General features: G+C 72.5%; 364 protein-coding genes, 2 tRNA genes, 4 pseudogenes and 4 riboswitches (1 of these 374 only partly in view). Of the genes and pseudogenes, 129 read left to right on the forward strand and 241 right to left on the reverse strand.

Annotated elements, in window-relative coordinates:
- Positions 1-1,497, forward strand: the end of a protein-coding gene (locus ACTWPP_RS16970; RefSeq protein ID WP_443105227.1) for a TIR domain-containing protein. Its footprint begins 4,377 nt before the window's first position; only the last 1,497 of its 5,874 coding nucleotides appear in the window; its start codon lies beyond the left edge, outside the window; it ends in the stop codon at positions 1,495-1,497.
- 6 nt (positions 1,498-1,503) lie between these two features.
- Here the strand turns inward: ACTWPP_RS16970 and ACTWPP_RS16975 are convergent, their stop codons facing one another.
- The 7 genes from ACTWPP_RS16975 to polA all read right to left on the reverse strand — a co-directional run bounded on the left by ACTWPP_RS16975 (position 1,504) and on the right by polA (position 11,613).
- Positions 1,504-1,797, reverse strand: coding sequence for an SSI family serine proteinase inhibitor (locus tag ACTWPP_RS16975; RefSeq protein ID WP_443105228.1), 294 nt, complete (start codon positions 1,795-1,797; stop codon positions 1,504-1,506).
- Between the two features lie 406 nt (positions 1,798-2,203).
- On the reverse strand, positions 2,204-2,809 hold the full coding sequence (gene coaE, locus ACTWPP_RS16980) for a dephospho-CoA kinase (protein WP_443105229.1): 606 nt from the start codon (positions 2,807-2,809) through the stop codon (positions 2,204-2,206).
- 47 nt (positions 2,810-2,856) lie between these two features.
- The gene (locus tag ACTWPP_RS16985) at positions 2,857-3,348 is read right to left on the reverse strand and encodes a GNAT family N-acetyltransferase (protein WP_443105230.1); all 492 of its coding nucleotides are present in this window, start codon (positions 3,346-3,348) and stop codon (positions 2,857-2,859) included.
- A gap of 36 nt (positions 3,349-3,384) precedes the next feature.
- The gene (locus ACTWPP_RS16990; RefSeq protein WP_443105231.1) at positions 3,385-5,361 is read right to left on the reverse strand and encodes an endonuclease/exonuclease/phosphatase family protein; all 1,977 of its coding nucleotides are present in this window, start codon (positions 5,359-5,361) and stop codon (positions 3,385-3,387) included.
- A 184-nt stretch (positions 5,362-5,545) separates the two neighbouring features.
- Positions 5,546-7,054: a 30S ribosomal protein S1 gene (gene rpsA, locus ACTWPP_RS16995; RefSeq protein ID WP_443105232.1), complete on the reverse strand. Its 1,509-nt coding sequence runs from the start codon at positions 7,052-7,054 to the stop codon at positions 5,546-5,548.
- A gap of 251 nt (positions 7,055-7,305) precedes the next feature.
- Positions 7,306-8,376: a polysaccharide deacetylase family protein gene (locus tag ACTWPP_RS17000; RefSeq protein ID WP_443105233.1), complete on the reverse strand. Its 1,071-nt coding sequence runs from the start codon at positions 8,374-8,376 to the stop codon at positions 7,306-7,308.
- 546 nt (positions 8,377-8,922) lie between these two features.
- On the reverse strand, positions 8,923-11,613 hold the full coding sequence (gene polA / locus ACTWPP_RS17005; RefSeq protein ID WP_443105234.1) for a DNA polymerase I: 2,691 nt from the start codon (positions 11,611-11,613) through the stop codon (positions 8,923-8,925).
- A 126-nt stretch (positions 11,614-11,739) separates the two neighbouring features.
- Between polA and ACTWPP_RS17010 the strand changes: the two genes are divergently transcribed.
- Together ACTWPP_RS17010 and ACTWPP_RS17015 are read left to right on the forward strand one after the other, a co-directional pair.
- Positions 11,740-12,093 carry a PaaI family thioesterase gene (locus ACTWPP_RS17010; protein WP_443105573.1) on the forward strand — a complete coding sequence of 118 codons (354 nt, stop codon included), beginning with the start codon at positions 11,740-11,742 and terminating at the stop codon, positions 12,091-12,093.
- A 268-nt stretch (positions 12,094-12,361) separates the two neighbouring features.
- On the forward strand, positions 12,362-12,967 hold the full coding sequence (locus ACTWPP_RS17015; RefSeq protein WP_443105235.1) for a DUF4352 domain-containing protein: 606 nt from the start codon (positions 12,362-12,364) through the stop codon (positions 12,965-12,967).
- Positions 12,968-13,066: 99 nt separating this feature from the next.
- Here the strand turns inward: ACTWPP_RS17015 and ACTWPP_RS17020 are convergent, their stop codons facing one another.
- From ACTWPP_RS17020 to ACTWPP_RS17045, 6 genes are all read right to left on the reverse strand, one after another.
- Positions 13,067-13,888 carry an ABC transporter ATP-binding protein gene (locus ACTWPP_RS17020; RefSeq protein WP_443105236.1) on the reverse strand — a complete coding sequence of 274 codons (822 nt, stop codon included), beginning with the start codon at positions 13,886-13,888 and terminating at the stop codon, positions 13,067-13,069.
- Positions 13,878-14,618 carry an ABC transporter ATP-binding protein gene (locus ACTWPP_RS17025; RefSeq protein ID WP_443105574.1) on the reverse strand — a complete coding sequence of 247 codons (741 nt, stop codon included), beginning with the start codon at positions 14,616-14,618 and terminating at the stop codon, positions 13,878-13,880. The genes ACTWPP_RS17020 and ACTWPP_RS17025 overlap by 11 nt, the downstream gene beginning before the upstream one ends.
- Positions 14,619-14,665: 47 nt before the next feature.
- Entirely contained in the window at positions 14,666-15,832 is a 1,167-nt protein-coding gene (locus ACTWPP_RS17030) for a branched-chain amino acid ABC transporter permease (RefSeq protein WP_443105237.1), read from the reverse strand.
- Entirely contained in the window at positions 15,829-16,794 is a 966-nt protein-coding gene (locus ACTWPP_RS17035) for a branched-chain amino acid ABC transporter permease (RefSeq protein WP_443105238.1), read from the reverse strand. Before ACTWPP_RS17035 ends, ACTWPP_RS17030 begins: the two co-directional genes overlap by 4 nt.
- A gap of 85 nt (positions 16,795-16,879) precedes the next feature.
- Positions 16,880-18,055 carry a branched-chain amino acid ABC transporter substrate-binding protein gene (locus ACTWPP_RS17040; protein ID WP_443105239.1) on the reverse strand — a complete coding sequence of 392 codons (1,176 nt, stop codon included), beginning with the start codon at positions 18,053-18,055 and terminating at the stop codon, positions 16,880-16,882.
- A 286-nt stretch (positions 18,056-18,341) separates the two neighbouring features.
- A complete protein-coding gene (locus tag ACTWPP_RS17045) occupies positions 18,342-18,956 on the reverse strand; it encodes an ANTAR domain-containing response regulator (RefSeq protein ID WP_443105240.1) in 615 nt (204 codons plus the stop codon).
- A gap of 99 nt (positions 18,957-19,055) precedes the next feature.
- Between ACTWPP_RS17045 and ACTWPP_RS17050 the strand changes: the two genes are divergently transcribed.
- Positions 19,056-19,128: transfer RNA gene (locus tag ACTWPP_RS17050), tRNA-Leu, on the forward strand.
- 111 nt (positions 19,129-19,239) lie between these two features.
- On the opposite strand, the gene ACTWPP_RS17055 is transcribed toward ACTWPP_RS17050, so the two are convergent.
- The 3 genes from ACTWPP_RS17055 to ACTWPP_RS17065 form a co-directional block, all read right to left on the reverse strand.
- Positions 19,240-20,628: an alanine/glycine:cation symporter family protein gene (locus ACTWPP_RS17055; RefSeq protein ID WP_443105241.1), complete on the reverse strand. Its 1,389-nt coding sequence runs from the start codon at positions 20,626-20,628 to the stop codon at positions 19,240-19,242.
- A gap of 318 nt (positions 20,629-20,946) precedes the next feature.
- Positions 20,947-22,377 carry a pyruvate kinase gene (gene pyk, locus ACTWPP_RS17060; RefSeq protein ID WP_443105242.1) on the reverse strand — a complete coding sequence of 477 codons (1,431 nt, stop codon included), beginning with the start codon at positions 22,375-22,377 and terminating at the stop codon, positions 20,947-20,949.
- A 107-nt stretch (positions 22,378-22,484) separates the two neighbouring features.
- On the reverse strand, positions 22,485-23,042 hold the full coding sequence (locus tag ACTWPP_RS17065; protein WP_443105243.1) for a type 1 glutamine amidotransferase domain-containing protein: 558 nt from the start codon (positions 23,040-23,042) through the stop codon (positions 22,485-22,487).
- A gap of 67 nt (positions 23,043-23,109) precedes the next feature.
- On the opposite strand from ACTWPP_RS17065, the gene ACTWPP_RS17070 reads away from it, so the two are divergent.
- On the forward strand, positions 23,110-23,793 hold the full coding sequence (locus ACTWPP_RS17070; protein ID WP_443105244.1) for a helix-turn-helix domain-containing protein: 684 nt from the start codon (positions 23,110-23,112) through the stop codon (positions 23,791-23,793).
- A gap of 1 nt (position 23,794) precedes the next feature.
- On the opposite strand, the gene ACTWPP_RS17075 is transcribed toward ACTWPP_RS17070, so the two are convergent.
- Positions 23,795-24,673: a hypothetical protein gene (locus ACTWPP_RS17075; protein ID WP_443105245.1), complete on the reverse strand. Its 879-nt coding sequence runs from the start codon at positions 24,671-24,673 to the stop codon at positions 23,795-23,797.
- A gap of 329 nt (positions 24,674-25,002) precedes the next feature.
- Between ACTWPP_RS17075 and ACTWPP_RS17080 the strand changes: the two genes are divergently transcribed.
- Positions 25,003-26,448 carry a pyridoxal phosphate-dependent decarboxylase family protein gene (locus ACTWPP_RS17080; RefSeq protein WP_443105246.1) on the forward strand — a complete coding sequence of 482 codons (1,446 nt, stop codon included), beginning with the start codon at positions 25,003-25,005 and terminating at the stop codon, positions 26,446-26,448.
- Here ACTWPP_RS17080 and ACTWPP_RS17085 read toward each other — a convergent pair.
- The 20 genes from ACTWPP_RS17085 to ACTWPP_RS17180 all read right to left on the reverse strand — a co-directional run bounded on the left by ACTWPP_RS17085 (position 26,441) and on the right by ACTWPP_RS17180 (position 46,978).
- Positions 26,441-26,893 (reverse strand): VOC family protein, encoded by a 453-nt coding sequence (locus ACTWPP_RS17085; RefSeq protein WP_443105247.1) that lies wholly within the window; start codon positions 26,891-26,893, stop codon positions 26,441-26,443. The genes ACTWPP_RS17080 and ACTWPP_RS17085 overlap by 8 nt on opposite strands.
- A 110-nt stretch (positions 26,894-27,003) precedes the next feature.
- Positions 27,004-27,423, reverse strand: coding sequence for a helix-turn-helix transcriptional regulator (locus ACTWPP_RS17090; RefSeq protein WP_443105248.1), 420 nt, complete (start codon positions 27,421-27,423; stop codon positions 27,004-27,006).
- Positions 27,424-27,537: 114 nt separating this feature from the next.
- Positions 27,538-29,001: a glutamate synthase subunit beta gene (locus ACTWPP_RS17095; RefSeq protein WP_443105249.1), complete on the reverse strand. Its 1,464-nt coding sequence runs from the start codon at positions 28,999-29,001 to the stop codon at positions 27,538-27,540.
- A 16-nt stretch (positions 29,002-29,017) separates the two neighbouring features.
- A complete protein-coding gene (gene gltB / locus ACTWPP_RS17100; RefSeq protein WP_443105250.1) occupies positions 29,018-33,619 on the reverse strand; it encodes a glutamate synthase large subunit in 4,602 nt (1,533 codons plus the stop codon).
- A 281-nt stretch (positions 33,620-33,900) separates the two neighbouring features.
- Positions 33,901-35,025: a hypothetical protein gene (locus ACTWPP_RS17105; protein ID WP_443105251.1), complete on the reverse strand. Its 1,125-nt coding sequence runs from the start codon at positions 35,023-35,025 to the stop codon at positions 33,901-33,903.
- Positions 35,026-35,077: 52 nt separating this feature from the next.
- Positions 35,078-35,869 (reverse strand): hypothetical protein, encoded by a 792-nt coding sequence (locus ACTWPP_RS17110; RefSeq protein WP_443105252.1) that lies wholly within the window; start codon positions 35,867-35,869, stop codon positions 35,078-35,080.
- 105 nt (positions 35,870-35,974) lie between these two features.
- Entirely contained in the window at positions 35,975-36,694 is a 720-nt protein-coding gene (locus ACTWPP_RS17115; RefSeq protein WP_443105253.1) for a VIT1/CCC1 transporter family protein, read from the reverse strand.
- Positions 36,695-36,724: 30 nt separating this feature from the next.
- A complete protein-coding gene (gene lgt / locus ACTWPP_RS17120; protein ID WP_443105254.1) occupies positions 36,725-37,987 on the reverse strand; it encodes a prolipoprotein diacylglyceryl transferase in 1,263 nt (420 codons plus the stop codon).
- A gap of 43 nt (positions 37,988-38,030) precedes the next feature.
- Positions 38,031-38,873, reverse strand: a complete 843-nt coding sequence (locus tag ACTWPP_RS17125; protein ID WP_443105255.1) for a DsbA family protein — start codon at positions 38,871-38,873, stop codon at positions 38,031-38,033.
- A 136-nt stretch (positions 38,874-39,009) separates the two neighbouring features.
- Positions 39,010-39,786 carry a DsbA family protein gene (locus tag ACTWPP_RS17130; RefSeq protein ID WP_443105256.1) on the reverse strand — a complete coding sequence of 259 codons (777 nt, stop codon included), beginning with the start codon at positions 39,784-39,786 and terminating at the stop codon, positions 39,010-39,012.
- A 56-nt stretch (positions 39,787-39,842) separates the two neighbouring features.
- Positions 39,843-40,334, reverse strand: coding sequence for a vitamin K epoxide reductase family protein (locus ACTWPP_RS17135; RefSeq protein ID WP_443105257.1), 492 nt, complete (start codon positions 40,332-40,334; stop codon positions 39,843-39,845).
- A 153-nt stretch (positions 40,335-40,487) separates the two neighbouring features.
- The gene (gene trpA, locus ACTWPP_RS17140) at positions 40,488-41,300 is read right to left on the reverse strand and encodes a tryptophan synthase subunit alpha (RefSeq protein WP_443105258.1); all 813 of its coding nucleotides are present in this window, start codon (positions 41,298-41,300) and stop codon (positions 40,488-40,490) included.
- Positions 41,297-42,520 carry a tryptophan synthase subunit beta gene (gene trpB, locus ACTWPP_RS17145; RefSeq protein ID WP_443105259.1) on the reverse strand — a complete coding sequence of 408 codons (1,224 nt, stop codon included), beginning with the start codon at positions 42,518-42,520 and terminating at the stop codon, positions 41,297-41,299. The genes trpA and trpB overlap by 4 nt, the downstream gene beginning before the upstream one ends.
- 138 nt (positions 42,521-42,658) lie before the next feature.
- Positions 42,659-43,465, reverse strand: coding sequence for an indole-3-glycerol phosphate synthase TrpC (gene trpC / locus ACTWPP_RS17150; protein ID WP_443105260.1), 807 nt, complete (start codon positions 43,463-43,465; stop codon positions 42,659-42,661).
- Positions 43,466-43,567: 102 nt separating this feature from the next.
- Complete coding sequence (locus tag ACTWPP_RS17155) at positions 43,568-44,017, reverse strand: DUF2752 domain-containing protein (RefSeq protein WP_443105261.1); 450 nt, start codon at positions 44,015-44,017, stop codon at positions 43,568-43,570.
- Between the two features lie 41 nt (positions 44,018-44,058).
- Positions 44,059-44,724 (reverse strand): response regulator transcription factor, encoded by a 666-nt coding sequence (locus ACTWPP_RS17160; protein WP_443105262.1) that lies wholly within the window; start codon positions 44,722-44,724, stop codon positions 44,059-44,061.
- Complete coding sequence (locus ACTWPP_RS17165; RefSeq protein WP_443105263.1) at positions 44,721-45,326, reverse strand: Trp biosynthesis-associated membrane protein; 606 nt, start codon at positions 45,324-45,326, stop codon at positions 44,721-44,723. The genes ACTWPP_RS17160 and ACTWPP_RS17165 overlap by 4 nt, the downstream gene beginning before the upstream one ends.
- Complete coding sequence (gene hisI / locus ACTWPP_RS17170) at positions 45,323-45,706, reverse strand: phosphoribosyl-AMP cyclohydrolase (RefSeq protein ID WP_443105264.1); 384 nt, start codon at positions 45,704-45,706, stop codon at positions 45,323-45,325. Before hisI ends, ACTWPP_RS17165 begins: the two co-directional genes overlap by 4 nt.
- 135 nt (positions 45,707-45,841) lie before the next feature.
- Positions 45,842-46,048 (reverse strand): cold-shock protein, encoded by a 207-nt coding sequence (locus ACTWPP_RS17175; protein WP_018657218.1) that lies wholly within the window; start codon positions 46,046-46,048, stop codon positions 45,842-45,844.
- A gap of 252 nt (positions 46,049-46,300) precedes the next feature.
- The gene (locus tag ACTWPP_RS17180; protein WP_443105265.1) at positions 46,301-46,978 is read right to left on the reverse strand and encodes a TIGR03085 family metal-binding protein; all 678 of its coding nucleotides are present in this window, start codon (positions 46,976-46,978) and stop codon (positions 46,301-46,303) included.
- Between the two features lie 185 nt (positions 46,979-47,163).
- On the opposite strand from ACTWPP_RS17180, the gene ACTWPP_RS17185 reads away from it, so the two are divergent.
- From ACTWPP_RS17185 to ACTWPP_RS17200, 4 genes are all read left to right on the forward strand, one after another.
- Positions 47,164-48,999, forward strand: coding sequence for an ABC transporter ATP-binding protein (locus tag ACTWPP_RS17185; protein ID WP_443105575.1), 1,836 nt, complete (start codon positions 47,164-47,166; stop codon positions 48,997-48,999).
- Positions 48,996-50,810, forward strand: coding sequence for an ABC transporter ATP-binding protein (locus ACTWPP_RS17190; protein WP_443105266.1), 1,815 nt, complete (start codon positions 48,996-48,998; stop codon positions 50,808-50,810). Before ACTWPP_RS17185 ends, ACTWPP_RS17190 begins: the two co-directional genes overlap by 4 nt.
- 72 nt (positions 50,811-50,882) lie before the next feature.
- Positions 50,883-52,139, forward strand: a complete 1,257-nt coding sequence (locus ACTWPP_RS17195; RefSeq protein ID WP_443105267.1) for a hypothetical protein — start codon at positions 50,883-50,885, stop codon at positions 52,137-52,139.
- A gap of 79 nt (positions 52,140-52,218) precedes the next feature.
- Positions 52,219-52,677 carry a hypothetical protein gene (locus ACTWPP_RS17200; RefSeq protein ID WP_443105268.1) on the forward strand — a complete coding sequence of 153 codons (459 nt, stop codon included), beginning with the start codon at positions 52,219-52,221 and terminating at the stop codon, positions 52,675-52,677.
- Between the two features lie 10 nt (positions 52,678-52,687).
- Here ACTWPP_RS17200 and ACTWPP_RS17205 read toward each other — a convergent pair whose 3' ends face one another.
- Entirely contained in the window at positions 52,688-53,314 is a 627-nt protein-coding gene (locus tag ACTWPP_RS17205; RefSeq protein WP_443105269.1) for a phosphorylase family protein, read from the reverse strand.
- A 124-nt stretch (positions 53,315-53,438) separates the two neighbouring features.
- Between ACTWPP_RS17205 and ACTWPP_RS17210 the strand changes: the two genes are divergently transcribed.
- On the forward strand, positions 53,439-53,783 hold the full coding sequence (locus ACTWPP_RS17210; protein WP_443105270.1) for a hypothetical protein: 345 nt from the start codon (positions 53,439-53,441) through the stop codon (positions 53,781-53,783).
- Between the two features lie 19 nt (positions 53,784-53,802).
- Positions 53,803-54,978: a winged helix DNA-binding domain-containing protein gene (locus tag ACTWPP_RS17215; protein WP_443105271.1), complete on the forward strand. Its 1,176-nt coding sequence runs from the start codon at positions 53,803-53,805 to the stop codon at positions 54,976-54,978.
- Positions 54,979-55,003: 25 nt separating this feature from the next.
- Here ACTWPP_RS17215 and ACTWPP_RS17220 read toward each other — a convergent pair whose 3' ends face one another.
- Positions 55,004-55,621, reverse strand: coding sequence for a hypothetical protein (locus tag ACTWPP_RS17220; RefSeq protein ID WP_443105272.1), 618 nt, complete (start codon positions 55,619-55,621; stop codon positions 55,004-55,006).
- A 246-nt stretch (positions 55,622-55,867) separates the two neighbouring features.
- On the opposite strand from ACTWPP_RS17220, the gene ACTWPP_RS17225 reads away from it, so the two are divergent.
- Positions 55,868-57,520 (forward strand): CocE/NonD family hydrolase, encoded by a 1,653-nt coding sequence (locus ACTWPP_RS17225; RefSeq protein ID WP_443105273.1) that lies wholly within the window; start codon positions 55,868-55,870, stop codon positions 57,518-57,520.
- A gap of 11 nt (positions 57,521-57,531) precedes the next feature.
- Here ACTWPP_RS17225 and ACTWPP_RS17230 read toward each other — a convergent pair whose 3' ends face one another.
- From ACTWPP_RS17230 to ACTWPP_RS17270, 9 genes are all read right to left on the reverse strand, one after another.
- Positions 57,532-57,945, reverse strand: a complete 414-nt coding sequence (locus tag ACTWPP_RS17230) for an ATP-grasp domain-containing protein (RefSeq protein WP_443105274.1) — start codon at positions 57,943-57,945, stop codon at positions 57,532-57,534.
- 67 nt (positions 57,946-58,012) lie between these two features.
- Positions 58,013-58,774 carry an imidazole glycerol phosphate synthase subunit HisF gene (gene hisF / locus ACTWPP_RS17235; protein ID WP_443105275.1) on the reverse strand — a complete coding sequence of 254 codons (762 nt, stop codon included), beginning with the start codon at positions 58,772-58,774 and terminating at the stop codon, positions 58,013-58,015.
- Positions 58,771-59,490 (reverse strand): bifunctional 1-(5-phosphoribosyl)-5-((5-phosphoribosylamino)methylideneamino)imidazole-4-carboxamide isomerase/phosphoribosylanthranilate isomerase PriA, encoded by a 720-nt coding sequence (gene priA / locus ACTWPP_RS17240; RefSeq protein ID WP_443105276.1) that lies wholly within the window; start codon positions 59,488-59,490, stop codon positions 58,771-58,773. The genes hisF and priA overlap by 4 nt, the downstream gene beginning before the upstream one ends.
- A gap of 35 nt (positions 59,491-59,525) precedes the next feature.
- Positions 59,526-60,161: an imidazole glycerol phosphate synthase subunit HisH gene (hisH, locus tag ACTWPP_RS17245; RefSeq protein WP_443105277.1), complete on the reverse strand. Its 636-nt coding sequence runs from the start codon at positions 60,159-60,161 to the stop codon at positions 59,526-59,528.
- Positions 60,162-60,176: 15 nt separating this feature from the next.
- Entirely contained in the window at positions 60,177-60,347 is a 171-nt protein-coding gene (locus tag ACTWPP_RS17250) for a hypothetical protein (RefSeq protein ID WP_443105278.1), read from the reverse strand.
- Positions 60,348-60,349: 2 nt separating this feature from the next.
- Positions 60,350-60,943 (reverse strand): imidazoleglycerol-phosphate dehydratase HisB, encoded by a 594-nt coding sequence (gene hisB, locus ACTWPP_RS17255; protein ID WP_443105279.1) that lies wholly within the window; start codon positions 60,941-60,943, stop codon positions 60,350-60,352.
- Positions 60,940-62,028 (reverse strand): histidinol-phosphate transaminase, encoded by a 1,089-nt coding sequence (locus tag ACTWPP_RS17260; protein WP_443105280.1) that lies wholly within the window; start codon positions 62,026-62,028, stop codon positions 60,940-60,942. The genes hisB and ACTWPP_RS17260 overlap by 4 nt, the downstream gene beginning before the upstream one ends.
- Positions 62,025-63,332, reverse strand: coding sequence for a histidinol dehydrogenase (gene hisD, locus ACTWPP_RS17265; RefSeq protein WP_443105281.1), 1,308 nt, complete (start codon positions 63,330-63,332; stop codon positions 62,025-62,027). The genes ACTWPP_RS17260 and hisD overlap by 4 nt, the downstream gene beginning before the upstream one ends.
- A 76-nt stretch (positions 63,333-63,408) precedes the next feature.
- Complete coding sequence (locus ACTWPP_RS17270) at positions 63,409-64,215, reverse strand: PhzF family phenazine biosynthesis protein (RefSeq protein WP_443105282.1); 807 nt, start codon at positions 64,213-64,215, stop codon at positions 63,409-63,411.
- Positions 64,216-64,434: 219 nt separating this feature from the next.
- On the opposite strand from ACTWPP_RS17270, the gene ACTWPP_RS17275 reads away from it, so the two are divergent.
- Positions 64,435-65,097, forward strand: coding sequence for an LON peptidase substrate-binding domain-containing protein (locus ACTWPP_RS17275; RefSeq protein WP_443105283.1), 663 nt, complete (start codon positions 64,435-64,437; stop codon positions 65,095-65,097).
- Between the two features lie 24 nt (positions 65,098-65,121).
- The gene (ybaK, locus tag ACTWPP_RS17280; RefSeq protein WP_443105284.1) at positions 65,122-65,643 is read left to right on the forward strand and encodes a Cys-tRNA(Pro) deacylase; all 522 of its coding nucleotides are present in this window, start codon (positions 65,122-65,124) and stop codon (positions 65,641-65,643) included.
- Here the strand turns inward: ybaK and ACTWPP_RS17285 are convergent.
- Positions 65,527-66,120: a hypothetical protein gene (locus ACTWPP_RS17285; RefSeq protein ID WP_443105285.1), complete on the reverse strand. Its 594-nt coding sequence runs from the start codon at positions 66,118-66,120 to the stop codon at positions 65,527-65,529. The genes ybaK and ACTWPP_RS17285 overlap by 117 nt on opposite strands.
- Positions 66,121-66,241: 121 nt before the next feature.
- On the opposite strand from ACTWPP_RS17285, the gene ACTWPP_RS17290 reads away from it, so the two are divergent.
- Together ACTWPP_RS17290 and ACTWPP_RS17295 are read left to right on the forward strand one after the other, a co-directional pair.
- Complete coding sequence (locus ACTWPP_RS17290) at positions 66,242-66,937, forward strand: DUF6882 domain-containing protein (protein ID WP_443105286.1); 696 nt, start codon at positions 66,242-66,244, stop codon at positions 66,935-66,937.
- 206 nt (positions 66,938-67,143) lie between these two features.
- Positions 67,144-68,034, forward strand: coding sequence for an LLM class flavin-dependent oxidoreductase (locus ACTWPP_RS17295; RefSeq protein WP_443105287.1), 891 nt, complete (start codon positions 67,144-67,146; stop codon positions 68,032-68,034).
- Between the two features lie 7 nt (positions 68,035-68,041).
- Here the strand turns inward: ACTWPP_RS17295 and dnaE are convergent, their stop codons facing one another.
- Together dnaE and ACTWPP_RS17305 are read right to left on the reverse strand one after the other, a co-directional pair.
- The gene (gene dnaE, locus ACTWPP_RS17300) at positions 68,042-71,572 is read right to left on the reverse strand and encodes a DNA polymerase III subunit alpha (RefSeq protein WP_443105288.1); all 3,531 of its coding nucleotides are present in this window, start codon (positions 71,570-71,572) and stop codon (positions 68,042-68,044) included.
- Between the two features lie 125 nt (positions 71,573-71,697).
- Complete coding sequence (locus ACTWPP_RS17305) at positions 71,698-72,552, reverse strand: AraC family transcriptional regulator (RefSeq protein WP_443105289.1); 855 nt, start codon at positions 72,550-72,552, stop codon at positions 71,698-71,700.
- A 273-nt stretch (positions 72,553-72,825) separates the two neighbouring features.
- Between ACTWPP_RS17305 and ACTWPP_RS17310 the strand changes: the two genes are divergently transcribed.
- The 3 genes from ACTWPP_RS17310 to ACTWPP_RS17320 are packed head-to-tail and all read left to right on the forward strand — an operon-like array spanning position 72,826 to position 74,293.
- Positions 72,826-73,209, forward strand: coding sequence for a chorismate mutase (locus ACTWPP_RS17310; protein WP_443105290.1), 384 nt, complete (start codon positions 72,826-72,828; stop codon positions 73,207-73,209).
- 56 nt (positions 73,210-73,265) lie between these two features.
- A complete protein-coding gene (locus tag ACTWPP_RS17315; protein ID WP_443105291.1) occupies positions 73,266-73,985 on the forward strand; it encodes an AzlC family ABC transporter permease in 720 nt (239 codons plus the stop codon).
- Positions 73,982-74,293, forward strand: coding sequence for an AzlD domain-containing protein (locus tag ACTWPP_RS17320; RefSeq protein WP_443105292.1), 312 nt, complete (start codon positions 73,982-73,984; stop codon positions 74,291-74,293). The genes ACTWPP_RS17315 and ACTWPP_RS17320 overlap by 4 nt, the downstream gene beginning before the upstream one ends.
- Before the next feature lie 4 nt (positions 74,294-74,297).
- Here the strand turns inward: ACTWPP_RS17320 and ACTWPP_RS17325 are convergent, their stop codons facing one another.
- The 3 genes from ACTWPP_RS17325 to ACTWPP_RS17335 all read right to left on the reverse strand — a co-directional run bounded on the left by ACTWPP_RS17325 (position 74,298) and on the right by ACTWPP_RS17335 (position 76,353).
- Entirely contained in the window at positions 74,298-75,230 is a 933-nt protein-coding gene (locus tag ACTWPP_RS17325) for an RluA family pseudouridine synthase (protein WP_443105293.1), read from the reverse strand.
- Positions 75,230-75,871, reverse strand: coding sequence for a signal peptidase II (lspA, locus tag ACTWPP_RS17330; protein WP_443105294.1), 642 nt, complete (start codon positions 75,869-75,871; stop codon positions 75,230-75,232). The genes ACTWPP_RS17325 and lspA overlap by 1 nt, the downstream gene beginning before the upstream one ends.
- Before the next feature lie 68 nt (positions 75,872-75,939).
- A complete protein-coding gene (locus ACTWPP_RS17335; RefSeq protein ID WP_443105576.1) occupies positions 75,940-76,353 on the reverse strand; it encodes a TraR/DksA family transcriptional regulator in 414 nt (137 codons plus the stop codon).
- A 755-nt stretch (positions 76,354-77,108) separates the two neighbouring features.
- Between ACTWPP_RS17335 and ileS the strand changes: the two genes are divergently transcribed.
- Positions 77,109-80,315 carry an isoleucine--tRNA ligase gene (ileS, locus tag ACTWPP_RS17340; RefSeq protein ID WP_443105295.1) on the forward strand — a complete coding sequence of 1,069 codons (3,207 nt, stop codon included), beginning with the start codon at positions 77,109-77,111 and terminating at the stop codon, positions 80,313-80,315.
- A 271-nt stretch (positions 80,316-80,586) separates the two neighbouring features.
- On the forward strand, positions 80,587-81,246 hold the full coding sequence (locus ACTWPP_RS17345; protein WP_443105296.1) for a DUF1707 SHOCT-like domain-containing protein: 660 nt from the start codon (positions 80,587-80,589) through the stop codon (positions 81,244-81,246).
- A gap of 22 nt (positions 81,247-81,268) precedes the next feature.
- Here the strand turns inward: ACTWPP_RS17345 and ACTWPP_RS17350 are convergent, their stop codons facing one another.
- The 19 genes from ACTWPP_RS17350 to mraZ all read right to left on the reverse strand — a co-directional run bounded on the left by ACTWPP_RS17350 (position 81,269) and on the right by mraZ (position 102,966).
- Positions 81,269-82,531 carry a hypothetical protein gene (locus ACTWPP_RS17350; RefSeq protein ID WP_443105297.1) on the reverse strand — a complete coding sequence of 421 codons (1,263 nt, stop codon included), beginning with the start codon at positions 82,529-82,531 and terminating at the stop codon, positions 81,269-81,271.
- A gap of 136 nt (positions 82,532-82,667) precedes the next feature.
- On the reverse strand, positions 82,668-83,600 hold the full coding sequence (locus tag ACTWPP_RS17355; protein ID WP_443105298.1) for a DivIVA domain-containing protein: 933 nt from the start codon (positions 83,598-83,600) through the stop codon (positions 82,668-82,670).
- A 56-nt stretch (positions 83,601-83,656) separates the two neighbouring features.
- The gene (locus tag ACTWPP_RS17360; RefSeq protein ID WP_358467137.1) at positions 83,657-83,953 is read right to left on the reverse strand and encodes a YggT family protein; all 297 of its coding nucleotides are present in this window, start codon (positions 83,951-83,953) and stop codon (positions 83,657-83,659) included.
- A gap of 21 nt (positions 83,954-83,974) precedes the next feature.
- Complete coding sequence (locus tag ACTWPP_RS17365) at positions 83,975-84,511, reverse strand: cell division protein SepF (RefSeq protein ID WP_392909167.1); 537 nt, start codon at positions 84,509-84,511, stop codon at positions 83,975-83,977.
- A 105-nt stretch (positions 84,512-84,616) separates the two neighbouring features.
- The gene (locus ACTWPP_RS17370) at positions 84,617-85,333 is read right to left on the reverse strand and encodes a YggS family pyridoxal phosphate-dependent enzyme (protein ID WP_443105299.1); all 717 of its coding nucleotides are present in this window, start codon (positions 85,331-85,333) and stop codon (positions 84,617-84,619) included.
- Positions 85,330-86,058 carry a peptidoglycan editing factor PgeF gene (gene pgeF, locus ACTWPP_RS17375; protein WP_443105300.1) on the reverse strand — a complete coding sequence of 243 codons (729 nt, stop codon included), beginning with the start codon at positions 86,056-86,058 and terminating at the stop codon, positions 85,330-85,332. Before pgeF ends, ACTWPP_RS17370 begins: the two co-directional genes overlap by 4 nt.
- Positions 86,055-87,548 (reverse strand): cell division protein FtsZ, encoded by a 1,494-nt coding sequence (gene ftsZ, locus ACTWPP_RS17380; protein ID WP_443105301.1) that lies wholly within the window; start codon positions 87,546-87,548, stop codon positions 86,055-86,057. Before ftsZ ends, pgeF begins: the two co-directional genes overlap by 4 nt.
- Before the next feature lie 494 nt (positions 87,549-88,042).
- Entirely contained in the window at positions 88,043-88,786 is a 744-nt protein-coding gene (locus tag ACTWPP_RS17385) for a cell division protein FtsQ/DivIB (protein WP_443105302.1), read from the reverse strand.
- 80 nt (positions 88,787-88,866) lie between these two features.
- Entirely contained in the window at positions 88,867-90,273 is a 1,407-nt protein-coding gene (murC, locus tag ACTWPP_RS17390; protein WP_443105303.1) for a UDP-N-acetylmuramate--L-alanine ligase, read from the reverse strand.
- Positions 90,270-91,364 carry an undecaprenyldiphospho-muramoylpentapeptide beta-N-acetylglucosaminyltransferase gene (murG, locus tag ACTWPP_RS17395; protein ID WP_443105304.1) on the reverse strand — a complete coding sequence of 365 codons (1,095 nt, stop codon included), beginning with the start codon at positions 91,362-91,364 and terminating at the stop codon, positions 90,270-90,272. Before murG ends, murC begins: the two co-directional genes overlap by 4 nt.
- A gap of 105 nt (positions 91,365-91,469) precedes the next feature.
- A complete protein-coding gene (gene ftsW, locus ACTWPP_RS17400) occupies positions 91,470-92,726 on the reverse strand; it encodes a putative lipid II flippase FtsW (RefSeq protein ID WP_443105305.1) in 1,257 nt (418 codons plus the stop codon).
- Between the two features lie 2 nt (positions 92,727-92,728).
- Entirely contained in the window at positions 92,729-94,183 is a 1,455-nt protein-coding gene (gene murD, locus ACTWPP_RS17405) for a UDP-N-acetylmuramoyl-L-alanine--D-glutamate ligase (protein WP_443105306.1), read from the reverse strand.
- On the reverse strand, positions 94,168-95,226 hold the full coding sequence (mraY, locus tag ACTWPP_RS17410; RefSeq protein ID WP_443105307.1) for a phospho-N-acetylmuramoyl-pentapeptide-transferase: 1,059 nt from the start codon (positions 95,224-95,226) through the stop codon (positions 94,168-94,170). The genes murD and mraY overlap by 16 nt, the downstream gene beginning before the upstream one ends.
- A complete protein-coding gene (locus tag ACTWPP_RS17415) occupies positions 95,223-96,608 on the reverse strand; it encodes a UDP-N-acetylmuramoyl-tripeptide--D-alanyl-D-alanine ligase (RefSeq protein WP_443105308.1) in 1,386 nt (461 codons plus the stop codon). Before ACTWPP_RS17415 ends, mraY begins: the two co-directional genes overlap by 4 nt.
- Positions 96,605-98,140: a UDP-N-acetylmuramoyl-L-alanyl-D-glutamate--2,6-diaminopimelate ligase gene (locus tag ACTWPP_RS17420; protein ID WP_443105309.1), complete on the reverse strand. Its 1,536-nt coding sequence runs from the start codon at positions 98,138-98,140 to the stop codon at positions 96,605-96,607. Before ACTWPP_RS17420 ends, ACTWPP_RS17415 begins: the two co-directional genes overlap by 4 nt.
- An 81-nt stretch (positions 98,141-98,221) precedes the next feature.
- Positions 98,222-100,471, reverse strand: coding sequence for a penicillin-binding transpeptidase domain-containing protein (locus ACTWPP_RS17425; RefSeq protein ID WP_443105310.1), 2,250 nt, complete (start codon positions 100,469-100,471; stop codon positions 98,222-98,224).
- Between the two features lie 34 nt (positions 100,472-100,505).
- Positions 100,506-101,237 (reverse strand): hypothetical protein, encoded by a 732-nt coding sequence (locus ACTWPP_RS17430; RefSeq protein WP_443105311.1) that lies wholly within the window; start codon positions 101,235-101,237, stop codon positions 100,506-100,508.
- The gene (rsmH, locus tag ACTWPP_RS17435) at positions 101,234-102,214 is read right to left on the reverse strand and encodes a 16S rRNA (cytosine(1402)-N(4))-methyltransferase RsmH (protein WP_443105312.1); all 981 of its coding nucleotides are present in this window, start codon (positions 102,212-102,214) and stop codon (positions 101,234-101,236) included. Before rsmH ends, ACTWPP_RS17430 begins: the two co-directional genes overlap by 4 nt.
- Positions 102,215-102,534: 320 nt before the next feature.
- Positions 102,535-102,966 carry a division/cell wall cluster transcriptional repressor MraZ gene (gene mraZ / locus ACTWPP_RS17440; RefSeq protein ID WP_148353194.1) on the reverse strand — a complete coding sequence of 144 codons (432 nt, stop codon included), beginning with the start codon at positions 102,964-102,966 and terminating at the stop codon, positions 102,535-102,537.
- Positions 102,967-103,460: 494 nt separating this feature from the next.
- Here mraZ and ACTWPP_RS17445 point away from each other — a divergent pair, with 494 nt between their 5' ends.
- From ACTWPP_RS17445 to ACTWPP_RS17455, 3 genes are read left to right on the forward strand one after another with little or no spacing between them, the layout of a single operon-like run.
- Positions 103,461-104,444, forward strand: coding sequence for an AAA family ATPase (locus ACTWPP_RS17445; protein ID WP_443105577.1), 984 nt, complete (start codon positions 103,461-103,463; stop codon positions 104,442-104,444).
- Positions 104,445-104,447: 3 nt separating this feature from the next.
- On the forward strand, positions 104,448-105,737 hold the full coding sequence (locus ACTWPP_RS17450; RefSeq protein ID WP_443105313.1) for a DUF58 domain-containing protein: 1,290 nt from the start codon (positions 104,448-104,450) through the stop codon (positions 105,735-105,737).
- Positions 105,734-108,229, forward strand: a complete 2,496-nt coding sequence (locus ACTWPP_RS17455; protein WP_443105314.1) for a transglutaminase TgpA family protein — start codon at positions 105,734-105,736, stop codon at positions 108,227-108,229. Before ACTWPP_RS17450 ends, ACTWPP_RS17455 begins: the two co-directional genes overlap by 4 nt.
- A 156-nt stretch (positions 108,230-108,385) precedes the next feature.
- Here ACTWPP_RS17455 and ACTWPP_RS17460 read toward each other — a convergent pair whose 3' ends face one another.
- The 6 genes from ACTWPP_RS17460 to ACTWPP_RS17485 all read right to left on the reverse strand — a co-directional run bounded on the left by ACTWPP_RS17460 (position 108,386) and on the right by ACTWPP_RS17485 (position 113,150).
- Positions 108,386-108,790 carry a DUF3040 domain-containing protein gene (locus ACTWPP_RS17460; protein WP_443105578.1) on the reverse strand — a complete coding sequence of 135 codons (405 nt, stop codon included), beginning with the start codon at positions 108,788-108,790 and terminating at the stop codon, positions 108,386-108,388.
- Positions 108,791-108,937: 147 nt separating this feature from the next.
- Positions 108,938-110,203 carry a DNA polymerase IV gene (locus ACTWPP_RS17465; RefSeq protein ID WP_443105315.1) on the reverse strand — a complete coding sequence of 422 codons (1,266 nt, stop codon included), beginning with the start codon at positions 110,201-110,203 and terminating at the stop codon, positions 108,938-108,940.
- 2 nt (positions 110,204-110,205) lie between these two features.
- Positions 110,206-110,991: a methyltransferase domain-containing protein gene (locus tag ACTWPP_RS17470; RefSeq protein ID WP_443105316.1), complete on the reverse strand. Its 786-nt coding sequence runs from the start codon at positions 110,989-110,991 to the stop codon at positions 110,206-110,208.
- A 72-nt stretch (positions 110,992-111,063) separates the two neighbouring features.
- Positions 111,064-111,480, reverse strand: coding sequence for a transcription antitermination factor NusB (nusB, locus tag ACTWPP_RS17475; RefSeq protein WP_443105317.1), 417 nt, complete (start codon positions 111,478-111,480; stop codon positions 111,064-111,066).
- A 4-nt stretch (positions 111,481-111,484) separates the two neighbouring features.
- On the reverse strand, positions 111,485-112,042 hold the full coding sequence (efp, locus tag ACTWPP_RS17480) for an elongation factor P (protein ID WP_443105318.1): 558 nt from the start codon (positions 112,040-112,042) through the stop codon (positions 111,485-111,487).
- A gap of 31 nt (positions 112,043-112,073) precedes the next feature.
- Positions 112,074-113,150 (reverse strand): M24 family metallopeptidase, encoded by a 1,077-nt coding sequence (locus tag ACTWPP_RS17485; RefSeq protein WP_443105319.1) that lies wholly within the window; start codon positions 113,148-113,150, stop codon positions 112,074-112,076.
- Between the two features lie 195 nt (positions 113,151-113,345).
- Between ACTWPP_RS17485 and ACTWPP_RS17490 the strand changes: the two genes are divergently transcribed.
- Positions 113,346-114,824 (forward strand): flavin monoamine oxidase family protein, encoded by a 1,479-nt coding sequence (locus tag ACTWPP_RS17490; RefSeq protein ID WP_443105320.1) that lies wholly within the window; start codon positions 113,346-113,348, stop codon positions 114,822-114,824.
- Between the two features lie 75 nt (positions 114,825-114,899).
- Here ACTWPP_RS17490 and ACTWPP_RS17495 read toward each other — a convergent pair whose 3' ends face one another.
- The 3 genes from ACTWPP_RS17495 to ACTWPP_RS17505 form a co-directional block, all read right to left on the reverse strand.
- Positions 114,900-115,946 (reverse strand): LLM class F420-dependent oxidoreductase, encoded by a 1,047-nt coding sequence (locus tag ACTWPP_RS17495; RefSeq protein ID WP_443105321.1) that lies wholly within the window; start codon positions 115,944-115,946, stop codon positions 114,900-114,902.
- Between the two features lie 75 nt (positions 115,947-116,021).
- Complete coding sequence (locus ACTWPP_RS17500) at positions 116,022-116,687, reverse strand: enoyl-CoA hydratase/isomerase family protein (RefSeq protein WP_443105322.1); 666 nt, start codon at positions 116,685-116,687, stop codon at positions 116,022-116,024.
- Between the two features lie 32 nt (positions 116,688-116,719).
- Entirely contained in the window at positions 116,720-117,199 is a 480-nt protein-coding gene (locus ACTWPP_RS17505; RefSeq protein WP_443105323.1) for a PaaI family thioesterase, read from the reverse strand.
- 70 nt (positions 117,200-117,269) lie between these two features.
- On the opposite strand from ACTWPP_RS17505, the gene ACTWPP_RS17510 reads away from it, so the two are divergent.
- On the forward strand, positions 117,270-117,848 hold the full coding sequence (locus ACTWPP_RS17510; RefSeq protein ID WP_443105324.1) for a TetR/AcrR family transcriptional regulator: 579 nt from the start codon (positions 117,270-117,272) through the stop codon (positions 117,846-117,848).
- Between the two features lie 40 nt (positions 117,849-117,888).
- On the opposite strand, the gene aroQ is transcribed toward ACTWPP_RS17510, so the two are convergent.
- The 4 genes from aroQ to aroC are packed head-to-tail and all read right to left on the reverse strand — an operon-like array spanning position 117,889 to position 121,139.
- The gene (aroQ, locus tag ACTWPP_RS17515) at positions 117,889-118,332 is read right to left on the reverse strand and encodes a type II 3-dehydroquinate dehydratase (RefSeq protein ID WP_443105325.1); all 444 of its coding nucleotides are present in this window, start codon (positions 118,330-118,332) and stop codon (positions 117,889-117,891) included.
- The gene (gene aroB, locus ACTWPP_RS17520; protein ID WP_443105326.1) at positions 118,329-119,402 is read right to left on the reverse strand and encodes a 3-dehydroquinate synthase; all 1,074 of its coding nucleotides are present in this window, start codon (positions 119,400-119,402) and stop codon (positions 118,329-118,331) included. The genes aroQ and aroB overlap by 4 nt, the downstream gene beginning before the upstream one ends.
- A complete protein-coding gene (locus ACTWPP_RS17525; RefSeq protein WP_443105579.1) occupies positions 119,399-119,950 on the reverse strand; it encodes a shikimate kinase in 552 nt (183 codons plus the stop codon). Before ACTWPP_RS17525 ends, aroB begins: the two co-directional genes overlap by 4 nt.
- Before the next feature lie 10 nt (positions 119,951-119,960).
- Positions 119,961-121,139, reverse strand: coding sequence for a chorismate synthase (gene aroC / locus ACTWPP_RS17530; RefSeq protein ID WP_443105327.1), 1,179 nt, complete (start codon positions 121,137-121,139; stop codon positions 119,961-119,963).
- Between the two features lie 77 nt (positions 121,140-121,216).
- On the opposite strand from aroC, the gene ACTWPP_RS17535 reads away from it, so the two are divergent.
- The gene (locus tag ACTWPP_RS17535) at positions 121,217-122,224 is read left to right on the forward strand and encodes a DUF2332 domain-containing protein (RefSeq protein WP_443105328.1); all 1,008 of its coding nucleotides are present in this window, start codon (positions 121,217-121,219) and stop codon (positions 122,222-122,224) included.
- Here ACTWPP_RS17535 and ACTWPP_RS17540 read toward each other — a convergent pair.
- From ACTWPP_RS17540 to ACTWPP_RS17590, 11 genes are all read right to left on the reverse strand, one after another.
- A complete protein-coding gene (locus ACTWPP_RS17540; RefSeq protein WP_443105580.1) occupies positions 122,221-125,196 on the reverse strand; it encodes a glycine--tRNA ligase in 2,976 nt (991 codons plus the stop codon). The genes ACTWPP_RS17535 and ACTWPP_RS17540 overlap by 4 nt on opposite strands.
- Before the next feature lie 109 nt (positions 125,197-125,305).
- Positions 125,306-126,001: an SseB family protein gene (locus ACTWPP_RS17545; RefSeq protein ID WP_443105329.1), complete on the reverse strand. Its 696-nt coding sequence runs from the start codon at positions 125,999-126,001 to the stop codon at positions 125,306-125,308.
- Between the two features lie 69 nt (positions 126,002-126,070).
- Complete coding sequence (locus tag ACTWPP_RS17550; protein ID WP_443105330.1) at positions 126,071-127,177, reverse strand: ring-opening amidohydrolase; 1,107 nt, start codon at positions 127,175-127,177, stop codon at positions 126,071-126,073.
- Positions 127,178-127,211: 34 nt separating this feature from the next.
- Positions 127,212-128,237 (reverse strand): carbamate kinase, encoded by a 1,026-nt coding sequence (locus ACTWPP_RS17555; protein ID WP_443105331.1) that lies wholly within the window; start codon positions 128,235-128,237, stop codon positions 127,212-127,214.
- A 77-nt stretch (positions 128,238-128,314) separates the two neighbouring features.
- Entirely contained in the window at positions 128,315-129,403 is a 1,089-nt protein-coding gene (locus ACTWPP_RS17560) for a CU044_5270 family protein (RefSeq protein ID WP_443105332.1), read from the reverse strand.
- Positions 129,400-129,948, reverse strand: a complete 549-nt coding sequence (locus ACTWPP_RS17565; protein ID WP_443105333.1) for an RNA polymerase sigma factor — start codon at positions 129,946-129,948, stop codon at positions 129,400-129,402. Before ACTWPP_RS17565 ends, ACTWPP_RS17560 begins: the two co-directional genes overlap by 4 nt.
- A gap of 78 nt (positions 129,949-130,026) precedes the next feature.
- Entirely contained in the window at positions 130,027-131,190 is a 1,164-nt protein-coding gene (locus ACTWPP_RS17570; RefSeq protein WP_443105334.1) for a pyridoxal phosphate-dependent aminotransferase, read from the reverse strand.
- A gap of 19 nt (positions 131,191-131,209) precedes the next feature.
- Positions 131,210-131,815 (reverse strand): response regulator, encoded by a 606-nt coding sequence (locus ACTWPP_RS17575; protein WP_443105335.1) that lies wholly within the window; start codon positions 131,813-131,815, stop codon positions 131,210-131,212.
- Positions 131,812-133,095: a sensor histidine kinase gene (locus ACTWPP_RS17580; RefSeq protein WP_443105336.1), complete on the reverse strand. Its 1,284-nt coding sequence runs from the start codon at positions 133,093-133,095 to the stop codon at positions 131,812-131,814. The genes ACTWPP_RS17575 and ACTWPP_RS17580 overlap by 4 nt, the downstream gene beginning before the upstream one ends.
- Before the next feature lie 199 nt (positions 133,096-133,294).
- Complete coding sequence (locus ACTWPP_RS17585) at positions 133,295-134,695, reverse strand: acyl-CoA synthetase (protein WP_443105337.1); 1,401 nt, start codon at positions 134,693-134,695, stop codon at positions 133,295-133,297.
- A complete protein-coding gene (locus ACTWPP_RS17590) occupies positions 134,695-135,852 on the reverse strand; it encodes a CaiB/BaiF CoA transferase family protein (protein ID WP_443105338.1) in 1,158 nt (385 codons plus the stop codon). Before ACTWPP_RS17590 ends, ACTWPP_RS17585 begins: the two co-directional genes overlap by 1 nt.
- 35 nt (positions 135,853-135,887) lie before the next feature.
- Here ACTWPP_RS17590 and ACTWPP_RS17595 point away from each other — a divergent pair, with 35 nt between their 5' ends.
- From ACTWPP_RS17595 to ACTWPP_RS17615, 5 genes and pseudogenes are all read left to right on the forward strand, one after another.
- Positions 135,888-136,532 (forward strand): uridine kinase family protein, encoded by a 645-nt coding sequence (locus tag ACTWPP_RS17595; RefSeq protein WP_443105339.1) that lies wholly within the window; start codon positions 135,888-135,890, stop codon positions 136,530-136,532.
- A 146-nt stretch (positions 136,533-136,678) separates the two neighbouring features.
- Positions 136,679-137,536, forward strand: a complete 858-nt coding sequence (locus ACTWPP_RS17600) for an alpha/beta fold hydrolase (protein WP_443105581.1) — start codon at positions 136,679-136,681, stop codon at positions 137,534-137,536.
- Positions 137,537-137,579: 43 nt separating this feature from the next.
- A pseudogene (locus tag ACTWPP_RS17605) lies at positions 137,580-137,906 on the forward strand (DUF6597 domain-containing transcriptional factor); the annotation flags it as partial.
- Positions 137,907-138,252: 346 nt separating this feature from the next.
- Positions 138,253-138,855: a dihydrofolate reductase family protein gene (locus tag ACTWPP_RS17610; protein ID WP_443105340.1), complete on the forward strand. Its 603-nt coding sequence runs from the start codon at positions 138,253-138,255 to the stop codon at positions 138,853-138,855.
- Positions 138,856-138,998: 143 nt separating this feature from the next.
- Positions 138,999-139,436 carry a hypothetical protein gene (locus ACTWPP_RS17615; protein WP_443105341.1) on the forward strand — a complete coding sequence of 146 codons (438 nt, stop codon included), beginning with the start codon at positions 138,999-139,001 and terminating at the stop codon, positions 139,434-139,436.
- A gap of 82 nt (positions 139,437-139,518) precedes the next feature.
- Here the strand turns inward: ACTWPP_RS17615 and ACTWPP_RS17620 are convergent, their stop codons facing one another.
- On the reverse strand, positions 139,519-139,734 hold the full coding sequence (locus ACTWPP_RS17620; RefSeq protein ID WP_443105342.1) for a hypothetical protein: 216 nt from the start codon (positions 139,732-139,734) through the stop codon (positions 139,519-139,521).
- Positions 139,735-139,894: 160 nt separating this feature from the next.
- Between ACTWPP_RS17620 and ACTWPP_RS17625 the strand changes: the two genes are divergently transcribed.
- Together ACTWPP_RS17625 and ACTWPP_RS17630 are read left to right on the forward strand one after the other, a co-directional pair.
- Positions 139,895-141,043, forward strand: coding sequence for a sensor histidine kinase (locus tag ACTWPP_RS17625; protein WP_443105343.1), 1,149 nt, complete (start codon positions 139,895-139,897; stop codon positions 141,041-141,043).
- Entirely contained in the window at positions 141,040-141,705 is a 666-nt protein-coding gene (locus tag ACTWPP_RS17630) for a response regulator transcription factor (RefSeq protein ID WP_443105344.1), read from the forward strand. Before ACTWPP_RS17625 ends, ACTWPP_RS17630 begins: the two co-directional genes overlap by 4 nt.
- Here the strand turns inward: ACTWPP_RS17630 and ACTWPP_RS17635 are convergent.
- Both ACTWPP_RS17635 and ACTWPP_RS17640 read right to left on the reverse strand, forming a co-directional pair.
- Entirely contained in the window at positions 141,702-141,881 is a 180-nt protein-coding gene (locus ACTWPP_RS17635; RefSeq protein WP_443105345.1) for a DUF397 domain-containing protein, read from the reverse strand. The two genes, ACTWPP_RS17630 and ACTWPP_RS17635, sit on opposite strands and share 4 nt — an antisense overlap.
- A complete protein-coding gene (locus tag ACTWPP_RS17640; protein ID WP_443105346.1) occupies positions 141,878-142,693 on the reverse strand; it encodes a helix-turn-helix domain-containing protein in 816 nt (271 codons plus the stop codon). Before ACTWPP_RS17640 ends, ACTWPP_RS17635 begins: the two co-directional genes overlap by 4 nt.
- A 140-nt stretch (positions 142,694-142,833) precedes the next feature.
- On the opposite strand from ACTWPP_RS17640, the gene ACTWPP_RS17645 reads away from it, so the two are divergent.
- Genes ACTWPP_RS17645 through ACTWPP_RS17655 form a run of 3 tightly spaced genes read left to right on the forward strand, consistent with a single transcriptional unit; the run spans position 142,834 to position 144,383 of the window.
- Positions 142,834-143,223, forward strand: coding sequence for an ATP-binding protein (locus tag ACTWPP_RS17645; RefSeq protein ID WP_443105347.1), 390 nt, complete (start codon positions 142,834-142,836; stop codon positions 143,221-143,223).
- 60 nt (positions 143,224-143,283) lie between these two features.
- Positions 143,284-144,021 (forward strand): tetratricopeptide repeat protein, encoded by a 738-nt coding sequence (locus ACTWPP_RS17650; protein ID WP_443105348.1) that lies wholly within the window; start codon positions 143,284-143,286, stop codon positions 144,019-144,021.
- 8 nt (positions 144,022-144,029) lie between these two features.
- Complete coding sequence (locus ACTWPP_RS17655; protein ID WP_443105349.1) at positions 144,030-144,383, forward strand: hypothetical protein; 354 nt, start codon at positions 144,030-144,032, stop codon at positions 144,381-144,383.
- Here ACTWPP_RS17655 and ACTWPP_RS17660 read toward each other — a convergent pair.
- Together ACTWPP_RS17660 and ACTWPP_RS17665 are read right to left on the reverse strand one after the other, a co-directional pair.
- On the reverse strand, positions 144,332-146,143 hold the full coding sequence (locus ACTWPP_RS17660; RefSeq protein WP_443105350.1) for a hydantoinase B/oxoprolinase family protein: 1,812 nt from the start codon (positions 146,141-146,143) through the stop codon (positions 144,332-144,334). The genes ACTWPP_RS17655 and ACTWPP_RS17660 overlap by 52 nt on opposite strands.
- Complete coding sequence (locus tag ACTWPP_RS17665; RefSeq protein ID WP_443105351.1) at positions 146,140-148,209, reverse strand: hydantoinase/oxoprolinase family protein; 2,070 nt, start codon at positions 148,207-148,209, stop codon at positions 146,140-146,142. Before ACTWPP_RS17665 ends, ACTWPP_RS17660 begins: the two co-directional genes overlap by 4 nt.
- A gap of 144 nt (positions 148,210-148,353) precedes the next feature.
- On the opposite strand from ACTWPP_RS17665, the gene ACTWPP_RS17670 reads away from it, so the two are divergent.
- Positions 148,354-148,728, forward strand: coding sequence for an FKBP-type peptidyl-prolyl cis-trans isomerase (locus ACTWPP_RS17670; protein WP_443105352.1), 375 nt, complete (start codon positions 148,354-148,356; stop codon positions 148,726-148,728).
- Positions 148,729-148,846: 118 nt separating this feature from the next.
- Here ACTWPP_RS17670 and ACTWPP_RS17675 read toward each other — a convergent pair whose 3' ends face one another.
- The gene (locus ACTWPP_RS17675) at positions 148,847-149,518 is read right to left on the reverse strand and encodes an SRPBCC family protein (protein ID WP_443105353.1); all 672 of its coding nucleotides are present in this window, start codon (positions 149,516-149,518) and stop codon (positions 148,847-148,849) included.
- Between the two features lie 214 nt (positions 149,519-149,732).
- On the opposite strand from ACTWPP_RS17675, the gene ACTWPP_RS17680 reads away from it, so the two are divergent.
- The gene (locus tag ACTWPP_RS17680; protein ID WP_443105354.1) at positions 149,733-150,575 is read left to right on the forward strand and encodes a polysaccharide deacetylase family protein; all 843 of its coding nucleotides are present in this window, start codon (positions 149,733-149,735) and stop codon (positions 150,573-150,575) included.
- 179 nt (positions 150,576-150,754) lie between these two features.
- On the opposite strand, the gene cutA (ACTWPP_RS17685) is transcribed toward ACTWPP_RS17680, so the two are convergent.
- The 5 genes from cutA (ACTWPP_RS17685) to ACTWPP_RS17705 all read right to left on the reverse strand — a co-directional run bounded on the left by cutA (ACTWPP_RS17685) (position 150,755) and on the right by ACTWPP_RS17705 (position 157,979).
- Complete coding sequence (gene cutA, locus ACTWPP_RS17685; RefSeq protein WP_443105355.1) at positions 150,755-153,169, reverse strand: aerobic carbon-monoxide dehydrogenase large subunit; 2,415 nt, start codon at positions 153,167-153,169, stop codon at positions 150,755-150,757.
- The gene (locus ACTWPP_RS17690; protein ID WP_443105356.1) at positions 153,147-153,686 is read right to left on the reverse strand and encodes a (2Fe-2S)-binding protein; all 540 of its coding nucleotides are present in this window, start codon (positions 153,684-153,686) and stop codon (positions 153,147-153,149) included. The genes cutA (ACTWPP_RS17685) and ACTWPP_RS17690 overlap by 23 nt, the downstream gene beginning before the upstream one ends.
- Complete coding sequence (locus ACTWPP_RS17695) at positions 153,686-154,549, reverse strand: FAD binding domain-containing protein (protein ID WP_443105357.1); 864 nt, start codon at positions 154,547-154,549, stop codon at positions 153,686-153,688. Before ACTWPP_RS17695 ends, ACTWPP_RS17690 begins: the two co-directional genes overlap by 1 nt.
- Before the next feature lie 12 nt (positions 154,550-154,561).
- Entirely contained in the window at positions 154,562-156,025 is a 1,464-nt protein-coding gene (locus ACTWPP_RS17700; RefSeq protein WP_443105358.1) for a uracil-xanthine permease family protein, read from the reverse strand.
- 172 nt (positions 156,026-156,197) lie between these two features.
- Entirely contained in the window at positions 156,198-157,979 is a 1,782-nt protein-coding gene (locus ACTWPP_RS17705) for a PucR family transcriptional regulator (RefSeq protein WP_443105359.1), read from the reverse strand.
- Between the two features lie 227 nt (positions 157,980-158,206).
- Here ACTWPP_RS17705 and ACTWPP_RS17710 point away from each other — a divergent pair, with 227 nt between their 5' ends.
- The 5 genes from ACTWPP_RS17710 to ACTWPP_RS17730 are packed head-to-tail and all read left to right on the forward strand — an operon-like array spanning position 158,207 to position 164,209.
- Positions 158,207-159,163, forward strand: a complete 957-nt coding sequence (locus ACTWPP_RS17710; protein ID WP_443105360.1) for a DUF2877 domain-containing protein — start codon at positions 158,207-158,209, stop codon at positions 159,161-159,163.
- Positions 159,160-160,599, forward strand: coding sequence for an FdrA family protein (locus ACTWPP_RS17715; protein ID WP_443105361.1), 1,440 nt, complete (start codon positions 159,160-159,162; stop codon positions 160,597-160,599). The genes ACTWPP_RS17710 and ACTWPP_RS17715 overlap by 4 nt, the downstream gene beginning before the upstream one ends.
- Entirely contained in the window at positions 160,596-162,008 is a 1,413-nt protein-coding gene (locus ACTWPP_RS17720; RefSeq protein WP_443105362.1) for a DUF1116 domain-containing protein, read from the forward strand. The genes ACTWPP_RS17715 and ACTWPP_RS17720 overlap by 4 nt, the downstream gene beginning before the upstream one ends.
- A 29-nt stretch (positions 162,009-162,037) precedes the next feature.
- Positions 162,038-162,946: an aldose 1-epimerase family protein gene (locus ACTWPP_RS17725; protein ID WP_443105363.1), complete on the forward strand. Its 909-nt coding sequence runs from the start codon at positions 162,038-162,040 to the stop codon at positions 162,944-162,946.
- A gap of 48 nt (positions 162,947-162,994) precedes the next feature.
- Complete coding sequence (locus tag ACTWPP_RS17730; protein ID WP_443105364.1) at positions 162,995-164,209, forward strand: DUF6986 family protein; 1,215 nt, start codon at positions 162,995-162,997, stop codon at positions 164,207-164,209.
- Between the two features lie 41 nt (positions 164,210-164,250).
- Here the strand turns inward: ACTWPP_RS17730 and ACTWPP_RS17735 are convergent, their stop codons facing one another.
- The 10 genes from ACTWPP_RS17735 to ACTWPP_RS17780 form a co-directional block, all read right to left on the reverse strand.
- Positions 164,251-164,883: a nucleotidyltransferase family protein gene (locus ACTWPP_RS17735; protein WP_443105365.1), complete on the reverse strand. Its 633-nt coding sequence runs from the start codon at positions 164,881-164,883 to the stop codon at positions 164,251-164,253.
- Between the two features lie 18 nt (positions 164,884-164,901).
- Complete coding sequence (locus tag ACTWPP_RS17740; protein WP_443105366.1) at positions 164,902-166,026, reverse strand: XdhC family protein; 1,125 nt, start codon at positions 166,024-166,026, stop codon at positions 164,902-164,904.
- Positions 166,019-167,170, reverse strand: coding sequence for a vWA domain-containing protein (locus tag ACTWPP_RS17745; RefSeq protein ID WP_443105367.1), 1,152 nt, complete (start codon positions 167,168-167,170; stop codon positions 166,019-166,021). The genes ACTWPP_RS17740 and ACTWPP_RS17745 overlap by 8 nt, the downstream gene beginning before the upstream one ends.
- 7 nt (positions 167,171-167,177) lie before the next feature.
- Complete coding sequence (locus ACTWPP_RS17750) at positions 167,178-168,080, reverse strand: AAA family ATPase (protein ID WP_443105368.1); 903 nt, start codon at positions 168,078-168,080, stop codon at positions 167,178-167,180.
- 322 nt (positions 168,081-168,402) lie between these two features.
- Positions 168,403-168,990: a Uma2 family endonuclease gene (locus ACTWPP_RS17755; RefSeq protein WP_443105369.1), complete on the reverse strand. Its 588-nt coding sequence runs from the start codon at positions 168,988-168,990 to the stop codon at positions 168,403-168,405.
- Between the two features lie 102 nt (positions 168,991-169,092).
- Complete coding sequence (locus ACTWPP_RS17760; RefSeq protein WP_443105370.1) at positions 169,093-169,539, reverse strand: PH domain-containing protein; 447 nt, start codon at positions 169,537-169,539, stop codon at positions 169,093-169,095.
- Positions 169,532-170,407 (reverse strand): ATP phosphoribosyltransferase, encoded by an 876-nt coding sequence (gene hisG, locus ACTWPP_RS17765; RefSeq protein WP_443105371.1) that lies wholly within the window; start codon positions 170,405-170,407, stop codon positions 169,532-169,534. The genes ACTWPP_RS17760 and hisG overlap by 8 nt, the downstream gene beginning before the upstream one ends.
- A gap of 91 nt (positions 170,408-170,498) precedes the next feature.
- Positions 170,499-171,005 (reverse strand): 6,7-dimethyl-8-ribityllumazine synthase, encoded by a 507-nt coding sequence (gene ribH, locus ACTWPP_RS17770; RefSeq protein WP_443105372.1) that lies wholly within the window; start codon positions 171,003-171,005, stop codon positions 170,499-170,501.
- Positions 171,002-172,228, reverse strand: coding sequence for a bifunctional 3,4-dihydroxy-2-butanone-4-phosphate synthase/GTP cyclohydrolase II (locus tag ACTWPP_RS17775; RefSeq protein ID WP_443105373.1), 1,227 nt, complete (start codon positions 172,226-172,228; stop codon positions 171,002-171,004). The genes ribH and ACTWPP_RS17775 overlap by 4 nt, the downstream gene beginning before the upstream one ends.
- 107 nt (positions 172,229-172,335) lie before the next feature.
- Positions 172,336-172,926, reverse strand: a complete 591-nt coding sequence (locus ACTWPP_RS17780; RefSeq protein WP_443105374.1) for a riboflavin synthase — start codon at positions 172,924-172,926, stop codon at positions 172,336-172,338.
- 73 nt (positions 172,927-172,999) lie between these two features.
- Positions 173,000-173,130, reverse strand: a riboswitch (FMN riboswitch).
- Positions 173,131-173,302: 172 nt separating this feature from the next.
- On the opposite strand from ACTWPP_RS17780, the gene ACTWPP_RS17785 reads away from it, so the two are divergent.
- Both ACTWPP_RS17785 and ACTWPP_RS17790 read left to right on the forward strand, forming a co-directional pair.
- The gene (locus tag ACTWPP_RS17785) at positions 173,303-173,713 is read left to right on the forward strand and encodes a DoxX family protein (RefSeq protein ID WP_443105375.1); all 411 of its coding nucleotides are present in this window, start codon (positions 173,303-173,305) and stop codon (positions 173,711-173,713) included.
- Between the two features lie 170 nt (positions 173,714-173,883).
- Positions 173,884-175,374: a P-loop ATPase, Sll1717 family gene (locus ACTWPP_RS17790; protein ID WP_443105376.1), complete on the forward strand. Its 1,491-nt coding sequence runs from the start codon at positions 173,884-173,886 to the stop codon at positions 175,372-175,374.
- Positions 175,375-175,388: 14 nt separating this feature from the next.
- Here ACTWPP_RS17790 and ACTWPP_RS17795 read toward each other — a convergent pair whose 3' ends face one another.
- From ACTWPP_RS17795 to ACTWPP_RS17830, 8 genes are all read right to left on the reverse strand, one after another.
- On the reverse strand, positions 175,389-176,024 hold the full coding sequence (locus tag ACTWPP_RS17795) for an HAD-IA family hydrolase (protein WP_443105377.1): 636 nt from the start codon (positions 176,022-176,024) through the stop codon (positions 175,389-175,391).
- Positions 176,021-176,698, reverse strand: a complete 678-nt coding sequence (rpe, locus tag ACTWPP_RS17800; RefSeq protein ID WP_443105378.1) for a ribulose-phosphate 3-epimerase — start codon at positions 176,696-176,698, stop codon at positions 176,021-176,023. The genes ACTWPP_RS17795 and rpe overlap by 4 nt, the downstream gene beginning before the upstream one ends.
- Before the next feature lie 12 nt (positions 176,699-176,710).
- A complete protein-coding gene (locus ACTWPP_RS17805) occupies positions 176,711-177,649 on the reverse strand; it encodes a phosphatase PAP2 family protein (protein ID WP_443105379.1) in 939 nt (312 codons plus the stop codon).
- Positions 177,650-177,664: 15 nt separating this feature from the next.
- Positions 177,665-179,071, reverse strand: a complete 1,407-nt coding sequence (locus tag ACTWPP_RS17810; RefSeq protein ID WP_443105380.1) for an RsmB/NOP family class I SAM-dependent RNA methyltransferase — start codon at positions 179,069-179,071, stop codon at positions 177,665-177,667.
- The gene (gene fmt, locus ACTWPP_RS17815; protein WP_443105381.1) at positions 179,071-179,997 is read right to left on the reverse strand and encodes a methionyl-tRNA formyltransferase; all 927 of its coding nucleotides are present in this window, start codon (positions 179,995-179,997) and stop codon (positions 179,071-179,073) included. Before fmt ends, ACTWPP_RS17810 begins: the two co-directional genes overlap by 1 nt.
- Entirely contained in the window at positions 179,998-180,543 is a 546-nt protein-coding gene (gene def, locus ACTWPP_RS17820; protein ID WP_443105382.1) for a peptide deformylase, read from the reverse strand.
- Positions 180,544-180,637: 94 nt separating this feature from the next.
- Entirely contained in the window at positions 180,638-182,446 is a 1,809-nt protein-coding gene (locus ACTWPP_RS17825) for a hypothetical protein (RefSeq protein ID WP_443105383.1), read from the reverse strand.
- 16 nt (positions 182,447-182,462) lie between these two features.
- A complete protein-coding gene (locus tag ACTWPP_RS17830; protein ID WP_443105384.1) occupies positions 182,463-184,658 on the reverse strand; it encodes a primosomal protein N' in 2,196 nt (731 codons plus the stop codon).
- Between the two features lie 257 nt (positions 184,659-184,915).
- Between ACTWPP_RS17830 and ACTWPP_RS17835 the strand changes: the two genes are divergently transcribed.
- Positions 184,916-186,466 carry an MFS transporter gene (locus tag ACTWPP_RS17835; protein WP_443105385.1) on the forward strand — a complete coding sequence of 517 codons (1,551 nt, stop codon included), beginning with the start codon at positions 184,916-184,918 and terminating at the stop codon, positions 186,464-186,466.
- Between the two features lie 99 nt (positions 186,467-186,565).
- Here ACTWPP_RS17835 and metK read toward each other — a convergent pair whose 3' ends face one another.
- From metK to pyrR, 13 genes are all read right to left on the reverse strand, one after another.
- Positions 186,566-187,759 (reverse strand): methionine adenosyltransferase, encoded by a 1,194-nt coding sequence (metK, locus tag ACTWPP_RS17840; RefSeq protein ID WP_443105386.1) that lies wholly within the window; start codon positions 187,757-187,759, stop codon positions 186,566-186,568.
- A 167-nt stretch (positions 187,760-187,926) separates the two neighbouring features.
- Positions 187,927-189,147: a bifunctional phosphopantothenoylcysteine decarboxylase/phosphopantothenate--cysteine ligase CoaBC gene (gene coaBC / locus ACTWPP_RS17845; protein WP_443105387.1), complete on the reverse strand. Its 1,221-nt coding sequence runs from the start codon at positions 189,145-189,147 to the stop codon at positions 187,927-187,929.
- Between the two features lie 248 nt (positions 189,148-189,395).
- Entirely contained in the window at positions 189,396-189,650 is a 255-nt protein-coding gene (rpoZ, locus tag ACTWPP_RS17850) for a DNA-directed RNA polymerase subunit omega (protein ID WP_021597645.1), read from the reverse strand.
- A gap of 43 nt (positions 189,651-189,693) precedes the next feature.
- Positions 189,694-190,287: a guanylate kinase gene (gene gmk / locus ACTWPP_RS17855; RefSeq protein WP_443105388.1), complete on the reverse strand. Its 594-nt coding sequence runs from the start codon at positions 190,285-190,287 to the stop codon at positions 189,694-189,696.
- 160 nt (positions 190,288-190,447) lie between these two features.
- Positions 190,448-190,774 (reverse strand): integration host factor, actinobacterial type, encoded by a 327-nt coding sequence (mihF, locus tag ACTWPP_RS17860; protein ID WP_026405770.1) that lies wholly within the window; start codon positions 190,772-190,774, stop codon positions 190,448-190,450.
- A 784-nt stretch (positions 190,775-191,558) separates the two neighbouring features.
- Positions 191,559-192,257, reverse strand: a complete 699-nt coding sequence (pyrF, locus tag ACTWPP_RS17865; protein ID WP_443105389.1) for an orotidine-5'-phosphate decarboxylase — start codon at positions 192,255-192,257, stop codon at positions 191,559-191,561.
- Positions 192,254-193,246, reverse strand: coding sequence for a dihydroorotate dehydrogenase (locus ACTWPP_RS17870; protein WP_443105390.1), 993 nt, complete (start codon positions 193,244-193,246; stop codon positions 192,254-192,256). Before ACTWPP_RS17870 ends, pyrF begins: the two co-directional genes overlap by 4 nt.
- The gene (locus ACTWPP_RS17875) at positions 193,243-194,130 is read right to left on the reverse strand and encodes an iron-sulfur cluster-binding protein (protein WP_443105391.1); all 888 of its coding nucleotides are present in this window, start codon (positions 194,128-194,130) and stop codon (positions 193,243-193,245) included. The genes ACTWPP_RS17870 and ACTWPP_RS17875 overlap by 4 nt, the downstream gene beginning before the upstream one ends.
- A gap of 80 nt (positions 194,131-194,210) precedes the next feature.
- Positions 194,211-197,579: a carbamoyl-phosphate synthase large subunit gene (gene carB / locus ACTWPP_RS17880; RefSeq protein WP_443105392.1), complete on the reverse strand. Its 3,369-nt coding sequence runs from the start codon at positions 197,577-197,579 to the stop codon at positions 194,211-194,213.
- Positions 197,579-198,766 (reverse strand): glutamine-hydrolyzing carbamoyl-phosphate synthase small subunit, encoded by a 1,188-nt coding sequence (gene carA, locus ACTWPP_RS17885; protein ID WP_443105393.1) that lies wholly within the window; start codon positions 198,764-198,766, stop codon positions 197,579-197,581. The genes carB and carA overlap by 1 nt, the downstream gene beginning before the upstream one ends.
- Positions 198,763-200,025, reverse strand: coding sequence for a dihydroorotase (locus tag ACTWPP_RS17890; protein ID WP_443105394.1), 1,263 nt, complete (start codon positions 200,023-200,025; stop codon positions 198,763-198,765). The genes carA and ACTWPP_RS17890 overlap by 4 nt, the downstream gene beginning before the upstream one ends.
- Positions 200,026-200,042: 17 nt before the next feature.
- The gene (locus ACTWPP_RS17895; protein WP_443105395.1) at positions 200,043-200,984 is read right to left on the reverse strand and encodes an aspartate carbamoyltransferase catalytic subunit; all 942 of its coding nucleotides are present in this window, start codon (positions 200,982-200,984) and stop codon (positions 200,043-200,045) included.
- Positions 200,981-201,541 (reverse strand): bifunctional pyr operon transcriptional regulator/uracil phosphoribosyltransferase PyrR, encoded by a 561-nt coding sequence (pyrR, locus tag ACTWPP_RS17900; protein ID WP_443105582.1) that lies wholly within the window; start codon positions 201,539-201,541, stop codon positions 200,981-200,983. The genes ACTWPP_RS17895 and pyrR overlap by 4 nt, the downstream gene beginning before the upstream one ends.
- 445 nt (positions 201,542-201,986) lie before the next feature.
- On the opposite strand from pyrR, the gene bldD reads away from it, so the two are divergent.
- Positions 201,987-202,481 carry a transcriptional regulator BldD gene (gene bldD / locus ACTWPP_RS17905; RefSeq protein WP_021597992.1) on the forward strand — a complete coding sequence of 165 codons (495 nt, stop codon included), beginning with the start codon at positions 201,987-201,989 and terminating at the stop codon, positions 202,479-202,481.
- Positions 202,482-202,572: 91 nt separating this feature from the next.
- On the opposite strand, the gene ACTWPP_RS17910 is transcribed toward bldD, so the two are convergent.
- From ACTWPP_RS17910 to ACTWPP_RS17925, 4 genes are all read right to left on the reverse strand, one after another.
- Positions 202,573-203,997 (reverse strand): MFS transporter, encoded by a 1,425-nt coding sequence (locus tag ACTWPP_RS17910; RefSeq protein ID WP_443105396.1) that lies wholly within the window; start codon positions 203,995-203,997, stop codon positions 202,573-202,575.
- Between the two features lie 819 nt (positions 203,998-204,816).
- The gene (locus ACTWPP_RS17915; protein ID WP_443105397.1) at positions 204,817-206,004 is read right to left on the reverse strand and encodes a CoA transferase; all 1,188 of its coding nucleotides are present in this window, start codon (positions 206,002-206,004) and stop codon (positions 204,817-204,819) included.
- A 59-nt stretch (positions 206,005-206,063) separates the two neighbouring features.
- Entirely contained in the window at positions 206,064-207,149 is a 1,086-nt protein-coding gene (locus ACTWPP_RS17920) for a Zn-dependent alcohol dehydrogenase (RefSeq protein WP_443105398.1), read from the reverse strand.
- A 21-nt stretch (positions 207,150-207,170) separates the two neighbouring features.
- Complete coding sequence (locus ACTWPP_RS17925; protein ID WP_443105399.1) at positions 207,171-208,589, reverse strand: aldehyde dehydrogenase family protein; 1,419 nt, start codon at positions 208,587-208,589, stop codon at positions 207,171-207,173.
- 148 nt (positions 208,590-208,737) lie between these two features.
- Here ACTWPP_RS17925 and ACTWPP_RS17930 point away from each other — a divergent pair, with 148 nt between their 5' ends.
- On the forward strand, positions 208,738-209,469 hold the full coding sequence (locus tag ACTWPP_RS17930; protein ID WP_443105400.1) for a GntR family transcriptional regulator: 732 nt from the start codon (positions 208,738-208,740) through the stop codon (positions 209,467-209,469).
- Between the two features lie 423 nt (positions 209,470-209,892).
- Here ACTWPP_RS17930 and ACTWPP_RS17935 read toward each other — a convergent pair whose 3' ends face one another.
- Entirely contained in the window at positions 209,893-210,390 is a 498-nt protein-coding gene (locus ACTWPP_RS17935; protein WP_443105401.1) for an SAV_6107 family HEPN domain-containing protein, read from the reverse strand.
- 272 nt (positions 210,391-210,662) lie between these two features.
- Positions 210,663-211,433 (reverse strand): L,D-transpeptidase family protein, encoded by a 771-nt coding sequence (locus tag ACTWPP_RS17940; RefSeq protein ID WP_443105402.1) that lies wholly within the window; start codon positions 211,431-211,433, stop codon positions 210,663-210,665.
- A gap of 23 nt (positions 211,434-211,456) precedes the next feature.
- Between ACTWPP_RS17940 and ACTWPP_RS17945 the strand changes: the two genes are divergently transcribed.
- The 5 genes from ACTWPP_RS17945 to ACTWPP_RS17965 are packed head-to-tail and all read left to right on the forward strand — an operon-like array spanning position 211,457 to position 214,196.
- Positions 211,457-211,921, forward strand: a complete 465-nt coding sequence (locus tag ACTWPP_RS17945) for a YbaK/EbsC family protein (RefSeq protein WP_443105403.1) — start codon at positions 211,457-211,459, stop codon at positions 211,919-211,921.
- Positions 211,922-211,928: 7 nt separating this feature from the next.
- Positions 211,929-212,288 carry an arsenate reductase family protein gene (locus tag ACTWPP_RS17950; RefSeq protein ID WP_443105404.1) on the forward strand — a complete coding sequence of 120 codons (360 nt, stop codon included), beginning with the start codon at positions 211,929-211,931 and terminating at the stop codon, positions 212,286-212,288.
- 57 nt (positions 212,289-212,345) lie between these two features.
- A complete protein-coding gene (locus ACTWPP_RS17955) occupies positions 212,346-213,251 on the forward strand; it encodes a hypothetical protein (protein ID WP_443105405.1) in 906 nt (301 codons plus the stop codon).
- On the forward strand, positions 213,251-213,583 hold the full coding sequence (locus tag ACTWPP_RS17960; protein ID WP_443105406.1) for a hypothetical protein: 333 nt from the start codon (positions 213,251-213,253) through the stop codon (positions 213,581-213,583). Before ACTWPP_RS17955 ends, ACTWPP_RS17960 begins: the two co-directional genes overlap by 1 nt.
- A 10-nt stretch (positions 213,584-213,593) precedes the next feature.
- Entirely contained in the window at positions 213,594-214,196 is a 603-nt protein-coding gene (locus ACTWPP_RS17965) for a GNAT family N-acetyltransferase (RefSeq protein WP_443105407.1), read from the forward strand.
- On the opposite strand, the gene metF is transcribed toward ACTWPP_RS17965, so the two are convergent.
- Positions 214,133-215,068 (reverse strand): methylenetetrahydrofolate reductase [NAD(P)H], encoded by a 936-nt coding sequence (metF, locus tag ACTWPP_RS17970; RefSeq protein ID WP_443105408.1) that lies wholly within the window; start codon positions 215,066-215,068, stop codon positions 214,133-214,135. The two genes, ACTWPP_RS17965 and metF, sit on opposite strands and share 64 nt — an antisense overlap.
- Before the next feature lie 149 nt (positions 215,069-215,217).
- Here metF and ACTWPP_RS17975 point away from each other — a divergent pair, with 149 nt between their 5' ends.
- From ACTWPP_RS17975 to ACTWPP_RS17990, 4 genes are all read left to right on the forward strand, one after another.
- Positions 215,218-216,270 carry a polyprenyl synthetase family protein gene (locus tag ACTWPP_RS17975; RefSeq protein WP_443105409.1) on the forward strand — a complete coding sequence of 351 codons (1,053 nt, stop codon included), beginning with the start codon at positions 215,218-215,220 and terminating at the stop codon, positions 216,268-216,270.
- A gap of 78 nt (positions 216,271-216,348) precedes the next feature.
- Positions 216,349-216,945: a carboxymuconolactone decarboxylase family protein gene (locus ACTWPP_RS17980; RefSeq protein ID WP_443105410.1), complete on the forward strand. Its 597-nt coding sequence runs from the start codon at positions 216,349-216,351 to the stop codon at positions 216,943-216,945.
- A complete protein-coding gene (locus ACTWPP_RS17985; protein WP_443105411.1) occupies positions 216,945-219,086 on the forward strand; it encodes a beta-glucosidase family protein in 2,142 nt (713 codons plus the stop codon). The genes ACTWPP_RS17980 and ACTWPP_RS17985 overlap by 1 nt, the downstream gene beginning before the upstream one ends.
- A 92-nt stretch (positions 219,087-219,178) precedes the next feature.
- Entirely contained in the window at positions 219,179-220,282 is a 1,104-nt protein-coding gene (locus tag ACTWPP_RS17990; RefSeq protein WP_443105412.1) for a serine/threonine-protein kinase, read from the forward strand.
- 24 nt (positions 220,283-220,306) lie between these two features.
- Here the strand turns inward: ACTWPP_RS17990 and ACTWPP_RS17995 are convergent, their stop codons facing one another.
- From ACTWPP_RS17995 to ACTWPP_RS18010, 4 genes are all read right to left on the reverse strand, one after another.
- Positions 220,307-220,468 (reverse strand): hypothetical protein, encoded by a 162-nt coding sequence (locus ACTWPP_RS17995; RefSeq protein WP_443105413.1) that lies wholly within the window; start codon positions 220,466-220,468, stop codon positions 220,307-220,309.
- Positions 220,469-220,537: 69 nt separating this feature from the next.
- Positions 220,538-221,206 (reverse strand): thiamine phosphate synthase, encoded by a 669-nt coding sequence (thiE, locus tag ACTWPP_RS18000; protein WP_443105414.1) that lies wholly within the window; start codon positions 221,204-221,206, stop codon positions 220,538-220,540.
- Between the two features lie 155 nt (positions 221,207-221,361).
- Complete coding sequence (locus ACTWPP_RS18005; protein ID WP_443105415.1) at positions 221,362-221,736, reverse strand: Rv2175c family DNA-binding protein; 375 nt, start codon at positions 221,734-221,736, stop codon at positions 221,362-221,364.
- An 81-nt stretch (positions 221,737-221,817) separates the two neighbouring features.
- On the reverse strand, positions 221,818-223,032 hold the full coding sequence (locus ACTWPP_RS18010; protein ID WP_443105416.1) for an NAD(P)/FAD-dependent oxidoreductase: 1,215 nt from the start codon (positions 223,030-223,032) through the stop codon (positions 221,818-221,820).
- 92 nt (positions 223,033-223,124) lie between these two features.
- Positions 223,125-223,238: riboswitch (TPP riboswitch) on the forward strand.
- Here ACTWPP_RS18010 and thiO point away from each other — a divergent pair.
- The 6 genes from thiO (at position 223,228) to ACTWPP_RS18040 (ending at position 229,278) form a co-directional block, all read left to right on the forward strand.
- Positions 223,228-224,355, forward strand: coding sequence for a glycine oxidase ThiO (gene thiO, locus ACTWPP_RS18015; RefSeq protein ID WP_443105417.1), 1,128 nt, complete (start codon positions 223,228-223,230; stop codon positions 224,353-224,355). Its footprint overlaps the riboswitch before it by 11 nt.
- Complete coding sequence (gene thiS, locus ACTWPP_RS18020) at positions 224,352-224,552, forward strand: sulfur carrier protein ThiS (RefSeq protein WP_443105418.1); 201 nt, start codon at positions 224,352-224,354, stop codon at positions 224,550-224,552. Before thiO ends, thiS begins: the two co-directional genes overlap by 4 nt.
- Position 224,553: 1 nt before the next feature.
- Entirely contained in the window at positions 224,554-225,339 is a 786-nt protein-coding gene (locus ACTWPP_RS18025; protein ID WP_443105419.1) for a thiazole synthase, read from the forward strand.
- Between the two features lie 145 nt (positions 225,340-225,484).
- Entirely contained in the window at positions 225,485-226,441 is a 957-nt protein-coding gene (locus ACTWPP_RS18030) for a DMT family transporter (RefSeq protein WP_443105420.1), read from the forward strand.
- A gap of 36 nt (positions 226,442-226,477) precedes the next feature.
- Entirely contained in the window at positions 226,478-228,406 is a 1,929-nt protein-coding gene (gene pknB, locus ACTWPP_RS18035; protein ID WP_443105421.1) for a Stk1 family PASTA domain-containing Ser/Thr kinase, read from the forward strand.
- A gap of 20 nt (positions 228,407-228,426) precedes the next feature.
- Complete coding sequence (locus ACTWPP_RS18040; RefSeq protein ID WP_443105422.1) at positions 228,427-229,278, forward strand: deoxyribonuclease IV; 852 nt, start codon at positions 228,427-228,429, stop codon at positions 229,276-229,278.
- A 751-nt stretch (positions 229,279-230,029) separates the two neighbouring features.
- Here the strand turns inward: ACTWPP_RS18040 and ACTWPP_RS18045 are convergent.
- From ACTWPP_RS18045 to ACTWPP_RS18065, 5 genes are all read right to left on the reverse strand, one after another.
- Positions 230,030-231,760 (reverse strand): sodium:solute symporter family transporter, encoded by a 1,731-nt coding sequence (locus ACTWPP_RS18045; RefSeq protein ID WP_443105423.1) that lies wholly within the window; start codon positions 231,758-231,760, stop codon positions 230,030-230,032.
- The gene (locus tag ACTWPP_RS18050; protein ID WP_443105424.1) at positions 231,757-232,113 is read right to left on the reverse strand and encodes a hypothetical protein; all 357 of its coding nucleotides are present in this window, start codon (positions 232,111-232,113) and stop codon (positions 231,757-231,759) included. The genes ACTWPP_RS18045 and ACTWPP_RS18050 overlap by 4 nt, the downstream gene beginning before the upstream one ends.
- A complete protein-coding gene (locus ACTWPP_RS18055; RefSeq protein ID WP_443105425.1) occupies positions 232,103-232,900 on the reverse strand; it encodes a LytR/AlgR family response regulator transcription factor in 798 nt (265 codons plus the stop codon). The genes ACTWPP_RS18050 and ACTWPP_RS18055 overlap by 11 nt, the downstream gene beginning before the upstream one ends.
- Positions 232,901-232,976: 76 nt before the next feature.
- Positions 232,977-234,323, reverse strand: a complete 1,347-nt coding sequence (locus ACTWPP_RS18060; protein WP_443105426.1) for a sensor histidine kinase — start codon at positions 234,321-234,323, stop codon at positions 232,977-232,979.
- Between the two features lie 114 nt (positions 234,324-234,437).
- Positions 234,438-235,061, reverse strand: a complete 624-nt coding sequence (locus tag ACTWPP_RS18065; RefSeq protein ID WP_443105427.1) for a sulfite oxidase-like oxidoreductase — start codon at positions 235,059-235,061, stop codon at positions 234,438-234,440.
- Positions 235,062-235,327: 266 nt separating this feature from the next.
- Here ACTWPP_RS18065 and aroF point away from each other — a divergent pair, with 266 nt between their 5' ends.
- The 3 genes from aroF (at position 235,328) to ACTWPP_RS18080 (ending at position 238,502) form a co-directional block, all read left to right on the forward strand.
- Positions 235,328-236,374, forward strand: a complete 1,047-nt coding sequence (aroF, locus tag ACTWPP_RS18070; protein ID WP_443105428.1) for a 3-deoxy-7-phosphoheptulonate synthase — start codon at positions 235,328-235,330, stop codon at positions 236,372-236,374.
- Between the two features lie 189 nt (positions 236,375-236,563).
- The gene (locus tag ACTWPP_RS18075; RefSeq protein ID WP_443105429.1) at positions 236,564-237,559 is read left to right on the forward strand and encodes an EamA family transporter; all 996 of its coding nucleotides are present in this window, start codon (positions 236,564-236,566) and stop codon (positions 237,557-237,559) included.
- Positions 237,560-237,599: 40 nt separating this feature from the next.
- Positions 237,600-238,502: a DUF5954 family protein gene (locus ACTWPP_RS18080; protein WP_443105430.1), complete on the forward strand. Its 903-nt coding sequence runs from the start codon at positions 237,600-237,602 to the stop codon at positions 238,500-238,502.
- A gap of 51 nt (positions 238,503-238,553) precedes the next feature.
- Here ACTWPP_RS18080 and thiI read toward each other — a convergent pair whose 3' ends face one another.
- The 5 genes from thiI to ACTWPP_RS18105 all read right to left on the reverse strand — a co-directional run bounded on the left by thiI (position 238,554) and on the right by ACTWPP_RS18105 (position 243,745).
- Complete coding sequence (gene thiI, locus ACTWPP_RS18085; RefSeq protein WP_443105431.1) at positions 238,554-239,786, reverse strand: tRNA uracil 4-sulfurtransferase ThiI; 1,233 nt, start codon at positions 239,784-239,786, stop codon at positions 238,554-238,556.
- A gap of 101 nt (positions 239,787-239,887) precedes the next feature.
- Complete coding sequence (locus ACTWPP_RS18090) at positions 239,888-240,913, reverse strand: 6-phosphofructokinase (protein ID WP_443105432.1); 1,026 nt, start codon at positions 240,911-240,913, stop codon at positions 239,888-239,890.
- Between the two features lie 144 nt (positions 240,914-241,057).
- The gene (locus ACTWPP_RS18095) at positions 241,058-241,696 is read right to left on the reverse strand and encodes a response regulator (RefSeq protein ID WP_443105583.1); all 639 of its coding nucleotides are present in this window, start codon (positions 241,694-241,696) and stop codon (positions 241,058-241,060) included.
- 33 nt (positions 241,697-241,729) lie between these two features.
- Positions 241,730-242,944: a MacS family sensor histidine kinase gene (gene macS, locus ACTWPP_RS18100; RefSeq protein ID WP_443105433.1), complete on the reverse strand. Its 1,215-nt coding sequence runs from the start codon at positions 242,942-242,944 to the stop codon at positions 241,730-241,732.
- 66 nt (positions 242,945-243,010) lie between these two features.
- Positions 243,011-243,745: a lysophospholipid acyltransferase family protein gene (locus tag ACTWPP_RS18105; protein ID WP_443105434.1), complete on the reverse strand. Its 735-nt coding sequence runs from the start codon at positions 243,743-243,745 to the stop codon at positions 243,011-243,013.
- Between the two features lie 379 nt (positions 243,746-244,124).
- Between ACTWPP_RS18105 and ACTWPP_RS18110 the strand changes: the two genes are divergently transcribed.
- Positions 244,125-244,964 carry a hypothetical protein gene (locus tag ACTWPP_RS18110; RefSeq protein ID WP_443105435.1) on the forward strand — a complete coding sequence of 280 codons (840 nt, stop codon included), beginning with the start codon at positions 244,125-244,127 and terminating at the stop codon, positions 244,962-244,964.
- Here the strand turns inward: ACTWPP_RS18110 and ACTWPP_RS18115 are convergent.
- The 6 genes from ACTWPP_RS18115 to ACTWPP_RS18140 all read right to left on the reverse strand — a co-directional run bounded on the left by ACTWPP_RS18115 (position 244,961) and on the right by ACTWPP_RS18140 (position 249,242).
- On the reverse strand, positions 244,961-245,665 hold the full coding sequence (locus ACTWPP_RS18115; protein WP_443105436.1) for an endonuclease/exonuclease/phosphatase family protein: 705 nt from the start codon (positions 245,663-245,665) through the stop codon (positions 244,961-244,963). The two genes, ACTWPP_RS18110 and ACTWPP_RS18115, sit on opposite strands and share 4 nt — an antisense overlap.
- A gap of 19 nt (positions 245,666-245,684) precedes the next feature.
- Positions 245,685-246,653 (reverse strand): ROK family glucokinase, encoded by a 969-nt coding sequence (locus tag ACTWPP_RS18120; protein ID WP_443105437.1) that lies wholly within the window; start codon positions 246,651-246,653, stop codon positions 245,685-245,687.
- A 46-nt stretch (positions 246,654-246,699) separates the two neighbouring features.
- Positions 246,700-247,146 (reverse strand): hypothetical protein, encoded by a 447-nt coding sequence (locus ACTWPP_RS18125; protein ID WP_443105438.1) that lies wholly within the window; start codon positions 247,144-247,146, stop codon positions 246,700-246,702.
- Between the two features lie 53 nt (positions 247,147-247,199).
- Positions 247,200-247,634, reverse strand: a complete 435-nt coding sequence (locus ACTWPP_RS18130; RefSeq protein ID WP_443105439.1) for an SRPBCC family protein — start codon at positions 247,632-247,634, stop codon at positions 247,200-247,202.
- A 64-nt stretch (positions 247,635-247,698) separates the two neighbouring features.
- Positions 247,699-248,466: a metallophosphoesterase family protein gene (locus ACTWPP_RS18135; protein WP_443105440.1), complete on the reverse strand. Its 768-nt coding sequence runs from the start codon at positions 248,464-248,466 to the stop codon at positions 247,699-247,701.
- A gap of 83 nt (positions 248,467-248,549) precedes the next feature.
- The gene (locus ACTWPP_RS18140; RefSeq protein ID WP_443105441.1) at positions 248,550-249,242 is read right to left on the reverse strand and encodes a copper homeostasis protein CutC; all 693 of its coding nucleotides are present in this window, start codon (positions 249,240-249,242) and stop codon (positions 248,550-248,552) included.
- Between the two features lie 230 nt (positions 249,243-249,472).
- Here ACTWPP_RS18140 and ACTWPP_RS18145 point away from each other — a divergent pair, with 230 nt between their 5' ends.
- Positions 249,473-251,263 carry an AMP-dependent synthetase/ligase gene (locus ACTWPP_RS18145; RefSeq protein ID WP_443105442.1) on the forward strand — a complete coding sequence of 597 codons (1,791 nt, stop codon included), beginning with the start codon at positions 249,473-249,475 and terminating at the stop codon, positions 251,261-251,263.
- 24 nt (positions 251,264-251,287) lie between these two features.
- Here ACTWPP_RS18145 and ACTWPP_RS18150 read toward each other — a convergent pair whose 3' ends face one another.
- From ACTWPP_RS18150 to ctaE, 13 genes are all read right to left on the reverse strand, one after another.
- Entirely contained in the window at positions 251,288-251,947 is a 660-nt protein-coding gene (locus ACTWPP_RS18150; protein WP_443105443.1) for an NAD(P)-binding oxidoreductase, read from the reverse strand.
- Positions 251,948-252,098: 151 nt separating this feature from the next.
- Positions 252,099-253,751 (reverse strand): DUF1996 domain-containing protein, encoded by a 1,653-nt coding sequence (locus tag ACTWPP_RS18155; protein ID WP_443105444.1) that lies wholly within the window; start codon positions 253,749-253,751, stop codon positions 252,099-252,101.
- Between the two features lie 35 nt (positions 253,752-253,786).
- Entirely contained in the window at positions 253,787-254,392 is a 606-nt protein-coding gene (locus ACTWPP_RS18160; protein ID WP_443105445.1) for a DUF4142 domain-containing protein, read from the reverse strand.
- A gap of 171 nt (positions 254,393-254,563) precedes the next feature.
- Complete coding sequence (locus ACTWPP_RS18165; protein ID WP_443105446.1) at positions 254,564-256,075, reverse strand: ferredoxin; 1,512 nt, start codon at positions 256,073-256,075, stop codon at positions 254,564-254,566.
- The gene (locus tag ACTWPP_RS18170) at positions 256,072-256,911 is read right to left on the reverse strand and encodes a hypothetical protein (protein ID WP_443105447.1); all 840 of its coding nucleotides are present in this window, start codon (positions 256,909-256,911) and stop codon (positions 256,072-256,074) included. Before ACTWPP_RS18170 ends, ACTWPP_RS18165 begins: the two co-directional genes overlap by 4 nt.
- Before the next feature lie 7 nt (positions 256,912-256,918).
- The gene (locus ACTWPP_RS18175) at positions 256,919-259,024 is read right to left on the reverse strand and encodes a hypothetical protein (RefSeq protein WP_443105448.1); all 2,106 of its coding nucleotides are present in this window, start codon (positions 259,022-259,024) and stop codon (positions 256,919-256,921) included.
- 350 nt (positions 259,025-259,374) lie between these two features.
- The gene (locus tag ACTWPP_RS18180) at positions 259,375-259,728 is read right to left on the reverse strand and encodes a penicillin-binding transpeptidase domain-containing protein (protein ID WP_443105449.1); all 354 of its coding nucleotides are present in this window, start codon (positions 259,726-259,728) and stop codon (positions 259,375-259,377) included.
- A 1,077-nt stretch (positions 259,729-260,805) separates the two neighbouring features.
- Positions 260,806-261,597 carry a hypothetical protein gene (locus tag ACTWPP_RS18185; RefSeq protein WP_443105450.1) on the reverse strand — a complete coding sequence of 264 codons (792 nt, stop codon included), beginning with the start codon at positions 261,595-261,597 and terminating at the stop codon, positions 260,806-260,808.
- A 17-nt stretch (positions 261,598-261,614) separates the two neighbouring features.
- Positions 261,615-262,742, reverse strand: coding sequence for a glycosyltransferase family 4 protein (locus ACTWPP_RS18190; RefSeq protein WP_443105451.1), 1,128 nt, complete (start codon positions 262,740-262,742; stop codon positions 261,615-261,617).
- An 88-nt stretch (positions 262,743-262,830) separates the two neighbouring features.
- Positions 262,831-264,453 carry a cytochrome bc1 complex cytochrome b subunit gene (qcrB, locus tag ACTWPP_RS18195; RefSeq protein ID WP_443105452.1) on the reverse strand — a complete coding sequence of 541 codons (1,623 nt, stop codon included), beginning with the start codon at positions 264,451-264,453 and terminating at the stop codon, positions 262,831-262,833.
- Positions 264,450-265,565 (reverse strand): cytochrome bc1 complex Rieske iron-sulfur subunit, encoded by a 1,116-nt coding sequence (gene qcrA / locus ACTWPP_RS18200; RefSeq protein WP_443105453.1) that lies wholly within the window; start codon positions 265,563-265,565, stop codon positions 264,450-264,452. The genes qcrB and qcrA overlap by 4 nt, the downstream gene beginning before the upstream one ends.
- Positions 265,562-266,470 carry a cytochrome bc1 complex diheme cytochrome c subunit gene (gene qcrC / locus ACTWPP_RS18205; protein ID WP_443105454.1) on the reverse strand — a complete coding sequence of 303 codons (909 nt, stop codon included), beginning with the start codon at positions 266,468-266,470 and terminating at the stop codon, positions 265,562-265,564. Before qcrC ends, qcrA begins: the two co-directional genes overlap by 4 nt.
- A 52-nt stretch (positions 266,471-266,522) precedes the next feature.
- Complete coding sequence (gene ctaE / locus ACTWPP_RS18210) at positions 266,523-267,209, reverse strand: aa3-type cytochrome oxidase subunit III (RefSeq protein ID WP_443105455.1); 687 nt, start codon at positions 267,207-267,209, stop codon at positions 266,523-266,525.
- Positions 267,210-267,272: 63 nt separating this feature from the next.
- Here ctaE and ACTWPP_RS18215 point away from each other — a divergent pair, with 63 nt between their 5' ends.
- Both ACTWPP_RS18215 and trpD read left to right on the forward strand, forming a co-directional pair.
- Positions 267,273-267,695 (forward strand): hypothetical protein, encoded by a 423-nt coding sequence (locus ACTWPP_RS18215; RefSeq protein ID WP_443105456.1) that lies wholly within the window; start codon positions 267,273-267,275, stop codon positions 267,693-267,695.
- Positions 267,696-267,741: 46 nt separating this feature from the next.
- Positions 267,742-268,827, forward strand: coding sequence for an anthranilate phosphoribosyltransferase (gene trpD / locus ACTWPP_RS18220; protein ID WP_443105457.1), 1,086 nt, complete (start codon positions 267,742-267,744; stop codon positions 268,825-268,827).
- Positions 268,828-268,844: 17 nt separating this feature from the next.
- Here the strand turns inward: trpD and ACTWPP_RS18225 are convergent, their stop codons facing one another.
- From ACTWPP_RS18225 to ACTWPP_RS18235, 3 genes are read right to left on the reverse strand one after another with little or no spacing between them, the layout of a single operon-like run.
- Positions 268,845-269,132: an Lrp/AsnC family transcriptional regulator gene (locus ACTWPP_RS18225; protein ID WP_443105458.1), complete on the reverse strand. Its 288-nt coding sequence runs from the start codon at positions 269,130-269,132 to the stop codon at positions 268,845-268,847.
- A 46-nt stretch (positions 269,133-269,178) separates the two neighbouring features.
- A complete protein-coding gene (locus ACTWPP_RS18230) occupies positions 269,179-269,928 on the reverse strand; it encodes a rhomboid family intramembrane serine protease (protein ID WP_443105459.1) in 750 nt (249 codons plus the stop codon).
- Positions 269,929-269,966: 38 nt separating this feature from the next.
- Entirely contained in the window at positions 269,967-271,772 is a 1,806-nt protein-coding gene (locus tag ACTWPP_RS18235) for a DEDD exonuclease domain-containing protein (RefSeq protein ID WP_443105460.1), read from the reverse strand.
- A 326-nt stretch (positions 271,773-272,098) separates the two neighbouring features.
- On the opposite strand from ACTWPP_RS18235, the gene ACTWPP_RS18240 reads away from it, so the two are divergent.
- The 5 genes from ACTWPP_RS18240 to ACTWPP_RS18260 all read left to right on the forward strand — a co-directional run bounded on the left by ACTWPP_RS18240 (position 272,099) and on the right by ACTWPP_RS18260 (position 279,294).
- Positions 272,099-273,376 (forward strand): NYN domain-containing protein, encoded by a 1,278-nt coding sequence (locus ACTWPP_RS18240; protein ID WP_443105461.1) that lies wholly within the window; start codon positions 272,099-272,101, stop codon positions 273,374-273,376.
- A gap of 345 nt (positions 273,377-273,721) precedes the next feature.
- A complete protein-coding gene (locus ACTWPP_RS18245) occupies positions 273,722-274,630 on the forward strand; it encodes an NlpC/P60 family protein (RefSeq protein WP_443105462.1) in 909 nt (302 codons plus the stop codon).
- A 499-nt stretch (positions 274,631-275,129) separates the two neighbouring features.
- A riboswitch (cyclic di-AMP (ydaO/yuaA leader) is annotated at positions 275,130-275,329 on the forward strand.
- Between the two features lie 146 nt (positions 275,330-275,475).
- Positions 275,476-275,621: riboswitch (cyclic di-AMP (ydaO/yuaA leader) on the forward strand.
- An 8-nt stretch (positions 275,622-275,629) separates the two neighbouring features.
- Positions 275,630-276,478: a CHAP domain-containing protein gene (locus ACTWPP_RS18250; RefSeq protein WP_443105463.1), complete on the forward strand. Its 849-nt coding sequence runs from the start codon at positions 275,630-275,632 to the stop codon at positions 276,476-276,478.
- A 39-nt stretch (positions 276,479-276,517) separates the two neighbouring features.
- On the forward strand, positions 276,518-277,810 hold the full coding sequence (locus tag ACTWPP_RS18255) for a hypothetical protein (protein ID WP_443105464.1): 1,293 nt from the start codon (positions 276,518-276,520) through the stop codon (positions 277,808-277,810).
- Positions 277,807-279,294 carry a M48 family metallopeptidase gene (locus ACTWPP_RS18260; protein WP_443105465.1) on the forward strand — a complete coding sequence of 496 codons (1,488 nt, stop codon included), beginning with the start codon at positions 277,807-277,809 and terminating at the stop codon, positions 279,292-279,294. The genes ACTWPP_RS18255 and ACTWPP_RS18260 overlap by 4 nt, the downstream gene beginning before the upstream one ends.
- A 13-nt stretch (positions 279,295-279,307) precedes the next feature.
- Here the strand turns inward: ACTWPP_RS18260 and ACTWPP_RS18265 are convergent, their stop codons facing one another.
- The 4 genes from ACTWPP_RS18265 to ctaC all read right to left on the reverse strand — a co-directional run bounded on the left by ACTWPP_RS18265 (position 279,308) and on the right by ctaC (position 283,634).
- Positions 279,308-280,588, reverse strand: coding sequence for an Ig-like domain-containing protein (locus ACTWPP_RS18265; protein WP_443105466.1), 1,281 nt, complete (start codon positions 280,586-280,588; stop codon positions 279,308-279,310).
- A 140-nt stretch (positions 280,589-280,728) separates the two neighbouring features.
- Entirely contained in the window at positions 280,729-281,139 is a 411-nt protein-coding gene (locus tag ACTWPP_RS18270; RefSeq protein WP_443105467.1) for a cytochrome c oxidase subunit 4, read from the reverse strand.
- Positions 281,140-281,142: 3 nt separating this feature from the next.
- Positions 281,143-282,810 carry an aa3-type cytochrome oxidase subunit I gene (gene ctaD / locus ACTWPP_RS18275; protein ID WP_443105468.1) on the reverse strand — a complete coding sequence of 556 codons (1,668 nt, stop codon included), beginning with the start codon at positions 282,808-282,810 and terminating at the stop codon, positions 281,143-281,145.
- Positions 282,807-283,634 (reverse strand): aa3-type cytochrome oxidase subunit II, encoded by an 828-nt coding sequence (gene ctaC / locus ACTWPP_RS18280; RefSeq protein ID WP_443105469.1) that lies wholly within the window; start codon positions 283,632-283,634, stop codon positions 282,807-282,809. Before ctaC ends, ctaD begins: the two co-directional genes overlap by 4 nt.
- A 125-nt stretch (positions 283,635-283,759) precedes the next feature.
- Here ctaC and ACTWPP_RS18285 point away from each other — a divergent pair, with 125 nt between their 5' ends.
- Positions 283,760-284,938, forward strand: coding sequence for a cysteine desulfurase family protein (locus tag ACTWPP_RS18285; RefSeq protein ID WP_443105470.1), 1,179 nt, complete (start codon positions 283,760-283,762; stop codon positions 284,936-284,938).
- Positions 284,935-285,255, forward strand: a complete 321-nt coding sequence (locus tag ACTWPP_RS18290) for a sulfurtransferase TusA family protein (protein WP_443105471.1) — start codon at positions 284,935-284,937, stop codon at positions 285,253-285,255. The genes ACTWPP_RS18285 and ACTWPP_RS18290 overlap by 4 nt, the downstream gene beginning before the upstream one ends.
- Before the next feature lie 108 nt (positions 285,256-285,363).
- Here ACTWPP_RS18290 and ACTWPP_RS18295 read toward each other — a convergent pair whose 3' ends face one another.
- Together ACTWPP_RS18295 and ACTWPP_RS18300 are read right to left on the reverse strand one after the other, a co-directional pair.
- Positions 285,364-286,350 carry a carbohydrate kinase family protein gene (locus tag ACTWPP_RS18295; RefSeq protein WP_443105472.1) on the reverse strand — a complete coding sequence of 329 codons (987 nt, stop codon included), beginning with the start codon at positions 286,348-286,350 and terminating at the stop codon, positions 285,364-285,366.
- Between the two features lie 161 nt (positions 286,351-286,511).
- Complete coding sequence (locus ACTWPP_RS18300; protein WP_443105473.1) at positions 286,512-286,874, reverse strand: HesB/IscA family protein; 363 nt, start codon at positions 286,872-286,874, stop codon at positions 286,512-286,514.
- Between the two features lie 239 nt (positions 286,875-287,113).
- On the opposite strand from ACTWPP_RS18300, the gene nadA reads away from it, so the two are divergent.
- Positions 287,114-288,268 carry a quinolinate synthase NadA gene (gene nadA, locus ACTWPP_RS18305; protein ID WP_443105474.1) on the forward strand — a complete coding sequence of 385 codons (1,155 nt, stop codon included), beginning with the start codon at positions 287,114-287,116 and terminating at the stop codon, positions 288,266-288,268.
- Between the two features lie 20 nt (positions 288,269-288,288).
- Here the strand turns inward: nadA and pspAB (ACTWPP_RS18310) are convergent, their stop codons facing one another.
- The 6 genes from pspAB (ACTWPP_RS18310) to ACTWPP_RS18335 all read right to left on the reverse strand — a co-directional run bounded on the left by pspAB (ACTWPP_RS18310) (position 288,289) and on the right by ACTWPP_RS18335 (position 292,607).
- Positions 288,289-288,888 carry a PspA-associated protein PspAB gene (pspAB, locus tag ACTWPP_RS18310; RefSeq protein ID WP_443105475.1) on the reverse strand — a complete coding sequence of 200 codons (600 nt, stop codon included), beginning with the start codon at positions 288,886-288,888 and terminating at the stop codon, positions 288,289-288,291.
- A 1-nt stretch (position 288,889) separates the two neighbouring features.
- Entirely contained in the window at positions 288,890-289,804 is a 915-nt protein-coding gene (locus ACTWPP_RS18315) for a M48 family metalloprotease (RefSeq protein ID WP_443105476.1), read from the reverse strand.
- An 85-nt stretch (positions 289,805-289,889) separates the two neighbouring features.
- Positions 289,890-290,495 carry a PspA-associated protein PspAB gene (gene pspAB / locus ACTWPP_RS18320; RefSeq protein ID WP_443105477.1) on the reverse strand — a complete coding sequence of 202 codons (606 nt, stop codon included), beginning with the start codon at positions 290,493-290,495 and terminating at the stop codon, positions 289,890-289,892.
- Between the two features lie 3 nt (positions 290,496-290,498).
- Positions 290,499-291,416: a zinc metalloprotease HtpX gene (gene htpX / locus ACTWPP_RS18325; protein WP_443105478.1), complete on the reverse strand. Its 918-nt coding sequence runs from the start codon at positions 291,414-291,416 to the stop codon at positions 290,499-290,501.
- A gap of 112 nt (positions 291,417-291,528) precedes the next feature.
- Complete coding sequence (gene pspAA / locus ACTWPP_RS18330) at positions 291,529-291,807, reverse strand: PspA-associated protein PspAA (protein ID WP_443105479.1); 279 nt, start codon at positions 291,805-291,807, stop codon at positions 291,529-291,531.
- Positions 291,804-292,607, reverse strand: coding sequence for a PspA/IM30 family protein (locus ACTWPP_RS18335; RefSeq protein ID WP_443105480.1), 804 nt, complete (start codon positions 292,605-292,607; stop codon positions 291,804-291,806). Before ACTWPP_RS18335 ends, pspAA begins: the two co-directional genes overlap by 4 nt.
- Positions 292,608-292,740: 133 nt before the next feature.
- Between ACTWPP_RS18335 and ACTWPP_RS18340 the strand changes: the two genes are divergently transcribed.
- Complete coding sequence (locus ACTWPP_RS18340) at positions 292,741-293,316, forward strand: DUF3043 domain-containing protein (protein ID WP_443105481.1); 576 nt, start codon at positions 292,741-292,743, stop codon at positions 293,314-293,316.
- A gap of 102 nt (positions 293,317-293,418) precedes the next feature.
- Positions 293,419-294,420 (forward strand): aldo/keto reductase family protein, encoded by a 1,002-nt coding sequence (locus ACTWPP_RS18345; RefSeq protein ID WP_443105482.1) that lies wholly within the window; start codon positions 293,419-293,421, stop codon positions 294,418-294,420.
- A 69-nt stretch (positions 294,421-294,489) separates the two neighbouring features.
- Here ACTWPP_RS18345 and ACTWPP_RS18350 read toward each other — a convergent pair whose 3' ends face one another.
- The gene (locus ACTWPP_RS18350; protein WP_443105483.1) at positions 294,490-294,669 is read right to left on the reverse strand and encodes a hypothetical protein; all 180 of its coding nucleotides are present in this window, start codon (positions 294,667-294,669) and stop codon (positions 294,490-294,492) included.
- A gap of 195 nt (positions 294,670-294,864) precedes the next feature.
- Positions 294,865-295,734 (reverse strand): DsbA family protein, encoded by an 870-nt coding sequence (locus tag ACTWPP_RS18355; RefSeq protein WP_443105484.1) that lies wholly within the window; start codon positions 295,732-295,734, stop codon positions 294,865-294,867.
- A gap of 65 nt (positions 295,735-295,799) precedes the next feature.
- Here ACTWPP_RS18355 and ACTWPP_RS18360 point away from each other — a divergent pair, with 65 nt between their 5' ends.
- The 8 genes from ACTWPP_RS18360 (at position 295,800) to lipB (ending at position 304,695) form a co-directional block, all read left to right on the forward strand.
- Positions 295,800-296,741 (forward strand): bifunctional adenosylcobinamide kinase/adenosylcobinamide-phosphate guanylyltransferase, encoded by a 942-nt coding sequence (locus tag ACTWPP_RS18360; protein ID WP_443105485.1) that lies wholly within the window; start codon positions 295,800-295,802, stop codon positions 296,739-296,741.
- Positions 296,738-297,505, forward strand: coding sequence for an adenosylcobinamide-GDP ribazoletransferase (locus tag ACTWPP_RS18365; RefSeq protein WP_443105486.1), 768 nt, complete (start codon positions 296,738-296,740; stop codon positions 297,503-297,505). The genes ACTWPP_RS18360 and ACTWPP_RS18365 overlap by 4 nt, the downstream gene beginning before the upstream one ends.
- A 16-nt stretch (positions 297,506-297,521) precedes the next feature.
- Entirely contained in the window at positions 297,522-299,078 is a 1,557-nt protein-coding gene (locus ACTWPP_RS18370; protein ID WP_443105487.1) for a leucyl aminopeptidase, read from the forward strand.
- Positions 299,079-299,214: 136 nt separating this feature from the next.
- The gene (lpdA, locus tag ACTWPP_RS18375) at positions 299,215-300,609 is read left to right on the forward strand and encodes a dihydrolipoyl dehydrogenase (RefSeq protein ID WP_443105488.1); all 1,395 of its coding nucleotides are present in this window, start codon (positions 299,215-299,217) and stop codon (positions 300,607-300,609) included.
- Positions 300,610-300,644: 35 nt separating this feature from the next.
- Positions 300,645-302,117: a 2-oxoglutarate dehydrogenase, E2 component, dihydrolipoamide succinyltransferase gene (sucB, locus tag ACTWPP_RS18380; protein ID WP_443105489.1), complete on the forward strand. Its 1,473-nt coding sequence runs from the start codon at positions 300,645-300,647 to the stop codon at positions 302,115-302,117.
- A 157-nt stretch (positions 302,118-302,274) separates the two neighbouring features.
- Complete coding sequence (locus ACTWPP_RS18385; RefSeq protein ID WP_443105490.1) at positions 302,275-303,162, forward strand: TIGR01777 family oxidoreductase; 888 nt, start codon at positions 302,275-302,277, stop codon at positions 303,160-303,162.
- Between the two features lie 84 nt (positions 303,163-303,246).
- Positions 303,247-303,984 (forward strand): Type 1 glutamine amidotransferase-like domain-containing protein, encoded by a 738-nt coding sequence (locus ACTWPP_RS18390; protein WP_443105491.1) that lies wholly within the window; start codon positions 303,247-303,249, stop codon positions 303,982-303,984.
- An 18-nt stretch (positions 303,985-304,002) separates the two neighbouring features.
- The gene (gene lipB, locus ACTWPP_RS18395; protein ID WP_443105492.1) at positions 304,003-304,695 is read left to right on the forward strand and encodes a lipoyl(octanoyl) transferase LipB; all 693 of its coding nucleotides are present in this window, start codon (positions 304,003-304,005) and stop codon (positions 304,693-304,695) included.
- A 45-nt stretch (positions 304,696-304,740) separates the two neighbouring features.
- Here the strand turns inward: lipB and ACTWPP_RS18400 are convergent, their stop codons facing one another.
- Positions 304,741-305,250, reverse strand: a complete 510-nt coding sequence (locus tag ACTWPP_RS18400) for a DUF1877 family protein (protein ID WP_443105493.1) — start codon at positions 305,248-305,250, stop codon at positions 304,741-304,743.
- A 241-nt stretch (positions 305,251-305,491) separates the two neighbouring features.
- Between ACTWPP_RS18400 and lipA the strand changes: the two genes are divergently transcribed.
- Together lipA and ACTWPP_RS18410 are read left to right on the forward strand one after the other, a co-directional pair.
- Positions 305,492-306,421 carry a lipoyl synthase gene (lipA, locus tag ACTWPP_RS18405; RefSeq protein ID WP_443105494.1) on the forward strand — a complete coding sequence of 310 codons (930 nt, stop codon included), beginning with the start codon at positions 305,492-305,494 and terminating at the stop codon, positions 306,419-306,421.
- A 36-nt stretch (positions 306,422-306,457) separates the two neighbouring features.
- Positions 306,458-307,153 carry a DUF4191 domain-containing protein gene (locus ACTWPP_RS18410; RefSeq protein ID WP_443105495.1) on the forward strand — a complete coding sequence of 232 codons (696 nt, stop codon included), beginning with the start codon at positions 306,458-306,460 and terminating at the stop codon, positions 307,151-307,153.
- 38 nt (positions 307,154-307,191) lie between these two features.
- Here ACTWPP_RS18410 and ACTWPP_RS18415 read toward each other — a convergent pair whose 3' ends face one another.
- Complete coding sequence (locus ACTWPP_RS18415; protein ID WP_443105496.1) at positions 307,192-307,674, reverse strand: RDD family protein; 483 nt, start codon at positions 307,672-307,674, stop codon at positions 307,192-307,194.
- Positions 307,675-307,824: 150 nt separating this feature from the next.
- Between ACTWPP_RS18415 and glnA the strand changes: the two genes are divergently transcribed.
- Positions 307,825-309,249 (forward strand): type I glutamate--ammonia ligase, encoded by a 1,425-nt coding sequence (glnA, locus tag ACTWPP_RS18420; protein ID WP_443105497.1) that lies wholly within the window; start codon positions 307,825-307,827, stop codon positions 309,247-309,249.
- A gap of 237 nt (positions 309,250-309,486) precedes the next feature.
- On the opposite strand, the gene ACTWPP_RS18425 is transcribed toward glnA, so the two are convergent.
- Positions 309,487-310,029 carry a DinB family protein gene (locus ACTWPP_RS18425; RefSeq protein ID WP_443105498.1) on the reverse strand — a complete coding sequence of 181 codons (543 nt, stop codon included), beginning with the start codon at positions 310,027-310,029 and terminating at the stop codon, positions 309,487-309,489.
- 393 nt (positions 310,030-310,422) lie between these two features.
- Positions 310,423-310,953: a pyridoxamine 5'-phosphate oxidase family protein gene (locus ACTWPP_RS18430; protein ID WP_443105499.1), complete on the reverse strand. Its 531-nt coding sequence runs from the start codon at positions 310,951-310,953 to the stop codon at positions 310,423-310,425.
- A 105-nt stretch (positions 310,954-311,058) separates the two neighbouring features.
- Between ACTWPP_RS18430 and ACTWPP_RS18435 the strand changes: the two genes are divergently transcribed.
- On the forward strand, positions 311,059-311,520 hold the full coding sequence (locus tag ACTWPP_RS18435) for a winged helix-turn-helix transcriptional regulator (RefSeq protein WP_443105500.1): 462 nt from the start codon (positions 311,059-311,061) through the stop codon (positions 311,518-311,520).
- Between the two features lie 71 nt (positions 311,521-311,591).
- On the opposite strand, the gene ACTWPP_RS18440 is transcribed toward ACTWPP_RS18435, so the two are convergent.
- A complete protein-coding gene (locus ACTWPP_RS18440) occupies positions 311,592-312,479 on the reverse strand; it encodes a helix-turn-helix domain-containing protein (RefSeq protein WP_443105501.1) in 888 nt (295 codons plus the stop codon).
- A 9-nt stretch (positions 312,480-312,488) separates the two neighbouring features.
- Positions 312,489-313,319: an alpha/beta fold hydrolase gene (locus ACTWPP_RS18445; RefSeq protein ID WP_443105502.1), complete on the reverse strand. Its 831-nt coding sequence runs from the start codon at positions 313,317-313,319 to the stop codon at positions 312,489-312,491.
- A 267-nt stretch (positions 313,320-313,586) separates the two neighbouring features.
- Between ACTWPP_RS18445 and ACTWPP_RS18450 the strand changes: the two genes are divergently transcribed.
- Positions 313,587-315,725, forward strand: coding sequence for a DEAD/DEAH box helicase (locus tag ACTWPP_RS18450; RefSeq protein ID WP_443105503.1), 2,139 nt, complete (start codon positions 313,587-313,589; stop codon positions 315,723-315,725).
- A 70-nt stretch (positions 315,726-315,795) separates the two neighbouring features.
- Positions 315,796-316,206, forward strand: coding sequence for an OsmC family protein (locus ACTWPP_RS18455; protein WP_443105504.1), 411 nt, complete (start codon positions 315,796-315,798; stop codon positions 316,204-316,206).
- Here the strand turns inward: ACTWPP_RS18455 and ACTWPP_RS18460 are convergent.
- Together ACTWPP_RS18460 and ACTWPP_RS18465 are read right to left on the reverse strand one after the other, a co-directional pair.
- Entirely contained in the window at positions 316,200-317,936 is a 1,737-nt protein-coding gene (locus ACTWPP_RS18460) for a glycoside hydrolase family 3 protein (RefSeq protein ID WP_443105505.1), read from the reverse strand. The two genes, ACTWPP_RS18455 and ACTWPP_RS18460, sit on opposite strands and share 7 nt — an antisense overlap.
- 32 nt (positions 317,937-317,968) lie before the next feature.
- On the reverse strand, positions 317,969-319,588 hold the full coding sequence (locus ACTWPP_RS18465) for an alpha/beta hydrolase (RefSeq protein ID WP_443105506.1): 1,620 nt from the start codon (positions 319,586-319,588) through the stop codon (positions 317,969-317,971).
- Positions 319,589-319,822: 234 nt separating this feature from the next.
- Here ACTWPP_RS18465 and ACTWPP_RS18470 point away from each other — a divergent pair, with 234 nt between their 5' ends.
- The gene (locus tag ACTWPP_RS18470; protein ID WP_443105507.1) at positions 319,823-320,734 is read left to right on the forward strand and encodes a phosphatase PAP2 family protein; all 912 of its coding nucleotides are present in this window, start codon (positions 319,823-319,825) and stop codon (positions 320,732-320,734) included.
- 34 nt (positions 320,735-320,768) lie between these two features.
- Here ACTWPP_RS18470 and ACTWPP_RS18475 read toward each other — a convergent pair whose 3' ends face one another.
- Positions 320,769-323,858, reverse strand: a complete 3,090-nt coding sequence (locus ACTWPP_RS18475) for a bifunctional [glutamine synthetase] adenylyltransferase/[glutamine synthetase]-adenylyl-L-tyrosine phosphorylase (protein ID WP_443105508.1) — start codon at positions 323,856-323,858, stop codon at positions 320,769-320,771.
- Positions 323,859-323,933: 75 nt separating this feature from the next.
- Positions 323,934-325,295, reverse strand: a complete 1,362-nt coding sequence (locus ACTWPP_RS18480) for a glutamine synthetase family protein (protein WP_358450230.1) — start codon at positions 325,293-325,295, stop codon at positions 323,934-323,936.
- A 298-nt stretch (positions 325,296-325,593) separates the two neighbouring features.
- Between ACTWPP_RS18480 and ACTWPP_RS18485 the strand changes: the two genes are divergently transcribed.
- From ACTWPP_RS18485 to ACTWPP_RS18495, 3 genes are all read left to right on the forward strand, one after another.
- Entirely contained in the window at positions 325,594-326,589 is a 996-nt protein-coding gene (locus tag ACTWPP_RS18485; protein WP_443105509.1) for a terpene synthase family protein, read from the forward strand.
- A 197-nt stretch (positions 326,590-326,786) separates the two neighbouring features.
- Positions 326,787-328,571 carry an NAD+ synthase gene (locus ACTWPP_RS18490; protein ID WP_443105510.1) on the forward strand — a complete coding sequence of 595 codons (1,785 nt, stop codon included), beginning with the start codon at positions 326,787-326,789 and terminating at the stop codon, positions 328,569-328,571.
- A 122-nt stretch (positions 328,572-328,693) separates the two neighbouring features.
- Complete coding sequence (locus tag ACTWPP_RS18495; RefSeq protein ID WP_443105511.1) at positions 328,694-328,918, forward strand: DUF6177 family protein; 225 nt, start codon at positions 328,694-328,696, stop codon at positions 328,916-328,918.
- A gap of 3 nt (positions 328,919-328,921) precedes the next feature.
- On the opposite strand, the gene ACTWPP_RS18500 is transcribed toward ACTWPP_RS18495, so the two are convergent.
- The 3 genes from ACTWPP_RS18500 to ACTWPP_RS18510 all read right to left on the reverse strand — a co-directional run bounded on the left by ACTWPP_RS18500 (position 328,922) and on the right by ACTWPP_RS18510 (position 333,351).
- Positions 328,922-331,036 (reverse strand): SpoIIE family protein phosphatase, encoded by a 2,115-nt coding sequence (locus ACTWPP_RS18500; RefSeq protein ID WP_443105512.1) that lies wholly within the window; start codon positions 331,034-331,036, stop codon positions 328,922-328,924.
- Positions 331,037-331,171: 135 nt separating this feature from the next.
- Positions 331,172-331,759 (reverse strand): TetR/AcrR family transcriptional regulator, encoded by a 588-nt coding sequence (locus tag ACTWPP_RS18505; protein WP_443105584.1) that lies wholly within the window; start codon positions 331,757-331,759, stop codon positions 331,172-331,174.
- Positions 331,760-331,764: 5 nt separating this feature from the next.
- Positions 331,765-333,351 carry an MFS transporter gene (locus tag ACTWPP_RS18510; RefSeq protein ID WP_443105513.1) on the reverse strand — a complete coding sequence of 529 codons (1,587 nt, stop codon included), beginning with the start codon at positions 333,349-333,351 and terminating at the stop codon, positions 331,765-331,767.
- A 164-nt stretch (positions 333,352-333,515) separates the two neighbouring features.
- Here ACTWPP_RS18510 and panB point away from each other — a divergent pair, with 164 nt between their 5' ends.
- Positions 333,516-334,367 carry a 3-methyl-2-oxobutanoate hydroxymethyltransferase gene (gene panB, locus ACTWPP_RS18515; protein WP_443105514.1) on the forward strand — a complete coding sequence of 284 codons (852 nt, stop codon included), beginning with the start codon at positions 333,516-333,518 and terminating at the stop codon, positions 334,365-334,367.
- 123 nt (positions 334,368-334,490) lie between these two features.
- Here the strand turns inward: panB and ACTWPP_RS18520 are convergent, their stop codons facing one another.
- Positions 334,491-335,573: a potassium channel family protein gene (locus ACTWPP_RS18520; RefSeq protein WP_443105515.1), complete on the reverse strand. Its 1,083-nt coding sequence runs from the start codon at positions 335,571-335,573 to the stop codon at positions 334,491-334,493.
- A 26-nt stretch (positions 335,574-335,599) separates the two neighbouring features.
- On the reverse strand, positions 335,600-336,304 hold the full coding sequence (gene npdG, locus ACTWPP_RS18525; protein WP_443105516.1) for an NADPH-dependent F420 reductase: 705 nt from the start codon (positions 336,302-336,304) through the stop codon (positions 335,600-335,602).
- A 92-nt stretch (positions 336,305-336,396) separates the two neighbouring features.
- Here npdG and ACTWPP_RS18530 point away from each other — a divergent pair, with 92 nt between their 5' ends.
- Complete coding sequence (locus ACTWPP_RS18530) at positions 336,397-336,993, forward strand: hypothetical protein (protein WP_443105585.1); 597 nt, start codon at positions 336,397-336,399, stop codon at positions 336,991-336,993.
- Between the two features lie 68 nt (positions 336,994-337,061).
- Here the strand turns inward: ACTWPP_RS18530 and ACTWPP_RS18535 are convergent, their stop codons facing one another.
- On the reverse strand, positions 337,062-337,241 hold the full coding sequence (locus ACTWPP_RS18535; protein ID WP_443105517.1) for a hypothetical protein: 180 nt from the start codon (positions 337,239-337,241) through the stop codon (positions 337,062-337,064).
- Positions 337,242-337,312: 71 nt separating this feature from the next.
- On the opposite strand from ACTWPP_RS18535, the gene map reads away from it, so the two are divergent.
- From map to ACTWPP_RS18555, 4 genes are all read left to right on the forward strand, one after another.
- Positions 337,313-338,164: a type I methionyl aminopeptidase gene (gene map / locus ACTWPP_RS18540; protein ID WP_443105518.1), complete on the forward strand. Its 852-nt coding sequence runs from the start codon at positions 337,313-337,315 to the stop codon at positions 338,162-338,164.
- 59 nt (positions 338,165-338,223) lie between these two features.
- A complete protein-coding gene (locus ACTWPP_RS18545; protein ID WP_443105519.1) occupies positions 338,224-338,913 on the forward strand; it encodes a ComEA family DNA-binding protein in 690 nt (229 codons plus the stop codon).
- Between the two features lie 19 nt (positions 338,914-338,932).
- Positions 338,933-339,943 (forward strand): DNA polymerase ligase N-terminal domain-containing protein, encoded by a 1,011-nt coding sequence (locus ACTWPP_RS18550; RefSeq protein ID WP_443105520.1) that lies wholly within the window; start codon positions 338,933-338,935, stop codon positions 339,941-339,943.
- 317 nt (positions 339,944-340,260) lie between these two features.
- On the forward strand, positions 340,261-340,977 hold the full coding sequence (locus ACTWPP_RS18555) for a metal-dependent hydrolase (protein WP_443105521.1): 717 nt from the start codon (positions 340,261-340,263) through the stop codon (positions 340,975-340,977).
- A gap of 9 nt (positions 340,978-340,986) precedes the next feature.
- Here ACTWPP_RS18555 and ACTWPP_RS18560 read toward each other — a convergent pair whose 3' ends face one another.
- The 8 genes and pseudogenes from ACTWPP_RS18560 to ACTWPP_RS18595 form a co-directional block, all read right to left on the reverse strand.
- Complete coding sequence (locus ACTWPP_RS18560; RefSeq protein ID WP_443105522.1) at positions 340,987-342,084, reverse strand: baeRF3 domain-containing protein; 1,098 nt, start codon at positions 342,082-342,084, stop codon at positions 340,987-340,989.
- A 77-nt stretch (positions 342,085-342,161) separates the two neighbouring features.
- Positions 342,162-342,818 (reverse strand): response regulator, encoded by a 657-nt coding sequence (locus tag ACTWPP_RS18565; protein WP_443105523.1) that lies wholly within the window; start codon positions 342,816-342,818, stop codon positions 342,162-342,164.
- Entirely contained in the window at positions 342,815-344,041 is a 1,227-nt protein-coding gene (locus tag ACTWPP_RS18570; RefSeq protein WP_443105586.1) for a sensor histidine kinase, read from the reverse strand. The genes ACTWPP_RS18565 and ACTWPP_RS18570 overlap by 4 nt, the downstream gene beginning before the upstream one ends.
- Before the next feature lie 61 nt (positions 344,042-344,102).
- On the reverse strand, positions 344,103-346,166 hold the full coding sequence (locus ACTWPP_RS18575) for a cytochrome c oxidase assembly protein (protein WP_443105524.1): 2,064 nt from the start codon (positions 346,164-346,166) through the stop codon (positions 344,103-344,105).
- A complete protein-coding gene (locus tag ACTWPP_RS18580) occupies positions 346,159-346,749 on the reverse strand; it encodes a copper resistance CopC family protein (protein ID WP_443105525.1) in 591 nt (196 codons plus the stop codon). The genes ACTWPP_RS18575 and ACTWPP_RS18580 overlap by 8 nt, the downstream gene beginning before the upstream one ends.
- Positions 346,750-346,853: 104 nt before the next feature.
- Positions 346,854-347,954: a DUF5685 family protein gene (locus ACTWPP_RS18585; RefSeq protein ID WP_443105526.1), complete on the reverse strand. Its 1,101-nt coding sequence runs from the start codon at positions 347,952-347,954 to the stop codon at positions 346,854-346,856.
- 66 nt (positions 347,955-348,020) lie between these two features.
- Complete coding sequence (locus ACTWPP_RS18590; RefSeq protein ID WP_443105527.1) at positions 348,021-349,319, reverse strand: helix-turn-helix domain-containing protein; 1,299 nt, start codon at positions 349,317-349,319, stop codon at positions 348,021-348,023.
- A 47-nt stretch (positions 349,320-349,366) separates the two neighbouring features.
- Positions 349,367-349,678 (reverse strand): annotated as a pseudogene (locus tag ACTWPP_RS18595) (PucR family transcriptional regulator); the annotation flags it as partial.
- Between the two features lie 199 nt (positions 349,679-349,877).
- Here ACTWPP_RS18595 and ACTWPP_RS18600 point away from each other — a divergent pair.
- The 5 genes from ACTWPP_RS18600 to ACTWPP_RS18620 all read left to right on the forward strand — a co-directional run bounded on the left by ACTWPP_RS18600 (position 349,878) and on the right by ACTWPP_RS18620 (position 355,218).
- Positions 349,878-351,323, forward strand: a complete 1,446-nt coding sequence (locus tag ACTWPP_RS18600; protein WP_443105528.1) for an NCS2 family permease — start codon at positions 349,878-349,880, stop codon at positions 351,321-351,323.
- Positions 351,324-351,458: 135 nt separating this feature from the next.
- Positions 351,459-352,625 carry a glycerate kinase gene (locus ACTWPP_RS18605; RefSeq protein WP_443105529.1) on the forward strand — a complete coding sequence of 389 codons (1,167 nt, stop codon included), beginning with the start codon at positions 351,459-351,461 and terminating at the stop codon, positions 352,623-352,625.
- A gap of 117 nt (positions 352,626-352,742) precedes the next feature.
- Positions 352,743-353,552, forward strand: a complete 810-nt coding sequence (locus tag ACTWPP_RS18610) for an SAM-dependent methyltransferase (RefSeq protein WP_443105530.1) — start codon at positions 352,743-352,745, stop codon at positions 353,550-353,552.
- A 165-nt stretch (positions 353,553-353,717) separates the two neighbouring features.
- Positions 353,718-354,833, forward strand: a complete 1,116-nt coding sequence (ald, locus tag ACTWPP_RS18615; protein ID WP_443105531.1) for an alanine dehydrogenase — start codon at positions 353,718-353,720, stop codon at positions 354,831-354,833.
- Positions 354,834-354,918: 85 nt separating this feature from the next.
- Entirely contained in the window at positions 354,919-355,218 is a 300-nt protein-coding gene (locus ACTWPP_RS18620) for a metal-sensitive transcriptional regulator (RefSeq protein WP_443105532.1), read from the forward strand.
- A gap of 4 nt (positions 355,219-355,222) precedes the next feature.
- Here the strand turns inward: ACTWPP_RS18620 and ACTWPP_RS18625 are convergent, their stop codons facing one another.
- Entirely contained in the window at positions 355,223-355,798 is a 576-nt protein-coding gene (locus tag ACTWPP_RS18625) for a MarR family winged helix-turn-helix transcriptional regulator (RefSeq protein ID WP_443105533.1), read from the reverse strand.
- A 116-nt stretch (positions 355,799-355,914) separates the two neighbouring features.
- Between ACTWPP_RS18625 and ACTWPP_RS18630 the strand changes: the two genes are divergently transcribed.
- On the forward strand, positions 355,915-357,447 hold the full coding sequence (locus tag ACTWPP_RS18630; RefSeq protein WP_443105534.1) for a DHA2 family efflux MFS transporter permease subunit: 1,533 nt from the start codon (positions 355,915-355,917) through the stop codon (positions 357,445-357,447).
- A gap of 19 nt (positions 357,448-357,466) precedes the next feature.
- Here ACTWPP_RS18630 and ACTWPP_RS18635 read toward each other — a convergent pair whose 3' ends face one another.
- From ACTWPP_RS18635 to ggt, 3 genes are all read right to left on the reverse strand, one after another.
- Complete coding sequence (locus ACTWPP_RS18635; protein ID WP_443105535.1) at positions 357,467-358,336, reverse strand: oxygenase MpaB family protein; 870 nt, start codon at positions 358,334-358,336, stop codon at positions 357,467-357,469.
- 135 nt (positions 358,337-358,471) lie between these two features.
- Entirely contained in the window at positions 358,472-358,834 is a 363-nt protein-coding gene (gene cutA / locus ACTWPP_RS18640; protein ID WP_443105536.1) for a divalent-cation tolerance protein CutA, read from the reverse strand.
- Positions 358,835-358,864: 30 nt separating this feature from the next.
- Positions 358,865-360,751, reverse strand: a complete 1,887-nt coding sequence (gene ggt, locus ACTWPP_RS18645; protein ID WP_443105537.1) for a gamma-glutamyltransferase — start codon at positions 360,749-360,751, stop codon at positions 358,865-358,867.
- 361 nt (positions 360,752-361,112) lie between these two features.
- Here ggt and ACTWPP_RS18650 point away from each other — a divergent pair, with 361 nt between their 5' ends.
- The 7 genes from ACTWPP_RS18650 to ACTWPP_RS18680 all read left to right on the forward strand — a co-directional run bounded on the left by ACTWPP_RS18650 (position 361,113) and on the right by ACTWPP_RS18680 (position 370,261).
- Complete coding sequence (locus ACTWPP_RS18650; protein ID WP_443105538.1) at positions 361,113-363,110, forward strand: amino acid permease; 1,998 nt, start codon at positions 361,113-361,115, stop codon at positions 363,108-363,110.
- A 212-nt stretch (positions 363,111-363,322) separates the two neighbouring features.
- Positions 363,323-364,156, forward strand: a complete 834-nt coding sequence (locus tag ACTWPP_RS18655; RefSeq protein WP_443105539.1) for an NUDIX hydrolase — start codon at positions 363,323-363,325, stop codon at positions 364,154-364,156.
- A complete protein-coding gene (locus tag ACTWPP_RS18660; RefSeq protein WP_443105540.1) occupies positions 364,153-365,238 on the forward strand; it encodes a molecular chaperone DnaJ in 1,086 nt (361 codons plus the stop codon). The genes ACTWPP_RS18655 and ACTWPP_RS18660 overlap by 4 nt, the downstream gene beginning before the upstream one ends.
- Positions 365,239-365,276: 38 nt before the next feature.
- Positions 365,277-366,248, forward strand: a complete 972-nt coding sequence (locus tag ACTWPP_RS18665; RefSeq protein ID WP_443105541.1) for a hypothetical protein — start codon at positions 365,277-365,279, stop codon at positions 366,246-366,248.
- Between the two features lie 4 nt (positions 366,249-366,252).
- Entirely contained in the window at positions 366,253-367,521 is a 1,269-nt protein-coding gene (locus ACTWPP_RS18670; protein ID WP_443105542.1) for an adenylosuccinate synthetase, read from the forward strand.
- A 44-nt stretch (positions 367,522-367,565) separates the two neighbouring features.
- A complete protein-coding gene (locus ACTWPP_RS18675; RefSeq protein ID WP_443105543.1) occupies positions 367,566-369,533 on the forward strand; it encodes a hypothetical protein in 1,968 nt (655 codons plus the stop codon).
- Between the two features lie 23 nt (positions 369,534-369,556).
- Positions 369,557-370,261 (forward strand): 3-keto-5-aminohexanoate cleavage protein, encoded by a 705-nt coding sequence (locus tag ACTWPP_RS18680; protein WP_443105544.1) that lies wholly within the window; start codon positions 369,557-369,559, stop codon positions 370,259-370,261.
- Positions 370,262-370,286: 25 nt separating this feature from the next.
- Here the strand turns inward: ACTWPP_RS18680 and ACTWPP_RS18685 are convergent, their stop codons facing one another.
- Genes ACTWPP_RS18685 through ACTWPP_RS18695 form a run of 3 tightly spaced genes read right to left on the reverse strand, consistent with a single transcriptional unit; the run spans position 370,287 to position 373,228 of the window.
- Positions 370,287-370,901 carry an Rv1733c family protein gene (locus ACTWPP_RS18685; protein ID WP_443105545.1) on the reverse strand — a complete coding sequence of 205 codons (615 nt, stop codon included), beginning with the start codon at positions 370,899-370,901 and terminating at the stop codon, positions 370,287-370,289.
- Positions 370,902-370,943: 42 nt separating this feature from the next.
- Positions 370,944-372,545, reverse strand: coding sequence for an MFS transporter (locus tag ACTWPP_RS18690; RefSeq protein WP_443105546.1), 1,602 nt, complete (start codon positions 372,543-372,545; stop codon positions 370,944-370,946).
- Complete coding sequence (locus tag ACTWPP_RS18695) at positions 372,542-373,228, reverse strand: LppX_LprAFG lipoprotein (protein WP_443105547.1); 687 nt, start codon at positions 373,226-373,228, stop codon at positions 372,542-372,544. Before ACTWPP_RS18695 ends, ACTWPP_RS18690 begins: the two co-directional genes overlap by 4 nt.
- A gap of 178 nt (positions 373,229-373,406) precedes the next feature.
- On the opposite strand from ACTWPP_RS18695, the gene ACTWPP_RS18700 reads away from it, so the two are divergent.
- Positions 373,407-373,480 (forward strand) — tRNA-Ile (locus ACTWPP_RS18700).
- A gap of 275 nt (positions 373,481-373,755) precedes the next feature.
- Here the strand turns inward: ACTWPP_RS18700 and ACTWPP_RS18705 are convergent.
- A complete protein-coding gene (locus ACTWPP_RS18705; RefSeq protein WP_443105548.1) occupies positions 373,756-374,529 on the reverse strand; it encodes an enoyl-CoA hydratase-related protein in 774 nt (257 codons plus the stop codon).
- A gap of 64 nt (positions 374,530-374,593) precedes the next feature.
- On the opposite strand from ACTWPP_RS18705, the gene ACTWPP_RS18710 reads away from it, so the two are divergent.
- The 7 genes from ACTWPP_RS18710 (at position 374,594) to ACTWPP_RS18740 (ending at position 380,519) form a co-directional block, all read left to right on the forward strand.
- Complete coding sequence (locus ACTWPP_RS18710) at positions 374,594-374,986, forward strand: DUF7715 family protein (RefSeq protein ID WP_443105549.1); 393 nt, start codon at positions 374,594-374,596, stop codon at positions 374,984-374,986.
- Between the two features lie 16 nt (positions 374,987-375,002).
- The gene (locus ACTWPP_RS18715; protein WP_443105550.1) at positions 375,003-375,305 is read left to right on the forward strand and encodes an MTH1187 family thiamine-binding protein; all 303 of its coding nucleotides are present in this window, start codon (positions 375,003-375,005) and stop codon (positions 375,303-375,305) included.
- A 320-nt stretch (positions 375,306-375,625) separates the two neighbouring features.
- Positions 375,626-376,438, forward strand: coding sequence for an ABC transporter ATP-binding protein (locus ACTWPP_RS18720; RefSeq protein ID WP_443105551.1), 813 nt, complete (start codon positions 375,626-375,628; stop codon positions 376,436-376,438).
- Complete coding sequence (locus ACTWPP_RS18725) at positions 376,435-377,250, forward strand: ABC transporter ATP-binding protein (RefSeq protein WP_443105552.1); 816 nt, start codon at positions 376,435-376,437, stop codon at positions 377,248-377,250. Before ACTWPP_RS18720 ends, ACTWPP_RS18725 begins: the two co-directional genes overlap by 4 nt.
- A complete protein-coding gene (locus tag ACTWPP_RS18730) occupies positions 377,247-378,137 on the forward strand; it encodes a branched-chain amino acid ABC transporter permease (RefSeq protein WP_443105553.1) in 891 nt (296 codons plus the stop codon). The genes ACTWPP_RS18725 and ACTWPP_RS18730 overlap by 4 nt, the downstream gene beginning before the upstream one ends.
- Positions 378,130-379,254, forward strand: a complete 1,125-nt coding sequence (locus tag ACTWPP_RS18735; protein WP_443105554.1) for a branched-chain amino acid ABC transporter permease — start codon at positions 378,130-378,132, stop codon at positions 379,252-379,254. Before ACTWPP_RS18730 ends, ACTWPP_RS18735 begins: the two co-directional genes overlap by 8 nt.
- Positions 379,251-380,519: an ABC transporter substrate-binding protein gene (locus ACTWPP_RS18740; RefSeq protein ID WP_443105555.1), complete on the forward strand. Its 1,269-nt coding sequence runs from the start codon at positions 379,251-379,253 to the stop codon at positions 380,517-380,519. Before ACTWPP_RS18735 ends, ACTWPP_RS18740 begins: the two co-directional genes overlap by 4 nt.
- 70 nt (positions 380,520-380,589) lie before the next feature.
- On the opposite strand, the gene ACTWPP_RS18745 is transcribed toward ACTWPP_RS18740, so the two are convergent.
- Genes ACTWPP_RS18745 through ACTWPP_RS18755 form a run of 3 tightly spaced genes read right to left on the reverse strand, consistent with a single transcriptional unit; the run spans position 380,590 to position 383,557 of the window.
- Positions 380,590-381,408 carry an ABC transporter ATP-binding protein gene (locus tag ACTWPP_RS18745; protein WP_443105556.1) on the reverse strand — a complete coding sequence of 273 codons (819 nt, stop codon included), beginning with the start codon at positions 381,406-381,408 and terminating at the stop codon, positions 380,590-380,592.
- Entirely contained in the window at positions 381,408-382,472 is a 1,065-nt protein-coding gene (locus ACTWPP_RS18750; RefSeq protein ID WP_443105557.1) for a FecCD family ABC transporter permease, read from the reverse strand. Before ACTWPP_RS18750 ends, ACTWPP_RS18745 begins: the two co-directional genes overlap by 1 nt.
- The gene (locus tag ACTWPP_RS18755) at positions 382,469-383,557 is read right to left on the reverse strand and encodes a FecCD family ABC transporter permease (RefSeq protein ID WP_443105558.1); all 1,089 of its coding nucleotides are present in this window, start codon (positions 383,555-383,557) and stop codon (positions 382,469-382,471) included. Before ACTWPP_RS18755 ends, ACTWPP_RS18750 begins: the two co-directional genes overlap by 4 nt.
- Before the next feature lie 89 nt (positions 383,558-383,646).
- Here ACTWPP_RS18755 and ACTWPP_RS18760 point away from each other — a divergent pair, with 89 nt between their 5' ends.
- Complete coding sequence (locus ACTWPP_RS18760; protein WP_443105559.1) at positions 383,647-384,684, forward strand: ABC transporter substrate-binding protein; 1,038 nt, start codon at positions 383,647-383,649, stop codon at positions 384,682-384,684.
- An 11-nt stretch (positions 384,685-384,695) separates the two neighbouring features.
- Positions 384,696-385,523, forward strand: a complete 828-nt coding sequence (locus tag ACTWPP_RS18765) for a siderophore-interacting protein (protein ID WP_443105560.1) — start codon at positions 384,696-384,698, stop codon at positions 385,521-385,523.
- A gap of 45 nt (positions 385,524-385,568) precedes the next feature.
- Here ACTWPP_RS18765 and ACTWPP_RS18770 read toward each other — a convergent pair whose 3' ends face one another.
- The 10 genes and pseudogenes from ACTWPP_RS18770 to ACTWPP_RS18815 form a co-directional block, all read right to left on the reverse strand.
- Positions 385,569-385,778, reverse strand: a complete 210-nt coding sequence (locus tag ACTWPP_RS18770) for a DUF397 domain-containing protein (protein ID WP_443105561.1) — start codon at positions 385,776-385,778, stop codon at positions 385,569-385,571.
- Positions 385,775-386,601: pseudogene (locus ACTWPP_RS18775) on the reverse strand (helix-turn-helix domain-containing protein). Before ACTWPP_RS18775 ends, ACTWPP_RS18770 begins: the two are co-directional and overlap by 4 nt.
- Positions 386,602-386,770: 169 nt before the next feature.
- Positions 386,771-387,100: a monovalent cation/H(+) antiporter subunit G gene (mnhG, locus tag ACTWPP_RS18780; RefSeq protein WP_443105562.1), complete on the reverse strand. Its 330-nt coding sequence runs from the start codon at positions 387,098-387,100 to the stop codon at positions 386,771-386,773.
- Positions 387,097-387,363: a monovalent cation/H+ antiporter complex subunit F gene (locus ACTWPP_RS18785; RefSeq protein WP_443105563.1), complete on the reverse strand. Its 267-nt coding sequence runs from the start codon at positions 387,361-387,363 to the stop codon at positions 387,097-387,099. Before ACTWPP_RS18785 ends, mnhG begins: the two co-directional genes overlap by 4 nt.
- On the reverse strand, positions 387,360-387,896 hold the full coding sequence (locus ACTWPP_RS18790; RefSeq protein ID WP_443105564.1) for a Na+/H+ antiporter subunit E: 537 nt from the start codon (positions 387,894-387,896) through the stop codon (positions 387,360-387,362). The genes ACTWPP_RS18785 and ACTWPP_RS18790 overlap by 4 nt, the downstream gene beginning before the upstream one ends.
- The gene (locus ACTWPP_RS18795) at positions 387,893-389,413 is read right to left on the reverse strand and encodes a Na+/H+ antiporter subunit D (RefSeq protein WP_443105565.1); all 1,521 of its coding nucleotides are present in this window, start codon (positions 389,411-389,413) and stop codon (positions 387,893-387,895) included. Before ACTWPP_RS18795 ends, ACTWPP_RS18790 begins: the two co-directional genes overlap by 4 nt.
- Positions 389,410-389,892 carry a Na(+)/H(+) antiporter subunit C gene (locus ACTWPP_RS18800; protein WP_443105566.1) on the reverse strand — a complete coding sequence of 161 codons (483 nt, stop codon included), beginning with the start codon at positions 389,890-389,892 and terminating at the stop codon, positions 389,410-389,412. The genes ACTWPP_RS18795 and ACTWPP_RS18800 overlap by 4 nt, the downstream gene beginning before the upstream one ends.
- The gene (gene mbhE / locus ACTWPP_RS18805; protein WP_443105567.1) at positions 389,889-392,777 is read right to left on the reverse strand and encodes a hydrogen gas-evolving membrane-bound hydrogenase subunit E; all 2,889 of its coding nucleotides are present in this window, start codon (positions 392,775-392,777) and stop codon (positions 389,889-389,891) included. The genes ACTWPP_RS18800 and mbhE overlap by 4 nt, the downstream gene beginning before the upstream one ends.
- 187 nt (positions 392,778-392,964) lie before the next feature.
- Positions 392,965-393,102, reverse strand: coding sequence for a hypothetical protein (locus ACTWPP_RS18810; protein ID WP_443105568.1), 138 nt, complete (start codon positions 393,100-393,102; stop codon positions 392,965-392,967).
- A 4-nt stretch (positions 393,103-393,106) separates the two neighbouring features.
- Positions 393,107-393,487 (reverse strand): annotated as a pseudogene (locus tag ACTWPP_RS18815) (BTAD domain-containing putative transcriptional regulator); the annotation flags it as partial.
- Positions 393,488-393,589 lie beyond the last annotated feature (102 nt).

Raw genomic sequence — 393,589 nt, forward strand, 5'->3', positions numbered from 1 at the left:
GGCGTCGTCCGGCTCTGGGACATCCGCACCGGCGAGATCCGGCAGGAACTCCTGGGCCACACCGGCCGCGTCTACGCCATCGCGTTCCACCCGGACGGGAACCTCCTCGTCACCGGCGACACCGACGCGTCCGTCCGGCTTTGGGAGGACGGCCGCCACCGCGCCACCCTGTCCGGCCACGAGGGCGGCATCTACCAGGCGGCGTTCAGCCCCGACGGCGGCCGCCTCGCCACCGCCGACAGCGCCGGGTCCGTCCGCCTGTGGGACCCGAGGACGGGCCGGCAGCGCCTCGAACTGGCCGGGCACCGCGGCGCCGTGTGGCCGTTCGCGTTCCGCCCCGACGGCGCCCAGCTCGCCACCAGCAGCAACGACGGGACGGCCCGGCTGTGGGACGCCGAGACCGGGCAGTGCCGCGTCGTGCTGCGCGGCCACGGCCGCCGCGTCACCGGCGTCACCTTCAGCCCGGACGGCGGCGTGCTCGCCGGCAGCGGCAACGACGGCCTCGTCCGGCTCTGGGACCCCCGCACCGGCCGGATGATCCGCGAACTGCGCGGCGTCGCCGACAACCTCACCTCCGCCGCGTTCAACACCCGCGACTCGCAGCTCGCCACCGCCACCAACGACGGCGGCGTCCACCTGTGGCAGGCCGGGACCGGCACCTTCGAACGCGAGCTGAACGTGGAGACCGACCACGTCTGGGCGCACGCGTTCGCGCCCGCCGGCGACGTCCTGGCCACCGCCAACGACGACGACACGGTCCGCCTCTGGTACTGGACGACCGGCCGCGAGATCGTCAACCTCGCCGACCACCGGGGCCGCGTCCGCTCCATCGACTTCCAGCCCGCCTCCGCCGGCGGCGGCGCCCTGGTCGCCACCGGCTGCGACGACGGTCGCGTCCGCCTGTGGCGCCCCCGCACCGGTGAGCTCACCGCCACGCTGGACGGCCACACCGACCGCGTCTACCGGGTGACGTTCTCACCGTCCGGGGAGACCCTCGCCAGCGCGAGCAACGACGGCACCGTCCGCCTCTGGGACCCGTCCACCGGCGAAGCACTGCACACTCTGACCGGTCACACCGGCCGCCTGTGGACGGCCGCGTTCCACCCGTCGGGCACGCTTCTCGCCAGCGCAGGCGACGACATGGTCGTCCACCTCTGGGACCCCTCCACGGGACGGCTCCGGCACACCCTCACCGGCCACACCCGCCGCGTCTGGTCGGCCGCGTTCAGCCCGGACGGCTCCCTGCTCGCCACCGCGGGCGACGACGGCGCCATCATGCTCTGGGACGTCACGGGCGACGCCGCCCCCACGCACCGCGCGACCCTTCTCGGCCTCTCCGAAGGCTGGGCCGCGCTGGCCCCCGACGGCCGCTACAAGTGGGAGGGCGACGCCACCGCCGAGTTCTGGTACGCCGTCGGCATGTGCCGCTTCGAGCCCGGCGAACTGGACGCCTACCTTCCCGGCGTCCACCGCCTCCCCCTCGACGCCCCGTTCTGACTCCGTTCAGAAGTCCAGGACGTGGCCGTGCGCGATGCGGGCGCAGCCGTCGTTGGTGATGGTCTCGGAGTACGGCCTGATCGGCATGCCGCGCCAGTAGCCGGTCGCGGTCGCGTCGACGGGGTCCCAGACCTGGAGGCAGGCCCAGCCCTGCCGCCACGGAACCCGCGAGACGTCCCCGTTCGCCTTGGCGAGTTCGGCACACGCGATCTCCGGGGTGGGATGGGTGCCGCCGGCCGGCTCGCAGGTGAGCGTGGAGTAATCGACCTCAATTACATCATCAATTCCGAGGTCCTCCACGTCCGAAACCGGCCACCCCGATAGGAAGCTCGGCGGTGGCGGACGACAACGGCCGAGCCTCATACGGTAGCACGTTTGTCCTGTTCAGAGCCTTGAAGGACTCTCGCCCACATGGACGCGTCCAACGTCACAACGGCAGGGGAGTTCAGCGGAGAGGGAGACGGATAGTTCATACAGAACTGTCGCGGAGAAGTTCCGTATTTCACTTACCAGCTTCTCCGCACTAACAGATGCGCGCCATATTGGGCAACAGCCTTTCCATTCTTTCACTGGGAGCCGATCGGTCACCGGCCGGGCGGCCGGCGGCCACCTCCAGACGGCGGCGCGGCAGGCTGGAACACCCTCCTGCGGGCGCTGGGCGGCCTCCAGGCGGCCCAGCCAGGCGGCGACCGTCACGGCATCCCCGTCACGACGGCTGGGCGGCGCGGCGGATGAGGGACTCCCACAGGGCGTCGACCTGGGTCTTCAGGTCGTCGAGGGTGCCGGAGTTGTCGATGACGTGGGTGGCGACGGCGCGGCGGTCCGCGCGGGACGCCTGGTTCGCCATGCGGGCGCGGGCGTCCTCCTCGGTCATGCCGCGCCGGGCGACGAGCCGGTCGAGCTGGACGTCCTCCGGGGCGTCCACGACGACGACCTCGTCGTACATGGGGGCCAGGCCGTTCTCCGCCAGGAGCGGGACGTCGTACACCACGACCGCGCCGCCGGGGGCGGCGTCCATCAGCTCCTGCATCCGCTCCCCCACCAGCGGGTGGACGATCGCGTTCAGCGCGGCGAGCCGTCCGGCGTCGGCGAACACGATCCGGCCGACCTTCTCGCGGTCGAGGGCACCGGACGCGAGCAGCACGTCCTCACCGAACTCCGCCACGACGGCGGCGAGGCCCGGCGTGCCCGGCTCCACCACCTCCCGGGCGATCTTGTCGGCGTCGATGACCACGGCGCCGCGTTCGGCGAGCCGCGCCGACACCTCGCTCTTGCCCGACCCGATCCCGCCGGTGAGTCCCACTTTCAGCACGGGCCTCACCCTAATGGTTGCGGCGATCTCGGGGGCGGCCCGGACGGCTACGCGGTTCCGGCGGGCACGAGGGGCTTGCGCATGTGCACGAGGGTGAGGTGCGCGGCGACGCGCTCCCGGTGCGTCTCGGCGTAGCCGAGGCGCCTGTACAGGCGCAGGTTCGTCTCGCTGAGGTGCCCGGTGAACAGCACGCACGCGTCGGCGCGTCCGGCCACCTCGTCCTCCAGCGCCGCGAGGAGCCGCCGGCCGATGCCGCGGCCCTGCAGATCGGGGACGACGACGAGCCGCCCCACCAGGCACGTGTGGTCGCTGAACTGGGCGCGGACCGCCCCGACGAGACGGCCGCCCAGCACCGCCTTCAGCACCACCGCGTCGCCCGACAGCACCTTCTGGAGCTGCTCGGCCGACTCGACCAGCGGGGGGATGAACGGGTCGCCGTACAGCTGCGCCTCCGCGACGTAGGCGGCGCGCTGGACGGTCAGCATCTCCCCGGCGTCCTGCGGGCCCGCCCGCTCGACCGCGACCGTCGGTTCGCTCATGGGACGACCCTAGCGGCGCGGGGGCGCCGGGTCTGCTCAGCGCCCGATCCGGACGGTCACCGCGACCGGATAGTGGTCGGAGGCGTCCGAGACCGGCACGTTGTACTCGGTGACGAGGATGCCGTCCGACCCGAAGATCCAGTCGGTGCGGGCCCCGTCCGACCTGGTGGGGGACGAGTCGTTCCCGATCGCGGTGCTGCGCAGGTCGGTGCCGTCGGTCATGGCCGCCAGTTCGGGGCTGCCGGGCCCGGCGTTGAAGTCGCCGCCGATCAGGGTGCGGGGCGCGCCGCCCCAGGCCCGCAGCAGCGCCGCGATCGAGCGGACGCGTTCGTCGGCCTGGTCGTCGCCGCCCTCCATGTGCGTCGACCACACGTCCATCGTGGCGTCGCCGACACCGAGCCGCGCCCACACGTAGCCGCGGATCTGCGACCAGTCGCCCCGCGGCCACCGGCCCGTCCCCGAACTGCGCACCGGCAGCGACGTCAGGATCGCGTTGCCGAACTGGCCGTCGGCGGCCGGGCCCCAGATCAGCTTCATGCCGAGGCGCCGCGACAGCCACACGCCGACGTCGGCGGTGCCCGAGAGCAGCGACCCGCGGCTGGCCTCCTGCAGCAGGACGACCTGCGCGCGCTGTCCCTCGATGACGCGGGCGATGCCCTCCGGGTCGAGGCGGCCGGCCTGGTTGACCGCGTCGTGGATGTTGTAGCTGAGCACCCGCACATGCCCCGGCACGGGCGCAGCCTGCGCCTTCCCGTCCGGCGCGGCCACCGAGAACACCAGGGTGCCGGCGAGCAGGCCGAGCGCGGCGGCGCCTGCGGTGAGGGCGCGCAGCGGCGCGCGGGCCGGCAGCGGGCCGCCCCGGGCCGAGGCGATGGCGGCGAGCGCACCGAGCGCGATCCCGGCGAGGCCGGGCAGCAGATTGTTCGGGAACGGCAACGGGGAGACGGCGCTCACCTGGTACGGGACGAGGATCGCGGCGATCAGCAGGCCGCCGAGCGCGGCGCCGGCGTCCACCCGCCAGACCGGCCCGCCGGACCCGGCGCGCCGCAGCGGCGCCCGGCACGCCACCGCCAGCAGCCACGCCGACAGCACCTGCCCGAGGATCACGATGGGCACGACCTCGATGCCGGAGATCGCGTACGTCCCGGCGACGGCGCCGGCGCCGACCCCGAGGACGGTGCCGCCGAGCACGCACACACCGCCCGGCACGGCACGGACGGCGAGGCCGGAGGCGAGGAACGCCAGCGCGAGGCCCTGCCCGACGACGATCGTGACGTGCGCGGCCGTCAGGGACTGCCAGCCGGACGACGCCACGAACGCGGGACTGGACAGCACGAGGATCTGCAGCGCCAGGAACGGCCCGAACGCGGCCGCGCCGAGCGCGTCCCGCCAGGAAAGCCCGGGCGCCGCGACCGGACCGGACGCCAGTTCCCGGTAGAGCGCGGCGGCACCGACGCCGACGAACGCCAGGCACGCCAGCCACGGCCCGACGCCGTCACGCCACACCGGGTCCCAGGTGGCGAAGCACATCCGCACCGCGGCGTCGATCGACAGGCCGGCGACGGTGGCGGTGGCGAACCCGACGCCGGACAGGCCGCGGGCGCCCTCGTACAGCGCAGCGACGGCGATCATGCCGATGGCGGTGCCGGCGAACGCCAGCCAGGTGCGCGGCTCGACGGCCTGCGCGAGCAGCCGGACGGCGAACAGGCCGCCGACCGCGGCGAGCAGCAGTCCGCGCGGGCCGGCGGCGCGGCGGATCAGCGGCGCGGCGAATCCGGCGATGTACACGACCAGCACTCCGGCGGCGGCGGCCGCGGTGCCGGTCTGGTCGGCGAAATGGTCGAGCTGGGGCAGCGAGAACCGCAGCGTCTGCGCGAGAACCGCGACCGTGACCGCGATCAGCGCGAGCCTGGCGGGGCCCTGCGGGACGATGGAGGACCCGGAAGCGGCGGGGCCACCGGTCCTGGTGCCGACGTCTGTGCCGACGTCTGCGCCGGCGTCTGTGCTGGCCAATTGAACGAGTGCTCCCGGGGACGAGCGGACCTTCGCGGGTGTCGGCGGGCGGTACAACGCCGAGCACGGCCGGAGGCGATCTCGGAAGATCGTTCTCCGGCCGTGTCCAGGACGTCACCGGCCGTCGCGCGGGACCGTCGGAACGGGCCCGCGCGGACGGCGCACGCCGGGGGTCAGCGGGCTGTCACTGACCGCCGGAGAGCTTCTCGCGCAGCGCCGCGAGCGCCTCGTCGGTGGCCAGTGCGCCACCGGTCGTCTCGCTCTCGCCGCCGCCGGAGTAGGAGGTCTCGCCTCCGCCTCCACCGCCGCCGCCGCTACCGGTACCACCGGCCGCGGGCTCGGCACCGGCCTCCGCCTCTGCCTTGCGGGCCTCCTCGATCTGCCTGCGGTGGGCGTCGAAGCGGGACCGGGCCTCGGCGTACTGCCGCTCCCAGGTCTCGCGCTGCTCGTCGTAGCCCTCCAGCCACTCGCCGGTGTCGGCGTCGAAGCCCTCGGGGTACTTGTAGTTGCCCTGCTCGTCGTACTCGGCGGGCATGCCGTACAGCGTCGGGTCGAAGTCCTCTTCCTCGATGCCGGCGGCACCCTCGTTGGCCTGCTTGAGCGACAGGCTGATCCGGCGCCGGTCGAGGTCGATGTCGATGATCTTCACGAAGATCTCGTCGCCGACCTGGACGACCTGCTCGGGGATCTCCACGTGCCGCTCGGCCAGCTCGGAGATGTGCACCAGGCCCTCGATGCCCTCCTCGACGCGGACGAACGCGCCGAACGGCACCAGCTTGGTGACGCGTCCCGGCACGACCTGCCCGATCTGGTGGGTGCGGGCGAACTGCTGCCACGGGTCTTCCTGCGTCGCCTTGAGCGACAGCGAGACCCGCTCGCGCTCCATGTCGACGTCCAGGACCTCGACCGTGACCTCCTGGCCGACTTCGACGACCTCGGAGGGGTGGTCGATGTGCTTCCAGGACAGCTCGGAGACGTGCACCAGTCCGTCGACGCCGCCGAGGTCGACGAACGCGCCGAAGTTGACGATCGAGGACACGACGCCCTTGCGGACCTGGCCCTTCTGCAGCGTGTTGAGGAAGGTCTGGCGGACCTCGCTCTGCGTCTGCTCCAGCCAGGCGCGGCGGGACAGCACCACGTTGTTGCGGTTCTTGTCCAGCTCGATGATCTTGGCTTCGAGCTCGCGGCCGACGTAGGGCTGCAGGTCGCGGACCCGGCGCATCTCCACCAGGGACGCGGGCAGGAAGCCGCGCAGGCCGATGTCGAGGATCAGGCCGCCCTTGACGACCTCGATGACCGTACCCGTGACGATGCCGTCCTCGTCCTTGATCTTCTCGATCGTGCCCCAGGCGCGCTCGTACTGGGCGCGCTTCTTGGACAGGATCAGCCGGCCCTCCTTGTCCTCCTTCTGGAGGACGAGGGCCTCGACGTGGTCTCCGGTGGAGACGACCTCGTTCGGGTCGACGTCGTGCTTGATGGACAGCTCACGCGAGGGAATGACGCCCTCGGTCTTGTAGCCGATGTCGAGGAGGACCTCGTCACGATCGACCTTGACGACAGTGCCTTCGACAATGTCGCCGTCGTTGAAGTACTTGATGGTCTCATCGATCGCGGCGAGGAAGGCTTCCTCGGACCCGATGTCGTTGACCGCTACCTGCGGGGTGGTCGAGGTGGCCTCGGTGCTGCTCGTCATGTGTCGGCTGGCTCCGGTACGGACAGTGAAGTCGTATTGGTTACTGCGCGGAGGGCCGTTTTCCGCCCTGCCGAGGACCGGAAAGGGAACGCGGACCGTGCCGCGTCAGTGAACCGAACCGTTGTCGCCGACCTGACCGAGCGCGAGCCTGCTCCGTCCGAAGCGCGCGCAGGCCCACAGCGCAGCGATCAGGATATGGGACCAATCTCCCGAGGTCAATCCAGCCCCCGGCGGGTCCTGCGGCACACCGGTCAATATGTCCGCGCACGACCCCTGTACTCCTTGGCCAGCCGGTACTCGGCGGCCTTGGGAAACGTCACGGTGTTCGGGTCTCCGTCAGATGTGTACCGCTCATGCGGGTTCTTGTCCAGGTGCTCGAGCCACGCGGTGGAGCAGTACTTCTTGCAGTCGTTCTCCTTGATCTTGCCCTCGGATCGGATCCGGCTGATCTCCCACCGGTCGAACTCCTCGTCGAACGGCGACGCCGACGGCCGCCAGCCGGCGACGAAGTTGCCCTGGAAGGCGTAACGCCCGTCCACCTTCTTGGCCCAGGCCGGCTCCTCGGGCAGGGCCCCGTACGGGTACGCCAGCGTGGTCGTGTGCCTCCCGGTCAGCCGGACGACCCGGTCCTCGATCTCCCCGATCTCCTCCCGGACCTCCTTCTCGGACAAGCCGGAGAGGTTGGGGTGGTTCATCGTGTGGTTGCCGATGTCGAACCCGTGCCGCTGGAGCCACTTCAGCCCGGTCGCCGCCTGCGCGTCCTCCATCCCGAACAGTTCCCTGGTCATGTAGAACGTCGCGACCGGCCGGAAACCGGGATTCTCCCCGGCGACCCGCTGGATGATCGCGACGGCGGTGCCGGCCCGCGGCCGGCCCTGCGCGTCCAGCGCGAAATGATCCGGGGTGCCGTCGTCGAACGTCAGCACCACGGGGTGCCTCCCGGCCGGGACGTTGAACCGGCCGCTGACGAACTCCGCCGCCGTGATCGGGCAATAGCCTTCCTTGGCGAGGCGTGTCAGCTCGTCGTACAGCTCCTTGGCAGACCGGTCCAGCGGTCTGTCCGGCTTCTCCACGATCCGGTGGTACATCAGCACCGGCACCTGGCCGAGCTCGTTGGCCTTGACCGCCGCCGCTCCGGGCGCCGCGGCCGGGATCGGCGCGCTCGCCGACACGGACGGCGACCCGCTCCCCGGCGCCGGCGTGGCCCCCGCCTTGGCCGCTCGCGCGGTGGGCGTCTTGGACGCGGCACCGGCCCGCTCGGCCGCTTCGTCCTTGCCGTCGCGCTCCCGCCGGTCCCCCGGGAGCGTCAGTCCCAGGATCACGGCGCAGACGATCACGACTCCAGCGATCTTGTGAAGCAGAGGCACGCTACCCCCCGCCGGTCGACCCCAACAGGAACCGGGGACAGCGTACGGGCCCCCGGACATCTACGGACACCCACTCCCGTACCCGCATGATCCCCACGCACCACCCCCCGCCCGCCCCACATCCGGCCAAGTCCGAAAACCCGCGGTAAAAGGCGTCCATCCACGACGTCCCCCGGCCCAGAACGCCGGAGGGGCGCCCAGGGGCGGCACAGACGCACGCAGAGCCGCACAGAGGCCCTGGGACGCACACGGGGATCGCGTGGCGGAGAACGCCGGTCACAGGGCCGCAGGCGTATTCAAAGAGAACGACGACCTCAGCCGTCGCCGCAACCACGCGACAACCTCCACAATCGCGATCGCGTCCGAAGGCAGGTTCGAGCGAAGCGAGAACCTGATCGCGCAGCGAGCCGCAAGGCGAGCCGGAGCGATGCAGCGATCGCACCGCAGTTCCCGCCGAAGGAGGGCCGCCAAGGCCCGACGCCAAGGGAACTGCAAAAAAAACTAGTGTGCGGCTTCCTGCCAGGTGTTGCCGGTGCCCATGGAGACGCTGAGGGGGGCGCGGAGGTCGTAGGCGCCGGCCATTTCGGTGCTGACGAGGGACGTGAGGTCGTCGAGTTCGCCGGGGGCGACCTCGAAGACGAGTTCGTCGTGGACCTGTAGCAGCATCCGGGACGTCAGGCCCGCGGCGCGGAGGGCGCGGTCGACGTGCAGGCTCGCGACCTTGATGATGTCGGCGGCCGATCCCTGGATGGGGGCGTTGAGCGCCATCCGCTCGGCCATTTCGCGGCGCTGCCGGTTGTCGGAGTTGAGGTCGGGCAGGTAGCGGCGGCGGCCGAGGATCGTCTCGGTGTAGCCGTCCTGCCGGGCCTTGGCGACGATGTCGCGCAGGTAGTCGCGGACGCCGCCGAACTGCTCGAAGTACTCCTCCATGAGGCCGCGCGCCTCGTCCGGGGAGATCCTCAGCTGCTGCGAGAGGCCGTACGCCGACAGGCCGTAGGCGAGGCCGTAGTTCATGGCCTTGATGCGGGCGCGCAGTTCCGAGTCGATCTGCTCGGGCGGCAGCCCGAACACGCGGGACGCGGTGATGGTGTGGAAGTCGGCGCCGGTCCCGAAGGCCTCCAGCAGCGCCTCGTCCTCCGACAGGTGCGCCATGATGCGCAGCTCGATCTGCGAGTAGTCGGCGGTCAGGAGCGACTCGTAGGGGTCGCCGACGACGAACGCCTCGCGGATCTGGCGGCCCTCGGCGGTGCGGATCGGGATGTTCTGCAAGTTCGGGTCGGTGGACGACAGCCGGCCCGTCGCGGCGATCATCTGGTTGAACGTGGTGTGGATGCGGCCGGCGTCGTCGGCCATCGGGATGAGGGAGTCGACGATGCTCTTGAGCTTGGCGACCTCCCGCCAGCGGAGGATGTGGTCCAGGACGGGGTGCGGGTCCTTCTCCGCGAGGTTCGTCAGGGCCTCGGAGTCGGTGGTGTATCCGGTCTTGGTGCGTTTGGTCTTCGGCAGGTTCAGCTCGTCGAACAGGACCTGCTGCACCTGCTTGGGCGAGCCGAGGTTGAACTCGCGGCCGACGGCCGTGTGCGCCAGCTGCTCCTGCTCCTTGACCTGGCCGCCGAGGGACGCGGACATGCCCGCGAGGTGGTCGCCGTCGACCGCGATGCCGGCGCGCTCCATGTCGGCGAGGACGCCGACGAGGGGCAGCTCCACCTCGTGCAGCAGCCGGGTCGCGCCGCGCTTGTCGAGATCCTTGTCGAGGACGTCGGCCAGCTCGGTGACGGCGCGCGCACGGACCGCGAGGGCCTGCGCCGCCTCCTCTTCGCCGGAGCCGTCGAGGGTGAGCTGCCCCGTGTCCTCGGTCTCGCTGCGCAGCTCGCGGTGCAGGTAGCGCAGGGCGAGGTCGGCCAGGTCGAACGTCCGCTGCCCCGGCAGCGCCAGGTAGGCGGCGAGCGCGGTGTCGCTGGTGAGGCCCTCCAGCGTCATGCCGCGCGCCGCGAACGCCAGCATCGGCCCCTTGGCCTCGTGGATCGCCTTGGGACGCGCGGCGTCGGCGAGGTAGGCGGCCAGGGCGCGCTCGTCGTCCTCGATCAGCTCGGCCGGGTCCAGGTGGACGGCGGGCCCCTTCTTGGACGCCAGGGCCAGCGCGGTGATCTCACCCGTCCCGCGGCCCCAGGAGCCGGTGACGGCGATGCCGAGCCGGTCGCCGGAGTTGGCCTCCAGCCAGGCGCCGAGCGCGCCGGGCTCCAGCGCGTCCACCTCGACGTCGAAGCCCTCGTCGGCCTCGGGCCCGGCCGCCGACAGCGTCGCGTACAGCCGCTCGCGCAGCACCCGGAACTGCAGCGAGTCGAACAGGGTGTGGATCTCCTCGCGGTCCCACTGGCCCATCGTCAGCTGCGGCGGCGTCAGCTCCAGCCCGACCTCGGTGTCGAGCTTGTTGATCTGGTGGTTGCGCAGGACCCCGGCGAGGTGCTCGCGGAGGCTGTCGCCGGCCTTGCCCTTGATCTCGTCCACCCGGTCGACGAGCGCGTCGAGGTCGCCGTACTTGGTCAGCCACTTGGCGGCGGTCTTCGGGCCGACGCCGGGCACGCCGGGCAGGTTGTCGCTGCTCTCGCCCACCAGCGCGGCCAGCTCGCGGTACCGCTCGGGCGGGACGCCGTACTTGGCCTCGACGGCGCCCGGGTCCATCCGCGACAGCTCGGACACGCCGCGGACGGGGTACAGGATCGTGACGTCGTCGTTGACGAGCTGGAACGCGTCCCGGTCGCCGGTGACGATCAGCGTCTCCAGGCCGGCCTGCGTGGCCTGCACCGACAGCGTGGCGATGATGTCGTCCGCCTCGAACCCGGCGACCGACAGCCGCGGGATGCGCAGCGCGTCCAGCACCTCGAAGATCAGGCTGACCTGGCTGCGGAACTCGTCCGGCGTCTTCTGCCGGCCCGCCTTGTACTCCACGTACTGCTCGTGCCGGAACGTCGGCTCGGAACGGTCGAACGCCACCGCGATATGGGTGGGCTGCTCGTCCCGCAGGACGTTGATGAGCATCGAGGTGAAGCCGTACACGGCGTTGGTCGGCTGCCCGTCGGTCGTGGAGAAGTTCTCCACGGGCAACGCGAAGAACGCCCGGTAGGCCAGAGAATGCCCGTCGAGCAGGAGAAGCCGGTCACGCTTGTCAGGGGTCGCTGCTGTCGTCGCCACACCAGGACTCTAGTCTGCGCGTACGACAGTTTTGTGGAGGCGTAAGTGACTGACAACCCCGGGACGCAGCCCGCCGCGGGTACCGCCGCCTTCGGACCGGACGTGTACGGCGACCTGGGCAAGGCGATGGGCATCGAGTGCCTGGAGGCCTCGCCGGAACGCGTCGTGGGACGCATGCCGGTGAAGGGCAACACGCAGCCGTACGGGCTCCTGCACGGCGGCGCGTCCTGCGTGCTGGCCGAGTCGATCGGGTCGACCGGCGCGGCGCTGCACGCCGGCCCCGGCCGCATCGCCGTCGGCATCGAGATCAACGCCACCCACCACCGGTCCGCGACCGACGGGTACGTCACCGGTGTGGCGACCCGCACGCACGGCGGCCGCACCCTCGCCACCTACGACATCGTGGTCACCGACGACGAGGGCCGGCGGGTCTGCACCGCGCGGCTCACCTGCATGCTGCGGGACGCCCCCGGCACCTGATGCGCGCTTTCTTTGCGATGCGCGCCCCCGGGTCTGTAGCGTGGATCAAAGCGGCCCGGGATCACCGAGTAGACAACGTACGCGCCCGGGGAAGGTTCGTACGGCCCCAAAGGTGATCCCGGGTCAACGCATGTCCGGGCACGGTTCCCCGTTCCGCCCGGCTCCCCCGCTTCGCCGACACCGGCGTATGACCGTCACCGGTTGCGGTTGCGTTGCGAAACCCTCCGGCCGGTTCACCCCGCCCCACGACCGGCCGTACGTTCCGACCATGCGCCCCGGTTCCATGCGCCCCCGCTACCCGCGCCCCCACCGCACGCGCACCTGGGGGCCGCGTCCACGCACCGCCCTCGCGGGCGCCGCGCTCACGCTCACCGCGGCCATCACACTGGCGGGCTGTTCCGGCACCGGAGACGCCGGTGGCCGCCCCACCTACGAGATCCCGGCCGAGAAGGCGCGGGAGGGCGAAACCGTCACCGAAGGCAAGGCCGGCCGCAGCGCCGACATGCGGTTCACCGTCCTCGGCTTCCGCGAGGGAATGACCGACGTCATGGGCACCCACGCCGTGATGGGCGCCGAAGGCGCCTTCACCCGGATCCGCGTCCTCGCCGTCAACACCGGCCGCGACACCCAAATATTCGACACCTGGAAACAACGGCTCGTCACCACCGACGGCGGGACCCACTCCCCCGACATCAACGCCACCATGATCAAGCGGCAGCCGGAGCGGTTCTCCGTCGGATCGTCCATGCGCGTCGAGTTCGACCTCTGGTTCGACGTGCCGCACGGCGCGAAGGTCAAGGCCGTCCGCCTCTACGGCTCCCCGCCGGTCGGCGCCGTCAGCGACCCCGCGCCCGCCGAGATCCCGCTTCCCTGACCGCCCGGACCCGCGACCGCGACGCCACGCGACGGGACGCGCCCGCCCGGACCCGGATGAACCGGACCGGACGGGCGCGCATCGCGGAAACGGCCGCCGTTACGGCGACGAGTCCTCCTCCGGGCCGTCCGCCGGCGGGGAGGGCTTCGCGGCGCCCGCCGCGTCCGGAGGCTCCGCGTCCGCGGACACGGACTCCGCCCCGGCCAGGTCTTCGCCGCTCGCGCCGCCGAGATACGCCGCGCGCACCTGCGGATCGTCCAGCAGCTCACCTGCCGGCGCCGCCTTCACCACCCGGCCCGTCTCCAGCACGTACGCGCGGTTCGCGATCTGAAGCGCCTGCTGGGCGTTCTGCTCCACCAGCAGCACCGTCGTACCTCGCCGGTTGATCTCCTGGACGATCTCGAAGATCTGCTGGACCAGCATGGGCGCCAGCCCCATCGACGGCTCGTCCAGCAGGAGCACCTTCGGCTTGGCCATCAGCGCCCGCCCGATCGCGAGCATCTGCTGCTCGCCCCCGGACATCGTGCCGCCCGCCTGCGACTTGCGCTCGGCGAGCCGCGGGAACAGCTCGTACGCCTCCGTCAGCTCCTTGGACACGTTCTCCTTGCGGGAGTACGCGCCCATCAGGAGGTTCTCCTCCACCGTCATGCCGGGGAAGATCCCGCGCCCCTCCGGGGCCTGCCCGATCCCGGCCGTCACCCGCTTGTGCCCGGGCATCCTGCTGATGTCGCGGCCGTCGAAACGGATCGCGCCCGACGACGGCGAGAGCAGACCCGAGATGGTCTTCAGCGTCGTCGACTTGCCCGCGCCGTTCGCGCCGATCAGCGACACGATCTCGCCGTCGTCGACGGACACCGAGATGCCCTTCAGCGCCGCGATCTTTCCGTAGTGGACGTGAATGTCATCGATCTCAAGAAGCATCGGCCGGAGCCCCCAGATACGCCTCGATCACCCGCGGATCGTTCTGCACGTCGGCCGGGAGGCCGTCGGCGATCTTCTGTCCGAAGTCCACCACCGCGATCCGGTCGCTGATCCCCATCACCAGGCTCATGTCGTGCTCGATGAGCAGCACCGTGACCCCGGTGTCGCGGATCCTGCGGATCAGATCCTGCAGCGCCACCTTCTCCGCCGGGTTCATGCCCGCGGCGGGCTCGTCCAGCAGCAGCAGCTTCGGCCCGGTCGCCAGCGCCCGCGCGATCTCCAGCCTCCGCTGGTCGCCGTACGGCAGGTTCTTCGCCGCCTCCTCGGCCCGGTGCGGGATCCCCACCAGTTCCAGCAGCTCGCGGGCCCGCTCCCGGCCCCGGCGCTCCTCGCGCCGGTGCCACGGCAGCCCCAGGCCCGCCCCGACGACCCCGGTCCGGTGATGGGCGTCCGTGCCCACCAGGACGTTCTCAAGGGACGTCATGTTGTGGAACAGCCGCACGTTCTGGAACGTGCGGGCGATGCCCAGTTTCGTGACCGCGAAGCGCTTCTGGCCGTTGATCCGCTTCCCGTCGAAGACGATGTCGCCATCGGTGGGCTTGTAGACGCCGGTGGTCACGTTGAACACCGTCGTCTTCCCCGCGCCGTTCGGGCCGATCAGCGCGAAGATCTGGCCCTCGCGGACCGTGAGATCGACCTTGTTGAGCGCCACGACGCCGCCGAAGCGCATCACGACCTCGCGCAGCTCCAGAACCGGCTCGCGCTCCTCCGCACCGCTCACTTGCTCACCTCCGCGGCGTCATGCCCGTCGGGCCCGCCGACCTCGGCTCCCAGGCTGCCCATACCGCCGGTGCCCTCCGCGAGCTCTGCCTTCCGCTGCCGCGACGGCCACAGACCCTCCGGACGGAAGATCATCATCAGGACCAGCGCCGCACCGAAGATCAGCATGCGGTACTCCTCCAGGAACCGGAACCGCTCCGGCAGCCATGCCACCACGAACGCGCCCAGGATCGCACCCGGGATGTGCCCCGAGCCGCCCAGCACCACCGCGGCCAGCACCAGCGCCGACACGATGAACTCGAAGTTCGCCGGCAGGATCGAGGTCTGCTTCGCAGCGAACACCACGCCGCCGCTGCCGCCGATCGCCGCGCCGATCATGAACGCGGCCAGCTTGAACCGGAACGTCGGCACGCCCATCAGCTCGGCGGCGTCCTCGTCCTCACGGATCGACGCCCACGCCCGGCCGACCCGGGATCTGTCCAGCCGCTTGACGAAGATGATCGCGATGATGATGAACGCGAGCAGCATGTAGTAGTACGGCCGCGAGTCCAGCAGCCCGTACTTCAGCGGCTGCACGCCCAGGATCTCGAACTCCGAGAGCGACGGCGGGTGCGGAATGCCCTGCACGCCGCGCGGGCCGTTCACGAACGAGCTGTTGTTCGCCGTCCGTTTCACGATCTCGCCGAAGCCGAGCGTCACGATCGCCAGATAGTCACCGCGCAGCCGCAGGGTCGGCGCCCCCAGGATCAGCCCGGACAGCGCCGAGAACGCGATCGCCAGGGCGAGCGCCTCCCAGAAGCTCCAGTGATACCGGACGGCGAAGATCGCGATCGTGTAGCCGCCCACCGCGTAGAACGCCACGTACCCGAGGTCGAGGAGGCCGGCCATGCCGACCACGACGTTCAGGCCGATCGCCAGCAGCACGTAGATGGCGATCTGGTCACTGAGCATCGACGGCCAGCTGCTGCCGCCCGGCGCCATGAAGCTGCCGATCGCCTCACTCGGCAGGAAGACCGCGCCCAGGATGAGCAGGCCGTACACCGCCCAGCGCTGCAGGCCGGACGCACCCGCCCACCAGCGCCGCATCGGATCGAAGGACAGGGCCGGACCGAACCGGCCGCCATTGCCGTTGCCGTTGCCGTTGCCGTTCTTCGAAAGGTTCATGCGCGCGCCTGCTGGAGGGACTCACCGAGAATGCCGGTGGGACGGAACATCAGGACCAGGATCAGCACCGTGAACGCGACGACGTCCCGCCACTCCGATCCGAACAGGCTGGAACCGTACATCTCCAGCAGCCCCAGCACGAAACCGCCGGCCAGGGCGCCCCGGATGTTGCCGATCCCGCCGAGCACCGCCGCCGTGAACGCCTTGATGCCGAGCAGGAAACCCACGAAGTAGTTCGTGGCCTCGAACCGCAGGAAGTACAGCGCCGCGGCGACGCCCGCCATGACACCGCCCACCACGAACGTCACCGAGACGACCCGGTCGATGTTGACGCCCATCAGCACCGCGGTCTGCGGGTCCTGCGCCGTGGAACGGATACCGCGGCCCAGCTTCGTCCGGTTCACGAACTGGTCGAGCGCGACCATCATCAGCACCGCGCCGAAGAAGATGATCAATTTCTCGTTGCTGATCTGGATCGGCCCGGCGTCCACCACGTTCGTGAGCTCTTTGAAGTGCTCATCGACGGGCAGCCTCCCGCCCGCGTCGGACGTGCCGAACACCGGCGGGATGATCAGCGTCGCGAACAGCTGCTGAATGAAGATCGACGCACCGATGGCCGAGATCAGCGCGGCCAGCCTGGAGGCTCCCTTCTTCCGCAGCGGACGGTACGCCACCCGTTCCAGGACCATCGCGCCGCCGCCGCCGACGACACCGGCCACAAGGACCGTCAGCGCCACCACCCCGACCAGCGCGAAGCCGCCGACGTCGGAGACGCCCATGGACCGCACGGTCCACAGCGCCGCGAACGTGCCGACCATGAAGATGTCGGCATGCGCGAAATTGATCAGTCTCAGGACGCCGTAGACCATCGTGTAGCCCAGCGCCAGGAGCGCGTAGATCGCGCCCAGCGCCAGGCCGTCGATGGTCGACGGCCAGAATTGATTGATGAAGTCGTCGAGCACCTTGGGTCGCCTTAGTCAGAAGGAGCGGGAGCGCTGTAGCGCTCCCGCTCCCGCGCCATGAGGGGTCGATAGGCGTTGGTGACGCCTACGAGGCCTTCGCTTCGCTTGCCGGGCCCAACAAGACGATCTTGTTGCCCTGCACCTCGTAGATGAAGATGTCCTCGGCCGCGAGCTCACCGTTCTCGGCGAACTTGATCGGCTTGCCCACACCCTGGACGTCGATCGTCTTGAGGTAGTTGTTGATGTCGTCGGTCGTCGTGTTGCCCGCCTTCACGGCCTCCACGAACGACGTGGCCGCGTCGAAGCCCTCGGTCGAGTAGATCGCGACCTCGGCCCCGAACTTCGCCTGGTAGTCGTCGGCGAACTTCTTCGCCTTCTCGTTCGTCTTGCCCTCCGGGTCGATCAGGCAGCCGCAGCTGACGAGCGCGCCCTGCGCGTTCTCCTGCCCCGTGCCCTCGATCAGGCCGGAGGCGAGCGAACCGTCGCCCGACATCATCTTGCCCTCGTAGCCGCCTTCGCGCAGCTGCTTGAACAGCCGCCCGGCGACAGCGTAGTAGCCGCCGAAGTAGACCGCGTCCGGCTTGAACTGAACGATCTTGTTGACGGTCGAGGAGTAGTCCGTCGCCTTGTCGTCCACCGCGTCGCTCTGGACCTCGACGCCCTTCGGCTCGACGGCCTTGGCGATCGCGTCGGTCAGGCCCTTGCCGTACTCCTGGTTGTCGGAGACGGTGTAGAGCTTCTTCGCCTTCAGCCCGTCGGTCAGGAACGTCGCGACGCCGGCGCTCTGCACCGAGTCGTCCGCCACCACGCGGTGCCAGTACTTCCAGCCCTTCTCGCCCAGCGTGATGTTCGTCGCCGACGGCGACACGCTCGGGATCTTGGCCTCCTCCAGGATCGGGCCGACACTCTGCGACTCGCCCGAGAACGCCGGACCGACCATGCCGACGATCTTGTCGTTCTTGACCGCGCCCAGCGCCAGCGACGTCGCCTGCTCCGGCTTGCCCTGGCTGTCGTAGGTCTTGAAGTTGATCTTAACTTCGGGGTTCGTGGCGTTGTACTGCTCGAACGCCAACTGCGCGCCCTGCTTGGGCGGAATCACCAGGCCCGAGTTCTCACCGGTCAGGTCACCCATGAACCCGATCGTGATCTCGTTGGCGTCACCGCCGGAGCCGCCATCGTCACCACCACACGCCACGGCGCTGAGCGCGAGCACCGCGCTCACCGCCACCGCGCCGGTGATCCTCATCTTGTTGCGCCGCAAGGTGCCCAACCTTTCCATCCGGATCCGGGAGGGGATCGGGTACGAGACATGCCCCGGCGCCGACACCTCGGATGGAGAAATCGGTCACTCGGGGACCAGCTATGTCGTACACCGTTGACCCACCTCAGAACAGGCCCCCCGGATAGAAGGGTTACTCGTTCGTTACGGCTCCGTGCTCATCCGATACCCGGCATTGCCAGGGACGATTACTCACAGTGACGACCTCGGACCAGTCCGGAACTCTCGCATTGGATCTTGACAACGCGGGAGATGACAGCGATACGGGTCAACCCGCGGCGGGCTCGTCCTTCCCCGGCGGCCCGTCGCCCGCGGCACCGGCCACGACCGCCTCCGCGACGGCGCGCATCGTCAGCCGGCGGTCCATCGAGGTCTTCTGGATCCACCGGAACGCCTCCGGCTCGGACCACCCGTTGGCCTCCTGCAGCAGCCCCTTGGCCCGATCCACGACCTTGCGGGTCTCCAGCCGGTCCTGCAGGCCCGCGACCTCCGCCTCCAGCGCCCGCAGCTCGGTGTACCGGCTCACCGCCATCTCGATCGCGGGCGCGAGGTCGGTCTTGGAGAACGGCTTGACGAGGTAGGCCATCGCCCCCGCGTCCGTGGCCCGCTGGACGAGCTCGCGCTGGGAGAACGCGGTGAGGATCACCACCGGCGCGATCCGGTCCGCCGAGATGCGCTCGGCCGCGGAGATCCCGTCCAGCACCGGCATCTTGACGTCGAGGATCACCAGATCGGGTGTCAGCTCACCCGCCAGCCGGACGGCCGTCTCCCCGTCGCCGGCCTCCCCGACGACCTCGTAGCCGTCCTCCTGAAGCATCTCCTTCAGGTCCAGCCTGATCAGGGCCTCGTCTTCCGCGATCACAACTCGCCGCGCGCTCTCCACGCCCCGAGCCTACCGAAACCCGCTACCCTGGACCGAGGCCGCCCCTCCTCGAGGCAGCGGCGACCGCCAAGTCCAGATGTCTGATTTATCTGGACATAGGCCCCGATATCCCAATGGCAGAGGAAATGGTCTCAAACACCATCTAGTGTGGGTTCGAATCCCACTCGGGGCACTTGAGATGGACGCGCCGCCCGGCCGAACAGGCCGATGAGCTGGATGAGGTCGCGAAGCCCGAATACGGAGGGCGCCGGGCCGCCTCGTGGCGGCCCGGCGCCCTTTCCGGCTACTTCTCTGCGGGTTCGGTGGACTTGTGTTCCTTGGGGTGTTCCCGGAAGTAGTCCCGGGTCTCGCGGTAGACGAGCGGGGACAGGATGAGCAGGCCGATCAGGTTGGGCAGCGCCATCAGGCCGTTCATCACGTCGGAGAAGGTCCAGACCGTGGTGAGGGTGGTCGTGGCGCCGACGTACACGATCAGGATGAAGAGCACGCGGTAGGGCAGTACCGCCCTGCGGCCGAACAGGAACTCCACGCAGCGGTCCCCGTAGTAGGACCAGCCCAGCAGGGTGGAGAACGCGAAGAAGATCACGCCGAGGGTGACGATGAGGCTGCCCCAGTTTCCGGGCAGGCCCGCGTCGAAGGCGCGCGCGGTGAAGCTGGCGGCCTCGTCCTCGCCGGCGTCGTCCCATACTCCGGTGATGACGATGGTCAGTGCGGTGAAGCTGACCACGACGATGGTGTCGATGAAGGTCTGCGTCATCGAGACCAGCGCCTGCCGGACCGGGTGGGTGGTCTTGGCCGCGGCGGCGGCGATGCCGCCGGTGCCGAGGCCGGACTCATTGGAGAAGATGCCGCGCGCGACGCCGTACTGGATCGCGGCGGCGACGCCGGCGCCCACGAAGCCGCCGGTGGCGGCGGTGCCGGAGAACGCGTCGGTGAAGATGGTGCCGAGCGCGCCGGGGATCTCCTCGAGGTTGAAGGCCAGCACGCCCGCCGCGCCGAGGACGTAGAGCACGATCATGAGGGGCACGAAGGCGCTGGTGACGCGGCCGATGCTCTTGATCCCGCCGAGGATGACGGCGCCGGCGAGGACGGTGATGATCGCGCCGGTGATCAGGGGGTCGAGGCCCCATTCCTCTTCTACGTTGGCGGCGACGGTGTTGGCCTGGGTCATGTTGCCGATGCCGAACGCGGCGATGGCGCCGGCGATGGCGAAGAATCCGCCGAGGATCAGGCCGACGGGACCCTTGATGCCGCTCCGGAGGTAGTGCATCGGTCCGCCGCCCTGCTCGCCGGCGGCGTCGGTGCGGCGGAAGCGTACGCCGAGGAACGCCTCGCTGTACTTGGTCGCCATGCCGACCATGCCGGTGATCCACATCCAGAAGACGGCGCCGGGGCCGCCCAGGGCGATGGCGGTGGCGACACCGGCGATGTTGCCGACGCCGACGGTGGCGGCGAGGGCGGTCGAGAGCGCCTGGTAGTGGGAGATGTCGCCTTCGGCGTCCACGTCGGAGCGGCGGACGAACGCGAGCCAGAACGCGAGTCGGAAGTGGCGTACCTGGAGTCCGCGCAGGAGGATGGTCAGGTAGAGGCCGGTGAGCAGGAGCAGCGGAATCAGGAGCCAGGGGCCCCAGATGAAGCTGCTCGCATCGCTGAAGAGTTCGTTGACGTCCATCACACCACCGATCAGGGGAACGGCACGATCGTTCCGGAACGTAGGGGAGTGGACGCCGGTTGAGAAGAGGCCGTGACCACCCGTTACGAGATCGTCTTTCCACATTTCTCGGGTCTTGACCCCGGTATGCGCGTTTCCGGAGCGAGGTGGAAACGAGATCGGGCGGTGACCCGGCCGGGCGGCCGTTCCGGCGGTGCGACGACAAAGGGCCGGGCACCGCGCGGGGTGCGGTTCGCGCGGTGCCCGGCAGGGCGGTTGGCCGGTGGTGTGGTCGCCGGTGGTGAGGTCGGCCCGTGGTGTGGTCGCCTGCGGCGGCCGTCAGTGCTGGACGGTGATGGCGTCGCCGATGCTGTGGACGCGCAGGGCGTTGGTCGAGCCGGGGGTTCCGGGGGGCGAGCCGGCGACGACGACGACCTTGTCGCCCTTCTGGACGCGGCCGAGTTCGAGAAGGGCCTGTTCGACCTGGCCGAACATGGCGTCGGTGTGGTCGACCTGGGGGACGATGAAGGTCTCGACGCCCCAGACGTGGGCGAGGCGGCCGCGGACGGCGGGGACGGACGTGAAGGCGAGCAGGGGGATCGGGGAGCGGTAGCGGGACAGGCGGCGGGCCGTTTCGCCGGACATGGTGAAGGCGGCGAGGGCCTCGGCGCCGACGATGGCGCCGACTTCGGCGGCGGCGCGGGCGATGGCGCCGCCGACGGTCTCGGGTATGCGTTCGAGGGTGTGGGTGGCCTGGAGGGCGGCCTGTTCGGCGGTCTGCACGATGCGGCTCATCGTGAGGACGGATTCGATGGGGTACTGGCCGACGCTGGTCTCGCCGGAGAGCATGACGGCGTCGGCGCCTTCGAAGACGGCGTTGGCGACGTCGGAGGTCTCGGCGCGGGTGGGGCGGGGCGCGGAGATCATGGATTCGAGCATCTGGGTGGCGACGATGACCGGGCGGGCCTTCTCGCGGCAGAGCTCGATGGCGCGTTTCTGGACGATGGGGACCTGTTCGAGCGGGAGTTCGACGCCGAGGTCGCCGCGGGCGACCATGATCCCGTCGAAGGCGGCGACGATCTCCGGGAGGCGCTCGACGGCCTGGGGCTTCTCGATCTTGCCGATGAGGGGGACGCGGACGCCCTCCTCTTCCATGATCTGGTAGCAGATGTCGGCGTCGGCGGGGGTGCGGACGAAGGACAGGGCGACGAGGTCGACGCCGAGGCGGAGGGCCCAGCGGAGGTCGCGTTCGTCCTTGTCGGTGAGCGCCGGGACGCTGACGGGGACGCCGGGGAGGTTGAGTCCCTTGTTGTCGGAGACCATGCCGCCGACGGTGACGGTGGTGCGGACGCGGGTGCCCTCGACGTCGGTGACCTTGAGGGCGACGCGGCCGTCGTCGATGAGGACGCTGTCGCCGGGGCTGACGTCGCCGGGGAGGCCCTGGTAGGTGGTGGAGACCTCGCGGCGGGTGCCGGGGACGTCGTCGGTGGTGATGGTGAACTCGTCGCCGAGGGTGAGGCGTACGGGGCCGTCGGGGAAGCGCCCGATGCGGATCTTGGGGCCCTGGAGGTCCGCGAGGATGCCGACGCCGCGTCCGGTGGCGTCGGCGGCCGCCCTGATCCGGTGGTAGACCTCCTCGTGGACGGCGTGCTCGCCGTGGCTCATGTTGAGGCGGGCGACGTCGATCCCGGCTTCGACGAGGGCGTTGATCTGCTCGGTGCCGGAGCAGGCGGGGCCGATGGTGCTGACGATCTTCGCTCGACGGTTCACGTGCACAACCGTACTTAGTTACTCGCCGGTACGGATATTCGTGCAGCATATGGTCGCCGCGGGTTCATCGATTGGTCTAGCTCAGAGGTCTAGACCACATGTGGCCGTCAACGCTTGAACGCCTCGACGGCGGCCTGGCAGAACGCCTTGAGGTCGCCGGGTCCGCGGCTGCTGACGAGCACGTTCGGCCCGCCCTCACAGACCTTGACCTCCTCGTCCACCCAGGTGGCGCCCGCATTGCGCAGATCGGTCCGGATGCTCGGGAACGAGGTCATGGTACGGCCGCGGACGACGTCGGCCTCGACGAGCGTCCACGGGCCGTGGCAGATGACCGCGACGGGCTTGCCCGCGTCGAAGAAGGACCTGGCGAACGCGACGGCCTTGGGCCGGGTGCGCAGAAGATCGGGGTTGGCGACGCCGCCGGGCAGCAGGAGGCCGTCGAACTCGGTGTGGTCGGACACGTCGACGGTGGTGTCGACCGGGAAGGTGTCGCCCTTGTCCAGGTGGTTGAACGCCTGGAGGCGCCCGGACTCGGTGGAGACGAGGCGGGGCGTGCCACCGGCCTGCTCGACGGCCTTCCAGGGCTCGGTGAGCTCGATCTGCTCGGTGCCTTCGGTGGCGCAGAGGAAGGCGATGGTCTTGTCGTGAAGGTCGTTGTCCGGCATGGCCGTCCTCCCGATTCGATGGGTTTCCCGTCGCCCTGCCCGCGAGCGCGGGTGGTATGCAGGAGGTGTGAGTCCCACCGGCTATCGCGAGTTCCCCGCGATGGGGCTGGCGTGCTCGTGGACGGCGGCGCTGCCGCGGGACGCCGAGCCGTTCACGCAGCGCGTCGTCCCCGACGGGTGCGTGGACCTGATCTGGTCGGCGTCGGGGATCCTGGTGGCGGGGCCGGACACCGGCCCGGTCCCGGCGGTGATGCGGCCGGGTGACGCGGTGGTGGCGGTGCGGTTCGGGCCGGGGACGGCGCCGCCGGTGCTGGGCGTCCCGGCGGACGCGGTCCGGGACGGGCGGCTGCCGCTGCGGGAGCTGTGGGGCGGGGAGGCCGACCGGCTGGCGGAGGCGGTGGCGCGGGCCGGCGACCGGCGGGGGACGCTGGTCGCGGCGGTGCGGGAGCGGATGCGGCCGGCGGACCCGGTCGTCGCGGCGGTGCTGGCGGGCCTGGACGGCGGTTCGGTGCGCGACCTGGCGGACGGGCTGGGCCTCAGCGAGCGCCAGCTCCGGCGGCGTTCGCTGGCGGCGTTCGGGTACGGGCCGAAGACGCTGCAGCGGGTGCTGCGGTTCCAGCGGGCGCTGCGGCTGGCGCGGGCGGGTGAGCCGCTGGCGGGGGCGGCGTTCGCGGCGGGCTACGCCGACCAGGCGCATTTCGCGCACGAGGTGCGCGACCTGGCGGGCGAGCCCGTCCGGAACCTGCTGTGACCTACGGTTTCAGCCTTCCGTAGGCGTGCAGCGTCCTGAGCCGGGCGACGGTGATGACGCCGCGCCATTCGGGGCGGGTGATCGGAGTCCAGCTGGGGAAGCCCACGTCCCAGCCGCCGTCGTCGTCCTGAGCGTCGATGAGGGCGTCGAGGTGGGCGTCGATGACGTCGCCGGTGAACAGGCGGCGTCCGTGGCCCTCCGGGGTGGGCGCGAAGTCGAGGGGGAAGTGGTGTTCTCCCCCGGCGTCCGGGTCGAGGGCCACCTGGGCGGCGAGGGCGTCGCGGACGCGGGTGAAGGCGGCTTCCGCGCGGTCGCGGTCGGGAACGTGGTCGAGGAAGGTGAGGATGGACAGGGCGTCGTACGGGCCGGGTTCGGTGTCCTCGTGCTCCAGATGGCGCCAGCAGAAGTCCGTGGCGGGGCCGAGCCAGGGGTGGTCCGCCCCGGCGCGGTGGAGCAGCCCCGCGAGGGATCCGGTGGGGTTGATGTTGCCCGGAGGGTCGTCGGGCGTCTGCCACCAGGGTCCGTGCGGGGTGTCGCGCACCGTCGGCAGGACGAACGGCACTCCCCCGCCGGGGGCGGTGATGGAGGTCAGGTAGTCGCCTGTGCGCGCGACGGCGGGGTCGTCGTCCGCCCCTGCCTCATGGAGGATCTCCAGGGCGTGCTGGGCGGGGACGGGCTGGCTTCCTTCGCCGCGCAGGTCGGGTTCGAGGGCGTGGCCGTATCCCCCGTCGGGGTTCTCGTAGGCGCGCAGGGCCGCGAGGACGGGTGCCGCCGGCCCGCCGCGGAAGTGCAGGGCGAACCGGTGGCGGTCGATGAGACGGCCGTTGAGGCGCATGAACTCGGCGGCGCGTGCGAGGCCGGTGTGGTGGAAGACTTTCATAGGGCGACCATAGGTCGGCCGCTTCCGGCCGGTCTTGTAGGAAACGGACGCGGCGGCGCGGGCGGGACGCGGTGGGCCCGGCCACCCCAGCGGTGGGTGGCCGGGCCCCTGATGTCCCGCGTGCGGGGTGCGGGAGCCCACGGCCCACGGCGGCGTGACAGGTCTGCGGCTGTGCGCCCGCCGCACGGTGAACCCTGGCGGGACGGTAGCCGACCTGCCCCAAGACCACAAGTGGGGCGGACGGGCCGGGGTCATGTGACGAACGGCTGGTCGAACGGGCCTCCGGGGGGCGTTTCCGGACGGGGGCCGGTTGTGGTCTGCTGTGCGACATGAGTGATCCGCTTGACGAACGTGACATGGCCGGTGAGCCGCTCGCCGTGGTGGCGCGGGCGGCGGGGCCGTATCTGGACGGCCTCCGGGACCGTCCCGTCCATGACCGGTCGCAGGACGTCCTGCTGGACGAGCTGGACGGCCCGCTGCCCGGCCGGGGGGACGGGGCGGTCGCCGCCGTGGAGCGGCTGGTGCGCGTGGGGACGGGCGCGGCGACGCATTCGTCCGGGCCGCGGTTCTTCCATTTCGTGGTCGGCGGGTCGACGCCGGCGGCGATGGCGGGCGACTGGACGGCGTCGCTGCTGGACCAGGTGGCGGGCCTGTGGCCGGCGTCGCCGCTGGCGGCGCGGGCGGAGACGGTCGTGCTGCGGTGGCTGAAGGAGCTGTTCGGGCTGCCCGCCGCCTTCGGTGGCGTGCTGACGCCGAGCGCGACGCTCGCGCATGTGACGGGCCTGGCGTGCGCGCGGTACTGGTGGGCCGACCAGTACGGCGTGGACGTGACGTCACGGGGGCTGGCGGGGCTCCCCGTGATGCCGGTGTTCAGCAGCGGCCTGGTGCACGTCAGCACCCGCAAGGCGCTGCAGATCCTCGGCTGCGGACGGGACACGCTGCGGACGTTCGCGCGCGACGACGCGGGGCGGATCGATCTCGCGGCGCTGGAGGCGGCGCTGGAGCGGGAGGACGGCAGGGCCGTGATCGTGGCGAACCTCGGTGAGGTCAACACCGGGGACTCCGACCCGATCTCCGACCTGGCGGACCTGGCGGAGCGCTACGGGGCCTGGCTGCACGTGGACGGGGCGTTCGGCATGTTCGCCGCGCTGTCGCCGAGGACGGCGCACCTCGCGCGGGGCGTCGAGCGGGCCGACTCGGTGACGGTGGACGCGCACAAGTGGCTGAACGTGCCGTACGAGAGCGGTTTCTCGTTCGTCCGCGACCCGGCGATGCTGAGCCGCACGTTCGGGGCGTGGGGCGCGGCGTATCTGCCGGACGCGGACGACGAGCGGATCAACTACAACACGCTGGGGCCGGAGTCGTCGCGGCGGGCGCGGGCGCTGCCGATCTGGGCGACGCTGCGTGCCTACGGGCGCGACGGCCACCGGGAGATGGTCGAGCGTCACCTCGACGTCGCCGCGCACTTGGGAGAACTCGTCGAGGCGGCGCCGGACCTGGAACTGCTCGCGCCGGTGCGGCTGTGCATCGTGTGCTTCCGGTACCGCCCGGAAGGCGTCCCGGAGGAGCGCCTGGACGAGCTGAACGCGCGCCTGGGCGAGGCGCTGCTCGCCGACGGCCGCGTGTACGCGGGGACCAGCACGTACCGGGGCATGACGGTGTTCCGGCCGGCGCCGCTCAACTGGAGGACGACGAAGGCCGACGTGGAACGCCTGGTGGACGTCCTGCGCGAACTCGGCGCCGCCCAGTCCGGCGGCACGGCCGGTCTCAGCTGAGACACTCGTTCCAGGGCTGGGTCTCGTCGAGCTGCTCGAAGGGCTGGGTGAGGCTGTACCAGCAACCGGAGTCGTCGCGGAAGACGGCCTCGACGCCGTAGGGGCGCTTCTCGGGCGCCTGCACGAACTCGACGCCCCTGGCGGACAGCGCCTCGTAGTCGCCCTGGCAGTCGTCGGTGTTGAACGCGCCGGCGCCGAGGACGCCCTTGGCGATGAGCGCCTTCATCTGCTCGGCGGAGTCGGGGTCCATGGTGGGCGGGCCCGGCACCATGAGGGCGAGGCTGAGGTCGGGCTGGTCCTTGGTGCCGAGGGTGATCCAGCGCATGCCGCCGTCGCCGAGGGTCATGTCGTCGCGGACCTCCAGGCCGAGCTTCTCGGTGAAGAACGCCTTGGCGGATTCCTGGTCGAGCACCCAGATGGTGGCCAGGCCCAGCTTGGTGATCATGTCGTTCCCCTTCCGATCAGGTGTTCCGTCCACGGTAGGAGGCGGGTGCCGGGGCGGCCTTCTCCATAATTGCGCAGTGCCCCGGGCGGCTTGCCCGGCGCCCGGACGGCTCAGTCCTTGCGGAACCCGCCAGCCCAGAGCAGCACGAAGCAGCCGGGGATCGCGGACGAGCCGGCGGTGCGGGCCCGCCTGCGGAACTCGGTGGGCGTCATCCCCACCTGCTGTTTGAAGCGGGTGCAGAACGTGCCGAGGCTGGTGAAGCCGACGAGCATGCAGATCTCGGTGACGGTCAGGTTGGCCGTGCGGAGCAGGTCCTGGGCGCGTTCGACGCGGCGGCGGGCGAGGTAGGCGCCGGGCGTCTCGCCGTAGACCTCGTTGAACAGCCGGACGAAGTGGTAGCGCGAATACCCTGCGCGGGCGGCGACGGCGGCCACGTCGAGGGGGTCGGCCCACTCCCGATCCATGGTGTCCCGGGCCAGCCTCATGCGGCGCAGCAGACCCGTGTCCAGGGTGGACGGCGCGGATCCCATGCTCCGATGCTGACACATCGAAGGCCCCGAAGGCAGTGCGCCCTCAGGGCCTTCGTTTCACGGCGACCTCGGCCACGCACGCGAGCGCAGTGGACCGGGCCTGCAATGACGCGGTCAGGCCATCGGGCGCGCCGTGGGCGGGATCGGGTACGGCAGGTCGGTGCGGCCGGTGAGGTACGCGTCGACGCCGTGCGCGGCGGCGCGGCCCTCGGCGATCGCCCAGACGATCAGGGACTGGCCGCGGCCCATGTCCCCCGCGGCGTACACGCCGTCCACCGACGTCCGGTAGTCGCCGTCGCGGACCACGTTGCCGCGCTGGTCGAGATCGACGCCCAGCTGCTCGAGCAGGCCCTCGCGCTGCGGGCCGAGGAAGCCCATCGCGAGCGTGACCAGATCCGCCGGGATCTCCCGCGCGGTGCCCTCGACCGGCTGGAACCCGGTCTCCGGCCCGCCGACCTCCACGATCTTCAGCGCGCGGACGTTGCCGTCGGCGTCGCCCGCGAACTCGGTGGTGGACACGGCGTAGACGCGGTCGCCGCCGAGGTCCGCGAGCTCCTCGTGGGCGCTCTCCACCTTGAACAGCATCGGGTACGTCGGCCACGGCTGGGCGTCCGGGCGGGACTCCGGCGGGCGCGGCATGATCTCCAGCTGGGTGACCGACGCGGCACCCTGCCGGATCGCGGTGCCGATGCAGTCGGCGCCGGTGTCACCGCCGCCGATGACCACGACGTGCTTGCCCCTAGCGGAGATCGGCGACTCCTCGTAGTCGCCCTCCTGCGTCTTGTTCGACGGGGGCAGGTACTCCATCGCCTGGTAGACGCCCTTGAGCTCCCGTCCCGGGACGGGCAGGTCCCGCCAGGCGGTGGCGCCTCCCGCGAGGACGACGGCGTCGTGGCCGGCGCGCAGGTCGCCGGCGGTGACGTCGACGCCGACGTTCACCGAGGTCTTGAAGTCGGTGCCCTCGGCGCGCATCTGGGCGAGGCGCCGGTCGAGGTGCCGCTTCTCCATCTTGAACTCGGGGATGCCGTAGCGCAGCAGCCCGCCGATCCGGTCCGCGCGCTCGTACACGGTGACGTCGTGCCCGGCGCGGGTGAGCTGCTGGGCGGCGGCGAGGCCCGCGGGCCCCGAGCCGACCACCGCGACCGTCTTGCCGGTCGTGACGGCGGGCGGCTGCGGGCGCACCCACCCCTCCGCGAACGCCCGGTCGATGATCTCGACCTCGACCCGCTTGATGGTGACCGGGTCCTGGTTGATGCCGAGGACGCAGGCGCTCTCGCACGGCGCCGGGCACAGCCTCCCGGTGAACTCCGGGAAGTTGTTGGTGGCGTGCAGCCGCTCGACGGCCTCCCGCCAGTCCTTGCGGTGGACGAGGTCGTTCCACTCGGGGATGAGGTTGCCGAGCGGGCAGCCCTGGTGGCAGAACGGGATGCCGCAGTCCATGCAGCGGCTCGCCTGCTTCTCCAGCCGGTCCTTGCCGAAGTCCTCGTAGACCTCTGACCAGCTCTTGATCCGCACGTCGACCGGGCGGCGCTTCGGGAGCTCCCGCCGGACGGTCAGAAAACCCTTCGGGTCGGCCATGATGGAAGTCCCCCTCTCAGCTCTGCGCCGCGGCCATGACGGCCTCGTCGACGTCGCGTCCCTCGGCCTCGGCCTTGGCCATCGCGTCCAGGACGCGCCGGTAGTCACGCGGCATGATCTTGGTGAAGCGGCCCGCGGCGGCGTCCCAGTCGTCCAGCAGCCGGCCCGCGAACCGCGAACCGGTCTCGGCCAGGTGCCGCTCGACCAGCGCCCGGACGAAGTCCAGGTCGTCGGGGTCGAGGGGGTCCAGATCGACCATCTCGCCGTTGACCCGCTCGGGCACCAGGTCCAGGACGTAGGCGATGCCGCCGGACATGCCGGCCGCGAGGTTGCGTCCCGTCCGGCCGAGGATCACCGCGCGGCCGCCGGTCATGTACTCGCAGGCGTGGTCGCCGACGCCCTCGACGACGGCGGTCGCGCCGGAGTTGCGGACGCAGAACCGCTCGCCGACGATGCCGCGGGCGAACAGCTCACCGGACGTCGCTCCGTACAGGATGACGTTGCCGCCGATGATCTGCTCCTCGGCCGCGAACCCGGCGTCGGCCGGCGGGCGCAGCGTCAGCCGACCGCCGGACAGGCCCTTGCCGACGTAGTCGTTGGCGTCGCCGACCAGCCGCAGCGTGATCCCGCGCGGCACGAACGCGCCGAACGAGTTGCCCGCCGAGCCGGTGAACGTGACGTCGATCGTGTCGTCGGGCAGGCCCGCCCCGCCGTGCTTCGCCGTCACCTCGTGGCCGAGCATGGTGCCGACCGTCCGGTTGACGTTGCGGATCGGCAGGTCGAGCGTGACCCTGTCGCCGAACGCGATGGCGCCCTCGGCGAGCTGGATCAGCGTGTTGTCCAGGGCCTTCCCCAGCCCGTGGTCCTGCTCGGTGACACGGTGCAGCGCCGCGCCCTCGGCCCGCTCCGGCGTGTGCAGGACCGGTGTGAGGTCCAGCCCGGACGCCTTCCAGTGCTCGACGGCCTCGCGCGTGTCGAGCATCTCGACGTGCCCGATCGCCTCGTCCAGCGAGCGGAACCCGAGGGCCGCGAGGTACTCGCGGACCTCCTCGGCGACGAACTCGAAGAAGTTCACGACGAACTCGGCCTTGCCGGTGAACCGCTCCCGCAGGACGGGGTTCTGGGTGGCGACGCCGACCGGGCAGGTGTCCAGGTGGCAGACCCGCATCATGATGCAGCCCGACACCACCAGCGGCGCGGTCGCGAAACCGTACTCCTCGGCGCCGAGGAGCGCGGCGATGAGCACGTCCCGCCCGGTCTTCATCTGCCCGTCGGTCTGCACGACGATGCGGTCGCGCAGCCCGTTCAGCAGCAGCGTCTGCTGCGTCTCGGCGAGGCCCAGCTCCCACGGCGTGCCGGCGTGCTTGAGCGAGGTCAGCGGCGAGGCGCCGGTGCCGCCGTCGTGCCCGGAGATCAGCACCACGTCGGCGTGCGCCTTGGACACCCCGGCCGCGACCGTGCCGACGCCCATCTCGGCGACGAGCTTGACGTGCACGCGCGCCGCCGGGTTGGCGTTCTTCAGGTCGTGGATGAGCTGCGCCAGGTCCTCGATCGAGTAGATGTCGTGGTGCGGCGGCGGCGAGATGAGGCCGACGCCGGGGGTGGAGTGCCGGGTCTTGGCGATCCACGGGTAGACCTTGTGGCCGGGCAGCTGGCCGCCCTCGCCGGGCTTGGCGCCCTGCGCCATCTTGATCTGGATGTCGTCGGCGTTGGCGAGGTACTCGGAGGTGACGCCGAACCGGCCGGACGCGACCTGCTTGATGGCGCTGCGGCGCAGGTCCCCGTTCTCGTCCGGGGTGAACCGCGCCGGGTCCTCGCCGCCCTCGCCCGTGTTGGACTTGCCGCCGAGCCGGTTCATCGCGATCGCGAGGGTCTCGTGGGCCTCGGCGGAGATGGACCCGTACGACATCGCGCCGGTGGAGAACCGCTTCACGATCTCCGACACGGGCTCGACCTCGTCGATCGGCACCGGCTCGCGCTCGCCGTCCTTCAGCTTGAACAGCCCGCGCAGGGTCATCAGCTGCTCGGCCTGCGAGTCGACCTTCGCGGTGTACTCCTTGAAGACCTCGTAGCGGCGGGTGCGGGTGGCGTGCTGCAGCTTGAACACCGTGTCCGGGTTGAACAGGTGCGGCTCGCCCTCGCGGCGCCACTGGTACTCGCCGCCGACGTCCAGGGTGCGGTGCGCCGGCTCGTTGCCGCCCGGCGGGTAGGCGCGGGCGTGCCGCTCGGCGACCTCGCGGGACAGCACGTCGAAGCCGACGCCGCCGAGCCGGGACGTGGTGCCGGTGAAGCAGCGGGACACGACGTCCTCGCCGAGCCCGATCGCCTCGAAGATCTGCGCGCCGGTGTAGGACGCGACCGTGGACACGCCCATCTTCGACATGACCTTCAGGACGCCCTTGCCGTACGCCTTCACGAGGTTGCGGGCGGCGGTCTCCGGTGCGACGCCCTCGATGGCGCCGCCGCGGACGAGGTCCTCGACGGTCTCGATCGCCAGGTACGGGTTGATCGCGGACGCGCCGTACCCGATGAGCAGCGCCATGTGGTGGCACTCGCGGGCCTCGCCGGTCTCGATGACGAGGCCGACCCGCGTGCGGGTCTTCTCCCGGATCAGATGGTGGTGGACGGAGCCGGTCAGCAGCAGCGACGGGATCGCGGCGCGGGACGAATCGGCGCCGCGGTCCGACAGCACGATGATGCGGGAGCCGGCGTCGATGGCGCGGCTCACCTCGGAGTTGATCTCCTCCAGCCGGGCCTCCAGGGCCTCTCCCCCGCCGGCGACGTCGTACAGGCCCTGCACGACGTGCGCCTGCAGATGCGGCAGCGACCCCTCGTCGTCGATGTGGATGATCTTGGAGAGCTCGTCGTTGTCCAGGATCGGGGTCGGCAGCACCAGACGGCGGCACGAGCCCGGGCCGGGCTCCAGCAGGTTGCCCTCCGGGCCGAGCGTGGACTGCAGCGAGGTCACGAGCTCCTCGCGGATCGCGTCCAGCGGCGGGTTCGTGACCTGCGCGAACTGCTGCTTGAAGTAGTCGAACAGCAGCCGGGGCCGCTCCGACAGCACCGCGATCGGGGTGTCGGTGCCCATCGACCCGATCGGCTCGGCGCCCGTCCTGGCCATCGGCGACAGGATGATCCGCTGCTCTTCGAGCGTGTAGCCGAACGTCTGCTGCCGCTTGACGAGGGTCTCGTGCGTCGGGATCTCCCGCTCGCGCCGCGGCAGCTCCTCGAACCGGACCAGGCCCTCGTGCAGCCACTGGCCGTACGGCTGCTCGGCGGCCAGCTCGGCCTTGACCTCGTCGTCCTCGACGATCCGCCCGGCGGCGGTGTCGACCAGGAAGATCTTGCCGGGCTGCAGCCGGCCCTTCCGGACGACCTTGGCGGCCGGGATGTCGAGGACACCGGCCTCGCTGGCCAGCACGACCAGGCCGTCGTCGGTCACCCAGTACCGGCCGGGACGCAGCCCGTTGCGGTCCAGGACGGCGCCGACGACGGTGCCGTCGGTGAAGCTGACGCTGGCGGGGCCGTCCCACGCCTCCATCAGGGTGGAGTGGAACTCGTAGAACGCGCGGCGGTCGGCGTCCATCTCGGCGTGGTTCTCCCACGCCTCCGGGATCATCATCAGCACCGCGTGCGGCAGCGACCGGCCGCCGAGATGCAGCAGCTCCAGGCACTCGTCGAACGAGGCGGTGTCGCTGGCCTCGATGTCGATCACCGGGTAGATCCGCGACAGGTCCCCGGGGATCAGGTCGGACTTCAGCAGCGCCTCGCGGGCCCGCATCCAGTTCCGGTTGCCCTTCACCGTGTTGATCTCGCCGTTGTGGGCGATGAACCGGTACGGGTGGGCCAGCTCCCAGGCGGGGAAGGTGTTGGTCGAGAACCGCGAGTGCACCAGGGCGATCGCGCTGGTGAAGCGGCGGTCCGACAGGTCGGGGAAGAACGGCTCCAGCTGCGGGGTCGTCAGCATCCCCTTGTAGACGATCGTCCGGCTGGACAGGCTCGGGAAGTAGACCCGCACGTCCTGCTCGGCGCGTTCACGCATGCAGAACACGACGCGGTCCAGTTCCAGGCCGGTCTTGCCGTCGTGCGGGCCGCCGGGGGTGGGAGCGACGAACAGCTGCGAGAAGTGCGGCATGACACGGCGCGAGGCCGGGCCGGTGAAGCCGGGGTCGTGCGGCAGCTCCCGCCATCCGAGGGCCGACAGGCCCTCCTCGGCGCAGAGCTTCTCGACGTGGGCGACCACGGCGGCGCGTTCGTCGCCGTCCACCGGGAGGAACGCGATGCCGGCCGCGTAGGCGCCGGCGTCGGGGAGCGCGAAGTCGCAGGTGTCGCGGAAGAACGCGTCCGGGATCTGGACGAGGATGCCGACGCCGTCGCCGTCGTCCGGCTCCGCGCCCACGGCACCGCGGTGATCGAGGTTCTTCAGGACCGTCAGGGCCTTCTGCACGATGTCGTGGTTCTTGCGGCCGTGCAGGTCCGCCACGATGCCGACGCCGCAGGCGTCGTGTTCGTGCGCCGGATCGTACAGCCCCTGCGCACGGGGGCGGTCGCCGGTGCCGGCCGCGGATGGGCCGGCAACAGGTGTGCGGGCAGCAGGTGTCAGGGCAGCAGAAGCCATCAACCCTCCCGTCGTCGTCGTGTCACTGCTGATGTCAGTGCAGTCCGGGACGACGTTGGCCCTTGCTGCGGTGAGATGACATTACATCACTGCCGGGATCATGCCCGGCTGCACCAGATCGCGAAACTTCTGGTTCGGACGGCCCGTGCAGCGCCATCTCACAGTGGTTTAGACCAGATTACCGGCTCCTCCCAGGATGGAAAGCACCCCGGCCACGGTGACGATCATCACCGGGCACGCGAGGTTCACCGTGATGTTCCGGTGACTTGCCCGAATCGCGGTCAGCTGGACGCGCGGGCGGCGCGGCCGAGCACCGCCGGGTTCTTGCCGCCCTCGATCAGCAGCGACAGCAGCGCCTCGTCCTCTGGGCCGCCCTTGCCGTCCAGCCGCTCCGCCCACGTGACCACGGCGAAGTGGCCCATGGCCAGGCCGCGCGCCATGCCGAAGCCGCGTCCGAAGTCGTCCAGCGGCTCGGGGGCCTCCAGCGGCCTGACGAAACCCGCGCCGATCGTCTCCTCCAGCTTCGCGACGAACCGGTCGGCGTCCGCGGACCCGGCCAGGTTGAAGACCGCGACGGCCAGCGCGTAGCCGTTCTCGGTGTCGGAGTAGATCCCGCGGGCGGCCTGCGTGCAGCCGCCCTTGCCCAGCGCCTCGCCCACGGTCCCGCCCCACACGGCGGCGGCGCAGTCACCGTCCAGCCGCTTGGCTCGCAGTTTGACCTGCACGTCGCCGTCCGGGACCGACAGCTTCGCCGCCGACGACGTGAACGCCTCCTCGATCGTCAGCGGCTTCGGGTCCGCGCTCCGGGACGCGATGCCCGAGTACGCCGACGACGAGGACGAGCTGGAGTAGGAGTCCGGCGAGATACCCGTCTCCGCGGGCGTCCCGATCGTCACGTTGGCCGCGTCGCCCGCGTCCGGAGCGTTACCCCCGCGCAGCACGGCCACGGCGCCCACGCCGAGGAGCACGAGCACGCCCAGGACCGCGGCCGCGCCGAAGTACAGCCTCGCTCCGGGCCCGCCCTCGCGCGGCGCGGGACGCGGCTGCCGCGCCGCCCCGGCGGGACGTCCCCTGCCCGGCTTCCCGCCGCGCCTTTCCGGCTTCCCGCCGCGTCGTTCCGGCTTCCTGCCGGGGCCGTGCGGGTCGCCCTGAATCGGCGGCGGGACGGCGGCGGGCGCGTCGTGATACGCGGAGGCGTCGGGGTGGGCGGACTCGCCGTCCTCGAACGGCGTGCGGGGCGGCGGAACGGGCCGCTGCGGGCGGGGCGCGCGGCGCGACGGGTCCGGCCGGCGGGGGCCTCCCGCGCGGCCCGGCGCCGTCCTGCGCGGGGCGGGCTGCCGGCGGCCCTGGCGGCTCACCGGTGCGCGCCGGGGGCCGCCGCCGCGTCGGGGTTCATCGGAGTCCACGACCGCGCAGACTACTGCCCGGCGCCCGGTGACACGCCCGCGTGCGGGCCGATCACTGGCCGGGCCTTCCGGTCGAGGCCAGGTCAAGCCGCCCGTACAGGAAGTCGGCGGCGCTCTCGATGACCAGGCTCACATCGATCATTTCGTTGAGCGAGGCGGGCTGCTCCCCGCCGGCCCGCTCCACCCACGTGATCACGGCGTAGTGGCCGTAGGTCTTGGCGTAGGCGGCGCTGAACCCGGAACCGAACGCGGGCACGCCCGGCGCCTTCAGCGGCGTCACCCAGCCGGCGCCGGTCTCGCGCTGCAGGTCGCGCAGAACCTGCTTGACGCCGTCCGAGGTCTCCATGTTGATCACGATGAACTGGCCGACGTGCTTCTTGTCGCCGCTCACGTACGCGGAACGGGCGATCTGGCTGCAGCCGAACTTGGCGAGGTCGGCCTGCAGGCGGGCGCCCCACGTCGCGGACTTGCAGTCGGAGGTCAGCGCCGACTCGGCCAGGGTGAAGGAGTAGGCGCCCGACTTCAGGTCCTTGGCCGAGGCCGCCTCGCCCTCGGTGATCGCGCGGCTGTCGGCCGACCTGTTCGCGATCTCGTCGAAGCCCTCGCCGTTGTAGTCGGGCGCGTAGGCGGTCGGCAGCACCGGTCCCTCGGCGGGCCCCTTCTCCCCGCCGGTGAACACGAGCACGGCGACGCCCGCGACGATCACCGCGACCAGCGCGCCGACCGCGCCGAGCAGCAGCTTCGGACGGGGGAGCCTGCGGCCGGGCTTCTCCTCCGGCCAGAAGTCCCGCCCGTCGCCGTCGCGCGCGGCCTCGGGGGAACCTGTGTCACGAGCCTCGATCACGCCCCGGAGCTTAGCGGTACGGGCGGCCCGCGCGTGGCCGAAAGGGCGTTTTATCCAGTTCCTTGGAGGTGCCCGCCGCGCCCGGGGCCGGAGACCGCGCCGGGGCTAGACGCCGTTGGTCCCGATCAGCGCGCCGACCCCGTAGGTGATCACCGCGGCGGCCGCGCCGAACAGCAGCTGCCGCGCCCCGCCGAACCACCAGGGCCGGGCCGTGATCCGCGACACCAGCGCACCCGCGCCGAACAGCCCGAGCGCCGCGATGATCGCCGCCGGCCACAGCGAGGAGGCGCCCAGCAGGTACGGGAGGACCGGCAGGATCGCCCCCACCCCGAACGACAGGAACGACGAGCCCGCCGCCAGCGCCGGCGACGGCAGGTCGCCGGGGGTCACGCCCAGCTCCTCGCGGGTGTGCACCTCCAGCGCCTCGTCGGGGTTCCTGGACAGCTGCCGCGCCACCTCCGCGGCCGTCTCCGCGTCCACGCCGCGCGACCGGAACACCTCGGCGAGCTCCCGCTCCTCAGCCACGGGGTGCCGGGCCAGCTCCACCCGTTCCACCTCGATCTCCGCCTCCGCCAGCTCCGACTGGGAGGCGACCGAGATGTACTCCCCCGCGGCCATCGAGAACGCGCCCGCCGCCAGGCCGGCCAGGCCCGCCAGCAGGACGACCCTCTGGCTCGCCTGGCCGCCCGCCACGCCCGCGATCAGCGCGAAGTTGGAGACCAGCCCGTCCATCGCGCCGAACACCGCCGGCCGCAGCCAGCCACCGGTGACGTCACGGTGCTGGTGGTGACGTTCCGGTGGCGCACCGGGCTTGCCGCTGGTCATCTCGCCCGCACCAGAGCCCTTCGCCGACCGCTACTTCCCGTCCTTGACGGGCTCCCCCTCCTCTACCCGCTCGGACCCGCCGGCACCGTCTCCGGCGCCGTCCTCAGCCTCGCCCTCGGGGTCCTCGCCCTCGGACGCGGCCTCCGCCTCGCCGTCGTCGGCTTCGGCCCTCTCGGCTTTCTCGGTTTCGGCCTTCTCGGCCTTCTCGGCCTTCTCGGCCTTCTCGGCTTCGGCGTCCTCGGCTTGGGCCTTCTCGGTGTCAGCGTCGTCGGTTTCGGCCTTCTCGGCGTCCTCGACCTTTTCGGCCTCTGGCTTCTCGGCCTCTGGCTTCTCGGCTTCCGAGTCTTCGGCTTCGGCCTTCTCGGTCTCGGTCCCGGGTTCGGGTTCGTCCTCCGGCTCCGGCTTCGCCTCGGCGGAGACCGGGTCGTCGGACGGCCCCTCCGCGACGGGACGGCCGACGTTCTCGGGGCCGGTGCGGTGGCGCATCCGGTACAGGTAGGCAACCGCACCGAGGAAGAGGAGGATCGACGTCCAGTCGTTCAGCCGCAGGCCGAGGATGTGGTGCGCCTCGTCGATGCGCAGCGCCTCGATCCAGGCCCGTCCCAACGTGTAGGCGGCGACGTAGAGCGCGAACGCCCGGCCGTGGGTGAGCTTGAAGCGCCGGTCGGCCCAGATGACCAGGACCGCGACGCCGATGCACCACAGCGACTCGTACAGGAACGTCGGGTGGTAGGTGGCGATGTCGGCATACTTGGGGTCGAGGCCGGGCCCGCCGTCCAGCATGGGCCGGTGGTCCTCGTCGATCTCGATGGCCCAGAACGCGTCGAGTGGACGGCCGTACAGCTCCTGGTTCCAGTAGTTGCCCCAGCGGCCGATGGCCTGCGCCAGGGCGATCCCCGGGGCGACCGCGTCGGCGAGCGCCAGGAGGGAGATCCCGCGCCGCCGGCATGCGATGAGCGCGCCGACCGCGCCGAACGCGATGGCGCCCCAGATGCCGAGGCCGCCCTTCCAGATCTCCAGTGCCCGGGCCGGATCGCCGTCCTCGCCGAAATAGCGCTGGTAGTCGGTGATGACGTGGTAGATCCGCCCGCCGACGAGCCCGAACGGCACCGCCCACACGGCCACATCGATGATCACGCCGGGGGCGCCGCCCTTGGCGGCCCAGCGCCGCTCGCCGAGCCATACCGCGACGACGATGCCAAGGATGATCATGATGGCGTAGGCGCGGATGGGTACGGGCCCGATGTGCCAGATGCCCTGCGAGGGACTCGGGATGTAGGCGAGCGGCTGCATGACGGTTGACGTTACCCCCTCCGGGGCGCCGCGCGCGCCGACTCTACGACCGTACCCGGCCGTGGACTCCGGCCGAGCCGTCCGCCCGGCCGTCCGACCGTGTGCCACCGGGGGACGGGGGCGTCCCTCCGCCGGCCTGCGCGACGGCCCTCCTCAGCTCGTCCGGAGAGCCGAGCGCGTCGCCGTCGACCTTCTCGCCGTTCAGCGCGAGGTACGGGGTGGAGTCGACCCCGGCCCTCCCGGCCGCGGCGCTCGCCTTCTCGACGAGGTCGATCTTCTGGTTCCCGTTGACGCAGGCGGCGAACGCGGGATCGGTGACGCCCAGGTCGGCCGCCCACTTGATCAGGTTCTCCGGGGTGAAGCCGGTGTCGCCCTCGGGGGGCTGCCCGGCGAAGAGCCTGTCGTGGTAGGGGACCCATTCGTCCACGGGGATGCAGGCGGCGGCGTTCGCGGCCCGCCGCGAGTTGGACATCAGCGGTTCCTGCTGGAAGAGCTGGAACGGCCGGTACACGACCCTGGCCTCCCCCTCGGCGGCGAGCTGCTTGAGCGTCCCGCCCAGCCGCTTCTCCAGCGCCTTGCACGCCGGGCACTGGAAGTCCTCGTAGATCTCCAGGACCGGCCCGGCGACGCCCGGCTGCGCCATCGCGACGGCCCCGTACTCCACCCGCGCCGTCGGTGCCAGCGGGCCCGAGTAGTCGTCTCCCAGAGGCCCGTCCCCGCCGTTCCGCGACACCGCCACGACGGTCACCGCGACCACGACCGCCGCCACGGCGACGGCGCCGAGGACGACCACCAGCCACCGCCGCCGGCGCTCCCGCGCCTGGTCCCGGGCCCGTTCGTCCGCGAGCCGCCGGCGCGCCGACGGCCCCCTGTCCTGCTCGCTCATCGATCCCCCGATCGCCACTGTGCGTGTTCACACGAACTACGAGCGTAGCGGGCGGGGGGCGCCGGGGCCGGGTGAAGCGCCGCGCCGCGCCGTCCCGGCCGGGACGGCGCGGCGCGTCACGTGGCGGAGGCCGCGCTCACTTGCCGGAGGCGGCCGCCGCGTCGATGGTCGCCCGGAGGGCCGCCGGGTTCATGAACTGGGTCGAGTCGAGCTGCTTGCCGTCCAGGAAGACCGACGGGGTGCCCTGGACGCCGCGCTCCTGCAGGGCGTACTTGGTCATCGCGTCGACCGTGGACTTCTTCTGCTCGTCCCGCACGCACTTCTCGAAGTTCGCGTCGGTGACGCCGATGTCCTTGCCCCACTTCACGAGGTCGTCGGGCGCGAAGCCCTCCGAGCCCTCGGCGGGCTGGAACCGGAAGAGCGCGTCATGGTAGGAGATCCACTTGTCGGCCGGGACGCACAGCGCCGCCTCGGCCGCGCGCAGCGAGTTGATCCTGATGGGGTCCTTCTGCTGGCCGAACAGGTGGAACGGCCGGTAGACGACCTTGACCTTCCCCTGCTCCGCCAGCTCCAGGACGGTCTTGCCGCTGGCCTCCTCGAACTGCTTGCAGACCGGGCACTGGAAGTCCTCGAAGATCTCCAGCACCGGCTTGGTCACCCCGGGCTGCGCCATCACGATCGAACCGTCGTCCTGGCGGCTGAGCGGGGCGAGCGCGCCCTGGTGGACCTCGGCGCGGCCCTGCTTGCTCTGGTAGTCGACGATCAGGACGGTGCCGACCACGATCACCGCCACCGCGACCACCGATCCGAGGACGATGGCGAGCAGCCGCCGCTGCTTCTGCCGCGCCGCCTGCCGCTTGCGATCGGCGGCCAGGCGCTCTCTCGCGGACCGCTCCCGTGCGGCCTTGCTCATGTGTGCTCCTATGCGTGGGGGCCGCGCCGCCACCGTGGGGCGCGGTCACGGTGAGGTTAGTCGACCTGACCGATTCGTCGGAATTCGTCGGCCAGGACGAGGACGAACAGCAGGACGGTGATCGCGTGCACTCCGGTGCACCACAGGCAGATCTTGTGCAGGATCGCCAGCTCCACGGTCACGAGGTACACGACGAACAGCACGCCGACCGCGGTGCTCGCCACCCTGCCCCACCGCAGCGGCGGCCACACCGACCGCAGCGCCCACGGCGTGATCAGCGCGCCGAACCCGACGAAGAACGCCAGGCCCAGCAGTGGCATGGGAATCCCGGCCAGCGCGGCGTACTCGCTCGTCGTGACCGCGTGACAGTCCACGGTCTTGGACGCCGAGCACACCAGCGCGCCCTCGTCGTAGTGCGTGACCGTCAGATAACCGGAGATCCCGAGCCCGGCGATCGTCAGAACCCAGGCCGGGACCAGGAACCACGCGGGCGGGGGCGGCGGCGTCGCCGTCCCGGCCCCGCCCTTCGCCGTCATCTCTTGCGTCATCGTGATCCTTCCGGGGACCGCCTCAACCGGCGAACACACCTTACGGGAGAGCGGGGGCACCATGAGCATGAACGCGGCGGCCCCCGGCGGACGTTCCCGGGACGCCGCGGAACGTCCGCGGAAACGGGCGATCCCCCGCTCCCGCGGACACGGTCAGCGGCCGGAACGGACGCCCGCCGCCAGCTCCTCGGTGAGCGCCCGCACGCCGGCGAGCCCGGACGCGAGATCGGGGGCGTCCAGCATGCGGCGCATGAACGCCGAACCGACGATCACACCGTCGGCGAACCCGGCGACCTCCGCGGCCTGGGCGCCGTTGCCGACGCCGAGCCCGAGGCCGACGGGCAGGGCCGCCCCGCCCTTCTCGATGATCGCCCGCGTCCGCTCCACCAGGCGGGGCGCGCCGGTGTCGACGGCGGACCGGGCGCCGGTGACGCCCATCAGCGACGCCGCGTAGACGAACCCCCGGCACACCCCGGTGATCTTCTCGATGCGCTCGTCGGTGGAGCTGAGCGCGACGAGGAAGACGCGGTCGAGGCCGTGGGCGTCCGCCGCCTCGAGCCAGGCGCCGCCCTCCTCCGGCGTCAGGTCCGGCGTGATCAGCCCGGCGCCGCCGGCCGAGGCCAGGTCGCGGGCGAACGCGCCGACACCGTGATGGTCGACGGGATTCCAGTACGTCATGACGAGCGTCGGGACGCCGGTCGCGGCGACGGCCTCGACCGTCCGGAACACGTCGGCGACGCGGATGCCGCCGACGAGCGCCTGGTGCACCGCGTCCTGGATGGTGGGGCCGTCCATCATCGGGTCGGAGTAGGGCAGCCCGATCTCGATGACGTCGCAGCCCGCGTCGACCATCGTCCTCGCGGTCTCGATCGCCCCCTCGTAGGTGGGGAACCCGGCGGGCAGGTAGCCGACCAGCGCGGCCCGTCCTTCGGCCCTGGCCTTGTCGTAGGCGGTCTGGACGGTCACTTTCCCTCTCCCTCGGGCATCAGGCCGAAGAAGGCGGCGGCCGTGTGCATGTCCTTGTCGCCGCGTCCGGACAGGCACACGACGATCGTGGCGTCCGGGCCGAGTTCCCCGCCGACCCTGAGCGCGCCGGCGAGCGCGTGCGCGGACTCGATCGCCGGGATGATGCCCTCGGTGCGGCACAGCAGCGAGAACGCCTCCATCGCCTCCGCGTCGGTGATCTCGCGGTATTCGGCGCGGCCGGAGTCGCGCAGCCACGCATGCTCGGGGCCGACGCCGGGATAGTCGAGGCCCGCGGAGATCGAGTGGGTCTCCATGGTCTGCCCGTCGTCGTCCTGCAGCAGGTAGGTCCGCATCCCGTGGATGACGCCGAGGGACCCGCCGACCAGCGTCGCGGCGTGCCGGCCGGTGGACACGCCGTCGCCGCCCGCCTCGAACCCGTACAGCCGCACCGACTCGTCCGGGACGAAGGCGTGGAAGGTGCCGATCGCGTTGGAGCCGCCGCCGACGCAGGCGACGACCGCGTCCGGGAGGGCGCCGGTCAGCTCCAGGCACTGCCGCCTAGCCTCCACGCCGATGACCCGCTGGAAGTCGCGGACCATCATCGGGAACGGATGCGGGCCCATCGTGGAGCCGATGCAGTAGTGGGTGTCGTCGACGGTGGCGACCCAGTCGCGGAACGCCTCGTTGCAGGCGTCCTTGAGGGTGCGGCTGCCGGTCCTCACCGGGACGACCTCGGCGCCGAGCATCCGCATCCGGGCGACGTTCAGGGCCTGCCGCTCGGTGTCGACCTCGCCCATGTAGACGGTGCAGGTCAGGCCGAGCAGCGCCGCGGCCGTGGCGGTCGCGACGCCGTGCTGGCCCGCGCCGGTCTCGGCGATCACGCGGGTCTTGCCCATCCGCCTGGTGAGCAGCGCCTGCCCCAGCACATTGTTGATCTTGTGGGAGCCGGTGTGGTTGAGGTCCTCGCGCTTGAACAGCACACGGGCGCCCGCGTGCCGGGAGAACCGCTTGGCCTCCGTCAGCAGGCTCGGGCGGCCCGCGTAGTTCGCGAGCAGGTCGTCCAGCTCGGCGGTGAATGCGGGATCCTGCTTGGCGGCCTCGAACTCGCGGGTCAGCTCGTCCAGCGCCGCCATCAGCGCCTCGGGGGCGAACCGCCCGCCGAAGGATCCGAAATGGCCCGTCGCGTCGGGCACGGCACCGCTCGCGGTGTCGATGGTCATGAGAAAACGCGTCCTGTCGTACGAGAAGGGGCTTGTCCGGTCACTGACTCACCAAGCCCCGCCATCGCTCCCGGAGCGGCTCCACCTGCATGCCCGTACCCTATCGACTCGCGTGGGGGAACGGCCCCCCACACCCCGTCAGCCGCTCTGCCGCAGCGCCGGATGGGCGCCGGCGGCGACGAGGTCGGCGACCGCCGCCCGCGGATCCCTGCCGATCACCAGGCTCTCCCCCACCAGCACCGCGTCGGCGCCGCTGGAGGCGTAGGCCAGCAGGTCGTGCGGCCCCCGCACCCCCGACTCGGCGACCTTCACGACGTCCTTGGGGATGAGCGGCGCGACCCGCGCGAACACCCCGCGGTCGACGTGCAGCGTCCGCAGATCGCGGGCGTTCACGCCGATGACCTTGGCGCCGGCGTCCACCGCGCGGACGGCCTCCTCCTCGGTGTGCACCTCCACGAGCGGGACGAGCCCCATCGACTCGGCCCGCTCGACCAGCGACACCAGCGCGTCCTGCTCCAGCGCGGCGACGATCAGCAGCGCCATGTCGGCGCCGTTCGCCCGCGCCTCCCACAGCTGGTAGGAGGTGACGATGAAGTCCTTGCGCAGGACGCAGGCACCGACGTTCGCGCGGACCTCCGCGAGGTCCTCCAGGCTGCCGCCGAACCGGCGCCGCTCCGTCAGCACGCTGATCACCTTGGCGCCGCCCGCCTCGTAGTCGCGGGCCAGCGCCGCGGGGTCGGCGATGGCGGCGAGCGCGCCCTTGGACGGGCTGCTGCGCTTGACCTCGGCGATCACCGAGACCCCGGGCCCGCGCAGCGCCCCGAGCGCGTCCCGCGCGGCGGGGGCGGCGGCCGCCTTGTCCTTCAGGACGTCGAGCGGAACCTCACGCTGTCTTCCGGCGAGATCGGCCCGGACGCCTTCGATGATCTCGTCCAAAACGCTCAAGGTCGCAGGCCCCCTATTTCAGGTCGTTCCGTGCACCGATCGTAGCCGCCGCCGTCGCCCGTCGGGGTGCGGCCCCCCATGCCCCCGGCCGCACGGCACGGGTCACGGGGCCAGCGCCTCGGCGAAGGGGAGGTTGCGGACGACCCAGTAGACGGCGAGAAGGCCGACGAACGAGTACGCCACCACCGGCTTGAACAACACGGTCCGCATCGGCCTTCCGCGCGCGGCCAGGACCGTCCACCGCACGTACAGGTAGCCGAACACCGGCAGCAGGACGAACAGCAGCGGATTGAGCCCGAAGGCGGTGCCCACGTCCCCATGCGTGAGAGCGTGGACGAGCCGCATCATCCCGCACCCGGGGCAGTAGAACCCGGTCATGACCAGGAACGGGCAGCTCGGATAGTGACCCGCCTCACCGGGATCCCTGAACGCCACGACCAGCGCCCCCGCGACGACCCCGCCGAGCACCAGCCCCTGCGGCACGAAACGTCGCCCGCCGGGCACTGCGGGCGAACGCGGCTCCTCACGCGAATGGACGGGCACCCGAGTCACAACCCCACCCTAGCCGGGACCTCGGGGGGCGCCCCGACGGATCACGCGTCCAGGACGTAGCCGACGCCGCGGACGGTTCGTATGGGGTTGCGTTCGCCCAGTTTGGCGCGGAGCTGGGCCACATGGACGTCCACGGTGCGGCTTCCGGCGCCGGCGCCCGGCCCCCAGGCGGCGTCGAGGAGCTGTTCGCGGGTGTAGACGCGGCCGGGGTTGCCCATCAGGAATTCCAGGAGGTCGAACTCGGTGCCGGTGAGGGTGACGCGGCGGTCGCCGATGACGGCGACGCGGCCGCGGGGGTCGAGGGCGAGCGGGCCCGCGCGCAGGGGGCCCGCCGTTTCGGCGGGGACGCCGCGGCGGAGCGCCTCGGCGACGGCGGCGACGAGGACGCGGGGGCCGAAGGGACGGTCGACGCGGTGTTCGCCGAGGGCGCGGCCGATGGCGGGGTCCAGGTGCCCGGTGACGGCGATGACGGGGGCGGGGCGGGCGGCCTCGGTCACGCGGCGGTACAGGTCGGCGGGGAGGGCCGAGGCGGACAGGTCGAGGACGACCACGTCCGGGCGGCTGCGCCGGGCGGCGGCGGGGGCGCGGGCGGGTTCGGGCTCGATCTCGACGTCGAAGCCTTCGCGGGCGAGGTAGCGGCGTTGCAGTTCGGCGACGGCCGGGTCGTGTTCGACGACGAGGACGAGCCCGCCACCGTCGGTGGTCACGGCCGGCCGTTCTTCCGGGCGGTGGGGTCCTCGCCGCGGTCGAGGGATTTCCACAGGGCGGACGGGTCGTCGTCCTCGGCCGCCGCGCTGCGCGGGAGCGCGTGCTCGGGCGGGGCCGCGCGTTCGTAGCGGGCGGACATGCCCGGCCATCGTCCGCCGCGGACCGCGGTGAGGAGGCCGGCGACGGCGAGGACGACGCCGCCGGTGACGGAGACGATCCACCACAGGTTCACGTCGAGGGCGGGGTCGCCGCCGAGGGCCAGCAGGGCGCTCTTGTCGCCGGCGGCGGACAGGACGTTCGAGCGCTGGACGGCGGCGGCCGAGGCGTAGGCGATGCCGGCGCCGAACAGGGCGATGAGGACGCCGACGCCCGCGCGGACACGGCCGCGGGTGGCGAACAGGGCCGCGAGGCCCGCCAGGCCGGCCAGGCCGAGGGCGCCGGCGGCGCCGCCGAGGTCGCCGCCGGTGAGGTTCCGGGTGAGCGGGGTGATGGCGTCCTCGGCCCTGACGGTGGCCCAGGTGCGCCCGGCGGCCAGCAGGGCGAGGCCCGAACCGGCGGCGCACAGCAGCGCCGTCAGGCCGCGTTCACGCCCGGGGGTCATGAGGCGGCGTCTGGTCGTTCCCCGACCACGGCCGGAAGGACGTCGGCGTCCCAGCAGGTGCGGTCGCCGGTGTGGCAGGCGGCGCCGACCTGGTCGACCTTCACCAGGATCGCGTCGGCGTCGCAGTCCAGCGCGACGGACTTGACCCACTGCTGGTGGCCGGAGCTCTCGCCCTTCACCCAGTATTCCCGGCGGCTGCGCGACCAGTAGGTGCAGCGGCCGGTCGTGAGGGTGCGGTGCAGGGCCTCGTCGTCCATCCAGCCGAGCATGAGCACCTCGCCGGTGTCGTACTGCTGGGCGATGGCGGGCACGAGACCGTTCGGGTCGCGCTTCAGCCGGTCAGCGATCTTGGGGTCCAGGTCGGACGGTCGAACTGACATGGGCTCGATCCTATGGCAGGGCCACCGCGCCGCGGAGGCGGGTAACGCCCGCGCCGGATCGATGCGGAAACGCAAAACGACTAGACCCGCCTCCCCCTGGCCGGAGGGGCGGGCCCAGTCGTACGACTACGGGTGCTACAGGGGGACGACCTGGTCAGCCTGCGGACCCCGGTTACCCTGCGTCACCTCGAACTGGACGCGCTGGTTCTCGTCCAGCGTGCGGTATCCGGAGGACTGGATAGCCGAGTAGTGCACGAAGACGTCCGGCCCGCCGCCGTCGACGGCGATGAATCCGAAGCCCTTCTCGGCGTTGAACCACTTCACGGTGCCCTGCTGGGGCATGTCTTTCTCCTTGCGGCAAAACCTGGGCCCACACCTCGCGGGCCCGTGCGGTCGCGGCGGCACGCTCTCGCCTCCCGGTACGGTCCCGGAAAAGCCAAAACGCCCGCTGCCATCAGTCCGCGGGCGTCTGGACAAACGATCGAGAACCACGACTGCAACCGACGGCCCCACCGTATCACCGGTTCCGCGTAAAGCGGAGGAGCGACAAGGGACGCGATTCTCCTCTTGGCGAACCCTGCCGTTACCTGCCCGTTAAAGACTCCAACCGGTCTCGGTCAGGGTCTTGACAGCGTCCGTCGCCCCGGTGAGGCGCACCCTCGCGACGTCCCGGCGGCCCAGCGTCCACAGGACCAGTTCGCCCACCGGGCCGTGCACGCGCACGGCTCCGCGGGCGCCGCGGCCGCGGCCGGACACGCGCACGCTCCGGCCGTCCGGCTGGACGAGCGTTACCTCGACATGAACCTTTCTTAGGACAAAGCGGGCAATTTTTATCCTCCGCCAGAGCACTTCCTCAAGTTCCGGCGAGATGTCCCGCGGCTCCCAGTCCGGAGCCGCACGCAGGATGTCCTCATGGTGAACAAAGAACTCAACACCGTTGGCGATTTTGTCAACACCGGGAAGGGCGTACGGCGAGAACTTCGACGGTCCCTGCCGAAACCGTTCCACCAGCCGGTCGAACGGGACGGCGCGGGCCGTCCGGCGCCGTACGCGCTCGGTGTAGAAGGACAGCGGTGACAGCAGTATCCCCGGGGCCGCGTCGGGGCGGCCCTCGCGGACGACCAGATGGGCGGCCAGGTCGCGGGCGTCCCAGCCGGCGCAGTTCGTGGCCGCGTCCGGTCCCGCCTCCGCCAGGGCGTCCGCCAGCAGCAGGCGTTCGCGGCGGACGGGATCGGGGCCGGACGGGACCGGGCCGTCCTCGGGCGTGCTCATCGCCTGATCGTAGGCCGCGGCCGGCGGCCCGGGAATAAGCGCGGGGGCCGGATCGTAGGTGATATTCAGGCCCGCGAACCCCCACGGCCCCGCTCGCGGGGGGCGTTCCCGGGCGCCGCCGTGATTGAGGAGTCGCCGTGCCACCTGCGTCCAGACGCGTCAACCCGCATGTCCTCCGGGACGGGATGGGCGTCCTGTGGGTCGCGGTGAAGGCCGAGCCGCGGGTGTTCACGGTGTCGGTGCTCGCCAGCGTGCTGTACGCGGCGATGACCGTCGCGAGCGCGCAGGTCCTCGGCTGGGCGGCCGAAGAGGTCGTGCTGCCGGCGTTCGAGTCCGGGCACACGACGGCGGGAGCGCTGGCCACGGCCGCCACCGCGATCGTGGGCGTGGCGCTGCTGAAGGCGATCGGCGTGGCGGGACGGCGTTTCTACGCGGGCCTGATGCAGTACCGGCTGCAGGCCCAGTACCGGCGCTCGGTGACCCGGCAGTACCTGCGGCTGCCGCTGGCGTGGCACCACCGGCACCCGACCGGGCAGCTTCTGTCGAACGCCAACGCCGACGTGGAGGCGGTGTGGGCGCCGATCGCGCCGCTGCCGATGGCGGTCGGCGTGGTGTTCATGCTGCTGATCGCGGCGGTGTCGATCGTGTTCACCGACCTCGTCGTCGCCGGGGTCGGGTTCCTGGTGTTCCCCGCCATCGCGCTGATCAACGTCGTCTACCAGCGCCGGCTGTCCCCGGTCGCGACCCGCGCGCAGCAGCTGCGCGCGGAGGTCAGCGAAGTGGCGCACGAGAGCTTCGAGGGCGGCCTGGTCGTCAAGACCCTCGGCCGGGAGACGGCGGAGACCGAGCGGTTCACCGAGCGGGCGGAGGCGCTGCGGGACGCGAACGTGGCGGTCGGCCGGATCCGCGGCCTGTTCGACCCGGTGCTGGAGGCGCTGCCCAACCTGGGCGTCCTCGCCGTCCTGCTGATCGGGTCGATGCGGCTGGAGGCGGGGGCGATGTCGCCGGGCGACCTGGTGAACGTCGCGTACCTGTTCACGCTGCTGTCGTGGCCGATCCGGGCACTGGGCTGGGTGCTGGGCGAGGTGCCGCGCAGCGTCGTCGGCTGGGAGCGGGTCCGCGGCGTCCTGGACGCGAGCGGGTCCCTCCCGTTCGGGGACGGCTCCCTGGACGGCGGGGGCCGGGCCACCGCGCTGGAGGTCCGCGAGGTCCGCTTCGCCTACCAGTCCGGCGACGCCGAGGCTGCGGACGGCGGGGCCGGCGCCGCGGAGCGGCACGTCCTGCACGACGTGTCGTTCGCCGCGTCGCCCGGCCGGACGATCGCGATGGTCGGCCCGACGGGCTCGGGCAAGTCGACGCTCACCTCGCTGCTCGTCCGGCTGGTCGACCCGGCGGACGGATCGGTGCTCCTGGACGGCATGGACCTGCGGGACGTCGAGCGCGGCGGGATCGCCGCGACGGCGGCGCTCGTCCCCCAGCAGACCTTCCTGTTCGACGACACGGTGCGGGGCAACGTGACGCTCGGCCTGGACGTCCCCGACGAGCGGGTCTGGGAGGCGCTCCGCCTCGCCCAGGCGGAGGGTTTCGTCGCGGCGCTCGCCGGCGGGCTCGACACGAAGGTGGGCGAGCGCGGGACGACGCTGTCGGGCGGGCAGCGGCAGCGGCTCGCGCTGGCGCGCGCCCTGGTGCGGCGCCCCCGGCTGCTCGTCCTGGACGACGCCACGTCCAGCGTCGACTCGCAGGTGGAGGCCCGCATCCTGCAGAACCTCCGGGACGCGCAGTCCGGCGACGGGGACGGCAACGGGGACGGCGGCGCGACCGTCCTGGTCGTCGCCTACCGCAAGGCCACCATCGCGCTGGCCGACGAAGTCGTCTACCTGGAGCACGGCCGCGTCACCGGACGCGGCGCGCACGCGGAACTGCTGGAGAGCTCCGAGGGCTACCGCAACCTCGTCAACGCCTACGAGAGGGCCGAGGCGGAGCAGGAAGCGGTCGAAGGCGGCGAAGGGGCCCTGGCATGACCATCATGAGCGGCACGAGCCCGGACGGCACCGGGCTGAGCGAGACCTCGACGACCGAGGGCGCCATCAGCACGCTCAAGCGGGGAATCCTGCTGAGCCCCGAGTTCCTGGCCGGGCTGGCCGGGACGCTGGCGCTGGCGCTGGTGTCGACGGCCGGGCGCGTGGTGGTTCCCATCGCCGTCCAGCAGACGATCGACAAGGGCCTCCGCGGCGCCGGCGGCGGCCCCGACATCGGCTTCATCCGGTCGGCGGTGCTGCTGTGCGCGGTGGCCGTGCTGGTGACGGCCGTGTGCGCGTACCTGATGAACGTCCGGCTGTACAAGACGTCCGAGGGCGGTCTGGCGGGGCTGCGGACCAAGGCTTTCCGGCACGTGCACGACCTGTCGATGCTCACCCAGAGCGGTGAGAAGCGGGGCTCGATGGTGTCGCGGGTGACGAGCGACGTCGACCAGATCAGCCAGTTCATGCAGTCGGGCGGGCTGATGTTCATCGTGTCGATCGGGCAGCTGGTCGTGGCGAGCGTGCTGATGGCCGTCTACTCGTGGCAGCTGGCCCTGCTGGTGTGGGCGTCGTTCCTGCCGCTGGCGTGGGCGCTGCGGCATTTCCAGCGGATCCTTTCCGCGGCCTACATCCGGGTGCGGGAGCGGATGGGCGACATGCTGGCCGCGGTCAGCGAGTCGGTGGTCGGCGCCGCGGTGATCCGCGCGTACGCGTCGGAGGAGCGCACCGGGCGGCGCGTGGACCAGACCGTGGAGGCCCACCGCCACGCCCAGACCCGCGCCCAGGCCATGGTCGCGCTCACCTTCCCGGTCAGCGAGCTGGTCGCCGCCGCCGCCACGGCCGGCGTCGTCATCGCCGGGACGCTGCTCGGCATCGGCGGCCGGCTGTCGGCCGGTGAGCTCATCGCGTTCCTGTTCCTGGTCACGCTGTTCGTCAGCCCGATGCAGACGGCCACCGAGGTGTTCAACCAGGCGCAGAACGCGATCGCCGGGTGGCGGCGGGTGCTCGGCGTGCTGGACACCGTCCCGGACGTCGCCGACCCGGGCGACGGCGGCGTGACGCTGCCGCGCGGCCCGATCGAGGTGCGGTTCGAGTCCGTGGGGTTCGCCTACCCGGGCGGGCCGCCCGTGCTGCACGACGTGAGCGTCGACATCGCGCCGCGCAGCCGCGTCGCGATCGTCGGGCAGACGGGTTCGGGCAAGACGACGTTCGCCAAGCTCCTCACCCGGCTCATGGACCCCGCGTCCGGGCGGGTCCTCGTGGACGGCGTGCCGCTCGACCGCGTCCGGTTCTCGTCGCTGCGCGAGCGGATCGTCATGGTGCCGCAGGACGGCTTCCTCTTCGACGCCTCGCTGGCGGACAACATCCGCTACGGGCGCCCGGACGCCTCCGACGACGACCTCGTCCTGGCCCTGACCGAGCTCGGCCTCGCCGACTGGCTCGACGGGCTGCCGGGCGGCCTGGCCACGCCCGTCGGGCAGCGCGGCGAGTCGATGTCGGCGGGTGAGCGGCAGCTCGTCGCGCTGGCCCGCGCCTACGTCGCCGACCCGGACCTCCTCGTCCTGGACGAGGCGACCTCCGCCGTGGACCCCGCCACGGAGGTGCGGATCCAGCGGGCGCTCGACGGGGTGACCCGCGGCCGCACCGCGATCTCCATCGCGCACCGGCTGTCCACGGCGGAGACGGCCGACGAGATCATCGTCTTCGACGCGGGCCGGATCGTCCAGCGCGGCCCCCACGCCGACCTGGTCGCCCGCCCGGGCGTCTACGCCGACCTCCATCACTCGTGGATCGCCCAGCGAGCCCTGTGATCATCGCGGTCGCCTGCGCAAACACCGCTAAAGGACTTGCCCGATATCTGATCTGATGCGCATTCTGCTGGGGTGAGCAACGGAGTCGTGTTGGAATCGGCGGGCACGCTGCACGGTCAGCTGCAGCGGGGGCTCGGGAGGGCCGCGCGGCGCGCGGCGGACAAGCGCGGCGCGGGCGAGTACGTCTACGACTGCGTCCGGCGGGACCCGCGGTGGGACCGCCAATGCGAGTCACGGCGGCTGTACTACGCCCGGTTGATGGTCGATCTGGAGATGCCGGCGGGGCCGGTCGCGGCGCACCTGTTCGACCCGTCCGACCAGGTCGACGGCGACGAGTGGCGGGTGGATCTGGCGCTCGGCGTGCTGGCCGACCTGGTGCGGCTGAGCCGGCGGGAGGCGGCGAGACCGCTGCGGCGGTACGCCGAGGAGGGCGCGCAGTGGTTCGACGCGGTGGAAGAGCTGATCGACCTTGCGGATCCGTCACTGACCATCGGTTTGGACGAGCTGGTCGCCGCCCGGTGCGACGACTCCGATCTGGCGCTGCTGATCCCGGCCCACCACAACCCCGTGATCGAGACGTGGGCGGCGCGGCAGCCGCGCATAGCCGAGGCCCGGGCGCGCCAGCGGGAGGCGGGCCGGGCGGCGCGCAGGGCCATGGTCACGGCGTCCGGGCGGGATCTGCAGAGCGAGGACGAGCTGCTGGACCTGGCCAGGCGCCGGGGCGAGGGCGCCATCGGGGCGATCTTCGAGCTGGGCCGGCGGCGGACCCTCGCGCTGCTCGACCTCGCGGAGGAACTGCTGCCGCAGCGGCCGAGCCGGTACGGCGGCGCGGTGTGCCGGGCGCTGCGGGAGTACGGGCCTGAGACGCTGCCGCGGGCGCGGGCGTGGGCGGCCGAGCGCGGCGGCTGCGCGGACATGGGGCTGAGCATCCTCGCCCGCTACGGCACCCGCCAGGACGTCCCGCTGCTCATGGACGAGCTGCGCACGGCCCTCGACCAGCGGGAGTGGCGGGCCGCCGCGAGCCCGATCGAGGGGCTGGGGCGGCTACGCGCCGGTGAGGCCGTTCCCCTGCTGAAGTCCGCTTGGACCGAATCCACCTACGCTTTCCTGAGACCCCGGATATTGACCGCGTTGACCCGGACGGCCCCGCACACGGCCGAGTCCTACACCATCGAGGGGCTGTGGGACTGCGAGGAGGGGGTGCGGCGCGAGGCCGCGCGGTTCGCTCCGCTCACCCGTGACACACGGATCCGGCTGCAGCGGCTGCATCACGACACCGGCGAGGAACCCGACGTCCGTACCGCCGCGGCCGCCCGCCTGATGACCTGAGACCACGTCCGGTGAACCTCTCCGGGGCGGGGTGCGTATTCACCTCCCGAATCGCGCATCTCACCCCGGAGGATCAGCGATGAGTTCCCGACACCACCTCGGCCCGAAAAAGCAGGCCCTGCTGTGCGCCGCCGCCCTGACACTGCCCCTCGCGGCGGGGTGCGGCGGCGCGGGCGCCTCGGACGGCGCCAAGACCGCCGAGCCGGCCAGCCTGAAGGAGCTCGCCGAGCAGACGGACTGCTCCCCGACCGGCAAGCGCAAAGTGAAGGACATGGAGCAGGGGAACTGCAAGAACGACCTCGGGCGTTACGTCCTGCTCAGCTTCACCACCGACAAGAACATGGACGCCTGGCTGAAGGAGGCCAAGCCGTGGGGCGGGGTGTACCTGGTCGGCGCCCGCTGGGTGGTGGTGAGCCAGGAGAAGACCCTGCAGACGATCCGCAAGGACCTCGGCGGCAAGATCGTGCACGGGGACACCCACAGCTGGGGCAACGGCTCGGGCGGGCACGGCTCGGGCGGGCACGGCTCGGGCGGCTGAGGCGGCCCGGTCAGGAGGTGTGCGTGTCGTCCGCACCGCGCACCAGCAGGACGCCCCAGCGTTCGAGGGCGGGCCCGGTGCGCGCCAGGACGCGCCGCGCGGCCAGGCCACGGCCGATCAGGCCCGGGTGCCACAGCGGATGCCCGGGGCCGTCGACGACGACCCGGACGGCGGCGACCGGCCGGGAGCCGGCCCGCGCGGCGACCACGGCCGACTCCATGTCCGCCACCCGTGCGCCCTGTGCCGCCCAGATCGCCCGTTCCCTGCCGCGGACGACGCGGCGGGTGGTCACCAGCGGCCCGACCTGCACGCTGAGGCCGTCCCGGATGAGCTCCTCGGCGAGCAGGCGCGGCGCGCTGCACGGCACCGGGTCCGTTCCCGGGCCGGTGCCGCGGATCTCGTCGGCGACCAGGACGTCCCCCGGCCGCAGCCGCTCGTCGAGCGCGCCCCCGAAGCCCATCGTGACGAGGGCGGCGCAGGAGTCCGGCAGCCGGTCGGCGTACCGGGCGCGGTAGCCGACGACCACGACCGGCGTGCGGGTGAGGCCGCGGCGGACCGCGCGGGCCTCCACGCGCAGCGCCGCGCACACCACCGGCCCCACCACGGGCCGTGACTCCACGGCATCGTCACTGGTCACGGTTCCAGCGAAACACGATGTCACCCGGAGATCCAGTTGCGTCACCGTGGGGTACCACATCCGTCCCGCGCGAATCCGCCCTCCGGGGGGCGAAGCGGGCGGACGGTCCCCTTAGACTCCCCGCATGAGACCCTTTCCCCTCCGGCGGAAGCTGGCCGTCCTCCCGTTCGCCCTGCTGCCGCTCGGTGCCGCCGCCGGGTGCGGCAGTGAGAACGCCACCACCGAATGCAGCGTGAACGCGTGCACGGTGACCTTCGACCGCGGCGTCGAGGCGAGTGCCTCCATCCTCGGTGTGAAGGCCGAGCTGGTGAAGGTGGAGGGCCAGATGGTGACCCTCAAGATCGCGGGCCAGACCGTGACCGTGCCGGCGGGCGAGGGCGAGCAGGCCGAGGGCTTCGACGTCTCGGTCCAGTCGGTCACCCAGGACAACGTCGTCGTCAAGATCTCCAACGGCGGCGGGGGCGGCTGATCCCCGCTAGTATTCGTTCATGCGTTCGATGAACGTGGCCGAGCGCCGCGCCCGGCTCGGTCTCCGCCACCGGCTGTCCCCCCAGGCCAGGACCGACGACGTCCGTGAGGTCGCGCGGTCCATGGTGGTGCTGCACGCCACGGACCCGGCCACCGTGTTCCTGTCGGTCGCGGCGCGCAGCGTCGGCACCGCCCCGGAGGCGGTGGAGCGGGCCCTGTACGACGAGCGGACGCTGCTGCGGATGCTCGCGATGCGCCGGACGATGTTCGTCGCGCCCGTCGAGCTCGTCCCGGTCCTGCAGGCCTCCACGGCGAACGCCCTGGCCGCCAAGCAGCGCGCCGCCTACGCGCGGATCATCGAGCGCGGCAGCGACATCCCCGACGTCCCCGCCTGGTTCGCGGAGGTCGAGGAGGCCGCGCACCGGGCGCTGCTGGCGCGCGGGGAGGCGACGGGCGCGCAGCTCAGCGCGGACGAGCCCCGGCTGCGGACGCAGGTCGACCCGGCCCCCGGCAAGCCGTACTCCAAGCCCACGAACATCACCACGTGGATCCTGGTCACTCTCGGCTGTGAGGGCCTCATCGTCCGGGGGCGCCCGAACGGGACGTGGATCAGCAGCCAGTACAAGTGGTCGCCCGTCGAGGCCTGGCTGCCCGGCGGCATCGAGGACGTCCCGGCCGGGGCCGCCCGCGCCGACCTCGTCCGCCGATGGCTGCGGGCGTTCGGCCCCGCCCCGGTCTCCGACCTGAAGTGGTGGACGGGCTGGAACGCCGGCGACGTCGGCAAGGCCCTCGCGCTCCTCGACGTCACCGAGGTCGATCTCGGCGGCGGCACCGGCGTGGTGCTGTCCGACGACCTGGAGCCGGTGCCCGCCCCGGAGCCGTGGGCGGCGCTGCTGCCCGCCCTCGACCCGACGCCGATGGGCTGGCGCGAACGCGGCTGGTTCCTCGGCGACCACGGCCCTCCGCTGTTCGACACGAACGGCAACATCGGCCCGTCGGTCTGGTGGGACGGCCGGGTCGTCGGCGGGTGGGCCCAGCGCAAGGACGGCGAGATCGCCGTCCGCCTGCTGGAGGACGTCGGCGCCGACGCCGAGGCCGCGATCGACCATGAGGCCGGGCGCCTGTCGGCCTGGTACGGCGACATCCGCGCGACGCCCCGCTTCCGCACGCCGCTGCAGCGCGAACTCACGTCCTGACCCGGGCGCGGGGCTCCGCCTCCGGTCAGTGGCCGTAGGGGCCGGGGAGGGCGGCTCTGCGCTTGGCGCCGCCGCGGCGGACGAGGGTGACGACGAAGGCGACGGCCGCGAGGGTTCCGAGCCCCATCGCGCCGAGGACGGCGAGCCCCAGGTAGCCGTGGACGGTGTCGTCCGGTGTCACCAGGATCGGGCCCACGGTGCCGCGGCACCGGAGCATGGCCGTCCCCGACGCGGGCGCCTCGAACGTGGCGGTGTAGCGGTAGGACGGGTGCTCGCCGGCGCTCCAGGAGTTCTTCCTGGTCAGCCCGATGGGGCCGGTCCGCTCCCCCACCTCGACCGAGCACGCGAAGGGCGAGGACTCGCCGATCCGCACGTAGATGAAGTAGCCGTACCCCTCCGAGAGCTCGACGCGGACCCCGGCCACGGGGTCTCCGGTCGCCGACCGGCCGTCCGCGACCTGGGAGTCGTCCCACAGGAACGCGAACACGGTGAAGAACCCGGCGATCGCCACGAGGATCAGGACGACGGGCAGGGCGTACCAGCCGGCACCCGGTTTGATCTGCTGCGCCCGGGGCCAGGACGGCACCGCCTGGCCGCGCCCCGTGGGCGGCGGTTCAAGCGGAGGGTTCGACCCGGGCCACATCAGTGTTCCCCCTGCAGAGCCGGTTGTGCAGAAACGCAACGATCTCAGACAAGTTTGCACCCCGCCAGAGATGCCATTTGTAAGGGGCTGCTGATCGTCGCGTTTCGGACGGGTCTCCAACGGGGGCACCGGCACGTCCGACCGGCGGTCGCCGGCGGCCGTGGCGATCGCAGGCAGCCGGAACAGATACCTTACTAGGTAGTAGCAACCGATGGCGCGCACGGAGACAGCCGTCTGGGAGACAGCATGGCCCTGTGGGACCGACTGCCCGCACCACCGATCCGCCTCCGCCGCCCCCGCGGACTCGCCCCCTACACCGTCGAGCGCGACCTGCCGGTCACCATGCCGGACGGCGTGACGCTCCTCGCCGACCGGTACGTCCCCAGCGGCGTGCACCGCCCGCCCACCATCCTGGTGCGGACGCCCTACGGGCGGCGCGGCCCTGCGGCGCTGGCCAACGGACTGCTGCTCGTCCCCTTCGGATTCCAGCTTGTCGTGCAGAGCGCGCGCGGCACATTCGGTTCCGGCGGCGAGTTCGACCCGCTCGGCACCGAACGCGAAGACGGGCTCGCCACCGTGGAGTGGCTGAAGACACAGCCGTGGTTCAACGGCGCGTTCGCCACCTACGGCGCCAGCTACCTCGGCTACTCCGCATGGGCGGTCGCGGCCGAGGCGGGACCGGAGCTGAAGGCGATGTCCCTGCAGATCACCGCGTCCTCGTTCCGGGACGCCGCCTACGTCGGCGGGTCGTTCGCGCTGGAGTCCACCCTCACCTGGACCGACCTCACACACCGGCAGAAGCAGCCGTTCGGGCTGCTGACCGCGCCGCTGCTGTCGCGCCGCCGCGCCGTCCGCGCCGCCCGCTCCGGCCGTCCCCTCGCGGAGCTGGACGTGCTGACCGGCGGGGAGCATATGCGGTTCTACCAGGACCTCCTCACCAACCACACGGCCGCGGACGGCTACTGGGAGAACCGCGACTTCAGCGGGACGGTCGGCGGCGTCGAGGCGCCCGTCAGCCTCCTCGGCGGCTGGTACGACGTTTTCCTGCCGTGGCAGCTCAAGGACTATCTCGCGCTGCGCGCCGCCGGGCACGCCCCGTACCTGACCATCGGCCCCTGGTGGCACACCGACGCCCGGCACGGCCTGCCGTCGCTGCGCGAGTCCCTCGCCTGGTTCCGCGCCCACCTGCTCGGCGACACGTCCGGGCTGCGCGCCGACCCCGTCCGCGTCTACGTGACGGGCGCGCGGGAGTGGCGGCACTACCGCGACTGGCCGCCGCCGGGGACGCGCCAGACGCGCTGGCACCTGCACGCCGGCCACGGTCTCGGCGAGGACGGCCCGCAGGACGCCCCCGCCAGCACCTACCGGTTCGACCCGGCCCGCCCGACGCCCGCGCTCGGCGGCCCCACCCTGCTCGGCAGCTCCCGCCCGGTCGACAACCGGCCGCTGGAGCGGCGCCCCGACGTCCTGGTGTTCACCTCCCCCGCCCTGACCGGCGACCTCGACGTCATCGGCCCGGTCGGCGCGGACCTGTTCGTCCGCTCCGACCGCGAGCACACCGACTTCATCGTCCGGCTCTGCGACGTCGCCCCGGACGGCACGTCCCGCAACGTCTGCGAGGGCGGCCTGCGGTTGCCCGCCGCCGCGGACAAGCCCGTCGGGACCGCCGGCGTCCGCCGCATCGCCGTCGACCTGTGGCCGACCGGGCACCGGTTCGCACGCGGCCACAAGGTCCGCGTCCACGTCACCAGCGGCGCCCACCCCAAGGTCGCCGCCAACCCCGGCACCGGGGAGCCGCTCGCCACCGCGAGCCGGATGGTGGCGGCGCACCAGGAGCTCTTCCACGACCCGGACCACCCGTCCGCGATCATCCTGCCTGTTCATTGCAGTGCCCGTTGAAGGGAGGGCGTTCAACGCCCGACCGCCGAGGGCACTGCAATGAGCACAACGCGGGCCGCGTCCTCCTCGCCCGGCCCCCAGCGGGCCGTGTCGCGGGAGCCGATCGAGACGGCCGGCTTGATCACGTACTCGGGCCAGCCGGACGGGACGTCGTCCGGGTCCCACAGGGTCGGGACGACCGGCAGGCCCGCGTCGGACAGGTCGCGGAGGTAGCGCTTGTCGGTGTTCCAGCGGACGACGCCGGCGGGGTTCAGGACGTGCGGCAGGCTCTCCGCCCACGCCACGAACGCGTCGCGCCTTCCGGTGTAGTCCCAGGTGGAGCGGATGACGACCAGGTCGTGGCGGGACCAGTCGACGTCGCCGTCCCAGATGACAGGCTCGGCGCCGATGCCGAGGGAGCCGAGTGCGGCGATCAGGGCCGGCACGTCGTCGTTCCCGTCGGGCAGCAGGGAGCAGGTCGCGAACGCGATGGTCGTGCGGAGGGCTTCCTGTTCAGCGCACGGGCTGCCCGGCGGCGTCCAGCGCGGCCTTGACCTCGGAGATCTTCAGCTGGCCGAAGTGGAAGACGCTGGCGGCCAGAACGGCGTCCGCTCCCGCGTCCACGGCGGGGACGAAATGCTCGACGGCTCCGGCGCCGCCGCTGGCGATCACCGGCACGGTCACCGCCTCCCGGACGAGGCGCAGCATCTCCAGGTCGAAGCCGGCCTTGGTGCCGTCGGCGTCCATGGAGTTCAGCAGGATCTCGCCGACGCCGAGGGCCTGGCCGCGGCGGGCCCACTCGACCGCGTCGATGCCGGTCCCCTTGCGGCCGCCGTGCGTGGTCACCTCGAACCCCGACTCGGTGCCGCCGGCCCGGCGCGCGTCCACCGACAGCACGACGCACTGCGACCCGAACCGGTGCGCGGCCTCCCGCAGGAACTCGGGGCGCGCGATCGCGGCCGTGTTGATCGACACCTTGTCGGCGCCCGCGCGCAGCAGCCGGTCGACGTCCTCGACGGTCCGGACGCCGCCGCCGACCGTGAGCGGGATGAACACCTGCTCGGCGGTGCGGCGGACGACGTCGTAGGTCGTGGAGCGGTCGGCGCTGGACGCGGTGATGTCGAGGAACGTCAGCTCGTCGGCGCCCTCGGCGTCGTAGCGGCGGGCCAGCTCGACGGGGTCGCCGGCGTCCCGCAGGTTCTGGAAGTTGACGCCCTTGACCACGCGCCCGGCGTCGACGTCGAGGCACGGGATCACCCGCACGGCCACGGTCACTTGACGGCCTCCAGGGCCTCTTCGAGCGTGAACGCCCGCGCGTAGAGCGCCTTGCCGACGATCGCGCCCTCCACACCGTCCGGGACGAGACCCGCCAGCGTCCGCAGGTCGTCGAGGGAGGAGACGCCGCCGGACGCGATGACGGGCCTGTCGGTCCGGGAGCACACCTCGCGGAGCAGCCCGGTGTTGGGGCCGCGCAGCGTGCCGTCCTTGGTGACGTCGGTGACCACGTAGCGGGGGCAGCCGTCGTCCTCCAGCCGGGCGAGGACGTCCCACAGGTCGCCGCCCTCCCGCGTCCAGCCGCGCGCGGCGAGCGTCGTGCCGCGCACGTCCAGCCCCACCGCGATCTTGTCGCCGTGCGAGGCGATGATCTTCCGGCACCATCCGGGGTCCTCCAGCGCGGCGGTGCCGATGTTGACGCGGGCGCAGCCGGTGGCCAGGGCCGCCTCCAGCGACGCGTCGTCGCGGATGCCGCCGGACAGCTCCACCTTCACGTCCAGCTTCCCGGTCACCTCGGCGAGCAGCTCCCGGTTGGACCCGCGGCCGAACGCGGCGTCCAGGTCGACCAGATGGATCCACTCCGCCCCCGCGCGCTGCCACGCCAGCGCCGCCTCGAGCGGGGCGCCGTAGGAGGTCTCGGTGCCGGCCTCGCCCTGGACCAGGCGGACCGCCTGGCCGTCGGCGACGTCGACGGCGGGAAGGAGCGTCAAAGTCATGCTGAAACCTTATCGACGGGTCGTGGAAGACGAGCTCAGGACAGGGTGGTGAGCCAGTTGCGGAGCAGTTCGGCTCCCGCGTCGCCCGACTTCTCCGGGTGGAACTGGGTGGCGCACAGCGGGCCGTTCTCGACGGCGGCGACGAAACGGTCGCCGTGCTCGGCCCAGGTGACCAGGGGCGCCTCGATGAGGCCGGTCGGGTCGGGCTCCAGGTCCCAGCGGCGGGCCGCGTAGGAGTGGACGAAGTAGAACCGGGCGTCCTCCAGGTCGCGGAAGAGGACCGAGCCGCCGGGGACGTCCACGGTGTTCCAGCCCATGTGCGGGACGACCGGGGCGTCGAGCCGGTCGACCGTGCCGGGCCACTCGTCGCAGCCCTCGGTGGTGACGCCGTGCTCGATGCCCTTGGTGAACAGGATCTGCATGCCGACGCAGATGCCGAGGACGGGACGCCCGCCGGCGAGGCGGCGTCCGATGATCTGGTCGCCGCGCACCGAGCGCAGGCCCGCCATGCACGCCGCGAACGCGCCGACGCCGGGCACGACCAGGCCGTCGGCGGCGAGCGCGGCGTCCCAGTCGGCGGTGACCGTCACGGCGGCGCCGGCGCGGGCGACGGCGCGTTCGGCCGAGCGCAGGTTCCCCGACCCGTAGTCGAGGATGACGATGTCCTTCACAGTCGCATCAGTCCTTCACAGCCACGACACGCCCCCGGCGATGGCCAGCCCGGCGAGGACCAGCAGGATCACCGCGCCGATCTTGATGCCCTGCTTGACGAAGCTGTAGACGCCCGCCAGCAGGAACACCGCGACCGCGAAGAGCGCGATGTTGCCGTAGGTGAAGTGCAGGTCGCCGATGTCCACGGCTACAGCGCCCCCTTGGTCGACGGGACGCCGTGCACCTTCGGGTCGAACGCCACGGCGTCGCGCAGCGCGCGGGCGAGGGCCTTGAACTGGGCCTCGACGATGTGGTGGGCGTTGCGCCCGTACGGGACGTGGACGTGCAGCGCCACCCGCGCGTTCGACACGAACGACTCGAAGATGTGCCGGGTCATCGTGGTGTCGTACTCGGGGCCGATCATCGGGGCCATGCCGTCCGGCTCGACGTGCACGAGGTAGGGGCGGCCGGACACGTCCACGGTGACCTGCGCGAGCGCCTCGTCCAGGGGGATCGACGCGTCGGCGAAGCGGCGGATGCCGGCCTTGTCGCCGAGCGCCTCCCGGAACGCCTGGCCCAGCGCGATGGAGGTGTCCTCGATCGTGTGGTGGCTGTCGATGTGCAGGTCGCCGGTGGTCTTGACGGTCAGGTCGAACGACCCGTGCTTGCCGAGCTGGGCCAGCATGTGGTCGAAGAACCCCACGCCGGTCGCGACGTCGACCTGCCCGGTCCCGTCGAGGTCGATCTCCACGAGGACCTGGGTCTCTCTGGTCCCGCGCTCGACTCGTCCCTTGCGCGTCACAGACTCTCCTTCAGTGCGGTGCGGAAGGCGGCCATCTCGTCCGGGGTGCCGACGGTCACCCGCAGCCACTCGGGCGGCCCGACCTCCCGGATCAGCACGCCCCGTTCGAGGAGGTTCTCCCAGACGCGGCGGCGTTCCGGGAACGTCCCGAACAGGACGAAGTTGGCGTCGGAGTCGGCCACCCGGAACCCCTCGGCCCGCAGCCACGCGACGAGGTCGTCGCGTTCGCGGCGCAGCGCGCCGACGCCGCCGAGCAGTTCCTCGCCGTGCGCGAGGGCGGTGCGGGCCACGGCCTGGGTGACGGCCGACAGATGGTAGGGCAGCCGGACGAGCAGCAGCGCTTCGAGGACGGCCGGGTCGGCGGCCAGGTAGCCGAGCCGGGTCCCGGCCATCGCGAACGCCTTGGACATCGTCCGGGTGACGATCAGCCGGGGGTTGCCGTCCAGCAGCGTCAGCGCGGACGGCGTCTCCCGGCGGCGGAACTCGCCGTAGGCCTCGTCGACGACGACCATGCCGGGCGCGGCCCGCACGACGGCCTCGATCGCCTCCAGCGGCAGCGCCGTCCCGGTCGGGTTGTTCGGCGAGGTGAGGAACACGATGCCGGGCCGGTGCTCCTCGACGGCCTCGATCGCGCGGGCGGGATCGATCCCGAAGTCCTCGTCGCGGAAGGCGCTGATCCAGCGCGTCCCCGACACCCCGGTGATGATCGGGTGCATCGAGTAGGACGGCTCGAAGCCGAGCGCGCTGCGGCCCGTCCCGCCGAACGCCAGCAGGATCTGCTGGAGGATCTCGTTGGAGCCGTTCGCGGCCCACACCCGTTCCGCGGTGAGGCCGATGCCGGGCGTGTCGGCGTTCAGGAACGCGGCGAGGTCCTCGCGGAGCGCGACGGCGTCACGGTCGGGGTAGCGGTTCAGCGTCCCGGCGACGTCCATGACGGCCTCGCCGACGGCCTTCACCAGCCGCTCGGACGGCGGATACGGGTTCTCGTTGGTGTTCAGCGCGTACGGGACGTCGAGCTGGGGCGCTCCGTAGGGTTCGCGGCCCCGCAGGTCGTCTCGCAGCGGCAGGTCGTCGAGCGAGGTCACGAGGGGATCTCCCAGTCGAAGCGGGCCTTGAGCGCGGCGCCGTGGGCGGGCAGGTCCTCCGCCTCTGCGAGCGCGACCACGCGGGCGGTGGCGCCGGCGAGCGCGTCGCGGTCGTACTCGACGACGTGGACGCCGCGCAGGAACGACTGGACCGACAGCCCGGACGAGTGGCAGGCGCACCCACCGGTCGGCAGCACGTGGTTGGACCCGGCGAGGTAGTCGCCGAGCGACACCGGGGCGTGCCGCCCCACGAAGATCGCACCGGCGTTGCGGACGCGGGCGGCGACGGCGGAGGCGTCGGCGGTCTGGATCTCCAGGTGCTCGGCGGCGTAGGCGTCCACGACCCTGAGGCCGTCCTCGACGTCGTCGACCAGGACGATGCCGGACTGCCGCCCGGCGAGGGCCTCGGTGATCCGCTCGACGTGCCTGGTGCGGGCGACCTGCGCCTTCAGCTCGGTCTCGACGTCGTCGGCCAGCCGCGCCGAGTCGGTGACCAGCACGGCGGCGGCGAGCGTGTCGTGCTCGGCCTGGCTGATCAGGTCGGCGGCGACGTCCACGGGGTTCGCGGTGGTGTCGGCGAGGATCGCGATCTCGGTCGGGCCGGCTTCGGCGTCGATGCCGATCACGCCCTTGAGAAGCCGTTTGGCGGCCGCGACGTAGACGTTGCCGGGCCCGGTGACGAGGTCGGCGCGGGGGCACTCGCCGGTGCCGTAGGCGAACATCGCGATCGCCTGCGCACCGCCCGCGGCGTACACCTCGTCGACGCCGAGGAGCGCGCACGCGGCCAGGATCGCCGGGTGCGGCAGCCCGCCGAAGCCGCGCTGCGCGGGCGAGGTCACGGCGAGGGAGCCGACCCCGGCCTCCTGCGCGGGCACGACGTTCATGACCACGCTGGACGGGTACACGGCGCGCCCGCCCGGGACGTACAGCCCGACGCGTCCGACCGGGATCCAGCGTTCGGTGACGGTGCCGCCGGGCACGACCCGCGTGGTGACGTCGGTGCGGCGCTGGGCGCGGTGGACGACGCGGGCGCGGCGGATGCTCTCCTCCAGCGCGTCGCGGACGGCGGGGTCGAGTTCGGCGAGGGCCCGGTGGACGGCCTCGACCGGGACCCGGGCGCTCTCCAGGTCGACCCCGTCGAAGTTCTTCGTGTGCTCCCGGACCGCCTCCGAACCCCGATGGCGGACGTCCTCACAGATGGGCCGCACCTTGTCCAGGGCGGCCTCGACGTCGAGTTCGGCGCGGGGCAGCACGGAGCGCAGATCGCCGGGTAGCGAGCCGCGCAGGTCGATACGGGAAATCACCCGTCCAGTCTACGGAGTGCGTTCCACCCCTCGCGCACCGTCTCACGTGCCGAGACCGCCGTGCCGGCCGCGCCGGTCACGCCCGCAGCTCGCCGTCCAGGACGGTGACGGCCGCCCCGGACAGGACGACCCGGTCACCGCGCACGGCGACGCCCACGTACCCCCCTCGCGATGACGCCTGGAAGCCGGTCATGGCGGCGCGGCCGAGGCGTTCCGCCCAGTAGGGGGCGAGGGCGCAGTGCGCCGAGCCGGTGACGGGGTCCTCGCCGTCGTCGGGCAGGACGCGCGGGGCGAAGAACCGGGACACGAAGTCGTGATCGTCCCCCTGGGCGGCCGCCGCCGTGACGATCACTCCGCGGGCGTCGATCCGGGCCACCGCCGGGATGTCGGGGGTGAGGCCGCGGACGGCGGCCTCGTCGGCGACCTCGGCGAGCAGGTCGTTCTGCGCGTTGCGTCCGACGGCGCCCACCTGGACGCCGAGCGCCTCGGCGAGCCCTTCTGGGGCGTCGACCGGCTCGGGCGGGCAGGCCGGGAAGTCCATCGACAGGGTCCCGTCCCCGGTCACGGTGAGGACACCGCTCTCGAGCGTCCGGAAGCGGATCGGCTTGCCGGACGGGACGGTTCCGGTGAAGTAGAGGGCGTGCGCGGCGCCCAGGGTGGCGTGCCCGCACAGCGCGACCTCCACCATCGGCGTGAACCAGCGCAGCTCGAAGTCCGCCTCGGCGTCTTCGACGGGACGGACGAACGCGGTCTCGGAGTGCTTCATCTCGGTGGCGACCCGCTGCATCCATCCGGGATCGGCGGCGTCGCGGAGCAGGCACACCCCGGCCGGGTTGCCGGCGAACGGGCGGGCGGTGAAGGCGTCGACGACGAGCATCCTCATGACGCCGACGCTACCGGCCGGCCCGCGTGGGGCGGCAGGGCCGATCGGAGAGAATGGCCCGGGCCGCGGGCCGTCCGGGCGCGCCGCCCGCGGCGGCCGCGGCGCGATGACACCCGCTTCACAATGTGAAAAACCAACCCTTACCAAGATCATCAAGTAGGACGTACGCTGGCGTCGAGGGCGTTCCCCGGCGGCGCCCAGGAGCGTGGGAGAAAGAGTGTGACCGAGAGGCTCGCCCTGTTCCCCCTGGGCACCGTGCTGTTCCCGGGGCTGGTGCTCCCCCTGCACCTGTTCGAGGACCGCTACCGGCGGCTGGTCGGCGACCTCCTGGAGCGGCCCGAACCGCGCGGCTTCGGCGTCGTCGGCATCCAGCTCGGCCACGAGGTCGGCGACGGCGCGGCGCACCGGCTCGCCGAGGTCGGCTGCGTCGCCGAGCTGCGGGAGGCGACACGGCATCCGGACGGGCGGTACGACATCGTGACGGTCGGCGCCCGGCGGTTCCGGCTGAAGGAGCTGGACCGGTCCCGGCCCTACCTGCAGGGCGAGGTGGAGTACCTCCCGGAGGAGCCCGGCGCGGACACGGGGCCCATCGCGCGGCGCGTCCGCCGGCTGTACCGGCTGTACCGGCACCGGCTGGGCGCCGCCGGCGACGGGCCGTTCGACGAGGCCGAGCCGCCGGACGACCCGGTGGCCATGTCCTACGTGATCGCCGCGTCGCTCGTCCTGGACGGCCACGACAAGCAGCGGCTGCTGGAGTGCGAGGACGCCACGCTGCGCCTTGAGGCCGAACGCGACCTGCTGGCCAGGGAGAACCGCATCCTGGACGTGCTTCCGATGATCCCCGCCGGGCAGTTCCTCGACGGCTCGTTCCACCCCAACTGAGGCGATCACGGCAGACTGCCGTCCATGAGCACAGCGAAGGCCGGGGGCGGCAAGGGGAACGGCGCCAAGGGCGGCATGGGGACGCCGGCGACCGTCGCCGCCACCAAGGCGGGGATCGAGTTCACGCTGCACGCCTACGAACCCGACCCGGACGCCGGGTCCTACGGGGAGGCCGCCGCCGACGCCCTCGGCATCCCGCACGGGCAGATCTTCAAGACACTGCTCGCGGACGTCGACGGGCGGCTGACCGTGGGCGTCGTCCCCGTGTCGGCGACCCTGGACCTGAAGGCCCTCGCCGCGGCGGCCGGCGGCAAGAAGGCGCGGATGGCCGACCCGCGCGACGCCGAGCGCGCCACCGGCTACGTCGTCGGCGGGATCAGCCCGCTCGGGCAGCGCCGGACGCTGCCGACCGTGATCGACGAGTCGGTGTCAGCGCTCCCGGCCGTCTACGTCTCGGCCGGCCGGCGCGGACTGCAGATCGAACTCGCGCCCGCCGACCTCGTCCGCCTCACCGGAGCCTCGCTCGCCGCGATCGCCCGCGGGTAGCCGCCGGACGACCACCTCCAGCAGCCCGTACAAGGAGACCGCGGGCAGCGCCCAGAACACCAGGAAGCCCTTGGCCCGCAGGTCGGCGACCCCCGTCACGGTGGTGCCGTCGCGCGCGGTGCGGACCGCGTCCCGGAACTCCGCCAGCCCGATCAGGTGGCCGGTCTGCCAGGCGAGGACGGCCGCGGCGGAGCCGCCCACGGCCAGCCCCAGCAGCAGCGGGATGTCGTTGCGGCGGCCGCCCGCCAGATAGGCGGCGGTGCCGCACAGCAGACCGGCGACGAGGGCGATGACGGCGAACCGCGCGTCGACGCCGATCGGCCCCTGGCCTTCCGGATCGGCGAGCAGCGGCTCACCCTGGACGATCACATATGTCACCTCGGGGACCGTCCAGGCCCACAACAGCCCCGCCGGCGGACCGAGAAGCGTCACGACGACCGCTGCCACCGCCCCCGTCGTCCAGGGCCTCGTCGTCAAGAGCCTCCCGGTGGGTCCCCGCACCTCGTACGCTCCTAGATGTGAGTCCTCTGACAGCGAAAGCCTAGCCTGCCCGATTCCGGCCCCCGATCGCCTCGACTACTGGGATAATGTGCCCGACATGTCCGGATTCAGTCCCGCGTTCGAACGCCTCGGCGCCGCGCTGGCGGCCGTCGTCCTGCAGCAGCAGGAGACGCTCGCCGAGTTCCTGCCGCGCGAGGACTGGAGCGCCGACCTGACCGCCCGCACCTACGCCAGCGGCGGGGTCACCGTCCGGGTCTCGCTCCTCGGCAGCTATGCCGCCCGCGAGCGCACCTGGCTGTGGGGATGGGCGAACCCGCAGTTCGGCGACGCGCACCCCGCCGTCGTCCCGACACTGGTCATCCGGAGAATCGGCGAACGGCTCGGCATCCCCGAGTTCACCACCCCCGAGGTCGACCTGTCCTGGTACGAGGGACCCGCCGGGCACGGCGGCGAGCTGATCGCGATGGCCGCCGGCGGCGTCCTCGGCGGCGCCGGCTACATCGGCGCCGGCTACGACGGCGGCTCGGCCTACCTGCACGTCGACGACCCGCAGGCACCGCCCGCGCAGTGGGACCCCGTCCCGATCCCCCGGCTGCTGGCCAACGCGGCGAGCCTGTTCCCGCACGAGCCGCGGCTGACGCTCGCCGGGTTCCTGTCCCACCACCGCGTCCCGTTCCGGCAGACCGACGTGCTGACCGAGGCGCTGCTCCCCGGCGGCGGCACGGCCCGCGCCCAGTTCGACGGCCTAGGCCGCCTCGTCAAATGGCACACGGACCTTGTCGCGGTGCATTAGCCGCCCGGCGCTGGAGCCCCCGGCGGCCAAGGCGCCGCGTGCGATCGCTTCATCGGTTTCCCGCTTCGCTCGAAACCGCCTCCGGACGCGATCGCGACGGCCGAGGCCGGCACGTGACCGGGCACGACCGTCCTCGCCGCCTCCGCCGCCCGACCCCCGTAACGTTACTGATTCGGCCCGGCGGCGGCCTCGGTAGCGTCGGCCCCATGACCTACCGATTCGGCATCCAGCTCAACCCGTCCGCCGCCGGCCTCGGCGACGTCCGCGCCCTCGCCCGGCTCGCCGACCGCGACGGTCTCGACCTGCTCGGCGTGCAGGACCACCCGTACGCCGCCGACCACGCCGACACGTTCGCGCTCATCGCGGCCGTCCTCGCCGAGACCGAGCGGCTCCGCGTGTTCCCGGACGTGGCGAGCCTGCCGCTGCGGGGACCCGCCGTCGTCGCCAAGCAGGCCGCCACGCTCGACCTGCTCAGCGGCGGGCGATTCGAGCTGGCACTCGGCGCCGGCGCGTTCTGGCCCGCGATCACCGCGATGGGCGGCCCGCACCGCACGGCCGGGCAGGCGCTCCGGGCGCTGGAAGAGGCCATCGAGATCATCCGGGCCATGTGGCGTCCCGGCGAGACCGTCAAGGTCACCGGAGAGCACTACACGGTGAAGGGCGTCCACGCGGGCCCCGCCCCGGCGCACCCGGTCGGCATCTGGATCGGAAGCGTCGGCCCCCAGTCCCTCGCGCTCACCGGACGCGTCGGCGACGGGTGGGCCGCGCCGATCCCGCACTACCTCCCGTACGAGAAGTGGCGCGAATCCCAGGACGTCATCACCCGAGCCGCCGAGGACGCCGGCCGCGACCCGTCCGCGATCACCCGCATCGCCCAGCTCGTCGGCGACATCACGACCGCCCCCGGCACAATCCGGCTCCAGGGCGAGGAGCCCGTCCGCACCGACGCCGAAGGGTGGGCCCGCGTCCTCGCCGGCCTCGCCGCCGACACCGGGTTCGACACGTTCGTCTACTGGCCCGAGACCGCCGACGAGACCCAGCTTCTCCGCTGGACCCGGGAGGTGATCCCCGCCGCCCGCGCCCTCCTGGACGCCTGACCGCGGATCACCCCAGGCACGACGGGCCGAGAAGCTGCTTCAGGTCGCCCATCAGCGCCGGGGACGGCGCCACCCGCAGCCTGTCGTCCAGCCGGACGACCGTGGTCCGCGGCCCGTTCTGCAGGTGCAGGTGCACCTCCGCGGTGCCGGGATGGGTGACCAGCACCTCCTTCAGCCGCGACACCGTCGGCGGCGTGCAGCGGCCGAGCGGCATCGTGACCGAGAACGGGCCCGTCGCGTCGGTCACCGACAGGTCCGGCTGGGTCACCTCCATCGCGATGATCTTCGCGACGTCCTCGCGGCGGTCCAGCCTGCCCTTGACGATGAGGATCGCGTCCTCGGCCAGCAGGGTGGAGCACAGCTGGTAGGACGACGGGAAGCACAGCACCTCGATGGAGCCGCCGAGGTCCTCCAGCTGGAACATCGCCCACGAGTTGCCCTGCTTGGTGACCTTGCGCTGGAGGCCGGAGAGCAGACCCGCCACGACCACGACCTGGCCGTCCGGCCGCTCCCCCTCGTTCAGGACGGCGATCGTGCAGTCGGCCTCGCGCTCCAGGATGTGCTCCACGCCGAGGAGCGGGTGGTCGGACACGTACAGGCCGAGCATCTCCCGCTCGAACGCCAGGAGGGTCGTCTTGTCCCACTCCTCGCCGTCGGGGATCGTGACGGCGAACGCGTCGTCGGTGCCGTCGTCCTCCAGCGCCCCGAACAGGGAGTCCTGGCCGACGGCCTCCTTGCGCTTGATGTCGATGACGGAGTCGATGGCCTGCTCGTGCACCATCAGCAGCGCCTTGCGCTGGTGGCCCAGTTCGTCGAACGCGCCGGCCTTGATGAGCGACTCCACGACCCGCTTGTTGCAGACGATCGGCGGTACCTTGCCGAGGAAGTCGTTGAAGTCGGTGTAGGCGCCCTTCTCCTTGCGGGCCGCGACGATCCCGTCCACCACGTTGTGGCCGACGTTCCGGACGGCCGACAGCCCGAAGCGGATCTCGGTGTCGCCGAGCGGGGTGAAGTCGGCCTCGGAGGTGTTGACGTCCGGCGGCAGGACCTTCAGGCCCATGCGGCGGCACTCGCTCAGGTAGAGGGCGCTCTTGTCCTTGTCGTCGCCGACGGACGTGAGCAGGCCCGCCATGTACTCGGCCGGATAGTTCGCCTTGAGGTAGGCCGTCCAGTAGGAGACGAGGCCGTACGCGGCGGAGTGCGCCTTGTTGAACGCGTAGTCGGAGAACGGGACGAGGATGTCCCACAGCGTCTTGACGGCCTCCTTGGAGAAGCCGTTGTCGACCATGCCCTGCTCGAAGCCGACGAACTGGGCGTCCAGCTCCGCCTTCTTCTTCTTGCCCATGACGCGGCGGAGAAGGTCCGCTTTGCCGAGCGTGTAGCCCGCCACCTTCTGCGCGATCGCCATGACCTGCTCCTGATAGACGATCAGGCCGTAGGTGGTGTCGAGGATCTCCCTGAGCGGCTCCTCCAGCTCCGGATGGATCGGCGTGATCTCCTGCTGGCCGTTCTTGCGCAGCGCGTAGTTGGTGTGGGAGTTCGCGCCCATCGGGCCGGGCCGGTACAGGGCGCCGACGGCGGAGATGTCCTCGAAGTTGTCCGGCTTCATCAGCCGCAGCAGCGAGCGCATCGGGCCGCCGTCGAACTGGAACACGCCGAGGGTGTCGCCGCGGGCGAGCAGGTCGTAGGTCGGCTGGTCGTCCAGCGGGAGGTCGAGCAGGTCGACGGCGATGCCCTTGTTCTTCTTGATCCCCTTGAGCGCGTCATCGATGATCGTCAGATTCCGCAGGCCCAGGAAGTCCATCTTCAGCAGGCCGAGCGTCTCGCAGGTCGGATAGTCGAACTGCGTGATGATGGCGCCGTCGGCGTCCCGGCGCATGATCGGGATGTGGTCGGTGATCGTCTCACCGGACATGATGACCCCGGCCGCGTGCACGCCGGTCTGGCGGATCAGCCCCTCCAGGCCCTGCGCCAGATCCATGATCTGCTTGACGTCGGTCTCCTCCTCGTACAGCTTGCGCAGCTCGCCCGCCTCGCCGTAGCGGGGGTGCTTGTCGTCGAAGATGCCCGACAGCGGGATGTCCTTGCCCATCACGGCGGGCGGGAACGCCTTGGAGATCCGGTCGCCGAGCGCGTACGGGAAGCCGAGGACGCGGCCCGCGTCCTTGATGGCGGCCTTCGCCTTGATGGTGCCGAACGTGGCGATGAACGAGACCTTGTCGGCGCCCCACTTCTCCGTCGTGTACTTGATGACCTCGGCCCGGCGGTCTTCAGGGAAGTCGATGTCGATGTCGGGCATGGACGCGCGCTCGGGGTTCAGGAACCGCTCGAAGATCAGCCCGTGCGGGATCGGGTCGAGGTCGGTGATGCCCATCGCGTACGCGATCAGCGAGCCGGCGGCGCTGCCGCGCCCCGGTCCGACCAGGATGCCGTTCTCCTTGGCCCAGTTGATGAAGTCGGCGACGACCAGGAAGTAGGACGGATAGCCCTTGCCGAGGATGACGCCCATCTCGTACTCGGCCTGCTCCTTGTACCCGTCCGGCAGGCCGCCCGGGAAGCGGCGCTCCAGCCCCTTCCAGACCTCCGTGCGGAACCAGCTCTCCTCCGTCTCGCCCTCCGGGACGGGGAAGCGGGGGCTGAGGTCCTGGTACTCGAACATGCCCGCCGGATCGACCCGCTCGGCGATCATGAGGGTGTTCCGGCAGCCCTCCGCCCAGATGTCGGACGAGTCGATGGCGCGCATCTCGTCGGCCGTCTTGATGTAGTAGCCGCTGCCGTTGAAGCGGAACCGGTCCGGATCGGCGAGCTGCTTGCCGACCTGGACGCACAGCAGCGCGTCGTGCGCCGTGGCCTCGGACTCGTGCGTGTAGTGCGAGTCGTTCGTGACCACGGGCGGGATGTTCAGCTTCTTGCCGATGTCGATCAGGCCCTGCCGGACCTGCTTCTCGATGTCGAGGCCATGGTCCATCAGCTCCAGGAAGTAGTTGTCCTTGCCGAGGATGTCCTGGAACGTCGCCGCCGCCTTGAGCGCCTCGTCGAACTGGCCGAGCCGCAGCCGGGTCTGGACCTTGCCGGACGGGCAGCCCGTGGTCGCCATCAGGCCGTCCGCGTGCTCGGCGAGCAGCTCCTCGTCCATGCGGGCGTACTTGAAGACGAAGCCCTCGGTGTAGGCGCGGCTGGACAGCTTGAACAGGTTGTGCAGGCCCGACTTGTTCCGCGCCCACAGGGTCATGTGGTTGATCAGGCCGCCGCCGGAGACGTCATCGCGTTTCTGGCTCGGCTCCCCCCACTGGACCTTCTTCTTGTGGAACCGGGACTCGGGCGCCATGTACGCCTCGATCCCGATGATCGGCGTGACCCCGGCCGCCGTCGCCTGCTTGTGGAAGTCGTAGGCGCCGTGCATGTTGCCGTGGTCGGTCATGGCGATCGCCGGCATCCGCTGCCGGCCCACCTCTTCGAACATCTGCTTCAGGCGAGCGGCTCCGTCGAGCATGGAGTACTCCGTATGAACATGCAGGTGAACGAAAGAGTCCGGCATGCCTGCTGCGCCTCCTGCTCGTCGCATGCGACCGCGCACGTGCCTGGCCGGCACGTGTCGCGTCATCGGTCCGGGGGAAGATCGTCGACCCGGCGGGGGCGCCGGGGAGACGCGGTGCAGAGAGCCTAACCCGCTTCGCGCGGGCCCCGCGCCCCGACGCGCCCAATCCCGCGGGCACTACGGTAGGCGCCCGGGGGGACACCGAAAGTGCGCTTGAAATGGCGCGTCAGATGGGCCTGGTCGGCGAACCCCGTGCCCGCCGCGACGTCGGCCGGACGCAGCCCCTCGTCCAGCAGGGCGCGCGCCTTCCGCACCCGCACCTGGTTGAGGTAGGCGTGCGGCGGCAGGCCGACGGTGTCGCGGAAGGCGCGCAGCAGCGCGAACGGGCGGGCCCCGACGGCCTCGGCCAGCCGCTCCAGCGACGGCGGGCCGACGAGGTTCGCGTGCAGGATGTCGCGGGCCTCGCGGACGGCGGCCGGCATGGCGGCGGACGCGCCGTCCGGCCGGACGCGCGCGTGCCGGGTCAGCAGGCCGGCCAGGGCCGCCCTCAGCAGCGTGGACGCCGCCAGCGCGTCCCCCTTCTCCCCCGCCCGGTGGACGGCGCGCAGCAGATCGGCGGCGGCCGGGTCGCCCAGAACGGGTCCGGCGAACGCGGGCGTGCCGGGCCGCGCGCCCAGATCGGCGGCCACCTCGGCCACGACGTCGACCGGCGGGTACATCACGCGGTACGCCCAGCCCTCCGGCGTACCGGCGTGCCCGCTGTGGACGACGCCGGGGTTGACGATGACGATCGAGCCGGCCCCGGCGCGCTCGACGCCGTCGTTCGCGTGCTCGAACTCCTCCACGCCCGCGTCGATCACGCCGAACACGTAGCCGTCGTGCGTGTGCCGGCCGAACCGGTGCGTCACGAAACGGGCACGCAGCAGGTCGACCTCGGGCAATGCCGGATGCCGGTAGTGGTGTGCGACCTCTGCCCCCATACCGGACATGGTATTCGTCTCAGCTCGCGAGACGATCCGTCCGGGGTTTGACGTGCGGGCGCCGCCCCCGCATACCATCGAGCCCATGGAACGTCGTCATCCCAGGTTTACGCAGCCGGCTCCGGGTGAGCCGGTCGCCGTCACCTGAGCGACGACCCCGGAGCCGGCCGAGGCGGAGCCCATCCCGGGCTCTGCCTTTTCTGTTGATCGGAAGCGGCCCCGGGCACGGACTCCCCTCTGCGCGGACGGGCCGCCGCACGAGAGGGAACCCGAATGCACGACCAGGTCATCGACCCCGCCGAGCACGACGCGCCCTGCCCGGCCTGCGGCCCGTCCGGCGGGCCGCGCGTCCCGGAACTGCGCGTCCCGCTGCCGTCCGCGGCGGCCATCACCACGCTCGGCGAGGCCAGGGCCGCGATCGACGGCCTCGACGCCGCCCTCGCCACCCTGCTGGAACACCGCGCCGCGGTCGCCGCGGCCGTCCAGCGGCTCAAGCCGGTCGGCGGCTTCGCCGGACGCGACCCCGGCCGTGAGCGGCGGATCGTCGAGGCGATGGCGGCGCGTGCCCCCTCCCTCGGCCCGGACCGCCTCACCCGCATCATGAACGCGGTCATCGAGGCCGGGCTCGACGCCGCCGAGCCCGGGCGGCCGTCGTGACGCGTGCGCAAGAACGTTCAAGAACGCGCGGCGGGCGGGGCTCTAGCGTCGGCCGCATGAGCGTTACCGAGACCGGGACCACCTCCGGGGAGGACACCCCGGCGGACGACGCCGCCCGGAAGGCCGCCGTACGGGACGGGCTCGGCGTGGGGATCGCCGTCGGCATGTCCGGGCTCGCGTTCGGGGCGGCGGCGGTCACGGCCGGACTCACCGTCGCGCAGGCGTGCGTGCTGAGCCTGCTGGCCTTCACCGGCGCGTCCCAGTTCGCGCTGGCCGGGGTGATCGGCGGTGGCGGCGGGCTGATCGCCGGGTCGCTCGGCGCGGTGCTGCTCGGCGGCCGCAACTCCCTGTACGGGATGCGGCTCGCGCACACGCTGGGCGTCCGGGGCTGGCGCCGGCTGGTCACCGCGCACGTCGTCATCGACGAGACCACCGCCGTCGCGACCGCACAGCCGGGCCGGGCCGCGGCCCGCGCCGGGTTCTACACCACGGCGATCAGCCTCTACCTGGCCTGGAACACCACCACGCTGCTGGGCGCGGCCGGTGCGGCACGGCTGGGCGACCCCGACGTCATCGGCCTGGACGTGCTCGGACCCGCGGCCTTCCTCGCGCTGCTGTGGCCGAGGCTCTCCGCGGGACGGCGGGAGGTGCGGGTCGCGCTGGCCGCCGCGGCGATCGCGCTCGCCGCGACGCCGCTGCTGCCGCCCGGCGTGCCGGTCATGCTGGCCGCCGTCGCCGCGCTGCCCGCCCTGATCGGGCGGAGGGAGACCACGTGAACGTGTGGATCGCGGTGATCGCCACCGGGCTCGGCTGCTACGCGCTCAAGCTCGGCGGGCTCGTCACCCCGCAGCGGGTCCTGGAGGACCCCCGGGTGCTCCGGTTCACCGAACTCGTCCCCGTGGCGCTGCTGACCGCCCTGATCGCCGTGCAGGCGCTCGCCGACGGCAGGACCCTGGAGTTCGACGCCGCCCGCATGGCGGGCCTGGGCGCGGCCGTCGCCGCGCTCCTGCTGAAACTTCCGTTCCTGGTGGTCCTCATCGTGGCCGCCGGTACCGCCGCCGGGCTGCGGCTGCTCGGGCTCTGACCGCTCAGGACTCCGCTTCGACGATCTCCAGGGCGCGGGCCAGATCGTCCGGGTACGGGCTCTCGAACTCCACCCGCTCACCCGTCGTGGGGTGCTCGAAGCCCAGCCGGGCGGCGTGCAGCCACTGCCGCTTCAGGCCGAGGCGCGCCGCCAGGGTCGGGTCGGCGCCGTACGCCAGGTCGCCCACGCACGGATGCCGGATCGCGGCCATGTGCACCCGGATCTGGTGGGTGCGGCCCGTCTCCAGGTCGATGTCGAGCAGCGTGGCCGCCCGGAACGCCTCCACGGTGTCGTAGTGCGTCACCGACGGCTTGCCGCCCGCCACGACCGCGAACCGGCCGTCGCCGGACGGGTGCCGGTCGATGGGCGCGTCGACCGTCCCCCGGAACGGGTCCGGGTGGCCCTGCACGAGCGCCTGGTAGCGCTTGTCGACACGGCGTTCCTTGAACGCGCGCTTCAGACGCGAGTACCCGACCTCGCTCTTGGCCACGGCCATCGCGCCGGTGGTGTTGGCGTCCAGCCGGTGCACGATGCCCTGCCGCTCGGACGCACCGCTGGTCGCGATCGTGTGCCCGGCCCCCAGCAGCCCGCCGAGGACGGTCGGGCCCGTCCAGCCGGTGGTCGGGTGCGCCGCGACGCCGATCGGCTTGTCGACCACCACGATGTCGTCGTCCTCGTACAGGACGGCCATGCCGGGGACGGGCTCGGCGACCGGCGCGGGCGGCGTCGGCGGCGGCGGGAGCGTGACCTCCAGCCAGGCTCCGGCGTGCAGCCGCTCCGACTTGGTGGCCACCTCGGCGCCGTCCAGCAGGACGTCCCCGGCGGCGATCATGTCGGCGGCGCTGCCCCGCGACAGCCCGAACAGCCGCGCCAGCGCGGCGTCGACCCGCTCCCCCTCCAGCCCGTCCGGGACATGGAGGCTGCGCACCTCGCCCATCAGGCCTTCTCCTCCGGCGCCGTGGCCGGGGCGTCACCCGGCCCGGGCTTCTCGGGCTCGTGCTCGGGCTCGGGTCCGGGTTCGGGTCCGGGCTCGTGGTCCGCCTCGCCGTCCGGCTCGGGCTTGGCGGGCTCCGGCCCGGTGGCCTCGGGTTCCCCGGCGTCCTCCTCGCCCTTGCCGGGGAGCCGCGTCCCGTCGATCTGCAGCCCGCGCGCCGCCAGCAGGACGGCCAGGACGCCGCCGCAGACGATCGCCGAGTCGGCCAGGTTGAACACCGGGAAGTTCGGTACCTGGATCCAGTCGACGACATGGCCCTTCAGCGGCGCCGGGGCCCGCAGCAGCCGGTCGATGAGGTTGCCGACCGCGCCGCCGAGCAGCAGGCCGAGGCAGATCGCCCAGGGCAGGCTGCGCAGATTCCGGGCCGTGCGCAGGATCGCCACCACCACGCCGATGGCGATCAGGGTGAAGACGATCGTGTAGCCGGTGCCGATGGAGAACGCGGCGCCGCTGTTGCGGGTCTCGCGCAGGGTCAGCAGCCCGCCGAGAAGCCGGACCGGCTCGCGGTCCTGCAGCGTCGCCACCACGATGATCTTGGACACGATGTCGGCGGTGAGCGCGGTCAGCGCCACGGCGATCAGCACGCCGACGCGGCGCGGCCGAGGAGATCCCGTGGATTCCCCGGCCCCGCCCTCTGGGTTCGTTGAGTCGCTCAGCGACGTTCCTCGCGTTGTTTGCATGTCACACACAGGGTCGCACGCGGGAAGACCTGGAGCCGCGCCTTGCCGATCGGCCTGGCGCAGGACTCGCAGGTTCCGTACGTGCCGGCGTCCATCCTCTGGACGGCCCGCTCGATCTGGGCGAGCAGGTCCTGAGAATTGTAGGACAGTGCGAGCTCGTGCTCGCGCTCGTAGGTCTTGGCGCCCGCGTCGGCCTGGTCGTCGCCGGCGCCGTCGCTGCTGTCGCCCTCGGCGATCTGGCTCGCCGACGCTGCGATCTCGCTGCGCAGCGCCTCGATCTGCTCCTGCAGGCCGGCCCGCACCTCGGCGAGCTCACCGGACGTCCACAGGTGCTCCCCCTCGCGGACCGGCAGCTCCGCCGCCTTCGCCGGGACCCGGCCGTCCACCGCCGCGCCGCCGGTCCCGTCGGCCTTCCCCGCCTTCCCCGCCTTCGCGGGGGCGCGTCCCGACGCCGTCTTACCCGGTTTCGCGGCCGGGCTCTTGCCGGGCGACCTGGCCGGGGACCGCCTCCCGCCCCGGCTCTTCTTCTCAGCGGGCGGCTTCTCCTGGGACGGCTTCTCATCGGGCAGCGTCTCACCGGACTGGGTGCCCCTCTTCGCGCCGGCCATGTCGGCCCCCCTCGCGCTGATCGCCTCGACGGGCAGTGCGGGCAGCATAAGTCCCCTTTCTCGGGCGCGGCAAACAACCTGGGCTGGGTTACCGACCCCTTATGCCCCGTCGGCGAACGCCCGGAAACCCCAGGCCACCGCACGAGATCGCAAAGGAACGGCACCACCCCGCGGCGACCGGCCCGCACGGAAAACGGGAAGAGGACGCGCCCCGCGTGCGTTAGAGTCGTGGCGAGCAGTCTCATCGGCAGGCATGGATGGGGACACCTGCCGCCGCACGCAAGCCATGAGCGACCCGGGGACGGTGCGAGCCCGGGGGCGAGCCCGGCGGTCTGATCACCCCGGAGCCGCCGGAAGAACCGCCCCGGACATCCGTCCGCGGGCCCAGTAGACCCGGCAGCCGAGACTCGAACGAAGCGGACCGTGCCGCAGGCACGGTCAAGGAGGGTGGTACCGCGGGGCGCTCGGTCGATCCGGGCACGCGCCTCGTCCCTCCGGTCAACGTGGTCACGTCGATCCGGAGGTCCGCCATCGTGAGCCGAGGTTTTCGGCCGCTGCCAGCGCAGGTCGATCTGCCCGCCCTGGAGCGGGACATGCTGCGCCGCTGGCAGGAGAGCAAGGTCTTCGAGCGGTCGCTGGAGCGCACCGCGTCCGGTCCCCGCTGGGTGTTCTACGAGGGCCCGCCCACCGCCAACGGCATGCCGGGCGTCCACCACGTCGAAGCGCGCGTGTTCAAGGACGTCTTCCCGCGTTTCAAGACCATGAAGGGCTACCACGTCCCCCGCAAGGCCGGCTGGGACTGTCACGGGCTGCCCGTCGAGGTCGCCGTGGAGAAGGAACTCGGCCTCACCGGCAAGAAGGACATCGAGGAGTACGGCGTCGCGGAGTTCAACGACCGCTGCCGCGAATCGGTGCTGCGCCACGTGGACGCGTTCGAAGAGATGACCGAGCGCATGGGCTACTGGGTCAACACCGACCAGGCGTACCGCACGATGGACCCCGAATACGTCGAAGCGGTCTGGTGGTCCCTGAAGCAGGTGTTCGACAAGGACCTGCTGTTCCGCGACTTCCGCATCACGCCGTACTGCCCGCGCTGCGGGACGGGCCTGTCCGACCATGAGCTGGGCCAGCCCGGCGCGTACGAGGAGGTGTCCAGCCCGTCGGTGTACGTGCGGATGCCCGTCACGTCCGGCCCGCTCGCCGAGATGGACGCCGCGCTGCTCATCTGGACGACGACGCCGTGGACGCTGGTGTCCAACACCGCCGTGGCCGTCCACCCCGAGGTCACCTACGTCGCCGCCAGGCCCGCGGGCTCCGACGAGGTCCTCGTCGTCGCCGAACCCCTCCTCGACCAGGTTCTCGGCGAAGGCGCGGAACGGCTCGCCACGTACAGGGGCACCGATCTGGAGCGCACCGCCTACCGGCGGCCGTTCGACCTGGTCGACATCCCGGACTCGCACTACGTCGTCCTGGGCGACTACGTCACCGTCGAGGACGGCACCGGCCTCGTCCACCAGGCTCCCGCGTTCGGCGGCGACGACATGACCGTCTGCAAGCGCTACGGGATGCCGATCGTCAACCCCATCGGTCCCGACGGGCGCTTCCTGCGCGAGGTTCCCCTGGTCGGCAACAAGTTCTTCAAGGACGCCGACGAGCCCCTCACCGACGACCTGCGCGCGCGCGGGCTGCTGTTCCGCGGCGGGCACTTCGAGCACAGCTACCCGCACTGCTGGCGCTGCCACACGCCGCTGCTCTACTACGCGCTCCCCGCCTGGTACATCCGCACCACGCAGATCAAGGACCGGCTGCTGGAGGAGAACGAGAAGACCAACTGGTACCCCGAGACGGTCAAGCACGGCCGGTACGGGGAGTGGCTGCGCAACAACGTCGACTGGTCGCTGTCCCGCAGCCGCTACTGGGGCACGCCGCTCCCCCTGTGGGTCTGCGGCGAAGACGAGAACCACGTCACCTGCGTCGGGTCGCTCAAGGAACTGGGCGAACTCGCCGGAAGCGACATGTCCGCGCTGGACCCCCACCGCCCCTACGTCGACGACGTGACGTTCCCCTGTCCCGCCCGTGTCGGAGACGCGGAATCGGACAGGTGCGGGACGGAGGCGCGCCGCGTCCCCGACGTCATCGACGCCTGGTACGACTCCGGGTCGATGCCGTTCGCGCAGTGGGGCGCCCCCCACCGCAACAACGAGATCTTCGAGAACTCCTACCCCGCCCAATACATCTGCGAGGCTCAGGACCAGACCCGCGGCTGGTTCTACTCCCTCATGGCCGTCGGCACGCTCGTCTTCGACCGCTCGTCCTACGAGAACGTCGTGTGCCTCGGGCTGATCCTCGCCGAGGACGGCCGCAAGATGAGCAAGCACCTCGGCAACGTGCTGCGGCCCATCCCGCTGATGGACGAGCACGGCGCCGACGCGGTGCGCTGGTTCATGGCCGCCAACGGCCTGCCCTGGGCGTCCCGCCGCGTCGGCCACGGCGCCCTTGAGGAGATCGTCCGCAAGGTCCTCCTCACCTACTGGAACACCGCGTCCTTCTTCGTCCTGTACGCCAACGCGGCGCAGGCGCAGGGCCGCGCGTGGACGCCCGACCGCCTCGCCGAGGCGCCCGCCCCGGCCGACCGCCCCCTCCTGGACCGCTGGGCGCTCGCCGAACTGCACCGCACCGTCCGCGAGGTCGACGCGGCCCTGGAGGACTTCGACACCGCCCGCGCCGGCCGCCACCTGGCCCAGTTCGTCGACGACCTGTCCAACTGGTACGTGCGCCGCTCCCGCCGGCGCTTCTGGGAGGGCCCCGGGAGCCCCGACGGCTCGTCGGCCTTCGCGACCCTCTACGAGTGCCTGGAGACCCTCACCCGCCTGATGGCGCCGATGGTGCCCTTCATCACCGACCACGTGTGGGACGTCATCCGCCCCGCCGACGGCCCCGAGTCGGTGCACCTCGCCGACTGGCCGGCCGTCGACGAGGACCTCGTGGACGAGGAACTGACCGCGCAGATGGCCCTCGTCCGCCGGCTCGTCGAGCTCGGCCGCTCGGCCCGCGCCGCCAGCGGCGTCCGGACCCGCCGGCCCCTCGGCCGCGCCCTGGTCGGCGCCGCGGGCTGGTCCGCGCTGCCCGCCCAGCTCCGCGCGCAGATCTCCGAGGAGCTGAACGTCCTCGGCTTCGAGGAGCTCTCCTCGATCGGCGGTGACCTGGTCGAGTACGAGGTGAAACCCAACTTCCGCGAGCTGGGCAAGCGCTACGCCAAGGACACCCCGAAGGTCGCCAAGGCGATCACGTCCGCCGATCCGGCGGACCTGGTGCGCACCCTCCGCGACGGCGCCGCCGACGTCGAGGCCGAGGGCCTCGGGACGGTGCCGCTCTCCGCCGGCGACGTGATCGTCACCGAGCGTCCGCGCACCGGCTGGGCGGTGGAGAGCGCCGCCGGCGAGACCGTCGCCCTCGACCTCACCGTCACGCCCGAACTGCGCCGCGCCGGCCTCGCCCGCGAGGCCGTCCGCCTCGTCCAGGAGGCCCGCAAGGCCGCCGGCCTGGAGGTCACCGACCGCATCGAGCTGTGGTGGGAGGCCACCGGCACCGACCTGGCCGAGGCCCTGCGCGCCCACACCGGCGAGATCGCCGCCGAGGTCCTCGCGACCACGGTGACCGAGGGCCGCCCCGCCGACCTGCCCGCGACCCGCGACGAGGAACTGGGCCTGACCCACTACCTCCGCAAGGCCGCCGAGTAGCGACACCGGCCACGGCCACACGGGTCGGGCGGTCGGAGGTCGCGCTGCGACCGGAGACCGCCCGGCCCGCCGAGCCGGGCGACCGCGGCGACACGGCACCGGCCCGCGGCACGGTCACAGCACCCCGGGACCGCGGCGTGAGGATCCGGCCGGCTCGCGACGGGGGTTCCAGGGGGTCGTCCCCCTGGGCCGACGCTGCAATGATTGAGGGGTGAATCTTCCCGAGCAGCCTTCCGCTTCCGAACCTCCGGCGGAGCCGTCGCCCGCGCGGATGCGCGCGTCGGATGCCGACCGTGATCAGGTCGCCGACCGTCTGCGCGAGGCCCTGGCCGAGGGGCGCATCACGCCGGAAGAACACGCCGAGCGCATCGACGTGGTGTACAACGCCAAGACGTACGCCGAGCTGGAGCCGGTTCTCAGCGACCTGCCGGCGGCGCGGGCACCGCGGCCGCGGGTCGATCTGCGCAAGGACGAGCAGGTGCCCGCGCCGCCGGCGCCCCAGTCGCCGAACCTGGTGGCGATCTTCGGTGGGGCGGAGCGGAAGGGACGCTGGCTGGTCGAGCCGACCACCAACGTGTCCTGCGTGTTCGGCGGCGTGGACGTGGACTTCCGGCAGGCGGTCCTCAGCCGCGGCGAGGTGACCGTCAACGTCACCTGCGTGTTCGGCGGCGTGAACCTGGTCGTGCCGCCGGGGGTCCGGGTCGTCGGGTCCAATGTCGCGATCTTCGGCGGGAACGATCTGCCGGAGGACGACACGACGGACCCGGACGCGCCCGTCATCCGGCTGACCGGGCTGGTGCTGTTCGGCGGCGTGTCGGTCACGCGCCGGGAGGTGGGCGGTAAGGGCCGGACCCGGGACCGGCACCGGGAGATCCACCGGCTGCACCAGGAGCGGCGCGCGGAGACGCGCGAGCGGAGACGCGGCCGCTGAGCCGCCCAGGCCGAGGCCGGTCTCAGTCGCGGGCGTGCTCGCGGTCGGGCTGGCAGACGAGGCAGGGCGTGCAGCCGCGGGCCTTGGCCTCCGCGCGGGACAGCGACTCCAGGTCGTCGGCCTCGTCGCCGATGTCCTCGATGAGGGCGCAGTCGGTGCGGTGGTAGCGCTTGGTGCCGCTCAGGATGCGGACCTGCGGGCCGCCGCCGGGCTCGTCCTGCGGGGCCTCGGCGGCCGGCTCGGGTTCGGGCTCCTCGGCCGGCTGCGGCGCGGGGACGTCGTCGTCGGTGCCGCGGGGCTTCGGAGCCGCGGCGTCCGGGACGGCGGCGTCGGCGTCCGGCTCGGCGAGGGGTGCGGCGCCCAGGTCGACGGTGGTGTCCGGCGGCGCGGATTCGGCCTCAGCGGGCCGTTCGCCGGCGGAGTGACCCTCCGGCTCCGGTTCGGCGGTCTCGGCCTTCTCCGCGGGCTTCGCGGGCTCTTCGGAGGTGAAGAGGCTCGCCACCGGGATGTCGGTGAGGGTCGGGCCCGCGGGGCCGGACGCCGGGCGCTCCGGTTCGGCGGGCCGGTCCGTCCGCGGGATCTCGGCCGTCTTGTCGAACGAGGTGGGCGCGGAGGCCGGGGAGGGCGCGGGCTTGGCGAGACCCGCCAGGCCGCCCTCGGAGCGCTCCACGCCGGGCTTCGGGGGTGCGGGCACGTCCCCTGCCGCCTTGCCCGTGTCGGGTGGCACGGGTCCCGACGCCGCGGCGCGCGCCGCCAGTGCGGTGTCGGGCATGCAGGCGGTACAGGGGCTGAACCCCTCCTCCTTGGCCTCGGCGTAGGTGAGCTCCTCGGTCTCGCGCCCGGCGAGCTGCCGGCAGGTGTCGAGGTGGTAGCGCTTGCGGCCGCGGACGACGAACACCAGCGCGTCGTCGGGGACGTCGGCCGGCGGGGCGGGGATCTCCACCTCGTCGTCGGCCGGGTCCGCCACCGGGGCCTTGGCCGGCGGGACGCCCTGGGCGTTCGCGGCCGACGCGGCCGGGGCGGCCTTCTTGCGCTTGTCCTTCTTGGTCTTCTTGCTCCTGCGGGAGGGCGCCGGTGAAACCCCCGCGCCGAAGAGCTCCTTGCGGCGCAGGAACACCCCGATGGCAAGGCACAGCGCGGAAACGATGCTGACCGCGATCGAAATGTAGATCACGAACAGGGCGTCCAGGTTGAAGACCTCGGCGCTGTCTCCGTTGCCGGCGACGATTCCCGCTACCAGCAGGGCGATCGCCACCACCACGAGAACGCCGCTCAGGATGATCACAGGGTCTCTCTCCCTCGTTCAGGCCGCTCGGCTCCCGGGCGGCCGGCACCGGCCGGACTCCCCGCGCCGCCGGGATGGCTGCGGTGCCATCCTCGGCGCGGCGATCGGGAAGACACTATCGCCCGCGATGCCCGCCTCAGCGCCGCTCGTGCGGCGGGTTGTCACCGCCGGCGTGGAAAGCCCCGGTCGCGGAGTGCTGCACCTGCTGGGCGTGCTCGGCGGGCGGCGGGAACTGGCCCGGCGCCGGTCCGGAGCCGCCGGGGGCGCCGTTGCGGTTCTCGTTGTGCTGCAGGGTGTTCTGCGGGCCCGTCTGCGGACCGCCCTGGGGGGCGTTCTGCTGTGACTGGGCGGGGGCCGCGCCCGGGACGGCGGCGAACGCGCCGGTCTCGGTGCTGCCCGCCTCCAGGTCGCGCAGCTGGCCCTCCAGGTAGACCTTCAGCCGGCTGCGGTACTCGCGCTCGAACGCGCGCAGGTTGTCGACCTCGCGCTCGAGCTCCTCGCGCTGCTGCACGAGCGAGCCCATGACCTGGCGGTGCCGCTCCTGGGCGTCGCGGTCGAGGGCCTCGGCGCGCGAGCGGGCCTCGCTGACGATCTGGTCGGCCTGCCGGCGCGCCTTGCCGAGGATCTCCTCGGCCTCGCGGCGGGCGCGGCCGAGCGTCTCGTCGGCCTCGCGGCGGGCGTCCGCGATCGCCTGGTCGGCGGTCTGCTGCGCCAGCGCGAGCACACGCGCGGCGGTGTCCATGTTGTCCTCGCCGGTGGGCGCGGAGGACATGCCGAGACCGCCGAGGGCCGGCTCCGGCTCGGGCTGCGGCTGCGGCTCGGGGCGCGGAGGCTCCGGGATCTTCTGGACGTCCGGCTTGGGCTCCACGATGGGGGCGGCCATGGCGGGAACCTTGCCGCGCAGGCACTCGGCGAGCTTGGCCCGCAGCTCCTCGTTCTCCTGGATGAGGCGGTCGAGCTCGGCCTCGACCTCGTCGAGGAAGGCGTCCACCTCCTCCTCGTCGTACCCCGGCCTCAGCCTGGTGGTACTGAACTGCTTGTTCCGCACATCGGCGGGTGTCAGCGGCATGTTCTCGTCTCCTTGGCGCGCTTGGAGTCTGTCCCGAAGGACGGTATCCGATCGACCTAACCTCCGCCGAACGCGGAGCCGACGATGATGATCAGGATCCAGACCACAAGGATGAGGACGGTGAAGCTGAGATCCAGCGCAACGTTACCGAGTCGAATGGGCGGGATGAAGCGTCTGAGGAATTTCAGGGGCGGATCGGTGACCGTGTAGGTCGCCTCAGCGATCACCAGAACGACCCCGGTCGGCTTCCACTGCCGGGCGAACGACTGCAGGATCTCCAGGATCAGCCTCCCGATCAGGAACAGGAGGAAGAAGTAGAGGATCGCCTGCAGGACGGTTCCAACGATGTTCACGGGTTCTCTCGCATGTGGATCTCAGCTCTGGTTGAAGAAACCTCGTTCTGCCATCCGGGCCTTGTCCTCGGCCGTCACCTCCACGTTGGCGGGCGACAGGAGGAACACCTTGTTCGTAACACGCTCGATGCTCCCGTGCAGGCCGAACACGAGACCCGCCGCGAAGTCGACCAGACGCTTGGCGTCGCTGTCGACCATCTCGGTCAGATTCATGATCACCGGTGTGCCCTCCCGGAAGTGCTCGCCGATGGTCCTCGCCTCGTTGTAGGTCCTTGGATGCAGCGTAGTGATACGAGCGAGGTCGGTGGTACCGGACTCGTAGAGCGCTACGGAACGCCGCTCTATGGTCGACGTGGAGTGATGGTCGCGTTCGCGGTCCGCGGCCTCGTCGGCTCGGGTAAGCTGTCCGCCGGATTCGTCCTCGCGACGGCGGCCCTGCCCGGAGTCGGTCTCCTCATCGTAGATCTCGTACTCGTCGTAGTCGCCGTACTTGTCGTCGTAGCGATCGTCCTCCACAAGGCCGAGGTAGACCGCCATCTTGCGCATCGCGCTGGCCATATGCCCCTCCGTGTCCTGTGGCCGCGGCTCCGGGCGCGTCCGGCGCCGTCGTTGGACTGATCCGTCATGGCGGCCCGCGTTCCGGCAGGTACCACTGGGGGGACATTACCTGACGATTGCCCGTCGGCCGCCGAGCAACGCCGTACCGACGCGCAGGTGTGTCGCGCCGCACGCGATCGCCTGTTCCAGATCGCCGCTCATACCCGCAGAGACGATCCGGGCGCCCGGATGGTTCCGGCGGACCCGTTCGGCGATGCCGGCGAGCCGCGTGAAGGCGGGCACCGGGTCGGCGCCGAGCGGGGCGACGGCCATCACGCCGCCGAACTCCAGGCCGCCCGCCTCGGCGATCGCGTCGGCGAGCGCGGGAACGTCGGCGGGGGACGCGCCGCCGCGGCCCGGCCCCTCCGATGGTGCCGCCTCGTCCAGGGAGACCTGGACGAGGCAGCGCAGGGTGCGGCCGGCGCGGACGGCGGCCTCCGACAGGGCCGAGGCCAGCCGGGGCCTGTCCACCGAGTGCACGACGTCGGCGTACCCGGCGACGGCGCGGGCCTTGTTGGTCTGCAGCCGGCCGACGAAGTGCCAGGTGAGGAGGAGGTCGGCGCATTCGGCGGCCTTCGGGCGGGCCTCCTGGTCGCGGTTCTCGCCGACGTCGGTGAGGCCGAGTCCGGCCAGCAGCCGCACATCGGACGCGGGGAACGTCTTGGTCACCGCGATCAGCGTGATCTCGTCGTCGTCCCGGCCGGCGGCGGCGCAGGCGGCGGAGATGCGCGCGCGCACCCCGGCGATGCCCTCGGCGAGTTCGGCCCGGCGCTCCCCGGTCACGCGTCGCCCTTGAGCCAGACGTATCCGGCGAAGCGGCCGGTGCGGCCGTCGCGGCGGTAGGAGAAGAGCCCGGGGTCCTCGATGGTGCAGCGGGGGTCGACCCGGACGCCGGTCACGCCGCCGGCGGCGAGCTGCTCGACGATGCCGGCGCGGATGTCGAGGCCCGGGGTGCCCTTTGACGTGGTGGAGTACGCGGCGGGCACGACGGCGGTGACCTCGTCCCGCATCGCCTCGGGGACCTCGTAGCAGCGGCCGCACGCGGCGGGGCCGATAGCGGCCGCCATCCTGGCGGGGTCGGCGCCCCGTTCGCACATCGACTTCACCAGGGCGGGGACGACCCCGGCGGCGGTCCCCGGGCGGCCCGAGTGGGCGGCGCCGACGATCCCGGCGGCGGGGTCGGCCAGCAGCACGGGCGCGCAGTCGGCGACCAGCACGGCGAGGGCGAGGCCGGGGACGGTCGTGACGATCGCGTCGACCGGGCCGGAAAGGTCGGGGGATGTGACGAACGCGACGTCGGCGCCGTGCACCTGCCGCATGAAGACGGTGCGTGCGGGGTCGACGCCGAGCCGGGCGGCGGCGCGCCGCCGGTTGTCGAGGACGGCGGCGGAGTCGTCGCCGGCCGCGCCGCCGAGGTTGAGGGAGTCGTAGGGGGCGGTGCTCACGCCGCCGGCACGGCCGGTGAAGGCGGCGCCGACGCCGTCGCCCAGGGCGACGGTTGTGATCACTTCAGGAAGTCGGGGACGTCGAGGTCGTCGTCCTCGTCGAACACCACGGGACGGCGGCGCTGCCCGGACGAGGCGGGACCGCCGTCGTTCTCCCCGGCGTGCACGCGGGAGGGTGTCTGCTCGGACGCCGGGCGGGGCGCGGGGGCACGGGAGCCGCCGGGCTCTGCGCCGGACGCGCCGGCGTCCCGGTCGGCGGGCGGGTTCGGCTGCGGGGACGCGGTGCCGTCGGGCCGGGCGTGCTCGCCGGATCCGCCGCGTCCGGCGGAGCGGTCGTCCTGTCCCTGCGCGGACGTCTGGGCCCGGTCGTTGTCGGAGCGCTGCGGCGGGGCGGGCGCGGACTGCGGCGCCGCGGCCGCCTGCGCCACCGACTGCTGGGACCCCTGCTGCGGGGCGGACTGCTGCGCGCTCGCCGGCTCGGATCGTCCGACCCGGCTCGGGATCGGGTTGGCGGGCGCGGCGGGCGGCGCCGACGCGGGCGGCGGCGCGGGACGGGGCGGCGGGGGCAGCCTCTTGCTCTCGGGTTCCGGGGCCGGCTTAGCAGGGCGGCCCTCGTCAAAACCCGCCGCGATCACCGTGACCCGGACCTCGTCGCCGAGCGCGTCGTCGATGACCGCGCCGAAGATGATGTTGGCGTCGGGCGCGGCGGCGTTGGACACCAGCTGCGCCGCCTCGTTGATCTCGAACAGGCCGAGGTCGGAGCCGCCGGAGATGGACAGCAGCACGCCGTGGGCACCGTCGATGCTGGCCTCCAGCAGCGGGCTGGAGATCGCCATCTCGGCCGCGGCGACGCTGCGGTCGTCGCCGCGCGCCGAGCCGATGCCCATCAGCGCCGAGCCGGCGCCGGACATGACGGACTTGACGTCGGCGAAGTCGAGGTTGATCAGGCCGGGCGTGGTGATCAGGTCGGTGATGCCCTGGACACCGGAGAGCAGCACCTGGTCGGCGGCCTTGAACGCGTCCAGCACGCTGACCTGCCGGTCGGAGATCGACAGCAGCCGGTCGTTGGGGATGACGATGAGGGTGTCGACCTCGTCGCGCAGCGTCTCGATGCCGGCCTCGGCCTGCATGGCGCGGCGCTTTCCCTCGAAGCTGAAGGGGCGCGTGACGACTCCTATGGTCAACGCGCCGAGCGAGCGGGCGATGTTGGCCACGACGGGCGCGCCGCCGGTGCCGGTACCGCCGCCCTCTCCGGCGGTGACGAACACCATGTCGGCGCCTTTGAGGACCTCCTCGATCTCCTCACGGTGGTCTTCGGCGGCCTTGCGGCCGACATCGGGGTTGGCTCCGGCGCCGAGGCCCCGGGTGAGCTCGCGGCCCACGTCCAGTTTCACGTCGGCGTCACTCATCAGCAGCGCCTGGGCGTCCGTGTTGATCGCGATGAACTCGACGCCCTTGAGTCCCTCTTCGATCATCCGGTTGACGGCGTTGACGCCGCCGCCGCCGATGCCGACGACCTTGATGACCGCGAGGTAATTCTGCGGTGCTGCCACGACGAGGGGCCTTTCCGCTCTATCCGACCGCCCTGCCCGGTCTGCCGACCGTGCCGCCGCGGTGTTCCTGACCTGTGTGCACTTGCGGGCCGAGCCCGGCGGATCCGGCTGTGAGAACCGGCCCCCTGAACCCTCACCCTCAACTTGAGGCTTACAGTTATGTCAACCTGAGGACTGATACGGACAGTAGGGCGGCCTTACCGCCAGGGTCAACTAACCTCCCCCCAACTCCACCGGCGTGTCGCGATGGACCCGGGTTTGCCCTGGTCGGCGAAGGAGATCTGGCTGTTCCCAGGCTGTGCACGCCGTCGTCCACCCCACTGCGGGTATCGGTACCGCCGGTATCGGTTCGTCCGCACCGGCCCGCCCTTCCGGCCGGTCGTTCAAGCGTGCCCCATCGGACGGCCGGAATCGCCGCGACACACGCACCGGACCCGAACGGCCCCACAAACGCGTTCCCCGCGAAGCGCCCCGCCGGCCCGTGCGCCGGACGCTCACTTCGTCTTGAGCACCTCGGGGGAACTGACATCGGCGGTGCGGACGGCCCTCCCCGCCGCCGTGCGCCACAGCGCGTCCAGCAGCCGGATCTTCTCGTCCGCCCGTTCCGCGGCGCCCCACTCCACCGTCTGGCCGCCCGCCATGTGCAGCGTGACCGCCTCGGGCCCGGTCGCCGCCACCTCCCGCAAGTTCCCCCGCAGCCGATCCGGCAGGTCGGAGAGCACGGTGAGGGCCGCGAGGGTCGCCTTGTCGGACGGCCCCGGCGAGGCGACCGTCAGCGCCGGCAGCCCGGACGGCCTGGACTCCCCGTCGGCCACGACGACGCCGTGCCGGTCGATCCGGTGGTAGCGCCCGTCGCGTTCGAAGACCGCCACCGGCACGCGCTCGCGCACCACGATGCGGACGGTGCCCGGCCAGTGCCGCTCGATCTCGGCGGACTCGACCTCCCTGAGCCGCTCGACCCGTTCCCGGATCTCGCCGGTCGCCAGCCGCGCCATCGGCCTGCCGATATGGATCCCGGCGGAGGCGACGACCCGGTCGCGGGACGCCAGGTCGGCGCCGGTCACCTCGACGTGCCGCACCACCAGCAGCCGAGAGCCGAGCAGGACCCACGTCACCGCGCCCAGCGCCCCCAGCACCAGCAGCGTGACGAAGATGACCTTCCACCGGCCCGGACGGCCGCGCTCCTCCCCCCGCTCCTCGTCCGGCGTGGCCCGTCGGCCCGTCTGCGCCTCGGTCATGACCCAAGCTTGGCAGTGTTCTCCCCGTCCGCCCCCGACCGCGCGGGCGGCGGCGTGTCCTTCCCGGGCCGGCCCGCCGGCTACGAACCGGCCAGGCGCTCCATGATGAGCGGGCCGAGCTGGGTCACGTCCCCCGCGCCCAGGGTGATGACGACGTCGCCGGGCCGGGCGAGCGAGGCCGCGATGCCGGGGACCTCGTCCCGGACGGGCGCGTAGACGGCCTCGGTGCCGGCCGGGACGGCGTCGGCGACCAGCGCGCCCGTCACGCCGGGCTCCGGGTCCTCGCGGGCGCCGTACACGTCCAGGACGACGGCGACGTCGGCGAGGCCGAGCGCCGCGCCGAACTCCGCGGCGAAGAACCGGGTGCGGCTGTACAGGTGCGGCTGGAACACCGCGACGATCCGGCCGCTCTGCTTCTCCCCCAGATAGTCGCGGGTGGCGTCCAGGTCCGCGGTCAGCTCGGTCGGGTGGTGGGCGTAGCTGTCGAACACCTCGACGCCGCCCGCCTCCCCCTTGCGCTCCAGCCGCCGCATCGCGCCGCCGAACGCGGCGAGGCCCGCGCGGACTGGCACGTCGTCCAGGCCGAGGGACTGCGCGACCGCGACCACGGCGGCCGCGTTCAGCGCGTTGTGCCGCCCGGGGACGCCCAGCGTCACCTCACCGATCCCGTCGATCTCGAACCGGGAGCCGAGGCCGCGCGGGGTGAATCCGGTCACCCGCAGGTCGGCGCACTCCGCCTCGCCGTACGTCCGGACGGTCAGGCCCCGCGCCCGCGCCCGTTCGGCAAGCTCCATCGCGACGGGGTCGTCGGCGCCGGCGACGAGCGTCCCGCCCGGCTCGACGCGGTCGACGAACCTGGCGAAGTTCTCCTTCACCATCTCGAAGCCGCCGTAGTTGTCGAGGTGGTCGGCCTCGACGTTGGTGACGACCGCGACGTGCGGGGTGTACATGAGGAAGGACCCGTCGCTCTCGTCGGCCTCCGCCACGAACACGTCGCCGGTGCCCTCGTCGGCGCCGAGGCCGGTGGTGACCAGCTGCCCGCCGATGCAGTAGGACGGGTCGGCGCCCGCGTGCTGGAGCGCGACCGTGAGCATCGACGTCGTGGTGGTCTTGCCGTGGGTGCCGGCGACCGCGACCGCGCGGCGGTCCGCCATCAGCGAGGCGAGCGCGGCCGAGCGGTGCAGGACCCGCAGGCCGCGCTCGCGGGCGGCGACCAGCTCCGGGTTGGTGTCCCGGATCGCGGTGGAGACGACCACCGTGTCGGCGTCGCCCACGTACCCGGCGTCGTGCCCGACGAAGACCTTGGCGCCGAGGTCGCCGAGCTGGGTGAGCAGCTCGGAGTCGCGGGCGTCGCTGCCGGACACGGCGAGGCCGCGCCGCAGCATGATGCGGGCGATCCCGGACATCCCGGCGCCCCCGATGGCGATGAAGTGGACCCGGCCGAGGTCACCGGCGGGCACGACGTCGCGTGGATCGATCAGGCTCATCGGCCGGCGCCCGCAGAGCGGACCACGTCGTACACCATCTGGGCGAGCGCGACGTCGGCGTCCCGCCGGCCCATCCGCCCGGCGGCCTCCGACATGGTCGCGACCCGGCCCGGGTCGGCCAGCACCGGCAGCAGGTTCTGCGCGATCCAGTCGGGCGACAGGTCGGCGTTGTCGACCAGCAGGCCGCCGCCCGCCTCGACGATCGGCTCGGCGTTCAGCCGCTGCTCGCCGTTGCCGATCGGGAGCGGCACGTACGCCGCGGGCAGCGCGACCGCGGCCAGCTCGGCGCACGTCATGGCGCCGGCGCGGCACATGGCCATGTCTGCGGCGGCGTAAGCGAGGTCCATCCGGTCGCAGTACGGGATCGTGACGTACTGCGGGCCGCCGGACACCGGCTCGGGCTCCTCGGTGTTCTTCGGCCCGACGATGTGCAGGACCTGGATGCCCGCCTGCCGGAGGTGCGGCGCGGCGGCCACGGCGGCCTGGTTGAGGGACCGGGCGCCCTGCGACCCGCCGAAGATCAGCAGGGTGGGCAGGTCGGGCAGCAGCCCGAAGTACGAGCGGGCCTTGTCGCCCATGGCGAGCCGGTCGAGGGTCGCGATCTCGCGGCGGAGCGGGATGCCGACGAACGTGGGGTTCGGCAGCGGCGAGTCGGCGTGCGAGACCGCGACGTGGTCGGTGAAGCGGGCGCCGAGCTTGTTGGCGAGGCCGGGCTTGGGATTGGCCTCGTGGACGATGATCGGCACCTTGCGCTTGCGCGCGGCCAGGTAGCCGGGGGTGGCGACGTAGCCGCCGAACCCGACGAGGATGTCGGCCCCGGCCTGGTCGAGGACGGACGCCGCCGCGTTGATCGCGCCGCGCAGCCGGCCGGGGACCGACAGCAGCTGCGGGGTCAGCGTGCGCGGCAGCGGCACCGGCGGGATCAGGGCGAGTTCGTAGCCACGCTGCGGGACGAGGCGCGTCTCCAGGCCCCGTTCGGTGCCGAGGCAGACGATCCCGGTGTTCGGGTCGTTACGGCGGAGCGCGTCGGCGAGAGCCAGAGCGGGCTCGATGTGTCCGGCGGTGCCGCCGCCGGCCAGGACAACCCTCATGCTGGTTGACAACTCCTCAGCGTGTTCGACTTTGTCGGGTGCCGCGCGTCCGGCGCGTAGGCGCACACGCGGACGCGGCGTTTCCGGCATCCCGGAAGGGGGATTTCAACGCCGTGCCAGACCCAGCCAGCTTAGAGCCCTCACGACCGGTCCGGGGCCCCGTGCGGAGAGTGCTTGCCTCGCACCGGGCTCGCGTTTGGCGAACGCGAGCAGCATGCCGAGCACGAACAGGCTCGGAATGAGCGCCGATCCGCCGTAGGACACCAGCGGAAGCGGGATGCCGGTGATGGGTAGGACGCCGATGACGGCCCCGATGTTCACGATGCCCTGAACGACCAGCCACGCCGTCGCGCCCGCGGCGGCCAGCCGGGTGAACGGGTCGTTCACCCGCCGGGCGATCCGCAGGCCCGCGTAGGCGAGCAGCCCGAACAGGGACAGGACGACGAGGGTGCCGACGAGCCCGAACTCCTCCCCCACGATCGCGAAGATGAAGTCGGTCTCGGCTTCCGGCAGATAGTCCCATTTGGCGCGCCCCTCCCCGAGGCCCGTGCCGAACAGGCCGCCGGAGGCGACCGCGTACAGGCCCTGCGTGCCCTGGTAGTTGGTGGTGAGCTGGTTGCCGGACGGGTCCAGGAACCCGGTGAGGCGCTGCATCCGGTACGGCTCGACGACGATGAGGATCGACACCAGCAGGCACACGAGCCCGGCGATGCCGACGAACAGCCGCCCGGGGGCGCCGACGACCCACAGCAGCGCCAGGAAGATCGTGAGGAGCACCAGCGTGGTGCCGAGGTCGCTGCCCAGCATGACCAGCAGGACCACGATGCCCGCGCCCGGCATCAGCGGGACCAGCAGCGGCCGCCACTCGGTCAGCTGCCCGAGCCGCTCCTTGCGGGCCAGCAGGTCGGCGCCCCACAGCACCAGGGCGAGCTTGGCCAGCTCGGACGGCTGGATCTGCACCGGCCCGAGGTCGACCCAGCGGGTGGCGCCGCCCGCGCTGCGGCCCAGCCCGGGGACGAGCACCAGCGCCAGCACGACGACCGAGAGCAGCAGAAGCGGGTAGGCCAGCGCGCGGAACGTCTTCACCGGCAGGCGGGACGCCACCCACATGCCGGGCAGTCCGATCGCCATCCACAGGGCCTGTTTCTGGAACAGCGTGTAGGCCGAGCCCGTCGCCTGGAGCTGGCTGACGCTGGACGCCGACAGCACCATCGTCAGGCCGAGCGCGAGCAGCATCACCGTGCAGCCCAGCACCAGGTAGTAGGACGTGAGGGGGCGGTCGAGCAGCCCGATGGCGGCGACCACCTGCTCGCGCGGCCCCGGGCGCCCGCCGTCCTCCTCGCCGGCCGGTGCGGCGGTCACGTCTACCGGGGGTTCCGGGGGGCGTCGGCCGGGCCGGCGCCGCGGGCGGCGCCGGCGAGGCGTTCGACGGCCGCGATGAAGGCGTCACCGCGGGCCGGGTAGTTGGCGAACATGTCGAAGGACGCCCCGACGGGGGCGAGCAGCACGGTGTCGCCCGGCCGGGCGAGCCCGGAGGCTTCGTTGACGACGCGGTCCATGGCCCCAGTGTCGGTGTCGGGGACGTCCACGACGGGGACATCCGGGGCGTGTCGCGCGAGCGCCTCGGCGATCCGGTGCCGGTCGCGTCCCATCAGCACGGCGCCGCGCAGCCGCCCGGCGCACGAACGCACCAGGTCGTCGACGTCCAGGCCCTTGAGGAGGCCGCCCGCGATCCACACGACCGGCTCGTAGGCGGCCAGGGACGCGGCGGCCGCGTGCGGCTGGGTGGCCTTGGAGTCGTTGACGTAGGCGACGCCCGCCACGTCCGCGACGTGCTGGATGCGGTGCGGGTCGGGCACGAACGCGCGCAGGCCCTCGCGGACGGCCTCGGGCGGCGCCCCGAACGCGCGGGCGAGGGCGGCGGCGGCCAGCGCGTTGGCGACGTTGTGCGGCGCGAACGGGCGGACGTCGGCGAACGCGGCGAGTTCGGCGGCCTGCCGCGCGGGGTCGTCGGTGAACGCCCGGTCGACCAGCAGTTCCTCGACGACGCCGAGTTCGCCGGGACGCGGCGCCCCGAGCGTGAAGCCGACCCGCCGGTCCACGTCCGGGGCGCGTTCGGCCAGCGCGGCGGACGTCTCGTCGTCGGCGTTGTACACCGCGACGCAGCCCGGGCCGAAGATCTTGGCCTTGGCGGCGACGTAGGCGTCCATGGAACCGTGCCAGTCGAGATGGTCGGGCGCGACGTTCAGCACCGCGGCCGCCTTCGGGGCCGGCGAGCCGGACCAGTGCAGCTGGTAGCTCGACAGCTCCACCGCCAGCACGTCATAGGGCTCGGCGACGGCCTCGACGATCGGCGTCCCGACGTTCCCGACCGCGAGCGCCTTGTGGCCGGCGGCGGTGAGCATGCACGCCAGCATCCGGACGACGGTGGTTTTGCCGTCGGTGCCGGTGATGGCCAGCCACGGCGCCGCGCCCTCGGGTCGGACCCGCCACGCCAGCTCGACCTCGCCGATGATCTCGACGCCGGCCGCGGCGGCCGCGGCGAGCAGCGGCACGTCCGGACGCCAGCCGGGCGAGGTCACCACCAGGTCGGTGCCGTCCGGCAGGCCCTCGCCGTCGCCGAGCCGGACCGTGGCCCCGCGGGCCTCCAGCTCGGCGGCGTGCCCGCGCTGCTCCTCGCCGTCGCGGGCGTCCACGACGGTGACGCGGGCGCCGTGCCCGGCGAGGACGCGGGCGGCGGCGCGACCGGACACGCCGAGCCCGGCGACGCACACGGACAGGCCCGAGAAACGGCTGCTGCTCACTACTTCGGCATCCATTCCAGGTAGAACAGGCCGATGCCGATCGCGACGAACAGCGCCGACATCAGCCAGAAGCGCACGACGATCGTCGTCTCGGCCCAGCCGGACAGCTCGAAGTGGTGCTGCAGCGGGGCCATCTTGAACACGCGTTTCTTGGTCATCTTGAACCCGCCGACCTGGATCATCACCGACAGGGTGATCATCACGATCAGCCCGCACAGGATGGCGAGCAGGAACTGGGTGCGGGTGAGGATCGCCAGGCCGACCAGCACGCCGCCGAGGGCCAGCGAGCCGGTGTCGCCCATGAAGATCTTCGCGGGCGGGGCGTTCCACCACAGGAAGCCGAACACGCCGCCGAGCACGGCCGCGGCGACCACCGCGAGGTCGAGGGGGTCGCGGACGGTGTAGCAGTTGGGGGCGAGCGCGTAGTCGGTGCAGCTGTTGCGCAGCTGCCAGTTCCCGATGATCACGTAGGCGGCCAGCACCATGCCGGCCGGGCCCGCCGCCAGCCCGTCGAGGCCGTCGGTGAGGTTCACGCCGTTGGACATGGCCGCGATGAGCAGCAGCGCCCACACCACGAACAGGTACGGGCCGATCGAGGGGCCGAAGTCGCGCAGGAACGACAGGTAGGGGTCGGCGGGGGTGATGTCGTAGCCGTTGGGGAAGTTGAGCGACGCGACGGCGAACACGACGCCGACGAGGATGATGCCGATCATCTTGGCGCCGCTGCGCAGGCCGAGGCTGCGCTGCTTGAACACCTTGATGTAGTCGTCCACGAACCCGACGAGGCCGAGCCCGGTCATCAGGAACAGCACGAGCATGCCGGAGATGGTCGGCTCGGTCCCGGTGACGAGGTGCGCCACCGCGTAGCCGACGAGCGAGCCGACGATGAAGACCGTCCCGCCCATGGTGGGGGTGCCGCGCTTGTTGAGGTGGGCCTCGGGCCCCTCGTCGCGGATCATCTGGCCGTAGCCGAGCCGGTTGACGATCCGGATCCACACCGGCGTGCCGACCATGACGAGGATCAGCGCGACCCCGGCGGCGATGATGATGTTGGTCATCGGCCGTCCTCCGCGAGGATCGCCTCGGCGACCCGTTCCAGTCCGGCCACGCGAGAGCCCTTCACCAGCACGACGTCCCGCGGCGCGAGCCGCTCGCTGAGCGCGGCCACCGCCGCGCCGACGTCATCCACCTGCACGCACTCTCCCGTCCATGACCCCACCTGCCCGGCCCCGTCGGCCATCGCCGCCGCGTTCGCGCCGACGACCACGAGGCCCGCGATCCCGCTGCGCGCCGCATGCTCCCCGATCTTGGCATGTTCCGCCGCGGACGAGTCGCCGAGTTCGGCCATCTCCCCCAGCACCGCGTACGCGCGGCGTCCCCGCGCCATGTGGGCGACCACGTCGATCGCGGCGCGCGTCGAGTCGGGGTTGGCGTTGTAGGCGTCGTTCACCACGGTCACCCCGTCGGCCCGCTCGGTGACCTCCATCCGCCACCGGCTGACCGGCCCGGCCTCCGATAGGCCCGCGGCGATCTCGGCGGGCGCCAGCCCGGCCGCCCGGGCCGCCGCGGCCGCGGCCAGCGCGTTGGGGACGGCGTGCGAGCCGTGCAGGCGCAGCGCGACCGGCGCCGAGCCCTCCGGGGTGACGAGGGTGAACCGGGCCCGGCCCTGCCCGTCGAGGGTCTCGCCCGCGGCGCGGACGGCCGCGTCCGGGGACCGGCCGAAGGTGACGACCTCGCCTCGGGTGCGCGGCGCCATGGCGGCGACGAGCGGGTCGTCGGCGTTCAGGACGGCGGCGCCGCCCGGCCTCACGGCCTCCACGATCTCGCCCTTGGCGCGGGCGATGTTCTCGCGGCCGCCGAACTCCCCGACGTGCGCGGTGCCGACGTTCAGCACGACGCCGACGTCGGGCGGCGCGATCCCGGTGAGGTAGGCGATGTGGCCGATGCCGCGGGCGCCCATCTCCAGGACCAGGTGCCGGGTCGCGGCGTCGGCGCGCAGCACGGTGAGCGGCAGCCCGATCTCGTTGTTGAACGAGCCGGGCGGGAAGACGACGGGGCCCGCGCGGCCCGCGAGCTGCCCGATGAGGTCCTTGGTGGAGGTCTTGCCCGCCGAGCCGGTGACCGCGATGACGGTCACGTCCGGCAGCCGCTCCAGCACGCCCCTGGCCAGCCGTCCGAGCGCCTCCTGGACGTCGTCGGCGACCACGCACGGCCCGCCCTCCAGCGGCCGCTGCGCGAGGACCGCGGCGGCGCCGGCCGACAGGGCCGAGGACGCGAAGTCGTGCCCGTCCGCGCGCTCGCCCTTCAGCGCCGCGAACAGCGCCCCGGGGGCCGCCGCGCGGGAGTCGATGACGACGGGACCGCTCACCACGACGTCCGGAGGCCCGTGGAGGGTGCCTCCCGTGATCTCCGCGATCGTCGACAGCGGAAGTGGGATCACGCCTGCGTCCCGTCCCCTCTTATCCCTTTCGCATGGCGCCGGAGCGCCTCGCGCACGACCGCGCGGTCGTCGAACGGCTGTACCTCGCCCGCCACGCTCTGGCCCTGTTCGTGGCCCTTGCCCGCGATGACGAGGACGTCGCCGCGGCGGGCCCGGCCGACGGCCAGCGCGATCGCGGCGGCACGGTCGGGTTCCACCACGATGTGCGCCCGCCCGGGCTGCGGCACCTTGAGTCCGCCCTCGACCATAGCGGCGAGGATCGCCAGCGGATCCTCCGACCTCGGGTTGTCGTTGGTGAAGTAGGCGGTGTCGGCCAGCCGGGCGGCGGCCTCTCCCATCAGCGGGCGCTTGCCGCGGTCGCGGTCGCCGCCGCAGCCGAGCACCACCGTCAGGTCGCCCTCGGTGACGGGACGCAGCGCGTTGAGGACGGCCTCGACCGCGCCGGGCTTGTGGGAGTAGTCGACGAGCGCGACGAAGTCCTGGCCCTCGTCCACCCGCTCCAGCCGGCCGGGGACGCCGGGCAGCGACGCCACCCCGTGCACGGCGGCCTGCAGCGGGATACCGGCCTCGACCAGCGCGACGATCGCGGCGAGCGCGTTGGCGACGTTGAACGGCCCGGCGAGCCGGACCTCGCCGTCGGCCTCGATGCCGCCGGGCCCGACGACGCGGAACACGCTGCCGTCGGCGCCGACGCGCACGTCCTCGGCCCGCCAGTCGGCCGCCGGGTCGCCGGACGCCGAGAACGTCGTCGTCGGCACCGTGGCGATGTCCAGCAGCTCACGGCCGTGGTGGTCGTCGAGGTTGACGACGCCGACGCGGGAGTACTCGGGCGTGAACAGCCGGGCCTTGGCCAGGAAGTAGTCCTGCATGGTCGGGTGGTAGTCCAGGTGGTCCTGGGACAGGTTCGTGAACACCGCGACCTCGAACACCGCGCCGCCGACCCGGCCCTGGGCGAGGGCGTGGCTGGAGACCTCCATCGCGGCGGCGCCGACGTCCCGCTCGCGCATCATCGCCAGCAGCGCGTGCAGGTCGGTGGACTCCGGCGTGGTCAGCGCGCTCGGCACCCGGTCGCCGGCCACCCGGATCTCGACGCCGCCGACCAGGCCCGTCTCGATTCCGGCGGCGCGCAGCCCCGCGTCCAGGAGGAAGACGGTGGTGGTCTTGCCGCTGGTCCCGGTGACGCCGATGAGGGTGATGTCGCGTCCGGGCTCCCCGTACACCCAGGACGCGGCGTCGCCGAGCCGCGCGCGGACGTCGGACACCACCAGGACGGGCAGGCCCGTCGCCGCCGCCCGGTCGTACCCGTCGGGGTCGGTGAGGATCGCCGCGGCGCCCGCCTCGGCGGCCTGGGCGGAGAACTGGGCGCCGTGTGCGCGCGCGCCGGGGAACGCTGCGTAGATGTCGCCGCGCCGCACCGCACGCGAGTCGTGCGTGATGCCCGTCGCCGACACCGCGTCCCAGCCGGTCTGCTCGATTCCGAGAAGCGCCGCGAGTCCATTCAGCGGACGGGCCGGATTGGTGGTGGGACGCATGGCGTTTCTTTCGGTACGAGCGGAACGGGACTGCTGGGACACGGGTGGTGGACTCACAGGCGAGGAGGGTACTCGCTGCCGTCAGTCTCGGGCGTGGATCTGAATGATCGGCGGTCGGCTCCCCGTCGGCGGGATCTTCTCGGACTGAAGGGCGAAGCTCATCACGTCCTTGAAGACCGGTGCGGCCGCATCGCCACCATAGTGGCTGCCCCGCTCGGGGTCCTGCAGGACGACCTGGACGACCAGCTGCGGATCGTCGGCCGGGGCGAACCCCGCGAACGACGCGGTGTAGCCGCCGCCGTCGTAGCAGCCGCAGCGCGGGTTGACGATCTCGGCGGTCCCCGTCTTGCCGGCGACGCGGTATCCCTTGATCTGGGCCTTCGGGGCGGTGCCCTCCTCGGTGGTCACGCCTTCCAGCATGTCGCTGATCTGCCGGGCCGTCTTCTCGCTGATGACCCGCTCGCGCTCGGGCGCGGGCGACGGCGTGAACCTGTCGTCCTCGCCGGCGGTGCCCGCGACGAGGGTGGGCCGGACCCGCACGCCGCCGTTGGCGATGGTCGCGTAGACGCTGGCCATCTGCACCGCGTTCACCGACACCGTCTGCCCGAAGGCGATCGGGTACCGGTCGGTGCCCGACCACTCGGCGGGCGGCTTCAGCAGCCCGGGCGTCTCGCCCGGGAGCGGCAGGCCGGTCTTCTCCCCGAACCCGAAGTCGCGGAGCGTCTGGTAGAGCTGCTGCTGGGTGATGCTCTCGCTCGCCATGATGGTGCCGACGTTGCTGGACTTGGCGAGCACGCCGGCGAAGGTGAGCCGCTCCGGCGGGTGCGGGTGCGAGTCGCGGAAGACGACGTCGTACTTCTTCAGCTTGTCGGGGACGGTGTAGGGCGTCTGCGGGGTGACGCCGCCCTTCTCCATGACGGCCGCGGCGGTGACGACCTTGCCGGTGCTGCCCGGCTCGAACGCCTCCTGCACCAGGGGGCTGCCCCACAGGCTCTTGTCCGACTCGGCGTAGTTGTTCGGGTCGAACCCGGGCGCGGAGGCCATCGCGAGGAGCTCACCGGTGCGCGGATCCATGACGATGACGCTGCCGCTCTTCGCCTTGGACGCCTTGACCTGCTTCTCGATCGCCTCCTGCGCCTTGAACTGCAGGTCGCGCTCCAGCGTGAGCCGGACGCCGCGGCCGGGCACGGAGGGACGCTTCTGGTCCTTGCCCATGGGGATGTGCTGGCCCTCGGGACTGATCTCCACCCGCTGCCAGCCCGCGCGCCCGGCGAGCACGCCGTTCATCGAGCTCTCCAGGCCGGCGGCGCCCTTCCCCGTGTCGTTCACGAAACCTATGACGCTCGCGGCGAGCGAATCGTTGGGATACTCCCGGCGGTACTCCGGCAGGGTCCCGATGCCCAGCAGGTCCCACGAGGTGATCAGCCGTGCCTGGTCGGGCCGGACGCCGTGCGCCAGATACACGAACCGGGTGTCGGGCTTGCTGATCTTCTTCATCAGCGTCGCGGGGTTCAGCCCGAGCGTCGGGGCCAGCGCGTTGACGATCGCCTGCCGCTCGCCGGCCTCGATCAGCGACGGGTCGGCGTAGATGGCCCGCGCCTCCACCGTCATGGCGAGCGGGTGGCCCTGCGCGTCGGTGATGTCGCCGCGGATCGCGGGCAGCGTGATCTCCTGCAGGCGCTGCCGCATCGCCTGCTCGGTGTACTTGCCGGACTCGATCGTCTGGAGCTGGACGAGCCGCCCGGCGAACAGCGACAGCACGAACGCGACGACCAGCAGCGCGACGTTCAGCCGCTTGAGCGGGTCGCGCCGGTGGAAAGGGGTGCGGCTGCGCGGGCCCCGGTCCGGGGGCCGCCCCGAGCCGCCCGTGCCGCGCCTGGGTCCGGTTCCGGCGCCCTGGCCGCTCCGCGCCGCCCGGCCCGCGCCGCTCCTGCCGGACGCGCCTTTGGCGGGCGCCTTCTTCTGCGCGGGTTTCCGCTGCGCCGTCTTCGTCTGCGCCGTCTTCCGCGCCGGTCTCTTCACGGCGGGCTTCTTGGCGGACGCGCCGCCGGTCCCGGTCTCCTTGCGGGGGGTCTCCTTGCGCGCCGCGGGGACCATGCCGCCGCGCGCGGGACGGCGGGCGGCGCTGCCCTTCGTGCCCGGCCGTCCCGCGCCGTCGGACCTCCCGCCCTGCGGGCGCGGAGAGTTACCGGTATTGCGCCCGGACGCGCGCGCCGCGCCCGGGCCGCTCTTGTCGTCCCGCCCCGCCGAGCCGCGCGGGCCGCGCCCGTCCGGGCCGCGTTTCCGGCCGGGCGGAGGCCCGGCGGTCCCGCGTCCCGGCCGTTTCGTCACCGTGCCCCCCGCTCCCCGATGCGGCCGTTCCCGCTCACGGCGCTCCGCTTCCGCGTCCGCCGTCGAGGACGGAGGGCGGGACGCCGTCGCCGGGCACCACGGTGCCGGGGACGCCGACCACGCCCGCGGCGCCGGCCGACGCGGCCGCCGCGTGCGGGACCGGGCGGATCTTGCCGTCGCTGGCGCGCCCGGTGCCGGTGTGGAAGAACGCCGGGTCCTCGGCCTCCTTCATGCCGAGCGCCTTGGCCTTGTTCGACAGGCCCTGCGGGGAGCCTTCGCGGGCGATCTCCTCCTCGAACGCCTGGCGCTGCTGTTCGAGCTGCTTGTTGCTCTGCTGCAGCCGGGTCAGCGTGAACGCGTCCTTCGCCAGGACGGTGTTGAGCAGCAGCAGGCTCACCAGGGCGCCGCCGAGCAGCCCGACGATGAGCAGCACGAACGGAGCGCGCGGCGGCGCGTGCGCCGCCGTCCGCCGCGACGCGGCCGGACGGGACCGCCCGGCGGCCGCCTTCGCCCCGCCCTTGGCGGTCTTGGCCGGCTTCGCGGGCGCGGTCTTCGCCGCGGCGGCCTTGCTCGCCGCAGGCGCGGCGGGCCTCGTCTTGGCCGCCGTGCTCTTGGCGGACGCGGGCCTGCGCGCGGGCGTGCTCTTGGCGGGCGCGCTCTTGGCGGGCCTGCTCTTGGCGGGCGCCGGGGCGGCGGCGTCGGCCGGGCGTTCCCGGGTCCTCTTCTTCGGCGCCTTGGCGGGCGGGCGTCTGCTCGTCGTGGTCATGTCGCCTCCCGGACCCGCTCGGCGGCGCGCAGCCGCACCGATCCGGCCCGTGGGTTGGTCGTGGTCTCCTCGTCGGACGGCAGCTCCGCCCCGCGCGTCAGGAGCCGGAAGCGCGGCTCGTGCTCGGGCAGCGGGACGGGCAGGTCCGGCGGGGTGGTGTCGGCCGCCTGGGCGGCGAGGACCTGCTTGGTGATGCGGTCCTCAAGGGAGTGGTAGCTGAGGACGGCGATCCGGCCGCCGACCGGGATCGCGTCCAGGGCGGCGGGCAGCGACCGGCGCCAGATGTCCAGTTCGCCGTTCACCTCGATGCGCAGCGCCTGGAAGGTCCGCTTGGCCGGGTTGCCGCCGGTACGGCGCGTCGCGGCCGGGATGGCGGTGCGCACCAGGTCGGCGAGGCGCCGGGTGGAGTCGAGCGGGGCGCGCTCGCGCTCGCGGACGATCGCCGAGGCGATGCGCTGGGCGAAGCGCTCCTCGCCGTACTCGCGCAGGATCCTGGCGAGCTCGGCGGGCGGGTAGCCGTTGACGACCTCCGCCGCGGTGAGCCGCTGGGTGGTGTCCATCCGCATGTCGAGGGGGGCGTCGTGGGAGTAGGCGAAGCCGCGGCCGGTCTCGTCGAGTTGCGGGGAGGAGACGCCGAGATCGAACAGGACGGCGTCCACCGCGGGGACGCCGAGCCGGCGCAGGACCCCGGGGATCTCGTCGTAGACGGCGTGCTCCAGCGTCACCCGGTCGCCGAAGGGGGCGAGTCTGCGCGCGGAGCGCTCCAGCGCGGTGGTGTCGCGGTCCAGGCCGATGAGGCGGAGCCCGGGGACGGCCTTCAGCATCGCCTCGGCGTGGCCGCCCATGCCGAGCGTGGCGTCGAGGTAGACGGGCGGGCGGCCGGTGACGGACTGCGCCGCGGGGGTGAGGAGCGTCAGGACGCGACCGAGCATGACCGGTACGTGACCGGACTCGGGCGCGTGGTCTCCCACGTCCATGCTTCACCCCCTGTACTGAACATTTCTCGTCCGCGGCGGGCCGCCGAGCTCGGGGCCGTGGTGACACGCCGGACGAAAAAGGTTCACTGCCACCTCGCTCGCGGACTGTGTGGCATCGCCGGGCCGGATGACCGCTTCGCGCCCCCGGCGGCGGCCTCGCCCGGCCAGGTCCCCATCCGCTGCCCTAGAGGAAGATCACCGCGTGGTGCGCGGGGGGTCGCCGTCTGGCGCCGGGGAAGCTGCGCCAGATGGCTCGGAGAGCGGCTGGAGACCTGGCCGAACGTGGGCCGATGCCGGTCATCGGACCGACGAGTCGTTTCTCAGAGGATCCCTGGCAACACCTCCTCCGAGACGTCGGAGAACGTCTCCTCCTCCTGCTCCAGGTAGGTCTCCCAGGCCTGCGCGTCCCAGATCTCCAGACGCGTGTTGGCCCCGATGACCGTGCAGTCGCGGGTGAGCCCCGCGTACTTGCGCAGCGGAGGCGGGATCGTGACGCGGCCCTGTTTGTCGGGGACCTCGTCGGAGGCGCTGGCGAAGAAGACCCTGCTGTAGCTCCGCACGGCCTTCTCGGTGACCGGCGCGGCACGCAGAGCCTCGGTAATCCGCTGGAACTCCGCCATGGGGAAGACGTACAGGCAGCGCTCCTGGCCCTTCGTGATCACCAATCCCCCCGACAGCTCCTCGCGGTACTTCGCCGGCAGGAACAGCCGTCCCTTGTCGTCGAGGCGCGGTGAATGGGTGCCGAGGAACACCGGCCCCACCTCCCGCGCCGCATGAGGCGCTACTGCTCCCCACGGCGCCCCACTCTACTCCACTCTTCCCCACCGTCAACAATGAAAACACCGGCGCCGAACCGGGTTCATGAAAGAACTCGCAGGTCAGAGTGGGTGGCGCCGGGTGGGGCCCGCGGCGGCCCGGTCCGCGCGCCGCGGCGGCGAGGGGCGGCGCGGCCCGTCCCGGCGGGCATCGCCGGCGGGTCTGGAGGGGCGGGGTGGGGTGAAGTGGTGTGCTCCTCCGGACGCGGACCCCGATCCCCGTGGAGCACAATGGGCTCGCGTTCATCATGAACATCGCGGAGGGCGTTCCGACGACGTACTGTCGTTTGGGCGGGCGCATTGGGCGCCGCACCGGCTGCGGTAGGACCGGCCCCCGCACGGGGCGGGCCCGTCAGGGGCCTTCGAGCCAACCGCGCGACCGGACGGCTGAGGAGGGTTTGGTGGCAGTAGGCACGCACGGCGAGTCGTTCATGGAGACCGACCCCCCGGCATCCCACCCGGCCCCGGGGCTCGAGGGCCTCGCCCAGGTCGCGAACAAGATCCGGGACGCGGTGGAGTCGGTGATCGAGGGCAAGCCCTCGGTGGTGCGGCTCGCGCTGACGGTGCTGCTGGCGGAGGGGCACCTGCTGATCGAGGACGTGCCGGGGGTCGGCAAGACGATGCTCGCCAAGGCGCTCGCGCGCTCGGTGGACTGCTCGGTGCGGCGCGTGCAGTTCACACCCGATCTGCTGCCCAGCGACATCACCGGGGTCAGCGCCTACAACCAGGAGCTGCGCGAGTTCGAGTTCAAGCCGGGCCCGGTGTTCGCCAACATCGTGGTCGGCGACGAGATCAACCGCGCCTCCCCGAAGACGCAGTCCGCGCTGCTGGAGTGCATGGAGGAACGCCAGGTCACGGTGGACGGCACCACCTACGGGCTGGAGCCCCCGTTCATGGTGATCTCCACGCAGAATCCGGTGGAGATGGAGGGCACCTACCCGCTGCCCGAGGCGCAGCGCGACCGGTTCACCGCCCGCATCTCGATGGGCTACCCCGACCCCGCGGCGGAGCTGGAGATGCTGGAGACCCACGGTGAGACGTCCCCCCTCGACCGGCTGACCCCCGTCGCGCACGCCGCCGACGTCCGCGACCTCATCGAGGTGGTGCGCAAACAGCACGTGTCGTCCGCGGTGCGCCAGTACGCGATCGACCTCGTCACCGCGACCCGCAATCATCCCGAGCTGCGGCTCGGCGCCTCACCGCGGGCGACCCTGCAGCTGGTGCGGGCCGCGCGGGCGTACGCGGCGCTCGACGACCGCGACTACGTCGTCCCCGACGACGTCCAGGACCTCGCCGTCCCCGTCCTCGCGCACCGGCTGCTGCCCACCTCGGAGGCGCAGGTGGAACGCCGCCGCCCCGAGCAGGTCGTCGCCGACCTGGTGAAGCGCCTGCCGGTCCCCTCCCCCCGGAAGTGACCGTTGAGACGAGCGCTTGCCGGCCTCACCACGCGCGGCCGGTCCTTCGTGGCCGCCGGCGCGACCGCGATCCTCTGCGCGTTCGTCCTCGGCGAACGCGACCTGCTGCGCGCGGGCGTGCTCGTGCTGGTGCTGCCGCTTCTGTGCACCCTGGCGGTGTCGCGGACCCGCTACCGGCTGGCCTGCGCGCGGCGCCTGGACCCGCCGCGGCTGCCTGTCGGCCGCGAGGCCCGCGTCGACCTGCGGCTGGAGAACGTGTCGCGGCTGCCGAGCGGGCTGCTGATGGTGGAGGACCGGGTGCCGTACGCGCTCGGCGGGCGGGCCCGGTTCGTCCTGGACCGGATCGAGCCGCACGGAAAGCGTGAACTCGGCTACCGGATCCGCTCCGACGTGCGCGGGCGCTACCGGGTGGGTCCGCTGACCGTGCGGCTGGCCGACCCGTTCGGGATGGTGGAGCTCGTCCGCTCGTTCAGCCTGTCCGACAGGCTCACGGTGACGCCCGCGATCGTCCCGCTGCCGCACGAGCGGCTGGCCGGCGCGTGGAAGGGCGGCGGCGACAGCATCGCCAGCGCGGTCTCCGCGGCGGGCGAGGACGACGTGACCCCGCGCGAGTACCGGCACGGCGACGACCTGCGCCGCGTGCACTGGCGGTCCACCGCCCGGCACGGGGAGCTGATGGTGCGGCGTGAGGAGCAGCACTTCCAGAGCAGCGGGACGCTGTTCCTCGACACCCGCCGCACCTCCCACTGGGGCGACGGCATGGCCGGATCGTTCGAGCAGGCCGTGTCGGTGACCGCGTCGATCGGGGTGCACCTCGTCCGGACGGGGATGAACCTGCGCTATGTCACCGACGCCGGCGAGGCGCTGCCGGCCGCGTCGGCGGACGGGGGCTTCGAGGGACTGCTGCTGGACGCCCTGGCGATCGCCCGCAGGTCCAAAGGCGGTTCGCTTTCCCCGGGGCTGGCGGTACTGCGGGGCCGGGCGGGCAAGTCGCGCGACGGCGACGGGCTGATCATCGCGGTGTTCGGCGCCCTGTCCGGCGAGGAGGCGCGCTCGGTCGCGGCGGCGCGGCGCGGCGCCGGGACCTGCGTCGCGGTGCTGGTCGAGGCGCACGGTACCGCGGGGAGCCCGTCCCCGCAGGACGGCGGCGCGGAGCCGGTGTCCGCGCAGGCGGCCGGGCTGCTGCGCGCGGGCGGCTGGCGGGTGGTGATCATCCGGTCGGCCGCGGAGCTGGCCGGGGCATGGGCACAGGCCGGCCAGGCCGGCGAGGACTTCGTCAGGGACGGCTCATGAGAATCCGGGTGACGGTCATGGCGGGGCTGGCGACGCTCGCCGGCTCGATCGGCCTCTATCCGCTGTTCGAGGAGGCCGGCTGGTTCCAGGCCGGGCTCGGGGCGGTGCTCGCCGTCGCCGGCGGCGGGCTGCTGGCCCGGCGGCTGCGGCTGCCCGCCGTGTTCAACCTCCTGGCCGGGCTGCTCGCGCTGCTGCTCTACCTCAACCTCGTCTACGCCGCCGACCGGGCGTGGCTGGTGTTCATCCCGTCGCCGGAGTCGCTGCGCCACCTCGCCGACCTCAACGAGGCCGGCTGGCAGGCCGCCAACCGGTACGCGGCGCCCGTCCCGCTGCTGCCCGGGATCTCGATGATGGCCGCCGCCGGGATCGGGCTGGTCGCCGTCCTGGTCGACCTGCTCGCCGTGCGGCTGCGCCGGGCCGCCCCCGCCGGGCTGCCGCTGCTGGCCATGTACAGCGTGCCCGCCGCGGTCCGCGAGGACGGCGTCAACTGGCTGGCGTTCGGCGTCGGGGCGGCGGGCTTCCTCGCACTGCTGATGGCCGACGCCCGCGAGCGGGTCGGCGGCTGGGGACGGACGGTGACGACGCGCCGCCGCCAGCGGGACGTCCCGCTGGCGGGGACCGAGCCCCGCCCGGATGAGTCGGCCGCCCGGCTCGACGCGGCCGCGCTGGCGGCGAGCGGACGCCGGATCGCGGTCGGCGCGGTCGCCGTCGCGGTGCTCGTCCCGGCGGCCGTGCCGGGGCTGCAACCCCGCGGCTTCCTCGGCCTGGGCACCGGCGGGGGCAACGGCACCCAGACGGTGACCACGCCCGACCCGCTGGTCAGCCTGAAGCGGGAGCTGACCCGGCTGGACGACTCGGTCGTCCTCACGTACCGGACGAACGACCCGCAGGGGCCCGACTACCTGCGCCTGTACGCCCTCGACCGGTTCGACGGCGACAGGTGGACCTACAGCCCCCTGCAGAGCAGTTCCAAGGACCGGCTGACCGGGGACGACCTCCCGCCGCCGCCGGGACTGACCGTCGCCTCCGTCCGGGAGGTGCGGACCGAGGTGGAGGTACGGCCCGAGGTCAGGAACATGACGTTCCTGCCGGTGCCGTACGCACCGTCCAGCGTGTCGATCAAGGGCGACTGGCGGGTGCACGTCCCGTCGCTGATGGTCTACTCGCTGCGCGACTCCGCGAGCGGGCGCTCCTACACGGTCGAGAGCCTGCGCGCGGAGCCGACGTCGGCGCAGCTCGCCGCCGCCGGCAACTACCCGGCGGAGATCGTCTCGCGGTACACGGCGGTGCCGAAGAACATCCCGCAGCAGGTCAGGCAGCTCGCGCAGGACGTCACCGCCGGGTCGGCGACCGCGCTCAGGCAGGCCGTGCGGCTGCAGCGCTGGTTCACCCAGACCGGCGGGTTCACCTATGACCTGTCCGCGCCGGCGCCGCAGCACGGCAGCGACCTCGTCGACTTCCTCCTGCACGGCAAGCGCGGCTACTGCGAGCAGTTCGCCGCGTCGATGGCGCTGATGGCGCGGATCCTCGGCATCCCGTCGCGCGTCGCGATGGGCTACACGCCGGGCACCGAGACCAGGCCCGGCGAATGGGTCGTCCGGTCGCGCGACGCGCACGCCTGGCCGGAGCTGTACTTCCAGGGCACCGGCTGGGTGCGGTTCGAGCCGACCCCGTCGGGCACGGCCGGGCAGGGCACCGCCGACGCCCCCGGCTACAGCCTCCCGGCGGTCAGCACCGGCGGCGGCCCGGACGGGCGGAACGCGCCGGCGCCGTCGTCGTCGTCGCCCGCCGACGACGGCGCCACCGCGCCCAGCGCCGCCCCCAGCCACCGCAGCGACACGGGCCCCGAGGGCGCCGCCGCCGCTCAGGAGGCCGAGGACGACGGGTTCTCCGCCACGCCCTGGCTGGCGGGAGGACTGCTGGTCCTGCTGCTGATGGCGGTCCCGATGACGCTGCGGGTGGTCACCCGGCGCCGCCGCTGGGCGGCGCTGACGGCGCCGCCCCCGCCGGAGGCCGGCCCGTCTCCCGGCCGCTCCTCCGGGGCGCCGTCCGGCGCGGCCTCGCGGACGTGGGAGCCCGATCCCGCGGGGGCCGCCCACACCGCGTGGCGGGAGATGCGCGCCGACGCGCTCGACCACGGGCTCGAATGGCGTACCAGTGACTCTCCGCGCGCCACCGCGCGCCGCCTCGGGGAGCTGCTGGAACTGGACGCGGCGGGCACGCGGGCCCTCACCCGCATCGCCCGCGCCGAGGAACTGGCCCGCTACTCCCTGTCCCGCTCCCCCGAGCCCCCGGAGCGGCTGCGCGCGGACGTCCGCACCGTCCGGGACGCGTTCGCCGCGTCCGTGGGGCGCCGGACCCGGTGGCGCGCCCGCCTGCTGCCGCCGTCCACGATGACGCAGACGCGGGACACGCTCCGGTCGGCCGGTGACCGTGTGCTGGACGTGGCCGCCCGACTGAACGACCTGCCCGCCCGCCTGCGCCGCAAGTAGCCCAGCGCGCCGACCGAGCCGCCGGGTCCCGGGCATGCGCCGCCGGCTCCCGGGCGTGCGCCTCCGGCTCCCGGGCACGCGCCTCCGGGGCCCGGGCACACGTTCGTCCCGGCCCGCGCGGCCACTACCGCGTCGGACCGGGACGATCCGGAGAAGCTAGTCGCCCTCGGTGCGGCGGCGCCAGCGCTCCTCCATGCGTTCCATGAAGCCCGCCTTCTCGGGTTTGGCGGACTTGGCCTCCCGGCCGCCGCCGTCCGACGCGGACTCGCTTCCGATACCGGTCATCCGCTTCCAGCTCGTCAACGCCCAGACGCAGCACACCACCATGAGGAGGAAGCCGGTCACGCTGACCGCGATGGTCACGGTGCCCGCGTTGATCACAAGACCGGCCATCAGGGCACAGACGCCCACGACAAAGCCGAAGGCGGCCTTGACGATCCGGCGTTTGTAGTGGACCTGGGGGTTGGTCGAGCGAACCGCGTGAGCGAACTTCGGATCCTCGGCGTACAACGCCGATTCGATCTGTTCGAGCATGCGCTGCTCGTGCTCAGAGAGCGGCACGGCACCTCCCAACGACAGCCCCGCGGCGGGGTATCCGATGCAGGACGCGAACGTCAACGGTGATATGCCCAGAATACGAGCACTGTCGAGCGTACGAAAGCGAACGGCCCGTCGAGGGCCCGGCGCCGGTCACCTCACAGCCATCTTTCATTGTCTTCCGTCCCTGCCGTCACGTCCGTCACCATCGGCCGCAGGCCGGACCAGCGCGGCGGGGCGGACCGCACCGCGGCCGAACCGGTGCGCGACCTGGTCCATGGCTCGCTCGGCCTCACGCCAGCCGCGTTCCGGCTCGTCGAAGGCGAGCTGACGGGGGGCCTCGCCGGCGGGACCAAGGTTCTCCACCCTGACCCCGACCAGACGGAGACGTACCCGATCCAGAGCCGCCCCCTCATAGAGCTCGCAGGCTGTGACATAGATCACACGAGCCAGATCGGTCGGCTCGTCCAGCGTCCGCGCCCGCGTGATCGTCTTGAAGCTCGCCATCCGTAGTTTGACGCTCACCGTCCGGCCGGAGTTCCCGCTCTCGCGCAGCCTGGCGCCGACCTTCTCCGCCAGCCGCAGCAGCTCGCGGCGGATGACGTCCGGGTCGTCGATGTCGGTGTCGAAGGTCTCCTCGGCGCCGATGCTCTTGTCGGGCGTGTGCGGGACGACCTCGCGGGGGTCGCGGCCCCAGGCCAGCTCGTGCAGGTGGGTGCCCGTCGCGTTGCCCAGCTCGCGCCGCAGCGTCGCCGGCGGCACCTGGGCGAGCTGCCCCACGGTCCGCAGGCCGAGGCGGGTCAGGGCCTCCTCCGTCCGCTCCCCGACGCCCCACAGGGACGCGACGGGCAGCGGGTGCAGGAAGTCCACGACGCCGTCCGCGGGCACCACGAGCAGCCCGTCGGGCTTGCACAGGGTCGAGGCCAGCTTGGCGATGAACTTGGTGCTCGCGACGCCGACCGAGCAGGTGATGCCCTGCTGGTCGCGAACCTGCTCGCGGATCATCGCCGCGATCTCGGCGGGCCGGCCGAGCCGCCGCCCGGCGCCCGCCACGTCGAGGAACGCCTCGTCCAGCGACAGGCCCTCCACCAGCGGCGTGACGGAGCGGAAGAGCTCGAACACCGCGGCGGACACGCGGGAGTACTTGCCGTGGCTCACCGGCAGGATCACCGCCTGCGGGCACAGCCGCCGCGCCCGGGTCATCGGCATCGCCGAGTGCACACCGAACCGGCGGGCCTCGTAGGACGCCGCCGACACCACCCCGCGCGGCCCAGCGGCGCCCACGATGACGGGCCGTCCGCGCAGCTCCGGGCGTTCCAGCAGCTCGACGCTGACGAAGAACGCGTCCATGTCCACGTGCAGGATCGCGCATCCGGTGTCGTCGGCGGGCGGGCCGGGCTGCGGCCCCGGCCGGTGCAGCTGCTGCTTGCGGCTCACGGCTACCCGGCCGGCTTGTCGGCCACCAGGTGCAGCTGGGTGGCGAGGTCCCGCAGGACGGGATGGACGGCCGCGACCGACTCCAGCGCGATCAGCGCGTCGGCCGAGTCGGCGTCGCCGTCCACCATGCCGCTCGGCACCAGATCGGCGAAGATCCGGACGCCGTGCAGCTCGGCGACCCGCAGGTTCGCGCCGCGCACCAGCGACGACAGCGTCTCCCGGGTGAACCGGCGGGGCATGCGGTCGCCCTCGCCCCACCGCCCGGACGGGTCGGTCAGGACCTGGCGGGCGTCGTCGAAGTGGCCGGACACCGCCCGGTGCAGCGCGGCGGCGATCTGCCCGGCGACCAGCAGGCTGACCGAGCCGCCGGGACGGACGGTGCCGGTCAGCGCCGCCATCGCCGCGCCGGGGTCGTCCACGTACTCCAGGACGCTGTGGCACAGCACCAGGTCGGCGGCGTCCAGGCCGAGCAGGTCGGGCAGGTCGACGGCGTCGCCCTGCACCGCGCGGACGGTCACGCCGGACTCGGCGGCGCGGCGTTCCAATGCCGCCAGCGCGTCGGGGTTGGCGTCGATCACGGTGACCCGGTGCCCGAGGCCCGCGAGCGGCACCGCGAACCCGCCGGTGCCGCCGCCGACGTCGACGACCTCGCTTCCCCCGGTCTCCGGCGCGATGCGGTCGAGGACGGTGCGCAGGGCGTCCCACAGGACGGCGCTGCGCACGCGGCTTCCGCCTCGCACCCGCTTCTGCTGCCGACCGGTCACGGCCGCTCCCCTAACGTCACTCATCCCCGGTAAGCCTAGCCGCCCGCGGCCCCGCGCCGGGTGCCGGACGACGACGCCGTTCGGAAGGACCGGCCGTTACAGGGAGAGCGAGGGTTTCAGCTGCTGGAGGCGGGAGAGGAGGCCGTTGACGAAGCGCGGGGACTCGTCGGTGGACAGTTCGGTGACCAGCCCGACCGCCTCGGCCACCGCGACGCCGTCGGGGACGTCGTCGACCCACAGCAGTTCGAAGGCCCCCATCCGCAGAACGCTGCGGTCGACGACCGGCATCCGCTCCAGGGTCCACCCGGTCGCGTAGGTCGCGATGAGATCGTCGATGCGTTCCCGGTGCTCCTGGACGCCCTCGATCAGCCGGACGGCGTGCGGGTACTCGGCCAGCTCGTCCTGGTTGGGCCGGCCCCGGGCCGCGAGGACCGCGGTCGGCTCCTCCTCCCGCAGTTCCGCCGCGAACAGGATGTCCAGCGCGAGTTTGCGTGCCTTCGTGCGTGCGCTCATCGCCTCAGCCGCGGCCGAGGTAATCGCCGGAGCGGGTGTCGACCTTGACCTTCTCGCCGGTGGTGATGAACAGCGGCACCTGGATCTGCGCGCCGGTCTCCAGGGTGGCGGGCTTGCTGCCGCCGGTGGAACGGTCGCCCTGCAGCCCCGGCTCGGTCTCGGTGATCTGCAGCACGACCGCGGCGGGCAGTTCGATGTACAGCGGGTTCTCGTTGTTGAAGGCGATCACGGCGTTCTGCTCGGGGAGCAGGTAGTTCGCCGCGGTGCCGACGACGGTCTCGGGGATGTGGGGCTGGTCGTAGGTCTCGGTGTCCATGAAGACGAAGTCCTCGCCCTCGCGGTAGAGGTACTGCATCTCCCGCTTGTCGACGCTGGCCACCTCGACCTTGGTGCCGGCGTTGAAGGTCTTGTCGACGACCTTCCCGGACAGCACGTTCTTGATCTTGGTACGGACGAACGCGCCGCCCTTGCCGGGCTTGACGTGCTGGAATTCCAGGACGGTCCACAGCTGGCCGTCGAGGTTCAGCGTCATGCCGTTCTTCAGGTCGTTCGTCGTCGCCACTGCGTTGTTCTCCCGGTCGCGGGCCCGCGCGTCAGAGCACGAGCAGGTCCTTGGTCGTCGTGGTGAGGAGCTCCGGGCCGTCCGCGCGGACCACGAAGGTGTCCTCGATGCGGACCCCGCCCCGGCCCGCGAGGTAGATTCCCGGCTCCGCCGTGATCGGAACTCGGTCCATCAGCCTACCGGTCTTGTCGTACCCCATGAGCGGGGCCTCGTGGATCTCCAGGCCGACGCCGTGCCCGAGCCCGTGGGTGAACGCGTCGCCGTGCCCCGCGGCCTTGATGATGTCGCGGGCGGCGGCGTCGACGGCCTTGGTGTCGGCGCCGGGGGCGGCGGCGCCGATCGCGGCGAGCTGCGCGCGGTGGACGAGGTCGTACAGGTCGCGCTGCCATCCGGCGGGCTCGCCGATCGCGACGGTGCGGGTCATGTCGGCGTGGTAGCCGCCGTACCGGGCGCCGAAGTCCATGGTCACGAGGTCGCCGCGCTGGAGTTCGCGGCCGCCCGGATGGTGGTGCGGGACGGCGCCGTTCGGCCCGGACGCGATGATCGACTCGAACGCGGGGGCGTCGGCGCCGAGATCCACCATCGCCCGTTCGAGCGCGATGGCGACGGCCCGTTCGGTGACCCCGGGGCGGATCCCGGGGAGGACGGCGTCGAACGCGCCGCCGGTGATGGCGCACGCCTCGCGCAGCAGCGCGATCTCCTCCTCGTCCTTGACCCGGCGCAGGTCCTCGACCAGGTGACCGGGGGCGGTCAGCTCGATGTCGGCCTGGTCGCGGAGTCCGGTGTGCTGCTCGACGGTGAGGTCGTGGGCCTCGAAGCCGAGCCGGCCGTGGCCGTCCGCGGCGGCCCGCGTCACCAGCGCGGCCGCCACCTGCCGGTCGACGATGACGGGGAGCTCGGGGCAGACCTGCGCGGCCATGCCGGCGTAGCGGCCGTCGGTGGCGAGCACGGCCGGGCCGTCGGCCGGGACGAGCAGCGCGGCCCTGGAGCTGTCGAGGCCGGTCAGGTAGCGGACGTTGACGAGGCGGGTCACCAGGAGGGCGCCCGCGTCCCGCCCGGCGACGAGCGCGGCCAGCCGGCGGCGCCGCGCGATGTGCGTCTCCCCCATGGTCAGGACTCTAGGGCACGTCCGGGCGGGCGGGTCCGGGCGGGCGGGCCCGGCCGCGGGCCGCCGGAGCGATCACAGAACATCGCGATCACAAAACATGAAGAACCCTCGACTTTTTCCTCGGGACGGGCATAGCGTGACCGACCGTGTGATCTTCCGTCCCCCGCTCTTGGACTTCCCCCAGGAGGCATTCCCGTGACCCGAGTCAGCCGCCGCAGACTGCTCGGCACAGGCGCGCTCACCGCCGCCGGAGCCGTCGTCTCCGCGGCCGCGGCGCCGCCCGCCGCCGCCCGCACCGCACCCCTCACCGCCGACGTGGTGATCGTCGGCGCGGGCCTGTCCGGCCTGACCGCCGCCCGCGACCTCGTCGCGGCCGGGCGGTCGGTGATCGTCCTGGAGGCCCGGGACCGGCCCGGCGGGCGCGTCTACGGCCTGCCGCTCGGCGACGGCACCACCAGCGAGGGCGGCGCCGAGTTCATCGGCCCCACCCAGGACCGCATCGCCGCGCTCACCCGCGACATGGGCGTGGAGACCTTCAAGACCTACAACACCGGCAAGAACGTCTACTACCGCAACGGCAGGCGGTCCCTGTACGAGACCGACGGCATCCTCGGCGCGGTCCCCCCGGACTGGGGCGTCATCGACCTGGAGATCGCGCTGCTGAAGCTCGGCGGCATGATCAAGGACGTCCCGGTCGGCGAGCCGTGGAAGGCGGCGAAGGCCGACGAGTGGGACGCCCAGACGTTCCACACCTGGTCACGGGCCAACTCGATCAGCAGCGGCGCGCGGTTCCTGATGGACGCGTTCGTCTCCTCGACGCTGTCGATGCGCTCCCAGGAGGTGTCGCTGCTCTACCTGCTGCACTACGCGGCCGCCGCGGGCAACGAGAGCACCCCGGGGACGATCGACCGGCTGATCAACACCAAGGACGGCGCGCAGGAGTCCCGCTTCGTCGGCGGCTCCGAGCAGGTGCCCATCCGCCTGGCGGCGAGCCTGGGCGACATCGTCCGCTACAACGCGCCGGTGCGGTCCATCGTCACCGGCTCGGGCGGCGTCACCGTCAACGCGGACGGGATCTCGGTGTCGGCCGAGCGGGTCGTGGTCGCGATGTCCCCGGCGATCGCCGACAAGATCGACTACTCGCCGGCGCTGCCCGCGAGCCGGGCGCAGCTGATGCAGCGCTACCCGATGGGCTCGATCGCCAAGTTCGTCGGCGTCTACGACGCCCCGTTCTGGCGGGCGGACGGCCTGACCGGGCAGGCCGTCGCCGACAGCGGCGCCATCGACGCGACGTTCGACAACAGCCCGCCCGACGGGTCGCGCGGCATCCTGATGGGCTTCATGAACCAGGCCAACATCAGGAAGCTCGACGGCGCGCCGGCGGACGAGATCAGGGCCGCCGGGCTCGACTCGTTCAAGAAGCTGTTCGGCGACAAGGCCGGCGCACCGGAGATCACGGCGATCCAGCGCTGGGACAACGAGATGTGGAGCGGCGGCGGCCCGGCCGGCGTCGCGCCGCCCGGTGCGCTCACGGCCTTCGGCCCGGCGCTGCGGGCGCCGTGCGGGCCGATCCACTGGGCGGGCACCGAGACGTCCGACTACTGGACGGGCTACATGGACGGCGCCGTCCGCTCCGGCGAACGCGTCGCCAAGGAGGTCAACGCCGCCCTCTGATCCTCCGTCGGCGTGCGGCGTGCCGCCCTCATGACCGTGGTCCGGGGGCGGCACGCCGCAGGTCGACGAGCCGGGTCACAGCTCGGCGGTCATCTGCTTGACCTTCTCGATGAGGGCGAGGCGGCCCTTGTGGTCGCCCGCGATCGGGGAGACGTTCAGCGTGGTGACGCCGGACTCCTTCATCGCGGCGAGCCGCTCGCGGACGTGGCCCTCGGAGCCGATGAGCGACATCTTCTCCAGCAGCTCGTGCGGGACCTTCGCGGCGGCCTCGTCCTTCTTGCCGTCCAGGTACAGGTCCTGGATCTCCTCGGCCTCCTTCTCGAAGCCGTACCGGCGGGCGAGGTCGTTGTAGAAGTTCTTGCCCTTGGCTCCCATGCCGCCGATGTAGAGCGCGGCCATCGGGCGCCCGAACTCCAGGTAGCCCTGCACGTCGTCGCCGATGGCGAGCGGGGACTGCCCGACGACGTCCAGCTCGCCGAGGGCCGGGTCGCGCTTGGCCTTCCCGGCGGCCAGGGACGCCCCCCACACGTCCCCGGCCTTCTCCGGCATGTAGAAGATCGGCTCCCAGCCGTTGGCGATCTCGGCGGTCAGCTCGACGTTCTTCGGGCCGATCGCGGCGACCATGACCGGGATGTCCGCCCGCACCGGATGGTTGATGATCTTCAGTGCCTTGCCGAGGCCGGTGCCCTGCCCCTCGGGCAGCGGCAGCTTGTAGTGCCTGCCGTCGTACTGGACCCGCTCACGCCGCCATGTCTTGCGGCAGATCTCGATGATCTCGCGGGTGCGGCCGAGCGGCGCGGTGTAGGGGACGCCGTGGAAGCCCTCGATGACCTGCGGGCCGGACGCGCCGATGCCGAGCGTGAACCGTCCGTCCGAGACGTAGTCCAGGCCGGCGGCGGTCTGCGCGATGGCGGACGGCGTCCGCGAGTAGATGTTGAGGATGCCGGAGGCGATCTCCACCCGTTCGGTCCTGGCGGCGATGTAGCCCATCTGGCTCACCGCGTCGAAGCTGTACGCCTCCGCGACGTAGACGATGTCGAGGCCGGCCTTCTCGTAGTCGGCCAGCTCCTCGACGGTCTCCTTGAAACCGCCGGAGTAGCTGAGCGCCATCCCGATGCGCATCGGCATCCCTTCCCTGTAACCGAATCGGATTCCAGTCGAACGTAACCTACTCCGGCGGCCCGGCCGCGGCGAGGGTCACGCGAAGACCGGGCCGTTCAGGGCGTCCAGCGCCGGCCGGTACAGGTCGGCGCGGATCTTCCCCACGGTCCCGCCGTTCTTGCCGGCCAGCGACGCGGCCCATTCGACGGCCGCGGGCAGGACCTCGTCCTCGGCGGCGGTGCGCTGGACGATCCCGGCCGCCTCCGCCTGCTCGGCCGTGTACCGGCGGCCGGTGATCATCGCCTCGTGCGCGGTGCGCTTCGGCAGCCGCGCCTGGATCAGCGCGCTCATCCCGGGCGTGAAGGTCATGCCGAGATCGACCTCCGGCAGGCAGAAGTAGCCGCGGTCCGTCCGCATGACGGCGAAGTCGTGGGCGAGGGCGAGCATGCCGCCGCCCGCGAACGCGTGACCGTTCAGCGCGGCGACCGTGGGCATCGGCAGCGACAGGACGCGCGCGTAGAGGCCGTGCACCCGGCGCAGGTAGTCCTCGAACCTGTCCTGGTTGGCGCCGAGCCAGTCGAGGTCGAGGCCGTTGGAGTAGAACTTGCCGGTCCCGGCGGTGACGAGGGCGCCCGGCCCGTCGTTCTTCTCCAGGGTGTCGAGCGCGCCCTCGGCCGCGTCGAGGAAGCCGGGGCTGAAGCGGTTCTCGCCCGCGTCGAACCGCAGGACGTGCACGTCCCCGTCGCGCTGGAGGTCGATCACGAGAGTCTCCTTCGTCTGTGCCTGAGGCGACCCTACTCGCGAGTAGCAGGCGGGAACACCATGCACGTCGTCGTTCCGTGCGCGACGAGCTTGCCGTCCGCGTTCGTCACGCGCCCCTCGGCCGTGGCGACCTTGCGTCCGACGTGAACGGTGGTGCCCTCGCACACCAGCCGGCCGCCCTCCGGCGGCACCGCCCGGATGAAGTTCACCTTCAGCTCCAGCGTCGTGTAACTCGCGCCCTCCGGCAGGGAGGTGTGCACCGCGCACCCCATCGCCGAGTCGAGCAGCGTGGACATGATGCCGCCGTGCATGGTGCCGAGGGGATTGCTGAAGTCGGACCGCGGCGTGAGGGCGAACGCCACCCGCCCGGGCTCCAGGGTCTCGGCCGTCATGCCGAGCAGGGCGCCGATCCCGTGGCCGTTCTCCGCGCCCATGTTGAGCAGCTCCCTCAGCTGCTCCAGGCCCGCCGTGGTCTCCATGCCCCGCACTCCGTTCGGTATGACGTCCAGCATAAGCCAGAGTCTCTATGACGATCGTCATGGTCAATGCGAACAGCCTATGATGAATGTCATAATCAGGCCCATGGGGACGGACAGCCGGGAACGCATGGTGCGCAGCGCCGCCTACCTCTTCCGCGAGCGCGGCTACAGCGGCACCGGGTTCCGCGACGTCATCGCGCACAGCGGCGCGCCGCGCGGGTCGATCTACCACCACTTCCCGGACGGCAAGGCGCAGCTCGCAGAGGAGGCCGTCCGCTACGCCGGCGACTTCCTCAACGCCGGCATCCTCGCCGCCACCGAGGGCGGCGACCCCGCGTCCGCCGTGGACGCCTTCGTCGGCTGGTGGCGGCAGGTCCTGATCAAGAGCGAGTTCCGCGCGGGCTGCCCGATCGTCGCCGTCACCGTGGAGTGCCACGACGACGCGCCGCAGCTCGCCGCGGCCGCCGCGGCGGCGTTCGACCGCTGGCAGGACACCCTCGCCACCGGCCTCGGCAACGCGGGCGTCGCCGACGACCGCGCCGCCCGCCTGGCCCGCCTGACCGTCGCCGCCGTCGAAGGCGCCACCATCCTGTGCCGCGCCCACCGCGACGTCGCGCCCCTCGACGACGTCGTCGCCGAACTCAAGGACATGACCCGCAGGGCAGTCCGGGAGGCCCAGTAGTCCTCAGCGGCGGAGTTCTCAGCGGTGGAGGTCCCGGCGGTCAGGAGTTCTCGGCGGTCAGCTCCGCGATGGCCTGGAGCGCGAGGACGTAGGACAGCATGCCGAAGCCGGCGATCGTGCCGGTGGCGACGCCCGCGACGACGGAGGTGTGGCGGAACTCCTCGCGGGTCGCCGGGTTGGTGATGTGCACCTCGATGAGCGGCGCCGTGCGCTGGGCGAGCGCGTCCCGCAGCGCGTACGAGTAGTGGGTGAACGCGGCCGGGTTCAGCACGACCGGGACGCGCCCGTCGGCGGCCTCGTGCACCCAGCGCATCATCTCGGCCTCGTCGTCGGTCTGCCGGACCTCGACGTTCAGGTCCAGGCGGCGGCCGGTGTCCCGGCACAGCGCGGCCAGGTCGTCGAAGCTGGTCGTCCCGTACTTGTCGGGCTCGCGGACGCCGAGGCGCCGCAGGTTGGGGCCGTTCAGGACGAGCACGCGGGTCATCGGCCGATCTCCCGGTAGGCGGCGGCGAGCAGTTCCTCGTCCGGCCCTTCGAGGCGGCCCGGTTCGGCGATGCCGTCGAGGACGACGAACCGCAGGGTGGCTCCCCGCGACTTCTTGTCGATGGTCATGGTGGCGCGCAGGCCGGGCCAGTCTGCGGCGTAGGAGACGGGCAGCCCGACGGAGGTGAGGACGTCGCGGTGCCGCTTGACGACGTCGGCGGGGAGGCGCCCGGCGAGGCGGGCCAGCTCGGCGGCGTAGACCATGCCGATCGCGACGGCGTGTCCGTGCCGGAACCGGTAGTCCTCGGCCTTCTCTATCGCGTGCGCGAGGGTGTGGCCGTAGTTGAGGATCTCCCGCGGGCCGCTCTCCCTCAGATCGGCCGACACCACGTCCGCCTTGACCTGGACGGCGCGTTCGACCAGCTCGCGGGTGTGGGGGCCGTCCGGGGACGCGGCGCCCCTCGGGTCGTCCTCGACGAGTTCCAGGATCTTCGGGTCGGCGATGAACCCGGCCTTGATGATCTCGGCGAGGCCGCTGACGTAGTCCTCGCGGGGCATCGTCATCAGCGTCGCCAGGTCGCACAGCACACCGGCCGGCGGATGGAACGCGCCGACGAGGTTCTTGCCCTCCGGGACGTTGATGCCGGTCTTGCCGCCGACGGCCGCGTCGACCATGCCGAGCAGCGTCGTCGGGACGAGCACGGCCCGCACCCCGCGCAGCCACGTCGCCGCCGCGAACCCGGCGAGGTCGGTGGTCGCGCCGCCGCCGACACCGACGACGACGTCCGTCCGGGTCATCCCGGACCGGGCGAACGACGACCAGAGCCCGGCGAGGACGCCGACCTCCTTGGCGGCCTCGCCGTCCGGGACGGGCAGCGCGTGGACGGTGTATCCGGCCTGCTCCAGCGCACCGCACACGGGACGGGCGATCTCCGGCAGCCCTTCGGCGTGCACGACGGCGACCGTCCGGGCGCGTTCCCCGACCAGGGCGGGCAGCTCGCCGAGGACGCCCGTCCCGATGACGACGTCGTACGGGTCGGCGCCGCCGACGTGCACCCGCGCCTGCGTCACGACGGGCCCTCCCCGTGGGAGGACGACCCCCCGGGACGAGCGGTGCCGAGCGCCTCGACGATCTCCTCGACGATCTCGCCGGGCTCACGGCCGTCCGTCTCGACGGCGACCGTGCCGAGCCGCTCGTAGATCGGCAGGCGCTCCTCCAGGAGCTTGCGCATCTGGCTGCGCGGGTTGAGCACGAGCAGCGGCCGCGCCGACGCAAGGCCCACCCGCTTGATCGCCTCCGACAGCCCGACCCGCAGGTAGACGACGGTGTGCCCGCCGAGCAGCTCCCGCGTCTGCTCCGTCAGGACGGCGCCGCCGCCGAGCGCGACGACGCCCTCGTGCTCGGCCAGCGCCGCCGCGACCGCCGCGCGTTCCAGCTCGCGGAAGCGTTCCTCGCCGTCGTCGACGAAGATCTCGCCGACCGGTTTGCCGGCCGTCTTCTCGACATCGGCGTCGGTGTCGCGCAGCGGGACGCCGAGCCGTTCGGCGAGCGCGCCGCCGATCGTGGTCTTGCCGGAGCCGGGCGGCCCGATGATGACTGCCTTCGGTCGCATGGTCAGCGGGTCCAGTTCACTTGACGGTCAGCGAGGACACATATCCCCGCAGGTTACGGGCGGTCTCCTCGGCGGAGTCGCCGCCGAACTTCTCCAGCGCCGCGTCCGCGAGGATCAGCGCCACCATCGCCTCGGCGACGACCCCGGCCGCGGGGACGGCGGTGACGTCGCTGCGCTGGTTGATGGCCTTGGCGGGCCCGCCGGTCTTCACGTCGATCGTGTCGAGGCGCCGCGGGACGGTCGAGATCGGCTTCATCGCGGCGCGCACCCGCAGCACCTCGCCGGTCGTCATGCCGCCCTCGACACCGCCCGACCGGTTCGTCCGCCGCCGGACGCCCTCGGGTGTGCCGTCGATCTCGTCGTGCGCCCGGGAGCCGGGGCGGCGCGCGGTGGTGAACCCGTCGCCGAGTTCCACGCCCTTGATCGCCTGGATGCCCATCAGGACCCCGGCGAGCCGGGAGTCGAGGCGCCGGTCCCAGTGGACGTGGCTGCCGAGGCCGGGCGGCAGCCCGTAGGCGAGGACCTCCACGACGCCGCCGAGGGTGTCGCCCGCCTTCTTCGTCTCGTCGATGTGCGCGACCATCGCGGCGGACGCCTCGTCGTCGAAGCAGCGCACCGGGCTCTCGTCCACCCGCGCGAGGTCGCCGGGCCCGGGCAGGACGCCGTCGGGGGCACCGACCTCGCCGAGCGCGATCACGTGGCTCAGCACGTCCACGCCGAGGGCCTGTCCGAGGAACGCCTTGGCGACCGTCCCGAGCGCGACCCGCGCGGCGGTCTCCCGCGCGCTCGCCCGCTCCAGGACGGGCCGGGCGTCGTCGAAGCCGTACTTCTGCATGCCGACGAGGTCGGCGTGGCCGGGCCTCGGCTGCGACAGCGGGGCGTTCCTCGCCTGGGCGGCGAGGACGTCGGCGTCCACGGGGTCGGCCGACATGACCGTCTCCCATTTGGGCCATTCGGTGTTGCCGATCTCGATCGCGACCGGCCCGCCGAGCGTCACCCCGTGCCGGACGCCGCCGAGGATCGTCACCTGGTCCTGCTCGAACTTCATCCGGGCGCCCCGCCCATGGCCGAGCCGGCGGCGGCGCAGTTCCTCGGCGATCTCCCCCGAGGTCACGCGCACGCCGGCCGGCAGCCCCTCCACGATCGCGGTCAGGGCCGGGCCATGGGACTCCCCCGCGGTCAACCAGCGCAGCATGCGTCGATCCTATTGACTCCGCGCGCCCGCCCGTGCCGCCGTCCACCATCTGAGAGGCTCGTCACCGGAGGTGGGGGATGCGGGAGCAGCTGATCGTCCAGGCGCGGGGGTGCGCCGAGCTGGGTTCGCCGATGTACGCGGAGCTGCTGACGCGGGCGGCGGACGACCCGGGCGGGGCCGTGGCGGAGGTGCTCGGCGAGCGCACCGAGACCGGGTTCGTCCTGCGGATGCTGGGCGCGGTGCACAGGCTCGTCCTGGAAGGCCGGGTACCGGACCTCGCGGCCCACTACCCGACCGCGGGCGGGACGAAGGATCCCCTTGCCGCCTGGCCCGCGTTCCGGGACGTGCTGGTCGAGCACGCGGCGGAGATACGCGAAGGGCTCGCCGACCCGCCGCAGACCAACGAGGTGGGGCGGGCGGCCCCGCTGGTCGGCGGGCTGCTCGCGGTGGCCGAGGCGACGGGTCTGCCGATCAGGCTGCTGGAGATCGGCGCCAGCGCCGGCCTGAACCTGCGCGCCGACCATTTCCGGCTCCTGCACGAGCACGGCGCGTACGGCCCGGAGTCGCCGGTCGTGCTGGCCGGCGCCTGGCGGGGCCTTCCCCCGGTGGACGCGCCGCTCACCATCGCCGGACGGCTGGGCTGCGACCCGAATCCGCTGGACGCGGCCTCGCCCGAGGCGCGGCGCCGGCTGATGTCGTACGTGTGGCCCGATCAGACGGCGCGGGTGGAGCGGCTGCGGGCGGCGTTCGAGGTGGCCGCGCGGGTCCCCGCGACGGTCGTGCGGGCGGACGCGGCCGGCTTCCTCGACGGGCTCGCCCCGCGGCCCGGCGCGGCGACGGTCGTGTGGCACTCGACGATGCGGGCGTACCTGTCCGAGGACGAGGCGGCGCGGATGCTCCGCCATCTGGAGGACGCCGGAGCGGCGGCCACCGGGGAGGCGCCGGTCGCGCACCTGTCGTTCGAGGGACGCGACGCGTCCCGCCTCGACGCCGTGCAGGTCGTGGCGCTGCGCCTGTGGCCGGGCGGCGAGCGCGCGATCCTCGGTGAAGGGCCGTCGCACGGCCTGCCCATCACCTGGTTCTAGGCGATCTCGCGCCAGTGGAGGACGGGCGCCGCCCGGTCCCTGATCGCGGCGAGGAAGCCGAGGCGGTTGGCGCGCCGGGCGGGGTCCTCGTCCATGACCATGACGTCGTCGAAGTAGGTGTCGATCGGGTCGATGAGCGCGGTCGCGGCGGCGTAGAACTCCGGCAGCGTGGGGTCGGCGGGGAGTTCGTCCTGGACGGCGGTGAACGCGGCGTGCAGGTCCCTTTCGGCGGGTTCGGTGAAGAGGGCCGGGTCGTAGCCGGCCGCCGTGCCGTCCGGGACGATGCGCAGGACGCGCTGCACCGCCGTCGTGAGCCGCTCGAACCGTCCCGAGCGGAGCAGGTTCTCCAGGTCGGCCGCGGCCTGGGCGGCGCGGGCGGGCGCGCCCGCGTGCACGAGGACGGCCCGGACGACGTGGACGGGGTGGCCCTCGTCCAGGAGGTTCTGCTCCAGGCGGCGCGCGACGAACCGTTCCGCTTCGGCGAGGGCCTCGGGGGCGACGTCGACGGGCTGGTTGCGGGCGGCGACGGCGAGGCCGTCCCCGACCGTGATGGGCGCGAGGCGCGGGACGGCCCGCAGGATCGCGGTCAGCGCGAGGGCGGCGCGGCGAAGCCCGAACGGGTCGGAGCTGCCGGTGGGGGCGGAGCCGACGGCGAACAGCCCGGCCAGGAGGTCGAGCCGGTCGGCGACGGCGAGCAGCGCCCCGGCGGCCGTGGCGGGGAGGGCGTCCCCGGCCGGGCGGGGCAGCTCCATCTCGTGGAGGGCCCGCGCGACGGCGTCGTCCTCGCCGGCGCGGCGGGCGTACTCGCGGGCCATCGTCCCGGCGAGGCTCGGCAGCTCGATGACCACCGATGAGGCGAGGTCGAACTTCGCCAGCCCGGCGGCGCGGCGTGCCACCGCCCGTTCGCCGGGGGTGAGGTCGAGACGGTCCGCCAGTTCGGCGGCGATCGCGGCGATGCGCGACGCGCGGTCGGCCATCGAGCCGAGGCGTTCGGTGAAGGTGAGCCTGGCGAGGCCCTCCTTGATCTGCTCGGGTGTGCTCCGGAGGTCCTGCTGGAAGAAGAACGACGCGTCTTCGCAGCGCGCGCGGAGGACGGCCTCGTTCCCGGCCCGGACGGCGTCGTGGTCGCATTCGCCGTTGGCGACCGTGACGAAGTGCGGCAGAAGGCGCTTCGTGGACGACCGCACCGGCAGGTAGCGCTGGTGCTTGCGCATGACCGTGGTGAGGATCTCCTCGGGCAGCTCCAGGTACTTCTCGTCGAACGAGCCCAGGATGGCGACGGGCTCCTCGACGAGGTTGACGATCTCTTCGACGAGGTTCCGCTCGCCGGCGAAGTCGATGAGGCCCCCGCGGCGGCGGGCGAGCGCCCCGGCGTCCTCGATGACACGGGAGCGGCGGCGGGCGGGGTCGGGCTCGATCCCATGCTCGCGAAGCGTCGTGATCAGGGACGACGCGTCCGGGACCTCGACGCGCGGCTCGCCGGCCGTGCGGTGGACGCGGGTGACGCGGCCCGCCGTCATGCCGGAGACGGTGAACGGGATCTCGTGCCCGTCCAGGAGGGCGAGCAGCCGGCGGACGGGCCGGGCGAACGACAGGCCGGGCGCGTTCCACCGCATGTTCTTCCCGGCGCGCAGCCCGGTGACGATCTCCGGTAGCAGGCCCGCCAGGACCTCGGCGGCGGGGCGTCCCACCACCGTGCGGACGAACCCGGCGTACTCTCCGCCGCCCACCGTGACCCGCCGGACGTCGGAGACGCCGATCCCCTGGCCCCGCGCGAACCCCTGCAACGCCCGCGTCGGCTCCCCGGACGCGTCGTAGGCGGCGGCGAGGCGCGGCCCCTTCACGACCTGCTCGGTGTCCGGTTCCCGGGGCTCCAGGTCGCGGGCGAGCACGATGATCCGGCGCGGCGTCGCGCAGGTGTCGAGCGAGGACGCGTCCGTGAACAGGCCCGCCTCCTCCAGCCCGGCCAGCAGGCGTTCCGCCACGTCGTCCGCCGTGCGGGCGACCTCGTGCGGCGGCAGCTCCTCGACGCCGATCTCCAGGGTGAACGCGGCCGGCGAGGCGAGGTCGGGGAGCGCGTCCGGCACGGCGACGGCGGCGGGACGGGTCGCGGCGTCGCCGAGGGGGTGGCCCAGTTCGGCGCGGCGGTCCACCCACAGCGCGGCGGCCTCGTGGGCGAGGCCGCGCATCCGGGCGAACGCGCGGGCCCGCTCGGTCGTGCCGATCGCGCCGCGCGCGTCCAGGACGTTGAACGCGTGCGAGCATTTCAGCACGTGGGAGTGGGCGGGGACGGGCAGCCGGGCGTCCAGCATCCGCCGCGCCTCCGCCGCGTACGCCTCGAACAGCTCCCGGTTCGCCCCGATGTCGGCATCGTCGAGGTAGTAGCGGCTCATCTCGTACTCGGCCTGCCCGAACGCCTCCCCGTAGGAGATCCCGGGCGAGTACGCGATGTCCTTGAAGTGGGAGACGCCCTGGAGCGCCATCATGATGCGCTCCATCCCATATGTGATCTCGACCGACACCGGGTCGAGGGCCAGCCCGCCGGACTGCTGGAAATACGTGAACTGGGTGATCTCCAGGCCGTCCAGCCACACCTCCCAGCCGAGCCCCCACGCCCCGAGCGCGGGCGACGCCCAGTCGTCCTCGACGAAACGGACGTCGTGGGCGCTCAGGTCGATGCCCAGCGCAGCGAGGCTGCCCAGGTAGAGGTCCTGCGCGTCGCCCGGCTCCGGCTTGAGGACCACCTGGAACTGGGTGTGGGTCTGCAGCCGGTTCGGGTTGTCGCCGTACCGGGAGTCGTCGGGGCGGACGCTCGGCTCGGTGTAGGCGACGCGCCACGGCTCCGGCCCGAGGACGCGCAGCGCGGTGGCCGGGTTGAGCGTGCCCGCCCCGACCTCGGTGTTCATCGGCTGCGCGACGAGGCAGCCGTGGCCCGCCCAGTGGCCGGTCAGCCGGATCAGGGCGTCTTGCATGGTCAGCACGGGGTTCTCCAAGGTGGCGGAACGACCAGGCCCGGAAGCTCAGCGCCCGAGACCCCGGTCGGCCCAGCCTGCCCGCGAGGCGGCCGGGGACGCCAACGGTTTACCGGCGGACGACGTTCAGTTCGACGCCGCCGACGATACGGCCGCGCAGCACCTCGGCGAGCCGGTCGGAGACCCGCTGCACGGTGCGGCGCTCGTCGTGCCCCGAGACGACGGCGAACCGGACGGCCACCTCGGCGGACGTGCCCTCGCACACGCGGACGCCGCTGACCGACTCGTCGGAGCCGAACGCGGCCTCGACGGCGGCGAGGACGTCGGGGTCCTCGTGCGGGGGCGGGATGGGGCGGCCCTCGGCGAGCAGGTGCAGGCGCAGGCCGTCCACGGCGAACGGGACGGGGCCGGCCACGTCCACGACCAGGGCGTGCGCGCCCTCGTCGAGGGTGGCGCGGCACGCGTCGCCGGCGGCGACGGCGACGGGGCGGGCGTCGGCCCGCCACGCCTTCATCGTCTCGGTGCAGGTGAAGCCGAGCACGCCGCGCCGCCCGTCGTCGCCGATCAGCGTGGGCAGCGCCATGTCGCTCGACTTCTCCCGGCGCGGCTCGCCGGGCGCGACGTCCTCCTCCTCCGTGAGGACGGCGACGATGGGCACCAGCAGCCGCGCTCCCTGGAGGCGCCTCAGCACCACGTGCACGCCCACGCGCCCCGCCGCGTAGCCGGCGAGCGCCTCGCACAGCCGCGGGTCGGCGCCGCCGTCGTCCCCGGGGAACTGGGGTTCGGGAATGGTCAGTCCGGACACGCCAGGAAGGCTATAACCTCGACCGGACACCGTGGGCGACTATCCGGATACTCTGCGCCGCCATCGCCGTCACCCCAGGTCGGCGATGGCCGCGACGGTGCCGCCGCCGGACGGCCCCTGGTGGACGGCCGCGACCGACACGAACACCGCCGGGTCGCCCGTGACCGACGCCGCGACGCCGCCGACGCACGCCTTGATCTGCCGGTGCCAGTGCACGTCGGAGTCGTCCAGCATGATGTTGCGGCGCCCCCGGACCGAGCCGCTCGGGTCGGCCTCGCACTTGATGAACACGTTGACGAGGCGGTCGCCGAGGTCGGACGTGCGGGGCCGATCGGGCAGATCGAGGCCGGCCGACCTGATCGCGTCCCAGATGCCGTCGGCGTCCAGTGCGTCGTTCATCACACCGTGCCCGGCGCGGTACCGGCCGCCGATGCCGCGCACGTTCCCGACGACGACGATCTGCGCCCGGTCGAGTTCCACACCGGACGAGCAGGACGCCACCGACGAGTACAGCGACAGGTCCTTGTGGATCTGCTCCGCCGACGGGGTCTCGGTCTCGCCGAGCGCGACGGCGATGCCGAGCGCGGTCGTGGAGTTGGAGATGTCCATCGACTTGAGGGTGTCCTCGGTGACGACGTCGCGGCCGCGGGACTTGGCGTCGTTGATGGTGTCGAGGGTGAGCAGCGGCGTCTTGGTCTGGACGTAGTGGACGTCGGCGGGGTCGTCGATCCCGGCGGTCTTCATCGCCTCGCGGACCCCGGCGGCGACGGTCTCGACCATCGCGGGACGGCCGATGTCCTCGGGCAGGATGATCTCGCTCATCGCGACGCCGACCGACAGGCGGGGCTCGTCCGACCGCGGCGCCTTCGCCGGGTCGGCGGTGGCGAAGACGGTGGCGTGCGGGCTGAGGACGCCGTCGGTGCCGCCCGACCACACCAGCGGCACGCGTCCCACCTCGTCCGCCGGGCGGGTCCCCCGGTCGATCAGCACCTCGCGGAACGCGCGGTCGGCCAGCAGCCGCGTGTAGTCGTTCACGCCGCCGTTGCCCTCGGTCTTGCCGACGACGGCGAGGACCCGGTCGGCCTCCAGGACGCCGTCGTCGATCAGCCGGGCCAGCCCGGACGCGTCGGTCACGCTCTCGATGGGGATCTTGCGGACTTCGATCGGATCGGGCACGTCATCGCTCCTCAGCTGCTCTGGTGATCGTCTTCTACCCAGGGTGGCGCCTGGGGGATGGTGGGGCGCAGCCACGGGGGCGGGATTCGACGACCGTTCCGGCCCTGCCGTGGGCCGCGTCGCCCAGCCGGGCCAGCGACGCGATCGCGGCGCGGCGCCCGCCGGCGGCGACGAACCGCCGCACCGCCTCCACCTTCGGGCCCATGCTGCCGCCGGCGAAGTGCCCGGCGGCGGCCAGCTCGCCCAGCTCGGCGACGGTCGTGCGGTGCAGGGGACGCGCCTGCGGCGTCCCGTACCCGGTCATCGCGTTCTCCACATCGGTCGCGATCACCAGCGTGGTCGCGTCCAGCCGCCGCGCCAGCAGCTGCGCCGCCAGGTCCTTGTCGACGACGGCCTCGACGCCGCGCAGCGTCCCGTCCACCCTCGCGACGGGCGCGCCGCCGCCGCCCGCCGCGACGACGACGTGCCCGGCGTCCAGCAGCACCGCCGCCGCGCCCGCGTCCAGGATCTCCAGCGGCTCCGGCGAGGCGACGACGCGCCGCCAGCCCCGCTCCCCGAACGGGCGCCACACTTCGCCGTGCGCCATGGCCCGGCGCGCCTCCGCCTCCGGGAAGTAGCGGCCGATCGGCTTGGCGGGGCCGGCGAACCCGGGGTCGGACGCGTCCACGAGCGTCCGCGTCACCACGGTGGCCACCGGGCGGGCCGCGCCCCGCGCGGCCAGGGCCCGCTCCAGCGCGTTCATGATCATCACGCCGACGGTGGCCTGGGTCTGCGCGCCGCACCAGTCCAGCGGGACCGGCGGCACCACGCCCGCCGCCAGCTGGTTCTTGATCAGCAGATTGCCGACCTGCGGCCCGTTGCCGTGCGTGAGAGCGACCCGCGCGCCCGCCGCGACCAGCTCCGCCACCGGCGCCATCGCGGCCTCGATCGCCGCGGCCTGCGCGTCCGGGGTGGCGCTGCCGTCCGGTGCGGTCATGGCGTTCCCGCCGAGCGCGATCAGGATCCGCTCCCCGCCGAGCGCTCCCCCGCCGTTCCCGCCGGCGCCGCCGTTCCAGCCCACGGCCCGAACGCTAGCCGCGCGAAGAGCGGCGCTCACGGGCGAAATTCGCCCAATGAACGCCGCTTCTTCGGCAATTTCTAGGGACGGGCGCCCAACTCGTTCACCCAGCCCATCTCCTGGTACGCCATCGACAGGCCGCCCGAACGGTAGGCGAGCAGCTCCGCCGTGCCCGGGTCAATGATCATCTTGATGCGGTAATCGCCGTCGAAGTAGTCGGTGCCGCTCATGGACACCGCCACGCCGGGGCGGCCGAGCGGGTCTGTCGCCTCCCCCTCGGACCTCACCCCGTCCTGCCCGGCCAGGACCCGGTACAGAGCAGCCTTCGTGCCCGGAGTGATCGGCCCCGCCAGCAGGTCGTGCGCGGTCGCGAAGACGTACTCGGCGAAGGACCCGGCGTACTTCTCCCCGCTCTCACCGACGTCCGCCTTGTGTCTGCGGCGCAGCTCCGCTTCGAGTTCCGCGGCGTCCACCGGCAGCTTCCGCAGCTTGGCCATCGACATCTGTACATTGCCGATCGTGTAAGAGATCGGGATGTCGTAGTCGTTCACCGAGTGTTTGCGCTGCTCCGGGGCGACGAGAGGCTCCGAGCCGGCGCGCTTCCAGGCCGCCTCGTCCTTCTTGGTGGGGAAGCTCGTCCGCACGTCGATCCCGGTGATCGTCCGAGTGCGGTCATCGGGATCACGCGCCGTCCAGCTCTCCTGCCCGGTCGTCAGCTGAAAGGTGAACGAGAGCCTGTCCTTGCGCTTCCCCGGACGGTCCCCGCGGAACACGCCGACCTTCGTGTCGGTGAGCCGCCGTGTCTGCAGCCTGGTGTACCAGTAGCGGCCGGCCTCGGCCGGGGCCCGCTCGGCCGTCTTCGCGCTGGCCAGCAGGAACGTGCGAGCGTCGGCGGGCCCCCGCACCGTCGTCGTCCCGCCGGGCGTCGTCTCGTCCCCGCCGGTCACCACGGCGACCCCCGCCGCGGCGCAGGCGGCGGCCGCCACCCCGGCGACCAGCAGCGCCACCCGCCGCGGGCGCGAACGCGGCTCGGCGGCGGCGCTCATGGCCCGCGCCAGGTCGGTGTCGCGGCGCCTGGCGTGGGCGTCGTCGGCCAGTTCGTCCAGCGCGCCGGGCCTGAGCGCGCGGAAGATCGTGTCGGTGTCCTTCATATTCTCTCCGGTGGTCATCGAGCCGCCTCCTCGGCGACCGGGGTGGGGACGGGACGGTCCGGTGCGGCACCGGTCCCGTCCAGGGCGCGGGCGAGGCGCCTGCGGGCCCTGTGCAGGCGGACGGCGAACGCCGGGACGGAGCAGCCCACGACCTTCGCGGCCTGGCGGGGGTCCAGTCCGTGCCAGTTGACGAGCGTGAGGAGCTCCAGGTCCCGTTCGGGCAGCGCGGCGATCGCCTCCAGGGCGGTCTCCCTGGCTACGACGTGCTCGGCCGCGTCCCAGGCGGCGAGGTCGGACGGCCCGGCCAGCGCCTTGATCCGGTCGGCGAGGGCACGGCCGCGGCGGCCCCGGTCGCGCTGCTTGTGCAGGAGGTTGCGGGCCACCCCGAGCAGCCACGGCAGGGCGGGATCCCGGATGTCGTCGAGCCGCCGCCAGGCGATCAGGAACGTCTCACCCGCGATGTCCTCGGCGGTGTGCGGCTCGGCGTGGGTGAGGGCGTACGCCAGGACGCGCCGATGGTTCTCGTCGTAGAGCCGCGTGAACCGTGTTTCGGGATCATCCACAGAGACCCTCCCGTCGGGATCGGTTGTCGTGAGGTAATCCCGTCGGGGCGACTCCGTTTACAGGGTGCCGGAGAAATCTCAGCGGAGGCGGGACAGGCGTTCGACGGCCTCGTCGATGACCTCGTCCTTCTTGCAGAACGCGAAGCGGACGAACTGCGCGCCGGCTTCGGCGTGGTCGTAGAAGACCTGTGTCGGGATCGCGACGACGCCCGCCTTCTCGGGAAGGGCGCGGGCCAGCTCCATGCCGTCGGTGAATCCCAGCGGCCGGATGTCGGCCTGCACGAAGTAGGTGCCCTGGGGCCGGTACGCGGTGAACCCGGCGGCCTCCAGGCCGGTGATGAGGCGGTCCCGCTTGGCCTGGAGGGACTTGCGCAGTTCCTCCACCCAGGGGATCTCGTTGCCCAGCGCGTACGCGGCGGCCCGCTGGTAGGGGGCGCTGACCGCGTAGGTGAGGAACTGCTTCACCGTCTGGACGGCGCGGATGTAGGGCGCGGGCGCCGTCACCCAGCCGGTCTTCCACCCGGTGACGGAGAACGACTTGCCCGCCGACGACACCGACACCGTCCGCTCGCGCATGCCGTCGAGCGTCGCCAGGGGGATGTGCTCGGCCTCGTCGAACGTCAGGTACTCGTAGACCTCGTCGGTGACCGCCACCAGGTCGTGCTCCCGGCAGACGTCCGCGATGGTCTCCAGCTCGTCGCGCGTGAACACGGTGCCGGCGGGGTTGTGCGGCGAGTTCACCAGGATCGCCCGGGTGCGGGGGCCGGCGGCGGCGCGCAGCTCGTCCGGGTCGAAGGTGAACCGCCCCTCCACCGGGCGGAGCATGACGGGCCTGCGGACGGCGCCGGAGAGCGCGATCACGGCCGCGTAGGAGTCGTAGTACGGCTCGAAGACGATGACCTCGTCGCCCGGCCCGGCCAGCGCGAGCACCGACGCCGCGATGCCCTCGGTGGCGCCGACGGTCACGAACACCTCCGCCGCCGGGTCGCACGACAGCCCGTACCGCTGAAGCCGCTGCGCCGCCACGGCCTCCCGAAGCTCCGGCAGTCCCGGCCCCGGAGGGTACTGGTTCGCCCCGGACCGGATCGCCTCCACGGCGACGTCCAGGACGGCCCGCGGGCCGTCCTGGTCCGGGAAGCCCTGGCCGAGATTGATCGCCCCGGTCCGGACGGCGAGAGCCGACATCTCGGCGAAGATCGTCTCGCCGAATCCCTGCATGCGCGCTACGAGAGGCTCACTCACGCCGACCAGAGTAACGGCGTCAGATCCAGCCCATCTCCTCGGCGGCGCGGACGGCGGCGAGGCGGTTGGACTCGCCGAGCTTCGTCATGGCGGTGGACAGGTAGTTGCGGACGGTGCCCTCGGAGAGGTGGAGCCGGGCGGCGATGCGGGCGGTCTCGGTGCCCGTGCCGGTGAGGCGGAGGACCTCGCGCTCGCGTTCGGTGAGCGGGTTGTCGCCGGCGGCCATCGCGCCGGCGGCGAGTTCGGCGTCCAGGTAGCGGCCGCCGCCGTGCACCTTGCGGATGGCGGCGGCGAGTTCCTGCGTGGGGGCGTCCTTGGCGACGAAGCCGCGGACCCCGGCGGCCATGGCCCGGCGCAGGTAGCCGGGGCGGCCGAAGCTCGTGAGGATGCAGACCGCGCAGCGGGCAGCGGACGCGTCGAGCCGCTCGGCGACGGTGAGGCCGTCCGCGCCGGGCATCTCGATGTCGAGGACGGCGACGTCCGGGTCGTGCTCGGCGACGGCGGCGGCGACCTCGTCGCCCCGGCCGACCTCGGCGACGACCTCCAGGTCGGGTTCGAGGCCGAGCAGCGCGGCGACGGCGCCGCGGATGAGGTGCTCGTCGTCGGCCAGCAGGACGCGGATCACGCGCGGCCCCCCGCCGCCTCGGCCGGCACGGCGTCGGGGACGGCGTCCCTTCCCGGCTCGGGGGGCTCGTCCGGCCCGGAGGCCTCGTCCGGCCGGGGGAGGGGGACGACGGCGCGCAGCACGAAGTCGGTGCGGCCATGGCGGCCGGCGGTGATCTCGCCGCCGAGCACGGCGACCCGCTCGGCGAGCCCGGTGAGGCCCGAGCCGTCGGCGTCGCCGCCGCCGCGGGCGCCGTCGTTGCGCATCTCCAGGGCCACCGAGTCGCCGTAGGAAGTGAGCGTGACGGTGCAGCGCCGGGCCTCGCTGTGCTTGATCACGTTGGTGGTGCCCTCCCGGATCACCCACGCCAGCACCGCGCGGACCTCCCGCGCCAGCGAGCCCGGCAGGTCACCGACCTCGCAGCGGATCCCGGCGGCCTCCAGCACGGCCCGCGCCCCGGCCAGCTCGGCGTCCAGCTCGACGGCGCGGTACCCGTTGACGGCGGCGCGCACCTCCCGCAGCGCCTCCCGGGCGGTGCGCCGGACGTCGGCCATCTCGGCGCCGGCCCGGTCCGGGTCGGCGCCCACCGTCCGCATCGCCAGCTCGCTCTTCACCGCGATCAGGGAGAGGCTGTGGCCGAGCAGGTCGTGCAGGTCGCGGGAGAAGCGGAGCCGCTCCTCGGTCACCGCGAGCCGGGCGAGGGCGTCGCGGGCCGCGTAGGTCTCCTGGTGCAGTTCCCACATGCGGCGCTGGTACCGGTTGCAGAACACGACGAACCCGCAGGCGGCGGCGTTGATCGCGAACATCATGGGGAGGAGGCCGTACCAGGGCATGCCCCTGTCCGGGTACAGGTACTGCACGGAGATCGTGGTGAGCGCCGAGCAGAACGCCGCCGTGCCGAGGCAGAGGGCGACGATCTGCCCGCGGCTCTTCGGCGACAGCACCACCGCGGACACCCAGAAGATCGCGATCAGGTTGAACAGCGGGTTGGCGAGGAGCATCAGGCTCAGCACGGCGGCGACGGCGCCGCTGACCGCGATGTCGCGCCGGGACGCCCCGCCGTCCAGGCCCGTCCGGACGAGCCGCGCGTAGTACCAGGTGAGCAGGCCGAGGCCCGCGACCACCGCGAGGACGATCGGGACGCCGACGTGACCGTCGTGGTAGGCGGCCACCAGCCCGGCCAGGCTCGGCGCGATGAAACCCACGGCGGCGAGCATGAACGAGCGGTACGTCCCCCGCCGGTAGCGTTCCAGCCTGCGGTTGTCCTGCGCTTCGAGATCCGCCGTAGTGGCGACCGCCATGTCGGTTTCCTCCTCGCCTGGCACTGTAATCGTGCGGAGGCACTGAACGGGCAGGCTCCGTCCCCCAGCCTCGCGGTCCCGCGCGTCCGCCGGAAGACGCGCGTGTCACCGGTTCCGGCGGCGCCTGTCACCCGACCGGCATGACAGGCGTCATGCGGCGCCTCTTCCAGGGCGTGGGATTTCCAGGGGCGTGGGATTTCTAGGGCGTGGGGTCGGTCAGGCGGGTCTTGACGACCTTGCCCATGGCGTTGCGGGGCAGGGAGGCGACCAGGTGCACCACGCGGGGCCGCTTGTGCACCGAAAGGCGCTCGGCGACGAAGTCGATGAGCTGGCGCTCCCCCACCCCTTCGGCGACCACGTACGCGGTGACCTGCTCGCCGAGGTCGTCGTGGGGGGTGCCGACGACGGCGGCCTCGCGGACGTCCGGGTGCGCGAGCAGCGCGTTCTCGATCTCGCCCGCGCCGATCCGGTAGCCGCCGCTCTTGATGAGGTCGGTGGACGCGCGGCCGACGATCCGGTGCCAGCCGTCCGGGCCGATGGCGGCGATGTCGCCGGTGCGGAACCAGCCGTCCCCGGTGAACGACTCGGCGGTGGCGTCGGGACGGTTGAGGTAGCCCTTGAACAGGAGCGGCGCCCGGACGTGCAGCTCACCGGGCGTCTCCCCGTCGTGCGGGACGGGCCCGCCGTCCTCGGCCCTCAGCCGGGTCTCGACACCGGGCAGCGGCGTGCCGACGTGTCCGGGACGCCGGTCGCCGCCGGCGCGCGCGCTGACCGTGATGAGGGTCTCGGTCATGCCGTACCGCTCGACCGGGCGGTGCCCGGTGAGTTCCGACAGCCGCTCGAAGACGGGCACCGGGAGCGGTGCGCTGCCGGAGACGAGCAGCCGCGCGCCACGGAGAGCCTGCGCGGTGGACGGGTCCGCCGCCGTCCGCGACCAGACCGTGGGGACGCCGAAGAACAGGCTCCCCCCGTCGTTCTGCGCCGCGGCCGCGTACGCCTCCGGCTTGGGACGTCCCGTGTGGACGAGCGGCGACCCCACGCGGAGGGCCCCGAGGACACCGAGGACGAGCCCGTGCACGTGGAAGAGGGGCAGTCCGTGGACGAGAACGTCGTCGGGGGTCCACGCCCAGGCTTCGGCGAGGGCGTCCAGCCCGGCGGCGATCGCGCCCCGCGAGATCAGCACGCCCTTCGGGGCGCCGGTCGTCCCGCTCGTGTAGAGGATCATCGCGGTCGCTTCGGCGCCGGCGCCGGTCCGCTCGCTTCCGTCGCGCGGGAGCGTGTCGACCGGGACGAGGGGCGGTTCCCCGTCCGCCGGTTTCGCGTCGCCCCCGGCCAGCAGCAGGCTCGCGCCCGAGTCGCCCAGGATGTGCGCGCGTTCGGCGGGGCCGGAGTCCGGCGGGAGCGGCACGACCGGGACGCCCGCGAGGATGCCGCCGACGACGGCCGCGGCCGTCTCCAGGGTCGCGGTGGCGTGGACGGCGACGGCGTCCGCGCCCCGGATCTCCGCCGCGACGGCCGACGCCCAGCCGAGCAGTTCGTCGCGCGCCAGTTCCCGTCCGGCGATCCGCACCGGGCCGCCCGACTCGCCGAGCAGGTCCATCACTCGCCCCTTTCGCGTTCGTCCAGCCAGGCCAGTACCGCGTCATTGTGCTCGCCGAGGAGCGGCGGCGCGGTGTGCTCACGCGGCGGTGCACCGTCGAAGCGCAGCGCCGGCCCCGGCAGCTCGATCGGCCCCAGCCGCGGGTGGTCGACCTCGATCACGAGGCCCTGGGAGCGGGTCTGCTCCCACTCGTACACCTCGTCGATCGACCGGATCGCCCCGGCCGGGACGCCCGCCTCGTCCAGCCGCGCCAGCCACGCTTCGCGGGTGCCGCCGTCCAGGACCCGCTCGATCGCGGCGGTCAGCTCGGCGCGGTTGGCGGACCGGTCCGGGATCGTCGCGTACCGGGGGTCATCGGGGTCGAGGCCGACGACCGGCGCGAACCTGCGCCAGAGGTTCTGGTTGGCGACGCCGATCTGGATCTGCCCGTCCTTGCAGCGGAACGTCCCGTACGGGGCGATCGACGGATGGTCGTTGCCGACGGACTCGGGGACGTCGCGGGCGACGGTCCAGCGCGTCCCCTGGAACATGTGCGCGCCGACCACCGACGCGAGCAGCGACGTGCGGACGACCGTGCCCCGCCCGGTGCGGGTCCGCTCGTACAGGGCGGCCAGCACCCCGGCGACGCCGTTGCCGGCGGCGAGGACGTCGGCGATCGACAGCCCGACCTTGCTGGGCGTGCCCGGCGGCCCCGTCACGCTCATGATGCCCGCCTCGCCCTGCATGATCGCGTCGTAGCCGGGACGTCCGCCCTCCGGCCCGTCGTGCCCGAACCCGGTGATCGACAGGACGATCAGGCCGGGGTTCAGCTCGTGCAGCCGCTCCACCGGGAAGCCGAGCCGGTCGAGGACGCCCGGCCGGAAGTTCTCCACGAGCACGTCGGCGTGCCGCACCAGTCTCGCCAGGGTGTCCTTGCCGTCGGCGGCCTTCAGGTCGAGGGTGATCGACTCCTTGTTGCGGTTGATCGACAGGTAGTAGGTGCTGACCTGGTCGTCGCCCGCGAACGGCGGCCCCCAGCCCCGGGTCTCGTCCCCGCCGCCCGGCTGCTCGACCTTGATCACTCTGGCGCCGAGGTCGGCGAGCGTCATCGTGGCCTGCGGGCCCGCCACCACGCGGCTGAGGTCGACGATCACAACGTCTTCGAGCGGTCCGGGCAAGGACGTCCTCCTTCGGGGGGCCGGCACCTGGAAGTATGCCGTCAGTGCCTGACGCCGCCCTGACCTACCCCGCGCTCGCGGTGCGCCTGCTCGCACTGCCGCCGTCCTGCGGCCCCGTGCGGCTCGTCGCGGTCGACGGCCCGAGCGGCGCCGGCAAGTCGACGTTCACCGACCATCTGGCCGCCGTCCTCTCCAGCGCAGGGGCCGCTCCGGAGGGCGGGGTCGGCGCGCCGGTCGTGCGGTCGGACGACTTCAGCGTCCCCTGGGACGCGGACCCGCTCACCTGGTGGCGGCCCCTCCGCGAAACGGTCCTGACCCCCCTCCGGGACGGCCGTCCCGCCGTCCTGCGCCGCTATGACTGGCACCACGACCGCTACGGCCCGGAGGAGGAGATCCCGCCCGCACCCGTCGTCATCATCGAAGGCGTCGGCGCGGCCTGGGCGGCGTCGCCCGCCGCCTACCGCATCTGGATCGACGCGCCGCACGACCTCCGCCGGGCCCGGGCCCTCGACCGCGACGGCCCCGAGTACGCCGGCGCCTGGGACGCCTGGGCCACCCGCGAAAAGGCTCACTTCACCGCCGACGCCACCCGCGCCCGCTCCGACCTCCTCGTGGACGGCACCACCCTCACCCAGCACCACTTCTCAACCTGGCCGTCCGCTGCGAGGGGCTCCATGTGAGATGGCCGCCTTCGATGCGGCACCGCCGGAACCGGTTCCCCGGCGCGGCCATGGCTTGCGGCGTCCTGACCAGCCGGCCGTTGGCGGTTTCGTCCACGGGGATGGCGGTAGTGCCGTATCCGAGCGAGCAGGGGGCGAGCAGGAGGATGGCCGTGGACTGGACGCTGGGCGAAGAGTTCGAGACGCCTGACGGGGTCGTGCGGTGGGCGGGCATGGGCGACGGCGACCCGGTCGTGCTCGTGCACGGCACCCCGTATTCGTCCTTCCTGTGGCGGGACATCGGGCCGGCGCTCGCTCTGACCCGCAAGGTCTTCGTTTTCGACCACCTCGGGTTCGGCCGGTCGGACCAACGCGAAGGCCAGGACCTCAGCCTGGCGGCTCACGCCAGGAACTTCAGGCGGCTCCTCGACCACTGGGGGCTGTCCCGTCCGAGTGTTGTCGCGCACGACGTCGGCGGAGCGGTCGCGTTGCGGGCGCTGCTGCTGGAAGGGGCGACCTTCGGAGATCTCACCCTCTTCGACGCGGTGAGCGGCGGCCAGTGGGAGAGAGGCCTCTTCCGGCTCATCCTCGAGCAGGCGGAGGTCTTCCATCAGCTTCCCGATTACGTCCACGAGGCGCTGGTGGCCAGCCACCTACGCCACGCCACGCATGCCGGCTTCCGCCCAGGAGTCCTCGACGCCTTCCTCACACCGTGGCGGGGCGCCGAAGGGCAGGCCGCGTTCTACCGCCAGTACAGCCAGATCAAGCAGGTGGACACGGCCGAATACGAGCATTTGCTGGGCGAGGTGTCGCTGCCGGTTCGTCTCGTCTGGGGTCGCGAGGACCGCATCCTTCCCCCGCAGTACGCCCGGTGGCTGCACGAGAGGATCCCGCACGCCGAGCTTCACTGGATCGAGGGAGCCGGTCACCTCCTCCAGGAGGACGCCCCCGCGCGGCTGATGGCCCACCTCACTGCGAAGTTCACGGCACCAGGGCGAACAGAGGGCGCCCAGGACCGACCGTGAAGACTTCTGGAACCAGTCGATGCCGGTCGGGGATGCTGACCCCATGGACTACGTCCGCCGGATACCGGGCCCGCCGCTCGACGCCCTCATCGACGATCTCTACTACCTGGCGGGACCCGCGCCGTATTCGCGCATGAAGGTGCCGCCCATGCCATCGGAGAACCTGATGGTGAACCTGGGTGAGCCGTTCCACATGCACGATGAGATACCGGCCGCGCCCCCCGCGGCATGCGTCGACAGCTGGTGCATGGCCCTGTGGACCAGGTACTACACGGTCGACTGGCCGCGGTCCGTCCGGCTCGTCGGCGTGCATTTCAAACCGGGTGGCGTCTACCCGTTCCTTGGGAGCCCCTTGTCCGAACTGCGCGATCGGGTCGTGCCCCTGGAGGCGGTCTGGGGACGTTTCGCCGCCGAGCTTCGTGAACGGCTCCACGCCGCCCCGAACACGCGGGCGGCGCTGGCCCTGCTGGAGAAGCTGCTGCGGGCCCGCCTCCTGGACGCACCGGATGATCCGAACGTGGTGCGTTCACCGGCCACAGCCCGACGGACTATCTGCGGCTGCGTCGCCGTTTCCTCGCCGAGAACCCTGGTCACGCCCTGGATCTCGGTCCGTTGCCCACCGAGTGATTTTTTACAAGACGAGCCCTTCGCGCGGCCATACGGTGAGGGATCTCGCGGCGAGGCGCGCGAGCTCGAATCCGACCAGGAGGCTTGGGATGGCAAAGGTCATAGCGAACATGTCGGTCTCGCTCGACGGCTTCGTCGCCGATCCCTCCGACGGGGTGAGCGAGGTCTTCAGCTGGTACGACAACGGCGACGCACCGATACGGATGCCGGACGGCACCGAGTCGCCCAACCGCGTCTCCAAGGCCAGTGCCGAGCTGCTGTCCGAGACCTGGGCGCGGGTCGGGGCGCTGATCGCGGGCCGGCGGACGTTCGACCTCGCCGGGGGGTGGGGCGGTGAACCGCCGCTCGGCGTCCAGACGTTCGTCGTGACGCACACGATCCCGGACGGCTGGCCGCGCCCGGGGACACCCTTCACGTTCGTCACCGAAGGCGGCGTCGAGGCGGCCGTGTCGCAGGCCAAGGCCCATGCCGGCGACCGGATCGTGGCGGTCAGCGGAGCCGACGTCACCCAGCAGTGCCTCAACGCCCGGCTGCTGGACGAGATCAGCATCGACCTCACGCCGGTCCTGCTCGGCAGCGGCGTCCGCTATTTCGACAAGCTGGCGAACACACCCGTACGGCTCCAGGATCCACGAGTCGTCGAAGGAACCGGCGTGACCCACCTCATCTACGGCTGCACCACCTCCACCTGATCGACCGGGGGCGGTCACCGGCTCGTCCCGCCGCGGCTCGTCCCGCCGTGGAATCGGCCCTCTCGGGAACGCGGCGGGACCGCCGCAAGAATGAACCACGCACGGGGTGGCGGTAAGTGCTCACACCCCTACAATGCGGAGTCATGTCGCATCCTCCCCCATACGGTCACGGCCCCCAGGGGCCCACCCCCTATGGCCACGGGCCGCACAACCCTCCGCCGTACGGCCCAGGGCCGCACAACCCCCCGCCCTACCAGGGCAACGACCCCTATCAGCAGCCCCGCCGCGGCGACTACCGCCGCCGTGACGGCGCCGGAGCCGTCGTCGCCGTGGTTCGCCTGGTCACCGGCTTCGTCGCGGCGGTCTTCGCGCTGCACATCGTGTTCGTCGTCTTCGAGGCCAACCAGGGCAACGGCTTCGTCAACGGCATCTACGACCTCGCGAAGGTCCTGGTGCTCGGTCTGGGAGACGTCTTCACCCCGGACGACGCCAAGCTCGGGGTCGTCCTGAACTACGGGCTGGCGGCGCTCCTCTACGTCGTCGTCGGCCAGCTCGTCATCCGCATGATCAGCCGTCCCTGACCACGCGGGAGCCGCCGGTCCCGACGTCGTCCACAGTGCCCGGACGACGCCGAGATCGGCCTCCGCGCGCACTCCCTCGCGGCTAGGGTTCACGGCGTCCCGCCGAGTCGGCTGCGGCGCCCACCGCCAGGCCCAGCACGATCAGGCCGATGTTGGCGTAGATCTGGTGGTCGTCCAGGAAACCGATCTTGTGAGTGAGGCCCCACAGGTGGGGCCCTGTGCCGGCGAGTTCCTGCACGAGACCACCGACGCCCTGGGCGAGCAGAACAAAGCACAGGAAACCGAGAAGACCCTTCATGCCCCGAAGCTAGAGAGCCCGTTCCGGGGGCCGCCATCGGTCGACGGGATCGACCGGTGCAGACCAAAGTCGCGGATCACGTCCCCGTCTGTCATCCGACGGTCTCGCCTTCGCGCCGCGGTGCACAAACGCGGCAGGCGCCGAAGTAGGTTCCTGGACTATGCGCCGCACCACCCGGGACTGGCTCATCGACATCGGTCTCTTCCTCCTCGCCGCGGGCTTCTCCGTGATCGCCTTCGACACCGTGACGCAGGGCGTGGGTCCCACACGGGTGATCGCCGACCAGATCACGGGCGCGCTCGCCTGCGCGGCGCTGTTCCTGCGGCGGCGGTGGCCGGTGCACCTCGCCGTGGCACTGCTCGTGACCGGGACGTTCGCGCACCTGGTGACGGGCCCGACCCTGATCGCGCTGTTCACCGTCGCGGCGCAGCGTCCCGTCCGCACGACGGCCTGGGTGTCCGCGCTGGCCTTCGCCCCGCTGCCGCTGTTCCTCGCCCGCGCGCCGGACATGGAGGACCACCGGACCGGCTCCGCCATCGCGTTCTTCTCGCTGGTCGCCGGGGTCGTCGGCTGGGGCCTGTTCGTGCGGGCGCAGCGGCAGCTCGCCGTGTTCCTGCGGGAGCGGGCCGAGCAGGTGGCCGCCGAGGCGCGCAGGCAGGTGCGGGAGGACATCGCCCGGGAGATGCACGACGTCCTCGCGCACCGGCTGTCGCTGCTGAGCGTTCATGCGGGCGCGCTGGAGTTCAACCCCGGAGCACCGCCCGCCGAGATCGAAGGTGCCGCCAGAGTCATCCGGGACAGCGCGCACCAGGCGCTGGAGGATCTCCGGGAGGTCATCGGCGTCCTACGCGCGCCCGAGGACCAGGGGCGCCCGCAGCCGACCCTCGCCGACCTGGACCGGCTGGCGGAGGAGTCGCGGACGGCGGGCATGCGGGTCACCCTGGACCAGCGGGTGGACGCGCCGGCCGTGCCCGCCATCGCGGGCCGCACCGCGTACCGCATCGTTCAGGAGGGCCTGACGAACGCCCGCAAACACGCGCCCGGCACCGAGGCCGCCGTGACGGTACGCGGCGGCCCCGACGAAGGACTCACGGTCGAGGTCACCAACCCCGCGGCGATCGAACCCGGCATCGCCGTGCCCGGCGCGGGTCAGGGGCTCATCGGCCTGGCGGAACGCGCCAGGCTCGTCGGCGGGCGGCTGGAGCACGGCCGGGACGGCGCCGGCTTCCGGCTCCGCGCGTGGCTGCCATGGCCGGCCCGCCCCGACACCGCCGCGCCCGCGGTTCACGAGCGTGCAGGGGACCGGTGAACACGCCCGCCATCCGCGTCCTCCTGGTGGACGACGACCCCCTCGTCCGGGCCGGGCTGCGCATCATGCTCGGCGGCGCACCCGACATCGAGGTCGCCGCCGAGGCCGCCGACGGCGCCGAGGTGCCCCCGCTGGTCGAGGCGCACTCCCCCGACGTCGTGCTCATGGACATCCGGATGCCCGGCGTCGACGGGCTCGCGGCGACCCGGGCACTGCGCGGGCGGGAGCGGCCGCCGGACGTCATCGTGCTGACCACGTTCAACACGGACGAGAACATCCTGGAGGCCCTGCGTGCGGGCGCCGCCGGCTTCGTGCTGAAAGACAGCGCGCCCCAGGAGATCGTCCGGGCGGTGCGGAAGGTGGCGGCAGGCGATCCGGTGCTGTCCCCGGCCGTGACGCGGCAGCTCATCGCCCAGATGTCGGACGGGACGAAGCGGCACGCACGCACGGCCCGCGCCCGTCTCGCCGCCCTCGGCCAACGCGAACGTGAGGTGGCCTACGCCATCGCCCGGGGAAGCTCGAACGCCGAGATCGCGGCCGAACTCCACATGAGCCTGGCCACGGTCAAGACCCACATCTCGCGCACGCTGACCAAACTCGACCTGAACAACCGCGTCCAGATCGCCCTCCTGGTCCACGACGCCGGAGAGGACTCGCCCTAGCGCCGCTTGATCCCATCCACCAGCGCAGCGAACTGAGCAACGGTCAACCTGAGATGCCCACCACCCGGATCCTTCGAGTCACGCACTCCAATACCCGGCGCGAGTCGTCCCAGCTCTACGCACTGCTGGTCACTAATGCCACCGCTGTAACTGCTCTTCCGCCAGTAAACGATCATGAGTACTGCTCCAAGTACTGCTCGATGAGGGCACGTGAGGCGTCTTCGGGGAGGGCCTTCGCCCCGATACGTTCGAACTTAGTCGAAAAGTCCCTCACCTCGATGGGTCCCTCGATCAAGCGTCCGCCGTTCTGGGCACCGGCGTAGGCGACGTCCCGCTCTGGCAGGCAAATGACCTGGAACGGCCCGTCGAATCCGTGGTGAGCGCCAGCCGCAGTCGGCACGATCCGCATGATGACGTTCGGCTGGCCCGCCATGTTGAGCAGGTGCTTCAGTTGGTGCCTCATGACCTCCGAACCACCGATGGGACATGCCAGCACGCTTTCGTCAACGAGCATCCACAGCGTAGGCGCGTCCGAGCGCTCCAAAATCAAGCGTTGCCGCTCCACACGCGTGGCAATCTCGTCCTCGATGTCCTTGGTCGTCTCCGTTTCGAGCATCGTGCGAATGTATCCCTCGGTCTGGAAGGGGCGAGGGATCGCCTTCCCGTGGTAGGTCTTGATCGCCGTGGACTGCTTCTCGTACTCCATACACTGACGTGCCCAGTCCGGGTCATGCGCCATTCGGGCAAACCAGAGAATAAGCTGAAAAAGCAGACCTGTCCCGTAGTGCTTGTCGAGCAGTCGCATTTGATCGTCTTGAGGGCGACGCCTGCCTGCCTCCAGGTTGGAAACAGTGGATCGAGCAGCCCCGATGATCTCACCGCACTGAGCAAGGGAAAGGCCGGCCTTCTCCCTCATGAAACGCATGAAGAAGGACAGGAAGTGCCACATCGAGACCCGAGGGTCCAGGGGTTCGCGAACGGAGGGCATCGCGTCTCCTTGGTTTTCAGATTTCGCGAGTACACCAGAAGGTTAGACATACCTCGTGATCCTTGTCACAGGAAATCGGAAACCGAGGCAAGGACGGGACGATGGTGACGACGGCGACCGGGGACTTGATCATCCCCCTTATGGGCACACCGGCCTCAGTGGGGCTCGCGCGCACACTTGTCGACGCGCGGATCCGCAAATGGAACTACTTTCACATTCTGGACAATGCACTTCTCGTCGTCTCGGAGCTCGTCACCAACGCGGCCGAGCAGACCCCGCACAGGGAGCTGCGCCTCCAGCTCAGCCGCGACGCGCACGGGATCATCATCGCCGTCTGGGACGGCGGCCCCGACCTCCCCTGGATCAAGCCCAGGGTCGACCTCAGCCTCGAAACCCTCGACCTCTCCGAGGACGCGTTCGACGACAACGGCGGCTGGGGTCTGCACATCGTCCGGGCGCTCTCCGCCGCATGCGACGTGACCCGCGACCCCAACGGCGGAAAATGGGTATGGGCCCGAATCGTTCCATGAAATGGGCACCAGTCCCCTGAAACCGGCAAGTCAGAGAAATCGCTTCAGTAGGTTGGCGGGATGAGCGTTGATGACAGGCTCTCAAAGGGGATCGGGCCGGCGGCGGTGATCGCACTGAAGCAGGCGGCGGCCGAGGACGACACGAACGCAGCACCCGCCTGGTGCGCGCGGCTGGCCGGGTTCGGACTGGTCGAGGAAGCCGAGGACCACTTCCGTCCGGCGGCCGGGGACGGCGACCTCGCCTCCGTCAAGTGCATGGTGTGGCTCGCCTGGGAGGCGGGCCGGGACAGCGACGCCGTGACCTGGCTCGGCCGCGCCGCCCAGGACGGAGACCCGTGGGCGATGTACGAGCTGGGACGGTCCCTGCCCCAGGAGGCGGAACGCTGGTATCGCCGCGCGGCGGAGGCGGGTCACGTCCCGGCGATGAACAACCTGGGTTCCGTCCTCAGCCGCGCCGGTCTCCGCGAGGAGGCGATGGACTGGTATCGGCGCGCCGCCGAGGCCGGTTTCGACATCGCGATGAACAACCTGGCCATCCAGTACGTCCTCCGGGGGAGCAACGCGGAGGCCGAGCGGTGGTTCCGTGAGGCCGCCACCGTCGGCAGCATCGATGGGATGGCCAACCTCGGACGCCTGAAGCTGGAGGCGGACGACCTTCCGGAGGCCGAGTCGTGGCTCACCGCCGCGGCCGAGAAGGGACATGCCGGCGCCGTGGAACTGCTCACCGGCCTGCTGACGCGGACCGGCCGTGCGGACGAGGCCGAGACCTGGCGGGCACGAACGGCCGCCGGGCAATGATGATCAATGTGGATCGCAGCAGCGTCGCCATGGGCGACGATGTCCTCCCCCATGCTGAGACGATCGATCTGCCACCCGAGACGTCCCTGTCCGACGTAGTGGCGTACCTCCTTGACCGGCACTTCCTCGCCTCGATCGCGAGCGGCAAGGCCACGTGGATTCTCGTCGCCGACAGTCCCCTGGCGGTCGTGGCGCAGCAGTGGGACGAACCGCGCTATCTCGTCGACTCGTCACGGCCGATCAACTCGTTCGGTGCGGACGGCCGTGTCTCGCTGATGTTCCGGTACTGGAAACAGCCTCAACGAGGCTTTCAGAGGGTGTCGAGGTCGGCGGACGGGCGTCCCCCGGAGAGTTCCGGGTAGCCGGGTCCCCGGTCGAAGAACGGGGTGGGGGCTCGTTCGGCGCGTAGGCGCACGCGCAGGGCCGTGGTCGCTTCCTCGTCGACGTGGCCGTCGTTCAGCACTACGCCGTAGTCGGTGCGGGCGCCTTCGGCTGAGACCTTGCCGTCGCGGACGTCGCCGGCCACGCGGGACGGGGCGCGGTTCAGGGGGTCGCCCCACCCGCCGCCGCCCGTGGTGCGGATGCGGATGATCTGGCCGGCCTTGACGGGATGGTCGTCCACGAGGCCCTCCATCTCCTCGCCGTCGATGTCGACGCGGAACGGACGTCCCGCGCGGCCCCCGTTGACGCCCCAGCAGGACAGGATCGAGCGGTCGGCGATCGACATGTAGTGGGCGTCGCGGAGCATGCGCAGGTGCTTGTCGTAGCCGAGGCCGCCGCGGTACTCCCCCGGTCCGCCGGAGTCGGCGGCCAGTCCGAGACGCTCGACGATGAACGGCCAGCGGGCCTCGGCGAACTCGGCGGGGATGTTGCGGGAGTCGGGCACGACGTGGATGGTGTCCTCGCCGTCGGCGTAGTAGCGGCCGCCGGAGCCGCCGCCGAGGACCTCGCGCATCAGGTAGGGGCCGCGGTCGTCCTCGCCGTAGACGCCTGTGTAGCGGATCGTCTCCTGGTCGGCGGGCATCCGGCCGCCCGTGGCCTTGGCCAGAACGCCCGCGAGGACGCCGAGGAGGCGCAGGATGACGAACGTGCGGGCGTTGGTCGGGGCCGGGAAGACGGGCGTCAGGAGTGTGCCCTTCTCCGGGAAGCGCATCTCGATGAGGGGTACGACGCCTTCGTTGACGTCCAGTTCGGCGGCGCGTTCGGGGGTGTCGGCCAGGTTCCGCAGGACGGGCGCCAGCCACTTCTTCAGGAAGACCCCGTCGGCGTAGTCGCCCGCGTGGTTGATGGGGCCCTTGGCCTGCGGGGACGTTCCCGCGAAGTCGATGATGAGCGGGACGTCCGCCGTCTTGTCGACGGTCAGCGTGATGCGCTGGGCGTGCAGGCGGGGCGGGTCCACGCCGTCGTGTTCGGCGTAGTCCTCCCAGACGAACGTCCCGTCCGGGATCTTGGAGAGCAGTTCGCGGCGGAACGTCTCGGTGGTCTTGTCGATGACGGCGTCGAAGCACGCCTCGATGTCGGCGCGGCCGTAGCGGGTGAACAGGTCGCCCAGGCGGCGGGCGCCCATGAGGCAGGCCGAGCATTCGGCGTCCAGGTCGCCGGCGAGGGAGTCGGGCATGCGCGAGTTGCGGGTCATGATGGTCAGGGCGGCCCGGTTCGGGACGCCCTGATCCCAGAGCTTGATCGGCGGGACCATCAGCCCCTCCTCGAACGCGCTGCGGGCGTGGCTCGGCATCGAGCCGGGGACGGCGCCGCCGATGTCGTCGTGGTGGCCGAACGCCTGGACGAACGCGACCACCTCGCCGTCGTGGAACACCGGGACCGTCACGCACAGGTCGGGGAGGTGCCCGATGCCGCCTTCCGACAGGTACACGTCGTTGTGGAAGAACACGTCCCCCGGGCGCATCTCCTCTGGCGGGAAGTCGCGGGCGACCGGCTGGACGAGCGCGGAGTACGAGCGGCCGGTGAGCTTGCGGAGGCGGCGGTCGTGGATGCCCGCGCGGAAGTCGTGCGCGTCCCGGATCATCGGGGAGCGGGCCGTCCGCGCGATGGCCGTCTCCACCTCGCGTTCCACCGACGCGAGCGTGCCCTCGACGATCTCCAGGAGGATCGGGTCGATCATCGGGTCACCACCAGGTTGCCGTAGCCGTCGGGTTTCGCGGTGAAGCCGGGGTGCAGCGGCAGCGTCGAGCCGAACTCCTCGATGACGGCCGGGCCCTCGACGACGTCGCCGGGCGCGAGTTTCTCGCGCCGGTAGACGGCCGTCTCCTCCCAGGCGTCGAAGTGGACGGGCCGCGTCCCGGTACGTGCGCGCGACGCGTCGCCGTCCCCGGGCGGACGTTCCGTCACGCGGGGGCGGGCGATCGGGCCGATGCCGGAGACCCGCAGGTTGACCCATTCGACGGGATGCCGGGGATCGTCGCGGTAGCAGTAGCCGTAGAGGGCCTCGTGGGCGTCGTGGAACCGGCGGACCACCTCGGCGCGGAACGTCTCGTCCGGGGGCCCGGCGGGCGCGGGGACCCGCACCTCGAACGCCTGCCCGTAGTACCGCAGGTCGGCGGAGCGGGCGAAGCGGCGCCCGTCCTCCGCGAACCCCTCGCGTTCGAGGGCGCCGGCGGCCTCCCCTTCGAGGTCGGCGTAGACGCCGTCCAGCAGCGCGGGGTCGAGTTCGGCGTCTCGGACGACGCGCGTCCGGACGCAGTCGTTCTTCACGTCCACCGTGAGCAGCCCGAACGCCGACAGGTTGCCGGGGTTCTCCGGGATGACGGCGGCGGGCAGCCCGAGGACGTCGAGCAGCCGGCACGCGAGCAGCGGCCCGGACCCGCCGAACGCGACGAGGGGGTAGTCGCGGACGTCCAGGCCACGCTTCACGGTGATCTGCCGGATGGCGTTCGCCTGGTTCCACGCCGAGATCTCCAGGACGCCGGCGGCGGCGCGCTCGAACGGCAGGCCCAGCCGTTCCGCGAGGGCTTCGACGCCGGTCCGGGCGGCGTCCACGTCCAGGGGGACCTCACCGCCGAGGAGGTGCGGCGGGATGCGGCCGAGGACGGCGTGGGCGTCGGTGACCGTCACCTCGGTGCCGCCGCGCCCGTAGCAGAGCGGGCCGGGGTCGGCGCCGGCGCTGCGCGGCCCGACCTTCAGCGCGCCCTCGGGCGACCGCCACGCGACCGAGCCGCCGCCCGCCCCGACGGTCACGATGTCGATCATCGGTATCTTGACGGGATGCCGCCCGATCGTCCCCTCGGTCGTGAGGGTCGGCTCGCCGTCCAGGACGACGGCGACGTCCGTGGACGTCCCGCCGCCGTCCAGCGTGACGACGGAGCCGTGGCCCCCTGTCCCATGACCACGGTGGGCCACGACGAACGCGGCGCCGAGCGCCCCCGCCGCCGGGCCGGACAGCACCGTCGTGATCGGCTGCCGGGCCACCTCCTCCGCCGACAGCACGCCCCCGTTGCTCTTCATCACCAGCAGGCGGGCCGCGACGCGTTCGGCGATCCGCGCCAGGTAGCCGTTCATCGCCGGTTTGACGGCGGCGTCCACGAGCGTCGTCACCGACCGCTCGTACTCGCGGTACTCGCGCAGCACCTCGCACGACAGCGACACCACCGCGTCCGGATGCTCGCGGGCCAGCACGTCCCGCATCGCCAGCTCGTGCGACGGGTCGGCGTAGGAGTGCAGGAAGCACACGCCGATCGCGAGGATCCCCGCGTCGCGGAACCAGCGCGCCGCCGCGACCGCCGACTCCTCGTCGAAGGGGCGCAGCTCCGCGCCGGTGTGGTCGAGCCGGCCGCCGACCGCCCGCACCCGGTGCACCGGGACGATCCGCGGCGGCTTCACCCAGAAGTAGCTGTTGCCGTACCCGTCCGGGACGCTCTGCCGCGCGATCTCCAGGACCGACTCGAACCCCTCGGTGGTGATGAACCCGAGGTCGTCGATCCGGTCCTCCAGCAGCCGGTTCGTCGCGACCGTCGTGCCGTGCGACAGCGACGCCACGTCCTCCGGTCCCGCGCCGAGCAGGCCCAGCACCTTGCCGACGCCGGCCGCGAATCCCTCCGCGGGGTCGGCGGGCGTCGAGGGCGTCTTGGTGGTGACGAGCCCTCCCCCGTCCCCCGGCGCGTCCATGTCCAGTGCGACGACGTCGGTGAACGTCCCGCCCGTGTCGATCCCGATCCGCAGCCGCCTCGCCATGGTCAAGGGTCTACCGGACGGCGCCCACCTGCGGAACCGTCGTGATCTGCCAATGGACGCGGCGTTCTTTCGTCAGGCCGCGTTGGGACTAGGCTGAACCGTCCATCCGACCGACGCAATCCACGAGACCGCTGGAGCCCGTTCATGGCGCTTGAACGCCCCGAGATCGACTTCCCCGAGGGCCGGCCGCCCGAGTACCTCGACATCACCGACATCAGCGAGGGCGACGGCCCCGAGGCCGCCAAGGGCTCGAACGTGTCGATGCACTACGTCGGCGTGTCGTGGTCCACCGGCGAGGAGTTCGACGCGTCCTGGAACCGGGGTTCCACCCTCGACTTCCAGCTCGGCAGCGGCCGCGTCATCAAGGGCTGGGACATGGGCATCGCCGGCATGAAGGTCGGCGGCCGCCGCAAGCTCGTCATCCCGCCGCACCTCGCCTACGGCGACCGCAGCCCGAGCCCCGCCATCAAGCCCGGCGAGACGCTCATCTTCGTCGTCGACCTGGTGGGCGTGAGCTGACCCGGGCATTGCAGAACGGCGGGCGACCCGCGGTGAGAACCGCCCCGGGTCGCCCGCCGTCGCCGTTCCAGGACGGCGGCACGCGCGGCGCGTGCGCCACGTGCGGCACCGATGCCGGTCAGCGGGTGCGGGAGCGGCGGCCCAAGAGGTAGCCGAGCGCGACCCCGGCGAGGGCGACGGCGCCGCCGGAGCCGAACGCGACGGCCATCGGCCAGGCCACGGACGCCCGCTCCGGCTCGGCCGCGGCGCGTCCCGCGTAGACCGCGCCTGCCGCGCCGGTCCCGGCCGGGGCCCCCGGTGCCGGTGGCGCGGCGGGCCCGGGTGCCGCGGCGGCAGCCCCAGGCGCGGGTGCCGGCGCGGTGAGGTCGCGTTCGACGGCGGCGAAGAACTCGCCGGCGGTGCGTTTGGCGACGCTTCCCAGCATCCGCTGGCCGACGCCGCCGACCATCCCGCCCACGACCGCGTCCGCGTCGTAGTCGATCCGCGTCGAGCCGTCGCCGTCGGTGAGCCGCACACGGACCGTGGCGTCCACCGTCCCCGGCGCCCCCTGCCCCCGTGCCCGCAGGACGAACGAGGACGGCGGATCGGGTTCGGCGAGTTCGACCTGCCCCACGTACGTGCCCTGGATCGAGGCGACGCCCGCCGAGACGGTCATGCGGTAGGTGTCGGGACCCGTCTCCTCCAGGGAACGGCACCCGGGGATCGTCCTGGCCAGAACGGCCGGATCCTGAAGCGCGTCCCACACGCGGGCGAGCGGCGCGGCGACGGTGGCACTGCCGTTGAGCTGCATGACCCGACTTTAGGTAATGCCGCCGCCGCGCCGAACGGCAACATCTGCCGAGTCCACGCCGAGGTTTGGGCGAAGCTACCCGGAGGGCGCCCGGAAATGGTCAGATATGTCCGGCAGGTTTCGTCGGCTGCGAACTCCGGTCGCCACCGGCGCGTCAACCGAAGCGCAACCCCCGAACGACCGACCCCCACCAACTGAACGGAGTACGCGGCAGATGCGAGGGAAGACGCCCGTCATCACCATGGCGGCCGCCGGAGTGCTCGGCGTGGCCGCGGGCGGCTGGCCCGTCGCGACCGCCCTCGCGGGCGACTCCGGACCGCCGATGCGCACCCAGCTCGCCTCGGTGCTCGGCGACCGGACGTGGGCGACGCCGAAACCCGGCTCCTGGACGATGCCGGAACCCTCCAAGGACGGGCTCCCCCCGGTCATCAAGAGCATCAAGACGCAGGACCGCGTCGTCTTCCTCACCATCGACGACGGCTACACCTACGACGCCGAGTTCGTGAACCTCGTCCGCAAGGAAAAGGTTCCCATGATGACGTTCCTGACCTCCACCTACATCAAGGGCCAGGGACAGTACTTCTGGGCCATGCGCAACGCGGGCTCGGTGATGGAGAACCACACCGTCAACCACCCCAACATGGCGACGCTCGGTGCCGACGCGCAGAAGAAGGAGATCTGCGAGGCGTCCGACGAGATCCAGAAGCAGTACGGGCGCCGCCCCGGAATCTTCCGCCCCCCGTTCGGCAGCTTCAACGAGACCACCCGCCAGATGGCCAAGGAGTGCGGCATCAAGTCGATCCTGCTGTGGTCGGCGGAGTTCTACAACGGCACGTCCGGCCCCGGCGTCGGCTTCAACGGCTTCGCGCGCAGCGACGGCGGCAAAGGCTTCAAGCCTGGCGACATCGTCCTCATGCACTACCGCAAGGGCCTCGCCCAGCAGCTCCAGATGATCCTGAAGTGGATCGAGCAGGCCGGCTTCCGGCCCGCCGCCGTGGAGAACTACCTGCCGAAATCCCTCGGCGGCAACGTCCCCGACAAGCCCGCGCACGGCTGAAAGCCGACCTTCCCGGAGGAATCCCGGTTACGCCGAACGCAAAGGCGGCCCTTCACTATCGTCAACACGCTGGCGGGGTTGAGGTCCCCCGCTCCCCGAGCCAACCCCGCCAGCACCCCCCGGTCGAGGTCCCCCACCTGCTGAACTCCGGCCGAGCCAACCGCGCCGGCAACCCCCGGTCAACCCGCGCGGACGCCTTCCCGGACGCGTAGGGACGGGTCGCTCGCGGCGCGCCGGCGGAGCATGTAGAGCGCGTCCGGGGAGATCGGCATCGAGTCCACGCGGACGCCCTCCGCGTCCTCGATCGCCGAGGCGATCACCGCCGACACCGGGATGACGCCCGCCTCCCCCGCGCCCTTGATGCCCAGGGGGTTCAGCGGCGACGGCGTCTCCAGATGGTCGGTCTCGATGCGGGGGATCTCCGTCGCGTACGGCATAAGGAAGTCCATGAACGAGGCGTTCAGAAGCTGCCCCGACTCGTCGTAGACCATCCGCTCGTACAGCGCGCCGCCGATGCCCTGCGCGACGCCGCCGTGGATCTGCCCCTCGACCACCATCGGGTTGATGAGCCGCCCGCAGTCGTGGACGACCGCGTACCGCAGGACGGCGATCTCCGCCGTGTCGGGGTCGACCTCCACGATCGCGGCGTGCGCCCCGGCCGCGAACGTGGACCGGACGGGCGAGTAGTAGTCGCGTCCCTCCAGCCCCGGCTCGTCCCCGGCCGCGACGGGCGGCTCGGTGACGGGGCGGCCGACCGCGAACTGCGTCGCCGCCGCGGCCTCCTCGTCGAACGCGTACCGCAGCGGGTTCGACAGCACCGCGACCGTCCGCAGCGGGACCGCCGACGACGGGTCGCCCCGCACGTGCACGACGCCGTCGGTGATGTCGAGGTCGCGGGGATCGGCCTCGAGGGCCTCGCCGGCGATGCGCAGCGCCTTGTCGCGCACCTTCCGGGCGGCGAGCGCGATCGCGTTGCCGCTCATGACCGCCGCGCGGGACGCGAACGTCCCGACCGCGTACCCGAACCGGCGGGTGTCGCCCGTCGTCACGTGCACGTCCTCGATGGGGACGCCGAGCTCGGCGGCGGCGATCTGCGCGAAGACCGTCTCGTGTCCCTGGCCCTGCGAGGTCAGCCCGGTGGAGACGTGCACCCGGCCGGCGGTGTCGATCTCGACGTGCCCGCCCTCGTACGGGCCGACGCCCGTCCCCTCGACGTAGACGCCGAGGCCGATGCCGAGGCGGCGGCCCCGGGACGCCGCGGCGGCGCGTTCGGCGTCGAAGCCGTCCCAGCCGATCAGGTCCCGCGCCTTGCGGAGCAGCTCCGGGTAGTCGCCCGAATCGTAGATGAGGGGGCGGCCGTCCTGGAACGTGAGGCCCTGGTCGTAGGGGAACTCGTCGGGCTGGATGAAGTTCGCGGCGCGCACGTCGGCGCGGTCGCGGCCGAGGTGGCGGGCGACGCGGTCCATCGTCCGCTCCATGCAGAACACGCCCTGCGGGCGGCCCGCACCCCGGTACGGGGTGACGATGAGGGTGTTGGTGTAGAGGCTGACGACCTCCGCCCGGTACGCGCCGATCTTGTACGGGCCGAGGAGCTGGGTGGACGTGACGATCGGGATGATGATCCCGTAAGGGGTGTAGGCGCCGTGGTCGTGCCGGATCCTGACGTCCAGGCCGAGGATGCGGCCGTCGTCGTCGAACCCGACCCGCACGTCCTGGAGCTGGCCGCGCTCGTGGGCGGCGGACACGAAGTGCTCGCGGCGGTCCTCGGTCCACTTGATCTCGCGGTCCAGCAGCCGCGCCGCCCACGGGACGAGGATCTCCTCCGGCCACGGGTGGACGATCTTGACGCCGAAGCCGCCGCCGACGTCCGGCGCGATCACCTCGACCTTGCCGTTCGGCAGCCCGAGCCGCGCGGCGATCGCGGCGCGCACGCTGGTGGACGCCTGCGTGGACGAGTACACGCGCAGCGACCCGTCGTCGGCGTCCCAACGCGCGTAGACGCCGCGTCCTTCGAGGGGCATGGAGGCGCTGCGCTCGATCGCGAGGCTGAACTCCAGCACGTGCGGGGCGGCGTCGATCGCGGCGGCGGCGTCCCCGTTCTCCTGGGTCAGGACGGCGCCGACGTTGCCCGGCACATCGTCGTGGACGAGATGCCCGGCCCGGGAGGCGGCCTCGATGCCGACGACGGCGGGCAGCGTCTCGTACTCCACGCGGATGCGTTCGGCGGCGTCCTCGGCCAGGTAGCGGTCGCGGGCGACGACCATCGCGACGGGCTCCCCGACGTGCCGGACGACGTCGCGGGCGAGCGGGTAGCCGGTGCGGCCGTGGGTGAGGGACGGGTGCGGGATCAGCAGCGGCAGCGGCTCCCCGACCCGGCCCGGCAGGTCCTCCCACGTGTGGACGGCGACGAGGCCGTCGACGTCGATGGCCCCCGACACGTCGATGTCGGCGATCCGGGCGTGCGCGTGCGGGGACCGCACGAACGCCGCCGCGAGGGCGTCGTGCCCGAGGTCGTCCAGGTAGCGGCCCCTTCCGGTGAGGAGCCTGCCGTCCTCGCGGCGCTCGACCGGCTCACCGAAGACCCGCGTCCCCATCTGGTTCTCCCCTTCTTCGACCGGCTGCTTCTTCGACCGGCTCCGCGAGCAGGTCGGCGGCGCGGTGCACCGACTTGACGATGTTCTGGTAGCCGGTGCAGCGGCACAGGTTCCCGGAGATCCCCTCAAGGACCTGGTCCTCCGTCGGACGCGGCGTCTCGCGCAGCAGCGCCGTGACCGTGCAGAGGAACCCGGGCGTGCAGAAGCCGCACTGCAGGCCGTGGCATTCGCGGAAGGCCCGCTGGACGGGTGACGGCGTCCCGTCCTCGGCGGCGAGGCCCTCGACGGTCGTGATCTCGTGCCCGGAGGCGGTGACGGCGAACATCAGGCACGACCGCACCGGCTCGCCGTCCAGCAGGACGGTGCAGCAGCCGCAGACGCCGTGCTCGCAGCCGACGTGGGTGCCGGTGAGCCCGAGGTCGTGCCGGAGCAGGTCCGACAGCAGCCGCCTCGCGGGGACGCGGGCCGTGCGGTGCGTCCCGTTGACGGTCAGCGCGACCTCGAAGCTCTCCTCCATCAATCTCCCGCCTTCCGCGGCGCCTCGTGCGCCGCGATCGTCAGGGCGCGCTCGGTGAGCACGCCGGTCAGGTGCCGCCGGTACTCGGCGCCCGCGTGGATGTCGGCTTCGGGGTCGACGCGTTCCCGGACGTGCGCGGCGGCCGCCGCCCAGTCGCCGTGCGGGCCCGCCGCGCCGGTCAGGTCGAGGACGAGCGGGACCGCGGAGATTCCGAGGTACCCGGCGCGGGCGGCCGACACCCGCAGGTCCTCGTCCAGGGTGACGACGGCGGCGACCCCGGTGAGCGCGTAGTCGCCGTGCCGCCGCGCCGTCTCGGCGAACGCGGTGCCGGTGCGCGGCGGCGCGGCCGGGAAGAACGCGGAGACGGCCAGCTCGCCGGGTTCCAGCGCCGACTCCAGCGGCCCCCTGAAGAACTCCGCGGCCGGGATCGTCCGGCGTCCCCGCGCGGACGCCGCCTCGACCGTCCCGCCGAGGACCGCCAGCACGGCGGGCATCTCCCCGGCGGGATCGGCGTGCGCGAGGCTCCCGACGACCGTGCCCCGGTTGCGGATGACGGGATGCGCGACGTGCCGGAGCGCCTGCGCGAGCAGCGGCTGGACGGCGGCGGCCTCCGCCGACCGCTCCACCCGCGCGTGCCGGGCGAGCGCGCCGACCCGCACGCCCCCGTCCCCCGCGTGGACGGTGTCGAGTCCGTCGACGCGGTTGATGTCGACGAGTTCGGACGGGGCGGCGAGCCGCATGTTGAGCAGCGGGATGAGGCTCTGGCCGCCGGCGAGGACCTTGCCCGACGGTGCGGCGGCGAGCGCGTCCAGCGCCTCGTCCAGGGTGGACGGGGCGTGGTAGCCGAACGGCGGTGGCTTCACTGCGCGGTCCCCTCAGCCGGTCTCGGTGCCGGGCGCTTCCTTCTTCGGGTGGCGGACCGGGCCGCCGATCTCCTTCTCCGACGGCGCGATGATGCCGCCGCCCGACCCGCTCGGCCTGCGCACCGCGTTCAGGACGTGGTACCCGAGCAGGACCGCGATGGTACCGAGCGCGATGCCCTGCAGCGGGAAGTCGTCGGTGATCTGAAGTGTCACGTTCCCGATCGCCAGGATGATCGCGGCCGCCACCGGGACGAGGTTGACGGGGTCGGCGAAGTCCACCCGGTTCTCGACCCAGATCTTCGCGCCGAGCAGGCCGATCATCCCGTACAGCACGACGGTGATGCCGCCGAGGACGCCGCCGGGTGTCGCGGCGACCAGCGCGCCGAACTTGGGGCACAGCCCGAACAGGATCGCCACGGCCGCGGCGACGTAGTACGCGGCCGTCGAGTAGATCCGCGTCGCGGCCATCACGCCGATGTTCTCGGCGTAGGTGGTGGTGGGCGAGCCGCCGACCGAGGAGGCCAGGACGGTGCCGACGCCGTCGGCGGCGATGGCGCGGCCGAGGACGGGATCGAGGTCGTCACCGGTCATCGCCGACACGGCCTTGACGTGCCCGGTGTTCTCCGCGATCAGCGCGATCACCGCCGGCAGCGCCAGCAGGATCGCCGAGGTCTTGAAGTCGGGGCCGTGCAGGCTGGGGAACCCGAACCAGCTGGCCGACTCCACGCCGGAGAAGTCGACCCGGTCGTGCGCGAACGGGGTCGCGACGCAGTAGGGCCCCTCCGCCGCGCACGGCCGGCCCGACGCGTCCAGCAGGTTCTGACCGGGCAGCACCGAGGTGATCGAACCGACGACCTTGTCGAGGACCCACGACAGGACATAGCCGAACACCAGCGCCAGCAGGATCGTGATGCGCGCCCAGAACCCGCGCAGCAGCACCGCGCACAGCACTGCGAAGGCCAGCGTCGCCAGCGCCACCCACTGGTCCTGCGGCCAGTAGACGGTGGCGACCACCGGGGCCAGGTTGAACCCGATCAGCATGACCACGGCGCCGGTCACCACCGGCGGGAAGATCCGGTGGATGACGTCGCCGCCCACGAAATGGATCAGCACGCCCGCCCCCGCGAGCACGAGGCCCGCGACGAGGATCGCGCCGGTCACGGTGGCGCTGTCGCCGCCCGCCGCGCGGATCGCCGCGACCGCGCCGACGAACGACGCGCTCGTGCCGAGGTAGCTCGGCACCTGACCGCCGACGATCAGCAGGAACAGGACCGTCGCGACCCCGGACATCATGATGGCCAGGTTGGGGTCGAGGCCCATCACGACGGGGAACACGAACGTCGCCCCGAACATCGCCACCACATGCTGGGCCCCGATGCCCGCGGTGCGCGGCCACGACAGCCGCTCGTCGGGTCTGACCACCTCGCCGGGCGGCGGTGTGCGTCCGTCGCCGTGCAGCCTCCAGCCGATCACCATCGGGGGCCCCTCCCTGCTCAACCGACCGCGTTCCTGCGGGCAAGGTAGATCTACCCTGGTGGGCGGGCATCGGCGACATCTGCCAAAGCCCGCCCCCTTGATTGGGAGGACCGGCCGGTGCGGCCGCCGCCCGGCGCGCCGGCGGGACGCGCGCGAGGCGGTGGCACTACCCTCAGATACCGCGCATGCGCAGTACGTGAAGGGCGAGGGTGAGGTTGAGCCGCAGATGCGCGTCCTCGGTGAACGCCCCGAGCATCCGTTCCAGTTTCCCGATGCGGTAACGCAGCGTGTTGTAGTGGAAGTGGAGCCTGCGCGCCGTCTCCGCGACGTTGAGGTTGGTCTCCAGCAGCACCTGCAGGGTGCGGCGGAGGTCCACCAGCTCCGGCTCGTCGTCGGCGGCCAGGTCGCCCAGCGTCTCCCGGACGAACGCGTGCAGCTCCTCCGGGTCGGACACCAGGCTCAGCAGCCGGTACACGCCGAGCTGGTCGAAATGCGCCCGCGCGCCCGCGCCGTTGAGCTGGCGGCCGACCCTGACGGCCTTGACCGCCTGCTCGTACGCCTCGGGCAGCGCGGCCGGGGACGACACCGTCCGGCTGATGCCGGTGGAGAACGTCCGCCGCACCGGCAGATGCTCCGCGAAGATCGACGACGCCTCTTTGACCATCGCCTGGACCGGTCCCGCCGTCAACTCGGCCGGATCGACGCCGTCCGCGCCGACGATCGCGACGACCTCGTGCGCGAAGCTCGCGACGGCCGCGCCCCGGTCGTGCCGCCGGACGGCCGTCGTCCAGGCGGCGGCGAGCCGCTCCTGCGCGGACCGTTCCTCTATGCCGCGGCCGCCGCGCGTCCCGCCGTCGGAGTCGGCTCCCTTGCCGCGGCCCTTCCCGTCGTTCTCGGGGGCCGTGGCCGGAACCGGCCCGCCGGTTCCGCGCGGGCGGCCGTCGAGTTCCGCGACGACGACCATCACCGGGCGGTCCAGGTCCCAGCCGAACCCGTCGCAGTGGGCGATGACCCGGTCGTCGTCGCCCGCGCGGCCCGCGAGGATGTCGCGCAGGAAGTCGGCGCGGTACTTGCTCTCGACGGCGGCGACGGCCTGCTGCTTGGTCACCACGAGCGCGGCGACGGTCGCGGCCCGTTCCAGGATGCCGAGGTCGGTGCCGCGCAGCGTGCCGTCCGGGCTGAACGCGACGATGCGGCCGTGGTCGAAGCCGCCCGCCATCACGGGGACGACCAGGTGGTCGCCGGTGCCGTGCGCGCCGATGATGCCGCAGCCGCCGCGCCCGCACGCCGCGTGCCGGCCCGCGTCGAACGCGCGCATCGCCTGGACGTCCTCGTCCGGCCCGGCGCCGGCGAGCACGCGCTGCTCGCCGTCCAGGACGACGACCGCGACCTCCAGCAGAGTCGCGACCTCGTCCACGACCTCCTGGAGGCCGCCGCCGCACAGCACGATCTGCACGAGCGCCCGGTGCACCTCCTCGGTGCGCGCGAGCACGGCCGCCTGCCGGTTCAGGATGTCGGTCAGGACCTGGTTGAGGATGTCGTCGAAGCCGACGTCGTTGGGGAGCAGGATCAGGGGGAAGCCGCGCCGGTCCGCCTGCGCGATCATCTCGGCGGGCAGCGAGTCCAGGTAGCGGCCCAGCTTGATGGCCAGCGCCGCGAGGCCGCGCTCGTCCAGGTCCGCGACCAGGTTGCCGAGCGACTGGGGCGTGTTGCGGAGGGGGTAGCCGGTGGTCAGGAGCAGCTCGTTCGGTTTGACCCACGACAGGATGTCGGGGACCTCCATCACGTTGAGCCGCTGGACGATGCGCTCGAGTCCGGCCCGTCCCGCGATGAGGCGGGCGCCGTTGAGGGTGCTGACGCCGAGGACCTCTCCGACCGACAGGCCATAGGTCAGTGTTCCGGTGCTCGCGAGCCTGAGAGCCGGTGGGCCCGGGTCCGCGCTGGTGTAACTCATGCCAGGGGTCACCTCGCCTTTTGGTGCGTACATCGCCCGTTACGGCGTGATCGCTACCTGTTCCTGATCAACACTGACAACAAAGACGAACGATGACAACCATCCTTGGCAGCTTTTCCCATACGTCCGCCGCGGGGGCCGTTCTACCGTCTCCGCAGAGGCCGGTCCGACCGCGCAACCGGACGCAGCGTGCGGGACGGCTACCGACACCGGCCTCGGGAGGATCCGTGACTGCCCTCGTGCGCGACCCGATTCCGCTCCCGGCACGGCCCGGCGGGCGGCCGCCCGCCGCCGGCGCCGCGAGCCTCGCGCTGCGGCCGCTGCTGGACCCGCCGCGCCGCGCGGCGCGGGTCATCGCCGTCTTCCCGTCGGCGGTGTACGTGGAGATGCGGGGCGGCCCCGAGCCGCGCGTGCTCGCCGTCGTCACCTCCGACGCGCACCGGCTGCCGAACGCGGTGGTGGTCGTCGCGACGCGCCGCGAGCACCCGTTCCGCTCCGTCCGCGAGGGCGGCGACGCCTTCGTCGGCGACGGACGGGTGGAGGCGGACGGGCTGCGGGTCCGGGTCCGCCGCTGGTGGGACCCGTCGCCCGTGCTCGGCGGGATGCAGCCCGCCGCGCTCGCGACCGGCGTCCGGTCGCTGGAGGCCGCGTTCACCGACGCCGGGATGGCGGGCGGCGGCCTCGCCGGCCACCCGGACCCCGACGCCCTCGCCCGGTGCTGCGCCGCCGGCGACCTCGCGGGCGCCGTGGAGGCGGCCGAGCGGATCGTGGGCCTCGGCCCGGGACTCACGCCGAGCGGCGACGACATCCTGTGCGGCCTGCTGGTGTCGCTGCGGCTGGTCGGCGACGCGGTCCGGCACGGCCGGACGGCGGTGTGGCTGGCCGACTGGCTCGGCGCCGCCGTCACCGCCGACGCGGGCACCCGCACGACCGCGCTGGCCGCGACGCTGCTGCACTGCGCGGCGGCGGGCGGCGCGGGCGCCGAGGTCGCCGCGGTGCTGCGCTGCGTCGCCGGGCACGAACCGCCGACCGCGGCCGTCCGGCGTCTCCTCGCCGTCGGCCACACCTCCGGCACCGACCTCGCGCTCGGTGTCCTCGCCGGCTGCCGCGCCACCCTCGCCCTCACCGCGCGCACCGCGCACACCGCGCACGCCACTCGCCGTACCCCGAGGGTCCCTGCATGAGCGACTGGGTCGAGGTGCGGCGGGGGAGCTACCACGATTCGGTCACGCTCATGCGGGTGAGCCGGTCGTTGTCGGAACGTCCCGGGGTGTCGGGGGCGATGGTGGCGATGGGCACCGAACTCAACCGGGAGATGTTCGGCCGGATGGGCTTCGAGGTCCCGGCGGACGCGGGACCCGACGACCTGGTCGTGGCGATACGGGTGGACGGTGTCGGCGTCGGCGAGGCGCGCGAGGCGCTGGACGGGCTGCTGCGCGACGCGTCCCGCCCGCCCGCCGGGACCGGGGTGCTGGGCGCGCCGGCGCCGGCGCGGACGACCGGGTCGGCGGCGGCCCGCGCGGACGCGACCGTCGCGCTGCTGTCGGTGCCGGGCCCGCACGTGTTCCCCGAGGCGATGGACGCCCTCGGCGCCGGGCTCAACGTGATGATCTTCAGCGACAATGTGCCGCTCGCCCAGGAGATCGCGCTGAAGGAGGCGGCGGCGCGGCGCGGCCTCATCGTGATGGGCCCCGACTGCGGGACGGCGGTGATCGGCGGCGCGGGCCTCGGGTTCGCGAACGCGGTGCGTCCCGGGCCGGTGGGGATCGTCGCGGCGTCCGGGACGGGCGCGCAGCAGCTGATGTGCCTGCTGGACGCGGCCGGCGTCGGCGTCGGCCATGTGCTGGGCGTCGGCGGCCGGGACCTGTCGCCGGAGGTGAGCGGCCGGTCGGCGCTCGCGGCGCTGGCAGCGCTGGACGCCGACCCGGGCACCGAGCTGATCGTGCTGGTGTCCAAGCCGCCCGCGCCGCAGGTCGCGGACCTGATCCGGGAGGCGGCGAGGCGGCTGGACACCCCCGTCGTGTTCGCGCTGCCGATGGCCGGCGAGGACGACCTCACCCAGGCGGCGGAGAAGACGGTGAAGACGCTCGGCCGGGTCGTTCCGGAGTGGCCGCGGTGGGCGGCGCCGAGGCGTCCGGTGCCGGTCGCCGGGCGGGCGCTGCGCGGCCTGTTCGCGGGCGGGACGCTGCGCGACGAGGCGGAGATGATCGCGCGGGGGGCGCTGGGCTGGGATCTGGAGGCCCGCGGCCACCGGTTCACCGACTTCGGCGACGACGCCTACACGCGGGGCCGCGCCCACCCGATGATCGACCCGACGCTGCGGCTGGAGGCGCTGGCCGCCGAGGCGTCCGGCGGCGAATGCGGCGTCCTGCTGCTGGACGTGGTGCTCGGGCACGGCGCCGAACCCGACCCGGCCGCGGCGCTCGCCCCCGCCATCGCCGAGGCGGTGAAGGACCGACCCGACCTGGCCGCCGTCGTGTCGCTGTGCGGGACGCCCGCGGACCCGCAGGACCGCGACCGGCAGGCCGCGGCGCTGCGCGACGCGGGCGCGGACGTGTTCGCCTCCAACGCCGAGGCGACCCGGCACGCCCTGTCCATGGTGGAAGAGGTGCCCGGATGAACGACCAGAGGCACCGGCTCGGCGGGCTGCTCACCCGCGACCCCGCGGTCGTCGCCGCCGGCGTGGAGGTCCTCGCCGGCGCGCTCGCCGAGCAGGCCGTCCCGGTGGAGACGGTCGACTGGCGGCCGCCGCCCGCCGGGACCGAGCAGGCGCTCGCGGCCGTGCTCGGCGACCCGGGCCACGCGGACGCCAACGCCCGCGCCGTGCGGCGCATGGTGACGGCCCGTCCCCACCTCGTGGACGTGCGGCCGGCCCGTGAGGTGCTCGGCCTGGACCCGGGAACGTTCCTGCACGCGGGCCCGCCGCTGGAGTGGGAACGCGCGTCCGGCCCGATGCGCGGCGCGCTCATCGGCGCGATGCTCCTGGAAGGGCTGGCGGAGACGCCGCTCGGCGCCGAACGGGAGCTGGAGCGTGGGGCGGCCACGCTCGAACCGTGCCACCACCACGCCACGGTGGGGCCGATGGCCGGTGTCGTCAGCCCGTCCATGTGGATGTGGGTGGTGGAGGACACCGAGCACGGCGGCAGGTCGTACTGCTCGCTCAACGAGGGGCTCGGGAAGGTCCTGCGGTACGGGGCGTACGGGCCGGAGGTCATCGAGCGGCTGACGTGGATGGGCGAGGTGCTCGGGCCGGCGCTTCAGGCGGCCGTGCGCCGGCACGGCCCCCTCGACCTGATGTCGGTCATCGCGCAGGCGCTGCAGATGGGCGACGAGCTGCACAACCGGAACCGGGCGGCGACGTCGCTGCTGCTGCGCGAGCTGGCGCCCGACCTGGCCGCCGCCGAGGACGTCCCGCGCGGCCTGGCCGCCGAGGCGCTGCGGTTCGCGGCGGGCAACGAGCACTTCTTCCTGAACCCGGGGATGGCGGCGGCGAAGGCGTGCGCGGACGCGGCCCGCGGCGTCCCCGGCTCCAGCCTCGTCGTGGCGATGGCCCGCAACGGCACCGACTTCGGCATCCAGGTGTCGGGGACGGGCGACCGCTGGTTCACGGCTCCGGCCGGGGTACCGGACGGCCTCTACCTGGGCGACTACGGCCCGGACGACGCCAACCCCGACATCGGCGACTCGACGATCACCGAGACGGCCGGGATGGGCGGGTTCGCGCTCGCCGCCGCGCCCGCGATCGTCCGGTTCGTCGGCGGCGAGGTCCCGGACGCGGTGGCCGCCACCCAGCGGATGTACGAGATCACGCTCGCGGAGCATCCGTCGCTGCAGATCCCGCTGCTGTCGTTCCGGGGCACCCCGGCCGGGATCGACGTCACACGCGTCGTCCGCACCGGGATCCTGCCGGTCATCGACACCGGCATCGCGGGACGGGAGGCGGGCACCGGCCAGGTCGGCGCCGGCCTGGTCGAACCGCCGGCGGAGATCTTCGCCGACGCCCTGCACGCCCTGGCGGAGAGCGCGTAGGGGTCACGGCGGCGGGTAGCGTCCCGGACATGAGCGAGTCGATCACCGGGGAGCAGTACGCCCTCAGCGCCGGGCCCTACCAGGCCGTCATCACCGAGTCGGGCGCGAGCCTGCGCGAGCTGACGCACGAGGGGAGGCCGCTGGTGCTGTCGCACGGCGCCGACGAGCCCGCCCCGGCGGCGTTCGGGCATCTGCTGATCCCGTGGCCGAACCGCATCGACCACGGCCGCTACGACTACGGCGGCGCCGCGCACCAGCTCGACATCTCCGAGCCCGCACGGGACTGCGCGATCCACGGCCTCGCCCGCTGGGCGCCGTGGCGGGCCGCCGAGCACGAACCGGGCCGGGTGCGGCTGACGCACCGGCTCCTCGCGACGGCCGGGTATCCGTTCCGCCTCGACCTGGAGGCCGAGTACACCCTGGACGCGGCGGACGGCCTGCACGTCCGCGTCACCGCCCGCAACGCCGGGGCGGCGACCGCGCCGTACGGGCACGGCGCGCACCCGTACCTGACGGTCGGGGAGCCCATCGACGCATGCACGGTCACGCTCGGCGCCGACCGCTACGTCCCGGTGGACGAACGGATGATCCCGTCCGGGCCGTCCCTCGACGTCACCGGCACCAAGTACGACCTGCGCGCCGGCCCGGTCCTCAGCGACCGGCGGATCGACACCGCGTTCGCCGACCTGAACCGCGACGGCGACGGCCGCGTCTGGGCGACCCTGTCCGGGGGCGGCCGGACGGTGAGGCTCTGGGCGGACGAGGCGCACCCCTGGATGATGATCTACACCGCCGACAACGCCCCGGCCCCCCGCGAGGGCCTCGGCGTCGAGCCCATGACCTGCCCGCCCAACGCGTTCGCGACCGGCGAAGGCGTGATCGACCTGAAGCCCGGCGCGGAGTACACCGGCGCCTACGGCATCGTCGCGGGCTCCTGACGCCGCGGCGGGTTCCCTAGCACGTGCGGGTTGGGGGATCATGGCGGGGTGAACTTCAGCGTCTCCTCGTTCGACGACCTGTCCGCGCGCATCGCCGCCGTCCGCGACGAGCACGGCGAGCGCCACCCCGGCGGCGCCGACGGCCGGCAGCCGGTGCACACGGTGTACGTGCCGGCCGACCGGTTCTCCCGCTCGACGCCGGCCGACTTCGGCGCCGAGGCCCTGCGGCTGCTGAACACCCACACGCCGGGCGCCGGGTCGTTCGGCGCGGCGTTCGGGCTCGATCCCGAGATCGCCGGGCTGGTCCGCGAGCGGGTCGCGGCGAAGCTGTCCGCCGAGCCGGTCGAGGACGTGCGGATCGACTTCGAGGACGGCTACGGCGTGCGGCCCGACGCGGAGGAGGACGCGCACGTCGAGCAGGTCGTCGAGGCCGTCGCCGCCGCGTACCAGGTCAAGGGCCTCCCCCACTACTGGGGGGTGCGGATCAAGTCGTTCGCCGACGGCGGGCACGAACGCGCGATGCGGACGCTCGACGGGTTCCTCACCGCGCTGCGCGACCGGCTCGGGCGGCTGCCCGGCGGGTTCACGATCACGTTCCCGAAGGTGGTCGCGGCCGAGCACGTCGCGCTGTTCGTGGAGTACCTGGACCGGCTGGAGACCGCGCTCGGCCTGCCGTCCGGCATCCTGCGGTTCGAGATCCAGGTCGAGACGCCCGAGGCGATCCTGGACGGCGAGGGCCGGACCGCGCTGCGCGGCATCGCTGCCGCCGCCGGCGGCCGGCTCACCGCCGCCCACTTCGGCGTGTACGACTACACCGCCGCGCTCGGGCTGCCGCCGCACGAGCAGCGCCTCGACCATCCCGCCTGCGACTTCGCCCGGCACATCATGCAGATCACCTTCGCCGGCACCGGCGTGCGGCTGTCGGACGGGTCCACCAACGTCATCCCTCGCAACGACGGCCCGGACGAGGTCAACGCGGCCTGGGCGACGCACGCCGCGCACGTCCTGCACTCGCTGCGGCATGGCTTCTACCAGGGCTGGGACCTGCATCCCGCGCACCTGCCGAGCCGGTACGCCGCCGTGTACGCCTTCCACCTGAACGGCGTCGACGACGTCATCGGGCGGGTCCGGGCATGGCACGAGCAGGCGGCGGGCGACCCGGGCGTCATGGACGAGCCCGCAACCATCAGGGCGCTCACGTCCCGCCTCCGCCGCGCCGTGGACTGCGGCGCCCTCGACGAGAGCGTCCTCCCCGTTTCCTGATCCCGGTGCGGGCCGTCACCTGGGCGCGTGCCCGCTCCCGGTCATGAGCGCGGGCGGGGCGGGCGGCGGGTGAAGGCGGACCGCTCGTAGGTGAGCAGGTCGTCGGGGGTGTCGATGTCGTCGGGCGACGCGACGTCGTCGCAGGGAACCTGCGTGATCACGTCGGGGCGGGCGCGCAGGTAGCCGCGCGCGCCCATGTCGCCGACCGCGGCCTCGGCGACGGCGGCGAAGTGGGCGGCGCTCAGCAGGACGGGGTTGCGCGGCGCTCCCCCATAGGTCGCGACGGCGATCTCGGCGCCCTCCTCGTAGGCGCCGATCAGGCGCCCCACCGCCGCCGACGTGACGCGGGGCTGGTCGACGAGCGCGACCACCACGGCGGGGCAGGCGGGCGGCAGCGCGGCGAGCCCGGCGCGCAGCGACGACCCCATGCCGGCGCGCCAGCCCGCGTTGGGGACGACGACGGCGCCGATGACCTCGACCGGCTCGGCCCCGGCCACCACGAGGACCGGGGAGCAGCCCGCGTCCCGCAGCATCCGCACGCCCCGGTCGACGAGCCGTTCACCGTCCAGTTCGAGCGTCGCCTTCGGGCGCCCGAGCCGCCTGCCCTCCCCCGCCGCGAGCAGCAGGCCCGCCGGCGACTCCGCGCCGTGCCCCCCGAAAGACCGCACCGTCATCCCGTGAGAGTAGTCCGGTCACGGCGCGTCGGCGTGGATTCTGCCGGAGGTGTCGGTGAGCGGACGCCCGGAACCGCCCCAACGGAGCTGAACGAGCTCGGCCGCGATCGACACCGCCGTCTCCTCCGGGGTGCGGGCGCCGAGGTCCAGGCCGATCGGCGAACGCAGCCGCCCCAGCTCGGCGTCGGTCATCCCCGCCTCGCGGAGCCGGGCGAGACGGTCCTCGTGAGTGCGGCGCGAGCCCATCGCGCCGACATAGCCGGCGTCCGTGCGCAGCGCGACCTCCAGCAGCGGGACGTCGAACTTGGGGTCGTGGGTCAGGACGCAGATCGCCGTCCGCCCGTCGATGGCGGCGCCCGTCTCCTGCAGGAACTTGTGCGGCCACTTCACCACGACCTCGTCCGCCTCCGGGAACCGCTTGGGCGTCGCGAAGACGGGCCGCGCGTCGCACACCGTCACGCGGTAGCCGAGGAACTTGCCGACCCGGGCGACGGCGGCGGCGAAGTCGATCGCGCCGAACACCAGCAGCCGGGGCGGCGGGGCGTAGGAGTGCACGAAGACGGTCAGGTCGTCCAGCCTCCGCTCCCCCTCGGGCCCGTAGTGGCGCTGCCCGGTGAGCCCCTGGGCGAGCATGCCGCGCGCGTCGTCGTCCACCGCGGCGTCGAGGCGGGCGGCGTGCGGGGCGTCCGGCGCGAGCGACCCGGACGCGCGGTCCGCCCAGATGACGCGGCGGGCGCCGATGCGTCCCGGGCCGGCGACGACGGTGGCGACGGCGACGGGTTCGTGCCGGTCGATCGACGCGGCGACGTCGGCGAACTCCGGGAACGTGCCGGGGCCGACCGGCTCCACCAGCACGTCCAGGATTCCTCCGCAGGTCAGGCCGACGGCGAACGCGTCGTCGTCGCTCACCCCGTACCGCTGAACGACCGGCTCACCGGTCTCCAGCACCGATTGCGCCAGCTCGTAGACGGCGCCCTCGACGCAGCCGCCGGACACGCTGCCCGCCACCTCCCCGCCCGGCGACACCGCCATCGCCGCGCCCGGCGGACGCGGCGCGCTGCGGAAGGTGTTCACGACGGTCGCGAGCCCGAACGTCTCCCCGGACGCGTACCAGCCGGCGATGTCGCCGAGGACGTCACGCATGTGCGTTCCCCTTCCCGGATCCACCGGAGTTCCCGGATCTCCGCCCGGCGCCGGCCACGAGGCGGGCCAGCTGTTCCAGCGCCCCGAGGCTGTGCCCGGACGTGAAGTCGTCGACGTGCGGGAGCGCCGCGGCCATCCCCGCGGTCAGCGGCTCGTACCCGGGACGCGCCTTGTGCGGGTTCGCCCACACCACCCGGTGCGCGAGCCGGTGCAGCCGCGCCATCTGCTCGCCGAGCAGCGCCGCGTCGCCGCGCTCCCAGCCGTCCGACGCGATCACCACGATCGCGCCGCGGGCCAGGCCGCGCTGCCCGAACCGGTCGAGGAACTCCTTCAGCTCCTCGCCGAGCCGGGTGCCGCCGCTCCAGTCCGGGATGGCCGCGGACGCCGCCGCCATCGCCGCGTCCGGGTCGCGGTGCCGCAGCTCACGGGTGAGCCGGGTCAGCCGCGTCCCCGCGCTGAACACCTCCACGTCCCGCCCGCCGGAGCGGGCGGCGGCGTGCGCGAACCGCAGCAGCGCGTCGGCGTACGGGCTCATCGACCCGCTGACGTCCACGATCACCACGACGCGGCGCGGGCGGGTGCGGTGCGTGCGGTGCCGCAGCAGCGACGTCTCACCGCCGCGACGCAGCGTCTCCCGGACCGTCCTGGCCGGGTCGAGCCGGCCCGCCGACGACGGCGTGAACCGCCGCGAGCGGCGCCGCTCGGCGCCCGCGGCCAGCACCGCGATCAGCCGGGCGACCTCGGCGCGCTCGGCGGCGCTGAGCCGCGCCAGGTCACGGTCGCGCAGGACCTCGGCCGCGCTGGCGGTGACGGCCTTCAGCTCCCCGGCCTCCTCCTCGCCCGCCTCCGCGCCCGGGTCGGGCATCGTCATCCGGCGGACGACCACCGGCGGCGGCGGCCGGCGCCCCGGGCGGGCGGTCGCGCCGGAGAAGTACGCGGCGAAGCACCGGTCGTAGCGAGCGAGGTCGTCGGGGTCGGCGCACAGGGTCAGGCGTCCCGCCCAGTACACGTCGGACGGGTCGAGGACGTCGAGGTGGTCGAGGGCCGCCAGCATCGCCTGCACCCGCTCGGGATCGGCGGCGCCGCCCGCGGCCCGCACCGTCCTGGCGAAGCCGACCATCGTCTCGGTGACGTCCCGCTCCACGCCCGGTTCACCCCCCGTTGAGCAGGGCCTCTAGGCCGCCGCCGAGCACCCGCTGCTGGTCCTCGCGGTACTTGAGGACGGCGCCGAGCGTCACCGCCGCGGTCCCCGGGTCCAGGTCGCGGGCGCCGAGCGCGACCAGGGCCTCGGTCCAGTCGAGCGTCTCGGCGACGCCGGGCGGCTTCAGCAGGTCCGTCTCGCGCATCCGCTGCGCGGCGCCGGCGACCTGCCCGGCGAGCCGCTCCGCCGCGCCCGGCAGCCGCCGCCGGATGATCGCGACCTCGCGGTCGAACGACGGGTGCTCCAGCCAGTGGTACAGGCAGCGCCGCTTCAGCGCGTCGTGGACCTCGCGGGTGCGGTTGGAGGTGACCACGACGACCGGGGGGCGCTCCGCCCTGATCGTGCCCAGCTCGGGGACGGTGATCGTGAAGTCGCTCAGGACTTCGAGGAGGAACGCCTCGAACTCGTCGTCGGCGCGGTCCAGCTCGTCCACCAGCAGGACGCTCGGCGAGGTTTCGAGGGCCTGGAGCAGCGGCCGGGCCAGCAGGAACCGCCGGTCGTACAGCTCGCCCTCCAGCCGGTTCACATCGCTGACGCCCGCGGCCTCGGCGGCGCGCAGGTGCAGGAGCTGGCGCGGGAAGTCCCAGTCGTAAAGGGCCTGGGACGCGTCCAGGCCCTCGTAGCACTGCAGCCGGATCAGCGGTGCGCCGAGCCCCCGCGCGAGCGTTTTGGCCAGCTCGGTCTTGCCGACGCCCGCCTCTCCCTCCAGGAAGAGCGGCCGTCCCATGCGCAGCGCGAGGAAGCACGCCGTCGCGAGCCCCTCGTCGCACAGGTAGGCGTGCCTGTCGAGCAGGCCCGCGAGTTCCGCGGGCGATCCGACCTCGTCCTTCGTCATCGGCGCCGTCTCCCCCACGGCTCTCAGGCTACTCAGCCGGAGGCGCAACTCCCATGCCCGGGCCCCTTGCGTTTTCGCGGCCCGCCACCCGCACCCGCCGTTTCATGTGCCGTGGTCACCGGGCGGCGAGCATGCCATGCCGTTCGGTGACCGGCCGTGGACATCCCGGCGCTCCGGTTGGACGCTGGCCATGTCTCGGCATCGGTCACTCACGCCCGAGTGGACCACCATGGCACTGTGGAAGCCAGACCCCACGTTCTACGCTTCCCCTCGCGACGCCGCCTCCGCCCCGCCCGGTCCATGCGTCCCGGGGGCGCCGCGTGCTCGTCGGCTTCGGCCTCTATGGGCGCCTGCCGACGGCGGTGAGATCGATCTCGATGTCGAACGGCGCCGTTACCTTGAGTCGGTCATGATGAATGCCCGTCAAAGCGTAGGCGGCGCTGGCAGGATCAAACTCGTGGACGTAGACGACAGACCGGTCTTCGTCTCTCTCCACCCGCCAGAAGTGCCTGATCCCCGCAGCCAGATACCGGCGCGGCTTGATCTCACGATCACGCTCGATCGAGTCCGGTGACACGGCCTCGATCACCAGGACGACATCGCCCGCCAGAAAGTGAGTGCTGGAGGGACCACGTTCGAATGCCTCCGCGCTGACGACTGAGATATCCGGCTCAGGGGCGTGCCGTTCTCCCAGCCTGACCGTCATTTCGCGGACGGCCCGCAGCTGCGCGGGCGCCTGACGATCCAGTTCGTTCTCCAGCAGCTTGAGCAACTGTGTATGCCACATCGTCTGCGGGCTCACGAAGACTAGGCTCCCGTCGATCAGCTCAGTGTGCCGGGGCAGCAGACCGCGCATGCGAAGGAAGTCGTCGGCGGTGAAGCCTCCCGGCGGGGGGATCACCCAGTCTGGCAGCGGCTCACCGTCCATGAAGCCACTTTCTGTGATTGTCTCGACACTCTGAGCACTCATGGGCCCACTGTGGCACACGACGGCGCTCTCGGACTGGACAACAGCCTAGAACAAGCCCGATCAGAGGGGGTCGGGCGCTTCGCCTCGGGTGTGGAGGAGGGTTTTGAGTTCGGCGAGCTGGCGGGCGGCGAGGGTCTTCTCGGCGCCGTTGATGCCCATCGCGCCGATCGAGGTGCCGTCGGCCAGGTCGAGTGTCGGCCAGGGTTCGCCGACGGACATGGAGACGTCCAGGACCTCCGGCCACTCGAAGCGCCGGGTACGGAACGCGTTGACGACGGTGAGGCCCGCCTCGTCGGCGACGACGCGGCACCGGGCGAGCATGTGCAGGACCCACGCCATCAGGAGGCCGAACGCGACCATGAGGACGCGGTCGAAGATCCCGAACTGGGGTGCCACCACCACGGCGAGCACGATCAGGCCCAGCACGATCACGCCCGCCGTGATGTAGGCGACGAGCCGGGTGGTGCGAGGACGCCACACGGTCGGCAGTGCCGGAACCTCAGTCAACGATCTTCGCGATCGGGATTTCGAGGATGTCGTGGGCGCCCGCGGCCTTCAGCGCCGGGATCAGCGTGTTGACGCCGCGCTTGGCGACCACGGACTCCACGGCGTTCGACTCGCCGCCCGCGAGGGAGGTGACGGTCGGCGACGCCATCGCGGGCATGATGTCCAGGACCTTCTGCAGGTCGCCCTGGGCGACGTTCAGCTTCAGCAGCACCTTGCCGCGCGCGCGGATCGCGCCCTGCAGGAGCAGGGAGACGTCCTCCATCGCCGCGCGCTTCTCCGCGTCCTCGTAGGCCTCGCGGTTGGCGACCAGCTCGGTGTAGCTGGTCAGGAGCGTGTCGAGGATGCGCAGGCCGTTCTTGCGCAGGGACGAGCCGGTCTCGGTGAGGTCGACGATCGCGTCCACGATGTCGGGGACCTTCGCCTCCGTCGCACCGTAGGACGGGACGACCGTGGCCTTGACGCCGTGCCTGTCGAGGAACCGCTTGGTCATCGCCGGGAACTCGGTGGAGATCCGGACGCCCTCCGGCAGGTCGGACACCTTCTGCCACGGCGCGCCGTCCGGCACCGCCATGATCACGCGGACCGGGTTGGACGTCGCCTTGGAGTACTTCAGCTCGCCGAGCCCGACCACGTCGGCGTCGGTCTCGGTGATCCAGTCGCGGCCGGTGATGCCGAGGTCGAAGAGGCCCTGCTCGATGTAGGTCGGGATCTCCTGCGGGCGCAGGACGCGGACCCGGTCGATGCGGGGATCGTCGATGGAGGCGCGGTAGTCGCGGTCCGACGCCCGCTGGACCGTGAGGTCGGCGGCGTCGAACAGCTGCATGGTCGCCTTCTCCAGCGACCCCTTGGGCAGGACTAGTGACAGCACGGAGATGCCTTTCGGTGAGATGAGAGTGAGATACCGGGTCGGTTCAGGAGCCCGAATGCGCGAATCACTCAGGGGCGGAGCCCCTGGACCCCTACATATGCTCCAGGCCGTGCCCGGCGTGACCGTGATGCCGCAGACCTCGCAGGGTCAGTGCCGTGTCGAGTGCGGCCACAGTCGCCTCCCATCCCTTGTCCTCGGAGCTGTCGGGCAGCCCGCTGCGTTCCAGTGCCTGTTCAATGGTGTCACATGTGAGGACCCCGTTGCCCACCGGAGTCGCCTCGTCGAGCGCGACGCGGGTCACACCCGCGGTGACGGAGTCGCAGACGTAGTCGAAATGGGCGGTCGCGCCCCGGATGACCGCGCCGAGGCAGACGACGGCGTCGAGGTCGCGGGCCAGTTGCTGCGCGATCACGGGCAGTTCCAGCGCTCCCGCGACGCGGGTGACGACGGGCTGGTCGATGCCGCAGGCCTTCGCCGCCGCGAGCGCGCGGTCCAGAAGCTGGTCGGTGATGCGCCCGTGCCAGCGGGTGCAGACGATGCCGAGCGTGACGCCGGCGGCATCGACGGTGATGTCCTCGGGGCGTCCTGCGCCGCTCATGAGAGTCCCTCGATCTGGTGTCCGAGACGGTCGCGCTTGACCGTCAGGTAGCGCCGGTTGTGCTCGGTGACGATGACGGGCATCGACTCGCCTCCCCGCACGTCCAGGCCGAAGCCGTCCAGGCCTTTGAGCTTGTCCGGGTTGTTGGTGAGCACCCTTACCGAGCGTACGCCGAGGTCACGCAGCATGTGGGCGGCGTTGGAGTACTCGCGCGCGTCGGCGGGGAGCCCGAGCTCCAGGTTGGCGTCGACGGTGTCGGACCCGTTGTCCTGAAGCGCGTACGCCTGCAGCTTCGCGAGCAGGCCGATGCCGCGTCCCTCGTGCCCGCGCAGGTACAGGACGATGCCGCGTCCCTCTTCTGCGATGCGTTCCATGGCGGCGTCCAGCTGCGTTCCGCAGTCGCAGCGCTCGGAGTGCAGGACGTCACCGGTGAGGCATTCCGAATGGGCGCGGATCAGGACGTCCTCACCGTCGCCGATGTCCCCGAGGACCAGCGCGACGTGCTCGCCGCCGTCGATGGCGCTGGAGAACCCGACCGCGCGCCACGTCCCGTACCGGTTGGGCAGGCGGGTCTCCACGACGCGCGTGACCATCGCCTCGTGGCGCCTGCGGTACTCGACGAGCTGCTCGATCGAGATGAGCTTCAGCCCATGCTCCTTGGCGAAGACCTGGAGTTCGGGGAGCCGCGCCATGGTGCCGTCCTCGTTCACCACCTCGGCGAGGACGCCCGCCGGGCTGAGGCCGGCCATCCTGGCGAGGTCGACGGCGGCCTCGGTGTGCCCCCGGCGGCGCAGGACGCCGCCCTCGCGGTAGCGCAGCGGGAAGATGTGGCCGGGACGGACCAGGTCGCGCGGCTCCGACGCCGAATCGCACAGCGTCCGGATCGTCCGGGCCCGGTCGGCGGCGGAGATGCCGGTGGTGACGCCGAGCCGCGCGTCCACGCTGATCGTGTACGCGGTGCGCATGCGCTCGGTGTTCTGCGCCGTCATCAGGGGGATCTGCAGCCGGTCGAGGTCGTCGCCCTCCATCGGGACGCAGATGACGCCGCTGGTGTAGCGGATCGTGAACGTCAGCAGCGCGGGCGTCGCCTTCGCCGCCGCGAAGATGATGTCGCCCTCGTTCTCGCGGTCCTCGTCGTCGACGACCACGACGGCGCGTCCCGCCGCGATGTCGGCGACCGCCGATTCGATGGAGTCGAAGATCCCGTTGTCGTTGCCGCTCATGACGCGGTCACCGCCTCTTGTCTGGGGGTGTGCACGGCCCGGGAGTCCCGGAGCCGCTTCCTGAACCCGGCCATCACCATCGCGAAGAAGATCCCGTCCGAACCCGCTCATCGGTCGCCCAGCATGCGTTCGACGTACTTGGCGACGACGTCCACTTCGAGGTTCACCGGGTCGCCGGGCTTCTTGTGGCCGAGCGTGGTGAGCGCGAGCGTCGTCGGGATGAGGGCGATGCTGAACCGGTCGGCGCCGGCTTCGACGACCGTGAGGCTGATCCCGTCCACGGTGATCGAGCCCTTTTCCACGAGGTAGCGGCTCAGGTCCGGGGGCAGGGACACGGTGACGACGTCCCACCGCTCCCCCGGCTCCCGGGAGACGATCTCGCCGACGCCGTCGACATGGCCCTGGACCAGATGCCCTCCGAGCCGGTCGGAGAGCCGCACGGGACGCTCCAGGTTGACCTTGGAGCCGGTTTCCAGCGCGCCGAGGCTGGACTTGTCCAGCGTCTCCTTGATGGCGTCGGCGGTGAAGGACTCGTCCTTGACGTCCACCACGGTGAGGCAGACGCCGTTGACGGCGATCGACGCGCCGTGCACGGCGTCCTGGGTGACGAGCGGCCCGCGGACCGTCAGCTTGACCGAGTCACCCTGGGGTTCGATCCCCACGATTTCGCCGAGTTCCTCGACGATGCCGGTGAACATCTCTCCCGGGCCTCCTAGATCAGGGCTCCGGGGGACGTCCGTACATCAGAGCACGCCCCGGGTCAGGGGCGTACCGCGCGCTGCCTCCCATCCGGACTTTAACCGTCGGTCCCGGAGTTTCACCGGGTCAACCGGCCGATGGCTTCGGCCGGGTCGCGGACTGTCACCGCCGGTTCGGAATTTCACCGACCCCGGAGCACGCGTTCAATGCTTGGCAACCAGTGTGCCACGCCATCCATTCCCGCCCGATGTGACCATCGCCACGAAGCCCGCCCGCGCCGGGCACATCTCCGGTTGATTCAACGTTCAACGATCTTGGACCGGGGTAGATCATGGGACGCAAGTGACGCATGACGACATTCTCCAGGAGGCAGTCATGGACGTCGTCGCCCTCATCGCCCGCATCCTCTTCACCGCGATCTTCATCGGCGCCGCCATCGGCCATCTCACCGCCACCGACGCCATGGCCGGCTACGCGGGCGCCAAGAAGCTCCCCCAGCCGAAGCTCGCCGTCCAGGTCTCGGGCGTTTACATCCTGCTGGCCTCGGTACTGCTCGTCCTCGGCATCTGGCCCGACCTCGCCGCCATCGCCCTCGTCCCGTTCCTGCTGATCACCGCGTTCGTCTTCCACGACTTCTGGAAGCAGGAGGCCCCGGAGACCCGCCAGCAGGAGCAGCTCCAGTTCATGAAGGACATCTCCCTCGCCGGCGGTGCCCTGGCCCTGTTCGTCCTCTACGCCTCGGACGCCCACCCCGGCCTCAACCTCGTGGGCCCCCTCTTCACCTGACCACGCCGATTCACCCGACCACGCTGATCGCCGCGCTGCCGAGCGCCCCGGCGGCGCGGCCGGCATGAATCGCGACAAGTACGTTCGGCCCTGACGCCAAGCCTTGCCGGATGTGCGGTGCGGGGTGAAACTCGTTTACGAAATGAGCCGCGCGCACTCGGGGAAGGCCCATGGCCAAGTTGAGCTTGTCGCCGAAGATCTTGGACGTTCTCGACTTCGGGACCCCCTCCGCCGAGCGGGACATCTCGCGGGGACTGGAGAAGTACTTCGTCGAATCCGACGCCTACCAGCGGGTCCGGTCGGGGGCGAAGACGATCCTGATGGGCAACCGCGGGGCCGGGAAGAGCGCGATCTTCAAGGTGCTGGCCAAGCGGGAGCGCGCGGCGGGCAGCCAGGTCATCGAGCTGAGCCCCGAGGACTACTCCTACGAGCTGCTCAGCTCGACGATGGAGGCCGAGGACGCGGGGTCGTGGGCGAAGCAGGGGGCCTATGCCGCCGCCTGGAAGTACCTGATCTACATCCTCGTCATGAAGGCGCTGGCGAGGAAGGGCATGCGGCTGACGAAGGGCGGCGGCCGGGAGATCCACAAGTACATCCGCGACAATCACGGCGCTCACCAGCTCGGCACGCTGTCGCTGCTGGTGTCGTATCTGAAGCGGCTGGAAGCCATCAAGATCGGGCCGATCGAGGCCGGTCTGCGGACCCGCGAACTGGACCGCCTCTACAAGCTGGAGGAGATCCAGAACCTGCTGCCGGCGCTGCGGAAGGTTCTGGACGGCCAGCGGGTCGTGGTGCTCGTCGACGAGCTGGACCGCGGGTGGGACTCGTCCGAGGACGCCAAGGCGTTCGTTTCGGGGCTGTTCCAGGCGTGCGTTTCGATCAACGCGCTGCACCCCAACCTGCGGGTCTATGTGTCACTGCGGCAGGAGCTGTACGACGACATCCCCGCCCTGTACGAGGACGCGCAGAAGCACCGGGACCTGCTGGAGAAGATCTACTGGTCGGAGGAGTCCCTGCTCGAGCTGATCGCCAAGCGGATCCGGTACTCCGCCCACGAGAAGGGCTTCGACGTCGAGGCCCTCGAACGCGCCGGGGACCGGGCCTGCTGGTCGGCGGTCTTCGCCTCGCCGCCGGGCCAGGCGAGGGACGGATCCTTCCGCTACATGGTCGACAGGACGCTGTACCGGCCGAGGGAGATCATCCAGTTCTGCTCGGAGGCGCTGGCGCAGGCGAGGGGACGGACGTCCAGGCTCCCGGTGCCGTACTCGGCGATCGAGCGCTGCGAGTACGGCTACTCGGCCGAGCGGACCAAGGACATCGCCGCCGAGTACCGCTCCCAGTATCCGGGCCTGCTGAGCGTCTTCGAGGTCTTCCGCAGCCGTCCGCACACGTTCGGCCGGGACGAACTCGAGCTACTTTGCCTCGAACTGGCCGTCGGCGACATCCCCACGCACGGGACCGAGTCGTGGCTGCCGTTCTGCAGCCCGAACGACCTCATCGAGGTCCTCTGGCGGGCGGGCCTGGTCACCGCTGAGGCCAACGCGAACGGCGGTTTCCTGGGAAGCCACCAGGTGAAGCACCTCAACCTCGGGGCCGCCAAGCGCTTCCAGGTCCACGAGATGTTCCGCTCCTCCCTCGGTATCGCCACCGAGACCGGCTGAGCGCACACTCCTGATCAGTTGGTGAGGTGGAGTCCGGTCTGGGTCGCGGTCACCGCCGTCAGGTCCGGGACGATGCGGTGAGCCTCGGTCAGTACGGCGGGATCGTGGCTGGTGGTGACTGCCAGGACGGTGGCGCCGGCGGCACGGCCTGCGGCTATGCCTGCGGGGGCGTCCTCTATGACGACGCAGGCGGCCGGGTCCACTCCCAGGCGCCGGGCTGCCTGGAGGTAGCCCGACGGGTCCGGTTTGCCGTTCTGGACGTCTTCGGCCGTTATCACCGTGGGCGGGAGCGGGATGGCGGCCACTTCCGTGCGGACCTTCAGCTGCGCCCTGTCCATCGAGGTGACGAAGGCGCAGGGCAGGCCGTTCATGTTGGTGAGGAGCTCCACGGCGCCGGGGAGGGCGGTTATGCCGTCGGTACCGCTGGATTCCAGGGCGTCGAGGCGTGCGGTGGCGTCGCGGACCTGGTCCGGTGGGAGGAAGTCGGCCACGCGGTCGCCGGTCCGGCGGCCATGGGCGTCGGACAGGAACTCGTCGGCGTCGATGCCGTGTTCGGCGGCCCATTCGCGGGCCGCCCGCTCGACGAGTGGCGTCGAGTCGACGAGGGTGCCGTCCACGTCGAACAGGACCGCGGCGCAGGGCAGGATCACCAGTCGGCCTTGGCCGTCGCCTCCTCGGCCTGGCCGCGGAGTCTGCGGACGGCCTCGGCGGGGTCGTCGGCTCCGTAGACGGCGCTGCCCGCGACGAACACGTCGGCTCCCGCTTCGGCGCAGCGTTCGATGGTCTCCGCGCTGACTCCACCGTCGACCTGCAGCCAGACGGGAAGGTCGCGGCCCTTGATGAGCTCCCGGGCGCGGCGGATCTTCGGCAGGACGACGTCCAGGAACTTCTGGCCGCCGAAGCCGGGCTCGACGGTCATGAGGAGAAGCATGTCGATCTCGCCGAGGAGGTCTTCGAAGCCGTCGACGGGAGTGGCCGGGTTGACGCCCAGTCCCGCGCGCGCGCCTGCTGCGCGGATGGTGCGCAGGGTGCGGATGGGGGCCTTCGATGCCTCGGCGTGGATGGTGACGCTCTTCGCGCCGGCCTCCGCGTACTCGGGTGCCCAGCGATCCGGGTCCTCGATCATGAGGTGGCAGTCGAGCGGCAGCGCGCTGTGCTTGAGCAGTGCCTGGACGATGGGCAGCCCCAAGGTGAGGTTCGGGACGAAGTGGTTGTCCATGACGTCGACATGGACCCAGTCGGCGGAGTCGGCGATGAGCGCGACGTCGTCGGCCAGGCGGGCGAAGTCCGCGGACAGGATACTGGGTGCGATCTGAGGAGCCATGATGCCCCGAGTCTATTGGCGCAGTCCCGTCCGCTCGTCACCCGGCCGGGTGAGCGCGGGGGTGGGACGGCCCGCCAGTCGGAGGCGGACGAACGCCTCCGGCGCACCGGCCGTGACCCAGACGCCGAGCACCGCCTGGACGATGAACGACTGGACCACGTTCGTTCCGGCGAAGGGGTAGACGACGGCGGCGCCGACGAGGCCCACGGGGATGCGTGCCAGGCGTCGCCAGGGTTTCCCGCCGGGGTCGAACCAGCCGCGGGCCGCGAGCAGGGACGTCCCCGCCAGGACTCCGCAGAGCCCGCCTGCGGCTCTCGCGGCTTCGACCAGGTTGACGGGTTCGATGTCACCTCCAGCCGCTCGGATGGCGCGGACCCAGGCGTTCGGCCACTGCCAGTCCTGGAGCGGCTGCAGGGCGCCCCAGGCGGCCCCAAGCAGCAGCAGAGAGACCGCGAGGGCGAGGGCCATCTGCACGGCCAGATGGAGGCGGTTCCACCACGGGATGACGATGGGCTCCAGCCCCAGTGCGGCCACCAGGAGAGTCAGGCCGATGGCTCCGCCGCCAAGGACTTGGCCGATCGAGTGGACCCCCAGATGGACGCGGGACGCTCCGATCAGGACGACGATGACGGCCGCGGCCGCCCACAGGAGCCGGCGCCGTGTCTGGGCGGCGAAGAAGCCCCACGCCACCGGGGCGTTCTGGGCATGGCCGGAGGGCATGCCGAACGACGAGTGCGACTGCTCGCCCTCGACCGCGGGGTCCGTCCAATAGGGGCGGGGGTCGTGGAAGACGAGCTTGAGGAGCGTGTTGAGGAACGCGCCGAACAGCAGGAGCACGGCGGCCCGCGCTGCCAGGCGCGGGGCCACGCACCAGAACAGGACGACTATCAGCGGAACGTAGAAGGCCGCGCTGCCCAGGAACGACATGACATGCCAGAAGCCGGTCAGCACGGAACCCCCCGGAGGCTAGGTGCGACGCAGCAGGGCCAAGAACATCGCGTCCGTCCCGTGGCGATGCGGCCAGAACTGCGCGTAAGGCCCCTTCCCCAACCCCGTGAGGTCATGCGCGAGCGACGCCAGGACACCCGGGGCGTCGAGCCGTTCCACGTCGTCGCGGCCGCGCAGAACGTCGTCCACGACCACCCGGGTCTCGGCGAGATGGGGCGAGCAGGTGACGTAGGCGACCACGCCGCCCGGACGGACGGAGTCGAGGGCCGATGCGAGCAGCCCGCGCTGGAGGGGGCCGAGTTCGGCGACCGACTCGGGGCCGCGGCGCCAGCGGGCCTCGGGGCGGCGGCGCAGCGCGCCGAGGCCGGTGCAGGGCGCGTCCACCATGATCCGGTCGAAGGACCCGGGACGCCAGGGCGGCGTGATCCCGTCGGCGGCGACCACTCCGGCACGGCCGTCGACCGCGCGGAGGACAAGGCCGGCGCGGTGCGGCTGGATGTCGACGGCCAGGAGCCGAGCATCGCGCTGGGTCGCGAGGCCGGAGAGAAGGCCGGCCTTGCCTCCGGGGCCTGCACAGAGGTCCGCCCAGCGTGCGTCTGGGCCGTCCAGAGGCGCATCGGCCAGGGCGAGGGCGACCATCTGGCTGGCCTCGTCCTGAACGGCAGCGCGTCCATCGAGGACGGCGGCGATACCGGCCGGGTCACCCTCGGGCAGAAGGGCGGCGTAAGGCGAGTACGGTGCGTGCTCCGCGCCCGCGTCGTACAGCTCTTGGACGGTCGACCGGCCTGGTCGGGCGACCAGGGTGACGCGCGGCCGGACGTTGTCCGCGGAGAGAAGCTCTTCGATCTCGTCGCCGCCGACGGCGTCCCGCAGGGCGGAGACGATCCACTTCGGGTGGCTGTGCGCGATCGAGAGGCGGGTCGTCGAGTCGGCGTCGGCCGGTGCCACGATCTCCAGCCACCCGTCCATGTCGCGGCCGGCCACCTTGCGGAGCACCGCGTTGGCGAACTTGGCCTGGCCGGGGCCGGAGACCGAGCGCGCCAGCTCCACCGTGGTCCCCACCGCGGCATGCGGGGGGATGCGGGTCGCGAGGATCTGGTGAGCGCCGAGGCGCAGGACGTCGAGGAGCGGCGCGTCGATGCGGCGCAGTTCACGGTCGCTGCACAGCGCGAGCACCGCGTCGTAGGTTCCCCGGCCGCGCAGCGTGCCGTAGGTCAGCTCGGTGGCAAGGGCGGCGTCGCGTCCGGTGAGGCCGCGATCGCGCAGGCGCGTGGGCAGAAGGAGGTTGGCGTAGGCGTCACGTGTCTCGACCGCGCGGATCACGTCGAACGCGGTGCGCCGGACGAGGTCCTGGGGACGGCCCGTCTTGCGGGGACCGCCGGGCCTGCGGTTCGGGGTGCGTCGGCGGTTACGGGCGGGCGGCATCAGTGCAGCGCATCCTTGCCGATGAGGTCGATACCCCGAGCCCAGTCGGCGGCCGCCATGCGGCGCTTGCCCTGCGGCTGGACGTCGCCCAGTGCGACGGGTTGCGTGGCCGTTCCCACCAGTACCTCGTTCTTTCCCGGACGCATTTCGCCTGGCGGCAGTTTCTCCGCGTCGGGCACCGGACGGACCGGCCCCAGCTTGACCCGAGTGTCACGGTAGTTCGTCCACGCGCCGGGAGCGGGCGTGCAGGCGCGGACGAGGCGGTCGATGTGCAGTGCCGGGCTGTGCCAGTCGACGTGACCGTCCTCGGGCGTCAGCTTGGCCGCGTGGGACACGCCCTCCGTGGGCTGTGGCCGGGGCTCCAGAACGCCCTCCTCAATGCCGTTCATCGTGTCCAGAAGGAGGCTCGCTCCGGCGACGGCCAGCCGGCCCAGCAGGTCACCCGCGGTGTCGGCCGGACGGATCGGCTCGGTGAGGACGCCGTAGACGGGACCGGTGTCCAGCCCCTCCTCGATCTGGAACGTGGCCGCGCCGGTCACGTCGTCGCCGTGCAGGATCGCGTGCTGCACCGGGGCGGCGCCGCGCCAGGCGGGCAGCAGCGAGAAGTGCAGGTTCACCCAGCCGCGCCGCGGGATGTCCAGGGCCTCGCGGGGCAGCAGCGCCCCGTAGGCGACGACCGGGCAGCAGTCGGGCGCGATCTCGCGGAGCCGGTCGAGGAACTCGGGATCACGCGCCTTGGCGGGCTTGAGGACCTCGACGCCGGCCTCGGCGGCGACCGCCGCGACCGGGCTGGGGCTCAGACGGCGCCCACGGCCCGAACGTCCGTCCGGCCGGGTCACTACCGCCGCGACCTCGTGCGAGGACTCCAGAAGCGCTCTCAGGGACGGGAGCGCGGTGTCGGGCGTCCCCGCGAAGACCAGCTTCACTCAGATCGCCTTCCCGAAGGTGCGGTGCGGCGACTCCTTGACGATCGGGGCCGGGGCGCCGAACCACTCGGCCTCCCTGATCGCCTTCATCGCGGCCTTGCGCTGCTCGGGATCCATCCGGTCGATGAAGATGATGCCGTCGAGATGGTCGGTCTCGTGCTGGACGCAGCGGGCCAGCATGTGCGTGCCCTCCAGCGTGATGGGCTCCCCGTGCATGTTGAAGCCCTTCGCCACGGCCCGGACGGCGCGCGCCGTGGGGAACGCCAGGCCCGGAAGCGACAGGCAGCCCTCGTCGTCGGTCTCCTGCTCGTCCGAAAGGTCCAGGGTCGGGTTGACGACGTGGCCCAGCCGGTCGTCGACGTAGTAGGTGAACACCCGCAGTCCCACGCCGAGCTGCGGCGCGGCGAGGCCCGCTCCCGGAGCGTCGATCATCGTGTCGGTGAGGTCCTTGACGAGCTGCCGCAGCTCCTTGTCGAAGTCCTTCACCGGATCCGCGGAGGTGCGCAGCACGGGATCGCCGAAAAGGCGGATGGGCTTGACGGCCAACGAGGACTCCGTTTCCTGCGAGGTTCCTACGAGGTTCCCGCGTTCAGGCACAGTGGGATGCTCCGTCCAGTCTACGGAGGGGTCCCGTGAACATTCACACGCTGCGACGCGCCCCCTGGTATGCCGAACGCGCCTTGTAGGCGGCGGTACGGGCGGCCTTGGCGGTCGCCTTGTCGGGGTGGTGCGCGCCGAGGGCCTCCAGGACGTCGGCCACACCGGGATGGTCGGTGCGCCAGAGGTCGTCGACCATCAGCTCCATCTCCGCTCCCGGCGGCGCGTCGATGAGGGCCGCTTCGACCGCCTCACCGGGGTCGGCGGTCTCCAGCATCCCGGCGACGGTGTCGACGAACACCCACAGGTACTCCTCGCGGGCCAGTTCCCGCCCGGACGGGTCTCCCGCGGCGTTCAGCCAGAGCGCGGCGTAGGGCGAGACCAGCGGATGCTCCTGCGCGGAGCGGACCACCGCGGCGGCCTCCGGGCCGATGCGGTGCAGGACGGCCGCCGCGAGGTTGCGTGCGCCGGGACCGCCGGTGCGCATGACGTCCAGAAGGTCGGCGGCGGCGTCCTTGGGGTCGTGGCCTGCCAGCCACCCGTCGATCTCCTCGTCGGCGGCCTCCGGCCGGTACCAGGTGAGGCCGGCGATCAGGTCGGACGCCTTGGAGCCGGCCAGCTCGCCGATGACCGGCGCCGTGAACCCGTCCGCGAGCAGCAGTTCCCGGACGGCCCACACGCCCAGCGGCGTCAGGGCCCGCCCCTCGCCGGACGTCTCGACGACACCCCATTCCTCAAGGGCCGCCAGTTCGAGGAAGAACGCGTCCGACACGAGCGCGGGCATGGTCTCGGCGTCGGTGAGGTCGTAGGCCTCCTCGACATGGTCGAGCAGAGCGCCGATGAGCGTTCCCGGTTCGGTCGGCTCCTCCTGCTCGTACAGGTGGATGAGGACGCCGGTCATCTCGTTCTGGACGAGTTCGACCGCGTCCAGGCCGTCCGCGTAGTCGTGTCCGGGAACCGCGAGCGCGTCGAACAGTGGCAGCCAGGCGGCGAGCAGTGCCGCGTCATCGCTGGAACGGAGGCCGTCCAGGGCGGGGCCTGGGGCGGCCTTGCCGTCCTCGGCCGTGATGACCTCCGCCTCTACGGCGGCCCACCAGAAACGCTCCAGCTCACCCGCGTCCTCCATCTGGCCGTGGCGCCGCGGGATCTCCATGCCGAGGGCGAGGCCCGCGGCCTCGGCGTCGGCCTCGGTGAGCGAGTCGTGCTCGGTGAGGTCGCGCTCGCCCGTCCAGTCGGCCAGGGCGAGCGCGTTCCGGGTCAGGCGGGAGCGGCGGACGGCGTCGGCCAGTTCCGCCTCGGGGGCGAGCCGGACGGGCGGGACGACCAGTTCCTCGACCTGCCGCAGGTATCCCTCCGTGCGGGAGTAGCGCTCCTCTTCGGGGAGCGCCTCGAACTCGCGGATCCACGCGTCGACCGCCTCCTGGTCGTCCAGGGAGACGCCGTCGGCCCGCATCAGCCCGCCGATGACCTCGGCGGCGGCCTGCCGCTCCTCGGTGTCGACCTCGCCCACCAGGTCCGCGAACTCGGGGCCGGTCCGTTCGATCTCGGCCTTCAGGCCGGCGGCGGCCCCGGCGGGGAGGGCGGCGGTGTCGTCCAGGTACGCGACGACCCTGCGGAGGACGTCCAGGACGGTGGGGACGTCGTCGCGCCCCGCGACCACGGACTCGGGAAACACCTCGAGCAGGAGTTCACGGAGACGCTCCGGGGTCAGCGCGTCCGGGCCGGTCAGGCCCATCTCCTCCCGCGCGAGTTCGAGCAGGAGGCGCGCGCCCGGCTCGTCCAGCGCCTCGCCGCGTTCGTCCGCCCACCGCCGCAGGTCGCCCACGGTGGTCTCCACCCAGTTGTCGGCCACCCGAGAACCTTATTGGTCAGATCAGCTCCAGGGGGTCGATCTGCACTCGTACGGTCTCCGCGGCCTTGCGTGCACTGCGGACTCCCTGGGCTTCCTTCAGCGCGCGCGCCAGGGCGTGTCCGGCGGCACGGGGCACGCGAATCAGGGCGCGTTCCTTTACCTCCGCGTCCGCTCCCGCCTGCGGGCCGGGAGCCTGCGGGACGGGGACAGGCCCGAGCACCTCCGCGCCGCCGGGCAGCCGGGCATCGGCCAGAAGCTCCCGGATCGCCGCGGGCGTCGCGGTCAGGGAGGCCATCCGCGCGGCGGGCGGAAAACCCGCCTCCCTGCGCTCGGCGAGCTCACGCTCCGCGTAGGTGACCGGATCCCACCGCACGAGTGCCTGCACGGCCGGCAGCGACCCCTCGGCGGCCACGACGACCGGCCCGTGCGGACGGACCAGCGACGCCGCGTTCATCCACCGCCGCAGCGTCTCCTCCCCGGCACGCAGATCCGGCCGGCCCAGCAGCACCCAGCCGTCCAGGAGCAGCGCGGCCCTGTATCCGTCCTCCGCGGGCGGCTCGGCTCCTGGCGTGGACACCACCAGGGCCCGCTCCGGGCGGATGCGTTCGAGGATCGCGTCGCGTCCAGAGGTGCGCACCGGCACACCGGGGAACGCCCTGCCCAGCTCCTCCGCCGTGCGTTTGGCGCCGACCACCACGGCACGTACCTGATAGAAGCCGCATTCGGGGCAGTGCCAGTCGCCCGCGATGCGTCCGCACCACCGGCAATGGGGGGCGGCGTGGGACGAAGGCAGCGACAGCGGCCCCTGACAGGCCACGCACCGGGCGGGCGTGCGGCAGCGCCCGCACGCTATGCCCGGGACGTATCCGCGCCTTGGAACCTGCACGAGGACGGGCCCGTCCTCAAGCGCCTGCCGGGCCGCTTCGAACGCGACGTTCGGCAGGCGCGCGGTACGGGCGGCGGCATCGCGGGCGAGCTGGGCGTCCTCCCCCACGTAACGGACGCGCGGCATCGCCGCCCGGACACGTTCCCGGTCGGCGGCCAGCGTGTGCGCCCAGCCGGACTCCACGAGCTGGGTGGCGTCGGTGGTCCTGGTGAAGCCCCCTATCAGAGCCGCCGCACCCGTCCTGTGGGCGCGCAGGGCGAGGACGTCGCGGGGATGCGGGTACGGGGCGTGCGGCTCGGCGTGGACGTCGTCCCCGTCGTCCCACAGCACGGCCAGCCCGAGATCGGCGACGGGCGCGAACATGGCGGCGCGCGTGCCGACCACGGCCCGTGCGGAGCCGCGCAGGACGGCCAGCCACCTCCGGTAGCGCTCCGCCGGGCCCAGTTCCGCCGTCAGCGCGACGTGGAGGCCCTCCCCCAGATCGGCCTTCAGCGCGGCGTCCACCCGTGCCACATCGCGGCCGTCGGCCACAACGACCAATGCGCCGCGTCCACCTCGCAGGGTCGCGGCGACCGCGCGCGCTATGGCCGCCGTCCAGTCGGGACCAGGCAGCGCCGTCCACACCGCTCGCGGCGCCCTGCCGTCGGCCAGCGCGCTCAGGAACGACGCCCCCGCCGGATAATCACGCCAGACACCGATGTCGTCCGGCGCCGCGCCCACGTCCACGGACGGCTCTGCCTCGCCCTCACCCTCGGACGCGCCCTCGGACGCGCCCTTGGATGCGACCTCGGATGCGACCTCGGATGCGACCTCGGATGCGACATCGTCAGGCGCGGCCACGGGTTCCGCTTCGACGCGGGCATGCCGTGGCGGGACGGCCAGCCGGAGCACGTCCGCGAACGTTCCCGCGTACCGGTCGGCCACCTCCCGCACCAGCGCCGCGATCTCCGGCGTGAGGACCGGCTCGGATGAGGTGACCCGCTCCAGATAGAGCAGTTTCCCGTCGTGGTCGCTCTCGGTGACCCGCTCCAGCAGGAACCCGTCGACGAGCTGGCCGGCGAAGCGCACCCTCACCCGGCACCCGGGGACGGCCTTGGCGTCCATCTCGGCCGGCACCAGATAGTCGAAGGGACGATCCAGGTGCGGAAGGGACATGTCGACCGCGATCCGCGCGACGGGCCGGTCCTCGGCGGGACGACGCGCCCCCTTCTTGCCGGCCTTTCCAGACTTCTGCGGCTTCCCCGGTTTGCCCGGCTTCTCCGCGGGTGTCGTCGGCAGCTCGCCCAGCCCCGGGATCAGGTCCGTTCCCCCGCCGTCCTTCGTCACGCCCCCGTCCTACCAGATCAGCCCGACAACCGACCGTGCACGCTAGGGTTGATCCTTTGAACGGGGTGCGCACCCGCCGGCCCATTGCCCGATGCCCCCCGCGCCCTCGCCATCCGACGAGCCCCGTGCAGGCGATGACCACAGCGCATACTCAAGAGCGGGCGGACGCCCCGGTCCGGCACCGGTCGCCGCGCCGCCCCAAAGGCCCTCGGGCCCGCCCGGCCTGGAGAAAGTGGGCGAATCCGCGCCACCCGGTAGTGGCCGCCACGTTCACCGCGGCCGTCCTCCACCTCGTGTGGGGGCTCTTCCTGGCGACCGAGGGCGGCGACCTCGCGGCACAGGCGGCCTGGACGGACTTCGCCTGGAAACACCCCGACGCCGCGTACAGCTTCGCCTGGTACGGCGGCATGCATCCCGTCTCCTACAGCGTCATGTCACCGCATCTGATGGCGCTGCTCGGCATACGCACGGTCGCCGTGGTGACCGGCACGGTCTCGGCCGCCCTCACCGCCCATCTGCTGAGGCGGTTCAAGGCGCCCGTGGCACTGCCCGCCTCCCTCTGGGCGGCGTTCGCGCTGTCATGCAACTCCGCGTCCGGCCGGGTCACGTTCGGCCTGGGCCTCATGTTCGCGCTCATGGCGACGATCACGGCGTTCACCCCGCGCGGCACCCCCGCCCTGCGCGCGGCGGGCATGGCGGGGTTCAGCCTGCTCGCCTCGCTCGCGAGCCCGGTCGCGGGACTCTTCCTCCTGGTGCTGGCCGCCGCGATGATCCTGACCGGACGCCGCCGCGCCGGGATCTGCGTCGCCGTCGGCCTCCCCCTCGTGGTGGGCACGACGAGCCTGCTGTTCCCCTTCGACGGCATCCAGCCCATCTCGCTGACCGCCATCGTCCTGCCCGCCGTCACCAGCGTGATCGCGGTTCTGACGTGCGCGCCGAAGAGCTGGAGGTTCATCCGGATCGGCGCGGGGGTCTACCTCACCGGGATCGTCCTGACCTGGCTGATCCCCTCCCCGGTCGGCAGCAACGTCGAACGGCTCTCCCTGCTGTTCGGCGGGATGTTCCTGCTGTCGGCCGTGGCGCGCGCGCACGGGCGGCTCCGGATCGCCGTGCTTTCCCTGGCGTTCATCGTCACGGCGTCCTGGCAGGTCGTGAAGCCCGTCGACGACCTCATCCACACCGAGCCCGCAGAAGCCGCCGCCGAGCACGCCAGCGGACTCATCGCCGAACTGAACGCGCTCGGCGCCGGCAAAGGCCGCATCGAGGTCGTCCCGCTGCGCTCCCACTGGGAATCGTCCGGCATGAGCCGTCACTTCACCCTCGCGCGCGGCTGGAACCGCCAGGTCGACGCGGAACGTCACGAACTGTTCTACGAGGAGGGCGCGCCGACGCCCGGCTCCTACCGCGCCTGGCTGAACAAGTGGGCGGTGCAGTACGTCGTCCTGCCCGAGCAGGAGACCGACTGGTCGGCGCAGGAGGAGGAGGCGCTCGTCGAAGCCGGCCAGCCGTACCTGACGGAGATCTGGCGCGACGAGCACTGGCGCCTGTTCCGCGTCCTGCGCGCGACGCCTCTGGTCGACCTCCCGGCCTCCGTCCACCGGCTCGACTCCGGCGAACTCGTCATCGACATGCCGTCCAGCGGCTCCGTCCTGGTGCGCACCTACTGGTCCCCTTGGCTCAGGGTGACGGGCGGGGACGCTTGCCTGACGCGCGACGGCGACTTCGTCCGGATGAAGGCCGACGCGCCCGGCCGCTACACCATCGCCGCCCGCTACGGCCTGCAGCGCGGCAACCACTGCGAATCCTGACCGCCCGCCGTACGGTCCAGCGGACGAAGAAGCCCCGGGGAGGACGTCCCCGGGGCTCTCCGTCGTTAAAGGCGACCCGTCGTTACAGGCGACCCGCCGTTACAGACCGGCCGCGGAGGCCAGGTCCTTGGCGCGGTCGGTCGACTCCCAGGAGAAGTCGGGCTCCGACCGGCCGAAGTGGCCGTACGCGGCGGTCTGCTGGTAGATCGGGCGGAGCAGGTCCAGGTCGCGGACGATCGCGGCCGGGCGCAGGTCGAAGACCTCGAAGATGGCCTTCTCGATCTTCTCGGGGGCGACCTTCTCGGTGCCGAACGTCTCCACGAACACCCCGACCGGGTGGGCCTTGCCGATCGCGTAGGCGACCTGGACCTCGGCGCGGTCGGCGAGCTGCGCGGCGACGATGTTCTTGGCGACCCAGCGCATCGCGTACGCCGCGGACCGGTCGACCTTGGACGGGTCCTTGCCGGAGAACGCGCCGCCGCCGTGCCGCGCCATCCCGCCGTAGGTGTCCACGATGATCTTGCGGCCGGTCAGCCCGGCGTCGCCCATCGGGCCGCCGATCTCGAAGCGGCCGGTGGGGTTGACCAGCAGCCGGTAGCCCTCGATGTCGAGGTCGAACTCCGCGAGCACCGGGTCGACGACGTGCTCCTTGACGTCCGGGCTCAGCAGTTCCTTCAGGTCGATGTCGGGGGCGTGCTGGCTGGACACGACGACGGTGTCGAGGCGGACGCCGCGGTCGCCGTCGTACTCGATGGTGACCTGGGTCTTGCCGTCCGGACGCAGGTAGGGGACGTCGCCGCTCTTGCGGACCGCGGACAGCCGGTGCGCCAGCCGGTGCGCCAGCGTGATCGGCAGCGGCATCAGGTCGGGCGACTCGTTGGTGGCGTAGCCGAACATCAGCCCCTGGTCGCCGGCGCCCTGCCGGTCCAGGTCGTCCACACCCTCGCCCTCGCGGGCCTCGTAGGCGTCGTCGACGCCCTGGGCGATGTCGGGCGACTGCGCGCCGATGGACACCGACACGCCGCAGGAGTGGCCGTCGAAGCCCTTCTTGGACGAGTCGTAGCCGATCTCCAGGATCTTCTCGCGGATCACACCCGGGATGTCCACGTAGGTCTCGGTGGTGACCTCACCGGCCACATGCACCTGACCGGTCGTGATCATCGTTTCGACGGCGACTCGGCTCTTCGGGTCGTCTTTGAGCATCGAGTCGAGGATCGCGTCGCTGATCTGGTCCGCGATCTTGTCCGGGTGTCCTTCGGTGACGGACTCGGAGGTGAACAGGCGGCGAGGCACGTACGTGAACTCCTTGCAGCGGCTGCTGACTGTCGTCGCAGGGACGGATTTCTTGTCGGGTTCGGCAGGGGGCCCCGCCCCCCGCCGGGGCTTCCCACGGGTGTTGGGGCGAAGTCTAGCGGGATCGTCATCCGGCACCACTAGGCCGGGCGGGCGGGCACCTCCGGTCAGTCGGGGGGCTGGGGGGCGAGGCGGGCGGCGACGAGGTCCCAGACGACCTCGGCGAGCGCCTCCTTGGCGCCGCGGGGCACCTCGGTCTGCGAGCCGTCCGCGCCGAGGATCACGGCGGCGTTGTCGGGGCGCCCGAACGTCAGGTCCTCGCCGACCTGGTTGACGACGAGCAGGTCGCTGCGCTTGCGGGCGAGCTTGGCGCGGCCGTTCTCCAGGACGTCGTCGGTCTCGGCCGCGAAACCGACGATCACCTGCCCGGGCCGGCGGCGCTCGCCCAGCTCGGCCAGGATGTCGGGGTTCTTCGTCAGCCGGATCGGCTCCGGCTCGCCGCCGTCGGTCTTCTTGATCTTCGAGCCCCGGTAGCCGGTCGGGCGGAAGTCGGCGACGGCGGCGGCCATGACGACCGCGTCGGCGGCGCCCGCGGCCTCCAGGACGATCTTGCGCATGTCCTCGGCCGAGCCGGTGGGCACGATCTCGGCCCCGGCCGGGTCGGGCAGGGCGACGTTGGCGGACACGAGCGTCACCCGGGCGCCGCGGGCCACGGCGGTGCGGGCGAGGGCGTAGCCCTGCAGCCCGGACGAGCGGTTGCCGATGAAGCGGACGGGGTCGATGGCCTCCCGGGTGCCGCCGGCGGAGACGACGACGTGCCGGCCGGCGAGATCGCGGCCGTCGGCGCCGCGGGCCAGGACGTGCCGGGCGACCTCGAACAGCTCGGCCGGGTCGGGCAGCCGGCCGGGGCCGGTGTCCTTGCCGGTGAGTCGTCCCGAGGCCGGTTCGATCACGACGGCGCCGCGGGCCCGCAGCGTCGCCACGTTCGCCCGGGTCGCCGGGTGCTCCCACATCTCGGTGTGCATCGCGGGTGCGAACACGACCGGGCAGCGGGCGGTGAGCAGGGTGTTGGTGAGCAGGTCGTCCGCCAGCCCGTGCGCGGCCCGGGCGAGCAGGTCGGCGGTGGCGGGGGCGACGAAGACGAGGTCGGCGTTCTGCCCGAGCCGGACGTGCGGGACCCCGGCGACGTCGTCCCATACCCGCGGGGAGACCGGCTTGCCCGACAGGGCCGCCCAGGTGGGCTCGCCGACGAAGCGGAGCGCGTCGGCGGTCGGGACGACGGTGACGTCGTGACCCGACTCGGTGAGCCGCCGGAGCAGCTCGCACGCCTTGTACGCGGCGATGCCGGCGCTCACGCCGAGGACGACGCGCGGCTTGGGGGAGGTCATATCGGCCACTGTCCCATCAGGCGCCGGACGCGTGCGCGCCGGGGTCGCCCGCATTCGCGGGGGCGCCCCCGGAGACCAACGCGGGCCCCGGCGAAGGCGGCCACAGGCCGATCAGCGGCATCGGCCACAACCGGAGTCCGTGGATCGCCTCCCGGAACATCGCCCCCGGAACACTGCCCCGGTTCACTGCGGTATCGGCGAAGGCGGTCACGGGCCGGCGCGCGGCATCGGCCGAATCCCGGCGCGCCTCAGCCCTCGATGGGCTCGGCGTTCAGGAGGCCTTCGCGCGTCTCGCGCAGCGCGATCGACAGCGGCTTCTCCTGGACCTGCGTCTCGACGAGCGGGCCGACGTACTCCAGCAGGCCCTCGCCCAGCTGGGCGTAGTAGGCGTTGATCTGCCGGGCGCGCTTGGCCGCGATGCTCACGAGGCCGTACTTGGTGTCGACGACTTCGAGGAGCTCGTCGATCGACGGGTTGGTGATGCCCTCATTGCTGGCTGCCACTCGGTGGCCTTCCCTGGGTCTCGTGTAGGCGGAAAAGTCCGTGTTAGTGGACAGCCATCAAGGTTAGCAGCTCATCGCACACGTCCCGGACGGACGTGTTGACGAGCGTGACGTCGAACTCCTTCTCGGCGGCGAGCTCGACACGGGCCGCCTCCAGGCGGCGCTCGATCACCTCGGCGGGCTCGGTGCCGCGGCCGGTCAGCCTGCGGACGAGCTCCTCCCAGCTGGGCGGCGCGAGGAACACCAGCAGCGCCTCGCCCATGGAGCGGCGGACCTGCCGGGCGCCCTGCAGATCGATCTCCAGGAGCACCGGCTCGCCGCGGGAGAGCCGCTCCTCGACGGGCCGCCGCGGGGTCCCGTAGCGGTTGCCCGCGAACTCGGCCCATTCGAGGAGCTCCCCCTCGCCGACGAGCCGGTCGAAACCGGCGTCGTCGACGAAGAAGTACTGCACACCGTGGGTTTCACCCGGCCGGGGGGGCCGGGTGGTCACCGAGACCGACAGCCACACCCGGGGGTGTGATCGCCGGATCTCGGCGACGACCGTGCTCTTGCCGACGCCCGACGGCCCGGAGAGGACCGTCAGCCGCCGCGCGAGCGGGTCATGCGGTTCGGAGCCGTCCGGCACGGGATCGAACATTCTTCATCCGGCCTGTCCGCGGAGGCACGGCCTGCGCGGGCCTGCCGTGGATGAAGAGCGTTCACCGGGTGCGCCGGAGCCGGACGGGATGGAGCCGGGCTCGGGTCGCCCCGAGCCGGCCGCGGCGGTCTGACCGCCGCGCCCGCCCGTGAGTCGCGCGTCAGCGGTTCGCACTTCCGCCGAACTCACGCTCCAGGGAGGCGCGCTGGTTCGCGCCGAGGCCCCGCACACGGCGGGACTCGGCGATGCCCAGACGCTCCATGATCTGCTTCGCACGGACCTTGCCCACACCGGGCAGTGATTCCAGAAGGGCCGACACCTTCATCTTTCCGATGACGTCGTCGGACTGACCCTCTTTGAGAACCTCGGCGAGCGAGGTTCCCCCGTGCTTGAGCCGGTTCTTAACCTCGGCCCGCTCCTTGCGAGCCTTGGCAGCCTTCTCCAGGGCTGCGGCGCGCTGTTCGGGGGTTAGGGGCGGAAGAGCCACGCCGGGTCACCTCAGGTTTCCACTCGACGGAGTCGGACGGGTTGGGAAACTAGCGAGTTCACCGCCCATTAGGCAACGTGAAGTGCCGTTTAGCCCGCCACAAATTCATGAAAATCACTCCTTGGAGTGTCCTGAATACAGAGTGTACACAACTGCGGGCCCTCATCCGCGCATCACCCTGCCTTGCTGGGACTTTCGCATGATCGTGAAAATCCCCCCTTTCCGACCCCAAATACGGCACTCGATGCCGTTTCGCCGGTACGGTGCGCGCCCCCGCGGGCCGGCGCGCAGCGCCCCCGTCCACCGCCGTCGGGCCCCCGCGGCGGCCCGCTGTGAGGTCCCCCACAAATGATCCCGACCGAGTGACACTCGTCACGCCACGCCGTTCCGCACGTCGCGACGGGACCGTTACTGTCATCCTCGACAGCACTCCGACCCGCCAAGATCGCTCCCACTCCGGAGGCCTCCGCCACCGCACCAGCTCCCCGCCCGCCGCCAGGGCATCGAACCCGGCGCCAAGCCATCGAACATGGACGCGGAACCACCGGCGGTCAGCCGGGGACGTTCCCCGGTGTGAATCGTCGCTCCGCGTGAACGAGTTCGTCGTTCGCCACGTATCCCAATGTGGACGAGACCGTCTCCGCATTGGCATGCGACTAAAGCCACAAAGTGCGATAGCCCACGCCCGAGAACACGCCAAAACTTGCCCAGAAAGCAGATCTGGCCATACGGGCCGCGCCCACACCATTGAGCGCCCGTCTCCCCCGTCCCCCAGGGGACCGGCTCAGGTGGTCCCGGCCGACTTCCTGAGGGCGGCGGCTATGGCGGCCGCGGCGGCGCCCGGGTCGGGGGCGGCGGTTATGGGGCGGCCTATGACCAGGAGGTCGGCGCCCGCGGCGAGGGCGTCCTCGGGGGTGGCGACGCGGGCCTGGTCCTGGTTGGCGGAGCCGGCGGGGCGGACGCCTGGGGTGATGAGCGTGATGTCGGGCCCGACCTCGGTGCGGACGGCGGCGGCCTCCTGCGGGGAGCAGACCAGGGCCTGCGCGCCCGCCTCGACGGCCAGGGCGGCCAGCCGGCGGACGGCGTCGGGGGCGGGGCCGGCGAGGCCGAGGGCGGTGAGGTCGGCCTCGCTGAGCGACGTCAGGACGGTCACCGCGGCGATCCTGGTGGCGGGGACCGCCTCGACCGCCGCGCGGATCATGGCGGGCCCGCCGGCGGCGTGCACGGTCAGGTACGACGGCTTGAGGCGTGCGACGGCGCGGGCGGCGCCGCGGACGGTCGCGGGGATGTCGTGCAGCTTGAGGTCCAGGAAGACCTGGACGCGGCTGGCGCCCCGGACGCTGGCGACGACGTCGGGCCCGTACCGCAGGTAGAGCTCCAGGCCCACTTTGACGGTGGAGACGTGCGGCGTGACCAGGGTGGCCCAGCGCGCGGCCGTCTCCAGGTCGGGCGCGTCCAGCGCGACGGCGATGGGGGCGGTCACAGCTTCTCCTTCTCGGGCTCTTGCGGTCGCACCTGCGGCGGGACGTACCCGGCGGGCTTGTGCGCGAGGCCGACGGCGTCGGCGAGACGTCCGATGCGGCGGGCCACGAGGGCCTCCTCCAGTTCGCGCAGGACGCGGGGCCCGGCCGTGGGGTCGTGGAAGGCGGCTGTGCCGACGGCGACGGCGGAGGCACCGGCGAGGATGAACTCCAGCGCGTCCAGGCCGGTGGCGACGCCGCCGACGCCGATGATGGGCGTGGTGGGCAGCGCGGAGTGCACCTGGTAGACGCAGCGGACCGCGATGGGGCGGACGGCCGGCCCGGACAGGCCGCCCGACACGCCGGTGAGGGCGGGACGGAGCGTCTGCGGGTCGATCGCCATGGCCTCGATGGTGTTGATGAGCGTGAGGCCGTCGGCGCCCGCGTCGACGCAGGCGAGGGCGATGGTGACGATGTCGGTCACGTCGGGGGCGAGCTTGGCGAAGATGGGGACGCCCGGCCGGGCGTGGTCGCGGACGGCCCGGACGACGGACCTGGCGGCGGCGGGGTGCCAGGCGAACATGCGGCCGCGGTCCTCGACGTTCGGGCAGGCGATGTTGACCTCGATGGCGGCGATGCCCGGGACGTTGCGGAGGCGGCGCCCCAGTTCGCCGTACTCCTCGACGCTGTTGCCCGCGACGGAGACGATCGTGCGGACCTCCTGCTCCATGAGCCACGGGAGGTCGCGTTCCAGGAACGACTCGACGCCTGGGCCGGGGAGGCCCATGGCGGTGAGGAGGCCGCTGGGCGTTTCCGTCACGCGCGGTGTGGGGCGTCCCGCGCGCGCTTGGGACATCACGGACGTGGTGACGAACGCGCCCAGGCGGGAGAGGTCGAAGAACTGGGCGAGTTCCCGTCCCGTCCCACCGCACCCGGAGGCCGTCATGACGGGATTGGGCAGCTCCAGAGGCCCGAGTGCGGTCTTGACCCGGTCGCTCACCCGGTCGCTCATTGGGAGCCCCCTTCGGAGACGCTCAGGACGCGCGGAGCACCGAGCGCGTCGAACGGGATGGTTCCTATGTCGCCCCACCGGACGCGGTCGCCGCGCAGGACGGGACCGTCCGCGCAGGCCCGGACCATGCGGGTCACGCCGTCCTCGCCGTGGACGGGCAGCATGCACGTCATGCACACGCCGATGCCGCACGCGCCCGTCCGCTGGAGGAACTCCTCGACCGACACCTGGGAGGGCAGGCCGAAGTCACCGGCGACCTGCGTGACCGACCGGAGCAGGTCCGTGGGGCCGCACCCGTAGACGACGTCGGCGCCGGTCTCCTCGATGACGCGGGGCAGGACGTCGCGGACGGTGCCCTTCTCCCCCATCGACCCGTCCTCGGTGGCGACGGTGGAGCTGTCGCCGATGCGCTGCGCCATGCGGGAGCCGAACACCTGCCGGGTGGACGGCCCGCCGAGCACGAAGTGCACCTGGCAGCCGCGCCGCAGCAGGGCGTCGGCGAGGGCGAACACGGCGGCGGCTCCGGGGCCGCCGCCGACGAGCAGGCAGGTCACCGGGTCGCGGGGCAGCCGGAACGGGCGTCCGAGCGGACCGACGAGGTCGATCTGGTCGCGGGAGCGGCGCCCGGCGAGCCAGGCGGTCCCGGGCTCGGTGTCGGCGAACACCAGCTCGACGGTGCCGCCGTAGTCGGACTTGACCTCGTGCACCCCGAAGCAGCGGCGGATCAGCCGGGACGTGTGCTCGCCGCCGACGGCGAGCGCCACGAACTGGCCGGGCCGGAACCGCTCGGCGATGGCCGGGGCCACCAGCGTCAGCGCGTGGTAGTCCTGCACCTGGCGGACCGTCAGAACCGTCCCCGACGTCTGCACCGGTGTGTCGGACACCCGTCTCCCTCTCCTCGTCGCGTGCGCCGGGCGGGCCGGGGCGCGGCGTCCCGCGGCCTGTCCCGCCCGCCCGGCTTCTGTCACCCGAGCGTCATACTGCCGTCCCCGTCCGGTGCGGGCCCGTCGGCGCGCCCTTGGGCGCCGCCGAGCCGCTCGGCGTGCTCCTGGAGGGAGCGGACGCCGACCTGGCCGCCCGCGACGGCCTCGATGCCCTGCACGGCCGCCGCGAGGCCCTGGACGGTCGTCACGCACGGTACGCCCCGCAGCACGGCCGCGGTGCGGATCTCGTAACCGTCGAGCCGCGGCCCGGACTGCCCGGGGCTGCCGAAGGGAGTGTTGACGATGAGGTCGACCTCGCCGTCCAGGACGCGCCGCACGATCGTGGGCTCGCCGGACGGGCCCGGCCCCTCGCTGTGCTTGCGCACGATCTTGGCACGCACGCCGTTGCGGCGCAGGACCCCGGCGGTCCCTTCCGTGGCAAGAATTTCAAAGCCCAGGTCAGCGAGGCGCTTGACGGGGAACACCATGTGCCGTTTGTCCCGGTTCGCCACGGAGACGAACGCGCGTCCCTTGGTCGGCAGCGAGCCGTAGGCGGCCTGCTGCGACTTGGCGAAGGCGGTGCCGAACACCTCGTCGATGCCCATGACCTCGCCGGTCGAGCGCATCTCGGGGCCGAGGACGGTGTCGACGCCCTGGCCGCGCTCGTTGCGGAACCGGTCGAAGGGCAGGACGGCCTCCTTCACCGCGATCGGCGCGTCCGGCGGCAGGGTCCCGCCGTCGCCCGCCTCGGGCAGCATCCCCTCGGCGCGCAGTTCGGCGATGGTGGTGCCCATCATGACGCGGGCGGCGGCCTTGGCGAGCGGCACGGCCGTCGCCTTGGACACGAACGGGACGGTGCGGGACGCGCGCGGGTTGGCCTCCAGGACGTACAGGACGCCCGCAGAGAGCGCGTACTGGACGTTCATGAGCCCGCGCACCCCGACGCCGCGTGCGAGCGCCTCCGTCGATTCCCGGATGCGGCGGATGTCGTCGTACCCGAGGGTGATCGGGGGCAGGGCGCACGCCGAGTCGCCGGAGTGGATGCCGGCCTCCTCGATGTGCTCCATGACGCCGCCGAGGTACAGATCCTCACCGTCGTACAGGGCGTCGACGTCGATCTCGATGGCCTCGTCCAGGAAGCGGTCGACAAGGACGGGATGTTCCGGGCTGGCTTCGGTAGCGCGGGTCATGTACGACTCCAGCGTGGCGTCGTCGTACACGATCTCCATGCCCCGCCCGCCGAGGACGTACGAGGGACGGACGAGAACGGGGTAGCCGATCTCGTCGGCGATCTCGCGGGCCTCCTCGAAGGACGTGGCGGTGCCGTGCTTGGGGGCGAGCAGCCCGGCCCTGTGCAGAACGCGTCCGAACGCACCGCGCTCCTCGGCGAGATGGATGCTCTCCGGTGAGGTGCCCACGATGGGGACACCGGCGTTCTTGAGCTTCTGGGCGAGCCCCAGGGGCGTCTGACCGCCGAGCTGGACGATGACGCCCGCGACCTCGCCGGACTGCTGTTCCGCGTAGACGACCTCTAGGACGTCCTCCAGCGTGAGGGGCTCGAAGTAGAGCCGGTCGGAGGTGTCGTAGTCGGTGGAGACCGTCTCCGGGTTGCAGTTGACCATCACGGTCTCGTAGCCCGCCTCGGCGAGCGTGAACGACGCGTGGACGCAGGAGTAGTCGAACTCGACGCCCTGGCCTATGCGGTTGGGCCCGCTGCCGAGGATGAGCACCTTGGGCTTGACGCCCGGCGGTACTTCGGTCTCCTCGTCGTAGGCCGAGTAGAGGTACGGGGTCTGCGCTTCGAACTCGGCGGCGCAGGTGTCCACGGTGAGGTAGACGGGGCGGACGCCGAGGGCGTGGCGCAGCTCCCTGACGACTTCTTCGGAGAGGTTCCGCAGCTCGCCGATCTGCGCGTCGGAGAACCCGTGCCGCTTGGCGCGCAGCAGCTTGTCCTTGGTGAGCGCGTCGTCGGCGGTACGGATCTCTTCGGCGACCTCGTTGATGGCCACGATCTGGTCGAGGAACCAGGGATCGATGCCGGTCGCCTTGTAGAGGTCATCGATACCGGCGCCTGCCCAGAGCGCACGCTGCACGATCTTGAGCCGTCCGTCATGCGGGCGCTTGGCCGCCTCGACCAAATCGGCTGCGTCGGCCGTACCCGCCCAGCTGAACGACGAGCCCTTCTGCTCCAGCGACCGCAGGGCCTTCTGCAGCGCTTCGGTGAAGCAGCGTCCGATGGCCATGGCCTCGCCCACGGACTTCATGTGCGTGGTGAGGGTGCCGTCCGCGCCGGGGAACTTCTCGAACGCGAACCGGGGCACCTTGACCACGACGTAGTCGAGCGTGGGCTCGAACGACGCGGGCGTCTCGCGGGTGATGTCGTTCGGGATCTCGTCCAGCGTGTACCCGATCGCCAGCTTCGCCGCGATCTTGGCGATCGGGAAGCCGGTGGCCTTGGACGCCAGCGCCGACGACCGCGACACCCGCGGGTTCATCTCGATGACGATCATCCGGCCGGTGCCGGGGTGCACGGCGAACTGGATGTTGCAGCCGCCGGTGTCGACGCCGACCTCGCGGATCACCGCGATCGCGACGTCGCGCATGTTCTGGTACTCGCGGTCGGTCAGCGTCAGCGCGGGCGCGACCGTGATCGAGTCGCCGGTGTGCACGCCCATCGGGTCGAGGTTCTCGATCGAGCACACGATCACCACGTTGTCGTGGCGGTCGCGCATGACCTCCAGCTCGTACTCCTTCCAGCCGAGGATCGACTCCTCCAGGAGCACCTCGGTGGTCGGGGACGCGTCGAGGCCCGTCCCGGCGATGCGGCGCAGGTCGTCCTCGTCGTGGGCGAACCCGGATCCGGCGCCGCCCATCGTGAACGACGGCCGGACGACGAGGGGGTAGCCCAGCTCGCCGGCGGCGGCGAGGCACTCCTCCATCGAGTGGCAGATGAGCGACCGGGCGGACTCGGCGTTCAGGTCCCGCTCCCGCGCGACCTTGGCGACGACGTCCTTGAACTTCTCCCGGTTCTCCCCGGCCTGGATCGCGTCCACGTCGGCGCCGATCAGCTCGACCCCGTACTTGGCGAGGACGCCGCCCTCGTAGAGCGCGATGGCGGTGTTCAGGGCCGTCTGGCCGCCGAGCGTGGGCAGCAGCGCGTCCGGCCGCTCCTTCGCGATGATCTTCTCGACGACGTCGGGGGTGATCGGCTCCACGTAGGTCGCGTCGGCGAACTCGGGATCGGTCATGATCGTGGCCGGGTTGCTGTTGACCAGCGTCACCCGCAGGCCCTCGGCCTTGAGCACCCGGCACGCCTGGGTGCCGGAGTAGTCGAACTCGCACGCCTGGCCGATGACGATGGGCCCGGAGCCGATGACCAGGACGGACTTCAGATCTTCCCTGCGCGGCATTACTTCGACGCCTCCATCAGTTCGCAGAAACGGTCGAAGAGACCGGACGCGTCGTGCGGGCCGGCCGCGGCCTCCGGGTGGTACTGGACGCTGAACGCAGGACGCTCCAGGAGTCTCAGTCCTTCCACGCAGCCGTCGTTGAGGTTGACGTGGGTGACCTCGGCGGGGCCGTAGGGGGTGCCGAACGGGCCGTCCTTGGGGGCGTCCACCGCGAAGCCGTGGTTGTGGGCCGAGATGTGGACCCCGCCGGTCGCCCGGTCCTGGACGGGCTGGTTGACGCCCCTGTGGCCGAACCGCAGCTTGTACGTCCCGAGCCCGAGCGCGCGGCCGAATATCTGGTTGCCGAAGCAGATGCCGAAGAACGGGGTTCCGGCGTCGAGGACGCCTTTCAGGGCGTCCACCGCGTAGCCGGCGGCGGCGGGATCCCCAGGGCCGTTGGAGAAGAACACCCCGTCCGGTCCGAGCGCGAGGATCTCCTCGGTCGTGCTGGCCGCCGGCAGGATGTGCACTTCGCAGCCGCGGCCGGCCAGCCGGTGCGGCGTCATCGCCTTGATGCCGAGATCGACGGCCGCGACGGTGTAGCGCTTCCGTCCCTGCGCCCGGACGACGTACGGCTCGGTGGTCGACACGTCCCGCGCGAGGTCGGCGCCCTCCATCGAGGGGCTCTGCCGCACGCGCTCCAGCAGCGCGTCCTCACCGGGCGCGACCGCCGCGGCCCCGCTGAAGATGGCCGCGCGCATCGCGCCCCTGTCGCGCAGGTGCCGCGTCAGCGCGCGCGTGCCGGAGATGGCGATGCCCACCACGCCCTGCTCCCGCAGCGCGGAACCCAGCGACCCGGTGGCGCGCCAGTTGGACGCCACACGGGCGGGCTCACGCACCACGTAGCCGGCCACCTGGATGCGGCGCGACTCGGGGTCCTCGCCGTTGACGCCGGTGTTGCCAATGTGAGGGGACGTCATGGCCACGATCTGGCGGGCGTACGAAGGGTCGGTGAGGGTCTCCTGGTAACCGGTCATCCCGGTGTTGAAGACCATCTCGCCGAAGGTCTCCCCCTCGGCCCCGTACGCGGCCCCGTGGAACACCCTGCCGTCTTCCAGAACGAGCAGAGCAGAGTTCGAACGCTTTTCATCCGGCCTGCTCGCCGGGGCCTGTTCCGTGCGGCCGCCCCGAGGATGAACGTTGTTCATTGGAGCTTCCCTTCCAGGACGGTCGGCTTGCCGCGCAGGAACGTGGCGACGACCCGTCCGGGCAGCTCCAGCCCCGCGAACGGGGTGTTGCGGCTCTTGGACGTCATGGCCGACGGGTCCACGGCACGGCGGGGCGACGGGTCGTACAGGGTGATGTTGGCGGGGGAACCTGCCTCAAGCGGACGACCTTGTCCGGAAAGGCGGCCGATGCGGGCGGGGCGGGCGGACATCCGGTCGGCGACCCCGGCCCAGTCGAGCAGCCCGGTGTCGATCATGGCCTCCTGGACGACCGGCAGCGCCGTCTCCAGGCCGGTCATGCCCATCGCGGCCACCGCCCACTCGGTCTCCTTGGCCTCCACCGGGTGCGGGGCGTGGTCGGTGGCGACGCAGTCGATCGTCCCGTCCGCCAGGGCGCCGCGCAGGGCGGTGACGTCGTCGGCGGTGCGCAGCGGCGGGTTGACCTTGAAGATCGGGTCGTAGGACCCGGCGAGCGCGTCGTTCAGCAGCAGATGATGCGGGGTGACCTCGGCGGTCACCGGGCAGCCCCGGCTCTTGGCCCACCGGATGATCTCCACCGACCCGGCCGTGGACACGTGGCAGACGTGCAGCCGCGACCCGACGTGCTGGGCGAGCAGCACGTCCCGGGCGATGATCGCCTCCTCGGCGACGGCGGGCCAGCCGCGCAGGCCGAGCGCCGCGGACATCTCGCCCTCGTTCATCTGCGAGCCCTCGGTGAGGCGCGGCTCCTGCGCGTGCTGGGCGACGATGCCGTCGAACGCCTTCACGTACTCCAGTGCCCTGCGCATGATGACCGCGTCCGACACGCAGTGCCCGTCGTCGGAGAAGACCCGTACCCGGGCGGCCGAATCGGCCATCGCGCCCAGTTCCGCGAGCTTTTCCCCGGCGATGCCGCGCGTGACCGCCCCGACGGGCTGGACGTCGCAGTAACCGGCCTCGCGCCCCAGGCGCCACACCTGCTCGACCACGCCCGCCGTGTCGGCGACCGGGTCGGTGTTGGCCATCGCGTGGACGGCGGTGTACCCGCCCACCGCGGCGGCCTTCGTCCCGGACTCGACGGTCTCGGCGTCCTCGCGGCCCGGCTCGCGCAGATGGGTGTGCAGGTCCACGAGACCGGGCAGGGCGATGAGCCCGTCGGCCTCGATGGTCTGCGCCCCGCCCGCGTCCAGCCCGGAACCCACCCCGGCGATGACGCCGTCGCGAACCAGGATGTCGGCGCCCTCCCCACCGAGAACGCGCACGCCCCTGATAAGAAAACTCACTGGGAGACCTCCTGGCCGATGGCGGGCTCGGAGCCGCCGAGAAGCAGATAGAGGACGGCCATGCGGGCGCTGACGCCGTTGGCGACCTGCTCGACGATGGTGGAGCGGACGGAGTCGGCGACCTCCGCGGCGATCTCGACGCCGCGGTTCATCGGCCCGGGATGCATGACGATGGCGTGGTCGGGCAGTTCGGCCATGCGCTCGGCGTCCAGGCCGTAGCGGCGGCTGTACTCGCGCACGGTCGGGAAGTAGGCGGCGTTCATCCGCTCCTGCTGCACGCGCAGCATCATGATGACGTCGCTCTTGGGGAGCACACCGTCCAGGTCGTAGGAGACCGAGCACGGCCACGTGCCGATCGCGACCGGCAGCAGCGTCGGCGGCGCGACCACGGTGACGTCGGCGCCGAGCGTGTCGAGCAGCAGGACGTTGGATCGTGCCACGCGGCTGTGCAGGACGTCGCCCACGATCGTCACCTTGCGGCCCTCCAGGTCGCCCAGGCGCTTGCGCATCGTGAACGCGTCCAGGAGGGCCTGTGTCGGGTGCTCGTGCGTGCCGTCGCCGGCGTTGACCACGCTGCCGTGCACCCAGCCGGCCAGCCGGTGCGGGGCGCCCGAGGCGCCGTGCCGGATGACGACGCCGTCCGCGCCCATCGCCTCCAGCGTGAGGGCGGTGTCCTTCAGGCTCTCGCCCTTGGAGACGCTCGACCCCTTGACGGAGAAGTTGATGACGTCCGCGGACAGCCGCTTGGCGGCCGCCTCGAACGAGATGCGGGTGCGGGTGGAGTCCTCGAAGAAGAGGTTGACGACCGTCCGGCCGCGCAGCGTCGGCAGCTTCTTGATGGAGCGGCCCGCGATCTGCGCGAGCTCCTCGGCCGTGTCGAGGACGAGCAGCGCGTCGTCGCGGCTCAGGTCGGCGGCGGAGATCAGATGGCGGTTCATTCGGCACCCCCCGTCGGGCCGAGCAGGACCGCGTCGCGCCCGTCGTTCTCGTCCAGCAGGACCTTCACGGTCTCGCGCATCGAGGTGGGCAGGTTCTTGCCCACGTAGTCGGCGCGGATCGGCAGCTCCCGGTGCCCGCGGTCGACGAGCACGGCGAGCTGGACGGCGCGGGGCCGCCCGAGGTCGTTGACGGCGTCGAGCGCCGCGCGCACCGTCCGCCCGGAGAACAGCACGTCGTCGACCAGGACGACGACGCGGTCGTCGACCCCCTCGGAGGGCAGCTCGGTGCGCCCGAGCGCGCGGGCGGGCCGCATCCGCAGGTCGTCGCGGTACATGGTCACGTCGAGCGAACCCCACGGCACCGGGCGGCCCTCGACCTCGCGCAGCGCCCCGGCCAGCCGTTCGGCCAGCGTCACGCCGCGGGTCTGGATGCCGAGCAGCAGGACGTCGTGGCCGCCCTTCGTCCGCTCAAGGATCTCGTGCGCGATCCGGGTCAGCGCGCGCCTGATGTCGGGTCCCTCCAGAACGGCCTTGGGCCGGGGGTCACCGTCCGCCACGCGCGCCCCCGCAGGCCGTTCCGGCCTGGAGGCAGCATTCACCACCGAAACCTCCTTTCCCGCCTCACTGGACGGGCCTTAAAGGACGCCTTGTCTCCCCCACGTTAGCAGCAGGCCGAAACCGCCCCGCACCCGGACCGCTCCATGTCTTCGCAGGTGAGAGGCGTCACATTCGAGCGGCCGCCGGGCCGCGGATCGGCCGCGCGACCAGCCGTGCACGCCCTGCCCGCCGGGGTTGCGGACGATCCGGACCGTCCGGATCGAGTCCGGCTGATTCGACCGCTTTTTTCCAATCAGCTTGACCTAGGGCCTTCTCCGTTTTACCGTCACTGTCCGTAACCATCCCTGGGGACAGGCTCCTGTGGCGTAAGGGTCCCGCAGATCTGTCCCCCTCCGGCGACCGCCGGAGTCCGACGACGACGAAAGTGAGCCTGGGGGCCGCAAAATGCCGTCTGAATACGCTAAGGCTCTCGGCGCGCGACTGCGCGCCATCCGCACCCAGCAGGGCCTGTCCCTGCACGGTGTGGAAGAGAAGTCACGTGGCCGCTGGAAGGCCGTCGTCGTGGGTTCGTACGAGCGGGGCGACCGCGCCGTCACCGTTCAGAAGCTGGCCGAGCTCGCCGATTTCTATGGCGTGCCGGTTTCCGAGTTGCTGCCCGGCGGAGCCGCGCCGAGCCCGCTCGGGCCTACACCCAAGCTCGTGATCGATCTAGAGCGGTTGCAGCAGCTTCCGAAAGACAAGGCCGGTCCCCTCGCCCGTTACGCCGCGACGATTCAAAGCCAGCGGGGCGACTACAACGGAAAGGTCCTGTCCATCCGCCAGGAAGACCTGCGTTCACTCGCGGTCATCTATGACAAGTCCCCGACGGAGCTGACCGAAGAGCTCATCGGCTGGGGCGTCCTCGACCCGGAGGCGCGCCGCGCCGTCGAGTCGTTCTGATAGAACCCGCACCACCGCGACGGGGCCCGGCACCATACCGGGCCCCGTTCCGCGTCCCGGCGCGGGCGGCGGTGAGGGCGGCCGCGCCTCGCTATCCCTCCGCTCGGGACATCATGAGCGCGGAGCGCGGGTCGTCCGCGCAACGCGGGGCCGCGCGGTTTCGGCGCCCTCGCCGGGGGACGAGGAGGGCGAGGGGAATCACCAGGGCCATGACGGCGGCGCTCATGGCGAATCCCGTGGTGTAGCCGCCTTCACCGGGGACCGCCACGAGGATGACCGCGCTGATCTGGGGCCCGAGGGAGGCGCCGACCGTCCGGATGAGGGTGTTGACGCCGGTGGCGACGCCGGTCTCGCTCGCAGGGACGGCGGCGACGACGAGGTTCGCGACGGCGGCGTAGGCGAAGCCCAGGCCGATCCCCCGGGCCACGCCGCCGGCGTACAGCTGCCACATGACTTCATGCTGGACGGCCACGAAGGCGTAGCCGAGACCCGTCATCAGCGCGCCGCCCAGAAGGACGGTGCGGGACCCGATCCGCCGGTCGAGGAGGCCCGCCGTCATTCCCGCGACGGTCATGCCGATGGCGGCGGGCAGTTGCAGCATGGCCGCCTGGGTCGCCGTCCCGCCGAAACCGTAGCCGGTGTCCTCTGGCATCTGGACGAGAAGGGGGAACAGGAGCCCGCCCGCCATCAGCGCGTAGCCGGACAGCAGCGACGCGGCGTGCGCCGTCCAGACGCCGCGTGCCCGCATCTGCCGCAGGTCGATCAGGGGTTCGGAGACGCGGCCCTCCACCCACAGCCAGGCGCAGGCCGTCACGAGCGACACGGCGAGCAAGCCGAGGACGCCCTGGGACGTCCATCCCCATTCCATGCCTTGGGTGAGGGCGCTGAGGGCGGCGACCAGCCAGGCGGCGAAGAGGACGGCGCCCCACCAGTCGATCTCGGCGGCCTCCCGGGGCTCAGCGCGTGGAACGATCCACCAGGCGAGGACGAGCCCGGGCACCAGGCCGGCGACCGGCACCCAGAGCAGCCACCTCCAGCCCAGCAGGTCGATGATCGGCCCGGCCAGGCACCAGGAGACGGCGCCGCCGAGGCCCAGCATGGACGACATCAGCCCGACCGCCGAGGCCCGCCGTGCGGGCGGGATGACCTCCCGGATGATCGTGTAGGCCAGCGGGAACACGCCGCTGCCGACGCCGCCGAGGGCGCGCCCCGCCAGCATGACCTGCACGGTCGGCGCCACGGCGGCGATGACCATTCCCACGGTCGCGATCGCGAGCACGGCGAGCAGGACGCGCCGCGGCCCGTACAGGTCCCCCAGGCGCCCGATCACCGGCGTGGCGACGGCCGCCGAGAGGGTCATCGCGGTGAGCGCCCACGCGGCGCCGGCGGGCGTCGTGTCCAGGCCGTCCTGGATCTGCGGCAGCGCGGGCGTCACGACGGCCATGGAGAGCGAGTAGGCCATCACGCCGAGGAACGCCAGCAGCGGCACCAGCCCCAGCCCGCCCCGCGCCGACACCAGGACCTCCCTTAGTTCGCTAGTCTAACAATCTCATATGTCGACAAAGCGCGACCGACGTGGCCGGGTTCCACAACCGGTCAGTACCTGCACCAGCGCTCACAAGAAGGAGGCGGCACCGTGTTCGACGTCACTGAGGCGTTCCGCGGGTCCCGCGTGGACGCCGTCCCGCCCGTCACAGGAATGATCCACCGCACGGGGGATGCGGCTCGCCCGCCGGCGGGAGGCGCCGGCCGCACCCGGTGGGCATGATCGTGTCCATGACGACCGCAGCCGCCCTTGAGAACGCCTCCGCCGGACTCGGCGCGCCCGTCCGCCGCGCCCCCCGCTGGGCTCACTGGGCCGCGCACGCGATCACGCTGCTCGCGCTGCCGTCCGCTCTGTGGCGGCTCGGCCTCGCCATGGGCTTCCACCTCGGCTATACCGAAAGCGGCTTCCAGGAGGTGCGCCCGCCCGGGTTCTCGGGACCCTTCTACCTGATCATGCTCTCCGTGCTCACCGAGGGCGCCGCGCTGCTGGCGCTCGGCCTGGTCCAGCGGTGGGGCGAGGTGGTCCCCCGCCGGGTTCCGTTCATCGGCGGCGGGAACATCCCGCCTCGGGCGGTCCTGATACCCGCCTGGCTGGGCGTCGCCGTCCTCGCCTTCCTGTGGACGCCGCTACTGGCCTGGTGGGCGATGCCCCATGACGGCATGACGCCGACCGGCCACACGCTCGTCGGCGTCCTCTACCTTCCCATGGTGGCCTGGGCGCCCCTCCTCGCCGCCCTGGCGGTCTCCTACCGGCGCCGCCGCCGCCGACCCGCCGGGTCCCGGCGTCCGGTCACGATTCGCCGGCGATGCGGCGGGTGCGCAGGGCCTTCACTCGGTCCGGGGAAAGGGACAGGACGTTCCGGAGGACCTCGTCCGTGTGCTCGCCCAGGGTCGGGGCCGGGGCGGGGGGCGTGGACGTCTCACCGAGGCGCAGTGGGGAGCCCGGGGCCAGGTGGGGGCCAATGCCCGGCTGGTCCAGTGGGGCCATGAGGGGTTCGGCGTCGAGGTCGGCGGTCAGCTCTGTGAAGTCGCGGTAGCGGGACCACAGGACGGACGTGCCCTTCAGGGCGTCCTCGACCTGGTCGCAAGTGCGGGACGCGAACCAGGGCGCGAGGACGCCGGCGAGGGTTTCGCGATAGGCGTAGCGGTCCCCTGCCCGGCGGAAGTCGGCGTCGAGGGCGCGTTCGAGGGCGGCGATGACCTCGCCGAGCCCGGTCGCCTTCACCAGGTCGCGCCAGTGACGGGGGGTGAGGGTCACGACCATGACCCGGCCGTCGGCGGTGGCGAAGTCGCGGCCGAAGTCACCGAAGAGGTTGTTGCCCAGGCGGGGGCGGACCCCGCCGAGCTGGGCCTCGGCGAGGTAGCCGAGGTTCCCTGCCGTGGCCAGGGCGACATCCTGCAGCGCGACGCGCAGGCTTTGGCCTTCACCCGTGCGCAGGCGGTGCCGTTCGGCCGCGAGCAACCCGATCGTCAGGTAGAGGCCGCACGCGATGTCCCAGGCGGGAAGTGCGTGGTTGACCGGCGTCGTCTGGTCGGACGGGCCCGTGATGGACGGGAAGCCCATGGCGGCGTTCACCGTGTAGTCGACGGCGTTGCCCCCGTCCCGGCGGCCCTGAAGCTGGACGTGGATCAGGTCGGGACGTGTCTCCCGCAACGCCTCGTAGGTGAGTCCTTCGCGCGGCGGCGCGTTGGTCAGGACGAAGCCGCTCTCCGCGACGAGACCCGCGACCAGTTCGCGGCCCTCGGGGGAACGCAGATCGACGGTGACAGACCGCTTTCCCTTGTTGAGCCCGGCCCAGTACAAACTGCGACCGGACGGGGCGAGGGGCCGGCGGTCGATGTCCGGGCCGCCGCCGACCTGGTCGACGCGGATCACGTCCGCGCCGAGCTGGGCGAGGGTCATCCCGCCCAGCGGCACGGCGACGAAGCTGGACAGCTCGATCACGCGCATCCCGGCGAGCGGAAGCGGTGTGGCCATCCCTGCTCCCTGTAGGGGGACGGCCGGGGGGACGCCCCCGGCCCCCCGGACCGCTTCGCTCATTTTGCGAATTCGATGAGGGACCGGACGCCGTGCCCGGCGCGCATCCGGTCGAACGCGGCCGCGACGCCGTCCAGCCCGATGCGGTGAGTGACCAGGGTGGACAGATCGAGCCGTCCCGCCTCGATCTCCTCGACCAGCAGCGGGACGTCCCGGTCGGGGTCGGACGACCCGTAGACGGAACTGGTCAGCCGCCGGTTGAAGTGGAACAGCTCCAAGGCGTTGAAGGTGGTGGCGTCGCCGCGGGCCCCGACGCCGACGACCGTGCACTGCCCGCCGCGGCGCACCGACTGCCAGGCCGTCCGGATCAGATCCGCCTTGCCCACGCATTCGAAGGCGTGGTCGGCCCCGCGTCCTTCCGTCAGGGCGCGGACCTGCTTGGCCAGCTTGGGGCCGCCCTCCAGGTAGTGCGTCGCGCCCGCCGCCTTGGCGAGCTCCTCCTTCTCGGTGCCCCGGTCCACGGCGATGATGGTTCCGGCGCCGGCGAGGCGTGCGCCCATGACGGTCGACAGCCCGATACCGCCGAGACCGATGACGAGCACCGACTGCCCTTCACGGACCTGCGCGGTATTGCGGACGGCGCCGATTCCCGTCAGCACGGCGCATCCCAGCAGCGCGCCCAGGTCGAGTGGGGCGGACGCGGGCAGCGGCACCACGGAGCGTTCCGGCGCGACCAGCTCTTCGGCGAACCCGCCGACGCCCATGCACGCGTAGACCTCGGCGCCGTCCAGCCTGGCACCGGACGCCGGGCTCACGGCGCCTTCCACGGCGCTGCACAGCCACGGCTCGCCCTCGCCGCAGAACCAGCACTCGCCGCAGGCGGCGGCCCAGTTCAGCACGACGTGGTCACCGGGCCGCACCTTCGTCACGTCCGCGCCCACCTCGGCGACCGTCCCCGCGGCCTCGTGGCCGAGGACGAGCGGGAACTTCGGCGCGAGCGTGCCGTTGACCATCGACAGGTCGGAGTGGCACACCCCGGCCGCCGCCACCCGGACCCGCACGTCCCCGGGGCCGACAGGGGGCAGTTCGATGTCGCGGACCTGCAACGGACCATCCGGCTCGGTGGCGACGACGGCCTTGACCATGGGTTCTCCTCGGATGGGGGCTCAGAGCTGGATGGACTTGGTCTCGGTGAACTCGTCGAGGCCGAAGCGGCCCATCTCACGGCCGAGGCCGGACTGCTTGTACCCGCCGAACGGGGCCATCGGGTTGAAGGCACCGCCGTTGACATCGATGGAGCCCGTCTTCACCTGGCGGGCGAACGCGACAGCGCGGTCCTGGTCGGCCGCCCACACACCCCCTGCGAGACCGTAACGGGAGTTGTTCGCGATCTGGAGCGCCTCGTCCTCGTCCCGGAACGGGATGACGGACAGCACCGGGCCGAAGATCTCCTCCTGCGCGACGGTCGCGTCCTGGTCGACATCGGCCAGGACGGTGGCCGAGATGTAGTGGCCGCGGTCGAACCCGTCCGGCGTGGCGGTCCCGCCGGCCACGACACGCGCGCCCTCGGAGACGCCGGTGTCGATGAAGCCGCGCACCCGGTCGAGCTGAGCCTTGGACACCATCGGGCCCAGCTTCGTGGACGGGTCGAGCGGATCCCCCGGCGCGAAGCCCTCCGCGAAGCCCTTGGCCAGATCGAGGGCCTGGTCGTAGAGGTCCTGATGGACGAGCATCCGCGTCCAGGCCGTGCACGTCTGGCCGCCGTTGAGGAACGCGTTGGAGACGCCGACCTTCACGGCGGTCTTGACGTCGGCGTCGTCCAGGATGACGTTCGCGGACTTGCCGCCCAGCTCCAGCGCGACCTTCTTGATCGTCCCGGCGGCCAGCTCGGCGACCCGGGAGCCCGCCCGCACCGACCCCGTGAACGACACCATGTCGACCTCGGGGTGGGTGGCGAGGGCCTCGCCGACGACCGGGCCGTAACCGGGGACGAGGTTGACGACGCCCGCGGGCAGCCCGGCCTCGTGCACGGCGTCCAGCAGCTCGTAGGCGACCAGCGGGGCGACCTCGCTCGGCTTGATCACGATCGTGCAGCCGGCCGCGAGCGCGGGGGCGAGCTTGCAGGTGATCTGGTGCAGCGGGTAGTTCCACGGCGTGATCGCGGCGACGACGCCGGCCGGTTCACGGACGACCAGGGAGTTGCCGACGCGCTCGTCCGGCATTCCCCCGGCGATCAGCTCGGCGTACCCGGCCACCACCGTCTGCGGCAGCCTGGCCTGGATGCGGGTCGCGATGCGCATCGGCGTGCCGACCTCGCTCGCGATCGTCCGCGCGATGGCCTCCTCGCGGCTCGCGAGCGCGTCGTGGAGGCGGCCGAGGAACTCCGAGCGCTCCTTGAAGGACGTCGCCGACCACGCGGGCAGCGCGGCGCGGGCGGCGCGGACGGCGCGGTCGACGTCCTCGGCGGTTCCCTCCGGCACGGTGGCGAGGGTCTCCTCGGTGGCGGGGTTCTCGACGGCGATGACCCCGCCGCCCAGCGGGCTGGTCCACGCTCCGTCGATGTAGAGGGCGTCTCGGTCGCGCACAGCGGCTCCTCGCGGTGGATGTCGGCGGATTCTATAGAATATTGCACCGGTCTCCGGGTGGTGTCGCGCGCCCCCGCCCGACACCGCGGGACGCGCGGTCACCCGACGATATGCTCACGTCGTTCCGGCGAGGAGAGCGGGGGAGATCATGCCCGTCGGCCAGGCGTCGAGCGCCGGGCGCCATCCCGTGCTGGACGGCAGGCATCAGCTCAGCGAGATGGTCGCCTCCCACGTCCGCGAGGCCATCATGATCGGCGAGCTGCGCACCCCGGACTACATCCGGACCGAGCACCTGGCCGCCGAGCTGGGCATCAGCGCGACCCCCGTGCGCGAGGCGCTGATGATCCTGCACAGCGAGGGCGCCGTCCGCTGGGAGCCGCGCCGCGGCTTCCGGGTGCTGCCCATCACCGCGCAGGACGTCACCGACCTGTTCGACGTGCAGGCGTACATCGCCGGTGAGCTCGCCGCCCGCGCCGCCCGCGCCCTGGACGACGCCGAGATCGGGCGCCTCCAGCGGATCCAGTCCCGCCTGGAGGCCGCGGCCCGCGAACGCGACGCCGAGCAGGTCGACCGCCTCAACCACGAGATCCACCGGACGATCAACCGCTCGTCGGCCTCCCACCGGATGACGACCCTGCTCAACCTGACCGTCCACTACGTCCCGCTGGGCTTCTTCGGCACCATCGAGGGCTGGGCGGAGGCGTCGGCGCACGACCACTCCGCCATCTTCGACGCCCTCCGCGCCCGCGACGCCGACGCCGCCCGCGACGCCATGGCGTGCCACATCAGGCACATCGGCCGTCTCCTGATCGACCACTTGAAGTCCCACGACGTCCTCAGCACCCCCACCCACGGAGACCGCCCCACCCACCGCCCTTGACCGAAGATCACCGAAAGAGCCGAACACCCCAGACCATCATCCGAGCAGCACGCCGACCCCGAGCCCGCGAAGCGGCACGGCGCAGCACGGCGGCACGATCGCGACGCCGCACTGCGGCACTGCGACGCGATCGCGCGACGCGACGCGACGGGGCGACGCGAGGCCGCGCGATGGTGCGAGGCCGCGCGATGGCGCGCGATGGCGCGCGGCCGCGTGATGGCGCGCGGTGGCACATGGCGGGTGGTTCGCAGGGGTGGGATCGCGCCGGCGGGGCCGGCTCGGGGGGTTGCGGCCGCCGCCGGCGCGATCGCCCGAGGGCCGTCGGAGGCCGGGGCCGCCGCCCTGTGGTGAGGTTGGCGGGACGGTCGCCCCGGCCTCCGGCGGGAGGCCGGTCCCGGGGAGGTGGGACGGCCTCCGGAGGGGCTAGCTGGCTTCGGGGACGGGCAGCGTCGGCTGGCCGACGATGCCGAGGGTGTCCTCGACGAGGGTGACGAAGACCTCCGCGTCGTGCATGAGTTCCTCGGCCTCGCGCGGGGTGACGGCGCGCGGCAGGCCCGCCTCGGCGGCGGCGCGCTTGTCGGCGCCGGCGGCGAAGAAGGCGGCCCACTCGCGCAGTGCGGGTTCGGCCTCGGGCAGCAGCACCCAGACGCTGCGGGGACGGCCGCGGCGGTGGGTCTCCAGGGGTTCCTTGGACGCCAGCACCGCGGCGGCGGCGCGCAGCGCGGCCAGGTGGGCGCAGACGTAGCGGACGGCGGGCGAGGTGGCCTCGGCGGCCTCTGCGAGGCCCATGCGGGCGGCATGCAGCTGGCCGACCGCCGTGTGCGCCGGGCGCGGCGCGGGCAGCGGGCGGTGGCGCGGGCTCGGTGGCGGGACGGACTGGGCGGCGGAGTGGACTCCGCGTGCGGTCATCGTTCCGGACATTTCTGCCTCCTTCCGGGGCTCGGGCCGACCGGGCGGAGAGCTTCCCCTCACTCCGCCCGGCCGTCCGTCCCGCCGAAACACCGCGATCGGCGGGGACGTCGCCCTGGCGCGGGCCGCGAGTCCCGCACCACGTCGAACATAAGTTCGACGCATTGACCAGTAAACCGCCCTGACGGCGATTCGTCAACGTGTTCGAACGAGTGTCGTATCCCGCAGGTCAGCGGGCATGACGGCAGTAGAACAGCGGGGTACGACAGTTCCGCGGCGGGACCCTAGCGAGGCCGCCTGACGTGCACGGGGACGTTCGTTCCGAGCAGGTCCGGGAAGTACTCGGCGATGTGCATCGGCATCCGGACGCAGCCGTGCGAGGCCGGGTTCCTGGGCACGCTCAGGGCGCCGTGGAAGGCGATGCCGCCGTTGAAGTAGACCGGGTTGTAGAGCCGCCCCAGGGGCGAGGTCTCCCAGCCGGAGAAGCGGCGCCCGGTCCGGAAGTCGCCCGTGCTGGTCGTGGCGTAGCGGCACCCGCGGTCCTTGGTGCAGAAGAGCTCGCCCGAGCCCGACGAGATGTGCGTGATGAGGCGCGGCGCGCCGTCCTTGTAGACGACGAGGTACTGGCGTTTCAGGTCCACGTCGACGCGGTCCTTCTCGCGCTTCTTGGCCATCGGGCGCGGTTCCTCGGGGTCGTCCAGGGCCTTCCAGAACGACTTGCCGAGCGTGCCCTTCTGCTTCATGCGGTTGACCGCCTGGAACGCCCAGACGGCCATCTGGGTGGACGGCCCGTACTTCCCGTCGATCTTGCCCGGGTCGTAGTGCAGTTCCTTGAGGCGGCGCTGAAGCTCCTCGACATCGGGGCCCTTCGCGCCCGGCTTCAGCTTGCGGTGCGTGGGTGTGGGCGTCGGTGTGGGCGTCGCCGGTTTCGCGGCCGGCGAGCTCGCCGGCGGCGGGGGCGCCGCCGCCTCGTCCGTCCCGCTGCAGCCCGCCAGGAGGACGGCCGCGGTCAGCAGGACCGCGCACTTCCGCATGCCGATCGGTCTCCCTCGCATGCGCTGAGCTTAAAGTGCTTTCCATGCATCCGAATGCCGAACGCGTCGCGAAGGCCCTGCTCGACCAGGGCGCGACCGGAGTGATCGTCGAGCTGCCCGACTCGGCGCCGACGGCGCGGGCCGCCGCGGAACAGCTGGGCTGCGAGGTGGGGGCCATCGCCAACAGCCTGCTGTTCGACGCCGACGGGGCGCCGCTGCTGGTGATGACGAGCGGCGCGCACCGCGTCGACACGGCGAAGATCGCGTCCCTGGTGGGGGCGGCGAAGGTGCGGCGCGCGTCGCCGGAGTTCGTCCGGGAGGCGACGGGGCAGCCGATCGGGGGCGTCGCGCCGCTGGGCCACCCCGCGCCGATCCGGACGCTCGTGGACGTCTGGCTGGACGAGTACGACCAGGTCTGGGCGGCCGGAGGGCATCCGCACACCGTCTTCCCCACGTCGTACGAGGAACTGCTGAAGATCACCGGGGGCACCCCGGCGGAAGTGGAGTGACGCGAGAATGAGCGACATGGAGCTCTGGCACAACCCGCGCTGTTCGAAGAGCCGCGCCGCGAAGGCGGCGCTGGACGAGGCGGGCGTGGAGTACACAGAGCGCCGTTACCTGGACGAGCCGCCCACGGCGGACGAGCTGGACGCGGTGCTCACCCGGATCGGCGCCGAGCCGTGGGACGTGGCGCGCCTGAACGAGCCGGTCGCCAAGGAACTCGGGCTGAAGGACCTCGAACGCGACCGGGCCCGGTGGATCGAGATCATGGTGGCGAACCCGGTGCTGCTTCAGCGGCCGATCGTCCTGACCGGTGAGGCCGCCGTCGTGGCCCGTGACGACGAATCGGTGCGCAAGGCTCTCGACAGTCAGTGACACGGGTGTGATTCTGGGGAGTCGAGGCACGTCGAGCGGAGACCTCCCGGAGGGGCGATGACGGCGGGGATGCGCACGGGCCCGGCGGCGCGGGACCCGGAGTTCCGGGGGATCGACCCGCCCGCGCTCAACCAGGTCGTCAAGCAGCTCCAGGACGCGCAGAACGCGATCCAGAGCTGGCTGAACGCGCATCGCCCCCCGCCGGGGGTGCCGGCGGCCGGGTACCGGCAGGCCGACCAGGTGGCGCGGTGGGCCGCCGAACAGGTCGGGATGCTGACACGGCGGTACAACTACGCGGTCACCCATCCGGCCCCCGGCGGCGGGGTGGAAGCGCCGCCGGCGCCCGCGCCCGCTCCGGCACCGGGGAGGCCGGGCGGCGCACCGGTTGGAACGCCCCGACCCGTCACCCCGCCGCCCCGGACGACGGCGCCCCGGAAGACGGCGCCCCCGGAAACGACGCCCCCGAGGACGTCACCGCCCAAGGTGCCGCCGCCGGGGGCATCGCCGGGGCGGCTCACGCCGAGCGGCGCGGGGGACATCGGCAATTTCCCGAACCGGCAGGCCGCGGCCAAGGCCGCCAAGGGCGACGCGCTCGCCGCGGCGGCGTCGATCCAGGACGGCAGGCCCGTCCCCGACTCGGTGTGGAAACACCTGAAGGCCAACGCCGACGACCCTGACTACACCGGCGAGATGTACGAGCGGCTCGGCCCGGCGGGAGCGTCCGGCCTGCTCGAGGCGGCGGACGGGGACGAGGCGAAGCTGACGGTCGTCCGCGAGTCGCTCGGCGTTTCCAGCCACCACCTGACGATGGACGTGAGGTGGCTGCGCGCCTTCCTGGCCGAGGCCGACCGCGCCGGATTGCGTCCCGTCGCCGTCCAGGTGCTCACGGGCGCCGACATGAGCCGGCGCACGCGGGAGGCGATCGGGAAGCTCGACCTGCGCACGCCCGGGGAGAGGGAGTGATGGCCGCTCCACCGCCTCCAGGGAGCCTCCCGCCGCCGCTCACCGGCGCGGCGGCCGCCCGGCTGTCGCCGAACGAGCGGCCCAATCCGGAGTACCGGCGGCTCCATCAGGCGTACGCGGACGCCTACGGCAGCGTCGACCGGCTCCGCCAGGCCCTCGACGCGCCGGTCAAGACGCTGCGCGGGACGGACGCGTGGCTGGGTCCGGAGGCGCGCCAGTGGGGCGGGCGCCTCGACGCCAACCGGGCGGCGCTGAAGAAGGCCGCCGACCGTATCCTCTGGGACATCTACGATCGACTCTCCGCGACACAGCGGACCATCCCCCGGGTCTAGTCTCAGTCGCGTGAGGGACCCGAAGCTGCGCGAGATCGACGAACGCGCCTTCCTGCGCAGGCTCAGCCCCATGCTGGACGTGTACGCGGCCGCGATGGAACCGCCGAACGAGCAGCTCCCCGGCCGTCACACCATCATGGAGCGGCACGCGTCGCATCCCGGGTTCCGGGCGTTCGTGGCGGAGCGGCGTGGTGCGCTGCCCGTGCTGGCGGGCCCCGTCCAGGGGTTCGCGTACGGGTTCCACGGGACGCGCGGCCAGTGGTGGCATGACGTCGTCTTCCAGGCGCTCAGCGACCGGGAGGGCCCCGGGCACGCCCGGGCGTGGATGGACGACGCGTTCGAGGTGGCGGAGCTTCACGTCCACCCGGACTCCCAGGGCAGGGGCCTTGGACGGGGACTGCTCAACGCGCTGTGCGAGGGAAGGCCGGAGCGGACCGTCGTGCTGTCGACGCTCGACAGGCGGCCGGACACGCCGGCCCGCTCCCTCTACCGCTCGGTCGGCATGGTCGATCTGCTGACCGACTTCGAGTTCCCCGGCGGCGGGCCCCGCTACGCGGTCATGGGCGGGGCGCTGCCCTTGACGCCGTACGCGCCGGCGTCCAGCAGCCCGTAGACCTCGCGCGTCGCCGTGGACTTGTTGAACGTGATGAAGTGGATGCCGGGGGCGTCCTGGTCGAGCAGTTCGCGGCACAGCTCGGCGGCGTGTTCGATGCCGAGGCGCCGCACCGCCTCCGGGTCGTCCGCGACGGCCTCGAAGCGGGCCCTGACCTCGGGCGGGAACGGCGCGCCCGACAGCTGCTCGGACCGCTCGATCGTGCTCATCTGGGTGACCGGCATGATGCCGGGCAGGATCGGCACGTCGCAGCCGGCGGCGTCGACGCGGTCGCGCAGCCGGAAGTAGTCCTCGGCGCGGAAGAACATCTGCGTGATCGCGTAGTCGGCGCCGGAGCGGCACTTCTCGATGAAGTACCGGGTGTCGCTCTCGATGTCGGATGAGCGCGGGTGCTTGTAGGGGAACGCGGCCACGCCGACGCAGAAGTCGCCGTAGGAGCGGATCATCCGGACGAGGTCGGCGGCGTACTCGACGCCGTCGGGGTGCTTGACCCACTCCCCCGTCGGGTCGCCGGGCGGGTCGCCGCGCACGGCGAGGATGTTGCGGACGCCGACGGCGGCGAACCGGCCGATGAGGTTCCGCAGCTCGGCCTGGGAGTGGTTGACGGCCGTGAAGTGGGCGACGGGGGTGAGCGTGGTGTCGGTCGCGATCCGCTCGACGATGTCGACGGTCTTGTCGCGGGTGCCGCCTCCGGCGCCGTAGGTCACGGACACGAAGGTCGGGTGCAGGGACTCCAGTTCCCTGATGGTGCGCCAGAGGTTCCTGGCGCCCTTGTCGGTCTTGGGGGGGAAGAACTCGAACGAGAAGGACCTGCCGCCCGACGCCAGGAGCTCCCGGACGGTGGGGGGACGGTTCGGCCGCAGACGTCGCATCCCCCAAGCCTACAGAAGCCCGGCGCACCCGCCGATCGGAGTGATGCTGGGCACACCGCACCGGCGTTATGTACCCATTTCTGAAGATCTAGTGACTTCTCACGTTTCTGGCGGCGGGTTGAATCCCCCCAGGTGGATACGATCTCGGCATGTCGACCAGCCGCATCCGCAAGGAGGTCGACGAGGCGCTCCTGGCCTTCGTCGACCGGCAGCGCCCGGCCCTGCTGACCATCAGCGACGACCTCACGCCCATGCTGTCCGCACTGGACGCCCTGCTGGGCGGCGGCAAGCGGCTGCGTCCCGCGTTCTGCTACTGGGGGTGGCGCGCCGCGGGAGGCGACGACGTCCCCGGCATCGTGGCCGCCGCGGCGTCCCTGGAGCTGCTGCAGGCGAGCGCGCTGATCCACGACGACGTCATGGACTCCAGCGACACCCGCCGCGGCCAGCCGTCCGTCCACCGGAGGTTCGAGGCGCTGCACCGCGCGCAGTCCTGGCCGGGCGACGCGGAGGCGTTCGGCGGGGGCGCCGCGATCCTGCTCGGCGACCTGTGCCTGGCCTGGTCGGGAGAGATGTTCGAGACGTGCGGGCTGGACGGCGACCGCAGGCGGCGCGGCCGGGACGTCTACGACCTGATGCGCACCGAGGTCATGTGCGGCCAGTACCTCGACATGCTGGAGGGCACGCGCGGCGAGGCGACCGTCGCCACGGCGCTGCGGGTGGTGGAGTACAAGAGCGCCAAGTACACGATCGAGCGTCCCCTGCACCTCGGCGCTGCGCTCGCCGGGGCCCGGCCGGACGTGACCGCCGCCCTCGCGGGCTACGGCCTGCCGCTCGGCATCGCGTTCCAGCTCCGCGACGACGTCCTCGGCGTGTTCGGGGACCCCGCCGAGACCGGCAAGCCCGCCGGCGACGATCTGCGGGAGGGCAAGCGGACCGTGCTGGTCGCCCTGACCCTGGAGCGCGCGTCCGCGGCGCAGGCGGCGGCGGTGCTGCGCCGCCTCGGCGACCCGGACCTGGACCGCGCCGGCGTGGAGGAGCTGCGCGCGATCATCGAGGAGACCGGCGGCCTCACCGCCTGCGAGGAGATGATCGAGCGCTACCTGGCCGAGGCGGAGGCGGCGCTGCGCCTGGCGCCGATCGACGGGGAGTCCCAGGGGGCCCTCTCGGAACTCGCGGTGGCGGCCACCGCACGCAGCACCTGAGCCCTCAAGTGACACAATCCGGTCAAATTTCCCCGGTGGACTAGAACTTTCCCACCGATTGGTGGCAGAAATGTCGCCATGTGCGCCGACACCCCGGGCAACCGCGTCCCGCGCTTCGACCCGCTCCCCGAACGGGAGTGGGACGACGTGCTCAGGGCCGTGGCCGCCAGCACCGGGCCGCTGAACATCTTCACCACGCTGGCCAGGCATCCGGCGCTGTTCCACTCCTGGATCGGGTTCGGCTCGATGCTGCTGAGGAAGGGGACGCTGGGCGCCCGCGACCGCGAGCTGGCGATCCTGCGGACGGCGCACCACCGGTCCTGCGCCTACGAATGGGACCACCACCAGGGGCTCGCGCTGGCCGCCGGGCTCACCGGGGACGAGATCGCCGCGCTCCGGCTGGACCCGGACGAGCACGGCTGGAGCGACGACGACCGCATGGTCCTCACGGCCGCGGACGAACTCCACGCGCGCGGGACGGTGAGCGATGCGACGTGGACCGAGCTGTCCACGCGGTTCGGTGAGCTCGAACTGATCGAGCTGGTGGTCCTGATCGGCCACTACCACATGGTCGCCTTCGCCCTGAACGCCCTGCGCGTGCAGAACGAGGAGCCCGTGCAGAACAAAGAGCCCGTGCGCAACGAGGGGCGCGCGCAGGACGAGGAGGAGCGCTGATGCGGGTGGGGAGATGGCTGCCGGCCGCGGCCGCGCTGGCGTCCGTGCTGGCGCTGGCGGCGGTGGCGGCCCCCGGCGACGCGCGCGCGGACACCGGACGGTGCGGCGACCCGGCGCAGCGGCCGTGGTGCGACACGTCGCTGACGCCGGACCGGCGGACGGACCTGCTGCTGCCGCGGATGACCGCCGACGAGAAGATCGCGCTGCTCGCGTCGGACGACCCGTTCGGCGGCCCGCTCGGCGGGTTCTTCGAGACCGCGCACGCCGACACCAACGACGGGATCGAGCGGCTCGGCATCCCCCCGGTCTACATGGCCGACGGGCCGGCGGGCGTCCGGCAGGGCAAGGCCACGGCGCTGCCCGCACCGATCGCGATGGCGGCGGGCTTCGACCCGGAGACCGCGGAGCTGTACGGCCGGACGGTGGCGTGGGAGGCCAGGCACCGCGGCAACGACGTCGTCTTCGGGCCGACCGTGGACGTCCTGCGCGCCCCCCGCAACGGCCGGACGTTCGAGGGCTTCGGCGAGGACCCGCACCTGTCGGCGACCCTCGGGGTGCCCTGGATCAAGGGCGCGCAGGCCCAGGGCGTCATGACGTCGGTCAAGCACCTGGCCGTCTACTCGCAGGAGACCGACCGGCTGTCGCTGAGCATGAACGTGGATCCGCGCACCCTCCGGGAGATCTACCTCCCGCCGTTCGAGGCCGCCGTGAGGCAGGGCGGCGCCGCGACCGCCATGTGCGGGTTCGGCAAGCTGAACGGCCGGTGGGCCTGCCAGGACGACGCCGTCCTCAACAAGATCCTGCGGTCGGAATGGGGCTTCAAGGGGTTCGTGGCGTCCGACCACACCGCGGCCCAGGACACTGTCGGGGCCGCCAACGGCGGACTCGACATGGAACTGCCGATCGGCATGAAGTACAACGCGTTCCTGCTGAAGATGGCCGTCGCGCAGGGGAAGGTCACGCAGTCGACGATCGACGGGCACGTCCGCAACATCCTGCGGACGATGTTCCAGTTCGGGGTGTTCGACCGGCAGGCGTACCCGAACGACCTCACCCGCATCGACCGGACGGCGAGCGAGACGGCGGCCAGGAAGATCGAGGAAGCCGGGATCACGCTGCTGAAGAACGACGGCGTCCTGCCGCTGGAGGCACCGGAGTCGATCGCGCTGATCGGCCGGGCCGCGCAGGAGAGCCCGAGCGGTTTCGGCTCGGCGAAGGTCGTCCCGTTCACCACGGTCAGCGCGCAGGACGGCATCGCACGCCGCGCGGGGGCCGGAACTCAGATCACGTTCAACAACGGTGACGACCGTGGCGCGGCGGCGGACGCGGCGCGTGCGGCGGACGTGGCGATCGTGTTCGCCACCGACAGCCAGGGCGAGTTCTTCGACAAGTCGTGCCTGACGCTGGAGTGCGGCGAGCCGCTCAGGGGCGACCAGGACGGGCTGATCTCCGAGGTCGCCGGGGCCAACCCGAACACCATCGTCGTGCTCAACACCGGCGGCCCGGTGCTGACACCGTGGGCCGGGCAGGTGAAGGGCATCGTCGAAGCCTGGTATCCCGGTCAGGAGGCCGGGAACGCTCTGGCCCGCGTCCTGTACGGGGACGTGGATCCGGGTGGACGGCTTCCGGTGACGTTCCCCGTCAACGAGAACGACGCGCCGACGTCCGGGAACCCCGCGCAGTACCCCGGTGTCGACAAGACCGTCACGTTCTCCGAGGGCGTCATGGTCGGCTACCGGCACTACGACGCGAAGGGCATCGCGCCGCGGTTCCCGTTCGGGCACGGGCTGTCCTACACGACGTTCCGCTACAGCGGCCTGACCGCGAGCACCGAGTCCGTTCAGGTGACGGTGACGAACACCGGTCAGCGCACCGGCGTCGCCGTCCCGCAGCTGTACATCGGCATGCCGTCGCCCGGCGTGGACGTCCCGCAGCCGCCCAAGCAGCTCAAGGGCTACACGAAGGTCACGCTCGCACCCGGCGAGAGCACGAAGGTGACGTTCCCGCTGTCCTCGCGTTCGTTCGCCTACTGGAACGTGGGCGCGAAGGCGTGGAAGGTCGCGGACGGCTGCTACAGGGTCATGGTCGGCTCCTCGTCACGGGAGATCGCCCAGACGGGGTCGCTCGGGGCGTGCCGCTAAGGGAAAGATCGTGGTTCCTCTGCCGTACACCCCGGTTACGCGGTACAAATGAGGAAATCTTCGTCCGTCCCCGCCGAGTCGGAGTCCCCCCTTTGTCGCACGACACCTCCCGCGGGAGGACGAACCCCCATCCCGCGCGTCCCGCCGCCCGCCCCGCGCGGGCGGGCCAGGCGCACGCCGGTCACTCCGGCCGCCCGGCCAAGACGCGCCCCGCCCGCGCCGTGGACGGGGCACGGCGCGGCGGCGCGTCCAGGCCGCCGCACGGGCCGGACAGGCCGCCCGAGACGCCGCTGGGACCCGACGACCCCCGCGGTCTCGGCGGCTACACGCTGCTCGGGCGGCTCGGCGAGGGCGGCCAGGGCGTGGTCTACCTCGGGCGGGACGGCGACGGCGAGCTCGTCACCGTCAAGCTGCTGCGGGGCGGGACGGCGGCCGGGGATCGGGCGCGCAGCCGCTTCGTCAAGGAGGCGGACGCGGCCCTGCAGGTGTCCGGGCGGCACACCGCGCGCGTCCTCGACGCGGACATGACCGGCGACCGCCCCTACATCGTCAGCGAGTTCGTCGAGGGGCCGCCGCTCCAGCACGTCGTCGAGGACCGCGGCCCGCTGCCCGCGCCGCGGCTGCGCAAGATCGCGCTCCGGACGGCGGCGGCGCTGGCCGCGATCCACCGCGCCGGGATCGTGCACCGCGACTTCAAGCCCGGCAACGTGCTGCTCGGCCCGGACGGCGCCAAGGTCATCGACTTCGGCATCGCCCGCACCGCCGACGCCGTGCTCGACACGCCGCTGACGACGGGGCCGGTCGGCACGCCCGCGTACATGGCGCCCGAGCAGATCGAGGACGAGCCGGTCGGGCCGCCCGCCGACGTGTTCGCCTGGGGCGCCACGATGGTGTTCGCCGCGACGGGGCGCCCGCCGTTCGGCACCGGGCCGAGCGCGGCCGTGATGCGGCGCGTCACGTCCCGCAGGCCCGACCTCGGCGACATGGAGGGCCCTCTTCGCGACCTCGCGGCCCGCTGCCTGGACAAGAACCCCGCCGCCCGGCCGACCGCGCCGCAGATCGTCCGCGCGCTACGCGAAGGGCAGGGACCGATGACGAAACCGCGGCCGACCAGGATCCCGCGCTACCGGTGGCGGATGATGGTCGCGCTCGCGGCCGTGGTCGTCGCCGGGTTCGTGCTGGGCATGCTCTTCTAGCGGGCGCCCCGCCGGCCGAGCGGATCACCAGTGCGGCGGGCGGTCCTCCAGCAGGCGCGAGTCGTCATCGTCGCCGCCGCGCCACTCGCCCCAGCCGATGTCGGTGTCGTCGGAGGTCTGGTCGGGCAGGATCTCCAGCTCGTCACCGAGATCCACCGGCCGGTCGTCGTCGGGTCCCACGCTCATGGTCCCCATTGTCCGCGATCGGACCCCCGGCCCGCACCGTGATCCGGGTCAAACCCCGACAAGGAGGGGTCAGCCGGCGAGCCGGCGGGCGAACTCCGCCGCGGCGGCGCCCGGATCGCCGGCCTCGGTGATCGCCCGCACCACCACGACCCGGCCCGCGCCCGCCGCCGTCACCGCGCCGAGGTTGCCGAGGTCGATCCCGCCGATCGCGAACCAGGGCCGCGCGACGCGCTGCGCCGCGACGTATTCGAGCAGCTTGGGGCCTGGGGCGGGGCGTCCCGGCTTGGTCGGGGTCGGCCACACCGGACCCGCGCAGAAGTAGTCGACGCCCGGCTCGGCGGCGGCCGCGGACGCCTGCTCGCCCGTGTGCGTGGACCGGCCGATCAGCATGTCTCCACCGACGATCTCGCGTGCGGCGGGCACCGGCAGGTCGTCCTGGCCGAGATGCAGCACGTCGGCGCGGACGGCGTGGGCGACGTCGGCGCGGTCGTTGACCGCGAGCAGCGCCCCGTGCCGGTCGCAGGCCGCCCGGAAGACCTCCAGGTACGCCATCTCCTGCCGGGCCTCCAGGCCCTTCTGGCGGAGCTGGACGAGGTCGACGCCGCCCGCGAGCACGGCGTCGAGGAAGGCGGGCAGGTCCCCCTGGCGCTCTCTCGCGTCCGTGCAGAGGTAGAGGCGGGCCCGGCTGAGCCGGGCGCGCAGCGCGACGGCGCGTTCGGACGGGAGATGCCTGGACACGGCCGGAGGTCGTCCTTTCCCAAGAGAGATCGCGGGGTCGCGCGGCGGTCACGTCCCGTCGCGCACGACCCCGCGATCGTGTCACGTGCGTTGTCCTCCGCCGGCTTTCGGGGCCGGTCCCGGCCGGTGGACGGGCCGGAGGGCGCGGGGGCGCCCTAGAAAGCCAGCGCCTGGGCGCGCCGGCGGACCTCGGTCCCCCGGTTCTCGGTGAGCGCGTCCACGGGCGTCCCCGGCAGCGTGTCGTCGGCGGTGAACAGCCAGCGGATCGTCTCCACGTCGTCGTAGCCCGCGTCCGACAGGAGCGTCAGCGTGCCCGGCAGCCCCTTGATGACCTGACCGTCCTTGATGAAGGCGGCGGGCACCATGGGGTTTCCTTCCCGGCGCACCGCCAGGAGCCTGTGCTCGCTGATGAGCTGCTTGATCCGGTTGGGCTTGATCCCGAGTCGTTCGGCGGCCTCCCGGAGGGAGAGCCACTCGCCCGCGAGGGCGTCGGTCCGGGGGTCGAGTGCGCTGTCAACGGTTGCGTGCATCTGCGTCACGCCCCCTTGCTACCACTCCTTCGGAACCCTCAAACCACCTGCACAGCCGTAACGTCCCGGCGGCGATCGCCATCAGCGAACGGCCTGCCGGACGGGCACGTCGAGGTCGGCGATCGCGTCGGGGTCCACGGGCGTCCCGGCGGCGATGACGCGCCGCGCCTGCACCAGGTCGCGGGGCCGGTCGACGGTGAGGACCGCGTCGAGGCGGTCGCCGGTCAGCCACGCCACCGCCCACTTGCGGCCGGACGGGTCGCCGCGGCGCACGATCCGCTCGGACGCGCCGTGACTGCCCGCGTACTGCACCATGCGGCCGAACTGCTCGGACCAGAAGTACGGGGCGGCGTCGTACACGGCGTCCTCGCCGAGGAGGGTCGCGGCGGCCACCTCGGGGGCGTTGAGGGCGGTGTCCCAGTGCTCGACGAGGAGCCGCCGCCCGTACCGTCCCGACCACCAGGCCGCGCAGTCGCCGACCGCCACGACGTCCGGGCGCGGGGAGCCGGGCTCCTCCTCGCCCTGGTAGGTGCGGAACGAGCCGTCGGTCACGACGCCGCGCTCAAGCAGCAGCCCCGATCCCTCCAGCCAGGACAGGCCGGGCCTGACGCCGATGCCCACGACGACGACGTCCGCCTCGATCCGGGTGCCGCCGGCCAGGAGGAGACCGCCGTCCTGCACGGCCGCGACCTTGACGCCGGTGCGCAGTTCGACGCCCGCCTCGGCGTACCAGGGGGCGGTGAGCGCGCCCACCTCGGGGCCGATCGCGCCCGCGAGCGGGGTGTCGGCGGCCTCGACGACGGTCACGGCGCAGCCCTTCCGGGCGGCGGTGGTCGCGACCTCGGCGCCGATCCAGCCCGCCCCGACGATGACGATCCGCGCGCCCCGGGTGAGCCGGGACCGCAGTTCGCGGGCCTCGTCGACGGTGCGCAGGACGTGCTGGCGCCCGCCGCCCGGAAGCGTGATCGGGACGGCCCCGGTCGCGATGACCAGCCCGTCGAACGGGAGATCGCCCGCGGTGGACGCGACGACGCCGCCGCGCCCCGGGACGTCCAGCCGCAGGCCGGTGGCGCGCACGCCGAGCAGCAGGTCGCAGCGCAGCGCGTCCCAGTCGGCGTCGACCGTCGTGTCGTCGGAGTCGCCCGCGAGGACGGCCTTGGACAGCGGCGGCCGGTCGTAGGGCCGGTGCCGCTCGGCCGAGACGAGGGTCAGCGCGCCCTCGTACCCCTTGTTCCTCAGGACCTCCGCGGCGCGCACGCCGGCCAGCCCTCCGCCCACGACAATGACCCTCTCCATGAGGTCACCCTAACGGGGGCCGGTCGAGGATTGGACGAGTGTCCAGACACCTGCGCACTTTACCGAGGTCGTAGAGTGGAACCGGATAAAACAGCACAGAGCGCGGGAGTCCGGTGCGACCGGGCTGAGAGGGCGGCTGAACGGGCCGCCGACCGCCACGACCTGATCCGGATCATGCCGGCGAAGGGAGCGCGCATGGAGATCGTGATCATAGGCGCCGGGGTCATCGGCCTGGCCACCGCCTGGCGGGCCGCCGCGGCCGGCGCCCGCGTCACCCTGGTCGATCCCGAGCCCGCGAGCGGTGCGTCGTCGGTCGCGGCGGGCATGCTGACGCCGGTCGGCGAGGTGACCTACGGCGAGGAGCCGCTGCTGCGGCTCGGCCTCGCCTCCCGCGACCGCTACGGCGCGTTCGCCGCCGAACTGGAGGAGCTGACCGGCCTGGAGACCGGCTACCGCACCGACGGGATCCTCCAGGTCGCGTTCGACTCCGACGACCTGAAGTACCTGGACGACCTGCGCCGCTTCCAGGAGAGCCTCGGCATCCCCGCCGAGGCGCTGACGGGGCGGGAGTGCCGGAGGCTGGAGCCGATGCTCGCCCCCGGCGTCCGCGGCGGCCTGCACGCCCCCGAGGACGGCTCGATCGACCCGCGCAGGCTGACCGCGGCGCTCCTGGCCGCGGTCGGGAGGACGGGCGTCCGGCTCGTCCGGCGTCGGGCCACCGGCATCGCCGTGGAGAACGACGCGGCGGCCGGGGCACGGCTGGACGACGGGACGGTGATCCCCGCCGACCGGGTTCTGCTGGCCGCCGGCCCGTGGTCGGGCGAACTTGAGGGCCTGCCTCCCGGGACCGTTCCACCCGTCCGCCCGGTGAAGGGCCAGGTGATCCGGCTCCGCGCCCGGACGCCGTTCCTGGGCCGCGCCACGCGGGGGCTGGTGAAGGGCTCGTCGGTCTACCTGGTGCCGCGCGCGGACGGCGAGATCGTCCTCGGCGCCACGCAGGAGGAACTCGGCTTCGACACGCGCGTCACCGCCGGCGGGCTCTGGGAGCTGCTGCGCGACGCCCGGGAGCTGCTGCCCGGAATCACCGAACTCGAGTTCGCCGAGGTCTCCGCCGGGCTGCGTCCCGGCTCTCCCGACAACGCGCCCGTGATGGGCCCGTCCGCCCTTCCCGGCCTCTTCGTCGGCACCGGGCATTTCCGCAACGGCATCCTGCTCACCCCGGTGAGCGCCGACATCCTGGCGGCGATGCTGCTGGACGGGCCCGTCCCCGACGTGGCCGGGCCGTTCTCTCCCGACCGATTCTCCGCCGAGGTGCATCGATGAAGGTCTCCGTCAACGGTGAGCCGCGCGAGCTGCCCGAGGGCGCCAGCGTGGCCGAGGTCGTCGCGTCCGTCACCGCCGCCGGGACCGGCGTGGCCGCCGCGCTGAACGGCGAGGTCGTCCGGCGTTCCGCGTGGGAGTCGACGGCACTGCGCGACGACGACCGGCTGGAAGTGCTGACCGCCGTACAGGGAGGTTGAGGTGGATCCGAACGTGGACGACGACACGCTGGTCATCGCGGGCGAGGAGCTCGGCTCCCGGCTGATCATGGGGACGGGGGGCGCGCCCAGCATGCGGGTGCTGCGGGAGGCGCTCACCGCGTCCGGGACGGTGCTGACCACGGTCGCGATGCGGCGGGTGGACCCGTCGGCGCGCGGCTCGGTGCTGGACGTCCTGACCGAGTGCGGGATCCGGGTGCTGCCGAACACGGCCGGGTGCTTCACCGCGGGCGAGGCGGTCCTCACCGCGAAGCTCGCCCGGGAGGCCCTGGGCACCAACTGGGTCAAGCTGGAGGTCATCGCCGACGAGCACACGCTGCTGCCCGATCCGATCGAGCTGGTCGACGCCGCCGAGCAGCTCGTCGACGACGGTTTCGCCGTGCTGCCGTACACCAACGACGACCCGGTCCTCGCGCGGCGCCTGGAGCAGGCCGGGTGCGCCGCCGTGATGCCGCTCGGCTCCCCGATCGGCTCGGGGCTCGGCATCCGCAACCCGCACAACATCGAGATGATCGTCGAGCGGGCGGGCGTCCCGGTCATCCTGGACGCGGGGCTCGGCACCGCGTCCGACGCCGCCCTCGCCATGGAGCTGGGCTGCGACGCGGTGCTGCTCGCGACCGCCGTCACCCGCGCGCAGCATCCCGGGCGGATGGCCGCCGCGATGCGGCACGCGGTCGAGGGCGGGCGCCTCGCCCGGCTGGCCGGGCGGATTCCCCAGCGACGCTACGCACAGGCGTCGTCGCCGTTCGAGGGCCTGGCAACGTCGTAGCATCACTAAAGACTCGGTTATAGAAATATTCGCTGGACCTGAAATGTCCGCACGGTGAGACTGGGCCGGTACACCGGGCCGTGCGCCGCAACCCGGCACGTCCCTTCGGTGTTCGTGGAAACGTCCCATACCTAAGGTGCGTCACATGCAGCAGGACAGCACGCGGGCGGGCGCGGGCATCGACAGGCTCGCGGTGGCCGCCGCCACGGTCACGGTGGTGCTCTGGGCCTCCGCCTTCGTCTCCATCCGCAGCGCCGGCGCCGAGTACAGCCCCGGCGCCCTCGCCCTCGGCCGCCTCCTCGCCGGGACGGTCGTGCTGGGCGCGCTGTGGGCCATCCGCCGCGAGGGACTCCCGCCCAGGGGCGCCTGGCCCGGCATCGTCGCCGCGGGCGTCCTGTGGTTCGGCGCCTACATGGTCGCGCTGAACTGGGGCGAGCAGCTCGTGGACGCGGGCACCGCCGCCCTGGTCGTCAACATCGGGCCGATCCTCATCGCGCTCCTCGGCGGCTGGCTGCTGAAGGAGGGGCTGCCGCCCCGGCTGATGGCCGGCCTGGCCGTGTCGTTCGCCGGCGCCGCCGTCGTCGGGCTGTCGATGTCCGGCGAGGGCGGCTCGTCCGTCCTCGGCGTCCTGCTCTGCGTGGTCGCCGCCGTCACCTACGCGGCGGGCGTCGTCAGCCAGAAGCCCGCCCTCCGGCACGCCTCGGCGCTGCAGTTCACCACGTTCGCCTGCGCCATCGGCGCGCTGGTGTGCCTGCCGTTCTCCTGGCAGCTCGTCTCCGAGGCCGCCGGCGCCCCCGCCGGCGCGACCCTCAACATGATCTACCTCGGCGTCTTCCCGACCGCCCTCGCGTTCACCACCTGGGGATACGCGCTGGCCCGCACGTCCGCCGGGAAGATGGGCGCCACCACCTACGCCGTCCCGGCCATCGTCGTGCTGATGTCATGGCTGCTCCTCGGCGAGATCCCCGGCCTGATCACCCTCGGCGGCGGCCTGCTGTGCCTCGCCGGAGTGGCCGTCTCGCGCAGCCGCCGCGTCCCGCCGGAACCGGCCGCCCCGGAGGAGACACGCTCCGTGCTCATCGAGGCTCATACTCGGGACTGATGAGATCCGCGGCGATTCGCCCGTAAACTCGCCTCGATGGACACGACGGTTGCTGATCCACTCGTCGGGCAGGTGCTCGACGGGCGCTACCGCATTGAGTCCCGCATCGCGCGCGGCGGCATGGCCACGGTCTACGTCGCGCGCGACATCAGGCTCGACCGCATCGTCGCGATCAAGGTGATGCACGCCGGACTCGCTTCCGACGAGGACTTCGTCGCCCGCTTCATCGGTGAGGCCAAGGCCGCGGCGGCGCTGTCCCACCCGAACGTGGTCGCCGTCTACGACCAGCGCACCGACGGCGAGCACGTCTTCCTGGTGATGGAGTACGTCGCGGGCCGGACCCTGCGCGACGCGCTGACCTCGCTCGGCCGGCTCGGCCCCCGCGCCGCGCTGGAGATCATGCAGCCGGTGCTCGCCGCCCTCGGCGCGGCGCACCGTGCCGGTCTCGTGCACCGCGACGTCAAACCCGAGAACGTGCTGATCACCGAGGACGGCCGGGTCAAGGTCGCCGACTTCGGCCTCGCCCGGGCCGAGACCGCGAGCAAGATGACCAAGACCGGGATGATCATCGGGACGGTCGGCTATCTGGCGCCCGAGCAGGTGCTGGCCGGCAGCGCCGACGTCCGCTCCGACGTGTACGCCGCCGGCGTCATGCTGTTCGAGCTGATCACCGGGCACCTCCCGCACCGGGGCGACACCCCGCTCGCCGTCGCCTACAAGCACGTGAACGAGACCGTCCCGCCGCCGTCCAGCGTCGTGCCCGGCCTCCCGCCGCAGGTGGACGCGCTGGTCACGGATGCGACGAGCCACGACCCGGCGCGCCGCCCGGTGGACGCGAACCAGTACCACGCCGAGGTCGCCGAAGTGTTCGGCGGCCTCCCCCGCGACTTCGACCGGCGCATCGAGGAGGCCTCCCGCAACGCGACGAGCGTTCTGGAGGCCCCCGTCGGCGGACGCACGGCCGTCCTGGACCGCAGCACCCTGCCCGCCGACCACCCGCCCGAGCACATCCCCCGGCGCACCAAGGCCGACCGCGCCATCGGGGCGCTCACCGGCCGCTACGTCCTCGTCGCCATCGGAGCGATAGCGGCGCTCATCCTCGGCTGGGCCGTCTGGTACCAGACGTCGGGGCAGTACGAGCACGTCCCGTCATCGATCATCGGGATGAAGGTCGCCGACGCCCGCGACCAGCTGGAGAGCGCCGGCCTCGACGTGCGGACCGCCGACGCGATCTACGACGGCCGCGTCCACAAGGGCAACGTCGTCAAGTCCGATCCGCCCGCCGGCGCCCGCGTCGCCGAGGGCCAGACCGTCACGCTGACGCCGTCCAAGGGCATCACGCCGCGCGAGGTGCCGGACGTCACGGGCAAGACCCTGCCCGAGGCCAAGCAGACCCTCGAGAACGAAGGCTTCAAGGTCGGCCGGACGAGCACCACGCCCTCCCAGACCGTCGACAAGGACAAGGTCATCGGCACCGATCCCGAGGCCGGTGAGAAGCAGTCCCCCGACGACCCGGTCGCCGTCATCGTCTCCACCGGCATGTCCATGCCCGACCTCATCGGCGAGAACGGCGACGCCGCCGCCAACCAGCTGCGTTCGATGGGCCTCAACGTCAAGGTGGACAAGAGGCAGGTCGACGGCAAGGAACCGAACTCCGTGATCGACCAGGCCCCGTCCGAGGGCACCGGCGTGTCCCGCGGCGACGAGGTCACGATCGTCGTCAACAAGCGCGACTGCCTCGTCGACGCGGGCCCGTTCCAGTTCGGCTGCGACGACGGCAGCGAGAAGAACGTCCCGGTGCCGGACATGACCGGCCGCAGCGTGAGCGACGCCAAGAAGGCCCTGAAGGAGTCCGGCTTCAAGGTCAATGTGACGGGCTTCGGCGGCGACATCGTCCGCTTCCAGTCTCCGAGCAGCGGCGAGGCCCCGCGCGGCTCCACCGTCACCATCGTCAAGGGGCCGTGACCGGATAGGCTGAGCCGGTCATGAACTCACCCCAGAGCCCCGTCGGGGCCCATGTCCCCGTGGCCGGCGGCCTGGCCACCGGCGGCCTGAAGTACGCCGCCGAGATCGGCGCGGAAGCCGTCCAGGTGTTCGTGGCGAACCCGCGCGGCTGGGCCCTTCCCGAGGGCAGGCCCGCCGAGGACGAGAAGCTGCGCGGCTCCGGCGTCCCCGTCTACGTGCACGCCCCGTACCTGGTCAATTTCGGCTCCCCCAGCGAGGAGACCCTGGCGAAGTCGATCGCGACCGTCCGCCACTCCCTCGTCCGCGGCCGGGCCATCGGCGCCCGCGGCGTCGTCGTCCACACCGGCTCCGCCGTGACCCAGACCTACGACGAGGCGATGGCCCAGGTCCACGACCAGGTGCTCCCCCTGCTCGAAGAGATCCCCGACGACGGCCCGGACCTGCTCCTCGAACCCATGGCGGGCCGGGCCGGGATGCTCTGCAGGACGGTCCAGGACCTGGGCCCGTTCTTCGAGCGCCTCGAACACCACCCCAGGCTCGGCGTGTGCTTCGACACCTGCCACGCGTTCGCCGCCGGCCACGACCTGGCCGCCCCCGGCGGCGTCAAGGACACCATCGACGCCCTGGTCGCCACGGTCGGCGAGGGCCGTCTCAAACTCGTCCACGCCAACGACTCCATGGACCCCTGCGGCTCCACCAGGGACCGCCACCAGAACATCGGCGCCGGAATGATCGGCGAGCCGCCTTTCGCCGACCTGTTCCGCCACCCCGCCGTGACCGGCCTCCCCTTCCTGATCGAAACCCCGGGCAGAGCCCCAGAACCCCACGCCAAAGACATAAAAACCCTGAAACGCCTACGCGACACCCCCTAGGCAAGCCCCGCCCTCGTGACAGCGAGAAGCCGGTCGAGCGCCTAAACCGGGTTTCCCAATGCAGGGTCTGGCGACACACCGCGGATGAACGCACCTCACAGCCAGCGACATGTGACGGCACCACCCCGCATTGCTGCACCCACTACTGCGCGGACACCAGCCACAGCCGCAACCACGCAACAACCAAAACCGTCGCGATCGCGTCCGAAGGCAGGTTCGAGCCTGCGAGAACCTGATCTCGCAGCGAGCCGCCAGGCGAGCCGGAGCGATGCAGCGATCGCACGCAGTGCCCGCCGAAGGAGGGCCCCCCGGCCGGGGGCCGATTACACGACGCCAAGGGCACTGCAAACAAGCACGACTCGGGCGCCGCTGAACAACCCCCCGACTGTTCAGCGGCGCCCGAGCCACAGGCCACCGGATCCCACCCCCCCGGTACGGGATCCAGCGGCGCATGATCCGGCGTTCGACTGGCGTGCGCCGGATCTCCGGATTTGCTTTTGTGGGAGGTTCGCGGTGGTGCGCGGCGTGGGCCGCTTTCCGGCCGCCCGCCCTCCGGAGGCGGTGTGGCGTGTGGTGCCACTGAGAACACTAGGGTCCGGGACCGTCGCTCGGGACCAGGAAAACGCGGCTGTCGATAAGCGGTACGTAGTCAGAGATATACGTAGCGTGTTCATGCGGTGAGCGGCCGATGTTCCGGGACGAGCGGCCTGTGGGAACGGTCCACTTCGGGCGGTGAGCGGCCGTCGATGATTCACGGGCGTTCACCGGGCGCGAGCGCGTCCTCGGGGAGGTGCAGTTTCATCAGCGCCCGGTCGGCGCGGCGCGGGACGCGGCGGCGGGTCAGCAGCGACACGGCGACCATGACGGCGAAGACGGCCGGTGCGACGACCAGGGTGGGCTGGGCCAGCACGGCGGCGGGCCAGCCCGTCGAGCAGCCGGAGAACAGCCGGGTGACGCCCGCGGCGGCGGTGAGGCCGCCGCCGGTGAGGAGCCCGGCGCCGGCGCCCGCGGCGGTGAGGCCGCGCCACCAGATGCCGAGGACGAGGAGCGGGCACAGGGAGCAGGCCGACACGTAGAGCGCCATCGTGACGAGGGTCGCCGCGCCCTGTGTCCCGATGGTGGGCAGGACGGCCAGGGGGACGGCCAGCGTGACCAGGACGCCGGCGCGGAACGCGGTGACGCCGCTGGGGCGGCGCGTGCTCTGGGAGAGCGTCCCGGCGAGGGCCACGACGATCCCGCAGGACGTGGAGATGAACGCGGCGAACGCCCCGGCGGTGACCAGGCCGGTGAGCAGCGCTCCGGCGGGCCCGGGGAACATCCGCTGCGGGAGCAGCAGGAGGGTCGCGTCGGTGTCGCCGGTCATCAGCAGTTCGGGGGCGTAGAGGCGTCCGAGCGTCCCGTACAGGATGGGGAACACGGAGAACAGGGCGAGCAGGCAGGGGACGAACGCGGCGGTGCGGCGCGCGGCGCTTCCGCAGGTGTTGGTGTAGAAGCGCATCAGGATGTGGGGCAGACCCATCGTGCCCAGGAGGACGCCGAGCAGCGCCGACAAGGTGCGGAAGAGTCCGTGTTCCTCGCCGCGCCCGAACGGCGTCACCCAGGTGGCGCCGTCCTGGACCGGCAGCCGTTCGGCGTGCGGTACCGCCGCCCCGGCCGGGAAGACGACTTCGGTCCCCCGGCCGATGGTGTGCCGGCCGGGCGCGAGCGGCACCGCGCCGCCGTCGTGGGCGGCGCCGTCGACCCGTCCCCGGGCGGTGACGGTGACGGCCGCCGGCACGGTGACGGTGGCGTCGGTGTGCACCTGCACCCGGGTGGCCCGCTCGAAACGCGGTGCGGCGTCCGTCACGGGGTCGGGGCGGCCGTCGAGGTTCCACAGCGCCAGCAGCGCCACGGCGGGGACGGCCACGGCGACGAGCTTCACCCAGAACTGGACGGCCTGGACGGCGGTGATGCTGCGCATTCCGCCGGAGACGACGGCGGGCAGCACGACGGCGACCACGATGGCCCAGCCCGTCCAGGCGGGCGCGCCGGTCAGCAGGTGCAGCGTCACGCCGGCGCCCTGGAACTGCGGCAGCAGGTAGAACCAGCCGATGAGGCAGACGCAGCCGGTGACGATCCCCCGGACGGTCCGGGAGCCGAGCCGCCATTCGGCGAAGTCGGAGACGGTGTAGGCGCCGGACCGGCGCAGCGGGGCGGTGACGAACGCCAGGAGCAGCACGTACCCGGCCGTCCCGGCTATGGGGAGCCACAGCATGTCGGCCCCGTAGGCGAGCACGAGCCCGGCGGCGCCGAGGTAGGCGGCGGCGGAGAGGTATTCGCCGCTGACCGCGGAGGCGTTCCACCAGGGGGTGACGCCGCGTGAGGCGACGAGGAAGTCGGAGGTGGTCCGGGCGGAGCGGCGGCCGTACAGGCCGAGGACGGCGGTCGTCCCCAGCACCGCCACCAGCGCGATGAGGGCCGCCGCCACGGCCAGCGCGGTCACGGACGGCCCACCGGCCTCGTCAGGTCGCGTTCCGCCCGCTCGGCGCGCCGCAGCTGCCACCGCGAGACGGCGATCCAGAGGGGCTGGACGCCGAGCGCGAGGACGAGCCACCACAGCGGGACGCCGTGCACGCGCGCCCGCGCGATCGCCGGGACGGCGGCCAGCAGCACGGGCAGGCCCGCCACCGTGGCCATGACGATCGCGCAGGTCCCGAGGGCGATGCGCAGCTGGGTGCGGATGAGGGCGCGCGCCTCGGCGGGACCGGGACCGGACGCGGTGGAGGCCGGCGGCCGGGTATCGGGCGGGCCGGATCCGGGCGCCCGGGGGACCGCGACGGGGCGGTCACCGGTCATCGCCGTCGTCTTCCGCGGCGTCGGCGCCGTCCCCGCCCGGCCGGTGGAACTTGCGGACCAGCCGGTCCCGCACCTCGCGGGTGTGGCGGCGGCTGACCTGCAGCAGCTCGTCCCCGATCTGGACGGCCGCGCGGCCGCCGTCGAAGCGCAGCTCGGTGACGTGCGCGGACGCGACCAGGGTGCTGCGGTGGATCCGGATGAACCCGGCCGCCTCCCACCGCTTGGTCAGCGCCGACAGCGGCATCCGGACCAGGTAGCCGCCGTCGGCGGTGTGCAGCCGCACGTAGTCGCCCTGCGCCTCGACGTGGGTGACCGACCGGCGGGAGACGAGCCGGGTGCGCCCGCCGAGCTCGACGGGGATCATCTCGTCGTCGGTGTCGCGGCCGTCCTCGTCCGGCGGCCCGGCCCGCCGGGCGGCCACGGTGACCCGGCGGACCGACTCGGCGAGCCGCTCGGGACGGACGGGCTTCAGCAGGTAGTCGAGGGCGCCGAGCTCGTAGGCGGTGACGGCGCAGTCGTCGTGGGCGGTCACGAAGACGACGGGCGGGGGCGCGGCGAAGCCGGTGAGCAGGCGGGTGAAGTCGAGCCCGTCGAGCCCGGGCATCCGGATGTCGAGGAACACGGCGTCGAGGCGTTCGCCCTCGACGAGCATCCGGCTCAGGTCACGCAGCGCGGACGACGCGTCGCCCGCGCAGCTGACCTGGCCGATGCGTGGATCCCTGCGGAGGAGATAGGTCAGCTCCTCCAGTGCGGGGCGTTCATCGTCGACGGCCAGGACGTGAAGCATGAGGGCGACTTTGCCGCGATTACCGTCTGTCCGCAATCGGTTCCGAAAAGTGAGTGGCGTGTCGCGGGGGCATCGGTCAGTCCGGAAACACCCCCGGACGGTACTTCGGGACGCGCAGATTCACCTTCGTCCCGGCGCCCAGGGCGGTCTCGACGGTCAGCCCGTACTCCTCTCCGTAGACCTGCCGCATCCGCTCGTCGACGTTCGCGAGCCCGATTCCCGCCCCGGACCCGGACCCGGCGCGGTCGCGGTCCCGCCGCGCCCGGGTCGCCACGCTCCCCCAGCCGGTCGGCCCGGGCCGGCCCACCGGGGCGGACAGGATCTCCTGGAGCCGTTCGGGGTCCATGCCGACACCGTCGTCCTCCACGCTGATCGCCGCCTCGGCGCCGGAGTCGCGCGCGACGATCGAGATGTGGAACGCCTCCCCCGCGCCGGCCATGCCGTGCCGGACGGCGTTCTCGACGAGCGGCTGCAGCGCCAGGAACGGCACGGCGACCGGCAGCACCTCGGGCGCGATCTCGACCCGGCATTTCAGCCGCTCGCCGAACCTGGCCCGTTCCAGGAGCAGGTAGCGGTCGATGGAGCGCAGCTCGTCGGCGAGGGTGGTGAAGTCGCGCGCGTTGCGGAAGGAGTAGCGGGCGAAGTCGGCGAAGTCCAGCAGCAGCTCGCGGGCGCGCTCGGGGTCGGTGCGGACGAACGAGGCGATCGTGGTCAGCGAGTTGTAGACGAAATGGGGGGAGATCTGGGCGCGCAGCGCCCGCATCTCGGCCTCGGCGAGCCGGACGCGGGCGGCGTCGAGCCCGGCCAGCTCCAGCTGCCCGGTGACCAGCCGGGCGGCCTCGCCGACCGCCTTGACCCGCGCCGTCGACGGGTGCCGCCAGTACGCGGTCAGCGCCCCCTCGACGCGCCCCTCGACGGTGAGGGGGGCGACCATCGCCACCTGGACGCGGCACAGCGGGTCGCGGCAGCCGAGCGACTCGGGGGTCATCACCCTCGGCCGCCCGGAGGCCAGCACCGGCAGGGCGTGCTGGACGGCCTCGGACGCGTGGGCGCCGCGCCCGGCGCCGTCCCACGCGAGCAGCCGCGGCGCCTCCCGGACGGGCTCGGGCCCGCCGTCGCCGAGGTCGTCACCGTCGCCGGAGTCGTCGTCCGGGGGCAGCACGCCGACCAGCGCGACGGCCTCGGCGCCCAGCAGCGATCTGAGCCGCCGGGCGGCCGTGCGCGCCGACTCCTCGGTGAGCCCGGCACGCAGCGGCGGCGATGCCCGCGCGATGGTGTGCAGGGCCGCGAACGCCGCCTTCTCGGCCGGATCGGCGGGGGCGCGGCGCGGGACGCGGAGCCATCGGCGCGGCAGCCAGGCTCCCGTGGCGGCACCGGCGGCCGTGGCGCACGCCACGACGTCCACGACGGACGGTAGGACCATGGCAACTTACGGTAACGTCTACCTTCCGCGCGGGTCGGTGTGTTGACCATTTACGAACCACTCGGTTGGCCACACACGGCCACACCCGCCCCCGAACGCCCCGAACGCACGGGATCACAGCGGCGGGGCTTCGCCCTCGTCCTCCTGGTAGGAGTACCGCTGCTCCCGCCACGGGTCGGCGACGTTGTGGTAGCCGCGCTCCTCCCAGAAACCGCGGCGGTCCTTCACCAGGTACTCCATGCCCCGCACCCACTTCACGCTCTTCCACGCGTACAGGTGCGGGACCACGATGCGCAGGGGGAAGCCGTGGTCGGGAGTGAGCCGCTCACCGTCGCGGTGGGTGGCGAACACCGTCGCGTCGGCGAGGAAGTCGGTCATCCGGAGGTTGGCGCTGTAGCCGTACTCGGCCCAGACCATCACGTGCGTGACGTCCGGCGCGGGCGGCGCCAGCTCAACGATCGCCGTGCCGGGGACGCCCTCCCACTCGTTGCCGGGGATCGTGAACTTGGTGACGCAGTGGAAGTCGGCGACCGCGGTGACCGTCGGCAGCGCCTCGAACTCGTCCCAGTTCCAGCGATGCTGCTCCCCCGACGCCGTCGCGCCGAAGACCCGGAAATCCCAGTCCTTGGGACGGAACTTCGGCACGGGGCCGTAGTGGAGGACGGGCCAGCCCCGGGGGACGTACTGGCCGGGCGGCAGATCCCGCGGCTGCGGCGCGGGCTGTTCGGGGTGGGACATGACGCGGCCATCCTGCCATCCGGGGTGAGCTGAGCCATATTCGGGGTCGCGTGGGCGCACCGCCGGGAAACTCGGCTACGCTGAGCCCATGCGCAACATCGTCTATTTCTTTTGGTTCGACCAGCCCGGGCGGCTGGTCTGCCAGGCGCTGCGCTGACAGACCACGAGACGAAAGCCCCGGGCCGGCTGGCCCGGGGCTTTCGCCGTTTCGGGGGCGAGCCGCAGGGTCACCGGGATCCGGGGCGTACAGGAGAGGCAGCACATCAATGGTCGTCGTCATGGCCCAGGAGGCCAACGAAGCCGATATCAAGGCCGTCGTCTCACTTGTCGAGACGGCGGGAGGTGACGCCTTCGTCAGCCGCGGCGTGGAACGGACCATCGTCGGGCTCGTCGGCGACGTCCATCAGTTCGGCTCGCTGAACCTGCGCGGGATGCGCGGCGTCACCGACGTCATCCGCATCTCGGCGCCCTACAAGCTCGTGAGCCGCGAGAACCACGGTGAACGCTCCATCGTCCGGGTCGGCGGCGTGCCGGTCGGCCCCGGAACCATGACGCTGATCGCCGGCCCGTGCGCCGTGGAGACCCCGGAGCAGACCCTCGGCGCGGCGCAGATGGCGCAGGCCGCCGGCGCGACGCTGCTGCGCGGCGGCGCGTTCAAGCCGCGCACCTCCCCGTACGCGTTCCAGGGCCTCGGCGAGGCCGGCCTGCGCATCCTCGCGGACGTGCGGGAGGAGACCGGCATGCCGATCGTCACCGAGGTGGTGGACGCCGGCGACGTCGACCTCGTCGCCGGCTACGCGGACATGCTGCAGATCGGCACCCGCAACGCGCAGAACTTCTCCCTCCTGCAGGCCGCCGGAGAGTCCGGCAAGCCGGTCATGCTCAAGCGCGGCATGAACGGGACGATCGAGGAGTGGCTGATGGCCGCCGAGTACGTCGCCCAGCGCGGCAACCTCGACATCGTGCTGTGCGAACGCGGCATCCGCACGTTCGAGAAGGCCACCCGCAACACCCTCGACATCTCCGCGGTGCCGGTGGCGCAGCGCCTGTCCCATCTGCCGGTCATCGTGGACCCGTCGCACTCGGGCGGCAGCCGCGACCTGGTCCTGCCGCTGACCCGCGCCGCGATCGCGGTCGGCGCCGACGGTGTGATCATCGACGTGCACCCGCACCCGGAGACCGCGCTCTGCGACGGACCGCAGGCCCTCGTGGACGGCGACCTGCGCGAGCTCGCCAAGCTCGTCCGCGACCTGCCCCCCATCGTCGGCCGCTCCCTCACGCGGGCGCCCGACAGCGACACCGTCCCCGCCTGACCGGCTATCGTCTGAGCCATGGCGTACTGGACCCCCGACTGCGGCCCGCCGCGCTCCTGACGGGGCGCGGCGACCGCACTCTGCACCTGAGTCCCGACACGGCCCGGCACTGACACGTGCCCAGGGCCGTGCACTCCTGCGCCCCGAATCCGGATCTTCCTCTCCGATTCGAGCCCAGGAGCCTCTCCCGTGTCACAGCACACGTTCATCCGGCGCGCGTCCGGAAAAGACTCGTCCCCCAGCGTCCGGCAGGGCGGCGCCGGCATCCTCGTGGCGGCGTCGCTGTGGGGGACGACGGGGACCGTCCAGGCATTCGCGGACGGGTCGTCCCCCTACTCGATCGCCGCGATCCGCATCATCATCGGCGGCCTGACGCTGCTCGCCTTCGCCGCGGCGGCCCGCCGCGGCGCCGGGCTGCGCCGGCTGGTCGCCGACCGGCGCAACCGGCTGCTCATCGCCCTGGGCGCGGTCGCGATCGCCGTGTACCAGACGGCGTTCTTCGTCGCCGCCGGCCGCACCGGCGTGGCCGTCGGGACCGTCGTCACGATCGGCAGCGCACCCGTGTTCACCGGGCTGATCGGGCTGGCCGCCCGGCGGACCGTCCTCAGCGGACGCTGGGCGCTGGCGACCGCCGGCGCCGTCGCGGGCTGCGCCCTCCTCATCGGGGGCGGGCTCACCGGCGGCGGCCGGGACACGGGCGCGGAGCCCGCCGGCATCGCGCTCGCGCTGCTGTCCGGCCTGTCGTACGCGGTGTACGCGACGACGGCGTCCGTCCTCATCACCCGGGGCGAGGAGGACCGGGCGGTCGCCGGGGCGCTGTTCGGGGCTGCGGCCGTCCTGCTGGTCCCGGTGCTGCTCGCCGGGCCGGCGGGATGGCTGCTCACCGGGTCCGGCGCGCTGATCGCGCTCTATCTCGGTGTGATCACCACGGGCGGCGGCTACCTGCTGTTCGCCCGGGGGCTGCGCACCACGCCCGCCACGACCGCGACGACGCTGACGCTGGCGGAACCGGCGGTGGCCGCGGTGCTCGGCACCGTCCTGCTGGACGAGCATCTGGGCGCGGCGGCGCTGGCCGGGCTGGCGCTGCTCGCGGCGAGCCTGATCGTCCTCATCGCGCCGGCCGGGCCGCGGGCGCCCCGGCGGAACCACGGGCAACGCGAACGGCGCGGTAACAAATTGGTCTGAACCATTGGCCGGAGCGGGCGCGGCGGGGATGATGTCCGGCATGACAACCGGCGATGGTGACGCCGGGGGGCGGCTGTTCCCGGAGGATCTGGACGGCGTCGACCCGGTCGCCGCGGTGATGCTCGCGGACGCGTGCCGCGCCATCTCCGCCTACCCGGAGCTCGTGGTCGTGGGCGCGCTGTTCACGGCCGCCGAGTACGTCCCGGGCGGGTGGCAGATCGTCTGCCCGTGCGACCCGCTGCCGCAGGGCGCGCGTGAGCTCCTCTCCGTCCATCTGGCGGACATGGCGGTGTCCGCGGACCGCGCGGAGGCGCGTGAGCTGCGCGCCGCCGCGCGGACGCTGCAGGACGAACCGACCGACGCGGTGACGGCGGGCGAGCGGCGGTTCCGGATCGTGCGGATCGAACAGCTCGTCCGCACCGGCCCCGACGGGCCCGAACCGCCCCGCCCGACGGATCTGGACCCGCGGCCCCCCGCCCCCCGCACCGGGCACGGCCGCCGCCATGAGCTGCTGCCCGACAACGGCCCCGCGTCCGACCTCGCGACCGCCGAACTGCTGTGCCAGGTGCTGGACGCGGCCGCGGCCACCGGGAACGAACCGTCCGGCGCGTTCCTCACCCCGATCGCGCTGGCGCCCGCGTTCACGGTGGCCGAGCGGAGCGAGCGGCGCTGGCGTCCGGTCGGGCGGCTGCACGACGCCCCGCAGCGGGCCCGCGACTCGCTGGTCACCTACTTCCGGCACGTGGTGCCCGCGGTGGAGAGCCCCGGCGACGCCGACATCGCCCAGTTCGCGGAGGCGGCGGAGCTGATGGAGGACGAGACGCGCCGCAACGGCATCGCCGTCGCGGGACGCCGGTTCCGCATCGTCCGCGTCGAGCGCATCACGCTCATGGGCCCCGACGGTCCCGAGCCGCCGCGCCCCAGCGACTTCGACGCGCGCTGAACATGCCCTACCCGGGGTGCCGGGGAGCCGTCCCCCCGCAGTGAACCGCCGTCAGGAGTCCGTGTCGCCGTAGACGGGACGGTGCTCCTGGACGGAGCCGGCGAGCTGTTCGGCGAGTTCCCCCGCGTCGAGGCGCTTCTCGATCTGCCGCAGGTCGTCGATCCTGGCCTTGGTCTCGGCGCGGCGCGGCGCCAGCACGGTGCAGCAGTCCTCGTCGGGCAGCTCGGAGATCGCCAGGGTGCGGATGCGCCGCGCCTGGTCCATGATCTCGACCTTGTCCATGCCGACGAGGGGCCGCAGGATCGGCAGCTCGACGGCGTCGTCCAGCGCGGTGATGTTGGTCAGAGTCTGGCTGGACACCTGGCCGAGCGCGTCACCGGTGATCAGCGCGCTGCCGCGCAGCCGGCGGGCGAGGATCTCGCCGGTGCGCAGCATCAGCCGGCGCTGCGCGATCACCGCGAGGCGGTCGGCGCCGGACGACTTGATCTGCTGCTGCGCCTTGCCGAACGGGACGACGAACAGCCGGGAGCCGCCCTGGAACCTGTCCAGCTCGCGGACCAGCGCGTACGCCTTGTAGATCGACTCGGGGCCGGTGAACGGCATGCCGGAGAAGTGCAGGTAGTCGACCCGCAGGCCGCGGCGCATCATCCGGTGGGCGGCGACGGGCGAGTCGATGCCCCCCGACATCAGCACGAGGGCGCGGCCGCTCATGCCGACGGGCAGGCCGCCCTGGCCGGGGAGGCCGCCGGAGTACACGAACACCTCGTCGCGGTCGACCTCGATCGACAGCGTGTGCTCGGGGTCCTTGAGCTTGACGGCCTGCCCGTACCGGTGGGCGACGAGCGCGCCGATGTGCCGGTCGAGCTCCATGGACGTCATCGGGAACCGCTTGTCGCGGCGGCGGGACCGTACGGCGAACGTGCCGGTCCGCCCGTCCATCAGCTCCAGCGCGGCGCGTTCGACGCTGGCGACGTCCTTGCCGACGCGCCAGGCGCGGTGCGCCCACACGATGCCCATGACGTCGGCGGCCCGCTGCGCCGCCCGTTCCATGGTGGCCAGATCCGCGTCGTGCTTGCGGATGATGAACACGCCGTGGCGCCGGATGACGTCGACCCGGGCGATCGGCCGGACGGCGGCGCGGACGTTGTCGGCGAGTCGCCGTTCGAACTGCTCGCGGTTCTTGCCCTTGAGGACGACCTCGCCCAGTTTGAGCAGCACGCACGGCTCGCCGTCGACCGGCGACTGCTCCCGGACGACCGCCGGGGCGGGGTCGAGCGTGGTCATGCGTGGTCCTCCTGGCGGGAACAGGTCGAAAGGGAGCTTCCAGTGTGGCTCAGTGGAGCCAACACCGCGACCCGATACCCGTGTTCCCGCCAGGCGGGACGTCAGCCGAAGAAGACCTCGGCCTCGGAGTAGCGCTCGAGCGGGACGGTCTTCAGCTCCTTGGTCGCCTCGCCCAGGCCGACCCGGATGATGTCGGTGCCGTGGAGCGCCACCATCTTGCCGTAGTCGCCGTCGCGGACGGCGTCGATGGCCTGCAGGCCGAAGCGGGTGGCGAGGACGCGGTCGAACGCGGTGGGGGTGCCGCCGCGCTGGATGTGCCCGAGCACGGTGGCGCGGGCCTCCTTGCCGGTGCGCTTCTCGATCTCGTCGGCGAGGGCCTGCCCGATGCCGCCGAGCCGGACGTGCCCGAACGCGTCGCGCTCCCCGGTCTGCAGCTGCATCTGCCCGTCGACCGGGTGCGCGCCCTCGGACACCACGATGATCGGCGCGTAGCGGGTCTTGAACCGGCTCTCCACGTACGCGCAGACCTTGTCGATGTCGAAGGGCCGCTCGGGGATCAGGATGACGTTGGCGCCGGCGGCCATCCCGACGTGCAGCGCGATCCAGCCCGCGTGCCGCCCCATGACCTCGCAGATCAGCGCGCGGTGGTGGCTCTCGGCGGTGGTGTGCAGCCGGTCGACGGCCTCCATGCCGATGTTCACCGCGGTGTCGAAGCCGAAGGTGTAGTCGGTGGCGTTCAGGTCGTTGTCGATCGTCTTCGGGACGCCGACGACCTTCACCCCGTTGTCGTACAGCTCGCGCGCGACGCCGAGGGTGTCCTCGCCGCCGATGGCGATCAGCGCGTCCACGCCGAGGCCGGCCAGGTTGTCCTTGATGCGCTCGACGCCGCCCTCGACCTTGACCGGGTTCGTCCGGGACGAGCCCAGGATCGTCCCGCCGCGCGGCAGGATCCCGCGCACGGCCTGCACGTCGAGGGCCACGGTGTCGCCTTCGAGCGGGCCGCGCCAGCCGGCCCGGAAGCCGACGAACTCGTAGCCGAAGACCTGGACGCCCTTGCGCACGACCGCGCGGATCACCGCGTTCAGCCCGGGGCAGTCACCGCCTCCGGTCAGCACCCCGACGCGCATGCCCTCTCCTTGTCCCGCCACCGGGCTCCTCCCTCGATCCACATGGCCAGAGCCAGACTAGCCGTCCGGACGCGGCCGCACGGGGCATTCACCGGCCGCCCCGGCGTGCCGCCATTGGTCTAGACCATAGCCGCTCGGCGGAGGTCACGCGTCCTGATCGAGACCTTTCTCGATGGCATAGCGGACGAGTTCGACGCGGTTGTGAAGTTGCAGCTTGCCGAGGGTGTTCTGAACGTGGTTCTGCACCGTCCGGTGCGACAGGACGAGCCGCTGCGCGATCTGCTTGTACGTCAGGCCCTTCGCGACGAGCCGCAGGACCTCGGTCTCGCGGTCGGTCAGGCGCGGCGCGTCGTCGTCCGCGCGGGCGGGCGCGGCGGCGAGCCGGCGGTACTCGCCGAGCACCAGCCCGGCGAGGCCGGGGGTGAACACGGCGTCGCCCTCGCCGGTGCGCCGGACCGCGTCCAGGAACTCCTCGCGCGCGGCGGACTTGAGCAGGTAGCCGGTGGCGCCCGCCTTGACCGCCTCCAGCACGTCCTGCTGCTCACCGCTCGCCGACAGCACCAGGACGCGGGCGGGCGGGTCGGCGGCGGCCAGATGGCGGGTCACCTCGACGCCGCTGATGTCGGGGAGCTGGAGGTCGACCACGGCCACCTGCGGGCGCGCGGCGGCGGCGACGCGGATGGCGGCGCGCCCCTCACCGGCGGTCGCGACGACGTCGTGACCGGCCTCGGCGAGGTCGCGGGCGACCGCCTCGCGCCACATCGGATGGTCGTCCACGACCATGACCCTGAGAGGGACGTAGCTCACGCACACACCCTAAGCCGACATCGAAGCCGAACCACCCGCCTCCCCGCCGGCGCTTCGACATGCGGAGGGGCGGGGGACGGTCAGCTCGATCTCTGTGCCCTCATCCTCGACGGAGACGATCGCGGTCTTGCCGCCGAGGTCGGCGACGCGGCCGCGGATGGACTGCGCGACGCCGAGCCGGCCGTCCGCCGCGGCCTCCTCCAGCCGCCCCGCGGGCATGCCGGGGCCGTCGTCGCGGACGCTGACGGTGATCTCGCCGGCGCCGTCCTCCAGCAGCACCCACGCGCGGGCACCGTGGCCGCAGTGCCGCCGGACGTTGTCGAGCGCCGCCGCCACCACCGCCTCGACCTCCCGGGCGGCGTCCCGGGGCAGGAGCACCTCCGTCGCCGGCGTCGAGACCGTGACCGACGCGGACGCGTGGCCGGTCAGCAGCGGCCGGAGATCGACCCCGGCCCCGGCGTCCGGCGAGGGCGCGGGCACGGCCGGGCCGGTGCCGATGAGGGACCGCAGCGCCGCCTCCTGCTCCCCCGCCAGCCGGCCCAGCTCCGCCGCCTCGCCGCCCACCTCGCCGCCGCGCCGCTGCACCATCGCCAGCACCTGCAGCACCGAGTCGTGGATGCGGCGGGCCAGCCGTTCCCGCTCCCGGGTGGCCGACTCCAGCTCCACGGCCCGCGCCAGCCGCGCCTCCGCCTCCAGCGCCAGCCGCACGACGTGCCCGACGACCAGGCCCGCGAGGAACAGCAGGACGATGCCGTTGAACGTCGTCGATCCCATGCCGCCGGTCGTCCCGGCGGCGGCGTGCACCGCCAGGTTCGCGGCGGCGAGCACGAGCGCCGCGGTGACGCCGAGCCGCCGCCCGCCCGCCACCGCCCACGACAGCACCGCAGCCGCCACCCACGACACCGGCAGCGTCGGCCGCCCGGCGGCGATGTTCTCCGCCGTCTCCACCCATGCGGTCGCGAGCACGCATCCGGCCGCGACGGCGAGATCGGCGCCCAGCAGCGCCCGCCCCCGCCGGCGGGGGTCGCCGAACGCCCGCACCGCGTACGCCGTCCAGGCGGCCATGACGCCGAGGACGGCCCACCCGGCCGGCGGGCGGGCGTAGCCGCCGGAGTTCATCGCGATCACGACCGCGGCGTAGACCAGCGCCAGGCCGCGGTAGACCGCCACCGCGCGCCACAGCGCGGCCTCGAGCCCCATCCCGCGGGGCTCGACCCCGCTCATCCGCGCCCGCTCATCCGTGGTCGCTCATCCGTGCCCGCTCATCCGTGCCCGCTCATCCGTGGTCGCTCATCCGTGGTCGCTCAGGCCCCCGTCGTCCTCGACCGGCCGCACCGGCTTGCCGGACATCTCCGCCTTCACCTCGGCGGCGTACCGGTCGACGTACTCCTGCCCGGACAGCTCCCTGATCGTCCTCATGATCTCGTCGGTGATCTCCCGCAGGACCTCCTTGTCGTCCTCGCGGCCGTAGTAGCGGGAGAAGTCCATCGGCTTCCCGAACCGGACGCCGGGCCGGACGCCGAGCCGCGGGTAGACCTGACCGGGCGGCATCAGCTCGAACGTGTTGATCATCGCCATCGGGATCACCGGGACCCGCGACTTCAGCGCCAGCCGCGCGACGCCCGTCTTGCCGCGGTACAGCCGGTTGTCGGGGGCCCGGGTGCCCTCGGGGTAGATGCCGAGCAGCTTGCCCTCCGCGAGGATCCGCAGCCCCGTCTGCAGCGCCGCCTCGGCCGCCGAGCCGCCCGTCCGGTCCACCGGCACCACGCCCACACCGGTCATGAACGCCCGGCTGATCAGCCCTTTGATCCCCTTGCCGGTGAAGTACTCGCCCTTGCCGATGAAGAAGATCGGCCGCATCAGCGGCAGCGGCCCGAAGAAGTGGTCGGCGAACGACAGGTGGTTGCCCACCAGCAGCGCGGGCCCGCGCTTGGGGACGTTCTTCCTCCCCCGGTTCCGCGGCCACCACAGGAGGTACATGACGGGCGAGAGAACGATCCGGAGCAGGATCCAGAACCAGAGCATGCGGGACCTTCCTCGGACCGCGTGCCCTGGATGAGCACGACCGGCCCCTGACCGACGAGAGATGATGGGACATCTTCCCACTCCCCGTCCCAGCGATCTACCGGCCGGTACACCACCGGTTCCGGACGTCCCGCACGGTCGCGTGCCGAAGCGATGCGGCGAGGGGCGGCCGATGAACGTAGGCTCTGATTCGTAAATCTCAATCGGGTGCGCCCTGGGGCTTGTCCCGGGCGGCGCAGCGAATACCGTGGGACACACGTTTCAGGGTGTCCGGAAGTGCCGCCGCGAGCCGGGGGCGCCACCGGGCACATGTCGTTGGGGGATCGGAGGCCGTCATGCCGGTGCTGCCGGTCACGCCGGAGTCGAAGGAGCCGGCCCCGTGAATCGCCGTGGCAATGGACTGTCGGCCGACACCTACGCCCCGCTGGTCGACCTCGCCCCGCATCTCGCCGACGCGATGCTGGCGGCGCTCGGCGAGGCGGGCGTGGCGGCGTACGCGGCCTCGCCGTCCGACCTCGCCGACCTGTCCGACCCGCCCGGCGAACCCGTCGCCGGCGACGTCCTCGACCGGCTGTACGTCGACGTCGACATGAAACCCACCGCCGAGGGCATCCTGCGGGCCCACCTCGCCCGTCTGCGCGACACGTCCGCCCGCGGCCCGGACGCCGAACGCCCCGAGACCGACCTCGCCGACCCCCGCGACACCGCCGAGAACCGCGACATCGGCGAGAACCCCGCCCTCGCCAAGGCCGGGGACGCCGACCTCCCCGGCGAACGCGACGAGGACGCCATCTGGGCCGAGATCGTCGCCGGGTACGACTCCGTCCCCGAGGGCGACGACGTCCCCTGGCCCGACGAGGAGAACATCCGCGAGCCCGCCGACCCCCCGCGGGAAGGCGACGACCGCACCGGACGACTCCCCCGCGCCCGCGTCATCGAGCCCGTCGAGACCCCGGACGTCCCCCCGGAGGAGGACGCGGACGGCCACTACATCCCGCCCCCTCCCCCGCCGCTGCCCACCGCCGACCCCCTCACCAAGAGCGCCTGGGTCGCGCTGATCGGCGGCCCCGTCTACCTGCTCGTCACCGTCATCCTCGACTGGGAGGTCCCCGGCTGGGCCGCCTTCCTGGCCGTCGCCGCCTTCATCGGCGGCTTCGTCACCCTCGTCCTCCGCATGGGCGACGAGCCCCGCGACCCCGACGACGGCGCGGTCGTCTAACGCAGTTCCAGGTCGGCCGCCACAGGCCGGTGGTCCGTGGCCTTCGGGTAGTCGGCCGCGGGTGCCGTGTCCGCGGCGGGGACGCCGCAGGCGGTTATGCCGACCGAGGGGTCGGCGAAGACCGCGTCTATGCGTCTGCGGGGGTTGCGGGCCGGGAAGGTGAGTTCGCCGCCCGCGGGGGCGGCCGCGTAGGCGTCCTGGAAGTGCTCGGTGAGGAGTGTCCAGGATGGGCCACCGGGGTCCTCGTTGAAGTCGCCGGCGAGGACGACCGGGGCCCGGTAGCGGTCGCGGGCCCGGTCCAGGTGGGCGACGATCTCGTGGACGTGGCGCAGGCGCGGCCCGTCCGACAGGTCCAGGTGGGTGCACGCGGCGATGAGGCGGGTTCCGCCGGTCTCCAGGACCGCGATCGCCAGGGCGCGGCGGTGCAGGCCCGGGTCGGGGGTGAGCGGATGGAACTCGCGGGCCACCCGGTGGACGTGCGGCGCGGTGAGGACGGCGAGCCCGCAGGCCCGCCGTCCCGCCGCGACCCGCAGCCCGCACGCTCGCGCCAGGCGGCGGCGCCTGAGCCGCCAGGCCCAGAAGCGCGGTACCTCCTGCAGGCACGTCACGTCCGGGGCGATGGCGCGGACGACCCGGGCCACGGCGGCCGGGTCGTCGCGCAGCGACCGGATGTTGTAGCTCAGCAGGCGGACGGACGCCATGTTCGGAGGACGCCGCGGCCTAGACGATGACGTCCTGGAGGGGGCGGACACGGGCCAGGTCCGCCGCGCCGACGATGCCCGCCGCCGAGCCCAGCTCGGCGATGCGGATGTCGGGCAGGGGGCGGTGGCCGCGGCCGGTCAGGGCGTCCTCGAACGCCGCGCGGACCGGGTCGAGCAGCAGGTCGCCGGCGTCCGACAGGCCCCCGCCGATGATGAACGCGCCCGGGTCGAGGATCGCGCTGAGGTCGGCCAGGCCCTGGCCCGCCCAGTGCGCGATGGTCCGGAAGCACTCCAGGGCGGCCTTGTCGCCCTCGCGGGCCGCCTGCGACACCTCCGGGCCGCTGATGCCCTCGGGGCGGCCGTCGCCGAGCTCCAGCAGGCGTCCCGCCATCGCGGGCGCCACCCGGGCCAGGTCGCGGGCCTCGTGGACGAGGGCGTTGCCGCTGGCGTACTGCTCCCAGCAGCCGCGGTTGCCGCAGCCGCAGCGGCGGCCGTCCGGGACCACCCGGAAATGTCCCATCTCGGCGCCGATGCCGAAACGGCCCCGGTACAGCTCGCCGTTGATGATGATGCCGCCGCCGATGCCGGTGCCGAGGGCCACCAGGACGAGGAAGTTCTCGCCGCGGCCGGCGCCGAAGCGGGCCTCGCCCCAGGCGGTGGCGTTGCCGTCGTTCTCCACCACGACCGGCAGGCCGACGAGGCTCTCCACCTTCTCCTTGATCGGCTCCTCCCGCCAGGCCAGGTTCGGCGCGAACAGCACGGTGGAGCGGGTCTCGTCGACGAAGCCCGCGGTGCCGAGGCCGACCGCCGACACTTCCTCGAACTTGCCCGCCAGGAGGTCGACGACCTCGGCGATGGTCTCGGCGGTCTCCTTGGGGTTGGTCGATGGAGTCGGCCTGCGTACCTTCTCCAGAATCGTCCCCCGGTCGTCGACGACCCCCGCGGCGACCTTCGTGCCGCCCACATCCACGCCGATGGTCAGGGCCATGTACCCTTCCTCCTCCTCGCGCGCCCCGGCTGGAGCCTGTACCGCACTACCCGATGTCGGTGGGGCCGCCGCCCGTGGCGGCCGACCACGCATCACCCGTCTCCGGACGGTCCGACCGCTCGGACCTACCCGCCCGCGGGCTCTTCGACGCCTCCGGCGGCCGGTTCCGGCGCGCCCGCTCGGAACGCGCGCGGTCGAACACTGCCACCACGTCCAGTGCGGCGGCGAGCAGCGACCGGCCGGCGTCGTGCAGATGCCGGCCGACGTCGCCGCCCGCCTCGCGCTTCATCGCGATCGCCCGGCAGATCGGGCAGTCGCGGCATTCCGGGGCACCGGTGGCGATGTGCGGCTCCTCGGCGGTGGCACGGCCCCACACGTCCTCGTCCTCGTGCGCGGCCCGGTCCCGGCCGCCTCCGCCTCCGCTCACCCGCTTGATCAGCGTGTCGAAAAGCTTGGCCGCCTCGTCCAGGGCATCGCCCGGCTGCTCGCTCATGGGTCCATCTTCCGTCGGTCGTCGGCGTGCACGGTATCGCTTCGGCGTGGTGTTCAGCTCTCCATGTGGCGCTTGAGGCCCTTGAGGGCGGAGTCGATGATCCGCTTCTCGCCCTTGCGCTTCACCATGCCGATCAGCGGTATCCGGACGTCCACGGCGAGCTCGTAGGTCACCTCGGTGGAGCCGTCCCGCTCGTCCAGGCTGTAGGAGCCGTGCAGGCCGGTGACGACCGAGCCCTCCTCCACCAGCTTCCACGTCACCCGGTCGTCGCCCTCCCAGGTGTAGGCGAGGCCGACGGTGTCGCTGAACGGGCCGCCGTCGAACGTCAGCCTGGCGCGGGACGCCCGGCCGTCCTCGCCCGCCTCCTGGACGGTGAACCCGCGGATGCCGCTCGCCCACCCCGGGTACGCCTCAAGGTCGGCGATCACCGCCATGATCTCGGCCTTCCCGGCCTTGACCGTGATGGTGGAACTCGTGCGGTCCGCCATCTGCGTCTCCCTCCGGCTCTCGGTGAGCCCGCGCGCGGGCCCGCTGTCCTAGAGAAAGTATCTTTCACACCGTCAGTACGTACGGCACGCCACGGGCCCGGAAGTGGCCCACGTTCACGCATTCGGTGCGGCCGATGCGCATCCGGCTCGCGAGCGGCTGATGGACGTGCCCGAACAACACGTACTTCGGCTGGGTGCGGTGGACGGCGTCCAGGATCGCCCTGCTCCCGCGTTCGAACCGGCGCGCCACCGTGTCGTACAGCAGTTCGGGGACGTCGGGCGGGATGTGGCAGCACAGCACGTCGACCTCGCCGACGGCCTCGACCTTGGCGGCGTACGCGTCGTCGTCCAGTTCGTAGGGGGTGCGGTACTCGGTGCGGAGGCCGCCGCCGACGAACCCGAACCGGAGCCCGCCGATCTCGGTGGTCTCGCCGTCCAGGACGTGGTGGCCTTCCCGCAGGTGCGCCCCCCACATGCGCGGGACGTCCACGTTGCCGTACGTCAGGTACGCGGGGGTCGGCATGGCCGCGAACAGCTCGGCGTACTGCCGGTCGACCGCGCGTTCGATGTGCGGCCACGCGTCGCCGTCGAGGGACGCCCACAACCCCCGGGAGAACTCGCGGGCCTCGTCGAAGCGCTTCTCGGTGCGCAGCGCGATGAAGCGGTCGGCGTTCTCCTGCCCGAACAGGTCGGCGAAGATCCCCTGCGCGTGGTCGTCGTAGTCGATGAACAGGATCAGGTCGCCCAGGCAGATGAGCACGTCCGCGCCGTCCGCCGCGCTCGCCAGCGCATCCGCGCGGCCATGGACGTCGCTCACCACGTGGATCCTCATGAACCGACTCTAATAGGGCACACCGCCCGAGAGAACGGCCGGGTTCCGCGTCGATCGGACGGAACGCCGGGCGTCGCCGCCGGTCAGCCGGTCGCCGCGGACACCAGGGAGCGCCACTCGCCCACCAGGGCGGCGTCCACCGGGGCGTCCCAGGCGCCGTCCGGGCGGACGGCGGTGCCCACGTGGAACGCGGTGACGCCCGCGGCGGCGAGGACCGCGACGTGCTTGCGGCGCAGCCCGCCCCCGGCCATGATCATCTTGGCGGAGCCCGGGTCCTCGGCGGCGCGCCGGGCGAGGACCTCCACCCCGGCGTCCACGCCCCGCGCGGAGCCGGCCGTGAGGACCGTGTCGAGCCCGCCGCCGAGGTGCCGGACGACGTCCCACGCCCGGCCGGGCTCGGCGGCGTGGTCGACCGCGCGGTGGAACGTCCAGGGCAGCGGGGCGGCGTCGGCGGCGAGCTTGCCGGTCGCGGCCGTGTCGACCTGGCCGAACGAGTCGAGGAAGCCGAAGACGAACCCGTCCGCGCCCGCCTCGGCGAGGCCCGCGGCCGCGCGCCGGAGCCGGTCGAGCTCGAACCCCGTCGTGCGGAACCCGGCGTTGGCCCGCAGCATCACCCGCATCGGCAGGGTGGTGACCTTCCGCACCGCCTCGACGACGTCGGGATCGGGGGTGAGGCCGTCGGCGGCCATGTCCGCGACGACCTCGATCCGGTCGGCGCCGCCGTCCTGCGCCGCCCGCGCGTCCTCGGCCGTCAGCGCGATCACTTCGAGCAGCATGGCGTCCCCCGGAACCCCGTTCGTGTGCGACCGGCTCAAGCGTAGGCGACCACGCGGCGGACGCCGCCGACGACGGCCGGTCTTTGCCGTGCCGTTAACAGGGGGCCGCCGACGGACGGAGATAACCTGGCCTCCAGGGAAAAATCCCTACTCATGGGTATCATTCGTCTTCGGAGAAGCCTCCGGGGGACTTCCCCGCCGACCTCGAAGATCGACTACAGGAGCAGGCCGTGCGCGAGTTCAGCGTTCCCGTGATGGTGGAGGTCCCCGACACCGCCACCCTGACCGATGCGCCCTTCAGCCGGGCGGCGGAGGATCCCGGCACGATCGTGGCGCGCCGCAAGAACGGCGACGCCTGGAGCGCCGTCACCGCGGCCGAGTTCGCGGCCGAGGTGGCCGCCGTCGCCAAGGGCCTCATCGCCGCCGGGATCGAGTCCGGCGACCGGGTGTGCCTGCTGTCGCGGACCCGCTACGAATGGACCGTTCTCGACTACGCGATCTGGACCGCCGGCGCGGTCTCGGTCCCCATCTACGAGACGTCCTCCCCCGAGCAGATCGAGTGGATCGTCGGCGACTCCGCCGCGAAGGCCGTGTTCGCCGAGACGGACGAGCACACGGCCTCGGTCGAGGAGGTCCGGGAACGGCTCCCCGGCCTCGCGCACGTCTGGGGCATCGACGCGGGCGGCGTCGACCAGGTCCGCAAGCTCGGCGCCGACACCGGCGACGACGTCGTCGAGGAGCGCCGCCGGTCCCGCGCCGCCGCCGACATCGCCACGCTCGTCTACACCTCCGGCACCACCGGGCGCCCCAAGGGCTGCGAGATCACCCACGGGAACCTGGTGGCGACGTCCCGCAACGCCGTCCAGGGCGCGATCGCCGAGGTCGCCGTCGAGGGCAGCTCCACGCTGCTGTTCCTGCCGCTGGCGCACGTGTTCGCCCGGCTGATCCAGGTCGCCACGATCGAGGGCGGCATCGTCCTCGGGCACAGCGACATCGCGAACCTGCTGCCCGACCTCGCCTCCTTCCAGCCGACCTTCCTGCTGGCCGTACCGCGCGTCTTCGAGAAGGTCTACAACGGCGCCGAGCAGAAGGCCGCGGCCGACGGCAAGGGCAAGATCTTCAAGGCGGCCGCCGAGACCGCGATCGCCTACAGCCGGGCGTTGGACGACGGCCGGCCGGGCCTCGGCCTCAAGGCGAAGCACAAGGTCTTCGACGTGCTGGTGTACGGCAAGCTGCGCGCGGCGGTCGGCGGCAAGGTGCAGTACGCGGTGTCCGGCGGGGCCGCGCTCGGCGAGCGCCTCGGGCACTTCTTCCGCGGCGTCGGCATCACGATCCTGGAGGGCTACGGCCTCACCGAGACGACCGCCCCCGCCAGCGTCAACCGCCCCACCGCCATCAAGATCGGCACCGTGGGGCAGCCGATCCCGGGCGTGGACGTCCGCATCGCCGAGGACGGCGAGGTCCTCGTCCGCGGCATCAACATCCTGCGCGGCTACTGGAACAACGAGGCCGCCACCAAGGAGGCCCTGGAGGACGGCTGGCTCCACACCGGCGACCTCGGCTCCCTCGACGACGACGGGTTCCTGCGGATCACCGGCCGGAAGAAGGAGATCCTCGTCACCGCGGCGGGCAAGAACGTCGCGCCCGCCCCGCTGGAGGACAGGCTCCGCGCGCACCCGCTGATCAGCCAGTGCCTGGTCGTCGGCGACGGCCGCAAGTTCATCAGCGCCCTCGTCACGCTGGACGAGGAGGCGCTCGGCCCGTGGAAGGCCCGGCACGGCAAGGCCGAGACGATGACGGTGGACGAGCTGCGCCGCGACCCCGACGTCATCGCCGAGATCGAGGCCGCGGTCGACGAGGCCAACAAGTCGGTCAGCCACGCCGAGGCGATCAAGAGGCACGTCATCCTCGGCGTCGACTTCACCGAGGAGGCCGGCCACATGACGCCGAGCCTGAAGGTCAAGCGCAACGTCGTGATGAAGGACTTCGCCGACGAGATCGAGGCGCTCTACACCACCTGACCGGGGGCCCGTCCCCCTGGTGGGTCAGCGCAGCGCGGTGACGGCGTCCGCGATCGGGGTGCCGCCGTTGAGGAGGTCGAGCGTGCGGCGGCGGACGTCACGGGCGTCGAGAAGCGCGACGATGACCGCCGCGACGTCGCCGCGGGTGACCGCGTCGTGCCCGATGGGCGGCTCGGCGAGGGTCACCATGCCGGTGGGCGGGTCGTCGGTGAGGCGGCCCGGCCGGAGGATCAGCCAGTCGAGGGCGTCCCGGCGGCGCAGGTCGTCCTCCGCCTCGCCCTTGGCCCTGATGTAGGCCTCCCACACCTCGCCGCGGCCCGGCGGGGGCGGCTCGCCCGCGCCCATCGCGGAGATCTGCACGAAGCCGCGGACGCCCGCGCGCTCCGCCGCGTCCGCCGTCAGCACCGCCGCGGCCCGGTCGACGGTGTCCTTGCGCGCCGCGCCGCTGCCGGGCCCCGCCCCGGCGGCGAACACGACCGCGTCCGCCCCGGTCAGATGGCCGGCGACCTCGCCGGCGTCCGCCGACTCCAGGTCGCACTCCACCGGCTCGGCGCCGGTGTCCCGCACGTCGCCCGCGTGGCCGGGATTGCGGATCAGGCTCAGCACGGTGTCCCCCCGCGCGGCCAGCAGCCGCGACAGCCGCAGTGCGATCTTCCCGTGCCCGCCCGCGATCACGATGTCCATGCGGCGATCGTACGGACCCGGCGGCCCGAAGTCGCGGCGGCACACGCGAGCGCGGCCGGTGAGGCGCCGCCGAAGGTCGAAGACGGCATCCCCACCGGCCGCGCGTCCGGGTCGCCCCGGGGCGGTCCGGATCACCCGGACGTCCGGTGGATCAGTAGTGATGCTTGGTCCGGGTCCCGTTCTCGTTGCCCTGGCCCTGGCCGTCACCCTGGTCGCCCTGACCATTGCCCTGGCCCTGGCCCTGGCCGTCGCCCTGGTCACCCTGACCATTGCCCTGGCCCTGGCCCTGGCCGTCGCCCTGGTCACCCTGACCATTGCCCTGGCCCTGGCCCTGGCCGTCGCCCTGGTCGCCCTGACCATTGCCCGGCTGGCCGTTGATGGTGTTGACCACCTGCTGCATCAGCTCTTCACCCATCACGTTGATGAAGTCGCCGTGGTCGGTCACCGGGTCGTGGCCTGATTCGGGGAAGCTGTCCAGCGCGAACGCCAGCGGCTCCGCCGGCACGTCGTAGGTCAGCGTCATCCGCAGCTGCGGCACGGCCTGCGTGCCCTCCGGGCAGGCGCCCGTCCGCTCGTCGGGGAAGGCGACGTGGTCGCGGTGGTTGGCGCTGTCGGTGTTCTCCCCGTCCCAGCAGCTCGCGAAGTTCAGCACGCGCGTGACCAGGCTGCCCTCGGGGCAGAGGGGGTACTTGTCGGTGAACGCCTGCTCCTCGAAGCCGGTGCAGGTCCACTGCGCCTTCGCGTTCTGCAGGCCGTTCGTGATGGCCTTGGCGTCACCGGTGGCCATCCGGAGGAACTGCGGCATCGCGGTCACCTGGCTGCGCGGGTTGCCCAGGAACTCCAGGCGCGCCGCCGCCGGCTCGACGATGCTGCCGATGTTGCCGTCGATCTTGTTCTGCTCGGCCCGCTCGGAGGCGTCCTCGCCCGCACGGAGCCGCAGCACCGGCCAGTAGTAGGCCGACTTGTCGCCGTTCTCGCAGGTCGTCCCCGCCGCGGCGAGGGTCTCGTCGGTCGAGAAGGCGTCGGTGTCGAGGTTGCCGACATAGTCGTGGATGTGGTGGGCGCCGTTCACGACGCCGGGCGCCGCGACCACGTTGTCGGGGTTGCTGTGCGCCTGCCCCTCGTTCGTGCCGCAGTCGACGCTGAACACGCCGGTGGACGCCTGCCCGGAGTTGCGCGGCTGCCGCACGCGCGGCGCCTGCTGGATCGGGACGAACTGGTCCGCCCTCAGCTCCGGGATCTCGACTTCCTGGTCGTCGCCCTGGCCCTGGCCGTCACCTTGGTCGTTGCCCTGGCCCTGGTCGTTGCCCTGACCGTCGCCCTGGTCATTGCCCTGGCCCTGGTCATTGCCCTGGCCCTGATCGTTGCCCTGGCCCTGGTCATTGCCCTGACCGTCACCTTGGTCGTTGCCCTGGCCCTGGCCGTCGCCCTGGTCGTTGCCCTGGCCCTGGCCGTCGCCCTGGTCGTTGCCCTGGCCCTGGCCGTCACCTTGGTCGTTGCCCTGGCCGTCGCCTGGCTGGCCGTCACCGTCACCCGGGTCCTGCTGACCGCCGCCGGGCTGCTGACCGCCGCCGGGCTGCTGGCCGCCGCCGTTCGGGTAGCCGGTCGGTGCTCCTGTGGGGGCGCCCGGGTTGTCGACATCGTTGAGATTCCCGCCGCCTTCGAGGTCGGAGCCGTCCGCGGCGGCCGGCGTGCTGGCGCCGGGTTGCGGGGCCGCGGTCCCACCGGGCGTCGTCTGACAAGCCGATGCGACAAGGGCGAGCGCCGGAATCATCACGGCGAAGGCTTTTTTCTTGCTTCCCATGGAAAGGTACTCCCTTTTGCGGGGTGGGATGTACGTCATTTCAGGGCACGCCTGGGTACCAGGCCCGTGCTCTCCAGCAGCGAGATGTGCGTGTTGACGAACTTCATGGAGCGTTCTGCGAACGCACGGACCTCGGTGTTCTCGGACTGTGCCCGCACCTTGGCGATGACGACGAAGACCGCCCCGTGCGCGGCGCGCAGCCGGTGCACCCAGATCTTGTCGTAATCAGCGCCGAATTTGCCCGACATCTCTCTCAGCCAGGCCTTCTGGCTCCCGTTGGGCTCGTTGGGCAGGAGCACGCCGAGCCGCTCCGCGGTCGCGCGGGCGTCCGCGTCCAGCTGCACGTGCTGCTGCCAGATGATCTCGGCGACCTCCCTCACCCGAGGGTTGGTGGCACGCTGCTGTGCCTGCTGACCTGCGGGAATCTCCCACAGGCCGGCTTGCCGCACCGCGACGAGCAGCTTTCTGTCCAGAGTGCTCAGACGTCCCCAGCGAGTGTTCACGGTGCCACCGAGGTTCGCCGCGCCGCTGGCGGGAACGCCGACCGGGTTCATGACGACCACGAAGGCGGCCCCCACGGCCGCCACGGCCGCCAGAATCAGCAGTGTGCGGCCCAGGCGAAGGCGTGACAGCCTGCGCATTTCAGCGATTCCGTAAGATTTCCTCAAGGGAACTTCTTCCTCCTTCCGGGAATCTCTCGACGGACCCGGCGCGGGTTCTGTGGGAGGTACGCACCACGCCGGGCATGGGGTTCAAGAGCATTCATCTGTTTTCCTTCTTGCGCACGCCCGAAATGGCCGCCGGGCCGGCCGTCAACGTCTGGACGGGATGTCGGGGACGCCGTCGACGACACGCAGCGCCAATGCGGGGCACATCGCGACCGCCTTCTGCACGTCCTTTTCCATCCAGGAGGGAATGTCGGTGCCGAGCACCACCGGGAAGCCGTACCGGTCGAGCTGGATCAGCTCGGGGACGATGTAGGCGCACAGGCCGTGCCCGTCGCAGCGGCTCCAGTCGATCGCCACCCGGCCCTCCGAGCCGTCGGGCACCGGCAGCGGCAGGACCCCGTAGGTCGACAGGCCGCAGCCGCCGCCCCACCGGTGGGCGTCGATGTCGGCGGCGAACGCCTCCATCGCCGAAAGGACGAACCTGGCCGTCCCGTCCGGATGGGTGCAGGCGCCCCGGCCCCGGCCGACCCCGGCGGCGCGGCGGACGTCCTCCACCGTCCCCGCCCCCTCGGTGAGGGAGTTGAGGGACCGCACGACGTCGGGCAGCCCGAGCCGGCACGGCCCGCACTGCCCGGCCGACTGCGCGGCCAGGTAGGAGGCGATCCGGGTGATCTCGCCGAGCGGGCAGGTGCCCTGGCTGAGCGGCAGGATGATCCCGGCGCCCACCGTCCCGCCGACCCGGCGCATCCCGGCGCGCGACAGCACGGCCCGCGAGACCGCGGCCGAGCCGAGCCACATCCCGTGGTAGCCGCCGACGAGCACGCCCGGGGACGGCGGCACCTGGCCGTGGTCGAGGACGGCCTGCAGGGGCGTGCCGAGCGGCACCTCCACGACCTGGGTACCGCCGATGGTGAGCAGCGTGGTGCCCGGCTCGTCCTCCGTGCCGGCCGACGCGTACAGGTCGGGGCCGAGGGAGACGAGCACGGCGAGCTGCGCGAACGTCTCGGTGTTGGACAGCAGCGTCGGGTAGCCGTCGACGCCGGAGTCGGACGCGCGGACCTTGACGCCCGGCGGGATGGGCGTCTCCCCGTTGATCGCCTGGACGACCGCGCCGCTCTCCCCGGAGATGAACCGGTCGGTCAGCCGGACGACCCGCGCGGGCATCCGCCGCTCGCTGATCGCGGCGCGGACCGAGCGCGCGGCCTCGTCGTCCTCGACGGCCACGACGATCCGCTGGGTGCCGAGCGCGGACGCCGCGATCTGGGCGCCGTCGAGGACGAGGTGCGGCGCCCGGCCGAGCAGGACCTTGTCCTTGGCACTGCCGGGCTCCCCCTCGGCCGCGTTCACGACGATGACGACGTCCTCGCTGGAGCCGCGCTCATTGCCCTTCTCGCCGGGCAGCAGCGCGGTCTGGTCGGCGGTCGGGTAGTTCACCCGCGCCGCCACGGCCATCAGCTTGCGGGCGAACGGGAAGCCCGCGCCGCCCCGTCCCCTCAGGTCGACCTGCTCGCACATGCGGACGATGTCGTCCAGTTCCGGCGCGCGGAGCCTGCCGTGCACGGCCAGGTGCCGGTCGAGGTCGAGCCGGTCGAACCGGTCGAACCCGAGCGTCAGCCGGGGACCGCCGATGCCGGAGACGGTGACGGTCGATGTCATCGGTAGACCTCGGTGTCATTTCCGCCGCCGTACACGGGCATGCCGCGCGGGTCCTGGACGGTGCCGCGCGGGTCGTCGAGGCCGTCCAGGAGATCGGCCTCCCTGGCGCGGGCCGCCGCGGCGGCGCGGGCCTCCTCGTGCTCCATCGCCGCCATCGCACGCCGGTCGCGGCGGCGTCCGGCGCCGTCCGGCCTGGAGAACGGGTCGATCTCGTCGCCGGCCCGGTTCAGCTCCCGCGGCTTGACCACCACGATCAGGCGGGTCATCAGGGCGAGCACGACCAGCACCACGCTCATGACGTAGGAGAGGACGACCCAGTTCGCCGCGGCCCGCCCGGTGATCAGTCCGTGCACGATCGCGAACGGCCAGGCGACGTAGGCGAGGGCGTGGACCGACCGCCACACCCACGCCTTGCCGCGGAGCGCGAACCGCGACCGCAGCATCCCGGTGACGATGATGACGAGCATCAGGTCGAACGCGACCGTGCCGAGGCCGACCGCCCCGCCCGTCGGGACGATGATGTTGATGGGCAGCGCGAGGCCGGCCATCACCTTCACCGACACGTGCGCGAACAGCATCGCCACCGCCACGATCGAGGAGGCGCGGTGCAGGGCCTGCGCGAGCACCCGGTGCCGGATCTTCAGGATCAGGCGATCGGTGGCCAGCAGGCCGCTCATCACCGCGATGGTCAGCGCCACGAGGGCGAAGACGCCGGCGAAGAAGTTGAGGAAGTACTGCACGTTCGCGACCGCGACGGCGCCCTGCGGGGTCGCCGCGCCGACGAGCACGAGCACCGCGCCGACGAGCACGAGGCGCAGCGCCCAGGTGGGGACCATGGGATCATCACTGTTGCGAATTCGCACCGCTCGGACTCCTCTTCTGGGTTGCGCCCTCCGCCGGAGCGGGGGACGATCCTGCGCCGTCCTCCGACGCGGCGCCGGGGGACGGCGGTGACGACGGAGAGTCGTCCGCCTGCGGGGCCAGGCCGAGGTTGGCCATCAGCCCGCCGGGAAGCACCTGGAGAACACCGCGTTCGGCGAAGCCGAGGAGGGGGTTGGCCCGCTCCCGGAACGTCCAGCCGCCGATCTGCGCGCCGTCGAGCGGGATCTGCCCGCCGCCGCGGCGCAGCCCGAACCCGACCTCGGCGCGCGGTGAGGCCGCGCCGCCGCAGGGGCGTTCGGTACCGGTGCGGCCGAGCGGGGCGCCCTGCTCGACGACGCCGCCGTCGCGTACCCGCGGCACGCCGCGGAGCCGGTAGTAGGTGGTGGCGACGCCGCTCCGGTGGATCAGCATGACCATCGCGTTGCCCGCGTCGGCGCAGAAGCGGTAGAGGCGGCCGTCGCCGGCCGCGAGGACACGGCCGTCGCCGCCGGAGAACGCCAGCGAGCCCAGCGGGCGGGGGGAGCCGTCCGACGTCGTCATCGACCAGACCTCGCCGGTCTTCCACGGCAGCATCAGGCCGTCGCCGGCCCGCGAGCCGTTGACGAGGGCGGTGGCCTGCGCGGCGGTGACCGCCCCGTACCGGCGCAGGGCGCGCACCTCCGCCGCCGGCATGACGTCCGCGGGGACGGCGCCGAGCAGCGCGTTGAACTCGGTCCCGCCGGAGAGCCCGACCTGCCACTCCTCGCCCGTCCACCGCGCCGCGTAGAACGCCACTTCGGGCGTCGCGGCGCTGCCGGTGGGGACGGGGAGCGCGGTGGTGCCGAGCACCCAGCTCTTGTCGGCGCTCGTCCGGATCGTGTCCACGATCGGCCGGCCCGCCGGCGCCGCGCCGTAGGCCTGCCGGGCGGCCGCACCGCGCTCGTCGATGGTCAGCTCGCGCACCTGCCCGGCGAGCACCCCGAGGTTCGGCGGGGACGGCGCCGCGGGCGCTCCGCTCTGGCCGGGCTGCTGCGGCTGCCCGGGCCGCGGCTGCTGTGCCGGGTCGCCGCCGGGCTTCGGCGGCGTGATCGCGCGCTGCGAGCCGGCGGGGTCGGACGTGCCGCCGATGGGCCCGCCCTCCAGCAGCGCCCGCTCGGCGATGCCCAGCAGCGACAGCCCGACGGCGGTGGACAGCACGATCGCGCCGATGCTCATCCGGTCGGCCGGGCGCCGCCCGCGCCGCGGCTTGGCCTTCGGCCCGGGCCGCGGCGTCGCCGGGCGCCGCGCCTGCGGGCCGGCAGGCTGCCGAGACCGGGGGGGCCGCTGCTGGGGACGTTCCGCTGCGCGCTGCTGCGAACGTGACCGCTCGGCGCGCCGTGTCCGCCCGCCGCGCGGCTGGAACTCGCGAGACCGGTCCCGGCCCGGCCCGAAACCCTCCGTCCGGGCGTCGAACCGTTCCGTCCGGGCGTCGAACTGACGGGTCCGCGCATCGGGCGGGTCTTCCCGGGGACCGAACTGCCGGCCCCGGGCATCGGACTGGCCGGTGCGCGCGTCGAACTGACGGGTCCGCGCATCAGGCGGGTCTTCCCGGGGACCGAACTGCCGGCCCCGGGCATCGGACTGGCCGGTGCGCGCGTCGAACTGACGGGTCCGCGCATCGGGCGGGTCGTTGCGGGGGCCGAACTGCCCCGTCCGGGCGTCGGGCCGGCCGTTCCGCGCGTCGAACTGACGGGTCCGCCCGCCGGACCGGCGGGTACCCGGCTCGTCGCGGTCGTCCCGGTCCTTGGGTGGCCTGTTCCGCTCGCCGAACTGGTCCTCGGTGCGGCGGCGGGACCGCTTGGCGCGGGCCTCGTGCCGCTTCATCTCGCGCCGGCTCGGCCCGCGGCGGGACGATCGCCGCCCCCGCTCGGTGCCGTCCGGCTGCTCCGACCACCAGGACCCTTCGGGCCACTGCGGCCGCGGCTGCGGCTCGTCGGACCACGTCCCCCGAGGGGGCTCAGGTCTCGACGAGGGACGCGCGGGCGTCTCGGCCCACGGTGAAGCATGCGTGTTGTTCCGGGACGCATGCCCGATATCGCGTCGCGCCATGCCCTCTCCTGTGGAGGAGACGGAGGGCTCGGCGAACGCCGGTCGGCTCCGGACCGCCCGGCTCATCACCCGGCGGCCTTCCCGCTGAGACATCGGGGATCGCGGTGCGGGAGCCCGCTCGCTCCCACCGCGTTCCCCGAACGGATTCTTGACGAACCCGCTCGATCACTCCGGGAGCATACGCCCCATGAGTCACTCAGTTGCGCGTTGGTGCCAAAAAATCCGTACGGGCCCTATCCCGCGGCCCTTCTGCTCTCCCCTGGAGTACGCGCGGACGCCGCGGCGCGTTCAGGCCGGGGCCCACCTTTTCCGGACGTCCGCCGCGACGCCGGGCGGCCCCAGGGCACCGGTCAGCCGGCGGCCTTCAGGAAGCGGGCGGCGAGCGGCGCCGCGACCTTCGGCCCCGAGCCCCCGGCCTCGACGAAGACCGAGAAGGCGAGATCGTCGCGGTATCCGATGAACCACGCGTGCGACCCGCCGCCGAACTCGGCCGTGCCCGTCTTGCCCGCCGTCCCGGGCGGCAGTCCCGCGCCCGCGGCGGTGCCGCCCGTGACGACGGCCCGCATCAGCGCGCCGAGCGCGGAGGTACCGGGCACCCGGCGGGGTTCCGGCGTCGCTCCCCCGCCCTCGCGGATCAGCTTCGGGGCCAGCAGCCGCGGCGCCCGCCACGAGCCGTCCGCAACGGCCGCGGCGGCCGACGCCATCAGCAGCCGCCGCGCCGAGCCGCTCGGCCGCGAGACGCGCGAACGTGGTGTTGCAGGACGCGGCGAACGCGTCCCGCAGCGTCGTCCGGCCGAGCGCGTGGTCCTCGTCGTTGTGGATCGTGCGCTGCGCGGTGACCACCGAGGCGGGGCAGTCGACGCCGGTCCCGGCGCCGGCCCGTCCGCGATCAGCGCGCCCGCGGTCATCACCTTGAACGTCGAGCCGGGCGGGTAGAGGCCGGCGAACGCGCCGGTCCAGCGTCGTGCGGATCTTCTCGCCGTTCTCCACCCCGAACAGCTTCACACGCCGCGGCGGCCCGCCGTCGTCGCGCAGACCCGCGCATCTCGTCCAGGTCCCCCTCGCTCCAGGCCGCGAAGTACCCGGCTGCGATCTCCTCGGGACCGCCGCCCCGCCGGTTCCGCAGTGCCCAGCCCGCCGTGAGCCCCGCCACCAGGACGGCCGCCAGGACTCCCGCCGGCACCGCAAGGCCCTTCGATCGCACGCGACCTCCTCCGCCCGCCAGAGGATGATCATCTCAATGTCCGGTAGTGCCGTACATGCTGAAGAACGCGAACTTTCTGGCCGAATGTGGTGAGGCTTAGCGATGACTGATCCGCCCCTTAAGCGCGCTTTAACGGTGATGCCGGAACGGCGGGCGGTCCCTACCTTCGGAAATGTCCACGACCGCGGACACATGCGGCAGGAGGTGCCCCGGATGAATCGATCACCGCGACAGGGATCGTCCCAGGGGGCGCCCACCCCTCCTGCCCGTCCGCGGACGGGCACCGTCGCGGGGCCGGGCCCCACGGTGCCGGATGCCGGGGTCGTGCCCCGCCCTCCCGTCCACGCGAACTCGATCCGGCCCGCGGGCCGGCCCGAACGGCGCGCCCGTCTCCAGGTATTCCCCCACGAGGGCGCCGGGCCGGCCACGCCGGATCACCACCCAACCCCACCTCGGCAGGGGTGTTCGCGTGGAACTGGTCTCCGGAGGCGGAGCACGGCCCCAACCGGACGCCGGTCCCGGGAAAGGACCCCGCCTACGGCGCGGGGGCGGGGTCCTCTCCCGGGCGCCGGTCCGGTCAGCGCGTCCAGGGAAGGCGGACGGCCTCCAGGCCCGGGTCGGTCAGGACGGCGTCGATGAGCGCGGTGGGGCCGACGACCTTCGTCCCCCACAGGTCCCAGTCGCAGTAGACGACCCAGGAGCGGTCCTCCGCCCACAGGTCGGACGGGCAGCTGGACGTCGCCGGATGGTCGTACAGCGCGGCCGCGTCGCCCAGCCGTCCCGCGAAGACCGTCTCGTCGTCCCAGTCCGCGGTGACGAGCGGGCAGTAGTACGCCAGGCAGCGGGTAGCCGAGCCGGACGGGCTGTGCCGCAGCAGCACCCCGACCAGCCGGTGCCAGCTCTCCCGGTCGAGACAGCCCTCCGCGGGCGGCTGGATGGCCGCCGACCAGCTCCCGGCGTGGTGCCCCTGCCGCAGGCAGCGGTTGCCCGGCAGCTCCCCCTCCGGGACGGCCTGCTCGCCGAAGCCGCGCGCGAGCTCCCTCCAGCGCAGCCTCCGCCATCCCGCGCCCGGATCGCCGCTGCGGCCGAGGCCGGTGCCGGTGACGATCGCGCCCTCCAGCAGGTCGCCCACATCGCCGGGCACGTCACCGGCCGAATCGGTCAGGCCCGCCGCCGCCACGGACTGGTGGACATCGTCGTGGGTCGTGGTGACCAGCCCCTCCTCCCACGCGTACATCGCGTGCAGGAGCCAGACGGAGTCGGGGCGGCGCGGAGGCTCGAACCCCGAATAGCAGTGGTCGGGATCCAGATCGTGCAGCCACCGGGCGGCCTCCCCGGGAACGCGGGCCCATGCGTCCTCGATGTCCATAGCGGCATCCTGCCATCTCAGGACGCGAGCAGGCCGCCGAGGCGGGCGGCCTGGATCTCCCAGCGCCACTCGCGCTCCACCCAGGTGCGGCCCTTCTCGCCCATCGCGCGTGCACGGCCGCGGTCCGTGAGAAGCCCGGTGAGCGCCTCGGCGACGCGGGCGACCGAACGGCCGGGCACGACGACCCCCGTCTCGCCGTCCAGCACGGCGTCGGGCGCGCCGCCGGAATCGCCCGCCACCACCGGCAGCCCCGCCGCCGACGCCTCCAGATAGACGATGCCGAGCCCTTCCACGTCCAGGCCGCGGCGGCGGGTCCGGCACGGCATCGCGAACACGTCTCCCGCGTCGTAGTGGGCGGGCAACTCCTCCCACGGGACGCCGCCAGCGAACACGACGGAACCGCCCACCCCGAGCGACGCGGCGAGGCGCTCCAGATCGGCCCGGTACGGGCCGCCGCCGACGAGCAGCAGCACGGCGTCCGGCACCGACCGCAGGACGTGCCGCCAGGCGTGGATGAGGGCGTCCTGCCCCTTGCGCGGCACCAGCCGGGAGACGCAGACCACCACGGGACGGTCCGCCAGGCGATGCCGTGCCCGGATCTCCTCGCCGCCGGCGCCCGCGCGGAAGACCTTCTCGTCGACACCGGGCGCGAGCCGCGCCATCCGGGCCGCGGCGTCCGGCGACAGCGCCCGCGCCATCCGGGACCGCGTGTACTCGCCCAGGTAGGTCAGCACGTCCACGTCGTCCCCGATGCGCCCGAGAAGGCTCCGCGCCACCGGCAGCGACGCCCAGCCCGCCTCGTGCCCGTGGGTCATGCCGACGAGCCGCCCGGCGCCGCGCCGCCGCAGCGCCGGGGCCAGCAGGCCGAGCGGCGCCGCCGCGCCGAACACCACCGAGTCGCAGCCCTCCGCACGCAGCACGTCTCCGGCCCGGCGCAGCACGCCCGGCTCCGGCAGCATCAGCGAACCCGGATGCCGGACGACCGGGAACGGCTGCGCAGCGTCGAACTCCGCGGCGCCCTTCCAGGCCGGGGCGTAGACGACCACCGAGCCGGGCGGGCGCCGCACCGCGAGACCGTGCACGAACGCCTGGATGCCGCCCGGACGGGGCGGGAAGTCATTGGTGACGAACAGCGTCTTGGTCATCGCCGGCCAGCATACGGATCGGGCGGGCACGGGAAGGGCCCGGCACCGCCGTGACGGTGCCGGGCCCCTCGGAGGACGGGGCGGCGGATCAGCGCTTGACCTGCTCCGACCCCTCGCCGCTCTCGATCGCCTCGTGCCCGCCGTGCTCGTGCTCCTCGACCGGAACGTCGTCGAAGGTCCACGCGCGGTTCAGCCGCGAGCGCAGGTGCCCGATCGGGCCCTTGGCGGCGGGAATGCCCTGGGCGTCCCGCTCGGGCGCCTCGGGCCGGGCGTTCTCCTTGGACAGCAGGACGGCCCTCTCCTCCTCGCGCGCCGGCTCGTGCCGCTCGGAGAACTTGCCGTCCGGCGACATGAGGATCACGCCGCTCTCCACGCCGTGCCCGACGATGCCGGCGTCCTTGCGCTGCAGGCCGAGGCAGATCCGCTTGGTGATGATGAACGCCAGGACCGGGCCGACGAAGAAGGTGACCCGGAAGAACCAGGTCGTCGCGAACAGGGAGATGTGGAACCGCTCGGCGAGGATGTCGTTCGCGCCGCCGAGCCACAGCAGCCCGTAGAACGTCACCGCGGCCATCCCGGTCGCCGTGCGGACCGGGGCGTTGCGCGGCCGGTCGTTGACATGGTGCTGCCGCTTGTCGCCGGTCACCCACGCCTCGACGAACGGCCACAGCGCCGCGCCGGTCATGATGATGCCGAGCGGCACCAGCGCCGGGATCAGCACGTTCAGGCTGACCGTGTGGCCCCAGGCGGTGATCTCCCAGCCGGGCATGATCCGCAACGCGCCTTCGAGGAAGCCCATGTACCAGTCCGGCTGGGAGCCGGACGAGATGGCGCCGGGATCGTACGGGCCGTACAGCCAGACCGGGTTGATCTGCACGAACGCGCCGAACAGGGCCGTGACGCCGAAGGTGAACAGGAAGTAGGCGCCCGTCTTGGCCATGAACACCGGGTAGAACGGGTAGCCGTACACCTGCTTCTCGGTCTGGTGCTTGACCGGCATCGCGGTGTGCTTCTGATGCCACATGATCATCATGTGCGCGGTGATCAGGCCGAGCAGCAGCCCCGGGATCAGCAGGATGTGCAGCATGTACAGCCGCGGAATGATGTCCTGGCCGGGGAACTCTCCGCCGAACAGGAACATGTAGATGTAGGTCCCGACGACGGGGATCGACTCCGCCACGCCCTGGGTGATCCGCAGTCCGGTGCCGGAGAGCAGGTCGTCCGGCAGCGAATAGCCGAACAGGCCCTCCAGGATGCCGAGTGTGAACATGCCGAGGCCGATGAGCCAGTTCAGCTCGCGCGGCTTGCGGTAGGCGCCCGTGAAGAACACCCGCAGCATGTGCGCCAGGATCGACGCCATGAACAGGATCGCGGCCCAGTGGTGGATCTGCCGCATCAGCAGGCCGCCGCGGACGTCGAAGCTGATGTGCAGCGTCGAGGCGTACGCCTCGGACATCGTCACGCCCTGCAGGTTCGTGTACGAACCGTCGTACACGACCTCCACCATGCTCGGCTTGAACCAGAGCGTCAGGAACGTCCCGGTCAGCAGCAGGATGACGAAGGAGTACAGGGCGATCTCGCCCAGCATGAACGACCAGTGGTCCGGAAAGACCTTCTTGACGTTCCGCCTGAAGAAGGTGGTGGACCCGAGGCGTTCGTCGATGAAGCCGAGCGTGCCCTCGACGGCCTTCGGAGCCGTGGTGTCGCTCATCCGCGCTCCCAGAAGCTCGGTCCGACGGGCTCGTGATAGTCGCTCGTCGCGATGAGGTACCCGTCCTCCACGCCCAGCGGCAGCTGCGGCAGCGGCCGCGCCGCGGGACCGAAGATGACCTTCGCCGCGTCCGTGGCGTCGAACGTGGACTGGTGGCACGGGCACAGGATGTGGTGCGTGGTCTGCTCGTACAGGGCCGCGGGGCAGCCGACGTGCGTGCAGACCTTCGAGTACGCCACGACCCCGTTGACGTGCCAGTTGCCGCGGCCCTCGGCGGGCTTGAACAGGGCCTCCGGGACGTTGATCAGGATCGTGACCGCCTTGGCGACCTCCGTCAGCACCTGGTCGTGGGGAACGTGCTCCTCAAGACCCTCGGGCAGGACGGTGATCATGCTGCCGGGCTCGGCGAAGTCGCTGACCCGCAGCGGCTTGTGGGTGCCGTCCACCACCAGGCGGACGCCCTGCTTGCCCTCGCTCTTCGCCCGCTCGACGGCGTCGGCCCAGTAGGTGGTGCGGAGCTTCTTCTCCGGCAGCGGGCCGAGGTCGCGCAGCAGCACCAGCGGGGCCAGGCCGAGCGGCGCGGCGGCCAGCAGCAGCGTGCGGCGCAGCAGCGGCCGCTTGGTGATGCCGCTGTCCTCGGCGCCCTCCAGGAAGTCACTGGCGAAGGCGGCCCGGCTCTCCTCGTCGGAGGCCAGCTCGTGACGCTCCTGGACGATCGGCTTGCTGGTCATCAGCCGCCGCACCCAGATGGTCACGCCGATGGCCATCGCGAGGAACGCCACCGCCATCGTCCCGCCGAGCCAGAAGTTGGACTCGCGGGCGTCCAGGACGCCGTGCATGCCGCCGTCGCGGCCGCTCCAGCCGATGAAGTACGCGATGAACGTCACGCTGGCGGCGAACGCGAGCAGGAAGAACCCCGCGACGATCCGCTCGGCCCGCTTGGCCGACGCCTCGTCGAGCTGCTCCCCCACGCCCGCGGGCGCCGAGATGTCGTCCTCGGCGAGGAGGGCCTTCTCCCTCGCCGGGGACGGCGTGCCGATCACGCGCTCGCGCCGGCCGCCCTCCTCGCGCGGGTCCGTCGAGCCCGCGGTCTCCTTGTTGTCGTCGCTCATGACTTCTTCAGCTTCTTCGGCTTCTTCGCGGTGATCCACATGGCGGCCAGCACGAGCAGCCCGAGCCCGACCAGCCAGCCGGCCAGGCCCTCGCTCACCGGGCCGATCCGGCCGAGGCCGTTACCGCCCGGGTTCGGCTCGTTGCGCACATCGACCAGGTAGGCGATGATCGCCCGCTTGTCCTCCGGCGTGAGCGTGGTGTCGTTGAACACCGGCATCGCCTGCGGCCCGGTCAGCATCGCCTCGTACATCTGGGTGGGCGTGACGTCCCCCGTCAGCGGGGGCGCGTACTTGCCGCCGGTCAGCGCGCCGCCCTGGCCGGTGAAGTTGTGGCACTGGGCGCAGTTGGTGCGGAACAGCTTGCCGCCGAGCGCGACGTCACCGCCCTCGGGGTCGACGGCCGAAGCCGACGGAACCTCCGGGCCGCCGCCCAGCGACTGGATGTAGGCGCGCAGGTCGGCGACGTTCTTCTGCGCCTGGGCGACCTGCTCCTCGGCGTGCCGCCGCTTCTCCGGTTCCTCGTAGTCGGTCTTGATCGAGGTGTTGAAGGCGGGGATCGGCTCCTTGCGCGGCACCTGCGCGCCGGGGTTCATCGCGGGCATGCGGCCCGTGGTGACCTGGAAGTCGACGGAGGCCGCGCCCACGCCGATCAGGCTGGGCGCGATCGGGTTGCCATCGGCGTCCTCGGTGCCCTGGGCGTTCTGCCCGTGGCAGCTCGCGCAGTTCTTGTTGAACAGCGCCTGGCCGTTCTTCAGATCCTGCGCGGCCTGGGCGCTGCTCTGCGCCTCGGCGCGGTCGGTCTTCGGCGAGAAGCCGGCGTAGATGACGCCGATCGCCGCCAGGGCCGCCAGCACGACGGCGTAGCCAGCCCACGGGCGCCGTCGCCATGCGGTGATCCTTTTCACGGAAATCCCCGTTCGGGTCATGTCTTCTGGTGGGTCAGGGTCGTCGGGCCGGTCAGACGTCGAGCAGGTAGACGACCGAGAACAGGCCGATCCACACCACGTCGACGAAATGCCAGTAGTAGGACACGACGATCGCGCTCGTCGCCTGCTCGTGCGTCCACCGCTTCGCGGCGTAGGTCCGCCCGAGGATGAACAGGAACGCGATGAGGCCGCCGATGACGTGCAGGCCGTGGAAGCCGGTCGCCAGGTAGAAGACCGACCCGTAGGCCGAGGACGAGAAGGTCAGCCCGTCGTGGGTGACCAGGTTGTAGTACTCGTACGCCTGGCCGGCCACGAAGTAGCCGCCCATGAGGAACGTGAGCACGTACCACTCGCGCAGTCCCCAGCGCCGGAAGTTCAGCAGGCCGCCGTCACGGCCCACCTTGCCGGCCTCGGCCTTGAACACCCCGATCTGGCACGTCACCGAGGACAGCACGAGGATGGTGGTGTTGAAAGCCGACAGCGGCAGGTCCAGGGGGGCGCCCGGCCAGGCGTCTGGCCCGGACTGGCCGATCGTCACGGAGCGGATCGTGAAGAACATCGCGAACAGCGCCGCGAAGAACATCAGCTCGGACGACAGCCAAACGATCGTCCCCACGCTGACGAGATTGGGACGGTTCGCCCGTGCGTGAGGTGTTGTCTCTATCGCGGAAGCTGTCACGGGCGACATTATTGCGCCCCCATCCCGTGGGTGGCGCATGACCCCCCTTCTAGGGTTCCCGAGCGTGTCCCCGGCGCCTCCGACCCGGTAGCCTTCACGTCCATGAGCACCGTCCCGGAGAGCCCGATGAAGGTTCTCGTCTACAGCGACGACGCGAACACCCGCGCACAGATCCGGATGGCGATCGGGCGCCGCCCTGCCGCCGGCCTCCCGAAGGTCGAGTTCGTCGAGCGGGCGACGCAGCCCGCCCTCGTCGAGCGGCTCGACGAGGGCGACATCGACGTCCTCATCGTGGACGGCGAGGCGCAGCCCGCCGGCGGCCTCGGCGTCTGCCGGCAGGCCAAGGACGAGGTGTACGACTGCCCGCCCGTCCTGGCCGTCATCGGCCGCCGCGACGACGGCTGGCTCGCGACCTGGTCGCGCGCCGACGCCGTCGTGAGCCTGCCGCTCGACCCGATCGCCGTCGCGAACGCGCTCGCCGGCCTGATGCGCAAGCGCATCGAGACCCGCCTGCCGGTCCTCTAGCCCGCCGACCCGTCTAGCCCGTCAACCGATCGACGCTGTAGGGGACATGGACGCGCGCACCACCTGGCCCGCACTCCTCAACGCCCTGCTCTCGGGCGACTCGCTGTCCAGCGAGGAGACCTCCTGGGCCATGAACAGCATCATGGCCGGGGAGGCCACCGACGTGCAGATCGCGGGCTTCGCGGTCGCGCTGCGCGCCAAGGGCGAGACGGTCGAGGAGGTCACCGGCCTCGCCGAAGGCATGATGGACAACGCCACGCCCGTGGACGTGCCGGGCCGCATCGCCGACCTCGTCGGGACGGGCGGCGACCGGGCGCACACGGTCAACGTCTCCACGATGGCGGCCGTGGTCGCCGCCGCCTCGGGCGTCCGGGTCGTCAAGCACGGCAACCGGGCGGCGTCGTCGTCGTGCGGCGCCGCGGACCTGCTGGAGCACCTCGGCGTCGCCATCGACCTGTCCCCCGAGGCCACCGCGCGGGTCGCCGGGGACATCGGCATCACCTTCTGCTTCGCGCCGCTGTACCACCCGGCGCTCAAGCACGCGGCGCGGACGCGCAGCGAACTCGGCACGCCGACGGTGTTCAACTTCCTCGGCCCGCTGACGAACCCGGCCCGGCCGACCTCCCAGGCGGTCGGGGTGTTCCACCCGCGGATGGCGGGCGTGGTCGCCGGAGTGTTCGCCGCCCGCGGCTGCTCGTCGCTGGTGTTCCGCGGCGACGACGGACTGGACGAGCTGACGACCACCGGGACCTCGACGGTGTGGGTCGTCCGCGACGGGACGGCGACGGAGACGACGTTCGACCCGTCCGATCTCGGCATCCCGCCGGCCGAGCCGGAGGACCTGCGCGGCGCCGACGCGGCGTTCAACGGGCGGGTGGCCCGCGAGACGTTCGGCGGGCGGCAGGGGCCGGTCCGCGACATGGTGCTGCTGAACGCCGCCGCGCTCATCACCGCCTACGACGGCGCGCCGTCCGCAGACGGGCTCACCGGGGCACTGCGGGACGGCTACGAGCGCGCCGCCGTCGCCGTCGACTCCGGCGCCGCGAGCACGCTCCTGGACCGCTGGATCGACCTCTCCCAGAGCCTCCGCGTCGCTTCCGGGGGCGGTCCCCAGGCTTCTGGAAAGGCTTAGTCGGTCGGTTGGCTCAGTCAGTCGGCGTCGGGGAGGCCCAGGGCGAACGCCTGCTCCAGGTCGTGCTGGGAGTAGGTGCGGAACGCGATGTGGGTCTCGGTGTCGACGATTCCGGGGACCTTGTTCAGGCGGCCCGGGATGACGTCGTTCAGCTCCTCGTGGCCGCCCACCCTGACCATCGCCATCAGGTCGTGCTCCCCGGTGATGGAGTAGACCTCGCTGACGCCGTCCAGGGCGGCGATCGTCTCGGCCACCTCGTGGATGCGCGCGACGTCGGCCTTGACGAACACGATCGCAGTGACCACTTCACCCTCCCCTGAGATTGCGACGCTCCGACCCTACCGGCACCGGTCAGCCGCGGCTCAGGGCGGCGAGGCGGCCGGCCGCGCCGGCCCGGCGCGCGAGAAGCGCGAACACCACCCCGGCGACGAATCCGTAGATGTGCGCCGTGTAGGCCACGTTGCTCTTCTCGTCGCCCAGCGACAGCCACTGCAGGACGAACCAGTACCCGAGCACCACCCACACGGGCAGCCGGATCACGATGATCGGCGGCACGAAGCTGACGACGCGGCCGCGGGGGTTGAGGATCACGTAGGCGCCCATCACCCCCGCGATGGCGCCGGACGCGCCGATGAGCGGGACGATGGAGTCCGGCGAGGTCCAGGCGAAGCCGTAGACGGCCGCGAGCCCGAAGACGAGATAGCTGAACAGGTAGCGCCATCGTCCGAGCCGGTCCTCGACGCCCATCCCGACGACGAACAGCGCGACGAGGTTGCCGAGCAGGTGCAGCGCCCCCGAGTGCAGGAACATCGAGGTGAACGCCGACGTCCAGGGCGCCTTGTCGAAGCTCGCGGGCCCGCAGCTGCGGACGATCTCGGCCGGCATCCGCTGCTGGTCGCCGGTCGTCAGCTCCTTGGGGACGGCGCCGTACTCGTAGGTGAAGTGGGCCGCCTTGCACTCGCGGACCCGGTCCTCGCCGTACCAGGTGGCGAAGTTCGACATCGGGGTGAGCAGGAACACCACCACGTTGGCGGCCACCAGCAGGTACGTCACCCACGGGACGCGCCGGGCCGGCTGGCTGTCGTAGAGAGGCAGGGCCATGCGTGGGGTCGTCCTCTCCGAGCGCCGAGCTTCCCCGATCACCTTAGCGGGCGGCCGGGCCTGGAATGGGACCGCTCGCGGCGCTCGTACGTCCTGTCGTAGGCGCGGTCGATGAGCCCGCGCAGGCCCTCGGCGCCGTGCGCGGGACACGTCCAGGCTCCGTCGACCTCGACCAGGCGGACACCGGGCAGATCGAGCCACCGCAGCACGCACTCCATCTCCTCGGCCGTGGCGCCCGCCGAGGGCGGCTCGCCGAGCGCGACGCCGCCGGGCGCCTCGCCCGCGGGCGGGAAGACGGTCTCGGCGGTGGCGATGAGCGCGTCGACGTACGGGCGGGGGTGGGCGCGGGGCGGGACGGTGCCGGCGGCGGCGAGGCGTCCGTAACGCACGACCGACAGCTCCCATCCGCCGTCGAAGCCGGGGCGGGCGGCCACCAGCTCGGGGAGCCGGGACAGCGCGGCGAGCCGCTGCCCGCGCGCGGCGGCGCGGACGAACGCGGCGAGCCGGTCGCGCTGGGCGCCGGCCTCCTCGTAGCGCAGTTCGGAGGCGAGCCGGTCGATGCGCACCTGGGCGGCGGCCACGACGGGACGCACGTCGCCCTCCATGACCGAGTGCGCCGTCCCGACGTGGACGGCGTAGGCGTCGGGGGACTCGCGGCCGTCGCAGGGCGCGCCGCAGCGGCCGATGTCGGCGAGCGCGCACGCGCTGGCCCGGCCGCGCTCGATCAGCCGGAGCGTCAGCCGCTGGGTGCACTGGCGCAGCGGGACGGCCTCGTGCATCGCGGCGCGCGCCTCTTCGGCCTGCCGGCGGGAGGAGATCGGCCCGAGGTAGCGGGCGCCGTCGGTGCGGCACTCGCGGACGATGGACAGCCGCGGGAACGGCTCCACGGTCAGCTTCAGCCAGATCGCCCGCTCGGGGAACTTGGAGCGGCGGTTGTAGCGGGGCTTGTGCTCGGCGATCAGCCGCAGCTCGCGGACCTCGGCCTCCAGCCCGGTGGCGCACTCGATCGTCCGGACCTTCTCTGCGAGGCCGACCATCTCCCGGACGCGCCACCGCGTCTCCGAGCCGGTGAAGTAGCTGCGCACCCGCGAGCGCAGGTCGCCGCTCTTGCCGACGTAGAGCACCTCGCCGGAGGCGTCCTCGAACAGGTAGACGCCGGGCGCGCTCGGGACGTCGTCGGCGAGGTGGCGTTTGCGGCGCTGCTCGGGCGTGGGGGCCTTGGCGAAACCGCGCATCTCCTCCAGCGAGGTGACGCCGAACGAGCCGAGCCGCTCGATCAGGCCGTGCAGGACCTCCACGGTGGCGCGGGCGTCGGCGAGCGCCCGGTGCGTCGGCTCGGTGGAGGTGCGGAAGAAGCGGGCCAGCGTGCCGAGCTTGCAGTTGGGCACCTCGTCCTTGGACAGGACGCGGCGGGCGAGGTCGACGGTGTCGACGACGGGGAAGGTGGGCCAGGCGTAGCCGTGCTCGGCGCAGGCGGCCTTGAGGAAGCCGATGTCGAAAGAGGCGTTGTGCGCCACGAGCACGCAGCCGCGGGCGAACTCCAGGAACGCGGGCAGCACCGACTCGATGCGCGGCGCGGCCGTCACCATCGCCGTGGTGATGCCGGTCAGCGCGGTGATGAACGGCGGGACGGGCCCGCCGGGGTCGACCAGCGTGCCGAGCTCGCCGAGGTCCTCACCGCCGCGGACCTTGACCGCGCCGATCTCGGTGATGGCCGAGTCGGCGGCCGAGCCGCCGGTGGTCTCCAGGTCGACCACCACGAAGGTGACGTCGGACAATGGCGTGCCAAGGTCGTCCAAGGTTCCCTGGACACCGGCCCCCTGGACACCGTGCGCAGCCGTCATGTGCGCGACCGTAGAGGACGCCACCGACAGAAGCCGGGCCCGCTAGGGTTGAGGGGCGCCGGCACGTCCCGCCTGGCGGGGGTCGCGGGACGGCTCGGGGGAGGCCGGCGCGATCCGTCCGATCACACGTTCGTGCTGGTTAAGGCACGGGCGGCTCGGGAAGACACAGCCCACCGGCGGCGAAGCCCGGAAGGAGCGGGATCATCGACAGCGGCCCCGAAGCGACCCCCGGTGGTGAAGAATCCGCAGAGAGGCCGCGTCAGTCTGCGGAGACCGACCCCCGGACCCGCCGGGAAGGGCGTCTGAGCAGGCCGCTCCCCGAGGCCGTGCGGCAGAGCGTCGTCGAGGTCGCCGCCGAGCTGATCGGGGCGCTGCCCCACGACGAGGTCCCCGCCCCGCTGCGCCGGTTCGCGCGGTTCGAGCGCCGCAAGCGCGCCAAGCTCGCCGGGCAGCACATCGCGGCGGTGCTGGAGAAGGACGCCGGTTTCCGGCGGCGCGTCGCCGAACCGCTGCGCGAGGCGCAGGCCGACCTGGTCGAGGTGGTCGAGGGCGGGGACGTGCCGCCGGCCGCCGATCCGGTGCGGGTCGCGGTGCTGGCCTACCTGCTGCGCCCGGAGGGCTGGACCGACCTCGTCGAGTCCGCCCGCGAGGAGCTGGACCGCTCCGCGACCGCCTCGGAGGAGGAGGCCGCCGAGCGCCGCGTCGCCGCGCTCAAAGAGGAGCTGGCCGCCGCCCGCGGCGCCCGCGGCGCCGAGGTGGACCGGCTGCGCGCCGAGCTGCGCGAGACCAAGGCCGAGGTGGCGGAGCTGCGCCGCAAGCTGCACGAGGCGCGCGTCAGGTTCCGGGCAGCGGAGGAGCGCGCCGGCGCGGTCGCGGCGGAGGCGGAGCGCGAGCAGGCGGCCGCGCGCGAGTCGACGGCCGCGTCCGAGAAGGAGCTGCGCAGGCTGCGCGCCCGCGCCGCGCAGGCCGAGGCCGCCGCGGAGGCCGCCAAGCGGGCCGCGCGGGAGGGACGCAACGTCGACGACGTCCGGCTGCGGATGCTGCTGGACACGCTCCTCGACGCGGCGCAGGGCGTCCGCCGGGAGCTGGCGCTGCCCTCCACCATCGGCCGTCCCGCGGACGCGGTCGGCGGCCTGGAGCCCGACCGGCAGGCGCACCGCGCGCTGCCCGGCCGGGCCCTGTCCGACAGTGACCCGCAGCTGCTCGACCGGCTGCTGACCCTGCCGCGGGTGCACCTCATCGTGGACGGCTACAACGTCACCAAGACCGGGTACGGGGAGCTGCCGCTGGCGGACCAGCGCAGCCGGCTGCTGTCGGGGCTCGGCGGGCTGGCGGCGCAGACCCGCGCGGAGGTGACGTGCGTGTTCGACGGCGCGGAGCTGGACGCGCCGGTGGCCATCGCGGCGCCGCGCGGCGTCCGGGTGCTGTTCAGCCGTCCCGGTCAGACCGCCGACGAGCTGATCGGCGAGCTGGTCCGGGCGGAGCCGCAGGGCCGCGCGGTGGTGGTGGTCTCGTCCGACCGTGAGGTGGCCGACGCGGCGCGGCGCGCCAACGCCCGGCCCTGCCCGTCCACGCTGCTGCTGCGCCGCCTCGGCCGTTCCTAGCCCGGCTGCGCGGCGGCCGCGGTCGGGCCGCCGTCAGGCCGCGGTCTCAAGGCCGCCATGAGGCACGCCTCGCGCTCCGTGATCTTACCGACACGGATAGCGCATCATTTCGATTGAAGGCGACTAAAGAGTGATGAACCGGTTGTGACGGTTGTTGCGTATCGCTAATGTCATCCGCTGACGTCGTGGACGAGAGGGGCGAAACCGACCGTGGCCAATGATCTCATCGGGGAAGCAGCGCATGAGCGCGACCGGCGAGGAGGTTCGGCCAAGAGAGGCGCCTCCCGTCGCCTGGCGGCCGTCGCGTGCCTCACGCTGACGGTCTCCCTCGCGTCTCCTCCGGTGGTGGCGCACGCCGACCCTCAGCCGACCAGAGCACAGGTCCAGAAGAAACTCGACAAGCTCGCCGAGGAAATGGGCCAGAAGGTCGAGAAGTTCAACCAGCTCAACGAGAAGCTCAAGATCGCCAAGAAGAAGTACACGATCGCGAGCAAGTCGAGCAAGGAGGAGCAGGCGGCCTTCGAGGAGCAGCGCTCCAAGATCGCCCAGATGGCGGCCGCCGCCTACAAGAACGGCGACACGAACAACGTCACCGGCTTCGTCGGCACCAACGACCCGCAGGCGATCCTGGACCAGGCGGCCGTCTTCTCGCACCTGTCGCAGGAGCGCAGCTCCCAGCTGACCCAGTTCCTGGCGACCGCCCAGCGGCTCCGCCGCGAGGAGGCGCAGGCCAAGGCCTCCTACGAGGACGTGCAGGCCAAGACCAAGGAGCTGCGGGAGCAGAAGAAGAAGCTCGACAAGGAGGTCGCCAAGCAGAAGGCCCTGCTGCGGCGGCTCGGCGGCGGAACCTCGTCGGGCGGCTCGGGCAGCGTCGGCGGCACCTACAACGGCCCGGCCAGCGGCTCGGCCCGCACCGCGCTCAACTTCGCCTACGCCCAGCTCGGCAAGCCGTACCAGTACGGCGCCGAAGGCCCGAACTCCTACGACTGCTCCGGCCTGACCATGAAGGCGTGGGCGGCGGCGGGCGTGAGCATCACCCGCACCACCCACTCCCAGTACGCCGCCACCAAGCGGGTGTCCAAGAGCAACCTGCAGCCCGGCGACCTGGTGTTCTTCAGCGGCCTCGGGCACATGGGCATGTACGTGGGCGGCGGCAAGATGATCCACGCCCCGCGCACCGGGAAGAACGTGGAGGTCGTGACCATCACCTCCGGCTACTATCTGAACAACTACTACGGCGCCGGGCGCCCCTGACGCCCCGCCCCGGAGCGCCCGCGACGGGCGTGACGGAGCTCTTTCGACAACGGACCGGGCTTGACCTGGTCCGTTGTTGATTTTGGGGGGGTTTGCCATCTGTTGGGGCTTTGGTACGTTGTCACCACTCACGGCGCCCTCCAGACGCCGTGGTCCCGAGGCGCTCACCAGGCGCCACGGCCCCACGCGGCACATCCAGCTGCCGCGTGACGGCGGCGCGAGCCACGTGCCGCTCCCCCCGGCGGCACGATCCACGCGCCGCCTCCGGCACCCGACGGGTGCCGCAAACGGTCTCCAGCAGACCCGGCCGGCCCCGGCCCCACCGTGCGCACGCCCGCAGCGTGCATGGCGCTGAGAGCGCTGCCACGGCGGATTCCACGGGTCAGGCCCAGGACGGTCCCCGCAAACGGGCCGCCGTCCGCACGCACAACATCAGGCGCCGCTCTTTCGCACGCGGGAGACAGGTCCCGCGCACGGGCCCCATCACGCCCCCAGGATCGCAGCGGCAGCGCCGAATCCGCCGACGCGCGGAACCGGGGACCCACATCCGCCGGAGTCCAGGGACCGTCCCTGGACGGGCATTCCGGCACCCGGGGTGAATCGGTGCGTCTCTCCCCGCCGAACGGTGAGAGCCCGCCGTAGGGCCACTTCCACGCCCGAACCCGTCAGCTAACCCGGTAGGCGTCTGGAAGACGAAGGAGTGAAAACCGCAGCGTTACCTGGGCGTGGCCGCCCTCGTGCGGCCACGCCCGCTTTCCCCCTTCACTCCGTGCGGGCGCCCTCGCCCGGCGGAGCCCCCCATCCGAACCGGCGTGCCCGCCCCCGGGCCGCCACCGCCGAGTCCGTGGTTCACCGCGCCCAGACGCGCGGAGAACGCGGAGCCGGGGACCCACTGTGTCCTTCGGGGTGAATCGGCCCGCCCAGCGGGCCGTAGGGCGGCTTCCACGCCCGAACCCGTCAGCTAACCCGGTAGGCGGCATGGAAGTCAGGAGATCCCCCATGCCAGGCGCGCATCGCAAGAAGTCACCGGGCAAGCACCGCAAACCCGGCACTCTCGCCCTCACGTGGCGGACGACCGGCGGCGTGATCGTCGGCGCCGCCGTTCTCGGCACCGCCGCGGCCACCGCACAGGCGTCGGTCCTGCCGTTCGCCTCCGCTCCCACCCACGCCACCGCGGCCGGTCCGGCCGCCGGCGACGACGCGGGCAAGTCCAAGTCCGGCTCCAAGTCCTCGTCCAAGGACAGGTCCGATTCCAAGGACGAGAACCGGGACGAGCCCGCGGACGGCGGCAAGGAAGCCGAGCGTCCCGAAAGGGACGAGCCGGAGTCCGACGCCCCGAAGCAGCCGTCCGAGGACTCGCGGCCCACCGCCGACGAGGCCATCGAGCTCGCCAGGTCGCAGGTGGGCATCGCGGAGGACGGCAGCGGCGCGACCAAGTTCAACCAGTGGTACGTGGAGAACTCCCGTGCCGACGAGACCGTCGCGCGCGACGGCGGCTCCGTCCAGGCGTACGACGACGCCGCCTGGTGCGACATGTTCATCTCGTGGGTGGGCGACCAGCTCGGGTTCACCGAGCAGATCGGCAGCGACGCCTGGACCATCGCCCACGCCAAATGGTTCCGGGACCAGGGCCGCTGGGGCACCGAGCCGAAGCCGGGCGCGATCGTCTTCTACGCCTGGAACGGCGGCAAGGACATCGACGACATCGTCCACGTCGGCATGGTGACCAAGAAGATCGACGACGGCACCATCGAGGCGGTCGAGGGCAACACCGACAACGCCGTCCGGGTCAGGCAGCGCTCGACCGGCTCCGTCGTCGGCTACGGCTACCCCGAGTACAAGTCCTGACGTCCCTTCCCCCTCCCCCGGCTGCATAGGATCACGCGCATGGAGGACGGTCCCGGTCAGGCCGGACACGGCGGCCCCGTCACGCGCCGCAGGGCACTCGCCCTGGGCGCGGGCGGGGCCGCCGTGCTGCTGGGCACCGGCGCGGGACTCCTCGGCACGCGGTCCGGCGACGACGGGACGCCGCCCGCCCGCGCGACCAAAGCCGCCGGAACGTTCCGGCCCGCGGACGCCGTCACCGTCCTCGCCAACCGCGCGCGGGCGGTGCAGGACGGAGACCGGACGGCCTTCCTCGCGACGGTGGCCTCCGCGCCCGCCGCGTTCCAGGACGCCCAGTCCCGCTTGTACGGCAATCTCCGCGAGCTCCCGCTGGCCGGCTGGGAGGAACGCGCAGTCGTCACCCAGGCGACGGACGACGAGAAGGGTGTCGCGGTCGTCCGCGTGGAAGTGCGCTCCAGGTTGCGGGGCTTCGACCGGGGTGACGTCGTCCGCACCCGCTACCTGACGCTCGCCCCTCGCTCCGGCATCTGGACGATCGTCGGCGACGGGTCGTCGCATGGATTCGCGGACGACGCCGCCATCTGGGACGGCGGCCCCCTGACGGTGGTCAAGGGCCGCGCGAGCCTCGTCATCGGCGACACCGCGGCCACCGGGGCCCTCCGCCTGGAAGAGATCGCGGAACGCCTGGACGCGGCCGTCCCGGTCGTCACCGGCGTCGTCGGCAAGGGATGGGCGCGGCGGGTCGTCGCGCTCGTTCCCGCCGACGCGGGCCTCGCCTCCGCCCTCGCCGGTCCGGGGCAGAGCCTCGGCGACATCGCCGCCCTCGCCACCGTCACGCCGTCCGCCGGCGACGGCCGCGGCGAGGACCGCGTCGTCGTCTCCCCCGCCACCTTCGGCCGCCTCAACGACCTCGGACGCGACGTGGTGCTGACCCACGAGCTGACCCATGTCGCCACCGGCGGCGCCCGCGACCGCGCGACCCCGCTGTGGCTGATCGAGGGCTTCGCGGACTACGTCGGCTACCTCCGGACGGAGATCGGCGTCCGGTCCGCGGCCGGCGAGCTGCGCCGCGAGGTGGCCGCGGGACGCGTCCCGTCCGCGCTGCCCGCCGCGGCCGCGTTCTCCGGCGGGTCCGCGCGCCTCTCCCAGTCCTACCAGGAGGCCTGGCTCGCCTGCCGGATGGTCGCCGACCGGTACGGTGAGGCGACGCTCGTGCGGCTCTACCGGGCCGCCGGGCGCGTCCCGGAGGCCGCAGCGCTGAGCGACGTGCTGGGACTCACCCGGGACCGCTTCACCGCCCTGTGGCGCGACTACCTGAAGAGGGAACTCACATGAGCGAGGCCGAGGCGGACGAGAGGCGCGGCGAGCCCGGCGCCCGCCAGGACGGTGACGCCGCCCGCATGCGGCGGCCCCGGATCGCCGCCGCCGTCGCCGCCGCCGCGCTGTTCGCCGCGCTCGGCACCGTCCTCGCCCTGAGCACGCCGTGGAGCCCGCTCCCCGATCGGGTTCCGGGCGGCCATGTGGAGGCCGATCCGGCGCTGGACTTCTCCCCCGCCGAGATCGCCCGCTCCCGGGCGTTCGACTCGGCCATCAACCCGCCCGCCTACGCCGGCCTCCTCGTCGGCCTGGGGCTGATCCTCGCGCTGGGTCTCACACCGCTGGGCGCACGGTTCATCGGCTGGGTCACCGCCCCCCTCCGCCGCCGGCCTCCCCGTTCGAAGGAGGACGACCCCCAGCACCCCCCGAAGCGCCTGCGGCACTGGTCTGTGAGAGTCGTCCTCGGCGCCGTCGCGCTGACGACGCTGCTGCGCGTCGCCGGGCTCCCGTTCGACATCTGGAGCGAGTCGGTGCTGCGCCGGTACGGGCTGTCGACGCAGAGCTGGCCCGCGTGGCTGGTGGACCAGCTCAAGTCCCTCGGCGTCACCTGGGTCATCTACACGGTCGCCCTGCTGCTCCTGTACGCGGTCGTGCGCCGCTTCCCGCGCTACTGGTGGACGGGCGCCGCCGCCGGCGGATTCCTCCTCGTCGTCCTGGTCTCGTTCATCTACCCGATCGCCGTCGAGCCCGTCTTCAACAAGTTCCACTCGCTGGAGCAGGGGCGCCTGCGCAGCGACCTGCTGGCGATGGCCGAACGGGACGGCGTGCCCGTCGAGGACGTCCTCGTCGCCGACGCGTCCCGCAGGACGACGGCGCTCAACGCCTACGTGTCCGGGTTCGGCTCCACGCGCCGCATCGTCCTGTACGACACGCTGCTGAAGTCGCCGCCCGCGCGGATCGAGTCGATCGTCGGGCACGAACTCGGCCACGCCAAGCGCAACGACGTCCTCTGGGGCACGCTGGTCGGCGCGCTCGGCGTCGCCGGGTCCATGTGCGTGCTGCACCTCCTGATGACCTCTCCGCGCCTCCTGCGCCGCGCGGGGGTCGCCGCCGCTCCCGCCGCCTCCACCGCGCCGCCCGGACACCGCCCGGGCGGCCGCGGCGCCGGGGCCGGGGCCGCGGATCCGCGGTCCATCGCGCTCGTCCTCGCGCTCATCACGGCCGGGACGCAGATCGGCGCCCCCGTCCAGAACCTCGTCAGCCGGCAGATCGAGGCCCGCGCGGACGTGCACGCGCTGAACCTCACCCGCGACCCGGCCACGTTCGTGTCGATGCAGCACGAGCTGTCGGTGCGCAACATCTCCGACCTGACCCCGGACGCCCTCGAATACCTGTTGTGGCTGTCCCACCCGCCGGGCCCCGACAGGATCGCCGTGGCCCGCGAGTGGGCGCGCATCAACCACGTCCAGGAGCCGCCGCCGCTGGAGCCAGGGGCGGACTGAGCGGCGAAGGCCGTCAGTCGCCTTCCGCCTGCCGCCCGTCCCGCCCGGTCCCGGACTGGTCGCCCTCCTCGGCGGACACCGTCGCGGCGTCGTCGCGCGGCGCCGTCGTGACCGGCCGCTTCAGGGCGCTGCCCTTCACCCAGTCCTTCCAGCCGAGCTGCCAGTAGCCCCAGCCGTTGTCCGGTTCGAGTTCCCGGTCCGACCCGGTCACCTCCACCGGGTCGCCGCGCTGGGTGAGGTTGAAGAACCACTTCGCGTTGGACGGGCTGATGTTGATGCAGCCGTGGCTGACGTTCTCGCTGCCCTGGCTGCCGACCGACCAGGGCGCGCTGTGGACGTACTCGCCGCTGTCGGAGATCCGCACCGACTTGTACACGGTCAGGCTGTATCCGCCGGGGCTTCCGGGGCTGACCCCCATCCACTCGGACGTCATGATGGTGGGGTCCTCCTTCGACATCGTCAGGTGGACGCCGTTGGTGGTGGTGTACTTGCGGACCCCTCCCTTGCCCATGCTGGTCGGGATGGTGCGGACCTTCTTGCCGTTGACCTTCACGACCATCTCGTGGGTGTCCTCGCCCACCGTGGAGACGTGGGAGTCACCGACCTTGAAGCCGAGGTTGTAGTTCTTCCCGCCGTACACGTCGCCGCCGGTGCGCACACCGCTGAGGTGGGCCGTGAACGACACCTCGGTGTGGGTGGGCCAGTACTCCTTCGTCCGGAACACGACCTCCTGGTCGCCGAACCAGTGCCAGGCGCCCTGGACGGCCTTGTCGGCCCGCACCTCCAGCGCCCGCTCGACGGCCGCCCTGTCCTTCACCGGGCGGTCGAACTGCATGACGATGGGCATCCCGACGCCGACGGTCTCCTCGTCGCGCGGCGCCTCGATCGTCAGGTCGTTGGTCTTCTCGACCTCGGCCGTGGTGAAGCGGCTCGTGACCGTCCGGGTCCTGCCGTCGTCGCCGAGCGCCGTCGCGTCGACCGTGTACGTCGCCCCCGGCGTCAGTGTCCAGCGTGAGCGCCACCGGGTCCTGTCGGTGTTCAGGTCTCCCTCGACCTCGCCGCTCCCGGTGGACACCGTCACGTTCTCGATGGTGCCGCCGCGTGCCTGGACGGCGATCGGACTGTCGGGCCGAAGCGCGTTCCCGCCGCCCACGGGCGACACCGTCAGCCGCACCGCGTCCGCGCCGTCCCGCTCCTCGCTCCCCGAGCATGCCGCGGCCCCCGCCACCATGCTCGCGCCGACGAGCACGGCGGTGGCGCGCCGTCCCCGGTCTCCCGGTCCTGAGCCACTCACCCGCATGTGGTCCCCCCGGTCGTCCCACTGGGCGATCGATCCGCCTGCCCAGCCCGGTCGCTGGAACGGCGCCCAGTATGTGAAAGGGCCGGTACCCGCAAAAATGCGGACACCGGCCCCCGATGGGGTTCTTTTACCGATCAGTGGGCGAAATGACCCCTGTAGTACTCGAAGACCAGCCCGATCGTCGACAGGATCGCGGCGGCCACCCCGAGGATGACCAGCCACCAGCCGAACACGATGCCGAGCGCCACCGCCGCGGCCGACAGCCCGAGGTACAGCGGCCACCAGCTGTGCGGGCTGAAGAAGCCCAGCTCGCCCGCCGCGTCGGCGATCTCACCCTGCGGGTCGTCCTCGTACAGCGGCCCGCCGTTGGCGCGCTCGAGGCGCCGGACCGTGAAGTGGATGTAGAACCCGATGAGCCCGGCGAGGCCGACGGCCAGCCCCAGCGCCGTGGTGCCCGTCCAGTCCTTCGACCAGAGCCAGTACACGACGTCGGTGACGAGGAAGAACAGCGCGGACCCGTAGAACATGAACGCCTGGACGCGCATCGGCTACTCTCCCTTCGCCCCGGCCAGTTCGCGCTGGGCACCCACGTGCGGGTGGTGCAGGTCGAACGCCGGCCGCTCGGAACGGATCTTCGGAATGGAGTTGAAGTTGTGCCGCGGGGGCGGGCAGGACGTCGCCCACTCCAGCGAGCCGCCGTAGCCCCACGGGTCGTCCACCTCGACCCGTTTGCCCCTCTTCCACGTGATGTAGACGTTGTAGAAGAACGGCAGCATCGAGGCGCCGAGCAGGAACGAGAAGATGGTGGAGATCTCGTTCAGCCCGTGGAACTCGGCGGCGTAGTCGGCGTACCGGCGCGGCATGCCCGCGGCGCCCAGCCAGTGCTGGACGAGGAACGTGCCGTGGAAGCCGATGAACAGCATCCAGAAGTGGACGTGGCCGAGCCGGTCGTTCAGCATCTTCCCGGTCCACTTCGGCCACCAGAAGTAGAAGCCCGCGAACATCGCGAACACCACGGTGCCGAAGACGACGTAGTGGAAGTGCGCCACCACGAAGTAGGAGTCCGACAGCTGGAAGTCCATCGGCGGCGACGCGAGGATGACGCCGGTGAGCCCGCCGAACAGGAACGTCACCAGGAAGCCCAGCGACCACAGCATCGGCGACTCGAACGTCAGTTGTCCTCGCCAGATCGTCCCCACCCAGTTGAAGAACTTCACCCCCGTGGGCACGGCGATGAGGAACGACATGAAGGAGAAGAACGGCAGCAGCACCTGGCCGGTCACGAACATGTGGTGCGCCCACACGGTGATGGACAGGCCCGTGATGCTGATGGTCGCGAAGACCAGGCCGATGTAGCCGAAGACCGGTTTGCGGCTGAACACCGGGAGGATCTCCGTCACGATGCCGAAGAAGGGCAACGCGATGATGTAGACCTCCGGGTGCCCGAAGAACCAGAAGAGATGCTGCCAGAGCAGCGCGCCGCCGTGGGAGGCGTCGAAGATGTGCGCGCCCAGCTTGCGGTCGGCCTCGAGCGCCAGCAGCGCCGCCGCCAGGACCGGGAACGCCAGCAGCACCAGGATGGAGGTCAGCAGGGCGTTCCAGGTGAAGATCGGCATCCGGAACATCGTCATGCCCGGCGCGCGCATGCACAGGATCGTGGTGATGAAGTTGACCGCGCCCATGATGGTGCCGAAGCCCGACATCGCCAGGCCCATCACCCACAGGTCGCCGCCGACGCCCGGGGAGCGCACCTCGTCCGACAGCGGGGCGTAGGCGAACCAGCCGAAGCTGGCCGCGCCGTTCGGGGTCAGGAAGCCCGCGATGACGATGAGGCTGCCGAACAGGAACAGCCAGTACGCCAGCATGTTCATCCGCGGGAACGCCACGTCGGGCGCGCCGATCTGCAGCGGCATGATGACGTTCGTGAAGCCGGCGAACAGCGGCGTCGCGAACATCAGCAGCATGATCGTGCCGTGCATCGTGAACAACTGGTTGAACTGCTCGTTGCTGACGACCTGCAGGCCCGGCTCGAACAGCTCGGCGCGCATCACCAGGGCGAGCAGGCCGCCGAACAGGAACATGAAGAACGACGTGATCAGGTACAGGTAGCCGATCACCTTGTGGTCGGTGGACGACAACCAGGAGGCGAGGATGCGCCCCTTGCTCGTCCGCGGCGCGGCGATCGGCGCGCTCGGTGCGTGACTCGTCGCGGTCACTGGGCACCCCCCGCGGCCTGTGCGGCCTTCGAATCGGCGATGAACTTGTCGTACTGCTCGGGCGTCACGACCTTCAGCTGGAACAGCATCCGGCTGTGGTCGACACCGCAGAGTTCGGCGCAGCGGCCCTCGTAGGTGCCGAGCTTGGTCGCCGTGAACTCGAACCTGTTGGTGTAGCCCGGCATGACGTCCTTCTTGTAGATCAGCGCCGGGACCCAGAACGAGTGGATGACGTCATTGGAGTGCAGCCGCACCTGAACCGTCTCGCCCGAGGGGATCGTCATCACCGGCTTGCCGGGGGCGGGGCCGTTCGGCGCCACGGGCTGGCCGATGACGGAGGCGACCGTCTTCTCGTTCCCCGCGGCGTCCTCCTCCTTGTATTCGAACTGCCAGCTCCACTGGAACGCGGTGACGTCGACGACCACCGAGGGGTTGTCGGTGGTCTTCTCGACGAAGTTCTCGTCGCGGGCGGTGAAGTAGAACAGGACCGCGATGATGACGAACGGGACCGCTGTGTAAAGGATCTCGATCGGCATGTTGTAGCGGACCTGCGGCGGCAGGTCGTCGGAGCGCTTGCGATGGAACAGCACCGCCCAGATGATCAGGCCCCAGACGACGGCCCCGACCGCGAACGCCGCGATCCAGGAGCCCTGCCACAGCTGCAGCATGCGTTCGCCCTGGATGCTGATCGGCTCTGGCATGCCAAGGCGGCTGCCGCTGCACGCGGTGGTGGACAGCGCCAGAAGCCCTAGCGCACCGGCGCTTTTCAATGCGCGGCGACTGCGCACAGGCGTACGCCGCTCCCTAGAGCGGGTCGGACTCACGGAATGCCTTCCCCACGGATGAAGCCCGGTCGGCCGGGCGGAGAGATCAGTTGTACACGTGTGGTGGACACCCTAGCGCTAGGGTCGCCCGACCCCCCGATCGGGTGCCCGGTTAGTGTTTGCGCGTGGCCGATCCCAGAGCGCAGGTCGCCTACTTCGACGCCGCGTCCACCGAGCCGCCGCACCCGGCCGCCCGGTCGGCGCTGCTCGAAGCCCTGGACGCCGGCTGGGCCGACCCCGCCCGCCTGTACGGGACGGCTCGAAGCACCCGCGTTCTGCTCGACCGGGCACGCGCGCGCGTGGCCGCGGTCGTGGGCGCCCGCGCCGACGAAGTGTCGTTCACGTCATCGGGAACCCAGGCCGTGCATCTGGCGGTCCTCGGCGGGCTCCGGGCGCGCCGCCGGGTCGGCCGGCATCTGGTGGTCGGCGCCGTGGAGCACTCCAGCGTGCTGCACGCCGCGGAGGCCCATGAGCGCGACGGCGGCGAGGTGACGACCGTCGGCGTCGGCCGGACGGGCCGCGTCGACCCCGGCGAGTTCGCCGCCGCGCTGCGACCGGACACCGCGCTCGCGTGCCTGCAGTCGGCCAACCACGAGGTCGGCACCGTCCAGCCCGTCGCCGAGGCCGCCGCGGCGTGCCGCGCGGCCGGGGTGCCGCTGTTCGTCGACGCCGCGCAGTCCCTCGGACGGGACGACGTCCCGGGCGGCTGGTCGTTCCTCGCCGGCAGCGCCCACAAGTGGGGCGGCCCCGCCGGCGTCGGCGTGTTCGCCGTCCGCAAGGGCACCCGGTGGCGCTCCCCGCTGCCGGACGACGAGCGGGAGCGGCGCCGCGTCCCCGGGTTCGAGAACGTCCCCGGCATCGTGGCGGCGGCCGCCGCGCTGGAGGCGTACCGTGCGGACATGACGGCCGACGCGCCCCGCATGTCCGCGCTCGTGGACCGTATCCGCGCGGAGGTCCCGCGGACCGTCCCCGACGTCGAGGTGGTGGGCGACCCGGTCCGGCGCCTGCCGCACCTGGTGACGTTCTCGTGCCTGTACGTGGAGGGCGAGGCGCTGCTGACCGAACTGGACCGGCTGGGTTTCGCGGTTTCGTCCGGTAGCTCGTGCACGGCGGATACGCTGCGTCCCAGTCACGTGCTGGAGGCGATGGGAGTGATTACCCATGGGAACGTGCGGGTATCGCTGCCGCGTGGCGTCGGCTCGGCGGACGTCGACCGGTTCCTCGCCGAGCTTCCGGGCGCCGTCGCCCGCCTCCGCGAGGCGGCGATGAACACGTTCGAGACAGGGAGGCGGTCGCGCCCATGAGGTTCCGAGGCCGCTCCAAGGGCGGGACTTCCACCGGCGACGCGGCGCCGCCCGCCGAACCGTCCGCCACGGGGCCGGCCGGCCCGCCGCCCGTGCTCGTCATCGACGCGCTCGGCCGCAAATGCCCCATCCCGATCATCATGCTGGCCGAGCGGATCCGGGAGGTCCCCGTCGGGCAGATCGTCGCCGTCCTCGCCGACGACGCCGCCGCCCGCACCGACGTCCCCGCCTGGTGCCGCATGAAGTCCCAGGACTTCGTCTGGGAGGAGACCCTCCAGCAGGGCGGCTGGGGCTTCCACATCCGGCGCACGTACTAGAACGCCCGGAACGCCCGGAACGCCCGGAACGCTAGGACGCCCGGAACGCCGTAACGTCTGGACACGCTGAGGGCCGCGCCGGGGAGCGCGGCCCGTTGACGTGCGGGACTACGGGTTGGGGCAGGTGATGTGGGGGGCGATGTCGTCGGCGGCGGCGGAGCCGTAGGCCGCGGCGAAGCGGTCGAGGAACGCCTGCCGGGCCAGGGTGTACTCCTGCGGACCGGCGGCTTCGAGGGCGTGCGCGGCGATGGCGTTGCCGACCTGCGCGGCGCGTTCGAGCGGGACCCCCCAGGCGGTGGCCGTCAGGAAGCCGGCGCGGAAGGCGTCGCCGACGCCGGTCGGGTCGACGATGTCGTCGACCTGGAGGCAGGGGACGTGCACGCCCTCCTCGCCCTTCCGGTCGATGACGACGCCCTTGGCGCCGAGCGTGGTGACGCGGACGCCGACGCGGGAGAGGATCTCCCCGCCGCTCCAGCCGGTCTTCTCCTCGGCGAGTGCCTTCTCGTACTCGTTGGTGAACAGGTACGCGGCGCCGTCGATGAGGCGGCGGACGTCGGGGCCGTCCATGCGGGCGAGCTGCTGGGACGGGTCGGCGGCGAACGGGATGCCGCGGGTGCGGCACTCGTCGGTGTGCCGGAGCATCGCGTCGGGGTCGTTGGGGCTGATGACCACGAGTTCGAGGCCGCCGACGCGGTCGGCGACCGGCTTGAGCTCAATGGAGCGGGCCTCGCTCATCGCGCCCGCGTAGAACGTGGCGATCTGGTTCTGTTCCTGGTCGGTGGTGCACAGGAACCGGGCGGTGTGGTGGATCTCGGACACGTGCACGGACGCGGTGTCGACCGCGTGCCGTTCGAGCCAGGAGCGGTAGTCGGCGAAGTCGTCGCCGACGGAACCGACGAGGATCGAGTCCTTGCCGAGGCTGCCCATGCCGAAGCAGATGTTGGCGGCGATCCCGCCGCGGCGTATCTCCAGCTCATCCACCAGGAAGGACAGCGACACCCGGGCGAGCTGGTCGGGCAGGAGCTGGTCGGTGAATCTTCCGGGGAAGGTCATCAGATGGTCGGTCGCGATGGAGCCTGTCACGGCGATGCGCACGGAGTCGCTCTCCTCGTCGTGGTCGTCCGGCTGTTCACCGGCTGTTTCGAACCCGGCAAGAGTACTTCCCCCTCGCACGGTAGATCACGACCGGAGGGCGGCGGGCAACCCAAAAGAGACGGCCGGGCAAGGTTTTCCGGCCGCCCCTCGCGGACGCCGGCTCAGTTGAAGGAGTCGCCGCAGGCGCAGGAGCCCGACGCGTTCGGGTTGTCGATCGTGAAGCCCTGCTTCTCGATCGAGTCGACGAAGTCGATGACGGCGCCGGTGAGGTAGGGCGCGCTCATCCGGTCGACGCGCACGGCCAGGCCGCCGAAGTCCTGGATCTGGTCGCCGTCCTGCTCCCGCTCGTCGAAGAAGAGCTGGTAGATCAGGCCGGAGCAGCCGCCCGGCTGCACGGCGACACGCAGCGCAAGGTCGTCGCGGCCCTCCTGCTCGAGCAGGCCCTTGGCCTTCTCGGCGGCGGCGTCGGTGAGAACGACGCCCTGCTGCGTGGTCTCCTGCGTGGTCTCGCCTGAAACCGTCATGTGTTCAGCTCCCGGGTCTCGCTGCGCCGCGCGGGGGCGGCGGACTGTCGCTTGGCCTCGAGGACGTCGTACGCCCCTTCCCGTAGGACAACGTACCTCGCCACATGGCCATTCCGCTCCTCGGCCATGTTTAACGCCAGGGGACGGTGCGGTCTACGTCACATCACGGCCGGGCCCGGGATGTGCCATCATTAGTCGTCAAAGCGACGATAAGTCCTCCGTCGCGAAGGGAGACCGCCGTGACCACCCCGGTAAGCGACCTACCGCTCCTCCTGCTCGGCAGCGGCGCCGACCGCGCCAGCGAACGCGGCGTGGACTGCCCCGGCGAGCTGCCGCCGGCCTCCGACCCGGCGCTGGTCGAGCGCGCCCGCGCCGCCAAGGCCGCCCTCGGCGAGAAGGTGTTCGTGCTCGGCCACCACTACCAGCGCGACGAGGTGATCCAGTTCGCGGACGTCACCGGCGACTCGTTCAAGCTGGCCCAGAAGGCGGCGGCCCGCCCCGAGGCTTCCTACATCGTGTTCTGCGGCGTCCACTTCATGGCGGAGTCGGCCGACATCCTCACCGCCGGCCACCAGCGGGTCATCCTGCCCGACCTCGGCGCGGGCTGCTCGATGGCCGACATGGCCACCTTCGACCAGGTCGAGGAGTGCTGGGACGTCCTGGAGGACGCCGGCGTCGCCGACGACGTGATCCCGGTCACCTACATGAACTCCTCGGCGGACATCAAGGCGTTCGTCGGACGGCACGGCGGCGTGGTGTGCACCTCGTCCAACGCCAAGCGCGCCCTGGACTGGGCTTACGGCAGAGGAAAGAAGGTCCTGTTCCTGCCGGACCAGCACCTCGGCCGCAACACCGCCGTCCTGGACATGGGCTTCTCGCTGGACGACTGCGTCGTCTACAGCCCGCACCGCCGCGAGGGCGGCCTGACCCCGCAGCGGCTCCGCGACGCGAAGATGATCCTCTGGCGCGGCCACTGCTCGGTGCACGGCCGGTTCACCACGGAGGCGGTGGACGATGTCAGGGCGCGCGTCCCCGGCGTGAACGTCCTGGTGCACCCCGAGTGCCGGCACGAGGTCGTCACGGCCGCGGACCAGATCGGCTCGACCGAGTACATCATCAGGACGATCGAGGCGGCCGAGCCCGGCTCGTCCTGGGCCATCGGCACCGAGCTGAACCTCGTCCGGCGGCTGGCGAACGCCCACCCGGACAAGAACGTCATGTTCCTCGACAAGACCGTCTGCTACTGCTCGACGATGAACCGCATCGACCTGCCGCACCTCGTGCTGTCACTGGAGTCGCTGGCCCGCGGCGACGTCGAGAACGTCATCGAGGTGGAGGAGGAGACCGCGCACTACGCCCGCGTCGCCCTCGACCAGATGCTCGCCCTCCCCTGAGGGCCGGCCGTGACCTCGGGTCACAGGCCGGGCGCGTCCCAGACGGGGAACCACCGGCCGGTGTCCGGCTCCATGGTCAGCTCGCCGGCGAGCGCGTCGCGGACGCGCGTCTCCACCGTGTTGTTGCGGCGGCGGCGCGCCCCCGGCTCGCCCGGCGGGCGGGGGGCGAACGGGTAGAACGTCCCGCGGCCGGGCGAATGGACCAGGAGGAGCCGCTGCGGCTCGTCCCCCCTGCGGAAGCCGGCCACCGAGCACAGCAGGTAGGGCCCGTATCCGGCGCCGGTCAGCGTGGAGTTCACCATGTGCAGGTCGGCGATCAGCCGGTCGAACGCGTCCGGCGGGCGGGTGACGTGCGCCCACCCCCAGCCGTGCGGGCCGGCGCTCAGCCCCGTCTCGCGGGTCCCGTCACCGCGCAGCAGCCGGACGACGTCCCGCTGCGCACGGCCGAACGCGCCGAACGGCCCGCCCTCCACGAGACGATGGCAGACGGCGCCGGTGCCGTCCGGGGCGAAGCCCGTCGCGGCCGTGAGCGCGGGCACGGCGGCGGGCAGGTCGAACAGCCGGTCCAAGTCGGGCATGCCGGGCGCGGGACGGCCGAGCAGCCCGTCAAGGATCCCCATGTCAGGCGCCGCCCGTCAGCCGCCAGGAGATGGCCGACAACCGTTCCCTGCGCCGCTCCAGAGTCGGATGGCTGGACAGCAGGCCGTCCACACCGCCGCTTGCGCCGACCACGCACAGGGCGCTCACCGGCCGCAGCGCACGCAGATCGTGCGGGGAGGCGTCCCGCAGCCCGTCACTGATCTTGCCGAGCGCGGACGCGAGGTCGGTGGGACGCCCGGTCATCAGCGCGCCCGTGGAGTCGGCGCACAGCTCCCTGTGCCGCGACAGTGCGAGCCCGACCAGCGTGCCGACGCCGTGCAGCACCGCCGCCGCCACCCCGAGCGGCAGCAGGACGATCCCGCCGGTCACGGCCGCCGCGCGTCCGGCCCCGTGCCTGTCCCGGCCGGTGATGAGGCCCGTCCACCAGCCGAGGAACAGGCCGGCGCACAGGCCGGGGAACGCGGCGATCGCCCCGACGAGCACGTCCCGGTTGGCGACGTGAGCGGTCTCGTGGGCGAGGACGGCGGCGAGTTCGGCCGGTTCGAGGCGGGCGCGCAGCCCGTCGGTGACGCACACCACCGCCGAGCCGGGGCCCGAACCGGCGGCGAACGCGTTGGGCACGTCCAGGGCGGAGACGGCGAGGCGGGGCTTGGGCAGCCCGGACGACATGCACAGCCGGTCCAGGACGGCGTGCAGCTCCGGCTCCTCGTCGGAGGCGACCGGGCGGGCGTCCATCGCGTACAGGGCCAGCCGGTCCGCCGCCCGCGCCGAACCGGCCGCGACGGCCACCGCGACGGCCGCCGCGACCGCGCCCCAGACCGGACCGGCCAGGAACGCGGGCAGCACGGCGGCCGTGTACACGAGCGCGACCAGGACCGTCGTGGCGAGCATCCGCCAGGTCAGCCCGGAGTCGGGTGCGTCACGGGAGGGCGCCATGGCCCGACGCTAGATCGGCCACGGGTGGCGATCAGCGTCTCATGACACAAATCCAGGACACGAGCCGGTCACAACTCGCCGTGGTTCACAGGCCGGGCGCGCCCCAGAGGGGGAACCAGCGGCCGAGGTCGTCCTCGAACGGCAGGTCGGCGCCGATCGCGCCGCGCACCTGGAGCTCCAGCGCGTTGTCGCGCTTGGGGGGCTGTGGGGCGTGGCCATGGGGGTGAGACGCAGCGGCGGCGAGGGGGGCGAACGGATAGAACGTCCCGCGCTTGTAGAGGTACACCAGCGCGAGGCGCTGCCCGTCGGGCCCGCGGAAACCGGCCAGCGAGCAGAGCAGATGCGGGCCGAACCCGCCGGACTCCAGCGTCGCGTTCACCGCGTGGAGGTCGGTGACGAGGTCGGGCAGTTCATCCGGCCGGTGCTCGGCGAGCAGCCACGTGTAGCCGTAGGTGTCGGTGCTGATCTCGACCTCGGGGCCCTCGTCGGCGTCCAGCAGCTCCTGGACGTCGCGCTGCAGCCGCGCGAACGCGCCGCCCTCAGCGGCGCGGAAGCACACCGAGCCGAACCCGGTCGGGGTGAACCCCGTCGCCGCCTCCAGCGTGACGGCGGCCGTCGACAGCCCGAAGAGCCGGTCGAGGTCGGGCTTGACCGGCTTGGACCGGCCGAGCAGCGTGTCCAGGAAACCCACGGATCAGACTCCCCTGCTGAGCTGGTCGGAGATCTTCGAGAGCTGGGCGAGCCGCTTGTCCAGCGTCGGGTGCGTGGAGAACAGCGACGAGACGCTGAAGCCCTTGCCGAGCGCCGGGGTGAAGAAGAACGCGTTGAACGCCTGCGCGGACCGCAGGTCCTTCGTCGGGATCCGCGCGATCTCCCCGTTGACCTTGGTCAGGGCGCTGGCCAGCGCCGAGGGACGGCCGGTCAGCAGCGCGGCGGCCCGGTCGGCCGACAGCTCCCGGTAACGCGACAGCGCCCGGGTGAGCATGAAGCTGACCGCGTAGGCCAGGGCGCTGGCGCCGACCACGGCCAGCAGGATCAGCCCGGTGTTCTGGTCGTTGCTGCGGCGCCCGAAGCCGCCCCACAGGCCGGCGTACAGGCCGAACCGGGTGATCAGGCCCGCGCAGATGCCGAGGAACGAGGCGATCGTCATGACCGCGACGTCCTTGTGGGCGACGTGCGCCATCTCGTGCGCGAGCACGCCCTCCAGTTCGACGGGGTCGAGCCGGCGGAGCAGCCCGGTGGTGACGCAGACGACGGCCTTCTTCTGGTTGCGGCCGGTGGCGAACGCGTTCGGCACGTCGGTGTCGGCGATCGCGACCCGCGGCTTGGGGGCGTCCGACATCGCGCAGATCCGGTCGACCACGCCGTGCAGTTCGGGCGCCTCCTCGGGGGAGACGACCTTGCCGTGCATGGCGAACAGCGTCATCTTGTCGGAGAAGAAGTACTGGGCGATCAGGAACAGGCCCGCTACGGCCAGCGCAACGAAGGCCCATTCAGGCACAAAGACGAAAAAAGCCCCCACGAAGACGACGTAGACCAGCCCCAGCAGGAACATCGTCACGAGCATCCGCGATGTCAGCCCCCGGTCAGAGGCATAACGCGTACTGGCCATGCGGCCACCCCCTGTGGTTCCCCGATTCGTTATTCACTTGTCATAACGCGCGAAACCTAGGTTTTGTGCCTGACTGTCCAATTCGGGGGGGCAGGCCCAGGTCTCGTGCCGTTCAGTCGGGAATCAGTCCCTCGTCCCCCAGCATCGACCGCACCTCGTCGATGTGCGCGTCCGCCGGGGGGAGGATCAGCTCGGACGGCGCCAGGCTGTCCGGCGGAAGAGGCCTGCCCACCTTGCGGACGTTCTCCAGCAGCGCGTGCAACGCGGAGCGGAAGCTCGTCTCGTCACCCGACTCGATCGCCGACTCCAGTTCGGAGTCGAGCGTGTTCAGAGCGGACAGGTCCTCGTCGGCCACGTCCAGCTGACCCTCGCCCATCAAGCGGACGATCACTGGGCACCCCCGGGCTTCTGCGGCCACTGGGCCTCCTGCGGGGCGTCCTGCTGCTGCGGCTGCGCTGTCGGCGTGCCCTCGTTCAGCTCCTTGGGCGCGGGACCCTGGCCGAGTTCGGCCTTGAGCCGCTCCAGCTCCATGTCGACGCCGGGGCCGGAGCCCATCCGGTCGAGCTCGGCCTGGATGTCGTCCTTCGGACCGGAGAAGTCCTCCAGGGCGCCGGAGGCCAGCAGCTCGTCGATCGCGCCGGCACGCGCCTTCATGGTGTCGGTCTTCTCCTCGGCGCGCTGGATCGCCAGACCCACGTCGCCCATCTCCTCGGAGATGCCGGAGAACGCCTCGTTGATCTTGGTCTGCGCCTCGGCGGCGGTGTAGGTCGCCTTGATCGTCTCCTTGCGGGTGCGGAAGGAGTCGACCTTGGCCTGCAGCCGCTGGGAGGCGAGCGTGAGCTTCTCCTCCTCGCCCTGCAGCTGCTGGTACTGGGCGCGCAGGTCGCTCAGCTGGCCCTCCAGCCCGGACCTTCGGGTCAGCGCCTCGCGGGCGAGGTCCTCCCGGCCCACCTGCAGCGCCTTCTTGCCCTGGTCGGTCAGCTTGCCCTGCTGCTGTTCCAGCTGGTTGATCTGCAACTCGAGACGCTTGCGCGAGGTGGCGACGTCGGCGACCCCGCGACGGACCTTCTGCAGCATCTCCAGCTGTCGCTGGTAGGAGTAATCGAGGGTCTCGCGAGGATCCTCCGCCCGGTCAAGGGCCTTGTTGGCCTTGGCCTTGAAGATCATCGACATTCTTTTCATCACGCTCATCGCGCGGCGCCGGTCCCTTCGTGCTGTCGCCTCAGTCGCAAACTGGGCTCAATGACCACTGCTGGGGTTCTTATCACCCTACGCGTTAACGCGCGAGGCAGCCACGATGTTCGCAGCCCGGTAGGCTGATCCCGTGTTCAAGCGTCGTACCCAGGAGGCCCCGGCGAATCCTCCTCAGGTAGTAAAGCCGGGAGGCAAGGGCCGCCCCACGCCCAAGCGCAAGGAGGCCGAGAAGCGCCGTCGGCAGCCGATCACCGCCCCGGCCACCCGCAAGGAGGCCTACAAGAAGCTGCGGGAGAAGCAGGCCGCCGACCGCGCCAAGGCCCGCGCGGGCATGGCCAAGGGCAAGGAGGAGCACCTCCTCAAGCGGGACAAGGGTCCCGTGCGCAGGCTCGCCCGCGACTATGTGGACTCGCGCCGCACGGTCGGCTCCTACCTGATGTACGGCATGTTCGCGATCGTGCTGCTCAGCATGCTCCCGATCCCCGTGGCGCGGCTGCTGGTGCTGTTCGCGCCGCCGGTGCTGCTCTTCGTGGTGTTCGCCGAGGGCATCCTGCTGAGCCGCGGCATCAAGAAGCTGGCCGCCGAGCGCTACCCCGACGAGGACCCCAAGGGCGTCGGGATGTACGCGGCGATGCGCGCCATGCAGATCCGCCGCCTGCGCATCCCGAACCCGCAGGTGCGGGTCGGCGAGAAGGAGAAGGTCTGACCGACGGCCCGCGACGCCGTCCGGAACCGGCCCCGCCGGGTCTGTTCCGCGTCCGGACCGCGCCATGGGGTTCCCGATCACCGGACGGCTAGGGTCGGGGCCATGGAGTTCCGAAACCTGGGCCGGAGCGGTCTGAAGATCAGCGAGATCGCGTACGGCAACTGGCTCACCCACGGCTCCCAGGTCGAGGAGGACGCGGCGCGCGCGTGCGTGCAGGCGGCCCTCGACGAGGGGATCACCACCTTCGACACCGCGGACGTCTACGCCGGCACGCGCGCCGAGGAGGTCCTCGGGCGCGCGCTCAAGGGCCGGCGCCGCGAGGGGCTGGAGATCTTCACCAAGGTCTACTGGCCCACCGGCCCCGGCATGAACGACAGGGGCCTGTCCCGCAAGCACATCATGGAGTCGATCAACGGCTCCCTGCGCCGTCTCGGGACCGACTACGTGGACCTCTACCAGGCCCACCGGTTCGACTACGAGTCGCCGCTGGAGGAGACGCTGCGGGCGTTCGACGACCTCGTCCGGCAGGGCAAGGTCCTCTACGTCGGCGTGTCGGAGTGGCGCGCCGACCAGATCGAGAGCGCCCTCAAGGTCGCCGACGAGATGGGCTTCGACCGGATCGTCTCCAGCCAGCCGCAGTACTCGATGCTGTGGCGGGTCATCGAGGAGGAGATCGTGCCGCTGTGCGAGCGGGAGGGCATCGGCCAGCTCGTCTGGTCGCCGATCGCGCAGGGCGTCCTGACCGGCAAGTACAAGCCGGGCCGGCCGCTGCCCCAGGGGTCGCGCGCCACCGACGACAAGGGCGGCGCGGACATGATCAAGCGCTACCTGAACGACGACCTGCTGACCCGCGTGCAGGACCTTGAGCCGATCGCGGCCGACCTCGGGCTGTCGATGGCGCAGCTCGCCATCGCCTGGACGCTACAGAACCCGAACGTGGCGGCGGCGATCGTGGGCGCGAGCCGCCCGGAACAGGTCGCCGACAACGTGAAGGCCGCCGGGGTGCAGCTGGACGGCGACGTCATGAAGCGGATCGACGACGTCCTCGACCCGGTCGTCATCCGCGACCCCGGCAAGACCGCCAGCCCCCGCCGGCGCCCCTGACCGGCCGCCCGGACACGAACGCGACGGGCCGCGGAGCCTCAGCCCCGCGGCCCGCCGGCGTATCCGGTCTCACTCCGGTTCGTGCAGGCTCATCTCGTAGACCAGAGACTCGCCGTCCAGCAGGGCCACCTTGTCGACCTCGTCGGCGCGCAGCCCCCGCCAGTTCTCCCCCAGCCAGCTCTCCGCGTCCGCCTGGGTCGAGAAGGTCTCCTCCGACATGCCGACCGTGCGCCCGTCGGTCTTCTCCAAACGCCAGCTCCACGCCATCGCGTTCGACCTCCCTCGTCGCGGTGAGACTAGCCGCGCCGTGCCCTCTCAGGGCGACTCCCCCACGAGGACGCGACCCCGGCAACGGCCCCGCCCCGGTGGGGACGACTTCCAACACCCCCGGCAAGAGCCCTGCCTCTGTGGGGGGACGACCCCCCACACCCCCCAACAAGAGCCTTAAGATGCGGCCTCGATGGCGCGGCGCATCGCCTCGGGGCTCTCGGTCTCGCTCTCGCTGAGCGTGCGGCCGTTCACCTGCACGCTGGGCGTGCCCCGAATGCCGGACGATATGTAGCCCTGGCTGACCGTCTTGACGCTCTCGGCGTGGCGCTGCTCCTCGACGCACGACGTGAAGTCGTCTCCGGTGAGCCCGAGTTCCGCCGCGATGGAGATCAGGTCCTCCGTCGCGTAGCCCGGTGTGCTGAGGCTCGCCGGCTGGCGGGCGTACAGGGCGTCCTGGTAGGACAGCCAGCGTGCGCCGTCGCCGACGCAGCGCAGCGCGGCCGCCGCCCGGAGGGAGTTGTCGTGCGCCGGCTGGGAGCTCTCGTTGAAGATGAGCATCGGGCGGAACACGACCCTGGCCCCTCCCGAGACCGCCAGCTCCTTCAGCATGGGGTCGTGCTTGCGGTCGAAGTCGCCGCAGTGCGGGCAGGCGAAGTCCTCGTAGACCTCGACGACCGGTGAGGTGACTCCCGGCCGGGCCATGGCCAGGCCGCCGTCGCGGAGCGGCGTGGCCTCCGCGCCACCGGCGATCTTTCCGACCTTCAGCTGGACGTCGCCGCCACCGCCGCCACCGTCGTCGCCCCGGGTGACCACGAAGAAGACCGCGGCGACGGCCAGTACCAGGACCAGGCCGCCGGCGGCCAGCGCGATCACCAGGCCGGCGCCACCGCCCTTGCCTCCGGGCGGGGGCGGCGGCCCGAACGGGCCGGGCGGGCCGGGCTGCGGGCCGTAGCCTCCCGGCGGCGGGCCGGGGGGCGGCCCGTAGGGCGGTTGCGCTCCCGGGCCCGGCGAGCCCGGCCATGGTCCGTTCGGTGGATTGCCCACGGGGCCTCCTGACGGGGGACGGCGTGATCCTTCCAGGCGAGCGTAATCGTAGAGTTCCGGGCAACATGAACATCGAGCTTCGCGGCATCGCCGCCCCGGAGGGCTGGCCCGCGCCGGGGTGCCGCTGCGCGTCCTGCAACCGGCTGCGCGCCGCCGGCGTCCGACACGAACCGGCCAGCGTCGTCATCGACGGCGTACCGCTGGAGGCCTGTCCCCGGACGGACGTGCCCGGCGGATACGAGGTTCGCGGCCCGAACGGGCACCGGGTGCTGGTGGCGGCGGGACCGGGGGCCAGGCCGGAGCCCGCCGCCGAGGCGGAGTACGACGCCGTCCTGCTGGATCTGGCAGGTTCGCCGGAACACCTGGGCTACTTGCGCCGCACAGCAGCGGCGACGTCCAAGACGGAGGTGGTGGCGATACATGTGAACCACCGCATCTCGTCTCCGGCCGAGCTGGAACGCCGTATGGCCTTCTGGAACCGCCCCCAGCACGGCCCGCACCGGACCCTTCTTCTGGGCGGGTCACGGTCAGGTAAGTCCGCCGAGGCCGAACTGCGTCTGGCCGCCTGCCCAGAGGTCCTCTACGCCGCGACCGGGCCGGTCGACGACGACCCGGAATGGCAGGAACGCGTCACCGCCCACCGGATTCGCCGCCCCGCATGGTGGCGCACTGTCGAAACGACCGACCTGGCGGGCGTCCTGAAGTCCGCGACAGGCGCGGTACTGGTGGATGGCATCGGCACCTGGCTCACCGCGGCCATGGACGAAGCCGCCGCGTGGGACGACCCGGCCCTGGTTCGGCCGCTTTCGGACGACCTGATCTCGGCGTGGCGCGGCACACGAGCGCGCGTCGTCGCCGTGAGCGACGAGGTCGGCCTGTCACCGGTGCCGGCGACGCGGTCCGGACGGGTGTTCCGCGACACGCTCGGGGGGCTCAACCAGCGGCTCGCGGCCGAGTCCGAGGAGACGGCGCTGGTCGTGGCGGGACGCGTCACGGAGCTCGGATGATCGCCGGTCTGCGGCTGGCCGTCACGCTGCTCACGGTCGTCCCGCTCGGGACGGACCGGGTCGACCGGGGCACCGCCCGCACGGCCATGCTGCTCGCCCCCGCGGCCGGCCTCATCACCGGCGGCGCCGCCGCGCTGGTCCTGCTGGCGGGCGGCCTGCTCGGCCTGCGGGGCCTCCTGGCGGCGGCCCTCGCGGTGGCCGCCACGGCGGCGGTCACCCGGGCCCTGCACCTGGACGGCCTGGCCGACCTCGCGGACGGCCTGGGCAGCGGGCGTCCCGCCGGCGAGGCATTGGCGATCATGAAGCGGTCCGACATCGGCCCGTTCGGCGTGGTCACCCTCCTTTTGACCCTGCTGATCCAGGTCACCGCCCTGGCCGCGGCCCCGCATCCCGCCGTCGCGGTGCTCATCGCGGCGGCCGCCGGCCGGCTGGCGCTCCCCTGGGCGTGCCGCACCGGCGTCCCGTCCGCACGCCCCGACGGCCTCGGCGCCCTGGTGGCGGGTACCGTGCCCGTCCGCGCCGCGTCGGCCGTCACGGCCGCCGTCCTGGCAGGCGCCGCGGCCGCCGGGGCGGCCGCCGGGGGGCCCGGCGGCGCGCTCCACGCCGTCGCGGCGGTGGCCGCCGCCCTGGCCGCGGCCCTCCTCGTGCTCCGCCACGCCGTGCGCCGCCTGGGCGGTGTGACCGGCGACGTCCTGGGCGCCCTGGTCGAGATCGCCGGCACGGCCGCCTTGATCGTTCTCGCCGCCGTCCCGCCGGGCGGCTGAGTCCCCGCGCCGGGCAATGCTTGATCCAAAAGGACGAAACCGGTCACCGGGACGACTAACATCGTGCTACGTGACGACCATCAGCCTTGACAGCGCAGCCCTGGCCAGCATCGACGTCGACGCGATCGTGATCGGCGTCGCCCCCGCCGAGGAGGGCCCCGCACTGGCCGCCGGCGCCGAGGACCTCGACCGCGCGCTGGACGGACGGCTCACGGAGGCGCTTGGCGCGCTGGGCGCCACCGGCAAGGCCGGGGAGATCACCAAGGTGCCCGCACTCGGTGCCGTCACCGCCAAGGTCATCGTCGCCGCCGGGCTGGGCGAGACGCCCTCCGCCGAGGACGTGCGCCGCGCCGCGGGCGCCGCCGTCCGCTCCCTCGCCGGCACCGCCAGGGTCGCCGTCGCGCTGCCCGCCCCGTCGGCCGAGGGGTCCGCCGAGGGCGTCGAGGCCGTCGCGCTGGGCGCGCTGCTCGGCGCCTACTCCTTCGACGCCTACCGCACCGGTGACGAGCACAAGAGCCCGGTCGAGGAGATCCGCCTGGTCTCCCCCGCGGCGCCGGACGGCGGCGCGGAGGCGGCCGTGGAGCGCGCGCGGACCCTCGCCGCCTCGGTCAAGCTGGTCCGCGACCTGGTCAACGCCCCGCCGTCCCACCTGTCCCCCGAGGACCTCGCGGGCGAGGCCGAGCGGGTCGCCGGCGAGAGCGGCCTGTCCATCGAGGTGCTGGACGAGAAGGGCCTCGTGGAAGGCGGCTACGGCGGCATCGCGGGCGTCGGGCAGGGCTCGGTCAACCCGCCGCGGCTCGTCCGCCTCTCCTACAGCCACCCGGAGGCGTCCAAGACCCTCGCCCTGGTCGGCAAGGGCATCACGTTCGACTCCGGCGGCCTGTCCCTCAAGCCCGCCGAGGCCATGGACTGGATGAAGTCCGACATGGGCGGCGCGGCGGCGGTGCTCGGCGCCCTGTCGGCCATCGCCGCTCTCGGCCCCGAGGTCAACGTGGTCGGCTACCTGGCCATCGCGGAGAACATGCCGAGCGGCACCGCGCAGCGCCCGTCGGACGTGCTGCGCATCTACGGCGGCAAGACCGTCGAGGTCCTCAACACCGACGCCGAGGGGCGTCTCGTCCTGGCCGACGCCCTCGTGCGCGCGGGCGAGGACTCCCCCGACCTGATCGTGGACGTGGCCACGCTGACCGGCGCGCAACTCGTCGCGCTCGGCACCCGGACCACCGGGGTCATGGCCAACGACGACGACGTCCGTGAGAAGGTGGTCGCGGCGGCCGAGCGCGCCGGGGAACCGTCCTGGGGCATGCCCCTTCCGGCGGAGCTGCGCAAGGGCCTCGACTCGGCGGTCGCCGACATCGCCAACATCAGCGGCGAGCGGTGGGGCGGCATGCTCGTCGCCGGCACGTTCCTCAAGGAGTTCGTGCCGGACGGCGTCAAGTGGGCCCACCTCGACATCGCCGGACCGTCGTTCAACAAGGGCGAGCCCTACGGCTACACCCCGAAGGGCGGCACCGGCGCCGCGGCCCGGACGCTCGTCCAGATCGCCGAGGACGTCGCCGCGGGAATTCTGTAGGGGGCCTGCCCGCTGTCCGGGTGGAGAACAGAATAGATTTTCTCGTGGCGGTGGGGGCCCGGAACCCGGTGTGCCCCCGCCCCGCCCAGGGCGCCCCGGACCACGCGGCGCCACAACCGGGGAAAGGGAGCGACCAGTGGCCAACAGCGGCCCCTTCGACATCGTCGTCCTAGGTGCCGGCAGCGGCGGTTACGCGTGCGCGCTGCGCGCCGCCGAGCTCGGCAAGTCCGTCGCGCTCATCGAGCGGGACGAGTCCCTCGGCGGGACGTGCCTCAACCGCGGCTGCATCCCCACCAAGGCGCTGCTGCACGCGGCCGAGGTGGCGGACCAGTCCCGCGAAGCCGCGACGTTCGGCGTGAAGACCACGTTCGAGGGCATCGACGTCGCCGGCGTGAACGCCTACAAGGACAAGGTCGTCACGACGACCGTGAAGGGCCTCACCGGGCTGATCAAGTCCCGCGGCATCGAGGTCGTGCACGGCTCCGGACGGCTCACCGGCCCGGCGGCGGTCGAGGTCGCCACCGCGGACGGGCAGGTCCGGACGATCGAGGGCCGGCACATCGTGCTCGGCACCGGGTCGGAACCGAAGACGCTGCCCGGCCTGGAGATCGACGGCGAGCGGGTCATCTCCAGCGACCACGCGCTGCGGCTCGACCGCGTCCCGGGTTCGGTCGTCATCCTCGGCGGAGGCGTGATCGGGGTCGAGTTCGCCAGCGTCTGGCGCTCGTTCGGCGCCGAGGTCACCGTCGTCGAGGCCCTCCCGCACCTGCTGCCGCTGGAGGAGGAGTCCAGCTCCAAGCGGCTGGAGCGCGCGTTCCGCAAGCGCGGCATCAAGTTCGAGGTCGGCACCCGCTTCGAGAGCGCCAAGACGACGCAGGGCGGCATCGCCGTCACGCTCGAGGGCGGCAAGACGGTCGACGCGGAGCTGCTGCTGGTGGCGGTGGGACGCGCCCCGGTCTCCGAAGGCATCGGCCTGGCCGAGGCCGGCGTCGAGACCGAGCGCGGTTTCGTGAAGGTCGACGAGTACTGCCGGACGAACGTCCCCACGATCTCTGCGGTCGGGGACCTGATCCCGACGCCGCAGCTCGCCCATGTCGGCTTCGCCGAGGGAATCCTCGTCGCCGAGCGGCTCGCCGGGCTCACCCCGCCGCCGATCGACTACGACGGCGTTCCCCGCATCACCTACTCCGCCCCCGAGGTGGCCTCGGTCGGGATCACCTCCGCCGTGGCCAGGGAACGCGGGTACGAGATCAAGGAGGTCACCCACGACCTCGCGGGCAACCCCAAGAGCAAGATCCTGGGGACGCAGGGCGAGGTGAAGGTGATCGCGGCCGTGGACGGTCCCGTCCTCGGCCTCCACATGGTCGGCGCCCGCGTCGGCGAGCTCATCGCGGAGGGCCAGCTCATCTACAACTGGGAGGCCCTGCCGGGCGAGGTCGCCCAGCTGATCCACCCCCACCCGACCCAGTCCGAGGCGGTCGGCGAGGCACATCTCGCCCTCGCCGGCAAACCACTGCACGTGCACGGCTGAACGCCGCACAAGTATTCCGAAGGAGTCGCTGAGACATGCCGGTCTCCGTCACCATGCCCCAGCTCGGCGAGAGCGTCACCGAGGGCACCGTCACCCGCTGGCTCAAGAAGGAGGGCGAGCGCGTCGAGACCGACGAGCCGCTCCTGGAAGTGTCGACCGACAAGGTCGACACCGAGATCCCCTCGCCCGCCTCGGGCGTCCTGACCAGCATCACCGTCGCCGAGGACGAGACCGTCGAGGTCGGCGCCGAACTGGCCGTCATCGGCGACGAGGGCGAGGCGGCGTCCGGTGGCGAAGCCCCGGCCGCCGGGGAGCAGGAGGCCCCCGAGCCGCAGGCCGAGGAGGCGCCGGCCCCGCAGCCGGAGCCGCAGCAGGCCCCGCCGCCCGCCGCCTGGCCGCCGCCCGCGCAGGAGCAGCCGCCGGCGCCGCCGACGCCCGCGCCCGCCGCGCCGCAGCCCCCGCGGCAGCCGGAGCCGGCCCCGGCGGCGCAGCAGCCGCCCGCGCCCGCCCAGGCCGAGGCGCCGTCCGGTGAGGGGCCGTACGTCACGCCGCTGGTGCGCAAGCTCGCCGCCGAGCACAGCGTGGACCTGTCCACGGTCAAGGGCACCGGCGTCGGCGGCCGCATCCGCAAGCAGGACGTCCTGGAGGCGGCCCGCGCCGCCCAGGAGGCCGCCCGGCAGGCGCCCCCGGCCCCGGCTCCGGCTCCGGCCGCCGCTCCGCAGGCCCCCGCCGGCCGGCACGCCGCCCCGGCGCCCGCCGGCGCCCCCGCCGAGCAGCTCGAGCTGCGCGGCCACACCGAGAAGATGTCGCGCATGCGGCAGACGATCGCCCGCCGCATGGTGGAGTCGCTGCAGGTCTCCGCGCAGCTCACCACCGTCGTCGAGGTGGACATCACCAAGATCGCGCGGCTGCGGGAGCAGGCCAAGGCCGACTTCCAGGCCCGCGAGGGCGTCAAGCTGTCGTTCCTGCCGTTCTTCGCGATGGCGACGGTCGAGGCGCTCAAGGCGCACCCGAAGATGAACGCGGTCATCAACGGCGAGACCAACGAGGTCACCTACCACGAGGTGGAGAACCTCAGCATCGCGGTGGACGTGCCCGAGCGCGGCCTGATGGTCCCGGTCGTGCACAACGCGGGACAGCTCAACCTGGGCGGTCTCGCGCAGCGGATCGCCGACATCGCCGAGCGCACCCGCGCCGGCAAGGTGAGCCCGGACGAGCTGGCCGGCGGCACGTTCACGCTGACCAACACCGGCAGCCGCGGCGCGCTGTTCGACACCCCGATCCTCAACCAGCCGCAGGTCGGCATGCTCGGCACCGGCGCCGTGGTCAAGCGTCCCGCCGTCATCGACGACCCGGACCTGGGCGAGGTCATCGCGGTGCGCTCGATGGTCTACCTGGCGCTGACCTACGACCACCGGCTGATCGACGGCGCGGACGCCGCCCGCTTCCTCGCCACGATCAAGCACCGCCTGGAGGAGGGCAACTTCGAGGCCGACCTCGGCCTCTGACCGTTTCCTGCGGACCGCCGTCCGCCGGACGCCCCGGGACCCCGCCGCGCCACCGGCCGGCGGGGTCCCGCGCGTGGTGATCCGTTCGATCCGTGGAAACCCGGGACCGGCTGAGAATCTCACCGTTCGGTGGCGCCGTCCGCCTAGGGTGGGGGACATGAGGGTCACCGTCACGGGCTCGTCGGGCCTCATCGGCTCGGCGCTGGTGCAGTCGCTGCTGGAGGACGGCCACGAGGTCGTCCGGCTGATACGGCGGGAACCGTCCAGACCCGACGAGGCGCGCTGGTCCCCCGCCGACGGCTGCGTCGAGGCGGCGGCGCTGGACGGCACGGACGCGGTGGTGCACCTCGCGGGCGCCGGGATCGGCGACCGGCCGTGGACGAAGGCGTACAAGCGGAAGATCAGGGACAGCCGGGTGGTCGGCACCCGGACGATCGCGGAGGCGATCGCGGCGGCCGGCCCGCGGCCGCCCGTGCTGGTCTGCGGGTCCGCGATCGGGTTCTACGGCGACACCGGCGGGCGGGAGGTCGACGAGAAGGACCCCGCGGGGCGCGGTTTCCTGGCCGGCCTCGTCCGCGACTGGGAGGCCGCCGCCACGCCCGCGAAGGAGGCGGGCGTCCGGGTCGTCCACCCGCGCACGGGCGTCATCCTCGCCCGCGAAGGCGGGATGCTGGGCCGCACGCTGCCGCTGTTCCGGTTCGGGCTGGGCGGCAGGCTCGGCGACGGCGGGCAGTGGATGAGCTGGATCTCCATGGCCGACCAGATCGCGGCGCTGCGGTTCCTCATCGACCACGAGATCGCCGGGCCGGTCAACCTGACCGCGCCGACCCCGGTGACCAACGAGACCTACACGAGGACGCTCGGCCGTCTTCTGCACCGGCCGACGCGGCTGACCGTCCCGGCGTTCGCGCTGAGGGCGGCGCTGCGCGAGTTCGCCGGCGAGGGACCGCTGGTCAGCCAGCGGGTCCTGCCGCGGCGGCTGGAGCAGGCCGGGTTCCGGTTCGCGCACCAGGACCTCGACTCCGCTCTGCGCGCCGCCCTCTGAGTCCCAAGAATCGTCAAAGTCCCGGCCGATCCCGTTCGGTAGTCATACGGTGACATTGAGACAGCTTGGCCCAAGGGAGGGTGAATGAGCACCGACGGACAGCCGCACATCCTCGCGATCGGCGGGGGCACGTTCGTGCCGGACGGCCGGGAGGGGCTCGAACCGAGCCCGCTGCTGCGCTACGCGTTCGACCTGACCGGCCAGGACCGGCCGAGGGTCTGCTTCATGACCACGGCGATGGGCGACGGCGCCGAGTACATCGCACGCTTCTACACCGCGTTCGCGTCGATGGACGCCGAGGTCAGCCATCTGGCGCTGTTCCCGATGCCGAACGTCGCCGACGTCCGGGCGCACCTGCTCACCCAGGACCTCATCTATGTGGGCGGCGGCAGCGTCGCGAACCTGCTGGCCCTGTGGCGGCTGCACGGCCTCGACGAGATCATGCGGGAGGCGTGGCACGAGGGCGTGGTGCTGTCGGGGCAGAGCGCGGGAGCGCTGTGCTGGCACGTCGGCGGCAACACCGACTCGTTCGGGCCGCAGCTGCGCCCGCTGACCGGCGGCCTGGGCTTCCTGCCGTTCTCGTGCGGCGTGCACTACGACAGCGACCCGCAGCGACGCCCGCTGCTGCAGCAACTCGTCGGCGAGGGGACCCTGCCCGGCGGGTACGCGGCCGACGAGTCCGTGGCGCTGCACTACGTGGGCACCGAGTTCGTCCAGGCCGTCTCGTACCGGCGCGAGGCCGGCGCCTACCGCGTCGAGCCGGACGGGCCGGGGACGGCGAAGGAGCACCGCCTGGAGCCCCGCCTGCTCGCCGCGCTGTGAAGGCATAAGCTTGCTCGTGTGAGCGATGTGGACGTACGCGAGCTGGTGGTGGTGCATGCGGGGTTCGGCACGGCGGCCGTCCCCTACCCGGACGGATGGGAGCTGCAGAAACGCACCCACGCCCTGCGCGTGGACGACACGATCCCCGACACCGTCCTGCTGCTGGAGCATCAGCCGGTCTACACGGCGGGCCGGCGCACCGAGGCGCTCGACCGCCCCTTCGGCGACCCGGGCGCCCCGGTCATCGACGTCGACCGCGGCGGCAAGATCACCTGGCATGGTCCGGGGCAGCTCACCGGCTACCCGATCGTCCGGCTGCCCGACCCGAAGGACGTCGTCGGGTACGTGCGGCAGCTGGAGCGGATGATGATGGACGTCTGCGCCGAACTCGGCCTGCGGACCGTCACCGTCGAGGGGCACAGCGGCCTGTGGGTGCCCGGGACCCCGAACCGCAAGATCGGCTCCATCGGGATCCGGGTGGCGCGGGGCGTGGCGATGCACGGGTTCATGCTCAACTGCGACAACGACATGGGCTGGTTCGACAAGATCGTCCCCTGCGGGATCCGGGACGTCGGGTCGACCAGCCTCAGCCGTGAACTCGGCCGGGACGTCCCGGTCGCCGAGGTCGTCCCCCTGGTCGAGCGGCACCTGTCCGCCGCGCTCGGCGCGGCGGAGACGCTCCACCGCACCACGGCGCAGCTGGGAGCCTGAAGGGGCACCCCCGGGATCAGGCCCCCTGGGGGTCGGCCCTGGGGATCAGCCCTCGGGGGCCATCACCTTGTAGACGGCCTGCCCTTCGGCGGCGGCGGCCGTGAAGAACTCCCCCAGCCCCTTGTAGGCGGGCTTGAGGAGCTTGTCGCGGGCGGCGGCGTTGAGCCTGCCGGCGTCCTGGACCCCGGCCTTGCCCATCGCCGCCGGGTCGTACCGTCCGGCGACCTTCGCGAACGGCGTCGCGGCCAGATGGTCGGCGGTGGGCTTGACCCGGTCAGGAGCCAGGTAGATCACGTCCATGCCCAGTTCGTCGGCGCCGTCCTCGGTGAGCAGCCGCCCGCCGCACACGACGTCGGCCTCGGGCTGCCGCCCGTCCCACGGGTCGCCGGTGACGAGGTAGTGCATCGCCTGCCACGCCCAACCGAGATCGAACAGTTCCGCCGCGCCGCGGCGGCGCCAGTCGGCGGCACCGAAGATGTGGCGGGCGGTCCGGCCGGGATCCGGCTCCCCCTCCAGCACCGGCGGCACCCTGAGGTACGACATTGCCAGACCCACTGCGGTCCTCCTGCTAACGCTGTTGCGTGACGACAGGGAGTCACCCTAGAGAGATCCGCTGTTGGACATGGCGGAAACACGCGAATCCGCGAGGTGAACGGGGTACTGTCATGCGTTCGAGATCGCTCCGATACGCCTTTGAGCCCCGCCACGCCCCGCTACGCCCCGCTACGCCCCGCCGGCCCGGGCCGGGCCGCGGCCGGTGTGCCGCCACCGGAGATCGCGACGTACGCTGGGTCCCGTGACGACGGTGACACCTGACGGACGCAAGCTCCTGCGCATCGAGGCACGCAACAGCGAGACCCCGATCGAGCGCAAGCCCGAATGGATCAAGACCCGGCTGAAGATGGGCCCGCAGTACCGCGAGCTCAGCGGCCTGGTGAAGTCCGAGGGCCTGCACACCGTGTGCCAGGAGGCCGGCTGCCCCAACATCTACGAATGCTGGGAGGACCGGGAGGCGACGTTCCTGATCGGCGGCGACCAGTGCACCCGGCGCTGCGACTTCTGCCAGATCGACACCGGCAGGCCCGCCGAGCTCGACCGGGACGAGCCGCGCCGCGTCGCCGAGTCCGTGGCCACGATGGGCCTGAAGTACGCCACCGTCACCGGCGTCGCCCGCGACGACCTCGACGACGGCGGCGCCTGGCTGTACGCCGAGACCGTCCGGCAGATCCACGCGGCGATCCCCGGCTGCGGCGTCGAACTGCTGATCCCCGACTTCAACGCCGTCCCCGAGCAGCTCGCCGAGGTCTTCTCGTCCCGCCCGGAGGTCCTGGCGCACAACGTGGAGACCGTCCCGCGGATCTTCAAGCGGATCCGGCCCGGGTTCCGCTACGACCGTTCCCTCGACGTCCTCACCATGGCGCGGGAGGACGGCCTGGTCACCAAGTCCAACCTGATCCTGGGCATGGGCGAGACCCGCGAGGAGGTCTCGCAGGCGCTGCGCGACCTGCACGCGGCCGGCTGCGAACTGATCACGATCACCCAGTATCTGCGGCCGAGCGCCCGCCACCACCCCGTGGAGCGGTGGGTGAAGCCCGAGGAGTTCGTCGAGCTGTCGGCCGAGGCCGAGGAGATCGGCTTCGCGGGCGTCATGTCGGGGCCGCTGGTCCGTTCCAGCTACCGCGCGGGCCGTCTGTACAAGCAGGCGATCGAGGCGCGGGAGAGCTGAACGCGCGAACGTCGCGACACCACTATCCTTGGACTTATGTCGAAGAAGCCCACGGACGGGGCCCAGGAGCGTCCGGGCCGCCTCAAGCAGATCCGCATGGTCGCCCAGGTCCTCCGTCAGGCGGACCCGAAGGCCCTCCCGATCGTGTTCGCCTCGGCGATCGGCGCCCTGGTCGTCGTCATCCTCATCGGGTGGATCGTCGGCCAGCTGTGGTTCTTCATCCCGATGGGCGTCATGGCCGGACTGGCCATCGGCATGATCGTCTTCGGTCAGCTGGCGCAGCGAGCCCAGTACAAGGTGATCGCCGGGCAGCCGGGCGCCGCCGCCGCGATCCTGAAGAACATGCGCGGCAAATGGACGGTCACCGAGGCGGTCAGCGGCAACCGCAACCTCGACATGGTGCACCGCGCGGTGGGCCGTCCCGGGGTGGTGCTGGTCTCGGAGGGCCCCCGCAACCGCGTCGGGCCGCTGCTCGGCGCCGAGAAGAAGCGCCTCTCCCGCGCCGCGCAGCAGGTGCCGATCTATGACGTGCAGGTCGGGGACGACGAGGGCCAGATCCCGGTGGACAAGCTGCAGCGCCACCTGATGAAGTTGCCCCGGAACCTGAACAAGGGGCAGGTGGGCGAGCTGAACGACCGGCTCCAGGCACTGCCCCGGTCGATGCAGATGCCGAAGGGCCCGATCCCCAAGGGCGCGAAGATGCCGAAGGGCCCCAAGCCCAAGACGCGCTGAGAAAACGCCCCCGGCGGGGCGTTCTCTCCTTCAACGGCTCAGATGTTGACGACGACCGTGTTGGCGGCACGGTCGTGCAGGCCCCGGTAGTCCCGGTCCCAGATCAGCGCGGGAACGACCAGCAGCAGCAGAAGCGTCCTGGCCAGTGCCCAGCCGAGCCCGACGGGCCGCCCGTCCAGGCGGGCGACGCGGACGCCGCACAGCCGCTTGCCGATCGTCGTGCCGAGGAGGGCCGTCAGCAGCCACACCTGGATCCCGAAGACGACCAGCGTCCACATGCTGCGCTGCGACGGGTCCCACCCGAACGAACGCGCCAGCAGGCTCGCCACCAGCATCGACAGGCCCCAGTCGACGAACAGCGCGACGAGCCGCCGGCCGTAGGACGCGACGGCGCCGCTGCCCTTGTCCGGGAGGCCGAGCCGCGCACCGGGCTCACCGAGATCGGCGCCCGCCGAACGCGCCCCGCCCAGCCACGTCTGCGTCCACCGCGGCCCGCCGGCCTTCGCCTTGCCACTGCTCATGCCCTCTAAGCTATCCCGTCCCCCCGCGGGTTCGGACCCGGCTCCCGCGGGCACAACGTGACGCGTAACACAGCGGAAACATATGAGACACGGCCGGGAAACGGCGCCGCCATAGCCTGCCGGAAGCCAAGAAGCGCCCAAGGAGGCTGGATGTTCAGCAGCGCCGAAGAGGTCCTGAGCTACATCAGGAACGAAGGTGTGCGATTCGTCGACTGCCGGTTCGTGGACCTGCCGGGCAAGATGCAGCACTTCACGTTCCCCGTCGAGAGCTTCGGCGAGAGCGTCTTCACCGAGGGGCTGATGTTCGACGGCTCGTCGGTCCGCGGTTTCCAGGAGATCCACGAGTCGGACATGCTCCTGCTCCCGGACCCGTCCACCGCCGTCGTCGACCCGTTCCGCCGGCACAAGACCCTCAACCTGAACTTCTTCGTCCACGACCCGCTGACCGGCGAGCCCTACAGCCGCGACCCCCGCAACGTGGCCAAGAAGGCGCAGGACTACCTGCGCGGCACCGGCATCGCCGACACCTGCTACTTCGGTCCCGAGGCCGAGTTCTACATCTTCGACGACGTCCGGTTCGAGACGAAGCAGAACGCCGGCTACTACTACCTCGACTCGGTCGAGGGCGCCTGGAACACCGGCCGCGAGGAGCCCGGCGGCAACCTCGGCGCCAAGCCCCCCTACAAGGGCGGCTACTTCCCCGTCCCGCCGATGGACCACTACACCGACCTGCGCTCGGAGATGGTCGCGCAGCTCCTCGACGTCGGCATCCACGTCGAGATGCAGCACCACGAGGTCGGCACCGCCGGCCAGGCCGAGATCGACTTCCGCTTCGACACCCTGCTGAAGACGGCCGACCAGCTCCTCCTCTACAAGTACATCGTCAAGAACGTCGCGCGCGACGCCGGCAAGACCGTGACCTTCATGCCGAAGCCGATCTTCGGTGACAACGGCTCCGGGATGCACTGCCACCAGTCCCTCTGGAAGGACGGCTCGCCGCTGTTCTACGACGAGGTCGGCTACGCGGGCCTGTCCGACAACGCCCGCTACTACATCGGCGGCCTGCTCAAGCACGCCCCGTCCCTGCTGGCCTTCACCAACCCGACGGTCAACAGCTACCACCGCCTCGTCCCCGGCTTCGAGGCCCCGGTCAACCTGGTCTACTCCCAGCGCAACCGCTCCGCCTGCATCCGCATCCCGATCACCGGCTCGAACCCGAAGGCCAAGCGCGTCGAGTTCCGCGTCCCGGACCCGTCCTGCAACCCCTACCTGGCCTTCTCCGCGATGCTGATGGCCGGCCTGGACGGCATCAAGAACAAGATCGAGCCCGCCGAGCCGGTCGACAAGGACCTCTACGAACTCCCGCCCGAGGAGGCCCGCGCCATCCCGCAGGTCCCCGGCTCGTTGCCCGAGGTCCTCGCGGCCCTGGAAGCCGACCACGACTACCTCCTCGAAGGCGGCGTGTTCACCCCGGACCTCATCGAGACCTGGATCACGATGAAGAACGAGTTCGAGATCGACCCGATCCGCCTCCGCCCCCACCCCCACGAATTCGAGCTCTACTACGACATCTGAGTTCGAGACCGAGGGGCCCGGCGGCTCGCCGCCGGGCCCCTCGGCGTCCCCGCCGCTCCGACGCGATCATTGTGCTCATGCTCTACCCGACCCCTGCGCTCACCCCGGAGGACGCGTACGCACTCGGCGAGATAGAGCGGACGCGCAAGGCCTTGCGCCACCAGATGCGCAACGCACCTCCAAAGTGGATCGCGGGCCGCGGCGCGCAGTATGTCCCGGTGCGGTTCCGATCTGTGTTCAGCGTCCGGTGGTGCCGTCGATCAGCTCTCGCAGGATGTCGGCGTGTCCTGCGTGCCGCGCGGTTTCCTCGATCAGGTGGGCCAGTGTCCACCGGCGGGACGGCCCCGGGCGGCCGCGCTTGGCCAGGGCGGGGCCTGGTTCGGTGAGGTCGTCCCAGGAAGCGATCTCCTTGTTCGCTTCGGTGATGGTTTCCCGGTAGGCGGCGAGGATCGTTTCGGTGGTGTCATCTGGGGCGGGGTGGAATGTGGCCTGCCAGTCGGCCACCTCGTGGCCGAGCAGCCATTGCCGTTCCACGTGGGTGAGGTGCTTGATCAACCCCAGCAGGTTCGTCCCGGACGACACGCCGGGGGCGCGGGCCGCGGTTTCGGGTACCCCTTCGGCCTTGGCCGCGACGGCGGCGCGCAGGTAGTCGAGGAAGCCGACGAGCACGTCCCTCTCGCCGGGTCCGGTCGAAGGGGGCCCCGTGTCGCGTTTGCCGAGGCGGCGCGCCTGGACGGATCGCTCGTCCCAGAAGCGGGCGGCTTGGTTGTGAATGCTCATGCTCTCCTCGCAGGACCGGTTGCGCACACTCTGGCGCCGAGCCACCACGACTGGCACGCGAAATTGCCGATATGGCAAGGTCCGGGCGTCATAGCGGAGGAGACGGACCCTTTCGGCGACCTTGTTGGGGAGGAGTGGACTGTCCGTGGCGTCGGCGGCCGGGGACCGCCAGTGGTGCTGATCCGGTCGAGATCCAGGCGGTCTTGAGCACGACGCGACAACGTACCCCACAGCGGCGTCGCCTTCGCCGCCGGCCCTTGAGCCCGTCCTGTACGAATTGATCAGTTGGTTCGTGATCATCCAGCGCGGGCTCGCAGAAGGAGGGTGTGGCTCACTTTCACCGAGACGGCGGTGCGGGTGAACCGCCGAGGCGCACGCGCGTACCTGGTGTCGTCACGTGAAGCGCCAGCGGGTGGGCATGAAGTCGCCCGCCGACGGCAGGGCGAACACCTTGCTCGGCACGATCTGGTAGACGCGGTACGGGGGCCCGCCCGAGGTCGGCGCGCCGTAGTCGGCGTCGAGTTCGGCGCCGGCGATCGTGGTCGGCCACCCGTAAACCCGCTCGAACGCGGCGGACGCGCGCTCGAGCGTCTCCTCATCGAGAACCCGGCTCGCGTCGCCCTCGACGACCAGATGCGCACCTTCCACATCGGCGGACAGGACGCATCGCCCGTCCACGTCGAGGTTCCGGCTCTTGCGCGCGGTGGCCTTGGACACGACGAACAGGACCGACTCCGACCACGCGCCGAAAACCGGCATGACGTGCGGCGCCCCGTCCGGGCGCACCGTCGCCAGCCAGCGCCAGCCGTCCTGGGTGAATCGGCGCTCGACCTCGGACCAGTCCAGGACGCCTGCCCCCGGCGTCACGCCGGTGCCCTTGCCTGTCGGTGTGAGCGCCTCTGCCACCGGTGTCTGCTTTGGCATGATGCCTCCCCGTCGGACGACTACTTACCTTTCGAAAGCAGTTCAAGCCTAGGTAGAGTGCTTTAGAAAAGCAACCAGTGTGGCGAAGGAAGCATGATGGCGTCCATGAACCGTTCGGAATGTCCGGTCAACCTGGCGGTCGAGCTGCTCGGGGACCGCTGGTCGCTGCTGGTGCTCCGCGACGTCATGTTCGCCGGCAAGCGGCACTACCGCGAGCTGCTCGCCTCGGACGAGGGCATCTCGACGAAGGTCCTCGCCGAGCGCCTTCGCAGCCTCACCGACGCCGGGCTGCTCACCAGAAGCGACGACCCCACCCACAAGCAGAAGGCGATCTACAGCCTCACCGAGCGCTCCATCGCACTGGTTCCCGTGCTCGTCCAGCTCGGCATCTGGGGGCACCGCCAGCTGGGCGCCGACGACGGGCTCAGCCGCCACGCCGAGACGCTGGACCGGGGCGGGCGACCGCTGTGCGAGGCTTTCATGGACGACCTCAGAGAGGCCCACCTCGGTGCGCAGGCACGCCGCCTCCCCCGCGGCGACCGGCCGGCACTCGAACTCACCGGCTGAGGATCCCGCACGTGGGCCCCATCCGGAAGCTTCGCAGCGTGAGGAAGGCCGCCTCGCCGTAGGCAGGCCGTTCAACGAAGGTCGGGGAAGCGTTCGCCGGCCTCCGCGGGCCGCCGGGTCGGCGATGAAGCCGGCCACGCGACGTCGTCGATCGCGAGCCACGGTGCGGCGGCCACCGCCGTGGGCGTGAGCCCGGTGAAGGTCTTGACCTCGCGGTGGAGGTGGGACTGGTCGACGTAGCCGCTCCGGGTGGCGACGTCGGCGGCGGGGTGACCCGCCGCGAGAAGGTGGGCGGCGTGGTCGAACCGCACCAGCCGGGCGGCGCGTTTGGGGGTGATGCCGAGCTGGGAGCGGAAGCGTGACCACAGGCGCTTGCGGCTCCAGCCGACCTCGTCCGCCAGGCCGTCGACCCGCATCCGCCCCCGGCTGGTGAGCGTCCGCCGCCAGGTGTGGGCGACCTCCGGATCGACCCGTGGGCGGGCGCTCAGCCGTCGGCCGAGTATTTCCGCCGCGATCGTGAACCGCTCGTCCCACGACGCGGCGGCGCGCAGCCTGTCCTCGGCTCGCCCGGCGTCGCGGCCCCAGACGTCCTCGAGGGATACCACCATCCCGCTGAGCTCGGCCGACGCGCCGAGCACCGCGGCCGCCGCGACCGGCTCCAACCGGATCTGGAGGCACTCGCCCACCCGGCCGCCCGCCCGAAGATCGCCGGGGAGGAGCCCGACGGCGACACTGCCGCGCTCGTGCCGGCCACGGGTGCGGCAGACGATGCCTTCTCCCTCGCTCAGGTCGACGAGCAGGGTGACGGACGGGTGCGCGACCATGGCGATGTCCGCGACCGCGGGGGCACGCGAGCCGAACCCGGCCATGCTGACCCCCGGCAGCTGACCCGAAGGGCGCGGGACCGCGACGTCCACCCAGGCCCAGTCCCAGTCGGGTGGTGTCCCGGTCGACGGCACGCGACCAGTTTAGGCCTCGGGGATCACGGGCGGGGGGCCCACCGCCGTGAAGCCCAGCAGCAGTTTTCCGGTCGCCTCGGGCGCTTCGAGCATCGGTATGTGCCCGACCCGGGGCACCAGCTCGACCCGCGCGTTCGGGACCGCGTCGTACTGGTGCGCCGACGACGGCTCCCAGCGGGGGTCGGCGGCGCCGAAGACCACCAGCACTGGGACCCCGAGGGCGGCGAGACGGTCGGGCACGCTCTGCTCGGTGATGTACGCGGTGTTCCGGCGCGACGCCATCCTGAACGCGCGGTAGGTGGTGCCCCGTACTTCAGCGATCAAGTCGTCCGGGACGTCCACCGGGCGAGCGGCCGTCGCCCTGATCCCACTGCGGATCATCGCGTCCGAACGTCTCCGCCAGAGGAGCGGGCCGACAGGCGGACCCAGCAGGACCCGGAGGAGGAACGGCTGCGGACGCAGCGCGTCGAGACTCGGACCGGTGCTGATCAGCGCGAGCGACCTCACCAGGTCGGGGCGCTGTTCGGCGAGCGCGGTGGCGATGTAGCCGCCGCTGGAGTGCCCGACCGCGGCGACACCGCGAAGGCCGAGGTCGTCGAGCAGCGCCGCCACCCTGCCCGCCTGGTCGGGCACGTCGTAGGACCGCGCGGGCGGGGACTGGCCGCAGCCCGGGAGGTCGACGCGGACGACGTGGTGGTGGCCGGCGAGCGCCGGCACCACCGGGCTCCATGAGCCGCCCGAGGCCCCCGAGCCGTGGATCAGCAACAGCGGCGGCGCCTCCCGCGGGCCGTCGCGGACCACGTGCATCCGGGGCGAGTGCTCAACGTCGTACTGACTCATACCGGGACTATGCACGGGCGGTCGGCCACCGGTCTTGGACAAATGTTCCCGGCGCCGTCACCGGGCACGGGACGATGCCGACGGTCACGTCGCCGCAGGGTTCCGGCGCGGTCGAGCACCTCCGTGATCACCGCATCGGGTCGGCGATCAACGATCCGCACCACCACCTGTGCCTGACGTGCGGTCTCCGGGCTCGGTGGATTCCAGCCAGGGCGGAATCCGCGGCGCGCTGGCATCATGTGCGGGGCGATGTGGCTGAGGAGCGGGATGGCGTACGACCCCAAGGACGTCCTGCGGGACGGGAACTCACTGCTGGGTGCCGCACGTGATCTGCAGGCCGATCACGACCGGGCCCTCGGGGAGGTGCAGAGGGCGCTGGCGCCGCTGCGGGCGGAGGCGGCGCGGGAGCAGCTCGGGTCGATCCCGGTCGAGCGGCTGAAGGACGTCACCGGCGGGCGGCTGCGGGTCGGTGCGCTGGAGAAGGCGGGGTTCGCGACCGTCGCGGACGTCCTGCAGACCACCCCGTACCGGCTGCAGCTCGTGCCGGGGATCGGGCCGCAGACCGCCGGGCAGGTGCACGCGGCGGCGGGCAGCCTGGCGGAGGCGGCGGAACGGTCGGCCGGGATACGGGTCGACCTGCAGCGGCGGGACGAGGTGACGACGCCGCTCGTGATCGCGCTGCACCGGCTGGTGAACGCCGGGCCGGACGTTCCGCGCGCCCGCGCCGCGGCGGAACGGCTGGCGGCGCTGGTCGGCCCGCTGGCGCATGACGCGAGGCCGGCGGGGTCGTGGTGGCGGAGGCTGTTCGCGCGGCCGGCCAAGAGGGAGCGTGCGGAGAAGGCGCTGAGCGAGCTGGCACAGGCCGTGGAGGCGGAGGGTTCGCGGGGCACCGGCCTGCTGATGTCGCAGGCGTCGGTCGATCTGCTGAGGCCCGCCGTCTCGGCGGACGAGGCGTGGATCGACTTCGAGCTCCGCGCGTCCGACTACCAGACCCTTCTGGCGGAGCTGGCGTCCGTGGAGCCCGCACGGGAGGCCGCCGAGGGCTTCGTCCCGAGTGATCTGGCCGCCCGGGTCAAGGCGCAGCCCCTCGATGACACACACCGGCGGGTCTCGCTGCGCGGCTACCAGTCGTTCGGGGCGCGGTTCGCGCTCGTCCAGGAACGGGTGATCATCGGCGACGAGATGGGGCTCGGGAAGACGATCCAGGCGATCGCGGCGATCGCCCATCTGCGGGCCGGGGGCGGGACGCATTTCGTGGTGGCCTGCCCGGCGAGCGTGCTGATCAACTGGGTGCGCGAGATCGAGGCGCGCAGCACGCTTGCGGCGCATCCGCTGCACGGTCCCGGCAAGGACGAGGCGCTGGCCGGTTTCGTCGCCGGCGGCGGCATCGGTGTCACGACGTTCGCCACGCTGCCCACGGTGGACGTCCCGCTGGACCTCGACGTCGCGATGTTCGTGGTGGACGAGGCCCACTACGCCAAGAACCACGAGACCCGTCGCGCCAAGACGGTCGCGTCGTGGTGCCGCCGGGTGGACCGGGTCCTGTTCCTCACCGGCACGCCGATGGAGAACCGCGTCGAGGAGTTCCGCAGCCTGGTCGCGCATCTGCGGCCCGAGCTGGCGAAGGAGGTCAGCCCCGGCGAGGCGGTGCTCGGCCCGCAGGCGTTCCGGTCGGCGGTCGCCCCCGTCTACCTGCGACGCAACCAGAAGGACGTCCTCGTGGAGCTGCCCGAGGTCGTGCAAGTGGACGAGCTGGAGGAGTTCAGCGCGGCGGACGAGGCGGCCTACCGGCGGGCCGTGGCGGACGGCAATTTCATGGCGATGCGCCGCGCCGCGTACGCCGTCCCCGAGAAGTCCGCCAAGCTCGACCGGCTGCGGGAGCTGGTGGAGGAGGCCGAGGCGAACGGGCTGAAGGTCGTGGTGTTCTCCTACTTCCGGGACGTGCTGGCCGCCGTCGAGGACGCGCTCGGCCCGAAGGTGCACGGGCCGATCTCGGGCGGCGTGGCACCGGTGAGACGCCAGGAGGTGGCGGACGAGTTCACCGCCGCACCCGGCCACGCCGTCCTGCTGGCCCAGATCCAGGCGGGCGGGGTGGGGCTCAACCTTCAGGCGGCCTCGGTGGTCATCCTGTGTGAGCCGCAGGTGAAGCCGACCATGGAGACGCAGGCGGTCGCCCGCGCCCACCGGATGGGCCAGGTGCGCACCGTGCAGGTGCACCGGCTGCTGACACCCGACGGCGTGGACGAGCGGATGCTGAAGATCCTGCGCACCAAGACCAGGCTGTTCGACCAGTACGCGCGGCGCAGCGATCTGGCGGAGCAGACGCCGGACGCGACCGACATCTCCGAGCAGGCCCTCGCGCGGCAGATCGTCGAGGAGGAGCAGGAGCGCCTCGGCACGTCCTGAGGCACCGGGAAGAACGCACCCGGGGTCGCTGTTCACGTGGGCGGAGACCAAGACGATCAAAGGGGATGTCATGGCCGAGGTCAGGGTGGAGCGCACCGGGGACGGTTTCCGGGCCGTCAACGACCGCGGCGCGACGGTCGCGATCGGGGACTCCGACGCCGAGGGCGTCTTCACGCCGGTGGAGCTGCTGCTCGCGGCGCTCGGCGGCTGCGAGCTGGTCACCGTGGAGCCGCTCACCGCGCAGCGCGGGCACCGGATGGCGCGCCTCGCCGCGACCGTCCAGGCCGACAAGGTCGCGACCAGCACGCTGGGCACGATCACGGTCACCTATGACGTGGAGTTGCCCGAAGGCGACGGCAAGGCCGAGGACGTGCTGAAGTCCGTGGCCGCGCGGGTGCACGAGAGGTACTGCACGGTCGGCGGCGCCCTCCGGGAGCCGATGAAGGTGGAGCAGGTCGTCCGGCCGGGCGGCGTTCAGTAGCGGAGGCCGTGGCCGTACGGGTAGAGGCCGTTGATCGTGACCGGCAGGCGGCCGCCCGGCTGCTCGCCGAAGACGACGCGGGCCGCCGCCCTGTGCATGGTGAGGTCGATCCGCTGGGTCCGCGCGGTCGTTCCGTAGGTCGCGACGTACGCCTCGACGTCCGGGTAGGAGGCCAGGTCGTAGGGAAGGCCGATCGCGATCGCCGCCACCGGCTTGCCCGTCGCCCGCAGCGCGCGGACGAGTCTCGCCTGGCCTTCGGGCAGCTTGCCGGAAGAGAACGTGGCGACGAGCACCCGGTCGGCGGTGGCGGCCTGCCGGACGGCCTCGGCGATCTCGGCATCGGCCGGGTCGGTCGTGGCGGCCTGCCAGCGCGTCACGGGGCCGCGGGCGACGGCGGCCACCTCGTCGGCGAACGGTTCGGTCTGGACGGCGCCGGCGACCAGCGTCCGGGCTCGTGACTCCGGGTCGAAGGGCAGCACGGCTCCGTCGTTCTTCACCAGGGTCGTGGCGGCTAGGCCCATCCGGAGGGCGCGCCGCTGGAAGATCCGGTTCCCGGAGATCCGCTCGGCGATCCCGGGGCTGACATAGCGGTGGGCGGCCACCCGGTACCCGCACTTGAGCGCGAGGACCCGCCGGACGGACGCGTCGACCCGCGCCTCGGTCAGTTCGCCGTCGCGCACGGCGTCGGCGAGGGCGTCCACCGCCTCGGTGTGCGCCGTGTAGTCGCCGGTCGACATGATGACGTCGGCGCCCGCCCTGACCGCCATCACGGTGGCGTCGCGGGTGCCCCAGTTCTCGTCGATCGCGTCCATGTCCATGGCGTCGGTGACGATGAGCCCGTCGAAGCCCATCTCCTCGCGGAGCAGCCCGGTCAGTACCTTGGGCGACAGCGTGGCGGGCAGTTCCGGGTCGACGGCCCGCACCACCACGTGCGCCGTCATGATCGCGTCGGCGCCGGCGCCGATGGCGCGGCGGAACGGGGGAAGGTGGACGCGTTCGAGGGTCGCGCGGTCGTAGGTGACGGCCGGCAGTTCCAGGTGGCTGTCGAACTCGGTGTCGCCGTGTCCGGGGAAGTGCTTGGGCGTGGCGATCATCCCGGCCCGCCGGTAGGTGCGGACCTGCGTCTCGACGAGCCCGCCGACCAGGTCGGTGCGCTCGCCGAACGACCGGACGCCGATGATGGGGTTGGCGGGGTTGGTGTTGACGTCGGCGACGGGCGCGTAGTTCCAGTGGAAGCCCATGGCGCGGGCCTCCGCGGCGGTGATGACCGCGGCCTCGCGGGCGAGCCGGGGGTCGCGGGCCGCGCCGAGGCCCATCGCGTTGGGCAGCGGCGTGGTGCCCTCCCGGACGTTGTGGGTCGTCCCGAACTCGAAGTCGCCCGAGACCAGCAGCGGCAGGTGCGGCGGGGCGTCCTGCGCCCAGCGCTGCAGCCGGTTGGCGTAGCGGGCGGCGATGCCGGGCGTGCGCGGCTCGGAGGTGATGACCGAGCCGATCTTCAGGTCCTGGACGGCGCGCCGGGTCTCGTCGGACGGCATTCCGTCCGGCCCGTCCGCGGTGACCGCCATCACCATCTGGCCGACCTTCTCTGCGCCGGTCATCCGGGACAGGGCGGCGTCGGGGTCGCAGCCGCGTCCCGGCGGCGTCTGCGCCTGCGCCGGCGGGGACGGTGCCAGCCCGAGGGCCGCGGTCGCGGCGATGGACACGATGGTTCGGCCGCCGTACATCCTCATGCGGTCTAGACCAGTCCATACCGGCGGCGGGATCAAGGGTCAAAAGTTGCCAAGGCCGCTCGCGGTGGACGGCGAGCCGGCGCCCAGCCGCAGGTCGTGCCCGCGGCCGGCACCTGTCCGCGCAGAAGGTAGGCGTTCACGGTCTTGCGGACGCACGGGTCGCCGGTGTCGTAGGCGCCGTGGCCCTCCCCGTCGAGGGTGAGGAGGGTCGCCCGCCCGCCCAGTTCCCTGGTGAGGGCGGGCGCCCACGCGTAGGGGGTGGCCGGGTCGCCGGTGTTGCCGACGACGAGGATCGGCGCGGCGGACGGGGCGGACACCTCGCGGGCCGCGTCGTCGCCCTTCACCGGCCAGCCCGTGCATTGCAGCAGGCCCCACGCCATGGACGTCCCGAAGATCGGTGAGGCGTTGCGGAACTTCGGCAGGAGCCGCCGGACGTCGGACGGGGTGTGCCGGTCGGCGCGGTCCGCGCAGGTGATCGCGGTGTTGGCGGCGGCCAGGTTGGTGTAGGCCCCGTCCTCGTCGCGGCCGTTCTGGACGTCGGCGAGCATGAGCAGCAGGGTGCCGTCGCGGCGCTTGACCGCGTCGACGAGGCCCTGCGCGAGGTACGGCCAGGCGTCGCGGGAGTAGAGCGCGGCGGCCGCACCGGAGGTCCCGAGGCTCTGGGTGAGCTTGCGGCCGCCGGACGTGGGCAGGGGATCGCGGTCGAGGCCGTCCAGGATCCGTCCGATGGATTCCACGACGGACGGGCCGTCGGCGCCCAGCGGGCAGTGCTTCCCGCCGAGCCGTGCGCAGGCGTCGCCGAAGTCGCGGAGGGCGCGCTGGAACGCGGCGGCCTGCTGGAGGGCGAGGTCCACGCTGCCGATCCGGGTGTCGACGGCGGCGTCGAGGACGGCGCGTCCGATCTTGTCCGGGAACCGGTGCGCGTAGGCGCCGCCGAGCCAGGTGCCGTAGGAGATCCCGAAGTAGTGGAGTTTCCCGTCGCCGAGGGCGATCCGGATCAGTTCCATGTCGCGGGCCGCGTTCAGGGTGCCGACATGGGGCAGGAGGTCGCCGGAGCGGGCCGCGCACCCTTTCACGTAGGCGGCGCGCCCGTCGATGTACGCCTTCTCCTCGGCGGCGGTGTCGGGGCTGTCGTCCCGGGCGACGATCTCGTCCATGCGCCGGTCGCCGACGCAGGTCACGGGTGTGCTGCGTCCGACTCCGCGGGGGTCGAACGCGACGAGGTCGTAGCGGGCGCCGAGTTCGGCGTACTGGCCCGCGACCTGGGCGAGCGTGTCGACGCCGTCGCCGCCCGGCCCGCCGAAGTTGAACAGCAGCGAGCCGATGCGGTGCCGCCGGTCGGTGGCCGGGACCTTGATCAGCGCGATGTCGATCTTCTTGCCGGAGGGCCTGGTGTAGTCGAGTGGCACCTTCAGGGTCGCGCAGCGGAACCCGGCCGGCGACCTGTCGGCGCCCGGCGGCGGTTCCGGGAGGCCGGTGCAGCGCTTCCAGTCCGGTGGACGGACCGTCGCGCGGGGCGCGCTCACCGCCGCGGCGGCCGTCGCCTCCGTGCGCTGGACGGGCGTCGCGCCCAGGCAGGAGATCAGTCCGGAAGCGGCCAGCGCACCGGCGCCGACGAGCACGGTGTCAGGTATCGCCCTATGACGGGCCATTCGTCCCCCCGTTCGTTTCACGGGGGGCGGTCGGGATCTACCCAGAGCCTCCTATGCTGACTCCTGATCAACTTCAGCGCCTCCACGCGGGGGAGGAGCGGAGGGGGAGGCAACCCCCGGGTCTCTCCCCCGAAAGTCCGGATACCGCATCAGGGTCGTACTACTCAAGTCTGAGATGAAGACCATTCGCCGCGGTGATCACAGTCAGGGGGCCGTGCGGCAAAGATAGGTACCATGGCTCAAACCGCCCCCCCAGCAGCCCGCCGAGGCCAGGCCGCCGAGGCCAGGCAGGGCGAGCAGCGAAAGCCGGCCGCGGCGATGCGGCGCAGGGTGCCCACCGCACCTCCGGTATGGCGTGAGCTTCTGCTGGTCGTGCTCTTCTATACCGGATATACGCTGACGCGCATCGTCCTGGTTCAAGACGGCACGGAGCCGGCGTTCGCGCACGCCGACCAGATACTGGGCGTGGAGCGCGCCCTGGGGATGGACGTTGAGCTCTACCTCAATGAGACGCTGCTGGCGATCCCCTGGCTGGCGCGCACCGCCAACGTCTTCTACGCCACGATGCACTTCATCGTGACGCTCGCCGTCGTCATCTGGCTGTACCGCTACCGGCCGCAGCACTACCGGTGGCTCCGCACGTCGATCATGGTGGCCACCGGGGTCGCGCTGATCGGGTTCTGGCTGTACCCGCTGGCGCCGCCCAGGTTCCTGCACAGCGAGGGCTTCGTCGACCCGGTGACCGCGCTGCACTCGCTCGGCCTGTACGCCAGCGACGCCTCGGGGACCCTCACCAACCAGTACGCGGCGATGCCGTCGATGCACGCCGGATGGGCCCTCTGGTGCGGGGTCATCCTGGTCAAGCTGGCCACGCAGAAATGGGCCAAAGCACTCGGCGCCCTGTATCCCGCGACGACCGTCGTGGTGATCCTGTCCACCGCCAACCACTACGTCTTGGACGCCGTGGCCGGGATCGCGCTGGTCAGCGGCGCGCTGTGGGTGTCGTGGGTGCTCTACACGCGGTGCCCGAAACCGCTTCTCCTCGCGCGGGCCCGCGCCTCCCACCACCTCTCGCAGCGCACCGGCCGCGGCCCGAGCGGATCCACGGCCGGCTCCGCCGCCACCCGATGCGCCGGACGCACCTGATCCTCGCGTACTCCCCTGGTAGTACACCGGCCGGTCAGTCCGCGCCGTAGAACACACGGTCGACGACCGCGCGGGCGCGGCGGGCGTGGCGGCGGTGGTCCTCCAGGAGGTCGCCCGCCCCCGGGTAGCCGAGGACGCGGGTGACGGCGCTGCGCTCCCTGTGGTGGTCGGTGGGCAGCAGGTCGGACGCGCGGCCGCGCACCAGCATGATCGAGCCCCGGATGCGGGTCGCCAGGCACCACGCCTCTTCGAGGACGCGCGCGTCCTCGGCGTCAAGGAGGCGTGCGCCGACCGCCGCGTCCAGCGCGTCCAGGGTCCGGGTGGTGCGCAGCCCGGGGATCTCGTGCGCGTGCCGGAGCTGGAGGAGCTGCGCGACCCACTCGACGTCGGCGAGGCCGCCGGGGCCGAGCTTGGTGTGCAGCCGCCGTTCGACGCCGCGCGGGAGCCGCTCGGACTCCATCCGGGCCTTCAGTCGCCGGATCTGCCGGACGGCGGCGTCGTCGATGCCGTCCTCCGGCCAGCGGACCGGGTCGATCAGGGCGCGGAACCGGTCGCGCAGCCCCGCGTCGCCGATCAGCGGGTCGGCGCGCAGGAGCGCCTGCGCCTCCCAGGGCTCCGACCAGCGGGCGTAGTAGGCGGCGTAGGACGCCAGCGTGCGGACCAGCGGCCCCTGCCGGCCCTCCGGCCGCAGGTTCGGGTCGATCTCCAGCGGCGGGTCGGGGGCGGGCAGCGCGAGGAGGCGGCGCAGTTCCTCGGCGACGGCGTGGGCGGCGCGCCCGGCGGCCCGCTCGTCCGCGCCGGGCAGCGGGTCGTGGACGAACATCACGTCGGCGTCGCTGCCGTAGCCGAGTTCGTGGCCGCCGAACCGGCCCATCGCGACGACGGCCATCCGGGTCGGCAGCGGCTCCCCCGCCGCCGTCTCGATCTTGTTGACGGCGGCGCGGAGCGCGGCCTCGATGGTGACGGTGGCGATGCCGGTGAGGGCCTCCCCGACCGTCCGGACGTCCGCCATTCCGAGCAGGTCGGCGACGGCGACGCGGAAAAGCTCGCGGCGCCGCAGCCCGCGGACCACCCCGACCGCCTCCTCGGCCGACGCCGTGGCGCGCGCCGCGTTCTGGGGCGACGTCCCGCCAGATCCCTCGGAAACACCCCAGTGCCGGCGGACGGCGGCCAGTGCCTCCGAGCGGAGCGCCTTGAAGGGCCGCGGGGCCAGGTCGGCGTCGCTGCCGAGGATCGCGACGGCCTCCGGGGCGCGCAGCAGCAGGTCGGTGGCGTAGCGGCTGGACCCGAGCAGCCAGGCCATCCGCTCGGCGACCGTCACCTCGTCGCGCAGCAGCCGCAGGTACCAGGGGGTGGTGCCGAGCGCGTCGCTGACCTGCCGGAAGCCGAGCAGGCCCGCGTCCGGGTCGGGCGCGTCGGCGAACCAGCCCAGCATGACCGGCAGCAGCGTCCGCTGGATCGCGGCGCGCCGCGACACCCCGGAGGTCAGCGCCTCGATGTGCCGGAGCGCGCCCGCCGGGTCGGCGTAGCCGAGGGCCTCCAGCCGGGTGCGGGCCGCCTCGGGGGTGAGCCGGGCCTCCTCCCCCGGCAGCCGCGCCACGGCCCGCAGCAGCGGCCGGTAGAACAGCTTCTCGTGGATGCGGCGGACCTCGCGGGCGTGCCGCCGCCACAGCGCGGTGAACTCCCCGACCGGGTCGGTGCGCAGGCCGAGGGCCCGGCCGAGGCGGCGCAGGCCGGCATCGTCGTCCGGGACGAGATGGGTGCGGCGCAGCCGGTGCAGCTGGACGAGGTGCTCCACGCGCCGCAGGAACCGGTACGCCGAGGCCAGCGCCGCCGCGTCGTCGCGCCCGACGTACCCGCCCTGCGACAGGTCGGCGAGGGCGTCCAGCGTGGTCGGGCTGCGGAGCGTCTCGTCGGCGCGGCCGTGGACGAGCTGGAGCAGCTGCACCGAGAACTCGACGTCCCGCAGCCCGCCGGGGCCGAGCTTGAGCTGGCGTTCGGAGTCGGCGGTGCGCCGGCCCAGGTCCGCCTCGACGCGGCGCCGCATGGCCTGGACGTCCTCGACGAAGCTCTCCCCCTCGGCGGCCTTCCACACGATCGGGGTGATGGTGTCCAGGTAGCGGGCGCCGAGGCCCGCGTCGCCGGCGACGGGGCGGGCCTTCAGCAGGGCCTGGAACTCCCATGTCTTGGCCCACCGCTCGTAGTAGGCGCGGTGGCTGGCGAGGGTCCGCACGAGCGGCCCGGCCTTGCCCTCGGGACGCAGCGCCGCGTCCACCTCCCAGAGCGAGCCCTCCTCGGTGCTGGACGAGCAGGCCCGCATCATCGCCGACGCCAGCCGGGACGCGGTGCGCAGCGCGGCGTCCTCGGGCTCGCCCTCATCGTTCTCGCCGGCGCCCCGCGCCTCGGCCACGAAGATCACGTCGACGTCGCTGACGTAGTTCAGCTCGCGTCCCCCGCACTTGCCCATCCCGATGACGGCGAGCCGGCACGTTCGGTGCCCGGGGACCTCGGCGCGGCCGATCGCCAGGCCCGCCTCCAGCGCGGCGGCGGCGAGGTCGGCCAGTTCGGCGGCGACGTCGGCGACGTCCGCCACGCCGATCAGGTCGCGTCCCGCCAGGGCGAGGAGCCGCCTGCGGTACGCGACGCGCAGCGCGACGAGGGTGTCGGGGCCGGATCCGGACGCGACCGGGTCCCCGGCGGCCGGGTCCGCGCCGACGGCCGCCAGCAGGTCGTCGCGGGGACTCCCGGCGGGCGTCCCCTGGCCGTCGCGCAGCATCGCCCAGTGGCCCGGATGGCGGGCCAGATGGTCGCCGAGCGCGGCGCTCACCCCGAGGACGGCGGTGAGCCGCTCTCGCGTGCCGGGCTCTCTGGCGAGGGCCTCCCGCAGCTCGCGGCCGGCCCCCCGCTCGGGGGCGGCGGCGAGGAGGCGGAGCAGCCCGTCCAGCGCGAGGTCGGGGTCGGCGGTGCCGCCGAGGGCGTCCAGCAGGTCGTCGCCGGGCCGGGCGCCGGTGTCCCGCTCGGCCTCCAGCAGGAGCCGTTCGGCGCGGGCCGCGTCGGTGAAGCCGAGCCTCGCCAGGCGTCCGGCGAGGGAGGGACGGCGGTCGGGAGTCCAGGACTCGGTCACAGGTCCACCGTATTCCCGCAGGGCCTCGAGCGGAGCTCGTCCCTTGAATGGCGGTGGGCGGGGGCTGGAGGACGGTCAGAGGACCGCCAACAGCCGCTTGCGCTCGAACTCGGTCACCTGGCGCCGGTAGTCCTCCCATTCCTGGCGCTTGTTGCGCAGGAAGAAGTCGAACACGTGCTCGCCGAGGACGTCGGCCATCAGCTCGCTGCGCTCCATCGCGTGGATGGCGTCGTCCAGGTCCTGCGGGAGCGGCTCGATGCCGAGGGCGCGCCGCTCGGCCACGGTGAGCGCCCACACGTCGTCCTCCGCGCCCGGCGGCAGCTCGTAGCCCTCTTCGATGCCCTTCAGCCCGGCGCCGAGGATCGCCGCGAACGCCAGGTACGGGTTCGCGGCAGTGTCCAGCGACCGGAACTCGATGCGGGTCGAGTGGCCCTTGTGCGGCTTGTACATCGGGACGCGCACGAGCGCGGACCGGTTGTTGTGCCCCCAGCAGATGTAGGACGGGGCCTCTCCGCCCGCGCCGGCGGCGGAGCCGACATTGCCCCACAGCCGCTTGTAGGAGTTGACCCACTGGTTGCACACCGCGGTGATCTCCGCGGAGTGCCGCAGCAGCCCGGCGATGAACGCCCGCCCGACCTTGGACAGCTTGAACTCCGCGCCCGGCTCGTAGAAGGCGTTGCGGTCGCCCTCGAACAGCGACATGTGGGTGTGCATGCCCGAGCCGGGGTGCTCGGTGAACGGCTTCGGCATGAAGGACGCGTGGACGCCCTGCTCCAGCGCGACCTCCTTCATCACCAGCCGGAACGTCATGATGTTGTCGGCGGTGGTCAGCGCGTCGGCGTACCGGAGGTCGATCTCCTGCTGGCCCGGGGCGCCCTCGTGGTGGCTGTACTCCACCGAGATGCCCATCGCCTCCAGCATCATGATCGCGTTGCGGCGGAAGTCGTGCGCGGCGCTGTGCGGCGTGTGGTCGAAGTAGCCGCCGGAGTCCGCGGGCTCGGGCTCGCGGCCGTCCTCCGGCTTGTCGTTGAGGAGGAAGAACTCGATCTCGGGGTGGGTGTAGAAGGTGAACCCGAGGTCGGCGGCCCGCGACAGCGCCCGCTTCAGGACGTAGCGGGGGTCGGCGAAGCTCGGCGTCCCGTCCGGCATGAGGATGTCGCAGAACATCCGGCCGACGCCCGGCGACTCCGACCGCCAGGGCAGCACCTGGAACGTGGACGGGTCCGGCTTGGCGATCATGTCGGCCTCGTACACCCGCGCGAAGCCCTCGATCGCCGACCCGTCGAACCCGATGCCCTCGCCGAAGGCGCCCTCCAGCTCGGCCGGGGCGACGGCCACGGACTTCAGGAACCCGAGAACGTCGGTGAACCACAGCCGGATGAAGCGGATGTCGCGCTCCTCCAGCGTGCGGAGCACGAACTCCTGCTGACGGTCCAAAGCCTTCTCCCTCGGTACGTCCCTGCCGATGACGGGGCCGGGCGACGCATGCCGGCCGCGATAGCCGGTCCGGCTACCTTGAAGTATGCCCGGCCGCTGTTACCGCGACGTTACGCGCCCGGTGCCGCTGAACGGAACATATCCGACCACCCGGCCTCCCCGGTCCCGGACGGCGGGCGGGGCACGCCCATGACGGTCCCGCATATCCGTTTCCCGAAAATTGACGTGGCGATCATGCTCGCCGTACCCAGTGATCATTAGCGTGGACGGGGTCGTGGACATCTCTCTTCTTCTCTCGATGACCGACCGGGTGCCCGCGCTGGCCACCCCGTCGGCCATGCATCCGGAGTCGTGGCAGCTGTGCGCGCAGGTGGAGACCTGGGCACGCGGCCGGGGGCTGGTGCTCGGAGATCCGGACACCTCGCCGCTCGGCCGGGCCCGCTGCGAGCGGCTCGCCGCCCGCGTCTTCCCCACCGCCGACCTGACCGCCGTGGAGCTGTTCGCCCGCTGGCTGACGTGGTCGCTCGCCCTGGACGACACGATGGACCATCCGCCGCTCGCCGACAGCGGCAGCGCCGTCCACGGGCTGTACGACGACCTGCTGCGCGCGATGCGGCGCGGCCACGCCCGGCCGGGGGCGCGGCCGCTGGAGTCGGCGCTGGTGGAGCTGTGGCACGCCACGTCCAAGGGCATGAGCCGCGACTGGCGCCGCCGGTTCATGCTGCAGCTGGAGGCGCACCGGGACGGCTGCGCCGAGGAGTCGGTCAACCGGCGCATCCGGCACGTCCCGACGGAGGCGGAGTACGCGCCGCTTCGCCGCCGGGCGTGCGGGCCGTTCCTGTACGACCTGATCGAGCCCGTCCTCGGCATCGAGCTTCCCGCGCGGCTGCTGCGCACTCCGCGGTGGAAGACGCTCGCCCACAGCGTCGCCGACATCGTGGCCTGGTCCAACGACCTCGCCTCCCATGATCTGGAGTCGGCCCGCGGCGACGTCCACGACCTGGCCGCCGTCCTCACCAGGGCGCACGGACTGGACCCGGCGCAGGCCGCGGCCGCGGTCGCCGACCGGATCGCCGACCGTGTCGAGGACGCCTGGACGGCGGCGCGCCGGCTCCCCGAGATGCTCGACCGGCTGGAGCTCACCGTCGCCCAGCGCGCCGCCGCCGCCCAGGTCGTCAAGGTGCTGCTGGACACGCCGCGCGCCCACGTCGACTGGCTGGCCGAGTCGGGCCGCTACGAGGCGGGCACCGCACCCGGCCCGCTCCGCCTGGACGCCCTCGCCTCGCTGCGCTGACGCCCGGCGAGCGCGTCGCCCGCCGGCGTCCGGACGCTGTGGGCGGGCATGCTGCTCAACCGGCTCGGGACCGCGTTCGTCGCGGCGGCCGCGCGGGCTGGCCTCGGGCCGGCGATCAGGCGGCGGCGAGCGGACGCGCTCGACTCCCCCTTTTCGTCACAGTGACGAAACCGGATCGGAGGACTTATCCTTGGACCGTGGCACAGCTCAGGATCGCGCTCGCGCAGGTGAACTCGACCGTCGGCGACCTCGACGGCAACGCCGACAAGATCGTCGACTGGGTCCGGCGCGCCGCGGGCGCGAACGCGCACCTGGTCGCCTTCCCCGAGATGATGCTGACCGGATACCCGGTGGAGGACCTCGCGCTGCGCGCGTCCTTCGTCGAGGCGTCCCAGCGGGCCCTCGACCGCCTCGCCCGCAGGCTCGCCGACGAGGGCCTCGGCGACGTACCCGTCGTCACCGGCCACCTCGACCGCCGGCCGGTCGGGCTCGTCCGGTCCGGGCAGCCCGCCGGGGCACCGCTCAACGCAGCCGCGTGGCTGCACGGCGGGAAGGTCCTGGCGCGCTCGGCCAAGCACCATCTCCCCAACTACGGCGTGTTCGACGAGTACCGCATCTTCGTGCGCGGCGACCGGCTGCCCGTCGTCCGCGTCCACGGCGTCGACGTCGCCACCGCCGTCTGCGAGGACCTCTGGCAGGACGGCGGCCCCGTCAGCGTAACCTCCGCCTCGGGCGCCGGGCTGCTGCTCGCGATCAACGCCTCGCCGTACGAGCGCGACAAGGACGACGCCCGCCTCGACCTGTGCGCCCGCCGCGCCCGCGAGGCCGGCTGCGCCCTCGCCTACGTCAACATGGTCGGCGGCCAGGACGAGCTGGTCTTCGACGGCGACTCCGTCATCGTCGGCGCCGACGGGTCGCTCCTCGCCCGCGCCCCCCAGTTCGTCGAGCACCTGCTCATCGCCGACCTCGCGCTGCCCGCCGCCACCACCTCCGCCCGGCCGGACCGCACCCCGGTGGACGCCCTGGACGGCACCACGATCACCATCGACCGGCACGTCCTGTCCACCGCCACCCTGCCGGCCTATCCGGTCGAGCCGCAGACCATCGCGGAGCCGCTGGACGACCTCGCCGAGGTGTACGCGGCGCTCGTCCTCGGCACCCGCGACTACGTCCGCAAGAACGGGTTCCGCTCCGTCGTCCTCGGCCTGTCCGGCGGCATCGACTCCGCCCTCGTCGCCACCATCGCCTCGGACGCCATCGGCCCGGAGAACGTGCACGCCATCCTGCTGCCGAGCCGGCACTCCTCCGAGGGTTCGGTCGTCGACGCCGAGGACCTCGTCAAACGGCAGGGCGTCAACTCCCGCATCGTCCCCATCGCCGGCATGGTCGAGGCGTTCGAGGAGCAGCTCGACCTGCACGGCCTCGCCGCCGAGAACCTCCAGGCCCGCATCCGCGCCAACATCTGGATGGGCCTGTCGAACGAGCACGGCCACCTCGTCCTGACCGGCGGCAACAAGAGCGAACTCGCCACCGGGTACTCCACCCTCTACGGCGACTCCGCCGGCGGCTTCGCCCCCATCAAGGACGTCTTCAAGCTCACCGTGTGGGACCTCGCCCGCTGGCGCAACGCGCAGGCCGGAGTCGACCTGCCGTTCCTGCACCCGTTCGCCGACGAGCCCATCCCCGAGGCCGTCATCAAGAAGGAACCGTCCGCCGAACTGCGCCCCGGCCAGCGCGACGTCGACAGCCTCCCCGAGTACACCGCACTCGACCCGGTGCTGACCGACTACGTCGAGCGCGACATGGGACGCGACGCCCTGGTCTCCGCAGGCCACGACCCCGCCCTCGTCGACCGCGTCATCCGCATGGTCGACATCGCCGAGTACAAGCGCCGCCAGTACCCGCCCGGACCCAAGATCACCCCGAAGAATTTCGGCCGCGACCGCCGCCTCCCCATCACCAACCGCTGGCGCGAGCGGTAGCCGCCGCCAAGCCCTGAACCCCGCGCCGCTTCGCAGCCGCCGGAACCTCCATCAGGCGTCCACGTGTTCGCGCGCGGCGTCGATCAGCCGCAGGACCAGCTCGCCCATCGCCCGGTCGTCCCATGGCCGGGACTCCCGCACCATCAACGACTCCAGGCCCCTCCCCGCTCGGGCTGGCGGTCGGGCCGGCGGGCGTCGCGGAGATCGGGCGGGCGCCGGCCGCGCGTTCCGGCGGGCGGCCGATCGGCGACCCCGGCGAGCCCGGCATGTGGTACCCGTTCGGGGACGACGACCCGGACGCCTGGATACGGTTCGGCGACCTGCTGCGCCGCCTGCAGGGGTCGTGACGCCTACTCGCGGTGGTGGTTCTCGCCGGGCCAGGTTTCGCCGGGCCAGCCGGAGACCTGTTCGGAGGCGTCGGGGTCGACGCCGGGGACGATCTGCTCGCACCAGACGACCTTGCCGGCGGCGGTGCGGCGGGTGCCCCAGCGGTGCGCGAGCTGGCTGACGACCAGGAGGCCGCGGCCGTTCTCGTCGTCGTCCTCGGCGCGGCGCAGGCGGGGCAGGGCGGCGGACCGGTCCAGGACCTCGCAGACGAGGGTGCGTTCCAGCAGGAGGCGCAGCTCGATCGGGCCGGGCGCGTACCGCAGCGCGTTGGTGATCAGCTCGGAGGCCAGGAGCTCGGTGGTGTACTCCAGCTCCTCCAGGCCCCACTCCTCCAGGCGGGTGCGGACGAGGCCGCGGGCGCGGCGGACGGCGGCCGGGTCTGCGGGGAGGGTCCAGGAGGCGTGGCGGTCCTCGGGGAGGCGGCGCAGGCGGGCGATGAGGACGGCGATGTCGTCGCGGTGCTGGTCGCCGTAGACGCCGGCGAGGGTGGCCTTGGCGAGGTCCTCCATCGGGCGGTCGACGGAGTCCGGGCCGAAGATCTTCTGGAGGCGGGCGAGGCCGTCGTCGATGTCGCGGCCGCGGTTCTCGACGAGGCCGTCGGTGTAGATGACGAAGAGGCTGCCGTCCTCGACGGTGAACTCGCGGCTCTCGATGGCGGCGCCGCCGGCGACGCCGAGCGGCGGGGCGGGCGGGACCTGCAGGTACTCGTTGTCGCCGGCGGGTCCGGCCAGCAGCGGCGGCAGGTGCCCGGCCGAGGCGATCTCGATGGTGCCGCTGGTCGCGTCGTACACGGCGTACACGCAGGTGGCGAAGTGCGGTTCCTGCTCGCCCAGCTCGATCATCAGCTCGTGCATGACGTGCAGCGCGTCGGCGGGCGGCAGTTCCAGGTTGGCGAGCGTGTGGAGCGCGGTGCGCAGCCGTCCCATGGTGACGGCGGCGCGGACCCCGTGCCCGGCGACGTCGCCGACGATGAGGGCGACGCGGGCGCCGGGCAGCGCGATCGACTCGTACCAGTCGCCGCCGACCTCGACGAGCTTGCTGCCGGGCAGGTAGCGGTGCCTGACCTCGACCGACGACGGCGCCGAGAGCCGGTTCGGCAGCAGGCTGCGCTGGAGCGCGAGCGCGGTGGCGCGTTCGCGGCTGAACAGCCGGGCGTTGTCGATGACGATCGCGGCGCGGGCGGCGAACTCCATGCCGATCTCGACGTCGTAGGCGTCGAACTTGCGGAACCCCGGGACGCGGGTGCAGGCGATGAACCCGAGCAGGGTGTCGCGGGCGATCATCGGCAGCAGCACCATCGACACGTCCGACAGCAGTTCGCCCACCGGGCCGCGCCGCCACAGCCGGGCGATCTCGGACGCGAAGCCCAGGTCGATGTTCGGCAGGTGGACGGGACGGGCCGTCTCCATGACCTGGCGGTACGGGGTGCCCTCGGGGAAGACGAGCACCTCGCCGACCGGGAACGTGGACGTCCACGCCGCGTTGCCGTCGTCGGAGGTGACGGCGATGCGGCGCAGCACGGCGGAGCCGGACTCGCTGTGCACCTCGTCGGCGGCGACCAGGCTCTCCAGCACCAGCACCGAGGCGACGTTGCAGTAGTGCGGGACGACGACCTCGACGAGGCCGCGGGCGGACTGGTCGAGGTCGAGGGACGCGCCGAACCGGGTGACCTGGTCGTCCATCAGCGCGCGGCGCATGAGGGCCGGGTCCTGGTAGCGCTCGCTCGGCGGCAGCGCGACCCGGACGTACAGCAGCGCGGAGGGCGCCGAGCCCGCGTCGCCGATCATCGGCTGCGCGGTCACCACGGCGTCGGCGGACGTGCCGTCGCCGCGCAGCACGGTCATCACGCCGTTGCGTTCCTGGCCGACGTCGTTGGCTTCGAGCAGGGCCTCCAGCTCGGCCTTCGCCTCGTCTCCCACCAGGTCGGTGGCGGGACGGCCGATCAGGTCCTCGGGGGCGCGGCCGAGGACGGCCCGGGCGTTCGGCCCGCACTGCACGATCCGCCGGGAACCGTCGATGCCCAGGACAAGGGTCCGGGACGCGGAATCGGTGGCGGGCGCATCGCCTCGCGGCGCCATCACTGATCTCACCTGACGCGCTCCAGACAGCCGGTCGTCTTCGCACTACCCAGCGACAGTATGGGGCATGACACCGTTTCGAGGGGAGAAGATCACGCTTACCACGCTGAAAACCATTCGGCATTTGCCCCCATATCAGTCCCGGACGGCCCCGATCCCCTTCAAGAGGGTGTCGACGACGGCGTCGGCGTAGCCGTCCGGGACCGGCTCCCGCAGCCTCCTGGGCGTCAGGGAGCCGACGAGCATCGACATCGCGACCTCCACGTCGAGGTCGGCGCGCAGTTCCCCTTCGGCGACGCCGCGCCGCAGCACTTCGCGGACGATCGCGCGCCGCGGCTCGATGATGGTCTGCTTGTAGCGGGCGTACAGCTCGGGGTGTTTCTCCGCGCCGCCGACGACGTTCCAGAAGCACCGGGAGTGCCGGCGTCCCCGTTCGGCGGCGAGCGCTCGGGCGATCTCGGTGAGGTCCTCCCGGACGGACGCGCCGGACGGCTCGGGCAGCGGGGCCTTCGCCGAGCCCAGCGCGTCCACGATCAGCGCCTCCTTGCTGGGCCAGCGCCGGTAGATGGTGGTCTTGCCGACGCCGGCGCGGGCGGCGACCGCCTCGATGGACACGCCCGCCACCCCCGACTCCCTGGCGAGCAGGTCGAGGGTCGCCTCGATGATGGCCTTCTCGGCCCGTTCGCTGCGGGGCCGTCCCGGCGCCCGGGTGCCCTTGGTCATGGCCGTCACACGCCGGCCTTCTCCGGCCGCCGCGGCGCGTCCGGCTCCGCGGCGGGCGCGGGGGGCGCGGGCGCGGGGGCGGCCGCGGCACGTCCCGGCATCCACTTGTAGACGACGAGGGCGCCGAGGAAGGCGATGACGGCGGCGGCGGCGGACGCGGTGTGCATGGCGTGCACGAACGCGGCGTTGGCGGGTTCGACGAGGCCCTGCCCGGCGGCGCCCATCTGGGCGGCGACGCCGTGCGCCCCCTCGATGGACTCGGCGGCGGCCTCCCGCACGCCGGCGGGCAGCGCGGCGAGGTCGCCGTGCAGGTCGCGGCGGTAGACGGACGCGACGACGGAGCCGAGCACCGCGACGCCCATCGCGACCGCGACCTGCCGGGCGACGTTGTTGATGGCCGATCCGGCGCCCGCCTTCTCGCGGGGCAGCGCGGACATGACCGACTCGGTCGCGGGCGCCATCACGTTGGCCATCCCGGCGCCCTGCACGAAGAAGATCACGCCGAGGATCCACATGGGGGTGTCGGTGCCGATGAACCGGTAGCTCGCCAGCGCGGAGGCGACCAGCAGCATCCCGGTCGTGCAGACGGCCTTGGCGCCGAAGCGGCGGACCATGAGGGCGCTGCGCGCGGAGAAGATGAGCTGGGCCGCCGCGAACGGCAGCAGCATCGCGCCCGCCGCCAGCGGCGCCATGCCGCGCACCGACTGCATGTAGAAGTTGGCGAAGAAGAACACGCCGGACGCCGCGAAGAAGCACAGCGCGATGGACGCGACGGCGGCCGACAGCCGCGGGTCCTTGAACAGCCGGACGTCGAAGGCCGGGGAGTCGCTGCGGGCCTCGTGCACGACGAACAGCGCGAGGACGGCGAAGCCCGCGAGGATCGGGCCGAGCACGGGCGGCCCCAGCCAGTCCCCCGTCTCGCCGCCGCGGATGATGCCGTAGGAAAGGACGACCAGGCCGACGACCGACAGCAGCACGCCGAGCGGGTCGAGCCGGCCGGGCTTCGGGTTGCGCGAGTCGGGCACCAGGAAGACCATCAGCGCGATGCCGGCCGCGATGACCGGCACGTTGACGAGGAAGACCGAGCCCCACCAGAAGTGGGCGAGCAGCAGGCCGCCGGTGAGCGGGCCGATGGCGATGGCGAGGCCGACTGCGCCGGCCCAGATGCCGATGGCGCGGGCGCGCTCGTGCGGCTCGAAGACGTTGGTGATGATCGACAGCGTCTGCGGCATGATCGCGGCCCCGCCGAGGCCCATCAGCGCACGGGCGTAGATGAGCTGGTCCGGGGTCTGCGCGTACGCCGACACCAGTGAGGCGAGCGCGAACACCGCCATCCCGCCGATCAGCACCCGCTTGCGGCCGAGCCGGTCGCCGATGACGCCGAAGGTGAACAGGAGGCCCGCGAACACCAGCGTGTAGGAGTTGATGGACCATTCGAGCTCGCTCTGCGTCGCGCCGAGGCCCTTGACGGGGTCGGCGATGGTCTTCAGCGCGACGTTGAGGATGGTGTTGTCGAGCACCACCACCAGCAGGCTCATGGTCAGCACGCCGAGGATGGACCAGCGGCGCCGCTGGATCGTGGGGGAGTCCATGTAGATACGCAACGGCACCGTTTCGGAATTCATTCCCGGGCGGGGGACGTGTGGGGGACGTCACGAATCGGGAATGGCGGGGACTACCCGAATCGTTTTCGAAGTGGCACGATCGGTTCCGTCTGGGTACGCCACCGTGGCGCCTCAAGACCGGAGGTTCTCGCATGTCTTCTTCTGTCGCACCCCCAGCGCAGCCGGCCGCACTCTACGGCGGCACGAGCGGGCGGAGGGTCACCGTACGCGACATCGCGGCCGCCAAGGAGCGGCACGAGAAGTGGCCGATGCTCACCGCCTACGACGCGCTCACCGCGCGGATCTTCGACGAGGCCGGCATCCCCGTGCTGCTCGTCGGCGACTCCGCCGCGATGGTCGTGTACGGCTACGACTCCACCATCCCCGTCACCGTGGACGACCTGATCCCGCTCACCGCGGCCGTCGTCCGGGGCTCCAAGCGCGCCATGGTCGTCGCCGACCTGCCGTTCGGCTCGTACCAGACGGGCGTCCCCGAGGCGCTGTCGGCCGCCACCCGGTTCCTCAAGGAGACCGGCGCGCACGCGGTCAAGCTCGAGGGCGGCCGGCGGATCATCCCGCAGGCCGAGGCGATGGTCGCCGCGGGCATCCCGGTGATGGGCCACCTCGGCCTCACCCCGCAGTCGGTGAACGTCTTCGGCGGCTACCGGGTGCAGGGCCGCGGCCAGGACGGCGACGAGCTGATGGCGGACGCGAAGGCCCTCGAAGCGGCCGGCGCGTTCTCGGTCGTGCTCGAATGCGTCCCCGAGGACCTCGCCGCCCGCGTCACCTCGTCCCTGTCCATCCCGACGATCGGCATCGGCGGCGGCAACCAGACCGACGCGCAGGTCCTCGTCTGGCAGGACATGGCCGGGCTCACCCCGCACACCGCGAAGTTCGTCAAGAAGTTCGCCGACATGAACGGCCTGCTCAGCGAGGCCGCGCGCAGCTACGCGGAAGAGGTCGTGAGCGGCGCCTACCCGGCGCCCGAGCACAGCTACCACTAGATTCCCGGCCGCACACGGCCCCGCCGCCCGCCACGGCGGCGGGGCCGTGTTCATCGATCCGGGCCGGGGCGGGCGACCTCGCCGGTCCGGCCGTCGCGCGCGGTGGACCGCTCCCCCGCGTCGTCAACCGTTCTCGTGGCGGCCGTCGTCGCGCGCCTCGGCCTCGCGCGCCTCGGGCGACGCCCGCCGGCGTCGGGAGCGCACCACGATCAGCCGGTCGCCGGGTTGGAGGGCCTCGCATCCGGGGTGGTCGAACGGCAGTATCCGGCCGTCGCGGACCACCGCGAGTCCCGGCTCGTACACCGCCCCGAGCGGCCCGCCGACCTCGCCCGGGTGGACCTCGCGCTCCGCCATGTCGAGCCCGCTGCCCTGGTCGAGCAGATCCTCGATGACCTGGCTGACGTTCGGGTGGCTGGTGGACACGCCGAGCAGCCGCCCGGCCGCCTCCGAGGACGTCACCACGTGGTCGGCGCCGGACTGCCGCAGCAGCGGGACGTTCTCGGACTCGCGCACCGACGCCTGGATGCCGGCGTGCGGGTTGAGCTGCCGCGCCGTCAGGGTGACCAGCACGGCCGTGTCGTCGCGGGCGCTGGCGACCACGATCTCCCGGGCCCGCTCCACCGCCGCCTGTTTCAGCACCGAGCTGCGGGTGGCGTCCCCGACGATGCCGACGAACCCGGCCTCCGCCGCCTCGGCCACCACGCGCGGGTCCGGGTCCACGACGACGATCGACTCGCGGCTCACGCCGGTGCTGAGCAGGGTCTTGATGGCGCTGCGGCCCTTCGTGCCGTAGCCGGCCACCACGATGTGGTCGCGCACGCGTGTCCTCCAGCGGGCCTTGCGCCAGTCGTCGCGGGTTCGTTCCGCCAGTACCTCGAGGGTCGTGCCCACGAGGACGATGAGGAACAGCACCCGCACGGGCGTGATGAAGAGGATGTTGACGAGCCGGGCGGCGTCGCTGACCGGCGAGATGTCACCGTAGCCGGTGGTCGACATGGTCACCGTGGCGTAGTAGAAGGCGTCCAGCAGCGACACCGTCCCGTCCCGGGCGTCGCCGTACCCGTCGCGGTCGGCGTACACGGCGGCCACCGCGGCGAAGAGCAGCAGCAGAGCGAAGCCGACCCGCTTGCCGACGGCGCGCAGCGGCCCCGTCCTCACCGAGGGCAGCAGGACGAGGGGCCCTTTCGCCACCTCAGGATCGTTCACCATCGGCACCGTACCGGGTCGGGCGATCAGACGTCGGTGATGCGCAGCCCCGCGTGCGCCTTGTAGCGGCGGTTGATCGAGATGAGGTTGGCGGTGAACGCCTCGATCTGGCCGGCGTTGTGCAGCCTGCCGCCGTAGACGCCGCGCATGCCGGGAATCCGGCCGGCCAGGGCCTGGACGAGGTCGGTCGCCTCCCGGTCGTTGCCGAGGACGAGCACGTCCAGTTCCATCTCGCCCACCCCGGGGTCGAGCAGCAGCTTCGCCGAGACGTGGTGGAAGGCGGCGACGACGCGGCTGCCGGTCAGGACGGCGGCGGCCTGCTCGGCGGCGCTGCCCTCCTCGACGGGCAGCGCGAACGCGCCCTTGCCCTTCTCGAAGCCGATCGGGTTCACGCAGTCGACGACGACCCTGCCCGCCAGGTCGTCGCGCAGCGACTCCAGCGTGGCCTTGTGTCCCTCCCACGGCACCGCGACGATCACGATGTCGGACCGTCCGGCGGCGACCGGGTTCTCGGCACCGGACACGGAGAGGCCGTCGTGCTCGCCGGCGAGGTCGTCGGCGGCCTCCTGGGCCCGCTCGGCCTTCCGCGACCCGATCGTCACCCGGTGACCTGCGAGCGCGAACCGGCGCGCGAGGCCCTTGCCCTGGTCCCCGGTGCCGCCGAGGATGCCGATCGACAGGCCGCTCACGTCGGGGAGGTCATAGGGCGTCTTCTGCTGCTGCTCAGTCATGCGGCCGAGTCTGCCAGGCGGGCTCCCCGGCGCCGCGCCCTGGGCCCGCGCATCACGGAAAACTCCCTGTGCGGGCCGTCCGGTACGGCACCATGGTCCGCGTGGACGCCGAGCAGATCAGCATGTTGCGCGAAGTGCTGTCGGCCACGGGCTGGCTGGAGCGCACCCGGGAGTTCGGCCGCGCGCTGCGGGTCACGTCCCGGACGCCGGGCGGGCTGCTGCTGGTCGGCACGCCCGACGGCGACCCGTGGCATCTGGCGGCCCACCTGGACGACGAGAGCCGCCTCGGCGACGTCCCCGGCCTGGCCCCCACGCTGGTGCGCTGGAAGCCGCCGGCGGACGCGCCCGCGCACCTGAAGATCGGCCTGGAACGGCTGGAGGCGGCACGGCGCGGCGAGACGCTCTTCGTCGTCGCCGAGGAGGACGCGCCCGTCCCGCTGCTGGAGCGGGTGGACGACGCGCGCCGCACGGGCGCGACCGTCCTCGCGCTGGAGGGCGGTGACCGCGAGCTCCAGAGCCTCGCCCATGAGGCGCTGACCGTCCCGCCGCGGGAGGCGCTCCTGTCGTTCGACGGCGCCCAGCACCTCGTGAGCGCGGCGGCCGGCGAGGAGCCCGCGAGGAGTCCCCGCGGGCTCCGGCGCCGCCTCGCCAGGCTGCTCGACACGGTGTCGGGCCCAGTGGTCGACTGACCCCGTGGTCGACTGACCCAGTGGTCGACTGACCCCGTGGTCGACTGACCCCGTGGTCGACTGTTCGGCTAGTCTTCTCCGTTCTGCTTCCGCCATGTCTCGTTGCGTTCGCGCGCCAGGGTGAGGGCGGCCGCCGCGGCGCTCTCGGACTCGTACGGCCCCATCCGGTCCTTTCCGGGGCAGCCGGGCCCGTGCTCGACCTTCATGTGCTTCAGGCAGAACCACCAGTCACCGTCGTCACCGGCCATCGGCGCTCCTCTCGAATGTGCGCTCGGCATGGGATTCGTTGCCGCGATCCCGCTGACTACACTCCATCACTATGACGACCCAGCTACTCCGGCCCGGAACCGTTTCCCCCATGCGCAAGGTCCCAGCGAGCATTCCGCGCCCGGAGTACGTGGGGAAGAAGCGCCCCAAGACCGGTGAGCCCGACGTCAAGACGCCCGAGATCATCGAGAGGATGCGGGTGGCGGGGAAGATCGCCGCGCAGGCGCTGCAGGAGGTCGGCAGGCACGTCCGGCCGGGCATCACGACCGACGAGCTGGACGTCATCGGGCACGAGTTCATGCTCGACCACGGCGCCTACCCGTCCACGCTCGGCTACCGCGGCTTCCCCAAGTCGCTGTGCACCTCGGTCAACGAGGTGATCTGCCACGGCATCCCGGACGACACCGTCCTGCGCGACGGCGACATCGTCAACGTCGACATCACCGCGTTCATCGACGGCGTCCACGGCGACACCGACGCGACGTTCCTGTGCGGCGACGTGGACGAGGAGTCGCGGCTGCTGGTGGAACGCACCCACGAGGCGGCCATGCGGGGCATCCGCGCGGTCAAGCCGGGACGGGCGCTGAACGTGATCGGGCGGGTCATCGAGTCCTACGCCAAGCGGTTCGGGTACGGGGTCGTGCGCGACTTCACCGGCCACGGGATCGGCACGACGTTCCACTCCGGCCTGGTCGTCCCGCACTACGACGACCCGAGCGCCACGACGATCATCGAGCCGGGGATGACGTTCACGATCGAGCCGATGCTGACGCTCGGCACCCACGAGTACGACATCTGGAAGGACGGCTGGACGGTCGTCACCAAGGACCGCAAGCGCACCGCCCAGTTCGAGCACACCCTGCTGGTGACCGGGGACGGCCACGAAATCCTCACCCTGCCGTGACGAACCTCTTGATCTAGAGTCCGATTCGCCCCCTTATCCGGCCGGGAGACTCTCTAGAGATGAACGCCCCAGCGCCGTACGAGCCGCGGGTTCCGTCCGACAGCATGTCGCCGGGGCGCGCGGCGCTGAGCGTGACGTGGGCGGCGCTGCCGTTCCTGACCCTCGGCTACGCCACGCCGTTCACGTTCGCGGCGGCGGCGCTGTGGCGTCGCAGCCTGCATCTGCTGGTGTCCACGGCCGCCTACCTCGGCGTGTTCGGGGTGATGCTGTACCTGCTGCCCGGCATGGGCGAGGACGACGGCACCGAACGCACGGTCGGCGTGCTGCTGTTCGTCCTCGCGGTGGTGGGCTGCGCGCACGCGTTCATCATCCGCCGCCGCGTGTTCGACCCGCACGGGCTGTCGGCGGTCGACAACGAGGCCGTCGTGGAGCGGGTCAAGCGGCAGCGGCTGCTGCGGGACAAGGCGCGGGAGCTGGCCGCGTCCGACGCCGGCCTCGCCAAGGAGCTGCGGATCGGGCGTCCCGACCTGCCGCGCCAGTACAACGACGGCGGGCTGATCGACGTCAACCACGCCCCGGCGGAGGCGCTGACGCTGCTGCCGGGCATCACCCCGGACCTCGCGGCGAAGATCGAGCGGGTGCGGGCCGAGACGGGCGGGTTCATGTCCGCGGAGGAGCTGTCCGCGGTGGCCGGCCTGCCGCCGTCCCTCACCGGCGAGGTCGCCGACTACGCCGTCTTCATACGCTGATCTCGGGTACGGAACGGGCGTGACCCCTAAGAAGCGGAAGAACGACGACCGGCTGGCGGAGTACCGGGGCAAGCGCGACGCGAAGCGGACACCGGAACCCGTTCCCGAGGAGAAGGCGCTGCCGCACGGCGACGACGACACGTTCGTCGTCCAGGAGCACCACGCGAGCAGCCTGCACTGGGACCTGCGGTTCGAACGCGACGGGGTGCTGGTCTCGTGGGCCGTCCCGAAGGGCCTGCCGTGGAGCCCGCAGACCAACCACCTCGCCGTGCACACCGAGGACCATCCGCTGGAGTACGCCACGTTCGAGGGCGAGATCCCGAAGGAGGAGTACGGCGGCGGCAAGGTGATCCTCTGGGACCGCGGGACGTACGAGACGGAGAAGTGGTCCGAACGCGAGGTGAAGGTCGTCATCCACGGCTCGCGGGTCTCCGGCCGCTACGTGCTGTTCCGGACGCGCGGCAGGAACTGGATGATCCACCGGATGGACCCGCCCGCGGACCCGGACGCCGAGCCGCTCCCGGAGTCGCTGCGGCCCATGCGTCCGGTGGAGAAGGCCCGGCTGCCGCGCGACCAGGACGCGTGGGGGTTCGAGTTCGCGTGGGGGGGCAGGCGGATGGCCGCCTACGTCGAGGGCGGCCGGACCCGGTTCACCGACGACCGGGGCCGCCCCGTCGACGGCCCCGGCGGGCTGGGCTCCCGGCTGGGTGCCGCACTGGGCGCCCGGCCCGCGGTGCTGGACGGTGAGCTGGCCGTCCTCGACGGCCGCGAAACCTACATGATCTACGACGTGCTGCATCTGGACGGGCGGCCGCTGCTGGAGGTCCCGTACCGGGAGCGGCGGGAGAGGCTCGACGACCTCGGCCTGTCGGGGCCGCGGTGGCAGACGGCCCCCTGGTTCCCCGGCGACGGCGACGCCGTCCGCGCCGCGGCGGGCGAGCAGGGCCTGCCGGGCGTCGTCGCCAAGCGCCTGGACTCCGCGTACGAGCCGGGCGAGGAGTCGGGCGCCTGGCGCCTCGTCCCCTCCTGACCTGTGGTGATCCAGTAGGCGGACGGCGTCGTCCTCGGCGCTCATGCCGCTGTCGCCGTCGGCGTCCGACGCCCTCGGGCCGCTTCCTGCGAACCCCGATCGGGGCCATCACCCAGTGGGCCGAGGAGAACGTCGAAACCGCCGTCACGGGCCCGGGATCGTCACGCCGCCGGAAGCGGAACCGGGGCAGGGTTTCCCGCATCCAAACGGACGTAGCGCCCGGTTCGGCGCGTCGCCGCTGAAAACGATCAGTAGCGGGCTAGAGTCCCGCTCTGGAACCGGGCGGCGGACGCGCTGAAAGGCGGGGGAACGGCACGATGATGGGCAAGACGCACGCCCTCAGCGGCGCGCTGGTGTGGCTGGCGGCCGTGCCGGTGCTCGCGCAGGAGCGGCTGCTCGGCGACTACGCGGTGTCGCTGTCGGTGGAGCAGGTCGCGGCGGGTGCCGTGGTGTGCGCGGGAGCGGCGCTCCTGCCCGACATCGACCACCACAACGGCCGCATCGCCAACACGTTCGGTCCCATCACCGGCCACATGTGCAAATGGATCGGGAAGATCTCGGGCGGGCACCGGCAGGCGACCCACTCGATCCTGTTCGCCGTGGGCATCGGCTGGACGATGGACGTCCTCGCCACCCACTACGTCTACGCCTGGTGGGCCTGCCTGTTCATGATCGTCGGCCTGGGGCTGCGCGGCGTCGGCCTGGACTTCGAGGGCAAGGAACCGCAGTCGGCGCTGGCCGACTGCGCGCTCGCCCTCATCGCGGTCTGGCTCATGCACAAGATCGACATGAGCTTCGTGGGGTTCGCGGTCACGCTCGGATGCCTGGCGCACGTCGCGGGCGACTGCCTGACCCCGAGGGGATGCCCGGTGTTGTGGCCGCTGCCGTGGCGCACCGTCGTCCCCGTCGTCCCGAGGACGGACGGCAAGGTGGAGCGCTTCGTGGTGATGCCCGTCCTCACCCTCGGGATCGCCGTCCTCGCCGTCCGCTCGGTCCTCGGCGACGTCACGACCGAATGGCTCACCCGGGGCTGACCCGGAGGCTCAGTAGCGGGTCACAAGGGCGATGCGGCCGTGGTCGACCAGGAAGCCGTCCGAGACGAACGTGACCTCGCCGCCGTACTCCAGCGTCGTCTCGATGACGTCGTCGACGACGTCGTCGACGACGTCCGCGCCCTTCAGGACGCCGGGCATGCCGTCCACCGGGACGAGTTCGCCGCGGGACTTCACCGCGGGCGCGTAGTAGCCGCGCTCGACGACCAGGTGCTCGCCGCGCCCCTCCTCGACCAGCCGCGTGACCTCGCAGAGGCCGCCCGCGTACCGCTGGATGCTGCGCGCGGCCTCCAGTTCGGACAGCACGCCCACCTCGCGGAGATCCTCGTAGGCGGCGAGCGCCGGACGCGCCGCCTCGGCGAGCGTGCTGGGCGCGGCGCCCTCGAAACTGCCGTCGACGCGTCCCGCCACGACCGTGTGGGGACCCGCCACCTCGTCGAACAGCGCCTGGTGCCGGGTGACGCCGGCGACGATCAGGGGACGGCGGTCCCGCGCGAGGATCCGGTCGACGGCGCTCGCCACGTCCCGGACGGCCTGCCGGTGCCGCGCCCCGTCACCGCCCTGCGCGGCGCGCCGCGACTGCTTCCCGGAGCCCGCCTCGTCGATCGGCTCCGGCACGACGGGGAAGCCGCCGCCGATGTGCTCGGACAGGTCCCCGTCGTGGCCGCTCCACAGCCGCGTCCGCTGGTCCGACAGGGACAGCAGCCAGTAGCGGGGGGCGCGCGTGAAGTCGGCGACGAGGTCGCGGGTGGCGAAGCCGGTGTCGACGACCACCCGCTCGTCCACGGGCTGGCCGATCGTGAACGCGTGGTGTTCCCCGTCGGGCGCCGCGAACAGCACCAGCCCGTCGGAGGCGTGCCGCAGGTCGACCTCGGCCGCGGCGCGTTCCAGGCCGCGGACGACGTGGTCGGCGGCGTCGGGCGCCACCCGGGCGTCGTCGTGCAGCCGCCGCCGCACCTCCGCCAGCAGGTTGCGCAGCCGGATCCGGTCCTGCCGGTTCTCCGGCAGGGACCGGTGCGTCGGCATCAGCACCGACACCGCAGGGTAGGTCCTCGGCTTGCGCAGTTCGGACAGGGTCGCGGCGTCCATGATCCCCCGATCGTCGGCCTTCTTACCTTCTGACTCTTTTGTAGCTACTTGCAGGTAAATCAGGCGTAAGGGCCGGTCTAGCCCGGCCTGATGAAGGCCGTCTCGTATGCGAGGATCACCGCCTGGGTGCGGTCGCGGGCCTGGAGCTTGGCCAGGATGTTCCCCACGTGCGTCTTCACCGTCTGCGGGCTCACGAACAGCTCCCCGGCGATCTCGGCGTTCGAGCGTCCCTTGGCCATCAGCCGCAGGACGTCCCCTTCCCGCTCGGTGAGCTGGTCATGCCAGCGCGCCCCCTCCGCGCCGCCGCCGGACGTGCCGTGCAGCGCGGCCAGCTCCCGGATCGCCGCCGGGAACAGCAGGCTGTCGCCGTGCGCGACCATCCGGATCGCCTGCAGGATCTCCTCCGGCCGCGTCCGCTTGAGCAGGAAGCCGCTCGCGCCCGCCTTCAGCGCGTCGTAGACGTACTCGTCGTTCTCGAACGTGGTGACGACGATGATCCGGGGCGGCTTCGGCACGGTCTCCAGGATGTGGCGGGTCGCCTGGATGCCGTCGAGCCGGGGCATCCGCACGTCCATCAGGATCACGTCGGGACGCAGCCGGTTCACCTCGCCCGGCACCTCCGACCCGTCGGAGGCCTCGCCGACCACGGTCAGGTCGTCCTCGGCGTCGATGATGGCCGCGAGACCCGCCCGGATCAGCCGCTCGTCGTCGACCAGCAGAACCTTGATCGTCATGTTCCGGACCTTAGCGGCAGTGAGACGTGGAAGCGCCAGAGGTCCCCGTCCGGCCCGGCGGTCATCTCCCCGCGCAGCACGGTGACGCGTTCGCGGACGCCGCCGAGGCCGCGCCCGCCGCCGTGGTCGGCGCCGTCGCCGCGCGGCGCGCCGAGCGGGTTGCTCATCTCCATCTCCAGCCTCTCCCCCTCGACCCCGAGCCGGAGCCGCACCGGTACCTTCCCGGCGTGCCGCAGCGCGTTCGTCAGCCCCTCCTGGACGATCCGGTACGTCTCGCGCGACACCGCGGCCGGGATCCGCTCCACCTCGGGGCCGACCTCCGCGTCGAGCCTCACCCCGGCGATCCTCGTCTGCTCCAGCAGCCGCCCGAGATCCTTCAGTGTGGCCTGCGGCGCGGGACGGGACTGGTCCTCACGCAGCAGCCCCAGAACATGGTCGAGGTCCTCCAGCGCCGCGCGGGCCGAGTCCTCGATCGCGCCGAGCGCCTCCCGGGCGAACGCCGGGTCGCTGTCGAGCACCCGTCCCGCCGCCCCGGCCTGCAGCGTCACCACGCTCAGCGCGTGCCCCACCGAGTCGTGCAGTTCCCTGGCCAGCCGGTTGCGTTCGGCCAGCTTGACGGCCCTGGCCTCCATGTCGGCGAGCCGCTCGGCGGCGGACGGCCCGAGCAGCCACGGCGCCAGCCGGGACAGCAGCGTGCCCGCGCCCACGATCAACGCGAGCAGCGCCGCCAGCGCCGCCAGCCCGATCGGCGGCGCGGGCCACTGGTGCCAGGTGTCGTGCAACCCCACCGACTCCAGGAACTGGGCGTCCCAGCTCACCACCGGCGCGGCGATCATCACGAACGCGAACGGCGGCACCGCCAGGCTCAGCCCGCTGATCACCACGCCCACCGCCAGGTGCAGGCTGAACCACGCACCGGCCCGGATCCGGCTCTCCCACGACCGCGCCGCCCCGGGCACGAGCACGGCGGCCGGCCCCCTGAGCAGTTCCTTGGCGAGGGCGCCCTCCAGCAGCCGCACCGTCGGCACGAGCCCGGTCACGAACGTCGCCGCCGCCGGCAGGACGAGCAGCGACACCACGAACATGACCGCGACGTTGCCGATCACCGTCGGGACGAGGGTGATGCCGAGGAACCAGTACGGCATCAGCAGCGCGCCGCCCACCACCAGGTGGGACCAGCGCCGCCAGGTCGTCCGGTCGATCAACGGACGCAGCACGCGCATCACGCTTCCGATCCTGGCAGACCGGTCCGCCCGTCCCCTCCCCCGCGAGAGGGAGCCGGGGTCACCTGGGTTCGCCCTGTTCTTCGGCCGCCGCCCTGTCGCGCTCGGCGAGTTTGGCCAGGCGGGCGTTGTAGGCGGCCAGCTCGTCGTCTTCGGGACGGCCGCCGGGCCCCGCGGCCCGGTCGGCCTTGCGGTCCAGCCGGCGCGCCTGCCGCTGGTCATCGAAGAACCACTGGAACGCCAGGACGATCAGGACGATGAACGTCGGGATCTCACCGAAGGCCCACGCGATCGCGCCGCCGGTGTGCTGGTCGTGCAGGATCGTGGTGCCCCACGGCGGGTCGACGGAGGCGTACCAGCCGCGGGCGAGCGCCTGGCTCATGTTCATCAGGGCGATCCCGAAGAACGCGTGGAACGGCATCGTGACGAACAGCAGGAGCAGGCGCCCGGGGTAGGGCAGCTTCTTCGGCGCGGGGTCGACGCCGAGCAGCACCCAGAAGAACAGGAACCCGGCGGCGAGGAAGTGCACCATCATCGCGATGTGACCGAGGTGGTTGCGCATCGCGGCCTCGAACAGCGGCGTGAAGTACAGCGTGAACGTGCTCGCCACGAAGATGACCGTCGCGACCGCGGGATGCGCGATGACCGCGAGGTACCGGCTGTGCATCATCGCCGTCAGCCATTCGCGGGGGCCGCGGTCGCCGCGGATCCGGGCGGGCTTGAGGGCGCGCAGCGCCAGCGTCACCGGCGCGCCGACGACCAGGAAGATCGGCGTCAGCATGTTCAGCACCATGTGCTGCGCCATGTGCACGCTGAACAGGATCGGCGCGTACTTGGCGACGCCGGTCTGGGTGACGGCCACGATGCTCAGCAGGCCGAAGAACCAGGACGCGGTGCGCATCGCCGGCCAGGCGTCCCCCCGCGCGCGCAGCCGGTGGACGGCGGCGAGGTAGAGGCCGCCGAGCACGATGACCAGCACGGCGAAGAAGAGGTCGAACTGCCACAGCGTCGCCAGCCGCGCGGGGGTGACCTCGGGGGGCATGTCGTAGCCGAGCAGCGACTTGATCGCGCTCTCCGGCGCGGCCGGCGGGGGCGGCGCGGTGCGGGCCAGCGCGACGGCGAGGCCCATGGTGGCGGCCATCACGGCGGCCTCGACGGACGCGAACCGGGTGAACGACCACGGCTTGCGGTCGGCGAGGGCGGGCAGGGTGCGGGTCCGGTGCCACCAGCCGAACCAGCCGAGCACGCAGAACGCGACGATCTTGCCTAGGGCGAGCCTGCCGTAGTTGGTCTCGACCAGCTCCACCGGATCGGGGAGGCGGGCGATCACGTTCACCAGGCCGCTGACGCCGACGGTGATGAAGCACCACAGCGCCATGCGGCTGAACCGGTCCGCCATGAGCGGCAGCCGGTCGCGGCGCAGCAGGGCGTGCACGGCGACGATGGCGAGGCCGCCGACCCAGGGCGCGACCGCGGCGACGTGCAGGGCCACGCCGGTCGTCGCGACGGTGTGGTTGGCGGCCGAGGCCGAGTGCCCGGTGAGCGGCGCCGGCAGCAGCGCGATCCCGGCCATCGCGAGCAGCCCGAACGCGGCCGCGGGCGTGGTGGTGGTGCGGGCCAGCAGCGCCACGACCACGGCCAGCAGCACCACGATCATGAGGGCGGTGCCCTGCGGCAGCGAGCCGACATAGCTGCTCAGCTCGCTGCCGGTGAGGACCTGCTCCACCGGCTGGCCGAGCACGTCCGCGACGGTGAACACGAGGGTGGCCGCAGCGGCGGCGGCCCAGGCGGCGGCGAGCCACGACGCGGCGAGCAGGTAGCCGACCGCGTCCTTGGAGAGCCGGGCTCCCGCGTCCTTGGCGGGCCTGCCGTGGCCGCGCCCGCCCTCGACCGGCAGGAACGCGGCGGCGGCCAGCAGGGCGCCGACGGTCAGCGCGGACAGCAGGTCCATCGCCGCCCGGGAGACGGGCAGGCCCCACCGGGTGAGGGCGCCCGCGTCCCCGAGGCCGGGGATCACCTTCTCGGTGACCGAGCCGCCGAGCACGAGCCCGGCCACCAGGGCGGCGGCGGCCGCGGCGGCCGCGATGACGGCGGCCCGCCAGACGCCGAGGCTCTCCTTATTCACGTCCGGTGTCCGCCTGGTACTTGCGCTGGGCCCGGAAAACGATCGCGACGCCGATGCCGATGCCGACCACCAGCCCGGCGATGATCAGCATCCACAGCGCCGCGCCGGAACCGGACTCCTCCTCCTGCGGCGCGGCCTGCTCTGGATCCGCCTTGGGCGGCTGCCCGCCGGCGTCGGCGGCGTCGGCCGGCGCCCCGGCGGCGCCGGTCGCCGTGAACGTCACGTCGTCGTTCTCGATGGGATGCCCGTCCTCGCCGACGACCCGGTAGGCCACCGTGTACGACCCGGCGGGCAGCGCGCCCGACAGCTTCTGCGTGACCGTCGTCCCCGAGCGTTCGGCGGCGCCCGCCTGGAACGTCCTTCCGGTGCCGTCCCTGACGATGACCTTCGCGACCCTGACCTCGTCGCTGAAGACCAGCTTCACCTCGGTGACCGATTCCGCCGACGCGCCCTTCGCGGGAGTGCTGCCGACCAGCTGAGGATGGGCCAGCGCGGGCGGGGCCGTGGCGACGGCGAGCATCGCGGCGAGGACGGCGACGAGCCCGAGACCGCGCAGGGGCCGGCGAAGCGTGCGGAGTTTCATGGGTGGCCGGGTTCTCTAGTGGATCGAAGGAGCGTCCCCCACCCTACTGAGGCCGGGATGGTGGCACACCCCGGGTTTCGCGGGCCATCACGGACACGCGCGTTTCAGCTGCAGTCACAGCAGCAGCAGCCACAGTCGCCGCAGTGGCAACAGCAGTCACAGTCACCGCAGCAGCCTCCGTCGCCGCAGTCGCCGTGCCGGGAGCACCAGCAGCGGTCCCCGCACGACTCGCCGTGGTGATCGCTCCACTCGGGCTGGAACACCCCGCAGGTCACGCAGACGATCGACCCGGTGAGGCACGGGACCGGCCACCCGGGACGCGGACGCCGCGGCCCGTGCTTCGATCCCTTCGGAGGGGCGGCGAAGACGCGGTCGACCGAGCGGCGCACCTCGCGGTCCAGCAGCGCCCGGACGAGCTGCGGCCTCTCCAGCTCCAGGTCGGCGAGAGCGAGCCGGAGCCCCTGCAGCGCGTCGTCGGCGTACCGGCGGGCCTCGCCGGGGGTGGTGCCGGTGGCGAGGAGCGGATTGTACGCGCCCGACGCGGTGTCGTCGGCGAGGTCCTCGACGGCGTCGATGAGGTGTGCGAGGCGCCCGAAGTAGCGGCCCGCCTCCGCGAGGGTCTCCGCGTTGCCCTCCTTGGCGGCGAGAACGGCCGTGTGCGCGAACACGGCGGCGACGGCGGTCTCGGTGGGCTCGGTCAGGTCGAGGAGGCCGAGGCCCGTGGCCGCCTCCAGGGCGGGCTGGCGGGCGACGGCCTCGCGCAGGACGGACGGGTCGAAGCCGACCGCGGCCCCGGTGCGCTCGCCGGCGGCGTCCCAGCGGCCGGCCATCCGTCCCGCCGCGGCGGCGACGAGGCGCCGGGAGTACGGCCCGTCGCCGTCCGCCACGTGGTCGCGGGCCTTGCCCGCCGCGAGGAGCAGCGACGCGGCGGCGGCGAGCCTCGCCCCCTGCGCCTTCGCCGTCACGACCTCGGCGGTCATCATGCCGCGCAGCGCGCACGGGCCGGCCTTGCGGCGCGGGGACAGCGCCGGCGCCTGGGCCTCCGCCAGCACCGACACCAGGAGCCCGTCATAGTTGGTGACCAGCCGCGCCGCCTGGCCGTGCTCGGCCCGCAGCGTCAGGCACAGGCCGCACAGGTGCGCCAGCCAGTCGCCGAACAGGTTCCCGCACAGGACATGCCGGCACGGCCTCACGACACCGAACACCGAAACTCCCCCATCTCAGGCGACCGCAGCACCATTCATGACGCGAGAGCGCCCGGGATGGTTCGCCTACACCCCGACGCAGGTGAGGGCGCGGCGGTAGGCGGCCATCCGGGGCTCCTCGGCGGTGCCCGTCTCGGCCAGCACCTCGGCGAGGTCGAACCAGGCCTGCGCGGCCTCCCGGGAGGACTCCATCTCCTCCAGGCAGGTGGCGGCCCGGGTCAGCACCTCGACGGCGCGGTCGCGGCGGCCGAGCCTCACCGACGCCTCGCCGAGCACGGTCAGCGCACCGGCGGTGGCGCGGCGCGGCGCGTCCCCCAGCAGGTCGAGGGCCTCCTCGGCGAGCCGCACCGCCTCGGCGGGACGGCCGAGCACGGTCTCGGCGCGGGCCAGCTCGGTCAGGCACCAGGCGACGTCGATCTCCCCGGAGGAGCTGGCGTTGATCTCGCCGCGGACCCGGGTGAGCAGCTCGCGGGCGCGGGCGGCCTGGTCGGGCCGGGCGCGCAGCAGCAGCCCGGCGTAGCTGACGCGGAGCCGGTTGAGGTTGCGGGGGTCCTCGCCGTCGACGGCCAGCATCAGCGCCCGCTCGGCGAGGGCGACGCCGTCCTCGTACTCGCCGCGGATCTCGGCGACGTAGGCGGCCTCCCAGTAGGCGACCATCCGGGCGCGGGAGCTGCCGATCCGCTCGGCCCGCTCGACGAGCTGGGCGGCGAGCTGGCGGGCCCGGACGAGGTCGCCGCGCTCGATGAACGCGGCGAGCAGCGCCGCGCCGAGGTGCACGGCGGCGTCGGTGGAGTCGGCGCCGGTCGCGATGAGGTGCCGCAGCGCGTTCTCGGCGGCGTGCACGCCGGCGCTGATGTCGCCGCGCTCGCGCAGGCAGCGGCTCAGCGCGACGTGGACCCTCGCCCAGTGGTCGAGGTCGGTCTCGGCGGACGCCTGCCCGGTCAGCTCCGACAGCCCGGCGATCGCCTCCTCCAGTTCGCCCGCGGCCTCCAGCGCGAGGGCGTGGCCCCAGCGCGCCTGGTGCAGCATCTCCGGCAGCGCGACCGCGTCGGCGCTGGCGAGCACCTCGGCGAACCGGGCCCGCGCCTCGGCCGCCGCGCCGTTGCTCAGCGCGATCTCGGCGTAGTCGAGCGTGACGCGCAGCTCGTCCACGACGTCCTCGCTGACGCCGCTGACGAGGTAGGTCGCCGAGCAGTTCAGCTTCGCCGCGAGCAGCTCGACCACGCTCGGGGCGGGCACGCGCTTGTCGCTCTCGATCAGCGAGATGTAGCTGTCGGACAGCTCGGGGAAGGCGAGCTGCGCCTGGCTCACGCCCTGCCGGATCCGCAGGGCGCGGATGCGCTGCCCCAGTGTCTCCCGATCCATCGTGTGACCACCGCCTACAAGTTCGTGCCCGCTAAGGGTGTTTCCCGCTAAAGGGTGCTCGCCGGCTGCGTCGCGCGCAGGGCGAGGAAGAAGTCGACCCGGTCCTCAAGTGTGCCGAGGTCCCGGCCGGTCAGGTCCTCTATTCGGCGGATTCGGTACCGAAGTGTGTTCACATGGACGTGCAGCCGTGTCGCGCTGCGGCTCCAGGACCCCGAGCAGGCGAGGAAGACCTCCAGCGTGTGCAGGAGCTCGGCCTGCCTGCTGCTGTCGTACTCCTCCAGCGGCCCGAGCATCCGGGCGCGGAACGACGAGCGCGTCCCCTCCGGGACCGATGCCAGCAGCCGCGCATAGGAGTCGAGGCCGTCCGTCTCGGCCGAGTCTCGCATTCGCACCAGGGCAGGCTATAGCGGACCCCTCACCGCCGTCACGCTGCGGAAGCCGGGAATCACGTGCCGATACCCGCCGCCCGACGGTGCCGGTGCGGGACGCCCGGGACCCGGACCGTTAACCTGTCCACGCCGTTTCCGAGACCATGCTGCTGAAAGCGGAGCGCCCGTCATGTCCGAGACCAACGCCGCCAGGACCGACGATTCGCCGCCGGCGGGCGGGCGCGGGCCGCTGGAGCGGCTGTTCGACCTCACCGGGCGCGGGACGACCGTGTCCCGCGAACTGCGCGGCGGCGTCACCACGTTCTTCGCGATGGCCTACATCATCCTGCTGAACCCGATCATCCTCGGCGGCGCGGAGGACGTCACCGGGGCGACGCTGTCGATCCCGCAGCTGACGACGATGACGGCGCTGTCGGCGGCGATCGCCACGGTGATCATGGGCCTGGTCGGGAACGTGCCGCTCGCGCTCGCCGCGGGCCTCGGCATCAACGCGGTCGTGGCGTTCCAGGCGGCCCCGGTGATGACCTGGCCGCAGGCGATGGGCCTCGTGGTGATCGAGGGCGCGGTCATCGTGGTGCTGGCGCTCACCGGGATCCGCGAGCGGATCATGAACTCGATCCCGCTGGCGCTCAAGCACGCGATCGCGGTCGGCATCGGCCTTTTCATCACGCTGGTCGGCCTGTACGACGCCGGCTTCGTCACCTCCAGCGCCACGAGCCCGCCGCTGTCGCTCGGCACCGGCGGCCGGCTGGAGACCTGGCCGACGGTGGTGTTCGGGCTCACCCTCCTGCTGATGATCGTGCTGTACGTGCGGCGGCTGCCCGGCGCGATCCTGATCAGCATCATCGCCGGGACGATCGGTGCCGTGATCATCCAGGAGGCCGGCGCCGTGGCGGAGGGCGGCTGGGGCGTGGTCACCCCGAACATGCCCGAAAGCCTGTTCGGAGTGCCCGATTTCGGGTTGTTCGGGGAGTTCGACCTGGTCGGCGGCTTCGCCGAGGCGGGAGTCATCACCGCGCTGGTCGTGCTGTTCACGCTGGTGCTGTCGGGGTTCTTCGACGCGATGGGCACGATCCTCGGGGTCAGCGACGAGGCGGGCCTGCTGAACGAGAAGGGCCAGGTGCCGGGGCTCGGCCGGATCCTGTCGGTGGACGGGCTGTCGGCCGCGTTCGGCGGCGTGACCAGCTCGTCCGCCAACACGGTGTTCGTGGAGTCGGCGGCCGGCGTCGGCGAGGGCGCCCGGACGGGGCTGGCCAACATCGCCACCGGCGCGCTGTTCGCCGTCACGCTGTTCCTCACCCCGCTCGCCGCGACGGTGCCCGCGCAGGCCGCCGCGCCCGCGCTGGTCGTCGTCGGCGCGCTGATGATGACGCAGGTCGCCAAGGTGAACTGGAGCGACCTGGACATCACCATCCCGGCGTTCCTGACCATCGTACTGATGCCGTTCACCTTCTCGATCACGATCGGGATCGGCGCCGGGATGGTGAGCTACGCGCTGATCAAGCTGGCCCGGGGCAAGTGGCGCGAGGTGTCGATCTGGCTGTGGCCCGTGGTGGCGCTGTTCCTGATCTTCTTCCTGATCAACCCCATCGAGCAGTGGCTGGGCGTGCGCTGACCGCCACCGCGCGCCGCCGGCGCGCCCGGATGTCGCCGCATTTGAAAGTTTCGGACACGCGTGCGGGTGTTAAAAAGTGCCGCCATGGCGTAAGCAGAAGGTAGGGCCTTACCCTCCGGCGTGAAAGGCGTGGCTGTGGTGTCCGCGGACTCTCCCTCCCACCCGTCTCCGCGAGGTCATGTCCTGCTGGCGCCTGACAGGTTCCCGGGAGCGCTGACCGCGGCGCAGGCGGCACGGCACCTCGCGGCCGGGCTGCGCCGCGCCCGTCCCGGCGTCCGGCTGGTGGAGCTGCCGGTGGCCGACGGCGGGGAGGGCACCGTCGACGCCGCGGTGGCGGCCGGATGGCGCCGGGTCGAGGTCGAGGTGTGCGGGCCGACGGGCCGTCCCGTCACCGCGCGGCTGGCGGTGAACGGCCGCAGCGCGGTGGTGGAGCTCGCCGAGGCGTCCGGCCTGCGCCGGCTGCCCGGCGGCAAGCCCCGCCCGCTCGTCGCCTCCAGCCTCGGGACGGGGCAGCTGATCGCGCACGCGGTGCGGCTCGGTGCCCGCCGGATCGTCCTCGGCCTCGGCGGCGGCGCCTGCACCGACGGCGGCGCGGGCCTGGTGCAGGGGCTCGGCGGGCGGCTGCTCGACGCGCTCGGCAAGGACCTGCCGCCCGGCGGGGCGGCGCTGCGTTCCCTGCACGCCCTCGACCTGCGCGGGCTGCCGGACATGTCGGGCATCGAGGTGGTGGCCGCGGGCGACTCCGCGGGGCCGCTGCTCGGCCGCACCGGCGCCGCCGCCGTGGACGGGCCGCGGCGCGGCGCGAGCCGCGACGAGGTCCGGCTGCTGGACGCGGGCCTGCGCCGCTGGGCCGACCTGGCGGAGGCGGCGTCCCGCACGGCGGCCCGCGACCTGCCCGGCGCCGGGACGGCGGGCGGCGTCGGGTTCGCCGCGCTCGCCTTCCTCGGCGCGACGATCGAGCCCGGCGCCTCGCTGATGCTCGACCTGCTGGGCTTCGCCGAGAAGGCGCGGGGCGCGCACCTGGTCGTCACCGGCGAGGGCTCGCTCGACACCCGCTCGCTGCGCGGCACCGCGCCGATCGGCGTGGCCCGCGCCGCGGCCCGCGCGGGCGCTCCCGTCGTCGCGGTCGCCGGGCGGCGCGGCCTCACCGGCGAGCAGCTCCGGAAGGCACGCATCCAGGCGGCGTACGCGCTGGCCGACATCGAGCCCGACGCCGAGCGCCGCGTCCGCCGGGCCGGTCCGCTGCTGGAGCAGCTGACGGTCGCGATCGCCGACGAGTGGCTCCCCCCGGCGGGCCGCTAGTTCGGATCGCTCCAACGAACATTCGCCACTATCGTGACGGCGGAGCGGTCAGCCGTTTACCATCTCTCGGAGGCGGCGGAACCTGAGAACTCAACAGCGGCGTGAGGCGGACACGGCATGGCCGAAGAGCAGTACGACTGGGCTTCACTGGGAATCGACACCAGCAAGCCGAGCATCGCCCGGACCTACGACGTGGTGCTCAGGGGCAAGGACAACTTCGAGGTCGACCGCGCCTTCGTGGCCGAGATCGTCAAGATCATCCCGGAGATCTACGACGTCGCCACCTACAACCGCGACATCCTCGGCCGCGGGGTGCGGTACCTGGCCGGCGAGGCGGGCCTGCGCCAGTTCCTCGACCTCGGCTCCGGTCTGCCGACCGTGCAGAACACCCACCAGGTCGCGCAGGCCACCGCGCCCGGCGCGCGGGTGGTGTACGTCGACAACGACCCGATCGTCCTCGCGCACGGGCGGGCGCTGCTCGCCGAGAACGCGAGCACCACGGTCGTCACCGCCGACATCCGGCAGCCGGAGGAGATCCTCGCGCACGAGGACGTGCGCAAGCTGATCGACTTCGATGAGCCCGTCGCGGTGATGCTGGTCGGCATCCTGCACCACCTGCACGACGACGAGGGCCCGCAGCGGATCGTGGAGACGCTGATGGACGCGGTGCCGTCCGGCAGCCACCTGTTCGTCACGGCCTTCTGCGCGTCCAGCCAGGAGGCGGTGGACGCCGAGGCGCAGTACCAGGGGCTGCTCGGCACGGGACGGTTCCGCACGCCCGAGGAGATCACCCGCTACTTCGACGGCCTGGAACTCCTCGAACCCGGCCTCGTCCCGCTGCCGCTCTGGCGGCCAGACGGGGACGTCGCGGACGAGCTGACCGTCGGGCAGCGCCTCATGTACGGGGGCATCGCCCGCAAGCCGTAGCGCGCTCCGCAGCCGGGCACCCCTTACCGGGCACCCCCTGACCGGGCACCTCTTACACAGTGTCGCCGAAAAGGCCGATGCCTTGACATCATGAGCGTGGCCGGAAGGGCGCCGCGACCCGCACGCTGTAGGCATAAGCCCGTCGGCGTTGACGGAGGAGCTCCCGTGAAGATCGGCGTCCCGCGCGAGGTCAAGAACCATGAGTACCGGGTGGCCATCGCCCCGGCGGGAGTGCACGAGTTCACCCGCCACGGCCACGAGGTGTTCATCGAGCGGGGTGCCGGCCTCGGCTCGGCGATCCCCGACGACGACTACGCCGCCGCCGGCGCGAAGATCGTGGACGGTCCGGACGAGGCCTGGGCCGAGGGGGAGCTGATCCTCAAGGTCAAGGAGCCGGTCGCGCCCGAGTACCACCGGATGCGCGCCGGCCAGGTCCTGTTCACCTACCTGCACCTGGCCGCGTCCCGCGAGTGCACCGCGGCGCTCCTGTCCGCCGGCGTCACCGCGATCGCGTACGAGACCGTCCAGCTGCCCGACCGCTCCCTGCCGCTGCTGGCCCCCATGTCCGAGGTCGCCGGGCGGCTCGCCCCGCAGGTCGGCGCGTACAACCTGATGACCTCCAACGGCGGCCGCGGCGTCCTGCCGGGCGGTGTCCCCGGCGTCGCCCCGGCCAGGGTCGTCGTCATCGGCGGCGGCGTGTCCGGCCTGAACGCGGCGCAGATCGCCGTCGGCATGGGCGCGGACGTGACGGTCCTGGACGTGGACGTCGAGCGCCTCCGCCACATCGACGCCATCTACCAGGGCCGCCTCCGCACCCTCGTGTCCAGCGCCTACACCGTCGAGCAGGAGGCCCGCGCCGCCGACCTGGTCATCGGCGCGGTGCTGATCCCCGGCGCCAAGGCGCCCAAGCTCATCTCCAGCGAGCTGGTCGCGGGCATGAAGGCCGGTTCGGTCCTCGTGGACATCGCGATCGACCAGGGCGGCTGCTTCGAGGACTCCCGCCCCACCACGCACGCCGACCCCACTTACCGGGTGCACGACTCGACGTTCTACTGCGTGGCGAACATGCCCGGTTCCGTCCCCAACACCTCCACCTACGCCCTCACCGGCGTCACGCTGCCCTACGCCGTCCAGATCGCCGACAAGGGCTGGCGCCGGGCCTTGGAGAGCAACGGCGCCCTCGCCCGCGGCCTCAACACCCACGCGGGCGACCTCGTCTACGACCACGTCGCCGCCGCCCACGGCCTCCCGCACGTGCCGCTCGCTTCGATCTTGGACTGAGCGCGCGAGCGCATAGGGTACCCATAGGGGGATGTCCCCCAGGGGTACCCGGGCGTGCGCCCTCGGAAGGATTGTGAGGACGGAGATGGCGACCAGCGAAACCCCCACCCGCGGGTACACCGCCACCAAGGACCAGCTGCAGACCCGGCTCGCCCGGATCGAGGGGCAGGTGCGCGGCATCGACCGGATGGTCGAGGAGGACCGCTACTGCATCGACATCCTCACGCAGATCAGCGCCGTCCAGGCCGCGCTGGACAAGGTGGCGCTCGGCCTGCTGGACGGGCATGTGCGGCACTGCGTGGCCGAGGGCGCCGACGAGGGCAAGGGGGAGGCGATGTCCACCGAGCTGATGGCGGCCGTGGGCCGGCTGATGCGCCGCGGCTGAGGGCTCACGCGCCGGTCCGCGTGTCCCCCGGGCCATGCGGGTCGTGCGGGATGTGCGGGCCGTGACCGCCGAACGCGTCGTCCGGGCCGTGCGGGCCGGTGGCCTCGATGCAGTCGACCAGGGTCCGCCAGCCGTGCAGGAAGTGCGCCCGCTCGTCGGGCCCGAGCGCCTCCAGGGTCATTCGGAGGGGGCGGAGCCGCCGCCAGGCGAACCGCTCGATCATCTCGCGGTGCGCCTCGGCCAGGCTGACGATCATGCGCCGGCGGTCGCGCTCGTCCGGGCGCCGCTCGACGAACCCGCCGCGCTGCAGTTCGCCGACCAGTTGGCTGACCGTGGCGGGGTTGAGCGCCATCTGCCGGGCGAGGACCCCGACGGGCGCCGGTCCGTTCAGGACGAGCGCCATCAGCGCGGGCACGTGCCGGGGGCCGAGCCCGGCCGCCTTCACCCTGCCGATGAGTTCCCCGGCGTCCCCGTGGGCGCCCTGTCCCTTCATGCCGCGGAACAACCGCCCCATGAGCTGGAGCATCGTCTCCAGGTCGGCGTCGATCGACGCGTCGGCGGGGCGCGAGTCCTCTGACATACCTTGAAGTTCAACATATTTCGTGGTGCACTGCAAATACCTTGAACTTCAAGGCGTTTCAGATCTCCACGAGCGGGGACACGGGGCAACCGGAACCTCGGGGCAAGGGGGCGACCATGACCGAAGGCCCGTCCACCAAGGTGGCGCCGCCCGGCGACGCCTCCCGCGACGGCCGGCTCGACCGGCAGGTCATCCTGCTCGGCCTGGTGATCGTGTCGGGCAACGTGATGGCCATCCTGGACACCACGATCATCAACGTGGCGCTGGAGACGCTCGGGCGCGACTTCTCCACCGGCCTGTCCACGATCCAGTGGGTCATCACCGGCTACATGCTCGCCATGGCCACCGTCATCCCCCTCACCGGCTGGGCCATCGACCGGTTCGGCGGGCGGCGCGTGTGGATGACGTCGATCGTGCTGTTCGTCATCGGCTCGGGCCTGTCCGGCGCCGCCTGGAACATCGAGTCCCTGATCGTCTTCCGGGTGCTGCAGGGCCTCGGCGGCGGCATGCTGATGCCGACCGGCATGGCCATCCTGACGATGGCGGCCGGGCCGCACCGGCTGGGCCGGATCATGAGCATCATCGGCGTCCCGATGCTGCTCGGACCCGTCCTCGGCCCGGTGCTCGGCGGCTGGCTGATCGAGGACGTCGACTGGCGCTGGATCTTCTTCGTCAACCTCCCGGTCGGCGCGCTCGCCCTCGCGCTGGCCTGGTGGAAAGTGCCGCGCGGCCGCGGGGAGCACACCGCCTCGGCGCTCGACTGGCGCGGCCTGCTCCTGCTGCCGCCCGGATTCGTGCTGCTGATCTACGGCCTGTCGACGGCGTCCAGCAGCGGCGGGTTCGGGGAACCGGCCACGATCGCCTGGCTGGCCGGCGGCGCGGTCATGGTGGGCCTGTTCGCGCTGCACAGCCTGCGGCTGCGGGAACGCTCCCTGATCGACGTGCGGCTGTTCACCGACAGGACGTTCGCGACGGCGGCCGCGGCGGTGTTCTTCATCGGCATCGCGCTGATGGGCTCCATGCTGCTGATCCCGCTCTACTACCAGATCGGGCGCGGCGAGGGCGCCTTCGCGGCGGGCCTGCTGCTGGCGCCGCAGGGCCTCGGGGCCGCGATGGCGATGCCGCTCGCCGGTGTGATCACCGACAAGTTCGGCGCCGGGCGGATCGTCCCGGTCGGCATCACGCTGCTGGTGCTCGGCACCGTCCCGTTCGCCGTCGTGGACGCGGACACGTCCTACTGGGTGCTCGGCGTCGCGCTCTGGGTGCGGGGCCTCGGGTTCGGCTGCACGATGATGCCGACGATGTCGGCCGCGCTGACGACGCTGCGGCGCGCGGTGGTGTCGCGGGCCAGCAGCACCCTGAACATCATCGTCCAGCTCGGCGGGTCGGTCGGGACGGCGCTGCTGGCCGTCGTCCTGTCCCGCGAGATCGGCGACCGGATCCCGCAGGCGGCCGCGGGCGGCACCGGCGGCATGGGCCAGATCCCGGAACGGGCCCGCGAACAGGTCGCGCCGCAGCTGGCGGAAGCGTTCGGGTCCACGTTCTGGGTCGCGCTCGCCCTCACCGCCGTGCTGATCATCCCGGCGCTGCTGCTCCCCCGGCACGGCGCGCGCGCCGACGACGCGCCGGACGCGCCGCCGACGGGGTGACCCGTGAGGCCCCGGACGGTCAGGACGCGATCGACCAGGTGGCCAGGTCCGCCTCGTGCTGGCGCGTGAGGCTCCTGGCCCGCCGGGCGTCCGGGGAGTAGCGGTACCGCTCGGGGACGACCTGCGAGGTGCGGTACAGGCCCTTGAGCGTCAGCGTGGCGGCCAGGTCGGACGTGGGCAGCCCCGGCAGCCCGTACATGCGGCGGGCCCAGCGCGGCAGCGTGGACACGACCAGCGTCCCGATGCCGGGGGCGGCGAGCTTCAGCGGCAGCATCCTGCGCGGGACCGCCGGGTTGAACATGCGGCGCATTCCGTCGCGGGCCTCCCGGCACGCCCAGATGCGACGCCGCATCTCCTCGTAGTACTCCTTCATCTCCGCGACCGTGCCGGGCACGTCCGCGGGGTCGAGCCCGACGACGGCGGCCGAGCGGCGCTGCTCGTCCACGAAGGCGTCGGCGTCGGCGTCGGTCAGCGGCACACCGGCGCGGCGCGCCACGTCCAGGTACGAGTCGACCTCGCCGAGGTGGACCCAGAGCAGGTTCTCCGGGTCGTCGACCGCGAACGTCTCACCGGTGCGCATGTCGAGACCGGTCAGCTTGGAGTGCAGCTTGCGGACGCGGCGGCCCACCCGCTCGACCTCCGCCTCCGTCCCGTAGGTGCGGACGCGGACGAACTCGACCGTCCGGCTGAGCCGCGCCCAGGCCGCGGACGGGTCCATGAGCTCGGAGTTCTGCGCGGTGCCCCACATCGACCTGGGATGCAGGCCCTGCAGCAGCAGCGCCCTGATCCCGCCGATGATCAGCACGGGTTCGCCCATGACGCGCCAGGTCACGGAGCCGGGCCCGAAGATCCCGTGGTCCGCGCTTTCCCCGCCCAGGTCGTCGTGCACGTCGTACCGCCTTCCGTCGCCGCGGCCGGTACACCGCCCCGGCCGGGGTAACTGAAAACTTACCCCGACTTGACGCTCGTCACACGATCGGCCCTGCTCATCGCCGGTTCCGCTCGTCGTCGGACGTGCTCTTGTTCAGTCCTGGTCGTCGTCGGCGATGGCCTCGTCGCGTTCGTCCGGCTCGGTCTGCTCGGCGACCCAGGCGAGGTAGTCCATGCTGCCGGCGACCACCGGCGTCGCGATGATCTCCGGGGTGTCGTAGGAGTGTCCCTCGGTGATCAGGGAGGCCAGCTCGTCGAAGCGGTCGGCGGAGGTCTTGAAGAGCACCATCCACTCCTCCGCCGACTCCATCTCGTCCTCCCACCAGTAGGTGCTGGCGATCGGGCCGACCAGCTGGGCGCACGCCGCGAGCCGCTCGGCGACCGCGGCCTTGGCCAGCTCGGCCGCCTCGGCGCGGGAGTCGGTCGTGGTCGTCACCTGCACGTAAGAGTGGGCCATGGCACGACTCCTTCCCTTTCCGGGCACCGGCTACCGCCGGACCGGACGGACGACGAGCGCGCTGCCGCCGCCCCGCCGTGTGGGCTCCGCCACCGCCTGGACCAGCCCGGGCCGCAGGATCTCCAGGCCCGTGGCGGCGCCGATCACGCCCGCGGGCGGGCCCGGGAAGACCTGCAAACGGTGTCCGCGTGCGGCGAGGTCCTCGCCGTATGCGTCGATGAAGGGCTGCTCGGCGAACACCCGCGGGGTGTTGCGCTGCGTCGCGCGCGGGGCGTTGAGCGCGGCGGGCAGGTCCATGCCGAGGTCGATGCGGTTGATCAGGATCTGCAGGACGGTCGTGATGATGGTCGATCCGCCGGGCGTGCCGAGGGCCAGCTTCGGGCGCCCGTCCTTGAGCACGAGCGTCGGGGACATGCTGCTGCGCGGACGCTTGTGCGGGCCGGGCACGTTCGGGTCGGGCGCTTCGCCGGGCGCGGGCGGCTCGAAGGAGAAGTCGGTCAGCTGGTTGTTGAGCAGGAACCCGCGTCCGGGGACGGTGATGCCGCTGCCGCCGAACTGCTCGATGGACAGGGTGTAGGACGCGACGTTGCCCCACTTGTCCGCGACGACGAGGTGGGTCGTCTGCGGGCCCTCGGGCGCCAGTGCCCGGGTCCGGGTGCCCGGGGGGACGCACGGCCGGTAGTCGCCGTCGGGCGAACCGGCGGCGACGGGCGCCGCGGCGGCCCGGTCCGGGTCGATCAGGCAGGCGCGCTCGCGGGCGAACCCGGGCGACAGGAGTTCGTCCACGGGCACGTCCACCTTGTCGGCGTCGCCGAGGTAGCGGCCGCGGTCGGCGTAGGCGAGCTTGGTCGCCTCCAGGTAGTGGTGCAGGGCCGCGGCCGGGTCGCGCGCGTCGAGCCGGAAGTTGCCCAGGATGTTGAGGCTCTCCCCGATCGTCGTGCCTCCGGACGACGACGGCGGCATGCCGTACACGTCCATGCCCCGGTAGGAGACGTGCGTGGGCTCGCGCACCAGGGCGCGGTAGGCGGCCAGGTCGCGGGGCCTCATCAGGCCGGGGCGGACGTCGCGGGTCGCGTCCGGGTCCACCGGCGGGTCGGCGACCGTCCGCGCGATCTCCCTGCCGAGGCGTCCCTCGTAGAACCGGTCCGTGCCGTGCCTGGCGAGCTCACGGTAGGTGTCGGCGAGGTCGGGGTTGCGGAAGACGGACCCGACGGCGGGGACCCGCCCGTCCGGCAGGAACAGCTCCCGGGTCGGGACGATGTCGCGGAAGCGCGCCGCGTTCAGCGCGGTCTGTTCGTGGAACTCCCGGTCGACGACGAACCCCCGGTCGGCGACCCTGATCGCCGGGCGCAGCAGGCGGCCGAGGTCGCGGGTGCCGAAGCGGCGCAGGGCGAGGTCCCACTGCGCGAGCGTGCCGGGCACGCCGACGCCGAGCCCGCTGGTGACGGCCTGGTCGAACGGGAGCGGTTCGCCGGTGGCGGGGTCGATGAAGGAGTCCTCCCGCATCCGCTTCGGCGCGATCTCGCGGCCGTCGATGGCGTGGACGCGGCGCTTCCTCGCGTCGTAGTAGGTGATGTAGCCTCCGCCGCCGATCGCCGCCACGTACGGCTCGGTGACGCCGAGCGTGGCCCCGGCCGCGACGGCCGCGTCCATCGCGTTGCCGCCGCGCCTGAGGACCTCCAGCGCGGTCCGGCTGGCGTCCGGGTCGACCGTCGACACCGCGCCGCCGTATCCGGTCGCGACGGGCTGCTTGGCCGGGGGTCTCTGGTGTCCGGGCGGCGCGGTGGGCGCCGTGGGCGCCGCGACCGCGGCGGCGGGGACGGTCAGGGACGCGGCGGTGGCGAGCGCGGCCACGAGGGCCGTGCGACGCGGTGCCCGGGACGCGGGCGGCTTCGAGGGCGATGGGGAGCGCAGCACCGGACCTCCAGTTGAACGCGGCGTCCCCACCGTGTCATCGATCTTCGTCCGGCGCCACCCGATCAAAGATCGTAAAGCGCTTTCTCTATTGGCAATCCGGCGTATTCGGCCGGAACGATCCATTCGAAACTGATTCGGTGTTCGCCCAGCGTGAGGAAGGGGCTGCGCCACGTCGTCACCGGGCGGCTACCAGGCGGTTTAGCATTATCCGCCAACAGATCGTTGGCACCGATCCCCGGGTAAACGTTGCGATTATGGTCGTACCTGGTGAATTCTAAGTGACTTCGGCAAACCACCATCATCTCGCGATCAGCGGCGCGGGTTCAGAGTCCCCGGCCCCCGGCCTGGGGGGAGACAACCTATGACCTGGGACATGCGCGTGCGCAACAACATGTTCCGGCGGCTGCCGGTGGAGCGGGCGACCGGAAGGCTCTACGGCGGCCGGCACCGGCTCCGCGTGGTCTACCGGACCCGCGACCTCGTCGTGCTCGGCCTCGGCGTCATGATCGGCTCCGGCATCTTCAAGATCGCCGGTGAGCAGGCGGCCGCGACCGCCGGGCCCGGCGTGCTCGTGTCGTTCCTCATCGCGGGGGGCGTGTGCCTGCTGGTCGCGCTCGCCTACGCCGAGCTGTCCTCGATCATCCCGGTGGCGGGCAGCGCCTACTCCTTCAGCTATGTCGCGTTCGGCGAGGTGTGGGCGTGGATCGTCGGCTGGGCGCTGGTGTTGGAATTGCTGCTGGCCGCGTCGGTGCTGGCCCGGGTCTGGTCGCTGTACGCGACGCAGGCGCTGAACGGCTTCGACGTGCCGATCCCCCCGTGGCTCGGCGACCTGATCGGCCAGCAGAAGGGCCCCGACCTCTTCGCCCTCCTCATCCTGCTGCTGGTCGTCCTGATGCTCGCCACCGGCAGCCGGATGAGCCTGAAGACGCTGTGGTTCATGGTGATGGCCAAGGTCATCGTGATCGGGCTCGTCATCGCCACCGGGCTGAAGTTCTTCGGCGCCGGCAACCTCACCCCGTTCCTGCCGCCCGCCCGGCCGGCGCCCGAGCGCGACCAGACGGTGCTGGACGCGGTCCTCGGCGCGGCCGGCGGCGGGACCCCGGAGGTGTTCGGGATCTGGGGGCTCTTCGCGGCGGCCCCCGCCATCGCGTTCGCCTACATCGGATTCGACCTCATCGCGACCGCGTCCGAGGAGACCGAGGACGCGCCCCGCAAGGTGCCGCGCGGCATCATCACGGCCCTGCTCACCGCCGTCGTCCTGTACGCGGCCGTGGCGGTCGCGCTGGTCGGCATGGTCGGGATGGACGGCTTCGCCAAGCTCGATCCGGACAAACTGCTGATCTCCGCGGCGTTCGACTCGGTCGGCGCGGGCGCGATGGGCCAGCTCGTCGACGTGGGCGTGGTGCTCGCCCTGACGACCGTCATCCTCGTCGTGCTGATCAGCCTGACCCGGGTGATCTTCTCGATGTCGCGCGACGGGCTGCTGCCGCGGCCGCTGGCCTCCATGAGCCGCTACAAGGTGCCGTCCCGCGCCACGCTGCTGGCGGGCGGCGCGGCGGTGGTGACGTCGCAGACGATCGACGTGCTCACGCTGGAGCAGCTCGTGGTGATCGGGACGCTGTTCGCGTTCCTGTTCGTCCCGGCGGCCGTGCTGGCGCTGCGCCACTCCCAGCCCGACCTGCACCGCCCGTTCCGCGTGCCGCTGGCGCCGCTCACCGCCCTGGTGACGATGTTCGCGGTCGGCTGGCTGATGGTGAACCTGAAGGTCCAGACGTGGGCCTACTTCGGGATCTGGATGGTCGCCGGCCTGCTGCTGTACCTGATCTACGGGCGCCGGAAGAGCCAGATGAAGCTCCTGCTGGACGAGCCGCCGCCCGAGCGCCCGGTCGCCGCCCGGCTGGCCGCGCCGCCGCCGGGCGGCGGTCCCTTCCCGGGCCCGCCTCCCCCCGGCGGCGCCGGGGTCGCCCCGTACCCGCCCGGCGGAGTGCCGGTCGGCGAGTACCCGGCCCCGGGGCAGCCGGGGACGGGATCGTGGCCCGGCGACATGCGCCCCGGGCCGGCGAGCCCGGACAGCCCCTACCCGACGGGCCGGTACTCGACGGGACGGCAGGCGAGCGGCCAGTTCGCCCGGGAGCCGGGCCGGCGCGAGCCGTCCGCCTCGCCGGGCGACCCCTACGCCGTCGACCCGGGTGTCCCCGATCCGTACGCGTCCGGCCCGTACGGTTCCGAGCCCTACGGCCAGTACGGATCCGACCCGTACGGATCGGATCCCTACGGCTCCGGCGCGCCCGAGGACCGGCGGCCCCGTGACGGGGAGCACCAGGAACCGCCGCCCGGCGGCGGGCGGCACCGCCGCTGAGGGGGCCGTCTCCCGAGATTTCCGATTTGTAGGTTTCCGCCGAACACCGAGGGCGCCGCTCCCATCCCGGGGGCGGCGCCCTCGTCTCGCGTCCCGGAAAACGGGCCGGGCGACGGGCTGGACAACGGCCACCGCACGGGTTAAGTTACCCTCATAACGAGATGAACTCAGTTTGAGATTTACTCACGACGAGATCAACAGGAGGGGCGCGGATGTCCCCGGACCCGAGGCGCGACGAGAGCGAGTTCCTCGCGAACTACGACCCGCGCGACTACGACCCGGTCGCCGTGACGGTGGACGTGGTCGCCCTCACCATCCGCGACGGCGCGCTGCACGTCCTGCTGGTGCGGCGCGGGATCGCCCCGTACGAGGGGATGTGGGCTCTGCCCGGCGGATTCGTCCAGGCGGGCGGGCCGCTCCAGGGCACCGGCGCCGAAGACCTGCCCGACGCGGCGGTGCGGGAGCTCGCCGAGGAGACCGGACTCAGCGCCAAGGGCGGCGCGCTCGGACGCGTCCACCTGGAGCAGCTCGGCACGTACGGCTCCCCCGACCGCGACCCGCGCATGCGCGTGATCTCCGTCGCCCACCTCGCGTTCGCGCCGGAACTGCCCGACCCCGAGGCGGGCGGCGACGCGGCCGACGCGGCGTGGGTCCCGGTGGACGCGCTCGGCCTGACCGAGTCCGGCGACCAGCGTCCGGGCACCACCCGCCGCCTGGCGTTCGACCACGCGCGGATCCTGTCGGACGGGCTGGAGCGGGCGCGCGGGAAGCTGGAGTACACGCCGCTGGCCACGGCCTTCTGCGGGGGCGAGTTCACCATCCCCGAGCTGCGCTCGGTCTACGAGGCGGTGTGGGGCGAAGAGCTGCACGCGGGCAACTTCCACCGGAAGGTCCTGTCGGTGCCCGGGTTCGTGGAGGGCACCGGCGCGACGTCCGACCGGGGCGGCAGGCGCGGCGGCCCCCGGCCCCGGCTCTACCGGGCGGGCGACGCCCGCCTCCTGCATCCGGCGCTGCTGCGGCCGAGCAGGGAGGAGGAGATCAGATGAGCGAAGTGAACCGGGGCCTGTGGGGCGTCGGCCCCTCACAGGGTGCGGAGACGAGCGGAACGGACCTGGACGACGCGCTGGCCCGGCTCGGCCGGGCCCGCGTCCCCGCGGACCTGTTCGGCGACGACGACGCCGAGGCGGCGCGGCGCTACCGGCGGCTGGCCCGGCTCGTCCACCCGGACGCGACCGGCGGGCGCACCCGCGACGCGTTCATCAGGCTGAACGAGCTCTGGCGCACCTACAACCGGGACGACGCGACCCTGATCACCACGCGCCGCCACGCCTACCGGCTCGGCGGCGACCCGGTCGGCGGCGACCTCGCCGAGCTGTACCCGGCGCGCCCGGACGACGGCGGGCGTGCGGTGCTGCTGAAGATGCCGCGCGACCCCCGCGACGGCGACCTGCTCGAACGCGAGGCCGTGGCGCTCCGCCAGCTCCCCAAGGACGGCGACGGGAGGTTCCTGCCGTACGTTCCGCGGCTGGTCGAGTCGTTCCGGCACCGGGACGCGCCGACCGGGACGCAGCGGCGGGTCAACGTGGTCGCCGCGCTGGACGGGTTCCACACCCTGACCACGGTCGGGAAGGCGTTCCCCGGCGGCGTCGACCCGCGCGACGCGGCCTGGATGTGGCGGCGGCTGCTGGTGGCCCTGGGTTTCGCGCACCGGGCGGGCGTCCTGCACGGCGCGGTCCTCCCCGACCACGTGATGATCCACCCGGAGAAGCACGGCCTGGTCCTGGTCGACTGGTGCTACTCCGTTCCCGGCTGCTACGCGGCCACCGATCCGAGCGGCCGCGTGCCGGCGATGGTGGACCGCCACGCGGACCTGTACCCGCCCGAGGTGCCGGGACGGCGGCCGGCGAGCCCGGCCACCGACATCTTCATGGCCACCCGGTGCATGACCGGCCTGATGGGCGACCGGGCGCCCGGGGCGATGCGCTCGTTCGCCCGCGGCTGCCTGCTGCCGGCGCAGAGCCGCCGCCCGTCCGACGCCTGGCGTCTGCTGGCCGAGCTTGACGAGCTGCTGGACGGGCTCTACGGCCCGCGGCGCTTCCGCCCGTTCCACCTGCCCCTCCCCCGCTGAACCCCAGGGAGACCCCTCCCACACCGAAGGAGACGATCATGGGAAGCGGAAACTGGTCCACCGACGTCTACGCCGCGCGCGCGAGCTACCGCGCGTCCACCGGCGCCAGCGCGTTCGCCTACTCCGACGGCGGCGCCACCACCGTCCACCCCGACCTCGACCCGCGCGGTGTGACCGCCCGGGAGAGCCGGGACTCGGACGACCACCCCGAGTCGCTCGCGATCGGCGTGCTGTTCGACGTGACCGGCTCGATGGGGCACGTCCCCCGGACGCTGCAGACCAAGCTCCCCGAGCTGCTCGGGCTGCTGCTGCGCAAGGGGTACGCGGAGCACCCGCACATCCTGTTCGGCGCGGTCGGCGACGCGACCTGCGACCGGGCGCCGCTGCAGATCGGCCAGTTCGAGGCCGACAACCGGATGGACGACGACCTCGGCAAGATCCTGCTCGAAGGCGGGGGCGGCGGCCAGATGCGCGAGTCGTACGAGCTGGCCATGTACTTCATGGCCCGGCACACCTCGATCGACTGCTTCGACAAGCGCGGCAGGCGCGGCTACCTCTTCATGATCGGCGACGAGCTGGCCTACCCGAAGGTCAAGCGCGGCGAGGTCGCGAAGGTCATCGGGGACGACCTGGACGAGGACGTCCCGGTCGAGACGATCGTCCGCGAGCTGCAGCGCAAGTACGAGGTGTACTTCATCATCCCGGAGGGCGCCCACCACGCGGGCAGCCGCGAGCTGAAGGACTTCTGGCGGGGGCTGCTCGGCCAGAACGTCCTCCACCTGGACGACCTCGACGCGGTCTGCGAGACGATCGCGCTGACCGTCGGGCTCGCCGAGGACGCCATCGACCTCGACGAGGGCCTGGGGCACCTGGCGGAGGCGGGCTCGGACGCGGCCGCGTCGGTGTCGCGGGCGCTCGCCCGGCTCGACGCGTCCCGCGCGCCGGCCGCGGTGTCGTCCACGCCGCCCGGCCTGGACGCCTCCGGCCCGTCCAGGACGACCCGGCTCTGAGCCGATGGGCCACGTGATCGTCGTCGACCTCGGCTTCGGGGACGCGGGCAAGGGCACGGTCGTCGACCACCTCTGCTCGGCGGGCCCCGCGGCCGCGGTCGTGCGGTTCAACGGCGGCGCGCAGGCGGCGCACAACGTCGTCGCGGCCGATGGGCGGCACCACACCTTCGCCCAGTTCGGCTCGGGGACGTTCACTCCGGGCGTGCGGACGCACCTGTCGCGGTTCATGCTCGTCGACCCGCTCGCCCTCGCCGCCGAGGCCGACCACCTGCGGGCCCTCGGCGTCCGCGACGCGCTCGACCGGCTGACCGCCGACCGGGACGCGCCGCTGACGACGCCGTACCACCGGGCCGCCAACCGCGCGCGGGAGTCGGCGCGCGGCGCGGCCCGGCACGGGTCATGCGGGATGGGCATCGGCGAGACCGCGTCCTACGCCCTCGCGCACGATGACGCGCCGCGCGTGGGCGACTGCCTGTCGCCGGCGCGGCTGCGGCGCAGGCTGGCCGCCGTCCGCGACTGGTACCGCGACACGTTCCCGGACGGCGAGGACGTCCCGGACGCCGGCGTCTGCGCCGACGCCTTCACCGCGTTCGGCGAACGGGTCGGGATCGTGGACGCGGGCCACCTCCACGGCCTGCTCCGCACCGGGAACGTGGTGTTCGAGGGCGCCCAGGGCGTCCTGCTGGACGAGTGGCACGGCTTCCATCCGTACACGACCTGGTCGACGAGCACGTTCGCCAACGCCGAGGCGCTGCTGGCCGAGGCGGGCGAGTCCGCGACGCGGCTCGGGGTCCTGCGCGCGTACGCGACCCGCCACGGCCCCGGCCCGTTCGTCACCGAGGACCCGGCGCTCACGGCCGACCTCCCCGACCCGCACAACGGCACGGGACGCTGGCAGGGTGCGTTCCGCGTCGGTCACCTCGACGCCGTCGCGCTCCGCTACGCGCTGGAGGCGGCGGGCGGCGTGGACGGCCTGGCGGTCACGCATCTGGACGTAGCGGGGGCACGTCCGGACCTGCGTGTCTGCCGGGCCTACGACATGGACGGCGAGCGGGTCGGGCGGCTGGAGACGGGGCCGCCCGACCTGGACCGTCAGGCCGGCCTCACCCGCCGCCTGTTCACGGCGCGTCCCGTCTACGCGCCGCTCGGCCGCCCGGTGGAGACGATCGAGGACGCACTGCGGGCCCCGGTCGTCCTGCGTTCCTACGGGCCCACCTCGGCCGGAAAGCGGACTGGCCACCTTCGGACGCCCATTGACCTCGGCGTCCGCTGAGAACAAGATCTCGCTGAACGCCGTGGATCTTCCGGAGGTGGACCTTGCGTCTCCCCCAGCGCACTCTTTCGGCCTTCGCGGCGCTCGCCGCTGCCCTCGCGCTCCTGGCCGTCCCGCCCGCGGGGACGGCCGCCGCGGCCGAGACCGAACCCGGCTGCGACCCCATCGACCCGGCCGCGTGCCTGCTGCCGTTCCCGAACGACTGGTACACGGTGCCCGACGCCGGGACCCCGACGGGCCGCCGCGTCCACATGCGCACGACGCTGAAGAACGCGCTCGGCGTCCCGGTGAGGCCGGGCGAGTGGAACCGGGCGGACGGCTTCTCCCCCGGGTCGATGCTGCTCAGCCGCGTCCCCGGCATCGACCTGACCCGCACCGGCGCCGCGCCGGTCACCGACATCGGCGCCTCGCTCCGCGACGACGCCCCCATCGTCATCGTGGACACCGCGACCGGGGAACGCTGGCCGTACTGGGCGGAACTGGACGCCAACGCGCCCGGCGACCGCAAGGCGCTGATCGTCCGTCCGGCCCGGAACTTCCGCGAGGGCCACCGCTACGCCGTCGCGCTCCGGAACCTGCGCGACGCGTCCGGGAACCCGATCGGGCCGAACGACGCGTTCGCCAGGATTCTCGGGCCGGCGCTGCCCGCCGGCGATCCCCTCCACGAGCGGCAGCGGGACGCGCGGAAGGTCCTCGCGGCCCTCGAACGCCACGGCGTGGCCCGCGACGGCCTGTACCTCGCGTGGGACTTCACCGTCGCGAGCCGGCAGAGCCTCGCCGGGCCCGTGCTCCACATGCGCGACGAGGCACTGAAGAAGCTCGGCGACCGCTCCCCGTCGTTCTTCGTGACGCAGGTGACCGACGACGTCGACGAAAGGATCGCCCGCGAGGTCCGGGGGATCGTCTGGGCGCCGAGCTACCTCGACCAGTACGGCGGCCTGCCCGGGTCGTCGCTGCACCGCGGCAGGGACGGAAAGCCCGCGCGGCTGCCCGGCAACTCGCAGGCCGTGCCGTTCCAGTGCGAGATCCCGAGATCGGCGTTCACGGAACCGGCGCGTCCCGCCCTCTACGGGCACGGCCTGCTCGGCGGCGAGGACGAGGTCGACGCCGGCAACGTCAAGTCCATGGCGGCCGAGCACGGCTTCGTGTTCTGCGCGACCCGGTGGATCGGCATGTCCGAGGAGGACGTCCCGAACGTCGTGTCGGCGCTCGCCGACCTCACCCGCTTCCGGACGGTCGCGGACCGCACCCAGCAGGGCCTGCTGAACTTCACCTTCCTCGGACGCGCCATGACCCGCGGCTTCGCCGGGCACAAGGCGTTCCAGGACGACGCGGGCACGTCCCTGATCGACCCGGACGCCGAGCTGACGTTCGACGGCAACAGCCAGGGCGGCATCATGGGCGGCGCGCTCACCGCCGTGTCCCCCGACATCCGCCGCGCCGTCCTCGGCGTCCCCGCGATGAACTACAGCACGCTGCTCAACCGCAGCTCCGACTTCCCCCAGTACGGGCAGATCCTCGACCTGTTCTACCCCGACAAGCTCGACCAGCAGATCGGCATCGCGCTGATCCAGATGCTGTGGGACCGCGGCGAGGCCAACGGCTACGCCCAGCACATGACCGGCGATCCGCTGCCGGGGACGCCGGAGCACCGAGTCCTGATGCACGTCGCGTTCGGCGACCACCAGGTCGCGCCCGTGGCCGCGGAAGTCCAGGCCCGCACGATCGGCGCCCGGATCCACGCCCCCGCCGTCACGCCCGGCCGCAAACCCGACAAGGTCCCCTACTGGGGCATCCCGACGTTCGGCCCGTCCCACGACGGGTCCGCGATGATCGTGTGGGACAGCGGCTCCCCGCACCCGCCGCTCACCAACACCCCGCCGACCGAGGGCCGCGACCCGCACTCCGACCCCCGCAACGACGCCGACGCCCGCAGGCAGAAGGCGATCTTCCTCAAGACGGGGACGGTACGGGACGTGTGCGGCGGGGGCCCCTGCGTCATCACGCCCTGATCCGCACCTGAGATGATCGCACCATGCTCCAGGTCTGCCCGAACGGGAGCCGGACCGAGGGCGTGCCGGTCTCACCGGAGGAGATCGCCGCCGCGGTCCGGTCCGCCGCCGACGTCGGCGCGCAGGACGCGCACGTGCACCCGAAGGACGAGACGGGCGCCGACACCCTGGACGCCTTCCGGGTCGCCGCGGCCGTCACCGCCGTCCGCGCGTCCACCCCGTCGATCGGCGTGGGAGTGACCACGGGCGCGTGGACGGCGCCCGACCCGGTCGAGCGCGCCGCGCTGATCCGCTCCTGGACGGTCGTGCCCGACCACGCGTCGGTGAACTTCCACGAGACGGGCGCCGAACTGGTCGCCGAGGCCCTCTTCGAGCGCGGCGTCGCCATCGAGGCGGGCGTCTTCTCCGGCACCGACGCCGCCGAGCGTTTCGTACGCTGGCCGCACGCCCACCACGTCCTGCGGGTCCTCGCCGAGGTCACCGACACCGACCCGGAGACCGCGACCGGCACGGCCAAGGCGCTCCTGCACGACCTCGGCACCCGGCACGGCCGCCCGACCCTCCTGCACGGCGAGGACGGAGGCACCTGGCCCGTCCTGCGCCTCGCCGTCCGGCTGAACCTCGACGTCCGCATCGGCCTGGAGGACACCCTCACCCTCCCCGACGGCGCCCCGGCCGCCGACAACGCCGCCCTGATCCAGACGGCACGCGCGCTCCTCCCCCGGTGACGAGCGGACGGACGCCGAGAGGGCGTCAGGAGCGGGGGTTGTGGCCCGCGTCGGCGTCCATCCGGGCCCAGTCCGCGTCCCACATGCGGTCGCGGTGCCGGTCGCAGCGGCGGCGGACGAAGACGTACATCACCAGGACGGGCAGCGCGCTGCCGAGGACGGCCGCCGTCCCCGCGTAGGCGGCGTCGGTCACCGTGCGGCTGTGCGGGCGGGGCCGGACCGCCGGGTTCCCGTCGCGGTCGACCCAGATCTTCCGTTGTGCCCCGACCTTGACGTCCTTCCAGCTCGGCAGGGTCCCGGCGCGGGTCTCGCCGTTCTCGCCCGGCCAGGTGGCATGGACGGTCTCATGGATGTAGCGGTCGCCGGACGAGCCGGTTCCGCCGGTCGCGGTCACCGTGGCGACGACCTGGCGGCGGTTCGCCCGCTCGGCCTCCTCGGCGCGGACGCCGGCCTCGTAGGACCAGGCCGCGGCCCAGGCGGCCAGCGGCGGCGCGGTACCGAGAAGCAGCACGAGCAGGGCGAGGGCGATCGCCCGCTGGACGCGGTCCACCCGCCGCCGCAGCTCGCTGTGCTCCAGGCCGAGCCGCCGGCGCAGCCTGGTGAGCGGGGTGTCCCGCCGGCCGATACCGGACCTGCGCATCTGCGTCACCTCCCCGGGGAGTGCCCTCCCGGCAAGAGGCCTTCAGCCATCTTTTCCCAGGATATTCCCGAGTCCGTTCATCGGCACATGGCCTGTGGCCGAATCCTTTCCCGGTTCCCGCCCGGTATGCCGGATTGGTGACCAATTTTGGCCATGGTCCGGATCCTCGTCCGGGCCCCGGCCGCCGGCGGCCAGCGCGAGGAGCGCGCCGACGACGCACATCCCCGCGGTGATCCAGAAGATCTCCTGGTACTCGGTCCGCAGCGCGTCCTGCAAGGCCGCGTTGTAGATCTCCATCTGCCGCTCGAACTCCTCGTCCGACAGCAGGATCGGCAGCGGCGGCTGCAGATCGGCGGTCAGCGCGTGGAAACGGTAGAACCCCCACGCCGACAGGGCGGAGATCCCGAGCAGCATCCCCATCATCCGCGCCACCACCACCGCGGCCGACGCGACACCATGCCGCCCCGCCGGGACGAACCTCAGCACCGCCGACGACACCGGCGCGATCACCAGGCCGAGGCCGAGGCCGGTCACCACGAGATCGACGTCCATCCTCGGCAGCGGCCCGTACGAGGCGTTCGCCAGGTCCGCCGGCCACGCCGCGATCAGCAGATAACCCACGGCGGACACCGCCATGCCCACCACCATGGGCCACCGCTCACCGAACCGCCTGGCGATCACGCCCCCCGCCACCGCAGCGACCGGCAACGCCACGAGGAACCTCGTGAGCAGCAGAGCACCCTCCGTCGCATCCTTGTCCAAGACGGTCTGCGCCACCAGGACGACGTCCACGAGCGTCACCATCAGCGCCGCACCCGACAGCAGGCTCACACCCAGCGTGGCCAGCAGCGGCCCCCGCCGCACCCCCGACAGATCCAGCAGCCGCGTCCTCGCCTTGATCTCCCAGAACACGAACACCACGAGGACGGCCGCACCCGCGACCAGCACCGGCGGACCCCACGGCGGCAGCGCCGACTCCTGCGGCTCCGGATTGTAGACACCGGCGACCAGCAGCCCGAGCCCCAGCGCCAGCAGCAGCCCGCCCACCACGTCCACACCGGGCCTCGGGCCCACCCCGCGCCCGCCCGGCACCGCGGACTGAACCGCGACCATCGCCACCAGCACCAGCGGAAGATTGATCCAGAAGATCGCCCGCCACTCCAGAACCGCCGCGACACCCGCCCCGTACAGCGGCCCCAGCACGCTGCCCAACTCCTGCGCAGCACCCACCGCGCCCAAGACCACCGGCCGCTGCCGCTCCTCCCACAGATCACCCGCCAGCGCCATCGTCACCGGCAGCAGCGCACCGCCCGCGACGCCCTGCACCACCCGCCCCGCCGTCAGCAGCGGCACACCACCGGCCACCGCCGTGACCGCCGAGCCCACCGCGAAGAACACCAGGCACGCCTGCAGCAGCGGCCGCCGCCCGAACCGGTCCGACAACTGCCCCAGCAGCGGCATCGCCGCCACATACCCCAGCAGGAACCCCGTCAGGACAGGCGTCACCCGCTCCAGCCGGTTGACCGGGATATCGAGATCCTCGACCACCGGCACCAGGATCGTCGTGACGACATAGGCGTCCAGCGCGGCCAGCAGCACCACCGCGCCGCCGGCCCCGATCGCGACCCGGCGACGCCCCCTCACTTCGGCGCGCTGATCTCATAAGGGGCGTCGAACTCGGTGAACGAGATCACCACAGCGCCCTTGTCCTCGGGAAACGCCCCGCGAACCTTCACCAGGCGGTGATCGGCCCTGCTCACCCAGACCTGACCCTCCAGATCCGCGTTGATCCCCGGGATGAGGCCCGCGATCTGCGCCTTCGGAAGCTTCGCCCCGACCCGGTAGGTCTCCTTCCCGTCCACCTTCTCCACGGCCTGCGGCACCGGCGACGTCGCCGCCGTCAGCAACTTCGCGATCCCCCGCTGCGGATCCAGCACCGCCGACGGGTCGTACATGCTCGCCGCGAGCGCCTTCGGCAGCTTCCGCCACCCGCCCGTCCCCGCGTCCAGGTAAATGCTCTCCCCGACCGCGACGACCTTCATCTCGATGTTCTGGCCCTGCTGCTCGACCGTCATTGTCCCCTCCGCGTCACCGCCGCGGAGCAGCTTCATGTCGCCGCCCTTCACGACGACGGGAGTCTCCCCCTCCGACTCCACGGTGAACGCCACGCTCTTCAGGTTCCCCATCGCCTGCGCGGCCTGCCGCAGCGTCTGCGCGGCGTCGAAGTCCGCCTTCCCGGCGGGCTCGTCCGATCCGCCCCCGCTGCAAGCACCGGTCGACACCAGCGCCAGCAACACGGAAACGAGGACGAGGATGCGTCTGGACATACGCCGGACCCTACCGACGGGTACCCGCGCCCGTCACTCGGTACGAGGTATGACATCGCCCCACCCGAAGTAGGACCCGGCGGCGACACGGCACGTCGGCTTTCCTGTGGCAGCCCCGGATTCCCCGCCGCTAAGATGACACCCGGCAACGCCCCCACCGTCCACCGGGGGACGCCTCGGGGCGGTAGCTCAGCTGGTCAGAGCAGGAGACTCATAATCTCCCGGTCGCGGGTTCGAGTCCCGCCCGCCCTACGGACCTGGGCGAACCATGCCCGCGGAGAGCGCGGGCCGGGGGTCCTTCGTCGTGTTGATCCGGGGGGCGACCCCCGGGCCCCCGATGTGGGGGCTCCGCCCCCACGCCCCTTGTCGGCTCGGGTTCTTGTCAGCGTGCAGGTCGTCGGCGGCTCGCCGCTCCATCCTCGATGATGTGGGCTCCGCCCCCACACCCCTCACCAACTGGGGGTGGGAGGTCGCTGTCGGTGGCTCGCCGCTCCTTGGAAATGCCCCACAGGACCGATCGCGGGGTGTCAGGCGGGCCAGGTGGGGTGGCGCTTTTCCAGAAAGGCGGTCATGCCCTCCTGGGCCTCGGGGGTCTGGCTGGAGGCGGCCATCACCTCGATCGCGTAGGCGTAGGCGTCCTGCTCGGGACGGTCTAGCTGCGCGTACATGGCCTGCTTGCCGAGGGCCTTGCTGCGCGGGCTGCCCTGGGTGGCGCGCAGCAGCAGCTCGTGGGCGGCCTTGTCCAGCTCGTCGTCGGGCACCGCGTAGTTGATCAGGCCCCAGTCGGCGGCGGTGGCGGCGTCGAAGACCTCCCCCGTGAGGGCCATCTCCGCGGCGCGCTTGCGTCCGATGTTGTGGGCGATCGCCACGAGCGGCGTGTGGCAGAACCAGCCGCCCTTGCCGCCCGGCGCGGCGAAACCGGCGCTCTCGGCGGCGACGGCCAGGTCGCAGCTCGCCACGAGCTGGCAGCCGGCGGCGGTGGCGAGACCGTGCACCCGGGCGACCACCACCTGCGGGACGGACTGGATCGTCCGCATCAGCTCGGCGCACACCTGGAGAAGGTCGCGGACATCGGCGTGGGACGCCCCCGCCATGTCGGCGAAGTCGTGGCCGGCGGAGAAGACCGGGCCGTTCGCGGCGAGGATCACACCGCGGGCGTCGCTGCCGCCGGCCTCGCGGAACGCGTCGGTCAACGCGAGGAGGAACGTGCGGGACAGCGCGTTGCGGCGGCGCGGCCGGTTCATCGTGATCGTGGTGAACGCCCCGTCGCGGTGGAGCAGGACGTCGTTGTCTTCGCTCATGGTCCCGACGTTACGTCAGACCCTCGTCGTACGGTGGGCTGGTCCACGGACGCGCCGAGGGGGTATGGCCTTGAAGCTGCTCACCGCCACCAACTCCAGCCAGGGATTCCGCGACAACGACTTCGACTGGTGCGTCGAAGGAGAGCTGGTCCACATCGGGATGGTGTGCGCCCGCGACCGAGACGATCCGGACGGCGGCTGCGGATGCGGCCGGTCGTTCGCCGGGCTCAACTCCCACCGCGCCACGACGACCGCGATGGTCAGGGACGTGCCGGGGTTCACGAGCGACGACTACGTGCTGGCGATCAGGTCCAGCCTCGAGCAGCAGGGCTGCGACCCGGCGTTCGCCGAGCACGAGGCGGCGCTGCTGCGGTGCCTGGTGCGCGACTGGCCGGTGGGCGCCATCGTCGAGCGGCGCCTGGATGAGATCGTGGTACGGCAGGTCCTGCAGCCCTGACCATGGGAGGTGCACGATGCTCGTCGCGTTCTCGGTGACCCCGCTCGGCGCGGGCGAGGAGGTCGGTGAACTCGTCGCGGAGGCGGTCCGGGTCGTGCGCGAAAGCGGCCTGCCCAACCGCACCGACGCGATGTTCACCACGATCGAGGGCGAGTGGGACGAGGTGATGGCCGTGGTGAAGGCCGCCACCGACGCCGTCGCGGCGCGTGCGCCGCGCGTGGGCCTGGTCGTCAAGGCCGACATCCGGCCCGGCGTGACGGGCGCCCTCGACGCCAAGGTCGAGTCGGTGGAACGCCACCTCGGTTCGGCCACTCCCTGAGAGCCTGCTGAACGACCGCAGCCGGTCACTCTGCCGAGGCGCCGGCCCGCTCCGCATGCGGACCGGGCTCCCGGGATTGTCGACGCATGCCCCGCTCGCCGTCCCGGGTGAGCGGCAGTGCCCCTGAACAATCGCTCACCGCGCACAACGAGGAGGGCGAAACGCCGCCCGGATCCTCCCGCCGGGCGGCCCTCCACTGTGCTCGCCACACAACCCGAACGGCGTTCGATTGGACGCCCGCCACGTCTTGCCCGCGCCCCATGGACGCAGGTCGACGGCCCGTGTTGGGGTGCCAGCCACACGAGATTGTGGAGGCGTGCATGGCGAACGGGACCCTCGCGGTCCGTGATCTGTCGGTGAGCTACGGCCGGGCCGTGCGGGCCCTGCGCGGGGTGTCGCTGGACGTCCCGGCGGGCTCTGTGACGGCGGTGCTCGGCGCGAACGGGGCGGGCAAGTCGACGCTTCTCCGGGCGATCTCGGGGACGCTCCCGTTCCACCGCGGCGCGGTGGACGCGGGCACCGTGCGGCTGGGCGACCGGTCGCTGATCGGTCTGCATCCGGCCACCGTCGTGGCGGCCGGGGTGGTGCAGGTGCCCGAGGGGCGGCGGGTGTTCGGCCGGCTCAGCGTCGAGGAGAACCTGCGGGCGGGCGCGCTCGGCGCGCCCAGCCGGTCGGAGGCCGCGAAGGCGCACGGGCGGGTGCTGGAGCTGTTCCCGGTGCTGACGGAGCGGGCACGGCAGCGGGCCGGGCTGCTGTCGGGCGGGGAACAGCAGATGCTCGCGATCGGGCGGGCCCTCATGGCGTGCCCGTCGATGCTGCTGCTGGACGAGCCGACGCTCGGCCTCGCGCCGCTGATGGCCGAGCGGATCGCCGACACCGTCCGGGAGATCAACCTGCAGGGCACGGCGATCCTGCTGATCGAGCAGAACGCCGCGCTGGCGCTGGAACTGTCGTCGCACGCGCACGTGATGGAGGTCGGCGCGGTCGCCCTGCACGGCCCGTCCGCCGAGCTGGCCGGAAGCGACGAGGTGAGGCGCCGCTACCTCGGCGTCGGCGAGGAGATCGCCGGCGACGAGGAGGGCGACCCCGGCAAGGACGTTCCGCCGCCGGCGCTGGAGAGGTGGACGGGGTGAGCGATACGAGCGAGCTGGTGGTCAGTGGGCTCACGGTTCGGTTCGCCGGGCTGACGGCGCTGGACGACGTCGGCTTCACGGTCGCGCCCGGCAGCGTCCACGCGATCATCGGGCCGAACGGTGCCGGGAAGTCGACGTGCTTCAACGTCCTGTCCGGCGTGTACCGGGCGAGCGAGGGCAGCGTCCGGTTCGGCGGGGCGGAGCTGACCTCGCTGGCCCCGCACCGGATCGCGGCCCTGGGCGTCGCCCGCACGTTCCAGAACATCGCGCTGTCGCGGTACCAGTCCACCGAGGACAACCTGATGCTGGGGCGGCACCGCCTCACCCGCGCCGGGTTCGCGTCCGCGGGCCTGCGGACGCCGCGGGCGCGCCGCGAGGACGCGCGGCACCGGGCACGGGTACGCGACATCGCCCGGTTCGTGGGCGTGGACGAGCATCTCGGCGCACCCGTCGGGATGCTGCCCTACGGCGTCCAGAAGCGGGTGGAGCTGGCCCGCGCGCTGGCGATGGAACCCCGGCTGCTGCTCCTGGACGAGCCGGTCGCCGGGATGAACGGCGGTGAGCGGCGCCGGATGGCCGAGGTCATCGCCCGCGCCCGCGCCGACCTCGGGGTCTCGATCCTGCTGGTCGAGCACGACATGGGGATGGTCATGCGGCTGGCCGACGAGGTCACCGTCCTGGACTTCGGCAGGCGCATCGCGGGCGGCGACCCGGCGCGGGTGCAGCGCGACCCGGCCGTGATCCGCGCCTATCTCGGCGCCGCGCACGTCCCGGCGGCGCCCTCCCACGCGGACTCGGAAGGAAATCCTTGAGCACGTTCATCGAGCTGGTGGTCAACGGGGTCTCGGCGGGAGCGGTGTACGCGCTCATCGCCCTCGGCTTCGTGATCATCTTCAAGGCCACCGAGGTGGTCAACTTCGCGCACGCGTCGCTGCTGCTGGCCGGCGGCTTCGTGACGGCCGTGCTGCACGACGACATCGGCTTCCTGCCGGCCCTGGCCGCGGGCATCGCCGCGGCGGCGGCCGCGGGCGTCCTGATCGAGGTGCTGGTGCTGCGGCGCGCGCGGGTGGAGAACCACGCGGTGCTAGCGATCGTCACGATCGGCGTCGACATCGTGATGACGACGGAGCTGACGCGGCGGATCGGCACGCAGGTCCTCTCGCTCGGCGACCCGTGGCAGAACCGGGTCGTGTACGTGGGCGGGGTGGGCATCGCCCAGACGCGCATCGCCGCGTTCGTCGTCGCCGCGGTCATCATCGCGGCATTCCTGCTGGCGTTCCGCTTCACGTCGTGGGGCGTGGCGATGCGGGCGGCGGCCGAGGACGGCGAGACGGCGTCGCTGATGGGCATCCGGCTGACGCGGGTCTCGCTGGCCGCGTGGGCGATCGCGGGCGCGCTGGCGGCCGTCGCGGCGCTGTTCCTGACGGTGTTCCCCACACCGGGGCTGGACCGCGGCACCTCGTTCGCCGCGATGAAGGCGTTCCCCGCCGCGATCCTCGGCGGGCTCGACTCCACGACCGGGGCGCTGGTCGGCGGTCTCATCGTCGGGCTCACCGAGTCGCTCGTGACCGGCTACCAGGGCGACCTGACGTTCCTGGGCCGCGGCATCGGCGGCGTGGCGCCGTTCCTGGTGATGCTCGCCGTGCTGCTGGTCCGCCCCGCCGGGCTGTTCGGGACGAGGGAGCTGTCGCGTGTCTGAGCGTCCGTCCTTCCTCCGCCTCTCCGGGCCGCGGCGGAGGTGGTTCACCGCCGCGGGCATCCTGGTCCTGCTCCTGCCGCCCTTCTATCTGGACGCGTTCTGGCTCCTGACGGGCCTGTTCGCGATGTCCGCGGCGATCGGCGCGATCGGCCTGAACCTGCTGACCGGGTCCACCGGCCAGCTGTCGATGGGGCACGCGTTCTTCCTCGCCGTCGGCGCCTACGGGTACGTGTACCTGGCGTCCGGCTCCGAGGACGGCATGGTGGGCCTCGGGCTGCCGACGCCGCTGGCGTTCGTCGGCGCGGTGGTCCTCGCCGGCGTCGCGGGCGGGCTGTTCAGCCCCATCGCCGGACGGCTGCGCGGCGTCTACCTCGGCATCGCCTCCCTCGCGCTGATCTTCATCGGCCAGCATGTGCTGTTCAACGCCGAGAGCGTCACCGGCGGCTTCAACGGACGCGACGTCCCGCCGCTGGAGATCGCCGGGTTCCGGTTCGACGACTCCCCCGGGGTGGTGCTGTTCAACGTGCCGCTGGGCGCGGTGGAACGGCTGTGGTTCCTCGGCCTCGCGCTGCTGGTCCCGGCGGCGTGGATCGCGCGCGGCGTCCTGCGCGGCCGGCCGGGACGGGCGATGAACACGATCCGCGACCACGAGGTGGCGGCGGCCGTCATGGGGGTGCCGGTGGCGCGTTACCGGGCCGGCGTGTTCGTGCTGTCGTCGATGTACGCGGGCGCGGCCGGCGGGCTGCTGGCGCTGGCGTTCCAGCGGACGGTCCCGGACTACTTCGGGATGTTCCTGGCCCTCGACTATCTCGCCATGATCGTCATCGGCGGGCTCGGCAGCGTCGCCGGGGCCGTCGCGGGGGCGGTGTTCGTCTCCGTCCTGCCGCAGCTCCTCACCCGCTTCGGCGACGACCTGCCGCTCGTCGCCACCCCGGGCTCGGGCGGGGTCTCCCCCGCCGAGGCGGCCCGGATCCTGTACGGCGCCGCCGTCGTCGCCGTCGTCCTGTTCCTTCCCCGCGGCCTGGCCGGGATATGGCCGTGGCTGCGCGCCGCGGCCGCGCGCCGCCGGGCCGCCCGACCCCTCACCCGACTCGAGAAAGAGGAGCAACCCGCATGAAGCGAATGGCGCGCGTCACGGCGGTCGCCGCCCTGGCGCTGGCACTGCCGCTGAGCATGGCGTCCGGCTGCAGCAAGAAGACGACCGGCGGCACGGGGGCGACCGGTGCCGACGGTGTGAAGCAGGGCACCGGCGTCACCGACAAGAAGATCAGCGTCGGTGTCGAGACCGACATGACCGGGGTGTACGCGCCGCTCGGCAAGAGCCTCACCCAGGCGCAGCAGATGTACTTCGAGCAGGTGAACGCGCAGGGCGGCATCTGCGGGCGAACGGTCGAGCTCGTCGTCCGCGACCACGGCTACGACGTGCAGAAGGCGGTGGCCGCCTACAGCGAGCTGAAGTCGAGCGTCATCGGCCTCGCGCAGTTCGTCGGGTCGCCGATGGTGACGGCGCTCGACGACCGCATCACGGCCGACAAGATGTTCGTCATCCCGAACGCGTGGGCGACGACGCTGCTCGGCAACCAGTACATCCAGGTCACCGGCACCACCTACGACGTCGACATGATCAACGCCCTCGACTTCCTGGCCAAGGAGAAGGGGATCGAGAAGGGCGACAAGGTCGGGCACGTGTACTTCGAGGGCGACTACGGCGAGAGCGCGCTCGCCGGGTCGAAGTACGCGGCCGGCGAGCTCGGCCTGACGATCGTCGAGCAGAAGATCAAGGCGACCGACAACGACATGACCGCGCAGGTCTCGGCGTTGCAGCGCGCCGGGGTGACGGCGATCCTGATGAGCGCCGGCCCCAAGCAGTCGGCGTCGCTCGCGGGCGTCGCCCGGTCCAAGGGTCTGATGGCGCCGATCGTGGCGAGCAACTCCGGCTTCTCCCCGCAGCTGCTGAAGACCCCGGCGGCGCCGGCGCTGCTGAAGGGCTTCTACCTCGCCACCGCCGGCGCGCCGATCTCGTCCGACCTGGCGCCGGTGAAGAAGCTGGCGGACGACTACGCGAAGAAGTACCCGGGGCAGCCGCTGGACAGCGCGGTCGTCAACGGCCACACCAGCGCGGTGATCTTCGCGGACGCGCTGAAGAAGGCGTGCGAGGCCAAGGACCTCACCCGGGACGGCGTGATCAGGGCGCACCGGTCCACGACCGCCTACGACGGCGGCTACGGGACGCCGATGGACTTCTCGAAGGTGGACGAGCCGGGCACCCGCAGGACCTACATCCTGCGGACGGACGCCGAGGCGCTCGGCGGCATGGTCGTCGAGCGGGAGGCCACCGCGTCCAAGGAGGCCGAGGCGTACAGGGTCCCGGCCGGCAAGTAGCCGGCCCCCTTCGTTGACCTGCGGCGCGTCGCCCTTATGAGGCGTCCTTCAAGGGCGGACGCGCCGCGGGTCAACGTGAGAGGGCCTCGGTGAGGGGGCGGGTGCGCGCGGCCGGGACGACCAGCGGCGTCCCGGTCTCGGGGCAGTCGATCACCCGGCACGGGAGCCGGAAGACCTCCTCGACCAGCTCCCCGGTGACCACCGAGGACGGCTCGCCCTCCGCGACGATCCGGCCGTCCCGCATGGCGATCATGTGGGTGGCGTACCGGGCGGCGTGGTTGAGGTCGTGCAGGACGGCGACGACCGTGCGGCCCTCCTCGTGCAGCCGGGCGCACAGGTCGAGGACCTCGATCTGGTGGGCGATGTCGAGGTAGGTCGTCGGCTCGTCGAGCAGGAGGATCGGGGTCTGCTGGGCGAGCGCCATCGCGATCCAGACGCGCTGCCGCTGCCCGCCCGACAGCTCGTCCACCGCCCGGTCGGCGAGGTCCTGGACGCCGGTCGAGGCCATCGACCCGGCCACGACCCGCTCGTCCTCCTTCGACCACTGCCGCAGCAGGCTCTGGTGCGGGTACCGGCCGCGGGAGACCAGGTCGGCCACCGTGATGCCCTCGGGCGCGATCGACGACTGCGGCAGCAGCCCGAGCGTCCGCGCCAGCTTCTTGGCGGGCCAGCCCGCGATGGGCTCGCCGTCCAGGACGACGGTCCCGGCGGACGGTCTGAGGATCCGCGCCAGTGCCCGCAGCAGCGTCGACTTGCCGCACGCGTTCGGGCCCACGATCACGGTGAACGATCTGTCCGGGACGACCACGTCGAGGTTCTCGGTGATGGTGCGCTTGTCGTAGCCGAGGGTGAGCCCGGTACCGGCGAGCCGCGGGTGTCCATTCGTCATCAAATACGTCCCGTCTTGCGTTGGGTCACGAGGAGCCAGACCAGGTATCCGCCGCCGAGGAGCCCGGTCACCACGCCGACCGGGAGCTGGTGCCCGGGGAAGGCGCGCTGCGCCGCCCAGTCGGCGGCCACCAGCAGCGCCGCGCCCATGCACATCGCGGGCAGCAGGTTGGGCCCGGTCGTGCGGGTCAGCCGACGGGCGAGCTGCGGCGCCGTCAGCGCGACGAACGCGACCGGGCCGGCCGCCGCCGCGGCCAGCGAGGTGAGCAGCACCGCGGCGGCCAGCATGATCAGCCGCACCCGCTCGATGGGGACGCCGAGGCCGTTCGCCGCGTCGTCGCCCATCTCCAGCATCCGCAGCGCCCGGCCGCAGCCGACGAGCACGAGCGGCCCGAGGACGGCGAGCCCGGCGAGCACGGGCGCTGCGTCCGCCCAGTCGCGGCCGTCCAGGCTGCCGGTCAGCCACAGGACGGCGCGGGCGGCGTCGATGATGTTCGCCTGGGTGAGCAGGTAGCCGTTCACGCCGGTGAGGATCGCGGCGACGCCGATGCCGACGAGGATGAGCCGCTGGCCGTGGGCGCCGCCCCGTCCCGCCACCGCGTACACGACCAGCCCGGTCGCCAGCCCGCCGGCCGCCGCGCCCGAGGCGACCGCGACGGCGCCGCCGCCGGTCAGCACGACCACGGCGAGGACGCCGGTCGCCGCGCCCTGGCTGAAGCCGAGGATGTCGGGGCTGCCGAGCGGGTTCCGGACGAGCGACTGGAAGATCGCCCCCGCCAGCCCGAGCGCCGCGCCCACCGCGAGCCCGGCCGCGACGCGCGGCAGCCGGATCCGGTTCACGATGAGCGAGTCGGCGGGCGAGCCCTGCCCGGCGAGCGTGCGGACGACCTCGGCGGGGCTCATCGGGAAGTCGCCGGTGCCGATGAGGAGGACGCCCGTCCCGAGCGCCACCGCCAGGCAGAGGGCCGCGACGGCCAGGGCGCGCGGGCGGAAGCGGAAGGAGAGCCCGGCGGGCGTCCGCACGACGGCGAAGCGCGGGCCGCGATCCATGAGACGCCCGATCATGAGGCGAGCGCCTTGCCGAGCGGGCGCCGGACGAAGTACAGGAACACCGGCCCGCCCGCAACGACCATCACGATCCCGACCTGGAGCTCGGAGGGACGCACGACCACGCGTCCGAGGACGTCCGCCGCCAGCATCAGGGCCGGCGAGAGGACCGCGCAGTAGGGGAACAGCCACCGCAGGTCGGACCCCGTCAGGGCGCGGACGAGGTGCGGCACCATCAGCCCGACGAAGATGATCGGCCCGCACGCCGCGGTCGCCGCCCCGCACAGCAGGGTGACCGTGATGATCGCGATCACCCGGGCCCGCCCGGGATCGGCTCCGAGCGCGCGGGCGGCGTCCTCGCCCATCGCCATCGCGTTCAGGGGACGGGCCAGCAGCAGCGCCAGCAGCAGCCCGGCGGCGACGAACGGCGCGACGCGCACGATGGTGTGGTTCTGCGCGGAGGCGAGCGACCCGACCGTCCAGAAGCGCATCCGGTCCAGGGACGCGGTGTCGAGGAGCTGGACCGCGTTCACGTACGAGAACAGGGCGGCGTTCAGCGCGGATCCGGCCAGGGCGAGCCGGGCGGGGGTGGCGCCGCGGCCGCCGCCGACCGCGTAGAGCAGCACCGCGACCGTCCCGGCGCCCGCGAACGCGAACCACACGAACCCGGTGAACGAGGTGACGCCGAGGAAGGAGATCGCCGAGACGACGGCGGCGGAGGCACCGGCGTTGATGCCGAGGATCCCGGGGTCGGCGAGCGGGTTGCGGGTCAGCGCCTGCATCACCGCGCCGGCGAGCCCGAGCGCCACGCCCGCGAGCAGGCCGAGCAGGGTGCGCGGGAGGCGCATGTCGTGGACGACCGTGTACGCGGCCGAGTCGGCGTGGAACAGGCCGTCCCACGCCTGGCCGGGCGACAGCGGCTTCGCGCCGACCGCGAGGCTGAGCACGGCGGTGGCGAGCAGGAACAGCAGCGCGGCGATGAGCCCGGTCGCCCGCCTGCCGCCCGATGGCCGTGGGGCGGACGGCGTGACCGGCGTGGGCTTGGTCGACAACACCTGGCGGGCTCCGGGGGACGCGCCGGGGGACCGGGCGACCGGCCCCACCGGTGGACAGAAACTTAGGTTAGGTTAACCTAAGTCCCGATCAAGCCCGCACCAGGGCCACCGTAGTTGATTCATGGAGAACGTCCGATATGTCCAGCACCGGTGCTCGTCACCTCTCCCGTGCCGCGCTCTCCCGGCGGGGTTTCCTCGGCGCGGGCGGCGCCGTCGCCCTCGGCGCCCTCATCGGCGCGTGCGGCGGCGACGGCGGGACCGGCACGGCCTCCCCCGGCGGCGCCTGGTCGTTCACCGACGACCGCGGCGAGAAGGCCGAACTCAAGGCACGGCCCGAGCGCGTCGTCGGCTACGTCGCCACCGCCGCCGCCCTGTACGACTTCGGCGTCGACGAGCAGATCGCCGGCGTGTTCGGCCCGACGAAGCTCAAGGACGGCAGGCCCGACCCGCAGGCCGGGAACCTGCCCGTCGACCGGCTGGAGATCATCGGCAACGCCTTCGGCGAGTTCAACATCGAGAAGTACGCCGCGCTCCGCCCCGACCTCCTCGTCAGCAACATGTTCCTCGAGAACGAACTGTTCTACGTCCCGCCGGAGAGCAAGGACAAGATCTTCGCGCTGGCGCCCAGCAGCGCCATCGCCGCCGGGGCCGTGCCGCTGCCCGAGCCGATCCGGCGGACCGCCGACCTCGCCGCCGCGCTCGGCGCCGACCTGAAGGCCGACCGGGTCACCGCCGCCCAGGCACGGTTCGAGAAGGCGGCCGAGGCGGTGCGCGCGGCGGCCGAGGCCAACGCGGGCCTGAAGGTGCTGGCCGCGTCCGCGAGCCCCGACCTGTTCTACGCCTCCAGCCCGGACAAGAACACCGACCTCATCTACCTCAAACAACTCGGCGTCGACCTCATCGTCCCCGAGAAACTCGACCAGAACGGCTACTTCGAGAACCTCAGCTGGGAGAACGCCGGCCGGTACAAGGCCGACGTCATCATGCTCGACTCCCGCACCCAGGCGCTCCGGCCCGGGGACCTCGGCTCCAAGCCGACCTGGAAGGACCTGCCCGCGGTGAAGGCCGGCCAGGTCGTCCCGTGGCAGCCCGAGCCCCGCTTCTCCTACGAGGGCTGCGCGCCGCTCCTCGAAGCCTTCGCCGCGTCCCTCCAGTCCGCGAAGAAGACCGACTGAAAGGCTCCGCGATGACGAAACCGTCCCACCCCTACGCGTTCTTCGACCTGCACGTCCTGCGGTCCGAGCGGCTCGGCCCGTCCATGGTCCGGGTCACCTTCGGCGGCGAGTCCCTGAACGGCTCCGCCGAAACGGCGTTCGTCTCCGCCGGGCGCGACCAGCGCATCAAGCTGTTCTTCCCGCACCCGCACCAGGACGCGCCCGTCATGCCGGACAACAACGACGGCGAAACCTGGTTCGCCGACTGGCGGGCCCTGGACCCGGCCGAACGCGGCATCATGCGCTCCTACACCGTCCGCGACCGCCGTCCCGGCGAACTCGACGTCGACTTCGCCCTGCACACCGACGGCTCCTCCGGCCCTGCCGCCACCTGGGCCGCGGCGGCCCGTCCCGGTGACCGCGTCACCATCCTCGGCCCGACCGGTCCCGACAACGGCGGCTACGACTTCCGCCCGCGGCCCGCGAGCCCGGTGCTGATCGCGGGGGACCTGACCGCGCTGCCCGCCATCGCCGGGAACCTCGCCTGGCTGCCCGCCGGGACGTCCGCCCAGGTCTGGATCGACGTCCCGCACCCCGACGACCGGCAGAACCTGCCCACCGCCGCCGACGCGAACATCACGTGGGTCTCCCCCGGCGGTCTCCTGGACGCCGTCCGGGCCGCCGACGTCCCCGCCGACGCCTACGCCTGGATCGCGGGCGAGGCGGCCGTCGTCAAGGCGCTGCGCCGTCACCTGGTGAACGAACGCGGCCTGAACCGCCGCACCGTCACCTTCACCGGCTACTGGCGCCGCGGCGCCACCGAAGAGGACCTCCTCGCCGAGGCCGTCGCCGAGGAGTAGGGCCCCGCCGACGCCACCCGAGGGTGTTGATGGGGTCGGGTGGGCTCAGCCCAGATCGAGCCCGCCGCTCTTCACCCGCTGAGCGAACACGCGCCATTCGGCGGACGCGAAAAAGAGTTCAGGCCCGTCCGGATCCTTGGAGTCCCGCACCCCGACCTCCGCAGCAAGGCCCGCCACCTCCACACAGTCCCCACCGGTGTTGGTACTGCGACTGCTCTTCCGCCACTGAACCCGCGACTGATCACCGGTGCTCATAGGTCCTCCAAGATCACTTGAAGTAGCTTCAGGGACTCGCCGGTAGGCAACGCTACGCCCCGGATCAAGTCGAAAACTAGCGCATACGCCCGCACAGCGTCGCCCCGCTCGATCAGCTGACCGCTCATGTGGCCTTCCACGTAGGCGACTTGAGGGTCGTCTTCGAATCCGAGCAACGTGAAAGCACCCGGGAGACCGGCATAGGCCCCTGTGGTGCTCGGCACGATCTGCAGCGTGACGTTCATCCGGTCGGCCAGATCGATGAGGTGCTGTACCTGGCCGCGCATGACCTCCGGACCTCCGACCGGCCTCCTGATGGCGTACTCGTCGAAGACCACGACGACATGGCAGGGGTCCTCCCCCTCCAGGATCGCCTGGCGAGAGAGCCTCGTCGCCACCAGCTCTTCGACTTCTTCGGCGTCCTCCCTGCCTTCAGTTGCTCGTACGCGTACTCCCGCGTCTGGAAAAGGCCCGTTACCGCCATGGCCTCGAACTTGTGGATCACCCGTGCCATGGCCTCACGCTGGAGGAATTCAGCGAAGCCGGGCGGGAGGATCTGGAGGTGCCCGAGACGCTGGATCCATTCCCAGATTCGGTGGAATGCCGCTTTCGTCTCGAAGAACGTGTCGCAGTCCTTCGCGAAGTCCTCGGACGGGGCGTTGTCACCGCGCTCTATCAGGCCGATCCACTGGGGTGAGTAGCCGAGCTTCGCGGCGAGTTGTGGACGTCCGAGTTCTGCCGCTTCGCGGCATGCGCGCAGTTCTGTACCGAAGTATTCGACGGGGGTCTTCGGGACTTCGATGCTACGGGGACAGCGGGGCATCGTTGCCTCCAGGGGGAAAGCATTGCCGGTTTTCGATTGCGCCAGACGGCATTCTCCGCATGCTCATCTCGCTCTTTCCGACAATAGAGATATCACAGTAAGCCGTGAAGCGATTACTCAAAGAAACCGCGTCCCCGTTGTCGGCCGGACTCCGTCGGCGGTCCCGGACTCAGGTCCCCTGATCGGTATCGTCCACGGTGAGGGTGGTCCGGTCGATCACGCCGGCGCGGTAAGCGGCGCCGGCGATCGTCTGGGCGGTGACCGGTGCGGTGAGCAGCTGGAAGAACGCGACGAGGATCAGCGGGGTGGCGGCCGAGACGGAACCGGTCTGGGGCGCGACCCCGGCGAGGATCAGCAGCAGCCCGATCGTCTGCGGTTTCGTCGCGGCGTGCAGCCGGGTGAGCAGGTCCGGGAACCGCAGGGCGCCGAGGGCGCCGAGGGCGGAGAAGACGGCGCCCGCGGGCAGCAGGACGGCGGTGACGACGTCGCCGGCGTTCATGGGCGCTCCCTCCGGGCCCCCGCCAGGCGGGCGGCGCTGACCGAGCCCACGAAGCCCAGCATCGCCACGACCAGCAGGAGCGTGGCGTGCGCGGGTTCGCGCCAGTAGGCCGCGTGCACCGCGATGCCGCTGACCAGCAGGACGGCCAGGACGTCCACCGCCAGGATGCGGTCGAAACTGGAGGGGCCGCGCACCAGCCGCGCGGTCGTCATCAGGAACGCGGCACCCAGCAGCGCCATGGTCACGGCGTAGACGACGTTCATCGGTCCTCCTTCGGTGGTGCGTCCTCCCAGGTCACGAACGCGCGCATCAGCCTCTCCTCGGTGCGGACCACGCCGTCCCGCATCGAGTCCGCCTCCTGCGGCCCGCGGACCGGCACGGCGTGGATGCGCAGGACGGTCCGTTCCGCGTCCAGGTCGATCAGGATGGTGCCGGGACGGAGGGAGATGCTGTTCGTGACGGCCAGCAGGATGAGGTCCGAGCGGGACCGCATCTCCACGTCGATGATGGCGCCCCGCACGTGCCCCGGCCGGTACAGCGCGTGCCAGCCGATGACGACGCTGGACGCCAGCAGGTCCCAGGAGAACTCCAGGACGGCCTCGACGACGCGCAGCGGCCGTATCCGCCTGACCAGCGGAACCGCGGGGAGCCGGCTCGCCGCGTACGCGGCGGCGACGGCGATGCCACCGCCGATCACGGTGAGGGCGTCGACCCGCCCCCACAGCAGCAGCCAGATCCCGAGCAGCCACACTCCCATGGCCAGGCGGGAGCCGGCGCGGCGGAGGGCGTCGTTCACGGCGTCCCTCCGTCCAGCACGGCGTTCCGGTACGCCGTCGGGTCCAGGAGGTCCGCCGCGGCGCGGTGGCTCCAGGACGACAGCGGCCCGGCGAGCACGGCGATGAGCAGGCCGCCGACGACCAGGACGGCCGTCACGATCCCCATCACCCGGGTGCTTCCCCGCGTGTAGGACCCGGCGGCGGGGGGCTCGCCGGCCTCCTTCGGGCGGGGACGCCAGAACCCGAGCGTCCAGATCCGGGTCATCGCCATGAGCGTGAGGAGGCTCGCCAGCACCGCCACCCCGGTGACGGCGTAGCCGATGAGGCGCCCTGAGCCGAGGCCCGCCTGGAACAACGCGAGCTTGGCGATGAAACCCGAGGACGGCGGCATCCCGCTCACGCTCATCGCGGGAACGAAGAACAGCACGGCGATGAACGCCGACAGGCGCGCCAGGCCGCCGAGACGGCGCAGCGACGTCTCCCCCGTGCGTCCCTGCATCAGGTCGCTGACCAGGAACAGCGTCGCCTGCACGACGATGTGGTGGACGAGGTAGAGGATCGCGCCGGTGAGGCCCGCGACGCTGAACAGCCCCAGGCCGAACAGCATGTAGCCGATGTGGCCCACCAGGACGAAGGAGAACACCCGGTGGATGTCGTCGTGGGTCAGCGCGCCGAGGGTGCCGGCGAGCATCGTCGCGGCGGCGAGGACGAGCATGGCCCACGACGCCTCCTGGCGGGGGAACAGCAGCGTCTCCACCCGGATGAGCGCGTAGATGGCGGCCTTGGTCAGCAGCGCCGCGAAGACGGCCGTGACCTTGGTGAGGGCGGCCGGGTAGCTGTCGGGCAGCCACAGGTGCAGCGGGGCGATCGCCCCCTTGATCCCGAACACCATGAGGAACAGCAGGCCGAGGGCCGTCCGGGTGCCCGCGGGCAGGTCCGCGACGCGCCCGGACAGGTCCGCGAGGTTCACCGAGCCCGCCGCCGCGTAGGTCAGGCCGATCGCGGTGAGGAACAGGATCGAGGACATGAGGCTGACCACGGTGTAGGTCATGCCGGCCCGGACCCGCTCCGCCGTCGGGGTGAGCGTCATCAGCACGTAGCTCGACGCCAGCATGATCTCGAACGCGACGAAGAGGTTGAACAGGTCGCCGGCGAGGAAGACCAGGCAGACCCCGGCGGTCAGCGTGAGATACGCGGGATAGAACACCCCCGGCTCGTGCCGGCTGAGGCCGCCGGCGCCCTCCGCCACGGCATGCAGCATGATCGCGAGCAGCACGGCGGTGGACACCACGAGCAGCAGCGCCGACAGCCGGTCCGCGACGAGGGTGATGCCGAGCGGCGGGGCCCAGCCCCCGACCTGGACGGCGATCACGCCCTCCCCGGCTACGGCCGCCAGCAGCCCTCCGGCGGCCGCCAGCACCGCCGCCACGGCCAGCGGGCCGAGGACGCGCAGCCAGTTCTCCCGGCGCCGGCTGATCATCGTGAGCGCGGCGCCGAGCAGCGGCAGCACGAACGGCAGCGGGACGAGGACGTTCACGCGGCGCCGCCCGTCCCGCCGTTCCCGCGTTCGGCGCCCTCCTGCTCGGCGTCCTGGTGCTCGGCGTCCTCCTCCAGCGGATCGGCCTCCTCGTCGGGACCGCCGGCCCAGGCCTCATGGCGGCGCTCGGCGCAGATCCGGTGGTCCTCGACGTCGTCGCGCACCTCGTCCTCGCCGAGGAGCATCCGGCTGCGGAACGCCAGGGCCAGCAGGAACGCCGTCACGCCGAAGGTGATGACGATCGCGGTGAGCGCCATCGCCTGCGGCAGCGGGTCGGCCATCGGCCGCGTGGACCGCTTGCCGAGCAGGGGCGGCGACCCGGCGGCCCCGCCCGCCAGCAGCAGGAGCAGGTTGGCGCCGTGCCCGAGCAGCATGAAGCCGACCACGATCCGGATGAGGGACCGCTGCATCAGCAGGTCGAAGCCCGCCGCGAACAGCACGGCGACGGCCACGACGAGAACGAGGGCGGGACCTGTCATGACCGCGCTCCCTCCGCGGCGCCGCCTTCGTCCGCGCCGCCTTCCTCGGTGTCGCCTTCCTCGGTGTCGCTCTCCTCAGCCAGGGCGCTCTCCTCCAGGGCGCTCCTGTCGAGGCTCGCGCCGAGCGTGGAGAGGATCGTCAGCACCAGCCCGAGCACCAGCAGGTACACCCCGACGTCGAAGAACAGGCTGGTCGGGACCTTGACATCGCCGACGACGGGCAGTGCGGCGTGCAGGATCTCGCTCTTCAGGAAGTCCCCGTCCGCGAACCCGCCGAACGTCCAGCCGGCCGCACCCGTGGCGACCGCCAGCCCCAGTCCGCCGCCGAGCAGGACGCCGGGCCGTACGGGCAGCGCGGTCGCCAGTTCACGCCGCCCGCCCGGCAGGTAGCGCAGGACGTACGCCATGGCCGCCACGAGGCCGCCCACGAACCCGCCGCCGGGACGGCCATGCCCCGCGATGAGCAGGTAGATGGAGAACACCAGGATCGCCGGGGCGAGCAGGCGCGCCGCGGCCGCCGCCGGCACCATCGGCGCGCCGCCCAGGGCGGGGCGGCCCGACGTGGCGAGCCAGCGTCTCCTTCCCTGTTCGCCCGCGTCGGCCTCGCCGCCGGACGGGTGCGGCGCGCGGCGTCCGCTGAGCACCAGGCCGATGACGCCCATCGAGGCAACGCCCACCACCGTGATCTCGCCGAGGGTGTCCAGGGCCCGCGTCTCGACGAGGATCATGTTCACGACGTTGTCGGTCCCCTCCTCGGCCGCGAGTTCGGCGTAGCCGTGACCGACCGGCCGGGTGCCGCGGCTCAGCGTCGCGACCACCAGGAACGTCGCGACGAACCCGCCCAGGCACAGGCTGATCAGGCCGGTCGCGAACCTGGCGGGGCGCTTGCGGCGGCGCGGCGGGAACCGCTCCGGGAGCCGCCGCAGCACCAGCACGAGGGTGATCAGCGAGAGCGTCTCCACGACGAGGTGGGTGAGCGCGAGATCCGGCCCGCCGTACGTCACGAAGAGCCCGCCGATCGCGTAGCCGACCCCGGACAGCAGCAGCGCCGCGGACAGCCTGCGGCGCGCTCGCAGCGCCGCGAGCGCGCAGACGATCACGACCACGCCCAGGACGGGCTGAACCGGGTTGTCCCAGCCGCGCAGGGCGTCCGCCGCGGGGTCCGGGCTCGTCCCGCGGATCATGCCCACGGTGAGCGCCGCGCCCGGCACCACGAGCACCGCCGTCCCGATCACGCCGAGGTAGACGGGGAGAGAACCGACCTGCGCCCGCTTCGTGACCGCGTGTGCCCCCGCGAGGATCGCGCGGGCCACGCCGTTGTAGCCCCGCTGGCCGTCGGGGACGGGCCACCGCAGCGGCCTGGCCGGATACGACCGGCCGAAGAGGAGGAACAGCCCGAGACCGCCCGCGACGGCGAGCGCGGACAGGGCGAGCGGGAGCCCGAGGCCATGCCAGAGGGCGAGTTCGTACCCGGTGCCCCGGCCGAGCGTGTCCGCGTAGGGCGCGACCATCGCCTGCACCGGGCCGGAGAAGAAGCCCATGGCGAACCCGGCGGCGGCGGGCACGGCCACCGGCACGACCATCCCCCACGGGTCCGCCGCCCGCGCGCCGCCCCCGCCGCCGGCGAAGGCGCCGTGGAGGAACCTCGCGCCGTAGGCGGTGGTCAGCGCCGCCCCCGCGACCACCCCGGCGAGGACGACGGCGTCCAGGCCACCGTGGGCGAACGCCTTGATCGCGGCCTCCTTCGCCACGAACCCCAGGAACGGCGGCAGGCCGATCATGGACACGGTCGCCGCCGTCGCCGCGATCGCCGTCACGGGCAGCCGCCGCCCCATCCCGGACAGCTCCCCGGCGCGGCGCGTCCCGGCCTCGTGCTCGACGACGCCCGCCGCCAGGAACAGCGGCGCCTTGAACAGGCCGTGGGCCAGCAGCAGCGCGGTCCCCGCCAGCGCCGCCGTCCGGGTCCCGTCCCCGAGGAGGACCATCAGGAAGCCCAGCTGGCTCACGGTCCCGTAGGCGAGCAGCGCTTTCAGGTCGTCCTGCCGGAGCGCGATGGCACCGCCGGCGAGCAGGCTCACGAGCCCCACGCCGATCACCGCCGGCCGCCACAGGCCCGTGTCGGCGAACGCGGGCGACAGCCGCGCCACCAGGTAGACGCCCGCCTTCACCATCGCGGCGGCGTGCAGGTAGGCGCTCACCGGCGTGGGCGCCACCATCGCGGCGGGCAGCCACGCGTGCAGCGGCATCTGCGCCGACTTGGCGAACGCGCCCAGCAGGACCATCACCAGGCCCGCCTCCGCCGCGGCGCCGCCCGGCGGGTCGGCGAGCAGCGCCGAGATCCGGTAGGTCCCGGCGGTCTGGCCGAGCACCACGAACCCGGCGAGCATGACCAGCCCGAACGCGGTGGTCATCAGCAGCGCCTGGGCCGCCGCGCGCCGGTCCTCGGCGCGGTCCGGGCGGGTCGTGCCGATCAGGATGAAGGAGCTGAGCGTGGTCAGCTCCCAGAACACGTAGAGGACGAGCAGGTTGTCGGCGAGCACCAGACCGGTCATCGCCCCCGCGAACGCCACGAGCGTCCCGATCACCAGTCTCTCGGGACCCTCGAAGTACCAGCCCGCGTAGCACAGCGCGACGGCGCCCACACCGCCGACCAGCAGCAGCATGACGACGGACAGCGCGTCCAGCCGGAAGTCGAGCGCGAGCCCGAGATCGGCGGCCCACGCGACCTTCTCCGTCAGGTCGTCCCTACCGGCCCGCGTCGCGGCCCAGACCGCCGTCGCCGCCGGGAGCACCGCCGCGGCGCACGCCGTCGCACGCCGGTGACGTCCCAGCGCCCAGGGGACGGCGACCGCCACGACGGCATAGGCCAGAACCAGCGTCACCATGCCGCCCGCAGCCCCCCTCTCCCAAGGCACGCACAGCCGATCTACCCGGCCAGCGCCCGCGAAACGGCGGGTTGAACAACGCGATAAGGGCCCGATAACGGCCCGGCCTAGCGTTTCCCGCGTCAGCCGAGAGAACGGAGAGAACGTGAACAGATCGGGCTGCTGGCCGGGGCCGTGGTGGCGGGGGTCACGGCGTCCGCTGCAACTGGAGCGGCGACGACCCGACTGGCAGGGCGGGTCCGTCCAGTGCAGGCCGCACGACGTCCCGGAACGCCGACCCGCTGCCGGTCACCTCCCGGCCGCTGAACGCGGCCGACCTCGCCATGCGCTCACACCGGTGGACGAGTAGGCGGGCGGACGAAACCTCCCCCCGGAGGCCGAGGGCGCCGCACGCGCCCGGCGGCCTTCCGCCGTTCAGGGGTCATCGCGCGCAGGACGGCCGTGTGGACGTCCCGCAGTTCGCGTCCCGGCCGCGCCAGGGCCACCATCAGAAGCGCCCGCAGCCGTTCGCGGTACGGATGCTCCGCCACCGGCACCATCAGCTCCCCGACGAGCTCATGGTGGCGGCCGAGCGCCAGTTCCACCTGCGCGGCCTCCTCGACGGCGGTCAGCCGCAGCTCCTCCCACCGGAGTGCGCCCGCGGCGATGACGAGCCGGTCGAGCCCGGCGAGCACCGGCCCGTCCCACAGGGCCAGCGCGCCGCGAAACCCTTCCGAGGCAGAACGTCATTGCGTTCCACAGCCAGGACACCCCAGCAAGCCCACCACCCACCTAAACAACCCCAAAAACAAAACCACCCACCCAGAAAGGGG

The sequence above is a fragment of the Actinomadura sp. 3N407 genome (assembly GCF_052245875.1).
In the GTDB taxonomy this organism is placed as follows: Bacteria; Actinomycetota; Actinomycetes; order Streptosporangiales; family Streptosporangiaceae; genus Spirillospora.

Coding starts and splice junctions, on each gene's coding strand:
- ACTWPP_RS17810 (WP_443105380.1), bottom strand. CDS start 179,071: ATGCCGCCCGCCCGTAACCGCCGACGCACCCCGAACCGCAGGCCCGGC.
- ACTWPP_RS18120 (WP_443105437.1), bottom strand. CDS start 246,653: ATGGCCCTGACCATCGGCGTGGATGTGGGCGGCACGAAGGTCGCCGCG.
- ACTWPP_RS17620 (WP_443105342.1), bottom strand. CDS start 139,734: ATGAAGGGTCTTCTCGGTTTCCTGTGCTTTGTTCTGCTCGCCCAGGGC.
- ACTWPP_RS17270 (WP_443105282.1), bottom strand. CDS start 64,215: ATGAGGATGCTCGTCGTCGACGCCTTCACCGCCCGCCCGTTCGCCGGC.
- npdG (WP_443105516.1), bottom strand. CDS start 336,304: ATGACTGAGCAGCAGCAGAAGACGCCCTATGACCTCCCCGACGTGAGC.
- ACTWPP_RS18600 (WP_443105528.1), top strand. CDS start 349,878: ATGTCCGAGACCAACGCCGCCAGGACCGACGATTCGCCGCCGGCGGGC.
- ACTWPP_RS17090 (WP_443105248.1), bottom strand. CDS start 27,423: ATGGGATCCGCGCCGTCCACCCTGGACACGGGTCTGCTGCGCCGCATG.
- ACTWPP_RS17950 (WP_443105404.1), top strand. CDS start 211,929: ATGAGCGACATGGAGCTCTGGCACAACCCGCGCTGTTCGAAGAGCCGC.
- ACTWPP_RS17870 (WP_443105390.1), bottom strand. CDS start 193,246: ATGAGCGACCGGGTGAGCGACCGGGTCAAGACCGCACTCGGGCCTCTG.
- ACTWPP_RS18450 (WP_443105503.1), top strand. CDS start 313,587: ATGGCGTACGACCCCAAGGACGTCCTGCGGGACGGGAACTCACTGCTG.
- ACTWPP_RS17095 (WP_443105249.1), bottom strand. CDS start 29,001: ATGGCCGACCCGAAGGGTTTTCTGACCGTCCGGCGGGAGCTCCCGAAG.
- ACTWPP_RS18565 (WP_443105523.1), bottom strand. CDS start 342,818: ATGACGATCAAGGTTCTGCTGGTCGACGACGAGCGGCTGATCCGGGCG.
- ACTWPP_RS17430 (WP_443105311.1), bottom strand. CDS start 101,237: ATGACCACGACGAGCAGACGCCCGCCCGCCAAGGCGCCGAAGAAGAGG.
- ACTWPP_RS18095 (WP_443105583.1), bottom strand. CDS start 241,696: ATGGTCGTGGACGACCATCCGATGTGGCGCGAGGCGGTCGCCCGCGAC.
- ctaE (WP_443105455.1), bottom strand. CDS start 267,209: ATGCGCCACCCACGGGATGGGGGCGCAATAATGTCGCCCGTGACAGCT.
- qcrA (WP_443105453.1), bottom strand. CDS start 265,565: ATGAGCGACGACAACAAGGAGACCGCGGGCTCGACGGACCCGCGCGAG.
- ACTWPP_RS17290 (WP_443105286.1), top strand. CDS start 66,242: ATGTCCGGATTCAGTCCCGCGTTCGAACGCCTCGGCGCCGCGCTGGCG.
- rsmH (WP_443105312.1), bottom strand. CDS start 102,214: ATGGACGTGGGAGACCACGCGCCCGAGTCCGGTCACGTACCGGTCATG.
- sucB (WP_443105489.1), top strand. CDS start 300,645: ATGCCGGTCTCCGTCACCATGCCCCAGCTCGGCGAGAGCGTCACCGAG.
- ACTWPP_RS17345 (WP_443105296.1), top strand. CDS start 80,587: ATGCGCGCGTCGGATGCCGACCGTGATCAGGTCGCCGACCGTCTGCGC.
- ACTWPP_RS18155 (WP_443105444.1), bottom strand. CDS start 253,751: ATGGGAAGCAAGAAAAAAGCCTTCGCCGTGATGATTCCGGCGCTCGCC.
- ACTWPP_RS18430 (WP_443105499.1), bottom strand. CDS start 310,953: ATGCCAAAGCAGACACCGGTGGCAGAGGCGCTCACACCGACAGGCAAG.
- ACTWPP_RS18390 (WP_443105491.1), top strand. CDS start 303,247: ATGAGCACCGACGGACAGCCGCACATCCTCGCGATCGGCGGGGGCACG.
- ACTWPP_RS17080 (WP_443105246.1), top strand. CDS start 25,003: ATGAGTGATCCGCTTGACGAACGTGACATGGCCGGTGAGCCGCTCGCC.
- ACTWPP_RS18510 (WP_443105513.1), bottom strand. CDS start 333,351: ATGGACTCCCCCACGATCCAGCGGCGCCGCTGGTCCATCCTCGGCGTG.
- htpX (WP_443105478.1), bottom strand. CDS start 291,416: ATGGCCAGTACGCGTTATGCCTCTGACCGGGGGCTGACATCGCGGATG.
- ACTWPP_RS18190 (WP_443105451.1), bottom strand. CDS start 262,742: ATGACCAAGACGCTGTTCGTCACCAATGACTTCCCGCCCCGTCCGGGC.
- ACTWPP_RS17680 (WP_443105354.1), top strand. CDS start 149,733: ATGCGAGGGAAGACGCCCGTCATCACCATGGCGGCCGCCGGAGTGCTC.
- ACTWPP_RS17385 (WP_443105302.1), bottom strand. CDS start 88,786: ATGACCGAGGCGCAGACGGGCCGACGGGCCACGCCGGACGAGGAGCGG.
- ACTWPP_RS18185 (WP_443105450.1), bottom strand. CDS start 261,597: ATGGACATCGAGGACGCATGGGCCCGCGTTCCCGGGGAGGCCGCCCGG.
- metF (WP_443105408.1), bottom strand. CDS start 215,068: ATGCGACGTCTGCGGCCGAACCGTCCCCCCACCGTCCGGGAGCTCCTG.
- ACTWPP_RS17165 (WP_443105263.1), bottom strand. CDS start 45,326: ATGACCCCCGGGCGTGAACGCGGCCTGACGGCGCTGCTGTGCGCCGCC.
- ACTWPP_RS18610 (WP_443105530.1), top strand. CDS start 352,743: ATGGCCGAAGAGCAGTACGACTGGGCTTCACTGGGAATCGACACCAGC.
- ACTWPP_RS17075 (WP_443105245.1), bottom strand. CDS start 24,673: ATGAAAGTCTTCCACCACACCGGCCTCGCACGCGCCGCCGAGTTCATG.
- ACTWPP_RS17365 (WP_392909167.1), bottom strand. CDS start 84,511: ATGGCCAGCGCGATGCGCAAGATGGCGGTCTACCTCGGCCTTGTGGAG.
- ACTWPP_RS17995 (WP_443105413.1), bottom strand. CDS start 220,468: ATGAGCGTGGGACCCGACGACGACCGGCCGGTGGATCTCGGTGACGAG.
- mraY (WP_443105307.1), bottom strand. CDS start 95,226: ATGACCAACATCATCATCGCCGCCGGGGTCGCGCTGATCCTCGTCATG.
- ACTWPP_RS18315 (WP_443105476.1), bottom strand. CDS start 289,804: ATGGCGCCCTCCCGTGACGCACCCGACTCCGGGCTGACCTGGCGGATG.
- ACTWPP_RS17940 (WP_443105402.1), bottom strand. CDS start 211,433: ATGCGAGGGAGACCGATCGGCATGCGGAAGTGCGCGGTCCTGCTGACC.
- ACTWPP_RS17920 (WP_443105398.1), bottom strand. CDS start 207,149: ATGGTCAAGGCCGTCGTCGCCACCGAGCCGGATGGTCCGTTGCAGGTC.
- ACTWPP_RS17510 (WP_443105324.1), top strand. CDS start 117,270: ATGGGGACGGACAGCCGGGAACGCATGGTGCGCAGCGCCGCCTACCTC.
- ACTWPP_RS17640 (WP_443105346.1), bottom strand. CDS start 142,693: ATGCCCTCCGTTCGCGAACCCCTGGACCCTCGGGTCTCGATGTGGCAC.
- ACTWPP_RS18485 (WP_443105509.1), top strand. CDS start 325,594: ATGACCGACCGGGTGCCCGCGCTGGCCACCCCGTCGGCCATGCATCCG.
- ACTWPP_RS17540 (WP_443105580.1), bottom strand. CDS start 125,196: ATGCAAGACGCCCTGATCCGGCTGACCGGCCACTGGGCGGGCCACGGC.
- ACTWPP_RS17635 (WP_443105345.1), bottom strand. CDS start 141,881: ATGATCGTTTACTGGCGGAAGAGCAGTTACAGCGGTGGCATTAGTGAC.
- ACTWPP_RS17130 (WP_443105256.1), bottom strand. CDS start 39,786: ATGAGCAAGGCCGCACGGGAGCGGTCCGCGAGAGAGCGCCTGGCCGCC.
- ACTWPP_RS18545 (WP_443105519.1), top strand. CDS start 338,224: ATGAACGCCCCAGCGCCGTACGAGCCGCGGGTTCCGTCCGACAGCATG.
- trpB (WP_443105259.1), bottom strand. CDS start 42,520: ATGACCATCGACACCGCGAGCGGTGCCGTGCCCGACGCGACGGGCCAT.
- ACTWPP_RS17495 (WP_443105321.1), bottom strand. CDS start 115,946: ATGCGCATCGGGATGGCGCTCAGCTACTCCGGCGGTTTCAAGGAGACC.
- ACTWPP_RS18065 (WP_443105427.1), bottom strand. CDS start 235,061: ATGTCCCACCCCGAACAGCCCGCGCCGCAGCCGCGGGATCTGCCGCCC.
- ACTWPP_RS18105 (WP_443105434.1), bottom strand. CDS start 243,745: ATGCTCTGGTTCTGGATCCTGCTCCGGATCGTTCTCTCGCCCGTCATG.
- aroF (WP_443105428.1), top strand. CDS start 235,328: ATGGTCGTCGTCATGGCCCAGGAGGCCAACGAAGCCGATATCAAGGCC.
- gltB (WP_443105250.1), bottom strand. CDS start 33,619: ATGGCTTCTGCTGCCCTGACACCTGCTGCCCGCACACCTGTTGCCGGC.
- ACTWPP_RS17790 (WP_443105376.1), top strand. CDS start 173,884: ATGGCCAAGTTGAGCTTGTCGCCGAAGATCTTGGACGTTCTCGACTTC.
- ACTWPP_RS17225 (WP_443105273.1), top strand. CDS start 55,868: ATGGCCCTGTGGGACCGACTGCCCGCACCACCGATCCGCCTCCGCCGC.
- ACTWPP_RS18360 (WP_443105485.1), top strand. CDS start 295,800: ATGAACATCGAGCTTCGCGGCATCGCCGCCCCGGAGGGCTGGCCCGCG.
- ACTWPP_RS18115 (WP_443105436.1), bottom strand. CDS start 245,665: ATGGCGTCCGTCCGCCTGCTGAGCTACAACATCCGGTCGCTGCGCGAC.
- ACTWPP_RS18455 (WP_443105504.1), top strand. CDS start 315,796: ATGGCCGAGGTCAGGGTGGAGCGCACCGGGGACGGTTTCCGGGCCGTC.
- ACTWPP_RS18765 (WP_443105560.1), top strand. CDS start 384,696: ATGACGAAACCGTCCCACCCCTACGCGTTCTTCGACCTGCACGTCCTG.
- panB (WP_443105514.1), top strand. CDS start 333,516: ATGTCTTCTTCTGTCGCACCCCCAGCGCAGCCGGCCGCACTCTACGGC.
- ACTWPP_RS18370 (WP_443105487.1), top strand. CDS start 297,522: ATGCTTGATCCAAAAGGACGAAACCGGTCACCGGGACGACTAACATCG.
- ACTWPP_RS17720 (WP_443105362.1), top strand. CDS start 160,596: ATGAACGACCAGAGGCACCGGCTCGGCGGGCTGCTCACCCGCGACCCC.
- ACTWPP_RS17325 (WP_443105293.1), bottom strand. CDS start 75,230: ATGGGCGAGGTGCGCAGCCTCCATGTCCCGGACGGGCTGGAGGGGGAG.
- map (WP_443105518.1), top strand. CDS start 337,313: ATGACGACCCAGCTACTCCGGCCCGGAACCGTTTCCCCCATGCGCAAG.
- ACTWPP_RS17670 (WP_443105352.1), top strand. CDS start 148,354: ATGGCGCTTGAACGCCCCGAGATCGACTTCCCCGAGGGCCGGCCGCCC.
- ACTWPP_RS17980 (WP_443105410.1), top strand. CDS start 216,349: ATGTGCGCCGACACCCCGGGCAACCGCGTCCCGCGCTTCGACCCGCTC.
- ACTWPP_RS17065 (WP_443105243.1), bottom strand. CDS start 23,042: ATGCCGGACAACGACCTTCACGACAAGACCATCGCCTTCCTCTGCGCC.
- ACTWPP_RS18740 (WP_443105555.1), top strand. CDS start 379,251: ATGAAGCGAATGGCGCGCGTCACGGCGGTCGCCGCCCTGGCGCTGGCA.
- ACTWPP_RS17755 (WP_443105369.1), bottom strand. CDS start 168,990: ATGGACGGTGAGCCGCTGCCAGACTGGGTGATCCCCCCGCCGGGAGGC.
- ACTWPP_RS18050 (WP_443105424.1), bottom strand. CDS start 232,113: ATGACCGGTGACCGCCCCGTCGCGGTCCCCCGGGCGCCCGGATCCGGC.
- ACTWPP_RS18460 (WP_443105505.1), bottom strand. CDS start 317,936: ATGAGGATGTACGGCGGCCGAACCATCGTGTCCATCGCCGCGACCGCG.
- ACTWPP_RS17660 (WP_443105350.1), bottom strand. CDS start 146,143: ATGATCGACCCGATCCTCCTGGAGATCGTCGAGGGCACGCTCGCGTCG.
- ACTWPP_RS18555 (WP_443105521.1), top strand. CDS start 340,261: ATGATGGGCAAGACGCACGCCCTCAGCGGCGCGCTGGTGTGGCTGGCG.
- ACTWPP_RS17030 (WP_443105237.1), bottom strand. CDS start 15,832: ATGAACCTTTCGAAGAACGGCAACGGCAACGGCAACGGCAATGGCGGC.
- ACTWPP_RS18140 (WP_443105441.1), bottom strand. CDS start 249,242: ATGCTGCTCGAAGTGATCGCGCTGACGGCCGAGGACGCGCGGGCGGCG.
- ACTWPP_RS17960 (WP_443105406.1), top strand. CDS start 213,251: ATGGCCGCTCCACCGCCTCCAGGGAGCCTCCCGCCGCCGCTCACCGGC.
- ACTWPP_RS17010 (WP_443105573.1), top strand. CDS start 11,740: ATGGGCATCGAGTGCCTGGAGGCCTCGCCGGAACGCGTCGTGGGACGC.
- ACTWPP_RS17700 (WP_443105358.1), bottom strand. CDS start 156,025: ATGGTGATCGGCTGGAGGCTGCACGGCGACGGACGCACACCGCCGCCC.
- priA (WP_443105276.1), bottom strand. CDS start 59,490: ATGACTTTGACGCTCCTTCCCGCCGTCGACGTCGCCGACGGCCAGGCG.
- ACTWPP_RS18655 (WP_443105539.1), top strand. CDS start 363,323: ATGTCCCCGGACCCGAGGCGCGACGAGAGCGAGTTCCTCGCGAACTAC.
- ACTWPP_RS17055 (WP_443105241.1), bottom strand. CDS start 20,628: ATGGACGTCAACGAACTCTTCAGCGATGCGAGCAGCTTCATCTGGGGC.
- ACTWPP_RS17740 (WP_443105366.1), bottom strand. CDS start 166,026: ATGCGTGACGTCCTCGGCGACATCGCCGGCTGGTACGCGTCCGGGGAG.
- ACTWPP_RS18685 (WP_443105545.1), bottom strand. CDS start 370,901: ATGCGCAGGTCCGGTATCGGCCGGCGGGACACCCCGCTCACCAGGCTG.
- ACTWPP_RS18175 (WP_443105448.1), bottom strand. CDS start 259,024: ATGGCGCGACGCGATATCGGGCATGCGTCCCGGAACAACACGCATGCT.
- ACTWPP_RS17020 (WP_443105236.1), bottom strand. CDS start 13,888: ATGCTTCTTGAGATCGATGACATTCACGTCCACTACGGAAAGATCGCG.
- ACTWPP_RS17915 (WP_443105397.1), bottom strand. CDS start 206,004: ATGGCCACACCGCTTCCGCTCGCCGGGATGCGCGTGATCGAGCTGTCC.
- ACTWPP_RS18770 (WP_443105561.1), bottom strand. CDS start 385,778: ATGAGCACCGGTGATCAGTCGCGGGTTCAGTGGCGGAAGAGCAGTCGC.
- nusB (WP_443105317.1), bottom strand. CDS start 111,480: ATGAGCGCACGCACGAAGGCACGCAAACTCGCGCTGGACATCCTGTTC.
- ACTWPP_RS18250 (WP_443105463.1), top strand. CDS start 275,630: ATGCCAGGCGCGCATCGCAAGAAGTCACCGGGCAAGCACCGCAAACCC.
- ACTWPP_RS18665 (WP_443105541.1), top strand. CDS start 365,277: ATGGGAAGCGGAAACTGGTCCACCGACGTCTACGCCGCGCGCGCGAGC.
- ACTWPP_RS17180 (WP_443105265.1), bottom strand. CDS start 46,978: ATGAGCACGCCCGAGGACGGCCCGGTCCCGTCCGGCCCCGATCCCGTC.
- ACTWPP_RS17025 (WP_443105574.1), bottom strand. CDS start 14,618: ATGCGCTTCGGCGGCGTCGTGGCGCTCAACAAGGTCGATCTCACGGTC.
- ACTWPP_RS17220 (WP_443105272.1), bottom strand. CDS start 55,621: ATGTGGCCCGGGTCGAACCCTCCGCTTGAACCGCCGCCCACGGGGCGC.
- ACTWPP_RS18055 (WP_443105425.1), bottom strand. CDS start 232,900: ATGCTTCACGTCCTGGCCGTCGACGATGAACGCCCCGCACTGGAGGAG.
- ACTWPP_RS18125 (WP_443105438.1), bottom strand. CDS start 247,146: ATGAGCGAGCAGCCGGGCGATGCCCTGGACGAGGCGGCCAAGCTTTTC.
- ACTWPP_RS17675 (WP_443105353.1), bottom strand. CDS start 149,518: ATGCAGCTCAACGGCAGTGCCACCGTCGCCGCGCCGCTCGCCCGCGTG.
- thiO (WP_443105417.1), top strand. CDS start 223,228: ATGGAGATCGTGATCATAGGCGCCGGGGTCATCGGCCTGGCCACCGCC.
- thiS (WP_443105418.1), top strand. CDS start 224,352: ATGAAGGTCTCCGTCAACGGTGAGCCGCGCGAGCTGCCCGAGGGCGCC.
- ACTWPP_RS17785 (WP_443105375.1), top strand. CDS start 173,303: ATGGACGTCGTCGCCCTCATCGCCCGCATCCTCTTCACCGCGATCTTC.
- ACTWPP_RS18800 (WP_443105566.1), bottom strand. CDS start 389,892: ATGACAGGTCCCGCCCTCGTTCTCGTCGTGGCCGTCGCCGTGCTGTTC.
- ACTWPP_RS18170 (WP_443105447.1), bottom strand. CDS start 256,911: ATGGTCCCCACCTGGGCGCTGCGCCTCGTGCTCGTCGGCGCGGTGCTC.
- ACTWPP_RS17665 (WP_443105351.1), bottom strand. CDS start 148,209: ATGGCGAGGCGGCTGCGGATCGGGATCGACACGGGCGGGACGTTCACC.
- ACTWPP_RS17210 (WP_443105270.1), top strand. CDS start 53,439: ATGAGACCCTTTCCCCTCCGGCGGAAGCTGGCCGTCCTCCCGTTCGCC.
- qcrB (WP_443105452.1), bottom strand. CDS start 264,453: ATGAGCGACACCACGGCTCCGAAGGCCGTCGAGGGCACGCTCGGCTTC.
- ACTWPP_RS18570 (WP_443105586.1), bottom strand. CDS start 344,041: ATGCGCGTGCTGCGTCCGTTGATCGACCGGACGACCTGGCGGCGCTGG.
- ACTWPP_RS18060 (WP_443105426.1), bottom strand. CDS start 234,323: ATGGTCCTACCGTCCGTCGTGGACGTCGTGGCGTGCGCCACGGCCGCC.
- macS (WP_443105433.1), bottom strand. CDS start 242,944: ATGAGCGGGGTCGAGCCCCGCGGGATGGGGCTCGAGGCCGCGCTGTGG.
- ACTWPP_RS18660 (WP_443105540.1), top strand. CDS start 364,153: ATGAGCGAAGTGAACCGGGGCCTGTGGGGCGTCGGCCCCTCACAGGGT.
- ACTWPP_RS18760 (WP_443105559.1), top strand. CDS start 383,647: ATGTCCAGCACCGGTGCTCGTCACCTCTCCCGTGCCGCGCTCTCCCGG.
- ACTWPP_RS18695 (WP_443105547.1), bottom strand. CDS start 373,228: ATGTCCAGACGCATCCTCGTCCTCGTTTCCGTGTTGCTGGCGCTGGTG.
- ACTWPP_RS18415 (WP_443105496.1), bottom strand. CDS start 307,674: ATGAGCAGTGGCAAGGCGAAGGCCGGCGGGCCGCGGTGGACGCAGACG.
- ACTWPP_RS18270 (WP_443105467.1), bottom strand. CDS start 281,139: ATGCGCGTCCAGGCGTTCATGTTCTACGGGTCCGCGCTGTTCTTCCTC.
- ACTWPP_RS18590 (WP_443105527.1), bottom strand. CDS start 349,319: ATGGATCGGGAGACACTGGGGCAGCGCATCCGCGCCCTGCGGATCCGG.
- ACTWPP_RS17735 (WP_443105365.1), bottom strand. CDS start 164,883: ATGACGGTGCGGTCTTTCGGGGGGCACGGCGCGGAGTCGCCGGCGGGC.
- ACTWPP_RS18255 (WP_443105464.1), top strand. CDS start 276,518: ATGGAGGACGGTCCCGGTCAGGCCGGACACGGCGGCCCCGTCACGCGC.
- ACTWPP_RS18810 (WP_443105568.1), bottom strand. CDS start 393,102: ATGGCGAGGTCGGCCGCGTTCAGCGGCCGGGAGGTGACCGGCAGCGGG.
- ACTWPP_RS17780 (WP_443105374.1), bottom strand. CDS start 172,926: ATGTTCACCGGCATCGTCGAGGAACTCGGCGAAATCGTGGGGATCGAA.
- ACTWPP_RS18150 (WP_443105443.1), bottom strand. CDS start 251,947: ATGGACATCGTGATCGCGGGCGGGCACGGGAAGATCGCACTGCGGCTG.
- murD (WP_443105306.1), bottom strand. CDS start 94,183: ATGGATGCCGAAGTAGTGAGCAGCAGCCGTTTCTCGGGCCTGTCCGTG.
- ACTWPP_RS18705 (WP_443105548.1), bottom strand. CDS start 374,529: ATGAGCGAAGACAACGACGTCCTGCTCCACCGCGACGGGGCGTTCACC.
- ACTWPP_RS18560 (WP_443105522.1), bottom strand. CDS start 342,084: ATGGACGCCGCGACCCTGTCCGAACTGCGCAAGCCGAGGACCTACCCT.
- bldD (WP_021597992.1), top strand. CDS start 201,987: ATGCCGTCTGAATACGCTAAGGCTCTCGGCGCGCGACTGCGCGCCATC.
- ACTWPP_RS18745 (WP_443105556.1), bottom strand. CDS start 381,408: ATGACGAATGGACACCCGCGGCTCGCCGGTACCGGGCTCACCCTCGGC.
- cutA (WP_443105536.1), bottom strand. CDS start 358,834: ATGGCCCACTCTTACGTGCAGGTGACGACCACGACCGACTCCCGCGCC.
- ACTWPP_RS17895 (WP_443105395.1), bottom strand. CDS start 200,984: ATGAACCGCCATCTGATCTCCGCCGCCGACCTGAGCCGCGACGACGCG.
- ACTWPP_RS17015 (WP_443105235.1), top strand. CDS start 12,362: ATGCGCCCCGGTTCCATGCGCCCCCGCTACCCGCGCCCCCACCGCACG.
- ACTWPP_RS17535 (WP_443105328.1), top strand. CDS start 121,217: ATGCGGGAGCAGCTGATCGTCCAGGCGCGGGGGTGCGCCGAGCTGGGT.
- ACTWPP_RS17310 (WP_443105290.1), top strand. CDS start 72,826: ATGCACGACCAGGTCATCGACCCCGCCGAGCACGACGCGCCCTGCCCG.
- aroC (WP_443105327.1), bottom strand. CDS start 121,139: ATGCTGCGCTGGTTGACCGCGGGGGAGTCCCATGGCCCGGCCCTGACC.
- ACTWPP_RS18290 (WP_443105471.1), top strand. CDS start 284,935: ATGAGGTTCCGAGGCCGCTCCAAGGGCGGGACTTCCACCGGCGACGCG.
- ACTWPP_RS18750 (WP_443105557.1), bottom strand. CDS start 382,472: ATGATCGGGCGTCTCATGGATCGCGGCCCGCGCTTCGCCGTCGTGCGG.
- ACTWPP_RS18650 (WP_443105538.1), top strand. CDS start 361,113: ATGACCTGGGACATGCGCGTGCGCAACAACATGTTCCGGCGGCTGCCG.
- coaBC (WP_443105387.1), bottom strand. CDS start 189,147: ATGACCTCCCCCAAGCCGCGCGTCGTCCTCGGCGTGAGCGCCGGCATC.
- ACTWPP_RS17955 (WP_443105405.1), top strand. CDS start 212,346: ATGACGGCGGGGATGCGCACGGGCCCGGCGGCGCGGGACCCGGAGTTC.
- ACTWPP_RS18710 (WP_443105549.1), top strand. CDS start 374,594: ATGGCCTTGAAGCTGCTCACCGCCACCAACTCCAGCCAGGGATTCCGC.
- pspAB (WP_443105475.1), bottom strand. CDS start 288,888: ATGGGGATCCTTGACGGGCTGCTCGGCCGTCCCGCGCCCGGCATGCCC.
- ACTWPP_RS17470 (WP_443105316.1), bottom strand. CDS start 110,991: ATGAGTGACGTTAGGGGAGCGGCCGTGACCGGTCGGCAGCAGAAGCGG.
- ACTWPP_RS18530 (WP_443105585.1), top strand. CDS start 336,397: ATGGTCCGCGTGGACGCCGAGCAGATCAGCATGTTGCGCGAAGTGCTG.
- ACTWPP_RS18235 (WP_443105460.1), bottom strand. CDS start 271,772: ATGACGGCTGCGCACGGTGTCCAGGGGGCCGGTGTCCAGGGAACCTTG.
- ACTWPP_RS17085 (WP_443105247.1), bottom strand. CDS start 26,893: ATGATCACCAAGCTGGGCCTGGCCACCATCTGGGTGCTCGACCAGGAA.
- ACTWPP_RS18495 (WP_443105511.1), top strand. CDS start 328,694: ATGGCCGGGACTCCCGCACCATCAACGACTCCAGGCCCCTCCCCGCTC.
- ACTWPP_RS17175 (WP_018657218.1), bottom strand. CDS start 46,048: ATGCCCCAGCAGGGCACCGTGAAGTGGTTCAACGCCGAGAAGGGCTTC.
- ACTWPP_RS17315 (WP_443105291.1), top strand. CDS start 73,266: ATGAGCGTTACCGAGACCGGGACCACCTCCGGGGAGGACACCCCGGCG.
- ACTWPP_RS18785 (WP_443105563.1), bottom strand. CDS start 387,363: ATGAACGTCGTCTACGCCGTGACCATGGCGCTGCTGGGTGCCGCGTTC.
- dnaE (WP_443105288.1), bottom strand. CDS start 71,572: ATGCCGGACTCTTTCGTTCACCTGCATGTTCATACGGAGTACTCCATG.
- ACTWPP_RS17115 (WP_443105253.1), bottom strand. CDS start 36,694: ATGACCAGCGGCAAGCCCGGTGCGCCACCGGAACGTCACCACCAGCAC.
- ACTWPP_RS17445 (WP_443105577.1), top strand. CDS start 103,461: ATGGAGACCGACCCCCCGGCATCCCACCCGGCCCCGGGGCTCGAGGGC.
- ACTWPP_RS17645 (WP_443105347.1), top strand. CDS start 142,834: ATGGGCACACCGGCCTCAGTGGGGCTCGCGCGCACACTTGTCGACGCG.
- ACTWPP_RS17600 (WP_443105581.1), top strand. CDS start 136,679: ATGGCCGTGGACTGGACGCTGGGCGAAGAGTTCGAGACGCCTGACGGG.
- pknB (WP_443105421.1), top strand. CDS start 226,478: ATGGACACGACGGTTGCTGATCCACTCGTCGGGCAGGTGCTCGACGGG.
- ACTWPP_RS17305 (WP_443105289.1), bottom strand. CDS start 72,552: ATGGGGGCAGAGGTCGCACACCACTACCGGCATCCGGCATTGCCCGAG.
- ACTWPP_RS17585 (WP_443105337.1), bottom strand. CDS start 134,695: ATGGACCTGCTCGGCGAGTCGGGCGGCCCGGTGCGGATCGCCGGACGG.
- ACTWPP_RS18230 (WP_443105459.1), bottom strand. CDS start 269,928: ATGGCCCTGCCTCTCTACGACAGCCAGCCGGCCCGGCGCGTCCCGTGG.
- ACTWPP_RS17200 (WP_443105268.1), top strand. CDS start 52,219: ATGAGTTCCCGACACCACCTCGGCCCGAAAAAGCAGGCCCTGCTGTGC.
- ACTWPP_RS17185 (WP_443105575.1), top strand. CDS start 47,164: ATGGGCGTCCTGTGGGTCGCGGTGAAGGCCGAGCCGCGGGTGTTCACG.
- glnA (WP_443105497.1), top strand. CDS start 307,825: ATGTTCAGCAGCGCCGAAGAGGTCCTGAGCTACATCAGGAACGAAGGT.
- ACTWPP_RS18625 (WP_443105533.1), bottom strand. CDS start 355,798: ATGTCAGAGGACTCGCGCCCCGCCGACGCGTCGATCGACGCCGACCTG.
- murC (WP_443105303.1), bottom strand. CDS start 90,273: ATGAGCCTGATCGATCCACGCGACGTCGTGCCCGCCGGTGACCTCGGC.
- ybaK (WP_443105284.1), top strand. CDS start 65,122: ATGAGCACAGCGAAGGCCGGGGGCGGCAAGGGGAACGGCGCCAAGGGC.
- ACTWPP_RS18260 (WP_443105465.1), top strand. CDS start 277,807: ATGAGCGAGGCCGAGGCGGACGAGAGGCGCGGCGAGCCCGGCGCCCGC.
- ACTWPP_RS18580 (WP_443105525.1), bottom strand. CDS start 346,749: ATGAAACTCCGCACGCTTCGCCGGCCCCTGCGCGGTCTCGGGCTCGTC.
- ACTWPP_RS18410 (WP_443105495.1), top strand. CDS start 306,458: ATGTCGAAGAAGCCCACGGACGGGGCCCAGGAGCGTCCGGGCCGCCTC.
- ACTWPP_RS17930 (WP_443105400.1), top strand. CDS start 208,738: ATGCCCGTCGGCCAGGCGTCGAGCGCCGGGCGCCATCCCGTGCTGGAC.
- ACTWPP_RS17610 (WP_443105340.1), top strand. CDS start 138,253: ATGGCAAAGGTCATAGCGAACATGTCGGTCTCGCTCGACGGCTTCGTC.
- ACTWPP_RS17420 (WP_443105309.1), bottom strand. CDS start 98,140: ATGCGTCCCACCACCAATCCGGCCCGTCCGCTGAATGGACTCGCGGCG.
- rpsA (WP_443105232.1), bottom strand. CDS start 7,054: ATGACGAGCAGCACCGAGGCCACCTCGACCACCCCGCAGGTAGCGGTC.
- carA (WP_443105393.1), bottom strand. CDS start 198,766: ATGAACAACGTTCATCCTCGGGGCGGCCGCACGGAACAGGCCCCGGCG.
- ACTWPP_RS17715 (WP_443105361.1), top strand. CDS start 159,160: ATGAGCGACTGGGTCGAGGTGCGGCGGGGGAGCTACCACGATTCGGTC.
- gmk (WP_443105388.1), bottom strand. CDS start 190,287: ATGTTCGATCCCGTGCCGGACGGCTCCGAACCGCATGACCCGCTCGCG.
- ACTWPP_RS17625 (WP_443105343.1), top strand. CDS start 139,895: ATGCGCCGCACCACCCGGGACTGGCTCATCGACATCGGTCTCTTCCTC.
- ACTWPP_RS18680 (WP_443105544.1), top strand. CDS start 369,557: ATGCTCCAGGTCTGCCCGAACGGGAGCCGGACCGAGGGCGTGCCGGTC.
- ACTWPP_RS17935 (WP_443105401.1), bottom strand. CDS start 210,390: ATGTCCGGAACGATGACCGCACGCGGAGTCCACTCCGCCGCCCAGTCC.
- ACTWPP_RS17985 (WP_443105411.1), top strand. CDS start 216,945: ATGCGGGTGGGGAGATGGCTGCCGGCCGCGGCCGCGCTGGCGTCCGTG.
- ACTWPP_RS18470 (WP_443105507.1), top strand. CDS start 319,823: ATGGCTCAAACCGCCCCCCCAGCAGCCCGCCGAGGCCAGGCCGCCGAG.
- ACTWPP_RS18030 (WP_443105420.1), top strand. CDS start 225,485: ATGCAGCAGGACAGCACGCGGGCGGGCGCGGGCATCGACAGGCTCGCG.
- ACTWPP_RS18005 (WP_443105415.1), bottom strand. CDS start 221,736: ATGCACGCAACCGTTGACAGCGCACTCGACCCCCGGACCGACGCCCTC.
- ACTWPP_RS18720 (WP_443105551.1), top strand. CDS start 375,626: ATGGCGAACGGGACCCTCGCGGTCCGTGATCTGTCGGTGAGCTACGGC.
- ACTWPP_RS18180 (WP_443105449.1), bottom strand. CDS start 259,728: ATGGCGTCGGCCGCCGCGGCCGTTGCGGACGGCTCGTGGCGGGCGCCG.
- ACTWPP_RS17190 (WP_443105266.1), top strand. CDS start 48,996: ATGACCATCATGAGCGGCACGAGCCCGGACGGCACCGGGCTGAGCGAG.
- ACTWPP_RS17505 (WP_443105323.1), bottom strand. CDS start 117,199: ATGCTGGACGTCATACCGAACGGAGTGCGGGGCATGGAGACCACGGCG.
- ACTWPP_RS17125 (WP_443105255.1), bottom strand. CDS start 38,873: ATGAGCGAGCAGGACAGGGGGCCGTCGGCGCGCCGGCGGCTCGCGGAC.
- trpD (WP_443105457.1), top strand. CDS start 267,742: ATGGACGCGCGCACCACCTGGCCCGCACTCCTCAACGCCCTGCTCTCG.
- ACTWPP_RS18500 (WP_443105512.1), bottom strand. CDS start 331,036: ATGGCGCCGCGAGGCGATGCGCCCGCCACCGATTCCGCGTCCCGGACC.
- ACTWPP_RS18620 (WP_443105532.1), top strand. CDS start 354,919: ATGGCGACCAGCGAAACCCCCACCCGCGGGTACACCGCCACCAAGGAC.
- ACTWPP_RS18465 (WP_443105506.1), bottom strand. CDS start 319,588: ATGGCCCGTCATAGGGCGATACCTGACACCGTGCTCGTCGGCGCCGGT.
- ACTWPP_RS17295 (WP_443105287.1), top strand. CDS start 67,144: ATGACCTACCGATTCGGCATCCAGCTCAACCCGTCCGCCGCCGGCCTC.
- ACTWPP_RS18040 (WP_443105422.1), top strand. CDS start 228,427: ATGAACTCACCCCAGAGCCCCGTCGGGGCCCATGTCCCCGTGGCCGGC.
- thiI (WP_443105431.1), bottom strand. CDS start 239,786: ATGACCACGCTCGACCCCGCCCCGGCGGTCGTCCGGGAGCAGTCGCCG.
- ACTWPP_RS18300 (WP_443105473.1), bottom strand. CDS start 286,874: ATGACGGTTTCAGGCGAGACCACGCAGGAGACCACGCAGCAGGGCGTC.
- ACTWPP_RS17945 (WP_443105403.1), top strand. CDS start 211,457: ATGCATCCGAATGCCGAACGCGTCGCGAAGGCCCTGCTCGACCAGGGC.
- ACTWPP_RS18215 (WP_443105456.1), top strand. CDS start 267,273: ATGAGCACCGTCCCGGAGAGCCCGATGAAGGTTCTCGTCTACAGCGAC.
- ACTWPP_RS17455 (WP_443105314.1), top strand. CDS start 105,734: ATGAGAATCCGGGTGACGGTCATGGCGGGGCTGGCGACGCTCGCCGGC.
- ACTWPP_RS18715 (WP_443105550.1), top strand. CDS start 375,003: ATGCTCGTCGCGTTCTCGGTGACCCCGCTCGGCGCGGGCGAGGAGGTC.
- ACTWPP_RS17775 (WP_443105373.1), bottom strand. CDS start 172,228: ATGAGCGGCAACGACAACGGGATCTTCGACTCCATCGAATCGGCGGTC.
- ACTWPP_RS17650 (WP_443105348.1), top strand. CDS start 143,284: ATGAGCGTTGATGACAGGCTCTCAAAGGGGATCGGGCCGGCGGCGGTG.
- ACTWPP_RS18365 (WP_443105486.1), top strand. CDS start 296,738: ATGATCGCCGGTCTGCGGCTGGCCGTCACGCTGCTCACGGTCGTCCCG.
- ACTWPP_RS18165 (WP_443105446.1), bottom strand. CDS start 256,075: ATGACATCGACCGTCACCGTCTCCGGCATCGGCGGTCCCCGGCTGACG.
- ACTWPP_RS17355 (WP_443105298.1), bottom strand. CDS start 83,600: ATGCCGCTGACACCCGCCGATGTGCGGAACAAGCAGTTCAGTACCACC.
- ACTWPP_RS16985 (WP_443105230.1), bottom strand. CDS start 3,348: ATGAGCGAACCGACGGTCGCGGTCGAGCGGGCGGGCCCGCAGGACGCC.
- ACTWPP_RS17975 (WP_443105409.1), top strand. CDS start 215,218: ATGTCGACCAGCCGCATCCGCAAGGAGGTCGACGAGGCGCTCCTGGCC.
- ACTWPP_RS18425 (WP_443105498.1), bottom strand. CDS start 310,029: ATGAGCATTCACAACCAAGCCGCCCGCTTCTGGGACGAGCGATCCGTC.
- ACTWPP_RS17485 (WP_443105319.1), bottom strand. CDS start 113,150: ATGGGGGAGACGCACATCGCGCGGCGCCGCCGGCTGGCCGCGCTCGTC.
- ACTWPP_RS18505 (WP_443105584.1), bottom strand. CDS start 331,759: ATGACCAAGGGCACCCGGGCGCCGGGACGGCCCCGCAGCGAACGGGCC.
- ACTWPP_RS17135 (WP_443105257.1), bottom strand. CDS start 40,334: ATGACGCAAGAGATGACGGCGAAGGGCGGGGCCGGGACGGCGACGCCG.
- ACTWPP_RS18160 (WP_443105445.1), bottom strand. CDS start 254,392: ATGCGCAGGCTGTCACGCCTTCGCCTGGGCCGCACACTGCTGATTCTG.
- ACTWPP_RS18445 (WP_443105502.1), bottom strand. CDS start 313,319: ATGAGTCAGTACGACGTTGAGCACTCGCCCCGGATGCACGTGGTCCGC.
- ACTWPP_RS17725 (WP_443105363.1), top strand. CDS start 162,038: ATGAGCGAGTCGATCACCGGGGAGCAGTACGCCCTCAGCGCCGGGCCC.
- ribH (WP_443105372.1), bottom strand. CDS start 171,005: ATGAGCGGCGCAGGACGCCCCGAGGACATCACCGTCGATGCCGCCGGC.
- ACTWPP_RS18535 (WP_443105517.1), bottom strand. CDS start 337,241: ATGGCCGGTGACGACGGTGACTGGTGGTTCTGCCTGAAGCACATGAAG.
- mnhG (WP_443105562.1), bottom strand. CDS start 387,100: ATGAACGCCGGCGACGTCGTCACCGCCGTCCTGCTGCCCGCGGGCGCC.
- ACTWPP_RS18345 (WP_443105482.1), top strand. CDS start 293,419: ATGGAGTTCCGAAACCTGGGCCGGAGCGGTCTGAAGATCAGCGAGATC.
- ACTWPP_RS18010 (WP_443105416.1), bottom strand. CDS start 223,032: ATGGAGAGGGTCATTGTCGTGGGCGGAGGGCTGGCCGGCGTGCGCGCC.
- aroQ (WP_443105325.1), bottom strand. CDS start 118,332: ATGACCCGCGTGCTCGTCCTGAACGGCCCCAACCTGCGGCGCCTCGGC.
- lgt (WP_443105254.1), bottom strand. CDS start 37,987: ATGCAGCCGCTCGCCTACATCCCGAGTCCCTCGCAGGGCATCTGGCAC.
- ACTWPP_RS18130 (WP_443105439.1), bottom strand. CDS start 247,634: ATGGCGGACCGCACGAGTTCCACCATCACGGTCAAGGCCGGGAAGGCC.
- ACTWPP_RS17690 (WP_443105356.1), bottom strand. CDS start 153,686: ATGGAGGAGAGCTTCGAGGTCGCGCTGACCGTCAACGGGACGCACCGC.
- ACTWPP_RS18335 (WP_443105480.1), bottom strand. CDS start 292,607: ATGAGCGTGATGAAAAGAATGTCGATGATCTTCAAGGCCAAGGCCAAC.
- ACTWPP_RS18630 (WP_443105534.1), top strand. CDS start 355,915: ATGACCGAAGGCCCGTCCACCAAGGTGGCGCCGCCCGGCGACGCCTCC.
- hisI (WP_443105264.1), bottom strand. CDS start 45,706: ATGTCAGTTCGACCGTCCGACCTGGACCCCAAGATCGCTGACCGGCTG.
- ACTWPP_RS18135 (WP_443105440.1), bottom strand. CDS start 248,466: ATGAGGATCCACGTGGTGAGCGACGTCCATGGCCGCGCGGATGCGCTG.
- cutA (WP_443105355.1), bottom strand. CDS start 153,169: ATGGGGACGCGGGTCTTCGGTGAGCCGGTCGAGCGCCGCGAGGACGGC.
- ACTWPP_RS18670 (WP_443105542.1), top strand. CDS start 366,253: ATGGGCCACGTGATCGTCGTCGACCTCGGCTTCGGGGACGCGGGCAAG.
- ACTWPP_RS18090 (WP_443105432.1), bottom strand. CDS start 240,913: ATGCGCGTCGGGGTGCTGACCGGAGGCGGTGACTGCCCCGGGCTGAAC.
- ACTWPP_RS18435 (WP_443105500.1), top strand. CDS start 311,059: ATGAACCGTTCGGAATGTCCGGTCAACCTGGCGGTCGAGCTGCTCGGG.
- murG (WP_443105304.1), bottom strand. CDS start 91,364: ATGAGGGTTGTCCTGGCCGGCGGCGGCACCGCCGGACACATCGAGCCC.
- ACTWPP_RS18080 (WP_443105430.1), top strand. CDS start 237,600: ATGACAACCGGCGATGGTGACGCCGGGGGGCGGCTGTTCCCGGAGGAT.
- ACTWPP_RS17215 (WP_443105271.1), top strand. CDS start 53,803: ATGCGTTCGATGAACGTGGCCGAGCGCCGCGCCCGGCTCGGTCTCCGC.
- ACTWPP_RS17580 (WP_443105336.1), bottom strand. CDS start 133,095: ATGGCGGTCGCCACTACGGCGGATCTCGAAGCGCAGGACAACCGCAGG.
- ACTWPP_RS18385 (WP_443105490.1), top strand. CDS start 302,275: ATGAGGGTCACCGTCACGGGCTCGTCGGGCCTCATCGGCTCGGCGCTG.
- ACTWPP_RS17595 (WP_443105339.1), top strand. CDS start 135,888: ATGCCGTCAGTGCCTGACGCCGCCCTGACCTACCCCGCGCTCGCGGTG.
- mbhE (WP_443105567.1), bottom strand. CDS start 392,777: ATGGTGACGCTGGTTCTGGCCTATGCCGTCGTGGCGGTCGCCGTCCCC.
- rpe (WP_443105378.1), bottom strand. CDS start 176,698: ATGGCTCCTCAGATCGCACCCAGTATCCTGTCCGCGGACTTCGCCCGC.
- ACTWPP_RS17615 (WP_443105341.1), top strand. CDS start 138,999: ATGTCGCATCCTCCCCCATACGGTCACGGCCCCCAGGGGCCCACCCCC.
- carB (WP_443105392.1), bottom strand. CDS start 197,579: ATGCCGCGCAGGGAAGATCTGAAGTCCGTCCTGGTCATCGGCTCCGGG.
- ACTWPP_RS17705 (WP_443105359.1), bottom strand. CDS start 157,979: ATGAGTTACACCAGCGCGGACCCGGGCCCACCGGCTCTCAGGCTCGCG.
- ACTWPP_RS17560 (WP_443105332.1), bottom strand. CDS start 129,403: ATGACCACCGGAGAGAATATGAAGGACACCGACACGATCTTCCGCGCG.